Genomic DNA, 461,373 nt, shown 5'->3' with positions numbered 1-461,373 from the left:
CCAGTCCTCGTCCAGATCCCCACCTCCTAGTATCACTAGCCCGGTTACACCATCCTGCGTCCAGCGATCCAGGCTGGGCGGCTCGCCCTGCTCGACGAACTCCAGTATGAGTCGATACCCCCTGCCCCGCGCGACGGTCTCCATGCCCTGCAGTATAGGTTTGTTGAACGGATCTGAGCTCGGGCTGAGGGGGGTACGCTCAACCAGTACCACTATGTCGTGGGGGGTGCGCAAGCTGCGGCGAGGGGAGGCCCGGTAGCCGAGCCTGCGTGCCGCCTCCAGCACCCGCTCCCGGGTAGCAGCGGCTACGCCCCTCTTCCCGTTCAGCACCAGCGAGGCCGTGCCCATGGACACGTTGGCCGCCTCGGCTACGTCTCTCAAAGTCGCAGACTTCTTCAACCCTCTCCCCCCACGCGATTCATTCCTGCTGCGTACAACTATACAAGGATCAAAGCCTAAATTCAAACTGTTTTAACTGAATATTAGGCTAATTTGTATGAAATTTATTTGAAATTACTATTGACTTTATTTGAAATGCGTAATATCATCAGCTTACGAGCGTTCCATGCGTACTAACAGCAGCTGGTGCAGGAGGAGACAGATGCAGGACGAGGGACTTTTCCAAAATGGGGCGGTGATGAGCCGTAGACAGATGCTGAGGCTCGCAGCCGGAGCGGCAGCCAGCCTCGCCCTCGCGGCGTGTGGTGGACGGCAGATGGGGCCGGGCTCAGCGCAGGGCACGCCGGGGGCCAGCCCCACACAGGCGGTGGTGGAGCAACCTCCCAAGGAGGGGGCGATCACCATCATCGCCACCTCACAGATGCCGATCAACACTTGGAAGACGGCCCTCAAGGAGGCGCAGGAGCGATACCCGGACATCAGGCTGAAGGTGACGCAGACCTCCATCCAGGGTGGGTGGTCGGCCTACGCGGACAAGATCATCACGCAGATCGCTGGGGGGGAACAGCTCGACGTCATCATGATCGCCATAGAGGGGCTCGCCCTCCTGAGCTCCAAGCGTGTCCTGCGGCCGCTGGACGAGTTCATCCAGGCGGATTCGGAGGCCTATGACACCTTGCACAACGACATCCACAAGACCCTCCGGGAGATGATGCAGTACGAAGGCAAGCAGATGGAGTTCCCGTTCTCTTGGAACAACATGGTGATCTACTACAACACGAAGATCTTTCAAGAGGAGGGGCTCAAGCCGCCCAGCCCGGACTGGACTTGGAACGACTTCCTCGGGGTATGCAAGCAGGTGGCCAATGTCCGCGGCACCGCCAAGGATCGCTATGCGTACTCCTTCTGGGGAGCGGGCATGTTCGGGATGTGCGCTTGGTACTTCAACAACGACACCTCCTCGCTCACGGACGATTGGCAAGACTCCAACATGCTCGACCCCAAGGTCGCCGAGACCCTGCAGTTCCTCGTCGACCTCATCCGCAAGCACAGGGTGGCGCCGAACCCAGCCGGCTGGGATGAGAATGCGCAGTTCCATGCTGGCCACCTAGTGATGCGCACCTGCGGCCGCTGGTGCATAGGCGCCTCCCTGGCCGAGAAGTTCACCTCCTACGACCTCCAGTATCAACCCCATAAGTCTGGCCCCTACAAGACGGTTGTGGGGACGGACGGCTGGGGCATCGCCACTATGAGCCAGCACCCCAACGAGGCCTGGAAGGCGGTGAAGGTGCTCTCCGGGAAGACGGCCTCTCGCGCCATGGTGGAGCTGGGGGGCAACATCCCGGCGCTGCGGTCGGTCGCGGAGGAGCCGGCCTTCAGGGAGTACGGACCGGAGAACACCGAGATCTTCTACGAGTCGCTCGACTACGCCAGGACCGTGCCATCGCCGCCTAACTTCAACATCATCGAGCCGATCCTGGACCGCCACTACTCCACCATTTGGAACGGTCAGAAGACCGTGCAGGAGGCGGTTAAGCTGGCACACCAGGAGCTGCAGGCTGAGATGGACAAGCTGAAGGAGGAATCGCGCAGCTGGAGAGTGTTCGCAGCCAGCACGACGCGGACCTGCCCATGCCAGGAAGCGCGGGCGCAGTAGGGTGGCCGCAAGGTGATTAGGAGGAGCCAAGTGCGCGCACGACAGCTGGATGCGATGGGTGTCAGGAAGCTGTCCCTGTTTGGAGTTGGCCGCGCAAGGGCCCAGGAGTGGGGCTCGGCCTACGTGCTGATTGCACCCGCCATCGCGGCGCTGGCTATCTTCCTCGTGATCCCCATCCTGGCGTCTTTCGCGCTAGTCTTTGCCCACTACGACCTGCTCACGCCGCCCAGGTGGGCGGGCCTGGAGAACCTGCAGCAGCTGCTTGGCGATCGCAGGCTGCGTACGGTGTACTGGAACAGCCTGCAGATCGTGGTGGGCGCTACCTTCCTCAACCAGGTGCTCGGGCTCCTGCTAGCTATGGGGGTCAATCGGGCGATGCCGGCCTTCCTGCGCTATCTGCTGCGAACGGCGCTGTTCTTTCCCGTCCTGACCACTACCGCGTCGCTTGCGTTGGTGTGGAGGTTCATCCTGTCACAGGATAGAGGAGTGCTGAACTACATCCTGCAGCAGCTGGGTCTGGCCCCTCTACCGTGGCTAACCGATCCTCACCTGGCGCTGGTCTCGGTTATCCTGTACGATGTGTGGAAGAGTTGTGGCTACCTAATGGTGCTGTACCTGGCCGGGTTGCAGGGCATTCCCGACGAGCTGTACGAGGCAGCGAAGGTGGATGGTGCCAATCGCCTACAGCTGGTGCGCCACATCACCCTACCCCTGATCACCCCGACGGCGTTCTTCGCAACGGTTATCTCCATCGTGTTCCTGCTGCGCCAGCACTTCATGACGCTACCGCAGGAGCTGATGGACGCGGCCAAGATCGATGGAGCCTCATTCTTCCGGATATTCTTCCAGATAATGCTGCCGCTTGTGGGCCCAGCGCTCTCGGCGCTGGGCATATTTACCTTCCTGGGATCCTGGAACAATTTCTTCGGCCCCCTGATCTTCTTGCGGTCCTGGGACAAGTTCACCCTGCCGATCGCGATCGTCACGCTGCAGGGATACATGGGGATGGGCAACCGAGCGCACGTGCTCGCGGGCATCATGCTGTCCATCCTACCGATCCTGGTGGTGTTTCTGCTGGCGCAACGGTTCATCATCAGGGGGATAGCGTTCTCGGGGATGAAGGGATGAAGGCTCTCAGGACTGATAAGATCTGGGCACCCCAACCCACATCCTGGTGGCACGAGGCGCTCGTGGAGCTGTGGGACCACTTGCCCGGTGTAGCCGTGCTCAGCCTCGCGTTCACGCTGGGCACGCTGCCCGCGTGGCTCACGCTCTGGTGGGGCTGGGTGTGGCTATGCCTGCCGTTGCTGGTCCTGCTGGTGGCGCCAGCTTGGGCCCTTCTGCTGTGGAGCGAGGCCAGGCTCTGCCGCTACGAAGCGTGCGTGCCCGGGCCGTGGCGGCTGTGGGCGCGTGCGTCCGGGCTGGGTGCGGTGTGCGCCTTCCCCTTGTGTGCCCTCCTGGTGACGCTGCCAGCGCTCTCGGGACCGGAGGTGGCGGGGATCGCTTGGGTGGGGCTGGCGGCGGACATCGTGGGCGTCTGCCTAGCTTGGTGCCTGGCATCCTACGGCTTCCCACTGCTGGTCCTCCAGGGCTGGCCGTGGCGCCGTGCCGTCGTGGGTGCCATGGCGTTGGCCTCGCGGCACGTGGTGTACACCCTCGGGCTGCTGAGCCTCTGCGTAGGGTGCTGTGTGCTGCTGTTGCTGGTGAGCTCGGGGTTGATGTTCTTTCTACCAGGGGTTTACGGCATGTTTAGCCTCGTGGTTTGCCTGCGCAGTCTGGAAGCTGAGATGGGAGGTGGCACATGAGCGGACGGGTCGTGCTGGTCGGAGGATTCCTGGGTGCGGGGAAGACGACGTTGCTGCTGAGGGCGGCACGGCAGCTTGAGCGGCGGGGGCTCAAGGTGGGGGTGGTGACGAACGACCAGGGGACTCAGCTGGTGGACACAGCGCTGGCGCGAGGGGCGTCGGTCCCGGTGATGGAGGTCACGGGCGGGTGTTTCTGCTGCCGCTTCGACGAGCTCCTGAACGCCCTGCATGCTGAGCTCACCCTCGGGTGTCAGGTGGTGCTGGCCGAGCCCGTGGGCAGCTGCACCGACCTGCTGGCAACGGTGGTTCGCCCCCTCCTGCGGATGCATCCAGGTTTAGAGGTGGCTCCCCTAAGCGTCCTGATAGATCCAACCAAAGACAGCTCGAAGTTGCCCGAGCACATCCGCTACCTCTACCAGCAGCAGCTTGAGGAGGCTGAGCTGCTGGTGATCAACAAGGTCGACCTGCTGAGTTACAGGGCGCCGGAGGTACTCAGGGAGGTGAGAGCCGCCCATCCGGCGAGCCGATGCGTGCCCATCTCGGCCCTAACGGGAGAGAGCGTGGATGCCTGGCTCGAGCTCGTGCTCGGAGGAACAACCGCCGCCGATCGCGATCTCGCCCTGGATTACGATCGCTACGCGGCCGCGGAGGCCGCTCTGGGGTGGCTCAACTGCTCCGGGAGCCTCAGCGCCGATGGCCCATACAAGCTCAAGGGGTGGGCGGAGCGGGTGCTGACGTCGATCGGGCAAGCGGCCCAGAAGAGGGGGGCGCCTGTGGGGCACCTCAAGTTGTACCTGCAGGTGGCTGAGGCGCAATACAGGGCGAGCCTGCTGGATGCGCTTCCAGAGGTGCAATGGGACAGCTCACCGGGCGCGCACGAGGTAGCAGCTAGCCGCTTCGTCCTCAACGCCCGTGTCGGCCTCGAGCCCGATCTGCTGGCCAAGATCGCCCAGCAGACGCTCGCCGCGGCGTCGGCGGCCTCGGGCGCCAAGCTAGTTGTAGAGGCCGTGGAGTGCTTTGCGCCCTCACCCCCGCGACCCACCTATCGCCTAGATGTGGCCGGCAGGTCAGTGCTCCCGATCTACCGCTCCACTAAGCCTACTGAGGGGTAAGGCAGGTGACGTCGGGAGGTGTCCTGCTGGGAGAGGCAGCTAGTGCTGCCTTTATCCGTGGGGTGGAGCAGATGCTGTCGCTGGTAGCGCTCACCTTGGGACCGGGTGGGGGGCAGGTGCTGGTTCGGTCGCCCATCGACGATCGGGGTTACAGGGTGCTGGAGGATGCGGCGGACGTGACCCGGGCGGTGGTGGCCTTACCGGATCCTTGGGAGAACATGGGGGCTATGTACGTTAGGCACGTGGCGTGGCGGGTAGCACAGGCTGTGGGAGACGGGGCGGCCACGGCCGTCGTGGTGTTCGGCACCATCCTGCTGGAGGTCCACCGGTTGGTCCGGGCCGGGCACGATCCCCAGCGGTTGGCCGAGGCCATGAGGTCCTACCTGCCCAGCGTGTGTAGCTACCTGGAGAGGATGGCACGACCCCTAGATGGGCAGCGGCAACTGGTGGGGATCAGCGAGACGGCTTGTCGCGATCGCGGCTTGGCCGAGCTGGTCGCCGAGGCCCTCCGCGTGCTGGGGCCCAGGGCCGCCCTGGAGGTGCTGTCGGGCTACGGCGCAAGGGATAAACTCCAGCTCCTGCAGGGGAGCCACTGGCGGGGCAGCGGGCTGTTGCTCCCTAGGATCGAAGCTCCTGGGGGTGCGGAGCTAGCTGAGCCGGCCATAGCTCTTACCGACCTCGAGGTACGCGATCCCAAGGATCTGGCGCCTGCGGTAGTGGCGGCGCGACAGCTGGGGGCGCATAGCCTCGTGCTCCTGGCAAACGAGGTGACCGAGGAGGCGCTTCCGTGGCTTTTGGCAGCTGAGCAGGGAGAGGGACTACCGACGGTCGTGGCGCGTACGCCGGGGGGCACGTCGCAGGAGCAGATGGACGCGTTGTGGGATCTTGCACACCTGACAGGAGGCAGGCCCTTGCTGCGGGTCACCGGTGCCACGCTGCGTGGCCTGACAGCGACGGACCTTGGTCGGGCGCGCCGATGTCGAGTCGACCGAGATGGCTTCGGGGTGTTGGGTGGGAGGGGAGATGTGCGCCAGCTGTGCGCTCACGTCGACTGGCTGGCTGGACGCCTCGGCTCCAGCAAGGAGCCTGAGGATAGGGAGCGGTACAGGTGGAGGCTGGGGCGGCTCACGGGCTGTAGCGGGGCCATCATGGTGGGAGGGCATGCGGGGGAGATCGACCTGAGGAAGGGGCGCGCTCGCAAGGCGATCCGGGCCGCGCAGCTGGCGCTGGAGTCCGGCGTCCTGCCCGGCGGTGGGGTGGCGCTCCTACGGTGTGCGCATCACCTGTGGGCCCTGGGCGACCTGGAGGGGGAGGAGTCACGGCGTGCGATCTGTCGGGCGATGGCGCGCGCCCTACGATCGCCGTGCCACCACATAGTTCAGAGCGCCGGCCTGGAGCCCGGCCCGACGCTGGCCGTGATGGCCGCGGAGTCGGGCGACATTGGGGTGGACATGCGCGTCGGCAAGAGCGTCGACATGTGGGAGGCCAGCGTGCTGGACCCCCTGCCGGTCCAGCGCACGGCGCTGCAGATCGCAGTGGGCGCGGCCGCGGACGCCGTGGCGATCTGCGCCCTGGTCAGGCCCACCAGACCCCAGGTTTCCGTGGTGCCGTAGGGAGTGTGTCGGAGTGGTGTTCAAGGTCGCAGCATCCCCAAGCTACAGCGAGGACGGCAGGCTGGCGGCAGCCTGCAGCGACGGCATCAGGCTGTCGCAGGACGGCGGCCAGAGCTGGGCGCTAGTGTGCCCGAGTCCGCAGCCGGTGACGGCGGTCTCTTGGCTGGGCCCCGGCGGTCTCGTGGCATCTGTTGGCAGTAAGGTGCTGGCAACGAGCGATGGTGGGGTCAGCTGGAAGGACTACCCTCCCGTGGCGGCGGACACGATAGTGACGGCGATCGCCAGCTGGGAGCGCGTGGGGCAACCTCTAGTGGTCGTGGCCACCGCGCACGAGGGCGTCTACTGGACCGAGGACCTCGGCAGCTGGACGCCGAGGAACTTCGGCCTACTGGACTGGCGGGTGCTGTCCCTCGAGGTGTGCGTCCAAGATGAGCGAGTGCTCTTCCTGGCGGGCACCGAAGGGGGCGGGGTGTTCGTGGCCGGCCTGGAAGGTCCCTGGCGTTGTGCGGCCGCGTGGCCCTGTGCTGGCGCCGTGCTGTGCCTGGCCGCTGGGCCCGACGGAGGCCCACCACCGCTGCTCGCCGGGACCGAGGCGGGCTGGTTATGGGCCAGCACCGACGGCGGCCACTCCTGGCGAGCGGTACCCCTCCCGCCAGGAGGCGGACCGATCAACGCCTGCACGCTCGGCCCGGGAGGGAGGTGCCTGCTGGTCGCGCGCGGGACACAGCTGCTTGTGTCGGGGGACAGCGGCGACAGCTGGGACGTGCTCGGGGAATGGGGGGATGAGCGGTTCGTGACGGCGCTGTGCGCGCCCTCGGGGCTCCGGCCGGGCGCACCGATCCTCTGCGGGCTGTCCACCGGGGAGATCGACATAACATATCTATAACGTGTCTGTGGGAGGGATGGAAGTGAGCAGGTACACTAGGGAGTACGGGCCGGAGGCGACGGCGCTGGCGTTCCCGCTTGGTGGGATAGGCACAGGCAACGTCTCGCTGGGGGCTAGGGGGGATCTCAGGGACTGGGAGATATGCAATCGTCCTGCCAAGGGCAACCGCCTGCCCAATACCTTCTTTGCCCTGTGGACTAGGACGGCATCGGGCAGATGTGTGACGAGGGTCTTGGAGGGGCCGATCCAACCGCCCCACGATGGCTCGCACGGCTACCACCCGTCGACCGGGGCTGGGCTTCCCCGGTGCCGGCACAGTCGCTTCCGAGGCGAGTACCCGCTGGCATGGGTGGAGCTGGCAGACCCAGCGTTGCCGGTACGGGTGAGCCTGGAGGCGTACACCCCTCTGATCCCTCTGTGCCCGGAGGATTCCGGCATCCCCTGCGCGATCCTCAGCTACACCGTGGAGAACACCTCGGACGAGGTGGTGGCGCTCACGCTGGTGGGCTCGCTCACCAATCCGGTGGGAGGGGTGACCTTCGACCGCTTCGGCAACTACCGCGGGGCGGGCGGCAACCAGAACGAGTACAGGGAGTCGGAGGTGTACAGAGGGCTGTGGCTGCGTTCGACGACACTGCCGTCGGATGATCTGCGCTATGGCGACATGACGCTGGCGACCGATCATCCCGTGATCACCTACAAGCGGGCGTGGCTGCGCGGGGCTTGGTGGGATTACCTGCGCGAGTTCTGGCAGGACCTCAGCGAGGATGGGCGGCTGGAGGACCTGGGCTACGAGTCCCCCTCGGAGCCTGGCAAGACCGACACCTGCTCTCTAGGGCTGAGGGACGAGCTGGCACCAGGGGAGACCCACACCTACCGCTTCGTGCTTACCTGGTACTTCCCGAATCGCCCCCACAGTTGGCGGGAGGAGGCTGGGGAGATCGTCCGCAACCACTACGCCTCCCGCTTCGCTAGCTCCTGGGATGTGGCCGGCTACGTCTTTACGCACCTGGCCAGGCTCGAACAGGGCACCAAACTGTTCCATGACGCCCTGTTTGAGAGCACGTTGCCCGACTGCGTGCTGGAGGCGCTATCGGCCAACATCGTGCCCCTGCGGAGCAATACCTGTTTCTGGCTGGAGGACGGGAGGTTCTTGGCGTGGGAGGGTTGCTTTGACGACAGGGGATGCTGTGAGGGTAGCTGTACGCACGTGTGGAGCTACGCCCACACCCTGGCGTTCCTCTTCCCATCACTGGAGAGGGAGATGCGACGGATAGAATTCGAAGTGGAGACGGATGAGCGTGGCTGGATGGCTTTTAGGACGTACCGGACGTTCGGAGAGCAGTTTGTGTGGCCCTGGGGGTCCCAGCAACCGGAGGCCGCGGCCGACGGGCAGATGGGCAGCATCCTAAGGGTGCTGCGCGAGTGGCGATTGAGCGGCGACATGGAGTGGCTGCGGCGAGTCTGGCCAGGGGTGAAGAGCGCGCTGGCGTACGCCAGCGCGCAGTGGGATGGCGATGGCGACGGCGTGCTTGATGGGCGTCAGCACAACACCTACGACGTAGAGTTCTACGGCCCCAACCCGCTGTGTGGGCTGTACTACCTGGCCGCCCTCCGGGCGGTGGAAGAGCTCGCGGAGGTGTTGGGGGAGGCGAATCTGGCACGGCGCTGCCGAGAGGTGTTCGAGCGGGGTAGTCATCGCCTGGACGAGCTGCTCTGGAACGGCGAGTACTACGAACAGCTGGGTGATGAGGATGCCTGGCCATACCAGCACGGAAAGGGCTGCCTGGCTGACCAGCTACTAGGGCAGTTGCAGGCGCATGTCCTGGGGATGGGATATCTCGTACCCGAGGAGCATGTGCGTCAAGCCCTCCGCTCGATATGGCGCTACAACTTCCGGGCTGATCTGAGCGAGCACGTCAACTGCCAGAGGACGTTTGCTCTCAACGATGAGGCAGGACTGCTGATGTGCACATGGCCACGAGGTGGCCAGCCCACGTTCCCCTTCCCGTACTCCGACGAGGTGTTCACCGGCAGCGAGTACCAGGTGGCCGCCCACATGATCTACGAGGGGTTGCTGGAGGAGGGCCTGCAAATAGTGGGCGCCGTGCGGGGCCGTCACGATGGCCGGCGTAGAAACCCTTGGGACGAGGTGGAATGTGGTCACCACTACGCCAGGTCCATGGCCAGCTGGGCCCTCCTGCTCGCCCTCAGCGGTTTCACCTGCGATGTGGCCAGGCGCGAGATGACCTTTCGTCCCGTAACGGCTGCTTCCGCGGAGGAAGGAGTCTTCACCTGCTTCTGGTCCACGGGGCTGGGATGGGGCACCTACACCCAGCGGCTAGATGCCGAGACCGGCCAGTGGGTGCCCGAGGTGAAGGTGCTATGGGGCGACCTGCGGGGCGTGCGCGTACGGGCCTGCGGCAAGGAGTGGACCTTGAGCTGACACCATCACGGCAGGAGCGCACTGGGGGTTGGTAGCCCATCCAGAGCAGCACTGCGGCGCCTACTAACTATCCCGGGCTGGCGAGAGGGGTGGTTCCATGCTCACCTCGGACTTATGATGAGTGATGGGAGCTGGACTTCCCCCGCGCTTAGTCACATGTTGTTACCAGGTTGCTGGCGAGCACAGTTCGTACCTGACGATCACCCCCTCAGGCCAACCCTCTGTAGCGCCTCGAGCACAAGTTACTGCCTTAGGCGAGCTATGGGCTGTCAAACGGGGCCTACAGAAGATCCAGGCACGAGATGCTCAACATAACACGTGCACATGCGAGGTGCCATCTGGGAGCTCGTGCCCGAAAATCCTCCTGCTGGCGACGCTGCGCCCATGGAGATGCTATTTGAGGACGAGTAATGGTGTGAGGCCAAGTGGTGTTCGATTGAACGTGGAAGGAGGGGCTGCTACTGATCACGAGCGGGCTGCTGCGCTGGCGTCGGCTGAGGGAGGGGTCGTGGGCTACCTCGTAGAATGTACCTTGCATGTACTTTCTGGATCTCCCTACCACTAGCTTTTGGACAGGAGGTCACCCTCGCGTCGGGGGAGTGTGAGGGGCTGATGACTACTGAAAGTATCCTGATCTCAATAGATCTGCTGCGGGAGGAATCCATAGGCACCCAGCAGGCTGACGCTATCCCTGATGAAGTGGGTGGCACCGAACATGGATCCAATGGCCTGCGTTAACAGCAACAGTTTACATAATTGCATGAGTGGGCACTACAGGCTGCGCGCTAGGCTAGCGGCCGTCATGCCGAGGTCCTTTGCCTCTGCGATGAAAGGGAACAAGGGCTGGGGATCCGCTATAGGAACCTCGATGACCTGACATGAGGATGAGGGATCTGTGCCCGCATGTTAGAGCTCCAGCGGCCTCGCCCACTTGTTTGGTAGATATAGGAAGTAGGGGCAGAGTCTTCGGAGGGCAGGAGTAGGTTATTTGGGGTTGTGGGTAGGAGGCTTGCAGGACCTGCCGCGCGTTCTGAAGCCATCTTCTGGGTAGTGGACCCCGGACTCTCCTTCCTGACTTACGTCCACTGGAGGGCCCCGGACGGGTATGCCTCACATGAAGGAGTCCTACGGCGGCATAGTCAAAACAGCGGCGAACGCGCTGACGTTCGCCGAACTCGGGATTCAAGGCCAGATGCATGAAGGCAAGGGTTCCAGAGTTCTGCCCTGCAGCGTGGGCGACCGATGGGGCTGCCGTAGCTGCCGGGGCAAGGTTAGTTTGCCGAGCGGCCGACGCTGAGGACGGCATTGATGAAGAGCGTAGGCCGGTCCCCAAGCGAGTTCAGGAAAATCGCAGTGACCGAAAGCGCCATAGCTACCATGGCCCAGACCGGGTAGATCAGGCCAGCAGCGGCTAGGGGGAGACCAATGCCGTTGAAGAGAAAGGCGAGCGCCACATTCTGTAGCGTCTTACGGTAGCTACGCATGCTGATCGTACGCGCATCGACGATCGCCTCGAGCCGGTCACTGACGATGATGATGTCGGCCGACTCGAGGGCGATGTCGGTGCCGGTGCCCATGGCGATCCCCACGTCCGCCTGCATCAGCGCCGGCGCGTCGTTGATCCCGTCGCCCACCATCGCCACACGCCCGCGTCCCTCGCCCTGCAGCCGCCGGACCAGCTCCGCCTTCTCGCCGGGGAGCACGCCGGCGTACACATGCTGCGGCTCGATGCCCACGGCCTGGGCCACACGCTCGGCCGCGCGCCGGTTATCGCCGGTCACCAGGACCGGCCGCAGGCCCGCCCGGCGCAGGGCGGCCACGACCGCCGCGGCGTCGGGGCGCAGCTCGTCGCCCAGCGCGATGATGCCGCGCAGGCGGCCGCCCCAGGCGACCGCGACGACCGTGCGGCCGGCGGACTCCAGCTCGGCGATCCGGGCGGCCAGCGCGGTCGTATCGATGCCCTGCTCCTCCAGAAAGCTCGGCCGGCCAACCAGCACCAGCTGGCCGGCCAGGCGCGCGGCCACCCCTCGGCCCGGGACGGCCTCGAAGTCGTCCACCGCCGGCACGTCCAGGCCCCGGTCGAGCGCGGCGTCCAGCACCGCCTGGCCGAGGGGGTGCTCCGAGGCCGACTCGGCGGCTGCCGCGACCGCGAGCAGCTCTTCGGCCCTCCCCGCGCCGGGCGCGGGCTCGATCTCCAGCACCGTCGGCTTGCCCACCGTGAGCGTGCCGGTCTTGTCCAGTACCACGGTTCGCACCGACCGGAAGGCCTGGAACGCCTCCCCGGTCCGCATCAGGATGCCGTGGTCGGCCGCCTCGCCAGCACCGCGCACGATCGCCAGCGGCGCGGCGATGCCCACGGCGCAGGGGTAGCCCATCACCAGCACCGAGAGGGCGGCGAAGACCGCTCGCTCGACGTCCGGCTGCCCGGCGAGCAGCCAGGGCCCGACGATCCAGCCGATCAGCGCCAGGGCGGCGAGGATCAGCACGCCGGGGGTGTAGACGACGAGGATGCGGTCGACGAGGTGCAGGATGCCGGGCTTGAGCGCTCGTGCGTCCTCGACGCTGCGCACCACCTGCTGGAGGAAGCTCTGCTCGCCAACAGCAGTGACGCGTACCAGGAGCGTGCCCGACCCGTTGATCGAGCCGCCAATGACCGTGTCGCCCGCGGCCTTCTCGACGGGCAGCGGCTCACCGGTGACCAGCGCCTGGTCCACCGCCGAGCGGCCCTCGACCACCTCGCCGTCCACCGGCACGCGCTCGCCGGGGCGCACGCGCACCAGGTCGCCGACGGCGACGTCGCCGATCGCCACCACGACCTCCTCCTGGCCGGCCGGGGTCGGCCGCACGACCCGGGCTGTGTCGGGCTGGAGGTCCAGCAGGCGCTTCACGGCCTGCGAGCTGCGGGTCTTCACGAGCAGCGAGAGCCACTCCGAGAAGATATGGTAGTTCGCCACCAGCACGCTCACCGCGAAGAACGCTGCCGTGGGGTAGCCGGCCGGACGGAAGACGAGACCGATCAGGCCACCGGCGATGCCCGCGAACGCGCCGACCTCCAGCAGCACGTGCTGATTGAGAATGCCCCGGCGCAGGGACTGGAAGGCCATCGCGAGGATGTGCGGCGCCACGCCGAGGACGACCGCCAGGGCGAAGCCCCCGACGACCCAGGGCACCAGCGGCCGGCCGATCTGCAGCAGGTTGGACGCCGCTAGCGTGCCCGTGACGAGCGCGAGCGCCGCGGTCCCCCCGACCGCCCGCCCGCGGCCCTGCCCGCGCAGCAGCAGGAAGGCCACCGTGAGGAGCGTCGCGGCCGTGACCGCGGGCACGAGCAGCATCCAGAGGCCCTCGAAGCGCAGGATGAGCGCCAGCGTGGCGAGGCTGAAGCCGATCGCGGCGAAGAGGCGCTGAGCCTCGCGCGCCAGGTCGGCCTCTTCCTCCTCGTAGGGACGCGTCTTGCGCGGGTCCCAGATCGTGTAGCCGATCTCCCGCAGCGTCTGGAGGAGCTCCTCCGGCTGGACGCGTGCCGGGTCGTACTCGATGAGCGCCTGCTCGTGGGTCAGGCTGACGGCCACCTTGTACACCCCAGGTTGACGACCGAGCGCCTTCTCGATCGTGGCGGTGCACAGGGAGCAGTGCAGTCCTCTGATCTTGGCACGGAATCGTGCCCTGCCGTCGGGCAGGACCTCGGCCCAATAGCGTTCGAGGATCTTGCAGCCGGCGCGCTCGAGGCAGGCTCGCACCACCGACTCAGGGGTGCGCGTGGCATCGAAGACCACCAGCACCTCGCCGCACCGGTGGTCGGCGCGGCTGCGCCTTACGCCCTCGAGGCGCGACAGCGCCTTCTGAATCCGATACTCGCAAGTCTTGCAGCGCAGACCCGCTACCCGAAACGTTCTCTGCTCCATCAGCTGTTCCTCCCTTCGACTTCGGCTGGCAGGTGGGACATCGCCCTAGCCCTAGCAGATACTACATGTTCCAGTTAGCTGGAATGTCAAGCGGACAGTGCAGGGCATCGGGCGATGAGGGCAGCTGTGGATCGCTGAGGACGCATGGATCCACCCTTGCGAGGGAGCGGCACCAACGGCACGCAGCGCGCTGTTAGTGTCGCTCGTAGTGCTCAATGAGCCCGCAGATGCATGTCTCGTTGCCCATCGTCTGGGCTGCCTGGTCTCGCAGGGCAACTAGCTCCTGGCGGATAGAGGTCAGGGCCAACAGCTGCTGCTCGACCGCGGTGATCTTGCGGTCAAGCAGCGCAAGCACGTGTTCACATGGCTGCTGCCCGGACTGCTGGAGCAGGAGGATCTCCTTGATCTCCTTGAGGCTGAGGCCGACGGCCTTCGCCTTCAGGACAAAACGCAGCCGTTCCACATCGCCGGGTCCATACACCCGGTACCCCGACTCGGTACGGGGCGCGGCGGGCAGCAGCCCGATCTGTTCGTAGTAGCGGATCGTCTTCGGGTTCAGCCCCAGTTCGGCGGCGAGGTCCCCGATTCGCAACTTCTTCCCTGGCAAAGGATCACCCTGAGCGCGTGACATCACTAACTCTATTTTAAACCTTTCAGGTAGCTGGAAGGTCAAGTACCGAGGCGCACTGTCGAGCTCGCTCTACCTCTCTCCGTGGCGGCCAGGTTCAGAGATGGGCTCGAGGATGCCTTGCTCACGGCACCATGCGTGCTGAGGAGCAGCACAAGCAGCTAGCCAATCCGTCTGCTCGCGTCTATTGGTCGCTATCAGCTACGTGCACCATCTCCCGCACATCCCCGTAGCACAGACCTCCGCTGGTATGCTTTCCAGCTCCTAGAACGAGCCAGTCCAAGGATGTTATGATCTAAGATGGCTATTTAGAGGTCTCTTAGCTGTAGCCAGACGACACTGCCAGCTCTATGGACCACTACGGGTTGAAAGGCGGGGAGCTTTGGAACAAGGCGATGGGTGGTTGGCAGCAGCGGCGGGGCGTGTACAGGCAGGTCGAGCATCCATAGTCCCTCCGACCTCCATCCGGCATAGGCCTCTTGCCAACCATGGCTAGGGCTTATGGCGACGTACAAGCGTAGGCCTCGAGCACCCTGACAACGCGAAGGCTCTGGACGGACCTCTCTAGCCACCATTCGCCTGTTACCTCCTGTTACTTCGCAGAATGTATCTTCTGCGAAATATACATTTTTGCTTCCACCAGATGTCGTGCTCCACAAGTTGGCGGATGCCTACGGGGAGTTCGTATCACGCCCGGCGACGATCAGGCTGGCCCGACTACTCCTGGGGGAGGCCCCGCGTCACCCACAGCTGTTCGACCCAGTGGTGGCAGGTGGCCCTATGAGGGTTATTCGATTCCTCAAGGCCTATTGGACACGCTCACTGGACGATTTATCTCCCCATTCCACTCTACCCTATCCAGTACCAATTCGCCTGCGCCTGACAGCTTACAAGCCTACCTGGGGCAGACAAGCATAACCTATCATACATTATTATGTAAAAATATAAACGCTCGCTCCTTGTGTGTTGCCACTCTCCTAAGTGGTGTAGTATGTATTACATTGCCATGGAGTTCAGCCAGGTGTTCCTTCGACTACAACTTACTCTGAGATGCTCCTTACCGGCCTAAGGCATCTACGAAGCTAATAGCACATATGAGCTACTATTTCAAATATACTCCATCTCCGGTTGACCTTGGCGTATTTATGTCAAATATTTCTGTTATCCGTTTTATAGCTCAAGCTTACAGATGGCCACCATGGATGGGGGATCTGGGCAGTGACCAGATGTGAGCTAGGGTAAGCCTGGTGGCTGGAGAGAACTCCTCTCCCTGGATGTAGCCCAGCAGCTGGTCCAGCAGGTACACGGCCTCGGGATGGCAGGGATACTCCCCCAGCAGCTGCAGCGTCGTCATCAGGAACCTGCCCCTGCCCACACGTCCCTCGAGCATGTACCCCAGCTTCCTCGCCCTGTGCCAGTTGTCCACCACAGCCACGATAGGTCTGAGATCCGAGGGCAAGACCTCCATCCCCACCGCCTTGGCACCCTCCACGAGATGGTACCACTGCCAATCGGAGTGCCCATCGTGGGGGAAACGCCGCATGAGGGGGTGGTCCTCCACAACCAGGCCCATCGTGGTGCGCGGTTGGTTGGGAAACCACAGGTAGGTCCAGAAGAGGGATTCAAAACCTGTGGGTATCGCGTCCTGCAGCTCGTCGTTCTCCGCCAGGTACACCACAGTGGCCCCGTTGTACATCTCCTCCACATAGCGCACGTTCAGACGATCGGTAAGTATCACCCCTCGGTGGTGCTCACGGCGGTCAATGACCTCCATCTGGTCGTAGTAGTCCGCCAGCCAGGCGAGGCCTGGGCTCAGCCGCACTCCTGCGCCCACCTCTTGGGTCCTACCTGTGGGGAACACCCAGAAGTCCCAGGAGTTGTGCACGTGGCTGCCCTCCAGATGAGCCCGCAGCGTTAGCTTCTTGGGCCCTGTAGGCATCCTGAGGGCCAGGGTTCCCACCTCGTACAACCCCCCAGGCGGCACGTCTCCCACAGCCAACTTGCCACAGGCCAGGACGTCCTGGCCTGCCGCCAGCTCCCAACGCACATCACCGCGCACTCTGTCTGGACCATAGTGGGACAGGAGCAACCTGGCCTCCAGCCACCCACCCTCGGGGAAAGTACGCCTCGGACACGCGCACAGCAACACCGTCTCGGCGTTGAACTGCCTGAAGACCTCAGCTGATGCGTGCCCCTTGGGTTCCCAGAAAACGTCCAGCACGCCGTTGAGGGCAGTGCCCTGCCCGGGGAAGTCGGTCAGGTTGAGCATCTGTAGGCCGCTGAGCTCCAGAGTGCGCCTGATCCTCTCGAACTGCTCCTTGATGCACACCAGTTGCAGTCGCGCCGATGCTCGGTAGTATCTATCCGCTTCATCGAGCAGCTGCTTGGCCGCGAGAGCATCCATCGCCTGGGCCTCCCAGGAGGGCTCGATCACTCCGGTGAACTTGGGGGATGAGTCCAGCCTTGTGTACATGTCCATCTGGGTGTGCTCGTGGGCGATCACCGGCAGCCGCCCACCGGCAACCCTGGTGGACCAGGTGGTCGTGCTATCCGGGGTCGTGCCCCGGAAAGACCTGTAGGAGTTGAGGTCGGTCTCCCTGTCCGGCTCCTCGGGCAGGTGCCCAAACCCGCTTTGGTCCAGGTACAGCCTGGAAGGGTCCAGCTCCCTGCCCCTGCGTACCAGCTGGTTGAGGAACGGGCTGTACCGATGAGAGGCTCCGTGAGGTGCAGATTGCAGCAGCTCGTTGCCCATGCAATGGATCACTAATGAAGGATGCCGCTGCAGGTGCAACACCACCCTCTCCAGCTCCGATCTCAGGAAATTGCCGGCACCAGCCAGGTACCGAGGGTCGTTGCAGTTCCCCCAGTTGGGGAGCTCGTTCTGCACCAGCATCCCCACCTCGTCTGCGGCCTCATAGAAGGCATCTGGGGGCGTCCAGGAGTGCAGCCTAACGTGATTGAAACCGTAGTCCTTGGCCCTCCGAAACTGCTGCAGGTACACGCTCTTGTCGTGTGGAGGATAGCCGGTGAGGGGAAATATGCAGCAGTCCACGTACCCACGCAGGTAGAGGGGCTCGTCGTTGAGGTACAGCTTCCTGCCGCGCACCTCAAACGTGCGCAGCCCGAACCTCGTGTCCACGACGTCCACACCTTCCTCCGTGGCAAGCTCCAGGTGCAGTTCGTAGAGGAAAGGGTCGCGGTCCGACCACAGCCTAGCATCCGGCCCTAACTCGAGGGTCAGGGTAAGGCCCTTCACTCCCGGTTGGGCTATCTCCAGGGGCATCTTCGCTCCAGCGATCCTGCGCCCCTCGACTTCAGCCCTGGCCTCCACCGTACCCCTCGCCCCAGTGGTGGAGGCCACCAAGACTTCGCAGCGCACCGTGCGCCGGTGGGCGTCTGGGAAGATCTTCAACCCCTCTATCCAAGTCCGCGGGGTGGCCACCAATCGTACAGCGCCCACGATGCCACCCCAGTTTGTGGCAGTGTGCCTCGAGTGGATGTGGGCCTCGTAGTTCAAGATCCCCTCTACCTTATTGTTCACTTTGATGGCCAGCAGGTTAGGTTCACCCGGATGAGCGAGGTCCGTCAGGTCGAACCTATGGGGCGTGCTCAGCGAATCTCCAGAGCCCGCATAGGTGCCATTGAGCCATACGCCTGTCGTCCAGTTGACCCCCTCCAGCTGCAACCAGATCTTCTTGCCGCGCCAGACGTTTGGGATCTCCACCTGGCGCACATACCAGGCAGCTCCTTCGTAGCTACGCTTCTTGCTCCAGCCGATGATCTGCTCGGGAGGACGCTCGCCGTAGCCCTGTTCCTCCCAGGAGCCGGGCACCAGGATGCGCCCGCTCTGCAGCCTCCTGTACCACTCCTCAGCTTCACCCCTGCCATCGGGATCCAGCGCAAAGCTCCACTCACCCGTGAGGTCCAGCTGCTCCCTGTCGTGGGAGGGCAGCAAGCCAGGATAGATCATCATACCAGTATCACCTCAATCCCAAGATCTCTGAAGGGCTGCACAGCTTCCTCGGCAGCCCCTGTGTCCGTGATGAGTATGTCCACCCAATTGGTGGGGCATATCAGGGCTGTGGCCAGGGCACCCAGCTTGGTGTGGTCGGCCACAACTATCTTCTGCTTGGCGTGCTCGATGAGTGCCCTGTTGACGGCCGCCTCCTCGGCATTCCAGCAGGTGAGCCCTTTCTCAGCATGGATACCGTTGACGCCTATGAACACCTTGTCCACGAAGAACTCGCTCACTGCACGGATGGTGAAGCTGCCGACCAGAGAGAACCAACTGCCGCGCAGGAAGCCGCCGGCCACGAACACGGTCAGGTCCTCGCGATTGCTGAGCTCCATCGCCACGTTTACCGTGGTCGTGATCACGGTGATGCCCCTGCGATGGCGGATGCTCCTGGCCACCTGCGTGGTGGTGGTGCCAGGTGTCAACGAGATAGTCTCGTTGTCGGCCACCAGGGAGGCGGCCGCCAGGCCGATCCTCCTCTTGGCCTCGCTCTCTCTGCGGACCTGGGCCTCGAAGGAGGAATCGTGCAGGAAGGGCTCGTACAGCATCCGCTCGGCAAGAGAGGCGCCCCCGTGCGTGCGCCGTAGCAAACCCTCCCGCTCCAGCTCCGCCAGATCGCGGCGAATCGTGGCCGGAGACGCCCCGAGCTCCTCCACCAGCTCCTCCACAGTGACCTCGGCTCGCTCCAGCAGCCGCTGCAAGATCTGCTCCTTGCGCAGCTGGGAATGCTTCGTCTTAGGCTCAGCCATCGTAACCTCCCATCACCAGCGCTGCTGCTCCCAGCAGCGCTGCGTCATCTCCCAGCTCTGCCCCCCTCACCTCCACCCTGCCCTTGGGGTATGTCCAGGCGTGGGCGCGCACATGCTCCCTCACCCTGGGCAGCACCAGCTCTCCCCTGGCCATCACCCCACCGCCTATCACCACCACCTGAGGGTCGTAGGCGTGGATCAGCGTCACCACCCCGCTGGCCAGGTACCGCAGCCAACGCTCGAACACCCAGCAAGCCAGCCCATCTCCACGTTCCACAGCACCCAACACCCTCTCCACGCTCAGCTCGCCTCCCACAAGCTCCGAGCCACAGCCCCTCCCCAGGTGATCCGCCATCGCGTTGACCAGTGCTGTGGCCGAGGCGTACACCTCCCAGCACCCTATGTTCCCACAGGAGCACAGGCTCCCGTTGACGTCCACCGTGAAGTGTCCCCCGAGGATCCCAGCGAGCAGCCCAGAGCTCCTCAGCAGCCTGCCGCCAGCTATCACCCCGGTGCCCACCCCGGTACCGATCGTGACGCACACCACATCAGAGTAACCCCGACCAGCCCCGTACACCCACTCCCCCAGCGCGTACACCCGGGCATCGTTGTCCACCTTGGTGGGCACTCCAAAAGCTTCCTGTAGATACCCCCCGACGCTGACTCCCTCCACGTCCGGGATCTTGCCGTTGAGCTGCAGGACGGTGCCGGTGGAGGGATCTATCACCCCTGTGAAGCCCACGCCTATCCCTCCCAGGTCTTGCCCCCCAGCTAGCTGCCTACCCAGCTCCACCAGCTTGCCCAGCACGTGCCGGACACCCAGATGCCCCTCCGTGGGCACCACCAGCCTCCGGAGCACCCTGCCGTCCGCGCTCACCAGCCCGCTCTTGATGCGCGTGCCCCCCACATCGTACGCTAGGTACACCTGGCTCATACCTTCTCCTCCTGCGCCACCATCCTGGTCTCCACGAAACTCAGCACCGCCTCCACCTCGGGCAGCGGGCACGAGGGCACCTCGTACTTGGCCAAGTTGACGTGCGCCGCCGCCACTCCCCAGCGGGCGGCCTCCAGTACATCGCCCGTCCGTTCGTAGGCCCAGGCGAATGCCCCCACCATGGCGTCGCCGCACCCCACTGGATTGATGCCCTCCGAGCCCGGCAGGTGGCTGGGAACCGGGGGCACTGGCAGGTGCCAGGCATGCCCCCCATAGGCCAACACGGCCCCCTCCTGCGCCATGGAGAGCAGCAACACCTCGATCCCATGTCGGGCGGCAAACTCCTGCGCTGCCCCCACCCTCTCAGCCATGTCCCTGGGGTATCCCCCCATGAGCCCCCCGAACTCCTCCAGGTTGACCTTCACCATCCATGGACGAGCCCCCAGCGCGGCCTCCATAGGCTCCGAGTGCGCGTCGATGATGACCCTCACTCCGTGCCCCCTGGCCACCTCGATCGCCGAGAAGTACAGGTCCTGGGGCATGCCGGCGGGCAGGCTGCCGGAGAGCACCAGCAGGGAGGCCGCCGGCAGCTCCCGCCTAAGCAGCTCCAGCAGGGCCTCGTGCTCCCTTCCCCCCAGCCGCGGCCCCCCATCCACGATCTCGGCCACCAACCCCAGCTGCCTGTCCACCACCACCACGGAGGACCTGTTCTCGACGTCGATCTCCACCGCCCGGTAGTCTATGCCCTGGCGGGCGGCCGCAGCCCGCCACCGCAGGCCGTTGCCTCCGCCCAGCACCACGAGCGCCCTGCTCTCCCCGCCCAACTGCCCCACCACGCCGCTGACGTGGGCGCCCGACCCCCCAGCCTGGTCGAAGCTCAGGTGGCTGCGCATCGTCGCCCCGGGACGGAACCCCGAGACGACGTACACCCTGTCGGTGGAGGTGTTGGGAGATACCGTCAGGATCATCCTCCCCATTCCCCCAGCAGCCAGTCCCACAGAGCCCTGTGCTCCTGGGGCCTGGAGACGTAGTCGTAGCAGGAGGGATCCTCCATGAGAGCTCGGACCATCGGCAGATCGGGCTCCAGGCAGGCTTGCCGGCCCCGAGGCACCGACACCCTCCTGGGCTCGGGCACCCGTCGGTAGCGTGGGTTCCTCTCCAACCCACCATCCGCCAGCACGTAGTACGCGGTACCTCCAAGCTCCCGCAGCGGCTCGTACAGCAGCCTGGTCTCCAACGCGTACACCGCCCCGAGCACGAGGGGCTCCTCCCCCGTGTTGACCACCACGTGCACCCAGCCCGGAGGGATGGGCACCTTGTCCCCGGGCCCCACCGGCACCAGCAGCACCCGCGACACCTCCGGGGAGGCCACGTCCTGCAGGTACATCAGCCCGCTGCCGTGCCAGAACTCGTACACCTCCGAGTAGGCCAGCTCCGTGCCGGGCGGACAGGAGTGCACGTGCCCCTGGCTGCGCACCCGCTCTCGCCCCACGGTGCCGGCGGCGTAGACCACCGCCCCCAGGCCAAGGCCACGCTCCTCGAGCGCCGCCGCCCGCCCCAGGCGGATGTGCATATATATGGTGTAGAGGTGGTCCGGGCCCTCTGCCTGGGGGTCCAGCAGCATCTGCCGGATGTCCGCCCTGCGCCGCACCTCGGGGGGATCGCTCGTTATCCCCTCCCCAAAGCGCAGCTCCAGCCCGTGCGGGTCCAGAGCCACCTCAAAGCCTGCCACCTGCGAAAGATCTATCAACGACATCTTGTCACCTCACTTCTGCATCTTAGCTAGTGCTTCCTGGGCGCTCAGCCCCTCATGCACCACGCGCTGGAAGGCCTCCAGCGCCGCCCTGGGATCCTCCGCCTGGTAGATGTTGCGGCCGAACATGATGCCCCCGCAGCCGACCCTCACGCACACCTCGGCCACCTCCAGCGCCTCCCGCAGCGTCTCCTTGCGAGGCCCTCCAGCCACCAACACCGGCACGGGGCAACCCTCCACCACCCTGGCCATGGCGTCGCCTTCCCCAGGGTAGATGCACTTGACCACGTCCGCCCCCACCTCCGCCGCCACGCGCACGTACATCCCCAGCACTCCCACGTCCGTCCTGTCCTCCGGGTGCGTCTTCTCCCGAGCGCTCCTGGGCTCGATGATCAGCGGCAGCCCCAGCCGCTCGCACTCCCGCGCGATGCGAGCGTTGCGCTCTATCTCCTCCCGCTCGTCGTGAGGGTCGGCGTGCCCCACGAACATGTACGTCATCACCGCCGACGCCCCCGCGGCCAGCGCCTCCTCCACCGTCGCCAGCGCCACCGACACGCCCTGCGGGTAGGCCAGCACCCTGCGGCTGAAGTTCTGCCAGTCCAGGTGCAGCACCAGCGCCGGCGCGTCAGGCCCCACGAACACCTCCTCCAGGTGCCCCAGCATGCCCGGGGAGACCATCAACCCCTCGGCCGCCCGCAGCGCCGACGCCCTCCACCTCATCTCCTCCAGCGTGACCATCCCCTCCATGGGCCCCATCAGCAGCCCGTGCGAGTAGGCCACCACGATGGCTCGGCCGCTGGAGGGCCTAAACAGCCTGCCCAGCCTGATCTTCTTGCCAGTGCGCGCGTCCATCCGCTCATCCCTCCCAACAGTGTTGTAGCCACTCCACAAGGTCCAACACCCTCAGCTCGGCCCCCGGGGCCACCAGGCGGAGGTTGCGCCGGGCGTAGGGGGAGGTGGTGATCACCGCCTCCACCCCGGTCTCCAGGACCTCCACCAGCCGCCGCCGCGCTATCGCCTCGACGGCCTCGGGATAGGGGTAGCCGAAGGTGGGCCCCGATGGCAGCGCTTGCTCTCGATGATAGCGCAGCTCTCGCAGCTGCGCACCGGTACGCCTGATGAGCTCGCGGGGAGGATCGTACACCCCCAGCCCCCTCCCCAGACGGGAGGAGTCGTGCAGGGTGACCACCCCCTCGTACCTCCAGGGTGGCAGGCCGTCCCCAAGCCCGCACAGCCACTGCGATACGTGCACCACCTCGCACCCGAGCTCTACCCCGAGCTCCGGGCAGATGCGCCGTAGCGCGTAGGCGGCCTCCGCCGAGTCCGCAACCACCAGCCGCGCCCCCAGCGCCTGGAGGCCCCCGGCAACCTCCCTGGCGGCGCGCTCGGCCTCGTCCCACAGCCCCAGGTCGTACAGCTCGTAGCCCGTGGTCACTCCGGCGAGCAGCCCCACCTCCGGGCGCACCCGCTGGGCCACCCGCCGGCAGGCCTCGGCGACCTCGGGCGAGAGCGCCAGGGTGGAGGCGTCCACCAGCAGCACAACCTCCCCGGGCGCCGTCCACCGCTCCAGCTTGCCCCAGGGCGTACCCTCTGAGAGGTAGGCCTCCCTGGCCCGCTCCACGTACTCGGGAGCCAGCCCCCGCCGCACCAGCTCCGCCCTGGCCGCCCGCAGGTAGGGGGTCTCTTCCGGGCAGCCCTCCTCGGAGTAGCGGTACACGGAGAAGGCGCACTGGGCGCCGTCGGTGAGCGCCGCGTACAGCACATCCCCCAGCTCCCTCGACCAGTCCATGTGGCCCGTGAGCACCAGCCACAGCAGCAGCGCCCGCCGCGACACCGTGTGGGCGTGACTGCCCAGCGCCCACACCTCGGGAGTGGCGAAAAGCTCCTGCTCGTGCGCCATGGCGTTGCGCCGGATAGCTTCCCTGTACCTCTCAAGCATCGCCCACCTCCGGGTGCAGCCCCTTGCCGGGGTTCATGATCCCTCCAGGGTCCAGCGCCTGCTGTAGCCGCCACAGCACCCGCAGCCCTGAGGCTCCCCACTCCCTCCCCAGCCACCGCGCCTTGGCCAGCCCCACCCCGTGGTGGTGGGAGAGGCTGCCACCCAGCGACAGGCAAGCCTCGAACGCCGCCTCCAGCACCCGCCAGTAGGTGTGGGCCACCGCCTCCTCGTCCTCGGCCTCCGCGGAGAAGATCATGTACAGGTTGGCCCCCGTCAGATAGGCGTGGGAGAGGTGGCCGTAGACCTTCCCGCGCTCCCCCACCGCCGCCAGCATGGCCTCCCGCATGCCCTCGTAGACCCTGCCTAGGCAGCTCCAGTCGGCCGACACCTCCAGCGCATCGGCCACCCCCCGAGACTCCAGCAGCGGGCGGACCAGTCCCAGGGTGTTGAACCGTCGACTCCACCACAGCTCCGCGGGGCCATCCCCCAGGTCGCTCCACCCTTGCCCCCGGCAGGTCGCCTCTATGTGCTCCACCTCCAGCGCCACCATGTCAGCGTACCCCTCGCAGCCCCACAGCAGCAGGCACTCCCCGGCTCGCCCCCAGGGCTCAAGGTAGGGGGTGGCCTCCACTGCGTCGTACAGCCTCACGATGGCTGGTCGCAGGTCGCGCTGCAGCACGCGTCGCACCGCCTCGAGCCCCCGCTCGAACTCGCCCACGGCGTAGCACCGCCAGCGACGGACCTCGGGCAAGGCGTGCAGCTGGAGAGTGGCCTCGGTGATGATGCCGTAGCACCCCTCAGAGCCCACGAACAGCTGGTCCAGGTCCGGACCCGTGGCCGCGCGGGGCACCCGAGAGGTGCGCACCACCTCGCCATCCGGCAGCACCACCTCCAGCGCCAGCACCATGTCCTCTATCTTGCCGTAGCGGGTGGAGGCCACCCCGGCAGCCCTGTGCGCCAGCCACCCGCCAAGCGTGGAGGCCCGCATCGACTGGGGGAAGTGCCCCAGCGTCAGCCCCCTGGCGTTGAGGCGGTCCTCCAGGTACTGCCCGCTGATCCCGACCTGCGCGCGCACCCATAGCGAGCTCTCGTCCACCTCCAACACCCGCCCCATGCGCTTGAGGTCCACCACCAGGGCCGACCCATCCGCCAGCGCACCTCCCACGATGCCCGAGCCCCCACCATACGGCACCACCGGTACCCGGTGACGCTGGGCCCAGCGCAGGAGCACGGCCACCTGCTCGGTGGTCTCGGGCCAGGCCACGGCCCTGGGCAGCCAGTGAGGCCGACCGAGCACTGCGGCCTTCAGCTCCAGCGGCCAGGCATCGTGCGAGTAGGCCAGCCTGTCCACCAGAGATTCCGATACCTCTAAACCCTCTCTCCTCAGCTCTTCCAACCCTACCTCCAATGACCAGATCTAGCCATCAGGTTACTACACGGGCTCCACGTTGTCAATCATTTAAGAGATATATAATCATATTTCTGATTATATTTGGCTAAAAGAAGCACAAAGTATTGACATAGCGATCAGGCTGTGTTAGAGTCTAGCCAAGACGTAGTGCAAGCAGGGGTTAGATATGGCAGGAGGTATAGCTAAGAGTGGCGGATTCAGAGGTCTGAGGGGCAGGGAGAGCCTGGATGGGCTGCTCTTCGCGGGGCCAGCGATCCTGGGGCTGCTGATCTTCACGGCCTATCCCATCATCTACTCGTTCTACCTGAGCTTCACGGAGTACAACATCATTAGCCCACCGCGCTTCGTGGGGCTCGCCAACTACGAGCAGATGCTCCTCCAGGACCAGCTGTTCCGGACGTCCCTGAAAGCGACGCTCTACTACAGCGTGGTTAGCATCCCAGCTAGCCTGATCCTGAGCTTCCTGGTGGCGCTCTTGATGAACCAGAAGGTGAGGGGCATCGCTTTCTACCGCACGATATGGTACCTGCCCAGCCTGGTACCGGCTGCAGCAGGAGCCGCGCTGTGGAGGTGGATCCTCAACAGGGACTTCGGACTGCTCAACATCATGTTGGGTAACCTGGGCCTGCCCACCCCAGGGTGGCTGATAGAGCCGCGGTGGACGATCCCTTCACTCGTGATGATAGGCCTATGGATGGGCTTGGGGAGCACCATGCTGGTGTTTCTCGCGGGTCTGCAGGGGGTACCCACCCACCTGTACGAGGCGGCGGAGATAGATGGGGCCAACTTCTGGCACAAGTTCCGACACATCACCATCCCCATGATGTCTCCGATCATCTTCTTCAACCTGATTCTAGGGATCATAAACTCCTTCCAGGTCTTCACGATCGTCTACCTTATATACACGCCCACGGGCTCGGGCAGCGCTGGCCCGAGCGACTCGGCACTGTTCTACATGGTGTACCTGTACCGCAACGCCTTCCAGTACTTCAAGGTGGGCTACGCCGCGGCCCTTTCCTGGGTGCTGTTCCTGATCATAGTCGTGCTGACCTATCTGATGTTCAAGTTCCAGCACCGTTGGGTGTATTACGAAGCTGAGAGAGCGGGGTGATGCCATGACCACGGTAAGAACTGCGGAAGGCTACACACAGGCACGCAAGGGCGTGCTCCTGGGCAAGAGGGCTCGGAGGTTGATCGGTAGCGCCATAGCCTACGCGCTGTTGACGCTCGGCGGCCTATTGATGCTGCTGCCCTTCGCCTGGCTGGTGAGCAGCTCGCTCAAGGGGCCCAACGAGATCTTCGTGCTGCCCCCGGAATGGATCCCCAATCCTCCCAGGTGGAGCAACTACACTGAGGTGCTCTCGGCGCTGCCTTTCCTCAGGTACCTGCGCAACACCTTGACGATCACCTTTCTGGCGATGATCGGCCAGGTGACCACCTCGGCGATGGGCGCCTACGCCTTCGCGCGCCTGCGTTGGCCGTGCAGGGACTTCGTGTTCGCGGTCGTCCTGGCTACCATCATGGTGCCCTACACCGTGACCCTGATCCCCACCTTCATCCTGTTCAAGGCGCTGCGCTGGCTGGACACCTTCCTGCCGCTGATCGTGCCCTACTGGTTCGGAGGCGGCGCCTTCTTCATCTTCCTGTTGAGGCAGTTCTTCAGAACCATCCCGCTGGACCTGGACGAGTCCGCGAGGATAGACGGCGCCAGCTCCTGGGTGATCTTCACCCGCATCATACTGCCCCTCTCCAAGCCCGCCCTGGCGGTGGTGACGATCTTCTCCTTCCTATCGCACTGGAACGACTTCTTCGGCCCCCTGGTGTACCTCTCCTCAGCTGACAAGAGGACGCTGGCACTGGGCCTGGCGGCGCTGCAGGGTCTGCAGTGGGGCCGCGACATGACCCATCTGGTGATGGCCGTATCGGTGATCATGATAGCTCCCATCATCTTGCTGTTCTTCCTAGCGCAACGCACCTTCATCGAAGGCATAGTCCTGACAGGCATCAAGGCATAAAACTACAGGAGGAAAGTCATGGCAGGTACTTACAGCAGACGCAGTTTTCTGAAGCAGATGGGGACGCTGGGCGCGACCATCGCGCTGGGGGGAGCCCTGAGCTCCTGTGGCAGCTCGGGTGGTTCGGCCAACACCCCCAGCACGGGCGGCAGCGCCACCCCCATAGCCTCCAGCCCGCCGAGCGGTGGCTCGGCCAGCGGCACAGTGAACTTCTTTGCGAGGGGAGACGAGGCCATCTTCAAGGTCTTCCACAGGCTGCGTGACGAGTTCCAGAAGAGGGAGCCCAACATCCAGGTCCAGATAGAGGAGGTGCCAGGAGACTTCTATCAGAAGTTCCAGCTCAAGCTCGCCAGCGGCACCCCGCCCGACTGCCTGTTCGAGTGCGACTGTACGATAACTTCCTCGATCAGGGCAGGAGCCCTGGAGCCCCTGGACAGCTTCATAGCCAACGACGCCAGGTTCGACAAGAGCGACTACCTGCCCATAGCCTGGTACACCTCAGAGTACGAGGGCAAGACTTATGGCCTGCCCTACGACGGAGGCTCCATGGCGATGTTCTACAACAAGGATCTGTTCAAGCAGGCGGGCATACCACCCCTCAGCCCGGAGGAGCCCATAACCTGGGACCAGCTGTTGGAGTACGGCCGGAAGCTCACGCTCGACCGCAACGGCAAGCACCCAGGCGAGGCCGGCTTCGACCCTCGGCGCATCAAGCAGTACGCCTTCGACCCCCAGGCATCCTGGGTTCCCTGGCTGTGGGTCTGGGGCAACGGAGGCGAGGTAATTACCAAAGACGGCAAGGTACCCCTGGATGAACCCGCGGCCGCGGAGGGCCTACAGTTCGTGGCCGATCTGGGCACCAAGCACTACATCTCCCCAAGCCCTCAGTTCCAACAACAGGGGCAGATCTCCTTCCTCTTCGAGTGGGACGTGGCCCCCTTCCCCAAGGGCAAGGTCAGGGTGTCCACGGGATGGTACTCTCCCCTGTCGATGACCGCCGCGGCAAGGAACAAGGAAGCTGCCTGGAAGTGGATCTCCTTCTGCTGCTCGGAGGAAGGACAGAGGATAGTTGCCGAGCTGGGGCAGAGCGTCCCACCCTTGAAGAAGCTTGCCAACAGCCAGGTGTTCCTCAACCCCAAGGTACCACCAGAGCACAAACAGGTGTTCCTTGATCAGCTGGATCAGAGCATCCTGAGGACGCCGGGAGACAAAATGGGCAAGTACTTCGGAGGCTACGTCGTGGAGTTCCGGGACATATTCAACCCAGCGTGGGATGCGGTGCTCAGGGGCGACAAGCAGGCAGCAGATGCCATGAAGGAGGTGAGACCCAAGCTGGAGAACCTCCTGAAGACCGGGAAGGTCTCCTGAGGGAGCGCTCGGTGGTGGCCGGAGTCCATGCCGAGGCCGACGACGAGCTGGGCAGATACGTCATCGGTAGCACGGCGCTCTCCTTAGAGCTGGTCAGGGATGACCTGGGGCGTCTCAGGCTGGCGAGGGTGGCGTGTGGGGGCGGGGATTGGAGCCCGTCCCCAGTCCGGTGCTGAACGTGTCCGTGGGCTCGCGCGCACTGGACGAGCTGTGCGAGCTGCGTGGGTGGGCGTCGGCGGAGCCATCCGGCGAGCAGGCGCTGCACATCACCGGCCAGCTTGGAGATACCCCCGTTCGCGTCCTGCTGACTTTGAAGGCCTATCCCGATTCGGGTGTCATCAGCTAGGACACAGAGATCCAGAACATCTCCGACCTGCCGGTAGCGATCGGCAATCCCTCCTCCCTGCAGCTGACCTGTAGGCCGACCGGCGACGCTACGCTGAGCGTGCTCAGAGGAGGGGCCTACGACGACGCGCTACCGCCCAAGGGATACGCCCTGCAGACCCTGGACAGGCTGAGCTATAGCCTATCCAGGCCGAGGGTCTACGCCTCCGCAGGGGACGGCAGGTCCACTGGAGAGTTCGTCCCCTGGTTCTGCCTACAAGGAGGCGGCGGTGGGGTCATGGGGGCGCTGCTCTGGTCCGGCCACTGGCGGATGGAAGCTAGGTACACCCCAGCGGGTGCGAGGATGGCGCTGGGACTATCTAACTTCGAACACCTGCTGGCCCCCGGAGGCGCTCTGCAGCTGCCGAGGGCCCTCTTGCTGGGGTTCTCGGGGGACCTGGACGAGGCAGCTAACGCCCTGCGCGTATGGGAGCTAAGGTATCTCGCGCCTCCCATCCCAGAGAACTGGCCCTGGGTACAGTACAACCACTGGTACGCCTACGAAGGGGATATAGACGAGGCTAGGCTGCTGGCCGAGGCGGAGATAGCTGCGCGGGTGGGATGCGAGGTCTTCGTCATAGACGATGGCTGGTTCGCTGGCAGGAGGCCCGATTCCTACGTCTCATGGTGGGGGCAGTGGCGGGAGGACCGCAGCCGCTTTCCCTCGGGCTTGTGGGGCTTCGGCGAGCGCATCAGGCAGCTGGGAATGCGCTTTGGGCTGTGGGTGGAGCCCGAGCGGGTGGACATGCAGGGGGAGGTAGCCACGGAGCATCCCGAGTGGCTGGCGGCAAGAGACGGGGTGCCCATCACCCGTAGATGGGGGGATGAGATCGCGGGGCACCTCTGCCTGGGCAACCCTGATGTCCAGGATTGGATGGCGAGCGAGGTGGTCAGGGTGGTGCACGAGTACGGTGTGCAGTGGCTCAAGTGGGACTACAACATGGGGTACGCCGCCGGATGCAACAGGGAGGACCACGGCCATCAGGCGGGCGATGGGCACTACGCTCACACGATGGGGCTGTACCGAGTGCTGGCCACGGTGCGGGAATCCTGCCCCGGGCTCATCATCGAGAACTGCGCCAGTGGCGGCCACAGGGCAGACCTGGGCATGCTCACTCACTCACACATCCAATGGCTGTCCGACTACACTCACCGGGCTGCGTCTTGTCGGCGGCATGTGCAGGGGGCGGGTTACTACTTGCCGCTGCAGTGGCTCAACGCTTGGGTGCTCGAGGGCGCAGATGCCTACGAGTTCCGCAGCAGGATGGGCGGTGCCTTGGGGATCTCCGCCCGCCTCGGCAGCTGGAGCCAGCAACAGCTGGAGCTGCTCGCCCGAGGGATAGCCGAGTACAAAGCCGTGATAAGGCCGCTGCTCTCCGGGCACAGGTCCCTCCTGAGCTCTCCCTGGCATGAAGGCTGGGACGTGTGGCAGCTCTGCCACCCACGCTCGGGAGAGTTCACCATCCTGGCCTTCCGAGACCCATCGGCCATAAGTAGCGTTAGGGTCGCTCCTAGGAGCATCTCTCCTGAGGAGGACTACATCCTAATGAATCTGGACACCGGAGAATCCTTCCAGATGCACGGTAAGGGGCTGCTGGAGATCTCTGTGGCTAGACATGCTAGCGTGCTCCTAATAGGTAAGCTGGTATCGTGAAGTTTTTACACGAGCGCTTCCACGGTAGTTTTGTCTAAATAGTCTTATTGCATATAGAATATACACTACGTAGTGCATACCCTCTCCATCCTAGGATTGAGACCGTGATCGGGAGGTACAGCATGGATACATCACACAAACTGTCAAGGCGGGATTTCCTAAAGGCCAGTGCTGGCGCTGCCGGTACCTTAATGGCGCTGTCTTTAGCCCAAGCTCGTGCGATGAGGGCTGTACAGCAGCGCGAACCTATGCGTACGGAAGTTCGAGATATAGACGGCACACCGGTCGTGTTTCAGTATGGTCAGCCAGTACCGTCGTTTGACACTTGGAGGGAGAGGGAGCCGTGTCGAGAGTACATCGACCTCAACGGCCTATGGAAGTTTCGGTTCGATCCAGCAGATGATGGGCTGTCGAAGGGTTGGCATACTCCAGGCCACGATGACTCGGGTTGGCATAGAGTGCAGGTACCGCTACCCTGGGATCTGTATGATACTCCCAACTTCGGGTCATATGATGGTAGCAGATACGGCACTGGCACAGCCTTCTACGATGGCTATGCCTGGTATAGGAAGCAAGTCCATGTTCCAGCTAATTGGAGTAACAAGATCGTCCGGCTGTTCTTTTTGGGCGCTAACTATAGGACTTGGGTATACATCAACGGCCAGTTGGTGGGTGTGCACGAGGGAGGACACACACCATTTGCCCTAGACATTACTACCCACATCCTCAAGGGGGAAAACACTATCGCCGTTAGGGTATATAGGAGGCCGTGGTGGAGCTCCTACGATCCCTCAGTGCCTAATCCAACACCCATTACTGACGATCGAGAGTTACCCTACAAACCTGTTGACTACTGGCCGTATGCGGGGCTAATCAGAGATGTCTACATAGAAGCTACGTCGCAGATCAACATAGTGAAACTACTCACTGCCACGAGCGCAAGCACGCTAGATCTCAGGGTCATAGTACAGAACAACAGCCATAAGCACCTCACTAGAACGTTATCTGTAGACCCCGGCGAGGGGACTGGAGCAGCGCCCCAGTCGAGAGTTATACAGCTGTCGCCTAATCAGGTGACGGCCGTCCAGTTCACATTCGAGCTACCAAGCGCTACGCCGTGGGATACGGCCCACCCTATACTCTATCGATTGGTGGCCACGCTCTATCCTGGGAGAGGGGATAGAGGGGTGGAGAATCGACGTCCTCCTGAGGATAGTCTGTCCGTGCGTTATGGCGTGCGAAGCGTGGAGGTGCGCAATGGCAGGTTGCTGCTCAACGGTAGACCAATATTCCTGAAAGGGGTTAACTGGCATGAAGAGACGGCAGAGCGTGGGCGATCGCTAACGCTCGAGGAGTACGACAGAGAGCTAGGATTAGTCTTGGATACGCATGCTAACTTTATAAGAAACTGTGTCTACAACCGCCACCCTTATGTGTACGAGTTCGCCGATACACATGGTCTGCTTGTGCTCGATGATATAGACAACATGTGGCTCGACACAGCACAGGAGGACCTGCAGACCCAGAGTTATGGATTATCTCGGGCCTTAGCACTGATGATGGCCTGGAACCAGGCAAACCATCCATCAGTGATCATGTGGTGTCTGCAGAACGAATCACAGATCTGGGCGGACACTCAGGTCTACAGAGAGTGGATCAGGGACATGAAGGAGGCGGTGCAGAGCATCGACTTGCAGCACAGACCCGTGACTTGGGCCTCTTCCAGCAGCTGGGATCCAGCGTTCGATCTTGCGGACGTCATAGGATTCAATGAGTACTTCGGGTACTTCTATGGTCAGGATTCCGATCTTGGGCCAGTCCTTGACGCCGTACATGCCTCGTATCCCGACAAGCCCATTCTCATTACAGAGAACGGTACCTGGTCCATCTACGGTGATCACGGATCCGCGGAACAACCAGGCACAGAGGAATGGCATGCTGCCAAGTTCCTAGCACATTGGCAGCAGGTGATGGATCCAAGCAGGCTAGGCTTCATAGCTGGATATACGTTCTGGTTGCTTAAGGACTACAAGGAGCTTATGACCTATAATCGCAACCTGAACGGCATCTCGACCATGGGTTTGGTCACGTTCGATACGGAAGCCCACAGGTTGGTCTACAACGAGTTCAAGGGAGCTGCCAATCCGCTGCCATAAACTTTCGAAAGGCATCTACGGTGAGCCTTACTTCGTTTCGTGTCTGATTTCCATGGTAAGCTTCTCTGCCTCTATCAGAGGAGATCGCGGCATAAGGGAAGCGATGGGTGTTGGTAGCCCGTAGCCTCCGTACAGCTTACCACACGTAGCGACCTAAGATTACAGGAATAGGAGGCCCTTGCGGGCGGCGATCGCCACGGCCTCCGCTCGGCTGGAGGCTCCGAGCTTTGCGAGGATGGAACCCACGTGGAACTTCACCGTGTGCTCGCTGATGCCCAGCCTCGCGGCTATGGCCTTGTTCGGTAGTCCGTCAGCCATGAGGGCCAGCACCTCGACCTCCCGCTGCGTCAAGGGGACCTCCTCGGGCTCGCGCCGGACTATACGAGCTGCCAGGGTGGGCGCGACCACGGAGAGCCCACTGGCGACTGCCCTGACTGCGGCGATCACCTCCTCCACGGAGGCATCGCGCGGGAGGAAGCCCACCGGATGGCCGCTCCCCAGTAGATCGGCCTCCAGCCTATCACCAAGGATAATCAAGCCTTGCTCCACGCCAGGAGGATGACCTCCCTCGGGGGCATCTAGCAGGAGCACGTCCACCCCCGCGGAGGCCACAGCCCCTGGGTCTTCACCCTCGGCCACGACCTCCACCTCCGGCTGGCCCGATAGCATCGCCCTCAGGCCAGCCCTCAGCGCTGGGTAGGGGGACACCAGACCGACCCTGATCATCGGCAGCCCTCAGGCCGCGGTCCGGAGGTCCGGCTCGAGCTCCAAGAGGATCGCTCTCCCGTCCCTGAGCAATCTCACCCGCAGGGGAGAGGAGGATGAGGTCCTGAGCGCCCGCTCGAGATCCCCTACGCTCCGGACATCGCGGTCGTTGACGGCCAGCAGCAGGTCGAAGCGCTGGATACCGGCACGCTCGGCCGCACTCCCAGGCTCCACACCTACGACCATGACGCCGCCCACGGGAGCATCGACCACCCGCACGCCGAGGAAAGCCCTGGGACGGAACGCTTCCTGAAGGAAGGCGGTCACCTCTGCCGAGGGGACGGCGAGCGACAGGCCGGGCGTGATCACCATCGAGTTGAGCCCGATGACCTTGCCGCCAACGTCCACCAGCGGCCCCCCGGAATTGCCCGGCACGAGCGACACGTCCGACTGGATGAACGACAGGGGGCTGCGCAGCGCGCTCACGGGCCCCACAGCCGTCACCACCCCGGCGGTGATCACGTCCCTCACGCCAAAGGGGGACCCAGCCGCCAGCACGAGCTGGCCCACGCGCACCGAGCCGGAGTCGCCCACCTCCACGCTGGGCAAGTCCCGCAAGGGTATGGAGAGCGCGGCCAGGTCCCGCCTGGTGTCCCTCGCCAGGAGAGTACCCCGCACCTCCTCGCCGGACCGCGTCCGGACCTCGGCCTCCTGCTGGGGCACGACGTGGCTGTTAGTCACCACCAGGCCGCTGGGCGCCCAGATGATGCCTGAGCCCACCCCGTGGCGGGAACGTATCATCACCACACGATCGAGTAGTCTCTGCGATAGCTCAGCGGCCTCATCCGAGGCCGCAAACACGGACCACCTACCAAGCATCGCCTAGCTCCTTTCCCCAGGCACCACCTGGAGCTCCGTCAGCTGGCCACCTCTTAAGACCCTGATGGGCACTGGCCGCCCCACCCTGTCGTGGGTGAGGAGAGCCTGCAGGTCCTCGGGACCGGAGAGCTCCGCGTTATCGAACGCCAGCAGCACGTCTCCTAGCAACAGCCCAGCCCTATCCGCCGGAGACCCGGGCTCCACCCCCACCAGCAGCAGCGCTCTCCCCTGGCTGAGCCCCAGGCGGGCCCTGAGCGATTCGTCGATCGCCACTGGCTGGGTGGCTATACCCAGGTAGCCCCTCTTGACGCCCCCGCTGGCCAGCGCCTCCACCAGCCTCTGCGCCGTAGCCGCCGGCAGGCCGAATCCCGCTCCGCCGCTCAGATGCCAGCTGTTGATCGCCACCAATCGGCCCCGCACGTCCACCAGCGGCCCACCTGAGAAACCGGGGTAAAGCATCGCGTCGCTGCGCACATAGGCATCCAGCACGCCCCCGGTGGCGGTGCGCCAGCGCCCACCCAGGGCGCTTACCACGCCCAGCGAGGCCATGAGTCCCGAGGGCCTGCCCAGGGCCAGGGCTATCTGCCCTACGCGTACCTCGGACGGATCTGCGAGCACAGGGGATGCGAGCCCCTCAGCCTCTACCGCCAACAGCGCCAGGTCCGCGCCGGGGTCGCGCGCTAACAGCCGGGCTCGATGGGACTCCCCGTTGGGCAACGTCACGCGGATGTCCTCCTCTCGCTCCAGGGTGTGGTCAGCGGCGACTATCCTGCCGTCCGCCGACCACACTATCCCCGAGGCCGGGTGCCCACGACGCGCGTCCACCCGCACCACCCACGTGCCGGCGGCCTCCACCACGTCCGCCAGCTGGTCGGATAGCTCCGCCAAAGCGCCTTGCTTCTCTGCCATGATAGATCACCTCCTTGAGTCCTTGCCTCAAGGATAGCCCGCGGGAGATGGCAGGGGTATCCCTCGTTCGGCTAGGGGAGCACCTACCCGTTCTTCCAGGTTATGGGCTGGTAGGAAGGTCCTCCAGCAGCTCGATGATCGCCCCGGAGTCTTCCAGATAGGCGTAGCGTCCGCCGGTGTAATCCCCTCGCTGCAGAAGCGACAGCCCCTTAGCCTCCAGCGCGGCGATCACCTCCTCCATATCCTGCACGCGGAACGCCACGTGATGGATGCTCTCCCCATGCGTCTGCAAGTGATCCTGCCAGGTGCTGGGGCCGTCGATGGGCTCTATCAGCTCGAGGTCTACCTGCCCTAGATGGAAGAAGGCCAGCTTGGCGCGGGCCGGAGTCGGTGCCCCGCGATACTCGGTGTGCGCCTGTTCCCATGGGGCTGTCACGATCACCTCGGGCATTGGGCTGCCCAGCAGCGCCGCCCAGCGGCGCGCCGCCTTCTCTATGTCCTTCACCACCATGCCCACCTGCACGATGGGCCCTAGCGCGCTCACGTCCGACAACTTCTCACCTCCCAACGATGCTATGATCGACATTGTCTCACGAGAGGGGTGAGCGGGGCAACGCTACGCCAAGTTCTCCCCAGGAGGCACTATACGGTCCAGCTCCTCTAGTTCCTCCTGGGATAGTTGCCAGCTCGCAGCTGCCACGTTGTGCTTGACCTGCTCGGGACTGGTCGCGCCGGCTATGACCGAGGCCACGGCCGGGCGGGAGAGCAGCCAGGAAACGGCCAGATCCAGCACGGTGCGTCCCCTTGCCTCGGCAAAGGCGATCAGCGCCTCGACCCTCTCCAAGACCTCGTCGCGCAGCGACTCTGGCCTGGATGCCAGCCTGGTGCCCTCGGGAGGGGGCTGTCCTTTGCGGTACTTACCAGTCAGCAGGCCGCTCGCGAGCGGGAAGTAAGGCAGGAACGCCAAGCCCAGGCGCTCGCACTCCCCCAGCACCTCGCGTTCTGCCTCCCTGTGGAGCAGGTTGTAGTGGTTCTGCACGCTCACAAAGCGCGCTGTGTTGGCGCTTCTCGCGGCATCCTCGGCCTCCCTCAGCTGCTGGGCAGAGAAGTTGGAGCAGCCTATCTCCCGCACCTTGCCCTCGCGCACCAGCTGGTCTAGCGCAGCCAGCGTCTCCTCGATCGGCACGCTCGGGTCCGGCCTGTGCAATTGATAGAGGTCGATGTAGTCGGTGCGCAACCTGCGCAGGCTGGCCTCCACCGCCACCCGCACATATGCTGCGCTGGCTCCCTGGCCCTGGCCCTCCATAGGGTTGCCAAACTTGGTGGCGATCACCACCTGCTGCCGCCTGCCCTCCAACGCACGCCCTATGAACTCCTCGCTCTGTCCACCACCGTACACGTCAGCGGTGTCCAGGAAGTTGATCCCCGCGTCCAGCGCGGCGTCAATCACCCTCTTGGTGCCCTCGTAGTCCAGCCTGCGGCCGAAGTTGTTGCATCCCAGGCCTACCACAGATACCCCCAAGCTTCCTATCCTGCGAGTCTCCATAAGCCCTCCTTGGTTTTTGCGGCCCTTACAGCCAGATGCATGCCACGCTGCCAGTATGTACAATAGCTACGATCTGGTTACGCTCGGAGGTAGACCTTGGAAGGGGCAGTATTGGCGCAGGGGTTGACCAAGCGTTACGGCCGCAACCTCGCGGTGGACGGCATCGACCTGGTGCTGAGGGAGGGCGAGATAGTCGGCCTGCTGGGACCTAACGGCGCGGGGAAAACCACCACGGTCGGGATGCTCACCGGCCTGCTGCGACCGACCGCCGGTCGCGTGCGCATATGCGGCCACGACCCGGAGAGGGAGCCGATCGTGGTCAAGAGGCTGATCGGCTACGTGCCGGACGAGCCCTACCTTTATGAGAAGCTCACCGGCAGGGAGTTCGTCACCCTCATGGCTGAGCTGTACAGGGTGAGGGGGCCAGTAGCTGCCATGGTAGATGAGCTGCTAGAGCGCTTCGGGCTGAGGGAGGTCGCTGACTCGCAGATCGGGAGCTACTCTCGGGGCATGCGGGAGAAGGTCGCGCTATGCGGGCAGCTCGTCCACCAGCCACAGGTGCTGTTCCTGGATGAGCCCACCGTTGGCCTCGATCCCCGCAGCGCGCGCCTGCTAAAGGACACGCTCCGGGCGATGGCTGACGAGGGCCGCACCGTGCTGATCTGCACGCACATCCTGGAGATGGCAGAGCAGATCTGCGACCGGGTGGCCATCTTGGACCGCGGCAGGATAGTAGCGCAGGGATCGTTGGAGGAGCTGAGGGATGCCGCCAGGGCCGGAGAGGACGCGACCCTCGAGGACGTCTTCCTGCGGTTGACGCAGGAGGCGGAGGGCGTGCCGGAGGCCTAGGCCATGTGGCACTATATGCGGACCTTGCTGACTCTAAGGATCAAGATGCTCCTCCGCCCATCCCCCCGGCAGGACTCCCGCAGGCCCTGGCTGGGGCTTGTGAGCTCAGCAGTCGCGGTGCTGTGCGTGGCCGCCGCAGTGCTGCTCGTCATCGTATCGCTCTTCGGGGAGGCACAAAGCGGGGGCTACCTGCGAACTTTCCTCCTGTGGTGCTCGACCGCCGGCGTGACGTTCCTATTCCTTATGGCCGTACCCGCGCTGCTAGAGTCGCTGACGACGAAGGGAGATCTGCGATTGCTCCTCCTGACGCCGGTAGCCTCCTGGTGGGTGGTGTTGGAGAAGCTGATAGCATCCTACCTGCGGTTGCTGGGCCTGGCGTTGCTGCCCTCGGCGCTGGTTGTCGCCGGGCTCGGGTTGACGTTCGACCACCCGTGCAGTTACTGGCCGCTGGCTATGCTCGCAGTCCTGCTGCTGCCAGCGGCGCCGCTGGCAGCAGCGACGCTGCTGACGGTGGCGGTGCTGCGGTGGATCCCTCCTGCTCGGGCAAGGGCGATCGCCTCCCTGTTGGGTGCTGGGCTGGGGCTGGCGTATTACGCGGGCTCGCAGCTGTTGGCCCAGAGGGCTGTCGAGATCCTTGGCTCGGGGGCAGTGCTCGAGTGGCTTGGACGCCTGCCAACGAGCTGGCCTGGGCAAGCGCTCGCTCTGGCTCTACAGGGAGACGAACTGAGGGCTGCCGCCTACCTGCTGGGGACCGCCGTGACCTCCGCGGCCGCCGGAGCGCTGGGGCTCTGGCTCTCCGTACGGGTGTTTGAGTTGGGCTGGGCGTCCTTCCAGGAGGTAGCCACCAGCACGCGGTCGCATAGATCCGGGCGTGATCGCGCGGGTGCTCGCCCTCCCTGGTGGTCGCTAGCCTCCAAGGACTGGAAGGAGCTGCGCAGGGATCCCCAGCACTTGGTGGGGCTGCTGTATCCGCTGGTGATCTTCGGCGCTGGCGTCTACCGTAGCCTGGCGGTAGCCTCCACCAGGGGTGAGGGGTGGCCGATCTTCGCGACGATAGACATGGGCATGTACTTCATGATCATGACGCTTGCGCAGCCAAGTATCAACCGGGAGGGGAGGAGGCTCTACCTCCTGACCCTTTGCCCCCTGTCACCGAGGGAGATCTTCGTGGGCAAGTGGCTCTACGCGGCCGTACCTCCCCTTGCCCTGGCAGCGGCCCTTGACATCGCGTACGGGCTGTGGGCTGGCCTGCACCCACTGGCGACCATCTACATGCTGCTCATCACTACGTTGCTGGCTGTGACGCTGGCTGGCGTTCTGCTCTGGGTGGCTGTCAGGTGGCCGCGCCTCGACTGGCAGGACGCTGGACGACAGGTCAGCTTCGTGGCCAGTGCGGTGGGCGGCTTGGCAGGGCTAGGGGTGCTGGCGGCCGTGGCGCTGCCTGCCCTGGGCGCGTTATGGCTGTGGGACACCCACCCGCTGCTCGCGCTGCCTTTGGGAGCGCTGCCGCTGGCGACGAGCGGGTTGGCTATCATGGTCCTGCTGGCCCTGGGACCGCTCCAGCTGGAGCGGCTGCTCAGCCCCTCCTGAGCCAGAGCAGCTCGCTCGCCCAGTCTCCCCAAAGCGGCAGCTCGAGGCCGTGGGCCATCAGTACGTCACCCCTGAGCTTGACTCCCAGAGGCTCGACCTGGTACGTGGCATCGGGGTCAAGTCCTAGCAGCCGCACCCTCGGCATGGGATCCATCAATCTGTGCACGGGCCTCAGCACGAAGCACACCGACTCCCCACGCTCTGGGGACACGTACTGCACGGCAGTCACGTCCCCCTTGCGAGGGGAGGACAGCCTGTACTGGTCACCGAACTGCACGATGTGCCTGATCTCCTTGTACCTGGCTACCAGCCTACGAGCCTCCTCCAGCTCCGGCTCAGACCACTTCAGCAGGTTGCCACCGATGCCCAGCCCCCCCATCATCGCGCAGTGGAAGCGAAAGCGCAGCGGCACGGCGCGGTTGGAGAAGTGGGAGGGAGAGTCCGTCACCCAGCACATCATCGTCCGGGCGCAGTAGGCCATGGAGTAGCCCTCCTGGATCCACAGGCGGTCGTAGGCGTCGGTGTTGTCGCTCGTCCATACCTGGTCGGTAAGCGCCATGATCCCCAGGTCCACCCTGCCTCCGCCCCCTGAGCAGGACTCAAACGCGACGCGTGGGTGCCGCTCCCGCAGGGTGCGCAGGATCCGGTAGACGGCCTGCACATGCCGCACCCACACCTCCCGCTGCCGCTCCGGCGGCGCATCGGGCCAACCAGGCTCCGAGAACGGGCGGTTCATGTCCCACTTGATGAAGTCGATGTCGTACTCCGACAGGAGCTTGTCCAGCACGCTGGTGATATGTTCCTCGACTTCCGGCCGAGCCAGGTTGAGCACCAGCTGGTTGCGGCTCTCCGTGCGTGGCCTCTTCGGGAAGTGATACACCCAGTCAGGATGGGCTCGGTACAGGTCGCTGTCCGGATTGACCATCTCAGGCTCCACCCACAGCCCGAACGCCATCCCAAGGTCCTTCACTCTCTGTATGAGGGGACCCAACCCCTGGGGGAACTTCTTGGGGCTGGGGGTCCAGTCGCCCAACCCAGCGCGGTCGCTGTCGCGGGCGCCGAACCAGCCGTCATCCACCACGAACAGCTCGACCCCCAGCGAGGCGGCTATCTCCGCCAAGCGGGACTGGTTCTCCTCGTTGATGTCGAAGCCCGTGGCCTCCCAAGAGTTGTACAGCACCGGCCGTGGCTGGGAGGCGAACTCCCTGGGCAGCACCCTCTCCCGCTCGAACCTGTGCAGGACGCGGCTCGCATCCCCCAGCCCCCCGGAGGTGAAGCCGCCGAAGAATGAGGGGGTTCGGAAGCTCTCGCCTGGCCCCAACCGCCAAGCGAAGTCAAAGTCGTTGATGCCGCCGGAGACCTGAACCCTGCCAGTGGTGTCGGCCTCGACCGCCAGCTTCCAGTTGCCGCTCCAGGCCACGGCCCCGAACCAAACCTCGCAGCTCTCCTCGAGGGGTTTTCCCCGGGTGATCGCGTACCACGGGTTGGCGAAGTGGCTGGTGTGTCCCCTGCGGCTCTCGAGCACCTTCTTGCCCGGGGTCACGGGCTCCTCTATGACCTGGGTCTCCGCGCCCCAGCGGCCGGCGAGGTGCACCAGGGTATAGCCCCCTCCCGGGGGCAGGTGCCAAGCGGCGGAGAGCACCTCCTCCAGCTGCACCGGCTCCCCCGACTCGTTGACCACCTCAGCGTACCTCTCGAGGAGGTCATAGCCCTCGTGCAGCCCATAAGCCAGCCTCACCAGCAGTGGGTAAGCTGGATCCCGCAAGGTGATCTCCAGCCAGCTGACACCCTCCTCCTCCCAGATCCTGTGCGAGGAGTACTCCAGCAAGGCTCCCCTGCTGCCGTCTGCAAACGAGAGCTTCAGGCACGGCTCCTCAAAGTACAAACCTCCCCATGCCGGGTACTCCAGTCCCAAGTTTCCCATGAATGGGCCAGTGAATTTGGCAGCCCGCCCCAATACATCCGCATCCGTCAAAAGGGAGCCGAAGTGTAGGTGACGCAGCTGGCCCTCCTCGTCGCGCCGCAGCGCGTAGCAGAACCTCTGCCCCGCTATCCACCAGGTACCATCTCTCTCAACGATAGGCATCTCATCCTCCTCCGTGCTAGATTGGCCATCGCTCCAGTTTGTATGCCATATCCCAGAACATGTACTCCATGCGGCAGCTGGTCAGGAAGTACTCCGCCATACGGGCGCGCTCCTCCTCGCCGGTGCCCTCTGCCCATCGTGCTATCCTCTCCCCGAACTCGCCGCAGATGTCACCTACGGTGGGGCTAGCGTAGAACTCTATCCATTCCTTGAATGGATGGGAAGCATCCGGGGCCACCTCGGCCTGCAGCCGCCGGCCGATCTCCCAGTAGGTCAGCGGACAGGGATACAGCGCGCACAGCAGCTCCCCAAGGGTCCCGCTATGAGCTACGTAGAGCATATGGCGGGTGTAGCTGTGGGCGGTCGGCGCCAGCTCCGCGTCCCTGGCCAGCTCCTCGAGCGAGCAGCCAGCTACCCGGGCGAAGTTGTTGTGGGGGTGATGCTCGCTGTCCAGGATGAAGCCTATCTGGCCGTTGAAGAAGGCTATGTCCTCCCGACGCCGGCTCTTAGCTATGGCCAGGCCGTACACCTGGCAGAACACTGTGAGGTACTGAAAGTCCTGGCGGACGTAGTGCGCCAACTGTTCGCTAGTTAGCTCGCCGCGTGCGATCCCTTGCACGAACGGGTGCTGATAGATCGACTCGAACAGGGGCTCGGCCCGCCTGCGCAGCTCGCCAGCGTATCCCAGGTAGGCTCGATGCTCTTGCTCCATAGAGCAACTCCTCCCAACATGTAGCAGGTTCGTCCTAGCATCATAGCAGGCTTACACCCAAGCTGTGAACCCCGCGAGCTTGGTGATCGGGATCTCAGGACTTGGGTTCGACCCGCAGCAGGTTGTTCACCCCCTGCACCCCTGGTACCCGGCGAGCTATCTCGGCGACCACCTCTCGCTCGGCATCCGAGGAGACTACCCCCTCCAGCTCCACCGCCCCCAGCAGGGAGGTCACCTTCAGGTCGCGCACCGTCACCCTGGAATCCCCCTCGATTGCCTTGGCTACCTCCTGGGTGATCTCCTCGTCGGCGAAGAGGCCGTTGTCGACCCCAAGCACGCCCCTCACCCGCCAGGCCAGCTCCTCCGCTGCCTGGCGCAGCTCCCGCGTCCGCACGTGTCCCCGCAGCCTGACAATGCCCTCGTCCACCTCCACGTGCACAGCGTAGAAGTCGACGCCCTCGAACCGAGGGTCCTCCCTCAGCGCCTGGTAGACCTCCCCCAGGATCTCCACGTCGGGCCTGTACTCCGGCAGGAGCTCCACCTCGTCGCAGCTCACTCCCAGCTCGATCTCCTCCGGGGTGATCCGCGTAGCCCAGGAGAGGGGCACGATGATGTCCCTCGGGGCCAGCATGCCAGCCAGGCCCCGCCGGACCACCACGTGGGTAGCGCCCCCGAAAGACCTGTCGAACAGCACGAGGTCCACCCTCCCCACGGTCCCTCCATCGCACCTGACAACGGTTCTGCGGGTGATCTCCACACCCGTGAAGGCGGTGCCATGGTTGGCCGTGGGCCTGTGTCCCAGCTCCTGGGGCACACCTTCCAGGGAGTACACCGCTTCTTCCTGGGAGTAGGCCGTGCGCTCCGAGCTCCAGCCCCCGGCGACCCCCACGTACGCGCGGGGGTCGTAGGTCGAAAGCTTGCGGCTGGAGCACTCCTCACGGAGGAAGATGTAACCCTCCTCCTCGCGCTCCACCAGGTCGATCGGTACCAGCCGCTCCACGTCGTCCCGGCCACGCACCACGAGCTGGCTGATCTTGCCGGCCACGGGATCCACCACCACCTTGGAGAGCGCGCCGATGGTATCCGCGCCGCAGACCACATCCCGGCCGATGCGGAGTTCCAGCCTCCGTCGGTCTCCTTGTGGGGGCTGGGGATAGCGACTGCCCGCCAAGGACGGCACCTCGACCCGCAGCTCCCTAATCCGGGCGCCCTCCATGGCGAGCACCTCGATCCGGACGCCGGGCAGCTCGAGCACGTCCCCCTCTCGGGGGACCCTGCCCAATCGCTCGTACACGAGCCCTCCGAGCGACACGAAGTCCTCATGGGGCATCTTGATCCCGAGGGCTCGCTCGACATCCGCTATCCCGGTGCTTGCGCGGACTATAGCCACGCCGGGACGCACGACGCGCACCAGCCGCTCGTCCTCCCGGGAGTACTCGTCCGGCAGAGGGCCGGTGAGCTGCTCGAGGACGTCCTCCTGGGTGGCGATGCCCGCGAGTCCTCCCCTTTCATCCACAGCCATCACCAGCTGGCTCCTCTGGGTACGCATCACCTCTATCACCTCGGGCAGGGGCAGCGACTCCGGCAGCATCGGGCAGCCGCGCGCGAGGTCGCCAGCCCGCGCCTCCTCGCCGCGCACCAGCGCCCCCAGCACATCCAGCGCGTGCACCACACCCCTTGGGTCGTCGATCGATTCCCGGTACACCACGAGCCTGCGCCTGCCATGCGTCAGCATCTTCTCGGCCACCTCTTGCAGCGAGGAGCTCTCCTCCACCGCCACCACGTCCACCCGGGGGACCATGGCGTTGCGCAGCCTCAGCTCCCCCAGCGTCAGGGCCGAGATGAGCCAGTCGAGCTCCCTGCGCGGTATGGCCCTGCCCCTGGCAGCCGCCTGCAGCGCCCACAACACCTCCGTGCGGCTGCGGGGAGGCAAGGTCGTCAGCAGCCTGTACACCAGCCACCGCCTCAGGCGATCCAGCATGTTCAACCTCCGTGCGCGTAGTCAGCTATAGTTTACCCCAAGCTGAGGGCTTGCCAGCGCCCACCCAGCCGTTGTACCCTGAAGGCTAAAACCCAGGAGGAGGCGAGCATGTACATAGGGATAGAGGAGGTGCACCTGATACACCACAGCCACACGGACGTGGGGTACACACACGATCAGCCCGTGGTGTGGGAGCTGCACCAACGGTTCCTAGAGAGGGCCATAGCGCTGTGCAGGGAGTGGGAGGGCAGCCAAGAGCCCCACGCCCTGCGATGGACGGTGGAGAACACCGGCGTGCTGCTTCGGTGGCTGGAGGGGGCATCCGACCAGGAGGTGGAGGCGCTGTTGAGGTTGGTGGAGGCTGGCAACATCGAGGTGACCGCTATGTCCTACAACATCACTCCCCTGTACGACACCGACGAGCTCTGCCAGGGGCTGCAACCAGTGGCGAGGCTGCGGGAGATGGGGATCCCCATCAGGTACGCCATGCAGTCGGACGTCAACGGCCACAACTGGCCCCTGGTGGACGTGCTGCTGGAGGCGGGCATCGAGGGCTTCTCCATGGCCACCAACATCCACTTCGGCGGCTCCCCCCTGCGCTGGCCCAACGCCTTCTGGTGGCAGGGACCCAGCGGCAGGAGCATCCTGGCATGGAACGGCTGGGACTACGGCTTCGCACGCGACGCCGGCATAGATCGCGACCTCCAGGAGTTCCGCGACATCTGGTGGCCCAGGATAGAGTCCTGGCTGCGCTCCCAGGACTACTCCCTGCCGGTGCTCATGCTGCAGATCTACGACGCCTTCGGGGACAACGCTCCCCCCAGCCCTACCCTACCAGAGTTCGTCCGCAGGTGGAACCAGGAGGTGGGCACCCCCAGGCTGCGCATCTCCCTGCCATCCCATTGGTGGCGGGCGGTGAAGGAGCATGCTGACCTGCTGCCCACCCATCGAGGGGATTGGACGGATTTTTGGAACTTCGGCTGCGGCTCCAGCGCCAGGGAGACGGCGATCAACCGCGCAAGCCGTGGCAGGCTGAGGGCGGCCGATGCGCTGGTGGCTGCCCTGGGGACTCCCACGCGGCGATGGTCAGGGCTGCGGGATGAGGCTTGGGAGGCGCTCATGCTGTGGGACGAGCACACCTGGGGAGCGGACATCAGCGTGCACCAGCCCCAGGCGGAGGACACCCTCTGCCAGTGGCAGCACAAGGCCTCCTACGCCCACACCGCCAGGAGCCTGTCGCTGCTGCTGGCGCGTGATGCCTCCGCCGAGCTGGGCAGGAGGGTGAGGGGGCAACAGGGTGATATCCTGCTCTGCAACTCCCTGCCCTTCCCCACCAGGGTCGTGGGTCCCCTGCGAGGGGCACACCTCCTGCCCAGGGGGAGGGCGGATGATCCCACCGCCGCTCGCCACTGGGCCAGCAGAGACTTGGGGATGCGCTGGGCGCTAGCGGAGGCCGTGGAGGTCCCGGCCTGCGGCTACAAGGTGGTGTCCCGGGAGCTCCTGGCATCTCCCCTGGGCGAGGGAGAGGAGCTGGTGGTACAGACCCGTCGCCACAGGGTGGAGTTCGATCCCCAGCGGGGAGGCATCAGGTCCTGGCACACCGCCCTCAACGGGGAGTTGGTGGACCCGGACTCCCCCTACACCCTGGGCGGCTGGGTGCACGAGACGCCGGTAGGGGAGCCGGGGCTGGAGCACCCTCGCAGAGCGCTGTGGGCGCCGGTGGAGAGGCGCCTGGGCCTCGCCAGGGGTTGGCGAGGGCGCTGGCAGGCCCGGAGGTCGGGGCCCACCAGGCTGCTGCGGCACGTGGTGTACAGGTGGTCCTGGGGCGTGGAGGTGCTCCAGGAGCTGGAGCTGCCCGTGGGAGGGCAGCTCATGGAGAGGACCATCATCCCCCACGACGAGGACTGGCTGGAGGTGGAGGCCAGCTGGGACATGGGGCAGCACACCTACCCCGAGGCCACCTACCTGGCCTTCCCCCTGGCCCTGCGGTCCCCACGCGCCAGGGTGGACGTGGGCGGCCAGGCTATGCGGGTGGAGGAGGACCAGCTGCCCAGGGCCTGTCGGGACTACTACACGGTGCAGGGCTGGGTGGACCTGGAGGGGATCGATGGGGGTGTGACGATCGCCTGCCCAGATGCCCCGATGGTGCAGCTGGGGGGCTTCACCTTCGGCTGGGACCAGCAGCGGGTGGAGCTGGAGGCTCCCTTGGTGCTGGGATGGGTCACCAACAACTACTGGGAGACGAACTTCCGGGCCCACCAACCCGGCAGGGTGAGCGCCAGGTACAGGCTGCTGCCCTACAGGGGAGAGTTCCAGGAGACTAGAGCGCACAGGCTGGGGCTGGAGATGGCCCTCCCACCACTGGTACAGCCTCTGTGGGAGCCGACGGGCGGCGAGCTGCCGGAGGAGGGCAGTTGGCTGCAGCTGCCTGAGCTCCCGGTGATAACGCTCCACATCTGGAGGGATGGAGAGAGGGTGCTGCTGCGGCTACAGAACGCGGCCGACGAGGAGAGCCTGGCGATGGTGGGCTCGGGGCTGCTGCGGGTAGAGTCCGCGCACAGGTGTGACCTGTGGGGAGGAGAGCTGGAGGAGCTGCCCGTGCGTGACGGGGGCGTCGCCCTCGCCATGCTCCCAAGAGCCCTCGCAACCCTCTCGCTGACCCTGGCCAGGGACTAGCGCACGCGCAGGTAGCGATAGCCGCTAACTGAGCGGAGGACATCCCTACCCCCTGGGAACACAGCCTTTACCCTGTAGCGTCCGGCAGGCAGGGAGACAGTCCTGCTGTAACGGGAGCTGGACGACAGGGTGTCCCCCAGGGAAGCGTAGTCCCGCCAGGTGTACCTGCCGTCCACCAGCACTAGCCTCTGTATCCGGAGATCCACGCCCCATCCTGGGTAGCTCCCGACCACCCGACCGGTGGCCAACGGCAGCTGCTCCCCCGAGTACACGTACCAGCTGCCATCTCGAGCTGAGTACCCTCCAAGGGACAGGGAGATCTCGGTGTCTCTCAGCCCGCCGAAGTCCGTCGTCCAGAACCAGCCGTAGGTCGAGCTATAGGCTCTGCCTATACCGATGGCTCTGTAGTACGGACTCTCCATGTTCTGGCGATGACCCGCAGATCCCATCCAGGCTCTAAAGGCGCTCTCCGCGGAGCCATAGCCCAGCGCCAGGTTCTCGCCCTTGGCGGTGCTGTAGGCGTACCCGAAAGCCGCCATCCGCTCGAACGGGTCCCTACCCTCCGAGTCCGTGTGCGAGAAGTATCCCTTATCGGCCATATCGCGGCTCATCCACTCCGCGGCCCTGGTCAACCTGGGAGACAACTTGAGCTCCGGCAGCCCTAGCTCAGCACGGTGGGCGTTGATCAGCCTGAGGAACTCGCTCTCCTCGCTATCCAGCGCCTTGGCATGCGGGGCTGCAACCGCTGGGAAGCTCAGCAGCAGGCAGACCACAAGGATCAGAGCCTTCAGTATGACGCGGTCTCTCAAAACATCATCTCCCTGTACATCTACGACTCAGCCAGTATAGAGGAGAAGCTGCCAGCGGTCAGTGGCCAAAAGGTCCTAGGACAAGAGTATCAATGGTCCTGGCTTGCGGGGGCAGCTGGCGGCTGGCACAATGGAGGACAAGCTATCCTGGGAGGTAGAAGGATAAGAGATCCAGACGTCGTGATCTATGGAGGCACGAGCGCCGGGGTGATGGCCGCCGTACAGGTGGCGAGCATGGGCCTGAGGGCCCTGATCGTCGAGCCTGGCTACCACCTGGGCGGGATGTGTGGGAGGACTGGCGCTGGAGTATTACCGACGCATCAGCGAGCGCTACCACCGGCTAGAGGCTTTCGAAGAGATGCTGGCTGCTCGCCGCAAGGTGCCGGAGCTGTGGAGGTTTGAGCCTCACGTCGCGGAGGAGGTGTTCAACTCCCTGGTTAGGGAGCACGGCGTGATGGTGATCCTCGGGAAGCGGCTGGATCAGGAGCACGGCGCGCGCCTGGATGCCAACGGGAGGATATCGGCGCTGCGCTGCGAGGACGGCACTCAGGTACCCGGCACCGTGTTCATAGATGCCACTTATGAGGGCGATCTACTGGCTGCTGCAGGCGTGTCCACCACGATAGGTCGGGAGCCCAATTGCCTCTACGGGGAGACGCTCAACGGCATCCGGGGAGAGAACACCTACCGTCAATTCGAGGTTCGCGTGGACCCGTACTGCACGCCGGGCGACCCGCAGAGCGGGGTCATCCCTACAATCCAGGACGAGCCCTTGGGAACCCCTGGCGAGGGGGATCATAGGGTGCAGGCTTACTGCTTTCGGCTGTGCCTCACGCGCGACCCAGCCAACATGATTCCCTTCAGCAAGCCGCCGGGCTACGACCCCTGGCAATATGAGATCTACCGGCGGTACGCGGAGGCAGGCGGGCATCTCTGGATACCTGCAGCCAATATCCCCCACGGCAAAACGGACCTCGGCAGCTGGCACGCCCTGTCGGCCAACCTCTACGGTATGAACCACGCCTATCCCGGCGGGAGCTACGAGGTACGCGAGCGGGTGCTGCGGGAGCATCTACTGTTCACGCAGGGGCTCTGCTGGTTCTTGGCCAACGACCCCCGAGTGCCGAGAGAGGTCAGAGAGGAGTGGTCGCAGTGGGGGCTGGCCAAGGACGAGTTCGTGGACAACCATGGCTGGCCTCGCCGATTCTACGTCCGCGAAGCTCGCCGCATGGTGAGCGACTACGTCATCACGGAGCGCCATACGTCAGGACGCGCGAGCGTACCGGATCCCGTGGCGGTGGCTTACTGGCCCCCAGACATGCACGCCACACGGCGCATCGTCCGCGACGGTGCCGCTTACAACGAGGGGTTCGTCTTCGGTGGGCGCCAATGGGGCCCTTTCGGGATCTCCTACCGCGCGCTGGTACCGCGATCGGAGGAGTGTGGCAACCTCATCACCCCCACCACCTTGTCCGCAAGCCACGTAGGCTACGGGGCGGTTCGGTTGGAGTGGACGTTCATGGCGCTCGCTCAGGCGGCCGCTACGGCAGCAGTGATCGCGATCGAGGACGCCGTGAGCCTGCAGGAGGTCAGCTATCCCAAGCTGCGCGCCAGGTTGCTTGCGGACGGGCAGGTGCTGGAGCTGGGGTAGAGCTCTACACGCCCCATACCTCGCGCAGGAAGGGCCACACATCCCTCCCGTAGTAGCGGTGACCGCCAGGCTGTGCGCTCAGCCTGCACAGATCGCCAGCTCCCAGCAGCTCGTAGATCTCCCGCAGTTGCCCGAATGCACGCCTCGAGGCCTCGATCGGGAATATCGGGTCTGCCTCGCCGCACACCGCCATGAACGGGCGAGGCGCCACCAGTCCCGCCACATCGGCCATCTCCCCCAGGCCCAGCAGCCCTGGCACATAGTTGCACGCGCAGTGCTCTATTAGCCCTATGGAATCGATGAAGGTACAGAAGTAGCAGCTGGGCACGCAGACGCCCACCCTCTCATCCACTGCGGCGGTGAAGAGCGACACGGTGCCTCCGCCCGAGTTGCCTGTGATCGCGATACGTCGAGCGTCCACGTCCTGTCTGCTGATTGCCCAATCGATCAGCCTGATCATATCCCACACCCTCTCCCCTAGCAGGGTCCGCCCGAAGAGCAGCGCCCTGTACTGCAGGCGGGCGCATGAGCTGAAGGTCCCCTGCCGAAGGTCATCTGGCAAGCGCATATCCCAGAGCCCACGCATCCCTGGGGCGATCGCCAGGTACCCTCGGCGGACCACCTGGCGGGCCACATCCTGTTCGAGCTCGTCCACCGCCCGCTGTATTTCCTCGGACTGAGCTATCCCCACCGCGGCCTGCCTGCCACCCGGCTCGTGCCCGTGCGGGGTGATCACTACGGGCAACGGTCCGTCCGTGCCCAGGGGCCTGAGCAGGTAGAACGGCAGCGATACACCTGGCTCCGTCTCCAGCAACCAGTCCTCGCGCACGTGATCCTCCAGCTGCTCCATGGAGAGACGCTGGGCACTCGGAGGAGCCGTTGGTACCCGCTGCCTTATCGCCTCCAGCCCCAGAGCGCGCCTCAGGGCATGTCGGAAGGCGTACTGCCAATCCACGACCTCCCGCGTACTGCCGGCACTAAAGCCGTACCTGCGGGGCGTATCCCCCTCCAAGCCCCTCACGTAAGCTTCCAAAGTGAACATGCTCTCAACCTCCGTCCAGCACTTAGCGACTATATTACCGCGAACGCGGGCCGAGGTATTAAATTAGTCACCTACTTGATAGCCGCCTGTAAGCTAGATTTCATCCCCAGACGTCATAATGCCCGAGAAACAACCAACACAGGAGGCGAATTAAGTTGAGAGACTCCACAAGACCCGGATGCCTTGGGACGCTGCTCGCGTTGTTGGGGATCAAGCCACGCAGCACAAGCACGCACGTATACAGGCTGAGGGATGACTTCCTCAGCCCGGCGGAGAGCTCCTTCTTGCGCACTCTGCTTGCTATCTGCGGCGACGGCGTGCTCGTATGTCCCAAGGTTAACCTGGCGGACCTGGTGTACGCTCCCAGGCGGGAGGGCCAGTTTGCTGCCTGGAACAGGATCAACCGCAAGCATCTGGACTTCGTGCTGTGCGACATGGATAGCTTGCGCCCGAGGCTGGCCATAGAGCTCGACGACAAGTCCCATAGCCGGCAAGACCGCAGGGAGAGGGATGACTTCGTGGATGGAGTCCTCGAGAGCTGCGGGCTTCCCTTGCTGCGCGTGCCCGCACGCCGAGCGTACAACCCCGCTGAGCTGAGGGAGGCGATCGCTAGGGCTTGGTCGGGGACGCCGATCTCGGCAGCCCAAGTGGAGAGGCCACGCGCCGAGCACAGGTGCGAGAGGTGTGGGGGTCTCATGGAGCTACGGAGCTCCAGCAGGGGGCAATTCTGGGGATGCACCAACTACCCCAGATGCAGGCACACGCTCCCAGCTTAGGCTGCAAGGAAACATACGTACCTCAACTTACAACCCCTTGCACCCCTCGTCCTAGCATCGTTGACGAGAGCTAATAGGTGGTAATTTCATAAGAAATTGCCCTCCTCGCGGCGGGGGGTGCCCAGCTCCTCCACCCGCATGTACTGGGTAGTGCGGAGGACGTAGAAGCGCACGGAGTCCGTGTCCTCCCGGATCACCCTGCGCACCTCGGACAGTAGCGCTCTGTACTGTGCCTGCGAGAGCTCTCCCTCGAGCACGGAGTTCTGGATGTGCACTAGGTACTTCCTGCCCACCTTGAGCACCTTGCTCACCCTGTCCACGCCCACATCGTAGGTCATGATCACGAACACGCTACCACCTGCTTACGTAAGGTACGTAGGGTTCATCCCCCAGGAGGTGCTTCTCGAGCTTGTACAGCTCCAGGCGTATGAGCCTGCGGTAGGAGGCCGCCCTGCCTAGCCTGGGATGCTGGAAGGTGTCCCTTAGACGCTCCTCGTACGCCTCCACGAACGCCTTGCGACCGTGGTCGTTGAGGAACACTCCCGAAGAGTCTGCTCGGAAGTCGCTGGCCTTGATCTCTCCCCGGTTGACAAGGCTAAAGATCACCCGGTCGACTATGACCGGCTTGAATATCTCCGCCACGTCGAGGTTGAGGGTGTACCTGCGGTGGTTGGTGGTATGCAGGAAACCTATGCGGGGATCCAGGTGGGTGCGGTAGATCTCGCTCAGCACCGTCACGTACAGCAGGCTGTTTCCAAAGGAGACCAGTGCGTTCACCCTGTTCTCCGGAGGCCTGCGAGTCCTGCTGCCGAAGCTGAACTCGTCGCTGCGGAAGATCTCGTCCCAGCAGCCGTAGTACGCCTCTCGGCAGCGCCCCTCCACCGCCATCAGCTCGCTGGTGGTTCGGCAGGCTTCCAGAAGCGGGGCAGCGGCTTCCATTTCGGTCAAAGTGCTTGAGAGGCCGGCACCTCGGCGGTTGTAGTAGGCGAGCACCTTGCGCATGTTCTCCAGCGCCCCGCCCACGAACGACCTCGCAAGCTGCATCCTCTTGGCATCGTCCAAGTAGTGGGCTGCCTGCTGCAGGGTCATGTAGCCCGAGACGTACTGCTCCCGCGGCATGTACGAGCCCGCCCAGTAACCGTAGTAGTTGTAGATGTGCAGGGGGATGCCGTGCTGGCTGAGGAAGTTCAGGAGCTTGGCGTTGACCGTTACCTCACCGAAGACATGGATCTCGCTCGTGGTCTCCACGGGCACGAAGCGCTTGGCGTTGGCCGTGACGAACCGTAAGGTGTTCTGCTCCCTCTCGAGCGTGCCAGCGTTGAAGATGTAGACCGGCTTCCTCATGCCCAGCAGAACTCCTCATAGGCACAGCTACCGCAGTAGCGGATCTTCCGAGCGTCCGGGGGGCGTTCGGCCTGCATAACTTCCTGGATGCCTCGCATGACCTCCTCAAGCTCCGCCTGCGCCTCCGGGGTTAGCTCAACTACCTCGCGCTTGCGCTCCTCTGGCACCAGCACCTCCCCCTTGGCCTGCACTCCCTCCTGCTGGAGCCGCCACAGATAGTAGCATACTTGGAGCCGGGCAGCTCTCATGTACCTGGAGGACTTCTTCACCTCTGAGATCACGAGCTGTCCTTTCTCCCTCCTGATGCGGTCTATGCGCATGCCCGGTAGCGATACTTCTCTAGCAGACCTCTGATAGTACTCTTCTTGTATCTGCCTTCCTTCTGCCAGCAGGTCATGCTCCTGTTCACCCTCTATCTCATGAGACATAAGCCATACTTGCCTTGGGCAAACTAAATATTGCCAAACTAAAGTTCCAGTCACCCCATCGCTCATAGCATCACCGCCTCGTCTCCCATCTTGTCCAATCGAAACCCAGTCTCAAGATCGTAGTACTCGGCCAGGTCGTCAGTGCTTATGTAGAAGTGGTCCTCCAATTCTGAGTGCCTTGGAGGCCTGTTGGCCAGAAGCCTGTAAGAGTAAGGTGTGATGATGAACTCGCCAAGGCAACTATAAGCGTTCCTGAGCTGCGTGCGAGCCCGAAACTTCTCGTCTACGCTCGCTGCAGAGACCCTAGCGTAGGCCTCGCGCGCCTCCAGCAGCCTCTTCAGCGCCCTACGGCCGATCTCCCCCAGCTCGACGATCACAGGATAGGCTTCGCCCGCCTCCTCGATGTGCCGGTACTGCGAGATCGAGACTTCGCCCTCCTTGCCGCGAAAGTTGAGCTTGCGCATGGCCCATATGTACGCCCTGTATTCATCGTCCGTCAGGAGATCGGGCAGCAGCGCGAAGTACTGTTCTATGTCTGCGTACAGCTCGGGCTCGTCCTTTGGCGAGGAGAGCACCTCCTCCATCTTCCTAGTGAGTACCTTCCCGTAGATGCGCTCGGCTAGGTGGCGCTCTCGCTCATCACGCAGCCCGACAACGTAGACTGGGCGCTGGTCATCGGCAGCCCAGGAGCGGTTGCAGCGTCCCGCTGCCTGCACTATAGAGTCCAGCGGCGCGTGATCCCGCACGACGACATCAAAATCCAGGTCCACCCCAGCTTCCACCACCTGGGTGGAGACGACTATAGGGCGAAGTTCTTCCTTGCGTCGCCGCAGGATCCTTGCGAGGCCAACTACCCGATGGCGTCTCTGCCAGGGCACTACGTTAGTCGACAGGTGCACCAGCATGCGCCCCTTGGGGGAATAGTCGTCCCAATAGCGGTCCCAATCATCCTTAGATCTATCTAGCTCCGAGGGCTCACGGTAACCCTCTATGCCGTCCAAGGATGTCAGCTGCTGATAGAAGCTTACAGCGCTGGGTATGGTGTTGAGTATCACGAGCACGGAGTGGTATCTCTCGCCCAGCTCGAGCACCAAGTCCTGCAGATCCTCGAGCGACCGCACATCCGCTCTCGGGACGATCTGCGTGCGGTCCAATAGCCCGAAGTATTTATCCGGCTGTGGCAGCACCTCCCGGGCTTCGGGGAGTATGCGCGGGCGAGTGGCAGTCATCTGGATCACGGTGCAGCCTAGGTGTTGAGCCAGCGTGGTGATGGTCTCGTGCACTAGGCTCCACTGCTCGTAGGGTATACTCTGGATCTCATCGAGGATGATGATGCTGCCGGCGACGTTGTGCAGCTTCTTCAGCCTGCGGTTGGAGTTGGTTACCATGGACTCAAACAGCTGGACGAAGGTGGTGACCACCACCTCCGAGTCCCAGGATTCTACCATCAGCAGCTGCTCCTCCGTGGGGACGTCCTCCTCAGAGCCCTTACTCCCCTGGATAGTGGCGAGGTGGTGATGCTTGATGAGGTATCCCAGGGGATCACTTGAGTACCCTGGCAGCTCACTGAGCACCTTCTGGATTACATCATGGTTCTGGTCGATGATGTTCGTGAACGGTAGAGCGTAGATGATCCGTGGCGTCCACCCCTTGGTGTTCCGGACGCGCTCCCGCAGCTTGAGGGCCGCACCGAGCGCTGCCAAGGTCTTGCCCGATCCCGTTGGCGCCGTGAGGCTGAAGAGACCAGGAAAGAGTTCCTCCACAGGCGTCTCCTCGAAGAAGCGTGTGCTCTCCTGGAACACGCCGTCCCTGATCTCGAGCAGCTCGGCTCGAGCCACACTCTGGTGCTCCCGCTGCATGCGCTGCACGTACCGCTCAACCAGCTCGTACGGGATGTCGTAGCGGGGCGCATCTCGCGTCCCCACTCGCGAGGAGATGTGCTTGTCGGCATCTATCAGGGCCGAGAACAGCAGCAGCGCGTGCCAGTAGGTGCGCATCGCCCCGGGATCCTCCGAGGCAAAGAACAGGTCCATGTAAGCCTCATACAGATCCCTCATCAGGCCGGGGACCACGTCTCCCGAGAGGAAGCCCTCCACCTCGGGCACGCCCAGAGCACTCATCTCGGAGATTATCTGCCCTTTGTGCTCCCCCTGCATGTTGGCTATCTGGGCAGCTATCGCCTCGTACTCGGCCTTTATGCCTCCGATCATGCGCTTGTAGAACGGGCTATCCCGCAACTGCTGCTTACCGGGCAGGATCATGGACGGGCATACCAAGGCGCCGTGGTGCCTCCATATCGCCAGAAACACCAACAGGGCAGCTTCCCGGTCGCTGTGCCAGCGCTGGCGGCAGACGTAGGCGCCCAGCAAGGCCGAGACCGGCGCGTGGTGGGTGTACTCGGGCTTGGGGGGAGGTTTCTCCAGAGGGGGAAGCTTCTCCTGGAAGAAGGTGGTGTACTTGCCGAAGTCGTGGGTGGCCCCCGCCACCCACGCAAGCTCGGATAGCCTCTCGGAGTCGGGCCAAGGCCCCACCAAGTACCCTCGAGCGGCCTCCGCCACCACCCTTAGGTGGTCTGCTAGGAGCTCCTCTGGATACTCCCTACCCCCTCTGGTCTCGGCTGGCCTGGCAATGAACTTCATTCCGACATGAATACCCCGTGCTCTGTGAGCTGTCCTCCATCGATGTCGGTGTAAGTGACGGTGAATACCGGCACGGACACCTTGGCCTCGATGGGTCTGTTGTGACGCTGCTCGTACACGAAGTTGCCTATCTGCAGCAACCTCCTATCGTTGTCCAGGGCGATCGGCATGCGCTCCTTCACGATCTGTGCGTCCGCATCCGGCAACGGCAGATCCACTATCTTGTCGGCGTTGATCACGGTCGAGATGGGCAGGACCTCCTCCCGGACCCCCAACTCCCAGTCCTCGACCTCCGCTACGGGCTCGATCACCGCCGGGCATTCCGTCATCCCGAGATAGGGTGGGTACACTGCTCCCGATCGCAGGTAGCCGGCAAAGCGTTCCAGCCAACCCTCATCGCGGTGCGTGAGGTAGACTCGATAGCGGAGCTGGCGGCGTCCTGACGCCGGGAAGACCCACTCTACCGGTGTCAGTGTGCGCTCCCTGCTGCCATCGAACCCACCTGCATTCCTGGACCACACGTTGCCCTCGGTCATCACGTAGTTGACGGTCTGCATCACACGGCGCACCGGCACACGTACCGACAGCGCGATGTCCGCCACACCTGGTGCCAGGTGCTCGGCATAGGTGTTCCTGTGCCCCTGCCGCTCGTACCCCATTATCCCCGCTATCAGCCCTGCCAGCACGGTCCTCGGAGGAAACGGGTAGGACAGGGACGAGGAGTTGGTGTAGAACTTGCGGAACATCGCATAGGCGCCCGCTAGGTCGAATATGATCATCTTGTTGGGCACTTTCTGTCCCTCTACGAGAGTGTTTGCAGCTTATCCCCGAGCACCCCAGTCAGGCTGTCCAGGCCCCGGAACGTCACATCGGGATGTACGTAGAGCCTGGCCCCTGCCAGACCATCGAGCCTGACGGCTATCCTGTCAGCCACCTTCTCCAGGTTGATAACGTAATCCCTCACATCGCGCAGCGTGTCCAAGGTCTTGCCCTGGACCGGCTCCAGCACCACGTCCTCGCGCAGGTCGCCGACCCTGTAGGGATAGCCCTCACTGTACTCGAGTCGCAGATAGAAGCGAGGTATCTGCCCTATCTTGCTCCTGGAAGTGGCCTCGGTCGGGATCGCCTCCAGCATGGCCCTGTCCAACGCTTCCAGGTCGCTCTCTCGCAGCCCCGTATGCCTGGCTCTGTTGCGGCTGACTATGCCGTGAAAGCCTATGAGCGAGTACAGTACCCGCCAGTCCTTGCCGAACGTGCCGTAATCCCCCTTCCCTTCAGTATCCCTGCCAGCGAAGTGGCTGGATATGGTCGCGGAGTTATTGATCTCCACCCTGTGGAGAGAGTAACCCCAGCTGAACTGCACCGGCCCAGTGAAGGTGATAGAGCTGTTCTCCATGGGCATGGTGGCTCCAAACAGCCGGACGTCCATCAGGCGGTCCAGCAACCAGGATCGGAACTCCCCGCTGTTGCGCGCCTCCTTCGTCGACAGCTTCTGCCCGCTGGTCCGGTTGTACTCCTCCAGCAGCACGCTCATCCGGCTCTTGGCATCCGTGGTGGTGCCGTCCTCGTTCTTGCGAACCCATATATCCTGTCCATCATCGAGCCAGTAGTCTCGCAGGTAACGCTTGAGCCGGACATCGGATACCAAGTTCCTTCCGGTCACGGAGTCCATGCGCGGTCGGTTCTCATCGTCTGGATCACCGTTGGGGTTGGTCAGCTTGGCATCGTACAAGTAGAGGATATCGCTATCTAGTATCGGCATATGTGTTTACTCCCCATTCAATGTAGTTATGGCTTGTGCCCCCTCCCTCGAGCGGGACCGGGCATGCTTCATGGCCTGGAGGGTGGAGTGGCTGTACCCGCTGAGGATGTAGTATACGTTCTCGGCGGGGGTGAGATTCCAACGAGAGGCGTACTCGCTCAACAGGCCCTGTGCCTGAGCGAAGGCTTGCTCGTTCCAGGGGGTGAGCACTTTGTACTGCCTCATCTTGTCGAACAGCTCGACCGCCAGGCGCTGCACGCGCTGCAGGGTCATACCCTCGTAGTTGAGCTTGTTCAGGATAACCTTCTCACCCGAGCCGTTCTCACCCCCCATGGTCGCCTGCTCTCTGGCTATGTCGGCCATGATCGTGCCCAACAGGTAGAGCGCTGTCTGCTGAGGGGTGTACCTCAGGCGCGAGAGGTACTCCCTCTGCTCGTCCAAGAGCATGAGGTCTTGTAGATAACCTTGGTCCATCTCTTCCTCCTTCAACTGGCCCATGCTCCTAAGGAAGGCCAGCAGTACGTTCGTTTGTGCCAGGTATCTCAGTACCGTCCAATCTCGCTCGTCATCCTTGGGGATGCTCACCTGGTAGTTGGGGTTGCCGAACATATAGACCCGCACCAGCTCTAGGAACGCCTCGACCAGCTCCCGCCTCTCCAGCACCCCGCCCTCTATGATCGAGGAGTAGAAATCGAGCACGGATTTGACCAGCAGGTCGGTACCGCTCTTGCGCACCGGCAGCAGCCATCCAAGGTTGCTCAGGGTTAGTCCGTAGCGGAAGCCGTACAGCTCGGGGAACAGCTCCGAGATATCGTCCAAGGCACGCCTGATCTCCTGCAGCCTGTACTCGGGCACATCTTGTATGAGGCGAAGCACCTTGAAGTTTTCCTTGCTCTGCTTATAAAAGAGAAGATTGACCATGTAGCTTCCAAAACTTCTCTCATTGCTTAGGACTAAGTCCACACGATCCTGCAGTCCAAGGTCATAATCTACTTTCCGCTTCAAATCCTGGATAGATATCAGGAGGTTACGGGCATACCTATTTGAGAGCTCATTTGTAAAGACATCCGGAATTACGTACCCGTTGGCGCCTATACTCTGCAACCTGAATCCTAGATATCGCTGTATAAACCTTTCACCTACAAGCAACGACACATAGGCTTCTTTGCCTATAGTTAGATTCGACATAAACCCCTTCTTGGTAGCACCAGATGCGAATCCAGGCTTATCGGTGATGTAATATTTAAATTTAAACTTGGTCATATCCGTGGTTACCTGTCCTCTCTTGCCCGTCAGGTAACATACACCCTCAAGAGGATCCTCGAAAGCATCCTCTATATAGGACCTTTCTAAGTAAGCCTGATAATCAGGGTCATCAACCACTAACTCACCATCTATTGAGAGTGTGAATAGCACAACAGTACTATCGAGGCCAAAAGCCTTTATCACAGCCTGAGCTACTACCTCCGGTAATGCCTTAGCATCCCCATTTTGCTTAGCAAGCTCTCGCAAAGCCTCTAGGTCCGGACCTTCCTTACCCATCCTGTTTAGGTCCCATAGCCTTCTGTACCGGCGGTAGCCACTGTCCATAGGCAGACCCAGCTCATAGGCTTCCCCAATGTCGAGGTAAAAGACGTCTACAAGCTGCTGCAGCTTTTCACGCAGAGGACAGTGATCGGACAACCTGGCTCCCAACAACAGGTTTGGCACTATCTGGGACACTAAGTACTTGAGATCCTTCGTGGTTACTCTGTCCTGGTCGTTCATCCCCGAGGCATTACCTATCCAAAGGTATCTCTGGGGCGTTTCTCGGCCGGCCTCTCTAAGCTCTACCTTAACTTTTCCCGATTCTAGATTGAAGTCGAATATAGCTATGTGTGCCGAGCCCTTTTTGACAGGAGGCACCTCGACAGCCAGCGACTCCAAGAAAGCGCGTGTACCCTGGCCTTCTTTGCGCACGGCTTCCCCTATCTGGTAAATGCTCTCGATCAAAGGACTCTCCTATCCCCAGCCAGGAGCTGGAAGTACTGTGACCTAAGATGTCACCTCGATCTGCACCCTAATATAAGTCCCTTTGGGAATGGTGTCAATATAGATGAATAAATTGTCATCTTGTCGCTTATGTAAAATCGGCGCCGAACAGCTTTAGCTTGAGCGAGGTTCAGGTAGGCCACCCAGCACTACCAGGTGGTGCCTGGCACGCGAGAAAGCCACGTACAGCACCTGCGAGAGCTTCTCCCTATGGATGTGATGGGGCTCGACTACGATCGCCACATCAGCCTCCAACCCCTTGTAGGCGTAGATGTTCCGGATCGCTACGTGCCCTGAGTCCGGTTTACCCCACGTGAGCCGGAGGCCGTGACCTACATCTGTGCCTTCCTTAAAATCGCTGTGCCTGGAGCTGCGAGGTGTGAGCACCACTATCTGGGACGGCGATAGCCCCTGCTCGCGGAGCTCTATGATCTCCCGTCGCAGCGCCGCGAGCTGTGCGGTAGGCTCGCACTCCACAACCTTCGGGGGTAGCCCCTCGGGACCCAGGCAGCTGAGGCTATCGGGATCAGAATGGTACTTGGCCGCGAGGGAGTGGATGGCCTGCGTGTTGCGGCAGTTCTGCCTGAGCATGAGGTGCGGCCTGGGGATGGGGAAGTCAACCTCTGGCACGAACAAGTTCTGGTTGCTGTCGTAGAAGATGTATAGGTGGCCTTCGCCGGGATCCTTCAGCAACCCCAGGAGGGGCCCCCAGCGAAGCACGTGGAAGTCCTGCGCTTCGTCGACCACCACGGCATCGAACTTATCCTCCTGTGTCATATGCCCCAGGGCAGTGTCCAGCAGCTCCGGCAGGGTCTCTCGGTAGAACTCGGTCTTCTGAGCCTCGGACAGCCTTTCGGGATCCGGCACCGACACGCCATGGCGCCTGCAGAGCTCGATGGCCACGCCATCGAACTCGTCCACGTGTAGGTTATCGGGTAAGCCGCCTAACGTCTTCGTGAGGCTCTCGCGTACCCAATCGGCGAGAGCTCTGTTGTGGCAGGTGAAGAGCACCCTGAGCCCCTGGCTCACCAGTCGGTAGGCTTGCTCCATCGCCAGGAAGGTCTTGCCCGAGCCCGCGCATCCCGCAACCGCTAGTCGCCTGTACTCCGACATGGCTAGAAGGATGTTTCGCTGGCCCTGCGTAAGCTCCTCGAACCTCCTGTTCTGCGCCTCGATCAGCGCTAGAAGCCCAAGCGGCGGGGGCTCGGAGGATGCGGATAGCAGCCGCACCAGCGCCGCCCGTGCCTCACCTTCAAGCTTCCTGCTGGGATCCCCTCGGCCGAGCGCCCTGCGCACCCAGGAGCCCAGATCTTCTAAGTCGGTGGAGTCCATCACCTTGTGCCGGGGCAATGGCATCACATCCGCCATATTTGGCAGAAGATAGCAATCGGGGAATGCCACTGCGTACTCGAAGCGATAGGATCCAGCCCATCGAGCCGTGGTGTTGGCTGTTCTCACCCTCTGCATCAGCGAGTACATGTTGGTCTTAGCCTGTTCGAAGGGGCTCTCCTCGAGAAGGTGTTCGTTGCTGTAGTACAGGCCCGTGTCGGGATCGCGCCACACCTGGCCACCCTTCACCTCTAGCACGAGGATCCCGCGCGATGGATCCAGGATCACGAAGTCAGCCTCCCGGTCGCGACTCAGACCCCTACCATCTACCGGCGGATCCTGCCAGCAGACGCTGTGGAACACCATGATCTCGTCCGGCAGCTGTCGCCTGAGTTCCTCGAACAGCAGCCTCTCCGCACCGCTGGTGGTGCTCCGCTTGATCTCCCTGGGGTACATCCGTGCCATGGTCATCACCCACCTATCAAGATATGTGTATTATAAACCTAGCCAGGGCTATCCCGACCCCGTGAGGCTAACACCAGAGAGCACATGCGACCGAGGGCAAGCATCCCATTTACGGGACATCCTCGGGGAGTTGCGAGAGCTTACCCCCTGTCGGGAGGCACATGGATCCCCGCTCGTGGCACATGCTGTGTATACCCAGGTGCACACGCAAGGGATGGGGTTTGCCAGGGAGTTCCACCGGCATCAGCCCCTGAAGACCCTTTGCGTATTTCTCTGCCTGATCGGGACCTAAGCCACGTCCGTCTTCACCGCCTCCCACACCTTGCCCCAAGCGGGTGCGAGGGCCGCGGCCAGCTCTATCGCCTTGACCATGCTCTCCTCGCTGGCCATGCACCTCCCAGCTATGTCGAACGCCGTGCCATGGTCCACCGAGGTGCGCACCACCGGCAGACCGACGGTGATGTTTACCCCCTTGTCGAAGTAGAGACTCTTGAAGGGCACGTGGCCCTGGTCATGGTACATCATCACGACGAAGTCGTACTTCCCTTGGGCGGCCTTTGGGAAGAGTGCGTCGGCGGGCATGGGGCCCTCGACGTCGACTCCTTCCAGCCTGGCGGCCTCGATCGCAGGTCGGATGACCTCCTCGTCCTCACGCCCGAAGAGTCCTCCTTCTCCGGCGTGAGGATTCAGTCCTGCCACGCCGATCGACTTCCGCTCCCTGCCCAGGGTGGTGGCAAAGCTATGCGCCAGCTCGATTGTGCCCTGCACCCTGTCGACGGTCAGCAGCTCGATGGCCTCCCGCAGCGACACGTGCGTCGTCACGTGGAACACGAAGAGCTCGCCGGTGGTGAGCACGAGCGAGTACCGCTGAACGCCGAAGAACTCAGCCAACAGCTCTGTGTGGCCCGGGTAGCTGTACCCGGCCAGGTGCATCGCCGCCTTGTTGAGGGGAGCTGTGACGATGGCATCTGCCCTGCCGTCACGCGCCAGAGCGGCCGCGACCCGCACGCACTCCACCGCCGCCCTCCCGGCCTCGGGCGAGAGCTGTCCGGGCCGCACGGCGGAGACGTCCGTGGCTATCTGGAGTACTTCCAGCGTCCCGTACTCGCAAACAGCCTCATCGGGCTCCCCCACCTGTCGGACCGACCTCACCCCCGGGGCGCACGTGAGCTGGCGCTCCATGGTAGAGGTGTCCCCCACCACGATCGGCCTGCACAGGTCGTACAGCTCGCGGCGCGACAGCGCCTTCGCTATCACTTCGGGACCTATACCCGCCGGATCTCCCATAGTTATCGCTAGCAAAGGTCTATCTCTCACCAATCATCTCCTCCACTTTGATCACTCCCCACCACAGTGCCTCCTCTCGACCAAAACTGCCAGCCTTAGTCACCACCGGCAGGCCGTCGTAATCCCCGCCGACCAGGCGTCCACAGGGCAAGCCTGGCACGACCTCGCCCAGCAGCGCTACTCCTGAGGCCCCGATGGCCTCTAGGACGGCCCTCGCCGAGTCGCCGCCGGTGACCACCATCCCAGATACCCGGCGCGAGCGCAGTACCTGCGCGGCCCGCTTCGCCAGCTCTCCAACATGATCCCCCTCCGTGCCCTCATCCGGGGTGAGGAGGACGATCACCCTGCTGGAGTCGTCGGGCTCCTCATCATTCCCAGTGTGCACCAGCGCGCAGGACTCCTTCTCCAGAAGCAGCCGCACCTGCGCCCGGGCGGTAGGGTGCAGCGAGCCCACTACCACAAGCACTTGAGGCGGCGGCAGCGCCCGGGCCCAATGAGGAGCGAGTACTGAGATCAGCCCCGCGGAGCCGGCAAGCAGGCAGCTGCGGCCCAGGGCCCGTGCTCCGTCGGCTACAGCCGCGAGGTCCTCGCCGGAGCAGGCATCGGCCACGACGATCCTAGCGCCCGATCGCCTCAACGCCTCCAGCTCTTGGACGATCACCTCACGGCCACTGCGCACGCTCCGCAGCCCTAGCAGCCCCACCGGCAGCGAAGTCTGCGCCCCGAGGATCTCCGGGACGTAGCTGGAAGCTCCCACCTCGCGTCCCAGGGAAGTAGCAGTCACGGGCGTATCGTTCACCAGGAGATGGCTTTCGACCACAGTCCTGCCCTGCTCAGGGAAGGCCGGGCAGAGCAGGACGAGCTCCGCGCCGGCCGCCCGCATGGCGGCCTCGAGCTCGGCGCCTACGTTCCCCCTCAGGACCGAGTCCACCTTCTTGTACACCTCAACGGCCCCCATCCGCAGGCAGTGCTCCACAACCCCGGCAACGATCTCGCTCGCCATAGCCGGGGGAAGGTGGCGGGTGTCGGTGTCGAACGCCTCGACGTCGTACCAAGCTGAGGCATCTCCGCCTATGCTCACCCGCGCCCGCAGGCCGCTTGGCAGGCATCTAGCCGCACTGTCGGCGGCACCGGTCAGGTCGTCAGCCACGATCGCGTACCACAAGGGAAGGCTCCTTCAGCCCTGGCAGCTAATATTCTTGAGCCTATTATGCGGGTTTCATCCGCGCGGTCAACCCCGTGACCAAACAGCTACCTACAACGTTATGGAAAGCAAGTGGTGATATCACCACAAGGAGAGGTCCCGTGGAAGGCCAAGACCTTGGCGACAATCAGCAGCAACTCATCTGGGTGCGATGCGGGTCACCGTTTGCGGACGTAGCATCGAGGGCTCCCTCAGGATGCAGGGCTTCGAGTTCTCCGCCGATGCAGCTATGAACTTGGTGGTTGACGAACCTCGCTGCTACGCCCTCGACGTGGTGGAGAGGGTGCTGACAAAGAGACCCTACGTGGTCGTGGTAACGGGCAATCCCTGCCCCGAACATGCTGAGGATCTATGGGATCTCGGCTCCCATGCGCTGCTGGTCGAGGTGATGCCACAGGAGCAGCGGCTGGGAGAGATGCTGCGCCAGGTAGTGATTGGCGTCTACGGGGGAATGAGATACCTTCATATATCCACTGCCCGCACGCATCTGAGCCGCAAGCATCAGCAGATACTGCGACACGTGGCGATGGGGCAAGGCAACGGCCCAGCGCGAGTCCACACCTCCACTGCGAACTGAGTACGTGCGTACTCTGGATTGAGCACCTATGTAACTGGTGTGCTCTCAGCTGAAGTTTACGATTAGGTACGGGCAAGATGTAGATGCGCAAATCGGAGGAGCATCATGATCTGCCCCGTGCGCTTTGCGCTCATTCGCCCGGGCTTTATCTGGCCGCGGTGGCACTCACCCTCTTTCCAAGTGGTGCCTCAGCCTATCGCGGAGACCGCACAATTGGAGGAGGCTCTCGCTGGTACAGAGGTGGATATCGCTTGCAAGGAAACTATGGTGGGAGAGCGATAATAGAGCAGGACGATCCTACAACGCTCTGCATAATCTCTGACAAGCCCAGCTCTACCAGTGCTTGGATAATGGTCTGGAATAACCAGCCGGCACCAGACTGTAAGTGGATCCAGGCGGGTTGCGTCGTGTTCGATCATACACTGAACGATGCCTACCCCACCAAGGTGTTCGCGGGGTGGATCGGCCAGGATGGAGCCCATGGCATTGACGCTATCTTGGACGCGCCTACTGTCACCTGGCTCGATTTCCGCGTGTACTGGAATCGTTCCCTCACCGACTGCGTCTGCTATACGACGGACTTCATCAACCCGCAGGGATACAGGACATGGATCAGTACTGTAGACCGCATGCGGTTCGATAAGCCAAGGATAGACGCTTTTACGGAGACGAACTACACCTATAACCGTATGCGTGGCGGGTCGCTCGACCCGCCGATGTTCAGCGGGACCTGGCGATCGACCACCGAGATCTGCGCGCGATGGGGACTTCAGCCACTACGTCCCGAACAGCAGGTGTGGAGGGCACCTTTCAAAGCGAGTACTGGACCTTCGACGACAGGCAGTAGGCAAGGAGGAGTACACGGTGCGCAGGTTAAGCAGGTTGCTGGCAGGAACAGTTGCCCTGGCCGTCTCGATGGCCCTGGTGCTTGTGGCTTATGCGGTGCTGGCTGGAGCCGGGAACGAGAGCGTGGGCTCACCCAGCCGCTCCCAAGAGGAGTGGGCTGATGACAGGAAGGGCAGCGGGCTGAGTGCCAGCATCACTCCCACCTCCATCACAGAGCCCGTCCTGTTTGAGGACATAGACCTCCTGCTCTCCCCAGCACTCAACCCACCCAAGATAGGCAGGGAGGAGGCCATCCAAATGGCTAGCGGGAACAGGCCGGGAGGTGCGCTGCACAGCGAGCCCAGGGCGCTGCATGGGCTAGCCACACTTACCCTTGAGCCCTATCCCGACGGGCCAGAATCTATCCACAACGCTCCTGTCTGGATGGTTATCTGGGACAGGGCAGATGGGATAATTATAGAAACTGTGGCGGATCAGCCTGTGCAAACTATACCATCGAGGGTGTACGTCCTGGTGGATGCCGATACAGGTGAGCCCTTGGCCGAGTTCCAGCGGAGCATTCAACTGCAGGGCACCCCAGCTCTGGTCTTAGCACTTGCGGGTGCTGATGCCAACCCCTACACTGGAAGGGATACTAACCGTGGATAGGGGGTGCATATGCGAGCGTATGAGCTTAGAGACCTGCAAGCTGGGACGCCGACGCTCGTCGAGCGGCCCACGCCCTCTCCCGCACCGGGGCAGGTGCTGGTAAGGATGCATGCCACGAGCCTCAACTACCGCGACCTGCTTATAGCCCGCGGGAGCTACAGAAGGGGATCGCCACGCCTGCCGTTGGTACCGCTGTCCGATGGCGCCGGCGAAGTGGTGCAGGTAGGAGAGGGAGTGACTCGCTTTCGGACGGGGGACAGGGTGGCAAGTGCCTTCTTCCAGAGATGGGTGGATGGTCCTCCGGATGAGTCCAAGACCTCATCGGCGCTGGGGGGAGACCTGGACGGTGTGCTGGCGGAGTACGTAGTGCTTGAGGAGACGGGAGCGGTCCACATCCCGGACTTCCTATCGTTTGAGGAGGCGGCGACGCTGCCCTGTGCCGGCGTCACGGCCTGGGTCAGCCTGATGGCGCTGGGTAAGCTTCAGCCCGGACAGACGGTACTCGTGCTGGGAACCGGCGGGGTGAGCATCTTCGCGCTCCAGATCGCCAAACATGCAGGAGCCAAGGTCATAGTGACCTCCAGCAGCGACGAGAAACTCGCGCGGGCTCGTCAGCTGGGCGCCGATGCCGGGATCAACTACCGAGAGCAGCCCAACTGGGATGATGAGGTTCTCAAGCTCACCGACGGCCTGGGCGTTGACCACGTGGTGGAGGTGGGCGGGGCCCAAACGCTGCCTAAGTCGCTCAGGGCCACGCGTGAAGGAGGCCACGTCACGCTCGTGGGGTTGCTGAGCGGTGCTCCCGGGGACCTGGAAGCTGCGAAGGGGAACGACAAGGGCATCCGGGTGGACTCCGTTTACGTCGGCAGCTTGCGGGACTTCGAGGAGATGAACAAGGCGATCGAACGCTGGCAGCTGTGCCCCGTGATCGACCGCGTCTTCCCCTTTGAAGAGGCTCCGGAGGCTTACCGGTACCTCGAGAGCGGCAGGCACTTCGGCAAGGTCGTGATCAGGCTGTTGGGCTAGGTTCTGCCTGTGTCAGTGTACACCACCTCACCGTCGTGCCATATGGGGTCCGACTCCAGCACGGATCTCAGCATCTGGTACTCCTCGTCCTGCTCGGGGCTGTCGGCATTGCGTATATAGGACTCTCTATCCGTAAATAGGGCCACCAACCAGTACTCATTGGGATCAGCATCGGAGCGCAGGACACAGGACATCAGGTGTCCCGGTATGTCTCTGTGCCTCATCCTCTGACCTTCCATAAGCGCCTCCAGCGTCCCCTCCATGCCCGCTCGCACCCGCAGCTGGGCTATAGTGCCGTACATCTGTCTCCTCCTCGGTTGTACGCCCGACCCTCACAGCATACACCCTGGCCGCACCGCTAGGGTGGACCAGGGGTATAGGGAGGGTTGAGAAAAAGTAGGGGTGATTAGCTGTGTTCGTACACGTGCTCGGAAGGTTCCTTCCGTGTGGCGCGCAGGGAGGCCACCACCGATACCCCCACCAGGACGGATATCACCGCCAGAGAGATCCAGATAGGCACCTTATAGATATCGCTCAGGAGCATCTTAGCGCCGACGAACACCAGGATGCCCGCCAGGCCGTACTTCAGGTACACGAACCGATGCATCATCCCCGCGAGGAGGAAGTAGAGTGCCCTCAGACCCAGGATAGCGAAGGCGTTGGAGGTGAACACCAGGAATGGCTCGCGAGTGACCGCGAAGATCGCCGGTATGGAATCGATCGCGAAGATGACATCTGTGGTCTCCACTACTATCAGGACCGCCAGCAGCGGCGTGGCCCACAACCTGCCGCCCTCGCGGATGAAGAACCTCTGACTCCTGTACTCCGGCAGCATAGGTATGAGGCGCCTGACCAGCCTTAGGATAGGGTTCTGCTCGGGGTGTACCTCCTCATGCCTTCTGGTAGCCATCCTCACACCCGTGACCACCAGCAGTGCGCCGAACACATAGATTATCCAGTGGAAAGCCTCCAGCAGGGCGGCTCCCGCGGCGATGAACGCAGCGCGCATGAGGATGGCACCCACCACTCCCCAGAACAGCACCCTATGCTGGTAGGCAGCCGGCACCGCAAAGTAGGAGAATATCAGCGCGAACACGAAGACGTTGTCCACCGACAAGCTCTTTTCGATGAGGTAGCCTGCCAGGTACTCTCCCGCGGCAGTGGGGCCAAACCACACCCAGATGAGCCCTCCGAAGGCCAGCCCCATCGCCACCCAGATCGCGCTCCATGTCGCAGCCTCCCGCATGGAGACTACGTGCGCCTCCCGGTGGAACACAAAGAGGTCGAGTAAGAGGAAGAAAGCTATGACGCCCAGAAATACGGTCCAGATCCAAAGGTCAACAGACATAACAAAACCTCCAGCTAGTTTCTAGCTGAAGGTCTCTCTTGGCTCATCCAGCCGGCGACACCGGGCCTTGTGGCCGTACTGACGATGGCGCCTGACTAAGATACTCCCCCTCAGTCGATCAAAGTCTACCATTTCAATGGAAAAATGTCAATCCTTGAGCACTCTGGCCCCTGGTCTCACCTACCGGTCGCTGAGAAGTGCTGGTAATCTTTGGGATCCGACCAATAGCCGCCCCATCGCCAACCTATACGCTCGAAGGCCCTCACGACGACGTCCCCCGGCTTGATCATCCCAGGAAGGTCCTGAGTGCGATCCAGGTAGCGCTGGCCAGCAGGGGGCAACACCACACCACTAGCTGTGACGTAAGGATTCTGCACAGGGTTGATGTCTATCGCCCAGCCATAGGAGTGCTCCGACCACACACCGGGACGCCCCGTCACAGCACGACAGTTGAAGGCCGAGGTGTTGTTGGCGGCCATGGACCTGTCGTCGTCCCCGCCGTAGACGTCCACCAGCTGCATCCTCTCGATGGGATACCTAGCATCGTACAGCTCGTGCATCACCTGCACTATCGCATAGGTGTACCTCTCGTGGATCACTAGCTCCCCCATATGGGGTCTGCCGTCGAAGCCCCAGTACCGGACGGTGACCAGCCTGAGATCCTCAAGAGGCACTGGGCATCCAGGCCTCCAGGAGTAGCGCATACGATTGCGAGTGGCAGCATCTATACGACCTACATAACCTACAAAGTCGTCCTGCGGAGGCGCAGGAGTGGGCGTCGGGGTTGGAGGGAGAGGAGTTGGGGTAGGAGTTGGCGGTACGCGCGTCGGGGTGGGCGTGGGCAGGGCTGTTGGAGTGGGGTGAGGCGTTGGCGTGGGAGGCACCTTGGGCATCCTGCTCTCCCTGTGCCTCGCGCGGGCCCGTGCGTAGGCCCTGTTGGCCGAACTCCTGTATACTTGGCTCACCTCCCGTCCCACACTCACACTACGACCCTTGGCGGTGGGGGTTGGCGGGATGGGAGTGGGCGTCGGGCGCACCACCGTGCTGGTCGGCACGGCGGAGGCTGCCTTGACAGGCGTGGGCGTAGCGGTATGGGCGGCGGAAGACGGCCGGGACACGTCCTCGGCCAGTACCCAGTAGCCAACCGCGCTCACCAGCACCAGCGCCGCAGCTGCCAAGATCACCCTTGCCAAGTAACCCATCCAGGGTCTCGATCTTCCCTGCTTGCTGTGGTAACCTCTCATACCAAGCAATATAGCCTCTCAATGTCCACGTTGCCAGCAATATGTCACAAACCTCACAGATTATGTTAAACTCTGAGGATCGGAGGAGAGGAGACATGGAAGAGCCTAAGCTTTCCACCAACGCGCTGATCGTGCTGGAGGAGAGGTACCTTCGGCGCAACGCCAAACTGGAGATCATAGAGACACCGGCCGAGATGTTTTGGCGTGTGGCGAGGGCAGTCGCGGACGCCGATGCGCTCTACGGTCCGCGATCACAGGTAGCCGCCACTGCCGAGAGGTTCTACCAGGCGATGGCGCACCTGGAGTTCCTACCCAACAGCCCTACTCTCATGAACGCTGGCACGCCTTCCTCCCAGTGTATGGCCTGCTTCGTGTTGCCTGTAGAGGACTCGCTGGAGGGAATCTTCGACACGCTCAAGCTCGCGGCGCTGATCCAGCAGACCGGAGGAGGCACGGGCTTCTCCTTCTCGCGCCTGCGGCCACGCGGGGATGTGGTCCACTCCACCGGGGGTATTTCCTCCGGTGCCGTGTCCTTCATGATGCTCTACAACGCCATGACGGAGACGATCAAGCAGGGGAGCAAGCGCAGAGGCGCCAACATGGGGATCCTGCGCGTAGACCATCCCGACGTCAGGGAGTTCGTGACGAGCAAGCGAGACAGGCGAGCCCTCAACAACTTCAACATCTCGGTCGGCGTCACCGATGAGTTCATGCGCGCCATCGAGAAGGGCGAGAAGTATCCGCTAGTCAACCCGCGCGATCGCTCGGTGTGGGAGCATGAGGACGCCAGGAGGATATGGGAGCTCATAATCCAGGAGGCGTGGGACAGCGGCGAGCCCGGGCTGGTGGCGCTGGACACGATCAACAGGCAGAACCCCACCAAGCACCTGGGAGAGATCGAGGCGACCAACCCCTGCGCTGAGGAGCCGCTCCACCCCTACGAGGCCTGCTGTCTGGGCTCGATCAACCTCAACGCGGTAGTGACGGGCCCTCCGGAGCAACGACAACTGGACTGGCACAAACTAGGGGAGCTGGTGGATCTCGGAGTGCACTTCCTGGACAACGTCATAGATATCAACCATTACCCCGATCCCAGGATCGAGGACATATGTCGCCGCAACCGCAGGATAGGGCTGGGAGTAATGGGCTGGGCGGATCTGCTCTTCCAGTTGGGCGTGCCCTACGACTCAGAGGAGGCCCTATCGTTGGCCGAAGAGCTGATGGGCTTCGTGGAGGATAGAGCGGTAGAGGCTTCGGTCAAGCTTGCTGAGAGGCGCGGGGTCTTTCCCAACTACCCAGGAAGCGACTACGATCGGCGGGGTGGACCAAGGATGCGTAACGCCACTACCCGTACCATAGCGCCGACCGGCACGATCGGCATCATCGCCAACTGCTCTGCAGGCATAGAGCCCCTCTTCGCGCTCACCTACACGCGCCGCGCCCTGGGAGGCAGGGAGCTCAAGCAGGAGATACACCCCGTCTTTCTCGAGGAGGCCCGCAGGCGAGGTGTGCTAGACGACCACCTCAGGGAGCACGTGGTAGCCACCGGCAGGGTGAGAAATCTACCGACCCTGCCAGAGGACCTGCGGCGAGTGTTTGCCACGGCGCTAGAGATATCCCCGGAGTGGCACGTGCGGATGCAGGCCACCTTCCAAAGGCACGTTGACAACGGCGTGAGCAAGACGATCAACCTGCCACAAGAGGCGACGCCCGAGGACGTGGAGTCTGCCTACAGGCTGGCGTACGAGCTGGGGTGCAAGGGGATCACCGTCTATCGTTACGGTAGTCGCCCCGAGCAGGTGCTTAGCCTAGAAGGGTATTGCCTGACCTGCGCACGGGAAGACGGTCTCCCAACGGAGGAGCCCGTGGTGGAGCTGCCATTGCATAGTTAGCAGCAATGCAGGATGGCTTAGTCCTGGCTCATCAGCGCGCGCATAACGCTCTCCACCTGTGGCCCCCGGATCTCCGCCAGCGCCCGCACACCATCGGGTGTCGCAAGCATCGCCTTAAGCTTCCGCTTGCAGCCGCAGCGGGCGCACCAGCACAGCTTGCCGCCAGTCAGGCGCAACATCTCCAGGTGATCCACATGGTAGCCTCCACAGTTGGAGCACAACTTCTCCATAATCCCTCCGTGCTCTTAGGAGCGTTCACCTTATAAGGACACCCCAAAACGCTCAGCGTTACAGCCAAGGCAGCCAATCCGAGGCAAGCTCGTAGCGCTAGTCCAGGAGGGTTCGCATGACCTTGTCGGCCGTACGTGAGGTCGTTCCCGAGGACACCACTAGATACAAGTGCTTGCCCTGTCTCGCTACGCGCACGTCGCTGTCAGCGCCGTCCAGATAGAACACCCCGTTGCGGGTGACGGGATCCCGCCCAAACACATCGTCGTTGAGCGCTATCTGCTGCTGCCTGAGCGCCTGCTCAGCTTCGCGGGCGTCCTTCGTGGTGTCCCAAACTGACTCCCACACCAACACCTTGCCCTCACCGTACCGGTATATCCGATAGCGGTCGCCGTCCCATCCGCTCGCCGCCTTCCTCGCCACATCACTCCCTTGAGGGAGGAACATCGCCAGCACCTGGAGCTCCCCTAGAGTGTTCTCGGCAACCATCTGCCACATAGGACCAAGAGCGCCGTCCATGCGGGGCAGCTTGATCGAGGTCGGATGGTCGCGCCTGAGGTACTTCCCAGGATGCAGCACTTGCTCGGTGGACTCCGGAGGATCGCCGTACGCACGGTTCACTGCTCCCCACCCACCCTTCCTGTACAGCTGCCCCACCCAAGATGCTCCCTGCAGGTAGGGGAAGAGGGTCTTGAGGGTCAGCACAGCTGGACCGGTAGAGATGCTGGTGAACGTGGTACCGTCCTGACGGGCGATGGCCTGCGCCCGGGACTCATCGATCTTGGTATCGCCCATGTACAGCATCTCGGAGAGGGTGGCATCGCCCTCCACAAGCGCTCGGAGGGCCAGCTCGGCGTCCTCGTTGTCGCGGGCTCGCTCATACATGGACTGGATACGGAAGTGCTGATCCTGCAGGGCGTGTGTGAGCTCGTGGGCCAAGGTCACCTTGTTGGCCGGATCTAGATCGTTGGGTCGTCCGATAATGAACATACGCTTGCTGTCGAGCTCATAGAAACCTAGAATGGAGTTGCTGGGGTCATCTTCCAACACACGGTTGATATTAAATGAAGGGGATGCCAGGCCGAACATGATGAGGGTGTCTTCCTGAGCCTGCCGCTGGGCCTGTGGCCACTCTCTATCGAGCATATGGCTGTAGTAAACCCTGAAATCGGCAGGGGTGAGGAAGCGAGGGACGATGCGGCGCTCAAAGCGCAGCCCTCGCACCCGCTCTACATCCGCCATCAACGCGTTTACCTGCTTCTGCAGCGACGGTCTTATGGGCACTCCTTGAGGTACGCGTACCTTGCTGACCGGTGTGGCTGTGGGATCGGGCAACACGCGAGCGATCTCTGTGCCCCTGACAGGCGGCAGCTTAGCAAAGGGCAGCGCACGGTTGGTGTCGTGCATCCAGGCGGCGTAAAGAGCCACAGCCATCATGAGCGTCAGCAGCATCCAGCGCAAGGGGCTTCCTTCCTGTTCTATCTTAGGATTACCCTTCTATCTTATTTGCTGGCCATGAACAACCAATGAGAGCCAAGCCAGGAACCGATGAAAGTTCTGTCATGCTACACCACAAATCAGGAGGAAATCTCAGGTTGGGGTGGCAAGCGGGCGCTCGATATGCGCGGTGCGTACGCTCAATACGGGGCTTCGGCCTGCATTCGGGGCTTTACATTACTGCCTATAGGGCAGAAAGGCGTGGAAGTCCACAGGTAAGCAGGGGGCCCGCGCACACCCAAAACGTGCGTGGCGCCCCAGCATCTAGATACCGGATTGCTCAGCAGCGTAGGCCTCGGGGTTCTGATCGAACGTCTGCTTGCACCCGGGCGAGCAGAAGTAGTAGGTCTGGCCGCCATATTCGCTGGTGAGGCCAGAAGCCTCTGCCTGCTCCTCATCGATCTGCATGCCACAGACCACGTCAGTCGCAGCCATCTCACGCCTCCTATTGGCTGTACAACAAGCGACGCTCCCCACATCGCAAGAAGGATACCACTTATAGGTATTATCCCTGCCATTGCCACCTCTTTGGGGCTTGGTATGCTTGTTGCTCAATGGTCATCGAGAAATCCATATGGGGAGGTGATCGCATGGCCCAAGATATCCCAGGGGTAGCGGTGAGGGCATTTGAGAGCCAGCAGTTGGCGCTGGACGCCGTGCGCGCCCTCAGCGATGGAGGCTTCAGCACCGAACAGATCAGCATAGTGGTGCCCAACCCAGCAGACCCGGAGCAGATACCCTCCGAGGAGGAGATGGAGGTAGGCCGCATGGGCTCGCTTGAGGTGGTGACCGATGAGAACGTCCCGTTTGGAGAGGGGATCAGCGTGGGCAGCACCGGCATCCTAGTGCCAAACCTAGGCGCCGTTGTGGGTGGCCCGCTGGCAGTGGCCTATGCACACCAGCCGGACGCGGCCATAGACGAGTTGCTAGAGGATCTGGGCGCCACAGATGAGGAGATAGACGAGGTTGAGGGCGCGATCGCCCAAGGGCTGACGGTGGTGGTTGTGGCCGCCGGCTCCTCTCGAGATGAGGCTCAGGGGATACTCAATAAGGTGGGTGCCTAACCTAATTGACTATATCCTGGTCGTCCCTCAGCTCGCGCCTGCGAAGTGCTAGGTAGCGAAGCTGGTTGCGGGTGTCGGAGATCAGCAGATAGCGGCGGATGCTCGACAGCTCCTCCTCTAGCCTCAGCAGCATCTGCTCGTACTGTGCGCACCGAGGGCACCCCTGAGAGGCTTCCAAACCCTCGTCGTGCAGCAGATGGTGCCAGATCGGTGGGTCGTCGGAGTGTTCCATGATGCTCTCCTTGCTTGCCCTTACATAATACAACAATTAGCGCTAGATAGGTTAATATTTGGTTAGATCTTGGCGAGCTATTTGACGGCACCTGAGCTTTGGTGTAAGTTTCTTACATCCAGATGTTTAGCCGCTCCGGTGAGCGACATGGAGAGGAAGGAGACTGTGGTGCAGGCAAGTGCCGATAGGCGGGATGCCTATCCAGGGGAGCGGAGGATCACGCCCACCAGCTTGGCGGAATTCGTGCGCGTGGGACAGTGCGAGCGCTTCCTGAGGTTGCGCTTACACGACCAGGGCAACACCGACGATTTCCTGCATAGATGCGGCCTGTCACCTCACAAGGTGCCGCCGATGCTCACCTCCGCCGGCAACGTCTTTGAGCAGGAGATAATCGGCAAGATCGGGGAGCACTACCGATTAGAATCCTTTGCAACCTTCCAAGGGGATGCCGATCACAGCGCCCACATCATCAAGTGCATCCAGGAGCTTGAGCCCGGCGAAGTGTGCGTGCTCTACCAGCCGGGGATGACCTTTGCCCAGAGCGACAGGGGATGGCAGATCCCTGGTAGGCCAGACCTGCTGCGGCTGGAGCGCGACTACGGGGGAGGCTTACACCTCCTGATAGCCGATATCAAGTACTCGGCGGTCGTGACCATAGACCATCGGCTGCAGCTGGCCTGCTACGAACGGATGGTCCGGCAGCTGTTAGATAGCGCAGGTATCGAGGCAAAATCTCTGCGCATGGGCATCATCTATAGATGCTCGGAGCCGGACGATTCGCTGGATGAGGAGGCGAAGAGACAACTTGAAAAGGAGAGAGAGCAGGCACTCCAGCTCTTTGGGCTCGAGGGTGCCTGCCTACAGATCGTGGAAGACCCCGACGTCTTCGCGCAGATGCTGGACAGCCTCCTGCTCGGGGAGGACTCCAGAGCCGAGAGGGTGCTGGCCTCTCGCTTTGAGGACGTCTTCTTCCACCTGAATGCCGGTTGTGATGCCTGCGTCTACTCCCGCTTCTGCCTCAAATGGGCCTACGAGCATGATGATCTCTCCATGATCCCCTTCATTTCCACCACTGAGAAGTCAGCCCTGCTGGATGCAGGGCTGACGAAGGTCCAGCAGGTAGCGAATCTCAAGAGGATCGTAAACGGTCGACTGCAGACGCCCACAGAGCAGAGGGAGCTAGTACGCAGCCTGCGGAGGTCCTGGGCACTCGCCTCCAGGCTCGACGAGCTCATATACCGCGCCAAGCGATATGTGCGTCACAGGTACAAGCAGGGAGAGAGCGTGCGGTCCGACATCCCCGACAACGGGTACTCGTCCCTGCCGATCTGCTCCCCGGAGATGCATCCCAACCTGGTGATGATCTACATCGATTCCCAGTACGACTACCTCCAGGACTGTATATACATGCTGGGGGCACGCATCGTCGCCCACAAGGGCGGCGTGAAGCACAGGTCGGGCAACGTCGTGCGCATCACCTCGGGGCCACCAGACCCCAGCAGCGAGCGGGAGCTCTTCCTGGATTGGGTGAAGAACCTCCTGGTGGCGTTGGATCAACTGGCCGTGCGTAACGAGAACGGCGAGGCGCCCATACACCTGGTGTTCTATGACCGTGATGATCAGCAGCACCTGCTGGAGAGTCTTGGGCGTCACTTGGACGCCATCTTTGGAGCTACCAACTTACATGACTTCATCACCCAGGTGGCAGCGTTCGATTCGCCCATGGTCACGTTCCTGAGCGAGGAGATCAGGCGCTTCAAGAACCTACCATTCCATTGCCAAAGCCTCTACATGGTGGCCAGCGATCTGTGGGTCAACGGCAAGCGCTTCCAATGGGACGGGAACCCGAATTTCAAGGAGATCTTCAAGGTGGGCATCTTCGACTGCTGGGGAAAGCTCTCAGACCAGGAAGACTCCTCCTGGTACATGTCACGCCCACGCTTCGGCAGCGACATCCCCCTAGAGTACGCCTACGCCGCCTGGGGAAGGCTGGATCCCCCGGAGTACTTCCAGGGCAGAGGAGATCCTTACGCAGGGTACAGAAGGGGCATCACGCTGGATCTGTTGCGGGCGTTCGAGGTCAAGCGCCTGGAGGCTATAGAGCACATCGCCTCCTCGCTGGAGCCCAACAAGTACACCACTAAGAAAGGCTTCCGGCTGCCCGACCTGCGGGACGTGGAGTCGGCCCGCACCCTGGCGGATGCGCTGGAGGAGTTCCTTACCATGGAGCGCATGGTGGAGCTATCCACATGGAAGGAGAACGTGCAGAGGCGGCCTGAGGATCGGGTGCTTGCAGGCGTCTCGCTGATCGTGCGCTACGAGGAGCGCCTGCAGCCACCCGAGATGCTCGCGGAGCAACAGGATCTGTTGGCCAAGGGTAAGAGCCCATCTCGCTACCGACTGATAGTTGACGCCTCGGGCACCGACCTCAGCGTGGACGAGATCCTGGCGCTGGTCGACCTGGGGGAGGACTCCAAGGTCATAATCTCCCCGAGATGGACACGCGACACGCGCCCCGATGCCACCAATAAGGAGCCTTTCGCCCCGACCTTCAGGCAGATCCTGTACGGCCTAAGAGCCAAGATCGACCACATCGAGGCGGAGGGAGACGAACAGGGACAGGTGCGCGAGGCTTACGTCGACGTGACGGTGAGGAATGAGCACGGTGTCAATCCTCTTAACATCAAGCACTACGTGTTCGGCACCAATGACAAATCTGATATGGCTGCCCCCCTGCAGGACGGTCAGCAGTACGTGCTCGATCAAGATCCCAATGATTGGTATGGCCTGTACTGCGCGCTCGTCGTGCGAGGGCTGCGCGAGAGCAGGAACGCTCTGTATGAGCGGCTGGTGTCCCCAGGCGCGCAGAGGGTATGCTGGCCACAAGAGGCTGCCCAGGCGCAGGCGCTCTTCCTTCAGGGACTGGAATGGCTGGCGAGCATCGGATACCTGGGCGAGATGGAACCCTCCAAGCGGGAATACGTAGGGCAGCTCGGGGAAGCCTCCCTGCTGCTCGTACAGGGACCTCCGGGCACCGGCAAGAGCACCACTACTGCGTACGCCGTGTTGGCGCGCATCCAAGGAGCCATGGCAGCGGACATGCGCCTCAGGGTGCTCCTATCCTGCAAGACGCACGCCGCCACCGACGTGCTCCTTGGCAAGGTGGCGGAGGTGCTCGAACAGCTGGAAAGCATCAGGTCACAGCTGCCTGCCGCCGAGAGGGACCGCTTCTTCAAGTACTTTGACAAGCGGCTGTGGGCCCTCCCGCTGATGCGGGTGACCACTAGAGAAGATAGTTCCTCCCTCCAGCACCCCCGCATCAAGCTCTACACGAGCAACAAGGCTTGCCGGAACGCTGCCCGGGAGCTAGAAGCCCTTAGTTGGGCTGTACTCGGCGCCACCCCAGCGTCCATCAGGCGCATGATATATGAGCATTGGAGATGCAAGCTGGACAACCCCGCTTGCCTCTTTGGTCACGACCTCATAGAGTGCCTGGTGCTGGACGAGGCATCGCAGATGAACATTCCAGAGGCGATTATGGCGGCCCTTCCCCTGAAGCTGGACGGCCAACTGATCGTGGTGGGCGATCATCGCCAGATGCCTCCCATAGTCCAGCACGACTGGGAGAGCGAGCTCCGCCGCACGTTCCAGCAGTTCAAGACCTACCGCTCCCTGTTCCAAACGCTCGCAGAGATGCAGCCCAGGCCGAAGATGATCAAGTTCGAACGCAGCTATCGCCTCCACAAGGACATCGCCCGGTTCCTCTCCGACCAGATCTACAAGCGGTACGACGACCTCAACTTCTACTCTCAGCGCCAGGACGTCCTCCCAGCACTGGATGTGGACGATCCCTTCGTGCAAGCGGTGCTCTCACCTGAGCACCCGCTGACCGTCGTGTTACATGACGAGAGCCAGAGCCAGACGCGCAACGAGTTCGAGTGCCAGCTGCTGGAACCCGTACTGCGGGTCCTCGCATCCCCACCGCTGGAGCTCGACGTGGACACTGGCCTGGGCGTGGTCGTGCCGCATAGGATGCAGAGGATGGATCTCAGAGAGCACGTGCCCTACATAGTGCGTCGGGATCCGGAGACCAGGCAGATCGTCAAATCTGCGGTCGACACGGTCGAGCGCTTCCAGGGCGATGAGCGAGACGTCATCATCGTCAGCGCCACCGAGAGCGATCCCGCCTACCTGCTGCAGCGCAGCGACTTCATCCTGGACGCACGCAGGCTCAACGTCGCCCTCAGCCGGGCGCGCAAGAAGCTCATCCTGCTGGCATCCCGTTCGGTGTTCGATCTGCTACCTCCCGAGGAGGAGCTGTTCGAGCAATCGCTGCTATGGAAGGCGCTCCTGCGCCCGAGCTACACGCGGCTCATATGGGCTGGAGAGCGTCATGGGCATACCGTAGAGGTCTACGGCAGCGTCCCCCCTAGCGGCGAGTGCACCCACCCATAGAGCAGCACGCCTAGCACTCCCACTCTATGGAACATGATGGCTCATGGTGCTTGTGCACCATAGTCTCCTGAATATAATATTCTATAGAAGCAAGCATATCGATCACCCAAATGTACGAGCACGACACGGAGACGCACGAGAGCGAACGTGATCCCATGGAAGCGCATGAGGAAGAGCGTAACAACTTGGATGACTTGTTGCTACTCTTCTTCCTGTTTGATATGGGAAACAGTACGAGCCGAGAGGACGGTAGCGCCGCTAGCGGCGGTGGTTGCTGCTTGTGGTCGCCGCTGAGCATAGGTTTCGTGCTGCTGGTAATTTTGCTAAGTCTGGTATGGCCGACATCACCACCTGCATATAGGCTACATATCACCTCGCCAGCAAAGTCGCACCTGCAGGTCACGAGCTCTCCTTTGAGGTTAGCTGGCACTATCAGCCCTGCAGGCTTAGAAGTCCAAGTGCTGAACACCTTCGGTCAGCGCGCAGACTATTACAACTACCTGGACTTGGACAACCCATGGGCAGAGTCCGCTAAATCAGATAGTAAAGGGCACTGGACAGCAACGGTACCCCTAGTGCCCGGCGACAATCGCATAGTGGTGAGCTTGGGATGTGATGAGCCCGATTGTGCTCCGAAGTTGGTCTACGAGGTGCGCTATACACCCCAGATAGACAAGAGTGTGCCGTTTGAGATCACCTCACCGGCAAGCGGCACCGCGGCCACGGGCAGCAGCTTGACCATAGAGGGCACCGCACCTCCCGACTCCATAGTACACTGCTTCTGCGCAAACTCATTCCTGTTGGACAGACATATCTACGCACCCGTGGACAGCACTGGGCACTGGAGCTTTCAGTTTGAAGTGGCACCCAACCAGACCTGGTACCTCATCACGCTCAACCTCAAGGGACAACCGCAGCATAGAAGGAGGCTTTGGATATAGCTGGGAAATAAGCCCAGCACTCCGGCGCCCCCGCTCTGGGGGGATGAGTACTACAAGGTGAAGGATCCATCCTTCTCCGGCCAGCCAGTCGATATGTACGCTGGGCCGGGCAAACATTACCGAGTAGTAGCAAGGATCCCGAATGGGTCCATAGTAGGGGTGGACAAGCGGAGTATATGGGATCTCCTGGAAGAGGGCTCGTGGGCGTACGCTGAGTTCAAAGGGGTCAGAGGCTACGTACCCGGAGAAGCACTATGGCCATTCATGAACCTTTTCAGACCTTAGTAGCAGCTATATTCTCAACATCAGAGCCTCATTACCACCTTTAATCCACCACTGCTACACGCTGCCTACAGGTGTGACAGTTAACGTCAGTTGTCGGTCATCTGCACACCTCATGAGGTGTGCAAGCTCCCACCGCAAGTGGGCGGCCAGATGACTTTCCCTCGGTACCCCGAGGAAGGAGGGGGCGACTCATGACCACGTAGACCTTTGCCGCTTATTAGTGAGCTGTTGCACAAATAGAAGGAGCCAATCATGTCTTACCTTAGATATATCGCCACTTGGGGCCTCGCATGCATGATATTGATGATCGGTGTGGTCTCACCAGCAAGTAGCGCCCAAGCGGCAACCGTGACGATAGTAGCCACCGGGTTAAACAATCCTCGCCACCTGGCGTTCGGTCCAGATGGAGCCATATACATAGCCGAGGCCGGCAAGGGTGGGTCAGGGCCATGTGTCAACGGTCCCGAGGGCAGGACTTGCTTCGGCAACACAGGCTCTATCACCAAGATCTGGCATGGTGGGCAAGCCAGAGTAGTCAGGGGTCTACCCTCTGCGGCCAGTCCCGATGGATCCTTCGCGATCGGCCCACACGATGTATCCGCTATCTGGTCAAGCATCCAGGTGCAAGATCATCGGGCATTGGACTACTTCGTGCTCATAGGCGGGGGCTTTCTACGGCCTGCCTTGGGCAAGTCAGGGGTGAACTTCGGTAGATTGATCAAGATACGACCAGATGGTGTCAGGCGCAGCAAAGCCGACCTGTGGACCTATGAGAAGCAGCATGATCCAGCAGGAGATGGCGCAGATAGTAATCCGTACTCCCTGCTCACGCTGCGCGGCCGGCACATAATCGCGGACGCAGGTGGCAATTCTCTTCTGAAAGTCCGTCGATCCGATGGACGCATATCCACTCTGGCGACCTTCCCCAAGAGGATGGTGCCCGGCCCGGACGGTCAACTTGTGAGAATGGATCCAGTACCAACTTCCGTGGATCAAGGCCCAGATAGGGCCTACTACGTGGGTGAGCTTACAGGATTTCCTTTCCCGAAGTTCGGTGCGAGAGTGTACCGCGTGATGTACGGCCATGAGCGAGAGGTGTACGCTCGTCGCTTCACCAACATCATCGACGTCGCTTGGGGGCCAGACAATAGCTTGTACGTGCTCGAGATGTTCAAGAACAGCCTAGCCAACGCCAATCCCCAGGATCCGTCCAGCTTGCAGGGTCGCCTTGTGCGCATCAGGCCGGACGGCAGCAGGACAACGGTAATGTCTGAGGGTCTGTATGCACCAGGAGGAGTAGCTGTCGCCGAGGATGGCACCATCTACGTGACTAACTGGGCCATACTCCCAGGAAAGGGCGAGGTGCTGCGCATTCAGCGTTAGTTGCCCTTGAAGGTATCGCGCCTTGGTGGGTGTCTTTCCACCAAGGCGCTTTGGGTTGCAAAGCTGCTGCAGATGCTCATGGTGGGCCATCGATATCCAGCACATGCCAAAACTACACTTCCGTGCAGGTAATAGGGTCACGAAAACTATACTTTGGAGGGTTGTGGAGCAGATCACTCAAGGTTACACTTGACGCATTACAGCTGCTGGCTAAGACCGGCAGGAGGAGGATGCCAAATGGAAAGGTTTCCCAAGGAACTCAGGCATGGGTCGGGCGCGATCATGGTGCTCGATCCCACACATCTGTTGCTCTCGTTCAGGGAGCCGCAATCCCCTCAAGACGTGGAGGAACGGGTGAGGGAGTATGGGATGGCGCTGGCAGCGCCAGGAGGACCGACACCAGGGATTGAGCGCGGTCTCGAGCGGGTGCCGCGCCCGGCCAATCCTTTTGAGGTCATCAACCACACCGATCGTCGCTTCTGGGTGCGTTCACAAGCCGGGAGCATCGACCAGGAGAGGTTCAACGCTCTACAGAACGCCATGGGTGATGCGCTGGAATGGATAGGCCCTGTGTACCGGCTCGGCAATGTGCCAGGGCTTGGGGGGCTGGTCTGTCCCCTGCCCAACGTCCTGCTGCTGCGTACGACGCAGCCCGGGGAGGAGGTTCAGCGCAACCTCGATCGCAGGCTGAAGCGCTATGGCCTGTCAGAAGTACGGGAGAAGTCACAGTACCTTGGCGAGTACCGCTACTACGTGCTCGATCACCCCGAGGACCGCAATGCGTATGAGCTGCAGAGCATGCTGCTGGAGAGCGAACGCGAGTTGGTCAGCGATGTGCAGTTCGAGACCATGCCCATGGTCGTACCCATCACGGCTGTGCCCAACGATCCACTCTTCCCGCGTCAATGGGACATGACGCGCATCCAGGCTGGGGGGCCCGGCAACACAGGCTGGGATATATCGACGGGGGCAGCGGGGACGATCGTCTGCGTGCTCGACCAGGGCTGTGACCTGACCCACCCAGATCTCCAGTTTGCTCCGGGTGCAGCAGGCCAGGGCATCAACTTAGGCACTATGGCTCCGCCGGGATCACCCACAGGCCCGCACGGCACAGCCTGCGCTGGCATAGTGCTAGGGCGCTTCAACAACTCGGCGGGTGTGGCGGGGGTCGCGGGAAACTGCAGCCTGATGCCGGTGGCGTTCCAGAACTGGACGGATGCGGAGTGCGCTGCGGGTATCAACTGGGCGGCCAACAACGGCGCGCGCGTCATCAGTATGAGCTTCGGTGTCTACGCCCCAGGCGATGGCTTCGGCCCCACTGGGTGGAATTTCGCCATAATCGATCCAGCGATCAACAACGCTGTCAACACCAGAGGGTGCGTGCTGGTGGCTGCCACCGGCAACGAGAACACCGGCGTCATCAACCGCTATCCAGCCCGCAACCCCCTGGTGATAGCTGTAGGGGGATCCGACCAGGCAGATAACCGCAAGAACCCAATGAGCGCTGACGGCGAGTGCTGGGGCGCAAACTTCGGTCCTGGCATATCTGTGGTTGCCCCCTGCGTGCAGATCCCCACGACGGATATCCAGGGAGCAGGTGGATACAACACCAACAATGGTGGTCCTCGGCTGGTAGCATGCGTGAACTACCCTAGCTGTGGAGATGCTGCCGGCGACTACTTCTTCCAGTTCAACGGCACCTCATCGGCAACCCCACACGTGGCGGGACTGGCCGGCGCTATCCGCAGCCAGTATGCTGCGCTGACACCCGGGCAAGTGCGAGACATTATAGAGCGCACGGCGGACAAGGTTGGGGGAGCTTATGCCGATGCACCCGGCTTTCCAAACGGCACGCGCAACAACCAGATGGGGTACGGGCGCATCAACATGCTACGCGCACTGGACTTCTCCGACGTGTTTATCAAAGATTGGACGGGAGATACGGGAGTTGAACCCTCTACCCCTCCTGGCAGTAACTTCTGGACTTTCTCCGACATCGTCGTGCGCATCACGGACGACAATGTGTTCGACCCAGGTGATCCCAGCAAGTCCAGCAATGTGGAGCGTGGGCAGACCAACTACCTGTACATAAGGGTGACCAACAATGGCCCGAGGGAAGCGCGCAACGTGACGGTGAGCGCGCGCATCACCCCTTATGTTGGGCTGGAGTTCGTCTACCCTGCCGATTGGACATCGGTAGATGCTACGCACGTGGCGCCCACGCCAGTCACTGCCACCTTCCCCTCTATCCCCGCAGGGGGTAGCGCGATCGCTAAGTTCACGATATCCTCCTCCCAGGTGGATACTTTGTGGGGGTGGATCAGCGGCATGAGCTGGCATCCCTGCTTGCTGGCGATGGTGAACGCCGATAACGACTATGCCTTCACAACGGTGAGCACCGCGGGAGGAGGGCTTGTTGTCAGGCGCAACAACCTGGCACAACGCAATCTATCGGTAATCGACGTGCTCTCGGCGACTACGCTCGCCTTCCCGTTCCTCGCAGGCAACCTGTTCAACTCCGAACACACGATGGAGATCCTGGTGGATCGGAGCCGGCTACCGATGGCTATCCCCCTCTACCTCGGCCTTGACGAGGACGGCAAGGCTTTCCCGCAGGTGGACCTGACTGCCAAAACCCCAGGTGATGAACAGATGGAGGGGGGCTTGGTGTTCATTGAGCGCACACGCGTGGAAGCCATGCTCGGCTGCTGTCGGGGTATCCTCACCCTGGAGAAGGGATCGAGGTTCGACTGCCCGTCGGCGACGGGTATCGGGGAGGTAAGCGTGAAGGGAGGAGAGGTGATCATCCGCGGCGGCAAGCGGTTGGTGGAGGTACGGGAAGAACAGGCGGTTATCCGCGTGGAGAAGCAGCCCAACCAGCTTCACCCAATGGCGCTGCGGCTAGAGGTGCCACGCGAAGCACAAGGTGGCGAGGAGTATCTCGTGAGCGTCGCGCAGCGCAACGAGGCGGGTCAGACGGTCGGCGGCGCAAGTGCGCTTTACAGGGTAAGGTGAGTCCCAGGATCAAGACATAGATTAAGCTCGCACACCTATCCGGGCAAGGGCCTGAGGTACTCCTACTCCGAAGGCCCTACCTGCCGTTGTCCCAAGTCCTCAAAGCCGCCAATCTTAGGAGCACCGACCAGCTGACGCGACCAAAGTGCTATCTGTGAGCTGTGCAGCTCACAGATAGCACGAGCTTACGGCAAAGATGCTGATGTGCCGAGAGCCTGGCTGCAGGCGCGCTCCTCAGGTCTGGATATCCCGCCGCCACTCGAAGGGTCGCAAGCTGTACAACAGCAGCAATACCCTGTAGGAGTGCTAATCTATTCGGCGATCACATCACTCGACGGCTACGTGGCGGACGAGCACGGGAACTTCGATTGGGCTGTGCCCAGCGAGGAGGCGCACACTTTTGTCAATGACCTCCTGCGGTCCGTCGGGACCTATTTGTACGGGGACCGAATGTATGATGTGATGATGGGCTGGGAGTCCGTTGGCGCAGCATGGAGGAAGCACCGGATGCTGCCAAGCAGTTTGCCACCCTCGAAAGCGCTCGCCCTTTTAACGGGATGATCGCCAGCCAAGTCGAATGCTGCGCGTGCAGAGCGTTCGTCGGTACGGCCTGCGAAGACCTCCTAGAACAAGATTCTTCAGCGCCTAAAGTCGTCGCCGAGTGTGCCTCTTGCCATCGAACCGCTAGTCCATGTGGCGCTGGCCAGCGCCCGAAAATTATATCTATAACACCTGAAATAATAACCCTTTTGGGCCCTATATATCTTGCACTTAATCGTATAACTCTGTTATCCTGCACGCCATGGACGTGATCCAACAAGTTCTGCAGGAGGTTAAGCGAATGGTAGGCAGGAGGTTGTGGTATCTAGGCTTGGCGCTCGTCGTGGCTGTGGTATCTGTAGCCTACAGCTCATCAGACACAGACGCGCGCTCAGGGCAGGAGAAGAACCTGCGCAGGGCTATAGCTTCCTATGATGCTATGCAGCGCTACTTATACTTGCCCGATGTCAAGCTCTACAAGGAGCAGTACCCAGAGCAGCCTGGACAGAATCCCTATTCTTACGTGTGGCCGTTCTCCCAGGCGATGGCTGCAACGATCGACCTGGCCGGTATCCGTAAGATAGGCGCCCAGTACAAGGACGACGTAGGCGACAGGCTGGAGGGGGTAGAGCTCTACTGGAACAACACCACTACCCCACCTGGGTACGACTCCTATGTGCGCCCGCCACTGGGTTGGGGCGGTGATAAGTTCTACGACGATAACGAGTGGATAGCGCTCGAGCAGGTGCAGTGGTACAGGATGACCGGCGACCAGCAGGCACTAGCACGCGCCAAGCAGGTCTTCGACCTGGTGGTGTACGGTTGGGATAACGATCCCACGCACCCCTGCCCCGGAGGGGTCTTCTGGACGCAGGCTTCCTGGAGTCGAGACCGCAACACCGTGAGCAACGCCCCTGGGGCTGAGCTTGGGCTGCACCTCTACGAGATCACCGGCGACCGCTACTACTTCGATTGGGCCAAGCGCATGTATGACTGGGTAAATACCTGCCTGCTGGCTCCCAACGGTCTGTACTGGGATCATATAGACCTGGCCGGCAACATCGAGAAGACCCAGTGGTCCTACAATCAGGGTACCATGATCGGTGCCAGCGTCCTGCTCTACAGGATCACCGGTGATAGCCAGTATCTCCGAAGGGCCGAGGCCATAGCTGATGCTGCTCTAGAGTACTACGGAGGCGCTGGTAGGCTGTACAGGCAGGACCCACCCTTCAACGCTATCTTCTTCAAGAACCTGCTGCTGCTGGAGTCGATCAACCACGACAAGCGCTATCGCAAGATGATGCAGGACTACGCTGATGAGATGTGGCGGTCCGCGCGTGACCCGGAGACCGGGCTGTTCGTGTTCGAGGCTACCAAGCCCACCTCCCTCCTGTATCACGCGGCGATGGTACAGATCTACGCCACATTGGCGTGGTCGCCCCAGGACTACGACCTGATGGCTTAGAGCGCTCAGCCGCCCCTGGGAGAACTTGTCGCGACCTCTCAGGGGCGGTACAATCCTCGAGAGGTGAGGCAATGCGATACAGGTGCCGGAGCTGCGGTTATGTGTTCTCAGCGGGAGCCGCCAAGCGGAATAGGTGGGGGGACGCCGTGTGTCCGGCATGTGTCAGCCCCAACATAGAGCGAGAGACCCCTAGGCTCCGTGAGATTATCCGTACCTACGTGCTCTTCAACGCCATATGAGGAGCACCCCAAGCGTGTCAGGTCGACACCGGCAACCACATCCTCAGATCCACCATAGATGATCTAGGATAATCGGATCCACACCCAATGCCCGTATGGCACCTGCCGTGAGGGCCCGATCCGGAACGGCTGCAAGCTCATGCTCCGCCTAGAGGACGAGGTGAAGGGGCGACAGCTCCGGACGGATACCCGTCGCCCGCAAGATCCCTATGGCTGGGCAGTGAGCGCCCTACCGCCCTAGGTAGCCGGGAGAGCCCTTATCGGTGTACTGCCCGGGATCGGGGCCTCTCTCCTCCGAACCCTCTGTTTGGCTCCCTCCTGGCTCTTCATCGAAGATGCCCTTCTCAGTTGCCTTACGACTCTTCTCCTCAGCGGTGTTCCTTTCAGGTTGGCTTTCTGGCCTCTTATCCTTGCGCGACATGTCATATCACCTCCAGGAGATGACTGCGCAAGGATCACGCCAAGGGCTACTCCCACTTGAAGGTGGTCACAGCTGCCCCAGGGGCAAGGATCGTCCAGAAGAGGAGAACCACCACGTTGAGCGTGCTTGGTCTGCCACCGGTGATGAGGGATTGCCGCAACAGCTCCGCCAGCGCCGCCGTGGGCAGGAACCTGACGACCGAGCCGATGGCATCTGGCAGCCTGCTCAGCGGCACGACCACTCCCCCAAGCAGCATGAGCACCAGGTACAGCGCGTTGGCTATCGCCAAGGTCGCCTCCGCCCGCAGCGTCCCAGCCATCCACAAGCCCACGCCCACGAACACCGCAAGCCCCAACAACAGCCAGATCGCGACCAGCCACACCTCACCTTGCGGGCGCCAGCCAAAGGCCCACCAGCCCACCAGCCACAGCAGCAGCACCTGGCAGCATACCGTCAGCAGGGTGGTCAATCCCTTGGCCAGCAGTAGCTGTGGACGTGTCAGTGGGGTTGCCCCTAGCCGCTTGAGGAAGCCGTACTGCCGCTCGAAGGCCGTCGCTATCCCCAGGCTCACCATGCCGGTGGACATCACCGCCAGCGCCAGCAGCCCTGGCATGACCTCCGCGACGCGCCGGCTGCGGTCGGGTGAGAAGAACGGGACGCTCCCCAGGAACACCAATAGGAGCAGGGGAATGAAGATCGTCACCAACAGGCCCTCCCCCCTACGGAGGGCTAGCTTGAGCTCGAACTTGAACTGCGCCCAGGTGGCCCTCATAGCTCAGCCTCCTCCTCACCCGTGAGCTCCAGGAAAGCCTCCTCGAGGGATGCGCTACCAGCGCGCATCTCCAGCAGGAGCACTCCCTGCAGCGCCAGATCTTCCGCCAGCACCCTAACCGCCTCGGGCGTCGCCTCCACTTGCGCGGTATACCATCCATCTGCGCCCGCTTCCAAGGGCAACCGTACACGGGATAGATCCACTGGCCGATCGGTGCGGCAGGCTATCCGGCTCTTGGCGCCCGCCATCAGCGCGCCCGGAGTATCCACCGCCACTAGCCTCCCTCGATCTATGATAGCCACCCTGTCAGCCAGCTGCTCGGCCTCCTCTATGTAGTGAGTGGTGAGCATGATCGTCGTGCCCTCAGACCTCAGCCCCCTGAGCATATCCCAGGTGGAGCGCCTGGTGTGTGGGTCGAGTCCCGCGGTGGGCTCATCCAGGAACAGCACCGACGGCCTACCCATCAGGGCGAGCGCTAGCGATAGACGCTGGCGCTGCCCGCCGCTCAGGCGTCGAATTGGGGTGTGGAGAAATCCTCCAAGGTCCAGGCGCTCGGCCACCTCTTCGGGGCTCTCGGCATTCGGGTAGAACTCGTAGAACAGCTGCAGCAGGTCCAGGGGCTTAGCAGTTGGGTAGAGTCCCCCCTCCTGCAGCATCACCCCCACCCGCCGGTACAGCTGCCGCTTGTCACGGACGGGGTCAAGCCCCAGCACGCGAACCTCCCCACTGTCCGGACGCCTGAAGCCCTCCAGCGTCTCGATCGTCGTGGTCTTGCCCGCGCCGTTGGGACCAAGCAACGCGAAGAACTCTCCCTCCCTTACCTGGAAGGAGAGGTCGTCCACCACCAGTCGGGAGCCGTAGCGCTTGGAGAAGTGCGTCACCTCGATAGCGTAGCTCATAGCCCTTATTCCTCCTCCAGTAGCTCGCGCAGGACCTCGGCGTTGCTGTGCTCGACGTCCCTGGTGGCGGTCAGCAGCACCAGGCGGCCCTCCCTCGCCTTACGCCTAAGATGATCGAGGAGCTGCTGACGATCCTCCGACAGCAGCTCCTGGCGGTACCTGTGCCTGAACTCCGTCCACTTCCCGACGTCATGTCCGTACCACCGGCGCAGCTCGTCGCTCGGCGCCAGATCCTTGAGCCACTCGTCCAAAGGCAGGGAGTCCCTCTTCACTCCCCGGGGCCACAGCCGGTCCACGAGAACCCTGTAGCCCTCCTCGGGCTCGTCGTACACCCTACGTACCAGCACCATAAGGATACCTCCTTCCATAGCTAGTATATATCCTTGCGCATCGCCGGGGCCCTTGTGGGATACTGGTTGTATATCCATCGAAGGAGGTAGCATGCTGGCTTTCTCTCCACCCGTGAGGATCCTGGACGGATTGGGGTTCCCCGAGGGTATCAACTTTGGCCCCGACGGCACCCTCTACTGCGTCGATATCTACCGAGGCAACGTCTGCATCATGCCCCCGAGAGGCGAACTCGAGGTGCTGGTGCACACTGGTGGAGGTCCCAACGGCTCGCGCCTTGGCCCCGATGGCAAGCTCTACGTGGCGGACAACGGCCTCCGGGCTATCCTGTGCGTCGATCCGCAGACGCGCTCCTGGGAGGTCGTAGTGGACGAGTACGAGGGCAGGCGCTTCCTAGGCCCCAACGACCTGTGTTTTGCCGCCGACGGCACCCTCTACTTCACCGACCCCATGGGATCAAACCCCTCCAACCCCATAGGCTGCGTCTACTCGCTCTCCCCACAAGGAGAGCTTAGGCGTGTGATCGCTGGACTGGCGTTCCCCAACGGGATAGCCATCACGCCGGACGGAGGGGAGCTCCTGGTGGCGGAGACCCACACAGGCATCCTCCATCGCTACGCCCTGCAGCAGGACGGGACCGTGCTGGAGGTCGCGCCACTGGCCAAGCTGTCGCCTGCATCCGACAACAGCTCAGGGCGGGAGTGCGGCCCAGACGGCATCCGCTTCGGTCCAGATGGTCGCCTGTACGTGGCCCATTTCGGGGCGGGAGTGGTGCAAGTCCTGACCCTGGAGGGAGAAATCGTCTGCAGCATCCCATCGGGAGGACCCACACCCACCAACCTCGCATTCTGGAGGGATGCCCTCTACGTGACCGATGGCACGGCGGGCTCTATCTTCCGGATCCCGCTGCGTCGGAGCTAGGTATCCACTCCAAGGGCCTCGCAGAGGCGGTCACCCGGCTCGGAACAGCGCTAGGTACCCCAGGCTGCTCCCTTCCCTGCGCTGGAAGCGGAAGCCAGCAGCTTCAGCCCGTGAGCGCAGCAACCCGAAAGGTACCATATGCGGGTCTGGCAGCGACTCACCGACGACGAGGCGTCCTCCCGCCTTCAGCACGCGACGGAGCTCACGCAGAGCTGCGTCCTGACCCTCCACCTCACCCAGGGTCGCGACCAGGTAGGCGGCATCAAAGCTGGCATCCGCGTACGGCAGCTCCCTAGCGTCTCCACGCTGAGGATAGATGTTGGTTATATCCCGCTCCCTGGCGCGCCGCATCATCAGATCGAGCATCTCCTGCTGTAGGTCGAGGGCGTGCAGCTCACCAGGAGCTACCCACTGGGCAGCGTGGAGGGCATAGTATCCTGATCCGGGCCCCACCTCAAGCACCCTCTCTCCCGGCAGGGGCTCGAGCATGCGCCTCAACCGCTCACGCCCCAAGAACGGGCGCGGCAGTTCTAGGACGACGCGTTGGCTGTAGGGGCAAGCCGACGGAGCACAGCGGGCGCGGATGACGCCCACCAAGGCCACAGCTCCTCCCATGAGGGCTGCCAAGTACGCTAGTTGCCTGCCTCTTATCTTCATAATACATATTCTCCTGGAAACACGTCTCTCTATGATACCAGGGGGGCAATAGCAGGTGTCGTCGGGCAGCATGCCAGTCGGCCATTTTATGTAAAGTATGTACGACCGTATTGGATGGTTGACGCCGGTCCGATGGACGTTTATACTGGACCCACCCACACACAGCGCTGGGACAAATATATCATATCGTATTGTATTGTAAGGAGGCATGATGCCAGAGCAAGATAATCCCCAGGAATCCGCCCGCAGCGGGCGAGCAAGGTCTGCTTCTTCTAAGGGTTTCTCCGCAGAGGAGCGTGCGGCCATGAGGGAGCGCGCCCGGGAAGTAAGCTCCTCGAACAAGACCGATGGCGAGGCGGCCGTGCTGGAGAAGATCGCCGAGATGCCGGAGCCCGATCGCAGCATGGCCGAGAGGCTGCACACCCTTATCAAGGAGGCTGCTCCCGAGCTTTCTCCGCGCACCTGGTATGGGATGCCTGCCTACGCCAAGGACGGCAAGGTGGTTTGCTTCTTCCAGAACTCCCAGAAGTTCAAGTCGCGTTACTCAACACTGGGCTTCAGCGATGTAGCCAACCTCGATGAGGGGGATATGTGGCCCACATCCTTCGCACTACAGGAGCTGACTCCCGAAGTAGAGGAGAGGATACGCGAACTCGTTCGCAAGGCAGTGAGCGTCCGAACCTGACTACTCTCAAGCCGGTCCTGTGTGGGTCTCCTGGTGGGGATTGCTGCCAGCTTGATACCCTAGGATGAGGGTCCAAGGGGGTATGCGGGATGTGGTCTCTGCCCTTCCCACTTGCCCTCATCAGCGCCGCGAACACCTGGGCATGCCCGAACACCAGGTAGCCCCACAAAGTGATGTACAGCAGCTCCCTGGCTATCTCCAGCGTCCTCCCATCGGTCAGAAACAGCCCCAGGATCTCCCTGGCAAACAGGTACACTCCCACCACCAGCATCCCACCCACCAGGTAGTTGAGCCCCACCCCGCTGCGCAGCACCCCACGCAGCCTCTCCAGCTTGCCTGCCCCTATTGCCTGGGCACCGAAGATACACACTGTGACCTCCAGGCTGACGGTCACATGGTTAGCCTATAGCAAGAACCAGGTCTAGTTCCTGCAGACCACATTCGGGATGATATATGGTCTCGAAAGCAAGGGTGTCTACGTCTCGTCCTGCATGACAGGGGAGCGCGTTGATGCTATACTGCCAACTATCCTGATGGGAAGAGGTAGATGCGGCACATAAAGTGGATCTTGATGACAGCCTGCGTACTGCTGGCTGCTTGTGGGGGAAGCACTTCCCCCACAAGCAGCACACCTACGAACACAGCATTGCTTTCCACACCCACGGTCCCCAGAAAGGAGGGTAACATGGGCACCCCGACAGGGACTTTCACCAACCCAGTGTACGATAGCAACTTCCCGGACCCGTTCGTCCTCAAGGAGGGAGACACTTACTATGCCTTCTCAACCACCTCGGGAGGCAAGCACTACCCCACTCTTATATCCAAGGATCTAGTGCACTGGGAGGAGGGCCCGGATGCCATGCCCAAGATGGCCGAGTGGACGGCTGGCAACACCTGGGCACCGGAGGTGCTCAAGCTACGCAATGGTCTGTACCTCATGTATTACACGGCGGAGTGGATCGACGTCGGGCTGCAGTGCATCGGTATAGCGGAGAGTCGCAGGCCATTGGGGCCCTACGTGGATCGGAGCAAGAAGCCATTCATCTGTCAGCAGGAAGAGGGGGGGGCGATAGACGCAGACCCCTTCCGAGATGATGATGGCAGTCTGTACCTTTATTGGAAGAATGACGGCAACAGGATAGGGATAAATACTTACATCTACGGCGTAAGGCTTTCCCCTGATGGTCGCAGGATGGTCGGCAAACCCAAGCGCCTGCTGGCTGGAGAACCCAACTGGGAGATCAATTGGATCGAGGCACCGTTCATGTGGAAGCACGAGGGACGATACTACCTGTTCTACTCTGCCAACGCCTATAACACCTCGGACTATGCCGTAGGGTACGCCACCTGTCAGAGCCCGTTAGGACCATGCAAGAAGGCGCCAGAAAACCCCATCCTGCGCTCAAGGTGCGACGCGGCCGGACCAGGTCACAACTCCATTACGGTAGATAAGCAGGGCCGACCTTGGTTCGTCTACCACGCCTGGCACCCTGACGCTATAGGTTCGATAGAGCCCGGACGGGTGCTCTGGATCAACAGGCTCGTTGTAGAGCGTGGCAAACCCAAGGTGCTGGGCCCCACCTGTGAGCCCCAGCCCATCCCCTAAGCACGTTCTTCGTCCTGCACTATCCTGCCGGACTCCAGGTCATACCTGTAGCCCCTGGGCATCCTCGCTACGTAGATCGGTATATGCCTGTTACGCAGGCCATTTAGGAACAGCTCGAGCATCTTCGTCTCGTAGCGAGCTATCCTGTCCACCCGATCAACGATCACCGCCGATGCCCTGCCCTCTATTAGAGCCTGCATCAGCGCCAACAGCCCGGGCCGCGAGTCGCTGGTGGGAGGCCCCTCGTCGGCAAACACCAGCTCCTCGCTCGTGGTGTATCCCAGGTCCACCGCCAGCTCCTCGCACATCTCGCGCTGCCTCTCCGGAGGGGTCCTGTCCCGATCTGAGCCCACAGGCTTCCTGGTGTAGATCGCCGCCAGGCGGCCAGCACCGACTTTGTGCGTGTCTTCTCTCTGAGTACTCATGCTATAGATTGTAGCCTCCACAGCCAGATATGTCTAATCTCTTTCGAGCAGGGTACATCCCAACAATAAACGGTGCGACCCATCCAGAGCATTCACACGGAGACCATGGTCGCTCGCACACCCCACGAAACCCACGTCTTGGGCGCGAGTTTACCGACCTAACAACGAGATGTTGTAAACTAGATGCTATCTATCTCAGTGAGGGGGAAGGAGTCTACATGAACGATTCGGGGAACACCAGGCTTTTTGCTGCCATAATCGAGGTGCTGCTAGGTTGGATGGGCTTCCTGGGGGTGGGTCACATTATCCTGGGCTTCAGCGAGCAACGCCGCAGCTCCATCAAACTAGGCGTGGCACTGCTCCTTGGTTGGTGGGTTCTTGGCCTGCTCTCCGCAGGATGTGCCATCTTCACCCTTGGCCTTGGGATGCTGTGCCTGCTGCCCGCAGCTCCGATCTACCTGCTTATACCGGTCCTGTCAGGCCTCGCTATCGTGAAGCCTGAGTCAAGTGTGGGCAGGTTCCTGCAGGATATAGAGGCCAGATTTGGCACCTGACCAAGAAGTAAACATACTAATCCTTTGGAACCCCCTAGTACTGGTCTAAGAGGCTATCGCGGGAACTAGATTGCGCGCTCGAGGCTGACTCATATCGATGCTATCCCGCGAAGCCATTCTAAGCACTGTCTGAACTCTAAGAGAGTAACACTTCAGCCTGAGATCTATCAGGTTAGGATATCATCAGATTAGCATTACCATCCCAGCAATGTCGTGCGCATGTGGAAGACAACCAGTTTCCCCACTCTGCCGCGTCTCGTGCCTCAGAACCACTCAATAGGCTGGTCGTGCTAGCTTATAATAGTTGGAGTTTGTTCAGGTCCAGCACTCTTATGTAGGTTTGTCTTTCCCTAAACCAGTTGTACACAGTCACCTGCATCTGCATCCCTAGCCCCATACCTATAGCAAACGCCATAGCGATGGGAGCGCTGAGCACCAGGTGTATCCTAACACCCTCTTGCCCTCCCAGACGCAGCAACTCACTCACCACCTCGCGCATCACCTGTAGCCAGTCTTGGTCTCTACTCAAGTGCCCATTATATTTGTTGTCCAAGCAGATGAGGGACCATTTATTCTTCTGAGCGAAAGATCGAGCTGCAGCCCCCGGATTGTGCGAGCTCAGGCCCAGAGCCATACACACGTCGTTGCCATCAGTAATCAGTACTTGTTGCTTATTTATGTAATCATAGTTTGGGCCCACCCGTTGCTTCAGGATATGTGGGGAAATATTTGATAGATCTATGACACGCAGATAGCGATAACTCCCAGATAGAGATCCGTTGAGCTCTGAGACTGGTTCGGGTGCGACGTTGTAGTGGTACACGACCACCTTCTTGAGACAGTCTATGCTCGCTCCAAGCCCCACGGCCAGGGCAGCTGGACAGTTCAGGAAAATGTGGAACACGACGTCTCTCCTCACCCGAGATTCGATGTGGTCCACAGCCTTGCGAAATTTCTTGACCAAAGCCTCCCATTCTTGCATCTTTCTGGACAGGTCATCATCTTTATAGATGATGTAGTCTTCACGGGACAACTTCCACCAGCGCTCATAGTCCTCCGGCGAAAGCCTAGTGGACTCAATATCTCACGTACCTCTCGCTCTATCTCCTCTCGCACATGCTTCTCCTTGCCAACGATCACTATAAGGGGAATATGTGGGGTTGTTAGCGAGTTCCTTATGATCCTGTACTCCTTCAGCACCCTATAGATAGTGAACATCACCATAGCTATAGGTACTCCCCAGCGCACACCCGACGGCAGAAAGGACAGGAAGGGCACACCAAAGATGATGGCCAAGGTGTTGCCCACAAGCGTCTGGTTCCTCTCGAAAGCCTTGGAGAGGGAGTTCCAGCCTAATCTTAGCCTGGTCCTGTAAAGTCCTAATCCCATACCCCGAAAACTCGGTATACCGTGTCTACTTTGCTGCTGAATCTCGGTAATGCGATTATAGCAAGCATCTAGGTTGGTGTACGAGGCTTGCCTTATACCTAAGCATACACGTAGAGCGAAGCTAGGAGCGCTGCCGGATGTCCACTATCTTAGGCTCACCCTCCACCAAGGCGACGTCGAACACCGCCTCCGTGTGCAGCTCCTGGACCTCTACCTCCGCTATCCCCAGGTCTGCATAGGCTCCAACCGTGGCCACGACGTCCACCGGTCTGACAGATCCATGCGCTGGTTGAGAGCTTAGCTGGAGCTGGGTGACACGGATGTCCGCTTGCTGTCCACTCTCTTGCTCCTGGCTCCTGATCTCGTCCACGATCTGTGATGTCTGCTCCCTTGCTCTGCCGTGAGTTCGTGCGAGCGCCCCCTCGTAGTCCTCGGAGTCGATAGACTCAAAGTAGGCGTGCACTACTTTCTCCGCTTGATCTTCGGATGGAACCGGAGGGGACGTCGGGGTGGGAGTGGCCAGGTGCATTGGGGTTGGGGTCGGCGTCCACACAGTAGGCATAGCACTTGGAAGCACCGCGGTGGGGATCACGCGGATCGTTGGGCTCGGCAGCAAGACAAACGTAGGGGTTGGGGGGTGTCTTCTACTCGTGACATCCTCTCCGTCCCTCATGCTGAGATAGATCACCACAGCTAACACTATCGACAGCAGGGCGGCGGCCCAATACAGCATCCTCATGCTCACGATGCACCTTCCACCCGGATCGCAATAACCTGACCAAGGAACAATCCCTACTGAATGCGAACAACTACTTACACGCAGGCAACATCCTGGCGAAGTGCTTGGGTATAAACCGTGGGAAGACGCACGGCTAACAGGATGCAAAAGGACTAATGTGGCTCCTGACCGTCGGATGTCTCCTGCCCTGCACCAAGCACCGTTAATACCGATACAACCACTTGAGAGAAAGTAATACCAGTTTGGGGGGCAGTAAGGGTACCATAAGACAATACGTACGATCTCAGGGGTGAGCGCTTATTGACCTTAGCTAGAGTAAAGTCTAAGATTACTTCGCCATCAAAGATCGGAGGTATGGAGATGCTGAGCAGGGAGGAGTACAGGAGGGCGCAGGAGAGGGCGGCGCAGATGCTGGAGGAGGCGGGCATAGTCCTCACCCCACAGGAACGCGCCCAAATAGAGGTGGCCGACTTCGGGCTGGGAGACCTGGAGCACACGGGGTTGCAGCTGGTGACCTACATCAACACCGAGAGGGTGTGTACCAAGGAGCTGGTACTCTTCCCCCACCAGACCTGTCCCGAGCACAGGCATCCCCCGGTGGGGGATGATCCGGGCAAGGAGGAGACCTTCAGGTGCAGGCGTGGGCTGGTGTACCTGTACTTGGAGGGGGAGCCCACCCCCTCTCCCAAGGCCAGGCCCCCACAGGGCAGGGAGCACACCTACACCGTGTGGCACGAGATCGAGCTGCATCCAGGGGAGCAGCACACCATCCCCCCCAACACCCTCCACTGGTTCCAGGCGGGGCCCGAGGGGGCGATAGTGTCGGAGTTCTCCACCCGCAGCAGGGACGACACCGACATCTTCACCGACCAGGAGATAACACGCGCCACCATGGTGCGGGACTAGCGATTTGAGCTAGAATGTCCCATAGAGCTGCTAGAGGTGGGACGTGAAGAGACAGGTGACCCTACACGACGTCGCCCGGGATGCCGGGGTATCTATAAAGACGGTGTCGCGCGTCGTTAACGGCGAGGAGCACGTCAGCCCAGGGACGAGGGAGCGTGTGCTGGCATCGGTGAGGAGGCTGGGCTACCGCCCCAACGAGGTAGCGCGCAGCCTCAAGGGCGGCGGCTCGCGCATGCTCGGCCTGCTGATCGCTGATATCTCTAATCCCTTCTACGCCTCCATCGCGAAGGCCGTCGAGGACGAGTCGAGGCGAGCTGGCTACTCGCTGGTGCTGTGTGCCTCCTCCGAGGACGTGGACAGGGAGCGAGAGTACGTCGAGATGCTGTTCCGGCGCCGACTCGAGGGCCTGCTGTTGGTGCCGGCGCCTAACGGGCATGACTACCTTCGTCGGGAGATCCAGGCGGGACTGGTGGTCGTGGCGATCGACCGACCAGTGGACGGGCTGGGCGTGGACACTGTGCTGGTAGAGAACCGCAGCGGCACATATGCTGCCCTGCGGCACCTTATCCTGCACGGGCACAGGAGGATTGGCTTTGTGGGAGCTGAGCATCAGCTCTACACTGTGCGCGAGAGGCTTGCGGGGTATGAGCAGGCCCTTCGGGAGTCGGGTTTGGAGCCCATGGTGGAGCTAGATGCCCCGGACGCGCCCAGGGCGGCAGCCGCCACTCGCAGGCTGCTCGAGCTCCCGTTGCCCCCTACAGCGCTGTTCTGCGTAAATAACCTAGCTACACTTGGGGCGCTGCAGACGCTGCGAACTCTCGGTCTCAGGGTACCGGAAGACGTCACCTTGGTCGGCTTCGATGACTTCGAGCTGGCTGAGCTCCTGCACCCGACGCTCACTATGGTACGACAGCCTACTGAGGAGATGGGTAGGTTGGGGGCCCGCATGTTGCTGGAGAGGCTGAACGGGGAGTACACGGGGGAGCCTCGTAGGGTTGTACTGCCTACGCAGCTCATGTTGAGGGAGTCCTGTGGCTGTCGTCGGAACATTGATCAAGAGTCGGAGCGGTGTACGCTGCCCTGAGCTATGCTGGGACATAGTGGAGGCTGCTTCCGGTATCCACCTCAGCGCTTGTGTTAGACATGCCTCATCTAACACCTTAGAGCTGACCTGTTCCAAAGACCATGCCTACCTCCCGGTCTGGCGGATATCGACCATCACCTCTCCTGGGGTTCTGGTAGTTGCCAGAGCAGGGCGCGCTCAGGGGGGTGACTTGCCGGCTGGTGCCGGACAAGCTCAACGTCCTGGTGGAGTCCCACGGCGCTGATAGGATCACCCTGCTGGACTGCATGACCGGCATCCTGCCAGCCAGCGGGCAGATGGAGCTGCTTCCCATGGCCCAGATACTGTACCTCACCCAGGAGCTGTTCTTCTCCCCACAGATGCGAGGTAGGGATTTGGCCAAGTGCCTCTGCCGGCTGGGAGGGCTAAGGGCCAGCCACAGGGTGGAGGACTACCAGGAGGGATTGGACGCCAGGGAGCGAGAGATGCTGGCCCACCTGTGGGACCTCAAGCTGGGCAAGGCTTCCGCTGGGGAGCCAGGTGGCTGTTCGTGACGCTGCTGACGAGGATCGATCGGCGGCTGTACCTGTTGGAAGAGCCCACCAGCGGTGTGGATCCCACCTCCAGGCTGCGGATCCTGGGCAGGCTGCAGCGGTTGGTGGAGGATGGCAGGAGCTGCCTGGTGTCCACCCACCAGCCGCAGGATCTGCGGTACGTCGATGCCCACCTGATCTGCCACGAAGCACGTCTCCGTCCTCAGGTACCATGCTGGAGCCGGGTGCGTGTGGTGTCTACGGTCTCTGCACGCTGTGTATCATACGGACTGCTCTGACGCCCTGCGTGCCTGGGTGCTCTCCGCCTTGCGGTGCTCAGGGCCTGTACCGGGGAGATGCGGCCTACGGTTGCCCCGTGGGGCTAGCGGCGGCCTCGCTGGCCTCCGCCGGTGTGGCTTGCGTCTCTTCCCCCTCCTCCAGCAGGTGCATGCTGAGAGTGAGCGCGGCGAGCGCCGCCAGCATCATCCCAGCGGCCAGCTTGTAGATGCCCACCGTGCCCAGCGCGTCCAGCAGGGCACCGCCCATCACGGAGCCGGTGATGCTCCCGAAGCCCATGGATATGGAGGCCAGCATGGCCTGCGCGGTGGCCGCCAGCTCCCTTCCCGCCAGCCGATGGGCGAGGGTGACCGTGGACACCAGGTAGGCGCCAAAGCACAGCCCGTGGATGAGCTGGATGCCCAGTACCCAATGGGTATAGGGGAGGAAGCCGTACACCCCCAGCCTGACGGTGTACGAGGCCACGGCGATCATCAGGAGCCTGCGAGGGCCCAGGACCCGCACCAGCAAGCCGCTGCCCGCGATGATCGGCAGCTCGCTGATCGCCGCCAGGGAGGACGCCGTCCCCAGCATGGTGGTCGTGCCCCCTATCTCCCTCACGTATATCCCGAAGAAGGAGTACATCGTGCTCATCGCCGCGGCGATGACGTAGGTCAGCAGCAGGAACACGACCAGAGCTCGCTTGCTCAGCACCCTCTTGAAGCTGGACCACATGGCGTGCACCGCGTGCTCGCGTAACCTCGGCAGCCCCCAGCTCGAGAGCATTGTCAGCAGCAGGCAGGCCGCGTAGCAGTAGATGAAGAGGCGAGATACCTCCACCCCCATGAGGTGCCCCAAGCTCCAGGTCGCCAGGATGTAGGCTATGGACCCCCACACGCGCATCGCACCGTAGGATGTGCCGCTGCGCTCGCTGATCTGGACCGCGTAGGAGTCGAGGAAGGAGGGCACCGGCGATACGCAGGCGGCGAGCAGCGCTACCGCCAGGAGGGCGTGCGGGAAGCTTCCTGCCCTCGCCAGCAGCAACGCTCCCAGGGCGCCGCCCAGCAGCAGCCCCCCCAGCAGCCCCTTGTGCACGGCGTACTTGTCAGCCATCGCCCCCCACACAGGTGCGAGGAAGGCTGTGCCCACGGAGCTCATCGCCGTCAGTACCCCTATCTGTATGCCCTCCAGCCCCATCTCCCTGTAATAGAGAGACGCGAACGGTGTGAAAGCCCCGATCGCGGCAAACCACCACCAGTAGCAGAGCCGCATCCACACCTGGGGACGGAGTGCAGATGTATGCCTTTGGACCAACTCTTTACCCCCGGGGAGAGATTGCATAGTCCCAGTTTACCAGGATTCTCCCCTAAGACCTTACCTTGACCGGGGATTCCCTTAGCTGGAACAGCTTGTTGGGGGTGGCCAGCGTCAGCCCCACGGGTCCTTCCCCGTGCTCCTCGAGCATCGCGGCGATCACCCCTTTACGGGTGGGCGACAGCAACTCCACCCTCGTGTTGCCGATGAGGTACACCGCCTTGCGCGCCCCCATGTACTGCACGTGCGATACCGAGGTCTCCACGAGCCCCAGGGCCTCATGGTACAGCTCCAGCGTCCTCTCCAGGTCCTTGACCACCACGCTGAGGCAGGCGATGCGCGTGGCGCCGTTGGGGTGATCGCCCGGGGCCTCGAGCGCGAGCCTCTCCTCGTCCGACATATCCCAAGAGATCACGAACGGCCAAGGACGCCTCCAGGGTGTGCCCTCGGGGATCAGCAGCCTCCAGGAGAGCCTCGTGCCGTCAGGTCTCTGCCTGCTCATGGCAAAGGGCCCCTCGAAGCTTTTGCCGAGCCTGCGGAGGCGCTCGGCCACCTCATCTATGTCGTTGGTAGCCGCGGCCCAACCTATCAGCCCTCCGTCCCACTGCTCCAGGTACTCCACGAGCGTGCGCCTGCCTATGCCGGCGCTCTCGGCTTCCGCCCTATCGTACACCGACAACAGCTCGATGTACTCCAGCCCGAAGCGTATGATGGCGTTCTCGGTGCCCCTGCCCTCGTGCCTGCCACCGGGTCGGACGTCGAAACCCATCTCCCTGTACCTGGCGATGCCTTGAGCCAGGTCCCTTACGGCTACCACCACGTGATCCAGTCGGGTGATCAACTTGCCGGCCATGTTCCCTCCCCTTCCTATAACAACATGCGTGACCCAAAGTATAGCACCAAGAGGGTTTTTGCTATACTCGCACCATGGAGGTGCCGGAGCTAGCTGCGATACTGCCTAAGCTGGGCGTCGACCCTGCTGGGGTGGAGTTGGCCCCGACGGCCGGCCCACTCGATAATGCCCTGCTCGTGATCGCTCCTCCCCAGCGCTACGTGCTCAAGTACGCTCTCGCTCACGCGAGCCCGGGCCTGCAGGCTGACCTTAGGAGGGAGCTGGCGTTCTACCGTGAGCTTGCACCCACCCTGCCGATAGCTACCCCAAGGCTGGTGGCCTCCTGGGAGGGGGTGGAGGGCTGCGCTCTCCTGCTGGAGGCACATTCTCCTGCGTTGCCGGCCGAGGCCTGGACCCCGGGCATGTACGTGTGGGCCGCCCAGTTGCTGGCGGGGCTCCACGGCCGCCAGCCTCCTGCCTGGCTCGAGGCTGGCCCGCCTCCTGCCGAGGTCGCGCGCGAGTGGCTGGATATCGCCGGGATCGATCCTGTTGTGGCTCGTGTGGTGTCCATGGCTTCTTATCTTTATGGTGTTGCTGGTGGTGTATCTCATGGGATATGTCATGGGGACTGCCGCACCGGGAACTTCCTGCTGGATGGCGCGGGCAACCTGCTGCTTGCTAACTGGCAGGGGATCCATCGCGGCTCTCCCACCTGGGACCTCGCATCCTTCATAGGCCTTGCCCTGGCTGAGGGGGGCATGGTCCCCGAGGAAGATGTGCTGGAGGTCTACGCCGAGGCCAGGGGTATCACGTCGCTGCCGGGGCTGGCGCGCGCGGTGGCCGCGGCCGAGATCTGGCTGATCCTCACCAGATGGTCCCCTCTCCTGCAGGCCGAGGATCAGCCCTCACGCCTGCTAGCTAGGCTCCATGAGCTGGTAGATCGCCTTGGCTAGCATGGCATATCACCCCACTCAGCGGGTAAATTAGAAGAAAAAGGGGCAGGTGACTCATGAGACCTTTGATATGGGGCATAGTGGTGCTGCTGTTGGTGCTGTGGGCTGGAGGTCTAGCGCTCAAGCTGCTGGGGGCGGCCATTCACATCCTGCTGGTGGCCGCGATCGTGCTCGTTCTCTGGAACCTAGTGATCAGCAGGACCTAGGCTGCCGCGGACCTTCCTAGCTCGACCCTCAAGGGACGCAGGCAGGGGCCTCAGTATGTAGAACAGGGCCAAGGCTCCCAGGACCAGCACCACGGCGTTGACCCAGAAGGGAGCGGCCATCGAGACGTGATCGTACAGCCATCCCCCCAGGGGCGGGCCCACGGTGGATCCCAGGCCAGTGGTGGCCGCGTAGACCCCATAGGCTCGCCCGCGCACGCTACCCCCTGTGAGGTCGGACACGAGGGCATCCTGCGCGGGCACCGCGGCAGAGCTGCACAGCGCCTCCACCAGCCATGCCAGGCTCAGCACCCACAGGCTAGGTGCCAGCGGGAAGAAGCAGGCCACGAGGCCGCTGCTCAGCAGACCCAAGCAAATCACCGGCCTCCTCCCCCATCGGTCGGACAGCCTCCCCAGATACGCCGGTGCGAGAGCGTACACCACCGCCGCGGGCGCGTAGGCCAGCCCGATCACGAACTCGCTCACACCGAAGCGCTCCTCCAAGTACACAAGCAGCAAGGGGGTGATCATCGAGTAGCAGGAGGACAGCACCAGCAGCACCAGCAGCACCTCCGACAGCACGCGCACGCCGCGCTTGTCCAATGCTGGGCGCTTATCCGCAGGCTCACCCCGTCCGGAGAGTCCTACCCCTCGCGGCAGCCAGCGCAGCATCAGGAGCAGCGCGCACACCGACACCAGCGCGTACGCCGCCATGGTCCATCGCCAGCCACTCTGGATGCCCATGTAGGCTATCAGCCCGTAGGAGAGCACCGTCCCCAAGGCCATGCCTATGTTCAACGCCTGGTTCAGTGCCCCAAAGAGGGCTCCGCGTAGGCCCCCTTCCGACCAGTCACCGGCGAGCACGGAGAGGGCCACCCAGAAGGCCGCGCTGGCCACGCCCTGCAGCACGCGGGCCAGCACGAGCATCGTGACGCCGTCGAGCAGGGAGAACATAGCAAACGACAGGGTGTAGGCCACCATGCCGGCGATGACGAACTGCTCCCGACCGAGACGGTCCACCCCCACACCCACCAGGGGCCTGCACACCAGGCCAGCAAGAGAGAACGCGCCGTACACCACGCCGACCTCGAAGGCCGAAGCCCCGAGGGAGTGCGCGTACAGGGGCAGAAATGAGCCGATCGCCCCGAACGGCAGGGAGATCAGCACTATGGGCAGCAGCAGCTTGGGTCTATAGGGCAGCAGGCGATCCAGCAGGCCGTTGGGATTCATACCTGCAGTATAAACCCATGCGGCCTACATGACTACACCGCGCTAGAACTCATCGCTGGGAGGTAACAGCAGCCCGAGCACCAGGTACGCCACGAACGTCGCGACCAGGCTGGGCCCCGGGATGATTATCGCCAGCACCACCGTGGCCAACCTCACGCCCATCGGCGGCAGGTCGAACGTGTGCGCTATCCCTCCGCACACCCCGAGGATCCATTTGTCCCTAGTGGCTCTCCTAAGCTTCATAGCCATGCTCCTATAGGTCATAATATCGCATGATGCCAATATATAAACTGTAGCAGCTTTTGCAAGTTACGAGGGCAGGCATGATAGTGCTTATGGCGGGTCCACCGGGCACAGGCAAGAGCACGCTCGCCAGGGCGATCGCGCAGCACCTAGCTGCGGCGGTGGTGCTGGACAAGGACGTGGTGCGCGCGGCGCTGTTCCCCCCGAGGTACATCGAGTACTCACGAGAGCAGGACGACTTCTGCATGGAGGTGATCTACAGGACATCGGCCTACCTGCTGGGCAGGCACCCGGGGCTGGTCGTGCTCGTCGATGGCAGGCCCTTCGCCCACCGCTACCAGGTCGAAGAGGCTGGGCGATGGGCCAGGACACTGGGGGTCCAGCTGGGCATCATAGAGTGCACCTGCAGCGACGAGACCGCCCGGAGGCGCCTGCTAGCCGATGAGGCCGAGGGACACCATCCAGCCGGCAACCGCAGCTACGAACTGTACCTGGAGGTCAAGAGATCTTTCGAGCCCATCTCAGAGCCGAAGCTGGTAGTGGATACCGACAGGCCCCTCCAGGAGTGCCTCGAGGCATGCTTGACCTACATACAGGGTTTGGCTAATCCTGCCTGACGCTGTACCGAAGGAGCATGACGAGTATCGGCACGAGACCTAGCAGCCACACGAGCAGCTGCACGCGCACGTGGGGCCTGAGCAGCACGAGCGCCACGGTCCAGAGGGCTATGAGCAGCAGCAGGATGTGCACCTCCCGAATCCCCAGCCTACGCAGCATGCGACCTCCTTGCATCCCACCTGGATGCTAGATAATATCTCACAGAGATTATCCAGGCAACGGCCAGAGACGTCAAAGGCAGGTTAGAGTTTGGTTAAGCACGCCACCAAGAGGCTATGCAGGTACGGATCCTGCTGAGAGGTTCGAGAGCCCACCGGGGAGTCATGATCGCTCATGAGGGATAGCTGCTGGCAGGAGGTGCTCGACCACATCCAGGATGGAGTGACCGTCCAGGCGAGCACCGGCGAGATAGTCTACGCGAACGACAGGGCAGCCCAGATACTGGGTTTTGCCTCGCCTACGCACCTGCAGTCGACCCATCCAGACGAGATAGACAGGATGTTCGAGGTGTTCGACGCCGAGACGGGCGCAGCTATAGACCCCGCCGTGAGCCCATGGCGCAGGGCGCTGACCGCAGGCGAGCCCTGCAGCTATAAGCTGCGATACCGCTCGAGGGCCACACACGAGGAGCGATGGGCCACGCTAAGGTGCGTCCCCCTAAGAGGGGATGCCGGGGACGTGGAGGCAGTGATCCACATATTCCGCGACATCACTGCGGAGCACAGGAGGGAGGTCAACAGCAGGTTCCTCGTGCAGGCTAGCCTGATGCTGGGGTCTTCCTTGGACTATCGGGACACCCTGCGGCAGGTGGCTGCCCTCGCGGTGCCCGCCGTCGCCGATTGGTGCGCTATAGACATGCTGGACGACGAGGGCGAGCTCCGGCGGCTGGCCATAGCCCACATGGATGCCGAGAGGGTACGGATGGTGGAGGGGTACAGGGAGCGCCGAGGGCAGATGAGCGACGCTGTGCGGCAGATGCTGCTGTCGGGGCAGCCGCTCCTGGTGCGAGAGATCGACGAGGACGTGCTGAGGCAGCTGCTGGAGGACGAGGCACAGGTAGACCTCATCCGGCGACTGGGGCTGATATCCTGCATGGTGCTGCCGCTCAGGGCTAGGGGCAGCACGCAGGGGGTGATCACGCTGGCCAGCTCGGAATCGGGCAGAAGGTACACGGAGGAGGACCTGGCGTTCGCCCAGCAGCTGGCCAACATGGCGGCCATGGCGCTGGACAACGCCCAGCTGTACACCACCGCGCGCAGGGAGCTCGAGGAGAGGGCCCGGGCGGAGCGGGAGCTGGCCCGCGCAGCAGAGAGGGAGCGCCAAGCGCTGGAGGAATCGGAGGCCCGGCGGGACCTGTTGGAGACCGTGCTGCGCCACCTGCCGGTCGGCGTGCTGATCATCGATGCCCGGGCAGGCCAAGTGGTGGTGGCCAACGAGCGGGCAGTGGAGATCCTGGGTCCCCAGAGCAGGAGCGGCAGCATCTACCAAAGTGAGCTCGGGTACGTGCTGAGGAGCGAGGAAGGTCAAGAGCTGTCGATGGACCAGTGGCCGGTGCACCGCTCGCTCTGGGCGGGCGAAGCGGTCCAGGGCGAGGTGCTAGAGTTGGAGAGGCCAGACGGCGAGAGGCGGCACCTACAGGTGAGCTCCGTGCCCATCCGCGACCATCGAGGGCAGATAGTGGCCGCCGTGGCGCTGGTGGACGACATCACGCAGCAGCGTCAGCTGGAGCAGCAGCGGTCGGAGCTGCTGCGGCAGATCGAGAGCGCCCTGGAGCTGCGCAACCAGTTCATAGCCACAGCCTCCCACGAGCTCAAGACCCCCATCACCCTGCTCAAGGGCTACGCGCAGGTGCTCATGGACAGGTCCCGCGAGGGGGTGCTGCGGCGTCCCCTGGAGATCATCAACCGCCAGGTGGACAGGATGTCCGAGCTGATCAACGACCTGTTGGACGTGTCGAAGATAGAAGCCGGCAAGCTCGAGTTGGTCCTGAGGAAGGTGGAGCTCACCGATGCTGTCCGGGAGGTGGTCATGGACCAGAGGGAGGCGGCCAGCGGCTTCGAGATCGAGCTCTTGGCAGCTGAGCCCGTCTGGGTGCTGGGCGACAGAAATCGCCTGCAGCAGGTGGTGGCCAACTTCATCTCCAATGCCGTCAAGTACTCGGGCAACTCCAGGCGGGTGATCGTGGAGGTGAGGCGGGACGGCCCCGAGGTGGAGGTCAGCGTCACGGACTACGGCATAGGTATCCCCGAGGACCAGCAGCCCGAGGTGTTCGGGCTGTACTTCCGCGGGCGCAACGTCTCCCCACGGCACTACTCAGGGCTGGGGTTGGGGCTGTACATATGCCGTAACATCGTGGAGCGCCACGGGGGCAGGATAGGCATGAGCTCTCGCGAGGGAGAAGGCTCGAGGTTCTGGTTCCGGTTGCCCGCTAGCGGACCCGAATCTCTGCCCCAGGAGACCTAACCTCCCGCGGGGGACGACATCAATAGGAGCATAGGAGGATAAGTTGAGCATCGCACTGACAAGACTAGGCTACGAACCCGGCACGAGGCTGCTAGTGGTGCACGCCGACGACGTGGGCATGTGCCACGCTACCCTGCCGGCCATAAGGGACCTGTTCAGCGTGGGGTTGGTGACTTGCGCGGCCACGATGGTGCCCTGCCCGTGGTTTCCGGCGGTCGCCCAGTACTGCCGGGAGCATCCGGAGGCGGATATGGGCGTGCACCTCACCCTCAACTGCGAGTGGTCCACCTACAGATGGAGGCCGGTCTCCACGGCGGACCCAGCCAGCGGCCTGTTGGATGAGGAGGGATACATGCCACAGAGCCCGGCGAGGATCCAGGCCGACGCTAGCCAGGACGCAGTCGCCCACGAGCTCTCGGGCCAGCTTGGGCGGGCGCTCGCTGCGGGCATAGACGTCACGCACCTGGACTCGCACATGGGAACGGTGTTCCACCCTCGCTTCGCGCAGGCTTACATCGATCTAGCGTTGGACAACGAGATACCGCCCTTCCTAGCATCACAGACTCCTGAGTGGATCCGAAGCAACCCCGGATTCGACGTCGATCTCATGCTGAAGGTGTATGAGGACGCTATAACTGCTGGCGTTATCCCGTTTGACAATCTCACGATGCTCCCGCTGGACGACCCAGAGGACAGGGTGGAGCAGGCCAAGCGGGCCATAGCCGATCTGCCAGAGGGACTGTCCCTGATGATCATCCACCCAGCCATCGCCACTCCAGAGCTGGAAACGATCGCTCCCGACTGGCAAGCCAGAGTAGCAGACTACGAGGCGTTCACGAGCGACGAGCTGGCAAGCTTCGTTGAGGCAGAAGGGGTGCAGCTGATTGGCTACAGACAGATCAGGGAAGCTCTACGTAAGCACAAGCAGGCAGCCACGGAGTAATGGTGTGAGCGGACTCAATGACCTGCAACTGATAGAGCTAGAGGCTCTCCGGATGCTATCCCAAGCAGCAGAGATGGCCGTGGCTCGTAGGGATAAGCTCGCGGTGGAGTACAAGGGGCAGGGGGTCTCCAACCCCGTCACTCAGGTAGATAGGGAGATCCAGCAGCTGTTCGCCGAGAGCATCAGGACTCAGTTCCCCGACCACGGCATGTTAGGAGAGGAGGGAGGCGGCTTCGGCCACGACGCCGACTACCAGTGGGTGGTCGACCCCATAGACGGCACCATCAACTACCTCAAGGGGCTGCCCCTCTACGGGATCTCGGTGGGGGTGTTGTACAGGAGGGTCCCGGTAGTGGGCGCCATATGGCTGGGCACCGGAGAGCTGCTCCACGCGAGGCGGGGAGGCATGGCGCACGTGCGCGACCAACCCCTGCATCCCCGGGAGGTGCCCGGTTCCGGCCTGCTCGGGGTCAGGCACCCCGGATTCAGGACCACTCCCAAGATGGCCGGCACCGGCTTGCGCATCATGGACACACGGTCCACCGGCTCGATAGCCTACGACCTGGCGGCGGTGACGCTGGGCTGGATGGACTTCGCGCTGCTGCGGGCTCCAAAGATCTGGGACGTGGCCGGGGGGGTCGTGATCCTGGAGGCGGCCGGCGGGAGGGCCCTGTGGTACGACCGGCGTCGGGGGAAATGGCTCCCGCTGGACGGGTTCCTCGTGCTGCGCGGCCAACGGCTGGAGTCGTGGAGCCGGCCGATGCTCGTGGGGCGTCGGGACGTCCTGGAGCAGATGGCTCGCTGCGTGATCCCATCCTATCCACCCGCGCTGCTTACCTCTCTACGGGAAGGCATCAGGGCCGCGAGGCAGGCCTACCGGCGCTGCCGGACCGCGCCGTGATCAGGCCGCTCCCGGCAGGGGCAGCCACACACTGAAGGTTGAGCCCTGCCCCTCCTGCGAGGTGACGGAGATGCGCCCCCCGTGTTGCTCCACGATCATGCGCACGCTGGCCAGGCCCACTCCGGTACCCCCTATCCTCCCCTCCACGTTGCTCGCCCGGTAGAACCGATCGAATATCCTGGGGAGCTCCCGGGCGGGTATGCCCAGCCCCTGGTCAGTTACGTCAACTACTGCCCAGCTGCGCCCATCCGCCTCCTCCGTGCGGACGGTCACCACCACGTCACCTCCCTCGGGGCTGTACTTGATGGCGTTGGACAGGAGATTGGATAGCACCCTTTCGATCCGCAACTGGTCCCACTCCCCCACCAGCTCCCCCAGATCGGTCCGCAGCTCGACGTTGTGCTTGCTGGTCGTGCGGGCGTGCTGCTCCACCAGCTGCCGAGCCAGAGATACCAGGTCAAAGGGACGGACGTCAAGCTCCAGGGGCTCACCCATCTGGAGGCGCGCCGTGTCCAACAGCTCGTTGATCTGGGCGCTCATCCGCGTCGCCACGGAGTCTATCTTGTCGAGCCCCTCGATCAACCTCTGGACGTCCAGGCAGTCGCCCCTCTCCAGCTGGCGACGCAGCAGCTGAGCCATGCCCTTGACCGAAACCAGCGGGTTCTTCAGGTCATGGGACACCATCGCGAGGAACTCGGAGCGCATCTGCACCGCCTCCTGCGTCTGTCGCAGGAGCTGGAAGTTGTCCGTGGCCACCGAGGCCAGCTGGGCGATCTGGAGGAGCATGGCCTGGTCGCGGAGCGTGAACTCGCCCTGCCGCTTATCCGCGAGCACCACCATGCCCATCCTGTTGCCCTCCCTGTCGGTGAGGGCCGCGAGCAGGAGCCCACGCAGCGGGGGGTCACCATGCTCACCCTCGAGGAGCCGCAGGCAGCGCTCGTCGGCCTGCATCTCGGCCAGGGTCAGCCGCGCGGTGCGCGACTCCCCCAGGAGGCCGACCAGGGACCGCAGCAGCGTCGGGGAGGGCGTCCACCCAGCCCACTGCGAGTAGCGCTCCGAGCACGAGAGCGAGGCCAGCGCCTTCTCGAGCTCCCAGTCGGCGGCCAGGTAGGCCAGGCCCAGATGCGCGCCCAGGATGTTGCGCGCGGTCTCGCTGACGGCCCGCAGGATGGCGTCCAGGGAGGTGGCGGCGTTGATCACCAGCGCGGCCTCAGCCAGCTGCTGCAGCTGCCCAGCCTGCTCCTGGAGGTCATCGTACAGCCGCGCGTTCTCCACCGCCAGCGCCGCTCGCTGCGCCAGATCCAGGGCCAGCGCCAGGTCGTCCTCCGTGTAGATGCGCTCGGAAGTGGTGATCAAGAACCACAGCACGCCGTTCACCCGCCCCCGAGTGGCGAGCGGCACACCCATCACGGAGCGCGCCCCCAGGGAGGCCACCATCTCCTGCTGCTCAGCGTTCGGCAGGTAGCGATCCAGCAGCTCCTGGGTCACCTCTGGCAGGAGCAGGGGCTGGCTCTTGCCCACCACCGCCTGCCACACTGGGCTCTCGCCTCCCTCCCACTCCTCCACCACCACCTGGGAAGAGGCCGGGTCCCAGCGGGCGCTCACCACCCTTCGGGAGTGGGAGTCCGCATCCTGCAGGTCGAGGGCACACCAGTCGGCCAGGAAAGGTACAGGCAGCTGGGCGATGCTCTGCAGCGTGGAGTCGTAGTCCAGGGAGCTCCCGAGCACCCTCTCGGCCTCGGCCAGGAAGCGCAGGGAGTCCTCGGCCCTGCGCCTATCGGTGACGTCGACCGACACGCCGCTCAGGCGCACGGGGGTGCCCGAGGGGTCGTAGAACACCCTGCCGCGGATCTCGATCCACCTGAAGCCGTCCTCCACGGCCGCCAGCCGGTACTCGGAGTGGAAGCTCCCCCCGTGCCTCGCCGCGGAGTCCAGCGCGTCCCGCAACCTGAGCCTGTCCGCGGGGTACACCAACCGGAGGAAGTCCTCGAAGCCTCCCCGAAAGCCCCCCACCGGCAGGCCGTGCATCTCCTCCATCGTCGAGGAGAGGCTCATCCTGTCGGTCGCGGGCTCGTAGTCCCAGGTGCCCATCCTGCCGGCCTCGAGGGCCAGGCGCAGGCGCTCCTCGCTCCTCCACAGCGCCTGCGCTATCCTCTCGGCCTCGGCGCGAGCGGCCTGTTCACGCTCCAGGAGCCTGGCTCGCTCCTCCTCGGATCGCCTGCGCGCGGTCACGTCCTGGAAGGTAGCGACCGCGCCGATGAGCTGCCTGTCGCTGTTGCGCACCGGTGCCGCGCTCACGCTCAGCCAGATATCCTGTCCGTCAGGGCGGCGGTACAGGAGCTCCTGGCCGTTCACCGTCTCGCCGTGCAGGACGGCCCTGGCCAGCGGCCACTCCTCCGCGCCCAGAGGGGTGCCGTCCTCGTGGTAGCCATGCCACTTGGAGTAGTCCGCCACCTGGAGGGTTTCCAGCACGGGGTGGCCCAGGATGGCCTCGACCTGCCCGTTGCCCTGCACTATTCTGCCTGTGGGGGCCTCAGCTATCAGCACCCCCACAGGCAGGCTCTCCAGGATGGTCTCCAGCCGCCGGCGCTCATCGTCTATCTCCTGCAGGAACTCCCTGCGCACCCGCTCCAGCGCATGCCGCTGTGTGATGTCCCTGAAGGTGACGGCCGCGCCCACGATCTTCCCACCGATGATGATGGGGCTGGAGGAGTACTCAGCCGGGAAGCCTGTACCGTCCTTCCTCCAGAGAAACTCCTCCACGTTGCGGAAGGGCTGTCCCGTGAGCAGGGTGCGGTGCACAGGGCACTCCTCCTCCGGGTACTCCGTGCCGTCCGGCCTACGGTGGTGCACGAGGCCGTGCATGTACTTGCCCAGCAGCTCGCCCTCCTCGTACCTCAGCATGGCGGTGGCTGCCTGGTTCACGAAGGTGCACGCCCCACCCGTGTCTATGACGTAGATGCCATCGCTGACGGCCTGGAGCAGGGCCTCTCGCTCGCTCCTCTCGCGCTCGGCGTTGAGCAGCAGTTCCTGCAGCCTCAGCTCGGCCATCACCGCGCTCGCCAGGTCGGACAGGGTATCCACGTCCTCCTGGGTCCACTGCCGGGGCTCATGGTCTATGGCGCACAGCGAGCCCAGGACCTCCCCGTTGCTAGCTCTTATGGGCACGCCGCAGTAGGCCACGACCTTGAGGTCGCGTATGGCAGGGTTGTGCATCACCAGAGGGTGCCGGCGAGCGTCCTCGATCACGAGCGGCTCGTCGGTGAGCACCACGTGCTTGCAAAAGGAATGGGAGAGCGGAGTCCTTCGCTCGAGGGCCACCGGCTCCTCCAGACCCACCTGCCCCGCGAAGAACTGCTCACGGTCGTCCACCAGAGAGACCAGGGCCACGGGGACGTGCAGCAGCCTCGCAGCTATCCGCGCGAGCCGGTCAAGCGACTCTCGGGGCCACGCGCCCAGGTCACGTATTCTGCTGAGAGCGGATAGTCGCTCGGGGTCAGAAAGGCTATCCGGCATCTCGGCTCCACATCACATCATTCGACGCATACATAATATTCCTAGGGCAGGTACTAGCGCAAGTGCCACATTATATGTTAAACTAGCAACGGGCACCACCCCCATGTGCATCCTCCTCCTTGTGGCCCCATCGCCTTCCCCTCCACCCCAGGCGATGGGGTCCTCCCTTCTCCATAGGCGATCTAATCTGCCCTCCCAGCTGGACGCGGGCTCTTCGTCCGCGTCCAGCCTCCCGAAGCGGCTAGCCGAGCAGATCGGCCAGGAGGTGCTCGATCTCGTCCGGCTTGTAGCCAGCCACCCATCTCCCCTTGTAGAGGACGACGGGAGGCAGGGGGGCGCCAAGACTTAGGAACTCCTCCAAGGCACGAGGGTCCCTGGTGACGTCCCGCAACTCGTACGCTACGCCCAGTTGGCCAAGGAACTCCTTGACCGCCCTGCAGGGGCTTCAACGCTCGTGGCTATACAGTATGGGTCGCTCCGACACGCGCACCTCCCAGAGCATTATGCCCCCTTGCAGGGACGGCGCGCCAGCCCCTAGCCCTTCAGTCCGGTGAGCACTATCCCCTGGACGAAGTACCTCTGAGCCACGAGGAACAACACGATCATGGGGGCGGCGACCATGGTCGAGGCGGCCATCAGGGCTCCCCACTCAGTGCCGTGCTGGCTCACGAACTTGTTCAGCCCCAGAGACCCCCCATGCCAGGGTTGCCTGATGAATGAGACATTAAGTGTCACTATTGCGGCGGTCTCCGGCTTGTGGTACAAATAGCTGGTAGGCGGGAGACAGATGGCATACGTGTTCTTGGGGCTCTTTATATTCGGGCTCGCTTTCGTGATCCTGAGCTTCCTGCTGGGGTTCGCCGCTGCTGAGCTGCACCTGCCCGGGATGGGCCACGACGCGCACCATCTGTCAGGCGCCGAGGCCGACGCCGCCCACGCATCCCCCTTGAACGTGTCCACCTTGATGGCCTTCATCACTTGGTTTGGCGGTATAGGCTACCTGCTCACCCAGTGGGGCGCGATGGGGATCCTGGCCGTGCTCACCATCGCCGTGCTGGGTGGCATGGTGGGGGCATCCTTCGTGTTCCTCCTGCTGGACCGGGTGATACTCCCCGGGCAGACGCCCGCGCTCAGGGCCAGCGACTACAGGCTGGAGGGCACGCTGGCGAGGGTGAGCATCCCGATGTCCGGCAGCCGCATCGGAGAGATCATCTTCACGCAGCACGGGACCACGCGCAGCGAGGGGGCCCGGAGCGCTGACGGCTCTCCCATCCCCCGTGGAGAGCAGGTGGTGATCCTGCGCTACGAGCGGGGGATAGCCTACGTCCGCCCGCTGGAGAAGCTGCTGGAGGAGCACGATCGGGGTGGGCGTGACCTGAAGGGGATCGGCGCGGGCGGCCCACAAAGTCAACCGGAGGGGAGGGAGCAAGCATGACCACGATAGCTATCACGATAGCGATCATCCTGGCGCTGGTCCTGGTGCTGATCCTGGCGCTGATCGCCCGGATGTTCCGCAAGGTCGGCCCCAACCAGGCCCTGATCATCTACGGCCTGGGGGGCACTCACATCGTCACGGGAGGGGGCAGGCTGGTCATCCCCATGCTGCAGTCGGCGCGCGAGCTCTCCCTTGAGCTGATGAGCTTCGACGTCTCGCCCGAGCGGGACCTCTACACCACTCAGGGCGTCGCGGTCAACGTGGAGGCTGTGGCCCAGATCAAGGTCAAGAACGACCCCACCAGCATCAAGACGGCCGCGGAGCAGTTCCTCACCAAGTCCCCGCAGGAGCGAGAGAGCCTGATCCGCCTCGTGATGGAGGGGCACCTGAGGGGTATCATAGGGCAGCTCACGGTCGAGCAGATAGTGAAGGAGCCCGAGATGGTGTCCGACAGGGTGCGCGCCAACGTGGCCGAGGACCTGTCCAAGATGGGGCTGGAGATCGTGAGCTTCACCATCAAGGAGGTGCGCGACGAGAACGAGTACATCGCCAACATGGGCAAGCCCGACATCGCGCGCATCCAGAAGGAAGCCAACATAGCGGCCGCGGAGGCGGCCAGGGACACCGCCATACGTCAAGCGGAGACGGCCAGGGAGGCCGCCGTGGCACAGGCGCTCGCGCAGCAGGAGACGGTGATCGCGCAGACCGCTTCCGAGGCCCGCCAGGCCGAGGCCAGGCGCGACCTGGAGCTGAAGAAGGCCGAGTACCTGGCCGCCGTCAAGAAGCAGCAGGCGATAGCCGACAAGACGTACGACATCCAAGCCAACGTCATGCAGCAGCAGGTGGTGGCCGAGCAGGTGCGCGTGCAGCGCATCGAGCGCGAGGAGCAGATCAAGGTGCAGGAGGCCGAGATCGCCCGCAGGGAGCGCGAGCTCCAGGCGACGGTCCTCAAGGCCGCGGAGGCCGAGAGGCAGCGCATCCAGCTCCTGGCAGAGGCCGAGCGCCAGCGGCAGATCCTGGAGGCTCTGGGCAGGGCGGAGGCCGCCAGGACGCAGGGACAGGCGGAGGCCGAGGTGGCCCGCGTCAAGGGACAAGCACAGGCGGAGGTCATCCGGGCCACTGGCGAGGCCGAGGCCGAGATCATCAAGGCCAAGGGCACCTCCGAGGCGGAGGCCATGCGCCTGAAGGCGGAGGCTTTCCAGGGCTACAACGAGGCGGCCATCCTGGATAAGATCATCACGAACCTGCCCGAGATGCTCGCCAAGATGTCGCAGCCGCTGTCGCAGGTGGACCGCATCACCGTGATCTCCACCGGAGATGGCGCCAACGGCTCGGGCGTCAACCAGGTGATGCAGGACCTGGCGAGGATGGTCGCGATCGCGCCCACCCTGGTGGAGAGCCTCACGGGGATGAAGATAGCCGAGCTGCTGGAGCGAGTGCCGGGGCTGCGGGAGCACGTCGAGCGCTCAGCGGAGCTCCAGGCGATAAGTCCAGATCAGGACGGCACCGGCGCGAAGGGGTCCTAGATCCCCTGCGGACCGGCGGCCGTCACCACGGATGACGCGGTATGGCTAGTGCGCCACCGGGGTGGGCAGATCGAACGCCTTGGCGGCCGTGGCGGCGATCACCTCGCCTATGGCCAGGGAGGAAGTAGCGGCGGGCGATGGTGCGTTGCGCACGTGCAGGGCGTTGCCCGAGCGGTTGAACACGAAGTCGTCCACCAAGCTGCCGTCCGGTGCCAGCGCCTGGGCGCGCACTCCGGAGGGCCCGGGCAACATGTCCTCCGCTCTGATGGCCGGCACGTACCGCTTGAGGGCGGCCAGGAAGGCGACCTTGCTGAAGTCGCGGTACATCTCCTCCAATCCCATGCGCCAGTACCGCCAGGCCAGCAACCCGAAGCCTCGGTAGGTCACGGCCTCCAGGAGGTCGCGAGCGTTGAAGTCCGTGCGCCTATAGCCCTCGCGGGCGAACGCCAGCACCGCGTTCGGCCCGAGCCACACCTCGCCGTCCATGCGCCTCGTGAAGTGCACCCCCAGGAACGGGAAGCGCGGGTCGGGCACGGGGTAGATCAATCCCCGCACCAGGTGCCTCTTCTCGGGCCGCAGGACGTAGTAGTCGCCCCTGAAGGGCACGATCTTCGGATACTTGGGGGCACCGGTCATCTCGGCGATGCGATCGGCGTACAGCCCCGCGCAGCTCACTATGTACTTCGATGCCACCACCCCACGGCTCGTCTCCAGATTGTACACCCCATCCTGTTGCTTTATGTCAAATACCTCATGGCCCGTCAAGATCTCGCCGCCGCGCGCCTGCACCTCGTCGGCATAGGCCAGCGCGACCCGGCCGAAATCCACGATCCCCGTGGTGGGTGACCATATGGCCCGGATGCCCTCGCACTCCGGCTCGATCTCCCTGATGCGCTCCGGGCCTATCAGCTCCACGCCGGGCACGCCGTTGGCCAGGCCCCGCTCGTAGATGTTCTGCAGGCGGGGCAGCTCCTCCTCCGTGGTGGCGACTATGATCTTGCCACAGAGCTCGTAGGGGATATCGTGCTCCTGGCAGAACTGGATGAGCTTCTGCTTGCCCGAGACACACAGCTTGGCCTTGAGGGAGCCTGGAGCGTAGTAGATGCCCGAGTGGATGACCCCGCTGTTGTGCCCGGTCTGGTGCTGGGCTATCTGCTCCTCCTTGTCGAGCACGGCCAGCCGCAGCGCTGGATGTCGCTTGAGGATCTCCATCGCCGAGGCCAACCCCACTATGCCAGCACCTATCACCACTAGGTCGTACTTCCTGTCGGGCATCCCTTCACCTCCAGAACACAGCCGAGATCTCAAAATACAATATACCCCCCACAGGGGCAGATATGGGCCAGGTCGGGCCCCTCAGTATGTTAAAATCTTCCAACTGTTTCGTCAAACCTCATAATGGAAGGGATACCAAGGATGTCCGTAGGCGATAGTAGGCGAGTGGTGCTGGGGCTGCTGCTGGCGTGCGCGCTGGCCGTTGCCGGCTGCTCCCCTTTCGGGAGCAGGGCCACGCAACCCCACCCCACCCAGCCAAGGGGTAGCTCCACCACCGTAGCGGCCGCAAGCCCCACGGCCACGCGCCCCCCCGTGCCCACGCCACACCTGCCGGTGACTCCGACGCCCCCGCCCACCCCCACCCCGCAAGCCACTCCGACGCCCGCGGGGCTGACCCTGCGGTACAGCTTTGAGCCGGGAGAGAGCTATACCTATACCGGGAGCACCGTCATCGAGTTCGATCCCGCTGGCGACGGCTCCCCCCTGCGCACTGAGGCGGAGTACACCTACACCCTGCGGGTCGAGCGCATCGGGGGCGGCACGGCCACCCTGTCCCTGCGCTACGAGGGTCTATGGACCGCGGCAGGAGGGCGGCGCGGAGAGCGCAGGCGATGGGTCGCCAGCCCAGAGCAGCTGAGGGCGCTGGACATGAGGCTGCAGGTCAACTCGCGAGGCCGGGTACTGAGCCTGGAGGCCAGCTCGGAGGCCATGTCACCGGTGGCCAGCACGTTGCAGGGAGGTGCCCTGTTCGGTGTGGAGCTGCCGGAGGGCGCCCTACAGCCCGGCGACAGCTGGCGGTCGACGTCCCCGGAGGGAGTCACCGAGTACACCTTGGAGGGGACGCGATACGTCCAGGGCAGGCGGCTGGTGGTGATCACCGCCAGCTCTCCAGTCAGCGCGGAGATCTTCGGGGGGAAAGCCCAGGGGAGGGCAGATACCACCCTGCTGTTCGATCCCGCGCAAGGTAAAATGATACAGATGCAGGTTAAGTCTGCGCTACGGATCGCAGGCGAGGCCGTCAGCGGGGCTGCGAATTACCTGGTCAAAGTGAGAGCGAGAGGATAGAGGCATGATAAGTTACAGCAACGCCAAGGCGGAGATAGCCAAAGCGGTGGAGACTCTACAGGGGCAGGCGCTCCTGCAGCGGGTCGTAGAGATCCTCCAGGACAGCTTCCCCCACTACAACTGGACGGGTATATACATGGTGCGGGGGGACCACCTCGTGCTGGAGGCCTGGCGGGGACCTCAGGCCACGGAGCACGTCATCATCCCCATAGGGCAGGGAGTCTGCGGCGCCGCCGCAGCCAGCGGCCAGACGGAGGTCGTGGACGACGTCAGCCAAGACCCGCGCTACCTGATGTGCTTTCCCGGCACCAGATCGGAGATCGTGGTGCCGATCAAGAAGGGGCACCAGGTGCTCGGGGAGATCGACATAGACTCCGACGAGCTAGCCGCGTTCACCGAGGAGGACCGTAGGTTCCTCGAGTCGGTGGCGGCGATGATCGCCGAGAGGGTTGGGTAGAGATGAGGGCCTTCGGAGTCGACCAGCGGAGGGAGCAGTACGGCCTCATCGCCTCGCTCCTGGTGCTGATAGTGGCCCTGGCAGCGGCGATCGCTACCGGCAACCGCTTCAGCCAGGTCACGGGCGGGGTAGAGGCGATAGCCTTCAGCTGGAGCAGGCTCATAAGCTCGCTGGGCAGCGCGCTGCCCCTCGGCTACGCCTTCGTCGCCGGCATGGTGGCCGCGGTCAACCCCTGTGGGTTCGCGCTCCTGCCCGCGTACCTGGCGTACTATCTCGGAGACGACACCAAGCGCAAGGGAGCTCAGCTGGGACGAGCCCTGGGGATCAGCGCGATGGTGACACTGGGCTTCGTGCTCCTGTTCGGCACAATGGGCGTGGTGCTGGCGGCCGTCACCACGAGCGTCGCCGGCGTGTTCCCCTGGGTGGGGCTCATCGTGGGCATCGCACTAGTTTTCCTGGGTGGCCGGATGCTTGGCGGGCACATGGTCTACTCCAGCCTGGGAGAAAGGGTAGCCGACCGCATCGGCAGCCGGGCGCGAGGGCGCAACCTAGGGGCCTACTTCCTGTATGGCCTGGCCTATGGAGCCTGCTCTCTCGGGTGCACCTTGCCCATCTTCCTGATAGTAGTAGGTGGTACCCTCAGCGCAGGCGATCTTGTGAGAGGGTTGTGGCAGTTTGTGAGCTACGCCCTCGGGATGGGAGCTGTGCTGGCGGCCCTAACGCTAGCTGCGGCCGTCCTCTCTAGCACCGCCATCCGCAGGGTAAGGACCTTGTCGCGCTGGGTGCAACCCGCCTCGGCTGTGCTCCTGCTGCTCGCTGGTGGGTACATCGTGTACTATTGGCTGACCTTGGGAGGGCTGCTGTAGCTCACACGCCGCCCATACGCTGCAATAGTCCTCCGTCCACGTAGTAGGTGGCGCCGGTGACGTAGCTGGCATCATCGGACGCCAGAAAGAGTGCCACGTTCGCTACTTCCTCCGGCATACCAGGCCTGCCCATCGGTATCCTGCGGCGGACGTACTCCATCGTCCCAGGATCGAGCAGCGCGGCCTCCGTCATCGGCGTGACAATCGTGCCAGGAGCGATGTTGTTTACCCTGATCCCGCGGGGTGCTAGCTCTACCGCTAGGGTGCGCATGATGCTGCGAAGCCCCGCCTTAGAGGCGCCGTAAGCCGCCCCCCCTGGGGTAGCAGTATCTTCGTGCACCGAGCTGATGTTGATTATCACGCCTCCACCCCTCTCCGCCATCAGAGTCGCAGCTCTTTGACACAACACCCAGGGGCTAACAAGGTTAACGTTCATCACCCGCATGAAGTCCTCCAGGGGCGTGGATAGGGAGTCGGGATAGGCCGAGCCGGTGCCGGCGTTGTTGACCAACACGTCTATCCTGTCGACGATCTGTAGGACCCTATCGAACATCCTGGAGGCGTTCTGAGGCTCGGACAGGTCCGACTGCACGATCTCCGCCCGTCTGCCACACGCACGGATCTCCGTCGCAGTGCGCTGAGCCCCATCGACGTCTTGCCAGTAGTGCACTACGACGTCGGCGCCCTCGCGCGCGAAGAGCAATGCTATCGCCCTGCCTATACCGCTGTTCGCTCCGGTAACGAGCGCTATCTTGTTGGGTAGCTTCACCTCTAACATCCCCCCTATCCGGTTCTTGCTTACGCTTGCAGATGCCAAGCCTTTGCAGTTACAATTCAAAGTCGTCTACTTCGCCATGAGTAGCAGGAGAGTGATTGTTGGTGCGAGATAAGTTAGCATATTTTGTGGTCTCTCTGTCGATCTTGTCTATGCTTTTGACCGCATGCGGCTTTGGAAACACCAACACCTCCAATAATGCCAACCCAACCCCTACTATGACCAGCCAGCACACACCCACAGCCTCCATGGTCCCGAGCGATCCCACCGCCACCCCGGACCCAAGCTCCACTCCTGCGGCACGACCATCAGGAGAGAAGTCTAGGATGCCCTCCCCGACGGTCGAACCCCGGGAGGCTGCACGCACGCGCGGGCACGCGACCTACACCGGCAGGGTGCTGGATGAAGATGGCAAGCCGGTGAGGTTAGCCTGGGTCTACGTGGATGAAGCTATAGGAAGAACGGACGAAGCCGGTAAGTTCGCACTACAGGCACCAGCTGACGCGAGGGAGCTCACTGTGATGGCTCCAGGCTACAGGAAACTCACGCGCAAGATCGCGGATCCCAACCTGGGAGACGTCTCACTCACGCCGTTCGTCGCCAAAGCCGTGTACGTCTCGGGCATCGGCGATCCCGACGTCTACCGAAGGTTCATGAGGCTCATCGAGGAGACCGAGCTGAACGCGATCGTCATCAACGTCAAGAACGACGACGGCAAGGTGTGGACGAGCAAGGTGCCCCTCGCTAGGCAGATAGGTGCCAGCTACGAGGACTTCCACCTCCAGGAGTTTGTGCGCGACATGCACCGCCGCGGGATCTATGTCATAGGCAGGTTCACTACCTTCCGAGACCCGACGCTGGCGACTGCGCGCCCGGACATGGCGGTGCGCGATATCCGGGGAGGCGTTTGGGAGGACAACAAAGGTCATCGCTGGGTGGACCCGTTCAATAAGAAGGTATGGAGATACTTTGGAGATCTGCTCGAAGAGATAGCGGCGAGTGGTATAGACGAAATCCAGTTTGACTACGTCAGGTTCCCCGTGGACGGAGACCTGAGCAAGGTGGAGTACCTCACCCCCAGCACACGCTACAACCGTCCCGATACGATAGAGGCCTTCCTCAGGTACGCCTCCAGCAGGATTAGGCCTCACAAAGTGTTCATCTCGGCGGACACCTATGGCCTCACCGTCTGGAGCGAGAAGGAGCAGGGGACCGGGCAGGTGCTGGAGCGGCTCGCTCCCTACTTGGATTACTACTCTCCCATGATCTACCCAGATCACTTCGCCCCGGGCACTGGCGGCTACAGGATACCCTCCGCCCATCCTTACGAGATCATCTACGAATCCGTCGTCAGGGCCAAGCGTCGCCTTAGGGGGGACAACGTGAACACGTTGGTGCGACCCTATCTATCGGCCTTTCCGGACACGCAGTATGGCCAGCCCTTCGGTCTGCCACAATGGCTTGCACAGAAGCGGGCCGCTGAGGATGCCGGCGCCCACGGCTGGATCTACTGGGATGCCGCGCTGCAGTACCCGGATGAGCTCTTCCGCAAGGAGTAAGAGCTTGGATCTCGACAGGGCAGTGCCAAGGGGTAGGATAGGAGTGGGACAGATGGAAAGGCAGGGAGTGCTCCCGCCTTGGAGTCCTACTCCCACTGCCTGTAACTTGACACCGACCGGCACGCCTGGCCTTCCGACCACTATCATCGAGAGAGGTTTTGAGGATCGCGCACGAGGTATGAGTTCGACCGGCGGCCCTCTGCCTGAATCCCAGCTGGTACGTGTTGCCAGCACCTGGAGGGACATACGATATATTTGCGACCCTGGGTGCAGTCAGCTTCTGGTCGTCCATCGGTTTGATGGATTAGTATGAGTTGGAGGGATATGGTACATGTCGCTGCTATGGCCCTGGGGAGGATTGGTGATCATCGGGTTCTGCGTGGGCGCCCTGGGCACGCTCATAGGCGCGGGCGGGGGCTTCCTCTTAGTGCCTATCCTCCTCTTGATGTATCCACACGAGTCGGCCAAGACCATCACCGCCATCTCCCTAGCCGTGGTGTGGTTGAACGCTACCGCGGGCTCCGTCGCCTACGCGCGCATGCGGAGGATAGACTACCACCGGGGCACCATCTTCGCCGTGGCCAGCGCCCCCGGCGCGGTCCTGGGGGCGCTGGTGACCCGCTACATACCCCGCAGCGTGTTCGACCCCCTGTTTGGGCTCGTGCTGCTGGCGCTATCGACCTATATCTTCGTGCGGGGCAAGGCTCCCGAGGGCAGCTCTCGCCCGGCCCACGTCAACGTCCCCCTGGGAGCGGTGCTCAGCTTCGGAGTGGGGTTCCTCTCCAGCCTGCTGGGCATCGGCGGGGGCATCATCCACGTGCCGCTGCTCGTGCAGCTGCTGGACTATCCCACGCACATCGCCACGGCCACCTCCCACTTCATCCTGGCGATCATGAGCTTCGTGGGCACCGTCACCCACATAGTCACTGGGGAGTTCACCACCGGCTGGAGGCGCACGCTCGCGCTCGGGATGGGGGTGCTGGCGGGTGCGCCGGTGGGAGCGAGGCTGTCGCAGCGGCTGGGGGGCAAGACTATTCTGAGGGCTCTGGCGCTCGGGCTGATGCTGGTGGGGATAAGGTTGCTGCTCCGAATGTTCTAGGGGTGGGGCCCTCGATCTGCCCCACCGCTCGCCAGCTGCTTGCGGTAGAGGGTTGGGGGCAGGCCGAAGTAAGCCCTGAACCTGCGGCAGAAGTAGTTGGGGTCGGGCCAGCCCACCTCGGCAGCGATCTGCGTGATGCTGAGGTCGGTGCGCAGCAGCAGGTGGGCCGCCCTCTCCAGGCGCAGCCTCGCCAGATAGGCCATCGGAGGCAGCCCCAGCTGTGCCTTGCACAGCCTTACCAGGTACGAGGGCTCGAGCGCCACCTCTCCCGCCAGCTCGCGCAGCGTCCAGTCGCGATCCGCCTCGGCCCGCAGCAGCTGCACCACTCGGCTCACCGCCGGGTGCTGCTTGGGGCGTCCGGCGATCGCCTCCGCGACGAAGCGCCGCGCCAGCAACCCCAACAACAGCAGCAGGTGCCCCAGGCGCTCCACCCGGTGGAAGGCCGAGTCCTCGGAGAGCCCGAGCAGGGCCTCGAAGTGCCCCCTGGCGATCTCCGCATCATCCTCCGTCAGCTTGACGTGCACGATCTCCGCCTCGGCGTGAGAGTCGTCCCCGAAGATGCAACCGGCGACGGGATCCTCCCTCAGCCAGGCCAGCTCCCGGCGCAGCAGCTCGGGGCCCACGCAGCAGTTGTACACCTCCAGGCCGCGGCAGTCCAGGAAGGCGTGCCAACTCTGGGGCCAGAGGATGAAGGCGTCCCCTCGCGACACCGGCAGGTCGCCTCGGATGGTGCGATGCACGCCCCCGCCGCCGAAGATCACGGCTATCTCGAGAAAATCGTGGGCGTGCGGCTGACAAGGCGCGTCCAGCTTATGCAAGTTGACGTCCAGCGGGCAGTGCTCTCCCTTGAACACCATCTGCCTGGGCAGCCTGGACCAACCTTCCACCTGAGTCCTCCCCAAGGATCCTTTGAGTCAATATTGTGCTACTTTTAGCGCCTTTCCGTCTAGTGGAGGCCCTGCGGCTGTGAGAAGATCGTGCTACAGGAAGGAGGTAGCACAGATGCTGGACACAGTGGAGATCACCCATACCACCACGGCCGACCAGATCACCGACGAGGCGGTGCAGCTCTACCGCAGCCAGGGCTTCATCAGGGTGCGCGGCGTCCTCTCTCCGGAGGAGGTGGAGAGGTTTCGAGAGGCAGCGCTAAGGCTCTCCGAGCGCATGCAGAGCCTCCACAAGGGCTCGGTCTTCACACAGCTCGTCAACGCCTGGCGCGAGGACGAGGTGCTGCGCGAGCTCACCCTGTACCCCAAGCTGGCCAGGATAGCTGAGGCGCTCGCGGGCGTGCCCCTACGCCTGTGGCACGATCAGGTGCTTATCAAGCAACCCCAGAAGAGCACGGCCACCGAGTTCCATCAGGATCAGCCCTATTGGCCGCACGCGCGCTCCGCGCACTCGCTCTCGGCCTGGGTGGCGCTGTGCGACGTGCCGGTCGAGAGGGGGTGCATGACGTTCATCCCGGGCTCGCACACCCGCACGGAGCTGGCCGCGCAGAACCTGGAGGACCCGCGCAGCCTCTTCAGCCTATGTCCCGACCTGGAGTGGGACGCCAGGGTGACGCTCCCGCTCAGGGCGGGCGACTGCACCTTCCACCACAGCAGGTGCGCCCACATGGCCAACCCCAACGTCACCCACGAGCCCAGGGTGGCGTACGTGATCATCTACATGGACGCCGACACCATCTACACAGGACAACCGCACGTGGTTACCGACCCGCTCGCGCTGTCGCCGGGACAGACCTTGGAGGGGGAGCTGTTCCCGCGCGTGGGCGAGCGCAGGTAACCGGCCCTTTCCCTCGAGCGGCTGGGGACTAACTCCCCAGCCTTTTTTGTGGCTTATAAGCGCTTGGGTCGGTGCGATATGTTCGTGAGCACCGAAATAATATAGAATGCAAGGGACGTATCGCAGCTTCTCGGGAGGAGAGGAGTATGAGAGAGATCACCCTGGTTGTCAACGGCCGGGAGAGCAGGGTCAGCACCTGCCCCGACAAGCCGCTGCTCTTCGTGCTGCGCGAGGAGCTCGGGCTCACGGGCGCGAAGCCCGGATGTGGAGAGGGGGTCTGCGGGTTCTGCACGGTCCTGGTGGATGGGGAGCCCCGGCGCTCGTGCCTCCTGCCGGTGGTGTCCGTGGAGGGGCGGGAGGTGACGACGATAGAGGGATTGGCCGTGGGCGGAGAGCTGCATCCCGTGCAGCGCGCCTTCATCGAGCTCGGAGCCATGCAGTGTGGCTACTGCACCCCGGGCATGATCATGAGCGCGGTGGGGCTGCTGCGGGGGCACCCATCGCCCACCAGGTCGGAGATCGAGGCTTACATGGAGGGGAACATCTGCCGGTGCGGCACGTACCCACGCATCCTCCAGGCCGTGATGCGCGCCGCGGAGATATCCAAGGAGGTGAGGGGCTGATGGAGACGCGCAGGTATCCTGCCGGACTCGAGGGGCAGAGCGGCAGCAGGAGGGAGATGCCCCGCGATGCCGAGACCCGACGCATCGGCGACTGGTTGAGGATAGATCCCGATGGCGGGGTGACGGTGTTCACCGGCAAGGTGGAGGTCGGCCAGGGCATCCGGACCTCCCTGGCGCAGGCGGTCGCCGAGGAGTTGCGCGTGCCGCCCCAGATGGTGCGGCTGGTGATGGCCGACACGGCCCTGGTGCCCTTCGATGCGGGCACGTTCGGCAGCCGCACGACCCCCACGATGGCGCACACCCTGCGCCTGGTGGCTGCCTCCGCCCGGGAGGTGCTCCTGGACAGGGCCGCCGAGAGGCTGGGCGTGCCGAGATCGGAGCTCGTGGCCGCTGAGGGCAGGGTATCCCATCCCCCCAGCGGCAGGAGCCTCGGCTACGCCGAGCTCGCCGGCGGGGAGGAGCTTGCGGAGGATTACCGGGAAGATGCGCCCCTGACTCCCCCGTCGTCCTGGTCGGTACTGGGCAGGCCGTTGCCGAGGGCGCGCATGGAGGCGCTGGTCACGGGCAGCCATCGCTACCCTTCCGACGTGGCCCTGCCGGGCATGCTCATCGCCAAGGTGGTGCGGCCGCCGCTCCCCGGCTGCAGGCTGCTGCACGTGGACACGACCGAGGCGGAGGCCATGGAGGGCGTGCGGGTGGTGCGCGACGGGGATTTCGTGGCGGTGGCCGCCGAGGACAGCTTCCTTGCGAGCCAAGCAGCTGCGGCCGTGCGGGCGGAGTGGGAGCGCCCGGAGGTGCCGTCCGATGAGGAGCTGTACGAGTACCTCAAGGCGCACCCCATGGAGCCGGATCCCGATCGCCCGTTCCCCCAACCGCTGCTGCATCAGCAGGGATCGCTCGAGCTGGGCCTGGGGGAGGCGGAGGTAAGGCACGCAGCGGAGTACAGGGTGGCCTACATCGCGCACGTGCCGCCCGAGACCAGGGCCGCGACGGCCGTGTGGGAGGGGGAACGCCTGACGGTGTGGACGGGCACGCAGAGGCCGTTCGGGGTGCGCGCGGAGCTGGCCGCCTTCTTCGGGCTACCGGAGGACCAGGTGCGCGTGATCGTGCCCGACGCGGGCTCCGGCTACGGCGGCAAGCACACGGGAGAGGCAGCCATCGAGGCCGCACGCGTCGCCCGCGCCCTGGGCGTGCCCGTGAAGGTGCACTGGACTCGGCAGGAGGAGCTGACTCACGCCTACTTCCGACCGGCCGGAGTGATCGACGTGCGCAGCGGCGCCACGCGAGATGGCAAGCTGCGCGCCTGGGAGTTCCACAACTACAACTCCGGGCCGGCGGCCATCATGACGCCGTACGACGTGCCACACCAGCACATCGAGTACCACCTCTGCAGGTCCCCGCTGCGGCAGGGATCGTACAGGGCCCTGGCCGCGACCGCCAACCACTTCGCCCGGGAGTCGCACATGGATGAGCTGGCCCACATGCTCGAGGTGGATCCTCTGGAGTTCAGGCTGGACAACACCTCCGATGGGCGGCTCCGAGCCGTGCTGCTCGCGGCCGCCGAGGCGTACGGTTGGGTGAGCCGCCGGCGGAGGGGGCACAGAGGTCACGGTCTGGCTTGCGGCACGGAGAAGGGCAGCTACGTGGCCACCTGCGCGGAGGTGGAGGTCGACCCGGACACCCAGCAGGTTAGGGTGGTGCGCATCGTCCAAGCTTTCGAGTGCGGGGCCATCCACAACCCCGACCTGCTGCGCAACCAGGTGGAAGGGGCCATCGTGCAGGGGCTGGGGGGAGCGCTGTACGAGCGCGTGCGGATCGAGGGGGGCAACATCTGCAACGGCCACCTGTCGCTCTACAGGGTCCCCCGGTTCACCGACCTGCCAAGCATCGAGGTCGTGCTGCTCGACCGCCGGGACCTGCCTGCCGTTGGGGCCGGAGAGACACCGCTGGTGTGCGTGGCCCCGGCGCTGGCCAACGCCATCTTCGATGCCACCGGCCAGCGACTGCGCTCCCTGCCCCTCCTGCCCGATGGCCGCCTGCCGGCGCGGGCATAGGCTTGCCTCGCTCGGGCTTGACATCCCACTTAGTCCGGTTTATACTTAGCTAAGCTAAGTAATTGCTCAGCTAAGTATTAGCATAGACGTACACAGAGGCGAGATGGGCACGATGGATTGCGGAGAGCGCGCGATACGGGGAGATGTGCAGCACGGGCAGCTGGTGGCCGAGGAGCTGCTGGAGGTGCTCCATATGCTCCGACGGTTCATGACGCACGGGCTGCCGGAGTGCGAGGGGGAAGGCAGGCACAGGCACGGGCCAGGCAGCGACCTCCAGGACAAGCGCGGCCAGAGCCGCCTCATGTTCATCCTCCTCAAGCACGGCAGGATGACCATGCAAGGGTTGGCCGACCACCTAGGGGTCACCCCTCCCACCGTGACCGGGATGGTCAAGCGGCTGGTGGAGCAGGGCTTCGTGCGGCGGGTGCACGACGAGAGCGACTGGCGCACCGTGTGGGTCGAGCTGACCCCACAGGGGCAGGAGGCCATCACCCAGCACCACAGGGAGAGGACGGCCGCTCTGCAACAGCGGCTGGACCGGCTGGACCCCGAGGACAGGGCACGCCTCGCGATGGCCCTGCCAGTGCTCCGCAAGCTGTTCGACTTCCCAAGCGGGAACCAGTAACCAGGCAGGAGGGCAAGAGGGTTGAGATCCACCAGGAAGCTGTTGAGGTTCATTCGCCCCTACTGGCTGTGGGCGCTGCTCGCTCCCCTGTCGATGATCCTGGAGGTGCTGATGGACCTGCTGCAGCCCAGGCTGGTGCAGCAGATCATCGACGAGGGCATACTGCGCTCGGACATGCGCACGGTGACCCACACGGGCCTGCTGATGGTCGTCGTGGCGGTGGTTGGCCTGGCGGGGGGCATGGCCTGCACGGTGTTTGCATTCCTTGCCTCGATGGGGATGGGCGCGGACCTGCGCGCCGAGCTGTTCCGCAGGGTGCAGAGCTTCTCCTTCGGCAACCTCGACCGGCTCGAGAGCGGGAACCTCATCACCAGGCTGACGAACGACGTGACCCAGATACAGGACGTGGTGATGATGATGCTCAGGATGCTGTGGCGGGCCCCCATCATGCTCGTGGGGGGCATAGTGATGGCGGTGATCACGAGCCCTCGCCTCTCGCTCATGTTCCTCGTGATCATGCCCGTGCTGCTGGCGGTGATGGCGGTGCTGCTGCGGATGGGCTACAACCTGTTCAGCAGGGTGCAGGCCATGCTCGACAGGATCAACACGGTGCTGCAGGAGAACCTGGCGGGCATAAGGCTGATCAGGGCGTTTGCCAGGCGAGACTTCGAGATCAACCGCTTCCGCGAGGTCAACGAGGGCTTCGCACAGGCCAACATCTCCGCCATCCGGCTGATATCTTTCGGCATGCCGTTCATGATGCTGATGCTCAACGGCGGGATAGTGGCCGTGGTCTGGTTCGGCGGGCGGTGGGCCATCGGGGGCTCCCTCCAAGTCGGCCAGCTGGTGGCGTTCGTCTCCTACCTGGTGCAGAGCCTGATGTCCCTCATGATGGTGAGCATGCTGATCGTGAGGCTCTCCCGAGCCGAGGCCTCGGCCGACCGCATCTCAGAGGTGCTGGACGAGCGGCCCGACCTGGCGGTGGCGACCTCGCCCGTGCGCGACGTGGAGGTCCAGGGGAGGGTGGAGTTCCAGCACGTCACCTTCAGCTACGACCACAGCGGGGGAGATCCCGTGCTCCGCGACATCTCCTTCGTCGCCGAGCCCGGCCAGATGATAGGCATCATCGGGCCGACGGGGTCCGGCAAGTCCACGCTGGTGAGCCTCATACCTCGCTTCTACGATCCCACCTGTGGGCGGGTGCTCCTGGACGGGGTCGACGTGCGGGAGATGGACGAGGAGCTGCTCCGCAGGTCGGTGGGGGTGGCCCTCCAGGAGGCGGTGCTGTTCAGCGGCACCATCCGCGACAACATCCGCTTCGGTCGGCCGGAGGCCTCGGACGAGGAGGTGGAGTGGGCCGCCAAGCTCGCGCAGGCGCACGACTTCATCATGAGCTTCCCGGATGGGTACGACTCGGTCGTGGGGCAGCGCGGAGTCAACCTCTCGGGAGGGCAGAAGCAGAGGCTAGCTATCGCACGCGCCCTGCTGGTGCGGCCCAAGGTGCTCGTGCTCGACGACAGCACGAGCGCGGTGGACGCCGAGACCGAGTCCAGGATCCAGGCGGCCCTGCGGGAGCTGCGCCAGACCAGGTTCGTGGTGGCCCAGCGCATCAGCTCGGTGATGCCCGCGGACAAGATACTGGTGCTCGAGGACGGCAGGATAGTTGCCCAGGGCACCCACGACGAGCTGATGCAGACCAGCCCGGCCTATCGGGAGATCTACGAATCACAGATGGAGCACGGAGCGGTAGTACATGACGCAGCCTAGAAACCAGACGCAGAGCCCACCAATGCCCATGGGACCGAGAGGGGGACCGCGCATCCCCGGGGAGGTCCAGCGTGCCAGAAACGTGCGCGGCACCCTCCTGAGGCTGTGGAGCTACCTGGGCAGGCAGAGGTGGGGGTTGACCCTGACCTGCCTCGCGGTGGTGGCCTCCACCCTCCTGGACCTGCTGGGCACCTGGCTCCTGGGCAGGGCGATCGACGCCTACATCCTCCGGAAGGACGTACCGGGGCTGGCGCGCCTGAGCGCCCTGCTGCTGGGCGTCTACGTCGGCAGCTCGGTGCTGACCTGGGCGCAGGCCTTCGTGATGGCGGGCGTAGCCCAGAGGACCGTCAGGGACATCAGGCAGGACCTGTTTGAGAGGATGCAGGTGCTGCCCCTGCGCTTCTTCGACCAGAGGGCGCACGGGGAGCTGATGAGTCGCCTCACCAACGACGTGGAGAACATCAACCTGGTGCTCACCGAGAGCCTCACCCAGGTCATATCGAGCACGCTCACCGGCGTGGGCGTGGTGATCGTCATGCTGGCCATCAACCCGGTGCTGGGCGTGGTCACGCTGGCGATCATGACGGCGCTCAGCTTGGGCATCAACCGGGGGATAGCCTCCAGGGTGCGCGAGGGCTTCAGGCGACAGCAGGCCACGCTCGGCCGCCTCAACGGCATCATCCAGGAGACCATCTCCGGCCAGAAGGTGGTGAAGGCCTACCACCGCGAGGCGGACAAGATCGCCGAGTTCTCGGTGGCCAACACCGAGTACCGCCACGCGGCGACGCGCGCCCAGATCTTCGCGGGCTTCATGGGGCCGATGATGAACTTCGTGGGCAACACCAGCCTGGCGGTGATCGCCGGGTTCGGCGGGTGGCTGGCGCTGAGGGGAGCGGCCACCCCGGGCACGATCGCCAGCTTCCTCAACTACGCCCGGCAGTTCCAGCGCCCCCTCAACAGCCTGGCCAACCTCTACAACCAGATCCAGGCCGCGATAGCGGGCGCCGAGAGGGTGTTCGAGGTAATCGATGAGGAGCCGGAGGTGGATTCCCCTGGCGCCGCTCCCCTCGGCCGCATCCGCGGGGAGGTGGTGTTCGAGGACGTCTGCTTCTCCTACGACGGCAAGACGCCCGTCCTCAAGCACATCAACTTGCGTGCGGCGCCCGGGCAGACCATAGCGCTGGTGGGCCCCACAGGGGCCGGCAAGACGACGATAGTCAACCTGCTGGCGCGCTTCTACGAGGTGGACAGCGGCCGCATCACCCTCGATGGTCGGGATATCCGCGACATCCGCAAGGACGACCTGCGGCGGCAGCTGGGCGTGGTGCTCCAGGACACCTACCTGTTCGCAGGCACCGTGATGGACAACATCCGCTACGGCCGCCTGGACGCGACCGACGAGGAGGTGATCGCGGCCGCCAAGCTCGCCGAAGCCGACCAGTTCATCCATCGCCTGCCCGACGGCTACCACACCATGCTGACCGAGCGAGGGAGCAACCTCAGCCACGGCCAGAGGCAGCTGCTGGCGATCGCGCGAGCGGTGCTGGCCGACCCGTCCATCCTCATCCTGGACGAGGCCACGAGCAGCGTGGACACCCGCACCGAGAGGCATATCCAGCGAGCCATGCTCCGGCTGATGGAGGGCAGGACCAGCTTCGTGATCGCCCACAGGCTCTCCACCATCCGCGATGCCGACCAGATCCTGGTGGTCAACCACGGCGAGATCGTGGAGCGCGGCACACACGAGGAGCTGATGGCCATGGAGGGCTTCTACTACAAGCTGTACTCCCGTCAGTTCACGCTGGGCATACCCGCAGGTGCCCAGGAAGAGGAGTCCCTGGCTTCATGAGCGTGGACCACACCCAATCCGAGGAGGTAAGAACGCAGTGAAGAGGATCCTAGCTATACCTGGCAGCCTCAGGCTAGGTTCGTATAACAGGCGACTGCTGTTGGAGATCGCCAAGGCCCTGCGCGGCCGCGCCGAGGTGGAGATATTTGACCTCCACCCCATACCGATGTACAACCAAGATATAGACGTCGACGGCGGCCCCGAGGTGGTGCGCGACCTCAAGCGTCGGGTGGTCGAGGCGGACGCCGTGATATTCGCCACCCCGGAGTACAACGGCTCGGTGCCCGGGGTGCTCAAGAACGCGATCGATTGGCTGTCTCGCCCGGCGGGCCAGAGTGTGCTGAGGAACAAGCCCGTCGCCATCCTGGGGGCCAGCACCGGTCGAGGTGCCACCCAGCGCGCGCAGGAGCATCTACGCTTCGTGCTCTCCAGGATCGGCGCGCGGGTGTTCGAGTCGGCGCAGGTCCAGATGTCGGGCGCCGGCGAGCGGTTCGCCGAGGACGGCTCCCTCGTGGACGAGGTCGCCCAGGAGCTACGAGCTTTCACCGACGGCGTCCTAAGCTGGCTGGAGGACGAAGAGCTAGCTCAGGCAGGCTGATATCCTGATATCTATCACATTTCAGAGGAGGGGTGTAATGAGCAACTGGCAAGACGGCTATGTGGAGGGCAACTGCATCAAGATTCACTACTACCGCACCGGAGATGGAGACAAGCCCCCGGTGGTGCTGGCCCACGGCTTCTCGGACGACGGCCTCTGCTGGACGCCCGTCGCCAAGGCCCTGGAGGCAGACTACGACGTGATCATGGTCGACGCGCGCGGTCATGGGCTGTCCGAGGCGCCCGAGAGCGGGTACGATCCCCTCACACAGGCGGGCGACCTGCGGGCCGTGATCGAGGCCCTAGAGCTCTATCGGCCCGCGGTGATCGGCCACTCGATGGGGGCAGCCACGACGCTCGTGCTCGCCGGGACCTACCCGGAGGTGCCCGGCGCGATCGTGCTGGAGGATCCCCCCGCTTGGTGGATGCCCGGCAGCGCCAGTGGTTTTGACCCCAACTGGCAGATGCGCATGCGGGAGTGGATCAGGAGCCTCAAGAGCAAGACCCGCGAGCAGCTGATCGAGGAGTGCAGGCAGCAGAACCCATCCTGGCCCGAGGAGGAGCTGGGCCCGTGGGCTGACTCAAAGCTGCGGCTCAGCGAAAAGGTGCTCAACCGAGCCGATCCGCCCGGGATAGATTGGGAGAAGACCGCGAGGGCCGTCAGGTGCCCGGCGCTGCTGGTCACGGGCGACAACGATAAGGGAGCGATAGTCTCGCCAGAGCAAGCCGAGGCCCTGCGCTCGCTCGTCCCTCACCTGTGGGTGGTGCACGTCCCGGGCACGGGGCACAACATCCGCCGCGAGGGCTTCGAGCCCTTCATAAGCGCCGTGAGGGGCTTCCTGCAGAGGTGGACGGAGTCCAGGTAGCATCGCGAGGGCGCGGCCGACGTCGCGCAGATAGGGAGGTAACGCATCTTGGAAGCTGATACGGCGGCTCACACCACGGAGGTGGCCGAGGGAGAGACCCGAGCTCCCGCCAGAGCAAGGCTGTTGGAGGATGGCAGGTCGATATGGAGGCAGATGTTGAGCTTCCTGCTACCGCTGATCCTGGGCAACGCCCTGCAGTCAGTGGGGCAGCTGGCGGGCAGCATCGTGCTGGGCAGGTGGATAGGCGTGGGTGCCCTGGCGGCCGTGGCCAACTTCTTCCCCGTCTTCTTCTTGATGAACTCCTTCGTCATCGGGGTGGGCTCGGGCGCCTCCATCCTCATAGGGCAGGCCTGGGGGGCCAGGAACTACGAGCGCATGCGAGCGGTGATGGGTACCACCCTGGCCTTCGTGTGCCTGCTGGGGACGGGGCTGGCGATCGTGAGCAACCTGCTGGTGTGGGACCTCATGCGCCTGCTGGGCACGCCCCAGACCATCATCGCCGACAGCGTCAGCTACGCGCGCATCATCTTCAGCTGTCTGCCCCTGCTGTTTCTGTACTTCGCGTACACCACCTTCATCCGCGGCACAGGGGACTCTCGCACCCCCACGCTGTTCCTGGGGGTGAGCACGGGGGTCAACCTGCTGCTGCTGCCCGTCCTGGTGTTTGGCTGGGGCCCCGCACCCAGGCTGGGGATGTTCGGGGCCGCCTGGGCCACCGTGCTGGGGTCCACCGCCTCCCTGGTGGCGATGCTGGTGTACCTGAGGCTGCGCCAACACCCACTGCAGCTGGACTCCCTGGTGATCCGGCATCTGTGGATCGATCCCAGGCTGCTGGGGTTGCTGCTCAAACTCGGCATCCCCTCCAGCGTCAACCTCATCCTGGTGTCGCTGTCGGAGCTGGCGGTGATCTCGTTGGTCAACCGCTACGGTGCATCCGCCACGGCTGCCTATGGAGCGGTCAACCAGGTGGTCAGCTACGTGCAGTTCCCGGCCGTCAGCCTGGGGATCACGGTGTCCATCTTCGGTGCCCAGGCAATAGGAGCAGGCAAGCTGGAGAGGCTGCGTAGGGTGCTGCGCAGCGGGGTGGGGCTCAACTACCTGGTGGGTGGGATGCTGGTGGTGGGAGTGTACCTGTTTGCCAGGGAGATCCTGGGGCTGTTTCTGACCGATGGGAGGACGCTGGAGATAGCCAGGGAGCTGCTGTACATCACTTTGTGGGGCTACCTGGTGTTCGGGCATGCCCAGGTGTTCGCGGCGCTGATGAGGGCGAGCGGGGTGGTGCTGTGGCCCACGACCTTTGGGATAGTGGCCATCTGGGGGGTGGAGGTGCCTGTGGCCTACGTCCTGTCGACCTACACTGGGCTGGGGCTGAGGGGGATATGGCTGGGCTATCCCGCGGCCTTCCTGGCCAACCTGGGGATGCAGTACCTCTACTACCGCTACGTCTGGCGGCACAAGCAGATCACCAGGCTGATCTAAGGGGGAGACATGGCCAGGGCAGAGACCACATCCCGCACACGCCCGCACACCCCCCTCGTGATCTTCATCCTGGGGGCTATGACGGCCATAGGCCCTCTGTCCATAGACACTTACCTGCCGGCGCTGCCGCAGCTGGCGAGGGACCTGTCGACGGGGCCAAGCCAGGCACAGCTCACCCTCAGCGCCTGCCTCTTTGGGCTGGGGCTTGGGCAGGTGATCACCGGGCCGCTGAGCGACTCGCTGGGGAGAAAGGTCCCCTTGGTGCTGGGGCTAGCGGGCTACGCCCTGGCCTCGCTGCTGTGCGCGCTGGCGCCCTCGGTGACGGCGCTCACCATCCTGCGGGCCGTGCAGGGCGCCACCGGCGCCGCCGGCGTGGTGATAGCTAACGCGATCGTGCGTGACCTGCACTCGGGCGCCGCTGCGGCTCGCTTCTTCTCCACCCTCATGCTCGTGACCGGGCTGGCGCCGATCCTGGCACCGATCCTGGGCGCCCAGATACTGCAGCTGGGCTCGTGGAGGGTGGTGTTCGTGGTGCTGGCGATCGTGGGAGCCCTGCTGGCGCTGGCCGTGAGCTTCGGCCTGCAGGAGACGCTGCCGCTGGGCCGCAGGAAGCCGCTGGGCATCGGCCGGACGCTGGCGACCTTTGCCCGGCTCGTGCGAGACCCAGTCTTTGCGGGCTACGCGCTCGCCAACGGGCTGTGCACGGCCGGCATGTTCGCCTACATCTCGGGCTATCCCTTCGTGATCCAGGGCATCTACGGGCTGTCGCCTCAGGCTTTCAGCCTGATGTTCGGCCTGAACGCGGTGGGGCTGATCGCTCTCAGCCAGCTAAATGGCCGCCTGGTGGAGAGATACTCCCCTCAGCGCCTGCTGCAAACCGCCATGGGGGTGAGCCTGCTGGCGGCAGCGGCGCTGGCGATCTCCGTGTGGCTCGACCTCGGGCTGCTGGGGGTGGTGTTGCCGGTGCTCGTCTTCATATCTTCCCTTGGCGTGATCAACCCCAACACGGCTGCGCTGGCGCTGTCGGGTCATCCCGAGGCGGCCGGCAGCGCTTCGGCACTGCTGGGGCTGGCCCGCTTCCTCCTCGGTAGCCTGACCTCCCCGCTCGTGGGCGTGGCCGGCCCCGACACAGCAGTGCCCTTCGCCCTCGTGATAACCGCCTGCGTCCTGCTGGCCTCCATCGCCGTCGCGATGACCTCGGGGCAGCGAGCGCTGGCTTCAGAACAACACATGTAGGAGAGGAGAGTATGGCAGACATAGCAGAGCAGATAGATGTATGGGATGGGACTCCCCCAGGATCGGAGGGATGGAGCCACGAGCGCGTCGAGGAGCCTCCGGAGCCTCCGTTCGACTTCCTGATGGTGCGCAACGTGGTGCGCCCCGTGATGCACCCTTACCTGCCGGAGAAGCCAACGGGCGCCGCGGCGGTGGTGTGCCCGGGAGGGGCCTTCCACTTCCTCAACATTAACTATGAGGGCACCGAGGTCGCGCGCTGGCTATGCGGGCGGGGGATCGCGGCGTTCGTCCTCGAGTACCGAGTGGCCCCCACTCCCGCCGACAGGCAAGGGTTCATGGCACAGCTTGAGGCCCATACCTCCGATCGCACCAAGATGGCCGAGATCATGTCATGGGTGACGGAGCTGGGAGAGGAGGACGCTCGCAGGGCGATAGCAATCGTGAGGGAACGCGCACCCGGCTGGGGGTTGGATCCCTCCATGGTGGGGCTCCTCGGCTTCTCGGCTGGCGGGAGAGTCACCTCGGGCGTGGCCCTACGCCACGACGAGGCCACCAGGCCGGCGTTTGCCGGCTTCATCTACGGCGTCCACTGGGAGGATATAGCGGTGCCCGAGGATGCCCCTCCGCTCTTTGCGCTGGTCGCGCAGGACGACGAGATAGCCATCGATTCTTGCCTCCGGCTGTTCGGTGCCTGGCGGGAAGCTGGGAAGAGCGCCGAGCTACACGTGTTCTCGCGAGGCGGGCACGGCTTCAGCATGAGGCGGCAAGGTCTGCCATGCGACTACTGGATAGAGCTTTTCTACCAATGGCTGCGAGCCGAGCAGATCACATCCTGAAGGAGCAACGCACATGGCATCAGCACTATGGCGACGAGAAGACGGCGTCACGTACCGAGACCTCAACAAGAACGGCAAGCTGGACCCTTATGAGGATCCCAGGCTGCCGGTGGAGGCTCGCATCGAGGACCTCCTGGGACGCATGACCCTGGAGGAGAAGGCCGGCATGCTGTTCCACACCGGATTGGGGATGAATCCCGACGGCACCCTGCAGGAGGGTGATGGGACCTTCGGCAGAGCTTCCACCACGGAGCTGGTCACCCGGAAGCTGCTGAACCACTTCAACGTCTGGGCGGTAGCTGACCCCAGACCCATGGCCGAGTGGTACAACCGCCTACAAGCCCTGGCCGAGGGCACAAGGCTAGGCATCCCGATCACGATCTCCTCCGATCCCAGGCACTCCTACTCCAACAACCCGGCGGCCAGCCTCTTTGCCGGTAGGTTCTCGAAGTGGCCCGAGCCGATCGGGCTGGCAGCCATAGGCGACGAGGAGCTGGTGCGTGCGTTCGGGGATATCGCCCGTCAGGAGTACTTGGCGGTGGGCATACGCGTGGCCCTGCACCCCATGGCGGATCTGGCGACGGAACCCAGATGGGCCAGGATCGCCGGCACGTTCGGCGAGGATGCCCACCTGGCAGCGCACCTCGTGGCCGCCTACATCAAGGGTTTCCAGGGCGAGAACCTGGGTCCCCACAGCGTGGCATGCATGACGAAGCACTTTCCAGGAGGAGGACCGCAGAAGGATGGAGAGGATCCGCACTTCCCGTACGGGCGTGAGCAGGTATACCCAGGCAATAACTTCGAGTACCATCTCATACCCTTCGAAGCAGCTTTCGAGGCTGGGACAGCGCAGATAATGCCCTACTACGGTATGCCGGTAGGGCTGCCCTTCGAGGAGGTCGGCTTTGGCTTCAACCGCGACGTCATCGCCGGGCTGCTACGCCAGCGCTACGGCTTCCAGGGAGTGGTGTGCACCGATTGGGGACTGCTCACGGACCACAGGATGGGCGACCGAGTGCTCTCTGCAAGGGCCTGGGGCGTGGAGCACCTCAGTTTAGAGGATAGGGTGCTCAAAGCCCTGGATGCCGGCGTAGATCAGTTCGGCGGCGAGTCCTGCCCCGAGGTGGTGGTGCAGCTGGTCCGCTCCGGCAGGCTGCCCGAGGAGAGGCTGGACGTCTCGGTGCGCCGCCTCCTGCGAGATAAGTTCCGCCTGGGGCTGTTCGACAACCCGTTCGTGGACCCGGAGGAGGCCGAGAGGGTGGTAGGGCAGGAGGCCTTCGTGCGGGCCGGGGAGGCGGCCCAGCGGCGGTCGATCGTGCTGCTGGTCAACGGGGAGACATCGAGCGGCAGGACCCTGCCCATGCGGGAGGGGATACGCCTATATGTGGAGGGCGTGGATCCGCAGGTAGCCTCGCGCTATGCCCAGGTAGTGGACACGCCGGAGGGAGCAGATGCCGCTTTCATTCGGCTGCAGGCTCCCTACGAGCATCGGGACAACCTCCCGCTGGAGGCTTTCTTCCACGCGGGCAATCTCTCCTTCCCGGAGCCCGAGCAGAGGCGCATCCTCGACCTGCTCCGCAGGGTCCCAACGGTCGTGCAGATCTACCTCGACAGGCCCGCGGTCATCCCGGAGATAGCCAGGGAAAGCGCCGCGCTGCTGGCGGACTTCGGGGCCAGCGACGAGGCTGTGCTGGACGTGGCCTTCGGCCGGCACAAACCCGGGGGCAGGCTCCCCTTCGAGATGCCCTCCTCTATGGATGCGGTCAGGAAGCAGCTGCCGGACGTCCCCTGCGACTCCGAGGACCCGCTGTTCCCCATAGGGCACGGCCTGACCTTGTGAGCTGGGCGCTCCCGCGTGCGGCCGAGCCTCGTCGATGGGGATCGTGCCCTGCCGGAGAACCGTAGCCTCCCCGCAGGTGTCTAATAATTAGACACTACGCGGCCAAGCCCGTGCCTGGAGGACTCGAGATGCACGCACAAGACCTCGTACACCTGGGGGTGCCCGCCTGGGAGATCGCCCTGCGCACGCTCACCATATACCTGGCGATGTTGTTGGGGCTGCGGGCGGCTGGCAAGAGAGAGGTTGGGCAGTTCACGCTCCCCGACCTGGTGCTCGTGCTGCTGGTGGCCAACGCCGTCCAGCCCGCCATGACGGGGCCGGACACGTCCCTCCTGGGCGGACTGCTGATCATAGCCGTGCTGCTGGCGACCAATTGGGTGGTGGTCAAGACCGTGCCCCGTAGCCAGAGGCTGCGAAGGCTGTTTAGTCCCTCGCCCACGGTCATAGCCCAGGATGGCCGCTGGCTGACGGACGCCCTGCGCAGGGAGGGCATGGACATCGAGGAGGCCCAGGTGGCGCTGCGGGAGCATGGCCTGCTGGACGTCAGCCAGGTCAAGCTGATGGTGCTCGAGCCCAACGGCGTGATCAGCGTAGTGCCGGCCGATAGCCGCGTCTACCGCAGCCACCGCAGGCACCGCTAGCACCCAGCGCAGGACGGCGGGCCCCGCGACATCCCCGGGCACACAAGTGCCCTATGGCTCCATATCTCGCTCGACTCACGATGCCTGAGGGGCTCCTCTCGTAGCCCCCAGGCGCACATATTTTATGTCGATCCTGGCTATGGGGGTGAGGGCTATGCCGTCTGCAGCGCCGCACTTGACCGTCGCCAGGCTTGCAGCTTTGGAGGCAAGGCCTCCCCCGCAAGGTACGAGCATCCCTCGATTGGTCTGTGGCGGGGCCTATGCACGGATATAGTCGGCTCCTGATGATCTCTACCTAAAGTCAACACTTCGCAACACTCTTTGTCACAGCTCAGGTCTATGGTAGGGAGGTCGATGCCACGGGCTTGTGCAAGGTCGGAAGCCGTGCTAGCTAGGAGTGGCAGCATGTTAAGAGGCACGCTTAGCCTGATATGGATACTTGCCTTAGTACTGGCGATGGCCTCATCTGCGCTGGCCGCGGATAACGGCGCAATCAACACCACGCAGACCTACCAGGACCAGACCGAGTCGCTCACAGATACCCTGTGCTGCTCGGAGAAGCTTTAGGACATCACCGTGACCTACAACGGTGTCGAGCATATGACGATACTCCCGAACGGAGGCATTACCGTGACCGAGACCGAGACAGGCACCTTCACCGCCGTGCCGGCCGATGGTACCGGGCCGTCTTACAGCGGCAAGTGCACGTTCTAGAGGGTGGCTTGTCCTGGCCAGACGACACAGGAGCCTTCACATTTACCATAACCATCCACGGTATGGGCTCGGATGGGACTGATCTGCAGGTACACGCGACCTTCCATGACAACGCCAATCCCAACACCGAGCGTGCCTTCCAAAAGATAATGCGCTGTCCGTAGCCGAGCTTAGCCTTGAGATATCCGGCCATCTCAAGGCGCTTCCCGGCGGCCCAGGGGCCGTAGCGGCCTAGCGATGCCCCCTGGAGCCGCCTAGGACACGCCGAAGATACCCAGCAGCGTGATCACGAGGTACGCGCAGGACAGCAGCACCACCAGCCCGGTGGTCGCCCACGCGAGCACGTTGTACACCAGGCCGTTTGTGTGCTCGCCCATGACCTCGGGGTTGTTCACCAGGCGCAGGATGGAGATCAGCACCACCGGCAGGAGCAGGCCGTTGATCACCTGCGTCCACACCAACAGCTGGATGACGTTGAGCCCCGGCACCAGCGCCACGAGCACTCCGACCGCCAGCAGCGCCGTGAACAGGCCGTGGAACACCGGGGCATCGCGAAAGGACTGGTTCACGCCCCTCTCGAAGCCGAAAGCCTCGCACACCGTGTACGCGGTGCTCAGGGGCAGCACGGCCGCGGCCAGCACCGAGGCCCCCAGCAGGCCGACGGCGAACACGGCGCTCGCCAACCGCCCCGCCACGGGCTCCAGCGCTCGGGCGGCGTCCTGGGCGGTCTGCACCTCCACGCCCATCCTGTGCAGGGTCGCGCCGGTGGCGACGATGATGAAGCCGGCGACGACGTTGGAGAACAGCGCCCCCGAGTAGGCGTCCAGCTTGACCAGCGACAGGCCGAAGGTGGCCCCGCGCTCGGCCATGGTCGACTGCGCGTAGATCTGCATGTAGGGCGTGATGGTCGTGCCTATGAGCGCGATCATCAGCAGCAGGTAGCGGCCTTCCAGGCTGAAGGTGGGCGTGACCAGGCTCCTGCCCACCTCCCCCCAGTCGGGTCCCGCCAGGAAAGCCGCCACGGGGTAGGCGAAGAATATCAGGGTCATGAGCAGGAAGACGCGCTCCACCCTGCGGTAGGACCCCCTGGTGATCAGCCACCACACCAGCAGGGCCATCACGGGCACGGCGTAATAGCGAGAGATTCCCAGCAGCTCGGCCGCCGCCCCTATGCCGGCGAACTCCGACACCACGAGGCCACCGTTGGCGGCCACCAGCACGAGCATGACGAAGGCGGTGGTGCGCAGCCCCAAGTTCTCCCTCACGAGGTCCGCGAATCCCTTGCCCGTGACCACCCCCATCCTGGCGGCCATCTCCTGGATGATCGCCAGCGACACGGTGATCACCGCCAGCACCCACAGCAGGGAGTAGCCGTAGGACGCCCCCACCGAGGCGTAGGTGGCTATCCCGCCTGCGTCGTTGCCCGCGCTGGCCGCTATGAGCCCCGGGCCCAGCACGCCGATGACCGCCGCGGGGCCGGCGACCCGGCGCGCCAGGTACCGGCGAGTCCTCGTAGCCGTCTGCGTGGGGGACAGAGTGCGCCTCGAGCTCATCCGAAGACCTGCGATAACCTGTGATGCCAGCCCTCGGGGATCAGCAGGTCCATGGCGTCATCGAACAGCACCACGCCCAGCAGCTTGCCAGCATCGTCCACGACGGGCAGGGTGGGCAGGTTGTACTCCGCCATCTTCTTGGCGACCGCGGGCGCGGGGTCGTCCGGGTGCGCCGGGGCCACCTCCTTCTGGGCTATCTCCGCCAGCGGCGTGGAGGGAGGGGAGATCACCAGGTCGCGCAGGGCCACCACTCCCGCCAAGCGCTCCTCGTCGTCCACCAGGTAGATGTGGTACAGGGGGTTGGGGACGTGCTCCATCCGCCGCAGCGCCTCCAAAGCCTCCCCGACGCTCACGGTAGCCGGCAGGGCCACGAAGTCGTTGGTCATCAGCCCCGCCGCGGTGCCCTCCTTGTAGGCCATCAGCTCGCGGACCTCCTCGGACTCCTTGGGCTCCATAAGCCCGAGGAGCTCGTCGGCCCGCTCCTTCGGCAGGTCGGCCAGCAGGTCGGCCGCGTCCTCCGGATCCATCTCTTCCAGGATGTCCGCGGCGCGGTCGCTGTCGAGCGCCTGCATGACGTCGGCCGCGTCCGCCGGGTCCATCTCCTGCACCGCATCGGCCGCGATCTCGTCGTTCAGGGCCTCGAGCACCTCGTTGGCCTGCTCCCGCGAGAGGTGCTCGAGGATGTGTGCTATGTCCACGGGGTGCAGCTTCGAGAGCTTGTCGTGGGAGACCCTCAACCTCACCATCGGCACATCGGTCGCGAACGACTCCACGTCCTCCCAGTCGATCACGCGAGTGCCGCGGAGGTTCCTGGTGAGCGCGGCAGGGCCCAGGCGGCGCAGAAGCGCCTGCGGGCTGACGTCCACCCCCACCAGCCTGTAGTCGCCGTCGAAGTAACCTAGCTCTAGGTCGTTGGCCCGGATCACCTTGCGGCCGTCGATGTCTATCAGCTGCTTGTCCAGGATGTCCCTCCCAAGCAGCACCTCGCCGTCCCGGCGCTCGAAGGGCCGCAGGTTGACCTTGAAGGTGTTCAGCCTCACCCCCTGATCGGAGATCTCGGCTATCTGCGAGCGCTCGATGAAGAACTCTCGCGAGCCCGCGCGCGCCACCACGCCGCTCACCGGCGGGTGGGGGTGGGTGCCGAACTTGACCACCAGGTCCTGCACGCGCGCGATGCGCGCTCCCTGGGCGTCGCGTATGGGCTTGCCCAGCAGCTGCGAGAGGTATATGCCCGTGTAGACCTTGTGGCCCGCCGCAGCCATCGCCTAGCCTCCGACTAAGGTGGTAGAGGTTAATTGTAGCCTATATTATCCCAGTTTGCTCACACCCTCTACCAGGAAGAAGTTGGCCTCCGAGGCCCCTCGCCGCTTCGCCTTGGCGGCCTCGTACTCGGGGGAGCTCCACCACCTCTGGGCAGCCTCCACGTCGTCGAACTCTATGATCACCACGCGGTCGGCCCCCAGATCCCCCTCCAGCACCTCGTGGGCCCCGCCCCTCGCCAGGAACCTGCCACCGTACTGCTCCACCGACGGCCCCGAGAGGGGCACGTACTCCTGCATGTACCTCTCGGGATCTCGGATGCGCACGATGCCGATCACGTAAGCTGCCATGTAGCCTCGCCCTCCTTGAATGGTTTATCATGCAGACGTTGCAAGCAGATAGTACACCACAAGGAGTTTGGCATGCGCAAGATCATTGCCCAGGACCCGTTCACCCGCAACGACCCAGGCATCCCCTGGGACCAGCGCGGGCAGTGGCCCGCCAGCTGGGTCGCGGCCCGACGGCTGCCGTCGCCGCCGTACGTGGTGGCCTACCGACTGGCCTTCGTCCTCCCCCAGGCGGCCACGGCGACCCTGCACGTGACCGCCGACGAGCGCTACGAGCTCTTCCTGGATAGCGAGCGCGTCGGCCGGGGCAGCGAGCGGGGCGACGCCGACCACTGGTTCTACGAGACCTACGAGCTGGAGTTGCCCGCTGGCCCTCACACCCTGGTAGCCAGGGTGTGGTCGCTTGGCCCCCTGGCGCCCTACGCCCAGCTGTCCGTGAGGCACGGCTTCCTCCTGGCGGCCGAGCCCCCGCTGACCGAGGCCCTGAGCACCGGGATCGCCCCCTGGGAGGCCAAAAGGCTCGAGGGCTACTCCTGGGTCAATCCGTCACCCGCCTGGGGCACCGGCGGCAACATAGCGCTGAGCGCGGCCCAGTTTCCCTGGGGGGTCGAGCGTGGCGAGGGCGATGGGTGGGAGCCCGTGGAGGTCGTCGAGCGCGCCGTGGGCAGGTTGATGGCGCTGGAGGCGCCTCCCCAGCACCTGCTGCGCCCGGCCACGCTGCCCGCGATGCTGGAGGTCCCCATCAGGGTCGGCCGGGTGCGGCACGTATCGGCTCCCTCGTCCGAGGAGGTGTCCAGCCTGCCCATACGGGCCGAGCAGGCGCTGGACGAGCCCGAGTGGCAGGCGATGCTCGAGGGGAGGAGCAGCGTCACCGTGCCCCCGCACACCACCAGAAGGGTCATCATAGACCTGGAGGACTACTACTGCGCCTATCCCGAGCTAGTCACGAGCGGCGGGGAGGGTGGCGCCGTGCGCCTGCACTGGGCGGAGTCGCTCTACGAGGACGGCCGTGGGCGCCATAAGGGGGACCGCGACGCCATCGAGGGCAAGTACTTCCGGGGTGTGGGAGACGTCTTCCTGCCCGATGGCGGCGACTCCCGCAGGTTCGACACGCTCTGGTGGCAGGCCGGCAGGTACCTGGAGCTGCTCGTGCGCACGGCCGACTCGCCGCTCACGGTGGCAAGCCTGCGGCTGCGGGAGACGCGCTACCCCCTGGAGATGGAGAGCGCCATCGCGACGGGCGATCCCGACCTGGACGCCACCATCCCCCTGATGGTGCGGGCGATGCAGATGTGCTCCCACGAGACCTACATGGACTGCCCCTACTACGAGCAGCTGATGTACGCGGGCGATACGCGCCTGGAGGCGCTAGTGACCTACGTGATGACCAGGGACGATCGCCTGCCCCGCAAGGCCCTGCGGATGTTCGACGCCTCCAGGCTGGCGTCCGGGCTCACCCAGGCGCGCTACCCCAGCCGCGTGCGCCAGATCATCGCGCCGTTCGCGCTGTGGTGGGTCGCCATGGTGTGCGACTACGCCTACTGGCGACCGGGCACGGAGTACGTGCGGGAGCTGATGCCGGGGGTCCGCGCCACCATGGAGGCCTTCGAGCGCTGGCGGGGCAGCGACGGCCTCCTGGAGTCCCCGGAGGGCTGGAACGTGACCGACTGGGTGCCCGAGTGGCCCGCGGGCATCCCCCCGGAGGGCGAGTGGGGCAGGAGCGGGCTCCTCAACTGGCACCTGGCGCTGGTCACCCGCATGGTAGCGGACCTGGAGCGCGCGCTGGGCAACCCGCAGATGGCCGAGCACTTCGGTGCCCGCGCCCGAGAGATCGCCGACGCAGCGCTGCGGGCTTTCTGGGTGCCCTCCCGGGGGCTCATGGCGGACGACACCGCTTGCCAGAGGTTCTCGGAGCACACCCAGTGCCTGGCGATCCTCAGCGGCCTCCTGCCTCCGGCCATCGAGGAGCAGGTGGGCAGGAGCCTCCTAGAGGCCCGGGATATCGCGCGCACGACCATCTACTTCTCCCACTACCTGTTCGAGGCCTGCCGCAAGCTGGGCAGGGTGGACGTCCTGTTGGCCAGGCTAGGGCTGTGGCGCGAGCTGGTCGACAAGGGGCTGCGCACCACCATCGAGGCGCCCGAGCCCACGCGCTCGGACTGCCACGCCTGGGGCGCGCACCCACTGTACCACCTCTTCGCCACCTTCCTGGGCATCAGGCCGGCGGGGCTGGGGTTCTCAGCAGTCGAGATCGCGCCTCAGCCCGCGGCGCTGCGACGCCTGGAGGGCAGGCTGGTCCATCCCAGGGGCGATGTCTGGGTAGCGATGGAGGTCGACGAGGAGCAGATAAGGGCGAGGGTGCGCCTGCCGGAGGCGGTGCCTGGGGTGTTCTGCTGGGGCAGCAGGCGGGTGCCTCTGAGGCCGGGGGAGGAGACCGACGTGGTGCTGCCCCGCGCCCAAGGCTAGGTGGGGGGCCAGACGCGTATGCCCGTCACCCTGTCCTCGATCAACGCTCCCGGGGGCTGGAGGAGCACCAGGCCAGCGATCCACAGATCTCCCACGCAGCCCGAGAGATGGATCGCCAGCGGCAGGATCAGCCAGCTCCCAAAGCTCGCCCAGGCCACCAGCGGCGCGCCCACCAGGGAGATGAGGACCATCGGGGCGAGCGCCACGGAGAGGTACTGTCCCTTGGTGAACTTGTGCCCGTGGGCGGTGGCGTAGAGGTAAGGTATGCCGCCCGAGAGCACGCCGGCCCCGTACTTAGGGCGCGCTCCCAGCAGGCGCATCACGAGGCCGTGGACGAGCTCGTGCGCGACCAGCAGCCCCGCCGTGATGGCCAGCATCACGAGCAGCTTCCAGGCATCCTCGATCCCCAGGGAGAGCTCCAGCTGCTGGCGAGATACCAGGTAGAGCACACCGAAGCCCAGCACCCCCAGGGCCAGCAGCAGGAGCGAGCACAGCGTCCAGAGCACCTGCGTGCCCGCCCCGGGGCGCCAGTCCTTATGCACCCAGCCCGAGCTCATAGAGGCCACCTCCACACGTGATGCCTCTATTTTACGCCAACGCTCGCCCCAAGGGTACAGAGCCTGAAGGAGGGTCTGGCCGTGCCCTCGATGTCCTGGCACGGCCGGATTTGGGTGTAGCCCCGCTGCCCATCGCACCGGCTCGCGGGTCGAGCTAGCGGGGCAGGATGGGACAGGAAACAGAGGCCGCCATGCGGCGGGTGGATACGCAGGGGGATTAGGAGGTCTTGCTGGCCTCCTCCTTGGCCGCCTCCACGCCCTCCTTGACGGCGTCCTTTACCTCGGTGACCTTCTCCTCTACCTTCTGCTTGACGCTGTCCGCGAGGGCGGGCCGTGACCTGTCTTCCTCCTCGGGCATCTCCGTGATGCCCGATACGGTGTCCTTGAACTCACGGATGCTCCTGCCGAGGCTAGCGCCTATCTCGGGCAGCTTGCCCACCCCGAAGATGAGCATGGCCACCACGAGGATGATGAGTAGTTCCGGTACCCCAAGATCAAACACGACGATTCCTCCTAGCTATTCCACTCTGGCTTCCTCTTTGGAGGCGGTCTCCGCCCGCCCCTCGGAGGGAGCGTCCGCCTGAGTTGCCGCCGGCTCCGACGAGGCACGGCTCCTTGCGGCTATCTCCGCTCTATCGTCGGAGCGACCGGTGAGAGCGTCCTTGAACTCGCGGATGCCCTTGCCCAATCCAGCACCCACCTCGGGCAGCTTGCCCACCCCGAAGATCATCACTACGACCAGCAGGATGATGATCAGCTCAGGAACTCCCAGGTCAAACATCGATCTCTTCCTCCCAAGAAAGCCTCTGCGTTATTATACTCCTGGTAGTAATACGCACAAGGCGGCCCTATAGTTCCGTCCGGTTGAGGGCATTTCTCCTGGCAGGGCCATCACCTGGCTCCGCCGGCGCCGGTGTCGGGCAGGGCCGAGGGGATGGTTACCTGGGACTCACCCGACGAGGCGGGCTGCTCGTGCCGGCCCTGGGAGCCCTCACCGTACCTGTACCAGGCGGTGTTGACCATGCTCGCCGTCAGGGTCTCGGTGCCCGTGTGGAACCAGTCCTGCACCCCGTGGGACGGATCCACCCGCACGTAAGCGTAGCGTATCCTCGTGCCCCTGGGCAGCACGAAGTGCGCTGAGTAGGTGCGCCCGGCAGCGCAGGGATCGGAGACGCTGCCCGCGGCCTCGGGGGGCATGCCGCACAGGTAGCGCAGGTGCACGCGCGAGGAGCCCACAGCCCGCCAGCGCACGTAGAAGCTCTGTCCACGGGGCACCCGGCCGTAGAGCGTCAGCCTGAAGGTCTTGGTGACGGTGCCCGCCTGCGACTGGGGACCCTCGACGGCGCGCGCCGAGGCAGGGAGCAAGGCGATCACGAGCCACAGGGATAAGATGAGCCTCAAAGGTGACATGTCCGTACCCTCCAATCATTTCCTACCCCTTATATACAGCAATGGGTGGAACGGTTACCATAGCCGGATGGTACTATCGTCGGGGGGTACGTCAGGGGCAAGGGGGGACGGGCACCCCGCATCTACCTATCGCCTGGCCACGCGCACCCCTAAGGCAAGGAGGGACGCTGCCAGCAACAGCCCTGCGATAGGGGCTATGGGCGGTTGGGCCTCGCCCGAGACCATGCCACCACCGCCGGTGTTGCCCATCCCGCTGGGCACGGCGGGGGCCGTCACCGGCATGTGGTCCTCGTACGTACCGCTGCCCAGCTGCTCGCACGCTATGCCGTCGTTATCGGCATCCAGACGCTCGGGATCGTTGGTCGCGCTGTACCCGTGGCTGTCGAAGTACTGCTGGGCCTCCTGCTGCGAGCGGAAGTCGCTGCAGTTGTGGTCCTCCTGCGCCCCAGCAAGCGATAGGGGCAAGAGCAGGAGCGCCAGCACAGCTATCAGGGATAGGAACCTGCGAAGCACCTCCTTCTATACCTAGCCTACGATCGCAGGGTGCCCGTCCACTCCCTTACCCACCCATTCTAAAGGGCAGCAGGTTTTTTATCAACACATGTAGTGATACTCATGGCCTCAATTTTGGTCCTAAAAGCGGTGTGCCCTCCCGGTGATCCGAGAGGGCTGGGTGGTGATGGATCTAGTAGGCGGAGACGGCAGGAGAGGCAGCGCGCGGTTTGCGGGTGTCCCGGCGCGCCGCGTAGAAGGAGCCTATGACCAGGACGGCGGCTAGCACCTGGGCGATCACCGTCTCCCAGTTGTTGAACAGGGAGAACCATATCCCCATCCAGTCGGGGATGTGCAGGGGGAAGGTGTGCACCGGCAGCCAGCCAGCCAGCTGCATCTCGTTGACCTGCTCACCCACCATGATCTCGAGCACCGCGCCGAGCATGATGCCCGTGAACACTAGCATCTTCTTGTAGGGCAGCCGCTGGTGGGCCACGAAGGTGAAATAGCCCGTGACCGCCACCAGCACCAGCGCGATGGCCGCGGCCAGGACCACCCTGGTGCTGCCCACCTGCAGCCGGATGTTCTGCAGGAAGAGGTCCACCTCGAACCCCTCACGGTACACCGAGGTGAAGCCCAGCAGGATCAGCCCCCGGTACGCAAGGGACCGGGCGGAATCAGCCCGGGAGCTCTCCATGGTGTTGATGAGCTCCTTCTTCCTGCGGTTGTGCAGGGATATCCAGCCAGTCCAGTAGATCTTGTGGAAGAACCAGTTCATGATGATCAACAGCACCACGATGGCCAGCAGCCCCGTGGCCGCCTGGATGTTGAGCTCGGAGGTGGTCCCGCTGATGAGGTTCAAGATGCCTACCAGCACGAACCAGGTGATCAGGGTGGCGCCGATCGCCAACCCGGCACCGCTAGCTATGGGTCGCCAGTAGGTGCGCTTGGTGCGCACCAGGCCCGCCACTATCGCCGATAGTACCAGGATGCACTCCAGCCCCTCCCTGTAGACCAGCACGGCGGTGTCCATCATCGCAGTCATGGGAGAGATCCCCCTGGCCGTGGGATCCGGGGCTCCGCCCACGCGCACCGCCTGCCAGATCAGCACCCCCAACAGCAGGGCGCCGCCTGCACACACCAGCACCGACCTCAACAGCGACCGGCTCATGCCCGTTTACCTCCAGATGCAGTATGGTTTAAATCCTACAGACCTTTTGGCTAACTGTAACACGTAAATCACCCTAAGGTCAAGATTTAGGCAAACCTAAAATCTGCGATGCGGAGAGCATGCTCCTCGGCCCCCGGCCCCAGGGGACGCAGCTGAAGCGAGAGCAGGCAGATCGCGATAGGGTTGATGGCGGGGGTTACCCCCCGCCATCAGGCACTGAGAGGAAGCGCTTCGGGTCTGTCAAAGGTGCGGGCGCGGGAGAGGTCGATGAACACCTCCTGGCCGGCAGCGAGCTCGAGCTCGAGCAGCTCGTCGCGCGACAGCTGCGCCCACAGCTCGTGGCCGTCCTCCAGCAGCAGGTCCACGCGCACGTCATAGCCCAGTCGGGCCACCCTGCGCACAGTGGCCCTGCGAGCCGCGCGCGAGGGAGCCAGCAGGATGCGCACGTCGTGAGGGCGTATCAGCAGGTCGCCCACCCGGCAGGTCTGCCCCACGAACCCCATCACGAACTCGCTCGCGGGGTAGTCGTAGAGCCCGTCGGGGGTGTCCACCTGCTCGATCCTCCCCTGGTGCATCACCGCGATAGCGTCGGCGATCTCCATTGCCTCTTCCTGGTCGTGGGTGACCAGCAACGTGGTGACCTCTATCTCATCGTGCAGGCGGCGCAGCCACGCTCGCAGCTCTCCCCTGACCTTGGCATCGAGCGCCCCGAAGGGTTCGTCGAGGAGCAGCACCTTGGGCTCCACGGCGAGGGCCCTGGCGAGCGCCATGCGCTGGAGCTGTCCCCCCGAGAGCTGCGAGGGGTACCTATGGGCCCAGCCGGACAGCTGCACCAGATCCAGCAGCTCCCCCACCTTGCGCGCGATCTCCTCCTTGGGACGCTTGCGGATCCTAAGCCCGAAAGCGACGTTCTCCCAGACCGTCATGTGCTTGAACGCCGCGTAGTGCTGGAACACCAGGCCAACGTGCCTCCGCTGTGGAGGCAGCGCCGTCACGTCCCGCCCACCGATGCTGATAGCCCCGGCATCAGGACGCTCCAGGCCCGCTATCAACCGGAGGAGCGTGGACTTGCCACACCCGCTGGGACCCAGGATGGCCGTCAGGGAGCCCTCCGGCACGGTCAGCGACACGTCCTGCAGCGCCCTAAAGCTCCCAAAGCTCTTGCTCACACCTTCCACTACTATACTCATCTAGCTTCCCCCTTGTGAGTAAATCTGTTGATCACGAGCAGCATCGCCACTCCCAGACACGCCAGCAGCACCGAGGCGGCGTACGTGCCCGTCTCGTCGTACTGCTGGAAGCGATCAGCTACGTACATGGTCAGCGTCTGCGTCCTGCCCTCGAGGTTGCCCGAGACGACGTTCACCGCTCCGTACTCACCCAGCACGCGCGCCGTGGTCAGCACGACGCCGTACGCGACCGCGCTCCGGATGGCCGGCAGGGTCACCCTGACGAAGGTCTGCAGGGGCGATGCCCCGAGGGTGTAGGCTGCCTGCTCCTGCTCTTGGCCGATCTCCCGCAGCACGGGCAGCACCTCCTTGGCCACGAACGGTAGAGATATGAACACGTTGGCCAACACCATACCAGGCAGCGCGAAGATCACCCTGATGCCCAGAGCCTGCAGGGCGGGGCCGAACCAGCCGGAGGTGCCGTAGGCCAGCACGAGGGCCAGCCCCACCACCACCGGGGAGAGCGCCAGAGGCAGGTCTATGATCGCCGACAGCAGGCTCTTGCCGGGGAAGCGGCCGCGGGCCAGCAGCAGCGCCACGCCGACCCCAAAGAGGGCGTTCAGCGGTACGGAGATCACCACCATCAGCAGCGTGAGCCACAGCGCGTGCAACGCGTAAGGCGAGGTCAGCGCCACCCACACCGGCCAGGGGCCGTGCTCAAACGTCCTCCACAGGATCATGCCCAGCGGCAGCACGAGCAAACCCGCCAGGTAGACCACGGCCACGAGCCGCAACAGGATCCTACCGCTCATGTCCCCACCTCCACCTCCGCACCCAGTCCATCGCGAGCATCACCAGCGCCGAGATCACCAGCAGCAGGAGGGACAGCGCGGCCGCCGAACGCACGTTATCGCTCTCGATCAGGCCGTAGATGTTGACGGAGATCATCTGCGTGCGGAACGGCACGTTGCCGGATATCAGCACCACCGCGCCGAACTCCCCGAGGGAGCGCGAGAACCCCAAACCCGCCCCGGAGAACACCGCGGGCAGGATGTTCGGCAGCACGATGCGCCTGAAGATCGTGACCTGGCCCGCCCCCAGGGAGGCAGCAGCCTCCTCCATGGACCTATCCAGCTCCTGGAGCACCGGCTGCACCGAGCGCACCACGAAGGGCAGCGTGACGAACAGCAGCGACAGCAGCACTCCCACACGGGTGTAGGCCACGTTGATGCCCAGCGGGCTCTTGGGGCCGTACAGGGTCAGGAGCGTCAGCCCAGCCACGATGGTGGGCAGTGAGAACGGCAGGTCTATCACCGCGTCCATGAGGCTCTTCCCCGGGAAGTCGTCGCGCACCAGCACCCAGGCGATCAGGGTGCCCGTGACGGCGTTGAGCAGCGCCACGGCGCCCGAGAGCCCCAGCGTCAGGCGCAGCGCGGCCAACGCCTGGGGGTTGGTCACCGCCGACCAGAAGCCCCCCCAACCGCCGGACGCCGACTCCCAGGCCACCGAGGCCAGGGGGATGAGCACCACCAGGCTGAGGTACACCACGATCGTGCCAGTCCCCAGGGCCCTCCAGCTCCGCAGGGAGGCCACGGAGAGCCTCCCCGGAGCCGACATAGTGGCAGTCGAGCTACTTAGATTCAACCGACACCCCCTTGGCTTTCTCGATCTCGGCCACCACGCCCTTCTCGGGATCGAAGAACTTCTGGGTAACGGTATCCCACCCACCTAGGTCGTCGATCGTGAACAACCCTGAGGGCGTGGGATAGTCGAACTGCGACAGCACGCTCTTGACCACGGGTCTGTAACCCTTCTGACCGAATATCTTCTGAGCCTCCTCGGACCTGAGGAAGTCCACGAAGGCCTTGGCCTTGTCGGGGTGCTTGGTGGTCTTCGTCACAGCCACCGGGTTCTCTATCAGGATGGTCTGGTCGGGTACCACGTAGTCCAGCTTCTCACCCTTCTGCTTGGCGTTGATCGCCTCGTTCTCGTAGGTGATCGCCACGTCATCCTTCCCGTTCAAGAAGGTCTGCAGGGATTCGCGGCCGCTGTTGTCCTGCACCTGCACGTGGTCGAACAGCTGCTTAAGGTACTGCTCCGCCTCCTGCTCAGACTTCCCAGCCTTGATCTGGGAGCCGTACGCGGCCATGATGTTCCATCGAGCACCGCCAGATGTGAACGGGTTAGGAGTCACTACCTCAATCCCAGGCTTGATCAGATCATCCCAGCCCTTGATGTGCTTGGGATTACCTGGCCTGACAGCGAGCACCACCACGGAATCAGTTACCATGCCCTTGTACTGGTCCTTGTGCCAGTCCTGGCTGACGATGCCGGCCTTGACCAGCCGATCGATATCCGGCGCCAGCGAGAAGGCCACCACGTCGGCCTGCAGCCCCGAAGCCACCGCCCGGCTCTGAGCGCCTGAGGCGCCGTAGGAGGTCGAGAAGGTGACCCCCTTACCGGCCTCGGTCTTCTGGAAAGCCGGGATGATCTCGTCGTAGGCCTCCTTGGGAGTGGAGTAGGCCACCAGCGTCAGCTTGACGTCTCCCCCCCCTGCTGCCGTCTGCTGGCCGCAACCCACCAGGCCAACCACCAGCAATGCCCCCAACAACAGGTAGCTCAGGATCTTCCGCATGTCTAACGTACCCCCCTTTTCTTCATGTTTTCTACTAAGTTAATAGACATAGTAGAGTCTATGGGCGGGAGGACATGAAATCAACCCTGAAAGACCTGCTTTTATTACTATTCAACCCAAGTTTTATAAGTATTTTTTATGATTATGAGGCGAACCTGAGCTAATCTTAGAAGTAAGACCAGGTACGGAGACTTGAAGCTACTCTAGCTGAACAGTGTATTCGCAAGCCATTGAAGGGTATACATCAGGGGATCCTAAGAAGGAAGAGTAGTCCTTACCTATCAGCTTGAATCCACAAAGATCACAAGCTTGCGCCTACACGCCTTAGCCGTAGACGGCACGGAATCGCGTTCGGAGTAGGTGCTACTAGGGGTGGGACTGGATTCGCAGGAGAGGCTAGCTGGGTAGCGCAGGGGTTGCCAGAATGCCTTGGTGCACGGACTCAAACCTGTGACAGCTATCCACACTCATCGGCTTGGCATAGTTCCGGATTTACAAGCTCCCAGCCCTCGGGGATGGAGGGCAAGAGCCAGGAGCTGTCCGGCCTCCATCCAATCCAACGCTGATAGTAGAGCCTATCCTGGCGCAAGCGCGTGAGGGCTAGCTCTCCTTCACGCCTTATGGCCTCCACCTGAGCATGATTGTAGCGCCCCAACTGTACGCAGAACTCCAGCTCATCCTCGTCCTTCCAGCTCCAGCTGGAGAAATCAGGAGCCACCTGCAGGTCCAACACGAAGTCTGATGTATCCCATCCCAGTGAAGTAATTCTGAGGGGCGCGTGCAGGTCGATGTACCATTCAAGAAATTCCTCATTCCGCCAGAAGAGTTGTATAGAGTGTGCATCACCCTGCCTATACAGTAGAAGCATCCTAGTGTCACGCCACTCCCAATCCTCGTATCGTCCAAGGTGCTTCAGGAGTATCCTTCCCTTTGGACCTCCTCGCACACCCACCGGCCGTTTACAAGGGTAGCCGGGTGCGATGTAGAGTACCAGTAGCTCACTCTCATGCTCTACAACGGTAAAGGACCTGACGAAACCAACTCGCAGGTGATCACCAACACTACGCACGCTGCGTAGGATAACGGGCGTTCCAACAGGTCTATAATCACCCTTCAACATACACCTCCCATGAGGGCACAGGTCAGAGCCTCTGCAAGTGTAGCACACGCATATCTTCCGGCTGCAGGTCGTAGAAGAAGATGCCATCACGGGATAGCTCACTCCCCGCAGTCACGCTTTCCCTGTCGGTCGGCGGCCAGAGCCTGCGAACAAGGTAATCGCCTTCCTCCATTAGACCCCGCAAGCGGAGCCTCACCGTGGGCTCCGAGCGGTCGAGCCGGAAGACCATGAGCAGGTGCTCATCCTCAGGCAGGGAGTACTGGAACGCCGCCCAGCGTGCCCCCTTGCCGAAGCGTCTAGGTTGCCTGGTGAGCCTGCGCAGCTCGCCCTCACGCACGAAGCGGCGCACGTGGGTCTTGTACAGCGCTATGAGGGCAGTGATGCGCTCACGCACCCATCTCGGCAGGTCCGGCAATCGATGGGACAGGCCAAACCCCCCGAGCATGCCCACCCCCACCGCGTAATCCAGCTTATGGGGCGACAGCATGGGGTCGCGGGGGTCGAAGGTCTGCCGACGGTGCTCGGTGATCCACTCGGACCAACCCCAGTGCAGGCAGGCGCTGGGGTGGAGCATGGTCGTCGCGCCCCAGAAGAGCTGCAGGTCGTGCTCGGGCCAGTCGGGATCGCTCAGGAACACCGTGTGCAGGTGGCGCAGCAGCTCCAGGTCGATCCTGAGCCCTCCGGAAGAACAGCCCTCCAGGAGCACGTGCGGGTGCCGCCGTCTCAGCTCGTCCAGCACTCCGTAGTAGCCTCTGTAATGGGCGTACAGGCCATCACCCGCCCCGTGCCCGTGGTCGGTGCGGTCACACCCCAGGCCGGGGTCGAGGTTGAAGTCCAGCTTGATCCAGTCAGCGCCGTGCTCGCGCACCAGCCCATCGAGGGTGGCCAGCGCCCACCTCCGCACCTCGGGGCACCCAAAGCAGGCGTAGCCCAGCGGCTGTCCCCCTCTGGTGGCCAGGTACTCCGGATGGGCCTGCGCCAGGGAGGCTCGCTGCCCCACCGCCTCGATCTCGCACCAGATGCCGAACCGCATGCCCCGAGAGTGCACGTAGTCCGCCAGCGCCCTGATGCCGTGGGGGAAGCGCGTGCGGTTCACCATGTGCCAGTCCCCCCTGTAGTCGTACCAATGTGCCGACGGGTCGTCCGGGCCGAACCAGCCGGCATCTAGGGTGCACACCTCGAAGCCCATCTCCGCCGCGACGTCCACGTTGCGCCGGAACACTTCCTCGTTGATGTGTCGATCCTCGTACGGCCACCAGTGGTTCCACTCCACCGGCAGGAGGTTGGAGAGGTCGTTGTGGGGATACCAATGCAGGCGGCCGACGCGCCCGTACTGGATGGAGATGCTGTTGAGGTCCCGCCCGTCGCCCTCCACGACCACTAGGCTGGGCGCCACCAGCTCCGCCCCCGGCAGGAGCTCGCAGGCAGGGTCGAAGTCCACCAGCCCACCGGTGAGCTCGACCGCATCCTCCCGCCTATGTATCCTGAGCGCCCAGTTGCCCGACCATGCCACGGCCGCCGAGAAGCTCCTGGTAGGCCCCAGGAGCGCGACCCAGGGATGCAGCCCGTTGGAGGATCGCCCGCGCGTCTGTACCAGCTCGAAGCTCTCCCCCAACCTCTCGCGCGCCGGCTCGAACTCCAAGCCCCAGCCGCCTCGAAAATACATCACGTCCCGCACGCTGCGGCGCAGGAGCACCCTGCCGGACTCCACCCTCCGCAGGATCACCGGACGGTCACCGGTATTACGCACCACCTGCCAGTACTCCGCCAAGCTGCCCGGATAGCGCACCGCGTGGTGCTCGCACCTCAGGCCGAGCGACGGGCGGTCCACCACGAGCACCACCTCTCTAGGACCACCAGGCTCCTCGGCCAGCGCGTAGCTGTGGAGGTCGGCAGACGACGCCTCCACCACCTGCCCGTCGGCCAGCAACACCCGACCCGTCAGGCTGCGCACACCCTCATCCCGGGCCCATACTCGAGCAAGCTCCACATCCATGGCACCACCTCCCACTACAGAACCTAAGGTAAGTTCAGGATAGCACTCCCAGCCCTCGATAGTAAGCCTCGACCGCCTGGTGGTCCACCGTCTCGTCGGGGGCAAGGCCAGCCCTCTCGTACAGCCTGCGCCTGGCCCTCATGTCCGCCAGCAGCACCCCCACCGCGTGCCGCGCCACCTCCACCGCCACCTCCAGCGGCACCACTATCACCCCATCGTCGTCCGCGCCCACTATGTCCCCGGGCCTCACCTGCACCCCGCCACACCCTATCCGGCTCCCGTACTCCACCACCTCGATCCTGCCCGGGATGATCGTCCTGCCCCTGCCGCGCGCGCATATCGGCACCCTCTCCAGCTCCAGCTCGCGCGTGTCCCGACAGTACCCATCGGTCACTATCCCCACAGCCCCCTGCGAGATCACCTCCAGGCTGTTGGCGCTCCCCCAGAAGCCCACCTCCCCAGCCCCTCCGGTGTCCATCACCACCACGTGCCCCGGACGGATCAGCCCCTCCATGCTGGGATGCTCCACCTCCCTAAACCAGATGCCGTGGGCTTTGATGATCTCCTGCGTGCTCCCCAGAGCCCACATCGGGCGCCTGGCGGGCACGCATCGCACGGTGAAGGCCACCCCCCAGAAACGCATCCCCGGCCACAACGGGCGGATCTGGGGCGAGACCAACCCCCGGTCAAAGTACCCTATGCCATCCATCGCATCCGATACGTCCACCACACGCAGGTACCTGTACAGCTGCCGCAGCTCAAACGGCTCTGCCTCCATCTCACACCCTCCTCTCATAGTGCTCGTGCGCATCTTACCACGGCCAGCCGCCGCCCGAATACCGCAATATCCCGCAGAAACACGCACAATCCCGCGCAAACGGCTTGCCATATACGACGTCGTGGCGTATAATACGTAGTCGTGAATATTTCGGCGTTGCCAAATATATTGGAGGAGGGAGCACTGAGCACCTGGGATGATCGGGCCGATCGGGCCCTGCGTGCCTACCTGCGAGCGGTGATATTTGCCGAGCCCGTGCAGCTGGCCCTGCTGAGCAAGTACGGCATCAAGCTGTTCGAGCTGAGAGCCCTCCGCCTGATACGAGACCTCGAGCCAGTGGCTATCAGTCGCTTGGCGGAGGAGCTAGGTATAGCGCGCTCCACTGCAACGGGCCTGGTGGACAGGCTGGAGGAGAGAGGACTAGTACGCCGACAGAGCCACGAAAGAGATAGAAGATCTACCACTGTACAGCTTACCGAGCTCGGCAGGCAGGCGCTGGAGGACAGGGCCCTGCTCCGGGAAAGCCTCCCAGGCAAGGCGATCCTCGCCCTGGCCCCCCAGGAGCAGGAGCAGCTGGCCGAGGTCCTGGAGAAGCTGCTGAGCGTGCTCCCCGATGAAGGTCACCATGAGTTGCAAGAGGCTACGGAGGGAGAAGATGGCACAGGCTACCACACAGCATAGGAGGTTGGCGCACATAGACTACAAGTGGATCGCCCTCTCCAACACCACGTTGGGCATACTGATGGCGGCCCTCAACGGCAGCATCGTGCTCATAGCGCTGCCGGACATCTTCAGGGGCATGGGGATCAACCCTCTGGCGCCCGGGGAGACCACCTTCCTGCTGTGGGCCCTCATGGGTTACATGGTGGTCACGGCGGTGCTGCTGGTGACCTGTGGGCGCATATCCGACATGTTCGGGCGGGTGCGCCTGTACAACCTGGGCTTCGCTATCTTCACCCTCGGATCCATCCTGCTGACCTTTATCCAGGGCCGCGGGAACTTCGCCGCCACCCAGCTGATCGTCTACAGGCTCGTCCAGGGTGTGGGGGGCGCCTTCCTGTTCTCCAACTCCACCGCGATCCTCACCGACGCCTTCCCCCCTCACGAGAGGGGCATGGCGATGGGCGTGAATCAGATCGCCAGCATAGGCGGAGGCTTCGTAGGGCTCATACTCGGCGGCGTCCTGGCGGCCATCAACTGGCGGGCCGTCTTCCTGGTGAGCGTGCCCATAGGGCTCCTGGGGACCGTGTGGGCGTACATGATGCTCCACGAGACCTCCCGCCGCAGGGCCAACCAGCGGCTGGACATCCCCGGCAACATCCTGTTCGCCATCGGCCTGACGGTCATACTCATCGCGCTCAGCTACGCGATCATGCCCTACGGCAGCTCCAACATGGGCTGGACCAATCCCTGGGTGCTGGGGGGCCTGGCGGTGGGGCTCCTGATGCTCGTGGGCTTCGCCCTGGTCGAGCTGCGGGTGCCGGACCCGATGTTCCAGGTCCACCTGTTCGGGATCAGGATGTTCGCGATGGGCAACATCGCCGGCTTCCTCGCGTCGGTCGCCAGGGGCGGCCTCCAGTTCATGCTGATCATCTGGTTGCAGGGGATATGGCTACCGCTGCACGGCTACAGCTTCGAGCGGACCCCGCTGTGGGCCGGCATATACATGCTCCCCCTGTCGATGGGGTTCCTCCTGATGGGGCCTCTGAGCGGCTACCTCTCGGACCGCTACGGCTCACGGCTCTTCACCACGCTCGGCATGGTGATCACCGCCGCGGGTTTCGTGGGGCTCACGCTCCTGCCGGCCAACTTCAGCTACCCGGTGTTCGCCGGCCTCATCCTGCTGCTGGGGCTGGGCATGGGGATGTTCTCCGCGCCCAACACGGCCTCGATCATGAACTCCGTGCCCCCAGAGTACCGGGGCGTCGCCAGCGGCATGAGGGCCACGTTCCAGAACGCGGGCAACACGCTGTCGATCACGCTGATCTTCTCCCTAGTCACCGCGGGCCTGGCGTCCAAGCTGCCGGCCGCGCTGTACGGCGGGCTGACCTCCGTGGGCGTCCCCGCCAAGGTGGCCGAGGGCATCTCCCACCTGCCGCCCACCGGCGCACTCTTTGCTGCCTTTCTAGGCTACAACCCCATGGCGACGCTCCTGCCGAGGGAGGTGCTGGACGGGCTGTCGGCCGCCAACCGCTCCAAGGTGCTCGGCAAGGAGTTCTTCCCCGACATGATCTCGGGCGCCTTCATGCACGGCGTGGTAGTGGCCTTCACTATCTGCGCCCTGATATCCCTGGGGGCTGCCGTGTTCTCCCTCTTCCGAGGGGGCAAGTACATCTACGAGGTACAGGAGCCCGACCGCTACGAGGCGGCGAGTCTCCTGGCAACCGACACGATCCCCGACTAGGGGTTTATCCCCCCTCCCGGGCTTTCGGCCGGCTTGCTCGTCATGCTCCTTACGAGCTGGCCGAAAGCCCGCACGGACAGGTCGCCCCTGACCAGCATCCTGGGTTCCGAGAAGCGCTGCGCGGGCGTCCAGCGCCCGCCTCCCCACGACCCCAGGGCGCCCACATAGCCCGCCTTGCGCGCCATCCGCACCACTCGCGCGTCGTACGCGCCCCCTGGATACGCCAGGTAGCGAGCGCTCACCCCCAGCCTTTGCCTGAGCACCCTGCGGGAGTTGTACAGCTCGTACCATAGCCGGGCACTGGACAGCTTGGTCAGCGGCGGGTGCAGAGGGTGCGTCATCGTATGCGACTCGATCTCGAATCCCCAGTACTTGATCTTGCGCAGCTGCGCCCAATCCAGCTGGTTGCCGCCGCCCATCACGAACAGCACGGCTCGCATGCCGCGCTTCCGCAGCTCCCTGATCGCCGCCAGCTGGCTCAGCCGGCCATCGTCCATGGTGATGAGCACGGGCTTGCGCGGCAGGCGTCCCCTGCCGAACATATAGGCGTACACTTGGGGCAGCGTCACCGTCCGGTAGCCGTGGGACTTCAGCCAGTCCAGCTGCTCGCGGAACACCGGGATGGGTACCTCGTACTCGCCCGCCAGAGAGGTAAAACCATGGTACATCAGCACCGGCAAGGTGATAGCCCTGGGCCTCACCAACGGCGGCTGCGAGGACGCTGGTTCCCGGGCCACCGATCGCGGGAAGACGCCTGCCGGATACCTCGCAGCAACCTCGGCCTCCTGGAGGGAGGTGCCGAGGCTGCGCATGAGCGGTCGTGGCCGCCGAGCCGCCGCGGATCCCGATGCCGCCGCGGACGATCCGGCAACCCGATCTCCGATACCCATCACCAGCAAAGCCACCAGCACCAACACGTACAGACGACGAACCACCATCCAGACACCTCCTACGAGTGATAAACGTCCCGGGCATCAACAAAGTTACGCGCGAGACGAGCCGTCTGCAACCCCGGATGCCCAAGGCAGCCCGTGCGGAGGCTTGCAGCGGTGGAAGGAGTCTTGCTGATGAGGATGTGACCAAAGTCGTAAGGGGAGGTAGCTATGGAGCTCGAAGGATTGCACCACGTGACCGCCGTGACCGGCAACGCCTCGATGAACGTCGCGTTCTACACCAAGGTGCTAGGTATGCGGCTGGTCAAGAGGACCGTCAACCAGGACGACGTCTCGGCGTACCACCTGTTCTATGCCGACGCGGAGGGGCGCCCCGGCACGGAGATCACCTTCTTCGACTGGCCACACATCGGCCCCAACGTGCCCGGGACAGGCATGATCACGGCGATCCGCTTGAGGGTGCACGATCGCGAGACGCTGGAGTGGTGGTCGGGTTGGCTGAGGGGCTTCGGCGTCCAGCCGGGCAAGCTGGAGGAGAGGGATGGCGTGTGCGTGCTCCCCTTCCAGGACCCGGAGGGGCAACACCTGGAGCTGGTCGAAGACGGGGGGCTGCCTGGAGGGATCCCCTGGCGCGAGAGCCGGGTGCCTCCGGAGCGGGCGATCAAGGGGCTGCACTCCGTGGCCCTCACGGTCGACAGCCTGCTGCCCACCGAGAGAACCCTGGTGGATATCATGGGGTTCCGGAAGAAGGGCGAGTACACCCTGCAGGAGGCGCCGTCCCGCAAGGTGTACGTGTACGAGACCGGGCCAGGAGGCCCCGGTGCCGAGGTGCATGTGGAGGAGCGACCGGAGATGCCCAGCGGGAGGCTCGGCATCGGTGGGGTGCACCACGTGGCGTTCCGCACGCCCAACGACGAGGAGCATCGCCGATGGCGCAACAGAGTAGCCAGCGAGGGTCTAGGGGTGACCCCGATCATCGACCGCTTCTACTTCAAGTCCATCTACTTCCGGGAGCCGGAGGGGGTGCTGTTTGAGATCGCTACCGATGGCCCCGGCTTTGCAGCGGACGAGGAGCTCGACCACCTGGGCGAAAAGCTATCCCTGCCCCCCTTCCTGGAGCCCTACAGGGAACAGATCGAGGCCGGGCTCCGTCCCATCGACCCCTCTCCCTACTTCAACCAATGATATATGGGGTGCATGCTGCGAGTTCGTCGGGAGCATGCACCCATCCGGTCGCGCCGGCAGAGGTGGCGACTAGTACTCCAACACGATCACCGTGTGGGGGCCTACCCCAGGTAGCTGCACCTGGGTGTAGCCACCTTCCACGGTAAACCCCAGCTCGGCTCCATCTGGGGCCAGGTAGACCCTGCTCGGGGTCCTACCGTCGTTGCGTACACCTAGGCTGATACCCACCACCTGCCCACCGCTATCCACATGCGGTATGGGGTGGGAGGTCCTGCGCGGGGTGTACGTCACGAGGTGCACAATCTTACGCTCCAACCCAGCAAGCTCCTGCTCATGCACCGACACCTCTACCCAGCCAGGGCCTGCGTACCTCACAACAGGATCTGGCAAATGCCTCAGCAAGGCGTTGACAGCCACAGCCCGGTAGGCCCAGTAGTCGTGCCTGTGGTAGGCGCCGAATATCGGCAGCGCGATGTACGACAGCTGGTCAGCCATCACTATGAGGGGGGCGCTCAGGGACTCGCCCACGGGAGCGTGCGCGTGGCTAGTAAAATGTTCCCACGTACGATTGAATAGTGCCCTGCGCAGGTCACCATCATAATATGCCCCTTGTCTAGGGCGAACCACATAGGCCGTATCGTAGAACACGTAATCGTAATCCGTGGCAAGCTCACTGCCACCTACGAGAGCGGTCGGCACCCTGAAGTAGGAGGGGGTGGTGGGACTAGGCTCCAACGACTCCACAGGCAAGAAGGACAACCGCTGAGGGGCTGCCGTTATGCAGTGCCCGCCCTTCTCCAGATACAGCTGCAGCTTAGCCTCCAACTCCCGCCCAACGGAGACATCCTCGGGAAGCAGGATCACCCTGTACGATGTTATGTCCACAGCCTCGTGATCGACCAGATCAAACTGAATGCCGGCCTCAAGCAACATCTGGGCGGCTCCCTCCGTCCCCGGGCTGTAACGCATCGGCGCCTGTGAGTCGGGACCGGCCAGAACGCCCACCTCCGCCGTGGGACGAGCACCGCGGAGCCAAGACTCGAGGGCAGCTATCCTACCAAAGGCATGCCCAAGCAGCCTATACACCGCTGGGTCAAGCCTACCGTTGGGGTGCAGCTGGTCTCCCACGGATATCCTGCCGCCTGCAGACACTATAACACCGCACTCGTAGTCCAGCTGGTTGCGCGTCTTGAGCCCCCCGAAGTCTGCCCAGGCTTTGTGGAACCTGCCCGTCATCCCCACGAACTGGGCCCCCAGCGCCCTGGCATGCCTTGCCGCTATTGGGTAGTGCAGGTAACCCCAGAGCCCTGACGTGGGCAAGCTCTCTATCTCCACATGCGTCTGGTATCCAAGCACCTTAGCTAGGTGCGGGGACACGGTGCCGTTGTAGAAGATGGTGGAATCTGGCGCCTTGGCCCGCACCAGCGAGGATACGCGCTCGAAGAACTCGCACAACCTGTCCCAGGCGTACCTCGAGACCGCCCTCTCATCGGCCAAGTCCACCCCTGCAGCGCGCATCCTGGCTTGCCCCCAAGGTGAATAATTGGGGAGAGGAAAGCATATGTCGAAGAAGAAACCGTCGACCGGATACCTGTCGCAGATCTCCGCTATTTGGGATACCACGTAGTCCCCGTAGCCCGAGGAGACGTCCAGGGTGGTCCACCCCGTCTTGCCTTCCAGCGGCGAATAGTTGGTCAGCGGCGGGCGCATCACCATCCTGCCCTCCCTATCCACCACGACCCACTCAGGGTGCTGCTCGCCGGCCAAGTCATCCCACATGATGCTCACGTAGATGGGAGCCCTGATGCCGGCGCCGTGCAGCGCCCTGAGCTGCTCGCCCATCAGGTCGAAGCTTAAGTTGGGGTGCTGGGTCCCCAGCTGCGTCGGGTAGTAAGAGAAGCCGTGGTGACACTTGCCAAATATCGTGATGGACTCCACCTGGCCCATCTTGAGGGTGCGCACGAACTCTTCAGGGTCGAAGTCCCTGCCCACATCCTCGCACGCGGCGGATGTGTGAAAGTCCAGGTGTATCTGCCTGTAAGGCAAGTCCAGGTTCCCCATGGGTGCATCCTCCACAGACTAAGAATTGGTTAGCGCCCTCCCATGCCGGTGAGCGTGATGCCCTGAATGAAGTACTTCTGGGCCACGAAGAAGATGACCAGTATAGGCAGCAACGTCAGTATGGATACAGCCATGAGCTGGTTGTACTGCGTGAAGTACTGGCCTCGGAAGAGGTTTAGCCCGATCGCCAGCGTGAACTTCTCGGTGGAACGCAGGTAGATCAACGGATCGAGCAGGTTGTTCCAGTTACCGACGAAAGCAAATATGGCAACCGTGGCCAGCGCTGGCTTGGATAACGGCAGGATGATATGCGTGAGTATTCGCAGGTTTGAGGCGCCGTCTATACGAGCCGCGTCATCCAGATCCAACGGTATACCCATGAAAAACTGGCGCAGCAGGAAGATAAAGAAGGGGTAGCCGAACCAGGCTGGCAGGATCAGCGGCCACAGGGTGTTCACGAGGTGCAGTTTGCTGAAGAGAATAAAGGTCGGCACTATCGTCACCTCGCGCGGTATCATGAGGGTCGCCAGCACCATAAGGAAGAGCAATCCCTTGCCACGCGCCCTCAGGCGCGCAAAGCCGTACGCCACGAGGCAGCACGAGATCAGGTTGCCGACCACGTTGGAGCAAGTCACGATCAGGGAGTTCTTGAGGAAAGTGCTGAAAGGCAGCGCCGTCCAGCCCTCGATGTAGTTGCGCCACTGGAAATGGGTGGGCAAGAACTGAGGAGGAAAGGTGAATACTTCCTGCGATGGCTTGAGGGATGTGCTGATCATCCACATGAACGGGAGGACGTAGAAGATCGACCCGAGGATCAGCAGCGCATATATGAGTATGCGATGCAGACGCCTCGTCAACCGCACGCTGCTGAGCGCCGTTCTCCTGGCCATGACCCTCCCAGAAGGAGTTACCTGAGCTTCGGTCCTCATATTAGCTTACCCCCTGATATCGCCCTCGTAGTACACCCATCGCTGGGCGAACTTGAACTGCAGGGCAGTGATGAGAATTATTAGGACAAAGAGCACCCAGGCCAGCGCTGAGGCGTAGCCCATATCGAAGTACTCGAACGCCTGTCGGTAGATGTACAGCCCGTAGACTAGCGAGGCGTCCGCCGGCCCTCCGTTGGTCATCACCAGGATGAGCACGAATGCCTGCAGAGACGCGATGAACCCAGTAACTAGGTTGAAGAAGATCACCGGCGATATCATCGGGACGGTCACGTGCCAGAACTTGGACCACGCACCGGCCCCGTCGATGGCCGCAGCCTCATAGAGATGCTCGGGTATGTTCTGCAATCCCGCCAGGTAGATCACCATCGTGTTACCGGCACCCCACACGCTCATGATGATCAGGGCGGGAATCACCCATTCCTCGGATTGTAGCCAGCCCGGTCCCTGGATACCGAACAGCCCAAGCACGTAGTTGATCATTCCGAAGTCAGGGTGGAATATATTGACCCACAGTAGCGCTGTGGCGATACCTGCCACAACGGATGGCAGGTAGAAGATGGTGCGGAACAAAGGCATCCCCCACACCTTCTGGTTGAGCAGCAGCGCCAGCAGAAAGCTGACTATCACCCCGAGGATCACGCTCCCCGCGCCGAAGTAGATCGTGTTGACCAGTGCCTTGTAGAAGAGCGGGTCCTGCACGAGGCGCCGGTAGTTCTCGATCCCTATCCAATGCGGGGATGAGAGCAGCGACCAGTCGGTGAAGCTGATGAGTGCCGAGGCCACGATGGGACCAGCTCCAAACAGGAGAAAACCTATCAGCCAAGGAGATATGAACAGGTAGAACTCCAGCTCCTCACGTCTGGCAGACCTACTCATCGTGCCGTTATGCCTACGAAAGGCCAGTCCGCGTCCCAAGGCTATCTGCATCGTCAATCTCCTGTCTATCTGCGCTACTCTCGGTTCCGGGCAAGGATAGGCGATATCTCCCTACATACCTGGAACAGACCCTCCCTCACGCTCAGCTTGCCGTTGATGACCCTATCCCAGACCGCCCCAGCCCTCTGCGTGACCTGCGCGGCGGTGGGCTTATCGAGGATCGCATGGCTGGCGAACTCGTTCAACGACTCCTGGATGATCTTGGCGCTGGGAGGGGCGTACTTGGAGCTGAGATACGCCGGCCAGGCGGAGTTGCGCGCCGGGCTGCCCCTGCCCGTGCTGGCCCACATGAAGATCTGCCCAGCCGTGGATAGATACTCGTTGAGATATATCCAGGCAGCATCGGTATTCTTGCTGTCCTTGGTTATGGCGTAGCCGCTGCCTGCACTGAAAGTAGAGTGCTTCTTCGGCCCCTTCGGCCACTTGGCAACATCCCACTTGAACTTGGCGTTGGCGTTGATCACCGGCGTGGCCCAGGAACCATCAAGCTGCATAGCGATACGACCAAATTGGATCGCTGGCCAGGTAAGAGTTTCCAGATCCGCCGGGCTGGGTGTAGCCCCGTACTTGAGCCTGAGCTCCATCCACCACTCCATTGTGTCGATCGCCACCGGTTGGGTTATGAGGCACTTGTCCTCATTGGGCTCGCTCACGTACTGGGCACCAAACGGGAATAGGTAAGCGGGAGCCATCGTAGCGTCACCAGGCGATGGAGTGTTGGCGAATCCGAACTGCTTCTTCGGCCCCTCACCTTGGGTAAGCTTGATCGCTACCTCTTTCAGATCCTGCAGCGTCCAATCGTCCGAGGGGTAATCTATCTTGGCCTTATCAAATATCTCTTTATTGTAGTAGAGGATGCCCGGGCCCTCATCATAGGGCACGCAGTAGAGTTTCCCGTCCTTCCTGTAGGAGACGAGCGAAGGCTTGGTGAAATCATCTATGTTGAAATCGTCCTGCTGAGCTATGAAGTCATCCAGTGGGATGATAGCTCCCTGCTGGATGAGCTGCTGTGCCCAGGAGAAGTGGACGTACATCACATCCGGCATCGTGCCACCCGCGGCCTGAGCCACGTACTTCTGGAGGAAGTCTCCCCAAGGAGTGTTCTCGGCCTTGACTACTATGTTCGGATGGCGCTGCATGAAGAGCTTATCAAACTCCACCTGCCTCGTCCAGAACACTGCATCCCAAGCGTGAGCCACGCTGATCTCGACCTTGGATTTAGGTTCGGGCACAGCGGTCTTGGGCCACTTCAACCCCAGCGCCTCTGCCGACGGCCATTCCACCTTCACCTGAGGTGTAGGCTGTGCTGCTGAGGGGGCCCTGGTCGGTGTGCTGCCAGCAACGGGCGTGCCAGCTGCCGCCATGCCCTCCTCAGTCTGTGGCCTGCGTTGGGCACCACAGGCTGCAAGGAAGGCCGACGCGCCCATGGCACTCACCACCTTGAGGAAATCCCTCCTGGAATATCCTCTTGCCATCATCTCTTTCTCGAGCTCTCTTAGGAACTCCTTACCTGCTTCTTCAGCCATCACTGTCCTCCTGCTTTGCTGCACCTAGTTGTGAAAGGAGAAGCTACCACCATGGACAAGCCGATGAGCTCATACCTCACCCCCTTCCCCAAAGAGGTCCACCAGGATGCCTTCCATAGAGTTCCTGATGTGTTGGGCCAGCTGCTCCTCCGCCCGCCCGAAATCCCCATCAAGCAGGCAGAGGAGTATCCGCTCGTGATCCTCCAGCGCTCTGAGGATCCTCCCGGGATAGAAGCTATCTCGGAACTGGAACAGCCCGTGCTGGCTGCGTATGGTGGCCAATATCTGGATCAGCCGTGAGTTGCCCGATGCCCGGATGATCATGTTATGCATCCGCAGATCGTTCTGCAGGAACAGGTATATTGGGTTTTGGTCCATGTGGGCGCGCACGTGCTCCAGCTGAGCCAGCTCGAACTGGAGCTGCGGCCTCTCCAACCTATGCGCCCCGAGCCGCAGGGCTAGCACTTCCAGTGCGGCACGGACCTCAAAGATCTCCCTTATATCCCGAGCGGTGAACTCCCTGACCGAGAACCCTCTACGGGGGTCGAACCTAACCAACCCGTCCTGAGCAAGGCGGTGCAACGCCTGGCGGACCGGGGTCCTGCTGAGGCCCAGCTCGGCTGCAAGGTCCACGTCCGAGAGCCTCTCGCCGTGCCGCTTCTCGCCACCTATGAGCTTGATCCATATCATTTGGTAGGCGTGGTCCACGGCCGTGGGGAGGTACACCTTCCCGTTCTGCCCCCACAGCAAGTCAAACATCTCCTCAACGGCCCTACGCCGCTCGGCATCGCCCTCACTCGAAGTGTAGTCCTCTCTGATCGAAGCCATTCGCAGCAGATCCAATATTTGAATTTTGTATTTTGTATTCAATTTATGGTTGAGTCAGAGTATAATCAGATTCAAGTTCGCTGTCAATAGTAAGGTATAAATCTGTTCTAGGAGGTGGTGCCTTGCAGCCCGTCAGATCTCTACTCATTGGTTGTGGCGCACGCGGGCAAGCTCATGCTAGAGCCTTGGTGCAAAGCGATAACTTCGATCTTGTGGCGGTATGCGATGTAGACATCCAAAAGGCACGGAGTACAGCCCAAACATACGGCATACCCAGGTACTACACGTCACTGCACCAAGCTATCGAGCGCGAAGGACCCGAGCACATCTCCTGCATCACGCCACCGACGCTGCGCCTAGGCATCATAAGGGAGATATTGCAGCATGCTCCGCAATCCTTGCTGGTAGAGAAGCCCCTGGCTAATACCCTGCAGGAGGCTCTGGAGATCCAGCAGGCCGCAAGGCAAACAGGTACCTTCATGACCGTGTGTCACGAGACCCTTTGGGCAGATGAGATAGCTGCCGTGGCCAGATGGATACGGGAAGGAAGCTTGGGCACCCTGCACACACTTGTGGGCACTACCAAGGGGGGTATATCCGCCCAAGGCACGCACTTCATACACATGCTCAACTGGATGCTAGGTGCGATACCTCTCGAGATCAGGGCATTCTGCGAGGGCCCCATAAGCCTAGATCCGGAGAGGAACCAGTGGTGCCCAGCCCATTCGGAGCCTGAGGATACCATCATGGAGCTGACCTATCCTGGGAACATCAGAGCTATGCTCCATCTAGGAGCACATGCACCGGATGTACCCGAGCAAGCAGGCACCTTCTGGCTGGAGTACAAGCTCGACGTCCTAGGGTCACGCGGTTGGGCGAGGTTTGTCCACGGCCACAGCGCTCGTGCGCAGTTCCTGGATGGTAGTATCGAGGAGGTACAAGCAAGGGCGTTCGATCAGGATGCCTATATGACGCAAGCCCTGTACGAGGAGTTAGCCAAGGTGATTCGCGGTGAGCAACAGCGGCATGCAGCTGACATCGCAAGCGCCATCGATGCCCATAGGGTGATAGACGCGGCGATGAGATCGATGCTAACCGGCCGGAGCGTGAACCCCAGGCGGCTTCCGCCCCAGTTAGGTAGAAGCACCAACACACGTCTCAAGAGTCATCTCCTCTCAAGGCAGCCAGTTGCGGTAGCCACACTTATGTACGGCAAGAGGCGGAGAAGAGAGGTTTTGCCTCTGATTGCAGAGCTTGGAATCGAGGAGGTGGACTTGTGGTCGGTCCCACGCTTTGCCCACCACTTCGATCCCGAGAAGGAGACCGCGCAAGAGGTCAAGGGCGAGCTTGAGGCCCACGGGCTCAAGGCAACGGTAGTATCCGTGTTCGACAGTGAACCGGTGGAAGCCAAGCTCAGGTTCGCAGCAGAGATAGGGGCCCGCTACGTAGTAATGGGGGGAAGAACGCCCAAGAGGCCCAGCACCTGGCAGCAGGAGAAGCTGCAGGCTTGGTTGGATCTAGCTCACGATCTAGGGTTGAAGTTGGCATTCGAGAACCACCTCGACACGCTGGAGACGGTGGATGAGATGGCAGCCCTGCTGGACGCACTACAGCACCCCGCCGCACGTATATGCCTGGCGCCCACCCATCTGTACGTGGCGGGAGAGCTCTGCGAGCAGGCGCTCATCCGGCTGGGTGAGGCGATAGGGGTGGTGTACATGTGGGACATGGAGGTCGGCGCCACTAGAGAGACCGTCGAGGAAATTTGGTGGCACAGAGCGGAGAGCCAGATACCGGGAGGGGGCGGAGCCGTGGACTTCAGGCAGCTCATGGATATGGCCTGCAGGTATTGTCCGGAAGCTGCCTGGGTGCTGGTGTACCACGGTACCGAGGATTGGGACGACGCTCGCATCCAGCAGTCGATCGCCCGATCACTCCGCTACCTGGAGAGTCAGCGCCCGTGCAACACCTGAGGGTATCCCGCCGGCGATTCTTGACGGCTGGGGCACAGCTACTAGCCGCAGCCGTCATAGCCTGCAGCAAAGCTCCCAGGAGGGGCCACGAGGGAGAGGATGCAAGTGAGTCTGAAAAAGCGAACATCGTTAGGAGGAGACAGGTGACAAAGGTCAACAGGTACGAGGCGAGCTGGGAATCGTTGGCGCGGTGGGAAGTGCCCAAGTGGTACCTGGATGCCAAGTTCGGCATCTTCATCCACTGGGGGGTCTACAGCGTGCCGGCCTTCGGCAACGAGTGGTACCCCCGCAACATGTACAGGCAGGGCACGCCCGAGTTCGAACATCACGTGGCCACCTACGGCCCGCAGTCCCAGTTTGGGTACAAGGACTTCATCCCGATGTTCGGGGGAGAGCGCTTCGATCCCCACGAGTGGATCGCCCTCTTCTCGGAAGCCGGTGCCCGCTACGTGGTGCCCGTGGCTGAGCACCACGACGGCTTCGCCATGTACGCCACCGAGCGTAGTCGATGGCACGCCGCCAGGCTGGGACCCCGCAGGGACGTCGTGGGGGAGATCGCCCAGGCCGCTCGCGAGCACGGCCTCGTGTTCGGGCTCTCCAGCCACAGGGCGGAGCACTGGTGGTTCTTCCACCCGGGCACCGAGTTCGACTCCGACGTGCGCGACGCGGAGTACGCCGACCTCTACGGCCCAGCTCAACCCGAGGACACCCAGCCCAACGAGGAGTTCCTCGAGGACTGGCTGGCACGCTGCATCGAGCTGGTCGACCGCTATCGCCCCCAGCTCTTCTGGTTCGACTGGTGGATCGAGCAGCCGGCGTTCAAGCCGTACCTGCAGCGGTTCGCCGCCCACTACTACAACCGCGGGGAGGAGTGGGGGCTCGGGGTAGCCATCAACTACAAGCACGACGCCTTCCCAGAGGGCACCGCCGTGCTGGATATCGAGCGCGGGCAGCTGGGAGACCTCAAGCCCTTCTTCTGGCAGACCGATACCTCCATCTCCAACAACTCCTGGGGCTACGTGCAGCACCAGGAGTACAAGACCCCGACGCACATCATCGGGGACCTGGTGGATATCGTCAGCAAGAACGGGGCGCTCCTCCTCAACGTGGGCCCCAGGCCAGACGGCACCATCCCGGAGAGGGAGCAGGAGATCCTGCGCGAGATAGGCAGGTGGCTGCAGGTCAACGGCGAGGCGATCTACGAGACCCGGCCCTGGCGACGCTACGGCGAGGGCCCGACGCAGGTGGTGGAGGGGCAGTTCAGCGACACCAAGCGCAGGCCGTTCACAGCGGAGGATGTCCGCTTCACCACGCGCCCCGGCAGGCTGTACGCCATCCTGCTCGGCTGGCCGGCGGGCGAGACTGTGATAAGCTCCCTGGGCCCCGGAGAGCTGCCGGCGGAGCGGATAGTCAGGGTGGAGCTGTTGGGGCACCCCGGAGAGCTGGAGTGGGCGCAGGACGACGCGGGGCTGCGGGTGCGGATGCCCTCCCACCGGCCCTGCGACCACGCGTACGCCCTGCGGATCACCCTCCGCGAAGGGTAGGATGTGCGCTCCCTAGCTGCTCAAGCGCTCCACGAGGAAGGACTCGAAGGCGGGGGCATCCACCGCCAGCGCCACGTCGGCGTTGATGAGGTCATCCGCTCCCTGCCTGGCCAGCGTTGCGCCCACCGCGTGGCTGCCGGCGAGCTCGACATCGATGTGCAGGGCCTCGAACGCCAGCAGCTCCGGACGTACGATCGATGCCGCCGCGAGGGGGTCGTGCAGGTAGGTGAAGCCATGCTCGGCGAAATGCGGGTAAAGCTCCACCTGGCGGGCGACGAGCTCGTGGAGAGGCGTGCCTCCCTGCCTGATGCGCTCCACCCCGTCGCGACGGACCGCCACGCGCATGGTCACGTCGAGCGGCACCATGCGCACCCGGGCGCCAGAGGTGAACACGATGTGAGCCGCCTCCGGGTCGGAGCGCACATTGTGCTCGGCGTACGGCAGGTCGAAGGCGCCCCTGCCGCGGATCGCGCCGGCCATGACGGTAAGGCCCGCAAGGTTCTCCACCAAACGGGGCTCCCGCAGGCACGCGAGCGCCACGTTGGTGAGCGGGCCGATCGCCAACAGGTGTATCTCCCCGGGGTTGGCCATCACGGTCCGGATTATGAAGTCCGCCGCGTGCTCCTGCGAGGGCGCGAGGGACTCATCCCCGGGCTCGAGCATCCCTCGCCCCTCATGCCCCGCCCAGTACACGGGCCGGATGCCGAGCAGGGGTTTGCGGCAGCCCATGCACACCGGGATATCCTCCCTGCCGGCGAGCCGCAGCATCTTGAGCACCATGCGCGCCCGCAGGGGCACGTCGCCGTACACGCAGGTGACGCCCTCGAGCTGGATCTCCGGCGACCTGAGGATGAGCGCCAGCGCGAGACAGTCGTCCACATCGGTCCCTATATCCGTATCAAGCAGCAATCTAGTCGGGGCCAACATCCACCTCCACAAGTGCTTTCTTGTACCCGCGAGGGTATACAATGAGATGCTATCCTATTTGGTATCGAACACACAACAGCGATTAAAAGGAAAGTCGATGCGCTACGTAGATCTAGATGACATAGCCCGCTTGCCCGCACCCAACGACGAGGCCGCCGTAGCCGTACGGGACCTGCCGCCCGGCACGCAGGTGCGGCATAGGGACGGAGCCTTCACCATCCGCAGCCTCGTCCCTGAAGGGCACAGGTTCGCCGTCCGCACGATACGCACCGGCCAGAGCATCTGCTCCTGGGGGTGGCCCTTCGGGGTGGCCACGAGGGACATCCTGCCGGGCGAGCACTTGTGCTCGCCCAGGGTGTTGGAGGTGATGGAGGAGCACGGCGTGCGGGACGTGGCGCGGCAGGCGAACTTCGAAAACCAGCCGATCGTCCCCTGCCAGCTCGATGCGATCGAGATGATCACCGATGGGCAGGGCGCGCCGGCCAGGCTGTACCGTGCGGACGTCCCGCCGACCTTCATGGGCTACCCCCGTGAGGGTGGGCGGGGCGTGGGCACGCGGAACTACGTGGTGCTGCTGGCGACCAACTCGCGCGTCGCCGGCGTAGTGCAGGCGCTGGAGAGGAGGACCCGCCACCTGGGTGAGGGCGTAGCAGGTCTGGACGGGGTGGTGGCGGTGGCCCATACCGAGGGGGGCGAGGACGTGCCCCCCAATAACCTCGAGCTGCTGCTGCGCACGCTCGCCGGCTTCATCGTGCACCCCAACGTCGGGGCCGTGCTGTGCGTGGACGATGGCCTGGGCCCCGTGGATAACACCCTGCTGCGCCGCTACATGGAGGCCCACGGCTACCCCCTGGCTCACGTCCCACACGTATGGCTGACGGTGGACGCCGACCGCGAGGAGAAGATGCGGCTCGCGGAAGGGGAGGTGAGGAGGATCCTGGAGGGCGGCGCCTGGCGGAGCGAGAGGGTGAGGTCATCCCTGGAGCACCTCCGCCTGGGGCTGCAGTGCGGAGGCTCCGACGCCTTCTCGGGCATCTCGGCCAACCCGCTGGTGGGGCTGGTCGCCCGCGAGCTGGTGGCTTGGGGCGGCAGCGCCAACCTGGCGGAGACCGACGAGCTGATGGGCGCCGAGGCGCACGTCCTCCAGCGCGTGCGCAGCAGGGAGACCGCCGAGCGCTTCCTGGAGGCGATCGATAGGTTCAAGCAGCTCCTCGCCTGGCACGGGCACACCCCCGAGAGCAACCCTTCCGGTGGGAACGTCCTGAGGGGGCTGTACAACATCACGCTGAAGTCGCTGGGGGCGGCGATGAAGAAGCCGGCCGAGCAGCAGCTGGACTACGTCATAGGCTACGCCGAGCGCATGGCTCTGCCGGGCTACTACTTCATGGACAGCCCGGGCAACGACCTGGAGAGCGTGGCCGGACAGGTGGCCGCCGGGTGCAACATGATCGCCTTCACCACGGGCAACGGCTCGGTGACCAACTTCCCGTTCGTGCCCACGATCAAGGTCGTGACCACCACCAGGCGCTACAACCTGCTCTCGGAGGAGATGGACTTCAACGCCGGCAGATACCTCGACGGGGAGGGGATGCGCGAGCTCGCGCTCGAGGCGTTTGCGCTGCTCCTGCGAGCGGCGTCGGGGGAGCGCACCAAGGGCGAGCGCGCCGGGCATTCTCAGGTCTCCATCTGGCGGAACTGGCGCCAGACGCAGGCAGTCGAGCCTGAGCGAGTCATCAAGCGGCTCCCGCACAGGCCGGTGGTCCCCGGGCCAGCGCCCAGCTTCCGGCCGGAGCTGACCGCGCGGCTGTACAGGGGGCCGAGGGGGGCCACCATCGAGAGGGTGGGCCTGGTACTGCCCACCAGCCTCTGCGCCAGCCAGGTGGCCAGGCTCGCAGCCGAGCGGCTGCAAGCGCAGCCCTCGGGGCGGGAGGCCATATCGCGCTTCGTGTCGCTCCCCCACACCGAGGGTTGCGGGGTATCCTCCGGCCACTCGCAGGAGCTCTACACCCAGCTGATGATCAACCACCTGCTGCATCCGGCGGTGTCGATGGCCCTGCTCCTGGAGCACGGCTGTGAGAAGACGCACAACGGCTACATGAGGCTGCAGCTCGAGCGCCTGGGCATAGACCCCGACGCCTACGGCTGGGCTAGCGTGCAGCTGGACGGCGGTATGCGGCGGGTGCTCGACAAGATAGAGCTCTGGTTTCGCCGACAGCTCGAGGGCTGCCAGCCGGTCGAGAGGGAGGAGGGCAGCCTCGCGGAGCTGTGCATGGGCCTGTGGTCGGATGCCGCGGACGGCCCCCTGCCCTCCGCGCTTGCCTCGCTGGCCTGCACCCTCGCAGCAGCGGGCGCCAGGGTGGTCATCCCCCACACCGCACCCCTTGCTGGGGAGTTCTCGCGAGAACCTTCGTTGGGGTTCGGCGTGAGGGCGGCCCTCCCCGGCATCTACGTCATGGAAGCGCTCTCGCGCGACTGGTCCGAGACGCTCGCAGGCATGGCGGCATGCGGCGCCAGCCTAATCCTGGCGTGCCCTACCAGGAGGAGCGTCGCCGGGCACCCGCTGGTGCCGGTCCTGCAGGCCAGCAACGTTCCCCGGCTGCGGCGGGACGTGGACGCGTGGCTCGAGGGGGACTCTGCCAAGTGGCCGGAGGAGCTGGCGAGGCTGCTCTGCCGAGCGGCCTCGGGAGAGTACACGGCCCTGGTCAACCGGTTAGGAGTGCTCAGCTTCCAGGTAGCGAGGGGACCGCTGGGCGTGTCGGTGTAGTCCTAAGGCCGGCGGGATCTTAGACGAAGGCTGTCCCAGCTGCCGTCGCCGTGCCAGCCTCCATCAACCGGCAGGCAGACTCCATTAATGAAGCCACTGCGCTTGATATCCAGCAGGAAAGCCACCGCCTGCGCCACGTCCTCCGGCCGGGCAAACCTCCCCATGGGCACGCGGCTCTCGATATCTGCGTCTGTATAGCCTGCCGTAAGTTGGTCGCGCTCGTCCATGCCGGTCTTCACCCATCCGGGGCAGACAGCGTTCACCCTCACCCCGCGGCCTCCCCATTCGGCCGCGAGCGTGCGGGTCAGCCCCACCAACCCATGCTTGCTAGCGTTGTAAGCCACCCGCTCCGATATGCCCAGGATGCCGGCGACAGAGGCGATGTTCACTATGCTGCCGTCGCCGCGCCGCAGCATCTCCCTGCCGACCTCACGGCACATCAGGAAGGGCCCCGTGAGGTTCACCGCGAGCACGCGCTCCCAATCTTCCAACGAAGTCTCCTCGGCGCGCCGGATGCAACTGATACCCGCGTTGTTCACTAGCCCATCCACCCTGCCGAAGCCCTCCAAGCAGGCACTCAGCGCCCGCAAGGCCGTGTCCACCAAGGCCACGTCCCCCACCACGGACACCGCCTTGCCTCCTGCGTCCTCCACCTCCTCGGAGGTCTCGTAAGGTTCGTCCAGATCCACCAGCACCAAATCGTAGCCCTCGCTGGCCAGGGTGACGCTGATGCTCCGGCCTATCCCCCTGGCAGCACCCGTCACGATAGCTACCGGCCTGCCGAACTCGGTCCGCTCCAAGCTCATCCTACCCCTCCCACACAGCTGCTACCAGGTTACTCGGATACGGGGAAAGCCATGGTGGTCATGAGGGTGTTCTCCGCCTGCCGGGTGTCCAGGCGCGAGTGCTGCACGACCACCGGTACGTCCGAGCGCACCACCAGCGCGTACTCCTTGCCCACAGGTATGGGCTCGGGCTCTTGCAGATCGTTAAGGCGGAGGTGAATCGTACGCCTTGCGGGCGCCACGATCCGGTAAGGACCAACCGGCTCACGGTCCGAGAAGTAGACTGTGAGCTCGAGGTGCGCGTCCTCATCGCCAGTATTGAGAATGCACACCGCCTCGTGGCTCACCATGTCGGGCTCAGGACCGTGGCTCCAGGAAGGGATGTACCCATCTGGCACGGCCCACACCTTATGACCTATCCCTGGCATAGCTTTCTCCTGTTAAGTACTTAATCCGGCTTCTGTTGTACTACGAAACGCCCCTCAAAGGCAAATTTGACACCGATTATTATCCTCATATATGATGCCCTTTCAGGGAGAACTTACTGAGCAATCACGACCCCGGGAGAAGGCGATGGGACAGACAGCCTCTGAAGACTTCGTGCAGCGAGAGCAACCCATACGGAAACTTCTGTACCCTCTGCTGGCCTTCATGGGAGCCCAGAGCTCGAGTGGTATCCTGTTGATCGCCTGTACCGTGATCGCGCTGCTGTGGGCCAACTCCCCCTGGGGACACACCTACGACGCCTTCTGGCACACCAAGCTGGTGGTGGGGGTGGGAGGCTATCAGCTATCGCTCGACCTGCTGCACTGGATCAACGACGGGCTGATGGCGCTCTTCTTCTTCGTCGTGGGGCTAGAGATCAAGCGCGAGCTGCTGGTGGGCGAGCTTTCCAGCTTACGGCAGGCCTCGCTCCCCATTGCCGCTGCCGTTGGCGGTATGCTCGCGCCCGCCGCGATCTACACCCTCTTCAACTGGGGCGGTAATGGCTCGCACGGTTGGGGCATCCCTATGGCCACGGACATCGCCTTCGCGCTGGGCGTGCTGTCGCTGTTGGGCAGCCGCATCCCCAACGCGCTGAAGGTGTTCCTGACGGCGCTGGCCATAGTCGACGATATTGGGGCAGTGCTAGTGATCGCTCTTTTCTACACAGAGGACACTTCCCTGCGCGCTCTGCTATTTGCTAGTGTAGTGTTCCTGCTGCTCGTGGCGTGCAATGTCCTGCATGTGCGCCACCCCATACCCTATGCGCTGTTAGGGCTGGTCATGTGGGTGGCCTTCCTGGAGTCGGGAGTGCACGCCTCCATCTCGGGAGTACTTGTGGCACTGACGATCCCCGCGAGGACACGAGTGGACACTAAGGAATTCCTGGATCGCACGAAGGAGCTGCTCGAGGAGTTCGATGCCGCTGGCGAGGAGGGCGAGAGCATCCTGACCAATGCCGGTCAACAGGCCGCGATCCGCGAGATCCAGGCGCTGTCCGAGAGTGCGCAGACCCCAATGCAGCGGCTGGACCACATGCTGCACCCGTGGGTGGCGTTCGCGATCATGCCCGTGTTCGCGTTGGCCAACGCGGGGGTGCACCTCGGAGGCCAGATCGATCTCTTTAGTCCTGTGACACTCGGAGTGATCGCCGGCCTCGTGCTCGGCAAGCAGATCGGCATCTTCGTCGCCAGCTGGGGAAGCGCGCGCCTTGGGCTGGCCGACCTTCCAGAAGACACTAGTTGGAGGATGGTCTACGGTGCTGGCTGGCTGGGTGGCATAGGCTTCACGATGAGCCTCTTCATCGCCACCCTAGCGTTCGGAAACGACCAGAGGCTACTGGACGACGCCAAGGTGGGCATACTGGTGGGCTCGCTTATCTCAGGAGTGTTTGGGCTATTGTACCTCCGGAGGGTTATCTCACGACCCACTGCAACCGCCGTTACTACCACTAGCTAGGCGGACATTGGATAAATGACTCGCAGACCCCTAGATGGTAGATCCTATTGTAGGAATACCAGAGGTGCTCAAAGATCTTAAGTCGTGGGATAATCCTACACCAAAGATTATATCTTGCTCCTCTACTGCCGAGCCTTACTTAATATCACAACAAGCCGAGCAGATCTAGCCGCAGTCCAAACCTCCATTGGTTCCTACTGCTGGCCTGCAGTATGTAAACCTAGACTTAATGTAGCCCTAAAGTCCCCGTTAATCCCCTAGGGTAACATATTTAGGTGGAGGTAAGACTCAGAGCCGGGTATAAGCAGAAAGGAGTTGTAATATGACGTTGAAGTCCAAGGTTGTATATCTCCTGCTCGCGATCGCGTTGGTGATGAGCGTACCGCTTGCTATCGTCAGAGGCGCGGGGAATCGCTCGCCGGTGAGAGCTCGCAGCGTGATATTCCTCATGGGCGACGGCATGGGAGCCACCCAGCGCGATGCTATCCAGCTGGTGACAGTCGGCCCATACGGCAGGCTTACAATGGACCAGCTCCCATACACGGGCATGATGAGCACCAACTCCGTGGATCCGAAAACTTTCGTGACAGACTCAGCAGCTGGCGCCACAGCTTGGGCCATAGGACGCAAGACCTATAACGGTGCAATAGCCGTAGACGCCCAGGGCAAACCTTGGCCCACGCTCTTAGAGGAGGCTAAGCAGGCCGGCAAGTCGGTGGGGCTGGTCACCACCAGCCAGGTGACCGACGCCTCTCCCGCGGCGTTCGGGGCCCACGTCGAGGATCGCGACGAGCAGAGCGAGATCGCCCGCCAGTATCTGGAGAGCTCCAAGGTGGACGTGATCCTCGGCGGTGGTGAAGACTACTGGTACCCCAAGGGCGATCCCGGAGCTTTTCCGGATCATCCAAAGGAGGACCCAGAGGAGGGTAGTAAGGGAAATCGAGGCAACCTCGTGCGGGAGGCCAAGCGGCTGGGCTACACCTACGTCACCGACCGCCAGGAGCTCATGGCCGCCCGGGGGCCAAAAGTGTTGGGGCTGTTCGCCAACGAGGAGATGTTCCAGCAGAGGCCCGAGGGGGAAGGCGCGGTGTACTCTCCCGTCGTCTCGCTGCCCGAGATGACCCAGAAGGCCATAGATATCCTCTCCCGTAACCCCAGAGGCTTCTTCCTCTTCGTCGAGCAGGAGGCCATCGACGAGATGGGGCACAACAACAACTCCGAGCTGCTGATGAAGGCCGGGCAGGAGCTGGACAAGTCGGTAGGAGTGGCCCTGGATTACGCCAAGGAGAGCGGTGACACGCTGGTCCTCGTTACGGGCGACCACGAGTGCTGCGGCCTTACGCTGGAGGGACCAGATGACCCCAAGTATCCAGACGAGGACGGCAGGGAGATAAAGGGCAACATCTCGGGCGAGGATGGTCCATTCAAAGTGGCACGGTCGAGCTACCGCTTCAAGACCGATTGGACTACCACGGGCCATACCCCCGTGGACGTGCCGGTCAGCGCCTACGGTCCGTACGCAGACAGGCTTGTAGGGAACTATGAGAATACTCACCTGCATGAGGTCTTGCAGCAGGCTCTTGGCCTCGGCCCCAACGGCATGCCTGAAACTGGTAGAGGTTGGTGGGGCCATCTTGCAGCTTTCTGGAGGACCTTGACCTCACACTTGCCCTAGAGCTAACTGGAAGGTAACAGGCATGGTGATGCCCCTGGAAGGCATCACCATGCCTGTTGCATTCTCCAAGCGTTTAATCTGCGAATCTCAGCCCTGGATTCCCGAGCCGTGATGGTCGTAAGGCGGGCATCTTCCGGAGGATACAGGTTGGTGGAGAGCACCAAGTCGCCCTCATCAACGAACACCTCCACGCTGGAGGCATCTACGAATATGCGGAGCTTCAGGGTGCCCCTGCGGCGGCGCCAGCCGCACCTGCTGCCTCGCAGGTAGCCATCGGCGTGGTCCCGGTCCAGCGTCACGGCTCCGTCCGCGGCGCACAGCAGCACCGTGCGGCGGGCCCCATCCGGTGTGGCTCGCAGGGCGATCTCCAGCTCTCCCCAGCCGTCCGGCCAATCCACCTCGAGCTCCAGCTCCATGCAGCCGTCGTCGCTCGGGGGCAGATCGAGGGACCGCCCATGATCCAGCAGCATCCTGCCGTGGAACAAGCGCTCGTGGCGAAGGCTGGACAGCTCGGACAAGGGTGGGAAGCGCAGGGTGCCATCTGCCCTCAGGTGCACCTCCCTGGGCAGCGCCAGCGCCCCGCACCAACCGCTCTCGGCCGTGGGGCCGAACGTGGAGAACCAGGGCATCCAGGGCCAGGAGTTGGCCCAGCCCAGCAGCACGCGCCTGCCATCGGGGGTAGCCAACGACTGGGGAGCGTAGAAGTCGAAGCCACAATCCATCTCCCCCATCCTCTCCGGGAGGAACCTGCCGCGCTCGTAGTCGATGTCGCCCACGAGGTAGAGCCCTCGAGTCTCCCCCATCCCCATCGGGGAGAACATGAGTACCCATCTATCCTCCAGGGGGAAGACATCAGGGCACTCCCACATCGTCCCCAGGCTGCCATCGCTTTCTGCCATCACCCCTACGTAGCGCCACCTTCTTAGGTCACCGGACCTGTAGAGCAGGGCCTTCCCCCGCCCGTCCCTGCAGGAGCCCACCACCATGTACCAGCTGTCGCCGTGTCGCCACACCTTGGGATCACGGAAGTCCGGCGAACCATCCGGAGGTGGCCCCGGGACGACGGGGTTGCCGGGGTACTTGTGGAAAGTCACGCCATCGTCGCTGTAGGCCATACACTGGGACTGCCGCAGCTGGCCATCTTCGAAGGTGCAGCCCGTGTAGAAGAGGTACAGCAGCCCATCGGACTCGACCGCGCTGCCGGAGAAGCATCCTCCCTGCTCGTGCAGGTCGTAGGGCTCGCTCGGCGCCAGGGCGATGGGCAGGTGCTCCCAGTGTACGAGGTCCCTGCTGCGTGCGTGTCCCCAGTGCATAGGGCCCCACTGCGGCCCGAAGGGGTTGTGCTGGTAGAACAGGTGGTAGTACCCCCCGTAGTGGATGAGGCCGTTGGGGTCGTTCATCCACCCCGCCGGCGGCATGAAGTGGTAGCGCTGGCGCCAGGGAGATCTCACGGCCTGCTCCTCCAGCTGCCTGCGAGCCTCCTCCGCCCTCCTGATACTATCTGGGTATTTATTATGCAAAGTCCTAAAACCTCTTGAAAGATAATAGGAAACTTATTTCATTATCACTATTTATCACAGTTTATACTTACATGCTGTCCACATGAGCGCCGTATTTTGATTTCTGGCTGAAGTACTATCTCTTGCGCTGGTGACTCATCACCTTGAATACGCGCTATTAGCATTTCAGCGGCTATTCTTCCTATATGATATGTAGGCTGAGCTGCTACTGTAATGCTGGGATTATAGACGGGCATCCAGTCTATATCATCAAAGCCAACTAATGCTATATCTTCAGGGATAGACAGTCCCTTTTCTTGAATAGCTCTGAGTGCACCTATAGTCAGTAAGTTGGTTCCTGTAAAAAGAGCTGTAGGTCTCTCTTTGGCGTTTAGTAGTTCCATAGTAAGTCTATAGCCTGTATCCTCTCTATTAGCACCACTAGGCGGTGGAGGGCCCACTTTAATTAGGTTCGGGATAATAGGAAAGCCATACTGTAGGAGAGCCTGCACATAGCCCTCACGGCGTTCCCTTCCGGTAGCGACTATAGAGGTTCCTAAAACAGCTCCTATTCTGCTATGTCCATGTTCTATAAGGTGCATTACTAGCTGTTGTGCTGCCCAAGTGTTATTGACGACTATAGTATCTACATCTAAGCCAGGAACCCTTCTGTCAACCAGCACCAAGGGAATCTTCGCCCTAACAAGATCCTCACAAGGATCGTTGTATTCCCTACTAGGAGATACTATAACACCAGCAACCCTTTCCGAAATCATAACTTGTATGTATTCTCTCTCTTTCCGTTCATCTTCGTCAGCATTCCCCAGCATCACTATATAACCATGCTTCTGAGCCACATCTTCAACTGCCCTGACCAGAGATATAAAGAAAGGATTTTGAATATCGGATATTATAAGCCCAATTATGCTAGATTGTCTCTTACGTAAGCTACGAGCAACTCTATCAGGTTTGTATCCAGTCTCTTCCACCGCCTTCAAAACCCTATCCCGCAATATCGGGTCAACAGTAGTTTTCCCGGATAATACCCTTGATACAGTAGCCGTAGACACGCCAGCCTTTTTAGCGACGTCCGAGATTTTCACATTTCCCATAGGCCATCCTGTAGCAATCGTTTTCTGAATTATCTCTAAAAAGCATTCGTTTATCAAGATTGCGCCATAAAGTTTGATTTATCTTGGCTTTGTAGTACCTATTGACGAAGACTACGGAAGGATTTATACTTGCAGTAATCGATTACTCAGGAGGCGCTTTGAATGAATACTAGGAGAATAAGCCGTAGAGATTTTATGAGGAATGCTATATTGACTTCAGCTGGGATATACATGGCAGGATGTGGAATGTCGTCCACATCCAAACCTGCTTCTAGTCCCACCGTGAGCAGTCAAGCTACCCATGTTAGAATGCAGGGCACCCTCCAAATAGCTTTTGTCGGTACACAAGTGGCCAATAGCCAAAAGGTTATAGCACAGGACTTCGAGAAAGCCCATCCAGGAGTTAAGATCAACTTTCTTCCTATACAAGGGAAAGACTGGAACGATTATTTTACTAAGATTCTCACCCAAATAGCATCAGGAAGCGTTCCAGATCTCATGACTGTAGCTACTGAAGGCATACAGTTATTTGCCGGCAAAGGATTAGCGTACCCATTAGACGAATTCGTCAAGCAAGACAAGGAAGCGATACGTGAGTACTTTGCAGACGTGCATCCCTCTCTAGTCGAGGCAATGATGTATCAGGGACACTTGTATGCACTTCCATTTGACTTCAACGCTGCTAACATGTTCCTGAATATGAATCTTTTCTCACAAGCAGGAATTGAGTATCCTCGGGGAAATTGGACCAAGGATGATTTCTACGACATAGCGAAGAAGATTGCCGCCCTGGGTGGGGATGGGGCTCCCTACGGTTATGGTTGGGTAATTCGATTGTGGGGAAGTTGGACTCCCTGGATCTATAACAATCGCAGCAATCTCTTAAAAGAAGATAAATGGCAAGGCGGGCAATGGTTATGGGATACTTTCTATCCTGATAATCCTGCAGCTAAGGGGCGCAGTGGCGGATGGCGTTGGGGAGAACCTATCGCCAACACACCAGAAAACGTTGAAGCATTAGATTTCATGGTGCAGCTGGCTAAGGAACACATCACCCCTAGTATAAGTGCAGGGGGTGGTGGTCTTCTACAAGGCTTCTTTACTAGTGACAAGCTAGGAATGACACCAGCAGGGGGCTTCTGGGCCGGTGGCTTGCATAACGCTGGTATGAAGCCAGACGAATTTGATGTCCAGTTTTTCCCTAAGTGGCAGACGCAGAGACATCTATTTGGTACTGCAGGACTAGTTATGATGGAAAAATCCAAGAATAAGGACTTAGCATGGGAGTACATTAAGTACTGGGTTAGTAAGCCTGTAATGCAGTATATACTCAGCAACAATGACACTACACCGGTACGCAGATCATTGGCTACAGCTAAGCAATATGCAAATACTGGCCCCAAACACTGGAGCGTCTTCTACGACACTCTAACTAAATTCCCAGATACTGCTCCAATACCAGCACCAACCTGGTATGAACGCATGAACACAATTTTCACTAAATACACAAGTTTAGCTATGTCCTTCTCTCAAACTCCGCAACAGGCATTGGATAACATGCAGAAAGAGATGGAGCAAGCTTATGAACAAGAGGGTGGAAAATAAAAGGAGCTCATGTTATGGAGAAAACAGAGTTTCTACATAAATCAAACACGAGGGCTTTCCAAGAGTCAATAGCAGATTTATTCCGAGACAATGTAAGGGGCTCGGCTATGCGCCGAGCCCTGATGGGTTACCTATTTATAGCCCCAACTGTAGTTAGTCTGCTAGTATTTACCATTTTACCCATCATTGCATCTTTCGGCTTAAGCTTCTTTGAGTGGAACGTTATAGAAAAGGCTAGATTTGTTGGCTTGGACAACTATATAAAGTTGACTCATGACACAAGGGTACTAAGAAGCTTCCTAACTACAGCACAAATAGTAATACTATCTGTGCTGTTGCAAATAGTAGTCGCGCTACTTTTAGCACTAGGAGTACAGAGCATTAAACAACGAGTATTAAGATACTTCTTTAGAACTATATTTTTCCTTCCTATATTAACCTCAGCAGCTTCAATATCGATAGTTCTAGCATATATGTTTGATCAGGATTTCGGTGTTATTAATTACTACTTAACCCACATAGGTCTTCCGAGAATACCTTGGCTCAACTCTCCGCACTGGGCTATGGTAGCAGTCATTATAACCTATGTTTGGCAGCAGCTAGGCTTCATGTTCATTATCCTCACAGGTGGAATTTCTAGTATTCCTACAGAAGTACTTGAAGCTGCCGATGTGGATGGAGCTCACGGGTGGAAAAAACTAGTTCATATTCAAATTCCAATGCTTAGCCCAACACTACTGTTTGCCGCAGTAGTCGGAGTGATAGGAGCTCTCCAGATATTTGAGATACCGTTTGTTCTAACCAATGGCGGACCAGGGGATGCTACCAGAACTGTAGTGATGATTATCTACGAGTCAGCATTCCAGAATCTACAAATAGGCTATGGATCAGCTATAGCTTTCATATTGTTTGTGGTCATACTCTCACTGACTGCCATTCAGTTCATTCTAAGTAGATATTGGGTTTTCTATCAGTAGGTGGTAACGATGTTTGTACGTACTGTTTACAAATTACAAAAGTTGAGATGGAACTTAAGCTATACAATGCTAATACTTATTCTACTTATTGCATCTATAATTGTGATTAGTCCAATAGCATATGCACTAGCAACCTCCCTCAGAATACCATCCGAATCTTTCACTCTCCCTCCAAGGTGGATACCCATCCCCCCAGACTTCAGCAATTATGAAGCTGTATTTTCTACCGTGCCATTGGGACACTACGTAGTAAACAGTATGTTCATAACCTTAAGCATTGTAGTTGCACAAGTAGCAACATCGGCACTAGCCGGTTATGCTTTTGCAAGGCTGAATTTCCCTGCAAAGAACTTGCTCTTCTGGCTTATACTAGCAACCATGATGATTCCTCAGCAAGCTACTATAATTCCGGTATTCGTAGAAATCAGCAAAATAGGCTTGGCTGACACTCGAAGTGCGCTTATTCTTCCAGCAGTAGCTACGGCCTTTGGTACATTTCTAATGAGGCAGTACTTTATGAGGATACCTAATGAATTTGAAGAGGCCGCACTAATAGACGGCGCCAGTCACTGGAGGATCTTTTGGTCTATATACCTACCTATGGTAAGACCAGGACTAACAGTATTAGCAATATTGTCTTTCAATGGTTACTGGAATGAATTTCTTAGGCCTCTAGTATTCCTAAAGAGCATAGATAAATTTACCCTACCCTTGGGTTTAGTTAACCTCCAAGGTTACATGGGCACGGGAAGCATATCGGTAGTACTTGCTGGTGTAATTATATCTCTCTTACCAGTACTAATAATATACATTTTAGGACAAAGGTACCTAGTGGAAGGAATAATGCTAGGAGGACTAAAAGCGTAGGATATCCTTACAACAATAGCTTGCCCTCTACGAGTTCCAGGATCTTGACGCTGCGATAGTCAAATATCTTGTTGAGCTGGAGTCTCACGATTGGGAAGGCTAGATCTCCCAAGGGACTCAGGGGGAGCCTGTAGCGCACGGTGTCCGCCATCAGGGTGTAGCCGTCCAGGGGCTCGAAGCGGTGTTCGTGGATCCAATCGCGATACGGCCCCTCCAGCTGCTCGTCGATGAACCTGTGAGGGGGCTCCCAGGCGCTGATGCGGGTCAGCCAGCGCATCGGCACCCCCATGAGCTTCAGCCTGTACTGGATGAGCGTGCCCTGCCGCATCTCGATGGGCGTGGGCGTGAGTAGGCCGAAGCTCAACCAGGGAGGGGTGATCGCCTCCAGGTTCTCCGCTGCGGCGAAGAACGGGAAGACTTCCTCCAAAGTACCTCTGATGAGCGTGTGCCTACGCAGCACGTGCCACAACACGTACCTCCCAGATCCTGCAGATTATACGATTATAGCTCAAGCCCGGATGCGACTATTTACAGCCCAGGGGGAAAGTATTACAATCCAGGCAGGATGGCTACCCACGCACAGGCACGCGCCAGATCGGACACCACTCGACTGCAGCCCGTGGGGCTGACGGGCATAGCCGCCGCCGCGCTCTTCATGGCGCTCTGCGGCATCTACTGGGACGTCACCTGGCACGTGGTCTACGGCAGGGACTCCTTCTGGATACCTCCCCACAGGGTGGTGTACGCCGGCGTGGCGCTGACCTGGCTGGTGGGGGTGATAGGTGCCCTCACGATGCGGGGGCGCGACCGGAGGGTCTCTCTGGGGTTCTGCATAGGCGCCCTGGGGCCCACCATCCAGGGGATAGCTGCCCCAATCGATAACACCTGGCACAACACCATAGGGCTCGACCCCACGGTGTGGAGCCCGCCACACCTGATGGGCATAGTGGGCGGCGGGGTAGGTGTGCTCGGGATGCTGCTGGCGCTCTCCCCGTACATCCGGGCCGAACGGGGGAGCATGCTCTTGGCGAGCTTATCGCGGGCGGAGTGGGTGGCTCTCCTCCTGTTCGGAGGTGGGCTGTCGCTCGCGCTCTTCTCCCTGGGGGACCTGGACTTCGAGCTGGACAACCAGGACTACCTGCTGTTCCCGCTGATGGCGGGCGCGCTCTCGACGCTGGTGCTCCTTGCGGCCGGCAACTACTTCCGCAGGCCCGGAGCCGCCACGCTGGTGGCGCTGATCTACATGGTGTTTCGCTCACTGGTCCTGATCATCGTGTGGCGGATGGGCTTGACCGACGCGCTCACTCCTCCCATCTTCGTGCTCGCGCCCGCGGTGGCCATAGACCTGGCTCAGGCCCTGAACCCTCGTTGGGGATACGTGCTGGGCGCGGTGCTGGCTGGCCCGGCGCTGCTGTGGGGAGAGTGGCTCTACCGCGGCCTGTTCGACACTTACCCTTGGAGCTTCCTGCAGGTGTTCGCCTCCACCACCACCGTGGCGGCGATCGCGACCATAGGTGGGCTCGCCGGCATGTGCATCGGGACCATGCTCCGGGAGGGCACCCTCACCCCCTGCCTGCCTGCCCCCCGGGAGTAGCGCAAGCTGGGCTTGCCTCCCCCTCCTTGCATGGTGTATCATCTCTCCACATCACCAGATCACCCCTGGGAGGCAACATGATACCCATCAAGGACACCGTGCGCGCGCGGGAGTTCCCGGTGATCACCGCGGCGCTCATTGCCGCCAACGTACTCGTCTGGGCGCTCGAGCTCAGCCTGGGAACACGAGGCCTGGAGGAACTCGTGTGGCGGCTGGGGGTGGTGCCTGAGCGCTTCCTGCGATCACCGCTGCCGTTTGAATGGGTGACCCTCCTGACGTCCCAGTTCCTCCACGGCAGCTGGTTCCACCTGGGCAGCAACATGATCGCGCTCTACATCTTCGGGGACAACGTAGAGGATCGGCTCGGCCACATCAAGTTCTTGCTGTTCTACCTGCTGTGCGGCGTGGGGGCCGGCGTGACGCACATCCTGCTCAACTCGAGCTCCGCGGTGCCCGCGATCGGCGCCAGCGGGGCGATATCCGGCGTGATGGCCGCCTACCTGGTGCTCTTCCCGCTGGCGCGGGTGGTGACCCTCACGTTCTTCTTTTTCCTGCCGCTCTTTGTAGAGGTGCCCGCGGTGCTGTGGATCGCCATCTGGTTCCTCTCCCAGCTCCTCAACGGCCTGTTCTCGCTGGCCGTCGGTGAGGTGATGCTGGGCGGCGTCGCGTGGTGGGCGCACGTGGGCGGCTTCCTGACAGGCCTTGTGCTCGCCAGGCCGCTGTCAAGGCCGGCCTACAGGTATCATCCCGACGAATACTGGCCCTGGTAGGAGGTTGCGTATGCTCGAGATCTTCTGGCTGTTCCTGATCATCAGCTCGCTCCAGCCCGTGATCCGTCAGAAGTGGCTGGAGGCGCAGCGCATACGCTCCTTCAGATCGCTGGAGGAGCGCCGGCACAGCCGGGTGATAGGGCTGATACACCGGCAGGAGACGATGAGCCTCCTGGGATTCCCCGTGGCCCGCTACATAGACATAGAGGACTCCGAGGCCGTGCTGAGGGCCGTGCACCTGACGGACCCCAGCGTGCCCATCGACATGATCCTGCACACCCCGGGCGGGCTGGTGATAGCGGCCGAGCAGATAGCGCGAGCCCTCAAGGCCCACCCAGCCAAGGTCACGGTGTTCGTCCCCCACTACGCCATGAGCGGCGGCACCCTGATAGCCCTGGCCGCGGACGAGATCGTCATGGGGCCGCACGCCGTGCTGGGGCCCGTGGACCCCCAGCTGGGCGAGTACCCCGCGGCCTCCATCCTGAAGGTGGTGGAGCAGAAGCCCCTGGCCGAGGTGGACGACCAGACGATCATCCTGGCGGACGTCGCCCGCAAGGCGATGGGACAGGTCCGGCAGACGGTGCTCGAGCTGCTGGGCGACAAGATGCCCCAGGACAGGGCCCAGGCGCTGGCCGACCTCCTCTCATCGGGCCACTGGACGCACGACTACCCCATCACCGTCGAGGAGGCGCGGAGCATGGGCCTGCCCGTCAGCACGGAGATGCCGAAGGAGGTGTACGACCTTATGCAGCTCTACCCCCAAGCGGGGCGCAGGCGGCCATCGGTGGAGTACGTGCCGATCCCCTACGGCCCGCGCGAGAGCCCGGCGAGAAGGCCCGGCAGGGACGGCTCACACGGGTCCCAGGGCTAGCGCAGTTGGCGCAATTATTGCTATCCTGATTGATGGCTATGGAGTTCAAGGACTACTACGAGATACTAGGCGTGCCCCGCAACGCCTCGGACAAGGAGATACGCCAGGCCTTCAGGCGGCTGGCTCGCCAGTACCATCCCGACGTCAACCCGGGCAACAAAGAGGCCGAGGAGCGCTTCAAGGAGATCAGTGAGGCCTACGAGGTCCTCTCCGATCCGGAGAAGCGCAAGATGTACGACCAGTTCGGCGCCCGGTGGCGGGAGTACCAGGCGGCGCAGCAGGCCGGGCAGGCGACCGGGCAGGGATTTGACTGGAGCGACTTCGTGCGCGGGCAGGGCGGCCCGCGCTACGAGTACCGCACGTTCTCCGAGGAGGACCTGCGCGACCTCTTCGGGGAGGAGCACCCGTTCTCCGACTTCTTCGAGACGCTGTTCGGCGGGGGGCGGGCGCGCGCCGGCACGCGGCAGAGGGCCCGCCCTGGGCAGGACCTGGAGCAGGAGGTCCAGGTGACGCTGCGCGAGGCCTACACGGGCACCACCCGCCTGTTGGAGATCCAGCTGCCCAACGGGCAGACGCGGCGCATCGAGGCCAAGATCCCCCCGGGCGTGAACACCGGCACGCGAGTGCGCATGGCTGGCCAGGGCATGCCCGGCGCAGGGGGCGGCCCCCCGGGCGACCTCTACCTGGTGGTCCGGGTGCTCCCGGATCCGGCTTTCGAGCGCGAGGGCGATGACCTGAAGACTAAGATGCACGTGCCGCTCTCGACCATGCTCCTCGGTGGGGAGGTGCGCGTACGCACGCCCGATGGGCGTACGCTCGCCCTGCGCATACCCGAGCGCACCCAGGACGGCCGGGTGTTCCGCCTGCGGGGGCAGGGGATGCCGCGGCCCAACAACCCGCACCAGAGAGGTGACCTGTTGGTGGAGGCGCACGTCCGCCTGCCGGAGCGGTTGACGCCCAGGCAGCGGGAGCTGCTGGAGGAGCTGGCGCGCCTCTCGGAGGGGGAGGCCACCCAGGCGGCGAGCTGACGAGTTTGGAGGTTGAGATTGGACCAGGACAAGAGGCTGACCTACTACAGGATAGAGACGGCTTCCCAGGTCGTGGGGATGCCCCCCGCGACTATCCGCTACTACGCGCGGGTCGGGCTGGTCAGGACCCGCCGTGAGGGGAGGGAAGAGCTGCTGGATGAGCAGGAGATAGCGAGGCTGCGCCGCATCCGCCGGCTGCGAGAGGACCTCGGGATCAACACCGCGGGGGTAGAGGTCGTCATGCGCCTGCTGGACGAGCTGGAGTCCCTCCGCGCCAGGCTTGCCGAGACCCGCTAGCTCCCGCGTACCCCAGCACGTGGCTGGCAAGGGAGGGCACCCTCCCGATATGAGGCGCACGTCATCGCCTCGGGCCCAGAGAGCCGGCCCCGACGGGCCGAGCCGTCGGGGCTCTGTATATTAGGTGGGGACTACAGCCCCACCTCCTGGATCTGCTGCTTGACGTCCTCGGCGTCGCGCGCGAGCCTCTGGGCAGCGTCCTTGAAGGCCTGCTCCGCCGGGGTGTTGCGCACGAAGATCTTCTCCAGAGCCTCCCCTATCGTCTGGTCGCCGTTGGGGATGAACAGGCGAGCGGTGTCCTGAGGCTGAGTCTTGGGCAGCTGGTCCACCGCTACCTTGAACTGGGGGTTCTGCTTGAAGTACTCCTGCATCTGGCTCGACTCGCGCGCCGACTCGGTCACCGGCATGTAGCCGCTCTGCTGCGACCAGAACACCACGTTCTCGGGTTGTGCCAGGAACTTGATGAACTCGAAAGCGGCTTGCTTGCGGTCGCTGGAGGAGGCCGCGATGATGCTCAACCCGGAGCCGCCAGTCGGACACCCGAAGTGCTCGTGCTTGGGTAGGAAGGCCGTGCCCACCTCGAACTTCGCTGTCTCCAAGATCTCCCCCAAAGAACCAGTGGACTGCTGAGTCATAGCGCATATGCCGTTGGCGAAGTCGACACTCTGGTCCTCCGCCATGTACCCTAGCCCCTCGTCGTGGATGAACTTTCGGACCCACTCGCCCGCCTCCAGGGAACGCTCCTTATCTATCAGGATGTTGAGCTCCTTGTCGGAGTAGTTGCCGCCCCACTGCCACTCGTTGCCCTGGAAGTGCCAGGCGTTGTAGTTCTTGGCCGTGGTGAAGGCGTAAGGCTTCTTCACTCCAGCGCTCGCCTTCAACTCCTTGGCAGCCTCCAGCACCTCGTCCCAGGTCTCGGGAGCCTTGTCCGGCAGCCCCGCCTTCTTGAAGAGGTCGCGGTTGTAGTAGAAGAGGGGTGTGCTGCGGGCGAAGGGCACCCACCAGGTCTTCCCCTGCCTGGTGCCTTCATTAATAAGGGGATCCACGTAGTCGTCTCTGTCCAGTTGCTGCTGCTTGAAGTAGTCGTCCAGCGGCTCCAGGGTCTGGTTGAGATAGAACTTATTCCAGGTGACCTCGCTGAGCACCACCAGGTCGGGCACCTGCTTGGCGGCCATCGCGGTGGCCAGCTTCTGAGCCAGCTCCTCGTAGGTGCCCTGGTACTGGTTCTCCACGAAGATATCGCTCTGGGATTTGTTGAACTTGTTCACCAGGGTCTGCAGCGCCTCGCCGTTCTTGCCGCCCCAGGCGGACCAGAAGACCACGCGCGTCCGGTTGCGAGCCTCGGGGGGTACCGTGCCGGTGCTGCTCGGCTGAGCGGCGCCACCACCGCCACCCGCGCCACAGGCCACCACTACGAGCGACCCCAGCGCGGCCCCCGAGGTTGCCAGAAACTGCCTGCGGTTCATCTTCCAAGTCACTAGACCAACCTCCCTTCGATTAGTGAGCCCACCCCATGCATCCCCTAACCTTTGAGGGCACCGGCCGTCAGTCCGGATATTATGTACCGCTGCGCCCAGATGAAGAGCGCCAGCACGGGGATCACCACGAACACCGTGCCGGCCATGATCACCCCCCATTGGTTGGCGCCCTCCGTGTCGAAGAGGTACTTGATGCCGATCGACAGCACCCTCATCTCCACCTTGTTGGTGACTATCAGCGGCCAGAGATAATCGTTCCACTTGGCCACCACTGAGATGAGTGTGATCGTCACCAGCATCGGCTTGGACAGCGGTAACACAATGGACACCAGCCTTCTCAGGTGCCCCGCGCCCTCTATGATCGCAGCTTCCATCACCTCCTTCGGCAGGGTCATGAAGTGCTGGCGCAGCAGGAACGTCGTGAAGGCCACCGATGCCCCCGGCAGCACTATCCCTTGATAGGTGTTGAGCCATCCGAGGCTGGCTATCGTGAGGTAGTTGGGCAGGATCGTCACCTGCAGCGGGATCATCAGGGTGGCCAGCAGCGCTATGAACACGAAGTTCTTCCCCGGGAAGCGGATGTAAGCCAACGCGTACGCCGTGAGGCAGGCGTTGACCACCTCGAGCGCCACCCCGAAGAAGGTGACGATCACCGTGTTGACGTAGAACCTCCCGAAAGGAGCGCTGCGCCAGGCCTCGCTGTAGTTGGCCCAGCGGAAGCTGGTCGGCACCCACTGGGGCGGGAAGGTGTAGATCTCCCCCAGGGTCTTCACGGATGCCGTCAGCATCCAGTACATGGGCACGATGAATACCAGCACCGTCAAGGCCATCGCCAGGTAGAGCCATACCCTGAATATGCGGTGTGTGAGCAGGTCGAGCAGCACCGACCTCCCAGCGGTGCCGGACTGTACCGTGCTCTTGACGGCCTCGCCTCTCATCCCCTACCCCCTACTCGTAGTACACTTTGCGCTGTAGCCACCCCACCTGCACCAAGGTGACCACCAGCAGGATGATGAACATCAGCATGCCCGAGGCTGCGGCTATTCCCGCCCGAAAGGCCCTGAAGCCCTGCTCGTACATGTACCAGATCAGCGTCGTCGTCGCGCCCACCGGGCCACCGTCCGTCATCACGGATATGATGTCGAAGGCCTGCACCGAGGATATGATCGTGGTGACGATCAGGAAGAAGGTCACCGGCGACAGCTGGGGCAAGGTGACGTGCAGGAACTGCTGCCACCTGCCGGCGCCATCGACCCGTGCCGCCTCGTACAGCTCGGCAGGGATGTTCTGGAGTCCTGCCAGGTAGATCATCGCGCTGTAGCCCAGGTTCTTCCAGAGGTACACGATGATCACCGCGGGCATGGCCCAGGCGGGGCTGCCCAGCCAGTCGATCGGTGGCAGCCCGAACCACCCCAGGATGGTCCGCATCAGCCCGTAGTTGGGATCGAAGATATAGGCCCACACCAGGCCCACCGCCGCGCCCGAGAGGATCACCGGCGCGAACACCACCGTGCGCGCGAAGTTGCGCCCGCGCAGCCGCTGGTTGAGCAGGAGCGCCAGCGCCAGCCCCAGCGCCAGGCTGCCCACCAGCACGGCCACCGTGAAGTAGAGCGTGTTGAACATCACCCGGTGAAAATCGGGATCGCTGAACAGGTAGGCGTAGTTCTCCAGCCCAACGAACCGCTTCACGGGCGAGATCATGTCCCAGTGCACCAGGCTCAGGTACCCCTGATACACCAGCGGCCAGTAGGTGAAGATGATGAACAGCAGGAAGTTGGGAGCAACGAAAGCTAGAAATATCAGGTACTCGCGGTTGAACACCCTGCGCCCGCGGGTGGCGGGTACCTGCCCCTTACTGGCTACCTCCAACCTATCGGCTCCTTTCACGCGTTATGCTCGCACGGATCAACTGCGTCCGCGCCATTATATTGGCCAGCCCCCGCCAGGGGCACCGCCGATCACAGAAAGCTAAGCAAGATTTAATGCTCTCTTTAAGATCAGGCTCGGCAGCCCGTCCACGGAGCTGTGCACATATGATACTCAAATTATGTGCAAATGCAAGTCCTTCGCATGTGGTCAGGCTGGATCAGGGCACGTAGCCCAGCAGGCGCGCTCGTATCAGCTCCAGTTCGAGGTCGGTCAGCCCTATATGCCGGAGGTAGGGATCCACACCACCGTAGCGACGATCCAGGTGATCGAGCACCTCCAGCATGACCTCTACTCGGGGCATCATGACTTCGAGCTCCCTCTCTATCTCCTGCCGACGCTCGGGGTTGTGCCTCAGGGTCTCCTCCCACTCAGGGCGCAGGCACTCAGCGGTGAGGGCGTAGTCGGCGGCTATCACGTCGTAGGGCACGCGCACCGCGCCCAGCAGCAGCGCCACGGCGATGCCCGTGCGGTCCTTGCCACCCACGCAGTGCAATAGCACCGCCCCCTCGGGCGAGGCATGGGCGATCGCGTGGATGACGCTCGCCACCCGATCGGTGTAGCGGTCCAGCATCATCTTGTAGTTATCGGCGAGGGTGGTGAAGTCCTTGGGAGGGAACTCCGCAGGATCGATCATCGAGATGTGGTGGTACGCGATGCCGTGCTCCCCCGGCATCGCGTATGGGTTGGGCTTGGCCTCGACCTCGTGCGGCAGGCGGAGGTCGACTATCGTGCGCACGCCGTACGCCAGGAGGGCTGCGTGGCCCGCCATGGTGAGCTTGGACACCGTGTCGGCGCGCACCACGGCCCCCCAGCGCGTCTGCACCCCGTAAGCCGTGGGGTAGCCCCCGAGGTCGCGGATGTTGAGGCAACCCTCCCAGGCAAGAACCCTTCGACGCTCCATACCGCCTCCTATAGGTTACCTAACGATACCGCAGCAGGCCGAAGGGCGCAAGCCCCTACCTCCAGGAAGGCTCGGGAGGCGACTCGGTCCGCCCCACGTCGGCATCCCACGCCGCCCTCGAGCTCCACACCAGGTAGATGTTGTACAGCGCGGCGAACGCAAAGCCCAGCAGCATGCCCCAAAATCCCAAGCCCTAGTGTACCTGTATCAGCCCGGAGAGATCTCCCAGGTCGGAGCTGGCTGCCAGCTCCTGCCGCATCGAGTTGATGGTCGAGACGCGCAGCAGCATGATGTCCAGCGCGCCCAGGATGCCCAGGATCGCGCTGACGAGCCCCTTCCAGCCCCTCCAAGCCCCCAGCCCAAGGACGATGCCCGCCACGGTAAAGGCCGCCAGGCCCCTCATGTGCCACTTCCAACCGGCCCCGGAGCCTCTTTCGCTGGGGGCGCTCGCCTCGTTGAGCTCGGGCGCCACCCATGGGTCCTGCCCGAGGGCCTGGTCCATCGCCGTGACCCTCATCACCTCCTGGCCACCACAGGTAACGGTCATGAACGGCAGGGTGAAGCAGAGCAGCGTGAGCAAGAACAACAGAGCAGATAGCCTAGGACTACGCAACATGATACCCCTCCAGTGATAATTTGGCTTCACCCAGCGCAGGTGCGGTGCAGCCCGGGCCGGAGGTTTGAGGTCATGGGCTACAGCCCACCCCGATGGCCCCGGCAGCCAGAGCTGCCTCCCATCCACCAGACACCCCCAAGTATAAGCACCCTTTTGACAGCTTATATGTCACAACATAGCGGCACGAGAGGCAACAACGCGCCAAGCCCCATCTCCGAGGCGGGTAATTCCCATCTCCTGGGGGACGTAGCGACCGGGTGGGACCTGTGCCCCAGGGGGAACAAAAAGGCAAGGGGAGAGCTGTAGCTCTCCCCCGCCTCCCCGCTCAGGGCCTCGGAAGCCTACCCCGACCTCTCTTCACACAGGAGGGTCTCCAGCTCCTCCAGGGTGGGGCCCGTGGCCGGACCCCGACGCCCGACAGCTATCGAGGCCGCGACGTTGGCCCGATGCGCGGCCTCCTCAAGAGGATGTCCCGCGTGCAGCGCCGCCAGCAGCGCCGCCACGTGCGCATCGCCAGCCCCCGTGGAATCCACCGCCGCCACGGGCCTTCCGGGCACGTGCCTCAGATGCCCCTCAGGACCGGCTATCCAGCAGCCGTGAGCCCCCGCCCGCACCACCACCCAGGCACCCTCGTGGAGCAGGCCGGCAAGCCTCTCCACAGCGGTCGGCAAGGCATCCTCGCCAGTCAGTATCGCCAGCTCCCGCTGGTTCAGGCTTATTATGTCAACTCGCCTCAGGACGACGTAGAGGTACCTGACCGGGATCTCCCCCACGAGGGGGCCTGGATCGAAGGCCAGCAGGACGTCCTGCGGCAGGGCCGGCAACCAGTCAGCGAGCGCGGCACCGGATACCGGGTAACACAGGTCGTAGCCCGAGACGTACACCACGTCCCCGCCCACAAGAGGGATGACAGCGAGGTCCGAGGCGGTGAGCTTGGACTCCACCCCTGGAGCCGTCACGAACGTGCGCTCACCATCAGGCTCCACCAAGCCGATGTCGAAGCCGGTATCACCATCGTCGGACGGAGGCAGGAGGATGGGGATGTCGGCCGACTCCAGGTCGCGCAGCACCTGAGCCCCCATCGGGCCGCTGCCCACCTTCCCCGCATAGGCCACCGGCATACCTAGCCTGGATGCTCCCACCAGCACGTTGTAGCCCCCACCGGAGGTCACCACCGCCCCCTGCGCCAGGACGTCTCCCCCTCTCTCGGGCATGTGGGGCACGTAGAGCAGGACGTCCACCAGCACGCTGCCCACCAGCACCAGCCTGCGAGGGCACCTCATCTCAGGACTCCCCCGGGCGCTCTCGCTGGCCAGCCGCCACCTGCCCGCGGGCGAGCACCGCGCCCAGCAGCCAGTAGGTCAGCATGCTCACCAGCAAGCCCATAATGTAGCCCAAGCTGCTCGAGGCAAACACCCCTTTGGCCAGGGGCCCGCTGAACCATGGGGACACGGTGAAGGCCAACCCGACCAGGACGCCGCAGAGCCAGGCGATGCATGCGGGCCAGTGGATCCCCCCTGAGTAGTAATAAGGGCTCCCCGGATCGGTCCACCTGAGCCCCTCCGGGTCATAGCCACGGCGCAGCAACATGTCCACGAGGAAGACGCCAACCCAGGCAGCTAGGCCGTCGGCCAGCAGCTGGAGGAAGCTGATGAAGGGCCCGAAGAAGTCCTGGGCTATGATCATGACGTAGACCGACCCCAACACCATGATCACCCCATCTATCAGCACCGCCTTGTGCCTCTGGAGCCTCACCCCCAGAGCCAGCAGGTTGAGCCCCGAGGAGTAGATCGAGAGGTCCGCGGCAGCTATCAGGCCGCCTATCGCAGTGATCAGGTAAGGCACGGCCATCCACGCAGGCAGGGCATCCCCTATCACCTCCACGGGGTTGGAGGCGGAGGCCAGGTCCGACACCCTGCTGGAGAGCAGCACCCCCGTCATGATCAGCACGAACAGGGGGATGGTCGCCCCCAGCACCGTCCACCCCACTATGGAACGATCGCTGCTGCCTCTGGGCAAGTAGCGAGTGTAGTCCGCGCCGGCGTTGGCCCATCCTATGCCCGTGCCGGCCATGATGATGCTCAGCGTCGCCAGCACCCCTGAGTCCCAAGCTCCCCATGGGGCATCGAGCAGCTTGCTCCACTGCGTACCCGGGATCAGGAAGATGATCACCAGGACGGTGAGCGTCCCGAGGATCCAAGTAGCAGCCTGCTGGATGATGACCAGCGTCGCGTGCCCCAGCAGGCCGAACATTACTACCAGCAGGGCGATGACCAGCAGGCTCACCACCGTCCACAGCGAGTTGGCGGGCAGCCCCAGCAGCCCCAACAACCCCAGCAGGGCGTACGCCGCGGTGATGACGCTGACCGTCTCCCAGCCCACCAGGCTCAGCCAGCTGATGAACGCGGGCCCCAAGTTACCCCGCACCCCAAAGGGCGCGCGCGATAGGGTCAGCATAGGAGCGCCACCCCACTTGCCAGCCACGCTGAGGATACCCACCAGCAGGAAGGATAGGGCCGAGCCCACCAGGGCGACGACAGCACTCTGCCACAGGTTGAGCCCCGCGGCCGTCAGTATCCCGCCGTACACTATCCCGAGCACGCCTATGTTAGCGGGAAACCATATCCAGAACAGCTCCGATGGTTTACCGTGCCTCTCGCTGTCCGGTATGGGCTCTATACCGCGCAGCTCGATAGCCCATGGCCTGTCCACCTCAGGATGATGAGTCTTAGCACTCACGATGTTACCTCCCCACTATACTCTGACGCAGCGACAACAGGGCCGCGACCAATTCGTCCACATACAGAGAGTTCACCTCACGCACAAGCGCCAGAGCCTTCGATGGGAAGGCGCTCTCCCCACAGCAGGCTCCCAACATGGCCCCCGTGATAGCCCCTATTGTATCGCTGTCGCCCCCCAGGGACGCCGCGGCTAGGCAGCCCTCCCAAGGGTCATCCGCGTACAGGGATGCGAGCGCAAAGGCCGCCGGCACCGACTCCTGCGTCAGCACGCCGGTGCCGACCAGGTCGTAGATCCTCTCCTGAGCGCTCGACTCGTCCAAAGGCTTCACCAGGGAGACGGCCCACGAGATCCTCTCGGCCACGCTGGGGCCGGCAACGTAATGGCCCCGCTGCTGACCGAGCTGGGCGGCGCGCAGGGCCAGCTGGAGCCCCTCCTCAAAGCTACCACCCTCCACCCCCACGCTAACCACCGCCGCCACGGCAGCAGCGCCGGCGATGGCCAGCCCGGTGTGGTGCGTGGGCAGGCACACTTGCTCCACGCGGTCGACGAGCCGGGACAACGGCTCGGGAGGCACGCATATGCCCACCGGCGCTATGCGCATGGCCGCGCCGTTGGTGTCGCCTCGGCTGCCCGCCTGGCTGGGAGCCACCCCTCGAGCCACGGCCTCCAGCGCGCGCCGGGAGGAAGGCCCGAGCTGCTCGCTGCCGTCCGCCTCCGCCTCGCGCGTCCAAGCCAGGAGCTCCTGGACGAACAGCGAGACGTCCAGCCTGCCGTCGCCCTGCACCAGCAAGCGCGCGACGATAAGGGCCTGCTCCGTATCGTCCGTCACCTTGCCCGCGGGCTGCCCGGCGCTTATGGGATTTGCCGAGGGCCCTGCCTCGAACCAGCGGACATCCCCCAGCAGGGACCGCACCTGCTCTCGCGGCAGCATCTGGGTGGGCATGCCCAGGGCATCCCCTATAGCCAGCCCGTACAGGGCTCCCGCGGCTCGCAGCCGGCTCATCCCCGTCGCTCCCAACCTTCCCTCTCAAACGTGATGTGCAGGCGGAAGTGGCCTGGGTCGAGCAGGCTGGCCACGTACTCCATCAGCGAGCCGTGTTGGTCCCGCAGCGCCCGACGACTGAGGAGGAACGGCTCCCCCACAGCTCTCCGGAGCAGCTCCGCCTCATCCTCCCGCAGCCTCGCCACCTCTATCCACTCCTCGCTGCTGGTCGGGATCATGCCGAGCCGCAGCGTCAGCACGTCCATCAGAGACTCCTGGCGGAAGTCCACGTCCAGCAGGGCGGCCGTGCTGTCGGTCAGGGGTACGCGGCTGCGCTCCAGCGATATGGGCTCACCGCCGGACACGATGCGCAGCCTGTCGAGCGCGATGAAGTGCGGGCCGGTGCCGAGCTTGGCTCCCAGCTGCCGGTCCTCCACGGGCCCGAAGTGCACGATCCGCGACTCCACCGCCACGCCGCTGCTGGTCAACGCCCTGCTCCACCCCGCAGACCACTCCAGGGGCTGGTTATCGAAGGTGATGTAGCTGCCCGATCCCACCCTAGTGGTGATCAGCTGCTTGCGCGCTAGGTCGGCCAGGGCCTGCCTGATGGTCGTGCGGCTGACGCCGAAGCGGCGAGCTAGCTCGTGCTCCCCAGGCAGCCTGTGCCCGGGCTTGAGCTTGCCGGAGGTTATCTCCTCCTCCAGCAGCGCAGATATACGCTTGTAGACGCTTTCCTGTCTAGACATCTTTTGAGCAGATTGTACCCTAACCTGTACACGATCTCAATACCGAGAGCTATTGTCCTCCGGGCGAAAAAGCACTATCCTCTGATACATCTAAGAGTTGGAGGCGGAACATGCACTTATCGGGAAAGGCAAAGCGCGTGAGGATCTACATCGGCGAGGCCGACAGGCACGGCAACCGCCCCATGCACCTGGCGATAGTGGAGATGCTCCGCCGGGACGGCTACGCCGGCGCCACGGTCTTCCGAGGCATAGAGGGCTTCGGGCGCACGAGCCGCCTGCACACGGCGACCATCCTGCGCCTGTCCGAGGATCTGCCCCTGGTGATCGACGTCGTGGACTCGCCCAAGAAGATCGATGCCCTGCTGCCCAAGCTGAGAGAGCTGGGGGTCAACGGCCTCATCACCGTGGAGGACGTGGAGGTGTACCAGTACGGCGGGCCACAGCACCCAGAGGGCTAGCCCTAACGACCGATCTGCAAGGGGGAGGTCGGCCCCACGAGAAATATGCCGGAGGCCTCATGGTCGCGGGGAGGCAATGGGTGTGCGGCGCAAGCCGCACACCCGGAAGGTGTTCGTTGTTAGATCGTGGGCGGAGGGGTATCCGTGCCGTGGGCCATAGGGCCCTGCACGTCCCCGGACAGCTGTCGGGCCATGCCCTGGATGAGATCCTCGAGCTTCCCAGCGGTCTCCTCCTCCTGCTGGAGGTTCTGCCTTAGTAGCTGTGCCGCGTCCTCGAGGCCCATCTGCTCCAGGCCCACGATGAGCGCCCTGTAAGAGGCTATCTCGTAGTGCTCCACCTTGCATAGCCCACCGGCGATCATGCCGTCCCGCAGCGTGTTGTCTTGGGTCTCCTCCATCCCCTTCTGGGCTTCCGCCACCAGGCCCCGAGCGGAGTCGCAGGAGATCTGCAGCGGGGTCTCCCCCATCAAGGAGAAGACCTGCTCCAAGTTGCCTATCTGCTGCCCCGTCTGCGACATGTGCTCCTGGATGCCCGCGCGCAGCTCCTGGCTGTCGGCCTGGGCGAGCGCCTGCCGCATGCCCTGGAGGAACTGCCTCTCCGCATCGTAGATATCCGATAGTTCGTAGATCAGCTTCGTCTTCGCGTCCGTGATAGCCATCTTTCTCTCCCCTTGGTCCAAAAGCCCTGTGTACCGCTGACCCGGGTCGGACTTATAGAGAGCAGATAGCATGCCACGCTACCATATCATCCCGCCGAGATCGATCACGCCCTCCCCGGGCCACGCCTCGAGGGGAGCTCTCACCGGCAGGATGAAAGTCGGATAGCTCGCCTCCATCCACTGGCCGGTCTCCGGGGAAATGAAGCGGGAGGGTTGGTGGACCCTGGTCCAGCCGACGCGCTCGTAGAAGCCGGCGACCGACTCCAGGCAGTACAGTAGACCGAAGTCGACCGGCTCGCGGTGCAGCGCCGCCTTGAGCTCTTGCATGAGGCGCTTACCCAGCCCACGCCCGCGGGCTCCCTGGCGCACGGCCACCTCCCCCACTCCGGCCACCTCGACCGTGGCGTCCGCCACCTGGATCGGCCGGATGACGTAGTCCAGATGGGCCAGGAGCTCGCCGTCCCCGCCCTCCAGCAGCAGCCTGCGATCCGGCCTGGGACCTCTCCAGGACTGGCGCGAGAACAGCTGGGCTGCGTGCGGGAAGGCCTCCACCAGCAGAGAGCTGATCCTGTGGTGGTCCCGCGAGCTCAACTCCTCCTCTCGCAACAGGCGCACGCGCAGGTGCCCTCCGGCGTGCGTGCAGGATCTCTCGGCCTGGTGCATCTCCCCCTCCGCAAAGTTTGCATGGAGAGTATAGCATATAGATCAGGAGTTTGTATTGACAGGTGTAAACGTCTTTTTATCCTCTGCCTCTCCCTCGGCCGAGATCCCGAACCTCCGGTAGAACCGAGCCAGCGGTCCGGGAGCCCACCAGTTCCACTGCCCCAGCAGGCGCATGGTGGCTGGCACGAGCAGCGTCCGCACTATCGCCGCGTCGACGAACACGGCGATCGCCATGCCCAGCCCTATGGACTTGATGACCAGGGTGTTGGCGAAGGTGAAGGCCACGAACACCGTGATCATGATCAGGGCGGCACCCGTGATGATGCGGCCGGTCTTCTCCAGCCCAGTGGCCACCGCGAGGGTGTTGTCGCCCGTGCGCTCGTACTCCTCCTTGATCCGGCTGAGCAGCAGGACCTCGTAGTCCATCGAGAGGCCGAACAGCGCACAGAACAGGATCACGGGCAGCGCGCTGTTGATCGGGCCCGGATGGAAGTTGAGCAGGCCCGAGAGATGCCCTTCCTGGAAGATCCACACCAGCGCCCCATAGGAGGCGCTCAGCGACAGCACGTTCATCAGGAACGCCTTGATCGGCAGGAAGACGCTCCCCAGCAGGAGGAAGAGCGCCACGTACGTGGTCACGAGGATGAACGCCAGAGCCTTCGGCACGTCCTCCTCTATGAGCTGCAGGGAGTCTATGTCGTAGGCGGTCTGGCCGGTGACCAGCACCTGCCCATCCACCTGCGGGTGAGAGCTGCGGATCTTACGGACCAGGTCACGAGCCTGGTCGCTGTTGGGATCGAGATCGGTGTACACCTGCACGACCACGATCTGCTTGCCAACGCTGCCCTCGACGGCCTGCCGCAGGGGAGCCGGCAGCGCCGACACGGGCTGCGAGAGCAGCTGCTGGTACTGCTGCTTCCCCAGGCGGGGGTCGAGGTTGGTCAGGCTCTGGACCCGCACCACGTCGGGCTGCTGCTCGAGCCAGCGGGTGAGATCGTACAGCTGCCCTATCCTCTCCGGGGTGAGGGGCGAGCCCTGATCGTACTTCAGCACCACGTAGATCGGGTTGAGATCCCCTCCCGGGAACTCGTTGCGGAGCATCTCGACGCCCCTGCGCGACTCAGCGTTCTTGGGCAGCGCGTTGATGTCCGAGAGCGCGAGCCTGATGTGCAGGAAAGGCACCCCCAGGAGGAGCAGGATGGCCCCCACAACCACCAGCACCTGCCAGGGATAGCGCATGATGGCCATCGAGAGCCTGTGCCAGTAGCCGTTGCCCTGCCCCCGGCGCTCAGGGTGCACGAACGGCACCCTCAGGCTGTTAACCCTGCGCCCTAGGATGGCCAGGATCGCTGGCAGGAGCGTGAAGGCGTAGAAGACCGAGAACACGACCACCACCGTGCCGGCGACGCCGATCGAGCCGATGTCTGCCAGCCGGAAGAACGTCATGCCCAGCATGCCTATGGCCACGGTGATGCCCGAGAACAGCACCGCCCTTCCGGCGGTGGAGAGGGTTCTGCCGAGCGCCACATCGATGGGGCTGCCGTTGATCTCCTCCCGGAACCTGCTGACTATGAAGAGCGAGTAGTCGATCGCCAGCGCCAGCCCCAGCATCGTCACTATGTTCTGGGAGTACACCGTCAGGTTCATGTAGCGCGCCAGGAGCAGCGTGCCCGTGAGTGCCCCCACGATCGCGAACAGCCCGGTGCCCAGCGGGATGGCCGCGGCCACCACCGAGCCGAACACCAGCAGCAGCATGATCAGGGACGCTGGGAAAGATATCACCTCGGCACGTCGCAGGTCCTCGCTGGAGATCTGCTGGAACTCGTACAGCGCGGGCAACGTGCCGGACTGGATCACGCGCAGCTCAGAGGACCGCACCTCGTCGTGCAGCTCCCTGTAGATGTCCTGCAGGCGCTCATCGCTCGCCCTGCGCAGCTCCACCACGGCGTACGCGCTGTGCTTGTCCTTGGAGATGAACTGGGGGTTGACGTTGCCGCCGTCGTACGGGGTGCGCACGCCCAGCACGTCCGGGCTGCGCCTCAGCGGCTCGAGGGCCCGCTGCATCTCCTGCACGAAACGCGGCTCCGTGGCCAGCAGCTCGTCGCTGGTGAAGATCACGTAGTAGCTGGGAGCCGAGCTGGGCAGCTGCTCGTTGATCAGCCTGCTGGTGCGGCCCGCCTCGGTCTGCGAGGCGAACTCGATCGAGCCCAGCTTCCCCCCGTACTGCCTCAGGTAGGCCGTGAGGACCAGGCAGAGCACGGACAGCAACAGCACCCACCATCTATGCCGATAGACGAACCTCCCCCAGGCGTCGAGCAAGTCACTTTCCCCCTTTCCCTCGTCAAGGCTGTGGTGTTAACATCTTCCAGAGATAGTTAACCATGTTAACTACTTTTGCGCAAGGACGGCTCCCACCAGGGGCGGAAGAGGTGTACAATGCAGCCATGAAAGCCGGCAAGTACGATGTAGTGGTCGTGGGGGCGGGCCCGGCGGGGAGCGCCTGCGCCTGGGAGCTTGCGAGGCACGGGGTGCGCGTGCTGCTGCTGGACAAATCGGAGTTCCCGCGCGACAAGACCTGCGGCGACGGGCTCACCCCCCGCGCCGTGAGCGTGCTGGAGGGGATGGGCCTCGCGCGGGAGGTGGCAGGCATGGGGGGCCGCGTGTCCCAAGTGAGGGTGGTGGGCCCCGGCGGTACCTCCACCACCCTGGGGATGCCCGGGCGGGGAGGCCTCGTGGTGCCACGCCTCCGGCTGGACGACGCCCTCCTCCGGAGGGCCACCTCGGTGGGGGCGGAGTTCGAGGCGCCCGCCCGGGCCGAGGCCGTCGAGCTCGAGGGCCAGCACGCGCTGGTGCGCCTGGAGGACGGTCGCGGGGTGCGGGCCAGGATGGTGGTGGTGGCCACGGGGGCATCTCCCAGGTTGCTCGAACGTTCCGGGCTCGTGGCCGCGCGCCCGAGGCTGCTGGCCGCCTCCAGGGCCTACTTCGAGTGCCCGGCAGCCCAGGTCGAAGAGATGGTCTTCAGCTTTCAGGGGGTGACCCTGCCAGGGTACGGCTGGATCTTCCCGCTGGGAGGTGGGCGCTTCAACGTGGGCGCGGGGGTGCTGGCGCGCCATGAGGGCTCGACCGCGCGCAAGGAGTTCGAGGCCTTCACACGCAGCCGCCTCTGCTCGCGCCTGCTGCCCGGGGCGAGACGCGAAGGGCCGGTGCGGGGCTTTCCCCTGCGCACGGACTTCCTGCGCTCTCGCCTCTGGGCCCCCGGGGTGGTCATGGTGGGCGAGGCCGCGGGGCTGGTGAACCCCCTCACGGGCGAGGGTATAGACTACGCCCTCGAATCCGGGGTGATCGCCGGCCGGCACGTGCGCGAGATGCTCTCCAGGGGGGAGATCGAGGCCCGCGCCTACGAGCGGGAGCTGCGGTCGCGCTTCTCGGAGCTGTTCCGGACCTGCGAGCGGCTGCGCTGGCTATGCCGCAGCCGCCTGGCGGTGCACAGGCTCGTGACGGCCGCGGACCGTCACGAGGACCTGCGGCGCATGACGGCGCGCATCGTCCTGGGCCTGGAGGCAGAGGGCAGGGTGCCGGTGGCCATGGCGGCCAAGGCCCTGGTCGCGCTCCTGGGGGCCTGACGCCGGACCACTCCCCCAAAGGGGCCTCTTGCGAGGGCGATTCTAGCCCTCGCAAGAGGCTAGTTGCCGCAGGGCGAGATGTTCCTCCAGTTGGCCACCGTGTCCTGCACGAGCTGCCTGCCCTCCGAGTCCCCGACGACCCTGAGGGTGCGGTTGGAGATCTCCTCGCACGAGGGCCCCTTCTCCACGTAGTCCCAGGAGCCCAGCGTGTACTTGTACTCCACGGACGTCCCCTCGGTGAACTCCAGCGTTATCCTCCACTTGCCGTCATCCCCCTTGGTCAATGCGACCGTGTGCGGGTTGCACCAGTTGCAGATCTGCGGCTGGTTGCCCACGATGTACACGGTGGCGTCGGGCGGGGTGGTAGCGGGCACCGCCACCTCGAAGGTCACGGCCACCTGCCGCGAGCTCGGCACGGCGCTCGCCTCGTTGCTGGGGGCGGAGACGTTGGCGGCCTCGTCCACCGCCCTCACCACGTAGTAGTAGCGGGTGCCGGTCTGCAGCCCCGAATCGGCGTACTGCGTGATGGCCGCGTCGGTGGACCCCACCCTGTCGTAGGGGCCGCCGGGCTGCGTGCTCCGGTAGACGTCGTACCTATAGACGTCGAGCGACGTGGACGCGTCCCAGTCCAGGAGGATCGAGCTGGGGCCGTTGTTGTACGCTCGCAGGTTGGTGGGCGCCTCCGGCGGCGTCTGGTCGGGGTTGGGATGCACCACCAGCGTGCCCGGGCTGTCCACCTGGTCCTGGAAGCTGCCGCTCTCCGTGCCGTCTATATCGCCGTAGGTCCAGCTCTCCCCGCCTGTCGTGCTGTACCGCACCAGGTAGTCGTAGGTGCCGGGCGTGTCCGGCTGGAGCACGCCCTTGTACTCGTCGTTGTTGCCCACGTCCGTGTTGAACTGCATCGGCACCCAGGTGTCCCAACTCCTTGGGTCGCTGCCCTGGGGCCCGTACCCGAGCTGCGCGATCAACCCTGGCGTGGGCCCCGGCTGGTTGGTGACGCCGTCTATCCAGACCTGGCCGTAGACCGTGTCGGTGGTGTAGCGGGCGCTCACGGTGTAGTCCAGGCTATGAGGCCACTGGAGGTTGGCCCACCCGATCCTGTAGCCGGGGGTGGCGCTGGCCTCGTTGGAGTTGGCGCTCTCGTTGCCGACGCCGTCGAGCGCGCGCACGACGTAGTAGTACTTCTGGCCGCTGCGCAGCTCCGCGCTGTCGTCCAGGTAGCCCGTGGTGGTCACAGGCGCCGCGTTGACCCTGACGTACCCTCCACCGGTGACCGGGCTCCGGTAGACGTTGTAGCCCACCGCGCCGGCCACGGGCTGCCAGGAGAGGTGGACCTGCATACCGTCGGCCGAGGCCTGCAGCCCACTGGGTGCGGCCGTGGGGGTCAGGTCGGCGTCCCGCGTCACGAGCAGCGCGCCGGCCAGCGGGCCGAGGCTGAGGATCACTCCGCCATTGCGCACGTAGGCCTCGCCGTGGCCGCCCACGAGCCACGAGAGCTCGGTGTTCTCCGGCAGGTAGCCCACCACCGGGACGGTCACCTGCCTGGCCTGCTTGGAGGTGTTGAGCACCACGATCGAGGCCTCGTCCCGCCACTTGCGGCCGTAAGCGACCACGCCGGCATCGTCATCCACCAGCAGGAACCGCAGGTCGCCGTTCACCAGCGAGGGGTGCTTGCGCCTCTCGTGGATCAGGTCGCGATAGTAGCGGTACATCGCCATGTCGGGCTGGCGCTCGTCGCCCTCGGCGCGCGCCTCGCGATCCCCCCACGGGAATGTGCGCCGATCGTCGGGGTCGTCATCTCCCGTCAGGCCCACCTCGTCGCCGTAGTAGATCGTGGGGGCCCCGGGCATGGTCATCTGGATGAGCGCTGCCAGCCGAAGCCGGGTCTTGCCCTCCGCCAGGTGGGCGGAGTTGCGCTCGCGGCCGTCGGGGTTCTCCACGCCCGGCGTCAGCGTCCACAGCACGCGCTCCGTGTCGTGGGAGTCCAGGAGGTTCATCAGCGTCCAGTAGGTCGCATCGGGGTAGTCCTCCCTGATGGACTGCAGCCGGTTGACGAACTCCGACGGCCTGATGGGCTGGCCGCTGCCAGGGAAACCCTTGCCGTCGAACGGGCCCGGGGCCAGCAGCGAGATCACCGCGTCGCGGAAGCGATAGTTCATCGTAGTGTCGGCTGTGTCGCCCTGCACGAACGGCAGGACGTCGAACTTCTTCCAGAGCTCGCCGATGATCACGGCGTTGGGATCCACCTGCTTCACTCGCTGCCTGAACTCCCTCCAGAAGGCCACGCTCTTGTCGGGCATGACGTCCAACCGCCAGCCATCGGCACCCTGGCGGAGCCAGTAGCGGGCCACGCTCGAGTCCGCACCGTAGATGTGGGCCTTGACTGGGTCGCTCTCGGCAAGCTGCGGCAGGGAATCGAAGCCCGCCCACGCCGCGTAGTAGGAGTCCCCATCGCGCGTGTAGGGCGCGCAGGCAGCCGGCTCGCTCCCCACGGGCCGGCGGAAGCGGAACCAGCTCCGGTAGGGCGAGCTCACGCTCTCGCACGCCCCGACTCCGTACAGGGCATCGTTCCAGTTGTGGTAGCGGTCGAATACGGGGCTGTCGGACGACATGTGGTTGAACACCCCATCCAGGATGATGCGTATCCCCTGCCTATGGGCGGCGCGCACGAGCGTCCGCCAGTCGCCCAGGTTGCCCAGGTAGGGGTCGATGATCTTGTAGTCGCGGGTGTCATAGCGGTGGTTGGAGCCCGCGGCGAATATGGGGTTGAAGTAGATCGCGGTCACCCCCAGGCGCTTGAGGTAGGATAGCTTCTCGGTGACCCCTTCCAGGTCGCCGCCATAGTAGTCGCGGCCGCGGGGCTGCTCCCGCGTGGATGCTGGCTGCGCAAACCTCTGCGGGCAGGGGTAGTCTCCCGCGTAGTTCCGGCAATAGCCCTCGGGCAGCTCCCCCCACCGCATGCGCAGGATCTGGTCCCATTCGGGGCGGCTGGCGCCCGTGGGATCCCCATTGGGGTAGGCGTAACGGGGGTCGCTGCTCAACCTCGGGTTACCCCGCACGGGCTTGGGGTCGTTGGAGGGATCGCCGTTGCGGAACCTGTCGGGGAAGATCTGGTACACCACGGCGTTCTTCATCCAGGTGATCGGCAGGAAGTCGCGGCGGTGCACCGTCACCGCCCATCCCCAGTCAGGCGACTGGTCGAATGGGCGCCCCATGCCGCCGTCGCGAACCTCGCTATCGTCCTCGTAGTACACCACCTTCGAGCCATCGCGGACTATGAACCGATAGTAGATGGTGCCGATCGGGCCGGCCTCTATCCTGGCCTGCCAGAAGTCGCAATTAAATGGCAGGTCCTGGTAGCAGGAGACGTCCTGCGCCACCCGCTGCATGTCGTACAGCCTCTCGGCGTTGAGGCCGGTGTGCCACACGCGCACGGTCACGCTCGACACGTCGTCGTGGAAGGTGCGGAACCGTACGAGGAACTCCGCGCCCTCGGGCACGGCCCCGAAGGGCACTCTGTAGAGGGTATCGCGGCTGTCGTGTCGGAGGCCGTCCCAGAAGACGTCGTCATCCCCTATCCTCGGAGGCCGCGTGCCCTCCACCACGTGGCGCACCTCGTGGGTGGCCGAGTTGTAGTAGAAGGTGACGCTGTTGTCGGCCGCGGCTACCTCGAAGCGCTGGTTGTTGGCCGGGAAGCTGTAGTCCCAGGACCTGTTGAGGGCGACCTTGTACTCGTAGGCGCCGACGGGCAACGTGCCGGCCGGGATCGTGAAGGTGTACACCCCATCCCCGTCGGGATCGCTCATGAGGGAGAGGTCGCACGACGGCTGCCAGTCGCCGGGACAACCTATCTCGCTCTGGAAGCTGCCAGCCACAGTGGCGGTGCTGAACGGGACGTGAGATGCCGCCGCAGGGGAGGAGCGCAGGAAGCCCATCAGCAGCATCACGACCACCAGGCACACGTACAGACGATAGCGACGCATATCACCTACTCCTCAGGTAGAGAATCTCATGGCACAGACCAGCGGGTAGTATACACCCATCGACCCAAAATGCAAGAGGCACGGGGTATGCAACGGGAGGCAAATGATGGTATAACATTCTTCCCAGGATCTTGTGGAGGTCGAGCTTGTCAGGATACGACATTGTGAGCTTCGGGGAGACGATGCTGAGGCTGACGCCGCCCGGGGGCCGCAGGCTGGAGGAAGCAGATACCTTCGAGGTGCACGTCGGCGGCACCGAGTCCAACACCCTGGCCTGCCTGGCCCGCCTGGGGATGAGGGTGGTCTGGATGTCGGCGCTGCCGGACAACCCTTTGGGGAGGCGAGTCGAGCGCGAGCTGAGAGCTTATGGCGTCGACACGAGCCACGTGGTGTGGGCGCCCTCCAGCAGCAGGCTGGGCATATTCTACGCCGAGGAGAACCCGCCTCCCCTCGGCACGAGGGTCTACTACGACCGCGCGGGGTCGGCGTGTGCTGAGATCGACCCCTCTCAGCTGGACCTGAGCGTGGTGGACGGCTCGAGGATGCTGCACCTGACGGGCGTGACGCCCGCCCTGGGCGAGGGAGCGAGGGCCGCCTTCTCCCGGCTGCTCCGCCGGGCGCACGAGCGCGGGGTCAGCATCTCCTTCGACGTCAACTACCGCTCCAAGCTGTGGAGCCCTCCGGAGGCGGCTGCGGCCCTGGAGGAGGCGTGCAGGCTGACGAACATCCTGTTCTGCACCCGGGAGGACGCCCAGACCCTGTGGGGCTTCGAGGGAGACCCCCAGGACGTGCTGTGGATGCTGTCCGAGCGGTTCGGCAACGGGAGGCAGGATCGGGCCTTCGTGCTGACCCTCGGCCCGGACGGCGCTGCCCATATGCGCGCCGGCACCTACGAGTGGGCCCCAGCGCTCGAATCCGCTGGCCGCTACCGGTTCGGCTCCGGCGATGCCTTCGCCGCGGGGTACCTGTACGCCCTGCTGGGAGGGCACCACAGCCAGCAGGGGCTGGTCGACAGGGAGGTGTCGCCGCTGCTGGTGGGCAATGCCTTCGCCAGCATGAAGCGCTGCATGCCCGGCGACATCGCGCTCATCACGCCCGAGGATATAGCGCAGGTACTGGGCAACGCCACCACCCGCTTCAGGTGATCAGGCCGTGCGGGGCAGCCAGGTCTCCAGGTCCCGCTCCGTCCACACGTGGTACATCGGTATCCCGATGGACGCCGCCTGCCGTCGCACCAGCTGCTCCGATTCCCCGGGGTGCACCACCACCAGCGCCACGAGCAGCCCCCCGCGCTTGAGGGCCAGGAGCGTGTCGACCACCCTGGTGTTCACCCCTCCCGTGACCACCACCACGGTGGATCCCCAGGCTAGCTCGGCGGTCGCCCGGGTCACCAGGTCACCCAGGGAGTACTCATCGATCGGTTCCACTCGAGCCAGAACCTCCAGCAGGCTCATCAAGTGCCCCCTCTCGCTCCGCGGTAGCAGCACGAGCCTCTGCCGAGCTTCCACCAGCGGATCCATGGCGTCCACCGCCAGCCCTGCGGGCAGGTCCTGCCGCACTACCACATGGTTGGCGAGGGAGGCAGCGGTGACCACGGCCAGCTCGATCGCCTCGTAGCGCCTGCGGACCGAGTAGCTCTCCTCGCACATATCCAGGCAGATGAGGGTCTCGCGCGCGATCGCGGGCTGGTACTGCTTCACCAGCAGCTGCCCCGTGCGCGCGGAGGCGCTCCAATGGATGCGCCTGGGGGAGTCGCCCCGCTGGTAGGCCCTCACCCCCATCGTGCGGTTGGGGTCCTCGAAGAGCGGGTAGCGGGTGGGCAGCGCCGCCAGCGGGGAGTGCTCCGGCAGCTGCAGCTGATGGAGGGGCACCACCCTGGGGTAGACTATGAGCCGATCCGCCCGGTCGACCGTGGCGTACACCTGGTGCATGCCCAGCAGGTCGCCGCTGCGCAACGTGCAGGGACCGAGCAGGTAGTACCCTCTGTGCCTGCACCTCAGCGAGTACTCCCGCGACCACGTCTCGTGCGCCCCCAGCGAGAGCACCTCCGGCCTGAAGGGCGAGGCCAGCAGCTGCCCCGGGATCGTGTCCCTCACCTCCAGCCAGCTGACGGGCAGCACCCCGGTGTTGGTCACCCGCAGCGTCACCCGGACCTCGTCTCCGGTGAAGGCGCGTTCCTGGAAGCTGCGAGCTACGGCCACGTGGCCCACAGATCGACGGGTCCACAAGCTCGACAGCACGTACAGTCCTACGAGGAAGTACACTATGGTAAAGAAGAAGCTGATACGCAGCAGGATAACTATCCCTATAATGAGCACCAGCACCGGCAGGTAGTTCCGCATCTTACCTCACACCGCCCATGTCGAGCGGCTGGCGCTCGACGATCTCCGCGACGATGCCCGTGGCGGTGCGCCCCCGCAGCTGGCTCTCAGGCTTCACGAGCAGGCGATGCGGCAGCGTGAGCGCCGCCATCTGCCGGACATCCTCCGGGATGACGTAATCCCTCCCCCGCAGCGCGGCCAGCGCCTGCGAGGTCTTGTACAGCGCGATCGATCCCCTCGGGCTAGCCCCCAGCGCCAGGTCCGGGTGAGACCGGGTAGCCGCCACCAGCCCTACTATGTACTGCTCCAGCGTCTCGTCCACGTGGACGTCGGTCACCTGGTCGTAGAGGGCCCACAGCTCATCCGCTTCGGCCACGGGCTCCAACGTCTCTATGGGATGCCGCTTGCGCAGGTTGCGCAGCATCTCCACCTCGGACACCTCGTCCGGGTAGCCCAGGGGCAGGCGCATCAGGAACCTGTCCAGCTGCGCCTCGGGCAGGGGGAAAGTGCCCTCGAACTCCACCGGGTTCTGGGTGGCCAGCACCAGGAAGGGCGACGGCAACTGCCGGGTCACGCCCTCCACGGTCACCTGGCGCTCCTGCATCGCCTCCAGCAGCGCCGACTGTGTGCGGGGAGTAGCACGGTTGATCTCGTCTGCCAGCAGTACGTTCACGAACACCGGCCCCGGTTGGAACTCGAATCGCCCCTCCCTCTGGTTGAAGATGCTGACCCCGGTGACGTCGTTGGGCAGCAGATCAGGAGTGCACTGCAGCCTCTTGAACTCCAGGCCTATGCTCACCGCCAAAGCTCTGGCAAGCATCGTCTTGCCTGTGCCGGGCACATCCTCTATGAGCACGTGTCCCTGGCACAGCAGTGCCACCAGCAGGTACTCTATCTGCTCACGCTTGCCGATGATCACCCTCTCCACGTTCTCTACGATCCGCTGGGCGAACCGGGTGACCGCGTTCTCCCTGTGCTCAACCGTCGCCATGTACTCCTCCTGCTCTTCCTTTGGTGTTGCCAAACAGTCTAACACCTTTAACTTATAAAGGGTACTGTCGCAGCTATATATTAGAGTCAGAAGCGGGCACCCAGAGAGCGGCATGATCTAGCAGCAAAGACAAGCACAGCGATCATCGCCAGTGGACGATACAGCTACAGCACCCCTTTTATATAAAACTATTGTCCAATCAAGAGGATAGCACAAGCCATAACTAACGTATATAGTGATTCTTCCATACAGTAATAATGATCATCCCAGAGTCCGCACCTACCACCATCGGAAATATCCCAAAGGTGATTGATCAAGAGCAGCCGCTTATGCCATAGTAGGTAAGCACAACACTCAGCTACAAGGAGGGTAACATGAGCGAGGGAATAGGCTTTGGGGTATTTGTACCACAGGGGTGGAGGATGGACCTGGTGGAGATCCCAGATCCCATAGAGCAGTACGAAGCCATGACCAACGTAGCCAAAACAGCCGACTCCATCCCAGGCTGGGACTCCATCTGGGTCTACGACCACTTCCACACCGTCCCCTCCCCCACCCTCAACACCACCTTTGAGTGCTGGACCATCACTGCTGCCCTGGCCAGGGACACCCACCGAGTCAACATAGGCCAGATGGTCACCTGCAACGGCTACCGCAACCCTGCACTCCTGGCCAAGATGGCCTCCACCGTCGATGTCGCCTCCCATGGCAGACTCTACTTCGGCCTGGGAGCTGGCTGGTACGAGCATGAGTGGCGGGCCTATGGCTATGGCTTCCCTGAAACCAGGGTCAGAATGGGCATGTTCAGGGAGGCTTGTGCCATCATCCATGCCATGTGGACCCAGGACTACCCGCAGTTTGAGGGTAAGTACTACCAGATAGATCGTCCCATCAACGAGCCCAAGGGAGTGCGCAAGCCCCATCCCTCCTTCTGGATAGGAGGTGGAGGAGAGAAGGTCACCCTCCGCCTGGTGGCCCAGTACGGCAACGCCTGTAACCTCGTCTCGACAGATCCCCAAGTAGTAAGGCACAAGCTGGAGGTGCTCAGGCAGCACTGTGAGGAGCTGGGCAGAAACTACGATGAGATCATCAAGTCCTCGGAGATAGTGGTGTACCTCACAGACAAGCCCAGGGATCACGAGGACGTGCAGCGCGCCCTCAGCACCCAGACGCCGGACTTTCAGGAGAGGGCAGTGGTGGGCAGGCCGGAGCAGGTGGTGGAGTGGATCAAGCCGTTCGTGGATGTGGGCATCAACTACTTCGTGGTGTACCTCATCCGCTCGGCCTACGAGACCGAACAGCTGCACCAGTTCGCTGAGGAGGTCATCCCCCACTTCGCGGCCTGGAGGGGCTAGATGATACCTCCGGGCAAGCCCATCGTCCAGATATCGCTGGACGTCACGACCATGGAGGAGGCGCTGGATATGGCCCACAAGGCGGTCAGGGCAGGCGTGCAGTGGCTGGAGGCCGGCACCCCGCTCATCCTCTCGCAGGGGCTCGGAGCCGTCAGGGCGCTGCGCGAGGCCTTCCCGCACACCACCATCGTGGCCGACACCAAGATCATGGACGGGGGCTACCTGGAGGCCGAGATGGCGGCCCTGGCCGGTGCGGACTACGTGGTCGTGATGGGCAGGGCCCACGAAGCGACCATCAGGCAGGTGGTGCGCGCCGGCAGGACCTACGGCATCGGCGTCATGGTGGACGACCTTGCTACAGAGGATAAACCCCAAGCGTGCAAGCGCTTCGAGGAGCTAGGTGCAGACATCATAATCCATCACGTTGGCTACGACGAACGGCGCGATCCCGGGGTGATTGCTCAGCACGGCGGCACCCCACCCAGACCTTCAGATGACATTGACGAGATCCTAGCTGCCGTGAGCGTGCCAGTGCAGGCCGTAGGGGGACTGTCTGTGGAGGAAGCGATCGAGCTGGTGCGTCGCGGGCTCAGGTTTCTAGTCCTGGGTGCTCCCTTGGTGATAGATTCGAGCAGCTTTAGGTCCGCTCCGGGAGACGTCGAGGGCGTTCTGCGAGAGATCATGGCGAAGCTGGAGAGCATACAGGAGGCAAACGAGAGTTGAGAGCGCTAGTACAGTACGGCTTGCGGCCTGGTGAAGTGGAGCTAAGGGATATCCCGGTGCCAGAGGTCACGGAGGACAGCGTCCTGCTTAAGGTAGATGCCGTGGGCATCTGCGGCAGCGACATACACCAGGTCCACGGCACCCAATCCTGGGAGGTGTGCGTGCCGGTGGTGCTGGGGCACGAGTTCACCGGCACGATCGAGCGGGTGGGCCCCAACGTCGTGGGCTTTCGCCCGGGACAGCGAGTGGTCTCCGAGACGGCGGCCGTGATCTGCGGCCGGTGCACCCCCTGCCGCACCGGGCACTACAACCTCTGCCCCCACAGGCAGGGGTTCGGCTACGGCATCGACGGCGCCATGGCGGAGTACGTGCGGGTGCCCGCAAGGTGCCTCCACGCCATACCCCAGGACTCCGATGCCGTGGCGATGGCGCTCACGGAGCCCGCGTGTGTGGCCTACCAGGCGGTGGTGCAATCGGCGAGGGTGCGCGCCGGGGACTCCGTCCTCGTGCTCGGGCCAGGCCAGATAGGGCTGCTCTCGGCCATGCTCTGTAAGCTGCAGGGGGCACAGCCCGTGGTGGTGATGGGCACGGAGCGCGACGAGCATCGCCTCAGGAAGGCCGAGGAGCTCGGGGTGGACGCGGCGCTGAGGGTCGACCAGGCCGACCTGCGGGAGCTGGCGAGCGGCATCGGCGACGGCCTGGGGTTCCACCTGGTGGTGGACGCCTCCGGTGCCTCGGCGTCGTTCGTCACGGCCATGGAGGCCGTGCGCCCCCTGGGCGAGATAGTGAAGGTGGGCTGGGGGCCGCAGCCCCTGGCGGCCTCGCTCGACCCACTCGTGCGCAAGGCGGTCACCGTGAGGGGCTCCTTCAGCCACACCTACGAGACTTGGGAGCAGGTCATAAGGCTCATAGCCAGCGGCAGGTTGCCCACCCGGCAGCTGGTGGGGTTCGTTGGGGGGCTCGACAGCTGGCGCACGGGCTTCGACCTGATGGGATCTGGGCAGGTGGTGAAATCCGTACTATTACCCAACGGGGAGGCGAGCTGAATGGGCAACAAGCTGCAAGGGAAGGTGGCGATCGTCACCGGCGGCACGAGCGGCATAGGCGCGGGCATTGCCCGGCTGTTCCTGAGCGAGGGCGCCTGCGTGGTCGTCAGCGGCCGGGATCGGGAGCGCGGGGCGCGCGCGGTGGAACGGCTGGCACAGGAGGACGGCCACGCCGGCAGGGTGGTCTTCCACAGGGCCGACCTGGCCAACCCTGCCGACTGCACGGCGCTCGTGGAGCGCACCGTCGAGGCCTTCGGAGGGGTAGACGTGCTGGTGAACAACGCTGGGGACTTCACCAGGGGCACGGTGGAGGACACCACGCTCGAGCTGTGGGAGCGGCACATGGCGGTCAACCTCAGGGCACCTTTCCTGCTCATGCAGGCATGCATCCCGCACATGCGTGCCAGGGGTGGGGGGTCCATAATCAACATAGGGTCCGTCAACGCCTACATAGGCGCTCCCAACCTCTTCTCCTACTCAGTATCCAAGGGCGGCCTCATGACGATGACCAAGAATGCCGCCCAGCAGCTCAGCAAGTATAGGATACGCGTCAATCAGCTCAACGTTGGCTGGACCCTCACGGAGGGAGAGGACCGCGTGCAGCGGGAGGTCACGGGAGACCCGCACTGGCTAGAGCACGCGATCGCCACGCGTCCATTCGGGCGCCTGCTGCTGCCGAAAGACATCGCCAAGGCCGCGCTGTTCTTCGCATGTGATGACAGCCAGCTCATCACCGGGAGCGTGCTCGTAGTCGAGCAGCAGCCGGTGGACTGACGTTATGACCAGGAGTACAGCATGAGAGAGAAGCTCAACGGTATACTGTACCCGGTGCCGCGCCGAGGCCTGCTGCTGGGCGCACTACCGCTGCTGCTCGCCATCGAGGGGGCTATGAAGCTTGAGAGTGATCCCTTCGTCGTGCGAGCAGCCGGCGACGAGACCGCACACGAGGTCACAGCCTTCCTCATGGCCATGCCCCTCTACGGCAAGCTGGAGGATTACCTGCCGGTGGCCTTCGGGGCGATCGTGATGGACCTCGACCACATCCCCATGGAGATGGGGATAAAGCCGCTGAGGCCCAAGATCTCCTGCAGGCCCTACACCCACAATGTGCTGTGCGCGGCCCTGGTCTCTGTGGCGACCTGGCTGCTGACGCGCGATCACAGGGCCGCGGCAGGAGTGGCGGCGGGCATAGCCACCCACTATTTCAGGGACCTCGCCACCGGCGGGGCCCCGCTGCTATGGCCAGCCAGCACCAGGTGCTTCAGGATGCCTCGCTGGATCTACCTGGGGACCCTGTACGCCTGCCTCGTCAGGAAGATGTACGCCCTTCGGGCAGGTGAATCCTCCTAGGGATTCACCTGCACCTTCATGGAGGCCTGCGTGCCGGCGGTTTGCAGGGCCCTCTCGAACTCCTCCAGCGGGAAGGTGTGGCTCACAAGCGATCGCAGATCCACCACCCCCGCCTCCGCCAGCTCTACGGCCTGCTCGAATGTGTAGTTGATCGCCATCGAGCCCAGTATGGTGATGTCCTTGTTGTATATCTCGAACGGGTTGACGCTGATGGAGCTGTTCATCGGGCACACCCCGAAGGCCATCAGCTTGCCCATAGGCTTGACGTACTTGAATCCCGCCTCCAGCACCTTGGGCACGCCCGTCACGTCGATGACTATGTCGAACCCACGAGGCGAGACCTCGCGCAGCCTCTCCTCTTGGGACTCGTCGGCCACCACCACGTCGCTGGCCCCGAACTCCCTGGCCGCCTCCAGCCGCGAGGGGTACAGGTCCGTGACCACGATCTGCGAGGCGTTGCCGTGCCGCAGCACCTGCAGCCAGAGCATGCTCATCGGCCCCGCCCCCAGCAGGAGGACCGAGTCTGCCGGCTGGGCCTGCAGGCGCTTCATCCCCCAGACGACGCAGGCCAGCGGCTCTATCAGGGCTCCCTCAGCGAAGGAGAGCCTCTCGGAGATCACGTAGCAGTTGCGGGCCGGCACCTTCACGTACTCCGCGAAGGCCCCGCTGGTGGTATCCCCTATGGCGCCCCATCGCTCGCAGTGGTTGCCCTGCAACCTGCGACAGTAGTAGCACTCCCCGCAGAACAGGGAGGGGTCCACCGCCACCCTGTCGCCCTCCCGCAGGCCGGACACCCCCTGCCCGACGGCCGCCACCACCCCCGAGAACTCGTGCCCCGGTATCAGCGGGTAGTGGGAGAGAAATGTGCCGGCGTAGATGTTCTTGTCCGTGCCGCAGATGCCGCAGGCGGCCACCTGCACCACCACTTCCCCGGGGCCGGGCTCAGGCTTGGGCACGTCCTTTATAGCCACGGTCTTTGGCTGCTCTACGACTACCGCCCTCATAACACTTGCCTCCGTTGGATTAGGATCTTGAAGCTGCCTGCATTATAGCCCAGGGACCTCGTAAGGGGTGTGCAGCTCGATGAGGTGGCCGTCGGGGTCCATGCAGTACATCTGCGTCACCCCATCGCCGCGAGGGCGGGGGCCAAGCAGCACCTGCACCCCGCGCCGCCGCAGTCGGGCCAGCATGCCCTCCAGGTCCGCCACCCCGAAGGCCACGTGGCGAGCGCGGCCGATGTCCCGCGACGGGTCCGGGTGCGCGGCCTTGTCCCCGGGCTCCTGGGGAGCGTCGCGGGCCGCTATCAGGTGCAGCTCCGCGCTACCGCTCACGAACCACCGGACGGCGTGGGTGAAGCTGGGCGGCGTGGGCACCTCCGTGAAGCCCAGCACGTCCCTGTAGAACGCCGCCGACCTCTCGAGATCGGCGACGACCAGCGTCACATGGCTCAGGTTAGAGATCATCTGGATCACCTCGCATCAAGGTCTTACTATGGTCCCGTCCACCCGCCTGACCGGGAGCCACGAGCCGTTCCTGGGGTCATCCGGATAGGGGAATGCCGCGGCCAGTTTCTCGTCCACGTCCACTCCCAGGCCCGGCTTGTCGTTGGGCCACATGTAGCCGTCGCGTATCTCCGGGCATCCGGGGAAGACGGCGCGCGCCTCCTCGCTGAAGAGGTGCTGCTCCTGGACCCCGAAGTTGGGGCACGCCAAGTCCAGGTGCAGGTTGGCGGCGTGTCCCACGGGCGAGACATCTCCCGGCCCATGCCACGCCGTGCGCACCCCGAACAGCTCCGCCAGGGCGGCGAGCTTGCGGGCGGGAGTGATGCCGCCTATCGCCGAGATGTGCACCCGGATGAAGTCTATGAGCCTGTCCCTGATGGGCGGCACGTACTCCTGGGGGTGGACGAAGAGCTCGCCGAAGGCGATCGGCGTCGTGGTGTGCTGGCGCAGCAGGGGCAGGTAGTCCAGGTCCTCGGGGGCCAGCGGATCCTCCAGGAAGAATAGCTTGTACGGCTCGAGCTCCTTGGCCAGCTGCACGGCCTGTATGGGAGGCACGCGCTCGTGCACGTCGTGCAGCAGCTCCACCTCGAAGCCGAACCTGCCGCGCAGCTGCTCAAACATCCAGGGCACCATCCGGCAGTAGGGAGTGGGCTCCCACGGCCGCTCACCTAGGCCCAGGAGCTGGGGCTCCCTGGAGCGACCACCGCCCGCTGCGCCGTAGGTCGAGTAGCCAGGCACGGCCATCTGGCACCTGATGTAGCGGTAGCCCTGATCTATGAACCTTTGGACGTTGTCCGCAAGCTCCTCTATGTCGCGTCCCGAGGCGTGGGCGTACACGGCCGCGGCCTCACGGCACTTGCCGCCCAGGAGTTGGTACAGCGGCATGCCAGCGAGCTTCCCCTTGATGTCCCACAGGGCCATGTCCACCCCCGCCAGGGCGTTGTTGAGCACCGGGCCGTTGCGCCAGTACGAGCTGAGCATCACCGACTGGTACACGTCCTCGATCTGATGCACGCTCCGGCCCAACAGGAAGGGCTTGAGGTAGGACTCGATCACCTCCACCACCGCGAGGGCACGCTGGGTGAAGGTGGCGCAGCCCAGCCCGTAGAGGCCATCCTGGTTGGTCTCCACCTTCACCACCACCAGGCGTATCCCCTCGGGCGCGGTGCATATCGGCCTGACGTCCCGTATCACGACAGCATCCACGTCCACCATGACATCCTCCCATCGTCTCGCAGGAGACACCAGTGTAACACAGATAGCTATAGTATATAAGCTTTTCTCTCCTCTATAATGACATTCGAAGCCTGCCATGGGGAACCCACGGACATCCCCCATACACGGACAAATACAACATATGTGAGGTGGTGCCGCAGTTATGAACAAGATATCCTTCATGAGCGCCAACTACGTGGCCCGGGTGCTGGGCTACAACATGACCGAGGGGTGGGGTCAGGGCGACAACGCCACCAACGAGTACTTCCGACCCATCGAGACCTTCCGCCAGCGGTTCGAGGAGATACTGGCGGATATCAGGGCCCTGGGGTTCGACCACATGGACCTGTGGCTGGCGCACCTCAACCCGCGATGGGCCACGGACGAGCATGTACGGATCGCCCAGGAGCTCCTGGGCAAGCACGGGCTGGGAGTCGTCAGCCTGGCAGGAAGCATGGGCTCCTCGCGCGAGGAGCTCGAGCGCATCTGCTCGCTGGCTCAAAGCCTCGGGGTCACCATCCTGGGGGGAGTGTGTCCCCTGCTGTACGAGGACCGGAACTTCGTGGTCGACACCCTCAAGCGCTACAACCTCAAGCTCGGCATAGAGAACCATCCGGAGAAGACGCCGCAGGAGATGCTCGAGAAGATCGGTGATGGGGGTGACGGCACGATCGGCACAACCGTGGATACCGGCTGGTACGGCACCCAGGGCTACGACGCCGCAAAGGCCATCGAGGAGCTAGCACCCTACGTCCTCCACGTGCACCTCAAGGACGTCCGGGAGGTGGGCTCCCACCACACGTGCCGGTACGGCGAAGGGGTCGTCCCGATCAAGGAGTGCGTGGAGGTGCTCAAGCAGATCGGGTACGAGGGCGCCATCAGCGTCGAGCACGAGCCGGAGACCTTCGACCCCAGCGAGGACTGCAGGGCGGACCTGCAGATGCTCAGGGAGTGGCTAAGCTAACACAACAACGACACAAGGAGAGTTGTACATGGCAGACAAGATAGGAGTAGGCATCATAGGTTGTGGCAACATAGCGGGCAGGTACGCAGCCAACCTCAAGCAGTACCCCGAGATGGAGCTGGTAGGGGCCACGGACATAGACTACAGCCGCGCGGAGGCGCTCACCAAAGAGCACGGCGGCCAGCCCTACCGCACGACCGCCGAGCTGCTGGCGGACGACAGGATCCAGATGGTGGTGAACCTGACCATACATCACGCTCACAAGGCGGTGATCACCGAAGCGCTCAACGCCGGCAAGCACGTGTACAGCGAGAAGCCGCTGGCGATGACCTACGCGGACGCCCGCGAGCTCGTCGAGCTGGCCCAGAGCAAGGGGCTCAGGCTGGGCTGCTCACCCATCACCTGGATGGGCGAGGCCCAGCAGACCGCATGGAAGCAGATACGCGAGGGGCGCCTGGGCGACGTCAGGGTCATCTTCGCGGAGGTCAACTGGGGCAGGATCGAGACCTGGCACCCAGCCCCCGAGCCGTTCTACGAGGTGGGTGCGCTGTACGACGTCGGCGTCTACCCCCTGACCCTCATAACGACCATCTTCGGCCCGGCCAGGAGGGTGTGGGCCAAGGGCGAGCTCCTCAAGCCTGATCGCCAGACGCTCGACGGCAGGCCCTTCCACGTGAGCACCCCCGACTTCGTGGTCTCGATGGTGGAGCTCGAGAGCGGGCCGGTGGTGCGCCTGACGACCGACTTCTACGTCGGGCAGCACAGCAAGCAGAAGGGCGTCGAGTTCCACGGCGACGTGGGATCGCTGTACATCTCCAGCTGGCAGGTGTTCGACGCCGACGTGGAGTTCACCGAGTTCGGCAAGAAGTACGAGCCCGTGCCCCTCATTAAGGAGCCGTATCACGGCACGGAGTGGGGCAGGGGAGCCAGGGACATGGCCCAGGCGATACTCGAGAACCGCCCACACAGAGCCACGGGCGAGCAGGCCGCCCACGTGGTGGAGATCCTGGAGGCGGCCACAAGGGCCATGGCCTCGGGCGAGGCCGTGGAGGTGCAATCCACCTTCCAGCAGCCCACACCCATGGACTGGGCGTCCTGAACGTCCCCGGCTGGCGGAGCGCTCCGCCAGCCTCCCAGACACCCATGCACGCCAGCCAGATACAGCTCGTAGCGATACAGATGCAGCTCAGGCCAGAGGACTACCGAAGCCCTCAGAGCTTCGAGCGGAAGGTATCTAGCCTGATGGCGCAGCTGGCCCCCCACCTGCGGGACGGCCTGCCGACGCTGGTCGCGTGGCCGGAGGACGTTGGCCTGATGCTCGTGCTGCAGGGCATGTGGGACGAGCTAAGGGATGCGCACTCCTCAAGGGACGCCCTATCCAGGGCCGTGCGCGCGCACCTCCTGCCGGCCCTCGCCCACCGACTCTTCCACGGGCTGCGGTGGCCGGCCGCGCTCATCCACCACCGCTGGCGCGTGATGGCGGAGACCTACCTGGACACCTTCTCCCGAGCGGCGCGGACCTACGGGGTGTACATCGCCGCCGGGAGCATCCCCCTGCCCGCGATCGATCTAGGCGGGCCCAACGCGAGGGTGGTCGACCACAGGATCTACAACACCGCGTACCTGTTTGATCCCAGCGGGGACATCGTTGGCACCCAGCGGAAGGTGCACCTGATAGACCTGGAGGGGCCGCAGATGCTTGGCCTCACGCCCTCACCCTCAGGGGAGATCAGAGCCTACAGCACCGAGCTGGGCACTGTGGGTATAGCGATCTGTCTGGACGCCTTCCAAGAAGACGTGCTACAGGCCTTATCGGCACAGGGCGTCCAAATCCTAGTCCAGCCTTCTGCCAACCCCGGCCCATGGAGCAAGGGGCAGCAGGAGGACTGGCTCAACGGCAGCTACAGGGCAGTCCAGATCAGGAAGATCTTCAGGTACGCCGTCAATCCCATGATGACCGGTAGGATATGGGAGATCGAGTTCTACGGGCAGTCAAGCATCATCACCAGCGAGCCGACGCCCCCGGCGCGCGGCTACCGAGACCTGGGGCCCATGGTGGGCTTCCTCCAGGTGGCTTGGTCCGACAGCAATGAGGAGATTTTGGTCGCACGCGTCCCGCACCCCGACCTCAGCGTGTAGCCGCGAGCACCGACGAGCGGCCCACACTACCCCGCGCCCCAGCCCCGGGCTGCAGCTCGTTAGCTGTATAGAGGCAAATCATACCAAAGTACTATTGCAGGGAAGTAAAAGATCGTATATTATTTCCTCACTGATTCGCACATATATATGTACATGAATATCACGATTTATCTATGTTATGTATTACTTATTATAAAGGCCGAAGGGGGGAAGAGATGCGAGCGCCACCTTAAGTGCGAGCCACTGGATAATCTGTAGTTACACACAGCACGTAACCAAAATACGGAGAAACAGATGACCAAGATATTCAAAGTCCTGTTGATGTTCGTATTAGCATTCAGCACGGTGTCGGTGGCCAAAGCCGTCTGGGTGGATCCTGGCGATAACATCCGGGTGACGCTGCAGGATGACGGCCGCCAGATCCCAGACTGCACGGGGAATGGTTACCTGGGGCCCGTGACCCAAGGATAGACTCATCGGGTAGATATGTGATGTTTGGTACAAGATGTCCCATGACCTTGCGCTGGGGATCACGCCAACAGCGGATAGCCGACGGCAAGGACCACCTCTACATCCGCGACCTGGATTCGGGCCACACCTACCTGGTGGACCGTAAGTCCGACGGCACACCCGCCAACGGCAACGCTGGCTGGGGAGCTTTGCCAGCAACGGCCGCTGGGTGGCCTTCACCTCGAACGCCACCAACCTGCCGGATAACGGCGACCAGAACGGGGGCCGTGGACTGTGTGGGCCCGGCATCGCCTGCAACTACGACGCCTATCTCGTGAACCTGGACGTCTCGGGCGACGGCCAGATAGGCGAGCCCAGGGACATCTCCCTCACCCTCGTCTCCAAGGGCAGGCACGAATCCGCCTACGACCCGACGATTGCCGGCAACGGCGACGTAGTGGCCTACACTCGCATCTCGCCAGGTGCCTCCCACATCGTGGTGTGGGACAGGGTCATCAACCGCCGCTTCTACGTCGACCGCACGGGCGGCCAGCTCTCAAACGGCCTGTCCTTCTGGTCGGCCATCACCAACAACGCCCTCAAGGTAGCCTTCGTCTCCAGGGGCAGCAACCTCGTGCCCGGCGACACCAACACCATGGACCTCTTCCTGTGGACCAGGGCCTCCAGGACCACTACCTACGGCACGATCAGGAGGCTCAACGTCCCCCGCTACGGTGGGCAGTCCTATGCCGGGGTACTGGCCCCGTCCATCTCTGGGGATGGGGAGCGCATGGCGTTCGTCACCAAGGGCAACCTCACCGGGGACGACACCAACGGCCTGGAGGACGCCTACGTGTGGGACGCCCGCATCGGCCGCCCAGTCCTGGTCACCACCTCCCGCACCGGCGGCAACGCCAACGGCATCACCGACTCGGCCACGATGTCGGCCTCCGGCAGGTACGTCTCGTTCACTTCCAGAGCCTCCAACCTGGTGGCCAGAGATACTAACGGGGCCAAAGACGTGTTCATAGCCGAGCTGTGGTCGCTGAATGACATGCCCAAGAGTAGCTGGAGGATAGACCCACTGCTGGCCCAGACCTACCGCGTGACCTTCAAGCGCAAGCCAGAGGACACCTCCTATCCAGGTCTGAGCAACGGGGACTACGGCTCCTTTGCTGAGAAGCAAGGCCTGGTGGTGTACCAGACGCTGCAGCCCATGGTGGCAGGGGACACCAACGACGCCTACGACGGCTACATCTACAAGCTGCCCTTGGAGGTAATGGCCAAGCTGAAATCTCGCAACTGAGCCCAATAGACCGCGTGGTGGGGGAGCGGGCTCCCCCACCACGCATATACTCCACAGCCGGCATGCTCTCCTGGCACTGGTGCTGGATCCAGTCCGGCTGTGGCTTGGGATATCACCCCATTCCCCTTGCGCTCGCCTTAGCCAGACTGCATAGGCACGCCCCGATATTGCAGGTCAGGGGACGTTTATATAGGGCTGCAAGCTCCCCCTACTGTCGTGCACCTCCCGGTATCAACCATCCGACGAGTGAGGCGACAGGGCGTCCACAAGACATCTAGCCTCCTGAAGGGTCGCAGGGGGTCGCTTGTGCCGGTTAACCCCGTAAGCTGGCGGTGGCGTAGCGTCCGAGACCGGAAGGGCAGCTCTATACTCCCAAAAGAATGGGGAGGGGCTCGAGCCCCTCCCCGGGCAGCAAGCTAGTGATGTACGCTCCCTAGTAGCGGGAGTAGAAGGCGATGATCAGGTCCTCGTTGATCGGCTCAGGGATCTCGTCCCTCTCGGGCAGCCTGACCACCCTGCCCACAGGCCCCTCTCGCTGCAGCCATGCGGGCACGATCCGGTGCGACTCCATCTCCTCGATGACGACCGGGATCTGGAGCGCCTTCTCGGTGAGGGTGATCACCTCACCAGGCTTGACCTGGTAGGAAGGCCTGTCCACCTTCTGGCCGTTGACCCGCACGTGCCCGTGCACCACGAGCTGGCGCGCCATCGGGCGGGTGCGCGCAAACCCCAGCCTGTACACCACGTTGTCCAGCCTGCGCTCTATGAGCTGCAGCAGGTTGTGGCCGGTGTTGCCGGGCATGCGCTCCGCCTGCTGGTAGTAGCGCTGGAACTGGCGCTCATGCACGCCGTAGTAAGCCTTGGCCTTCTGCTTCTCGAACAGCTGCATGCCGTACTCCGAAAGCCTGCGCCTGCGTCCGCCCTTGAAGCCGCCGGGCGGTATGTGCAGCCTGCGCTGCAGGGAATCGCCGCCGGTGCCGTATATATCCACACCGAATCGACGTGATACTTTATGCCTTGGCTCTCGCTTTTTTACCATATACCTCCAGTAACTCCTTCGTTCTCAAGTGAGCAGCTTCGGTGGCTGGAACACTTTGCTCCAGCCCAGGTCCTCTACAAGGATAGCACCCAGTAAGACATAAAATCAAAACAAGCCCCAGCGTCCTATGCCAGAGAGTTCCTGGCCTCCACGAGCGCGCGCAGGCTCCTTTCCGGCACCGTGATGGGTATGCCACACCCAGGCGCCAGGATCAGGCCGCGGCCATCCACCTCGGCCACAGCCGCACGCACCTCCGAGGCTATCTCCTCTGGAGTGTCCAGCATAAGGGTTCTCTCGTGATCTATGCCAGCAGCCAAACACTTGCTGGTGACCGCCCTCGCATCGCGCAGGCTCGGCCCAGCACATCTATCGTACCAGTTAACCACATGCGATGGATAGTTGACAAGCTCGGAGAAGGCCAGGTCCTCGCCATGCAGGTGGAGCATCGTCAGGCGAGACCTCTCGTGGATCTCGGCCAGGATGGGCCGGTCGTACCTCTCGCCTATGGCACTGTACTCCTCATGCGGCATGGCTCGTCCGCTGCCCAGCTCGATGGCGTAGAATATGCCGTCGGCGCCCGCACGCAGGCATGCCAGACCGAACGCCATCACGGTCTCCCCTATCACCTTGAGGGCACGCTCCACGTCGTCCCGATGCGTCCTCCAGTGCTCCAGGAACCTGGCCCTGCCGGATAGCCTGACCGCCAGCATAGAGGGAGAGAACAGCGTAGCCAGCACAGGCACATCAGGCCCCACCTCCTTACGCAGCTGTGACAGCACCTCCAGTTGTTCCCCCAGCACGCCCCGATCGGGTGGGAGCACCTCGATGGTCCCCCAGTCCTCCGGGGTGTGCACTACGTATTCCTCCGTCTGCCAAGAGCCACGAGTGGGGTGGTAGCTCCCGAAGTGTACGCCCCAGTCCTCGAGGCCGAAGGAGCTGCGGAACATGACCTTGATGAGGTCCAGGTCGTAGCGCCGGTAAAGGTCCAACGTGGCGCGCACCAGCCCACGGGCGGAGCGGTCCACCTCCGGGAAGTGCATCCAGAAGGTCAGCGGCACCTTGTCGGGCCTGCCCCCCTCCAGCGCCGCAGACACCCTGTCCCACTTGCTCTGTGCCATCGCCAACCTCCTTCAGAGAGATTATTCCAGGTTATTACAGCACGAATCGCGCCCGGGCCGCCACCAGCAAGGGGCAGAGCTGCCAGCCCGCGCCAAACCTATCCCACACCCAAGCGCCACGGCGGAAGGCAGGGTAGCTCCGCGGGAGCCGTGGCTGCCCCGCAGTGGCGTAGGCAACCAGCGCGCATGGGCTGGGGTCATCGTAAAGGTTGGTGTCCTCTGGACGGGCGTAGGGTACGCCCGCAGGCAGTCATTCACGGCTCGATTGGTGCGCCTACCCAGCACCCGGAAGCCCCCTCGCGGCCGCGGCTCCCGCGGGCTGTGGGTTAGATCGTTGGGATCAGCTACTCGGTGCTGACCGGCGGCTCGTCGTGCACTATGAGGTGGTGGTTGACCGCCGCCAGCAGCTGCTCCGCCGCTTGGCCATGGAAGGTCACCACCTCCGAGAGGCCGCTGCCCGAGGCGTACCGCACCCTGGCCACGAGGTTCTCGCCCTCCTCGTGGAAGTCGACCTCGGCTATGGCCAGCAGGTTGACGTACGTCGCGGCATCCCTCTCGTACTCGAGCTTGACGAAGAGCGGTGTCTGGTGCACTCTAACCCCCTATAGGATGTGTATCGTCGCTGGGCAGAGGAGGTTCGGGCTCGGGCTCCGGCGGGGTCGGCAGAGGTGGTTCCGGCTCCGGGGAGGGCGCCGGCGGCTCCTCTATCTCTATCTCCATGGCCGCCGAGCTCATTCCTCCGCCTCCTCCTCTTCCTTCGTCACCCTGGCGGTGCCTTCCTCATCCACCCAGATATCGACGCCGGCCTCGTTGGCGAAGTGGCCCGCTGGGGCGTCGGTCACCGTCAGCCCCTCGGCCTGCAGCCTCTCGGCCAGCTCCTCATCGCCCACCACTATGGCCTCACCGCCATCCGGGGTCTCCACGTAGGAGCCCTCGTCCACACCCATCTGGGTTAGATCCGGCAGCGGCTCGCCCCTGGGCTCCTCCACGAGATACGCCCTCTTCTCTTCTTCCATCTGCTGTCGGTTTGCCTCTCTATCGTTGCTCATGCTAGCTACTACCCCTCTCAAGTCATAATACTATAGCAGGTTCGATGCCAAAACCAAAATGGGCCATCCCGGGCTCACGAGGGCAGCGGGGGAGCCCAGGCGCATCCCAGGGCCTTACGCGCCGTGCCCCAGCCCACGGGGCAGGCACTCAGCCACGAGCTCGGCCGTATGCATCACGCGCACGTGGCCGTTGCCCGCGGCGTCCAGGCCCCCTTTCATGTGCAGTATGCACCCGGGGTTGTCGGTGACGAGCACGTCAGCGCCCGTGGAGGCGACGTTCTCCAGCTTGCGGCGCAGGATGTGGGAGGCCACCTCGGGGTGGGTGATGGACGTGGAGCCTCCGAAACCGCAGCAGACGTTGGCCTCGGGCAGCTCCACGTACTCCAGGCCCAGGATATCCCTGATCAGCTTGATGGGGGCTTCCCTGAGGCCGAGCACGTTGAGCGACTGGCAGAAGTTGTGGTAGGTCACCCTGCCCAGCCCCGGTGGGGCGTTCAGGGTCCCAGGTCGTAGCCGCGCGACCTCCACCAGGAAGGTCGTGAAGTCGACTACCTTGCGCGCCAGCCGCTGGGCGCGCTCCCGCCACGCGGGCTCGTCCTCGAAGATGCGCTCGTACTCGTGCAGCATGCAGACCACGCAGCTGGTGCCGCCGGTGAGTATGTAGTCCGCATCCACCCGCTCGAGGGTCTCGATCGTTTGTTGGGCCATCCTCCGCGCGGTGTCGCGATCGCCGGCATCGAAGGCCGGCAGGCCGCAGCAGTGCTGGGGCTGCGGCACGACCAGCTCCACACCCAGCGCCCTCAGCACCTTGGCGATCGCGACGGCCATCTGGGGGGCGAACCAGTCGGTGACGCACTGGATGAAGTAGGCTACCCTGAGGCCCTGCGCGTCGTTGGGTAGTGCGGCCTCGGAGCGACCTGGGCGCAGCAGGTCCCTGGCCGGCGTGCCCGCGACCGTGGGAGGGGTACGCCACGACAGCTGCTGCCGCGATACCTGCAGGCGATCCAGGCCCAGCCTACCCAGCCGGAGCATGCCCCCGCTCGACAGCGGGCGCACCAACTGCCCCGCCAGGCGCAACAGGGGCTGCGCCAGCCGCGGGCGGGACCACAGCTCGAGCGCCAGCCGCACGGGCAGGGGCAGCCCCAACCGGCGAACAACCTCGGTCCTTACCTCCAGGATCTGCTGCGGCAGCGGGATGCCCACGGGGCACACGGTGGCGCAGGCGTTGCAGGACACGCACAGGCTCTGGGACCCTGCATCCGCCTCCAGCCCGTGGTGGTAAGGGGTGTTGACCAGCCCTATGGCGCCGGAGTAGATGTGCCCGAACACGTGCCCACCCACCACCGCGTACGGCGGGCAGACGTTGGCGCAGGCGGCGCAGCGGATGCACCGCAGGGCGTCCCGGATGAGGGGCGTGGCGCGCATGGTGCTTCGGCCGTTGTCGAGCAGCACGACGTGCATCTCCCTGCCCGGCTCGGATGGGCCGTTGATGAAGGTGGTGTAGGCGGTTATAGGCTGGGCCGTGGCGGAGCGCGCCAGCAGCCTCACCTGCAGCATGGCCGCCGCGAAGTTCGGCACCATCTTCTCCACGCCCACCAGCACGACGTGCACTTTGGGCAGCGAGGTCACCAGCCGGGCGTTGCCCTCGTTCGTCACCAGCATGATCGCGCCGACGTCGGCCACCACGGCGTTGGCGCCCGTGATGCCCATGCCGGCAGCTAGGAACTCCTGGCGCAGCTCGCTGCGGGCCACCCTCACCTGCTCGCCTATGTCCTGGCGGCTGATCTGACGGCCGGTGTAGGCCGAGAAGAGGTCGCCCACCTGCACGCGGTTTTTGTGGATGATCGGCAGCACCATGTGGGATGGGCGCTCGTGGCTGAGCTGCGCCACCCACTCGCCGAGGTCGGTCTCCACCACCCTGATGCCCGCACCCTCGAGGGCGGCGTTGAGCTCTATCTCCTCGGAGACCATGCTCTTGGATTTGACGACGTGCCGGATGCCTCTATCCCTGCACAGCTCTAGGACGTAGCGATTGGCGTCATCCGCCGTAGCTGCACGGTACACCCGCACCCCGTTGCGCTCCGCAGCCTGAGTAAATTGGTCGATGTACTCCTCGAGGTGGTCGATCACCTCATCCTTGATAGCCGCCATCTGATCCCGCAGGGACCTAAAGAGGCGGTCTCCCGGCGAGTCACCAAGGGACGCCAGGGGGTTGGCGTTGGGGGCGCCAGCAGGTTGGGGCGCCATCCCCGACTCGGCGTACTCATTCCACACGGCATCTCGCGCGGTCCTCCAGGAGCGCTGGAAGTTCAGCAGATTGCGCTCCAGCTGCTGGTTGCTCAGCGCCCGTCGGTAGCGCACCTCGAAAGGCCGCATCTCGTGCGCGACCGATCCCTGATGAGCATCACTCGTTGCCAACTCTTGCCTCCTCTTGCAGTATCACGACGTGGAGCCTGCGCGGGCCCTGCACGCCTATGGTCAGCACCCGCTCGATGTCAGAAGTTCTGCTGGGCCCCGTGACGAGCGACAGGAAATGGCGCCCCTGAGCCGCGAGCTGGCCCAGGAGGTCGGCCAGATCATCCAGGCTTCGCAGCAGCCGCGACGAGGGCAGCAGCACCACGACCGACTCCGAAAGCATGCCGGTCAGCCTGGCGGGCAGCGTGTCGTCGGACGGCAGCACCGAGCCGGTCTCCACGACGCCCGCCTCCGCGGCCACCACCCCGACCCTGCCCGCCAGGCGCTCGGCCAGCTCGCGAGTGGAGAGCCCCGCCGCCAGCTCCTCGGCAATGCAGACGTCAGCTCCCCCCTCGCTCAGGGCGTCGGCGAGCTCGGGCAGCATGAGGGCCGCCCGGGCGCTGAGCGTGCAGGCATCGGTGGCGGTCGTCTCCATCTCGGCGACCACCACCCCCACCACGGCGTCCACGTCCGCCGGGCCAGCCAACGACACCTGGCAGCCCACGGCGGCAGCCCGATCCGCGAATACCTTGGCGTCCGGCATGGGACTACCTTGGGTAGGCGGCGGAGACGCCGCCGTCGACGTTGAGGATGTTGCCCGTGGACTTGCCCGAGCGGCTCCGTGAGGCAAAGAACAGCACCGCCTGCGCCACGTCCTCGGGATAGATGTTCACCTTCAACACCGTCCTCTCCCGGTAGTACTCCTCCAACTGCTCAGGCCTTATCCCATAAGCCCTCGCTCTCTCCTCCCTCCACGATGAGCTCCAGATCCTCGACCCCTGCAGCACCGCATCCGGATTGACCGTGTTCACCCTTATCCCGTACGCTCCCCCCTCGTCCGCCAGACACCTCGCCAGGTGCAGCTCCGCAGCCTTCGCAGAGGAGTACGCCGAGGCGTTCTTCCCTGATACCAACCCGTTCTTCGACGCTATGTACACCAGGCTGCCTCCCACTCCCTGCCGCTTCCACAGCCTGAACGCCTCCCGCGACACCACAAAGTACCCCTTGGCCAACACCTCATGGTTCTTCTCCCACAACTCCACCGTCGTCTCCTCCACCGGCGCACTCGACGCCAGCCCGGCATTGGACACCACTATGTCCACTCCCCCGTACTCCAGCACCGCCCTCCGAAACGACTCCGCCACTGCCCCCTCGTCCGTCACGTCCACCCACACCCCGATCGATGGCTGCCCAAGCTCCCGAGCCACGGCCTTGCCTCCCTCCTCATCCAGATCGGCCACCACCACGCTCGCCCCCTCCTGCGCCAGCAACCGGCAGATCGCGCTCCCTATGCCCCCAGCTCCACCCGTCACGTACGCCACCTGCCCCGCTAGCTCCCTCCGTGCCGGCAACAGCGTCAGCTTGTACTGCTCCAACGGCCAGTACTCGATTGCAAACGACTCCTCCTCCGTCAGCGACACGAACCTGTCCATCCCACTGGCCCCACGCATCACCTCTATCGCCCTGTGGTACAGATCCCTGGCCAGCTCCGCACTCCTCACATCCCCTCCTACCGTCACCATCCCCACGTGCGCCAGCAGGATCACCCGGGGATTGGGATCCATCATCCTCTCCCACCCGCTGCTGTGCCGCCGAAAGTACTCCTCGTACTCCTGCCTGTACCTCCGTATCCCCTCCCTCACGCGCCTGATCAGCTCACACACGTCCTCCCCAGGAGTGTAGTCCACCCACAAAGGCCGCATCTTCGTGTGCACCAGGTGGTCCGGACAGGCCGCTCCCACCTGCGACAGCTCCCTCGACTCCACCCCATCCACGAACTCCAGCACCTCGGGACTCCTGTCCACTCGCAGGATCTTGCTACCGGTGACAGATACCTCCCCCCTGATGTGCGGCAGCACCTCCACCAGCAGCTCCCGCGCTCGCTCCTCCTCCAACACCTGCCCACGCAGCCCCCCAAACACCCGCCTGCCAGCACTGCGCGCCATCACAAACTCCGCCGCCCGATTGACCGCCTCGATCGTCCTGTGGTAGCTCTCTTTGCTGTCCTCCCCCCAGGTCACCAACCCATGTTTGGCCAATAGCACCAGCTTGGCCTCAGGATGCTCCCTCACAGCCTCCGCCACCTGCTTGGACAGGGTAAAACCAGGTCGCATGTACGGGATCCACACCGCGTCCTCCCCAAAGCACTCCTTGGCCAACTCCTGCCCGTGCTCCGCACAGCAGATCATGTTGATCGCATCCGGGTGCGTGTGGTCCACGCACCTGTGGGGCACGAACGCGTGCAGCAGCGTCTCGATGGAGGGCCTGGGCATCCCAGGCTCCAACTGGCACTTGCCCAGGTAGCTCACCATCTCCTCGTCCGTCATCGCCTCCCTGTCAAGCAGCGCCAGCACCTCCCCAAGCCTCAGCCCAGCAAAGCCCTCAGGAGTGATCGTCGCCAGGTCGCTGCCGGAAGCCTTCACCCACAGCACCTCCACCTCCCGACCCAAGTGATCGGTCCACATCACCTTGCTGGAGGTGTTGCCTCCCCCGTAGTTGGCCACCGCACGGTTGGCTCCAAGCAGCCTTGACCGGTACACCAACCGCTCCAGCTCTCCCTCCCCCTCAACTTCCTCATCCTTCCATAGATCCTCTACCCTGATGTCGTGTGTCTCCGTCCGCATTCCTATCCCCTCTCTCGTTTTATGTCCAGCTCATCTGCACGCCACCCTGGCGCTCGCTGGCGATCTTCTCCATGTAGCCGCTGGCCCTGAAAGCCCCCACAGGGTCGGCGGAAGCCCCCAGCTGTTGCCTGACCACCGCACAGAGTGGGCGGACGTCCGTCTGGTAGGCATCCTGCAGCACCCTGTAGGCCCGCAGCACGTCACCGCTGCGGCGGGCGTCCTCCAGCTCCCGCCAGTCCACCACCAGGGCGCGGGCGTAGGACTCCTGCAGCTGCATCACGCTGATGATCATCCCCTCGATCTTCGGCTCGATGTTGTGCGACTGGTCTATCATATAGGCTACCCGATCCACACGAGCCCCCCTGCGCTCGGCGTCCACGAGCTCCACGTAGATCAGGAACAGCTCGAAGGGATTGGTCGACCCGACGATGAGGTCGTCATCGCCATACCGGCGGGCGTTGAAGTGGAACCCTCCGAGGCGGTCCTCGTCCAACAGCGTGGCAACTATCTGCTCGACGTTGGTGCCCAGCGCATGGTGTCCCAGGTCCACCAGCACCTGCGCCCTATCGCCGAGCTTCTGGCACATCAGCAGCGACTGCCCCCAGTCGGCCAGATCGGTGTGGTAGAACGCTGGCTCGTAGAACTTGTACTCCAGGAGCATCCGCATGCCCTCGGGCATGGCCGCGTACGCCTCCCGCAGGCACTCGAGCATCCTATGACGCCTCTCCACGAAGGAGTCCTGGCCGGCGTAGTTGGTGCCATCGGCAAACCACAGCGACTGGATGTCCGAACCCACCTGGCGCCCTATCTCTATGCACTCCAGCAGGTGGTCCGTGGCTTTCCGCCGCACTCTGGGATCCGGATGGGTCACGCTGCCCAGCTTGTAGTCCTCGTCCTGGAACAGGTTGGGGTTGATCGCCCCGATCCTCATCCCCAGGGAACCTGCGAAGGAGGCCAGCTCCCCGTAGTCATCTACCTTGTCCCAGGGGATGTGCACCGCCACCGAGGGGCATATCCCCGTGTGCCGGTGCACCTGCGCCGCATCCTCGAACTTCTCGAACGGGTTGCGGGGCACCCCCGGCTGGGGGAAGACCTTGAAGCGCGTGCCCGAGTTGCCGTACGCCCAGGAGGGCGTCTCCACGCGCTGCGCCCTCAGCTTGGCCTCCACCCCGTCCACATCGATACCCTTCTCCTCCAACCTGCCTCTAAGTTCCTGATAGCTTCTGTCGAGATCTCCACCTGGCATCTTATTCCTCCGTGTGCTGCAGTATTGACAGGAACCTCTGATAGCCCTCCTCCCATAGGCCGCGCTCGGGAGAGGGCTCGTAGCTCCTGAGACTCACCGATCCCCTGATGACCTGCCGTATCTCCCGCAGGTCGTGCCCACCCAGGGCCTGCACCGCGATGTTGCCCAGCGCCGTGGCCTCCACCGGCCCGGCTATCACCTCCATGCCGAGCGCGTCGGCGGTGTACTGGCAGAGGAGGGCGTTGCGGCTGCCGCCTCCCACCACGTGGAGCGCGGAGACCTCGCGCCCCGTGACCTCCACCAGGCGCTCCACCACCCACCTGTACTTCAGCGCCAGGCTCTCCAGGACGCAACGTACCACCTCGCCGCGGGTGCTCGGCGGCCTCTGCCCCGTCCGTCGACAGAAATCCACCACCCTGGAAGGCATGTCCCCGGGGCGCAGGAACTCGGGAGCGTCCGGATCTATGAAGGCCACCATGCCCTGGGCCCGGCCAGCCTCCGCCATGAGGGCGTCGTAATCCAGCACTTCCCCCTCGCGCTCCCAGGCACGCCGACACTCCTGCACGATCCACAGCCCCATGACGTTGCGCAGGAAGCGGACCGTGCCCCCGTAGCCCCCCTCGTTCGTGAAGTTGTAGCGAAGGGCGGGCTCATCGAGGAGGGGCTCCGCCAGCTCCGTGCCCACCAGCGACCACGTACCGCTCGAGATGTAGGCGAAGCTATCGCTCTCGGCGGGCACGGCCACCACGGCGCTGGCCGTGTCGTGCGAGGCCACCGCCACGACCTCGAGCTGCCCATGAGCCCCAAGCTCCCTCCCCACCTCGTCCCTCAGCGTACCCAGGCGAGTGCCGGGCGCCACGACCTCCCCGAAGATCCGCGACGGGATCCCCATCAGCTCTATCAGCTCCAGGTCCCACGCGCGGTCGCGCGCCGAGAACAGCTGGGTGGTCGTGGCGTTGGTGTACTCCGAAGCCATGACCCCGGTCAGCCAGAAGTTGAGCAGGTCGGGGATCATCAAGAAGTGCTGCGCTAGGGAGATCTCGGGATGGGAGGCCTCCGCCAACAGCTGGTACAGGGTGTTGATCGGCATGAACTGGATCCCGGTCCGACGGAAGATCTCGCTCCGTGGCAGGCGCTCGAATGCCCGCTCCATCATGCCCTCGGTGCGCGCATCCCGGTAGTGGTAGGGATTGGAGATCAGGGCGCATCGGGAGTCCAGCAGGCCGTAGTCCACGGCCCAGGAGTCCACCCCCAGGCTCCTCACCTCGCCGCTTGCGGCGCGCAGGGCCTTGGATACGCCCTCGAGCACCTGCCGATAGATGTGCAGGATATCCCAGTGCAGGCCATCGGGCAGGCGAACGGGGACGTTAGCGAACCTGTGCACCTCGCGGACGGAGAAGCGATCGCCCTCGAGCTCGCCCAGCAGGACGCGACCGCTCTCGGCACCGAGATCAACCCCCACGTAGCTGGCGACTCCTCCCAAGGCAGACCTCCCGCTGATAGATTAGCTGTTAGTTTTTGTTTGCTTTGTGATACTTTATCACGAAATTAGCCATCGAGTACATATTTTGCCCCATTTTGGCGTCGACTTGCAGGTCTATTTTTCACATATTTTATATAATATATCAATTTGCGCCCGGCTCCCTACCGATCGCGGCGACATGCCGGAGCCTCCCGAGCACGTGCAGCTGTCCCGGCCTCCCCTCTTGCATGTTTCTTCAAGTAGTGTCAAAATACCGTAAGGTTAAAAGGCTTAATGTTTCAGCAGAGGAGGGCACATGACCGCCATCATACAGGTAGACGGCCTCAGCAAGTCCTTTGGGGAGGTGCGCGCGGTCAACTCGATCTCCTTCCACGTGGAAGCCGGCGAGGTGTTCGGCCTGCTTGGGCCCAACGGCGCCGGCAAGAGCACGACCATCAAGATGCTCACCACCCTCCTGCCGCCGGATGCTGGGCGCGCCTCCATAGGCGGATACGACGTGGTGCGCCACGCCACCATGGTGCGCCGGATAATAGGCTACGTGCCGCAGGCCCTCTCGGCCGACGGCTCGCTGACCGGCTACGAGAACCTGCTGGTGTTCGCCAAGCTGTACGACATCCCCAGGCGCGAGCGCGAGGGGCGCATCCGCGAGGCCCTCAAGTTCATGGGGCTGGAGGAGGCTGCCGATCGCCTGGTGCGCACCTACTCGGGCGGCATGATCCGCAGGCTCGAGATCGCCCAGTCCATGCTCCATCAGCCCACGGTCCTCTTCCTGGACGAGCCCACCATAGGGCTCGACCCCGTGGCGCGCGCCGCGGTGTGGGGGCACATCATGCGGCTGCGGGAGGAGTTCGGGATGACGATCCTGCTGACCACCCACTACATGGAGGAGGCGGACGGCCTGTGTCGCCGCATAGCGATCATGCACCTGGGCAACATCGCCGCCATAGGCACGCCCGCGGAGCTGAAGGCGTCCATCGGCGATCCCGAAGCGACGCTCGACAAGGTGTTCGTCCACTACACAGGAGGAGAACTCGAGACAGGAGGTAGCTACCGTGAAGCTTCAAGAGCAAGGCGCACAGCCCGTCGCCTCGGTTAAGGTACCGGTCGCGCAGCCCACCAACCCACTGGCCTTCGTGCTGGGGTTCATCAGCAAGACCCTGGTGATAGCCGAGGTGGAGGCCCGCAAGATCCTGCACGACCCCTACGACCTGCTCACCAGGGCGGTGCAGCCGGCGCTGTGGCTGCTGGTGTTCGGGCAGGTGTTCACGCGCGTGCGGGCCATCCCCACGGGCGATCTCAGGTACCTGGACTTCATGGCTCCGGGCATCCTGGCTCAGAGCGTGCTGTTCATCGGCATCTTCAGCGGCATGTCGATCATCTGGGAGAGGGACCTGGGCATCATCCACAAGTTCCTGGCCACGCCCACGCCACGGGCAGTGCTGGTGCTGGGCAGGGCGCTGGCCGCCAGCGTCCGGGGACTCACGCAGGCCCTGATCATCTTCCTGCTGGCGCTGCTGGTCGGCGTCCAGGTCAACTGGCACCCGCTGGCGCTGCTGGCCACGCTGGTGATAGTCGTGCTGGGGGCGCTGATCTTCTCCACGTTCTCGCTGTTCGTGGCCTGCATGGTGCGCACGCGCGAGCGCTTCATGGGGCTGGGCCAGGTGCTCACGATGCCGCTGTTCTTCGCCAGCAACGCGATATACCCGATCGACATGATGCCCGCGTGGCTGAAGGTCGTATCCCGCCTCAACCCGCTCACCTACGAGGTGGACGCCCTGCGGGCCTTGATGGTCAGGGGCGGGGTCAGCCACTACGGGATAGGGCTGGATGTGGCCGTGATGGGGCTCGCGGTGGTCGTGCTCGTGGCGCTCACCGCGTGGAGGTTCCCCACCTTGGCGCAGTAGGCTTGGAACAAAAATCAGTTTGTGCAAGTCTTCACATTCTGGGCAAAACAGGTTATATTGTGGACGCACCAACCGAAGGGAGGGAGAGGATGCCCGAGGAAGCGCCTTCGCTGCTCGTCTTTGGCGCGCATCCGGACGACTGTGACGCGACCGCTGGGGGGCTGGCTGCCCTGTACGCGCGCAGGGGCTGGCGGGTGAGGTTCGTCTCGATGACCAACGGGGACGCCGGCCACCACCTGCAGGGCGGTGCCGTGCTGGCCCGCAGGAGGGCAGCCGAGGCGCGGGCGGCCGCGCGCGTCATAGGCATCGAATACCAGGTGCTGGACAACCACGACGGCGAGCTGCTGCCGACGCTGGACCGCCGACGCGAGGTGATCGGCATCATTCGGGAGTTCAGGCCCAGCTTGATCCTTGTGCCCAGGCCCAACGACTACCATCCCGACCACCGCTACACATCGGTGCTCGTGCAGGACGCGGCGTACATGGTCACAGTGCCCAACGTGCGCGCCATGGCTGACCATCTGAGGGTCAACCCCGTCATCATGTACGTCAGCGACCGCTTCCAGAAGCCGTACCCCTTCTCTCCCGACGTGGTGATCGACATAGGCGAGGTGGTGGAGCAGAAGTTCCGCATGATCGCCTGCCACGAGTCGCAGTTCTTCGAGTGGCTGCCGTACAACGGAGGCTACCAGCAGGAGGTCCCCGAGGACCCGAAGCAGCGGGTCGATTGGCTGCGCCGGCGGATGGAGCCGAGGCTGCGGGCCGATGCCGACCGCTTCCGGGATCTCCTGATCGCCCGCTACGGGCAGGACAGGGGCAGCCAGGTGCGCTACGCCGAGGCGTTCGAGGCCTGTGAGTACGGCTCCGCTCTCACGCCGGAGCTGCAGCGGCAGCTCTTTCCTTTCTAATAGCGCATATCGAGATAGCAAGGGGGTGGTACATGGATATCTGGGAGACGATGAAGAAGCTGGCGGAGGTGCAGCGGGGCTTCAGGCCCATAGAGGAGGAGGCGGACAGGCTGGTGAAAGGTGGCTGCCAGGAGGAGAACCTGTCCACGGCGCGCATGCTGCTGCGGTCGGACCTGCACCAGACGCGCATGTTCGCCACCCTCGTCCTCGGCTACATCGCGAGCACCTGTCCGGATGCCCTGCACACGCTCCGCTACGAGGTGAGCCTGGACCCCGACTGGCGCGTGCAGGAGATGCTCGCCAAGGCTTTCGCCAAGTACTGCCGAGACGTGGGCTACGAGAGCGCCCTCCCCGTGATAGAGGACTGGCTGGGCGACCAGAATCCCAACGTGCGGAGGGCGGCTGTGGAGGGGCTGCGCCCGTGGATCCGCTCGAGCCGCCTACCCCAACAGCCACAGCGGGCCGTCAGGCTGCTGGCGCCGCTGCGCGCGGACGACAGCCAGCAGGTGCGCAGGTCGGTGGGCAACGCCCTGCGTGACCTCAGCCGGAGGTTCCCCGACATCGTGCGCTCCGAGCTGGCCACGTGGGATCTCACCGACGGGAGGGTGTTGCACACCTACACCCTGGCAAGCCGGCTGCTGGAGGCCCCGAGCACGGCCCATTAGCCCCACAAGATACAACCCTCGAAAGGAGAAGTGGATTGGCATCGGTACGCATAGCCCTGGTAGGACTAGATCACTGGTATTCAGCCCTGCCCCTGGCCCGCGCCATAGTGGATCACCCCGAGGCGGAGCTGGCGGGCATCTACCACTCGGACCCCCAGCAGGCTCGCAAGGTCGGCCAAGACCTGGGGATCGATCGAGTGACGGACCATCCGGAGGAGTTGATCCACGACCCGGACGTAACCGCGATCGCCAGCTTCGTCAGCGTCGACCGCAACCCCGACATCTGCATCGCGGCCGCCAGGGAGGGCAAGCACATCCTGTCGATCAAGCCCCTGGCCCGCACGCTGGAGGAGTCCTCCCGGGTGGTGGAGGCCGTGAGGGACGCTGGCGTCGTGTTCCTGCCCGCTGAGTCCCGCCAACGCCTCTCGGCTCAGTACGCCCGCCTGAAGTCCTGGGTCGATGAAGGGCGCCTGGGACGCCTCCTCACAGCGAGCTTCAGCCTGTGGGCCTCTCTGCCCAGAAGCTGGCCGGACGACCCCGACCCAGGTTGGTTCGCGGACCCCAACCGGGCTCCCGGTGGTGGGTGGATAGACCACGCCATCTACCACATAGACCTCCTGCGGTGGCTGACGGGCTCGGAGGTGGCCAGGGTATATGGGGTAGCCCGCAACCTGCGCTATCCGGACCTGCCCCTGGAGGATTATGGGGTCGCGACGGTCGAGTTCGAGAGCGGGCTCGTGGCCACCATAGAGGACACCTGGCACGCGGCCCCCGGCGCCTTCCGCATGCAGTGGAGCCTGGTGGGCAGCGAGGGGGCGTGCGCCTACGACTCCCTCAGCGGCCGCGTCGCGGTGGCGGGCAGCTTCCCTCCGTTCGAAGGCTGGGTGCACTTCGCCCCCGGGCAGGCAGGCTCCGAGGGCATCGACCACTGGATCGCCGCCATGCGCGGGGAGCAGCCGATAGCCACCGTCGAGGACGCGCACCACAACCTGGCGGCATGCGTAGCCTTCTACCGATCAGCGGCCTCGGGCGGGCAGGTCGTCCCCCAGGTCGGCCGCCGGTAGCTACTCGTAGAAGAGGGGGGCTATCAGGCGGAACCACAGCGGCCGCCTGATGTACCCCACCCACACATCTCCCGTCTGGTCGAAGAAGGTTAGCCTGCCCGACCTGGGATGCCACACCGCCCTGTACTCGCCCTCCCTGACGGGGAACAGCTTGGTCAGGCGCCTGTCGTCCTCCGAGGGCTCCGGATCCCCGGAAGGGTGGGTGTGGATCACGCCCGCGATATCCTTTCTGGTGCGGCGCAGGCGCCTGTACTCCTTGGGATCCATGGCGTAGCGCTCGGGAGAGTTCAGGCGCGACGGGACGGGCAGCACACCCACTATCGCGCCATCCTCGTTCTTGAGGAGAAATCCGCCCTGCTCGTAGCCCCGGGCATCCAGGAGGCACTTGAGCTCCTTCCACCCGAGCAGTACCTTGGGAGCCCTCTTGGCCCCTCCTGGGGAGCCTGAGCTGGCAAGCTCGCCACTACTCTGAGACCTAGCGGTATCGGTGCCTCCCATACCCAACACCTCGGCCGTAAATGTGCGTGCAAGGATTATATACAAGCATAGCCGGAGCTGCAAGATGGTTGGATTCTGACGCCGCCGGGTATATCATCTCTAAAGGGGTCTAATGGGCTATGGGCTACGGGAAAGACATAGTGGACGCAAGGCGCTGGAGCCTGCTGACGCTGCTGGTGGTGGGGGCTTTCCTGGCGTTCTTCGAGCTCAGCAAGCAGGTGACGGCAGTGGAGAAGCTATGCCCATTCGGGGAGGATCCCTTTGATGCCACGAGCTCCTTCGGGCTGCAGCTGGGGATGCTGTGCGCGTCGATAGCGCTGGTGCGCGCCTTTCGGGCAGGGGGGAGCGACCGGCTTGCCCTCAGAGCCTGCGTCGTCGCGCTGCTCTCCGTGGGCACGAGCAGCATAGCCGACCTGCTGGGGCTACTGCGCTACCCGGGAGCCTGGGCAAGGGACATCAGGGGCTGGACGCTGGCCGCGTGCGTGCTGGTGCTGGCGACCCTAGCCCTTGGCCTGTGGTGGCAGCTCACTCGCCAGTACATCCGCTTCAGCTACATGATGGGTGGCATGGGCTTCCCAGCGGGACCATTAGCCTGGGGGCTGGCCACCTTGGGGCTGTTGGGGATGCTCGCCTACCCTCCTAGGTGGAACGCCAACCTCGCCGGCGAGCTGCTCTCCGTGGTGCTGGGCATGGGCTTCCTGTTTGGGCTGGTGGCTCTGCTGGCCTTCTCCCGACCGCTCCCGGTGTCGGGAGCGCCGATCGACCTGTTGGACGACCTCTCGGCGCTGCTGCCGCCGCTCCGATGCTGGGAGCGGCACCTACGACGCGGCGTATGGCCCCTGGTGGTCCTCCTGGGCTTGATCGGGGGTGGCATGCTCGTGGTCGTCGAGGCCATGGGCGAGGGCTTCATAGCCGCGGCAGACCTGCCCGAGGTGGCAGCGCTGTACGTGGGTTGCGAGCTCATGGGCGCGGCGATGGGCTTCCTGCTGCTGGGGGATTACCTCTACTTGGTGGACCGCGCGCGGCAGCCGACCTAGCATGCTAGCCCCGGCACCCGCAGCCCGTGGTGACCGATCAGGACCTTAGGACGGCGTAAATCTAGATCGGCGGGGCCCCTAGACGATAACCCCCACAGGGGTTATACTCAAGCCAAGACGTCGCGCGGCCCCCAGAGGAGATGGTGCGTGCTGCCGGCATCGTCCTGGGATAGGAGGCGCAACCATGGTCGGTAGGCTGGCGCGCTGGGCTGGTTATGCTGGGGCTCTCCTCATGGGCTGCGTGGCAGCGGTCTTCCTCGTGCTGAACTCCCTGTTCTCCGATGTATTCAGCGTCACAGAGCGCTTCGAGACGTTCGTGGTGGTGGCCTTGGTGTACGTGGTGCTGGGCATGGCGTTCAGCTTCCTGCTGGCTTCTCCGCGCGTGCTGCCGTGGATCATCGCGCCGGCAGCGGTCGTCTGCCTGCCCTTCCTGATCGCGGGCCTGCTGGGGCCCGCACCCCTAGTGGAGGGATCCCTGCCGCTGGCCTATCTGCTGATCTCGCTGGGCTCGACCTACATCGGGGTATCCGTGGGGCTCGTTGCCGCCGGCAGGGTGGGACGGACCCCGCCGCCAAGGTAGTGCGCCACACCCTCCACAGATGGGCTCTCACGTGATGCCAAATGGCAAGGTTATTGCGATAGCTCTCCTGTGACGCAGTTATGGGCGCGAGCCCGCACAGGAGGAGACTCGAGATGGCAGACAAGCAGACACTGATCAGCATGGTACGAGAGGACATGGAGGTCTACTGCTCGGACGGAGAGAAGGTGGGCAAGGTCGGAGAGGTCAACATAGGCACAGAGACATCCGCTGGCCAGGTCGATACCGAGGAGCGCAGCTTCTTCCAGGTCAAGCGGGGGATCTTCGGGCTGGGAGATGACCTATACGTCCCCGCCGAGCAGATCCAGGAAGTGACCGACGATCGAGTGGTGCTGGCCTGCACCAAGGACGAGCTCTCGCAGGTAGCTTGGCCGGACAGACCTCGCTCCAGCGAAGAGGCAGGCACAGACCTGGAGGGCCCGGCACCGGGCATAGCGGCCTATGGGTTGCGCAACAAGACGCAGGGGCCTGGCTCGGGTGCTACGGGGCTGTGATCTAACCCCACAGGGCATTAGTTATAATGAAGCTATGGGGGAGCTGTCCCTCCCCATAGCTTCGCTTTTTACCCACTTGCTCGTCCTCACCGGCATACAAGCTAGCGAGGCTCTGCGCGGCCGGACACGCGGGTTTGCGCCTAGCCAGATGGCTCGGTGTTGTCCGGTGGTGGCTCAGTATCCAACGTCCCAAAACCCGTGTCGCCGTAGCCGCCGGTGACGCCAGGGTCGGTGTCGGCACCCAGGCCACCGGTCTCTGTCCTGCTGTTTGGCTGCCCCCTGAGCTGTGCTGTCAGCCTGTCCAGCGCGCTCCTGACGGCCTCTTGGCTTATTCCCAGCTCGCTGGCTATCTCCCAAGGATTAGCCCCCTCAGCCGCCATGCTGGCTATCCGCCGCTCCATAGCCGGCAGGGCACGGATCAGGTCCTGCCTCTGGGCCAAGAGCCTGCGCACCTCGGCATATCGATCCGCCATCGCACACCTCCCCTGTCTCTCCGTATGACCCTGCCATGCGGCGCAAGAGCCGTGCCACAAGGCAGCACGTCAGGGCAAGATCGGTATCCCCAGCAGCTGCGATGCCCTGGCGGAGCGCTCGCGGTCTATGGGGATGGCGAACACGCCGTTGGGGGTGTCGACGATCCAGAGCACCTCGCGAAACCCCGCGCGCTCGATGCCGCTCCTGGAGGCGTCGTTGCCGGGCCCATGCCCTATCCAGAAGGCGTCCCCGCTGGGCAGCAGGTCGCTGATGATCGCCTGCAGCAGCTGGGGGTAGATCCTTCTGCCTCGGTACTGGGGCACGGTCCAGAAGTCCCACAGGTAGTACTCGCGAGGGCCGAGCACTATATGGATATCCAGCTCGCCGATCTCGGCCTCCCTGGTGGCCACCCACCCATACGCTGCGGGGTCCCCCTCCAGCGTCGCCATGTAGGGCAGATGCCCCTGCTGGATGCGCAGCCGCCAGCGAGCGGGGTTGAGGTCGAAGAGACGTGGGGGGTTGGTGACGTCATCCAGCCTGTGCACACGCAAGCCGGGGATATCCGGCAGCTCGGGAAGCTCATCCCCTCGCCACCAGGAGTACAGGCTACCGAGATCCCTCTGGTGATCAGCCAACGGCCTGCAACCTCCTGCGGACCGCGGGCACGACCCCCTCCGCGAACAGCCGGATCTGCTCCTGAGCGCTGCCGGCCACCGGCCAGTAGATGAAGGTGTCCAGGCCGAGCTCTTGGTAGTACCCCGCAAGGGTATCAGCCCACTCCTCGACCGTGCCCGAGATGAGCCCGGGCTTGAGGCGGAGGCCAGGGCTGGACGGCGTGCGGATGTAGCCCATCACGTTGTACCCCCGGCGAATCTGGGAGGGCGATCTGCCCGCATCCTCCGCCGCTCGATCGATCCTCGCCTGCATCTCGGGCAGGTCCTCGGGGTGGACGTAGGTGTTGGAGACTACCCAGCCATCGGCCAGCCTGCCGGTGAGCGCGAGCATGCGCCTGCCCCGCACGCCCGTCCAGATACGTATCTTGCCCGAGGGCGCGGGACCTGGCCTCGCACCCAGGATGCGGAACTGCTTGCCCTCGAAGGTGATCGGCGTCTTGCCGTCGCCCGGCTGCCACAGCAGGTGAGCGATCTCTATCGCCTCCTCCAGGGCCTCGACGGCCTCCGCCGGCGTGCGGAACTCGCCCCCGTACGCCAGGATCTCCTCCGGTGACGCTCCCGCACCCAGCCCCAGCTCGAGCCTGCCTCCCGTCAGGATGTCGAAGGTCGCCGCGGCCTTGGCGAGCATGGCGGGAGGGCGCAGGGATATATTGGCGACGTTGGTCAAGAAGCGCACGCGTTGGGTGCGCACCGCTAGCGCCGTCATGAAGGTCCAGGTGTCGAAGAAGTTCGGGTTACCGGGATGGTCCTGTATGCCTATGAGGTCGATCGCCATGGAGTCGGCGTAGCTCGCCAGCTCCACAGCAAGCTCCGCTATACGTGGCGAAGGGTCGATGTTGATCCCGAACATGACCTTGTTGCTAGCCTGGCGCATGGGCTGCTCTCCTTAGGTGTACTATGTATATATTAGAAAAGTATACGACCTGTGCAAGCAGCTGTAGGAGGTCGCACGGCATGCTCACCGTGGAGCTGGTGCCATCTACGTCCTGGGGATCCAACCTCCGATCCATCCTAACCCCCGCGCAGTGGGATGAGATCAGGCGGGAGGCTTACGCTCGCGCGGGACACCGCTGCACGGCCTGCGGGCGCAGAGGGCGCCTGGAGGCCCACGAGGTCTGGGAGTACGACGACGATCGCAGGATCCAGCGCCTGGTCGACGTTGCCGCCCTATGCCACGACTGCCACATGGTCGTGCACTGGGGGTACGCCTCCACGCGAGGGCTGGGAGACAGGGCCCTGCGGCACCTGGCACGCGTCAACGGCTGGTCGCTGGAGGACGCCAGGCTGTACCTGGAGGCACAGCTGGAGCTGTGGGCGCGGCGCAGCCGACACCCTTGGCAGCTGGACCTCTCCTGGCTGGAGGCGCGCGGCATAGAGCCCCCACACAGCTCCTCGTAACCCAAGCTCATCGACCCCAGCGCAGGCTCACGCCTGCGCGCCAACCCCGAGGCATCGCCCCACCCTGACCAAAAGGTCAGGGTGATGTGACGAGTTTTCACCCTTTTGGTCAGGGCACCACCACCCCGGCGACCGTGGTCGCTTCCAGCGCTAGAGCCTATCCTTATAGTGAAGTTGAGGGAGGTGATAGTATGAGTAACCTACACAGTTGGTTCCCAGGACGCATATCGATGTTGATGGTGGTTCTGTCGCTGGTAGCCGCAGCCTGCACTGCCTCCTACGGGGCCCAGGTAACTGAGGTGACCGGCGTCAACGAGCAGACGCCCGAGGGCTATCTGCAGGCACAGGCCACCCCGCAGGCGAGCCCCAGCGCCAGGGCGGGCAGCGCGGTCCTGAGCAGCGAGCAGGCCGGGGGCACCGGACAAGCCGGTCAGGCCCAGCGGGAGAGCGCCGCGGCCGCGGAGGTAACAGTGACCGCCAAGGAATTCCAGCTGCAGCCTGCGACGATCGCGATCCCGGCAGGCAAGGTCGTGAGATTGACCTTCAGGAACGAGGGGGCCGTAGAGCACGATTTCGAGGTACAGGGGCTAAGGGCCGATGAGGTCGTGGTTGTGGAGCGCTCGGCCAACCTCTCGGCGGCGATGAGCGCCAACCTGGATCAGCAGACCTCCGCGGGCCAGGTGTACGCTGCGGCCGCCCCTGGAGAGGCCACGACCATCGAGTTCAAGGTAAGCACCAGCGGCAGGTACCAGGCCGTATGCACGATACCAGGGCACAAGGAGGCCGGGATGACAACGGAGGTTGTGGTCGGCAGAGGGGCGTCCCAGGGGCACGATCATCAAATGCACCAGAACTCAGGGTCCATGCCCCACGTCTCCCATGCCTCGGTAGTGAAGGCCGGCAAGTACGGATTGCAGGAGATCAAGCCTCGAATAGTACACGGTGTGAAGGTGTTCAACCTGACGGCAGAGCACGTCAAGTGGGAGGTGCTACCTGGCGAATACATCGATGCCTATGCCTACAATGGCATGGTTCCCGGCCCGCTCATCAGGGTCAAGGAGGGCGACCGGGTCAGGATCCACTTCAAGAACGAGCTGCCCGAGCCTACCACGATCCACTTCCACGGCAACACCTTGCCCAACTCCATGGACGGCGTGCCGGACGTAACTCAGCCTGTGGTCAAACCCGGCCAGAGCTTCACATATGAGTTCAAGGCTGAGCCAGTGGGCACCTTCATATACCACACGCACCACAACTCGGCCATCCAAGAGCCTAAGGGACTCTACGGAGTGTTGATCATAGAGCCTAGGCATCAGAAGAAGTCCTATGATCAGGAGGTCATCCAGGTGCTGAGCGAGGCCGAAGGCTACTACCTGATCAACGGCAAGGCCTTCCCCGCCACCACGCCCATCAAGGCCAAGCGGGGCGAGCGGGTGCTGGTGCGGCTGATCAACCTCGGGCAGATGGTGCACCCGATGCACATGCACGGCAACCCATTCGAGATCGTCGCTACTGATGGGCACGACGTCCCGCCCGCAGCCAGGCTGACGAAGGACGTGGTGACGATCGGGCCAGGAGAGCGCTACGACCTGCTGGTCAAGATGGACAACCCCGGCAAGTGGATGTTCCACTGCCACATCCTCAGCCACGTGCAGAACCATGGGCAGGAGCCCGGAGGGATGATCACGCTGGTCAACGTCTCGAAGTAACTCACCACCCCTTCTTCTCCCACTTGGGTGCCGGGTTAACCCGGCACCCAAGCTTTTCGGGAACGCTGGTTCCAGAGACATAAATATCAGCTTAATTTGGAACAAATCGACAATTTTATGCCTTCCGAGGGCGGCTTTGCTTTGCTATCATGGACTGCACGCATTCCTAAAGGGGGTTGGGGAGTTGTCAGTGATAGCACAAGAGGGGCAGGTACACTCGGAGGGTATCCAGCGCAGGGTGCTGGGGCTAGCTTGGCCGGTGATCGGCGAGAACCTGCTGGAGACGTTGTTGGGCGTGGTCGACACCTTCCTCGTCGCCGGGCTGGGGGCCGCAGCAATTGCAGGCGTGGGCACGGCCCTGCAAGTAATGTTCTTCCTGATATCCGCGCTCTCCGCCCTGTCGGTGGGGGCATCGGTGCTCGTGGCGCAGGCTTATGGCGCCGGGAATCTAGAGGAAGGATCCTCGCTCGCAAGACAGTCGATCATCTGGAGCTTCCTGCTCTCCGTACCGCTCGCCGCCTGCGGGCTGCTATTCTCCCGGCACATAGTCGCGCTGTTCGGGGTCGAGCCGGACGTGGCCCATATCGCCACTGAGTACCTGCACGTCTCTCTAGCCACTGTGGTGGTGCTCATCGCGCTCTTTATAGGAGGTGGTGTGCTGAGGGGGGTAGGTGACTCCCGCACGCCCATGATTGTCACCAGCATCGCCAACGTGATCAACGTCTTCCTGGCGTACGGCCTGATATATGGGCACATGGGACTACCTCGCTTAGGAGCTGTGGGCAGTGCTTGGGGCACCTTCATCGCTCGCTCCATAGCACTTATCATGCTGCTCGCCGTGCTCTGGAAGGGTAGGCACGGCATAAGCTTCAGACATGGCTCGGGTTGGATGCCGAGCGTGAAGGTAGCAGCCAATGTGATGAGGATAGGCGTACCTGCTGCCATGGAGCAGGTGATGATCTCAGCAGGCTTCTTCGTGCTATCGGTGATAGTGGCCCACCTGGGCACCGACATCCTCGCCGCCTACAGAATCACCTTCACGGCGCTATCGTTCTCCTTCCTGCCAGGCATAGGGTTTGCGATCGCCGCCACCACGCTGGTGGGCCAGAGCGTGGGAGCGCGGCGCGTGCGGGAGGGGGAGAGCGCAGCGCGAGTGGCCACCCTCTGGGCCATGATCTGGATGGGCACCATAGGTGCCGTGCTCTTCCTCGGGGCCGAGTCCATCATGGGGCTGTTCTCCCAGGATCCCGAGGTGGTGGGCATAGGAGCCAGCGCCCTGAGGCTCGTGGCCCTGGCGCAGCCCTTCTGGGCGATAGAGTTCGTGCAGGCGGGGGCGATCAGGGGCACCGGCGACACCTGGTACCCCATGGTCGTCAACACGCTCGGCATGTGGGGCACCGTGGCCATATCCTGGGCGCTCGTACGCTTCACGGAGCTCAGCCTGGTGGGCGTGTGGCTCTCGTTCATGGTGCTGTCCCCTCTGATAGGGTTCGCCCTGTGGAGGTACTTCGTCCGCAGGGTGAGGGTGGCCGCCGCGCTACACTGATATCTGCTGGCGAGGAGGTGGTGCCGGCCTGACGCCCAGCATGCCCCCCGTGCGGCCGTGGCGGACGGCGACTATCTCCGCCATGATCGCCAGCGCCACCTCCTCGGGCGTCTTGCCCCCGAGGTCGAGTCCTATGGGGCCGTGGATGCGCGCCAGCTCCGCGTCCCCGAAGCCCAGGGCCCGCAGGCGCTCCAATCGCTCCCCGCTGGTCTTGCGCGAGCCGATGGCGCCTATGTAGCCCGCTCGGGACCTGAGCGCAGCCGAGAGGGCGGGCTCATCGAACTTGGGGTCGTGGGTGAGCACCACGACGGCGGTACCCTCGTCGGGTCGGAGCTGATCCAGAGCCTCGTCCGGCCACCGCACGAGCAGCTCGTCAGCATCGGGAAAGCGCTCCCTGGTGGCGAAGGCCGCCCGCGCGTCCACCACGATGGTGCGGTAGCCCATCACCTTGGCGAGCGACACCAGCGGGATGGCCGTGTGCACCGCCCCGATCACCACCAGCCTGGGCGGAGGGAAGTAGGGCTCGGCGAAGATGCGTGTGCCCTCCAGCTCCAGGTCCACAGGCTCGCGGGAGGCCAGCGCCCTCTCGGCCGCCTCCCTCGCGGGGGCGACCATCGCGGGATGCGTGGCCGTCACGTGGTCGCCTCCCACGGCCGCCAGCTGGCCGCGCAGCGCACCGTCGACGGCCATCACCAGCACGATGGTATCGCCGGCGCCCAGGCTCTCATCGATATGAGCGAACACCTCCCCCGCGGCCAGGGGCACTACCCACACGCTGATCTGCCCCCCGCAGGCCAAGCCCACGTTCCAGGCCAGCTCGTCGGCCACCCCGAACTCCAGCAGCTGGGGCTCGCCGCTGCGGATCACCTCCAGGGAGGCCTCCACCACGGCGCCCTCCACGCAGCCACCGCTTACCGAGCCCACGAACTCCCCCTCAGGGTTCACGGCCATGTGGGAGCCCGTGGGGCGCGGGGTCGAGCCCCAGGTGCTGATCACGGTCGCCAGGGCCACGCGGGGATACCTACCTAACCAATCCTCCAGAGTGGATATTATGTCACGCATACGCCTGCCTCCTGCCCCAGATTATAGCACCACGGATGACTTTGCGGCTCAACTCTTGCTGAGGTCTTGACTAGGTCCGTATTAGTGCTATCCTATCCCCTACCAGGGGCAGAAAGTGGAGGTAAGGGAATGAAGCTTGATGGCAGCTATACTATGCACGCGCCTCGACAGCTGGTGTTCGAGACCCTGCAGGATCCGGAGGCCCTCCGGGGATGCCTGCCGGGGGTAGAGAGCTTCGAGGCCGTCGGTGATGGGCGCTACGAAGCGACCGGCAAGGCCGGGGTGGCGGGCATCCGAGGCAGCTACAGCGGCACCGTGATCCTGACCGACCAGAAGCCGCCGGAGTCCTACCAGCTCAGCGCCGAGGGCAGCTTCTCCGGCGGCAGGGTCACCGGCACAGCCACCATCACGCTGGTGGATCAGGGGGACAAGACCGTGATCAACTACATCGGGGAGGCGCAGCTCAGCGGCCCCCTGGCGAGCGTAGGGCAGAGGCTGCTGACCCCAGCAGCGAAGATGATGGCCAGGCAGTTCTTCAAGTGCATGGAGGACAAGGTCAAGAGCAAGCAAGCAGCAACTTCCAGCTAGGCAGGCCGCTCACCTGCGATAAATCTGCAATGCTAGGATAGGAGGAGATCTATGTCTACACATTCTATTTCCCTCACGGTCAACGGCAGGAAGTACCAGAGTGAGGTGGATGATCGTACCCTGCTTGTCCACTACCTAAGGGACCACCTGGGACTTACGGGCACCCACATAGGCTGCGATACAAGCCAGTGCGGCGCCTGTACGATAGTCATGAACGGGCAGGCGGTCAAATCTTGCACAGTGTTCGCAGTACAAGCCAACGGGGCGGAGATCACGACCATAGAGGGACTGGCTAAGGACGGCCAGCTGCATCCCATCCAAGAAGGCTTCTGGGAGGAGCACGGCCTACAGTGCGGGTTCTGCACGCCGGGCATGATCATGAGCGCCTACGACCTGCTGCAGCACAACCCCGATCCCTCCGAGATGGAGATCCGAGAGGCGCTGGAGGGTAACCTCTGCAGGTGCACCGGCTACCAGAACATCGTCAAGGCTATCAGGTATGCCGCGCGCAAGATGCGAGGCGAGAGCCTTCCAGAAGAGAAGTACATGCCCGAGGACCAGCACAGACCGGCAGCCGTTGAAGGCCCCGAAGCCGTGCCCACATCCTAAGGAGGTCGAACGATGGCAACCTACGTCGGTACCCCAGTCAAGCGAGTGGAGGATCCCAAGTTCATCACTGGTAAAGGCAGCTACCTGGATGACATCAAGCTGCCAGGCATGACTTACGCAGCCATCCTCCACAGCCCACACGCCCATGCACGCATCAAGAGCATAGATACTTCCAAAGCTCAGGCGATGCCTGGAGTGGTGGCAGTGTTCACAGGCAAGGACATGAGCGACGTTAACGCCCTCCCCTGTGCCTGGCAGGCCGGAGGAGTACAGAACAACGTAGCGACCCCACGGCCGCTCGAGATAGATGAGGTTCACTACGTAGGCGACGCAGTGGCGGTGGTGATCGCCGAGGACAAGTACACAGCTGAAGACGCTCTCGGCCTCATCGAGGTGGAGTACGAGCCTATGCCAGCGGTCGTGGATCCTGAGGAGGCCACGAAGGAGGGCGCGCCACAGCTGCATGAGCAGGCACCTAACAACATCTGCATGTACTGGACCGCGGGGAACAAGGACGCCACCGAGGCCGCGATCGCGCAGGCCGAGGTGAGGGTGCAGCAGAAACTCGTCAACCAGAGGTTGATCCCCACGGCGATGGAGACACGCGGCGCGATCGGTAGCTACAACCCCGCCACCGGTGAGTACACCCTGTGGCTGACTTCTCAGGCGCCGCACGTCATGAAGCTGTTACTGGCGGCGTTCGTGCTTAACGTGCCAGAGAATAAGATCAGGGTGATAGCACCAGACGTCGGCGGAGGCTTCGGTTCAAAGATCTTCTGCTACTCCGACATGGCGATCGTTGCCTGGGCTTCTAAGCAGGTAGGACGTCCTGTCAAGTACGTGGAGGACAGGCGAGAGAACTATATATGGACTACCCACGGGCGAGACCACGTCACCTATGCCGAAATAGCCGGCACCCGCGACGGCAAGATCACGGCGCTGAAGGTAAGGACCTACGCCAACCTGGGAGCTTATCTCTCCACTGCAGCTCCAGGCATACCGACCACGCTGTATGGCCGCATGGTGACCGGCGTGTACAAGATCCCCAACGCCTTCGTAGAGGTGTACGGCGTGTACACTAACACGGCGATGGTCGATGCCTACAGGGGAGCCGGCAGGCCCGAGGCTACCTACCTCATTGAGCGCATGGTGGACCTCTTCGCCCGCGAGATCAGCATGGACCCAGCCGATGTGCGCCGCATCAACTTCGTGCCGCCCAACGAGTTCCCCTACCGCAACGCTGTAGGAATGTTGCCCTATGACTCCGGCGAGTACGAGAAGGCGCTCAACAAGGCCCTGGAGGTGTCCGGCTACAGCGACTTCCGGCGGGAGCAAGAGGAGGCTCGCAAGCAGGGCAGGTACCTTGGTGTCGGGCTCTCCAGCTACGTCGAGGTGTGCGGGCTGGCGCCGTCGGCCTGGATAGGACTCAACGGCGAGGGCTGGGGTGCAGCGCTGTGGGAGAGCGCCAACGTCAAGGTGCATCTGACCGGTAAGGTAGTTGTCACCACGGGTACGCTGCCCCACGGCCAAGGACACGACACCACATTCGCACAGATCGTAGCCGACGAGCTGGGAGTGCCTTTGGAGGATGTCATCGTCCAGCATGGTGACACCCAGGGCACGCCTTTCGGATACGGCACCTATGGCAGCCGCAGCCTGGCGGTCGGTGGCGTAGCCATCTACAAGGCCGTGGAGAAGATCAAACAGAAGGCCAAGAAGATCGCCGCTCACATGCTGGAGGCCGCTGAGGAAGATATAGTGTTCCAGGACGGCAAGTTCATGGTCAGGGGCGCTCCCGAGAGCGGCAAGACGATACAGGAGATCGCCCTGGCGGCCCACCTAGGCTACAGCTTGCCGGAGGGGGTGGAACCCTACCTGGACGAGACCACGTACTTCGATCCACCGAACTGCACGTTCCCGTTCGGCACGCATGTGTGCATGGTGGAGGTGGTCCCTGACACTGGCGAGGTCAAGATCCTCGACTATGTAGCGGTGGACGACGTGGGCAACGTGATCAACCCGATGATCGTTGATGGTCAGCTCCACGGCGGCATAGTCCAGGGCATGGCACAGGCCCTCTGGGAGCACGGCGTGTACGACGAGCACGGCCAGCTGGTGACCGGCACATTAATGGACTACGCCATCCCTAAGGCCAGCATGGTGCCGGACTTCAAGCTCGAGCGCACCGTCACCACCACCCCGGTCAACCCACTGGGCGTCAAGGGAGCGGGCGAGGCCGGCACGATAGCCGCCACGCCGGCCGTAGTCAACGCCGTGATGGACGCGCTGGCGCCGTTCGGGATAAGCCACATCGACATGCCGCTCACGCCCGAGAGGATCTGGAGGGCAATACGCTCACAGAAAAACAGGAGTTAGGAGGAGAAGATGATACCCGCCGAGTTCGACTACTACGCACCCCAGAGCCTGGACGAGGCGATCCAACTGCTAAGAGAACACGCCGAGGACGGCAAGGTGCTCGCCGGCGGCCACAGCCTCATCCCACTGATGAAGCTACGCCTTGCCACACCATCGGCGCTGATCGACATCGGGCGCATACCCGAGCTGCGGGGGATAAACCGCTCCAACGGTACGGTGACCATAGGGGCGACCACCACTCACCGCATGATCGAGTTCAGCGAGGAGCTGTCGGACGCCCTGCCGATCATGCCGCAGGCCGCCAAGGTCATAGGTGACCCGATGGTGCGCAACCGCGGCACCTTCGGGGGTTCCCTGGCCCACGCGGACCCCGCGGGCGACTGGCCGGCCGTGGCGTTGGCGCTGGGGGCCACCATGCACGTGCGGGGCCCCGATGGTGAGCGCACCATACCCGCGGAGGAGTTCTTCGTCGACCTGCTCACCACCGCCCTTGAACCCGGAGAGCTGCTCACGCAGATTGACCTGCCGGTGCCTGCTGGGAAAGTCGGCATGTCCTATCAGAAGTTCAGGCATCCCGCCTCGGGCTACGCCGTAGTGGGCGTAGCGGCAGTGGTGACCCTGGACGAGGCCGGCAGATGCGCCGACTGCCGTATCGGCATCACCGGTGCTGGGCCCTTCGCCAGGAGGGCGACCGAGGTGGAGGACGCCCTCAGGGGCCAGCAGCTCAACGAGAGCACGGTAAGGGACGCCTCCGAGTTGGCCGGCAGTGACATGGAGTTCCTGGGCGATATCTTTGCTTCGGAGGAGTATCGCGCCCAGCTAGTCAAGGTCTACACCCGGCGAGCGATAATGGACGCCCTCGCCAGACTGCCCTAATCCTCACCCTGGGCTGGGGGATCCCCCAGCCCACACCCCAAGGAGGCAGAGATTGCAACCATCAGATCAGCAACAGGCAAGCCAGCAGTCCAAGCGCACCTCCCCTCCCATCTCCGGGACCGTGCAGGGCGAGCACGTAGAGATCAACGGTGGGGGAGCTGCCGCCATAATCTCGCAGGGCAACATGTCCGTTCGGGGAGGCGGAGGAGCTGTATTGATCTCCGGAGGCAACACCGAGATCCAAGGTGGCGGAGCCGCAGTGATCATCTCGGGAGGAGAAACGGAGATAGAGCAAGGGGGCAGTGCCCTTGTTATAGCTTCAGAGGCGGAGATCGAGCAGGGCTTCGTGGGCATAATCCTCTCTGGAGAGACTAAGCTAGAAGAGGGCTCACGCGTGCTGCTCGACACTCCCAGGGCGTTGGCCCTCGGTACTGCCCTGGGAGCCACGTTCGCCCTCCTTAGCTGGCTGCTGCGTAGGCGATAGCCCTCGGCCCGCACTCGACGCTCACCTGGCATAGATGCTGCTGCGTACCTACTAGCACGTCCCACAAACCAGATCGATGTGCAGGAGGTGAACTATGCCCGGACAAAGGTATGCTCGCCGACTCAACGACCTGGAACAGCGGTTCATGGCACTGGCCGAGAGCATCCCCGACTCCCCCGAGAAGGAAGCGATATCTGTCCTCCACGGCATGATCCAGGAGGTGTGGAGGAGCTTCTCGGGCAGTGCGCTGGCCAGTAGATCTCCCTCGGAGCTGACCTTAGAAGATATAGCATCCCTCTACAAGACCGCGCCCGAGATGCGAGGTGAGGCGATCTGTGAACCGCTACCCGTAGGCACGCCGGCACCTGACTTCACCCTGCGGGACCCCAACAACGAGCCCGTTACGCTGAGCAACTTCCGAGGCAGACCCGTGGTGCTGGTGTTCTACCCACTCGACTGGAGTCCTACCTGCTCCGACCAGCTTTCGCTCTACCAGGCGGAGATTTCGGAGTTCGAACGCTTCGGTGCGCAGATCCTGGGCATATCGGTCGACTCCATCTACTGTCACGGTGCCTGGGCAGCCGTGAGGGGGCTACAGTTCCCGCTACTCGCGGACTTCGAGCCCAAGGGGGAGGTCGCGCGTCTGTACCAGGTCTACCGCGAGCCGGACGGCTTCTCCGAGCGCGCCCTGTACGTGGTGGACCCGGAGGGCATCATCCGCTACGCCCACGTCTCTCCCAGGCTGGACATGATCCCCGATATCTACGAGCTGTACCAGGTGCTGTCCGAGATAACCGGGTTGCCGGCGCCCGCGCCCACCACCGTAGCGTGAGGAGGTAACGCCGATGATCGGAGCGCCCTATCAGAGACGCAGCCCCTTCGGGGTGGTGTCCTCCCCCGCGGCGGCGCCCGTGGTGGTGTACGGCACCCGCTGGTGCGCCGCCACGCAGATAGTCCGGAGGTTCCTTGATCGGCTGGGCATCCCCTACGAGTACGTGGACCTGGACCTCGACCCCGCGGCAGCCCGGAGGGTAGCCTGGCTGACCGGTGGGTACGTGAGCCACCCCACGGTGTCGGTCGCCGGCGAGGTGCTCGTGGAACCGACCCTGGGCGAGCTGGAGTGGGCGCTGGCCCGCGCCGGCCTGATATAAGCCCCGGCAAGCCCGCCCAGGGTCCGCTGACTCCCCCAGTTACCTCGGGGCCAGCGCCCTGGCCTCCCTCCCACCGCATTGTGGTATCATCAGGCTGCGCGCGATCCACATCACACAAGGAGGGAGGCTCATGACTCAGCTGTACGGGAAGCAATACTCCAAGGACGAGCTCGAGAGGATGACGGGCTACATGTTCCAACTGGCGGGGATCCAGCTCGGGGAGCTCACGGACGGCAGGGCTCGGGGGATGCGGGTGGCGACGGTGCGGACGGGCTCCGGGTTCGAGTTCCAGGTGCTGCTCGACCGCGCCATGGATATATGGCTTGCGGAGCACGCGGGCAGGCCCCTCGCCTGGCTGCACCCGGCGCTGGGAGGACCAGCGCTCTACGAGCCCCGGGGCGACGGCTGGGCGCGCACGTTCGGAGGGGGGCTGGTCACGACCTGCGGGCTCACGCACTTCGGGCACCCCGAGGTGGACCAGGGGGAGGAGCTGGGGCTGCACGGGCGCATCTCCCACTGCGCGGCGAGCAGCTGCCAAGTCCGTGAGGGCTGGCAGGGCGATGATTACACCCTCGAGCTCACGGGCGTGACCCGTCAGGCCGTCCTGTTCGGGGAGTACCTCACCCTGGAGCGGACCATCTCCACCCGCCTGGGAGCCAACCACCTGGCCATCCACGACAGGGTGCGCAACGACGGCTACCGCCCCACGCCCCACATGATCCTCTACCACTGCAACTTCGGGTTCCCGGTGGTCAGCCCCGACTCCGAGGTGCTGCTGGCGGACGAGGCCGTGCGGCCCAGGGACGAGGACGCGAGGGCTGGCGTGGACCGCTGGCACCTCTTCGAGGCCCCACAGGCGGACTTCCGCGAGCAGGTGTTCTTCCACCAGCCGCGCGTGGGCGCCGATGGCATGGTGCGCGCGGCCATAGTCAACCGGCAGCTGGGCTTCGGGGCGTTCATCAGGTACCGCGCGGCCGAGCTGCCTTGCCTGGCGCAATGGAAGATGATGGGCGCCAGGGACTACGTCTGCGCGCTCGAGCCGGCCAACTACTGGGAGACCCCTCGCCACGTGCTCCGCGAGGAGGGCAGGCTGAGGTTCCTGCAGCCCGGGGAAGAGGTCGATTACTACCTGGAGATAGGAGCGCTGACCTCGGTGGAGGAAGTACAGGCGTTCGAGCGGGAGATAGGGGAGTAGGGAGGGCTCGAGCCCTCCCCTCCACGGTCGGCAGCTGAGGGGACAAGGGGGGAAACCCCTACGAGCTGCCTAGGCTGACCGCCACCTTCTCCACGGGCAGGGAGTCCTCCGAGCCGGCGGGCTGGTCCACAGCCCCGCCCTGCATGACGCGGGACAACAGCCTCTCCTTGATGGCCCCGAATCGCTGGTCGCCCCTCTTGCGGGGGCGATCCAGGTCCACCCACTCGTCGAGGGCCACCCTGCCGTGCTCCAGCAGCACCACGCGGTCGGCGAGAGCCACGGCCTCCTCCACGTCGTGCGTCACCATGATGGCCGTGAAGCGGCCTCGCCACCAGAGCGACTCCACCAGCCCCTGCATCTCGATGCGCGTGAGGGCGTCCAGGGCCCCCAGGGGCTCATCGAGCAGCAGCATAGCAGGATGCGAGAGCAGGGCGCGGGCGAGCGCCACGCGCTGCTTCTGGCCGCCCGACAGCTGGGCGGGCCAGTCGCGCTCCCTGCCGGCCAGCCCCACGTGCCTCAGCATCGCCCTCGCCTCCTCCAGGGGAGCATCCCTGCGGCCCAGGGCCACGTTATCCAGCACCCTCTTCCAGGGCAAGAGCCTGGCGTCCTGGAACATCACCCTGGCGGCGGGGTTCCTGCCGCTCAATGGCCGGCCGTTGATCTCGATCCAGCCCTCATCGGGCGCCTCCAGGCCCGACAGCAACCGAAGCAGCGTGCTCTTGCCGCAGCCGCTGCGGCCCACTATCGCCACGAACTGTCCGGGCTCCACCTCCAGGTCCAGCCCCTTCAGCACCTCGTTGCGCCCGAACCGCTTGCGGAGCCCCTGTACCCTGATCCAGGCGCCGTAGTCCACAGTACTCATCTCCGATACCTCCTAAGCCTTCTGATAGGCCGGATGCCAGCGCAGCATCTGCCTCTCCAGCAACCTAGCGACCGTGTCGGCCAGCTTCCCCAGGGCGGCATACAGCAGTATGCCCATCACCAGCACATCGGTCTGCATGAACTCCCTGGCCTGCATCGTGATGTAGCCTATGCCCGAGCTGGCAGCGATCGTCTCCGCCACGATCAGCGTCAGCCACATCACGCCCAGCGCGTAGCGCACGCCGACGAGGATCGAGGGCAGCGCCCCGGGAAGCACGATATCGCGGAACACCTCCCAGCGCGACAGGCCGTACACCTGCCCCATCTCAAGGAGCCCCGAGTCCACGTTCCTGATCCCGTGGTAGGTGTTGACGTATACCGGGAACAGCACCCCCTCAGCCACGAGGAACAGCTTGCCCTGCTCCCCTATACCGAACCACAGGATCACGAGGGGGATGAGCGCCAGGTGCGGGATGTTCCTGATCATCTGCAGGGTGCTGTCCAGCAGGCGAGAGAGGGTGCTCGACAGGCCGTTGACCACCCCCAGGACGAACCCCAGACCGCCCCCTAGGGCGAAGCCCAACAGAGCGCGGCGAGCGCTCACCGCCATGTCGTTGACCAGCTGCCCGCTCTCCAGCAGCTTCCACGCGGCCAGCAGCACCCTGGAAGGCGGCGGGAGGATGCGGGCGGGCAGGACGCCCGCCCAGCCCAGAGCCTCCCAGACCAGCAGGAGCACCACGGGCACGGCCCAGCCGGAGAAGGCCGACAGCCTGCCTCGAAGAGCCCTGATCATCTCTTCACCTCCCGGCCACCGTTGCGGATGAGCCCGCCCTCGGCCACGATCTCGCCGATGGGGCCGTAGTAGTTGGTGTAGTTGTAGCCCTCCAGGCGCTTGTGCAGGCCGAGCAGCGGGAACACCAGCTCCGCGAACCTGTGCGCCTCCTCCAGGTGTGGGTAGCCGGAGAAGATGAAGGTGTCCACCCCCAGCGCCTCGTACTCGCGCATCCGCTCCACCACCTGCTCCGGGCTACCCACCAGGGCGGTCCCGGCGCCGCCGCGCACCAGGCCCACGCCGGCCCACAGGTTGGGGCCTATCCGCAGGTTATCCCTCCGGCCGTTGTGCAGGGCCGCCATCCGGTGTTGGCCGTGGGAGTCCATCTGCGCGAACACCTCCTGCGCGCGGGCGACGGTGTCGTCGTCCAGCTTGGAGATCAGCCGCTCGGCCGCCTCCCAGGCCTCCTCCTCGGTCTCGCGCACGATGACGTGCATCCGGATCCCGAAGCGCACCGACCTGCCCTGCTCCCACGCCTGCTGACGCACGGCGGAGATCTTCTCGGCCAACTGCTCCGGCGGCTCGCCCCAGCTGAGGTACATGTCCACGTGCTTGGCAGCCACCTGCTGGGCCACCGGCGAGGAGCCTCCGAAGTACAGGGGTGGGTAGGGCGCCTGCACGGGCGGGAACAGCAACCGGCCTCCCTTCACCTTGATGTGCTTCCCCTCGAAGTCCACCGTGTTCCCGCTCATGATCGACCGCCACACGGTCAGGAACTCGTCCGTGACCTCATAGCGCTCATCGTGGTCCAGATGCAGGCCGTCCCCGGCCAGCTCCTGCGGGTTGCCACCGGTCACGACGTTGATCAGCAGGCGCCCCCCGGACACCCGGTCGAAGGTGGCGGCCATGCGAGCGGCCAGCGTGGGCGATATCAGCCCCGGGCGCACAGCCACCAAGAACTTCATGCGCCTCGTGAGGGGTATGAGGGAGGAGGCCACTATCCAGGCGTCCTCGCAGTTGGCGCCCGTAGGCAGGAGGGCCCCCTCGTACCCCAGGGCGTCCACCGCCTGCGCGATCTGCTTGAGGTAGTCGAAGTTGGATGCCCTCCCCAGATAGGAGGTGCCCAAGTATCTCCCGTCTCCACCAGTAGGTATGAACCAGAACACGTTCATCGCGATCTCTCCTTTCCGTCTTAGTGCCTAATGCTGGTACTCAGGGAGCACCGCGTCCCTGACGTTGATCTTCTTCGGGATCAGTCCCAAGCTGTAGAACAGGTCGGCCAGCTCCTGCTGCTCCCGCACGATGTCGTCGCTGACCGGGATTATGCCGTATACCCGGCGGTGCTCCACCTCGCGCTGCACGGCCTCGTCCACCCCGGTCTGGGAGGACACCAGCTTGGCCACCTCGTCCCGGTGCGCCTCCGACCAGCCCTCAGCACCCTCCAGGGCCTTCAGGATGGCGTCCACGGCGTCCTTGTGCTCCGTGGCGAACTTGCGGGACGCCAGGTAGAAGGATCTGTTGGCCAGGCCCGCGGACTCACCATCGGCTATCACGCGCGCGCCGGTCTCGGCGACCTCCATGGCGTAGTAGGGATCCCAGATGGACCAGGCGTCCACGCTCCCGCCCTCGAAGGCGGCCTTGGCGTCCGATGGCGCCAGGTACACCGGCTGGATGTCGCTGTACTTGAGCCCCGCCTTCTCGAGGGCCTGCACCAGCAGCGCGTGGGCGCTAGAGCCCTTCTGCACCGCCACCTTCTTGCCCTTCAGGTCGGCCACGGACTTGATGTCCGAGGTCTTCGGCACGAGGATCGCCTGCGTCTTGGGAGAGGGCTTGGTGGCGGCCACGTACACCAGGTCGGCCCCAGCTGCCTGGGCGAAGATCGGGGGAGGTGCGCCGGTCGTGCCGAAGTCTATGCTGCCGGCTCCCAGCGCCTCCAGCAAGGGCGGTCCCGCCTGAAACTCCGTCCACTGGAGGGTGTAGCCCAGCTGCTTGAGGTCCTTCTCCAGGGTGCCCTGGGACTTAAGCACCAGCAGGGAGGAGGATCCCTTCTGGTAGCCTATGCGCACTACCTTGCCCCCGCCGGAGCTGCCCGAGTCGGAGCTCAGGGCGCTCTCGCCGCAGCCGGCGAGCACGAGGCCAAGGATCAGGGGGAACAACAACCAACTATAGATTATCCTGCTCATATCGATGCTCCTAAGCTATGGTTTTGAGTTGCTTGCTACGGATTGCAGATGGCGCGGGGATGGCGGCCCTCAGCGCCGCGAGCGCGGCCTCCAGCCGCTCGTCGACCTCGGGGTGCAGCGTGATGGAGCCGTCCTCGCGCCAACCCAGCTGCGAGTCGAGCACGCACACCCCGGCCAGCACATGCCTGGCCCCCAGCGCCGAGAGCACGGGCTTGAGCGCGTAGTCCAGCGCCAGGCAGTGAGCCAGGGAGCCCGAGGTGGTGATGGGGAGCACAGGCTTGTCCGCCAGGATGCCGGGCGGCAGCAGGTCCAGGAAGGCCTTGAGCACTCCCGAGTAGGCGGCCTTGTACACCGGCGTGGCGATGATCACCGCCCTGGAGGCCTGCACCAGCCCGATGGCCTCGGCCACCGAGGGCCCATCCGGCCTGGCGTACACCAGGTCGGCGGGATCCAGGTCGCGCACCACCACGGAGCTACACCGCAGCCCCTCGGCCTCCAGCCTGGCCCTCGCCAGCTCGAGCACCTGCGCCGAGCGGGAGGGTGCAGAGGGACTGCCAGCTATCGTGACCACATCAAGCATCGTATCGTACCTCCCGTATATTATCTACTAATCTAGTAGACTTAGTAGACATTAAGAGGGTAGCAGTCACCGAGGCGAGAATCAACCCCTCGCACGCAAATTTCCCTTATAATGCCTAAGCAGAAATTGCAAAAAGCTTATCAGCGGGGGAAGACACTTGCACATCACAGCCAGAGCGGATTACGCGCTCCGAGCAGCTATCGAGATGGCCGCCAGCTGGCCGCAGCCCCTGAAGGGAGAGCAGATCTCCGAGGCACAGGACATCCCCATCAAGTTCCTGGAGAGCATCCTGCTGGACCTCAAGCGCGCGGGGCTGGTGCGCACCCAGCGAGGACAGGCGGGGGGTTACTGGCTGGGCAGGGAGCCGGCCGAGATCTCCCTGGCCGACATCATCCGGGCGGTGGAGGGGCCGCTGGCCAACGTCAGGGGGATGAGCCCGGAGGAGATAACCTACAAGGGGAGGGCCGCCACGCTGCGGGACGTGTGGGTGGCGCTGCGAGCCAACATGCGAGCGGTGCTGGAGACCACCACGCTGGCCCACATGGTGCGGGGCGAGCTGCCCGAGCAGCTACACCCCCTCCTACAGGACCCGGATGCCTGGGTCAGGAGGGGGCGCTGAAGCGAGCGTAGACGATCTGCCCCGGGCGCAGCCCCAGGTACTCCGCGTCCTCCCTGGGCAGGACCACGCTCACCGTCTCCCCCTGACCAGACACCAGCGAGAGCCCCACCACGGCCTCCGAGGCCGAGACCTGCTCCACCATCATCTCGCGGGCATCCGGGATTGGCTTGTAGTCGATCTGGATGACCGTGGCCGGCTCGGGCTCCTCCAGATCATCCGGCGTGGCCTCGGCAGCGCACCCGGACCACACCAGCCTGCCCCGCCAGAGCAGGAAGATGCAGTCCGCAAGGCCGTACACGCTGTCGTAGCTGGCGGAGGTCAGCAGCACCGAGGAGCCGGTGCCCCGGACCAGGCTCCTCAGCTGGCCAAACAGCTCCTCGCGATCCGCCCTCGACATGGCGTGCAGCGGGGCTTCGGCGAGCACGAGCTTGGCTCCGCCCTCCAGAGCGCGCCGCGAGCTAGCGACTAGCTCGCCCACGGAGCCCCGCACTCCCTCCAGCAGCACGGCACTGCCATGCACCTGCACCGAGCCCGAGGATGGACGGAGCACGCCGGCCAGCAGCCGCAGCAGGGCGGACCTCTCCTCCCCGCGGGAGCTCACCACAGCGCCCACGCGCCCGGCTCGCAGGCCCATGCTCACGCCTTCCAGCAGCTTCCCGTCCAGAGCCTCCACAGTCACGTCTTGCAGCACTGCCAACATACACATCCACCTCGCATCCGATCTGTCGCAAGCATAGACGATGGGCACGCCACGCTCAACCGTCGGAGCCAAGCAATTATCACTAATGGACAAACTCTTGATAATTTTTTCTTATACTTCCCCCCGCAGGGGTCCGTGCGGTAAGATGGACCTGCCTAGCAAGTGGACGGAGGGAGCCATGTTCTTGCAGATGCTGCGCGCCAAGCTGCACCTAGCCAGGGTAACAGGCGCCGAGGTGGAGTACATAGGGAGCATCACGATCGACAGCGACCTACTGGAGCAGGTGGGCATCCACCCCTACGAGCGGGTGCAGGTGGTGGATGTGGACAACGGCAACCGGCTGGAGACGTACGTCATCCCCGGCGAGCGCGGCTCGGGCACGGTACAGCTCAACGGCGCCTCCGCCCACCTGGTACGTCCCGGAGACAGGGTGATCATCATGGCGTACTCCTACGTACCCTCACCCCCTCCACCGGATTGGAAGCCCCGCGTGGCCCTGCTGGACGAGGCCAACAGGATAGCCGCCTGGCTGGAGGAGGACCGGCAGGTGGAGGTCGCCGGCTAGGTCAGGCGGTGCCCCGAGCCACGAGCGAGAGCGGCACCACCTCGCTGGCCGGCGGCTCATCGTCCGAGGTGATCAGCTGCAGCAGCATCTCGGCGGCGCGCCTGCCCATCGCGAGCAGCGGGATCCTCACGGTGGTCAGCGAGGGCACGGTCTGCGACGCCATCGGGATGTCGTCGAAGCCCACCACCGCCACGTCCACCCCGACCCGCAAGCCCTCCTGGGCGATGGCCGCCATGGCGCCTATCGCGAGGTCATCGCTGGCGGCGAAGATCGCCGTCGGCCTCGGCCCTCGGCGCAGCAGCTCCTGCGTGGAGCGCACGGCCTCGCCCATCTCCCAGCTGTCGCCCACCACCAGCTCGCAGCCCTGCAGCCCCGCGGCCGCCAGCGCCCTGCGGTAACCCTCCAGCCTGGCTCTGGCCGTGGGATATTTGGGATCCCCCGACAGGTGGGCGATGAGCCCGTGCCCCCTGGAGATGAGGTAGGAGGTGGCCTCCAAGGCGCCCTTGACGTCGTCGTAGACGATGGCCGGCATGTGGAAGCGGGGATCCGTCGCCCGCTCGATGCACACGCAGGGTATCTGGGTGGAGGCTATGAGCTCCACGATCTCGCGCGAGGCCGGCGAGTCCTCTATCAGCCTCAGGATGACCCCATCCAGCCTGCCACCCATGAGCAGGCGGCGCAGCTGCTCGGTATCCTCCCCCACGACCATGGGGTAGACCAGCAGGTGATAGTCCCGCTGCTTGAGCTCCTCGCTCACGCCCGTCAGGATGGAGGCACAGTAGTGAGAGGTGAACACCTCGAACGGGTAGAAGTCGGTGGCGATGAAGCCGATCGTGTGGGTCTTCTGAGCGCGCAGGCCCCGGGCGAAGGCGTTGGGATGGTACCCCAGCTCCTCGATCGCCTCGAGCACCCTCTGGCGCACCTCGGGCGAGGTGGGCCTGGGACCGTTGTTGATGACGTAGGACACCACAGCCGTCGAGACGTTGGCCCTGCGCGCCACGTCCTGCAATGTCACGCGTTTCTTTCTCTGCATGGGACTCCCAAAGCAAGGATTGCCTCTCCATATTACCACACACCAGCCCCTTGACAGCCCGGGGAAGCTGTATTACCCTTAATCTAATCGATTAGATCTAATCTTTTAGAACAGGAAGGGAGGTGAGTGCTACCGATCAAGGTCACCGGCCGAGTCCTGGACCCGTTCCAATAAGCATGACAGTGCAGGAGGAGATATCATGACTGACAGTAGGCTATCACGCAGGCAGTTTCTCACCCACACGGGCAGGTTGGCCCTCGGCGTGGCCACGACCTCGCTGCTGGCGGGCTGCGGCAGCAACGCTGGCGGCGGAGCCTCCACCCCTGGGGCCTCGCCCACCTCGCCCTCCGGAGGGACCTCCCAGGGCGGCACCACGACGATCAGCATGATGGGCTGGGGCAGCCCCCTGGAGAAGCAGAACGTCCAGAAGGGGCTCGACATGTTCCAGCAGCAGCACCCCGACATCAAGGTCAAGTGGATCCACGTCCCACAGGATTACTTCACCAAGCTCAAGACGGCCCTCGCCGGAGGTACCCCACCGGACGTCTTCTGGACAGGTAATCTGGCGGACTACGTCTCGCGCGGCGTGGTGATGGACATCACCTCCTACGTCGAGCAGGACCCGGTCATCGGGAAGCCGGACTACTTCATAGAACCCCAGGAGAAGGAGCGCGCGACTATCAACGGCAAGTGGTTCGGTATCGGCTCCTGCTGGGTGATACACCACCTTTACTACAACTCCGATATCCTGGAGAAGGCTGGCGTGGAACCCCCCAGCCCCGAGCCCAAGAAGGCCTGGACGTGGGAGGAGTTTCTGGAAAACTGCCGCAAGCTCACGGTGGATGCCTCGGGCAAGCACCCCGGGCAGCCGGGATTCGATCCCTCTAAGGTGCAGCAATGGGGGGTCAGCTGGCCCACCTGGTCGCTCCCCCGCGACGTGCTGGTGTTCTCCAACGGTGGCGAGGCCTTCACCCCGGACTATAAGTGCCACCTGGGCGAGCCCGAGGCGATGGAGGCTATCCAGGCGCTCGCTGACCTGGCCATCAAGCACCAGGTCGCCCCGCAGGCCGCCCAGATGCAGCAGCTGGGGATGAGCAGCTGGCAGATGCTGGCCTCCGGCAAGCTGGCCATACTCGTCGACGGATCCTGGGCGCTGCAGGACATCTCGAAGATGAACTTCAAGTTCGGCTGCGGCGTGCTGCCCAAGATGAAGAAGGTCGTGACCGAGGCGCAGGCCCACTGCCACGTCATCTGCAGCCGCACCAAGCACCCGGATGCTGCCTGGCAGCTGCTGAGGTTCCTGTCATCGGACGACTACCAGCTCGGGCTCTGCAAGGCGGGCCTGTGGCTGCCAAGCCACACCAGCTTGCTGACGGAGGACGGCCTCAAGCGTTGGATCACCCCGGGCGTGCACCCCGAGGGCTACGACAAGATAGCCACCGAGTACCTGCTCAAGTACTCCAAGAACTACTTCTATCCGGCGGGCTTCGAGCAGGCCGACCAGATCCTGACATCGGCGCTCGACCCCGTGTGGATCGGGAAGATGACCGTTCAGGAGGCTTTCAAGAAGACCAACGCCATCGGGCAGGTCAACCAGGTCCTCCAGCAGGCGAAGGCCAAGCTGGAGGCGCAGCTGTAAGGGAGGAGCGCAGATATGACGACCACGGCCCCCACAAGGCAGGCACGCCTCTCCATCCGCGCCAGAGAGGCCATCTACGGCTATCTGTTCATCGCGCCGGCGGTGCTCGGCTTCATCCTGTGGATAGCGGGCCCCATGATCTTCTCGGCCTGGGTGAGCCTCACCCAATGGGACATGCTCAGCCCACCCAAGATCGTGGGGCTGCAGAACTACCGCCAGATGCTCGAGGACAACTTGTTCTGGCAGTCCCTGAAGGTCACGATGTACTTCACCATCGTCTCGGTACCTATCTTCCAGGTGCTGGCCTTCGCGGTGGCCCTGCTGATGAACGTGAAGGTGCGGGGCATAACCGTGTTCCGCACCATCTACTATCTGCCCAGCATCGTGCCTGTGGTCGCCAGCTCGATGCTCTGGGCCTGGATCTTCAACTCGGACTTCGGGCTCCTCAACAGCCTGCTGCAGGCCGTGGGGCTGCCCAAGGTGTTGTGGCTGCAGGATCCCACCTGGGCTATGCCAGCGCTCATAGTGATGAGCCTGTGGGGCATCGGGGGCACCATGCTGATCTACCTCGCGGGGCTGCAGGGGGTGCCGGCGCAGCTGTACGAGGCCGCGGAGATCGACGGCGCCAATAAGTGGCAGCAGTTCCTGCACGTCACGGTGCCCATGATGTCACCGGTGATCTTCTTTAACCTAGTACTCGGCCTGATAGGAGCCCTGCAGACCTTCACGCAGGGATACATCATCACCAACGGTGGTCCAGGCAACTCAACCCTGTTCTACGTGCTGTACCTCTACAGGCAGGCTTTCACCTACTTCAACATGGGCTACGCCTCGGCCATGGCCTGGGTGTTGTTTGTGATCATCCTGGCGCTGACGCTGCTGGTGTTCCGATATGTCGGCCGGATGGTTTACTACGAGGACGAGTCGAGATAGCAGGAGGTTGGATTATGTCGACCAGATCGCACCCCACAGCAGGAGCTGGAGAGCTGGCCAGGAGCCTCGTACTCCCGAGGACCAGGACAGCGTACAGAAGACAACTGGGCAGGTGCTTTGTGTGGTTGGTGCTCTGTGCTGGCGCCGTGGTGATGATGCTCCCTTTCCTCTGGCTCATAAGCACCTCGCTCAAAGAGACCTGGCAGGTCTTCAGATATCCCCCGCAGTGGATACCCAACCCGGTCCGGTGGAGCAACTATCCCGAGGCGCTCACCACTCTGCCCTTCGGGCTGTACGTGAAGAACACCTTGGTGATCACCGTTCTGAACATGGTAGGCATCCTGCTGTCCTCGTCGCTGTGTGCCTATGGCTTCGCGAGGCTGAGGTTTCCCGGCAGAGATCTGATCTTTATGGTCCTCCTGAGCACGCTTATGCTCCCGTACGCCGTGACTATGATCCCCTCCTACATCATATTTAAGTACCTGGGATGGATCGATACCTACTATCCCCTCATCGTGCCTAACTGGTTCGGAGGGGGCATATTCAACATTTTCCTGCTCAGGCAGTTCTTCCGCACGATACCGGTGGAGCTGTCGGAAGCGGCTAGGATAGACGGCGCATCCGAGTTCCGCATCTACTGGCAGATTATCCTGCCGCTGGCGCGGCCAGCGCTGACAGTTGTGGCAATCTTCACCTTCCTCAACAATTGGAATGATTTCATAGGACCATTGATCTACCTATCTTCTCCGGAGAAGTACACGGTTGCCCTGGGCCTGGCCACCTTCAAAGGGTTATACTCCACCCAGTGGCAGTACCTGATGGCGGCCTCCACCGTCATGATCCTGCCCGTGATAGCGCTCTTCTTCCTGGCACAGCGCTACTTCGTCCAGGGCATAGTGCTGACCGGGCTCAAAGGCTGAGATAACACCAAGCAAGGAGGGACAGCAAGTTGACAGTCGAACAGCGCACCAGATCGATAGTTGTGGACACCACCCATAGCCCCATGGCGCGCCTGCGGGCCGTGGCCGTGGGGGACGTCTCCCTGGGAGGCTTCTGGGCACCCCGCCTGGCGATCAACAGGGAGAGCACCATACCTCACCAGAGGCAGCACCTGGAGGCCTCGGGCGTGATGGACAACTTCAGGAGGGCGGCGGGCAAGCTGGACGTCGAGTTCAGGGGCCCGGTGTTCGCCGACTCCGACGCCTACAAGTGGCTGGAGGCGGCCTCCTGGTCGCTGGCCGGGCACCCCGATCCCCAGCTGGAGGCGGAGGTGGACGCGGTCATAGCGGAGATCGCCCCCGCCCAGCGCCCCGACGGCTACCTCAACACCTACTTCACCCGCGAGCGGGCCTCGGAGCGCTGGACGAACTTCGACCTGCACGAGATGTACTGCGCCGGCCACCTCTTCCAGGCGGCCGTGGCCCACTACAGGGCCACGGGCAAGACCAGCCTGCTCGAGATCGCCACCCGATTCGCCGACCACATCTGCGACACCTTCGGGCCCGCCAGCCAGGGCAAGCGCGAGGGGGTAGATGGGCATCCCGAGGTGGAGATGGGGCTGGTCGAGCTCTACCGAGCTACCGGCAACGAGCGCTACCTGGAGCAGGCCAAGTACTTCCTGGACGTGCGAGGGCAAGGCCTGCTCGGGAGGGCCTGGGGGCACTTCGGCCCCGAGTACCACCAGGACCACGTACCGTTCAGGGAGATGCGCGAGATAGTGGGGCACGCCGTCCGCGCGGTGTACCTCAACGCGGGCGCTGCAGATATCTACGCCGAGACGGGCGACGAGGCCATCATGCGGGCGCTCGAGCGGCTGTGGGAGAACATGACCACCAAGAAGATGTACGTGACAGGAGGCATAGGTTCCCGCTACGAGGGGGAGGCCTTCGGCAAGGAGTACGAGCTGCCGAATGCGCGCGCCTACGCCGAGACCTGTGCGGCGATCGGCAGCGTCATGTGGAACTGGCGCATGCTGCTGCTGACGGCGGACGCGCGGTACGCCGACCTCATCGAGCACACCCTGTACAACGCCGTGCTGCCGGGGATATCCCTCGATGGGGCACTGTACTTCTATCAGAACCCCCTGGAGGACGAGGGCACCCACCGCCGGCAGGAGTGGTTCGGGTGCGCCTGCTGCCCACCGAACGTCGCGCGCACGCTGGCCTCGCTGGGGGGCTACTTCTACTCGACATCCCGAGACGGGATCTGGGTGCACCTGTACTCGGAGGGACGCGCCAAGCTGGGGCTGCAGGACGGCCGGGAGGTGCTCCTCTCACAGCACACGTCCTACCCTTGGAGCGGGGAGGTGGCCATCAGGCTGGAGCAGGTGCCAGAGGAGGGCGAGCTGGGCATCTACCTGCGCATCCCTTCCTGGTGCGAGCGGGGCGAGGTGGCGATCAACGGCGAGGATGCGGCCACACCGATCACCCCTGGCACCTACCTGGAGCTCAGGAGGACCTGGCGCGCCGGGGACGAGGTACGCCTGCGGCTGCCGATGACCGTGCGGAGGCTGGAGGCGCATCCCTACCTCTCGGAGGACGCCGGCAGGGTGGCCATCATGCGCGGGCCCATCCTCTACTGCATCGAGTCGGCCGACAACCCCGGCGTCGACCTCAGGGACGTACTGCTGCCTCGCGACGCCGCCTTCTCGGAGGAGCTCGCCCCCGACACGCTGGGAGGGGTGGTGCTGCTCCGAGCGGACGCGAGGCTCGCCCCCCCAGACGAGGCGTGGGCGGGCAGGCTCTACAGGCCGCGCACGCAGGGCGACCCCGCGAGCACGCCCTGCAAGCTCGTGGCCATCCCCTACTACGCCTGGGCCAACCGCGAGCCTGGACAGATGCGCGTGTGGATCAGGGAGTTCATCTAAAAGAGAGCTCCGGCACCGCGCACGATACTGCTCCAAGACCAATGTATAGATCCGGTAGGGCGCAATGGCTTGGGGTATCGTGGCTTGACATTTGGGTTTGTGCTAGGGCATGCCCTAGCACAAACCCAAATCCCGGTGACCAGAATACTTTGCGATGGCATCTAGATCCAAATCGATGCCCAAACCTGGCCTGTTCGGTATTGGGAGCATACCATCTTCATCCAGCGTCCATGGACTGGCTGTAATCTCATCGATATACGGAGAACCTGTCTTATATTCAACCAGATCGGTATCCGGCAATGCCGCGGCTAGTTGTAGGTCGGCAGCCAAACCCACAGCAGTGTTCCACCCGTGAGGGATGAGCCTGATACCGTAACTCTGGGCCATCCAGGCGATCCTGCGCGATTCGCTAATTCCTCCCACCTTCGTGACATCCGGTTGGACGATGTCTAGAGCCCTAGAACGTAGCCATGGCTCGAAAGACTGGTGCCGCGTCAAAACTTCGCCAGCGGCAATGAGTATAGGTGCCTGTTGACGTAGGAGCCTATATTCCTCAAGTGCATCTGGACATAGCGGTTCTTCGAACCAATACACATCGTACTCCGCAAGCATATGGGCCGTGCGTATTGCCCACTTGTATCCCTGGCTCCAGAAGGCATCGCTCCCGCCAGCATCCACCATTAGCAGAGATTCCGGCCCGATGGCCTCCCTTGCAGCTTTCACCACGCTCTCGTCCCATTGTTGGTCCTGGCGGCCGAAACGCCCCCAACCGATTTTGAAGGCGCGAAAACCCTGTGCCCGTAGCTCCATCAAATGTTCCCTAAGGAGATCCGGTTCATCCATTAGCAGGGAGGCGTACGGCCGCACCCGGTCCCTGTATCTCCCCCCAAGCAGGCGGCCTACAGATTGACCAGTAGCCTTGCCCAAGATATCCCAGAGGGCGATATCGATACCGCTGATAGTGTGGGTGATCGCACCACCCCTGCCGAGCCAGAAGGTGTGCTCGTGCATCTTCCGGCATACCCGTTCGGGCTCGAGCGCACTTTCGCCGATGTACAACGGTTCCAACACAGCCAGCGAGGCGCGCACCAAGTCCTCGCTGGTGAAGACGCTGCCCCACCCTACCAGTTCTTCGTTGGTGACAACAGCCACGAGCGTGTGCACACAGTCCTCAGGCCTGAGCTCGGTAGCCCAGCCCCCACGCGGCGTCGCACCCCTCAATCCGAATGCCCTCACCTCCCTGATCAGCACGCCCTACCTCCCGGCACACTCTCTACCCTCGGACCTCACTCCGCACCAGAGTCACGCGCCGATTCTCCCCTTCAGTGATCAGCCATCGGCTCCATTCCTCTACCAACAGAACAAGGTGACCCTCTTCAAATGTGCTTGTAGAGGCCACGACACCAATCAACGCGAGGCTTCTCTTCGCAAGACAGAAGTGGTGGCCTCGCGGTGCTCACGCATGCTGCATGCCAACTCATAGTATTCTCTACAGCTCATGAAGGTCAATTGTCGCTCCTGGGCATATCGGAGCAGCGCCTCCGTGGCCTTCATTTCTGGATCTTCCTGTATACTGGACCAATCATGCTGGACGTAAGAAAAGAGCTTATTTTCGCTTGCAGCACGACCGATGTATGGCTTAACCGACTCCACGTACCCATCGAGATCCTGCCAGCCAAGGCTATCACGCAGCACGCAATCATGCCAGCCATGAATAGTTAGCTCAAGCATCTCGGGGAAACCCACGTGCTCGTACCAGTAGGGTTGTAGATCAAGTGGGACAGGATGATAGTCATGCTCATTGCGGCCGTCTGTACGAGTAAAGCGTATACCCTCCTCCCACAGTACCTGAAGTATATCCGGGCGGTCTCGGAGACCCCGGTAGTAGCACCACGGCCCTGTCAGCCCTATACACTCCACACCAAGGAGGTCACGGAGCAGATCATTCGTCAGATGTACTTCCCACCTAATGGTATCCAGATCCGCACCCCTGATTACCTGCACCCTGCCCCCGTCTTCTATATAGACCGTCTTCAGTAACTGGTGGGAATACGTGTGCTGCTGCAGATCGAAGAGCGGGTCATCTACCAGAGGCTGGAATGCCTGGGGACACCGCTCCAGTGTCTGCCCTAAGATGAACAACGTGGCAGGGATTCCTAGGCGATTATGTAGCTCCTGGACCCTATCCAGGAAACGCTCAGTTACATCCCCATCCCCTCGAGCCCCTCGCCACTCCACATCATAACCTATCAACATAGTCCCCATAGTAGATCCTCCTACAGCGATTCAAGCACCTTGTTGATCGCCACCACCATCTCCCCTACATTAGTATCTGTTAGGTCGGGACTGATGTCTAGGTGTACCGCCCGCCCAAGCAGATCCAGCGTCCGAGGACACATCTCCCGGTCATAGCTAACGTCACGCTGGTTCCATCTCCAAGGACCCTGGGCTCCCCAGTACTGCTTGTTGAGGATCGGTGTCCAGTGGAAGTAGACATGGTAATCAGATGAACCTCTCTGGAACAGTACACTGCTGCATGTCAGTCCCTCTGCATGCAGAGCGCTAACTACATACTGCGCTGCCTCGGGTGTTCGCATATAGAACACAAGCGAGATACCGGCCTCACCATCCTCATCGTGTAGCCGTCGGAATCCCATGGTCCGCGATTCGACGACGTCCGCTATGGCCTCCTTGAGCGCCCGTTTGTGTTTCCGGCTGTCCCTAAGAATCCCCTCCAGTTTGTCCAGTTGGGCCAGCGCCACTGCTCCTTGTAACTCTGACATTCGACAGTTAACCCCAATGATCGTCCTATCCTGAGGGAGGCCAGCTCTCTGGCTGGCGGCCACGTCGTGGTACATGAGTGCACGCTCGTATACTTCTTCCTCACTGGTCGTTACCATTCCCCCCTCGCCAGACGTCAGTATCTTGTTGAACTGCAGGCTAAAGGCGCCAGCATGCCCAATACTCCCTAGTCTAAGTCCATGGTAACTCGCCCCATCGGCCTGAGCCACATCCTCCAATACCTTGAGCCCATAGCGGTTAGCTATGGACATGATCGCGTCCATATTCGCTGGTGTGCCACGCATATGCACGGGTATGACCGCCTTCGTGTATTTGGTGATCTTCTCCTCAAAGTCTGCAGGATCAAGCGTGAGAGAGTCATCCACCTCCGCGATCACCGGCACGGCACCCACCGCAACCACCGCAGCAGCTGTGGAGATCCAGGTATAAGCAGGCACGATCACCTCATCACCTGGACCCACCTCAAGCGCTGCTAGCGCAGCGGCAAGCGCCGCGGTACCAGAAGACACCGCCAGAGCATAACGAGTACCAACCATCTTGGCGAACCGTTGTTCTAGCTCGGCCACTTTGGATGGGCCAGGTTCGGGACCATAGTACCTAAAGAGCCGCTTGCTCCGCAGAACCTCAAGCACCGATGCCTCCTCCTCCTGCCCAATCCTCATACCTCCTGGGTACATAGGGGGCAGCGGATGTATGACCGCAGGAGCACCACCGTCAATAGCAAGCTTGCCAGAGCTTACACCTCTCGACTGCGTTGACATGGGACCTTCTCCTTTCTAACAAGATATACAGCTACTTCAAACTCTCTGCCGCGAGCCCAGACACAAAGTGCCGCTGCAGGGTGGCAAAAAGGATAACTATTGGTACACTAGCCAATACGGAGCCAGCCATTACTATCACCGGTTGCACAACATTGCCCTGGCGAGCTATAACCGAAAGCCAGAGCTGGACGGTAAACTTCTCCTGGCTCCGCAGGAACACCAACGGCCCAAGGAAGGAGTTCCAGCTATCAAGGAACACAAATATCGCAAGCGAGGCTAGTGCAGGGCGGATGACGGGCAATACGATCCGCCAGAAGATGCCGAATTCTCCTGCTCCATCTATCCTCGCAGCATCTAGCAGCTCATTGGATAAGGATAGACAATACTGCCGCATCCAGAAGATGCCAAAGGCATTAGCGATCCCTGGGATAATCAATGGATAGTAGGTGTCTATCCAGTGCAGCTTAGACATAATGATGTAGTTGGACACCATCCCCACGCCTGTGGGGATCATCATTGTTGCTAATAGCACAACAAATAGCGGCTCGCGCGCGCGAAATCTCAGCTTGGCAAACGTGTAACCCGCAAGCGCACTGAAGAGTACCTGCAGCACAACCGGGATAGTAGCTAGAACCGTGCTGTTCAATAATCCTCGTCCGAACAGCGAACGCTAGTACAGAATGTGGTGGTTTTCCAGTGAAGGATGCCGCGGAAAGAGCGCTATGGGCATCTGATAGAACTCCGACATGGGTCGCAGTGACGTGATTACCATGGGCATGGCACTAAGTAACCCCAGGAAACGCCTTCGACTTAGCTTTCCCCCACTCACGGTATCCTCCTCACACTCCTGACTCTCGCCCCGTCTCGTCAAACATCAGATTACATCTACCCCTAGGTTGTGTCAATTACCTCCCCGAGCTGAATGCGAAGCACAACCCTTAGATCCCGTGCCCTGAGAGCTGTGGGCCCTCAATCATATTCTTCCCAGTCTTACCTTAAATGAAATGCCGCTCGGTTATCTGAGGCTCGATAGTAGGGTGCGCAAACCCTCTCACACCCCTCCAAACAAGCCGCGTTACGGATTAGCCAAGGCAAGCAGATCATGCAACAAAATACTTAGCCAGAAGGACCAAGAGATTCTAGCTCTTGTCGGAGAACCTAGATGTGGACTGCCGCTCGACGAGCCGGCTGTAGACGAGCGTCTTGGTGGGGATCTCGCGCTCCCCCTCCATCAGCCGATGCAGCTTCCGCATCGCCAGGATGCCCATCTCCTGACGGGGTATGTGGACCGTGGTCAGAGGTGGGTGGGTGTAGGCGCTCTCGGATACGTCGTCTATGCCGACCACGGATATATCCTGGGGAATCCGCAGGCCAGCCTCACGGATGGCGTTCATCGCCCCGAAGGCGGTCTTGTCGCTGACGGCGAACACGGCGGTGGGTTTCAGTCCAGCCTGCAGGATCTCTCTCATCTGTAGGTAGCCCTTCTGAGGATGGCCGGACACCGGCGCGGGCATCATCTCGGCAGGCACCGAGAGCCTCGCCTCGGCAAGCGCGGACATCGCGCCGTGGAAGCGGTCCACGAGGCTGCTGTACTTTGTCGGGCCACGCAGCACCGCTATGTCCCGGTGCCCGAGGTCGATCAGGTGCTGCATCGCGGTATAGCCGGCCGCGAAGTTGTCCCCTATCACGCAGTGGAGCTCCTTGCCGGGCACGTAGCTCTCGATCAGCACCATAGGCAGCTCGAAGGACTGCAGCTGCACCACCATGTCGTGCGAGATGTCGCCGTCGTTGGCCACGATTAGGCCCTGCACAGATCCAAGTAGGCTGTCCCGCAGGCTGTCGAGGTTCTCCTGGGCGCGGTCGAACATGTGCAGCGCCACCTGATACCCTAGGCGCTGGGCTTCGGACTGCAGGCCACGGATGATATCGCCGTAGAATATGTCCACGATGACAGGCATGGAGCCCTTCTCGATGAGCAGCCCTACCGTGCCGGTGTGCCCGTTGCCCTTGACCGAGGGCGAGTAGCCCATCTCGGCCATGATGGACAGCACGCGGTTGCGCGTCTCCTCCGACACCCCCGGCTTGTTGCGGGCTACGAGGGAGACCGCGGAGACCGACACGTTGGCCGCCCTGGCGATGTCTCTCATGCTCGGCTTCTGTCTGCCCATATATCCCCTCTATCGCTGTGAGCAATTATACAACTTTTCCCAGATCGGTTACCGATACTAGACTATTACTAGAATGTATAGTATAAATATATTACACAAGATAGTTGTATACCACATATTTTGTAGTAAACTAAGGGGGTGAGATATAGAAGCAGCCCTTGTCCCCTAAGGCTCAACCAGGTGCAGGAGACACACTACAACACACATCGGAGGAAGGTATCAATGGACGATCTGCGCGAACTCATCGAGCAGCTCTCAAGTGGCAGGATCTCCCGTCGGGAATTCATCCGCAAGGCGTTCATGCTGGGCCTGTCGGCGAGCGCCATAGGCTCCATCCTGGCGGCCTGCGGCGGTGGCGCCGGCAGCACCCCCACGGCTGGGACGTCCGGTGGCGCCGCAAGCAGCCCCTCGCCCTCGCCATCGGGCAGCCCCAAGAGCTCGGCGTCCGCGCCGCCTCCCACGCCCACGCCGTACAAGCCCCAATCCTTTGGCTCCAAGTCCGCCAAGGTGAAGATCCGCTACTGGACCATCCTGAGCAGCGTGGACGGGATCGTCATGAACGACCTAGTGCGCAAGTTCACCGAGGAGAATCCCGACATCGCCGTGGAATCCCTGCAGGGGCTCACCGACTTCATCCAGAAGATGCAGGCCGCGGCCATCAGCGGGACCGCCCCCGACGTGGCATTGGTTCGTCACACGTACATAGGTCCGTTCGCCTTAAAGAACGTGCTCTCCGAGCTGCAGACCACGGAGCTGGAGGAGGCGGGCATCAAGGCAGAGGACTACTACCCCGAGGTGTGGAAGTTCACGCAGTTCGAGGGCAAGCAGTACACCGTGCCGCTGGACATGCACTGCCACGCAATGCTCTACAACAAGAAGATCCTGCAGGACAACAACGTGAGCGTGCCCACCACGCTGGACGAGTGGACGGCCGTGGTCGAGAAGGTCAGCAAGGACGGCATCATCGGCTACCAGACCTTCGCCCTGGGCGCTGGGGCTCAGGAGTACCTTACCTGGTACTGGTACGGCATCCACAAGCAGTTCGGCGGCGAGATGCTCTCGGAGGACGGCACCAAGGCGGCGTTCAACACGCCGGAGGGCATCGAGGCCGTCAAGTGGATGAAGGACATCCAGCAGAAGGGCAACCCCAAGAACGCGGCGATCACCGACCTGGCGCGGACGGGCAAGGTGGCCACCTGGCCGGATGGTCCCTGGATCTCTACGCTGTACTTCAACCCGGAGAAGTCGCCGGCGGCCAAGGATATAGACGTGGTGCCGCTGCCGCAGCACGACCCGAAGCACAAGGCCGTGTGGGGCCAGAGCCACCAGCTGGCCCTGCCCAGGCAGCAGAGCCAGGACCAGGCCAGGAGGGAGGCGTCCCTCAGGTTCATCGAGTGGATCACGCGCCACTCGGTCGACTGGGCGAAGGCCGGGCAGATACCCGCGCGCAACTCCGCCCGCCAGGAGGCCCTGCAGAGCAACGACCGCTACCTGATGAAGCTGCGCGCCTGGGCCAAGCAGCTGCCCTACCTCAAGTTCATGCCGATCCATCCCGCTATCCTGGAGATCATGCCCAGGATAGCCGCCAACGTCGAGGGGGCCATCCTCGGGCGCTGGAGCGTGGAGCAGGGCCTCAAGCAGGCCGAGAACGAAGTCAATCAGATACTTGCCCGCTCTGGGCAGTAAAGTCCTAAGGGGGGCGTAGCCATGGACATCACACAGGCAACTTCCAAGGTAGCTAAGGGAGCCAGGGTCAGGCGCCTCGTGTGGGGCGAGCAGTCGGCGTTCTATCCCCTCATCTTCATGGTGCCCTACCTGGTGTTCTTCGTGGTCTTCATGCTCTGGCCCATCTTCTACGGGCTGTACGTCAGCCTGACGAAGTGGGACCTGCTGACCCCACCTCAGTTCGTGGGGCTAAAGAACTACATCGACGTCCTGCGAGATGACCTGTTCTGGAGGTCCTTCCGGAACACCGTCCTGTTCGTGGCGCTGAACGCCCCCCTATCGATCGTCATACCCCTGGGGCTGGCGCTGCTGGTCAACGGGCCGATCCTGGGCAGGACGATCTTCCGGTCGGCCTTCATCTCCCCGATCATGATCTCCGTCTCGACGGTGGGCATCCTCTGGACCTGGTTCTACAACCCCAACTTCGGGCTGATCAACTACTATCTGGGTAAGCTCGGCCTGCCTGGCCAGAACTGGCTATCGCAGGCCGGTTGGGCGATGGTGGCGATCGTGATCACCACGGTGTGGTGGACCACAGGATGGAACTTGGTGCTCTTCCTGGCGGGGCTGCAGGACATCCCGGAGGAGCTGTACGAGGCGGCCAGGATAGACGGGGCGGGCAGCTGGGCGCTGTTCCAGTACATCACGCTGCCGGGGCTGCGCCCCACGCTGCTGTTCGTCACGGTGACCACCGTGATCGCCTCCTTCCGAGTGTTCGGGCAGGTGTTCGTCATGACCGGTGGTGGGCCGTTCGACTCTACGCGGACGCTGGTGCAGCACATATACGAGACGGGGTTCAGGTACTTCCGCATGGGGGAGGCCTCGGCAGTGGCGTGGCTGCTGTTCTGCGTGGTAGCGGTCTTCACGCTGCTGCAGTTCAGGGTAATGAGCGAGAGACAGTAGAGGAGAAGAGCGATGGCAGCTATCACACACAGAAGATACGGAGTAGCTACCGCCCTCAGCAGCAACAGGCTGCGCCACAGGGTGCTGCCCCAGACCATCCGCTTCGTGGTGCTGTGTGCCCTGGCGTTCCTGTGGGCGGTGCCAGTGATCTGGATGCTGCTCACGTCCCTCAAGCCGGAGGCGCAGATCATCACCCCCACGCCCCACTGGCTGCCCGACAAGCTCAGCGACTTCACACTGGGCAACTACAAGTCGGTGCTGTTCGAGCCCCGCGGCGTAGACCTGATAGAGGCCTTCAAGAACAGCCTGTTCATATCCACCACCGGCACGCTGCTCGTGGTGATAGTGGACGTGCTGGCGGCCTATAGCCTGGCCAGGCTGACCTTCCCGGGGAGAAACCTGCTGTTTGCGCTCATCATAGCGTCCCTGATCGTGCCGGGCGAGATCCTGCTCGTGCCCAACTACGTGACCGTGTGGAGGCTGCACTGGCTGAACACCTACAACGCCCTCATATTCCCACCGCTGGCTGGAGGCTTCGGGGTGTTCATGCTGAGGCAGTTCATGCTGGGCATACCCAAGGAGCTGGAGGAGGCCGCCCGCATCGACGGCGCCGGGAGGTTCCGCATCCTGTGGATGATCATCCTGCCGCTGACTAGGGGGGCGATAGCTACCCTGGCGATATTCACGTTCCTCGGCTACTGGAACGAGTTCACCTGGCCATACATCGTGATCAACGCGGCCGATAGGATGCCCATGCCCGTAGCGCTCATCCAGTTCAGGGGGGACTACTGGAGCAACTACGGCCAGCTGATGGCCGGCGCGGCGATCTCCGCGCTACCGGCGATGATCGTGTTCCTCATCGCCCAGAAGATGATCATCAGGTCCATCACGCTGACCGGTATCAAGGCCTAGATCAAGTGTTGGGATCTGAGGGAAATTCGTTGTATCCTAGCATAAACATACACGTTGGAGGGAATGGATCGTTATGGAAGGTGGAAAGACCGCAAGGATAGTGCTGGACAGGGACTTCAAGATAGGGGACATAGACCCCAGGATATACGGCGGCTTCCTCGAGCACATGGGAAGAGCCATCTACACCGGCATCTACGAGCCGGGACACCCCACGGCCGACGAGCAGGGCTTCCGGCAGGACGTGCTCGACCTGGTCAGGGAGCTGGGCGTGCCGATAGTGCGCTACCCAGGGGGCAACTTCGTCTCGGGCTACAACTGGGAGGACGGCGTTGGGCCTAAGGATCAGCGCCCGCGCAGGCTCGACCTGGCCTGGAGGTCGCTCGAGACGAACGAGGTGGGCACCAACGAGTTCGCCGACTGGACCCTCAAGGCCAACTCCCAGATGATGCTGGCGGTGAACCTCGGCACGCGCGGCATAGACGCCGCCAGGAACCTGGTGGAGTACTGCAACCACCCGGGGGGCTCGTACTGGAGCGACAAGAGGCGGGAGCACGGCTATCCCGACCCCCACAACGTCCGGGTGTGGTGCCTGGGCAACGAGATGGACGGGCACTGGCAGATAGGGTTCAAGACCGCTGTGGAGTACGGCAGGCTCGCCGCGCAGGCCGGCATGGCCATGAAGCTGGTGGACCCTTCGATAGAGCTGGTGGCCTGCGGCAGCTCCAGCATATCCATGCCCACTTTTGGCGAGTGGGAGGCCACCGTGCTCGACCTGGCCTACCACCACGTGGACTATATATCGCTGCACACCTACTACGGCAAGGGCGATCTCGACACGCCGAGCTACCTGGCCAGGTCCCTCGGGATGGACGAGTTCATCGAGGCCGTGGTCTCGATCTGCGATTACGTGCGCTCCAAGAAGAAGCTCAGGAAGCGCATCCACCTCTCGTTCGATGAGTGGAATGTTTGGTACCATTCAAGAGAGGAAGACAGGAGGATCATGGAGCAGCACGCGTGGCAGGTAGCGCCGCCTCTGGCCGAGGAGCGATACACCCTGGAGGACGCCCTCCTGGCAGGCTGCATGCTCATCTCGCTCCTCAAGCACGCCGACCGGGTAAAGATCGCGTGCGTGGCCCAGCTCGTCAACGTCATAGCCCCGATAATGACCGTCCCGGGCGGGCCGGCGTGGAAGCAGACGATCTACTACCCGTTCATGCACGCTTCGCGGTACGGCAGGGGGACGGCCCTGCTGATGCAGGTCGACAGCCCCCAGTACGCCGACCCACAGTACGACGCGGTGCCCTACCTGGAGGCCGTGGCGACCTACGACGAGGAGCACGAGGAGGTGAGCATCTTCGCGGTCAACCGCAGCCAGGAAGACCCCCTGTACCTGGAGGGAGACCTGCGCTGCTTCACGGGCTACGGGGTGCAGGAGCACCTGGTGCTGTCGCACGCGGACCCGCACGCCACCAACTCGGCGGAGCAGCCCCACAACGTCCGGCCGGGGCGCGTCGAGGGCTCGCAGGTGCGCGAGGGCCGGCTGGAGGCCGAGCTGCCACCCCTCTCCTGGAACGTGATACGCCTGTCTTCCCGAAGATCGAGCTAGAGAGGTGAAGGAATGAAGGTTCTGGTAACCGGAGGGGCGGGGTACGTCGGCAGCGTGGTGGTCGACGAGCTCATCGCCCGCGGCGACGAAGTGGTGGTGATCGACAACCTGTACCAGGGACATAGGGAGGCTATCAACCCCGAGGCTAAGTTCGCGCAGGTGGACCTGCTGGACGCGCACGCGGTGGCGGAGGTGTTCGACGCCAACCCCGGCATAGAGGCGATCATGCACTTCGCCTCCCACACGCTGGTGGGAGAGTCGATGCAGCGGCCCGAGCTGTACCTGCGCAACAACATCGTGATGGGGGTCAACCTGCTGGAGGTGGCGGTGCCCAGAGGGGTGCGCAAGTTCATCCTCTCCTCCACCGCCAACCTCTTCGGCAACCCCACCAGGGTGCCGATAGACGAGTCCCAACCGCTGGACCCGGGATCCCCCTACGGGGAGTCCAAGCTGATGCTGGAGCGCATCCTGCGCTGGTACGAGAGGATCTACGACCTGAGGTACGGCGCGCTGAGGTACTTCAACGCCGCGGGCGCCACCGAGCGGCGGGGCGAGCACCACGATCCCGAGACCCACATCATCCCCCTCGTACTCAGCGTGGCGCTCGGCAAGCGCGACAGCTTCACGATCTACGGAGGCGACTACCCCACCCCGGACGGCACCTGCATCCGGGATTACGTCCACGTGTACGACCTGGCCCAGGCGCACCTGCTGACGCTCGACGCCCTGAAGGAGGGCAGCAGGACCTACAACCTGGGCAACGGGCAGGGCTTCAGCAACCTGCAGGTGGTGGAGGCGGCTCGCAAGGTCACGGGCCACCCTATCCCCACCCAGATAGGGCCCAGAAGGCCGGGGGATCCAGCGGTGCTCGTGGCCTCCTCCGAGAAGATACGCTCCGAGCTGGGCTGGCAGCCCAAGTACGCCGATCTCGAGAGCATCATCCGCTCCGCCTGGGAGTGGCACAAGAGCCATCCATCTGGATACAAGGAGGATTAGGGCGTGGCTGGCGGTCTGTGGGAAGAGAGGTGGCATCCGCTACGTCAGGAATGGGTGGTGATCGCCGCTCACAGGCAAACCCGTCCCTGGGTGGGCGCGCAGGCCCTGGTGGCCGACGTGCCCACCCCCTCCTACCTGCCGGACTGCTACCTCTGCCCCGGGAACGTGCGCTCCAGCGGCGAGCGCAACCCCGACTACAAGAGCACCTACGTGTTCGATAACGACCACCCGGGATTCAGCATGGACGCTCCCAGGGAGATCGAGCAGCCCCCCCCTCCCTACAGGGCCCAACCGGCGCTGGGCAAGGCCAGGGTCATATGCTACAGCCCGTACCACAACCTCACGCTCGCCGAGATGCCGGTGGAGCAGATCCAGGAGGTGGTGCGCGTCTGGCAGCAGCAGACGTGCGACCTGGGCAACTACCCCGAGATCAAGCACGTGCTGTGCTTCGAGAACAAGGGCGAGCTGGTGGGCGTCTCCAACCCCCACCCACACGGCCAGGTCTACGGCTCCAGCTTCGTCTTCAAGACCATAGAGGTGGAGCTGGACGCCACCGTGCGCTACCACCGCGAGACCGGCAGGGTGCTCTTCCAGGACATCATCCGCGCCGAGCAACAGGACGGCCGGCGGATCCTCTACGAGGACGAGTACGCTATAGCCTTCGTGCCCTACTTCGCCCGGTACGCCTACGAGGTGTACGTGGCCCCCAAGCGCACCGTGCCCCACGTACATCAGCTCCGCGACGTCGAGGTGGAGTCCCTGGCTAGGGCGCTCAAGGACGTGACCGTGCGTTATGACAACCTGTGGCAGCTGCCTTTCCCGTACGTCATGCCGCTGCACCAGGCCCCCACGGATGGTGGGGACTACAGCCTGTTCCACTTCTTCATAGCCTTCCACCCACCCCTGCGCACCCCCAACCTCCAGAAGTTCCTAGCGGGGCCCGAGATCGGTGGGGGCAACTTCCTGAGCGACACTTCCCCCGAGCAGAAGGCTGCGGAGCTGCAGGCCCTGCCGACGGTGCACTACAAGCAGAGGGGGCAGGCATGATCCCCGCAGCCGCGGAGCTCCTGGCAGCCATCCGAGAGATCCACGCGCACATACGGGACGAGGTGGTGGCAGAGTGCGAGAGGGTCGACCTCGAGCAGCTGCAGCAGGTGGCTGAGGAGACCGAGGGCGATACGATCTACCGGATCGACAAGGTCTCCGAGGCGGTGCTGCTGGCGGAGTTCTCGCAGCTGGCGCGCGAATTTCCCCTGGTGCTCATCGCTGAGGGGGTGGGCGCCGACGGGCGCACCGTCCTGCCGGAGGGCAAGCGCGAGGAGGAGTGCACGCTCCGCGTGATAGTCGACCCCATAGACGGCACCCGTGGCATCATGTACCAGAAGCGGGCGGCCTGGATCCTGACGGGCGTGGCGCCCAACAGGGGCGGCTCCACCTCGCTGGCGGACGTGGAGCTCGCGGTGCAGACCGAGATCCCCCTCATCAAGCAGCACCTCTGCGACTGCTTGTGGGCCATCAGGGGCGAGGGCGCCGGCGGCTACAGGTTGGACAGGCTGTCCGGGGAGACCTCTCCCCTCCGCCCCGCCCCCTCACGCGCCCCCACGATAGAGGGGGGCTACGGGCAGATAGCGCGCTTCTTCCCAGGGGGCAGAGGGACGCTCGCGGCGATAGAGGACGAGCTGATCGAGCGCCTGCTGGGCCCGATACCCCCCGGGAAGGCACAGACCTTCGAGGACCAGTACGTCTCCACCGGCGGCCAGCTCTACGAGCTGTTGATGGGGCACGACCGCTGGGTGGCCGACCTACGCTCGCTGGTGTCCCCCGGGCTCTGCTGCCATCCTTACGACCTGTGCACGGAGCTGATAGCTCGCGAGGCCGGGGTGATAGTCACGGACGAGCGCGGGCGGCAGGTAGCGGCCCCGCTGGACGTGACCTCCAACCTATCCTGGATAGGGTACGCCAACCCGCGCATCCGCGAGCAGGTGGAGCCCGCGCTGTTGGCCCTGCTGCGGGAGCACCAGCTGCTGAAGCACTGACACAAGTTGAGAGGAGTAGCTATGTGGCGACTTGCAACCAGACCTCAAGTCCATCTGCCGGGGCTGGCGGAGTTCATCGCCGTAGTCAGCGCATCCGACATGTTCTCCGCCCATAGCCCCATATATATAGGAAGGGCGCCTGGGAGGCTCGACCTCATGGGCGGCATCGCCGACTACTCAGGCTCCCTGGTACTGGAGCTGCCCTTGGAGGCGGCGGCCTTCGCGGCGGTACAGCTGGTGGAGGACCCCACGCTCACCGTGCACAGCTGCAACGCCGACGAGCTCGGGACCGCCAAGGCGTCCGTGAGCTTGGAGGTGCGGGCGCTGCTGGGGGGCTACCCAGAGGTCCGAGATCTCCTCGGGGCGGATCCCGAGGCGCACTGGGCGGCCTACGTGGCGGGAGCGGTCACGGTGCTGCACCACGAGGCCGGGATCTCCCCCGAGGGAGGCATGCGGCTGTTGCTGGACTCCAGGGTCCCGCCCGGCAAGGGCGTGAGCTCCTCCGCGGCCGTAGAGGTGGCATCGATGCAGGCGATCTGCAACGCCCTGGGCCTGGATGTGCCCCCGCGCCAGCTGGCGATCTGGTGCCAGAAGGTCGAGAACCTGGTGGTGGGGGCTCCCTGCGGGGTCATGGATCAGATGACGGCCGCCTGTGGCCAGCAAGACGAGCTGCTGGCGCTGCTCTGCCAGCCTGCCGAGCTCCAGGGCAGCGTCCACCTGCCGGCCAACGTGCGGGTATGGGGTCTGGACTCCGGCATCAGGCACGCCGTCTCGGGCGCGGACTACACCTCGGTGCGCGTCGGGGCCTTCATGGGGTACAGGATCATCACCCAGATGGAGGGGCTGCCCTCAAGGCAGGTAGGTGCTGGCCGGGTGGAGGTGCAGGACGATATATGGAGAGGGTACCTGGCCAACGTGCCGCCCTCCATCTGGGAGTCGCGCTACCGCGATCGGGTGCCCCCGGAGATGAGGGGCGAGGACTTCCTGAGGGAGTACGCGGGCATCACCGACAGCGTGACGCGCGTGGATCCGGGCCGGCTCTACGCCGTCCGGCAGCCCACCGCCCACCCGATATACGAGCACCACAGGGTGAGGCTCTTTCGAGCGCTGCTGGAGGCAGATCCCGACGAGGAGGCCCTGCAGCTGCTGGGCGAGCTGATGTACCAGTCGCACGCCAGCTACAGCGCCTGCGGCCTGGGGTCCGACGGCACCGACCTGATCGTCGAGATGGTCAGGGAGGCGGGGCCGGAGGCAGGGCTCTACGGCGCGAAGATCACCGGGGGCGGCAGCGGCGGTACCGTGGCCATCCTGGGCACGGCCGATGCCGAGCCGACCGTCAGGGAGATCGCCGAGCGCTACGCACGGGAGACGGGTAGGGAGGCCACCTTGATATCCGGGTCATCGCCGGGCGCCCACGCATCCAAAGGTTTGAGGCTAGTGCGCGACTAGGACCAAGAGAGGAGGCAAGAGCATGACGGGCATCACTCGCAGGACGCTGCTCCGCTACGGGCTCGGGATGACTGCCGGCCTGGCGCTGGCGGGCTGCGGAGGCGCCTTGTCCACCAACGCGGCCACATCCCCACGAGCCAACAGGGACATATACGTGCACGATCCATCGTTCATCGAGGCAGACGGTAAGCTGTACGTCTTCTCGACGGGCTACGAGCCGGTAAACGATGGCACGATCATGATCAGGCGCTCCACCGGCCAGATCGGGATGTGGGAGCTCATAGGCACGGTGTTCGACCAGATACCGCAGTGGATAAGGGACGAGGTCGGCGACATCCCCAACCTCTGGGCGCCGGACATCTCATTCTGGCGCGGCAAGTACCACCTATACTACGCAGGCTCCACCTTCGGCACCAACCACTCGGTGATAGGGTTGGCAACGAACGTCACGCTCGACCCCAGCAGCCCGGATTACGAGTGGGTGGACGAGGGCCTGGTCTTCCGCTCCACGCCCAGCGACAACTACAACGCCATAGATCCCGAACTGGCGATCGATGCCGATGGCCACGCCTGGCTCGCGTTCGGCTCCTTCTGGGACGGCATCAAGATGATCCAGCTGGACCCCGACACGGGCAAGCCCCTGGCAGGGGGGAACATCCACTCGCTCGCCTCGCGGGGAGGTGGGCCCATAGAGGCACCAGCCATCACCTATCACGACGGCTACTACTACCTGTTCGTATCCTTTGATTTCTGCTGCCGAGGGGTCGACAGCACCTACAAGATCATGGTCGGTAGATCCCAGCAGATCACTGGCCCCTACGTGGACAAGGAGGGCAAGCACCTGCTCGAGGGAGGCGGCAGCCTCCTGCTCGACAGCCACGGGCGCTTCGTCGGCCCCGGCGGCGAGGACGTGTACGCCGGAGGCGGGGAGTACCTGCTGGTCCACCACTACTACGACGCCCACGAGCACGGAGCACCGAAGCTCCAGATACGCAAGCTCTCGTGGGACGGCCACGGCTGGCCACGCGCCGGAGGGCCACTCGTCGCTCCGTGACAACAGGGCCGCGTCATTCCTTATACTGCTGTAGAAGCAAGCAAGGGGGTAGAGCGTGACCGGGAAGACGCACCTGGTGGGCGCCGTGCTGGCTGGCACCGCCCTGACCTTCGGAGCTGACCCGCTAGTGTCCGCGGTGCTCGTGGCGGCCGCGGCTGTGGGGAGCAAGGCTCCAGACCTCGACCGCCTGCTCGACAGTGGCCCCTCCCACAGAAGCCTGCCGCATTCGCTGGGGCTCGCCGGAGGAGGCGCGGTGCTCGTGGCGGCCGTCGCGGCCACCCTCCCCGAGCAACACGACTTCTTCGTAGCCGCCGGCTTCGCTGCCGGCTACCTCAGCCACCTGCTGCTCGACGCCCTCACGCCCAACCGGGTGCCGTTGCTGCTCCCAGGGGGACCCAGGTTTGGGCTGGGGTTGATCCCCACCGGCAGCCTGCGGGAGGGCATCCTGTGCTTCCTGATGACCTTCCTGCTGGCGGCGGTGCTGGTGTTGCGCGCGCTGGCGTACCTGCAGGCGAGGTGACCAGGGCAGCGCTTGGATCTCAAGCTGTATAATGGTGCTCGCGCCCAGAGGGCGAGCGTATCGGAGGCATCGATGGACAAGTACCTGGAAACGAACAGGCAGAACTGGAACGACAGAGTATCGATCCACGTCGCGTCGCGGATGTACGACCTGGAGGGGTTCAAGGCAGGGAAGAACCCCCTGCACTCCATAGAGCTGGAGGAGCTGGGAGACGTGTCCGGCAAGAAGTTGCTGCACCTGCAGTGCCACTTCGGCATGGACACCCTGGCCTGGGCAAGGCTGGGAGCACAGGTCACGGGCGTCGACCTCTCCGATGAGGCGATAGCGCTGGCCCGCTCGCTGAGCGAGGAGCTGGGTATCCCCGCCAGGTTCATCTGCACCGACATCTACTCGCTGCCCGGAGCGCTGGAGGACGAGTTCGACGTCGTGTACACCTCCTACGGGGTGCTCTGCTGGCTGCCCGATCTCAGGCGGTGGGCCGAGGTCATATCTGGCTTCCTCCGCCCGGGCGGCAGGTTCTACATCGTGGAGGACCACCCGCTGGCCAACATCTTCGAGTGGGATGAGGCGTCCGGCACGCTCCGGATCGAGTACCCCTACTTCCCACGGGAGGAGCCCATGTACTTCGAGCCAGGCCCCAGCTATACCGATGGGGAGGGAGTCACCTCGGTCGGCGCCTACGAGTGGAGCCACAGCTTGGGGGAGGTCGTGACGTCCCTCGTGGGGGCTGGGCTGGAGGTCGACTACCTCCACGAGTTCCCGATCTGCGCCTGGCGTCGCTTCCCCTGCATGGTGCAGGGGGAGGACGGCTGGTGGCGCCTGCCTCCAGACGTGGTGGAGATACCGATGACGTTCTCCCTCATGGCCAGCAAGAGGGGGTAAGTCCTACCCCCTCTGCCGCACCTCCAGCGTGCGCAGCCTGTTGAGCGCCGCGGCTATCTCGTACCTGCGCGCCAGGGCGTAGTCCCCGGGATGGCCGCTATGGGGGGAGATCACGTCTATGCTGAGCTCCCGGATGTGCGCCTCTAGCTGGTCGAGCACCTCGCTGATCGTGCGCTTGCCGTCGATGATGCCGGCCCTCAGAGCGTACACCAGCGCGTCGCCGATGAAGCGCGTTTGGCTGGGGTCCACTATCTGCTCCACCTGCCGCAGATCGATCGACTCGTACCCGAAGCCCACCTCCTCGGTGCCCCTGGCCTTCACCTTGGTCCTGTCACCCCTGGTGGGGTCTATGCTCGCGGGCACGGGCACGCGCGGCGTCGGCGGACGCCAGGCGTCCGGAGGTGAGCCCACGTGCTGCTCGTAGCGAGAGGCGATCTCCTTGGCCCTGGAGGTGACGACCTCTGGCCGGTACTCGTGCATCCAGATGACGGTGTCGGCCACCTCGAAGTAATCCCCGGCTCCTCCCACCACCAGGATGGAGGATATGCCCGCCTCCTCGTACAGCTGCCTGATCCTGTCGATGAGCGGCACGATGGGCTCCGCCTCCTGGGGCACCAGCTCCCTCATGGCGCGGTCGCGCACCATGAAGTTGGTGGCACAGGTGTCCTCGTCCATCAGTAGAAGCCCAGCGCCGACCTCCACGGCCTCCAGGATGTTGGCGGCCTGCGAGGTCGACCCGCTGGCGTCGTCGGTCGTGAAGCACCGAGTCGACCGGCCCAAAGGCAGGTCGTGGATGAAGGGCGAGAGGTTCACCCCCACGATCCTGCGGCCATCCTCGGCCCTGATCTTGACGGCGTCGGCGCGGGTGACGACGCGCTCCCTGCCATCGCCCGGCACGTGGTCGTACACGCCCCTGGCCAGCGCCGACAGCAGCGTGGACTTGCCGTGGAAGCCTCCGCCCACGATCAGCGTCACCCCCTCGGGGATGCCCATGCCCACCACCTTCCCCGAGTTGGGGGTATCCAGCTCGACCCTGAGCTCCCGCGGCGACCTGAAGGGCACCACCCTGCCCTTGAGGGGCCGCTGGCTGACGCCGCTCTCCCGGGGCAAGATCGAGTCGTCGCCGACGAACGCCACGAGGCCGTTGGGGCGCAGCTGCTCGCGCAGCGCGTGGGCGTCCTCGACGACGTCCACGAAGTGCTCGGCCTCCGACAGGTCCGAGAGCCATAGGGTGGCCCTCGCCAGTCGGGGGAGAGCTTCGGTCAACAGCTCCGCCGCGCTCCGCCCCAGGATGGTGCGTCCCGCGGCCGGCAGGCCCACCGACAGGCGCAGCTCCACCCTGTCACCGAAGATCCGGCAGGCGGAGCGCGGCATCACCTCCTGCTCGCCGGCGTCCACGAAGATCTGGTTCGACTTCCCGGTGCCCGTGCGCCTCACCCCCAGGCCCGGGATGATGGCCCTGGCGCGCCTGGCGAGGTAGTTCTCCAGCGCCATGCGCCTAACCTCGGACGCATGCTCCGGCAGGTTGAGCGCGCTGACGGGCGCCATCAACCGCACTCGGGAAGGCGAGGCGAACGGATCCCCCTGCACGTGGTCTATGGCGAGCTCGATCTGGCCTGCCCGGTACACGCCCCTGATGTCCTGATAGGCTTTGTAGCCCTTGCCATCCAACCTCTCAAGCAGCGCACGCAGTCTGTGTATGTCGCTCATGTCCTCCAAAAGCCCCCGACATCTGCAGATTACCAGGCCAATATAGCAAGACTTCGCGCGTGTGGCAAAGCTAGAAGCTCGTCTGGAGCTCTATAGTCCTCCCGCTCCTGGCGGACTCCATCGCCGCCAGCATGATCTCCAACACGTGGCGGGCGAACTCGCCGCTGGGCACGGGCTGCTTATCCTCCACTATGCACTCCACGAAGTGGGCCACGCTGTTGTGGGGCGGCAGCTCGCCGCTGGGGGTGGCGCGCTGGACCGTGAGCGGCCGCGCCAGGTGGCCGGCGTACACCGTGGGCTCCAGCCAGCCATCGTGCTCCAGGTACTTGCCCTTGCGCGAGAACAGCAGGAAGGGAGACATGCCGGATTCCAGATGTATGGTGCCGTCGGTGCCGTAGATGTTGATGGTCGGCGCCTTGTTGGCGATCGTGACGTAGTTGGACACCACGGTCCCAAGGCAGCCGTCGCGGAAGCGCAGCAGGATAGTGACGTTGTCCTCTATATCCACCTTGACGGGCTCGCCGTTGATGACGCGCTCAGGCACTGAGGTGGTCGCCATCGCCGTCACCTGGGCCACCGGGCCGAGAAGCCCGGTGAGCCACGTCAGGGCGTGCACCGCCAGGTCGAGCATGACGCTCCCCCCGCCGGCCCGCTGGAAGAGCCAGGGCCTGTCCTCCGCCCCGGCGTGGGACGAGCTCGCCTGCACCAGGCACACCTGCCCCAGCGCCCCCGAGCTGATCAGCTCCCTTGAGCGCACGCAGAACGGGTTCAGCATGTGCGGCGGCTCCACCTGCAGCTTCACGCCGCGCCTGCGGGCCTCCTCTATGATCCTGTCGGCCTCCTCCAGCGTCTCCGCTATGGGCTTCTGTATGAGGACGTGCTTGCCCGCGCGCACCGCCGCGAGCCCTAGCTCGGCGTGCGTGGCGATGTTCGTCGCCACGATCACCGCATCCACCTCAGGGTCGGCCAGCAGGTCCTCGTAGCGCGCGTAGTGCCTGCGCGCCCCGAAGCGCTTGGCCGCGCTCACGGCCTTCTCCTCCACGGCATCGCACACCGCCACCAGCTCCAGCGGGTAGCCGGCGTACTCCCCCTTGATCGCCGGCAGGTAGGCCAGCGTAGAGATCGTGCCACAGCCGATCACCCCAAACCGAACACCACCCATGAGAACGCTCCTCCACAAATTTCTCGGCGGGCCGCTAGCCCGCGATCTTCCCCAGGGCGTGCACGACGTCCCTGGTCCGCTCGTAGAGCTGCAGGTAGAGCTCGTAGCCCTCGCTGTAGAGGCTCGCGAGCTCGGGGTTGGGCGCCACCACCCTAATCCCTCGCACCCACTGGGAGCGCAGGGAGTCTATGCCGGGCACCACCCCGGTGGCCAGCCCCGCAAGGAAGGCATCGCCGTAGGATGCCCCTATCGTGAGCTCGGGCACCTCCTGGGGCAGGCCGGTGACGTCGCTCACCACCTGCAGCCACAGCGGGCTCTTGGTACCTCCCCCAACGGCTACCAGGCGACCAGGTTGGGCGCCGGTCTGCCGCATGGTCTCCACGTTGTGCCTGACGCCGTACGCCGTCCCCTCCATTATAGCCCTGTAGATATCCCCCCGAGTGTGGGACAGGGTGAGCCCAGCGAGCACGCCCCTGGCTTCGGGATCGTGTATGGGCGTCCGCTCTCCCTGGAAGTAGGGCAGGAGCAGCAGCCCCTTGGCGCCCGGAGGGGAGCTCTCTGCCTCCCAGCTCAGCGCCGCGTACGCCCGCTCGCCGCCCGCCAGCTCACGCTCCAGCAGGTCGCGCGCCAGGTTGTCCCTGGCCCATCGGGTGATGGCACCCGTGGTGGACATGCCCCCTGCCAGGGCGTACGTCCCCGGCAGGGCGTAGGCCGTGACCCACATCTTAGGATTCGGCACGAGCGCCTCCTGCACCAGGATGAAGAAGAGCGTCGTGCCGTACATCAGCATCAGGTCCCCCGGCGACACGACCCCCACGCTGATCGCCTCGGCCACGGCGTCTATGGTGCCCGCGGTCACGGGAGTGCCCTCCGCCAGCCCCGTCTCCCCTGCGGCCCGAGAGTGCACCACCCCCACCACCTCGGTGGGCCACGCCAGCCGGGGCAGCAGGCCGAGATCGCATATGGGCTCGGCGAACCGCGGCGACCACTCCAGCCTGCGGGGGTCGAACAGGGGGTTGAAGTGCGAGGCGGTGTGGTAGTCCAGCACGTACTCCCCAGTCAGCCTGTACACCAGGTAGCTGCTGCAGCTATATACGTAGCGCGTGCGCGCGTACACCTCCGGCTCGTGCCGGCGCAGCCACAGCAGCTTCGGCCCCACGGCCTGCGATGTCAGGTGCATCCCGGAGAGGGAGTACAGCTCGTCGGCCCCGTAGGTGGAGTTGAGCCAGGCTATCTCCTCGGAGGCCCGGGTATCTATACCGTAGAGGATGGCCGGGCGCAGGGGGCGGCCATCGGCGTCCGCCGGCAGCAGCGCGGGACCTATCCCGGACACCGCCAGGGCCCTCACCTCCCGGCCGGTCGCGCCGGCCTGCCTCAGCAGGTCTCGACAGATCGTCGCGCAGTCGCACCACCAGACCTCCTCCGGATCGTGCTCCGCCCAGCCCGGCCGGGGCAGGGAGAGGCCGTGCTCCACCTCGCGGACCGCCAGGACGGTGCCATCTGGTAGGCACAGGACTCCCTTGGAGCTGTAGGTCCCTATATCTATCCCCATGAGCAGCTCGGCCATATCTCCTCCTCACACAGCAAGCAATACCTCGGCGATGTCTGTGGGCTGCCCCTCGGCCGTGACTATCCCGAACCCCTCACCTTTGTAGTCCCAGTTAGCCCAAGCTATGTCGTGCTCGCGCAGCACCGAGAGCAGGTCGCGATACCAAGCGAGCCTGTACTCCCGGGGCGTGCGGTAGTAGACGCCAAACTCTCCACAGTAGAGCCGCATCCCATGCTCGCGCGCCACGCGCACGGGGAGGGCGATCTCCGAGGCCATCACGCCGCGGTCGTACGGGGCGTTGGCGGCCTCCACCAGGCGCCTGTCCTCATCCGAGAGCCCCTCCAGCTCCTCCTCGGGCACGGGCCTACCCGGGTAACGCACCCTACCCCCGTACCTGCCACCTGGCCACCAGCTGGCCCTGTAGTGGGTGATGAACATGGGCTTGTAGTAATGGAAGGTGAGGATGCAGTGAGGGTCGTCGGGCACCCTGAGGACTCCGAATTGCTCCGTGGAGTTGAACCAGTTGGAGCCCAACACGATCGTGCGCCTCGGCTCAACCTCCCTGATGGCGCTGAAGGCGACAGACGCCACCGCGTGCCAGCGCTCGGGATCTCGCGCCACCGGCTCGTTGAGGAGCTCGTAGGCCACATGGCTCACGTCCCACGCCCGCAAGAAATCCGAGAGGTCCCTCCACAGCCCCGCAAAGCGCGTAGCCTCATCAGGATCGGTGAACAGCCTGGGTGCCTGCCGGTCGTTGAAGTGATGGGTGCGCAGGATGTGCAGGTCCACGACCACGCGCAGCCCCGCCTCGGCGCACCACTCCAGGGCGTTGCCCAGCAGCTCGAACGCCTCGGGGTCCCTGCGGCCGTGCTCGTCCCACAGCTGCTCCTCGTCCACGGGCAGGCGCACGTGGTCTAGCCCCATGCTGGCGATGCGCTCGACATCCTCGCGGGTGAACCACCGGCGACGCTCCTCCCCCCTGGCGCTGCTCTGGCTCAGCCAATGGGAGATGTTGGTGCCTCTGTGAATCTCAAATGCCATAGAGCAACCACCTCCTCTCTAGAGCTACAGGGTAACACAAACCAGGGATAGCACGCCACCACGGCTTTGGGTGCGTATATTTAAATAAAGATCCTGATAATTTGCGTTATTGATAACGACTACTGGGTTGTTTATCATTACAAGATGGGGGGTGTGTGCCCCAAAGAGTGGAGAGGTGATGGTCGAGAACACGAGCTGGCGTCGCCCGAGAGTGTGGCAGATATTCCTTGTGGCCGAGATGCTGGCCATGGCGGGCTTCCTGCTGCTGCCGGGAGGGCTGCCCAAGGACCTGCTGTACGACCTCCTGGTGGGCATCGCCGTGGGCGCGATGCTCTGGGCGGCTTTCGGCCGGGGGGAGAGCCTGGCCTGGGCGCTGCTGGGGCTGAGTCAGGCGCTCTTCCTGGCAGCCGACTTCACCTACAACGTGTATCAGTACTACCTCCACGTCGAGGAGTTCCCCTTCCCCTCGGCAGCGGACATCCTGTACCTGAGCGGCTACCCGCTGCTGGCGCTGGGCATAGCCCTACTAGTGGGAGAGCGCGCCAGGCACAGCGGAGGCGCGGCCACATTGGACGCTGCCCTGATCACCACCGGCATCACCATGCTGGGCTGGGTCTTCCTGTTCGGCCCAGCGTTCGACCGCTCGCCCCTGTCCAACGTGGCCAAGCTGGTGGCCTCGGCCTACCCGCTGATGGACCTGCTCGTGCTGCTGATAGCCCTCCGCCTCCTGCTGGGTCGAAGGAAGCACACCGCCAGCGACTTCCTGGTGCTCCTCGGGGTGGGCGCGTTGCTCCTGACGGACCTTGTTTACTCGGCCCAGCTCATCGCGGAGGCCTACGACGGCAGCCCACTGTTGGATGCGGGCTGGCTGCTGTCGTACGCGCTCCTGGGGGCGGGCGCGCTGGCGCCCCGGGCGGAGGCCCCCCTCACCACCTCCCAGCCCGAGCGCCTTGGGCAGCCCCGGGTGCTGGCGCTGATCGCTGCGCTGCTGGTGCCCATAGCCCTGGTGCTGCTGGACGCCGCCCTCGGGCTGCGCGTGGACACGATCCCCCTCATAGTCGGCACATCCCTCATGTCCATCCTGGCCACCGTGCGCATGGTCGGCATCCTGCGGGACCACCAGAGGGATTACGATAGGCTCCAGGAGAGCGAGCGCAGGTTCGCCACGCTGCTGGCCAACACCCCCGCGATGGTGTACCGACGCAGGCAGGACGATCGCTGGTCCCTGGAGTTCGTCAGCAGCTACGCTCGGGAGATCACGGGCTACTCGGACGCCGAGCTGCTCGGGGGCAAGGTCTCCCTCCGAGAGCTGGTACATCCCGAAGACCTGCCAGCGGTCACCGCCAATCTCAGGGGCGTCAGCTCCCCGGGGCAAAGGTATCGCCTGGAGTACAGGCTCAGGCACAGGGATGGCTCGCTGCGCTTCGTGGAGGAGTACGGCCAGTGCGTGCGGGTGACGGAGGGGATGCCCCTCCTGGAGGGCCTGCTAACGGACGTCACGGACCGCAAGCACGCCGAGCAGGCGGTGCAGCAGGTGCAGCGGCGCTACCAGGACATCTTCGAGCGCATCTCCGAGGGCATCTTCCAGACGTCGCTGGACGGCAGGCTGCTGCTCGCCAACCCGGCGCTGGCCCGCATGCTCGGCTACGCCTCCCCGGAGGAGCTGCTCTCCGAGGTGCAGGACGTCGCCCGACAGATCTACGCCCGGCCCGCGGATCGCGACAGGTACCTCAGGATCATGCTGGAGGAGGGGGAGGTGCGCGACTTCGAGCTCGAGGCCGTGCGCAAGGACGGCGAGCACATCTGGCTGTCCATCAGCTCCCGCTGGCTGTTAGACGAGGCCCGGGGCATGCGGATCATCGAGGGCACCTGCCAGGATATCACCCAGCGCAAGAGGGCGGAGGAGGCGCTGCGGGAGAGCATGGAGCTGTTCGTGTCGGCCTTCGACCACGCCCCCATCGGCATGGCGCTGGTGGCCACCGACGGCCGGTGGCTACGGGTGAACCCGTCCCTGTGCAGGATGCTGGGCTACTCCGAGCGGGAGTTGCTGGGGATGACCTTCCAGGACATCACCCACCCAGACGATCTGGAGCTCGACCTCCAGCACGTGAGGCAGGTGTTGGACGGAGAGATCGCGCAGTACGAGATGGAGAAGCGCTACTACCATAAGCACGGCAGCATCGTCTGGGCGCTGCTGAGCGTCTCCCTAGTCCGAGACCTCGACGGCCAACCGCTGTACTTCGTCTCCCAGATCCAGGACATCACCCAGCGCAAGGAGATCGAGCGGGCGATCACCGAGTCGGAGGAGAGGTACAGGAGACTCGTGGAGGCCTTCCCAGACCTAATAGCAATCGTCCAGGATGGTCGAGTGGCCTACGTCAACCCCGCGGGTGCGCGGATGCTGGGCGCCAAAGATCCCCAGGAGCTGGTGGGCAGGAGCGTCCTGGAGTTCGTGCACCCCGAACGGCGGGGCGAGGTCGCGGCCCAGATCGACAGCATAGGGGAGGGCGGGCCCCCACCCGACTCCATCGAGGAGAGGTTCATCACGCTCGATGGCCGAGAGATCTACGCCGAGGTGAAGGTGGTGCCCACGTCCCACGAGGACCGGCCGGCCAGCCAGATCATAGCCAGAGACATCACCGAGAGCCGCAGGGTGGCCGAGGAGCTCAGGCGCGCCCGTGACCAGGCCATCGAGGCCTCCAGGCTCAAGTCCGAGTTCGTCGCGAACATGAGCCACGAGATCCGCACCCCGCTCAACGCCATCATCGGGATGACCGAGCTACTCCAGGATACCCCTCTCTCCGAGAGGCAGCGCGAGTTCGTGCAAACCATCCAGACCTCCTCCCAGTCGCTGCTCTCGATCATCAACGACATCCTGGACTTCTCCAAGATCGAGGCGGGCAAGATGGTACTGGAGGAGGTGGACTTCGACCTAGTGTCATTGGTGGAGGGCACCTCGGAGATGCTTGCGGGCGCTGCCAGGGGCAAGGGCATCTCGTTGATGACCTTCGTAGACCCCACCATCCCTCGCACCCTGATAGGCGATCCCGCCAGGCTCCGCCAAGTGCTGCTCAACCTGCTGAGCAACGCCGTCAAGTTCACCGAGCAGGGAGAGGTGCTGTTGAGGGTCCTGCCGCACCGCGCGGCGGACAGCGAGGTGGAGCTGTTGTTCGAGGTGCGGGACACGGGCATAGGCATTGACAGTGCCCACCTCGGCAAGCTGTTCCAGCCCTTCACCCAGGCAGATGCCTCCACCACGCGCCGCTACGGCGGCACGGGCCTGGGACTGACGATCTCCAAGACGCTGGTGGAGCTGATGGGAGGCACCATCTGGGCGGAGAGCCAGCCGGGGGTGGGCTCCACCTTCCGATTCACGGCTCGCTTCAAGGTGGCCGCAATGGAGCGCTCGCCGACCCAGCAGCTGGTCCTGCCCCCAGACCTCCACGTCCTCGTCGTGGATGATCAGGCAGCCCACAGGCAGATCCTCCGGAGCTACCTGGAGTCCTGGCACATGCGCTGCGAAGAGGCGGCAGATGGCGCCCAGGCGATAGAGAAGGCCCAAAGGGAGCACTTCGACCTGGCCATCTTGGACCTGCTCCTGCCGGACACCGACGGCTTCGACCTCGCCCAGCAGCTCCGTCGCCTGTCGCCCTCCATGAAGCTGGTGCTGCTCACGGCCCACCACGAGCAAGGGCAGGGCGAGCGCGCGGTGGATGCGGGCTTCAGCGCCTACCTCCTCAAGCCGATCAGGCAGTCCCAGCTTATGGACGTCCTGGCCAACATCTCCGCCCGGAAGGAGCCGCAGCCCCAGGCCGAGCAAGCCCCCAGCTCGGCTGCCGCGGCAGCCGAGCCCCCAGCCCAAGGGGAGCGCAAGCCCATACTGCTGGCGGAGGACAACCCGGTCAATCGTCGGCTGGCCACCCTGCAGCTGGAGAAGCTGGGCTACAGCGTGCGCACGGTCGACAACGGCCGGGAAGCGGTGGAGGAGATGGCGCGCCGGGGCCAGGAGTACTGCCTGGTGCTCATGGACTGCCAGATGCCGGAGATGGATGGGTACGAGGCCACCCGCCAGATCCGCCGCCTGGAGACGAAGAGCGGCAGGCGCACGCCGATCATCGCCCTCACGGCCAACGCCCTGGAGGGGGACAGAGAGGCCTGCCTAGCCGCCGGGATGGACGACTACCTCAGCAAGCCTCTGACCATGGGCAAGCTCAAGGCCGTGCTGGACAGGTGGGCAGGCACACAACAAGTAGTGGAGAAGGGCAGATGAGAGAGGAATCCGTGCTGAGCCGACAGGCGCTGGAGGCCATCCGGGAGATGGCCGGCAGCGAGGAGGTCTTCGGAGAGCTGATCGAGATGTTCATCACCGATTCCCAGGAGAGGCTGGCGACCATCGAGCGCGCCCTCGTGGAGCAGGACGCCGAGGCCTTAGGGAGCGCGGCCCACGCCCTCAAGGGCAGCTGCGCCAACTTCGGCGCCGCGCACCTGGAGGAGCTCTGCCGCCAGCTGCAGGAGATGGGCTACGGTGGGGACCTGGAGGGCGCGAGGGCACTGCTGCCCCAGGTGCGGCTGGAGCTCGAGAGGCTGCACGCAGCCCTGGCGCGGGAGCTAGGGAGTCGTGATGCATGAAGGTGCTGATAGCTGAGGACGACAACCTGTCCAGGAAGCTGATAGAGCTGGCCGTGCGCCGGGCAGGGTACGAGCCGATGATCGCCCGAGATGGCGCCGAGGCGCTCGCGCTGTACCTGCAGCACAGGCCCGACGTGGTGCTCAGCGACTGGCTGATGCCGGGGATGAGCGGGCTGGAGCTCTGCCGGCGCATCCGGCAGGAGCAGGGGGACTCCTACACCTACTTCATGTTCCTGACCAGCCTGAGCGACCGCGAGCACCTCCTGCACGGCATAGAGGCGGGGGCCGATGACTACCTGCGCAAGCCGCTCGACGAGGTGGAGCTGCGCGCCCGCCTCATAGCGGCTCACCGGATAACCTCGCTGCACCAGCAGCTCAAGGAGCTGAACGACCAGCTGTTCCAGCAGGCTCGCATAGACTCGCTGACCGGCACCTACAACAGGCTCCGGCTGCAGGAGGACCTGGCATCCATGGACAACAGGGCGGCACGCTACGGCCACACCTACGCCCTGGCGCTGTTCGACATCGATCACTTCAAGCGCTACAACGATACCTACGGCCACGGCGCAGGCGACAGGATGCTCTGCACCGTGGCCCGCACTATACTCAGCTGCTGCCGCGCGTCCGACAGCGTGTACAGGTACGGGGGTGAGGAGTTCCTGGTGCTGCTGCCCGAGCAGAGGTGCACCACGGCCGTGAAGGTGGCAGACAGGGTGAGGGCCTCGGTCCAGGGGCTGGGCATACCTCACGAGGGCCGGCCGGACGACCCCAAGGTGGTCACCGTGAGCGCCGGCGTCGCGGACCTGGATAGTGCTCGGGACCGCTCCGCCCAGACGGTACTGCAGCTGGCCGACGAGGCCCTCTACAGAGCCAAGCACGCGGGCAGGAACACCGTGGTGGGGTGTTGAGGGATGATCGGCAAGCCCTCAGGCCAGAGGCTCCCGTCTACCGGCGGCGCGCTGGCACCTCCAGAGCACCGTCCGCACCCGCGCGGCCAGCTCGTTGGGGCTGAAAGGCTTGATGACGTAGTCATCCACGCCTGCCTCAAGCCCCCGCACGATAGCCTCCTCGGACTGATGGGAGGTGAGCATGATGATGGGCAGGGCGGCCACGCGCTCGTCCTGGTGGCTGCGAATCGCGCGCACGAGCTCCAGGCCTGTCAGGCGGGGCATGGACTGATCCACTATCACCAGCGTCGGCAGCTCCCCGCTGGCTATCATCTCCAGCGCCTCCTGGCCATCGGAGGCCTCATCCACGGTGTACCCCAGCCCGGACAGCTTGACGCTGACTATGCGTCGGGTGACCCTGTCGTCGTCCACTACGAGCACTCTGCCGGCGTTCTCCATGGCTACCAACACCTCGCATCGCTGTCTTGCCTACATTGTATACCACTCCAGTGTCCTAACAGGAGCGCGTCATGAAGGTCATCGTCACTATCCTCCTGCTCATGCTGGTCCTCAACGTGTGCGTGCTGCTGCTCACCCTGGGCTTCAGGGCAGCAAGGCAACTGTACTCGCTCTGGCAGGGGCGAGTCCGGAGCCGCTGCGAGGAGGCGGTCGCGGACTACCTGCGCGGGGACGAGGTGCCTCCAGCGCTCCGGGCCCACAGGCCTTGGGAGAGGGACGTGTTGTCGAGCGTCCTGATCCACCATATGATGATGCTGCGCGGCAGCGACCGGGAGCGCCTGCGGCGGCTAGCGGAGCACCTGGGGTTGCAAGGCCACTACCTCCGTGAGCTGAGGTCGCGGCGCCGGTGGAGGCGGGCGAGGGCCGCGGAGAACCTGGGGTACTTCGGCGACAGCTCCACGGTCGCCAGGGTGCGGCCGCTCCTGGGAGATCCAGACGAGACGGTCAGGGCGGTGGCGGCGAGGGCGCTGGCGCGCCTGGGAGGGGAGGAGGCAGCCGAGGACTTGGCCAGGGCGCTGGCCGACCCTTCAGAGCTCACCAGCCTCCGCGTGGCGGAGAACCTGCAGAGGCTGGGCCATGTGGCCGTCCCCTACCTGGTGAGCGCGCTGGGCAGCGGCAGCAGGCGGGCGCAGGTGCTGGCGGCCAGGATACTGGGGGAGCTCCGGGCCGAGGAGGGACGGGGCGCCCTGCGGCACGCGGCCACCTTCGGGCAGGACGAGAACGTGAGGGCGCAGGCGGTGTTGGCGCTGGGCAAGATCGGCCACCCAGACGACCTGGAGCTGATCGTGCGCTGCGCCCGCGATCGCGACTGGCCCGTGCGGGCCCAGGCCGCCAACGCCCTGAGGATGATCGGCGACACCTCCACCATCCCCCTCCTGAGGGAGATGCTGCGAGACCCCGAGTGGTGGGTGCGCCTCAACGCGAGCCGCGCGCTGGCGGCTATGGGCCCCATGGGCGAGCGGGCGCTGGCGGACGCCCTGTGGGACGATGACCGCTACGCCCGCGACAGGGCCGCGGCCACCCTGGAGTCGGAGGGCGTGCTCCGGAGGCTCGTGGTGAGGGCGAGGTCCTCTACGGAGGCCCGAGGCCTGCTGGAGAGGATCGTGGAGGGGCTGAGGGCGACGGGCAACACAGGGTACCTGCGCCGGCTGCTGGAGGAGGGCGAAGGCGCCGACGGGATGGCGCGCCTCCGAGAGCGCCTGGCGGGCAGCTCGAGCGGCAGGCTGCGCGTGGAGGAGGAGAGATGACCATCGCCGAGTTCATCTTCGCGGTCAACGCCTTCGTGCTCTGCTACTTCCTGGCGCTCAACGGCACCTACCTGGTGCTCTACCTGATCTCGTTTGTGGAGATCGTCGACTACTCCCGCCGGGAGATATTTAGCGGCCTGTCCGAGCTGTTCACCTCGGCCTATGCCCCGCCCGTGTCGCTCATCGTGCCCGCGTACAACGAGGAGGCCACCATCGCCGACAGCGTGCGGTCCTTCCTGGCCCTCCACTACCCCCAGCACCAGGTGGTGGTCGTCAACGACGGCTCGCGCGACGCCACGCTGGAGGTGCTCAAGCGGGAGTTCGACCTCTGGGAGTCAGACCAGCCGATCAGGCTCAGGCTGAGGACGGCGCCCATCAGGGCGGTGTACGCCTCCTCACGCTTCCCCAACCTGCTGGTGATAGACAAGGAGAACGGAGGCAAGGCGGACTCGCTCAACGCCGGCATCTGCGCCGCCAGCTACCCCCTGGTGTGCTGCATCGACGCGGACATCATCCTGGAGGAGGACGCCCTGCTGAGGGTGGCTCGCCCGATGATCGAGTCCAGCAAGGTGGTGGCAGTGGGGGGCATAGTCCGGGTAGCCAACGGCTGCAAGATCGAGGCCGGGAGGGTGACGGAGGTGAGGGCTCCCCGGGAGTGGTTGCCGAGCTTCCAGGTGGTGGAGTACCTGCGGGCCTTCCTGGCCGCTCGGACCGCATGGAGCCGCCTCAACTGCCTGCTGATCATATCGGGCGCGTTCGGCATGTTCCGGCGAGAGGACGTCATCGCCGTCGGGGGCTACGAGACCTCCACCGTGGGGGAGGACATGGAGGTGGTCACCCGCATGCACAGGCTGCTGCGCGAGCGCCACCGGGACTACCACATCGCCTTCGTGCCCGACCCCGTGGCCTGGACGGAGGTGCCTGCCACCCTGCGGGTGCTCCGCCGCCAGCGCGATCGCTGGCACCGAGGGCTGATCGACACCCTCCTGCGGCACAGGCAGATGCTGCTCAACCCCACCTATGGCCTCGTGGGGATGCTGGCCATGCCCTACTACTTCCTGTTCGAGATGCTGGGGCCCGTGGTGGAGCTGCTCGGGTACATGGCCCTCGTGCTGGGGCTCGTCCTGGGGGTGGTGAACGCGCCGTTCGCCCTGGCCTTCTTCGGGGCCGCGGTGGGGCTGGGGGTGCTCATGTCCACGGCCGCCGTGCTGCTGGAGGAGTTCAGGTTCAGGCGCTACGCCGGCTGGCGAGACCTGGGCAAGCTGATCCTGTGCGGGGTGCTCGAGAACTTCGGCTACCGGCAGCTCACCACCTGGTGGAGGGCTTGGGCCATAGTCTCCTACCTGCGCAAGGACACCTCCTGGGGCGCGATGGAGCGTAGGGGCTTCTCCACGGCCCAGAAGCGTTGAGGCAGCCCGCGGGCATCTCCTCGCCGATCCCCAGGGTACCTCTCAGGCCTAGAGCATCGAGCAGAAGATCTCGCCCACTGCCAGCGCATCCGTCCAGGGTTCGCCGTGGTCCTCCACCCCCCACCACGCCGAGAGGATGCTGTGGGCCACCGTCCAGCGGACGATCCTCTGCCTGTCCAGATCCGTCAGGTCGCAGATGATATCCAGCCTGCGCTCGAACACCCTCCTGGGGCTGCGCGCCACGTCTGCGGGGTTGAGCATGAAGGGCGCCACCTCGTACGCGGGATCGCCCACCACCCCCTTGGGATCTATGATCACCCAGCCCCCCTCCGTGGACAGGATGTTGTAGTGATGGCAATCGCCATGGAGCAGCATCGGCCTTACTTGTGACGCGAGCAGCTCCCGCCAACAAGCCTCCGCTGCCTCCAAGAGCCGGGGAGGGAAGGGCCCGCTGGACCCTCCGTAGCGCTCCCTCAGCCTGCGCATGCCCTGCCCCCAATCGGCAAGGGTGGGGAAGCGGTGGGCATCCGGAGGAGGCACATGCAGGTCCCGCAGGAGCCGGGCGGCTACCTCGGTCATGGCCTCGTCATCCCCCAGGCTGAGCAGGCTTGCTCCGGGAAGCGCCCTCTCGATCAGCATCGCCGTCAGATCCCTGGCCTCCGCCAGCAGCCGCACCACCCCCCGGCCGTCGAAGGCCCGCAGCGCCTCGGCTTCGTGCCAGAAGGCCTCGTCGCGTGGGTGCCCCAGCTTTATCACCGCGGGCTGTCCATCGGGCAGCACGGCCTCGCAGACGAAGTTATACGATAGCTCGGGGAAGGGAGCGCCAACCTCCACCCCCCAGCGACTCGACAGCTCCCACAGGATCGCCGGCAAGCTCTCGACCCACTGCCTGCCCGCGTCGCCGTGCAGGTCCTGCATGACCCTCACAAGGCTATCCGGCACCAAGGACATGCTCACCTCCTCATGAGGGCTGCTCCCAGCCCTCACACCTTTCTATAGTTATGTCAATCAAAGATGTGGCGCCTCTGGGGGCTACGGGCCAAGCTTGGCCCGAGACCAAGGTCAAGGGGGACTGTGGGAGCGGGGCGTTGCCCTGCTGCCACGATCACTCCTGCTTCGGGGGCACCTTCTTGACGCCTCGGGTCTCCAGCACCCGCAGTATCTCCTCGGGCTCCGGGAACCTCCCCTCCTGCCTCTTTGAGAACAGCAGCTCGTCGCCGAGGCTCACCTCAAACACCCCACCCGAGGACGGCACCAGCACCAGCTCCTTGATGCCCGGGTGGAAGTCGTGCAGCACCTGCTCCGCCAGACCGGCGGCTCGCTTGAGGTACCCTCAAGAGGTGCAGTACTCGATCCTGAACGGCAACTTCTCGTGCATGCTTCCCTCCAGCGATATATTTGGGTTCGGCCAAATTATTCTACCAGACGGGCAAATCAGTCCTGCACCTGGGGGTCATGGGCAGCATGCTGAGAGGGTATATTTATCAATCTGCTTTTGAGCACATCCTACAGCTTAGCCTACATCTGGGATTTAAGTTCTTTGAGGGTCTTTGATCAATAAGGGCCTTACACGCCACGACTTAATATTATCTTAATACTCTTAATAATACTATCTTAACTTAATAGGTACTGTTTACAACACACCTATAAAAGTATAAAGGAGGATGTAAACACCATGTTTGGCAAGCAAGACCAAAAGCTCGAGGTTTTACTAGATGCTTTGATGACAGAAGATAAGGAGCATGTACGTCTGGTTTTATCTGGACTTCCAAGAGACCTGTCATGGCAGATACTAACGCAGGGAGAGATAGAGGTGGTAGACTTGGAGGCCGTAGATAAGTCCGCTCTACCATTTACGCTAACTCTTCCCACAGTGGATCAAGACTCCTATGTTGCGGCCAACCCCTATGCCAGCATTAGTGGCACCTGGACTGGAGGATGGGGCGACGATACAAAGAAAGACAAGGAAAGCTATGAGGACTCTTAGAGCACAGATATATGACATGATCAGGGTTGCTCTGTAGTAGCAACCCTGATACCAACCACAAGGAGGTGCAAAGTTATCTTAAATGAGCCTCTCTGCTCTCGTAATGCTGTTGACACAGTCTGCAGACGCAGCTATGCATTGGGTGGCATCTGAGCTCGATGCCCTCGGTGTTGATCACTTTGTTTATGACTTATCTGCCTTTCCCCTGGAAAGCAAGATAGACTGCCACATTACTTCTAGCAGGACATGGAGTGTCCTGCTAACATACGCAGGCAGGCAAATAGACTTAGGTACGGTCACAGGTATTTGGAATGGTCATGTAAGTGACTTCAACTTCGGAGACAAGCTTCACAAAGATGTCATACGATACGCAAAGGCTGAATGTGCAGAATGCGTGGGAGGAATACTCAGGTCTATAGAGCCTATCGTATGGATGAATCACCCAGATGCTGGACTAAGAGCTAGCTATAAGCCTTATCAACTTCATATTGCCTCTTCAGTAGGCCTAACTATACCGGCGACTATAATATCGAACAACCCTTATGAGCTCAAAGAGTTTTATCGGCATTTCGGTGGACAGGTAGTATGTAAGAGCTTTCATATTGATTCGAACCCTCGCCCTGGTGTGATGCTCAGGGCACCTTACACTACTCTAGTCAGCAAGGAGGATCTGCAAAATCTCGACTCTTGCGTGCCATGCAGCACCATGTTTCAAGAATATGTGCCACAGCTATATGCAGATTTATGGAATCGAGATACACTCTCCTGGGGATAAGTTAGGTTATTCTACACAAACAAGAGATTGGCGAAGTATCAAGTCCACCAGGTGCCAGTATCATAGCCAATACAATAAAGCAATTTACGTTGATATTAGGGCTAAATTATGGAGCCAAGACTGCTAGTTCGAACTGATGGTACGTACGTCTTCCTGGAGGTGAATCCCATGGGAGCTTGGGGATGGCTACAGGAGCACACAGGGTTGCCGATCGCTAGATCCATAGCCAGAGCCTTGGCAGCCACGGCCACACCCCGTAGTTATTAAATTCGCTCCTGAGGTATCTGTGGCAATGTCAACGACAAAATCTTATTCTGATCCTTTTGCAGAGTGGTTACTTTGCAGAAGATATGGTAACGACCTTGATGAATTCGTCAAGATTGAGAGTTCACCTAATCAAGTACGAGAGCAAGTGCTTGCCAATGCCTTTATTGCCCCTGGAGATACCGTCTTAGACATAGGTACTGGCACCGGCCTTCTAGCCTTCGGAGCTCTTGAAAGAGTTGGCAAACAGGGGATAGTAATCTTTAATGACACTTCAAAAGCGTTATTAGACTATTGTAGACAAAAGGCGACTCAAGAACAGGTAATCGATAGATGCCGTTTCATACAAGCCTCGGCAACAAAACTGACCGAGATAGAGAGCGACTCTATAGATGCAGTTGTGATCCGAGCTGTATTGATCTTTGTCACCAATAGAGTGAATGTATTTGAGGAAATTCACAGGGTACTTAAGCCAGGGGCACGTTTATCTTTGTTCGAGCCGGTAAGTCGTCTAGGATTCATGGAAGGAAGGCAGCCCTTCGATGAGTATGAGGTAGGAAATGTAAGTCACTTGGTAAGTAAGGTAAGGGCTGCTTACGATCAGCTAAGCAACCCACTTGTGCAGGTCTTAGAGATCGATGAGCGCGAGCTGATCTCTCACGCTCTTGCAGTCGGCTTTGAAGAGATCTATGCCGACCTGCATGTGAGCATATCACAGGCTAGACCGATTAGTTGGGATACCTATATAAGACGTGCACAGAATCCGAAGGTCCCCAGTATACTAGAGGCTATGCAGGTTGCCCTGACCGAATCTGAGATTCAACAGCTTACAGCTCACTTTTTGCCCTTAGTCGAGAGTGGGCAAGGAAAGATACGTGGTGGAGGTATTTACCTCACCGCTATCAAGTGAGAACAGTAACCCGCAGTCATCTGCTGAGGGAAGCTATGCACTCAAAGAGCTCTTTAGTCAAAAGTACTCGCAACTTCTTATGGCTGTGTAGCCGGGCTATTGGGCTGGTTTGGCGCACCAACCCAAGCCTAACAGTAGGTATATTGTTGACGAGCATTCTACAAGCCATCCTACCAACGGCCGAGCTAGTAGCCTCCAAGCTGGTTATCGACAGGATAGTCACTAACTTATCCGGCCACCACTCAAGTAGTCATTTTTGGTCACCCAGCCTGAGATACCTCATACTGATAGCAGTCTTGATAATTACCTTAGGTCAGGTTCTAGTGCCACTGAATGATACCCTGAGGAGCATACTGGCAGATCGCGTTACCGGTCAGGTCAACAGAAAACTGTTACTGGCTACCAGCAAATGGCCTGGACTCTCGCATTTCGAGGACCCACAGATAGCCGACGACTGGGAGCGTGTTCGTAGGTACGCTCCTCAGAGCGGCCTGGAGATACTAACGGTGAGCACTGGCGTCTTCGTCAACCTGTGTACCATGATAGGGCTGGCTGCAACACTGGCGCATCTCCACCCTCTGGCACTTTTGCTGGTGTTAGCAACTGCACTGCCCCAAATGCTAGCTCAGTGGAGATATGGCACTAGCACCACTAGACATCTGTATACACAGACATCAGAATCCCGCAAGCTTGGTTACTGGAAGAGAACTCAACTAACTCCAGAGGCGGCAAAGGACGTTCGTTCATATTGGCTTTGGCCTTACTTTCAGTTCAGATACGCCAGCAGCTTTGAGCACACACTAGGACAGCTAGACAAAATACGCAGGGGGCTCTCTCTAAGGCTGTCCCTAGCCTCAGCCGTTTCAGCCGCGGGCATTGCCGGGGTATATATGTACCTTATATGGAATTTGGCTCAAAACCTGTCCCCAGTAGGAGACTTGGTGTTGTACGGTGGTGCAGCTATGTTGATGCAATCCAGACTACTGGAATTGAGCGCGATCTTGGGCCAGATACCAAAGTCCGTCATCTTTCTACCAAGCTTGTTCAAGCTCCTTGACGTGCCAGCGGATCTACAGCAGGCGCAAACCCATCGATGCGTACCCCACACCATCGAGAGGGGAATCGAGTTCCAGGACGTATGGTTTACCTATCCAGGCAACAACAGTCCTGTTTTGAAAGGCATCTCATTCACTTGGGAACCAGACCAGGTACTGGCGCTAGTGGGACCAAATGGCGCGGGCAAGACCACGATAGTCAAACTGCTCCTGCGGTTTTACGACCCACAGGAGGGTCGAATACTCTTGGATGGGGTGGACCTAAAGGATTACGATCTAGATGATCTAAGAAGCAGGATAGCGGCTATATTCCAAGACTTTGTTCGCTATGAGTTTACCATCAAGGAAAACGTAGCTATCGCAGATATCAGTAGGATGGAGGATCAAGATCGATTGCTGCTGGCCTTACAGAAAGCTGATGCATATAAACTAACAGCAAAACTCCCCAAATGGATATACACACGCCTGGGGCGCGAGTTAGGTGATACTGACCTATCGGGAGGGGAATGGCAGAAGATCGCGCTAGCTAGGGCTTTTGTACGTGATGCCCAGCTAGTGATCCTCGATGAACCGACCGCAGCCCTGGATGCACAAGCCGAGAGAGAATTGTTCGATCGCTTTCGCAAACTGTTCGAAGGCCATACTGCAATTATCATAAGTCATAGATTAAGTACTGTTAGGATGGCAGATCACATAGTAGTGCTTGTAAATGGTACGGTTGTGGAACAGGGCGATCACTCACAACTCTTAGCTCTTGGTGGATACTATGCGGAGATGTTCAAAATGCAGGCCAAATGGTATAGATAATGGAGACGTACCTCCCCGTCATCCAGACCCAAAACATGGTATAAGGATCGGCACATTCTTATTTGAGGACCTTCTGCCTGAGCAACTTACGAGTGTAGGCAATTATCATGTGCCCATCCATGGTAGGTTGCTTCTGACCAAGTAGTTATGCGAGAGGATGGCATGCCATCCAAATGTCAACGAGTTCGCAGTGGTAGGAATTGAGCAGTCAGGTATACCAGGGACAACCTCTTTAGCTTTCACTAGCCTAAGCCGTTGGTTGGACACCCAAGACGTGATCTGGTTCGAACCAGCAAAACCTCACCTTTGGAAGCCAGCCATGCTAAGAGCATCCTTCGGTAAGACGTTTCCTATAGTAACCTTGGTACACGGCATCGGCTATCCCAACCAGTTGCCAGCATTCATAGCCTCTTTAGCTGCTCTTCGTCAGCCAACGGATACGATAATAGCTCCAAGCAACGCTGTAAAGAAGGTATTCCTAAGCCATTGGAATAATATTTCATCCCTCATTGGTATCGACACGCCTCCACCCAATGTACATGTAATCCATTATGGTGTCCCTTGCGTACACCCCATACCAAAAAGGATTGCACGCGCATCATTAATGTGGGATGAGACTCCCGTCATAGTATTCTTGGGACGACTATGTAGCTGGGACAAGGCTGATTTCAATAGCCTATTCGAGGCCAGTGCGAAGTTGAAGGCTCAGGGCAAGATGTTTAAGCTGTTGCTAGCCGGATATGCAAGCTCTACCGATGTGAAGCCTTTGTGGCTTAGTGCTACCAATTATGGTCTCCTAGACCTACTTGAGATCCGCCCGAATATATCTGATGTGGAGAAAAACCTCCTGCTTAGTGGTTGCGATATATTCGTATCCCCATCAAACACCATATCTGAATCCTTTGGACTCTCCATAGTGGAAGCTATGCTCCACGCAGTTCCCATAGTTTGCACTTCTTGGTCTGGATATCGCGAGATCGTAAGGGATGGCGTAGATGGCTTTCTTGTAGACACTTATTGGAATGCCCCTCAAGCTGAAAGCATGGAAGAGATGTTCGTCATGCGTGGCTACACCTCCTTTCTCAGACAACGTCGCAGTAGATACGGATCAACTAGCACATTACCTAGGTATGCTCATAGAAGACGAGAAGCTTAGAAGACGCCTAGGGAGATCCGCACGGGCTAGGGCACTAGCTTATTTCCTGATCGACCACACAGTAGAGAAACTAATTGCTTTGTTTAGGGAATTGAAAGACGCAAGTAGTTATGATTCGTTACCTCCAAGACCGATTAGATTCCTCAGCTCCTTTGCCCCATACGCAAGCAAAGAGCTAGATACCATAGTATAGGCTAGCAGAGGTGCTAAGCAGCACCTTGACAGAGATTTTACTAGAAGCAAACCTCGCAGATTTAGGCATCCACTCCCATCCCTACCATCCATAGCGATCTTCAGCCCAACATCAAGCCGAGGGACCGCAGTCGCGCCCCAAACATTCCCCAAAGCTTACCTACCAAGACCCCATTCGGCAACCACTCTAAGCAACGGGATCAGCTAGCGGCCCCACCTGTCCAGGGGCGCTTGCCGTGCCGACATAGATTCTGCTTGGTAGACACTTCTAACCCCTACAAGGCTCCAACACCTAGTACTGCACTTGGGGACCATGAGAGGCGGGTTGAGAAGGCACCTCGCGACGTATCTTGCGGATGTCGGCGGAGATGCCGTTGAGCATGTAGCGCAGCTCGCTGGCCATGCCGCAGAACAGGAAGCCCTGCTCTATACGCATGTTGACCGCCTCGGCGTTGGAGCAATGGATGCCCGGGGCAACTCCGTAGTGTCGGCAGGCCTGCAGGACGTGCTCTATGGCCTCCACTACCCTGGGATCATCACACTCCAGCCCGGCCCCAAGGCCAACCCCCATCGAGGCCGCCAGGTCGTTGGGACCCACGAAGCAGACATCTATGCCAGGCACGGAGAGGATCTCATCGGCGCGCTCGACGCCGTCGATGTGCTCGATCTGTATGGCCAGGAGGATCTCTGCGTTGGCGTGCTCATAGTACTCGCCGGCGGTGGTGTCGAAGCTGATGGCGTGTCTCCCCCCGCCCACCGACCTCACCCCGACCGGCGGGTACCGGAGAGAGCTGACTGCATCCTCGGCCTCTTGCCGGCTCTTGAGCATGGGCACGACCACGCCCCAGGCACCGGCGTCAAGGACTCGCTTGAAGGTCTCCGCCGTGTTCCACGGGATGCGCACCATGGGAGCCGCCGGCGATCCATTGATCGCCATGAACATCAGCGCCAGCGTGCGTATGTCCACTGCGCTGTGTTCGGCATCAACGACCAGCCAGTCCACCCCGAGGCGGCTCACGTACTCGGCCGCCTCGGGGCTGGGCAGGGAGAGCCACATCCCCACCGAGGGTTGACCGGCTCGCAACTTCTCCAGCACGTGGTTTTTCCTCATCTACAAAGCCTCCTTTCAACTTCCGCCGGCGGCTATTGTAACTCAGAACCCGAAAAAATCCACGTGCTCGCAACCAGGATCTACGGCGATGTCCGCACGCCACTTAGCGCAGCGAACAGGGCCGCACCCACCACAGCTATACAGAGGCACACGACCAGCAGGAGGAACAGACCCGGCACCAGCACCGCTGCAGCCGCCCTACCTGTACTTATCCCGTACTGCTCGCGCACTGCCACGATATAAAGGTAAATAGCGTACAGGCTGGCCAGCCATCCGATGAACGGGATCCAGGAGATCATGTAGGTTGCTCCAGAAACATAGGCTGTCAGGCGGGTGGTGGTCTCGTAGCTGGGGTTCTGTGTCTGCCCAAAGAGCAGCACCCCTACGTGGATGAAGCCAGCACCTATGAACAGCCCCATGAGGCCGAAGGCCACCGTCAGTATCATCGTCAGGATCTCCATGGCCACGGTAGGCTCCTGCGCGCTCTGCCCCCCGCTAAGCAGCCTGTCCACGCTGGCCGCGGGCAGTAGCAAAGCCAGGATGAAGGTGAGCACTGCGTAGATTACTAGCGCCGTCGCATAATACACGATCGGCCTGCCATATCCAGCCTGCCTGGGAAGCTCCCGGAAGAAATCGACAGGCCGGGTCAGCACATCCAGGGTGGTCCGCCAGAAGGACTGCAGGAAGTCCGCCGGGTCAAACTCCCTCCCCCCAGCGGGCTCGGCGTAACCTTGAGGTAACTGCATCCGATTTTCCCCTCCTTCTAAAGCATGCTCCTCAGGGCATAGAGGACTTGCGTCTATTCTAACCGCAATGGCAGCAAAATGCTATATCGGATATGACAAAGCCTAGTTCAGCAGGCGCACGGAGTCCACCCTCATGCCGTCCATCTTCTCGACGCGCAGCTTGTGTCCCCCTATCTCGACCTCGTCCCCCTCCTGGGGGATGCGCCCGAGCCGGGCCATGATCAGCCCCCCCAGGGTCTCCACGTGATCTTCTTCCTCGATCTCCACGCCCAACATCTCCTCCAGCTCGCGCAGCCTCATCAGCCCATCAAGCACCTGAGGCTCCTCCGGCTGCATGGCCTCCCTCACGCCCGGCGGGAGCTCCTCCTCTATGGGCCCCACCAGCACCTCGACGAGATCCTCGATGGTGACTATACCGGCGGTACCGCCGTACTCGTCCACCACCACGGCTATCGGGCGCCTGGCCTTCCTCATCTCCTCCAGCAGGTCATCCGCGGGCTTGCTCTCGGGCACCAGCAGCGCCGGCCTTATGAGGTCGCGCAGCTTCACGGGCCTGCGGGCGTACACCGCTCGCAGGATGTCGTGCACGTGGACGTCTCCGAGGATGTTGTCCAGGTCGCCATCGTACACCAGCAGGCGTGAGTGCTGCGCGGTCGCGGCCTTGGCCACCAGCTGCTCGAGGGGAGTGTCCACGGGCACAGCCTCCAGCTCGGTCCGCGGGGTCATCACGCTGCCCGCGGTGACGTCGGCGAACTCGAAGGCTCGCGTGGCGATGCGGGCCTCGGAGGGCTCCACCACCCCGGCCTCGCGCATGCCGCGCACGAGGAAGCGCAGCTCCTCCACGCTGTGCACGCTCTCCGTCTCCGTGGCGGGCTGCAGCCCAAACAGCAGCAGGATGCCGTTGCCTATGGCGTTGAGCGCCGTGATCGGCCATCGGAAGACGCGGTAGAAGATGGTCAGCGGCCGGGCTACCCACAACACGGTGCCCTCGGTCTTCTGGATGGCCAGCCCCTTCGGGGCGAGCTCCCCCACGACGATGTGCATGGCAGTGATGATGGTGAACGCCACGCCGATGGAGATGCCGTGGGCTAACTGGGGCGCAAAGCGCCCCACCAGCTCCTCGAGCGGCGGCTCTATCAGGTGAGCGAACGCCGGCTCGCCGATCCATCCCAAGGCCAGCGAGGCCATGGTGATGCCGAGCTGGCAGGCGGCGATGTAGGCATCGAGGTGCTCAACCATGTACAGGGCGATCTTGGCGGTGGTGTTACCCTCGGAGGCCAGCTGTTCCAGTCGGGATCTGCGGACTGCGACTATCGCGAACTCGGAGGCTACGAAGAAGGCGTTGGCCAGGACAAATATAACAGCCGCTATAAGGGCTATCGATGATGAAACGTCCATATGCGGTTGGTATGCATCACCCCTTTGTGCTTTATTTTAATAAGTATATCGCTTTGCGGCCTATTTTACACTAGGAAGGGCTATGTTGTGCACATTGGATTGGGGACCCGAGGGACTGCTCGAGGCCGTCCGTCGTGAGGACATAGTGGTACTGGTGGACGTGCTCCGCTTCTGCTCCACGGCTGTGGCAGCTGTCCGGGCGGGAGTGAGGATCATCCCGGCACTGGGGCGCCTGGAGGCCGAGGGCTTGGCGGCGGCACTGAAACTGCCCGTGGTAAGCAGTTCCAAGGAGGGCTACGAGGCTGGCAAGCCCACCGACTCCCCACTATGGTATCAAAGATATGCGGTCGCGGGTACAAGGGTGGTGTACCCCTCCTCCAACGGCGGTCGGCTGCTCTCCAGCGTCAGGGACTACCCCTACGTGGTGCTGGGCGCACTGCTCAACGCCTCGGCGGCGGCAAGATATGCCAGTGCGCTGGCAGGGTCGTTAGGCAAGGGAGTCACGGTGGTGGCCGCCGGAGAGCTCAGCACGGACTTCGATCCCGAGTCCCCTCCTCGTCTACTGTTTGCCGCGGAGGATCTACTGGGGGCAGGAGCTGTGATCGATGCGCTGTCGGCGGACCTGTCCGCGGAGGCCACGGTGGCACTTGGTGCCTGGGAGTCCTGCGTACAGGACAGGACAAAGTTGCTGCTCACATCCTGGAGTGGTAGGCATCTCCAGAGCACTGGCAGGCAGGAGGAGGTGGAGTACTGCGCGCAACTCGATGTCACAGAGGTAGTCCCCATCCTAAGGCACGGAGAGATCGTCGCCGCCGAGGGTTAGCAGCACTTGTCTCCAGGACGATACCGACCTATCATAGATGCTAGCGACGGAGCAAGTGCGTGTACAGGATATACATCATAGAGGACGAGCACAAGATAGCCGATATGCTGGCCCGGCACCTGGAGAGGTACGGCTACCAGGTGCACATCGCTCAGGACCTCAGGCAGGTGAAGTCAGAGTTCCTCGAGATCCGTCCACACCTGGTGATCTTGGACATCAACCTACCGTACTACGATGGCTTCTACTGGTGTAGGCAGATCCGCACGGTGTCGAGCGTGCCGGTGATCTACATCTCCGCGCGCTCGGACGACATGGACCAGGTCAGGGCCATAGAGAACGGGGGCGATGACTATCTGGTCAAGCCCTTCAGCCTGGACGTGGCGCTGGCCAAGGTGCACAGCCAGCTGCGCAGGGCCTATGGCGAGTACGCCTCCCTGTCCATCACGGAGGTACAGGCGGCCGGGGGGCTGTTGCTCGACGCCTCGCGTCTCGTGGCGGAACACGCAGGGCGAAGCGTGCAGCTGACGCGCAACGAGTTCTTGCTGCTGAGGCTGCTGCTGCAGCAGGCGGGCAAGGTGGTCAGCCGAAGCGCCCTGCTGGAGGCGCTCTGGGAGGACTCGCAGTACGTGGACGACAACACCCTCACGGTCAACGTGGCGCGCCTGCGCCAGAAGCTGGAGGGCATCGGCCTCCAGCAGGCTATAGAGACTGTGAGAGGCTACGGCTACCGACTGCAGACGGAAAGACAGGACAATGAGATACGATAGCACCCCTCGCCACATCACCTCGGAGGTGGCCAAGCACCCCCTGAGCGATCGGCTGAGCCTCACACGGTATCTAAGGGACAGCACGGCGCTGGGGGCGCTCTTCCTGCTCAGCAGCGCCCTCTCGATAGCCATCATCAAGCTGGGCGTGCTCGACCGAGGCGACGTGGCGTACATCTTCCTGCTCTGCGTCCTGTGCCTGGTGGTCTACCTGGCCTACGACTACCTGCGCCACGGCCCGCTCCGCCGCGAGCTGCTCTCCACCCGAGGACAGCTCGAAGACTCCCTGCGAGTGCACAGCCCCGTGACCGGCGAGGAGGAGGCGCTCACGACGCTGCTCTGGTGGTCTCATGAGCTGTACACCAACCGCCTGCAGGAGAACAAACACGCTCTCGAGAGGCATCTTGAGTACGCTCAACTTTGGGTGCACCAAATGAAATCTCCGGTATCGGTAATCGACCTGCTCATCCAGCAGGCTCCCGCCGGGGTGGACCCTGAGTGGCTGGGAAGCCTCGCGGAGGAGAAGGACAGGCTGTCGGAGGGCCTGGAGATGCTGCTGCACGCGGCGCGGATAGACAAGTTCGAGACCGACCTGCGACCTCGGACGGTCGACCTGGTGCAGCTGGCCCGCGATTGCGTCCGCGAGCGCATGGGAGCCTTCGTGCGCAGCGGCATCACCCCCAGGGTGAGGAGCGACGCCGACAGGGTAGAGGTCCAGACCGACCCCAAGTGGATGCGCTTCGTGCTAGGCCAGCTCCTGTCCAACGCCATCAAGTACTCCCGCCTCAAGCAGGCGAGCGGCCTGCACGTGGACCTGGAGATCACCTCCGAGGACGGGCGCACGCTGCTGACGGTGAGGGACGAGGGCGTGGGCATCCCCCCCGAGGACCTGCCGCGCATCTTCGAGCCGTTCTTCACCGGGGAGAACGGCCGCAGGACGAACGAGTCCACCGGCATGGGCCTGTACCTGGTGCGGCAGGTGCTGGACAACCTGGGACACACCCTGGAGGTCTCCTCGGAGCCGGGCAGGGGCACGGCCTTCAAGATAGCCTTCGAGTCCCATAGCATCATCTCCCTCCGGGAGATGCGCATCTAGCCTCCCCTTACAAAAACGTAAGGTTGCTCCCCCCGAACGTAAGCTTAGGAGCGGGCAAGCTCGGCGGGCCCCAGGTATCCTAAGGATGACAAACCCATTGAGAGGAGTTCGCAGATGACCGCAAGTCATACCGTGAGCACGCACAGGGACACGTCCCGAGTCGTGTTGCACGCCAGGAACCTGACGAAGGTGTACGGCACCCCGGGCAGGGGCAGGCTGCACAAGGCTCTGGACGACGTCACCCTCTACGTCGAGCGGGGGGAGTTCGTCGGGATCATGGGGCCTTCCGGCTCGGGCAAGACCACGCTCCTGAACCTGCTGGCGACGATAGATCGCCCCACATCGGGCAGCATAACGATCAACGGCCAGGACCTCTCCCGGCTGCGGGAAGGGCAGCTAGCGCTGTTTCGCAGGCGGGAGCTGGGCTTCGTGTTCCAGGACTTCAACCTCCTGGACACGCTGAGCATCAGGGAGAACATCCTGCTGCCGCTGGTGCTGGACGAGGTCAAGCCCCACATCATGCACGCCAAGCTCCAGGAGATAGCGCACCAGCTGGGCATAGACGACGTCCTGGACAAGTACCCCTACGAGGTATCCGGGGGGCAGGCCCAGCGCACGGCCATCGCCCGCGCCCTGATCCACGACCCGTCGCTGCTGCTCGCCGACGAGCTGACGGGGAACCTAGACTCCAAGTCCGCCTACGGCGTGATGTCGGCGCTCCGGGAGATGAACGAGCAGCGGGGCGCCACGATACTCATGGTCACCCACGACCCCTTCGCCGCGAGCTTCGCCCGCAGGGTGATCTTCATCCGGGACGGGCGCCTCTTCTCCGAGATCCGCACCCCCGGCAACCGGCAGACCTTCTTCCAGCAGATCCTGGACTCTCTAAGCGTACTGGGAGGGAGCTTCGATGAGGTTTCACCACTTAGCTACAAGTAACATCCGCGGCAACTGGAGGCGCTACACCGCCTTCCTGCTCAGCAGCACCTTCTCCGTGATGATCTTCTTCCTGTACGCCACGCTCACCAACCACCCCGACATGGACACCAGCCGCATGCGTTACGCCCGAGCGGTCGTGCAGGGCGTGGTGGCGTGCGAGATCATCATCCTGGTGTTCACCTTCTTCTTCACGCTCTACTCGCTGTCGGCCTTCCTGCGGTCCCGCAGCCGGGAGTTCGGCCTGCTGGCCCTCTTCGGCATGACAGCGGGCCAGATCAGGCGGATGGTGCTCATCGAGACCTTCGTCATAGCGCTCATCTCCAACGTGCTGGGCATATCGCTGGGGATCGTGTTCTCCAAGCTGTTCCTGCTGGCGCTCTCGCGCATGCTCTACATCGACAGCCCCCTCAGGTTCATGATCGTCTGGCGCGCCGTGGAGCTCACGTTCGGGCTGTTCATGGGGCTGTTCCTCGTGACCGCCGCGATCAGCATGCTCAGCTTCAGCTCGAAGTCGATCGTCGAGCAGATCAGGGAGCAGCGCAAGCCCAAGACCCCGCCTGCGGCCTCCATCTGGTTGAGCGCGCTGGCGGCCGTCACCCTGGGCGCGGCCTACTACCTGTCCTACACCACCAGCAAGGCCCAGGTGACGCTCCGCTTCCTGCCGGTCACGCTGCTCGTGATCGTGGGCACCTACTTCCTGTTCACCCAGGCGAGCGTCTCGCTGGTCAGGAGGCTGCGCGGCAGCCGCGGCTACCTCAGGGGCACGAACATGTTGGTGGTCTCGCAGCTGGGCTACAAGCTCAAGGACAACGCGCGCATGCTGTTCATGGTGACCATGCTGAGCATGGTCGCGCTGACCGTGTCGTGCACGCTGTACACCTTCCTGCAGGACATGAAGGACAGGATAGCCGACTCCTACCCCCAGACCTTCAGCTGGACCGTGCCAGGGGAAGGCGACCAGTTCGAGCAGCGGGTGGAGCGGTTCATCACGGCCCACGGCGGCAAGATCACCGACAGGATGAAGCTGCAGGGCCTGGTCATGCAGGTGCACGGCAGATATGGCATGCTGGTGATCCCCGAGTCGGCGTACAACGCCCTGGCGCCCAGCGAGGAGAGGGTCTCGCTCGGCCACCGCGAGCTCCTCAACGTCTATCCCGAGGAGTACGCCGACGTGCCCTTCTGGAGGATGCCCGAGGGAGAGACGATCCAGCTGGAGGCCCAGGAGGGCAAGCGATTGCTGGCGTACAAGGTGGTGGGGAACGTGGCGCGGGCTCCCAGCGCCCTCACGGGCTACTCGCTCGGGTGGCTGGTGATGGATGATGCCGAGTACCAGTGGCTGAGGCACGGCCTCGCCCGCGACTCGGTGTACACCACCTACGGGCTGGAGCTGGCCAACTGGCGGGCCCACAGGCAGCTGTCGGAGGACCTGCAGCTCGAGCTGTTCTCCCGCGAGCACATCAGGCTGTCCTCCCGTATCGACGCCTACTACTCGGTGCTGCAGCTGTTCTCGTTGACGCTGTTCATAGGGGTGTTCGTGTGCGTGCTGTTCTTCATAGCTGCGGGCAGCGCGATCTACTTCCGGATGTTCACCGAGCTGCAGGACGATCGGTCGATGTACGCCACCCTGCGGAAGCTGGGCGTCTCGGCCCGCGAGATGGGAGCCGTGATAGGGCGCCAGCTGCTGGTGATGTTCTTCGTGCCGTTCCTGGTAGCCACCGCCCATACCTTGGTGGCGATGAAGGCGCTCGCCAACGCCCTGAGTTCGAACATCTGGCCGTACGCCCTGACGGTGATAGCCCTGTTCCTCCTGGTGCAGGCGGCCTACTACCTCGCCGCCAGGCGCGCCTACATGCACGAGGTGCTCCGAGCCACCAGGTAGACTCACACACATCCCTCCGCGGGGCCGGGGGTTGCGGATCACCGCCCTCCGGCCCTACAATCTGCTATGATGCGCTGGCAACCCCAGAGGTACGATGACAAGCTGGGATTCGTCTCGGCGATGGGGGCCGACCTGATCGAGCTGCTCGCCCCGGCCCCCGGCGAGCGAGTGCTCGACCTGGGCTGTGGCACGGGAGACCTCGCCCACCGTATAGCCCAGCGCGGCGCCGAGGTGGTCGGGATAGACATCTCCCCGGAGATGGTCGCGATGGCTCGGAGCAAGTACCCACACATCCGGTTCGAGGTCGCCGACGTCCAGGACTACCGCTCTGACGGCAGCTTCGATGCCGTGTTCTCCAACGCCGCGCTGCACTGGATGAGGAAGCCGCGCCAGGTGCTGGAGTCCGTGAGATCGGCGCTGCGCCCCGGGGGTAGGTTCGTGGCGGAGTTCGGCGGCAAGGGCAACGTCCACTCGATCTCGCGAGCTCTCGAGGTGGTGTTGGCCCGCAGGGGTGTGGACGCCCACGAGCGCAACCCATGGTACTACCCCTCCCTCGGGGAGTACGCCACATTGCTGGAGGCAGCCGGCTTCCAGGTGGTCTACGCCAGCCACTTCGACCGCCCCACGCCCCTGCCGGACGGTGACCTGGGGCTGGACCACTGGCTGGAAACCTTCGCCCAGCCCTTCCTGCTGGGGCTCCCTCCTGGCGAGGTCGCCCAGGTCAAGGCGGAGATCAAAGACCTCCTCCGGCCCGAGCTGTTCCGGGACGGCACCTGGGTAGCGGACTACCGGCGCCTGCGCGTGGCCGCGGTGCTGGTGGGCTAGACCGCAGCGGCAGCATTCACCCTCTGCAGGCTCACGTCGCGCGCGGCCCAGTCGCCCAGATATCTGAGCCGTCCGGCAAGCCCGACCCACAGCGCTTGACTCCAGGCGCGGAAAAGTGTATAGAATATAGACTCTCAATGTATGGTATCAGCGAAATTTTTGCCAGAGACAAAGATATATTAACCCATCAATCTGGGATCCGAGGAGGTGGTGGATGGCCGGAGGTGGAGCCCTCCTGGGGTACATCATCAGGAGGCTGCTGTGGGGCGTGCTGACGCTGTGGTTGACCGTGACCCTCACGTTCTTCACGCTGGGGATCACCTTCAGGCTGGCTAGCGGCAGCTCGCTGCTCGAGGTGCTGAGGGGGCAGGTGTCCTCGGTGGGCCCCTCGCAGGGAGGTCCCGCCTACGAGCTGCAGGGGTCTCCTCTCAGGCAATACGCGGCTTTCCTGTGGGGCACGGGGCGCCTGGACTGGGGCGATTCGGTCTCGCAGGGGGCGCCGGTGCGACAGGTCCTGCTGGAGCGCTTCCCGGTCACGGGCAAGATAGGGCTGATCTCCTTCGCCCTGGCGGTGATGCTTGGGGTGCCGCTGGGGATCTACGCCGCGGTACGCGGAGGCGTGGTGGACTTCGCGATCTCGTGGACCTCGGCCTTCGTCTACAGCTTCCCGTCGCCGGTGTTGATGACGCTGCTGCTGGCCCTGTCCGTCTACACGATAGGCATCTTCCCGGTGGGGATGGCCGGGGCGGACTGGAGGGGGTACCTCCTGCCGTGCCTGGTGCTGGGGCTGAGCGCTGGCGGGTACATCGCGCGGATCACCCGGGCCTCGGTGGCCGACGAGCTCCACCGAGACTACGTGCGCACCGCCCGTGCCAAGGGGCTGCGCAAGCTCCTGATCTATCGCAGGCACGTGCTGAGGAACGCCCTGGGGCCCGTGCTGGCTGCGCTCGGCCCGACGCTTGGCCTGCTGCTCGCCGGATCGTTCCCGGTGGAGTACGCCTACGAGATCTACGGTACCGGCAGGCTGTTGCTGGACGGCTTCGCGCAGCAGGACTTTCCCCTCATCCTCGGAGGCGTGACGCTGTACACAGTGCTGGTGCTGGGCTCCAACCTGCTGTGGGAGGTTGTGGCCAGCCTGATCGATCCCAGACTGAGAGCTGGAGGTTAGCCGTTGGCTGGCAGCTCGACCCTGGAGGCCCTCGAGCAGCAGTCCCTGCCCTCGACCTCGAGGCGGAGATGGTACCTGCAGGCCCTCAGAGACCCGTCATTCCTGATCGGCCTGGTCATCCTGTTGGCCCTGGGAGCGGTGGGCGCGCTGGCCCCCAGGATCGCGCCCTACGACCCGCCCCGCACGAGCGACCGCGTGTACTTCCTCAATCTGCTGGCGCCGGTGCACGCCCCGCCTTTCTGGGCCGCACCGGACGAGGTGGACCTCCAGCGGGTAAGCATCGATAACCCGCCGCCCACCCCGTACGATCCCCGCTTCCCGCTGGGCACCGACAGCGAGCGGCGTGACATGTTGAGCCTGCTGGTCTACGGCACCAGGTACAGCCTGGCCATAGGCCTGCTCGCGGTGCTCCTGATCTGGGCCATGGGTGTGGCACTGGGAGTCCTGGCAGGATGGCGGCGGGGGAAGCTGGAGAACCTCGTGCTGTGGCTGGCCGACACCGCCGAGTCGATCCCGTCCTTCCTGGCCTGCGCGTTGTTCGCGGCCGTGGTGTCGGAGTGGATGGGGAGGCTGCTGGCGGACCTTGGGCTATACATGGAGGCGATACCGGTGGTAGCGCTGTCCCTGGCCTGCGTGGGTTGGGCGTCCGTCGCGCGCCTGGTCAGGGTACAGGTCATCGCCACCAGCGGAAGCGAGTGGGTGGAGGCGGCTCGGGCGCTGGGCGTGCCGAGCCGCAGGCTCATCCTCCGTCACGTGCTGCCGTTCGTGCTGGGGCCCGCGCTCGTGGTGGCCAGCGCCCAGCTCCCGACGATCCTCATCATAGACGGCCTGCTGGGCGCGGTCGGCATAGGGCGCAGGCCCCCATCCATCACCCTGGGGCACATGATCTTCCAGGAGTTCCCCTCCACCGTGGCCGCGCCCATATTCATCCTCATGCCCACAGCCATCTTGATAGCGATCTCGCTGGCAGCGACGGCCCTCGCCAACGGCGTCCAGCGCCTGCTATCTCCCGAGCGCCGATGAGCCCTTTCCTTGCCTAAACTTATAAACAGTATTAGAATTTACTTAGTCTAATATTTAGGCAATACTAAATAAATGGAGGTCGGTATGGCCGTGGAGCTGGAGAGGCGGGCGCCAAAGCCCGAGGCGCAGAGGCTGCTGGAGCTCATCAGGAGCAGGCGCAGCGTGGGCAAGGTCGCGCAGGACCCGCCCCCGAGGGAGCTCATCGAGCAGGTGCTGGAGGCCGCGGTCACCGCCCCCAACCACCACCTCACACAACCCTGGCGGTTCTTCGTCATCGCGGGCAGCGCCCGGGAGAGGCTCGGAGAGGCCATGGCCGCGGCCGAGAGCCGAGCGCATCCCGACTCCCCGCAGGCCGCGCTCGACAGGGTGCGCGCCAAGCCGCTGCGGGCCCCCGTGATCATAGCCGTGGCGGTGCAGCCCAGCGACGACCCTCGGGCGCTGGAGATAGAGGAAGTGGAGGCCGGGGCGGCGGCCGTGCAGAACATGTTGCTGGCCGCGCACGCGTTGGGGCTGGCCGCCATGTGGCGCACGGGAGACGCCGCCTACGCCGACGAGGTGAAGGCCTTCCTAGGCCTGGACACGAGCGCCCACATCATAGGGTTCATCTATCTGGGGTACGCAGCGATCACCCCGCCGGACCCTCCCCGCCGATCCGCCGCCGAGCTCACGCAGTGGCTCGGGTGGGGCGAAAAGGCTTAGAGGTGTTGACCTTTGGGCGCGCATGCCCTATCCTTAGGCAGCTTCCGGGAGCACGGAGAGCAGGATATTTATAGGAGGTATGGAGCATGCGTGTCCGAGGTTTTCTCCGCGTCCTGTGTGCGGCCGCGATATCCCTCTTGGCCTTCTCGAGGGCCGGGGCAGCACAGCCCTTAGGATGGGCACACCCCTACGTCATGGTCGTCAACCACGCCAACGGCAGAGCCTACAGGGCATGGAACAACAAGCGACCTGGCAGGTACGCCACCAACAGCCCTACAGGACTGTCCCCATCGGTCATCAAATCGGTCTACAACTTTCCCACCAGCCCAACCGCGGGCGCAGGCAAGACTATCGCGATAGTCGACGCCTACGACGACCCCACCGCAGAGCAGGACCTGAACGTGTTCAGCTCGCAGTACGGTCTACCGCCATGCACCACCGCCAACGGCTGCTTCAAGAAGGTGGATCAGACCGGCGGCACCCACTACCCCAGGAAGAACGCCGGCTGGGCTTTGGAGATCTCGCTCGACATCCAGTGGGCTCACGCCCTAGCTCCCGGCGCCAGGATCCTGCTGGTGGAGGCCAACTCCAACCGCTTTGCGGACCTCTTGGCAGCCGAGGACTACGCCAAGGCCCACGCCCAGTACGTATCCAACTCCTGGGGAGGCAGCGAGTTCAGCGGGGAGAGCGCCTACGACTACCACTTCTCGCAGCCCGGAGTCAGCTTCTTCGTGTCCTCCGGCGACAACGGGGCCCCCGCCGAGTACCCATCATCCTCCCCGAACGTGATCTCCGTGGGCGGCACCAGCCTGCACTTCGACAGCAGCGGCAACTTCCTGGGGGAGACCGGCTGGTCGGGCAGCGGTGGCGGCTGCAGCCAGTACGAGGCCGCGACCTCGGCGCAGCGCAGCTTCGGGGAGTACCCCCAGGTGAACTGCCGCGGCCAGAGGGCCACGCCGGACGTCGCGCTCGATGCCGATCCAGCCTCAGGAGTCTCCGTGTACGACAGCACCCGGTACCAGGGGCAGTCGGGGTGGTTCACGGTGGGTGGCACGAGCGCATCGACGCCGATGTGGGCAGCGATCTCCGCGGACGGCGGCACCGTGGTGGACTCCGCCCACGTGTACTCCGAGCCCTCCAGCCAGTTCCGCGACATCACGAGCGGCAACAACGGGTTCCCCTGCCTCGTGGGCTATGACCTGGTCACCGGCAGGGGCAGCGCGCTGGGCACGCCCTGACGGCCCCCCCTGGCATGGGCGGATGGAATGTGCTAGTATTTGTTGGACTAATCTCACGCACGTGTGGAGGTGCTAAGCTTCATGTCTGATTCGGACAGTAGTCCCCGTACTAAGCGGCCCTACCACACGGCGCGCTCGGGCCCTAACCTGTAGCTGAGTCTCTCACCTTGCAGGCGTTGACCGGCCCCGCGTCGTGTGGCGCGGGGCTTTTTGGTGCCACAAGAGAATAACGCCCATGGAGGTGAGAGATGGAGGCCCAGCTTTTTGATGTACAGGCACTGCGTGCCCACCTGCACGACGCGATAGCTGCGCGCGATCGCGAGCACACCCACGTCGTCCTCGCGCAGCTGCCTCCGGAGGAGGTGGCGCAGCTGCTGGAGGAGCTGCCCTCGGAGGAGCTGGCGCAGCTGCTGCAGCTCATCAGCGACGAGGAGATAGCCCAGCTGCTGGAGAAGATGGACGCGGCCACCGCCGCCCACATCGTCCGCAAGCTCTCCTACGCCCGCGCCGCCGACGTCCTCGAGGAGATGGCCCCAGATAACGCCACCGACATCGCGGGGGAGCTCGACCCCCAGGAGGCCGAGGCCATCCTCGTGGAGATGCAGCCGGCGGAGGCCGACGACATCCGCGACCTGCTCGCTTACCCCCCGGACACCGCGGGCGGAAGGATGACCCCCGAATTCGTCGCCATATCCCCCGACCTCACGGTCGACGAGGCGCTGGTGGCCCTCCGCAAGGTGGCCTCCGAGGCCGAAACGATCTACTACGTCTACGTGGTGGACGACCACGACCGCCTGATAGGGGTGCTCAATCTGCGCGACCTGGTGGTATCGCCCCCGGGCAGGTCGGTGGGGGAGATCATGATCCTTGAGCCCATAAAGGTCAGGGCCTCCGAGGACCAGGAGACGGCGGCGAGGCTGCTGGGCGAGTACAACCTGCTGGCCATCCCAGTGGTGGACGACGACGACCGGCTCCTGGGCATCATCACGGTGGACGATGCGGCGGACATCCTGGAGCAGGAGTTCAGCGAGGACTACCTGAAGATGGCCGGGACCGACGCCGAGGCCATGGAGAGGCGCACCCCCGCCCAGGTGGCGATGATCCGCCTGCCGTGGCTGCTCGGCACCATGACGATCGAGCTCCTTGCGGGGCTGGTGATCTCCCGCTTCGACCACGTGCTCCAGCAGGTGATACTGCTGGCCTCCTTCATGCCCGTGATATCTGCTGTCTCCGGGAACGTGGGGCTCCAGGCCGCGGCGATAGTCGTGCGCGGGTTGGACACGGGGCACGTCAGCCTGAGGAACTGGGGGCGACAGGTGTTCAAGGAGCTGTCGGCCTCCCTGCTCATGGCGATCAGCTGCGGCCTCGTGCTGGGCACCATCGGGGCGATATGGTCCCGCCACCTGCCGTTCGGGATAGTGATCGGGGGGGCGATGATCTGCTCCATGCTCACCGCGGGCTTCATGGGCACCATGATGCCGATGATCTCCAAGAGACTGGGGTTCGACCCGGCTACCACCGCCGGCCCCTTTGAGACCGCCTTCCAGGACGTCATAGGGTTCGGGGTGTTTCTCTGGCTGGCCTCCATGCTCATCCACTGGCTCAGTTGAGACCTTGGCACGGAGGCTGCTATGGAGCACTCAGCACAGCTTGGAGGGAAGAAGCACCTATGGAACCACCTGAGGACGAGATCGAGGAGCGCCGCGTGGTACGGCGCAGGTACGTGGGCGGCGATCCGGTTACGTCGATCATCATGCTGATCGTGCTCATCATCATCGTGCTCCTGCTGCTGGACATCCTGGGGGTGATCAACGTGATCCCGGGTGTAGGCCCTGGCGGAGGGGGCAACCCAATGCCCGCCAGCACGCCAGCGGTGGGAGGCTGGCGCCCCTAGCACCGATCCCCCGCATACAGCCGGCTCATCCCCGACACGGCCTGGGCGACGCGTGCCCTGAGCTCCAACGGCTCGATTACCTCGCAGGCCTCTCCCAGGCCCAGCACGTAGCACTGCGCCTCATCTGGGGTCTCCATCACCACCCAGCAGGTAACCCAACCGTCCTCGTGAACCTCCTCGCGCTCGAACGCGGCGTAGCGCCACAGAGCCTTGGCTAACCCCAACGCCTCGGCCCTGATCCGCAGCAGGGTAAGATAGCGAGGGAGGCTCTCCTGGAACCTCTCCTGGGAGTCGCGCCAGTACCTAGCGAGGTCGAAGCCCGCGGGACGATCGAAGTGCTGGCCGAGCTCCACGCTCGCCATGCGGGAGACCCTATAGGTCCTGACCTCCCCCTCCACGGCGCCCACCAGGTACCATGAGCCTCCCTTGACCACGAGCCCCAGGGGCTGCATCCACCGCTCGACCTCCTGGCCGTCCGCCCGGCGGTACCGCAGGCGCGCGGAGCGCTCCTCCCACACGGCCCTGTAGAGGGTAGGCAGCAGGTCCACGGCCTCCTCGCGCGGGCGCCAACCCACGGGGTCGACGTACAGGCGCTCGCGCACCCTGTCCAAACTCTCCCTGTGTTGGGGCTGAAGAGCTAGCGCCAGCTTGCCGTAGGCCGCCTCCAGCTTGCTGCCCAGGCCCAGGTCCGATAGCAGCTTAGGGCTGTGCCCCAGGAGCAGCACCTCCAGCTCCTCGGGGCCGATGCCTGGGACGTCCAGCTCGTACCCCGGCAGGAGGGCCCAGCCTCCCCCAGCCCCACGCTGGGCGTAGATCGGCACGCCCGCCATCCCCAGCGCCTCCATGTCCCGGTGTATGGTCCTCTCGGAGACCTCCAGCTTCTCCGCCAGCTCCCTGGCGGTCACCTTGCCACGTCGCCGCAGGATCAATAGTATGGCCAACAACCTGTCCGCGCGCACCCCGACCTCCGCACCGTAGGTAGGCAATTGTAGCAGAACCGGGACAAAATATGTCGTTGGGTGTCATATTCGGCCGGGTACAATCGCTGTGGGATCGCGGTAGAGGAGGTCGTAGATTGGACAGCACGGCAAGCAACACACTAAGCCCTAGGGCCAGCAGGCCCTACATCCCCGGCTACGGAGTACCCGGCTCGGAGGAGGGCATGCTCCCCTGGGAGCACGTGACCAGCAAGCTCGCGGGCGCCAAGAACTACTGGATATGCACGGCCACTAGGGACGGCGCGCCCCACTGCACGCCCATCTGGGGCGCCTACCTGGAGGGCGTACTGTACCTGGAAGGCAGCCCCCGCACCCGGCGCGGGAGGGACATAGCGCGGAACCCGCACGTGGCGGTGCACCTGGAGAGCGGGGACGACGTAGTGATCCTGGAGGGGGTCGCCGAGGAGGTGATCCCCGACAGCGACTTGGCCCAGAAGCTGGCCGCGGCCATGGGGAGCAAGTACGAGGGGTACCAACCCGAGCCCGAGCAATGGGCCGAGGGAGGCCTGTACAGGATCACGCCCAAGGTGGTGTTCGCCTGGACGCAGTTCCCCACCGACGCCACCAGGTGGACCTTTGAGTAGCTAGCGGGGCTTGCTGGCAGCCTGTATGCCGAAACCGGGCATGGTGACGAGCCTTCTGTACCTCTGGGGAGCCAGCCCGGCATCCCTTTGCCAGGTGGTGACGCTCTCCAGGGGCCAAGCACCCGAGAGGCTGGTGGACGCAAAGTAGAGGTCCGCCAGCGCCTCAAGCTGCCCCCTCCTGGCGCCGGTGCCGAAGGTGTCCACCACCACTAGATAACCTCCAGGCCGTAGGGCACGGGCGATCCGGAGGCAGAGGTCCCGATTGGTGGGCTCATCGAAGTGGTGGATGAGGTTGGCTACCAGCACCAGGTCGTACAACCCCTCCCCGAGGTCCTGGTGGCGGGCATCGCCTACCAGGTGCACCACCCTGTCCCCCATGCCCTCCTGCGCCAGCAGGGGCCTCGAGGCCTCCACCGCCTCCGGCAAATCGAGCACCTCGGCGCGCAACCCCGGATAGCGCCTGCAGAGCGCGACCGACAGCAGCCCATGGGCCCCACCCACGTCGAGCATGCGGCGGGGATGCTTGGGCACGGGCACCTTGCGAGCCACCTCAGGGGCTGACAGCCTGGCCAGCGAGCGCATGCCCCTCTGGTAGAGCTCCCAGCCCTCGGGCGTCATCTCCTCGTGCATCCGCACGGGCTCGCCCGTGCGCACGTAATCCTCAGCACGCTCTATGTACTCCCACTCCAGGTACCTGAACAGCATGCTGTCGTGGAGCGACACGGGGCTGTCCCTCAGGAGCCACCTCCGGGAGAGGCGCGTCAGGGCGTAGAGCTCGCCGCGCCGGCGCAGGTAACCAGAGCTCGCGAGCACCTCCAGCACCCTGCGCGCGCCGTCCTCCGTCAGCCCACAGGCCCGGGCGACCTCGGCCGCGGGCAGGGGCCCCTTCGCCAGGGCCTCGAAGATCCCCAGCCTGGTGGCGCCCATGAGCACCCTGCCGAGCCCCACGGCATGCAGGGTCTGCAGGAACGGTACGGGCACCAGGCCCAGGTGCAGCGCTAGCCACTCCAACAAGTTGTCCGCCAGCACACCCAGCCTCAACGGTCCTCCCCCAAAGCTTTCCGAGATTGTACACCATAGCGGCGCTCGACGTCGCCACCGGTGGGCCGAGGCTGCTGATGGCACCGGTGCTATAATTGAGGCTACCTTCGGCAGGGGCAGCACCTGCACGCACTCAGACAGGAGGAGCATCATGAGCAAAGAGGTTCTGAGAACGATCATCGAGCTGGCAACTGCCGCCTTTGGGCTGGTCGCGGCGCTGGCCTGGAACGCGGCGATCCAGGCGTTGTTCGAGGCGGTCCTGCCGCAGGCGGGCGACTTGGTCGCTAAGTTCGCCTACGCCATCGTGGTGACGATCATCGCCGTGGTGGTCATCATGAGGCTCGGCAGGCTGGCGGAGCGCATGGGGTTGGGGGAAGACCGATCCTAGGCAAATTCGCCCATTAAAAGCCCCCAGGGACTTGCACTGCGGGATGATAGAGTTATAATTCGGTTAGAAGGTCCGGTCGTTAGCAGAAGGGAGGATCATTATGGCAAGACTCATCATCGCCAACCGGAGAGGACACCAGGTACTTGAGTGGGATCCCGCCACCGACACCGAGGAGGTGAAGGCCGTGATCGCTGAGGCCGAGAGGATCATCCGCGAGGCTCGCGAGCAGGGCTGCAAGATCTCCCGCAAGGTGGGCGATCATCACGAACTATACGACGGACCGTTTGACCCCAACGTGGAGGAGTACCAGATCATAGCCCCGATCGCCGGCGGCTGATACCCCTCACAGAGGGTCGGACATGTGGGCCTTTATCAGGAGGCTTCTGGGGCTCGAAGAGCCCCAACAGGAGCTGTCGGGTGACCTTGAGCTACCTTGGCGCCGACGCTGGCACCAGACCCTGAAGCGCAGCGCCGGCCCAGACTTCACTCGGCAGGACTACCGACTGGCGCGGGAGCGCGCCCGCGAGGTCGCCCGCGTCACTTTGGGTGAGGAACTCTGGCAGCAGCTCGAGAGGCAGGGGTATCTGGACGTACCCTCCAAGCGCTTTCCCGGCGTGACGTACAGGCTAAGGGTTGGCCTGCGTATCGAGGTGATATGCGCCCCGGGGGTGGAGTGCCCTTGGCCGTTCCCCTACCTGTGCATCAACCCTAAGTACCCCCTGCCCGAGCTGGAGTTCTTCGCCCACCTCTACCTCTACGTGCGCGACAGGGAGGACGAGATCATCAGGGTGGCGGCTCCCCAGCCCTGGAACCAGGTGCTCGGCCGCACCTTCTAGGGCCGAGGGAACAATACGTCTCCTGCCTCAAGTCTAATCTGCGGACAAACCTTAGGGGGAAGGAGATGTCGCAGTTACCAGCCTTGGACGCAGTTGGTCCCGGCAGCGTGACTTGGAAGATCCACCGAGAGAGGCTCCTTATCCTAGGATGGGGCAGGGCGGTGCTCATGCAGGTGGCCCATCCCAAGATAGCCGAGGCTGTGTACGCGCACTCGTACTTCAGCCGCAGCGGCCAGGCCTACATCAAGCGGCTGAGGGGCACGATAGGCGCCATGCTCTCCATGACCTTCGACCCGCCAGAGGTGGCCCTGGCCACCATCGAGCACATCAACCAGGTGCACGAGAGGGTGCATGGCGAGATGCCCGGGCACTGCCCCCCCTACGCCCCCCACACGCCCTACAGCGCGCTGGAGCCCGATCTCCTGCTCTGGGTGTACCTCACCCTGCTCGACAGCCACGTCCGCACCTACGAGATGCTCATAGCCCCCCTCACCGGGAGGGAGAAGGACGCCTACGTGCGCGAGAGCAGGCTGGGAGGGGAGCTGCTGCGCATCCCTCCCCAGATGCTGCCCTCCACCTGGGAGGAGGTGCGCGTCGAGGTGGATCGGAGGCTGGAGAGCTCCGAGATCACGGTGTGTGAGCACGCGCGGGAGATAGCGCGCATGCTGGCCCAGCCGCCGCTCGTGCGGCCCGTGCGCTCGCTGTTCGGGCTGTGGAAGGTGATCTCGGTGGGCATGCTGCCCGAGAAGCTGCGGGAGCAGTACGGCTTCGGCTGGGACGTGGGGCAGTCGCTGGCCTACGCCGCGGCCGTCCGGGTCATAAAGACCACCTTGCCACTGTTGCCGGATCGCGCCAGGTACTGGCAGAGGTACCTGCTGGCCATAGAGAGGCTTGGGGCCGAGGCGGCCTAGCGCCTCCCGCAGCCCTCAGACCAGGCCATGCCACCTCCGCCGGTGCGGGGCATCCGGGGGAGGGACCGCTCGTCCGCGCCCCTGTAGAGCAGGACCGTCGACCGATAAACGACCCTCTCGCCTTGGCCGCGGCCGACCGAGTAGGCTGCCGAGCAGGACTCCTGCAGGCCATCGGTGCTGGGGGTGACCATCTGGCCCTCCTGATCCAGGCTCTCGGTCCTGCCGGACAGCAGATCGTACTGCACCTGCCGACCATCGGGAGCGTGCCAGGCGAGCACCCTGTCCCCGATCACCAGCCGATCTGCCAAGCAGCGGTCGCCGCTCGCCCCGCGGGGGCATGTCACCTGGGTGGCCCGGCCCGAGGAGACCGCGTACAGCACGATCCGCCCAGGGGAGTCCAGGGCTCCCGCCCTGACCCAGGCCACCCTGCCCGCTGCCAGGTCCGGATGCCAATCGCGGCCAGAGCCCGATACTATCCTGCCCCTGCGCGCGGCCAGGTCGTACAGGTACACCCTGGCGGTGGCCGAGGGTCTGCCAGCATCCCGGGCCGTGATGAGGGACCACGCCACCAGGCTGCCGTCGATCGCCACCTCGTGCACGTACCTGGGCCAGCGATAGGTGCGCAGCACCTGATCCCGACGCTGGCGAGCTCCACCAGATGGACCTCGCTCGTTGGGGCTGTGGGGTCGCCTCGCACTATCCTGTAGACCAACCTGCCCTCGGACAGATCGAGCTCGGGCAGCGTGGTGGTGGAGTAGCCGGGCACGCGCGAGGAGGCCACCAGCCGGCGCCGACCCGACGCGAGGTCCAGGGCGTAGATCTCCGACCTGTTGGGCTCGGCCCCGGGGTAGGCTCGCGCCAGCACTGGCAGGCCAGAGTACCAACGATAGCGCAGGGGCTGTCCCTCGGCCAACCAGTACTTGGCGTACACCACCCATCGACCGTCCGTCTTCGGGGATAGCACCGGGCCTTGATCCAGGGCATAAGCCCTCCGGCTGCGCAGGTCGTACAGCCGGAGGTGCCCATCTGGCCCCCGCAGCAGGACGTGCGCTCCGGACACGTACTCCACCCTGCCCTTGAGCGACAGCATGAGGTAGTTGCAAGTAGAGCGCCTCACCTGCGCCGGCTGGAGCCCCACGGATGGGAGGCCCTGCGGCGTCACGCCAGGCAGCCTCGCCACATTCACCGGCGGCCTGCCCCCGCAACTCTCCGCCACGGCCGGGCTCCCGCCCAGCGGCAGGAGCAGCAACGCGATCACCAGGAGCGCCCACGCCCTCATTCCCCAACCTCCATGTCATAGGAAATATACAAAAGTAATTCATATTCTACGCACGGCAGGACGCAGTGTCAACATCCCTGGATGGACGATGCCCGCGCCAAGTCCAGATACCTGGTAAGTGGCCATCGTCTCGGCGACGGCGGCACGCACCATCGAGGGAAACCCCACGATCTCGCGTGCGCCTCGATCCCGATGCCGATCGATTCAGCCCCCTGGGCCCTGCGTGCACGGGGCCCATCCTGACGTTAGCTTCATGAGAGATTCTCGGACGTCTGATGACGACACCCATCTAGATGGGTGTCGTCCGACGCAGGCTCGCGGCCCCATGCCCGACAGCGCATGCGATCGCGTGCTGTGCTTGTCAAGCTACTCCAAGCACGTGGGCCTTAGAGACTGAATACGCCTGGCAGGCGAGTGCGGGGTGACACAATACCGACGCGGAGACCAAGCCCTCCTTGAGCGGCCTCGATCGGCAGCTTCAGGGTCTCCCGGCTGCGAACCCATTGTGCGCGGTCACGGCCGGAGCAGTCGCACTGCCCGCCGGTGTTCTTCCTCGCGTGCTTGGTCCCAATCGCCGGTGCAGTAGACGGAGAGCTCGGTGATGCCCTCCTCGCCGATGTCGGCGCGCGCGATCTCGCGGGAGTACCAGTCGCGGCCGCCTGCATGCCAACGCTCCTCGAAATCGAGCACGAAGCCGCTGCTGGTCTCGTCAAAGCGTGAGCGGACGACACGGCCCGGGCCCGGATGCCCCTGGCGGCGGAGCGCGACCACCTCATCCCGCCCTTCGGCCTGGAGCCGCCAGAGCGGCAAGGTGAAGTCACAGAACACGTGTGGGGCGAACAGACCTTCAGGGGGCTCTCCGGTCTCCAGGAAAGCGATGAAATCTCGGGCAAGCTTCCATGCGCGCGAATCGGGGGTTACCGAGCTCACGTCGCCGCCTTGAGGTTGCGAGCGCTGAGCTGGCTGTTTGGATGGCTCTGACATTGCGGACTCCTTTGGCACCGAGCCCTGCCATTACACCTAAAATTAATAGACCCAGAATATTACCCCTGAGACTACTTGTCAAGCATTGATGGTCAATAGAAACGCTCCTCCCGCCCCAGACCCGACCGCGTGGGACTCGCCCGCGCGTAGTGCCACCAACTCCCCCTCCGCAAGCTGCCAGGCGGCCTCCTCCCCCCGCACCGTGACGTCCCCCTCCAGGACGTGGATCGTGATGTCCCCGGGCGCCACGTGGCGGGGGATGACTCCCCCGGGCGACAGCACGACGAGCACCAGCCGCATGCCGCCCTGCCTGTGGATCACCTCCATCACGTAGCCCTTCTCCTCCAGGTCGCGATGGGACCTCAGCGTGCGCGCCTGCTCCCTCAGGTTGAAGCACCTCATAGCTATGCCTCCTTATTCGACTCTACGGTAATCCCCTGACTAGCAGCACGGCCACGGCCAGCACGGCCAGCGCCACGAGACCCATCGCCTGGGCGGCGATCGACGAGAGGCGCCTGTAGCGGGCCGCTCGGGCCACGGCCTCCCCGGAGGCGTCCTTGCGGCGCATCGTCCGTCCCGCGGCCACCAGCAGCAGGTCGTGCGTCAGCGACAGCGCGATCATCGCCCCCACCAGCAGCACCTTAGCCACGAACAGCCTGCCCCAGCTGCTCTCCCAGAGCTCGCCGGTGAGCAGCAGGCGAGGCACGCCCCGCAGGTAGGCTATGGCCAGGCCGGTCGCCACCCCTAGGGCTAGTGCCGCCCACCCCACCACCCGGAACCTGCGCCCAGCGGCGGTGATCACCTCCGTGCGCTGGGACATCCCCCTGGTCGCTGGCATCAGCACCAGGGGGATAAACACCACCCCTCCTATCCACACCACGGCCGCGAGGATGTGCACGAACACCAGCAGCTGGTACACGCAGCCCCCCCTACCGCGTGCGCGTGATCAGCACCCGCCAGAGCTCGGGCCCCTGCTCGAGGTACTCCCAGTCGAACAGCCCCTGCTTCTCGGCCATGAGCTGGTAGTACAGCGGCTTGGGGTCGTGATCCACCATGATCAGCAGCCGCTGCCCGGCAGCCAGGCCGTCGAGCGTCTCGAATATCAGCCTGTGCCTGTCGCGGGGCTCGATCTCCCGCACGTCGATGATCATCTCGGGCGCCAGATCCTTCTCCAGACTCATCTCCATTACCTCCTATGTAACATACTTCTGCCATCTCCCAGCGGGGCCACCCGCCGGAGCGCATGGCTCCCTATCGAGGCCGCGTTGATCAGGAAGCAGTCCACACCCAGCATCATCAGCAGGCCAGGCAGCCACATGGCCGACCAGCCCCCCGCCACGACCACGCTGGCCCCTAGCAACCCCAGGGTCCAGGCGGCCCAGCCCGCCACCCCCAACCTCACGTCGTACATCTCCTCCAGGCGAGGGACCCTGCCGCGGCCGGCGAAGGGCGCGTAGCGGTGGAGCCACACCAGGAAGGTGAGGATCTTGTAGAGGAAGCCCTGGATCGCCGTCTCAGCCATGCCGAAGAGCGCCAGCCACGCCGCCAGCGTCCAGAGCGCGAGGGCGTCCGCGGGCCGGGCGATCCCGTAGAGCAGCGCCGACGCCGCGCCCACCTCGCAGACGGCGGCGGTGAGGGCAAAGGGGATGTGGATGTCGAACCTGCGGCGCCGGCGCCCCCTGTAGAGCCACAGCAGGTGAGCCAGAAACAGCAGCGACCCCATCAGCAGCAGGAGCGCCCCCACACCCCCCACCGGGCGGGACCCCAGCAGGGCCGCCGACGCCACGGCCCAGGTCCCGACCTCCATCAGCACGAGCTCCGCCCACACCAGGCGCGGGACGATGCGGTCCTCCGACAAGGTGAACATGCCCACCAGCCGATAGGCCACGCCCATGAACATCAGGGCCACCCAGCCCGCCAGCATCACCGTGGCGTGGGCCCCGAGCGTCCGCAGGGTCATCGGCCCCAGGAAGCCCTCCCCCTTGTTCAGGGCCAGGATGAGCCCCAGCAGGTAGCCCAGGCCGCAGTTGACCGCCGCCAGCAGGATGTGCCACACCACGCCGTCCCGCCTGCTCGCCCGCAGGAAGGTGCCCACGATCACCCACACGTACGTCAGGACGGCCAGGCCGAGCAGCACGGCACCCGCTGCCAGCAGGGGCTCCTCGATCGTGGCCAGCCCCGTCGCCAGCAGCAGCGCCCCCGGCAGGTAGGTCCAGAACGAGAGCAACGCCGCCCGCTGGGCGGCCAAGGGACGGCCGAGCACCACGGGCACCAGCTGGAAGTTGGCCCCCAGGATCACCGCCCCCACCACCCCCAAGGTGTTGAGGTGGACGAAGGCCAGCACGTCCGGCGAGTAAAAGCCCGAGCCACCCAGCGCCGGCAGGAACGGCAGGAGGCTCCCGCTCAGCACGAGCACGACGATGCCCAGGGCCATGTACCTGCCGGGCAAGCGCAGGGGAGGAGCCTGCGAGGTGGAGATGGGGCCTATCATGCCTCATCACCCGCGGGCTTGTGGATCAGTATCTCCACCTGGCCGGACTCGAGCTCGCGCGTCCTGTGGGGGTAGCCGAGCTCGTCCAGCCTGGGGTAGAGGAACATGGGGCGCCGGTGGTGGTGCACCCGCAGGGTGCTGCCGGGGGGCAGCTCCTCCAGGGCCCGCAGGATCTTCACCATGGGCTCCGGAGGCACCAGCTCGCTCACGTCGATGTTCACCACCGCATCCACCTCGTCCCAGTCGGGCTCCCAGGACCTCTCGAGGGCTGAGGCTCCCGGCCTGCTGGCCCTGTAGAACAGCACCTCCCAGCGGTCCTCGGCCACCTTGCGGGTCCAGTGGTCGAACCCCTTGGGGGCGAGCTCCTCGTACAGCGGCACCGGCTCGAAGTTAGCTATGAGCCTGAAGGCAGCCCCCACCTCTATTCTGGAGGCCAGCTGCATGATGCGGCTGAAGGGCTCCCCTCCCGCCTGCAGTATCGGGCGGACGTCCAGCTCCTCGACCTGCCTCCCCTCCAGCTCCGACACCCAGGGGGGAGGGGGCAAGGCCTGCGCCTTGCCCCCTTCGCCAGGATGGGAGGAGGGCGACCGGGGGAAGTCGCCTGGGGTAAGTCCAGCGGATGCGTTGAGACGACGCACCAGGTCGTCGGGGTCCATGCCTGCTATCCGGGCGGCCTGCTCCACCGTCACCAGGCGGGACTGCACCTTGCGCAGCACGGGGTTGCGCAGCTTCTCAAAGGCGGGGCTCAGCCCCACCAGCACCTCCAGCAGGTCGGGATATCGCCCCAGCACCTGGCTGATCTTCCAGTTCTTGCCTATCAGGTCCATAGCCCCAGCTCCCTCCTGCCGGCCTCGGTGATCCTCTCAGGCGACCAGGGCGGATCCCACACCAGCTCGACCTCCACCTTCTCGGCATCGGGCATGATGTACCTCACAGCCTCGTCCACCGCCGAGCTGATGGAGTCGTGGAGGGGGCAGCCGGGCACCGTGAGCGTCATGCGCACGTGCACCGATCTGCCCTCCACGCGCACGCCATATATCAACCCCAAGTCCACCACGTTGACACCCAGCTCTGGGTCGTACACGAACCTCAGCGCCTCGATCACGTCATCCTCAGACACGGGTAGAGACAGGCTCTCCATGCGATCAGCTCCCCTTCAGCTGGAAGTACTCAGCGTTGATGCGGATGAAGTCCTGCCACTGCTCGGGCACGCTATCCTCCGGGTAGATGGCGCTGACCGGGCACTCGGGCTCACACGCCCCACAGTCTATACACTCATCAGGGTTAATGTAATACTGAGGGGCGTCATCGTCTGTGTAGATGCAGTCCACCGGGCAGACCTCCACGCAGGAGGCATCCTTGACCCCTATGCAGGGGGCGGTGATCACGTAGGGCATCTCCTTTCTCCTTTCTAGCAACCTACCTCTGCATAAGTGTAGCTGGGGGAAGATCAAGCTTCTTTGCTCTAGCGCAAACTACTGGGCAAATTGGGGGAAACCACCCCAAAGGGTGGGGGTGGGCGGCGACCTCGTACGCATGGTCAGGTTCAGAACTATCCCCATAGACGATCAGAACCACCCCTGCGACCGTGTCGGGGAGGGCGCTCCCCAACCTATCCTAAGGACAGAGACCTGGAGAAAGGAGGCGTGAAGCATGATTAACGCCATCAGCAAGAAGACGTGGACTTGGATAAGTATATTGGTGGTGCTAGCCCTGGTGCTCGCAGCCTGCGGAGCCTCCTACGGTACACCTGTGCCGCAGGTCACGGGCTACAACGAGCAGACGGGCGCACCCCCGACGCCAACACCAACGCTAGCACCTTCACCTTCACCTTCGCCATCACCTTCTCCTACACCCACCCAAGCAGCTGGTGCCCAGACGGATCACAACATGCATATGGGTGGGCAGGGCTCAGCTGACCAGAGCGTTGCTGACCTCCAGCGGCTGCCACTGCCCAAGGTGGCGCCTCCGGTCGGCGACCGCCCTCCCAAGCTGGTGAAGGTGTACCTGGAGACCAAAGAGGTCCGAGCGCTTATAGATGATAACGTGCCATACACCTTTTGGACTTTCAACGGCACAGTCCCCGGCCCGATGATCAGGGTGCGGGTGGGCGACACAGTAGAGATAACCCTCAAGAACTCCATGGACAGCAAGATGTACCACAGCATTGACCTGCACGCCGTCAACGGTCCTGGTGGCGGCTCAACGGTCACCCAGGTAGGTCCCGGTCAGACCGCGGTGTTCAGGTTCAAGGCTCTCAACCCAGGGGTGTACATCTACCACTGCGCGACGCCTCCGGTCCCTGAGCACATAGCCAACGGCATGTACGGGCTGGTCGTCGTGGAGCCTGCTGGTGGGCTGCCGAAGGTCGACAGGGAGTTCTACGTGATGCAGGGCGACTTCTACGTCGACAACGGTCAGTTCTCGCTCCAGAAGATGCTCGATGAGAATCCCACCTACGTGGTATTCAATGGCTCAGTAGGTTCGCTGCAAGGCTCTAGGGCCCTGCAGGCCAAGGTGGGCGACAGAGTAAGGATCTTCTTCGGGGTCGGTGGCCCCAACCTGGCGTCCAGCTTCCACGTGATAGGTGAGATATTTGATCGGGTCGCCCCAGAGGGTGCAACTACCTGGGAGAAAAACGTAGGAGTTACCCTGGTGCCCGCTGGCGGCACGGCGATGGTCGAGTTCAGGTTGAACGAGCCTGGCGACTACACACTGGTCGACCACAGCATCGGCAGGACGATGAAGGGGGCTGTCGGCACGCTCCACGTCGAGGGCAAGAGCAACCCGTCGATCTACAGATCCATCAAGAACCCCAACCCAGCCATGACGGGTGGGCACGGAGGTAGTCAGGGCTCGTATGGGAGCGAGCAGAGCGCAAGTTCACAAAAAAGCGTTGCTAGCATCACAGTGAGGGCCTCAGAGTTCAAGTTTGAGCCCTCGACGATCAAGGTGCAAGCAGGCAAGACCACCAGGGTGACGTTCATCAATAATGGCGTGGTCGAGCACGACCTGGAGGTGAAGGGACTAAAGGCCGACGAGGTCAAGGTTCTGGGACAGAGCTCCGGCCTATCCCAGCAGCTGGCCTCCCAGATGCAGCAGAAGACCTCAGAAGGTGTGGTCTACGTGGCGGCAGCTCCCAAGCAGCAAACCACGATAGAGTTCAAGGCCTCCCAAGAGGGCACCTACCAGGTAGCCTGCACGGTACCGGGCCACGAACAAGCTGGCATGCACGGCGAGCTGGTGGTCTCCAAGTAGATCGAACGGACGGGGCTGGGAGCTATCCCAGCCCCGTCCCCATAGGAGGTGTAAGATGTTGCCCCCGCGACAAGCAGTTGGCCAGCCCGCACAACCCCAGAGGCAGGACTGCCCACTCCAGAGAGAGTGGGACAGGTATCTCCTGAGGGTGGACACTCGCAACCACCTGCGGGCCCTCAGGATGGAGCAGGGCCCCGCCGCCAAGCGCGATGGGAGGCCCCTCTGGTACAGGGATCGTCCCACGAGCTATCATAGGGGGTGATGCGCGCCCCTGATGGGACCGACCAGCAAGAGCTCATATGTGTCGGCCTGATGTCCGGCACGTCGGTGGATGGGGTGGACGTCGCGGTGGTAGCGATAGCGGGAGCCCCACCGAGCCTCCGCGTCCGCCTCCTGCACTTCGAGACCCTGCCCTACGACGAGGAGATCCGCCAGAAGATCTTCCGCCTCTTCGAGCCCGCGGCGACCATCCCGGAGCTCGCCGACCTGCACTTCGTGCTGGGGCACGCCTTCGCCGACGCGGTGCTCACCGTCCTCGGGCGGGCAGGTATAGAGCCGTCCCAGGTAGCGTTCATCAGCTCCCACGGCCAGACAGTGTACCACCACCCAGAGCCCACCCCGATCGGCCATTACCGAGTTACCTCTACCTTCCAGATAGGCGAGCCAGCTGTGATCGCCGAGAGGACAGGCATAACGGTCATATCCGACTTCCGTCCACGCGACATGGCGGCGGGAGGGCAGGGAGCGCCCCTTGTGCCCTTCGTGGACCTGCTGCTCTTCTCCCATCCCCACAAGGGCAGGATCGCCGCCAACATCGGGGGCATCGCCAACCTCACGGTCCTGCCGGCTGGCTGCTCCCCCGAGCAGGTGGTGGCCTTCGACACGGGCCCCGGCAACATGCTCATCGACGGGCTGGTGCGGCGGATGACCGGCGGCAGGCTGGCGTACGACCGCGACGGCCAGATAGCCCGCTCCGGCAGAGTGCACGAGGAGCTGCTGGCCAAGTGGCTGGACCACACCTACCTGTCGCAGCCCCCTCCCAAGTCGACCGGCAGGGAGACCTTCGGCGAGCAGTGCGCCCAGCAGTGGTGGGAGGAGGGCCAGCGGCTGGACATCCCCCCAGAGGACCTGGTGGCCACGGCCACCGAGTTCACCGTCCGCAGCTTCACGCGGGCGATCAGGGAGTTCGTGCTGCCAAAGCACCCCATCGCAGAGGTGATCGTGGGAGGTGGAGGGGTACACAACCCGGTGATCATGGAGGGGATAGCGCGAGCGCTGCCCTACCAGAGGGTGATGCTCCAGGAGGCCACAGGCATCCCCAGCGACGCCAAGGAGGCGGTGGCGTTTGCCGTGCTAGGCTACGAGACCCTGCACCTGCGACCCAACAACCTCCCCTCCGCCACAGGAGCACGCCACAGCGTCATCCTAGGCAAGCTCACCCCGGGCCAGCCCAGGGGCTAGCACCGCGGGAGAGCGCCGAGGCCTTTGTATTACTCCGAGCTGAAGTCGAACTTACCTCTGAGCGTCCTGGAGTTCTCGCTTAGCACCTGCCTGACGTCCTCCGGGATGCCCTCCGGCGCATCCACATCCACGTGCAGGGTTATCTTGACGTCAGCGCCTACCAGCGCCGCCACGTGCTGTATGACCTCCTGAAACACCGTCATGGATTGTTTGGAGAAGCTGTCGGGCTCCAGGGAGAACTCCCCGAAGTACCTGCGGTACCTGGGCTTAGTCTGCACGCTCTCCCTGACCGGCAGGGTGGGCTCGCCCTCGTGCTCGTCGTAGATCGGGCGCTGCCGCTCATCCTGAGAGAGGGGTGTTTCCCCGACACTAGCTGCCGGCTCAACCGCCCTCTCTGCGTCCAGCTGGCGTTTGGCCACCTCAGGCTTGACCAGCAGACCACTTGGTAAGGGGCTGACGTTGGCATTGACGGTCAACCCCTCGTACCTGTTGCGCTGTGCATCGTAGCCCTCGGCGTAGGCGAAGGTCTCCTCCCAGTTAGCCCTATTCACCCCAAGCCTGATAGCATCCAGCAGGACGTCGTCGTTCCTGACCTTCGGTAGGTAGAGGTAGCGGGCGTAGTAATCGAGCAGGTCCCGCACCGAGAGGTGATCCCCCTGCCACAGGGGGATCTTATCCAGATCCTTGCGCAGCACGGTAGGCGCCATCTGGTCCAGCAGGATACCTTCCCTCTGGAGGTGGTTGCTTGCCGCTTCCGCGAGCGTGGCGTTCCTGCTGATCCTGGCTTCCCGCAACTGATACTTGTTTCTATCCTCCTGGGAATGCTCGGGGATCAGCAGCCAGCAGTAAGCCTCGGGTATCTTGTGCTCGATCTCCTTCTCCAGGTCCTCTTTCCTCTTCGCAGCTTGCCTCATCCCGTACTGGTCCAGGTTCAGGGACTCGGCCTCGTCGACTATGGACCTCCATGCCAGGTACTGCCTCACGCTGCCCTTCAGGGATTCCAGGCCGTTCTTATCCGCGGCCAAGAACACCAAGGTGTTACGATTCATGCGCGGCTGCTGACCACGGTATTCCAGGAACTCCCGCGCCCTCGCCATAGCTTCGCTCTGGTCGTCGTTGCGCGAGTGAACGTATCGAGGGGGCAGGATCACCAGCTTGGCGTCGTGGGTATCCGGCACGTCGGCGGAGGAGCTGGGGCATACGTGCACGGACACGAACAGCCCCCTGCCACCACGCTGCCTCTCGAGCCTGCGCTCTATCTCGTACAGCACGTCCTCGTCGCTCTGCTGGCTGGCGCGATCCCTCGCTATCTTGGAGACGGTGGGGCTGGTTCCATACCAGTACCGGCCCGCATCGTAGAACAGGTAGCTGGATTCCTCCTGCAGCCTGTTGAGCGCGTCGCCGAAGACCGCCACCCTCTCCCCCGGGAAAGCGCACCCCAGCCTGATGCGCACGGGATCGATACCCCTGTTGTTGGGCCTGGTGTAGGTTGGCGCAGAGCCCATGAAGATGGTGCGCGACACCCGCCTGCAGGCCGAGTAGCGCCCGAAGGTGGGATTGGCCAGGTCCAGTCTAACTGGCACCGACCCCGGGCCGTCTATATCCTGATCTATGATCGACTGCCAGTTGCTCTCCAGGTACCTGGTCAGCTCGGACCTTACGGCTTGTTCGTCAAGCGGGATGTTGGCGGGCATGATCAACGGGCTGCGATCGTTCTTCGCCCATAGATGGTGTACCACGGCAGACATCAGGCGCAGCACGCCTCGAGTCCGTTGGAAGTCCTCCAAGGCTGCCCAGTCGTCGTACAGGCGCTCGAACAGCTCGGGATGGATGGGGTACGCCCGCTTTATCCTGTCCTCGTAGGCGGCCTCAGAGCACTCAGAGGGGAAGTCCTGTCTGTTATCGCGATAGTACTTCACGAAAGCCTTAGCAACGGCGTCCCTCCTCCTGAGCAGGTTGGACTCGGTAATGGGCTTGAAGAGCCGCCGGCGCACTATCTCAAAGCTCTCCTCCATGTCTGCGGGGCGCCAGGTGGCCTCCACACGGCCGAACGTCCGCTGCAGCCTTTCCAGCGCCTGCTGCCCACCCTCGCCACCGACCTCCACCTGCGAGGCCGGCAGGGTGGCCACCAGCAGCGTGCGCTCCGAAGCTCTCACCGCCTCGGTCAGGGATTGCACGAACGACAGGTTGGAATCAAACGATCCCGCGGGCATGCCGCTGACGCCATAGAGCGTCCTCAGGAAAGTCACCCACTCATCGATCAGGATCAGGCAGGGCTGGGCCCGGCTGAACAGCTCCTTCAGGCGATCGGAGCCTGGGTTCACGCCAGCGCTGTCGGCGTTGGCTACGAGCTCGTAGCCCTCCCTCCCGAGCAGCTGCCAGGCCAGCTCTCCCCACATGGTCCTCACCACCGTACCGTCAGGCTTGCGCGTGCTGTCCGCGGGGGAGAGCGCGTAGCCCACCAGCACCGCCCTGCGCACTCGAGGTATCTGAGATATCCCCAGATCCTGCACTATGGACTCTACCCCGGGCAGCTCCAGAGGGCTCGCACCCGAGAACAGGTGGTACAGGGCTATCATGGAGTGGGTCTTGCCACCTCCGAAGTTCGTCTGCAGCTGCACCACGGGATCCCCACCGATGCCGCTCAGCCTCCTGAGAGCATTCCCCAGCAGCCTGCGCAGTCCCTCGGTGATATACGTCCTCTCGAAGAAGAGCTGCGGGTCCCCGTACTCGGCCGAAGCCTCACCCTTATAAACCTGGTTCAGGTCAGCTGCGAACTCCGACTGCAGGTACACACCCTGAGCCACATCATCGTGCGGGGCCACGACCTCCCTCCACGGTGGAAGGCTGGTGTCCAGATCGGCCCCTATCGCCCCTGAAGCTATCCGCCTGGCCTCGCTGTGAGCCTGCTGTTCGTAGCGCATGCGCAGGATCTCCTGCTTCTGCCTGTCCAACTCCTCAGCTTCGGGAGAAGCTATAGCTGTGAGCAGCCTGTGAGCGGTGTCGAGCGCCCGGTAGGCGTCGTCCAGCGTAAAGGCCTTCTGGTGGGCCCAGTTGTTCCTGACTCCCCGGAGCTCTCCCACTAGGCCGCGCTCTGCGGGCCCGAGCTGCTGAGAGAAGACATCGCTCCACAGCTCCCACATCAGCTTGAGCTGAGCCTGCACGTCCCAGTTGACGCCTCCCGTCCAGTCCTCCCGCAGGACCTCCTTAGCCTTGAACTCCCAGTTCTTGCCGAACCGAGATCGCATCTCGCGCTCGATGTAGGGCTGCAGCGCCCGCTGCACTATCTGCAAAGCCCTGCCTACACGCTCATGGTTGCTCGCCGCCATAGCCAGAATCCTTTCCACACCATCGTGATCACGCACATAAACAGAGATATCGATATATTACAACAGAGTACTTAATTTATCACGTCCAGTGGCAGAGCTACCTCGAGCAGCTTCCGGGGAAGTTCTGCCTGCACCTGATGCCTCCCAAGAAGGCTTCCATAATCGGATTGATCCAAGCTCCATCATTGTATGCGAAAGTATACGAAACGGCATGCAAAGTGAGCGTCGGGCAAAAGCCACCAGCCCTTGCCCGACGCTGTCTGCTGGACTTACTAACTATTTAGGTGTGCAGGCCCTGCCAGGCCCCGCAGATGAGGCCCTCTCACCCCGAAGGCTTGGCTGACCGCACGCGTTGCGGCGGCGCTAGAGCAGGCTGCTCTGCTGTGTGCCGCTCCCCGCGCGGGCGACGATCTGGGGCCAGCTCACCACCAGGCTGTTGTACGCCAGCGCCTCCTCCGTCCACCCCTTGCGCTCACACAACGTGTACAACCTGTACGCCAGATCCCTTATCACGTCCCCACTAACCCCCGCACTCTCCAACTCCCTCAGCAACCTCCCAGCACCCTCTTCTCCCTTCTCCTCCAACCTCTCTATCATCCTCTGCACCCCCTCCCACACCGTCAGCCTCCGATCCCTGCCTGCCTCCCAGCCCTTGGCCAACTCATCCCTCCTCAACAACCTCACCTTCCCTCGCAACGCCCTCACTATCCCAGCCTCCTCCATCCCCTCCACACTCGTGTTCTTCGCCCTCGCCAACACCTCTGCCTCCCCGTACGCCCGCTCCTCATACCCATACGCCTCGTACCACGCCACGGCCCACCTAGTGTCCCCATCGTACTCCCACTCCTGCTCGTTGAGCACCTCGTCCAACACCCCGTTGATGATCCGCAACGCCTCCCTCACACTCATCCTGCTCCCATCGGCCTCCAACACCTGTGAGTACCGGGAAAACACCGCCATCCCCGGCCCTATCGCTGCCTGCGCCAGGTCCACCGGCGCTATGTTCCCCCGCTGCAGCTCCCTCAGCCTGCCGGGCAGCTCCCGCCTGAGTGCCCCCAGAAACTCCCTCCTGGTGGCCTCAGGAGCATCACTTGCCCTGCCCCTGCACACCAGCACCACCGACGATGCCAGGGCGTTGGTGTTGAGCGCTACTGGTCTATTTGATAGCTCTGTTCGCATAGGCCAGGTGCCTGTGATCTGCAAGCCAGCATCTATGGCCGCGGTGAGCATCGCCTCCCACCCCCTGGACGCCCGCAGCAGCACCCCATCCTCAGCCCCGTCAGATTCAGACTGCTTGTAGGCGTAGTAGATGGTCACGGGGTAGTCGGGATGAGCCTTCTCACGTATGTTCTCAAAGGTCTTCCTCATCCCATCCTCGAAGAACTCCCTCGCCTTGTCTTTGTCACCCCCGAACCTGTAGGGGGTGGCCACCAGCTCCCCTTCTTTGGGGACCAGCACCGTCCGAAAGAGGGAGGGGTAGATGTCCCCCACACTCCTCCTCAGCCAGATGTAGAAGAAGTCGGATAGATCCGCGTACCCTATGTTGTCATAGTATGGGGGGTCGGTGGACACGATCGGTAGGGGGACGCCATTAATCGACTCCGTAGCATCGAGTTGTAAAGCTCTTCCAGGTTCTGACGCTGGTAGGTGTTCAAGAGCCTTGCAAACCCATTCCACACACGCCATCCAGTTGCCCGTGGAGTTACTGAAAATGCCGCACTCGGCGTAATCCCAGACCATCGGAATCGCCTGTCTGCTGAAGGTGTTACGCACTATCTCACGACTTGAGTGCCAACTACATAGTGAAGACCAATAATCTGCAGCCTTATCCACCGCAAACGCCAGATAGGTAGCGATCGCCTCGGCGTATGCCCGGGCACCCCTGCCCCCTTCCTCCAGACCGCGCCGGTCGTTCTCCATGCCCGCAGCCAGGGCATCCTCCCACACTCGCTCCCTTGCCTCCCGCACTAGATCGCTAAACGTCGTCAATGCCACCAGCTGCCGAGACGTAAAGAGATCGCTGTGCTTGGTCATACCATACAACTGCACCCTAAAACCAAGAGCCTGCCTAGGCAATTCTGTATCTGGCTTCCATTGGGGCTGGCTCTTCATGGCGGCCTCGATGTGCTCCGTCGTCGGTGGCAGGTACACCCTGCCGCGGCGACCTTCGGCGACTATCGCCATCAGCTCCTGCCCCATCCTGCCGGCCTTGCCCTCGTCCCTTATATAGTCAAAGGATACAGGCGATCCGCAGACGATGCACCGCGCACCCTGGCGGTTGATAACCGTCCCCTCCGGAGGCGTGCCCCTGCCAGAGCGCACGTGGTACCTAATCACACCATCCCTACAACCCGCACTCAGGCGATCAGAAAGCACCTCCGGCTCAACCCATACCTCTTTACCCTTCTTAGCAGAAAGCACAAAAGAGCGGACCAAGGGCATCTGGGCGCCACAGGCGGGGTTGGGACATCGCACCGTCCTCGCCCAAAGCCACGCTATGACCCTCCCCTCTCCACCACCGTGCTCCCGCGGCAACTCCACCCGCGGATACAAATGCCCTATCCGCCTCTCCGCCTCATCCCTCATCCACCGCCCATAGTACCTCACGTCCTCCGCCATCCCCCTGACCCCTCGCCACCCCACACTCATCCCTCCTCTCCTTGCATCGGGATTGACGGGCGCCAAACCTGCAAACCTCCCAGGCAGCTCGATCAACGCCTTCGTGATCAGTACAGCTACTGGGTTGATGTCGCTCCCCTGTGCCCCCAAACCCAGCCTCTGCGCCTCCAACGGTATGGACCCACCACCACAGAAGGGATCCACTACCACCAACTTGGCTCCTCCCGTAGACTCCTTTATTTTCTGCCTGGCCCTGGCCAGCACCCGCTCGTTGTTGGAGTTCTCCCATTTAACAAGCTCCCCTATCAGCGCAAACAGCTCCTCCCTGGCCCTCTCCTGCTCCTCGACCGTGGGATACATCTCGGGATGGGCGGAGGGATCGTCGACCAAGGATGCAAACAACACCGCCCTGCAAGTAGCCAGGGGCCGTCTCGCCCACCAATAATGCATCGTAGAGGGATGCCCATGCCGAATGGACTTCTCCCGGCTCGACTCCTTATTTATCACGTCTAGTGGCAGAGCTACCTCGATCAGCTTCCGGGGACGATCCTCCTGCACTCGATGCCTCCATAGATAGAGTTAGTTGCAAAATTTATCATTATACACTAGATGGCACAAATGCCGAAAACCCGCCCCGGGTAAAAGATATTTTAGGAACTCAGGAGGGGTCCATGGACCTGGCCAGCAGGTCGGCCAGGCTGTAGTTCACGCTGGTGACCCCGAAGTCCAGTTCTTTCTGGAAGGGACTGCGCAGGTACCTGACCTTCGGCTCTCCCTCGCCCACCTGGACGATCGCCAGGATGTAGTCCTCGGGCTTGTTGAGGCAGGTGAGGATCTCGTTCTTCGTGACGGTGATGGTGTCGGCACCGAGCTTGCGGCCCTTGACCTCGATGAACCTCAGCTTACCCGACCCTTCCGCGCGCGACTCTATGTCGTAACCTACCTTCCGGGAGCTGACGTCGACCGGGTGGTACCCCAGCCGCCTCTCGACCTCCATTACGGCCTCCATGGCGATGCGCTCGGTCTCCTCGCCACGACCATCGGGAGAGACCTCCACCTCCTGGCCCCTGGCCGCCAGCAGGCCGGCAGGCAGCACAAGAGCCGCGCCCACCAACTTGGGAGGCAGAGGAGATATCTTCATCTCGTCCTCCAGCTCCTTCGTGCGTCGCCTGAGCCTCTCCCTTAGCTCATCGGCGCGCTGCCGGGCCCTCTCCGAGTTCAGGTTGGGGTTGCCGCGACCTTGCTTCTCCTGGGCCTCCAGCTCGCTCGCCCTCATATCCCAGTAGTTGATCTCGCTCAGCAGCCTCTTCCTGACCTCCTGCATGGTCTTCTTGACCAGCTCCTGTTTATAGCTCCTGACCTCCTCAAGGTGCTGCCTGGAGAGCTTACCCACGACGTAGTCGAGCACCATGGCCTGCATCTCCCCCGACCGGAGCCACTCCCTATCAAGGAGATCGCTCACTACCGGCTTCTCATCATCCCGCAGCGGCCGGTAATCAAGGTAGGGGGCGTAGCCCGCATGCCTGATGTTCCCGGCCTCGTCCACCTCAACGAAATGAAGCCTGCGAGAGATCACCATCTTGCCGCCGGACCTGTCCGTGCGCTGATCCTGCAGGGCATCCTCCAGGTAGAACAGCATCCGCGGCTCCAACCCCTGGTCCAGGGGATCCACCAGCACGGCGCCCTGGGTCAGGAGGCGGCGATAGCCCTCGAGGAAGATCTCGATGACCGTGTCCAGCAGGGGATGTCCCGGACACACGAACTCGGCCGGAGGGGCTCCAGGAACGTTGATCAGCTGCTTGTCGAACGTTATGCGCTCGTAGCTCCTGGCTATATGCCGGCGCTTGCCAGCAAGCGAAGGGTGGTCGCGTATCCTCTGGGGGACGTAAGGTATCCTGTAACGTCCGGGCTCGCGTTCCATTATGCTGCCGCCCAACTCCTGGTAGGCGCTTACGAAGAAGCTACCTATGAAGTGGGGCTGCAGTCGACGTGCCTCAGCCCTCTCCATATCCTGGCGTATCCTGCGCACCTGCGAGATGTCCATGGAGTCGTGCACGAGCGCGTACTGCTCGATGAGCGCCCGCAGGTGCTCCACGTCCATGGCGGTGTCTATCACCCTGTGCAGCCGCTGCCTTACTTCTGGTCTGTCGCCGTAGCGGATCGCCTCCACCAGGATATCGCGCAGCGGCCGGTTGTTGAACACCAGGCTGCCGAGGACGTCAAACACCTTCCCACCCAGAGCCTTGGATTGCTGATCCAGCTTCGTGAGCAGCGTGAGATAGACCTCCCCCTCGCGGGTGCCCTTGGCCACCAGGTTCCACATGTGGCAGACTTCGGTTTGACCGATCCTGTGTATCCTGCCGAACCTCTGCTCGAGGCGGTTGGGGTTCCACGGCAGGTCGTAGTTGACCAGCAGGTTCGCCCGCTGCAGGTTTATGCCCTCGCCGGCCGCATCGGTGGCCACCAGGACGTGGACGTCGGGGTTATGCACGAACTCTTCCTGGCACCTCATCCGATCCTCCCTGCTCATGCCACCGTGGATTGCAACCACGGCCTCGTCGTTCCCCAGCAGGTTGGATATGCGCTTCCGCAGATACCTGAGGGTGTCCAGGTGCTCGGTGAACACTATGATCTTGCGCCTGGTACCATCCGGATTCAACATGTGGGGCGACTGCAGCAGGTTGGAGAGCTCGTTCCACTTCCGGTCGTTGCCGCTGCGCACGAGATCGAGCGCCATGCCCTCCAGGTCTCGGAGCTTCTCGATCTCGGCCTCGAGCTCGGCGATGGTCTTGGCAGAGGATGCCCTGTCCACGACCTGGTTCTCGAACTCTATCTGCTCCTCCTCGGGCGCTTCCTCCAGGTCGTCCAGATCCTCCTGGGCGATATCCTCCAGCAGATCGATTATCGGGGAGCTGCCGGACCGTTGTACCTCCTGCAGCCTCTTCTGGAGCCTCTCCCTGCGGCGTCGCAGGGACTGGTAGATGGCCTCCGGAGAGGACGCCAGGCGGCGCTGGAGCAAAGTCAGGGCAAAGCCGACGGCGTACTTCTTGTTCCCCTCGAGCTGATCCGCCCTGTTGAACTCCTCCCTGACGTAATCGGTCACCGCCAGGTAGAGGTCCATCTCCTCGGGAGACAGGTCGTACTCGACGGTGTAGGAGCGGCGCTCGGGGAACAGCGGGGTGCCGTCGAACTTCAGCAGGTCCTCCTTGAGCATGCGGCGCATGAGGTCGGACACATCGCTGCTGTGGGCCTGCTTGCGGTACCTGCCCTCGAAACGATCCGGGTCCAGAAGGGCCATGAAGAGCTGGAAGTCCTCATCCTTGCCGTTGTGGGGAGTGGCGGTCATGAGCAGGAAGTGTCGGGTGATGCTGGACAGGAGCTTGCCCAGGTGATACCGCTTGGTATAGTGCACCTCGCCACCGGCGTACGTGGCCGACATCTTGTGGGCCTCATCCACCACAATGATGTCCCAGTCGGTCTGCCGCAGCTTGGCCAGGATGCGGTCGTTGCGGGCCATATGGTCCATCCTGCTGATGACGAAGTTCTTTTCCTCGTAGGGGTTACCGCTGAGGGAGGACTCGAAGTCGCTGCGGGTGATGATCTCAAAGGGCATGTGGAACCGCCTGTACATCTCGTCCTGCCACTGCTCGGACAGGCTGCCTGGACAGCATATGAGGCACCTCTGCACGTCCCCGCGAGCTACCAGCTCCTTTATCAGGAGGCCGGCCATGATGGTCTTGCCCGCACCCGGATCGTCCGCCAGCAGGAACCGCAGGGGCTGGCGCCGCAGCATGATATCGTACACGGCAGTGATCTGGTGCGGCAGAGGCTCCACCAGGGAGGTGTGCACCGCGAGCACGGGATCGAACAGATAGGCCAGCTTGATGCGCAGCGCCTCCGAGACCAGCCGGAAGAGGGAGCCGTCGGCATCGAACTTGAATCCCTCCACCTCGGACACGATCTCCAGCTCGTCTTCCATGTCCCGGTATATGATCTCCTGCCCCAGGTTGCCGTCCCTCTCGTAGAGCACCTCCAGGGCGTCGCTCCCGCGCCAGTCGGCGGCCCTGATGGTAACGACCTCGCCGTTGGAGAGTAGTCCTTTGACCCTGACTCCCTTGGTTATCTCCTCTAGTCTGGCCAACCCCACGCTCCCAGGATAGATATATGTGAAGGCATTATAAAATAAAGTGTAGGGCAAGGGGAGATGTCCAGGGCTCGTTATGAAACACCAAGGGGGACACAAGCCCCCCTTGGTCTAGCCCATGTGGGTGGTGTGCTCGGGCTGCACGACGATGATCACACGCTCGTCGCCCGGCTGGTGCCAGGGGTACTCGTCGACGCCCAGGTACTTCTTGGCCATGGAGTTGATGAACTTGCGGTCCGGATCCTCGTCGATGCGAATCACCCTGCCGCGGATCTCGAGGTACCTGTAGGGGTTCTCGGGGTCGACTATCGAGAGGGCGATGCGGGGATCCCGCAGTAGGTTGCGGTACTTCTGGCGAGCCTTCGTCTGGCTGAAGAGGATGTGCTCGCCGTCCCAACCAAACCAGACGGGGTTCACCTGAGGCTCCCCCTTGGGACCGATAGTGGCCACGTGTGCCAGAGCCTTGCTCTCCAGCAGGTCCTTGTGGCTCTCGGGGATAACAGACTTCTGGGCCTGAACAGACATAGAAACCTCCTTGTTGTGTTAGGTTTTGCACCTATATGCTAATACCAGTTTAGCAGCTAATTTATTCCCACCTGCAAGGGGGATTGATTTAGGTTCACAGCTGTATTAGAATCCGGTATAGACCTCTATATCTATATACCGATATCTGGAGCGGGAAGCATGCAGGCACAGACCAAGACGCTGAAGTTGAGCTCGCTGGATAAGGACAGTCCCGTCCCCCTCTACTACCAGCTCGCCGAGCTCATCCGCGAGAGCATCCTGGCAGGGAACCTGCGCCCCGGCGACAGGCTGCCCGGGGAGCGCGAGATGAGCGAGCAGGCGGGTATCAGCCGCATGACCGCCAGGCAGGCCCTGAGCTACCTCGTGCGCGAGGGCCTGGTCACCGTGCGGCCCGGCGTGGGGACGTTCGTGGCCGAGCCCAAGCGCACGCATCCGGTGCTGCACCTGCTGGGCTTCACCGAAGAGGTCCTGCGCCAGGGGGGCAGGGCGCACTCCCGCGTGCTGGAGCAGAGGGTGATCGACGCCCCTCCCTACGTGGCGGCGATGCTCGGGATGAGCGATGGCGAGGCCGTGATCAAGGTGACGAGGCTGCGGTACGCCAACGACGACCCCATCCTGCTGGAGACCACGTACGTGCCCCAGGCCTTGTGCCCGGGGCTGGAGGACTACGATCTGAGCAACAGCTCGATCTACGGGCTGATGGAGTCACGCTACGGCCTCACCATCGCTGGCGCCCACCAGACCATAGAGGCCTCGGTGGCCAATGAGTACGAGCTCGAGCAGTTCGGCCTGGCGCGCCCCATAGGGGTGATAGTGATGGAGGGGGTAACCTATTCTGAGGACGGCAAGGCCGTGGAGTACTCCAAGGCCATCTACCGAGGCGACAGGGTGAAGTTCGAGCTGCAGAGCGAGCGTGCCCGTCCTGCCTCGGACAAGACGACCGCCGTGGTAAGCCTGTTGGTCGAGTAATCATTCTTCTAAGGAGGTTCTGGGGTGGAGAATGCAGTCAAGATCGGTGTGATAGGGTGTGGCAGCGTGGCCATGGGGGCGTACCTGCCGTTGGTGCAGCGGCTGCAGCTACAGCGGTACCCACTGGAGCTCGTGTACGCGTGCGACCTCGATGCCTCGAAGGCCGCCGCAGCCCAGGAGAAGTTCGACATCAAGCGCACGACGACCGATTTCGAGGAGGTGCTCGCCTCCGACGAGGTGGACCTGGTGCTGGTGCTCACCGCCATGCAGGCGCACGGCAGGGTGGCACGCGCCGCGCTGGAGGCCGGCAAGCACGTGCTGGTCGAGAAACCCATGTCGATGGACCTCGAGGAGGCGGCGGAGATCGTCAGGATATCCGAGACCAGCAAGGGCTTCCTGTTGTGCGCGCCGCACGTGATCCTCAGCGAGACCTTCCAGGAGATGTGGCGCCGGGTGCACGCCGGCGACATCGGCCAGGTGCACCTGGCGCGCGCCTTCTACGGGTGGGCGGGCCCGTTCTGGGGCAGGTGGTACTACCTCCCCGGAGGTGGGCCGTTGTTCGACCTGGGAGTGTACAACGTCACCTCCCTGACCGGCCTGCTGGGGCCCGCCAGGAGGGTGATGGCGATGAGCGGCATTGCCATCCCCAGGAGGGAGGTGGATGGTGAGCTGATCGACGTGCAGACCGAGGACAACTTCCAGATCCTGATCGACTTCGGGGAGGCCACCTTCGCGGTGGTCACGACGGGCTTCACCATCCAAAGATACAGGGTGCCGGGGATAGAGCTCTACGGTACCGAGGGCACCATCCAGATGATCGGCGAGGATTGGAACCCCCAGGGGTACGAGCTATGGCGCAACGCCGACGGTTGCTGGAGGGTGTACGAGCAGCGATCCCTCTGGCACTGGACGGACGGCCTCAGGCACCTGGTGGAGTGCATCCTGGAGAACAGGACTCCCATTATCAGGCCGCAACACGCCTACCACGTGCTGGAGATCATGGTCAAGGCCATGGAATCCGGCCGAGACGGCACCGCCAAGGAGATAGAGAGCAGCTTCGAGCCCCCGAGGTTCGATCTCGAACACGAGACGGTGGCCGCCCACCTGAGACACGATCCGACGAGGGAAGAATGAGCTACGTACAGTCACCGCGCCCAAGGTACGATGCTCCTACCTACATCCCGTCCAACGCCGCGGTTCGCCATCTGTGGGGCGACGAGGTCTCCGGAGAGGTGGCGGACCGTATCTACGTCTCCAGCGACCTGATACACCAATTGGTCTTCAACCTGCCGCCGGGCGGGGCGTTCAGGCACTCGGCGGACTACAGGACGATATTCGCGGCGGACGAGGTGTACTACGTGCTCTCCGGCACGCTGGTGCTGTCCAATCCCGAGAGGGGCGAGGTGCACCTGCTGCACCCGGGCGAGTACGCCTTCTTCCGCAAGGACACCTGGCACCACGGCTTCAGCTACGGGGAGACGGAGCTGTCGGTGCTGGAGATCTTCGCACCGCCGCCCTCGCAGGGCACGTCCAGCGCCTACGCCCGCACGAAGGACCTCCTGCAGAGCCCTAGCTACTCCCAGGACGACCTCATAGGGTGCTGGCCCATGGCCCAGGACGTGGCCAGGGGTCGCAGCAGCATACGGATCATAAGGGAGCCCGACCTGCTGTGGAGGCTGGAAGGCAAGCACGGGCAGCTGCTGCTGGGCATAGCGGTCTCCACCGAGCACCTTACGGTCGGCACGGGGTACCTGCTGCCGGGCAAGCGCTCGGAGATGCACTCGCACGGCGGCGACGAGATCATCTACCTGCTGTCGGGGCAGATGAGCGTCAGGTCCCTCCATGGTGGCGAGCAGGTCTGGGCGGAGCTGAGCCCTGGAGACGCCTTCTATGTACCGCAGGGTTGCCCGCATCAGTACTACAACTTGTCGGGCACCCAGGCCAGGTTCATCTTCGGAGTCGCACCTTCGTATCTGCCGGACAAGGAGAGGCCATGAGCGGGGGAGAGGTAGCCATAGGGATAGACGTGGGAGGCACGAAGATAGCCGCGGGGCTAGTGGAGATCACCAGCGGCAGGGTCTTATCCATGCACAGGGTGCCCACGGAGCCCGAGATGGGCGGGGAGGCAGTGCTCCGGAAATGCCTGGACTTGGCGGGGAGGTTGGCCGAGGAGGCCTTGGCGGCGGGGACATGCCTTGCGGGGGTCGGGGTGGGAGTCCCGGAGCTTGTGAGCCCCGAGGGCTCCATCACCAGCAACCAGACAATCGACTGGCGAGACGTGCCCGTCGCCGAGTCCTTCGGCCGTATCGCACCTGCGGGCGTGGAATCCGACGTGCGCGCGGCAGCGCTAGCCGAAGCCAGGTATGGCAGTGGCAGGAAGTGCTACAACTTCCTGTATGTGACAATAGGCACCGGCATCAGCTGCACGCTCGTGCAGGGTGGACTGCCCTACCGGGGAGCCAGGGGCAACGCCCTGGTGCTGGCCAGCGGCAAGCTCACGTGCTGGTGCGAGCGGTGTGGAGGCTTCGCGGTCACGGTGGTAGAGGAGTTCTCCTCGGGGCCCGCGATAGCGCGCAGGTATGCCGACCTGACGGGTGACTCGGCAGCCACCTCTGAGAAGGTGTTGGCGCTGGCGGAGGCGGGCAATGCGACTGCTAGGGCAGTTGTCGTCAGTGCAGCCGAGCTGGTGGGTGGGGCGATAGGTTTCGCGGTCAACATCCTGGATCCCGAGGTCGTGGTGATAGGCGGTGGGTTGGGCACGGCCGGAGGCACCTACTGGGAGCACATGGTGAGGTCCGCACGCGAGCACATCTGGAGCGAGCAGACGCGTGGCCTGGAGATCTTGCGCTCCGAGCTGGGAGAACACGCGGGCTTGATAGGGGCCGCTCTTGTGGGCTGGCGGGCGGGACGTGCGCACGGCGTGGGCCACGAGGAGGAGAGATAGTGGGCAAGGTCAAGTTAGCGCTCCTGGGATGCGGAGACGTGGCACAGCGAGATTACCTGCCAGAGATGCACAGGCTCGCTGACAGGGTGGAGCTAGTGGCGGTCTGTGGGAGGTCCCCGCAGCGGGCTAGGCACGTGGCCGAAGCCTACGGCATACCTTCCTGGTACACGGACTACGCACGCATGCTGCGGGAGGCCGAGGTCGATGCGGTACTCAACCTGACGCCGATCCAGCTGCACGCTGAGGCCACGCTAGCTTGCCTGGCGGCGGGCAAGCACGTCTACTCTGAGAAGCCGGTGGCCACGGAGCTGGAGGATGCGCTGAGGATCCGCGAGGAGGCTTCTAGGAGAGGTCTCGTCGTGGTGTGCGCTCCATCGGTGATGCTCTTCTCACAGGTTAGATACGTCCAGAGGCTGCTGGAGCGGGGAGCGGTGGGAGAGGTTCACCTGGTACACGCCCGTGGGTATGGAGGTGTGCCTCCCTGGAGGGGCTATACCTCAGATCCCACCCCATTCTTCGCACCGGGCGGAGGTCCCCTCATGGACATGGGGGTGTACCCACTGCACGTGCTCACGGGACTCTTTGGCCCGGTGAGGAAGGTGGCAGCCATGAGCCATAGATCGCGCGAAGCTTTCGTGGTGGATGAGGGCCCGTTTGCGGGCAAGTTGGTGCCCATAGCGGTGGACGACTGCTGGGAGCTGGTGCTGGAGATGGAGGTGGGTGTAACCGCGGTGGTGAGCGCCAACAACTGCGTGGTGGACACACGCTCTCCGGAGATGGAGATCTATGGGCTGGACGGAACCATAGGGCTGAGCCTCCTGGATGTGTCGGCACCCGTCGCTCTCCTGCGCAGGGGTGGAGGGTGGGAGAGCCTCAAGGTGGACCACGGGGGCAGGGCGCAAGGACCGGATCACCTGCTGGGGGTAGAGCACCTGGTGGACTGCATCACCAGCGGTAAGCCACCCATCCTTAGCCTGCAACAAGCCATTCACGTACTGGAGGTGATCAAAGGGGCAGAGAGATCCGCGGCAAGTGGCTACACGCAACAGCTAGCCTAAGGGCGTGAGGTAAAAAGAAGACTCTTAGCAGTTCTCAACAGGAGGAAGGAGCACATAAGATGTGGCAGGAAAAGCACTCTCTCACGATGAGCCGACGTAGGTTCATGTCCCTGATCGGGATAGGCAGCACGGCGCTGCTACTGTCAGCGTGCGGGTCCAGGGCACCCACTTCGACCCCGGCAGCGGGCAACACCTCGGGGCAGAAGGTAAAGCTCTCTTTCTGGCTACCAGGAGGCTCGGACACCTACTTCAAAGCCCACCAGGAGATAGCGAAGAAGTACGAGGGTGAGCATACGAATGTGGACGTCGAGGTCACTCGATACACGGGTGATCAGAGCTTCGTGGAGGTGTTGCTTGCGCGCATAGCAGCTGGCAACCCACCTAGCGCCACGGTGATATGGGACACGCCAGTGGCCTTAGGAGTGAGAGGCTCCCTCTTGGAGCTCGATGCGATGATGGCCACCTCGCAGAACTGCCAGACGGATAACTGGCCTGCGGCGATCCTTGCCAGCTGCCAGTTCGGGGGCAAGACGTACGGGCTACCCGTCACGGCGGGCACCTACGGCATGTGGTACAACCAAGAGCTATTTGAACAGAAGGGGGTGCCGTCCGACCCATCCAAGTTCCCCAAGACCTGGGACGATATGAGGCAGCTATCTAAGGAGTTCACCCGCTGGCAAGGCGATAAGCTGGAGACCGCAGGCTTCGTCCCCATCCCCGATCCCTACGTTCTCCCCATATGGTCGGCACTCAACGGCTCCCAGATCTACGACGCAAAGAACCAAAAATACACCATAGACTCCGAGAACAACATCCAAATGATGGAGTACTTCCTCTCATGGCTTGACGAGGAGTACAAAGGAGATATCCAGAAAGTCCAGAACTCGGGCGCTTGGGGAGGTTATCCCGGCAGCAAGGGCCAGCCCCCAGCTTTCCAGAACAGCAGGTTGGCCATGATGCTCGAGGGCAGTTGGATGATGGGAGACTTCTATGCGTTCGGGCAGGCCAAGCTCAAGAGGTGGAACGTAGCCTACATCCCGGTTGGTCCTAGCGGCAGCAAGCAGGTCTCCGGCTACTGGCCCAACTGGCTGGCGATACCGAAAGGCTCCAACAACCCGGAGGAGGCGTTCAAGTACCTGGACTTCATGAGCGTGGAGGGCGTGCAAGACTGGTTCGCTGCAGTGCCAGATATGCCCACCAACAAGAAGGTCCCTAAGAACTTGGTGCCGAAGGTCGTGGTGGAGAAACGAGGGGATGCATTCGCTAAGCAGGTAATGGACTTCTTCCGGAAGCAGCAGGAGATCGCCACCCCGATGTGGGACTCACCAATACAGAGCTTTGCCATAGACCAGCTTCAGAGGGCCATAGAGCGCATCATGCGCAAGGCCGCCAAGCCCAAGGATGCCCTTGCCGAGGCCCAGAAGGCTTGCCAGGCCGAGCTAGAGAAGACCCTCAAGGGCTAGGTCTGGCAAGGGGGAGAGATATGGCCATTAAACTACGTCATCGCTCCTATAGTCCCCTACGAAGGCGAGAGGCTTACGCCGGGCTGCTCTTCGTGCTGCCCTGGATAGCGAGCCTCCTGGTCTTCACCAGCTATCCGATAATAGCTGCCTTCTACTTCTCCTTCACCAGGTACAACATCATAGAACCACCAAAGTGGGTGGGGCTAGAGAACTATAGGACCATGTTCTCGAACGACCCCTACTTCTGGATCTCGGTCAAGAACAGCCTGTACTACGCCCTCGTATCTGTGCCGCTCAGCCTGGTGATAGCGCTCCTGCTGGCGCTGCTCCTGAACGCCAACACCCGGTTTATAGGCATGTACCGCACGCTGTTCTACCTTCCAGCCCTCGTGCCCCCAGTTGCGGGCACGATCGTGTTCATCCTCATGTTTAGCCCCGAGGGAGGACTGCTCAACAGCCTCCTAAGGATGGTGGGTCTGCCGGAGGTGGGGTGGCTGACCGACCCTAGATGGTCCAAGCCCGCGCTCATCATCCTGAGCCTGTGGGGGGTTGGCACGAGCGCCCTCATCTTTCTCGCCGGCTTGAAGGAGGTACCCAGGGTGCTGCTGGAGGCCGCGGAGATCGATGGCGCAGGAGCTTGGCAGAAGTTCCGGCACGTCACCGTGCCGCTGCTCTCCCCGGTCATCCTGTTCAACCTAGTAATGGGAGTGATCTACTCCTTCCAGGTGTTCACGCCGGCGTTCGTGATCGGCGGCACCACGGGTGAGCCGCTGGACTCCACGCTGATGTTCATGGTGCTGATCTACCGCAACGCTTTCCGCTACTTCTCCATGGGCTACGCCTCGGCTCTCGCCGTGATCCTGTTCCTGGCGGTGCTGTTCGTGACCCTGGTGATCTTTCGCTCAGCCAGGGTGTGGGTGTACTACGAGGGAGGGGAGAGATAGATGCAGCTAGCACGTCGAGAGGCAACAAGCACCACCGTCGCCACCAGAAGAGGACTGATCGGCAGGAGGCAGCTGAAGGTGCTCCTGAGGCACCTGTCGCTGATAACGGTCTCAGCCATCTTTATGCTGCCCTTCTACTGGATGATCATATCGGCCCTCAAGGATAACGCTCAAATCTTCGCACAACCCATAAAGTGGTGGCCGGATCCCATCCACTGGGATAACTTCACCAGAGCCATGACTTACCCCGGTTTTCCCTACTTCCGCATGCTCTGGAACAGCATCTACTACTCTGGCCTCGTCACTCTGGGGACAGTCGTCTCTAGCGCAGCTGTGGGGTACGGATTCGCGCGCCTGCGTTTCCCTGGAAGGGGGCTGTTGTTCACCATCACCGTTTCCACGCTCATGATCCCTGCGATCGTTACATTCATCCCTACTTACGTCCTGTTCAAAGCGCTAGGCATGATAGGCACCTACACGCCCTTGATCGTGCCCCGCTTCTTGGGTGACGCATTCTTTATATTCATGCTCAGGCAGTTCTTCCTGGGCATACCTTGGGAGCTGTCCGAAGCTGCCAAGGTGGACGGCGCTGGGGAGTTCAGGATCTTCTGGCAGATCATGCTGCCCATGGTCAAGCCGGCGCTGATGGTCACCGCCGTGTTCACATGCCTGTACACCTGGCATGACTTCTTCGGGCCGCTCATATATCTGTCGGACCCCAACAAGTACCCGCTAAGCCTGGGACTGTTCGCGTTCAAGGCCCAACGCACCACGGATTGGGATCTGCTCATGGCAGCATCGACCTTGGTCACGCTGCCCCTGATCGTGCTGTTTGCGTTCACCCAGCGCTACTTCCTGGAAGGTATCACCATGACTGGTATCAAAGGCTAATCTAATTGGAGGTGTTGCGCTATGTCCTCACAAGTTAGGGCAGGCTTGATAGGTTGTGGCGCCCTGTCGTTGATGGGCATACTCCCCCAGATCACGCAGCCGGACGCAAGGGAGAGGCTCGAGCTGCTGGCGGTATGCGACGTGGTGGAGGAGCGGGCGCGTAGGACGGCGGAGGCCTTCGACGTGCCGCTGTACTTCAGCGACCCCAGCGAGCTGATCGCCGTGCGAGACCTCGACCTGGTGATCGTGGCCACACCTATCCCGTTCCACTACGAGCTGGCGATGCGCGCGCTCCAGGCCGGCAAGCACGTCTACGTCCAGAAGACGATGGCGACGACGCACAGAGAAGCCTCCGAGATGGTGCGCACCGCTCGCAGGTTGGGCCTGAAGCTCGCGGCCGCGCCCGGGCAGATGCTATCGCCCTCCATACGCAAGATGAGGGAGCTCGTGGCGAGCGGCGCGCTGGGCAAGGTCTACTGGGCATGGGGGAGCACCGGCGGTTGGGGGCACGACTACGAGCCCCAGAGGCAGGGGGAGGACGTGCTCCACTCGGTGGATCCCACCTGGTACTACAAGGCCGGCGGGGGGCCCCTGGTGGACGTCACGGTCTACGTCCTCCACAGCCTGACGGGCATACTTGGACCCGCGCTGCGCGTGGCGGCGATGAGCGGGATAGCTGTCCCGACGCGTCAATGGAGGGACAAGACCATACAGCTGGAGGTGGATGACAACAGCCTGCTGATGCTGGATTTCGGGGACTCCACGTTCGCCGTGGCAGGGGGCCACAGCTGCATGACCGGCAGGCTGGTCACATGGGGATCGATGGGCATATACGGCTCCGAGGGGGCTATCGAGACCCTGGAGATAGAGCCTTTGTCGGGCCACCCCAGCAGGCTGTACATAACCTCCAGCCACGGGCTGGCCGAGATCGGGGGCGAGAGGGAGGGGGAGTATCTACCTGATAGCTGGCTGCCCTACGTGGACGCACGTCACGCCGCCATACCTGAGCCCCACGTCTACGCGGACATCATGCACCTCGTGGATTGCATCATGGCCGACAAGGATCCCATACCATCTGGGGAACACGCCGCACACGTGGTGGAGATCATCGAGAAGGGTTATGTCGCAGCGCGTACCGGCAGGGCGCAGCACCTGGAGAGCACTTTCAACCTACCTTAACAGGAGAAGACGATGGCGAGAAATCCACTGGAGATCATAAGGCACCAGGGCTATATCCTGGGCGACGGAGGCTACCTCATCGAGCTGGAGAGGAGAGGATACGTCCAGAGCGGCTCGGATCGGGAGAAGGTGGGCACGGGCAAGGGTAGTGGCCAGTACACCCCGGAGGTAGCCATAGAGCACCCGGACGCTCTGAGAGAGCTGCACACGGAGTTCCTGATGGCTGGATCGCAGGTGCTGCAAGCGCTGACGTTCTTTGCCACCAGGGAGAAGCTCTCGCGAGCGGGCTACGGTCCCCAGACGGAGGCGATAAACATAGCAGCGGTGCGCATAGCCCGAGAGGTGGCAGGGGAGCGTGCTTTGGTGGCCGCCTCAGTGGCTCGAACCCAGCTCTTTGAGCGGGAGGGGCCAGCCGCCCGAGAGCACGCCCGGGATCTGATCGCCGAGCAGATACGCATCCTTACAAGCGCTGGGGTGGACTTCCTGATCCTGGAGACCTTCTTCCACCTGCAGGAGATGCTCATAGCACTGGAGTGCGCTCGCGACTGCGGCCTCCCGGTCATGGCCACCATGAGCTTCAGGCCCAAGACTACCGAGAGCTCGGACGGTTACACCCCCGCGGAGTGCGCGCGCGCGATGGTGGATGCTGGGGCCGATATAGTCGGGGCCAACTGCGAGCAGGAGCCGAGCAGGATGCTGCCCATAGTGCTCCAGATGAGGGCAGCCGTGGACGTGCCGATAGCCGCCCAGCCGGCGGCTTTCAGGACCTCGGACGATACCCCTTGCTTCACGCGCATGCCCCAGTTCCCCGATGACCTGGAGACCATACAGGTCTCCAGGCGTGAGTTCGCCGACTTCGCAACTCAGGCGATCTCCCAGGGCGTACAATATATAGGTGGCTGTTGCGGGGCGAACGCCGCCTACATCCGCGCGATGGCCAAAGCCCTGTCGCGCGCGCCCGAGCTGGCGTGACCCTTTATGGCAAAATGGTAACATCACCACGAGGAGGAGATATGGCAAGCATCAAGCTGGCTTACATAGGTGGGGGTAGCACGCGTGCCCCGGGCACGATGGCCTCCTTCATCCATCAGGGCGAGAACTTCAACGGCTCAGAGGTCGTGCTGGTCGACCTCAACGCAGAGCACCTGGAGATCGTGCGCAAGATCGCCGAGAAGATGGCCCGCAACCGAGGGCTCGACATCCGCGTGTCCGCCACGACCGACAGGAGAGCAGCGCTGGTGGACTGTGACGCCGTGCTCACCAGCTTCAGGCCCGGGGGCTTTGAGGCGCGCTACATCGATGAGAGCGTGCCGCTCAAGCACGGGGTGATAGGACAGGAGACGCAGGGGCCGGGAGGCTTCTTCATGGCGCTGCGCACCATCCACGTCATGCAGGGCATCGTGCGGGACATGGAGGAGCTGTGCCCCAATGCCTGGCTGATCAACTACACGAACCCCATAAACATAGTGTCTGAGGCGGTCACCCACCACAGCGAGATCCGTACGGTGTCCCTGTGCGAGGGGCCCATAATATTCCCACGGCACGTAGCGGAGGTCGCGGGGCTGGACCCGGACAAGGTCGACGCGACGATGATCGGCCTCAACCACGGCTGTTGGAGCATCAAGCACCTCTACGATGGACAGGACATGATCCCCCTCTTGCAGGAGGCGTATGAGCGGATGAAGGACGATCCCTCTGCGGACGTCCACGGCCTGAGGTGGCTCAAGCTGGCCGCGCTCATGGAGTCCATCCCGGCGTCGTACTTCCAGTACTACTACTTCAAGGACGAGGTGCTGGAGGAACTCCGCAACAAGCCCACGACGAGGGCGCAGGACATCATGAGCTGGGTGCCGGACTACTGGCAACACTACCGAGAGCAGGCAGAGGCCGAGGACCCACAGCTCGACCCATCGAGGTCGCGCGGGGGCATCCACGAGCTGGAGCTGGCCATAGACGTCATGGACGCCATCTTCAACCAGAAGGACGAGGTCTGGCCGGTGAACGTCCCCAACCACGGCGCCATCGCCGACTTCCCCGACGACCGGGTGGTGGAGGTGCCGGGCAGGGTGAGCGGGGAGGGCATACAGCCCATACCTCAGGGCTCGCTGCCCAGGCACGTGTCCGGCCTGGTGAAGATGCTGGGGGAGTACCAGGCGCTGGCCGCGGAGGCGGCATGGTGTGGCACCCGGAAGGACGCGATCCGAGCGCTGGCCAGCAACCCGCTCTGCTTCTCGCTGGAGAAGGCTGAGAGGATCTACGACGAGATGGCCGCGGCGCTGAGGGACTACCTGCCTGAGCGGCTGCTGAGGTGAGGGCATGAGGTTGGTGATCACAAGAGATGCCGATGAGATGCACGAGCTAGCTGCCGAGCTGATCGCCTCGGAGATACGCTCCAAGCCCGATGCCGTGGTGGTGCCGGCGATGGGCAACACGCCGATGGGAGCCTACCGCAGGTTGGCGGAGATGAAGCAAGAGGGAGAGCTCGACACCTCGCAAATACGGGTCTGCCAGCTGGACGAATACCTGGGCGTGTCGGATGATGACCCCAGGTCCCTCTACGGCTGGCTGCGGAGGTCCTTCCTGGATCCTCTGGGCATACCTCCCTCCAGGGTAAACCGCTTCCACGGGGATGCGTGCGATATCGAACGCGAGTGCCAGGAGTACGACAGGACCGTCGAGGCATGGGGAGGTTACGACCTGGTGATCCTGGGGCTGGGGCCCAACGGCCACCTGGGGTTTAACGAGCCCCCCTCAGATAGCGCGGCGCCCACGCGGGCCGTCGAGCTGACGGAGGCCAGCCTGGAGAGCAACGCCACCTATTGGGGAGATATCGAGCGGGTACCCCGCAGGGCGCTGACGGCGGGGATGACCCAGCTCCTTGCCGCGCGCAAGATCCTCCTGCTAGCCTCCGGGCGCCACAAGAGGGAGATCCTCCGCAAGGCCCTCCAGGGACAGATAACTCCCGAGGTGCCGGCCTCGTACCTGCAGGGGCTGACGCAGGTGACGGTGCTGGCGGACCGGGAGGCGTGGGGGAGGTAGCGTATGAGCTACTTGCTGGGGGTGGACGGCGGCAACTCCAAGACGGTGGCGCTCGTGGCCGACCTGGAGGGCCGCATCCTCGGCAGTGGGCGCTCGGGCTGCAGCGACATCTATGGGGCGCCCTCGGAGGAGGCGGCGCTCGCGGAGCTCGATCGGGCCGTCGAGCAGGCGCTCATCAGCGCGGGCGTGGGGGCGGGCTCCCTGGTCGCGGGGGTCTTCTCCTTGGCAGGGGCCGACTGGCCAGAGGACTTCGAACTCCTCGAGTCCCACGTGCGCTCCCGCGGGTACGGGCAGCAGGTCAAGGTGTACAACGACGCCATAGGCGCGCTCAGGGCAGGCTCTCCCGATGGCACGGGCGTCTCGGTGGTCTGCGGGACCGGCATGGCCATAGGCGCTCGCAGCCCAGAGGGCAAGATCTGGCACACCAGCTTCTGGCAGGAGCCCCAGGGCGCGCAGGAGCTGGGACACAAGGCCCTACGTGCGGTGATGCGCGCCGAGCTGGGGATAGACCCTCCCACTGCCTTGAGGGAGAAGTTGCTCGCGCATTTCGCGGCCGAGTCCGTGGAGGACTTCCTGCACGCTCTCACTGCCAGGGGCAGCCGGCGCAGGTACAACTTGGGCTCCTTCGCCAGGGTCCTGCTCGACACCGCCGTCGAGGGCGATCCCACGGCCCTCCGGATAGTGCTCGAGCACGGGCGCGCCATTGGGGACTACGCGCTCGCGGCCGCCCACCAGGTGGGCATAGACCAAGATCCCTTCTACCTGGTGCTGGCCGGCGGCGTGATCAGGCATCCATCCAAGCTGGTGGCCCAGGCCATCATCGACAGGGTGCTGGCAAGCGACCCCGACGTGCGGCCGGTATTCAGCAGGTTCGAGCCGGCGGTGGGGGCGCTCCTGCTGGCCTACGAGCTGGCCGGCATCCCTACCAACGACGAGTTGCTGGCACGCGTAGCCTGCTCGCTGCCTCCGGCCTCGCTCTTTGAGACCTGAAAGCTACCCCGGCCAGCCATCCCAGGACCCCACACCCTCGGGCAGTTGCCTCCGATAGCGGTCCCCTGCCCTCAACCCTCGCAGCCGCCGATATAGCCCAGGGGAGCGCACCCAACTCTTACCACCCTCTTACTCACTCCTGACGCTGCTCAGAAACACGGGACGTATCCTGATAGCAGATGGCCCATGGCCCCACAGATGATGCCTAAGGAGGTGATAGATGTCGAACACAGGACGACGCAACAAGATCGTGGGCAGAATTGGGGTGTGGCTGGGCACACTCGCCATGATGGGGACTTTCCTGGTCGCGACCACGAAGGCCTCGATCGCGAGCAGGAACACCGTGACCACCCAGGGCGGTAGCCCCGCCTTCACCTCGGTGGTGACGGTGCCCGGCAACGTGGCCGCAAGCCCACCAGGATGGCAGGCCAGCACCGACTTCAGGACGAGGAGCTCGTGAGCCCAAAGCCCACACATGGGAGGACAGGAGATGCAAGAGGTTACCAGGCACTTCAGAGCCATGAACACGGATGTGAGGGTCGCGATACTCGCCGGCGACCCCAAAGAGGCAAACAGGTACATAGACCAGGTGGAGGCGCTGTTTGCAGATACCGAGGGGCGCCTGAGCCGCTTCCTGCCGGACTCGGAGCTCTCGGCGCTCAACACGGCCGCTGGCAGGCCCTTCCAGGCCTCCGCCATGCTGTTCGAGGTCGTCCACGCAGCGGTGGAGGCGGCCAGGATGACCAACGGTATATTCGACCCCACGGTGCTCCCCTCCCTGATAGCTGCCGGCTACGACCGCAGCTTCGAGCTCCTAGGGGATCAGCCCGCAGGGCGCGCAGCGGGATGGAGGGGCAGCTGGAGGGACATCAGGCTGGACCCCAGCGCACGCACGATCACCATCCCCCAGGGATGCGCCCTGGACCTTGGAGGCATAGGGAAGGGATGGGCGGTGGACAGGGCGGTCGAGCTGCTCTCGGACTGGGTGAGCTTCGGCGTCGATGCCGGCGGAGACCTGTACGTGGGTGGGCGCAGGCACGACCGCCCCTGGCGGATCGGGGTGGCGGATCCGAGGTTCCCTGGTCGTGACCTGCTCCAGCTCCAATTGGAGGATCGGGCCGTGGCCACCTCCAGCGTGATCCGACGCCGCTGGGTGAGGGGTGGAGAGGTCATGCACCATATCATCGACCCGCGGACCGGCAACCCCGCAAGTAGCAGGGTCATAGCCGCCACCGTGGTCGCCGACTCAGTGGCCCAGGCGGAGGTGCTGGCCAAGGCCGCCATCATCCTGGGAGAGGAGCAGGGACTGCGGTTGATCGAGGGTGTCGGAGCCAGGGGGCTGCTCGTGCTGGCCAACAACGACTACGTTATGTCGACAACACTCCAGGGGATGACCTATGCGTAAGCTAAGGGACGCGGCTTTATGGTCGGTGCTCTTTGCGCTCGGGATGCTGGTCGTCTCCTGGGCCGCCTGGGACAGGGCGGGAGCTGCGGGGGAAAACCTCGCCTGGTACATCAGCCGCGCCGCGGGGCTGAGCGCCTACGCCATACTTTGGCTCAACATGGCGCTGGGGCTGGTGATCCGCCAGGGCGCCCACACGGGAGCTCTCCCCCGCTGGAGGCTGTACGACTTGCATCAGTTTACGGCGCCGGTGGCGCTGGGCCTGCTCACCCTGCACGTGCTAGCGCTGCTGTGGGACAGGTACGTGGGCTTCACGCTGCCGCAGGTCCTGATCCCGATGCTATCGATTTATAGACCCCTGGCAGTGGCACTCGGGATAGTTGCGCTGTACCTGTTGCTCCTGATTACGTTGAGTTCTTACTTGGAACGTAGGTTAGGCCACAAGACTTGGAGGGTACTGCACTACCTAAGCATACCCGCATACTTGCTGTCCCTGTACCACTCGGTGCTATCGGGCACAGACAGCGGGGCCTTCTGGGCGGTGGGCATGTATCTAGCCAGCTTCATGATCCTAGTCTATCTGGCGAACAGGCGCTTTCGATTCCTATCAGATCGTAAGTGCAATTCCAAGCTGGCAGGAGGCATCTGATGGGCAAGCTCGCCGAGGAAGAGCAAGCCGGGATGCGGGCCAACAGGCTACCCAGCCTGCTGCCACGATCCCTCCGTGCCAGGCTCACCGCTTGGCACCTGTTGGTACTGGGGGCAGCGATGATCCTCTTCAGCTGCATGCTCTACAGCCTGCTGGCTAGGAACCTCTACAGCCAGGTGGATCAGTCCCTAGTCGAGAGAGCCATGCAGGTAAAGAGGGTTCTCGACCATGGGGATCGCCTCCGCGGAGGCATCGAGGATAACATTGATATACTACCCCCCAACACCTTCGCCTTCACCGACACGCTGGTCCAGGTAACCGACTCTCAAGGCAAAGTTCTAGGCTCCTCCGACGTGCTTCACAGTTGGAAACTGCCCGCCACACCCTCGGGCTACGGCCCATACTTTAGCACCATCTCGGTGGGGGGAGAAAGTATACGGGTCTACAGCACCCCTGTCGCCCTGGACGGAAGTGTGTCGTTGGTGGTGCAGGTGGGCAGGAGTCTATCGGGGGTGGAGGCCACCCTGCGAGCCGTGAGGCTGCTGGCAATGTCGTGCGTCGGCATAGTGACATGCATATCTTGGCTAGTGGTATCTGCCATGACGGGATCGATGCTCAGGCCCCTGGCGCAGCTGGCGGACACAGCACAGGTGGTGGCAAGCTCCGGAGATCTCTCCAAACGGGTGTATGTGAGCTCGAGGCACGATGAGATAGGTAGGCTGGCGAGGACCTTCAATCTGATGCTGGCCAGGCTGCAGGAATCGGACGCATACCTACGGGAGCTGCTGACCTCGCAGCGTAGGTTCTTAGCAGATGCTTCCCACGAGCTGCGCACCCCGCTGACCAGCATCCGTGGGAATGCCGCTATGCTGAAGCAAGTGCCGCAGATGTCTGAGGAGGACAAGGCCGCAGCTCTGGATGAGATCTACTACGAGGCGGAGCGCATGAGCAGGCTGGTCAACGACCTGCTGACTTTGGCCAGGGCGGACAGCAGGATCTCGCTCAGGAGATAGCTGGTAGACTTGCCCCAGCTGGTCGGGGCCGTGGTAGCGTAGGTAGCACGGCTGTCTAGAGATAAATCCGTGTCGATCGAGGGGCTAGCGCCCACACAGGTCAGGGGCGATCCCGACGCACTGCGGCAGCTCCTGCTGATCCTGCTCGACAACGCCCTGAAGTACACCGCAGCGGGCGGGCGGATCACGGTGGGGCTCGAGGCCGGCGGTGACGCGGCGGTGCTCAAGGTGGCGGACACGGGCATAGGCATACCCCCCGAGCACCTGCCGCACATCTTCGAGCGGTTCTACAGAGTGGACCCGGCGCGCAGCGGAGGTGGCAGCGGCCTCGGGCTAGCGATCGCCCGCTGGCTGGCGGAGGCGCACGGGGGAGGCATCCAGGTGGAGAGCGCTCCCGGGCGAGGCTCGACCTTCACGGTGCGCCTGCCGCGCGGCGCCGGGGAGCGCTCGGCGGAGCCTGAGCTGCCCAGCGCCACCCTGGGAGCTCGCCGGGGCGTGGCCATCGATCGCCCCTGAGGTAGGGCGAGCCACGGCAGCGCCCTCTCCCCGGCGTGGGGCGCCGACCACGGGATGCGCGGGTGGGTCGGCCTCCCATGAGCACGGAGGCCAACCCACGGGCGTATTGACGGGTAGGTTTCAGCTTCTCCTGCACAGGCCTCTGGAGGCGGCCACCGCTGCCGCCAACCCCGCGAGCGCGCCGCCGACCCTGAGCAATCCTCCCAGGGTGCTGGTCGTGCCCTCCTCATACAGCCTCTCGGGGAACGAGCTGTCCCTGGGAGTGGGCTGAGAGCGAAGCGCCAGGTCTATCACCTGTGCCAGGTGCATGGCCCGCCTGTGGGTCATCTGGGCTATCTGCTCCCGACAGCTGAAGCCATCGGCGATCACCACGGTCGAGGGCTCGGCGCTCCGTACGGCCGGCAGCAGCACCCGCTCCCCGGCACGGATCGATACCTCATAGTGTTCACCAGGCTCGAACCCGAAGGCGCCGGCCATGCCACAGCACCCCGACGGCAGCACCTCGAAGTCCAGTCCCAAACTCTCGAGCACCGCCCGCTCGTCGCCCATGCCCATGATCGCCTTGTGGTGACAGTGTCCGTGCACCAGGGCCTTGCGCTCCAGCGTGGGCATCTCCCAATCGGGAGCCTTCCGCTGGAGGAACTCGCTCAGCAGGTAAGTCTGCTGGCTTAGCCGCTGCGCGTCCTTATCCCTGGGGAAGAGGTTGACCAGCTCATCTCGGAAGACGGACGCGCAGCTGGGCTCGAGCACCACCACCGGCGTCCCTCGTTGGATCTCCTCCTCCAGCACCTGCAGTATCTGCCGCAGCTGCCTCTTGGCCAGGTCCAGCATGCCCCAGTCGTACAGGGGGCGCCCGCAGCAGAGCGACGCCCGCGGCACCTCCACCTCAAACCCGGCGGCTTCCAGCACGCGCACCGCCGCCCTGGCCGTCTCCGGCAGGAAGTAGTTGTTGAAGGTGTCAGCCCACAGTATGACCTTGCCCTTACGCCCCTTGCTCTCCGCATACCGTGAGAAGAACCAGTCCTTAAAGGTCTGAGGGGCGAACGCCGGTATACGCCTTTGGGGAGCTATTCCGGCCGCAAGCTTGGCCATACTCCGTAAGATGGGCGTCTGTGTGAGGAGGTTGGCCACCGAGGGGACATGCGAGGCCAGCCGAGCCCACCAGTAGATCAGGCCCATGGAGTAGGCGGCCCGCGGCCTCAGACGGCCCTCGTAGTAGTGCGACAGGAACTCCGCCTTGTAGGTTGCCATGTCCACGCTCACCGGGCAATCCGCCTTGCAGCCCTTGCATGCCAGGCACAGGTCCAGGGCCTCGCGCACGGCCTCGCTGCGCCAGCCCTCCGATAGGGGGTTACCCTGCAGCATCTCGAACAGCAGCCGAGCTCTCCCCCTGGTGGCGTGCATCTCCTCCCGGGTCACCATGTAGCTAGGGCACATGGTGTCGTCGTCGGGGTCCTGGCTGCCGTGACGCCGGCACTTGCCCACCCCCACGCACCGCAGCGCCGCCTTGGAGAAATCGCCGTCGTCGCTTATAAAGGCGAAGTGCGTCCGCACGGGCGGGGGGTCGTAGGTGGGCCCCAGCCGGAGGTTCTCGTCCAGCCTATAGGGGTTGACCACCTTGCCGGGGTTCATCTTGCCCTCCGGGTCCCACAGGGCCTTGAACTCCTGGAAGGCGCCCACGAGCTCCTTGCCGAACATCTTCTCGAGGAGCTCGCCCCTCGCCTGCCCGTCGCCGTGCTCCCCTGAGAGCGATCCTCCGTAGCCCACGACCAGGTCGGCGGCCTCGTAGATGAACTCCCGGAACTTCCTGACGCCATCGGCGGACTCCAGATCGAAGTCCGTGCTGGTGTGGAGGCATCCTTGTCCAAAGTGGCCGTACAGCGAGCCGTTGTAGCCGTACTTGTCCAGCAGCTTCCTGAAGTCCCGCAGGTAGTCCCCGAGCCTGTCCGGAGCCACCGCTGAGTCCTCCCATCCAGGCCACTCCATGCGCGTCGTGCCCGGGATGAACGTGGTGGCCCCCAGGCCCGCCTCGCGCACCAGCCACATCTGGCGCTCCTCCCGCGGGTCGTCGAACAGCTTCATGCTGGGGGGCCGGTCGAGCTTGCCGAGGGCCGACACCATCTCCCTGGCCCTGTCGTCCGCCTCGCGCTTGTCCCGCCCCCCGAACTCCACGAGCAGCCAGCCGTGGCCTTCGGGCAGCAGCTTGATGCTATCCGGGTGCAGGCCCTGCATCAGCGAGTAGTCGATGAGCTTCTCGTCCAGCCCCTCGAGGGCTATGGGCCCGTGCTCCATCACATCGGGCACGTGGTCGGCGGCAACGAACACGTCCTCGAAGCCGAGCACGACGAGGGTGCGCGCGGGTGGGCTGTCGACCAGCCGGAGCTTGGCCCTCAGGATGGTCACGCAGGTGCTCTCGCTGCCCACCAGTGCCTTAGCCACGTTGAAGCCGTTCTGGGGCAGCAGGTGGACCAGATTGTAGCCCGACACCCTGCGGGGGATATCGGGGAACTTCTCGCGGATCAGCTGGGCGTACTTGTCCCTCAGCGCCTTCAGCCCGGCGTAGATCTCCCCCCGCCTGCCCCCCTCGCGGATGATCTGCTCCAGCTCGGCCTCGCTGATGGGGCCGACCCACATGCGCAGGCCATCGTAGGTCAGGACCTCCAGCGCCTCCACGTTATCATCGGTCTTGCCGGCCATCACCGAGTGCACCCCGCAGGAGTTGTTGCCGAGCATCCCCCCTAGTGTGCAGTGATCGTGGGTGGCGGGGTCGGGGCCAAAGGTGAGGTGGTACCTCTCGGCCGCGTTGCGCAGCTCATCCAGGACTATGCCGGGCTCGACGACGGCGTACCTCTCATCCGGGTTCAGCTCCAGCAGCCGGTTGTAGTGCTTGGACATGTCCATGACCACCGCGACGTTGCAGCATTGTCCCGCCAGGCTGGTGCCTCCCCCCCTGGACAGGATGGGTACGCCGTACCGACGGCACGCGGCCACCGTCTCAACGACGTCCTCCGCCGTGCGGGGCAGGACCACCCCGATGGGCACCTGCCTGTAGTTGGAGGCGTCGGTAGCGTACAGCGCTCGGCTGCCCGCGTCGAACCGCACCTCGCCGCTGATGCGTGAGGCTATCTCATCGCTCAGGGACCTCATCTCCTCGAGTGACAGCGACATACACATTCTCCTTTCACACCTTGGTTCTATCCCGCCACCAGCCAATCGACCGCCCTCGGCAGCCCCTGGGAGAGCAGCTGGCAGCCCGTGGGTATGACCAGGACGTTATCGTTCAGGCGCAGCCCCCCTTGGCCATCGAGGTAGGCCGCCGGCTCAACGTTGTGGGTCATGCCGGGATGCAGCACATCTCCGGAGGCCGGGTGCAGGCGGGGCTGCGCCCCGTGGTTGATGGCCTGCAGGCCCACTCCGTGTCCCAGGCCATGCCGGAAAGCCTCTCCCAGGCCCGCATCGCGCATGACCTTGCGGGCCTCGGCATCCACCTTGCTCCCGCTTGCTCCCGGACGTATCTTGTACAGGGCCTCCCGTTGGGCCCGCATGCAGGCGCCGAGCACGACTTCCCACTGCCTGGATATCTCGCCCACGAAGAAGGTGCGCGTGAGCTCCGCCCAACACCCCCCAACGCACACCTCCATCTGCACCAGCACGGGATCGCCCCGCTGGAGCATGCGATCGGAGGTCGTGTTGTAGGCCCTGTAGGCCCGCGCGGAGCGCTCCCCCGACATCACGTGCACGTGGGCCGCTATATGCTTGTCCGGGTAGTCCCTGCGACCGGCGGCGATGATCGCCGCTGTGGACTGCGCCTCCACATCGGCCTCGGTGGCGTCGGGCACTATCGCGGAGCGCGCGGCGTCGAACCCCAAGATGGCCAGCGTCGTCGCCTGCCGCATGAGCCCCAGCTCAGCTTGCGTCCGGAAGGCCGCCAGCCTGTCGAGCAAGGGCGTGGCATCCACCAGCTCCGCCTCCGGGCGCAGCTGCCTCAGTAGGTCCACGGTCGCCTTCCCAGGGAATCCCACCTGGGTGTAGGGGGCGGTGATGGGATGTTGCCCCCCTTCGTAGCCTATCACGCACCTTGGACCCAGGGCCGCCGAGATCAGCAGCACTTGCAAGCACTCCCTCACCGCCTGCAGCGTGTCCTGGATCTGGGCCCCCGTCTCCTCGCTGAAGGTACGCACGTCGTCGGCGGCACCCGGCGGGACGAGGTCGCGCTCGTCCTCCGGCACGGCCAGCAGCACCTGCAGCCTGCCGCCGGGGTCAAGCCTCACCAGGCAGAAGGAGTTGCCCATCACCGGGAGGTAGCCGGTGAGCATGAAGACGTGCTCCGGCACCCGGCACAAGAGGGCATCGTACCTCAGGCGGGTCATCAGGTCCACCGCCCGGGCAAGCCGTTCGCTATCCATCGAGACCTCCTCACTCGGGCCAGATGAAGCGGCCCTGTTCGTCAAACCGGTAGGGCTGCGGCTCCCCCACCACCTCCACGCTCGCGAGCTGGTAAGCCTCGGGCAGCAGGGCCTCGGATATGAGCATCTCGTAGAGCCGGCTAGTATCCCTCACGTGGCACACCCTTGGGGCGTCGCACGGCATCACCGAGGCCAGTGCTAGCTCTATCGCCTCCCGGTCGCTCTCGGCGACTATGGGCGTGTAACCCTCCAGCGTGCTGCCGTCCTTGTTGGCGCCCGTCAGCAGGTTCATCCAGGTGTTGTGGGCGTCCATCTTCTCCACCAGGCGGCGGGGCACGAAGTCGTTCAGCCCGAGGCCTATGGCGTTGCCGAGGCTGGCGTCCGTGAGGTCCAGGCTCACTATCCGTCTGAAGTTGGGTACCCTGGGACCTCCCTCTATGCGCCAGAAGCCTATGACGTTGGGGTCAAGCCCCGAGCCGGCGACGTCCTTGCCCATCTGGCTGCACACCAGCAGGTCCAGCTCCTCGAACGGGATGCGCCCGAGGAGCGTCCGCACCAGCTTGAGCTGCCTCTGGTCACAGGCCTTGAACTCCGGAGGGGGCACCACCTCCACGTGAGCGGACTCGCGATAGGCGTTCTCGACTATGGACACCCCCGCGATGATGTTGGACCTGGAAAGGGTTACTTCCTGGACCGCCAGGACGCTCTCCCCCAGGCCATGATGGTGGGCCGAGAACGCGCCCGCCTGCTTCCCGAGACCTATCCCCACCATCTTCAGGAGCCCGCTGGCCACGCCGTCGCTCCTCTCGCCAGCCTTCAGGTTGGGATGCACCGTCGTCCGCCCCAGGACGATCACCGCATCCGCCTCATGGGCGCTGACGGCGTAGTGCGCCTGGTAGCCGTTGGGAGCCTCCCCCAGCACCACGGTTTCCATCCTCGGGTCTATGGGGGCGCCGGCGCTCGCCTCCGTTATCCCGAGGCGCCTGAGGATCTCCACCTGCCCCTCCGGAGTGGCCCCGCCATGGCTACCCATAGCGGGTATCAGGAAGGGCTCAGCACCCAGGGCTCGGAACTCCTCGACTATCGCCCGCACCGCTTCCAGCGTCCCCCCAGCCCCTCTCGAGCCCACGGTTATGCCCACCCGCATGCCGTCGTGCACGCGGTCCTGCAGGTGCAGCGCGCCCAGCTTGGCGCGCACCTCCGAGCCCAGGTCCTCGAGCCTGTTGGAGGGGAACAGCTGCCTCACCTTGACCAGCCTGGGTAAATGCCTGACCTTCGGAAGCTCCATCGCAGATCCCCCTATATGACCTCGCGCACCTTGTCCTTGATGATCGTCTTGATGATCTCCGCCCTGTCCTTCTCCCCCCGGAGCATGGACCGCGCGAAATGGACCGCCTGCTCCAGCGTGATGTTGCCGGGCATCGGGGGCTCGCTGGAGTCGACCACCGCCTGCACCAGGCAGGGCCCTGGCTCGGCCATGGCCCGCCGCAGCAGCTCGTCAGCGTCGCCGGGGTCCTCCAGGGTGTAGGCCGGCACGCCGACGGCGCGCGCGTACAGCTCGAAGTCAATGGGGTGCAGGTCGTTGCCGTACTCGGGATTGCCCTCCAGCACTATCTGCTCCCACTTGATCTGGCCGAGGGTGTTGTTCTTGATGATCACCACCTTGACGGGCAGGGAGTACTTGGCCACCGTCGCCAGGTCGCCCATGAGCATCGTGAAGCCCCCGTCTCCCACGATCGCCACCACCTGCCTATGGGGGAAGGCCGTGGCGGCCCCGATGGCATAGGGCAGGCCGTTGGCCATGGTGGCGAGCATGCCCGACGCCGAGAACTGCATGCTGCCCCGGGCGTCGATGTGGCGCGCCACCCAGGTGGTGACGGTGCCCGTGTCGGATATCACGATCGCATCGTCCGCAAGGTACTTGTTGAGGTGGTGGGTGACCACCTCGGGCTTCATGGGCTTGTCGGCGCGGGTACCACGCTCCTTCATCAGCCGCCTCCAGTCCTCCATGCCCTTCTGAGCCTTCCGCAGGAAGCTCTTGTCCTCCTTGGGCTGCACCATCGGCAAGAGCCGCCGAAGGATCTCGGAGGAGTCGCCGACCAACCCCACCTCCACCGGGTACCTGAGCCCTATGCGGGCGGGGTCGATATCGATCTGCACCGCCCTGGCCTGTCCCGGCTTGGGGTAGAACTCCATGTAGGGGAAGCTGGTCCCCACCAGCAGGAGGGTATCGCACTCACGCACGGCATCCACCGAGGGTGCCGTGCCCAGCAGCCCGATGCCCCCCGTGGTATAGGGGCTGTCGTCCGGGACCGACGTCTTGCCCAGGAGCGGCTTGATGATCACTCCGCCCACCTTCTCCGCCAGCTCCAACAGCTCCTGGCGGGCACCCACGCTCCCCCTGCCGGCGAAGATCGCCACCTTGGAGCCGCCGTTGATCACCTCCGCCGCCTCCCGCAGCTCCGCCTCGGAGGGCAGGGCGCGGGCGGCCGCGAACAGCTCGGCGCTGTGCTCCGGGATATTGGCGGTCGACCTGTGGGCATCGTCCGCCTCCCAGTCCTGGATGTCCTTGGGCACGGTGATATGAGCCACCGTGTGCTGCGCCAGCGCCGTCTTGACCGCCTCGTCCAGCACGTTGATGGCGTGCGTCGGCCCCATCACCCTCTCGTTGTACGCGGCCACATCCTGGAAGACCTTGTCTAGGTCCACGTCCTGCTGGTAGTGGGTGCCTATCAGGTCGTGGAAGGTGTGGCCGGTGATCGCCAGCACGGGCGCCCCATCCAGCTTGGCGTCGTAGAGGCCGTTGAGCAGGTGTATGCCGCCGGGCCCCGAGGTTGCCAAGCACACCCCCAGCCTGCCGGTGAACTTGGCGTACCCGCAGGCCGCAAACGCCGCGCTCTCCTCATGCCGTACCTGCACGAACTTGATGTCGTCCTGGCGCTTGCGCAGCGCCTCCATGAGGCCGTTGATGCCGTCTCCTGGCAGGCCGAACACGACCTGCACCCCCCACTGCACCAGCCTATCCACCAAGATATCCGCCGTGGTGTCCGCCATCGCTCACCCTCCCTTTCCCGCACGGCCTCGGCGTGGCCGTGGATCGAAATCTGCTAACGCTACACTGGCATGGTAACAGCTCGACGTGAACATCCTGGTGAACGTAGGTTACAGAACGTAACGGGCTGACTTATAATCTGGGCAAACTTCTCGGGGAGGGATGGAGGGTATGCCGAGACCGGCGGGAGCGAGAGACGAGACGCGCACGAGCACGTTCCTCAGGCGGGCGCTGCGCACGATCCGGTGGGTCACTCTGGGCGTGCTGCTGGCGCTGACCGTGACCAGCCCCATCCGTGGCCGGTTTGGGCTCTACAGCTGGGAGCTGGTGCTGATGTTCGGCGCGTACAACGCCTTGGTGGACCTGGCGCGGCCTCAGCTCGGGTACCCAGCCCTGGCCGTGCTCGACCTGGTGGCCAGCACGGCGGTGTACTACCTGGGGGCGCAGCCCGACGCCCTCCTATTCGACCTCTTCTTCCTGGCGGTGATCTGTGCGTCCACGGCGCTCACCCCTCGATGGAGCCTGGCCTACACCCTGGCCGTGGCCCTCACCGTGGCGGCCGTACACCCCACGCTGCCCCGATGGATGCCCAGCAACCTGGCGGTCAAGGAGCTCGCGGCCCGGATACTCATCATGGCGCTGGTGGGGGCCGGCGCCTCGGCCCTCACGCAGCGGTTGAGGCTCGAGGAGAGGGAGCTCCTGGAGGCCAGGGAGAGGGCCGAGCTCGAGCGGGTGCGCTCCGAGTTCCTCTCCTCCTTGTCGCACGACCTGCGGACCCCGCTGACCTCGGCCAGGGCGGGTATCGGGATGCTCCAGGCCAGCGCTCAGGACAGGTTGCGCGAGGACGAGACCGACCTCCTGGCCAGCTCCAAGCGCAGCCTGGACCGTCTGGAGCTGATGATAGACGACCTGCTCACCCTCAGCCAGATCGAGGCCGGCGTGCTGGAGGTGGAGCACAAGCCGCTCGACCTGAGGCAGGTGGTGGAGGATGCCACCAAGACCGTGGCCCCCTTGCTTGAGCAGAAGGGGCAGACACTCGAGCTGGACCTGCCCCACAGCATGCCGGTTCGAGGTGATCCCAGGCGGCTGGAGCAGGTCGTGCTCAACCTGCTGCACAACTCCAACCTGCACACCCCCAGGGGCACCAGGATCAGGGTCTCGGGTACGATGGGGGGAGAGGCGCAGCTCTGCGTGGAGGACAGCGGGCCGGGGATCCCAGCCCACGACTACTCGAGAGTCTTCGACCGCTTCTACTCACGGGGAGGACACGGGAGCGCTGGCCTGGGTCTTGCTACCTGTAAAGCCTTGGTGGAGCTCCACGGGGGCAAGGTGTGGGCGGGCCCCTCCTACCTCGGGGGAGCGCGGTTCTGTATCCAGCTACCTAGCGATGAAAGGAGAGGGACCCTAGATGCTGCCGAGAGTGCTCGTGGCTGAGGACGACCCCGAGATGGCCGAGGTCGTGACCTTCGGCATCAGGATGAGCTGGCCGGGGTGTGAGGTGAGCGTGGCGAGCTCGGGCGTGGAAGCCCTGGAGGCGTTCGAGCAGGGCCACCCGGACCTCGTGGTGCTGGACGTGTCCATGCCGCCGCCCGACGGCTTCGAGGTGTGCCGGCGCATCCGCGAAAGGTCCTCGGTGCCCATCCTCATGCTCAGCGTCCGAGGGGGCACACTGGATAAGGTGCGGGCGCTGGACCTCGGCGCCGACGACTACCTCACGAAGCCATTCGATCACCTGGAGCTGCTGGCTCGCCTCAGAGCCCTGCTACGGCGAGCTAGTGGGTCCTATCGGCAGGCGCAGCAGCTAGCGGGAGCGGACCTGCTCCTGGATCCCTGCAGCCGGCAGGTATACCTGAGGGGCAAGCCCCTGCACCTCACATCCACCGAGTACCGCCTCCTGGAGCTGCTGGTCAGGCACGCTGGGCAGGTACTGCCGCATGACCTCATCATGGAGCGCGTCTGGGGACCGACCTACGTAGGGGACCACCAACTGCTGAAGGTGTTCATCCGCCGCCTGCGACACAAATTAGGCGACGACCCCGAGCAACCAAGGTACATCCAGACCGAGTGGGGCATGGGGTACCGCTTCGTGGGGCAGAGCGCGGAACGTTCACCATTTGTAACCTAATTTTACCCCCGATTTCAGATCCCAGGACTAGACTGGAGATGGACACCAGCTAGGAGGCATATATGCAGGTGAGTTTGCGGGACAAGGTGGCGATCGTGACGGGGGCTTCCTCCGGCATCGGCAGGGCCATAGCCCTGGAGTTCGGCAGGTCGGGCGCCCGAGTGGTGGTGAACTACCACGGCCATCGCGAGGACGGCGAGGAGGTGGTGAGGCAGATAGCCGACGCCGGCGCCGAGGCGATAGCCGTGCAGGGGGATGTGTCGCAGCAGGCGGACGTGCGCGGGCTGGTCGAGGCCGCGGTCGACCGCTTCGGCAAGCTGGATATCATGGTCAACAACGCCGGGATAGAGCAGAGGATGCCCTTCCTGGAGACCCCTCTGGAGGTCTGGGAGAAGGTCATAGCGGTGAACCTGACGGGCACCTGGCTGGGGTGCCAGGAGGCCGCCCGCCAGATGGTGCGGCAGGGGGGTGGGGGGCGAATCATCAACATCTCGTCGGTGCACGAGGACCTGCCCATGCCCACCAACTCGCCGTACTGTGCCGCCAAGGGCGGGGTCCGCATGCTGGCGCGCACCCTCGCCGTGGAGCTCGCGCCCCACAAGATAACCGTGAACAACATCGCCCCCGGAGCGATCGAAACACCCATGAACTCCAACCTCAAAGAACACCCAGAGCTGTTGCAGCAGCTCCTGCATGAGATCCCACTTGGAAGGATCGGTAGACCAGAAGAAGTGGCCCAGCTGGCCCTGTACCTGGCATCCGAGGCTGCCTCTTACATCACTGGCAGCACCTACTTCATAGACGGCGGGATGATCCGCCACTCCGGCAGCCTGTAGGAGAGCGAGCCATGGCCATAGCCAGGGAGATGGGCCAGAGCGGCAGGATAGCCTTCTACCAGGTGCCGGACGACGAGCTGGCGGTGGGCAGCACGTTGGGCGGCCCGAAGGTCGCCACCATCATCAAGTCGACCGGCGCTATCGAGAAGGTGTACAGCATAGATGCCGGCCTGACGCTGCTGGGGACGCTTGTGCTGCGCCACTACGACGAGAGCACCACCATGCACCTGGCGCAGCAGCACAGCGGCACATTCCTCATACACCCGGAGCACCAGGAGCACATCTTCACCCTAGAGAGCCAGCTGGAGGTGCACGAGGACATCTTCGTGCTCAACACAGGGCCGCATGAGGACGACGCCGTCGACCCCCCGGCCGTCTACTACACCGTGCGGCTGCGCAACGCGGGCTACGAACCCCTGCGCGTCTCCACGTACGCCTTCGTCGACCTGCGGGGGGACACTGAGCACGACATCCAGGTGGAGTACGACCGCGACCTCCGGGCCCTCGTGGCCTGGAACGAGAGCTCGCCCCAGGATGTTAGGGTGATAGCCTGCTCGACTGAGCCCAAAAGCTTCGAGGCCACGCTCGACTTCGCCAAATCAGTGTCCAAGAGCTGGCCGGGCCAGCTGTCCAACGATACCAAGGCCATAGTAGATCCGCTTGGCGTGCTGCACCTGTCCCACGCCCTGGAGCCTGACGAACAGGCCAGCTTCTACTTCCTGATAACCTTCTCACACGGGGGCAAGAACGAGGCCAAGAAGGTGCTAAGGTCCTGCCCCGACGCCCACGAGGCCCTGGACAGGACTCGGAGGTACTACGCCGAGATCATGAGCAGGTCCACGGTGCTCACTCCGGATCCGGTGGTCAACTCGGGGGTGCTGTGGGCCAAAGCGGACATGCTGCGGGTGGAGACCAAAGCGCCCACCGGCTGGTGCTTCACCAACGACCCCACAAGGTCGAACAACAGCGTGGGGCGGGACACGGCGTGGTTCGGGTTCGGCGCGGACTACCTCACGCCGGAGTTCGCCCGCGAGGCCCTGAGGGCGTACATGCGCCTGCAGCAGCCCAGCGGCAAGATCATCGAGTACTACGACATACGCAACGGGCGCACCGAGGACTACGGCCTCAACATCAACGACAACACCCCCCTGCTGATACTCGCCCTGTGGCACCACTACAACGCCACCGGGGACAAGGACTTCCTGCGGGAGGTGTACCCGGCGGCGATCAAGGCGGCCCGCTACATCCTGTCGCAGAGGAACGAGCAGGGGTTGGTCTGGTGCAACGCCAAGGGCACGGGCAACTGGGGGATAGTGGGCTGGCGCAACGTGATCCCCTCGTACAGGCTCTCGGGAGCCACCACCGAGGTCAACTCCGAGTGCTACAGGGCGCTGGAGACCGTGTCCTACATGGCGCGAGAGCTCGAGAAGCACGAGGAGAGCAAGGAGTTCGCCCAGCACGCTGCGGAGCTGAAGGAGGCCATTAACCGGCACCTCTACAACCCGGAGAATGGCCTGTACTACCTGAATATAGATCTGGACGGCAGCCCCCGCAGCGACATCACCGCCGACCTGGTGTTCCCCGTCATGTTCGGGGTGGCGGACGACAACACGGCCGCCAACATCATCGCCAGGTTGAGCGGGCCCGAGTTCTGGACGGAGTCGGGGATCAGGACCGTGCCCAGGGACTCGGTGGACTATACCCCCAACGGCGGCTGGGGACTGCTCGGGGGAGTGTGGGTGGGGGTGTCCTTCTGGTACGCCTTCGCGGCCGCCCGCTACACTCCAGGCTTCATGGCCCACGCCCTCCACATCAGCTTCCGCTGCTACTCCAGCGATCCCCGCCACCGGAACACCGTGCCGGGGCAGTTCTCCGAGTGGCTGCACGGCGAGACCCTGGTCAACCAGGGCATGATGCTGTCGCCCTGGTTCCCGCCCCGCTACCTGTGGGCCGCGATAGAGGGGGTAGCCGGGCTGGACATCACGGGCTCCGTGCGGGTACAGCCCAAGATGCCACCCGACTGGAAGTGGCTGGCGGCGCAGAAGGTGCCCTATCGGGGGCACTACCTGACCTGGGTCGTCGTCAGGGCACCCGATATCCTGATGTACACCAACTTCCAGTTCCAGGAATCCACCCCGTACCTGGTGTACGAGCAGGACATCACCCCGCACGTGCGAGTCAGCAGCGACGCGGTGTGCCCGGTGGGGCTGAGGCAGGGAGACGATCTCCTGCTCTTTGCCGGCAACACCGCCCGAGAGACGGTCAACATAGGCATCCACGTGGAGCTGGAGCTGTCGGGGGAGTACAGGCTGCGGGCCTACAACAGCCTGTTCGGGCAGTGGCAGGACATGGGCCGCGTCCCAGCCCAAAAGCTCCAGCAGGGCATGCCCCTGCAGATAGAGCGCAAGGGCTTCGTGGTGCTGGACCTGAAGCAGGAGGTTTAGCTATGCCCAACGGAGAACCCCAAGTGGTGGTGCTCGGCGGGGGCTTCGCCGGCATGTCGGCTGCGCACGAGCTGGCCAGGCAGCTCCCCCGGGCCAGGATAACGCTCGTCAACCGGACCAACTTCGCCGTGTTCACGCCCCTGCTGACGGAGGTGGCGGTGGGCGAGATCGACCTGCGGCACGCGGCGGTCAACCTGCGATCTCTGTCGCGCCGCGTGAGCTTCCAGCAGGGGGAGGTGGAGGATGTCTCCCCGTCCGACAGGGTGGTGCGGGTCAGGGTCGGCTCAAGCGACGCTGGGCTGCCGGAGAAGCAGCTCGAGCTGCCGTACGACCACCTCGTCGTGGCGCTGGGGTCGGTCACCAACTTCCACCACGTGGCCAGCGCCGAGCAGCACTCCTTCGGGATGAAGACCCTGGAGGACGCCGCCAACCTGTACAACCACATCCTGGGCGCGTTCGAGCTGGCCAACGCGCTGAGCGACGACGGCGAGCACCAGCGATTGCTGACCTTCGTCACGGTGGGCGGAGGGCTCTCGGGGGTGGAGACCACGGCGGCGGTGAACGCCTTCGTCCGTCGCCTCGTGCTGCGCTACCCCAACCTCCATCCAGCGGACGTCAGGGTGGTGCTGGTGCACCATGGTAGCAGGCTGCTGGAAGAGCTCGGGGAGAGGCTGGCGGCCTACACGCACCAGGAGCTCGAGCGCTCTGGCGTGGAGGTGCTGCTTCGCACCGAGCTGTCCGAGGTGGCCGGGGACCACGTGACGCTCAAGGGAGGCAGGCAGATACGCACCAAGACGGTGGTCTGGACCGCCGGTGTAGCCCCTAACCCCATAGTCGACAGGATAGAGGCCCCCAAGGGAGCCCACGGCGGCCTCAAGGTGGATCCTTACCTCAGCGTGCCGGGACACCCAGGGCTGTGGGCGGTGGGAGACTGTGCCGAGGTGCCCAGGGTGGGCGGCGGCAGCTACGCGCCCACCGCGCAGAACGCCACCAGAGAGGGCAGAACGGTGGCCGCCAACATAGCCCTGGTCTCGCAGGGCAGGGCCCCGAGGCCCTTCAGGTACAGCCCGATAGGCGAGCTGGCCCTCGTGGGTCGCAGATCCGCCATAGCGGACCTCAAGGGCATCAAGCTCTCGGGGCTCCCCGCCTGGCTTCTCTGGCGAGGGGTCTACCTCGCAAAGATCCCGAGCGGCTCCCAGAGGCTGCGGGTGGCCGCCGATTGGCTGCTCGAGGTGCTCGCGGGGCGGGATATCAACGAGGCACCATCCATCCGCAGCACCTCGCCTTAGGTCCCCGCGGCGGGATATCCGCGGCAAGCGCTGCCGGCGCTGGCCAGCCCCAGCCTGCCCGAGGAGGCTGGGGCTGGTAGCCCGCTTGAGGGAGAAAGGGATCTCCCTGGAACGCCCCCAGCCGCCCCAACCACCTGCCGCCATCAGTGATCTCCCGGCCAAGCGCAGGGCGGACCCGGGAGCACCAGCTGGTCTGGCGGGACAGGGCCCTTGTCGACCTTCCCCACCGGCAAGAGCCTGTATACTGGAGCAGAGGCATACTAGACCGGGAGGGGCCATGAAGATCCTGCTGGCTGGCGCCACCGGGGCGATCGGGAGGCAGCTGCTGCCGCTGCTGGTCGCGGCCGGGCACGAGGTGGTGAGCACGACCCGTAGTCCCGACCGCGCGAGGCTGATCGCGGCGGCCGGCGGCAGGCCGGCGCTCGTGGACTGCCTCGACCGCGCCGAGGTGTTCGAGCTGCTGAGGAAGGAGCACCCCGACGTGGTAATCCACCAGCTGACCGCCCTCAGCGCCCGCGACCTCGAGGCCAACTCCAGGCTGCGGATCGAGGGCACACGCCACCTCGTGGACGCATCGCTGGAGGTAGGGGTCGAGCGCATGATAGCCCAGAGCATAGCCTTCGCTTACGCCCCCGGGAGCGGACCCGCCACGGAGGACGAACCCCTGCACCTGGAGGCGACGGGAGCCCGCGGGCTCACGGTAGCCGGGGTGCACGCCCTCGAGCAGGCAGTGGCCGAGATGCCCATAGGGGTGGTGCTGCGCTACGGCGTGCTCTACGGCCCCGGCACCTGGTACGCGAGGCACGGGCTCTTCACCGAGGGGCTGCGCAGGGGTGAGGTGGTGGCCTCCGACGGCGTCACCTCCTTCGTGCACGTGGCGGACGCCGCTCGGGCGGCAGTGGATGCGCTGGAGTGGCCAGCGGGGCCGGTGAACGTAGTGGACGACGAGCCGGCGGCCGAGAGCACCTGGATGCCCCTCTACGCCAAGTTGGTCGGCGCCCCCGCACCCGCCAGGAGGCCCGGCAGGGAGGGTTGGCAGCGGGGAGCGAGCAACCAGAGGGCGAGGGAGCTGGGTTGGCAACCCGTGTACCCCTCCTGGAGGGAGGGGTTTCGGGAGGTCCTGTCCCCCGGCAGCCGCTAGCGATGCGGGCACGCCTACCACTAGCTAGCTGGCCAGCGGTATGCTAGAGTCAAGTGACGGGACGCAGAATCACGATAGGAGTCGGTCAACATGTGCGGGAGGTTTGGCCTCGAAGCGGATCCCGAGCAACTAGCCCACAGGTTCGGGGCAACCCAATCGGAGATCCCCTGGGCCCCCAGGTACAACATCGCCCCCAGCCAGGAGGTTCCGGTGGTCACTCCGGAGAAGGAGCTGGCCCTCGTGCGCTGGGGCTACTCCCCTCAGTGGATGCAGGAGCAGAGCCCTTCCAGACAGATCATCAACGCCAAGGCCGAGACGCTGTTTACCAGCAAGACGTTTCGCGATGCGGCCGTGCACGATCGGGTGATCGTCCCCTGCAGCTACTACTTCGAGTGGGATAGGACCAAGCGGCCCTATCTCTTCCGGTTGCGGCAGGCGGAGATCTTCGGGCTGGCTGGGGTGAGGCTGGAGCAGGACGGTGAGAGCAGGGTGGTCATAGTCACCACCGAGCCCAACAGGGTGGCCGCAAGGGTGCACGCTCGCATGCCGGCCGTCCTGCGGCCCGAGGACGAGGAGCTGTGGCTGTCGGCCGATGAGACGGATCCCCACAGGCTGGGGAGGTTGCTGCTGCCTGTCCCCGACGACTGGCTGGAGTACTACCCCGTGTCCAGGCACGTCAACAACCCCTCCAACGACTCCCCGGACATCCCCCAGCCAGCACACCAGGAGTAGCTGCACCATGGGGCGTAGCCTCGTGCGAGCCTGGCTGTGCTCGCTGCTCGCGTTGGTGCTCCTCGCCTGCCGGGTGGGCCTGGGCACGCCGGCTCAGCCGCTGGCGCAGCTGCCAACTCGTCAATCCAGGCCATCGCAGGCACACGGAGCCGTGTTCAGCCCATCCCACGGCTCAGCCCCGCCGGCGCTCCCCAGCTGCCACATAGCCCACCCAGCGACGCCCCTCCCGACCAGGGCCACCAACCGCCACGGCACTCCCCCAGGACCGCCTGCCCAGCCCTCCCCGGCTCCCTGGCGGACCCCGGTGCCCATCCTGATGTACCATTACATCCGGCCAATGCCGGGGCCGACCGACCCAGTGGGCAGAGATCTCACCGTCACGCCGGCGCATTTCGCCCAGCAATTGGCCTACCTAGCTTCCCACGGGTACCACACGATCACCCTGAAAGAGCTCTCGCTGGCACGCGCCCATAGGTATGCGCTGCCACCTCACCCGGTGGTGCTGACCTTCGACGACGGCTACGAGGACTTCTACACCACCGCCTGGCCTTTGCTGCGCAGCCGCCACTTTGAGGCCACGGTGTTCGTCATCACGGCCCTGATCGGCCACCGGGGCTACCTCACCTGGGGCCAGATCCGGCAGCTGGACCGCACGGGCATGGTGGAGATAGGCTCTCACACCGTGAACCACCTGGACCTCACGGTGCTGAGCCCAGCGGCGGCCCGCTACCAGCTAGTGCAGAGCAGGCTAGAGCTGGCGAGCAGGCTTGGCCACCCCGTGGACAGCTTCAGCTACCCCGGGGGCAGGTTCAACTCACGGGTAGTCGAGCTGGTGAGGGAGGCTGGTTACAGGTCGGCCGTGACCACCCTCTACGGATGGGCAACGCCACGCTCCAACCCCCTAGCTCTGCCCAGGGTGCGCATACACGGCAGCACCACCCTGAGCGACCTCGCACACCTCCTGCCAAGGTAGGGGGATCTGCTGTCGACCTCTGCTTCTCGGGCCAGCCCGAGGGGCAGACGTACCTCCGGCGAAGCTCGCCCTCCCGCACACGGAGAGGCAAGGGGAGAGGTGCTCGAGGCCCCGCCACAACCGACCCGTCTGGCGCTAGCCTACCCGCCGTCCCGACAGCGTACGGGGCAAGGGCTTCAGGGGCCCGCCGCGCTCCCCAGCAGGACACCGACCTGCCCGCACAGGCCCCAGCGCTTATCCCTGCTAGCCGTGCCCCCGACTGCCCCCAAGGACGAGGGGCCGGAGCACACGCCTCAGCGAGAGCTCTTCCCGGGGCGAAGTTCCCCGGGATAGTCCCCCAGGATGTCTTGCGCCCGTATTCGCCCCACCTGCCAGTGCGCGCGGGCGTAAGCCATCCAAGGTGCCGTCAAACTCGGTGGGCACCCCCACAAGCCCTCGCGATACCGAGCACGGCACCTAACAAGCCGGCTATTTTATGTAAAATGCCTGTTCCCGGGGCTGTGCTCCGTCCCAAGGTGGGAGTCGGCGTTAGGGTCCAGATGGTCACGGCTGGTGCTCCTGGGGATTGTCCCAGTACCAAGTCTCAGGATCGTACACCGCGGGTGTGGGATGATGCCAGGGGTTGGTGAAGCCGTGCAGCGTGAGGTCCTCCCGACGGGGGACGTTCATCAGCCCCCGCTTGACGAGCACGATCCTGGGGTAGTTGGCCACGCAGCCCATGATGAACGGTCCCTCCTCTATGTGGATCTTGATGGCGTCCCAGGCCATCCTGCCCCGCTTGACGGGATCCACTTCCACCCGGGCGCGATCGTAGATCTGCCACATGCGGCCGATGGGCTCGAAGAAAGCCTCGTCCTCCGGACCTATCCTTAGGGGCGTCCGGCGCCAGGGATCCAGCGAGGTCTGTCGTTTCTCCTCGGGGGTGCCCCTGACCATCCACCAGCTGCCGTGCAGCGGCGCCCATTTCGTGGACTCTATGGGGAACAGCCACTGCGGGCTCACCCAGATGCTCATGGAGTCTCCTACCTCCCAGTCGGCCCGGGAGAACTGCTGCCCCGCAGCCCAGCGATCAGCTATGGAGCTGGGCGGCACGGGGTTGGGGCGGGCGTTGATCCCTATAGCCTTCCAGTCCTTCGAGAGCAGCTCGTTCTTCTGCACGTGCTCGGGACCGCCGGGCGCGCCGTAGTCCAGGGTGATCAGGAGCTTACCCCCGTCGGGCAGCTCCCGCCAGCCGTCGCCGTCCTTGTCCACCACGCCGATCTCGTCCAGCAGCTGCTTGGCCAGTTCGGGATCATACTTGATCGCGCTGTCCCGCCATTGCTGGTACACCTGGCGAGCCCCACTGCCCGCTCGTAGCTCCAGAGTCTTTGGGCTGTACGTGCCCGTCGTGAGCTCACCCGTCTGGTAGTAGACGAGCTTCTGCACCGCCTGGCGATTGAAGGCGTGCGACAACGCCTTGCGGAACTTGGTGTTGCGTATCAGGTCCCGATAAGCCTTGTTCTTGTAGTCGAAGTTGAAGAAGAAGATCGAGCCCGTGCCCGAGCCGGAGTCCCAGAACCTGACCTCCATGCCGCTCTTGTCCTCCGCCTGCTTGAAGCCGGACACGTCGGCCAGAGTCAGGTCCGTGAAGATACTGAGCACGTAGTCGGCCTTACCTTGCATATAACGCAGCCTGAGCACCTGCGGGTCCTGGACGTACGTCAGGCGCACCGAGTCGATGTACGGCAGCTGGTTGCCCCAGCGGTCCACACACCAGTAGTAGGGGTTGCGCACCCACAGGGTGTGATCCAGCGGCTTGATCTCGGCCAGCACCCAGCCTGTGAGGGCGGGGCAGTCGGGGTTGCGGGTAAAGTCCTTCTTCTCGTCAAACTCCATCACCCAGTTCTTGCCCACCTTGGGGTTGTACCTGGGATGGAACTGCTTGAGGTAGTGCTTGGGCTGAAGCCAATCGCCTCCCTGACCACGCTTGACGTACTTGCACAGCAGCTCAGGGAATATGGGCTGGGGAGCATCGAACTCCACCATCAAGGTGTAGTCATCCACCTTCTTGAACTTGGCCAGGGTCCCCTTGCCCGACCTGCACTCGTCCGGAGGTAAGGCCGGGTGCTCCTCGTTGAGCACCATATCCTCCCACCAGAACAACACGTCATCGACGGTGAAGGGCTTGCCGTCCGACCATTTTATCCCCTCCCGGAAGTGCAGCGTCCATCGGCTGGCGTCGTCGTTGGACTCCCAGGCCTCTACCAGCCCAGGGCCCACCTTGGTACCATCCTCCAGCCAGCGCAGCGGCGAGTGGCCGTACATGCACTCCTGCATGAAGGTGGAGATCCCCTCCTGGTCTGAGTAGCTCATCTCCAGCCTGCCACCGTACTTGCCCTGCTGCACCCACTTGTGGGGCACGACGTAGGGGTGCTTGGGCAGCCTCTGCTCCACGGGCGGCAGCTTGCCCGCCTTCACCAGCTCAGCCAGCATCGGAGCCTCGTGGTACTCGCCCGCGTAGGATGCGGGGGTGGCCCTACTTATTGATTGCGGCAGCCCAGACGGCTGAGGGGTGGCGACGGGCGCCTGCCCAACCTCAGGGGGCGTGGGTGAGGCGCCGGGAGTAGTGGGCGCGCTGGAGGTAGTCGTCGGAGTCGAGGTCCGCTGGCCTCCTCCACCGCAGCCCAGGAGCAGCGAGCCCGCAGCCAGGGCGGACGCGCGCAGGAAGTGCCTCCTAGATAGCTTGGTCCTCATATCGCTCTCCTTTCCGCGCCGTAAGCTCAACACACCTTTCGCATTGACGTCACAAGACAGCACATATATATGCACGCCGCTAGGTGCGTATATGATATACCCATTTGGAGCAGGGGTAAAGCCTTCCAGGTGTTGACTAGGAGAGGTGCCTGCAATATCATTAGGTAACCCTAGAACCGCTGAGCCCTGACTCCCCGAGCTCTAACGGTCCACTACCAACGGGACAGGAGGTGTGAGATGGCAGATACTACCCCTAACAGAGCTGGCGGCCTGCCCTTCATCCGCAGCATATCGGAGGACTTCACCACGCGCGCCTGGGTGCTCATCCCCATAGGCATAGGCATCAACGTCGTGGGGGGTTACATCGCCCAGGTGCTCAGGCTGCCGATCTTCCTCGACGTGATCGGGACCATCCTGGTGGGAGTGCTGGCCGGCCCCTGGGTGGGTGCCCTGGCGGGCTTCCTGACCAACATCGTCACGGGGCTGGTGGTCAACCCAACGCTGCTGCCCTACAGCGCCACCAACCTAGCGATAGGCCTGGTGGCAGGGATACTCGCCGTCACGGGATGGTTCAAGTCCTACTGGAAGGTCGCGGTGAGCGGCATCATCATCACGATCGTGGCAGTGGTGGTGAGCGCGCCCATCACGGTGTTCGTCTTCGGCGGCGTCACGGGCCACGGCACCGACCTGATAGTCGGCTACTTCCTGGCCACGGGGAACCAGCTGCTGTCCAGCGTGCTCAAGACCAGCTTCATCGTGGAGCCCATAGACAAGATCATCAGCTCGTACCTTGCGTTCTTCATAGCCAGGGCCATCCCCGCCAGGTACCGCCCTCCCAAGGCCAGGCAGACCCTGCCGGAGTAGGAGGCCCAGATGCTGGAGTACGTCCAGGGAGACAGCTTCCTCCACAGGCTCAACCCCGTCACCAAGCTGGTGGTAGCCACGTGCCTGGTGGTGGCCACCTTTCTCATGCCGGGCTTCGCGCCCTCGCTCGTGGTAGCTCTGCTCCTGCTGGCCTGCGCTTGGCTGGCAGGGGTGGCCGGCAGGGCCATCCGACCCACGCTCTCCATCCTCGCCCCCCTGGCGATCGCCCTCCTGCTCATCCAGGGGATGTTCTATCCCGGCAGGCAGACCCCGGTGGTCACCGTGGGGCCGATCACCTTCTGGCGCGAGGGATTGCTGTACGCCCTCACCTTCACCTGCCGGATCGCGGTGATCATCCTCGCGTTCCTGCTGCTGATGCTCACTACCCATCCCAAGGCCCTGTCGGTGGCGCTGGTCCAGCGCGGGATGTCCCCCAAGCTGGCCTACGTCTTCCTGGCCTCGCTCCAGTTCATCCCCGAGATGCAGCGGCGCGCCCTCATCATCTCCGAGGCGCAGCAGGCCAGGGGGCTAGACACCCGCGCCAACCTCTGGAGGCGGTTGGGATCGCTGACCGTCATGCTGGTGCCCCTCATCGCGGGGGCGCTCATCGCAGCGGAGACGCGCTTCCTGGCGCTCGAGGCCAGGGGGTTCGGCCGTAAGGGCCAGCGGACCAGCCTCCTGGAGGTGCCCGATGGGGGCGTGGACCGCCTCCTGCGCTGGGCGGCTCCGGCCTTGCTGTTGCTCCTGATAGCATGGAAGGTGGTAGCATGAGCCTGATAGAGATCGCGGACGTAGCCTTCACCTACGCCGCCCAACCGGGAGTGAGGGCGCTGGACGGCGTGAGCTGCGTCATCGAGCGCGGCAGCTTCGTGGGGATCACGGGCCCCGCGGACGCGGGCAAGACCTCCCTCTGCCGCCTCATCGCCGGCTACATCCCGCACTTGTTCGACGGCGAGCTCTCCGGTGAGGTGGTCGTGGACGGAGCGCCCACCCGGCGGGTGCCCGTGGAGGAGCTGGCGGGCAAGGTGGGCTACGTGTTCGAGAACCCGTTCGACCAGCTCACCGGCGCCTCCCTGACGGTGCTGGAGGAGGTGGCGTTCGCGCTCGAGAACATGGGGCTGCCGCGCGAGGAGATCGAGCGCAGGGCATGGGAGAGCATGCGGCTGATGGGCATAGATCACCTGGCGGATCGCCACCCCATGCGCCTGTCGGGTGGGCAGTCTCAGCGGGTGGCCATCGCCTCCGTGCTGGCCATGCGCCCCGAGATCCTCCTCCTGGACGAGCCCACCTCCCAGCTCGATCCCGTGGGCGCGGAGGAGGTGTTCGAGACGGTGCTTAAGCTGCACCAGCAGGGCCTCACCGTGATCATGGTCAGCCAGGACTTGGAGAGGCTCTCGAGGTACGCCGACCGCCTGTTGGTGATGCGGGGCGGCAGGATAGTGCTGGAGGGCGAGCCCCGAGAGGTGCTGGGGCGGGCGCTGGCGTCGGGGCTGCCGCTCGTGATGCCCGTGCCCGCCGCGGTGGGCTGGCAGCTGCGTCAGGCCGAGGCGGTCCCCGTGTCCCGGCCGCTGCCCCTCACCGTTGAGGAGGCCGCGGCGGAGATCGAGGGGGTGCTGCAGGCGAGGGGCTCCGACCTCCAAGCCGTCGACCCCGTGCGCGAGGGCCGATCGGGCGAGCCGCAGGTGAGGCTGGAGGGGGTAAGCTTCTCCTACGGGGGCCAGGTGAGGGCGCTGGAGGACGTGTCGCTGGAGATGGATGCGGGATGCGTCTGCATCCTGGGGCAGAACGGCTCGGGCAAGACCACGCTCATGAAGCACCTCAACGGCCTCCTCAAGCCCAGCAGCGGGCGGGTGCTCGTGCGCGGGGAGGACACGCGAGACCACCGCGTGGCCCACCTGGCGCGCCACGTGGCGCTGGCCTTCCAGAACCCCGACGACCAGCTCTTCCGGAGCAGCGTCGAGCGGGAGGTGCGCTTCGGCGCGGAGAACATGGGCTTCCCTCCCGAGGAGGCCGAGAAGCTGGTGGAGAGGGCGCTCGACCTGCTGCAGCTGCGGGATGTCAGGCACCGCAAGCCCTACGACCTGGGGCTCTCGTGGCGCAAGCGGGTGGCGATCGCCTCGGTGCTCACCATGGCCTCGCCGGTGGTCGTGCTCGACGAGCCCACTGGGGGTCAGGACGCCGAGGGGATACAGCTCCTGGGGGCGCTGGTGGAGCACCTGGTGGGGGAGGGGAAGCTGGTCGTGGTGGTCACCCACGACGTGGAGTTCGCCGCCGAGCACGCCGACCGCGCCATCGCCCTGCACGCGGGGAGGGTGCTGCTCGATGGCGGGCCCAGAGAGGTGTTCGCGCAGGCGGAGGTGCTCGCCCGCACCCACGTCCACCCGCCGGCAGCGCTGCTGATAGGCCAGCGCCTGGGGCTAGCCCCCCTGCCCCTCACCCCACAGGAGCTACTGGCGGCCGTCGGCATCGCCCGGCAGCGCTAGGATCTCCGCTCGCCCAGACCTCCAGCCTTCATGGCAGGAAGGTGAAGGAGTCGAACAGGCGGGGCACCTTGCCGTAGCCTATCCCGGGCGTCCACTCGATCCAACCCGACCTGCCGGAGCCATCGTCGTCGTTGACCAGCAGGTCGAACCCGATCTGCCCACCGGGGCTTGGGACCAGCGGCCTGATCTCCGAGATCGGGATCGCTGCCTCGTACACCGTCTGGTCGCCCTGCCTGACCACGCTCAGCCTGGCCGACTCGACCAGCACGTTGCCCGGCAGCCCGCCGCTGCCGTACCACCGCCACACCTGAGGCCCGGCAGGGGTGAGGGTCAGCCCCCACTCCGAGTCGTCCGAGTCGTAGCTGTCGGACTTGTTGTTGAGCGCGTCGATCGCGAACTGCACGCCGTCCCCACGCCAGACGTCGCCGCCCGTGTAGGTCTGGCGGAAGGCGTTGTCCGTCACCCTCACCGCGACGTAGAGGTAGTCATCGTCCCACATCGTGTAGCCCACGGCGGAGAGGTCCTGGGGAGTCCAGCCCTTCTTCTCCGCCACCTGTGAGGCCCTGTCTAGGTGGATGGGCAGGGCCGCTCGCCAGTCGGACAGATCACCATCCACGGCCGCCCGCCCCCTGGGGATCGCCAGGAAATCCAGCGCCTGGCTGGCGCTAACCACACCCGCAGTGTAGGTGGCGGAGATGCCCACCTCGTACTCGTTGAAGTCGGCCTGGCGCACGGCGGTCAGTTCGAAGCTCATGGTCTGCGACTCCCCCGGCGCCAGTGGCCCGTACGCGGCCGAGGACGGCGAGGCCGACCAGCCGGCCGGCAGCTGGAGAGCCAGCGTGCCCGACTGGGCGTGCGCGCTGGCGTTGGCTACGCGCACCCTGAGCTCCGTGCCGGCCGCGGGTCGCTCCCGCAGGGGCAACACCTCGAGCTCCAGCGCCGGACGGAGCTCGAGGTCCACCTCTATGGGGACGACCGCCTTCACGCCATCGTACCTCCCCCCGATAGCTATCCTGTAGCTGCCGACGGCGACGTCCGTCGGGGGCACCACCCGCAGCTCGACCGTGCGACGCTCCCCGGGCGCCAACGAGACCACTCCAGCGCCCGCGACATCCCAGCCCAGAGGAGCGTCCACCGTCAGGTCGAACGCGACGCTCCTGTCCAAAGCGTTGTGCACCGTGACCGGCAGCGGGGGCAGCTCCCCGACCACGGCCGAGAGGTTGTAGTCGGGAGTGCTGAGGTAGACCCAGGGGTACACAGGCTCCTCGTACCTGTACACCTGCTGGGAGGCGCGCGCCAAGCTGCGCCCGAGCACCGCCGCGCGCCAGGCCGCCACCGGGTCCTGCTGGCGCATCTCCCGCGACTCCTCGAGGTACCTGGAGGCATCCTGCCACAGCGCCTCGGCGTGCGGCCTGCTGGCGTCCGCCCCACTCGGGAGGGCGGTGATCTTGCCCGAGCCCTGGCCAATCAGGGCCTGACCCCGCGCCCTCGAGGCGTAGGCCATGTCCGCCAGGGCGCCGCTCGCCCTGGCGAGCGAGTACACGTTCACCAGGGCCGACCTCCAGGCATCACCCCCCGCCGTGTGCGCGCTATCTATCCAGATACCACGCGCCCTGTCGAGCTCCCCGAGCGCGGCCACGAGATCCCCGGGGCTGCGATGGGTCAGGTAGTGCTCAACCCTGGAGGAGGCGCGCTCCAGGTGGGACTCCACCTCGGGCGCGAATTCCCTACCTCTCAGGTCCAGGCGGGCGGCAGCCAGCGCCTCCTCGAAGGTGTTCGCTGCCGCCTGCAGGAGGACACCGGCTCCCAGACCATGCACGTACATGGGATCGGGACCCACCGTCAAGGAGGCCGAGCCTCCATCCACCGGTACATCCCTCTCGTTGCCGTCGATGTCGTACACCTCCAAGCGGGACGCACTGGTCCGGAGGGACACCTGCCGGGCGGAGGTGGCCCACAGGACCAGGATGGCCTCTCCCCGGCGCGCGAACACCTCGCCCCGCACTCCCTCCGGCAGGGACAGGTCGCCCACGTAGTGGCCGGCGCCTATCTGCCTCACCAGGTTGGCGTAGGCGGTGTAGGCGGGCTTGGGGGAGAGATCCAGCCTGACTATCCCAAACCTGTGCTCGTGGTTGGCTGGGTCGGGCCCGTCGTCCTGGAAGTCGTACCAGTTGACCTCCCGCACGTACCCCGTGGACAGCGCCAGCAGGTAGGTGCGCACCAGGTACTGCGCCTGCTGGGCCTCGCTCACCCCGTACGGGCCGGTGTCGGTGGCCCAGCCTATCTCGGTCAGCCATATCGGCTTCTCGTAGCCGTACTCGTGCATCAGCTCCTGGTGGAACCGCAGGTCCCGCAGCAGATCCGTCTCGTCGGGGCCGCCCACCCTGTAGGGGTGTATCGAGAGGACGTCCATGTAGTTCAGCCCTCCAGCGTCGAACAGCTCCCGTAAGTAATTGAGGTCGGTGCCCGCTATCGCGCCTCCTATGACCACGGCATCGGGGTCCAGCCTCTTGATCGTGGTGTAAGCGGTCTTGAGGACGGCGGCGTACTCGCGGGCGCTCGGCTCATCCCCCCAGAACTGCTGCCCATTGGGCTCGTTCCAGACCTCCCAGTACCTGACCTGATCTCGGTACCTGGTCACCATCTCGGCCACGTACCTCGCCCAGCCGCGCAGACCTGCCTCGGTATGGGGAGCGCGAGGGCTGCCGCTCTCGTTGAGGTCGTACAGACGGTTGTGGTAGTCCAGGATGATCAGGGGATCCAAGCCCTGCCGGACGTTCTCCGCGACGTAGGCGTCGAACTGAGGTGGGAAGGTGAAGACGCCCTTCGTCTTCTCAAGCTCCGACCAGTACATCTCGTCGCGGGTCCAGTTGATGCCGGCCATGCTCATGAGCCGCAGGTTCTTCTCGGGATCACCCTTGTACTGTCCGAAGTGGGTCTGCGCCCCGAACGGGGACAACCTGCTGTAGTCGTGGGCATCCAGAGGCTCTATCACCCCGAAGCTGGTCTCCAGCACGCGGAGCTCTTCGCCCTGTTGGTCCAGCAGGGCGAACCTACCGTAGTACACCCCCTTGAGCCTCGGAGTAAAGGCCAAGTGCACGTCGACCGTACCTCTTGGAGGAATCGTCAGGCTCGTGTCCCTGTCGAGCACGACCGTGCCGTCCTTGTACTCGACGTGCTGCCGCAACACCACTTCCCGAGGCTCGTCCGCCAGGGAGCGTACGGTCACAATCCCGCTTACCTCTTCTCCAGGCGAGAAGACGTTGCCCAATCGCGGGGTCGTGACGCTCAACCTGAGATCCTCGCCCGGCCTGGAGGACCTGGCGAAGGCCGCGTCATCGAACCAAGCGGTACCCGCCTCCGCGGGCGCCACCCACAGGTAGAACTTGAGGTAGGAGGTTCTGGAGTTGAACCCCGATAATTCTACGTCGAACCGCTGCCAATCGTGCGTGCCGCCGGTCGTCACCAGGCGATTGTCTCCGCTCGAGAGCACGTGCCACCCTATGGCCACGTTGTTGGGGTCCACCTCCAGCACCCTCACGCTCACGGCGTTGCTGGGCAGTGAGTCGGTCCTGATCCACACACTGAAGACGTAGGAGAGCTCCACGTCTATCGGCACGAGGTTACTCAGCATAAAGACGTCGTCGCCGGGGAGCGGTAGCACCCGCACCGACCTCTGTCCACCATGTACCTGGGTGGTATCCGTGGCCACCCTCTCAGGATGGTTGGCCTCCCAGGGACCTGCCTCGAACCCCGGATTGTCGAGGCCCGTCTCCTGTGCGCGGCCGTTGTGGCTCGCAGGCCACAGAGCCAACAGGAGCACCAGCACCAACATCGCGGGGACACCCTTCCTGCCCATCGTCACCCTCCCAAATATAAAGCATTAACATATTTATTTATGCATTAAATCATACATATTATTGCTTTAAACACAAGAGGGTCTTGGCTATCCCCTGCAGATCAGGTGCTGCACGTGCTCGGGAGGGTGCTGCAGTCCCTGCTGGAGAAACTCCGGCAGCAGCTTTATCTCGGATAACCCTGAGATGGGAAACCACCGCAAGACGAACGATGCGCCGTTGACCTCCGTCCACGGATAGCTGGTATCCAGATCCACGCGATGGAAGCTCTCGGGCAAGAGGCACTCGTAGTACAGCGACAGCTCATGGAAGCTGCGGCCGCCGAGCTCGAAGAAGTTCTCCACCACCCACAGCAGCCCCTCGATCCTGACGTCCACCGCCAGCTCTTCTCTAAGCTCTCTGCGCAAAGCGTCCCTGGAGGACTCGCCTGCCTCACACCTGCCGCCTGGTAGAAACCAGAAATCCGTCCCCTCCTGCTGCACCAGCAGGACGCGCCCCGCCCTCCTACACACGGCGGCTACCCTGTAATTAAATATGAAGTCACCTACCTCAAAGCTGATCATGCCCTCGTCATCTCCAACTCAAAGTTAATCCAGAGGCCCTGAGGCCAGGATAACAGAAACCGCGCATAAACTTGTATTGACTATTGGTATATAGTAATATATACCCGTATGCTTGCTATCGATCGTGCGATGGAGGTCACCCCTTGCGCTGGAGGACTTGGCTCTGCTTGTGGATCTGCCTGCTGCTGGCGGCTGGGTGTGGGAAGGCCAACGCGCCTTCGGAGGAGGGCGGGGTGAGCCCGGCCGAGGCCACGGCCAAAGCCATCATCGCTCGCGCTAACGCGGAGGCCACCGCACAGGCCATAGTGGGCAGCGCGAAGGCTACCGCCGAGGCCATGTCCAGGAGACCCCCCTCCGCTCGTCCAACCCCGACACCCCAGGCAACGCCTACCCCTACCGCGGCCCCGACCGCGGTGCCGGCCTCCCGGGCGAGGTGGAGCTGGCCACCGTCAAGCTGCTGGTGGAGGGGCAGGGGGACTACGCGGGCACGACCTTTGGGGGCTCGGGATCCATCATCCACCCCAGGGGCTACATCCTCACGAACGCTCACGTCGTGTACGACCTGGACCTCAGGCAGTTCTACAACTGGAGCGGCCTCGCCGAGGTGTACGTCACCGAGGATCCCCACCTGCCAGCCAGGCCGGCTTACCTGGCCAAGGTGGTGCAGCTGGACCGGGAGCACGACCTGGCGGTGCTCCGCGTAGTCTCCGACATACGAGGGAGAGACCTGCCAGCCGGCTTCCGACTGGAGACAGCATTGCCGCTGGGCGACTCCGATACCGTGCAGCTGGGGGACGAGGTGCGCGTGTTCGGGTTCCCCAGCGTGGGCGGGGACTCCGTCACCTACACCCGGGGAGTGGTCTCCGGATTCCTGCCGCTGTACGGCCAGACGCTCATCAAGACCGATGCCGAGTTCACCCACGGCTCCAGCGGCGGGGCGGCGGTGGACAACCAGGGCAGGTTGATCGGCGTGCCCACAGCGGGCGTGGTGGACAACGCCGGGAAGGTGGGCTACCTCGTGCCCATCAACAACGCCAAGACCATCATCGCCCAAGTGTTGGCCGGCAGGGAGATCGCCATCACGACCCGCCCCACGCGCCGGACCGTAACGCTGTACGTGGATGCCGCCGCCCAGGGCTACACCGGCGCCAACGTGCGGGCTCGCCCGAGCATCGACTCCCTCAAGGTCGGCTACCTGGACAACGGGGAGGCGGTCGCGGCCTATCCCGATACGGTGACCAACTCCAAGGGCGAGATCTGGTACAAGGTGTTCTACCAGGGCCGCACGGCCTACATCCTGGGCTCGCTGCTGAGCGAGATCCCACCGACGATCACCGACCCGGAGGACACGGTGGTGATCCTGCAGGTCGATGGAGGATACCTGGGGTACACCGGCGCCAACGTTCGCGAGCGCCCCACGACGAGCTCGGCCAAGATCGGCTACCTGCCCAACGGGGCCCTCGTGGAGGCCTATCCACGGCCCGTCACGGGCGAGGACGGACAAGCCTGGTACAGGGTGAAGTACGACGGGCAGGTGGCCTACATCCTGGGCTCGCTCCTGCGAGAGCCTGCCTCGGCCGCTCTCGACCAGCGTGCCTTCGGGCAGTACCGGTCATGACCTCGAGGTTGTGCACCCTCCTGCTGCTGGCCCTCACGCTCTGTGGGTGCAGCGGGCGGGGCCCACAGCCAGCGCCCACCCCATCCCCGATGGCTGGGCGAGCCGAGCTGATCTCGGGAGCGCACGCCACGGCAACGGCGATCATCTCCCAAGCCAGCAAGGCCGACCCCCCTCGAGGTCCCGGCGCCCCACCCACACCGACACCAACCACCGTCCCCTCCCCCACGGTGACCCCCAGCACATCGCTGCTGTACGTGGACGCCAGCAGGTACGGCCGTGCCGGATCCCCGCTGCGCGGCCGACCCAGCGCGGGAGCACCCGTCAGGCAGATCGTCCCCAACGGGCGAGCGGTGATAGCGGTTGCCATGCCCATCGAGGGCGCAGACGGGCGTAGCTGGTACCGGGTCAGGTACATGGGGCGCTGGGGCTACATGCCCGCCGAGGTATTGTCGATCGCCCCACCGCCCACGCCCAAGCCCACCCCAACACCGGCTCAGCCACCGGACGGCGAGGTCAGGGCATCCTTCCCCATCTACCCAGCCACGGCCGACCTGGACTGGTATCGGCTGGAGGAGCTGCTCCCTGGGTCCTACCGTACGGAGCACCTGGTGGTCAGGTACCGGCCGGGCACCTTCGCGGCCACCCACGTATCCGAGTTCGCGCAAGCGGCCCAGGAGGGGCTGGCCCACGCTGAGCGCCTCCTGGGCGTGCGCCTGGCAGGCGATGTCACCTTCTACCTGGCGTACGCGCCGTTCCCCAACCCGGACCCGGGCTTGAGGGGGTACTCCCGAGCTCGCGACCGCGCCATATTCCAGCTGTACGACGGCGTGGGCACCCCGTTGGAGAGGCAGTACCTGAGCACCCACGAGCTCACCCACCAGCTGGCCAGCGACGGTATAGGCCCCAGCTCCTCCGTGATGCTGTCCGAAGGGCTGGCGATGTACGCCTCCGAGGAGTACCTTCTGCGAGACGGGCAGGTGTCGCTGGACGGGTTCGCGCGGGCGGCGCTGGCCACGGGGACGCTCATCCCCCTGGAGCAGCTGGCGAGCGGCAGGGTGCGCTTCATGGGCAGGCTGCTCCGCCGCCACCCGTACGATGAGGCCGGCTCGTTCGTGGGGTACCTCGTCCGGACCTACGGCCTGGCCAAGTTCAAGCAGGTCTACGTCAGCGGCGACTACCTGGGCACCTACGGGAAGCCGCTGGCGCAGCTCGACCAGGAATGGCGCCGCTACCTGATATCCGGTCGCGCCCAGGGGCCCTTCGCCCCCGATCCCGAGCGCTACATCGAGAGCGTGGGGGAGGTGCAGGCCCGCTACGAGGAGCTGTTCGAGGCGCTCGGGCGCGGGCAGCCCATCAGCCGACGCGCGTACCTGCTGCTGGACCAGGCCAGGGTGGAGGCCGACAGGGGGCAGCTGGAGGGGTGCAGGCGGCTGCTCGGGGAGTTCGACGAGCTCTGGGACGGCTAGCCTACGCCGGCTCGCAGCTCGCGCAGGATCCCCCGTAACGCCTCGGTGTAGGCCTCGCTGTAGGTCGGGAAAGGGCGCACCACGTCGGCCAGGACCTCCACGGGCACCTCGGCACGGATCGCCAGCGCAGCCTCGCCGATCCACTCATCGGCTCTCGGGCCCAGCGCAGAGGCACCCACCAGCACCCCGCGCGCGGCATCGGCCACCAGCTCCAGCCTGCCGATCCTTTCCCCCTCAGCCGAAGCTCGCGCCACCTCCGACAGCTCCACGCGCGCCGACACCACCTCGACCCCTGCCTCCTCGGCCCGCTCCCTGGTGAGCCCCACAGCTGCTACGGGCGGGTGGGTGTACACCGTCCTGGGCACGGCGCGGTAATCGGCCAGGGCTCTTCTTCCCAGGAGGTTGGCCGCGACCACCCTCGCCTGGTAGTTCGCCGTGTGCGTATAAGGGGCCACCCCGGTCACGTCCCCGGCGGCCCACACGTGTGCCTGCCCCTCCACCCGGCAGCGGGCATCCACCTTTAAAGGGCCCGCCGTGGCTATGCCCAGCTGCTCCAGCCCCAAGCCACGGGTGTTGGGATCCCGACCGACGGCCACGAGCAGCCTGTCGGCGGGCACCTCACCTCCCCCCTCGAGCTCGAGCGCCACGCCGGAGGAGGTCGTCCTGGCCCCCAGGACACTTCTGCCGGTCAGCACCCTCACCCCCTGGGAGCCGAGCACCTCGGCCATGAGCTCCCCTACCCAGGGAGACTCCCTGCTCAGCAGCCGCGGCGAGCGCTGCACCACCGTGACCTCGGTGCCGAACGCCGCGTACACCTGCGCCAGCTCGCAGGCCACCGCACCCCCGCCCAGTATCGCCAGCGACCCAGGCAGCTCGGGCGAGCTCAGCGCCTGGTCGCTCGTCCAGCAGGGCAAGTCCTCCAGCCCCAGTATGCGAGGCAACCTGGGACGCGAGCCCGTACACACCACGAGGTCGCGCCAGCCGATCTCCAGCCTTCCCACCTCCACCACACCCGGGCGGGAGACCTTCCCACGACCACGGAAGAGGCGCGCTCCGGCTCTTGCCAGCTCCTCGGCGTGGGCGGAGTCATCGCGGTGCTCCGCGACCTCGTCCCTCCAGGCGATCGCCTCCCGGAAGGCCTCGGCGTCCGGGCCGCCGCACAGCCGGTGCCTGCGGGCCGAGTGCAGCATCGCCTTGCTGGGCATGCACGCCAGGAACGGGCACTCCCCTCCCACCAGGCCGTCGGCTACCACCGCCACGCGCACCCCCTCGCTCGCCAGCTCCAGGGCCAGCGTCTCCCCGGCGGTGCCCGCCCCCAGCACCACCACATCGAAGTCCTCCATCTGCCACCTCCACAGGTCTGTACGCCCCGCGTGTTGCAGGAAGCGTGCCCCAGCCTGTATCATGGCTGCGCATCACGCTTGGGGGGTGAGTACATGGCCGAGGGTTGGGACGCTATGGCCCGCTGGTACGACGACAAGCAGGGGGAGGAGGGCGACCTGTGGCACCGCGAGCTGATCGACCCCACGCTGTGGCGGGTCATCGGTGACCCCGCGGGCTTGGACGTGCTGGACTTGGGCTGCGGCAACGGCTACGTAGCCAGGAGGATGGCCCGCGCCGGGGCCAGGGTCACCGGCGTGGATGCCTCCCCGGCGATGGTCGAGCGGGCTCGGGCGCACGAGGCCCGGCAGCCCCTGGGGATAACCTACCTCGTGGCCGACGCGGCGCGCCTGGACGCGCTGGCCTCGTCCAGCTACGACCTCGTGGTGAGCAACATGGTCCTCATGAACGTGGAGCACGCCGAGGGCGCCATCCACGAGGCCTCGCGGGTCCTGCGACCTGGCGGCCGCTTCGTCGCCAGCCTGTCGCATCCCTGCTTCGACATCTGGGAATCCTCCGGCTGGCAGATAGAGATGGTGGGCACCCAGCGCATAGCCTGGCGCAAGGTCCGGGGGTACAGGCAGCAGCAGGCCGCCAAGGTACCCTGGCGGGGACCTCAGGGAGAGACCTGGGAGACCTGGACGTACCACCGCCCGCTCTCCTGGTACTTCCGGAGGCTGCGCGAGGCAGGGCTGGCCGTCACGGCGCTCGAAGAGCCCAAGCCCACCGAGGTGTTCCTGCAGGAGTCCCCCCAGGTCTGGATAGCGGACGTGCCCCTGCACTGCGTATTCGAGGCCATCAAGGTGAGCAGATAGGCACCTATTGATGCAGCTATATACGCAGCGTATAATATCGTTGATGGCCTGAGAGGATGAAGGACTACTACGGTATACTGGGCGTGTCCCCCAAAGCGAGCTACGACGAGATCAGGCAAGCCTATCGCAGGCTCGCCAAGCAGTATCATCCCGACCTGAACCCGTACGATCCCTACGCCAACGAGAAGTTCAAGGAGATCAACGAGGCTTACGAGGTGCTGAGCGACCCCTACAGGCGGGCGAGCTACGACCTGGACAGGGAGTACGCCTACAGCCAGCAGGCCGCCGGCAGCTACTCCTACGGCGGCTACTCCCCCGGAGCCAGCTCCCGCTCGTACGGCCAGTACGCTTCCTGGGGCGCCGGCGGCTCGAACCCACCGGGGAGCACGGGATACGCCGGGGCGACGCACGCCACGACCGCTCCCGGCCCACCCAAGGATCTACACCTGCACCGATACGTGCTGTGGGCGTTGGTGGCGATCGAGCTCATGCTCGGCCTGCTGCTCTCGGTGGGAGGCACGCACGCCGTCCTGGCGTTCATGGAGCGCAGGCCCAGGCAGGCGCGCGACGCGCTCATCGCCGGCGCAGCCTTCCTCATCTTCAAGTTGGTGGCGCTCCTGGTGATAGCCTTCGGCCACGCGCCGCCGGCTATCGAGCTGGTGTTGTGGGGGCTGCCTGTGGCCTCCGCCGCCCTGCTGTGGTGGCAGTACAACGAATAACGGCTCAAGTCCGACGCGCCTCGACCAGCTCCAACAGACCGAGCGCCCTGCGCTCCAGGCGCTCTACAGAGAAACCCTCCAGGTGGTCCAAGGGATCGCGCAGCAGGTGGTCGCCCCACAGCCTGGCCACGGGCTCCAGCGCCCGCTGGAGGGCCCTCACCAGCGGCACGGGGCTCCGCACGTGCTCCAGGAGGAGCAGCCGGCCGCCGGGGCGCAGCACCCTCCTGGCCTCCCGCAGGGCGGCAGCGGGATCCGGGATGGTGCACAGCCCCAAGGTGATGACCACCGTGTCAAAGGCGCCGTCCGGTAGATCCAGGTGCTGGGCATCCCCCACCAGCAGCTTGACCCGGCGGCCCGCTCGCCTCGCCCGACGGTGCGCCCTCGCGAGCATGCCGGGGCTCTGGTCCACGCCCACCAGCTGCACCCCGCTCGGGTAGTACGGCAGGTTGAGGCCGGTACCGAGCGCCACCTCCAGCACCTTCCCCTCCGCCCTAGAGCAGAGCCGAGCGCGTGCCCCTCTTAGCAGCAGTGCGTCGAGGGGCAGCAGCAACAGGTCGTACAGGGGAGCGATCGCATCGTAGATACGTCTCAGCCTGCCGATGGTACCTCACCCCCTAGGGGATCACCGCTACGTCGCTGGCGCGCACGAAGGCGATCCTGTGGTTGAAGGCTATCACGTAGAACAGCTCGTGCCCGTCCACCACCCTGTAGTCCTCCGGAGCGTTGAAGGTCACGGCGTAGTAGTCCTGGGCCCTGACGGGTCCCCACGCCACGTAGTACTGCCCGGCGGGTATGGCGTACTGCAGGGGCTGGAGCGTGTGGATGGTGGGCACGCCCGCGGAGGCGTAGTCCTCGGGCGAGGGGTAGGCCGCCCCGTACACCTGCACGGACGCCGCGCCCGGCTTGGGCGTCACCAGCAGCCCACTGCTCCGCACGGTGTTGGTCCTGCCGCCCGGGTTGTAGAACCAGGCCTTCTTACCGCCGTAGAAGATCGCGCTCCAGTCGCCCCTCTGCTCGGCCAGGTAGAACCGCTGACCGGTCACCGCCTTGTCGCCCCAGTCATAGGCGAGCGTCGTGCCCGCCGAGCCGTCAGGGTGCAGCGCGGGATCGCTGATCAGCGGGGCATCGAAGCTCGGCGCGGTGTGCAGGTACACGAAGTTCGCCGGCTGGCTGGGTAGCGTGTACATATTGCCCTCCGAGTCGGTGTACGTCACGGTGGGCTTGTTCGTGTGGAAATTGGGCGCGATCATGACGATCCTCCCAGCGGTCACCCCGTGCGCCCGCTGAGACCTGGGAGCAATCCCGAGCAGGGCCATATAGTGCGCCCAGTCCCAATACGGGCCCGGATCCCAGTGCATACGCCCCTGGTAGGCCGGCCCCGGACCGGGCACGTCGTCGTGCCCCAAGATGTGTGCCCGGTCCAGAGGGATATGGAACCTCGCGGCCAGATACCTCACCAGCCTGGCAGAGGACCTGTACATCTGCTCGGTGTACCAGGTGGCGCCCTCCACCGCAAAGCCCTCGTGCTCGATGCCGATGGAGTGGATGTTGACGTACCAGTTTCCCGCCTGCCAGGCGACGTCCTTGGTGGGCACAAGCTGCGTCACCAAACCATCGGACGACCTGATGAGGTAGTGGGCGCTCACGTAGCTCTGCGAGGTGAAGGTCGACAGCGCGCTGGCGTAGGAGCCCTCAGTGTCGTGGATGACTATGTACTGGATCTCGAGGCCATCAGCGGGCCTGTTCGCCAGGTCGTAGTTACCGTAGTCCCCGGGGTCGCTCGAGAACTGGGTGTAGAGCGCGGGCACGTAGTTACAGGCCAGACCGGGCGGGCACTCAGCCTCGCCCTCCCTGAGGCTGCGCAGGTGCAGCCGCTTGGCGGTGCTCCTAGCGGGCACCACGTGCTGGGCTCGGAGGCGCACCACCTGCCCATCCGCAAGCACTCGGGCTGCGCCGCTGTTGATCGTGGCGTACACGTCGTCGGCGAAGGCCTTGGCAGCCTGCAGCACGTCCGAGCCGCTGAACTTGGCGACGGCCCCGTACCACTTGGCTGGATCGCTCGGCGTGGCCCCAATGAGCTGTTGCTCATAGCTCGCCAGGAGCGCCGCCCCTCCCCGGATGTTCTGCGCGGGGTCGCGCTTGAGCACCTCGGGGGATACCCCCAGCAGCCTGGCAGCTGCCTCCAGCGTGTGGTAGCGAGGCACGGACTCGACCGAGACCCATCGGCGTTCCACGCGACCATCCTGTCCTCGGCCGTCGACGACCGGTACCCGATCGACGTCCGAGAGCGCCATTACGCCGTAGGCCCCATCTGCGCTGGGCCGCCCGTCGTGGTGCTCCCAGAGCGACTTGTTGTAGGCCACCGCAAGCAACACCGGGAGCGGCACGTGAAACTCCCTGGCGGCCTTGGAGAACGCCCTCTGCAGCCTGTAGGGATCGGACCTAGCAGCCACCGGACGCGGCGGCAGCAACGCCCCCAGCAGGCACACCACCAGCAGCAGGATCAGGAAAAGATTACATCGACGCAGCATCTTGATACCCTCCGTTGCAGATCGACGGCCTGATGGTAGCACCAGAGGCGCTCGCAGGTCAACGCCCTGCAGGTATGCTACAATCCAGCGGAGAGGTGGCAGAGATGGCGAACAGAGAGGTCAGGGTGAGGCAGAGCCCAAACATCCTTATCCGAGCAGCGTACTTCCTGCTCGTGGGATGGTGGCTTGGTGGGGTGGTGTCGGGGCTGGCCTGGCTGCTGGTGATCTCGATCATCGGCCTGCCGCTCGGCATCTACCTGATAAACAGGCTGCCCACGCTCATGACGCTGCGCTTGCCCGACGAGCACCTCCTGGTGCAGGGCGGGACGATCGTCAGGTCCACCAGGCGACAGCTCCCATTCCTGGTGCGGGCCATCTACTTCCTGCTGGTGGGGTGGTGGCTGTGCGGGCTGTGGATGTCGGTAGCCTACCTGCTGATGCTGTCCGTGATAGGCATCCCGCTGGCCTTCTGGATGTACAACCGCGTGGGCGCCGTGACCACCCTCTTCAGATACTAGGCGACCTGGCAAGGGATATGCGGTGGAAGGCGGCATGGAGGCGCTAAGACGACTCGTGGACATGCTATCTGGCGGGAGGCGCCCTGGGCCCGAGGCAGCTTCTGAGCTGCAACAGGGGGTGCGCATCCAGCTACGGAGCGTCTTCGGCGACGGTGAGGAGATCCCCAGCCGCTACACCTGCGACGGGGAGGACGTCTCACCTCCCCTATGGTGGGAGGGAGTCCCCGAGGGCACCGTCAGCCTGGCGCTCCTGGTGGATGACCCGGACGCTCCCCTGGGCACCTGGGGGCACTGGGTGCTGTTCAACCTCCCCCCAGACGTCAGGGAGCTGCCCGAGGGCGTGCCCAGAGAGCAGCGTCTGCCGAACGGCGCCCTACAAGGACGCAACGACCTGAGGCGCACGGGCTACCAAGGGCCTTGCCCCCCAAGGGGTTCACATAGGTATCGCTTCCGCCTCTACGCGCTGGACACCCAGCTGGACCTGGGCCCCGACGCCCGGCGTCCGCAGCTGCTGGAGGCCATGAGGGGCCACGTCCTGGGGTGGGGAGAGCTCGTCGGCACATACAGGCGTGCGCGCTAGCCCCACCAGCTGCCCGGTAGCTACCTGAGCACGAGGAATGCGTCCACGTCCACCCGCGTGCCCGTCGAGCCCGCGGGCCCGATGCCCATCACGTACACCCGCAGGGTGTGCCGGACGCTCGGATCCAGGCCCCGGCGCACGTACACCAGGCGCCGCGCCAGGTACGAGCTGGAGTAGAGGTTCACCGTGGCCACCTTCACGCCATCCAGGTACACGTAGGCGTAACCGCGGTTGCCTGCCCTGGGAGCCACCCACGCCACCTGCCTGCCCCTGAATTGGAAGGTGGCGGCGTATCCCCGCCTGCCGGTGTACCGCGTGTACCCGCCGTAGGCGCTGGGCACCTCCCAAATGCTCCAGGAGCCGCTGTAGGAGATCGCCCTGCTCCTCTCTTGATAGGCGACCAAGGTGAAGGCCGCTCCCTCCCTCCACGGGCTCCAGTTGCCCGCCCTATCTACGGCCCGCACCCGGAACTGGTACCTACCCGGGTCGAGCTGCCTCTCCAGCCTGGTCGCCGTGGTCCCGCTAGTCACCCAGCTCCAGGGCTGCCAGGCCCCGTGCACGTACCGCCTCTGCTGCAGCTGGTACCTGGCCACCCCGCTGGTGGCGTCACCTCCCGACCACCTCAGCCTCACCGGCACGGCCGTCGTGCCCAGCGCGGCTCCCACCAGCAGCTCCTGGGAAGGGGCGGTCACCTCGGGGCTCGCTGTGTCCAGCACTATCTGGTCGGAGACGGCTCCGGAGATGTTGCCCGCGGCGTCCTTGAAGCGCACGTACACGGTCTTCTCTCCGTCCCCGCTCGAGAGGATCCACGCCTTGCGGGTGGTGTAGGACTCCCACTCCGTGGGCGCTGGATCCCCGGCGTTGCGGAAGCGCACCAGGAGGACTCCCGAACCCGGCGCAGGGTCCGCAGCAGAGATCGACAGGGTGACCGAGGTGGTCTTGGTGTAGGCGGCGCCACCGTTAATGGTGATGCTGCCCTCTGGGGGCAGGGTGTCGACCCGCCAGCTCCTGCTGGCCGGAGTGGGATCGACGTTGCCCGCCGCGTCGATCGCCCGCACCTGGAAGGTGTGGGTGCCCTGGGCGAGCCCTGTATAGGTCTTGGGAGAAGTACAGGCCGCGAAGGGGCACCGTCCAGGCTGCACTCGAAGGTGGTGTCGGGCTCAGGCGAGGAGAACCCGAAGGTGGCGGACGTGCTGCGGAACGCGCCGGACGGCCCAGAGCTGAGGGTGGTGTCGGGCGCTATGGTGTCCGGGTGGCACTGGCCGGTGCCGGCATCGCTCCAGCTCTGTCCGGCTATCGGGACGAACTCCCAATCGTAGCTCTCGGGGTGCGGCGTGAGCTTGAGCACCCCAAATGCCTGGTCGTTCTGCACCTCGCTGCCAGCCGCGGCCGTTGCCAGGCGCCACAGGTTCTTGCCACCGGTGCCCACCACGAACTGGCGGATACCTTTGCCGTCGCTCGATCGGTCCGGGGCAAGCAGCGCGAAACGCTCGTAGAGGTGCGAATGCCCCGCCAGCACCACATCCCCACCCGCGTCGTAGAAGGCCTGCCACAGGGGCTTGACGGCCGGCGTGTCGAAGGTGTCCGTCCTGCCATCGATGGGGGAGATGGCGGTGGACGCCACGTATGGGTGGTGCATGAACATGAGCTGGCACATCCCCTGGTGCTCGGCGAGGTCCTGGCGGAGCCACCGCTCCTGGGGCGAGCCCTGCGCACGGGACACCCTGGCGCAGTTGCTGTTGATGGCGTAGATGCGCCAGGCCCCAAGCGTGAAGGCGTAGTAGCCCTTGTCCCTGTCTCCAGCCCTGCCGCTCGGGTTGCCCACACCGTTGAAGTAGTCGAAGTAGCCGCAGGCTCGGCTCCCGCTGCACGTAGCATCGTAGTACTCGTGGTTGCCTGGCAAGGGATAGATCTTGTCCTTCACCCTGCCCCACGACCTGTCAAAGTACGCCAGGAAATCATCATACAGGCCGTTCTCGTACTGCAAGTCTCCCAGCGCCAACACAGCATCTGGGTTGATGGCGCTAGGCAGCAGCTCGAAGGTATCCAAATCCTTGCAGGGCTGGGATGCCCTCTGATCCCCGTTACAGGCTATGTCCCCAGCGGCCACGATCACGGGATCGGACGCGGCCACGGCAGGGCGAGGCTGGATGGAGGCGACCACTAGGGCCAGGAGGTAGACCACCACTAGACATATACACCGATCACCCGAAGCGTACTCCCACACGGATGTTGCAGCATAGAGTTATGTACATTTCAAGTAGGCGTATACCTACAGATTGTAGCAAGCGGCTGGGAGCGACGCTAATAGCCAAATAGTACTAGCTCGGCAGGAGCAGGGTGTGGCTGCGTGGGCAATGCCCACGCAGCAGGGGTTAATGAGCTCTACGGAGTCCCAGGACGCCGGCGGCCGTTGTCAGCAACAGCAGGGCGATCGCCAGGGAAGGCAGCGCCGAGCCTCGCGTGGCCATCCCGCCAGCACCCGTTGCCGGCGCATGCTTGGGGATCAGCTTCCCCGCGGCCTCGGACTTGACCGGCTGGCCAGAGGGCGACACAAGCCACCAGACCTTGTTGACCGCTTGTCCGTTGGTATCTCCCGGCTTCTTGTCGCCGGCGAAGTAGTACAGCGGCATGCCGTTAGCGGTCACCTGGCGGCTGCCGTCCTTGCGGGTGATCGTGCCCAGCTTGGCGGTGACCCCTTTGCCGGCCACCGGTTGCCCAGACTTGAGCACGAAAGGCTGCCAGGTCTGCGCGCAGCTGCCGTAGCAGGTGCTCTCGTGCTGCTTGTCGTGAGAGAAGATGTACAGCGACCTCCCGCTGGAGTCGGTGAGTATGTTCCCGTACTCCTTGTTATGGGTCACGATCACGGTAGCCTCGGTCTTGGCCCAGGACACAGCCGTAAGGCCCAGCAACAGGATAGCCCCCAGCATCGTAGACAACAGGACACGCACTGCTCTGAACATCTCCATCCTCCTTATGAATGCTCTTGGTAGTCGAAGCCCTCACACAGCCCGTAAACCTTCTACCTATAGCCATCACCCCCTTCGAGCCCAGAGGTCGATGGACCAGGCCCGCTGACTCTCGACTGACCTCCCCGCCAAGATCACCTGTGGCGCGCCTCGTTGATGGTGGTTCTGGGAGATCCGCCAATTGGACTGAACTCCCACCCCACAAGTTCCCCGCAGGGAGAGTCAAGGGGTTAGAAAAAGGTTAGAATCTGGCGCTGGGCCCCGAGCCGCACCTCAGCGGTAGCCCGCGTCCACCTGCTCGGCTGGGGGGCTGCGCGCCCGTATCCAGGGCGCCTCCTCTCCCCACGAGGCCAAGGTAGCCTGAGGGACGTAGGGTCACCTCCCCGTGCTTGGGAGGCGGCTGGGCCACCCGCTGGTGGGGGATCCGTCCAAGCTGGCCGTAGCCCAAGTTAGCGGCCGCCCCAGCGATATCTAGCTTGCGGCAGCACACGAGCTGCGGGTGCCAGGGGGCTCAGCACGCACCCGGCTCTGGCCCATGGTGCTCGGGCGAACGATCATCGATGCACAAGCCTCGACGACTACGGTCAATAAGGATGTATACTCATAATGATGAGTCCACCCCGGCGCCCTCGGGCGCTCGGTAAGCTTCGGAGGCTAGGGCCATGAGAGAGGCTTGGTCGACCCTCATCACTCCGAGGGTAGCCCAACCAACGACAGACAACTGGCAACGACTGCTCAGGGCGCTATCTCGCTACCTGTTCACCGTGGGCAGCGTGGCCCTGGTCACGGCCCTGATATGGCTGATGACGGACAGGGTGCGCCTGGCCAACATATCTATGCTGTACCTGTTGGCGGTGATGGTGGTGGCCGTCACGTGCGGCAGTGTGCCGGCGATCATCGCATCGGTGCTCTCCTTCCTGGCCTTCGACTTCTTCTTCGTGCAGCCCACGTGGTCGCTGACCATCCGCGATCCTGACGAGTGGCTGGCGTTGCTGCTGTTCCTGATCACCGCCATAGTGACGGGCCAGCTGGCCGCGCTGCTGAGGCGCAGGGCCGAGGAAGCCAGCAGGCGGGAGAGGGAGGCCAACCTGCTGTACGAGCTGCTGAGGGTGCTGGGGGAGGAAGAGATAGGGGTGGCGCTGGAGTCCGCAGCAGAGCAGATCAGGCGCGAGCTCAGGCTCGAGGGCGTGGGCATAGAGATCAGCTCGCTGGACAACGGGGGCCCGATCAGGGTGTTCAGCGGCAGCAAGCGCGCGCGGCTGCAGTTGCTCACGCTCAGCGGCAGCCGCAGGTACGTGCTGGAGGATGGGGCGCCGACCAACGGGGGAGCGCCCAGGTCCACGTGGTTGCACGTCGCACCCAACTTGCCTCAGATGGGAAGAGCGCACAGGGATCTGCTGCGCGTGGTGTACATACACACGGAGGGCAGGCGGCTGGGGTCGATCAACCTGGTCGGAGGTGGATCGCTGTCGGATGCCGATGTTCGGCTGCTCTCGGCCGTGGCACAGCAGCTAGGCCGCACCTTGGAGCGGGCGGCGTTGAGGCGTAGAGCCATGGAGATGGAAGCCATCAAGCGGGCCGATGAGCTCAAGACCTCTCTGATCAACGCGGTGTCGCACGACCTGCGCACCCCCCTGGCCACCATCAGCGCGGCCGCGGACAGCCTGTTGAGGCAGGACGTCGAGTGGAGCGAGGAGGAGCGCAGGGGGTTCGTCCGGGACATAGCGGAGGAGTCCCGGCGACTGGGCAGGCTGGTGGACAACCTGCTGGACATGTCCCGGCTAGAGGGAGGCAGCCTGCGCCCGCATAAGTCGTGGTGCGATCTGGGGGCCTTGGTAGAGGAGACCATCGACAGGTTGGGCAGCCTCACCGCCCACCATCAACTGCACCTGGAGGTTGAGGAGGACCTGCCGCCGGTCCTGCTGGACTACGTGGAGATAGGACAGGTGGTGTCCAACCTCCTGGAGAACGCTATCAAGTACGCTCCCCAAGGCACGACCATCGACATCCAGGTGCGCCGGCAGGGGGATGAGGTGCGCGTAGCTATAGCAGACCGAGGCCCCGGTATCCCACCCCAGGATCTAAGCCGCATCTTCGACAAGTTCTACCGAGTGCAGGGCTCAAGCCCTGCCCCCCAGGGCATGGGTTTGGGGCTATCGGTAGCCAAGGGATTGATCGAGGCGCATGGTGGCCGCATCTGGGGCGAGAACCGTCCGGGAGGTGGGGCCGTGTTCTCCTTCACCCTGCCACTATCCCCAGCAGGAGTCCCTCCGCCATGTTAGGTCCGCGAGGCGCCAGGGTCTTGGTGGTGGAGGACGAGCCCCCCATCCTGCGGATGCTCGCCTCCAACCTGCGCAGCCACGGCATGCAGGTGCTCACGGCCGCTACCCTCCGGGAGGCGATGGAGAAGCACGCGACCTTCAGACCGGACGTGATCCTCCTGGACCTGAGGCTGCCTGACGGCCGGGGGGAGGAGCTCATCCGCCAGGTGAGGTTGACCTCCACCGTGCCGATCATCGTGCTATCGGCCTACGGAGAAGAGGGGCAGAAGGTGGCAGCGCTGGAGATGGGCGCGGACGACTACCTGACGAAGCCCTTCGGGGTCAAGGAGCTGCTGGCCCGCATCCGGGTGGCCCTTAGGAGGGCGGCCGGCAAAGCCTCGGGGGAACCGGAGGTGCGCGTGGGAGAGCTCACCTTGGACCTCGCCAACCGGAGGGTGACGGTCGATGGCCAGCAGGTGCAACTAACGCCCACCGAGTACGCGCTGCTCAAGGTGCTGGCTGTGCACCTCAACAAGGTGCTGACGGACTCCCAGCTGTTGAACGAGGTGTGGGGGCAGGCCTACGGTTCGGAGCCCCATTACCTCCACGTGTACGTCTCGCGCCTGCGCAGGAAGCTCGGCCCGGCAGCCAAGTACCTGGTGACGGAGCCTGGGGTGGGCTACAGGCTGCTCTCGCCCGAGGAACTTTGAGCCTTTGTTGAGCCCAGACACCCCTCTGTTGAGGATTCTTTGAGCGGCATCCGGCTAAGCTGGTGGCAGGCAACAGAGAGAGGGCATGATGACCTGGAGCAAGGCCGGATCGCCGCGCTACCACAACATACTCATCGTAGAGGATGAGGCTCCCTTCAGGAAGATCCTGGCCCGTAACCTCTCAAAGCACGGGCTCAGGGTCCTGGAAGCCGACACCGTGGCGGCCGCCCTGCGGACCATCGAGTCGGAGAACCCCGACCTGCTCCTGCTGGACATCCATCTGCCGGACGACACCGGCTGGGAGCTGTTGCGGGTGCTGCAGAGGCGCGGGGTGGAGATACCGACCATAGTGGTGACGGCCGTCCGCGTGCCCGAGGCCCGCAGGCGGGAGTTTCAACCCCTTGCCATGCTCATCAAGCCCTTCCCTCTAGATGCGCTGCTGCACCACATCCTGGGGGAGGAGGTTTCTAATGGTTGATATCGCGCTCGTCCTGCTGACCTTGACCTTCTTCGTGCTGTGCGGGTGCCTGCTGCTAGCCATGGAGAAGCTGATGGAGGTGTGAAGCCATGGGATGGATATGGGGATTGACGGCCACAGGGGGCGTGCTCATGGGGTTGTACCTGTTCTACGTCCTGCTGCGGCCTGAGAAGTTTTGAACCATCAAGCAAGGGGGAGACGGATGTTGGACGAAGAGGTGTTATCGCTGTGCAACCTGTACCTAAGGCTGGCTGGGAGGGAAGATGTGCAGGCCGTCCACGCCCTGATCCCGTATCAGGGCCAAGTGGTTCCTAATCGCCTGTCGAGGCTCTTGGAAGCGTTCAGCTCGGAGCACATGCTCTGGTCCGCGTGCCGGGCACGAGGCCACTGGCTAGAGGTGCGCATCAGCCGGCAGCACCCAAAGGGAGGAGGTGAGCCAAGGTGAGCTGGCTCCAGATACCGGCTTTCTTGCTAGTGTTGCTGGCCATCACCAAGCCCCTGGGGAGCTACATGGCGCGGGTGTATCAAGGGGAACGCACCTTCCTCAGCCCGGCCCTGGCGCCCCTGGAGCGGGCGATCTACCGCGTGGCCAGGGTGGACCCAGACCGCGAGCAGGATTGGCGAGGGTACGCCCTGGCTCTGCTGCTGTTCAACCTATCGGGGATGCTGGCCCTGTACGCGCTGCAACGCTTGCAGGCCTGGCTACCGCTCAATCCCGAGCACCTGCCGGGCGTGGCGCCGGATCTGGCCTTCAACACCGCGGCCTCCTTCGTCACCAACACCAACTGGCAAGCCTACGCCGGGGAGACCACGATGAGCTACCTGACTCAGATGGCCGGCCTGACCGTGCAGAACTTCCTGTCCGCCGCCGTGGGTCTGGCGGCGGCGGTGGCGCTGGCCAGGGGGCTGACGCGGCGGTCCACCCGCCAGCTGGGCAACTTCTGGGTAGACGTCACCCGCTCGGTGCTGTACGTGCTCCTGCCGCTGGCCATCCTGGGCGCACTGCTCCTGGTCTGGCAGGGAGTGCCCCAGAATCTGTCCCCCTACGTGGCAGCGGAGACCGTGGAGGGGCACAGGCAGATCCTCCCCCAGGGGCCGGTGGCCAGCCAAGAGGCCATCAAGCTGCTGGGCACCAACGGCGGGGGCTTCTTCAACGCCAACTCGGCCCATCCCTACGAGAACCCCACACCCCTGACGAACTTCCTGGAGGCGCTGTACATATTCGTGGTGCCCGCGGCGCTCTTGTACACCTTCGGCAAGATGACGGGCGACACCAGGCAGGGGTGGGCCCTGTGGGTGGCCTCCGCGCTCCTGTTCCTGGCGGGGCTCGGGGTGGCGTCGTGGGCCGAGCGCGCGGGGAACCCTCTGCTGGCGGGGCTGCACGTCGGCCAAGGAGGGCTGGCGGGGGTGAGCATGGAGGGCAAGGAGATCAGGCTCGGGCTGCCCGGCACACTGCTCTTCTCCGTGGTCACCACGGCCGCGTCCTGCGGGGCCGTCAACGGGATGCTCTCCAGCTTGAGCCCCCTGGCCGGAGGGGTCGCCCTATTCAACATGCAGCTGGGGGAGATCATCTTCGGTGGCGTGGGCTCCGGGCTGTATGGGCTGGTGATCTACGCTATGCTCGCGGTGTTCATAGCCGGGCTGATGGTGGGGAGGACGCCGGAGTACCTGGGGAAGAAGATCGAGGCGTTCGAGATCAAGATGTCCGTGGTGTACATGCTGGCCTTCGCCGCGATCATATTGCTGCTGAGCGCTTGGGCTGCAGCGGCCAGCTACGGTCGAGGGCAGGTGCTGAATCCGGGGCCGCACGGCCTCTCGGAGATAGTGTACGCCTACAGCTCGGCAACCGGGAACAACGGCTCGGCCTTCGCGGGGCTGAGCGCCAACACCGCCTTCTACAACCTGACGCTGGGGCTAGCGATGCTGGGTGGGAGGTTCCTCCTGCTGCTGCCGGTGCTGGCGATAGCCGGATCGATGGCGCGCAAGCGAGCGGTGCCTCCCAGCCTGGGCACCTTCCCCACCAACGGGGGCACGTTCGTCGCGCTCCTCGTGGGCACCATACTGATAGTGGGGGCGCTGACCTTCTTCCTCGTGCTGTCCCTGGGACCCGTAGCTGAGCAACTGATCATGGCGGCCGGCAAGGCCTTCGGAGGGAGGTGAAGCTGATGGCGAGGCACAAGCAGGCTAAGGTCAACACCTGGTCCCGACAGCTGCTGACCAGGGCCGCGCTGGATGCGCTGCGCAAACTGGCGCCCTGGCAGCTGGTGCGCAGCCCGGTGATATTCGTCGTGGAGATGGTGAGCATCGCCGTCTCCCTGGCTACGTTGGCCGCCTGGTGGGCGCCGGGCGGCGCGGCCTCGGGAGGCAGGCTCTTCAGCCTACAGATCAGCGCCTGGCTCTGGTTCACGGTGCTGTTCGCCAACTTGGCCGAGTCGCTGGCCGAGGCTAGGGGGAAGGCCCAGGCCGACGCCCTGAGGGCGACGAAGCAGGAGACTGTGGCCAGGAGGCTCCGAGATGGCCGGGAGGAGCTGGTAGATGCCGGCCATCTCCGCAAGGGGGACGTGGTCCTGGTCCGAGCGGAGGAGATCATACCCGCCGACGGGGAGGTAGTGGAGGGCGTGGCCCTCGTGAACGAGTCCGCCATCACCGGGGAGTCCACGCCGGTGCTCAAGGAGCCCGGCACCGACACGCGATCCACCGTCACGGCGGGCACCAGAGTGGTCGCCGACTGGCTCAAGATAGTGGTCACAGCCGACCCCGGGGAGAGCTTCCTGGACAGGATGATCGCCCTGGTGGAGGGCGCCCAGCGCCAGAAGACACCCAACGAGCTCGCGCTGACCATCCTGCTGGCGGGCCTCACCCTGATATTCCTGCTGGTGGTGGGCACCCTGCCCCCCTTTGGGCAATACTCGGGCGCGAGCGTCTCGCTCACGGAGCTGGCGGCGCTGTTTGTGTGCCTCATCCCCACCACCATCGGTGGGCTGCTCTCGGCGATAGGCATAGCTGGCATGGACCGCGTCGCGAGGTTCAACGTGATGGCGATGTCCGGCAGGGCCATCGAGGCGGCCGGCGACGTCGACGTCCTGCTCCTGGACAAGACGGGCACCATCACCTACGGCAACCGCCTGGCGGCCGAGGTCGTCCCGGTGGGCGGGGCCTCCCAGCAGGAGGCGGCCACCGCAGCCTACCTGGCCAGCCTGGGGGACGACACCCCGGAGGGCAAGAGCCTGCTCGAGCTGTGCACCAGGTTGGGCGTCCAGCTGGAGATGCCCAGGGACGCCGAGGTCATACCTTTCAGCGCACAGAGGCGGCTCAGCGGCCTGCGCACCCAGGGCCATGAGTACCTCAAGGGAGCACCGGACGCCATCTTGGCCACCACCTCGTACTCGGTGGGGCCGGAGGTGCGGGCCCGGGTGGAGGCGATAGCGCAGGAGGGGGGTACCCCCCTCCTGGTGACGCAGGACTCCCGCGTGGTCGGGGTGGTGTACCTCAAAGACACCGTCAAACCAGGCCTACGGCAGCGATTCGAGGAGTTCCGGAAGATGGGAGTCAAGACCATCATGGTCACCGGGGACAACCCATTGACCGCTCGCACCATAGCTCGCGAGGCGGGAGTGGACGACTTCGTGGCCGAGGCCAAGCCGGAGGACAAGATCCAGATAATCCGGGAGCAGCAGGCAGCGGGTCACGTAGTGGCCATGACCGGCGACGGCACCAACGACGCCCCAGCGCTGGCGCAGGCGGACGTGGCCCTGGCCATGCACTCCGGCACGGCCGCCGCCAAGGAGGCGGCCAATATGGTAGACCTCGACTCCAACCCCACCAAGCTGATCGAGGTGATCATCCTGGGCAAGCAGCTGCTGATCACCAGGGGAGCCATCACCACCTTCTCCATAGCCAACGACGTGGCCAAGTACTTCGCGATCGTGCCGGCGATCTTCGCGCGGGCCTACCCGCAGCTCTCGGCGCTCAACTTGATGGGGCTGCACGATCCCCACAGCGCCATCCTGTCGGCGGTGATCTTCAACGCGCTGATCATCATCGCCCTGGTACCGCTGGCCATGCGCGGAGTCGCCTACAGGCCAGCCCCGGCGGCCCAGCTGCTGAGGCGCAACCTGCTGATCTACGGGCTGGGGGGAGTGGTGGCACCCTTCATGGGCATCAAGCTGATCGACATACTGGTCACAGCTCTAGGTCTATCTTAGGAGGTGCGAGGATGTCCCTGCGATCGAACCTAGCTAGCGCGCTGCTGCTGTTGGCCGCGCTCACCGTGCTCACCGGGCTGGGCTACCCCCTGCTGTTGACGGCCGTGGCTCAGCTGGCCTTCCCCCACCAAGCGGGCGGCAGCCTGCTGATGGACGCCAGCGGACGGGTGCGTGGCTCCGAGCTCATAGGTCAAAGCTTCACGAGCCCGAGGTATTTCCACCCGAGGCCCTCCGCAGCCGGGGAAGGAGGCTACGATCCGCTGGCATCAGGCGGGTCTAACCTAGCGCCCACCAACCAGAGATGGTTGACGCTGGTGGCGCAGAGGACGGCCCAGTACAGGCAGGAGAACGCCCTGAGTCCGGGGCAAGCAGTACCGGCGGACGCGGTCACGGCGTCGGGCAGTGGCCTGGACCCGGACATCTCCCTGGAGAACGCCCTACTCCAGGTGCCGAGGGTGGCGCGCGCACGCGGCGTGCCGCAGGCCAGGCTGCGCAACCTGGTCCTGCAGCACGCCCGTGGCCGGCAGCTGTGGATACTGGGAGAGCCGAGGGTCAACGTGGTCGAGCTCAACTCAGCGCTGGACAGGCTCGGAGGTTAGCTATGGAGGAGCGGCGGCCGTCAGCAGAGGAGATGCTCGAGCGTGTGCGGCGCCAGGCAGGTAGCGGCTCCAGGGGGAGGCTGAAGATCTACCTGGGGATGGCCGCCGGGGTCGGCAAGACGTACGCCGCTCTCATGGAGCTGCACCGACGCAAGTCCCGGGGCACGGACTGCGTCGTCGGCTGGGTGGAGACCCACGGGAGGCCCAAGACACTGGAGGCGTTAAGGGGACTGGAGGTAGTGCCGCCCCGTCGGTGCGAGTACAAGGGAAGGATGGTCGAGGAGATGGACACCGAGGCGATCATCCGGCGACGCCCGGCGGTGGCGCTGGTGGACGAGCTAGCACACACGAACGTGCCGGGTTGTGCTCGACATGAGAAGCGCTGGCAAGAGGTCCAAGATATCCTGGACCACGGCATCACGGTGATCTCGACGCTCAACGTCCAGCACATAGAGAGCTTCGCCGACCTGGTGGAGGACATCACGGGCTCGCCTGTTAGGGAGCGGGTGCCCGACTGGGTGGTGGACCAGGCGGACGAGCTGGAGCTCGTGGACATGTCACCTCACTCCCTGCGACAGCGGATACGCCACGGCAACGTCTATCCCCCGGAGCAGGTGGAGGCCGCCCTGAGGGGCTTCTTCCGAGAGGGCAACCTCTCCGCGCTGCGCGAGCTGGCGTTGCGCAAGATGGCCGAAAGGGCGGAGCAGGACCTGGAAGCGTACATGCGCCAACACGACATCGAGCAGATATGGCCTGTGGGGGATAAAGTGCTGGTGGCGATCGACGCGCACCCGCGATCCCGCATCCTCATACAGAGGGGCTGGCGGCGAGCCCAGCGGTACGGTACGGACCTGCTAGTGGCCTTTGTGGAGACCCCCGCCTGGGCCAGGGCCAGCCCCGAAGCGCGGCGCCAGCTGGCACAGCTGCTGCAGTACGCGGAAGACCTGGGAGCTAAATGCCTGCGCTCCCAAGGGCAAGATATCGCCGCGCAACTGCTGGAGCTGGCCAAAGAGCACAACGTCGGCACCGTAGTGCTCGGCAGGCCGAGGGGGTCCCGCTGGCGGCACCTGCTAAGGGGGTCCGTCCCCGAGCGGCTGCTGTGGAAGGCCAAGGACATCGACCTGATCATCGTAGCTGACCAGGCCGAGCAGGACTAGCTCGGGCACGACTCCACAGTCGCCCTCCAGGTACTCACCTCAGCCAAGAGCAGAGTCAGCAACGAGCCCGGCATGGGGAAAGCTGTCGGGAGACGCGGGCGCTCCCAAGGAGCACCAATGGGCGCCGGTGGTTGACGGATAAGCCGAGGCCACCATCGGAGGCGGCCGGATACGGGAGGATCACGCCACCTGCCACTACCCAGGGTGTGCATCTACTCCCATCAGCAGCGCGGCCGTAACGCAGCCAGCAACCTGTAGCCGCTCACGGCCTCGTGGCGGCCAGGCCGCGAGCAAGGGCGAACGCCTCCTCCAGCGACAGGGCTATGGTGACGGCCTCGGGGGTCTCGCGCGCCCACCGCTCGTAGTCCTGGCGGGACGGAAAGGCGTTGATGTAGGGGCAGAGGAGCTCCTGCACCGGCCCCTTCCCGGACCGCGCCGCACCGAAGGACACCACCTCACCCTCCGGCCAGGCCTCCACAGTCCGCCCGGTCACGTGCGCCATCACCTGCCCGCCCGACGGGCTATCGGAGCGCACGCTGACCGACTCATACCCCAGCACGGTCGGCGCCATCAGAGCGTCCATGAAGCAGTGCACGTAGAGGCGTTTCCCGCCCGCATCCACCTCGGGGCGTATCCTCGGCGTCTCCTTGGAGAGGGCATCCACAAGATCCCCTAGTGTTCGTGCCGAGCATCCTCCGGTAGATCTAGGACCTGCGCGAGGCGCTCTATTAGCTCTTCAGGTAGCTCTATCTGCCTATAGCTCATCAGATATCTTTCATCTTACATATCTGGCTGTCATTGACCGGCCCTTGGCTGCCTTACATCTGATGCTAGGCTGCGCAGCAGGACAGCTTCTTTACGTCGCGGCTGAAGGACTGCGCCGCGAGCTTGAGCCCCTCCGCCATCGTGAGGTAGGGGGCGAAGGTGTCGAGCAGGTCGGAGACCCTCAGCCCGAACCTCGTCGCCAGCACCGCGGCGTAGATCACGTCGCCCGCGTTCTCCGCCACCACCTGGGCGCCGAGCAGCCTGTCGGAGGAGGCCTCGGCCACGAGCTTGAAGAGCCCCAGGCCGTCCCCGTTCACCCGGGCCCTGGGCACGGCGTCCAGCGGCAGGGTCGACGTCCTGACCTCCAGGCCCTTGGCCCTGGCCTCCGCCTCGGTCATCCCCACCGAGGCTATCTGGGGCTGGGTGAAGATCACGCTGGGGAGGGCACTCAGGTCCCTGTAGGTCCTGGCGCCCGTGAGCGCGTTGCCCGCCGCCAGCCCGCCCTCGTAGGCGGCCACGTACACGAACTGTGGCGTCCGGGTGACGTCGCCCGCAGCCCACACCCTGGGGTTGGTGGTCCTCTGGGCCTCGTCCACGGCTACCGCGCCGGTATCGTCCAGCTGCACGCCGGCCACGGGGAGATCCAGCGCCTCCACGTTGGGGCTCCTGCCGGTGGCCACGAGGACCTCCTCTCCCCTCAGGGTGAGGGTGCCGTCTCCGGTACGCACCTCCAGGAGCTTGGAGCCGCCGTCGCGCAGGACGCGCTGGACCCTTGCCCCGGTGAGCACTGATATCCCCTCCCGCCGGAGCACCTCCATCACCGCATCCGACACCTCGGGATCGTACTCCCTCAGTATCCTGCCTCCCCGCTGCATGATCGTCACCTGGCTCCCCAGCCGGCGGAAGACCATCCCCAGCTCGAGCGCCACGTACCCCGCCCCTATGATGAGCAGCGACTCGGGGACGTGATCCAGCTCCATCGCGGTGGTGCTCGTGATGTAGCCCGCCTCCTCCAGCCCCGGTATCGGGGGCACGGCGGGGCGAGCACCAGTCGCCAACAGGTAGTGCCTGCCCCTCACCCTGTGGCCGTTCACCTCCAGGGTGCCCTCGTCAACGAAGCGAGCCTCGCCCAGCTCCAGCTCCCAGCCGTACTCACCTATCAGGTCCAGGTACTTCTCCTGGCGGAGCCGCTCGGTGAGCTCCCCCTTCTGCCGGACGAGCTCTCCCAGGTCGACCGAGGAGGCGCGGGTCTCGACGCCACGGTAGGGGTGATGGGCCGCCTCGTGGTACACCTCCGCCGAGCGCAGGAGGAACTTGCTGGGGATGCAACCCACGTTGACGCAGGTACCGCCCACGGTACCCCTCTCGATCATGAGCACCCGGGCGCCCAGCTCCGTCGCCCTGATGGCGCCAGCGAAGGCTGCACCGCCCGAGCCCACCACCACGAGGTCGTAGTCGTGACCGTCGTGCATCGCCCCGCCGCGCCCCTCCTGGGTCACGTCGACCACGCCGTCGGGCACGTAGCCGGCCTCGATCACCGCCTGCCGCAGGGTGCTCAGGTCCCCCGCGAAGCGGAAGTTAGCCTCACCCTTGAGGTAATCCACGCTCACCTCCTGGGCTCCTGCTCCCTCCAGCGCCCCCGTGACCACCTCGGCGCAGTGGCTGCAGGTCATGCCCTGTATCCTCATCCTGTAGTGCCTAGCCTCATCCGTTGTCATCGCAGATATCTCCTATACATGTTTGATGCTCTTGTTGCTCCGAGCTCACCACCCGGGCGGTGTAGTGGTGCACCGTGCCCCTGGATGCCTCCTCGACCGCTCGCACCAACGCCTCCGGCGCCAGCTCCGCGGCGTGGTACACCTCGGCCGTGCCGGTCTGCCAATCCACATCCGCTCGCACGACGCCCACAAGCTCTATGAGTGCAGACCGCACCCTCTCGCCACAGCGCTCTCAGGTCATGTCATCGACCTCCAGCAGCGTCCTCTGCAGCAGACCTCGATCTCGTGCCATGCTTACCCCCTCACATCCTGGGCGAAGAAGACGCCCACCAGCTCACCATCACTGGTCGTTACCAGCACGTACGACACACCCCTCTCCCTGAGACGACCGGCGGCCTCCACTGCGGGCACCGACGGCCTGTAGGTAACCGGTCCCTCAACCATCACGTCCTGCACCAGCATGACTGAGGCACCCCGATCGATGCGCTCGAGGTCCAACAGCCCCAGCACCACGCGCACCTCGTTCACCACCACGGCCAAAGGCCAGCCGGATCCCTGCGCTCGCTCCAGGAAGTCGCTCACCCTCTCGCCCAGCTCGCAGGTCGGCACGTCCCTCCTGGCCACACCGCCCACCCTGGGTATGCCCGCCCTCTCGCCCTCCAATGGCAAGCCAGCGGCCATCCAATCGGCTTTGCCGGCCGTGTACCTGTACACCTCCTCAAAACCCAGGCTCTCGAGCCGCCACGCGGCCTTGCGCTCATGTCTCACTGGTGGTTGTGGCAGTAGACCACGACCGGCCTGGAGAGATCCAGGATCACCCTGGCACGTCCACCCAGCTCCCGCAGCGGCAGGCTGACCGCACCCGGCAGATACTCCAGCTCGTACTCCTCCCTGGAGAGCACTTCCACCAGCTGGGCGCCCGCTTCCCGCAGGGCCATCACCTCTCGCCGATCCACCGCTTTCGGCATCATTACACCTCCTGCAAGGGGCTAATATATCATCCATACTTGATATAACATGGAGCTTGCCACCCCTGGCGCTTGACACCCAGGTCTTCCGGGTATAAGTTATATCAGTAATTTATGATATCACTGTTGCATGAATTATTGCAAAGGACGAGGTGCGGGACCGTGGGCAGATACATCAAGGTAGCTCTTGGCCTGCTGGCCTGGATGCTCCTGGGAGCACTTATAGCCGGCTGCGGGGACAAGACGACCCATGCGCTAGGTGAGGGGCCGACGCCGGTCGCGCAAGCTGCCATCGACCTCAGACCCAACCCTGGGGCCACGCGAGCGCGTCCCACTCCCACGAAGGGTTCAGCCCTCAGGGAGAGCAGCACGCAGGCGAGGGTGGGAGCCAGGCCCGCTGCACCTCGAAGGGCCGGTGGCCCCGGCAAGCCGCCATCGCGGGCGACCAAGCAGTGGGTGCGCCCGCGCACGGTGGATGTGCTGGTGTGGCCCCGGCTGCGAGAGGTGCGCATCAGCAGCCCAGCGCTGCGAGACGCCAGGTTTCGCGCTCGGCTGGTAAGGCTGCTGGAAGAAGCCAGGGCCGGTGGTTCCCCAGTGGGCGCGTCCATCTACCTGCGCCTGAGCCCCAGGCGCCCGGACCCAGCCCCGGCGCTCGACCTCATCACGCACCAGATCAAGGCCCATCTGGGGAAGGACGTCAAGGTCAGGCTGGTGCTCGTGGACAGGCGGGGGAAGCCTCTGCCCGTGGGCTGCGGGTGTCCCCTGCCACCGACCAACTAGGAATCACTGAGGGAGGTTTGGCCTATGTTACGTAAAGCCGTCGGGTTGTTGCTGCTGGGCACTGGGGTTATCGCCTGCCCATGCCATCTGCCGCTGACCCTGCCCCTGCTAGTGGGGCTGCTCGGCGGCACTGCCCTGGGGTCCCTGTTGACCAGCAACCCCCTGATCATCGGGCTCGGCGCGTTGGCCTACTTCGTGTTCGCGATCGCCATGGGCGTCAAGCTGCTGGGCTCGGGCGGAGGCGAGCGCGCCGCCCAGAGCCAGGAGATGGATTGCTGCAGCGCCGCGCCCCTCTCTGCGGAGTCTCAACAAAGGCAGGAGGTCGAGGATGTCGTCCACAAATAAGAAGGTCGGTGCTCAGAGGGCCACTGCCGGCTGGCGCGGCGCCGGGTTGATCCTGCCCGTTGCGGTGCTCGTGCTGGCCACGGCCGTGGTGGGAGCCCTGCTGCTATCTAACGGGAGGCAGCCAGGGTCGGCCCAGGGACCGGGGCAGACGGCGAGCTCGTCCCGGCAGCTGGCTCCGGACTTCAGCGTGACCACCCTGGATGGGAGTACCTTCTCGCTCTCCGCCCACAGGGGCAAGGCGGTGGTGCTCATGTTCACCGCCCCCTGGTGCTACTCCTGCATCCCCGAGATAGCTAAACTGAACCAGCTGTACGACAAGTACCACGGCCAGGGGCTGCAGGTACTGGTGCTGGACGTCGAGAGCGACGACGGCAGGGGAGACCTCCTGAGGTTCAAGCAGCAGACCAACGGCGGCGACTACGGCTGGGCGGTCGACCGCGACTACAAGGTAACCACGGCCTACGGCGTGCAGGTCGCGGACACCAAGGTGATCATCGACCGTCAGGGGAGGGTGGTCGCCAGGTTCGAGGGCGGCACTTCCCCCGGGGAGCTCGAGGCGGCAGTACAGGAGGCGCTGAGATGAGCTCGGCCCCCATCGCGCTGGCCTTCTCGGCGGGGTTAGTGGCGGCGTTCAACCCCTGCGGCTTCGCCATGTTGCCGGCGCTGCTGGCCTACATCCTGCATGAGGTCGCCTCCCCCACCGAGCGCCCAAGTGCGGGCAGGCTGGCCGCGGGGCTGCTGTTCGGCCTGACGATGACCCTGGGGTTCATCGGCGTGTTCCTCGTGTTCGGGGTGCTGCTGACCCTGGGCAGCAGGGCCATCATGGGCTACATGCCGTACGTCTCGCTCCTGGTGGGAGCGGCCTTGGTGCTGCTGGGGGCCTACCTCCTGACGGGACATCAGCTGCACCTGCGGTGGGTGCCGGGCGTGCGGGTGCGCAGAGGAGGCGGGGTGGCTTCGTTCTTCGCTTTGGGGGTGGGGTACGCACTCGCCTCCCTCTCCTGCACCCTGCCCATCTTCCTGGTGGCGATCGGGGCATCGGTCGCCGCCGGGGGAGCGCTCGCCGGGCTGCTGGCGTTCGTGAGCTACGCGCTGGGCATGGGCGTCGTGGTGACGGGGGTCGCGGTGGCGGTCGCTGCCGCTGGGAGCATCGCCGTGGCGTGGCTGAAGGGGGTGCTCCCGTACGTGCAGAGGGTGAGCGCGGCGATCGTCCTGCTGGCCGGCCTGTACCTGATCTACTACCAGCTGAGCTTGCTCGCCCTGCGGTAACGGTCTGAGGTATACTACCGAGTAGTTACATAGTTACCTATCATAAGTTGCTTGTGCTGCAGGAGGTGGAGATGAGCTCCGAGCTGACCCCTGTGCGGAGCTACCGGCGCGAGGGCTTGGTCGGCGTAGCTCTGCTGCTGGGCCTGGCACTGGTTGGCCTGTACCTCGTCAAATGGGATCCGTACTTCCACAAGGCGCTGCGGGCGCTGGCGACCCACTCGCTGGGCAACCCCATAGTCTACGACCGCTCGGGGAGCATGCCGCGCCCATCGCTGGCGAGCGGCGTGGGCTACGCCCTGACCTACTTCAAGGCCGTGTGGCAGGCTATGCTGTTGGGGCTGCTGATGGCCACCACCATCGAGACCTTCATCCCGCGCGATTGGCTGATGCGGCTCCTGGGCAGCCGTGGGCTGCGGGCCTCCGCCCTGGGGGCGCTGCTGGCGCTGCCGTGCATGATGTGTACCTGCTGCGTCGCCCCGGTGGTCAGGGGCATCCGGAGGCGTGGGGCGTCCGTGGGCAGCGCGACAGCGTTCTTCCTGGGCAACCCGACGCTCAACCCCGCGGTGATCGTGTTCATGCTCTTCGTGCTCGGTTGGCGCTGGGCGCTGCTGCGCCTGGTGCTGGGCCTGGCGCTGGTGCTCGGGTCAGCGGCGATCGCGGGCAGGCTGGCGGACTCCGAACGGGTGGACCTGGCTGGGGTGTACGACCCCCAGCCCACCGTGGGCGAGGGCAACCCCATCCAGAGGTGGGTCCGCAACTTCGTGAGCCTGCTCGTGAAGCTGGTGCCCGAATACGTGGTGATAGTGCTGCTGCTGGGGGCGCTGAGGGCCTACTTCTTCCCCGATCTGCAGAGCGCATCCGTACCCTGGTGGGGCGTGATCCTGCTGGCGCTGCTGGGCACTCTGTTCGTGATCCCCACCGCCGGCGAGGTCCCGATCGTCCAGGCGATGCTGGCTGCGGGGCTTGGGCCGGCCCCCGCGGCGGCACTGCTGATGACGCTGGCGCCTATCAGCTTGCCCTCGATCGCCATGGTCTGGACGAGCTTCCCCAGGAGGGTGCTCCTGCTATTGTCCGCGCTCACGTGCGCGTGCGGGGTGCTCGCCGCAGCTATCGCCGCGGCGGTCATGGCGACCTAAACGGCGGGGGTGCATCAGCGCCCGCCGCGCTCGGCACCCCACAGCTCGAGGATCCCCTCGGATCGGCAGGGCTGACCCCGCCCAGCCCCGGCATCTAGGTGGGGACCAGCCACACCCTGATGGGCGCCCGAGACCCGGGATTAGGCCCGGCGCTTGCTCTGTCTATATAATAGAGGGTGGATACATCGCACAGGAGGATCGTCGTTTGAGTGAGTCCATGACCCAGGGGGCACCCGAGCCCTACAGCAGCACGGAGCTCAAGGCCAGGTTCTTCCGCGTGTTGGGGGACCCCGTGCGCATGGGCATCCTGGAGCTCCTGCTGGAGGGGGAGAAGAACGTCTCCGAGATCGTGAGCAGGCTGGGCATGTCCCAGAGCAGGGTATCGAACCACCTGGCGTGCTTGCGCTGGTGTGGGTTGGTGTCCGTCCGCCGCAAGGGCAGCTTCATCTACTACAGCCTAGCCGACGAGCAGCTCCGGGAGCTGCTGGAGATCGCCAACGACAGGGTGGAGCACTTCGCCCGGTCGCTCGCCAGCTGTGGCAAGCTCGACGGGGAGGGGGTGCCCTCCTACTAGCACCCTCTCCCCGTACCCTACTTGGGCATCTCCCCGAACTTTAGCTCCCCGCCCACCGCAGCCTTGAGGGAGACTTGGCTCTGGCCGGGCTGACAACCATCGTACAGGTGGCAGGCCACGAAGTGCCCCGGCGTCACCTCACGCAGGCGGGGCGCTACCTCCTTGAACATGGGCTGGACGTACGGGCATCTGGGGTGGAACCTGCACCCGCTGGGAGGGTGCAGCAGGTCTGGAGGGGATCCCGGGATGCCGGTCAGCTTACGCTTCTCGCCGCTGATGGACGGGAAGGAGTTCATCAGGCCGTAGGTGTAGGGATGCAGCGGGTTGCTGAACAGCTCGCGCGCCGGGGCCATCTCGACGATCTCGCCCGCGTACATGATGGCTATGCGATCGGAGAACTCCACCAGGAGCGACAGGTCGTGCGTGATGAACAGGATGGAGAAGCCGAGCCTGTCCTTGAGCTCCTCTATCTGCTGCATGATCTCCTTCTGCACCACCACATCGAGCGCCGTGGTGGGCTCGTCCATGATCATGAGGGGCGGGTTGAGCGCCAGGGCCGTCGCTATGACCGCCCTCTGCCGCATGCCTCCCGACAGCTGGTGGGGGTAGGAGCGCAGGCGGGAGGGCTCTATGCCCACGATCTCCAGCAGCTCGGCCGCTCTCTCCCAGGCCTGCTTCTTGGAGAGGTCCGAGTGAGAGGTGATCGCGTCCACGATCTGGTCTCCGATGGTCATGACGGGGTTGAGCGAGTTCATGGCGCTCTGGAAGACCATGGACACGGACGCCCAGCGGAAGCGCTCCAGCTCCTCGTCACTCATGGCCAGCACGTCCCTACCCTGGAAGGCTATCCTGCCGCCGGTGATGATCGCCGGCGGGCGCAAAATGCGCATGATCGCGTGTGCCACCGTGGACTTGCCGCAGCCTGACTCACCTGCCAGCCCGAACACCTCGCCCGGGGCGATCGAGAAGGAGACCCCCTCGACCGCCCTCACCGGCCCCCTGCCGGTGACGTACTCCACATGCAGGTCATCGACCTCCAGCAGCGCTTTCCTGCTCGGCTCTGAGGACAGGCGTGGCTCTGCTGAACGGGATCTTGTGCTTTCTGAGGACATAGGAACCTTCCCTTTCTGCTCGAAGTCTCGGATTCGTGATCTCATCCACAGCGTAGTTGATTAGAGAGAATGCGAAAGCCACCAGGGCTATGGCCAGGCCAGCGGGGACGAACGTCCACCAGGCGCCGGTGAGCAGCCCTGCATTGTTTTGCGCCCAGAACAGGATCGTGCCCCAGGTGACGGTGCTCACGTTGCCCAGGCCCAGGAACTCGAGCCCTGCCTCGGCACCTATAGCGTAGGTCACGCTCCCGAAGAAGCCGGCCACGACGATGGAGGTCATGTTGGGCAGTATCTCCCTGAAGATGATGCGCGGGGTGCTCTCACCGCTCACGATCGCCGCGGCCACGAAGTCCTTCTCCCGCAACGACAGCGTCTGCGATCGGAGCACCCTGGCACCCCAGGGCCAACCGGTGGCCGCCAGCACCAGCACTATCGTCAGCGGCCCGGGAGGCAGGAAGGTGGCCAGGACCACCAACAGCGGCAGCCCCGGGATGATCAGCACGATGTTCATGAACATCGACAGGACGTCGTCCACTCTGCCGCCGACGTAGCCGGCGGTCATGCCTATCACTATGCCTACGAGCGTGGTGACTATACCGACCGCGAACGCTATGCCCAGGGATGTCCTGGCGCCCCACACCAGCTGGGCGAACATGTCGGCCCCCTGGCCGTTGGTGCCCAGGATGTACTGCCTGGAGGGAGGCTGATTGGGCGGGCCGACGAAGGCGTTGGGGTCGCCGGGGGCTATGATAGGCGCGAAGATCGCCATCAGGATGAACACGCCTATGATCACGAACCCCACCAGGGCCTTGCGGTTGGAGAGCATCATCCTCACCCAGCGCCAGCGCTCGGCCCTGGCAGCCGGCAGGCCGGTGGGGATCACGGTCGCCTGCCCCGTGGGCGACACCTCCACGGTATCTACCTTGTCCTTGGGATCCGTAGTTGCCATCTCTACCTCCGCAGCTCTACCTGACCCTCACGCGAGGATCAAGCCTTACATAGAGTATATCCACCAACAGATTGGCCACGAGCACCGCCAGGGTGATCATCAGGAACAGCGCCTGCATGAGTGGGTAGTCGAGGTTCTGCACAGCCCTGTAGAGCTGATAGCCAACCCCCGGGTAGCTGAACACTATCTCCGTGACTATTTGGCCGCTGACGACGAAGCCCAGCGCCATGCCGAACGAGGTGACGCTCGGCAGCAGGGCGTTGCGGGCGGCGTAGTTCAGCATCACCCGCCGCTGGGGTAACCCCTTGGCCTCGGCCATCGTCACGTAGTCCTCCCCGAGCACCGAGATCATCGTGTTGCGCATCCCGAGCAGCCACCCACCGATCGAGACGACGATGATCGTGAGGGCTGGCAGGATCATGTGGTAGATCACGCTCCATACGAACCTCAGGCTGAGCTGGGGCGCCAGGTTATCGGCGTACGCATGCCCCATAGGGAATACGCCCATTTTGAATCCCAACAGGAAGAGGAGTAGCATCGCTAACCAGAAGTACGGGAATGACCCCACGAATATAGTCAGAGGAGGCAGCACCGTGTCCACCCAACCTCCCCGCTTCCAGGCTGCCAGCACCCCCAGGAAGTTCCCCAGGAGGAAGCCTATGACGAGGGTCACAGCGCCCAGCAGTAGGGTCCAGGCTAGGCCCGTGGATATCACGGTGGTAACCTTCGCCGGGAAGGACGAGATGGAGATCCCGAAGTTGAGGGATGCTATCTGCCCCAGGTACGTTAGGTACTGCTTCCACAGTGGACCCTCCACGAAGCCGTAGGCCTCCTTGAGGCTCTGCAGCTGCTCGGGCCGAAGCTGCCCCCTGAAGGACGCGAAGATCACCGATGCCGGGTCCCCCGGCATGGCGCGCGGCAGGAAGAAGTTCAGCGTGATGGAAGCCCAGGCTGCTATCAAGTAGAAACTTATCCTCCTTAGCAAGAACCTCATAGCACCGTTCCTTTCCCTCACTCAAAGGATCGATGGTGTCGGGAGAGAAAACCCCGACACCACGTACTTACTACTCCGGCTTAACCGTGGTTAGCACTATCAATGCCTCGGGCATCCAGGTGGATCCTACAGCATAGGGGTTTTTCTCGTTGGGGAAGTCTGTAAACCTGCGGGTGTTGTATTCGTACCACATCGGGCCCGGGAATAATGGCAGGGAGGGCGCATTCTCCACGAACAGCAGCTGCAACTGCTCAGCGATCTTCTTCTGCTCGTTAATGTCCGAGGTCGAAGCGAACTGATCCAGTAGCTTGTCGGCCTGATCGTTCTTGTACCTGTGCCAGTTCTCGCCCGAGGGCGTACCTATAGGTTGGTAAGTCAGACGCGACATCTGTCCTCTATAGAAGTTGAAGGGCGTGGGGCCACCTGAGCTCCAGCCGATGGACATATCGAAGTCTCCCTTCTGCACCTTGTCGAACCAGACGTTGTAGTCGTAGCTCTTGACGGATACGTTGATGCCCACCTGCTTAAGGTTCTGCGCCATTATCTGGCAAGCAGACACCCAGTCCGTCCACCCAGCAACCACGTACAGCTGATAAACCAGCGGCCTGCCCTGGAAGGTGCGGATGCCTCCAGCTCCTCTCCTGAGGCCGGCAGCGTCCAGCATCTGGTTGGCCTTGTTGGGGTCGTACTTGACCCAATCTCCCTTCTGTACGGCCTCCTGGCTCTTCCAGGTACTGTAGGCGTCGCTCAGCCCTGTGGCGTCTGCTGGGTGAGTGTAATTGTACTCAGCAACCTTGGCTATCTGGTCACGGTTGATCGCCATGCTGATGGCCTTGCGAACGTTGGGGTCATCGAAGGGCTTCTTAGTAGTATTCAAGTAGAGCATCACATCCGCACCCAAGGCTGGGAACCAATAGCCGAAGTGCTGCGGGTCCTTGGCCACAAAGGTGCGCTGGATGTCGGGGATGAAGTTTGCAGCCCAATCCACCTCTCCCTTGATCGTCGCCAGGTTGGCCTGATCATTACCTGGATAAGCCGGCATGCGTAGGACCTCTACGTAGGGCTTGCCCTGCTGCCAGTAGTTAGGGTTCTTCCCCAGCTCGTACACCTGATTTCGGAAGGTCTTGACCTGCGTGAACGGTCCGGTAGCTACAGGATTGGGGTTGGTGAACTTCGCAGGATCCTTGATATCTTTCCAGATGTGCTCCGGCACGATTACCTGCCCACCTATATCGTAGAAGCCGATGGTATAGAGCTTCTTGAACTTGAACTGCACGGTCTTCTCGTCCAGCGCCTTGACCGAAGCTAGGTACTCCCAGGCTCCAGACCCACCACCTACAAGACCTTTGTTCTGGTGCATATAATTAAATGTAAACTCTACGTCCTTGGCAGTCATGGGTTGACCATCGGACCACTTGACACCATCGCGTATGGTGAAAGTAAGGGTCTTGTTGTCATCACTCCACTCCCACTTAGTGGCGAGCCATGGCACCACCTGCTGCTTGACAGTGTTGTATATGATTAAGGGTTCGTAAATGCCGTTGGTAGTCGGCCAAAGGTTGTTGGCCGAGAACGGGTTGAAGTTACGTATCCAGGTAGACTGCAGCTGCGCGGAGACCGTGAGCGCCTTGCCGCCCCCTGTAGTGCCACCTGGGGTCGTGCTTGCTGCCGGGGAAGCAGCTGGCGTCTGCGCAGGTGAAGGGGATGGCGATGCGGCTGATGAGCTGGGAGAAGCTCCGGACGGGCTGGGCGAGGCACCAGAGGGGCTGGGTGATGGTGAGGCCGCGGAAGGGCTGGGAGATGCTCCAGATGGGCTAGGAGAAGCCGCCCCTCCGGTAGTAGTAGTGGGAGTCCCACCGGCCCCGCCCCCACACGCCACCAACACCACACTGCCGGCCGCCGCAGCTGACATGCGCAGGAACTTCCTCCTGTCGAGCTTGTTGCCTTCTGCCATACTAGCTACTCCTTTCTGTAAACATGTATGTGAATCGAACACTGATATGGACAGTATGTGGGCAAGACCAGAGAAAAGGGCTGCAGACCTACCCTATAGGATCACCTCCTTTACAGCGCACAACAACCCTCAGGTACTAGATGAGCTCACAGCTCGAGAGCTATCGACCTCCACGTCCCTCCCAGGGCCGTACAGATGGCAGCGCACCCAGTGGTTGGGCTCCACCACCTCGACCCCGGGCATCACCTTCCTACAGATGTCCATGACGTGAGGGCACCTGGGGGCAAACGGACATCCAGGGGGAGGATCTATAAGCGATGGCACCTCTCCCCTAGCCTCCACTCCTCGCTTGCGCAGCCCCGCATGGGGATCCGGCACCGCCGAGAGCAGCAGGCGCGTGTAGGGGTGCGCGGGACGCGTGATCACCGCCTCGCTGTCCCCGCCCTCCACCATGCGGCCGGCGTACATGACGTTGACCTCGTCCCCTATGTAGCGGGCGCTGGCGATATCATGAGTTATGTAAAGATAGCTGATGCCCCGCTCCTCCTTCAGGCGCTCCATGAGGTTGAGGATGCCTATGCGGATCGAGACGTCCAGCATCGAGATGGGCTCGTCCGCGAGCATCAGCTCGGGATCCACGGCCAGGGCCCGGGCAAACGCCACCCTCTGCCTCTGCCCGCCCGAGAGCTGGTGGGGGTACTTGGAGGCGAAGTCCTCGGGGGGATTGAGCCCCACGGACGCCAACAGCTCATGCACCCTGTCCCGGAGCTCCTCCTTGCCCCGCACCTTCTTGTGGATCAGCAGCGGGCGCTCCAGGTGATGTCGGATCGTGTGCACGGGGTTGAGCGACCCAAAGGGGTCCTGGAACACCATCTGCACCTGGCTGCGGTACTCCAGCGAGGCCTTGCGGGGCTCCTCCTTGAGGACGTTCCGACCCTTGAAGACGATCTCGCCGCTCGTCGCCGGTATGAGCCTGGCTATGAGTCGAGCAGTGGTGCTCTTGCCGCTGCCCGACTCCCCTACCAGGGCGACCACCTTGCCCTTACCTATGTCGAAGCTCACGTCCTCCAGGGCGTGCACGCTCTTGCGCGAGAAGAGCGTGCCAACGGGGAAGTGCTTCGTGAGATGGCGTATCCGCAAGATAGGCAAGTGCCCATTCCTATCTTCTCCTGCCACTAATGCTCCCTTCCTGTAAACTAAAGATTATAAAGAGACTAAATTATATGGTTCGTTTACTACCTGCGGTAAAAGATATATCTTATGCATTTTTTTGTCAAGAGCTGCCAGGGATAATTTCCATTCCACAATTATTGTACAATCGGCTGTAGGATCATTAGGCAGGTGGTAGGTAATGCAGATCAAAGGTTTGCTACTGGATATAGATGGGGTGTTGGTGGACGCGGGTAGGTCCGTGCCCCGCGGGCCTGAGGCTCTAAGGGCCCTCGCCTCCGAGGGCGTTCCCTACCGCTTAGTCTCCAACTCCTCCCAGCGCAGCAGGCGGGCGCTGGCGATGCGACTGCAGTCCATGGGCTACTCAGTGGACACCGAGGAGATATTCACCCCCGCGGTGGCTGCAGCTAGGTTCCTCGTCTCCAAGCGGGCTTCCGCCTACCTGGCCGTCAGGGACGAGGCCAAGGAGGACTTCCAGGAGGTGGGCGTGCGCGAGGACGACAGGCGCCCGCGCTACGTCGTGCTCGGCGACATGGGGGAGGACGTGACGTACGGCCGGTTGAACCGCATCCTGAGGTTTCTGCTAGGGGGCTCCCAGCTCATAGCCCTCGGGAGGACACGCATCTGGCGAGCTCCCGATGGTCCAGCCCTGGACGTGGGGCCCTTCGTGGCGCTGTTCGAGGAGGCCACGGGGAGGCAGGCGATCGTGTTCGGCAAGCCCGAGCCCAAGATGTTCGAGGAGGCCGCCCACTCGATGAGGCTCAAGCTGGGGGATGTGGCGATGGTGGGCGACGACGCCGACGTGGACGTGGCCGCCGCCAAGAGGGCTGGTGCTGGCCTGGGCGTGTTGGTGCGGACCGGGAAGTACCGTCCGGGCGACGAGGCGCGCTACGACCCCCCACCGGACGAGGTGCACGACTCCTTCCCGGACTTCGTGGACCACTTCCTGTCCGCCGTGCGGTCGGCAGCGGGCAGCCCGTAGCTTGCCTCCGGGGCCATCTTGTCTCATACTCTCATTATGAGGCACGCATGCCCTCGCACATCGCTCGCCCCTCCCGGTTGGTGGGGCTGATATGGCACCGCACCTGGACGCTGGCCACCTGTTGGGCACGTACGGCTACCTGGCGCTCTTCCTGCTCGTCGCCGCGGAGAGCACCGGCATCCCTGTGCCCGGGGAGACTATGCTGATCGCCGCCGGCGTGCTGGCCGGCACCTCCCACGTCCTGGACGTCCGGTGGGTGATACTCACGGCCTCGGCCGCGGCGATCGCGGGCGACAACCTGGGCTACTGGATCGGGCGCACCGGCGGCCAAAGGCTGCTGGAGCGCTTCGGCAGGTACCTCCGGCTGGACGAGAGGCGGCTGGCGCTGGGCAGGTGGCTCTTCGCCCGCTATGGAGGACGGATCGTGTTCTTTGGGCGCTTCGTGTCCATCCTGCGGACTTGGGCGGCCTTCCTGGCGGGCGTCAACGCCATGCTCTGGGAGTCCTTCCTGCTGTACAACGCCCTCGGTGGCATCACCTGGGCCACGGCCTACGGCCTCCTGAGCTACTTCCTCGGGGCCCGCATCTCCGAGCTGGAGGGACCCATGAGGCTTGTGTCCGTCGCCGGGCTGGTGGCCGCCCTGCTGCTGGTCGCCGTGGCCATCAGGAAGGGGGAGTCCCGCCTCATGGCCACGATGGAGCGGTCGGAGGCTACTTCTCCAGGTGATAGGGCACGTTAGCCACCACCACGCCAGGGTAGAACAGCAGCGCGGCCTTTATCCGGAGCGCAGTCTGGTTGTGCAGCAGCTGCTCCCACCAGTGGGAGGGCACGAACTCGGGCAGCACCACCACCACCGTATCGTCCGGATACGTCTCCTTGAGGGCGCTGATGTAAGCCAACAGCGGCCTCAGCAGCGACCTATACGGTGACTCTATGATGAGCAGCTCCACCTCTGGGTTCCAGCGGTACCACGCCTTGCGCAGCTCCTCGGCCTCCTGTGGATCGTCCTCCACGTGCACGGCCACCACCTGCGCGTTCTGCCTGGTGATCGCCTGCGCGAAGGCCACGGCCTGCTTGGCTTGCACCCCTAGATCCCTGATGGGCACCACCGCGCGCAGGCGTATCTGCTGCGGGTCCATTGGTATCTCGGTCTTCCTGGTGGTCTCCAACCGCACGTAGTGCTTGTGGATCGCCCATAAGGTCAGCACCGCCACGGGCACCAGCACTATCACGAGCCAGGCGCCGTGGGTGAACTTGGTGATGCCTATGATCAGCGTCACGATGCCCGTGATCACCGCGCCCACACCGTTGATGATGGCCGAACGCCGCCATCCCCGCTCGCGCTCGCGCCGCCAGTGCACCACCATGCCCGCCTGCGAGAGGGTGAAGCTGGTGAACACGCCCACGGCATACAGCGGGATCAGCTTCTCCACGCTGCCCTTGAACACCAGCTCCAGCACTATCGCCACCACGGACAGGGCGATTATCCCGCTCGTGAAGGCCAACCTGTCGCCTCGGTACTGGAACACCCTGGGCGCGTAGCGGTCCTTGGCCAGGATGGACATCAGGCGCGGGAAGTCCATGAAGGCCGTGGTGGCGGCGAGCACCAGGATGAGCGCCGTAGATACCTGCAGGACCCACCACATCGGGCCAGGGCCGAAGATCGAGCGCCCTATCTGAGACAAGACCGTCTCATCAGTGGCCGGCAGCACATGCATGTGCGTGGCCAGGAAACCCACACCCAATACGAGCGTTGCCAAGATAATGGCCATCCAGGACATCGTCGTGCGCGCATTACGCCACTCGGGAGGTTTGAATGCGGGGACGCCGTTGGCTATGGCCTCGGTCCCGGTCATGGCCGAGCAGCCCTCGGAGAAAGCCGCCAGCAGCAGGAGGAGGCCGAACTGCCGACCACCAGGGTGCACCGCCGAGGGCGGCGGGGTGTAGTGGATCCCCCCACCCAGCGTGAGCTTGTACAGCCCCACCAGGATCGTGACGTACACGCTGACTATGAACACGTAGGGGGGCAGGGTGAACACTGTCCCGGACTCCCTGATCCCCCTCAGGTTCACGATCATGATGAACAGGATGGCAGCCACCGTGATCTCCACGGTGTAGGGCAGCAGCCTGGGGAAGAGGGAGGTGATGGCCGCCGTGCCGGAGGCGATCGAGACCGCCACCGTCAGGATGTAGTCGAACAGGAGCGAGGAGGCCGCCACCAGGCCAGGTATGGGCCCCAGGTTCTCGCTGGCCACTATGTAGCTGCCGCCTCCCGAGGGATAAGCCTTGATGGTCTGACGGTAAGAGAAGGCTACTATGGCTATGAGCAGGGCTATGGCGATAGCTATGGGCCAGGTAAACGACAGGTAGGCCAGGCCAGCCGTGATCAGTATCCTCATCGTCGCCTCGGGACCGTAGGCCACCGAGGAGATGGCATCTGAGGAGAGCACAGCCAACCCCTTGATCTTGTTCAACCTCTCGTGCACCTCCAGCGCTGAGGGGATCGGCCTGCCCACTATCAACCGTCGCAGCCTGCCCAGCAACCCCTTGGGCTCCACCACGTCCGGGCGAGGCACCAGCCAGCCAGGCCCGGTACGGTAGAACTCCTGGCTCGGCTGGACGCGCACGAAACGGTTGCCAGGTTTGGCCCCACGCACTAGCTGCCTTTTCTCCAGGTCGCTGTAGGAGATCCTCCTGCTGGAGGTCCCTCGTCCATCGTTCCCGTTCATAGCCCGCACAAACCTCCGGAAGCCATATCTAGCGCTTGCCCCTGCTGAACAGCCGCCCTCCATACCTGCGCAGGCGGCTGCCGATACCCCCGACGGTGGAGCGCAGTCCTGGCCGGCGGCACGTCACCGGTGCGTACACGGCGGACGCCTCCTGGTCGACGCGCGGCCTCACCTCCACCTCGACGCCGTAGGCGGTGGCGAGCTCGCGGAGGGTCGCCTCCAACAGCGCCAGCTCAAAGCCTGGCAGCGGCTCCAGCTCGGGTAGGAGCACCACGACCCTCCAGGAAGGGTCCGATGCCGCCAGCACGCAGGCCGCCTCGAGCTCATCTCGGGAGCTCCTGCCCATGTAGAGGACGTATATGTGTCGTGCTTCTGCTTGCTCCACCAGCTGCCTCCAGTAGAGTATGGCAGCCGGGGCGTTAGGGAGATGTTGGGAAAAGCCGGCAAGCTGTTAGGAAGATGTTAGAGCTTAGCCGTCGACCATCAGCCGGTAGCCCACCCCGGGTTCCGTGAGGATGTAGCGGGGGTGAGTGGGATCATCGCCCAGCTTGCGCCTGATCTGGGTGATGGTGTACCGCAGGTTGGAGGTATCCGCCGGCTGCTCGGAGCCCCACACCTCCCGCAGGAGCATGCGATGCGTCACCACCTTGCCGCCGTGCACCGCCAGGCACTTGAGGACGTCGTACTCCGTGGGAGTCAGGCGCACCAGCTGCCCCGCCACATAGACCGCCCGCCGCTCAAGGTCTATGGTCAGGTCCCCGCTGCGCACGATCATCTCCGGCTGCCCCTTGCTGCCGGCTCGCCGCAGCGCTGCCCGGAGCCTTGCCAGCAGCTCGGCCACCCCGAAGGGCTTCACCAGGTAGTCGTCGGCGCCCGTGTCCAGAGCCCTTACCTTGTCGTTCTCCTCCCCCATCACGGAGAGCACGATGATCGGCACGTCGGACCTCGCCCGCAGCCAGGCGCACACCTCCAACCCACTGAGCCCGGGCATCCGGAGGTCGAGCAGCACGGCGTCGAACGGCTGCAGCCCGAACAGCTCCATCCCCTCCTCCCCAGATGAGGCCACGCTGACGGCGTAGCCAGCGTTTGTCAGCACCGACTTGAGGATGCGCAGGATCTCGTGCTCGTCGTCGATCACCAGCACCCTAGCCTTGGGCTGTCGCTGGGACACAACCTACCTCCCGTCCGTGCCCTGCAGGGGGAGCGCAAAGGAGAACTCCACCTGGCCTTCCCCGACGCGGGCGGCGCGCACGCTGCCGCCGTGGGCCTCCACGATGGCCTTGCAGATGGTCAGCCCCAGCCCGCTGCCCGGGTTCTCCCCGCCGGCGCGGTAGAACTTGTCGAACACCCGACGCAGCTCCTCGTCGCTCAGGGGTCGACATGTGCGGTTGCGCACCCACACGCGCACCTGCAGCGCCTCGACGGCGGCGCCGACCTGGATCTCGGTCCCCGGGGGAGAGAACTTGCAGGCGTTGTCCAGGAGGTTGGTGAGCACCTGGTCGATCTGCAGGGCGTCAAAGGCCACCAAGGGCAGATCGGGGGGGAAATCCAGCAGCACGGGACGCTCCCCCAGCAGGGGCCGCAGGCGCTGGAGCACGGCCCCCACTATCTCATCCAGGGCTTGCGGCTCCGGGTGGGGCCTGAGCACCCCGGCCTCTATCCTGGACATGTCCAGCAGGTTGCCTACCAGGCGGTCGAGGCGGGACGCCTCGCGGTCTATGGATAGCGCGAGCTCGCGCAGCGCCGGGGGCATCTCCGGCGCCTCCAGCATGCCGCCCGCCGCCGCCCGGATAACGGATAGCGGTGTCCGCAGCTCATGCGACATCGAGGAGAGCAGCGCGCTCTTCATGCGGTCCGACTCCTCCAGCAGCGCTGCCCGCTGCTCCTCGGCCATCAGCCTCTCGCGCTCCATCGCCACCGCCACCTGATCGGCACAGGCCCTCAGCACCCGCAGCTCATCGGCGCTGAAGGGCAGCCCCTGCGCGTCTCGGTAGGCCATCAGCACGCCCCTCGACCGATCCTCCAGCATCAGGGGCACTGCCACCCTGTGGGGCGGATCCTCCCCCGCGACAGGCGCGGGCCACTGGACGACGGTCCGCAGCCTGCCATTCTCGTCCGGGATGATCACCTTGCAGGCCGACAGCCCAAGCATCTCCGAGATGTTGGTCACCAGCCGCCGCAGCAGTCCCTCCAGGTTGACGTCCAGCAGGATGGAGCGCGTCAGGTCGTTGACCACCTCCAGCTCTCGAGCCCGCCTGTGGAGCTGAGCCTCGCGCGACCTCAGGTTGCCCGCCAGCTGCCCGGTGATGAGCGCGGTGACCAGGAAGAGGCAGAGGGCCAGCCACTCGTCGGGATCGCGGATCGTGAGGGACCACGTGGGCTGCACGAAGAACCAGTCGAACGCCAGGAAGGCCGCCACCGAGGCCAGCACCGCTGGACCGCTCCCGTACAGCACCGCCAGGGCGAGCACCAGCAGCAGGTAGATCATGGAGATGTTGGCGATGTGCCAGCGAGTGAACACCAGGGAGATGAGGCGGGTGATCGCCGCCACCCCCCCGATCGCCAGCAGGTAGCCCGACCACCGCCCACGCCCGAGGGGCGCCAGCCACGACCAGCGCCCCTTGGCCGCCCTGTAAGCATAAGACAAGTTCTGAGCCGCGCGCATCTCGCCTGATTATAGCACCGCGCGCACAGGGAGGGCAGGTCCCGCTAGGCGCTCACCCCCTGGGGCTCGCGTGCGGGCTCGGCGGCGGATCTGCCGATAGCGCTGGCCACCCTCCTGACGCCTGCCATCAGCTCCTCAAAACCCTCAAACGTCACCTGCTGGGCGTTGTCGCTCATCGCACCCTCCGGATTGGGATGCACCTCCACCAACAACCCATCAGCTCCAGCCGCCACAGCCGCCAAACTCACAGGCACCACCAAACTAGCCCTCCCTGTCCCCTGACTGGGATCCCCTATCACAGGCAGGTGCGATAACCCCTTCACCAACGCTATCGCCCCCACATCAAACACGTTCCTCGTGTAAGGATCAAACGACCTTATACCCCTCTCACACAACACCACTCGCCTGTTGCCCTGCGCCATGATGTACTCCGCTGCCAACAACCACTCCTCTACCGTCGCACTCATCCCACGCTTCAAAAGCACTGGCATCTCCGTCCTCCCCACCGCCTCCAACAACGCATAGTTCTGCATGTTCCTCGTGCCTATCTGCAGCATGTCCGCATACTCCATCACCACCGGCAGCTCCTCCACACTCATCACCTCCGTCACCACCCCCAAACCCGTCTCCTCCCTCGCCCTGGCCAGTATCTCCAATCCCCTCACTCCCATCCCTCGAAAACTGTACGGCGAGGTCCTGGGCTTGTAGGCCCCTCCCCTCAACAGCTTCCCTCCAGCAGCCTTCACCGCCCTGGCAGTCGCCAGCGTCTGCTCCTCGCTCTCCACACTGCATGGCCCTCCTATCACCACCACCTCCTCCCCTCCTATCCTCACCCCGTTGACCTCCACCACCGTGTCCTGGGGATGAAACTCCCTGCTGGCCAGCTTGAAAGGCTTGCTGATCGGCACCAGGCTCTCCACCCCACTCATGCCCCCTAGCACTCCTGCTATCCGATGCACGTCCACCCCCTGCCCTATCACCCCTATCACCGTCCTCTCCATCCCTCGACTCACATGCGCACTCAATCCCTCCACCTCTATCCTCTCTATCACCCTCCCTATCTCCTCCTCTGTAGCACTGGACTTCATTATTACCAACATCTCGATCCTCCCTCTCGGTATTTGTGTTCTGGGAAGAGAACTCTTACGTCCGCCGCCCAAAATACAGAGAGGGGACCTTCCGCTCTCCCGGAAGGTCCCCTCTCCAAGTTAGCTGGTCTAACGTAATCCCTACAACCTAGCCACCTGCCGACCTCCCGGGCAACGCGTAGTAGCCAAAAAAGTAAAAGTAAAAGTAGTAGGCAAAGTAATAGCCCGGAAGGCTAACTAGGCGGCGGAGATAGGCAAGCGACGACGGGCGCGGACTCCAGGTTGTCCCTGCAAGGTCTGCCGTAGTTTGTAAGCTTGCGCCCAGCTCGGAAGTCATCTCTTCCCTTGCCATCTGTTGTTGGTACGAAATGTACCATACCCACAATCGGAAGTCAAGATACAGCCTATATTTGACTTAGTGCAAATATTCAAAGTCAAAATTTGAATTAACTTGAATTTCTATCTTAATAGGTGTACAAATTCATTACCAAAATCTATTTGCAAGTAAAAAAGGAGGTCAAGAATGGGTACGGGATCTGTTCGAGCAAGGCTTTGGAGCTTGGTGACTTTGCTGGTGTTACTGATGGCGACGCTACTCGTGCCACCGGAGGCATCGGCCGAGGACAATCTGCGGGGGTCCTTCATGGGCAGCGCTTACAGCTCACAGGTGTCCGCGAACCTGCTGGCGATCAACGCGGAGCTGGGCAAGACCATCTATACGCCGTGTCCCTGCAACGGCACGCGAGGTAGGGTGATTACGAACTCTCTGGCAAGCGTGCACGCAGGCAACATCCTGAACCTAGGAGCTGCCAAGGCGTCAGTGCAGGCGTACAAGAAGCCCACATCGGCGTACGTAAGCAACGTCGCGGAGATCACAGGGCTTAACCTGCTGAATGGCCTGATCACGGCAGACGCTATCAAGGCCGTCGCCACCACCAGGGCAGACACTACCAAGGTGCAGAGCTTCTGGGGAGCGTCACGCTTCGTCAACCTAAAGGTCAACGGCAGAAGTATCCTCTCGGTGCGCGCCAACACTCAGATCGATCTGCCTGGGCTGGGCTACCTGGTGCTCCAGGAGGTGAAGCGCGGAGGTAACGACCGCAGCTACTCCACCGTGAGCATCGCGATGATCCACGTGTACGTTACCACGTCCAACAGCCTCGGCCTGCCCGTGGGCGCGGAGATCGTGGTAGGCTACGCCAAGAGCGGCTTCACGCGCCGGGAGCCCACCGTGATAGCGGGTGGTCAGGCCTACACGGCGCTGGGGAAGGCGGCGGCAGGCAGCACTACGGGAAGGCTTGGGAAGGTAGCGCTTGTTTCCCTGGGATGCCTGAGCGCCGCCAACAAAGCATACACTAACACCACCGCGGGCGCAAGCATCGCCGGCGGGATCCTGAGCACCGGCGTGGGCACCAACACCGCCGAGATCACCACGGGCACGAGCTCCACCAGCGTCACGACCACCAGCGAGGTGGCCGACGTCAGCCTGCTGGGAGGGCTCATACGGCTCGACGGGCTCAAGGCGGTGGCCACCGCCAGCAGCGCCAACGGCAGGCTCTCCACCTCCACGGCGGGCACTCGCTTCGCCAACCTGGTGGTGTTGGGTGTACCCTTGCCCGTGAACGTGGCGCCCAACACCCGCATAGAACTGCCCCTCGTGGGCTACGTGATCCTCAACGAGCAGACCGGGAGCGTGACCTCTACGGGCGCCTCGGTCAGCGTGAACATGATCCACGTGTACGTCACCACCCGCAACACGCTCGGCCTGCCCGTGGGCACCGAGATCATCGTCGGCCACGCCAACGCCTCGATCAAGCCGTTTACGGACTAAGCTTCCCTGGGTGTAGGGGGCACCCCCTACACCCACACCACTGCCGTGTCGCCAGCGTACAGCCTATCGGGCAGGGAGAGCACGAGATGGGCCTCGGGCTCTCCCCCGCCCCTCACGAACCCCAACAGCACCTCGTGCTCCCCACGGGCAAGCTCCAGGTCCACGTAGTACCCACCGTAGCCCGAGTAGTTGGGCCTGATAGGCCCCTCGTCTCCCACGTCCACCACCAGCACCCCATCCACCCACGCCCTCACGGGGCAGCTTGCGGGCACCCCGAGCCTCACCCGCAGGTCCCTGGGCACCCGGACCCTCCCCCTCAGGTAGGCCTCCCGCCAGCCCGCCGGCAGCACCTCCAGCGGCAACCTGTTGCCCTCCGCCCAGCACTCCCGCCAGCCGGAGGCTCCACCATCCATGGCCAACGCCCACTCCCACCTGCGCCCCCTCACCAGCACCAGGGGCACCCCGGGCTCGGCGGGCCTGCCCACCGGCTCGCACGCTAGATACCCCAGCAGGCGGTTGCCCTCCCACTCCGGGGGATTCAGCTCCCACTCCAGGTGCGCGCTGCCCTGGCCCTCCACCTCCAGCTCCCTCCTACCATAGCTCCTGCCGCCCAGCACCAGCTCGCACCCTATCGCCAGCGCCTCGGGATGGGGGTTGGTCAGCTCCACCCGCAACCTCTTGCCCCTGCCCACGTAGGCGGGGCCCTCCGGATAGCTTACCCTGTAGCGCAGGCTCGTGCCCTCCACCTCGTAGCTCATCGGATCCCTCTCCCACAGCTCCCTGATGCCCTCGTCCGCCATCAGCTCGTGGTGGTCCTCGGGCACGGGCACCCTGCCCCCAGGCACCCCATGCCAGGCCAGCACCCTCTGGGCCACCCGCACGACCCTCTCCGTCAGCTCCCCCAGATCCCGCGGCACGGGGTGGCTTCCCGAGACGTGCTTGATACCTCCCCAGCTCTCGTTGGTGGCGATCCCTTCCCCCAGCGGCTCCACCCACCGGGAGGGCAGCCCCCGCCTGCCGCTGATGATCCCCAGTATCGCCCCCAGCGTCGCCCCGGTGCAGTCCGTGTCGTACCCGCAGTTGACCGCCTTGCACAGCGCGTCCCCAAAGTCCTCCCCCCACAGCCAGCCTATCACCTCGAACCCCAGGTTGATCGGGGCGTACTGCGCCACAGGATGTCCCACGACCCGCAGCACCTCCTCCCTGGCCTCCAGCCATCCCAGCCCCCGCGCACGCGCCTCCAGCACCGCCTCGATCGCCACCCTCACCTTGCTCCAGGGCGGCACGTACGACAGCCCCACCTCCAGCAAGGCCTGCCTATTCCTCACCACGAACGCCGAGGCCTCCACAGCCGCGTGGAACATCTCCCCCCACACGCCCTCCCCGCCCGCGTGGTCGCAGATCGCGTCCTCGTAGGCGTACCGCGCCGCCACCCGGGGCAACCCAGGCGCCACGCACGCCCAGATCTCCGAGCGGATGGGGCTGCCCATGCAGTCCCGAAACCAGTTGTTGAACGCCCCGCACACCGGCGGCAGCAACCCCAGCTGCATGTTTGTCTTGGACAGGCCGTACTCATCGAAGTTGTACCCTATATGGTCCAGCCAGTAGCTCACCAGGTCCACGGCCCGCAGCCCTGGCCCCACCTCCTCCAGCGCCTTCAGCCACACCAGCTGCATCTCCAGGTCGTCGTTGGGTATGCCCCCCTCCCGCAGTTCGGGATACCACCACACGTCGAAGGGCTCCCTCTGCCCCCAGGCACGCTCCAGGGGTGCTCCAAGCGTGCCCCCGCTGTTCTTCCCCAGCCAGCACCCGTACACCCTGTCCCTATACTCCTCGCCAGTTACCTCCAAGTAACGCATCCTCTCCTCCAGTCCAGCATCTACTCGTAGCTACTAGAATACACCAAGCGTCCGTCAGCGCTGCTAACAATCTACTAACAAACACAAACAATATTAGTACATTGATAGGACCGTCCAAGGAGGTGCTCAGATGACCATAATCTAGCATAATCAACGCTGCCTCACGCGCCCTCAACCACAGATATTTCCATAGCACTACCCTTAGCAGGAGTAAGCCTATGAAGAGATATCTCAGATGGTTGTGCGTCTGTGCGCTGATCATGACCCTGTGCTTGCCCACCCTGCCGGCAGGCACCGAGCCCACCCTGGCCTCCGGCGATCGGCAGGAGCGGGAGCTGCTGAGCTCGCTGGGCAACCCCACTCACGCCCGCAACGCCGCCACCGGCAAGATAAGCTACCTGCGAGGCACCCCCAGCTCGCCCCTCTACCGTGCGCGGGCTCCACAGGCCGACCCCGGTCGCGGCGGCACGCGCGTTTCTGGCCGAATACGGCCCGCTGTTCGGGGCAAGAGATCAGGCCAGAGAGCTGGTAGTCAAGCGGGTCAGGCAACTCGACCGCGGCCGCAGGAGCGTGCGCTTCCAGCAGGTGTACGAGGGCATACCCATCATAGCCGGAGAGATGTACGTGCAGCTGGACCGGGAGGGGAACGTCATATCCGCCAACGGCGAGCTGCTGCCCGTGTGGACCTTGGATGTCCACCCGTCCGTGTCGGCCGACGTCGCTAGGGGCAAGGCGCTGTGGCTGGTGGCCGAGGCGCACCATGTGCCCATCCATCGACTGCGTGCCAGCAGGCCACAGCTGTGGGTCTACGACCCGAGGCTGATAGGTGCTCCCCCCAACACCGGCACATCGCTCGTCTGGAGGCTGGAGGTGCACGGGGGGGCGGCGGCTGGGCGAGATAAACGAGTTCGTGGTGGTGGACGCGCACACCGGCCGAGTCCTCCTGCACTTCAATCAGGTGGAGACGGCCAAGTCACGGCAGGTGTGCGACAACAACAACGTACCCTACGAGTCCTACGTCTGCACCAGCCCGGTCCGCTCGGAGGGCGATCCCCCCAAGTCGGTGCCCGAGGTGGACCGCGCCTACGACTTCTCGGGAGGCGTGTACGACTTCTACTACAGCAGGTTCGGCAGGGACAGCCTGGACGGGGCGGGGATGCCCATCGTGTCCACCGTCAGGTACTGCCCTGACGACTACGAGTGCCCCTACGAAGACGCCTTCTGGTCTCGCTCCTTCCAGCAAGTGGTCTACGGCGATGGGTTCACGGCGGACGACGTCGTGGGGCACGAGCTCACCCATGTAGTGACGCAGTTCACCTCCGGGCTGATATAATACAGCCAGTCCGGGGCCATCAACGAGTCGCTGTCGGACGTCTTCGGCGAGCTGTACGACCTCACGAACGGCGCGGGCACGGACACCAGGGCCACGCGTTGGCTACAGGGCGAGGACACACCCATCTGGGCCATCCGGAACATGGCGGATCCCCCGCAGATGGGCGATCCCGACAGGATGAGCAGCCCGTACTACTACACGGGCAGCGGGGACAACGGCAGGGTGCACACCAACAGCGGCGTGAACAACAAGGCCGCATACCTCATGGTCGACGGGGGCAGCTTCAACGGTTGGACCGTCAGAGGGCTGGGGATAGACAAGGTCGCCGCCATCTACTACGAGGTGGAAACCAACTTCCTGCTCTCCGGCAGCGATTACGGCGACCTGTACGTGGGGCTGCAGCAGGCATGCCTCAACCTGGTGGGCACCCGCGGCATCACCCCCGCGGACTGCGGCGAGGTGAAGAAGGCCGTTGATGCCACGGAGATGAACCTAAGGCCCGGCGACCAGATGCCACCCACGGGCAGCATCCAGATCGCTGGCGGGGCGGATTATACTAACAACGCCCAGGTGACCATCCAGATCAACGCCACCGACAGGGGGTGGGGCGTAAGCTCGATGGCCATCTGGAACGCGGGGGAGAGATCGTCCGGGTGGCAGTCCTACAGCGAATCCGTCAGCTGGACCCTCCCTGCGGGCGATGGGCCCAAGACCGTGTACGCTAGCTTCCGGGACGCCGCGGGCAACACCTCGGAGATCGTCTCCGATACCATAGTGCTGGACACCACCAGGCCGGTGGCCAAGGCGCCCACGGTCAGCCTGCCGGCGGGCTCCACCTTGGGCACGAGCAAGATCCCGGTGAGGGTGGCCTGGTCCGCGACCGACGCCAACGGCATCGGGAGCTACCTAGTGCAGATGTCGACCTACGACGGGAGCGCATGGTCCGCCTGGAGCACCATCTACAGGGGCGGGGCCACCAGCACCACGAAGCACCTGGCTCCGGGCACCTACAGGTTCCGCGTGCAGGCGACCGACCGCGCGGGCAACGAGAGCGCATTCGCCTCCAGCCCCATAACGACGGTAGCCGCCGTGCAGGAGAACTCCTCGGCCATCAGCTACTCCAGTGGCTGGAAGCGGACCGCCAGGACCGGTGCCTACGGAGGCTACGTCAAGTACCACACGCAGGCCGGAGCCACGGCCACCCTGCGCTTCCGGGGCCGCAGCGTCTCCCTGGTGACGCCCAAGGCCGCGAGCCTGGGCAAGGCGGAGATACGCGTGGACGGGGTCAGGGCGGCGATCGTGGACCTGTACGCCTCAAGCACTCAGGCGCGCAAGGTGGTGTACACCAAGGCGTGGAGCAGCTCCGGCAGCCACACGGTCACCGTCAAGGTGCTGGGCACCTCCGGCAGGCCGAGGGTGGACATCGACGCGTTCGTCATCCTGAGGTAGCCCCGAGGGGATCCCGGGATCCCCAGGCCTGCATCCCCCCGAAGCAACCCCGGGGGGATGCAGGCTCGCGATGGCTGGAGGGGACACATCCGATGCGAGCAAGGCCATCTCCCCACGAGTAGGAGCATAGGCCGGGGGAACTTGCTGTGGCGGAGGGGGCAGCCCTAGCCAGGCAGCTGGGACCGCACGACCTGCTGAGAGGTGCCCGCGAGGTCCTGGATCTGGTCGGTGGAGATATGGGGGACGATCGTGACCGGTAGCACCACGTGCCTGTAGGGCCTCTCCCCTCCTTGCTTTATCCGCTCCATGAGCAGGCGAGCGGCCTCCACGCCCATGTGCCTGGAGGGCAGCACGGCGGTCATCGCCCCGAGCGTGTAGAGGGCCTCGGGGTTGTCGTCCGCGGCCGAGGCCAGGGCCACCTGTCCGGGCTCCAGCCCGATGCGGGCCAGGTCCTTGGCGACAACGGTCAGCACGTGGCTGTTGGCCGCCAGCATGGCCGTGGGCCTGTAAGGGGCGGACATCCACCCACGCAGGATCGCCAGCCTGCCGTCCTCGGGTAGCGAGTCGTAGGGGCGCAGCGCGGTCAGGTCGGGGATGATCTCGAGCCCGTGCTCCCGCAGCGCCTGCAGGTGCCCAGCTAGGTTCTCCTGCACGCTCGTGCACGAGGTCTCACCCCACACGGTGGCGATGTGCTTGTGCCCGCGCCCGATGAGCTCCTTGGTCAGCAGGTACCCGGCCGACCAGCTGTCGGGCAAGACCCTGTCGGTCGGCACGTTCGGGTAGTAGCGGTCGACCATCACCACGGGCATGCCCTCCTGCAGCAGGGCCTCTATATGCACGGCGTTGGGGGAACCATCCACCGGGTACAGGATCACGCCCACGGCCCCCGCCTGCCTGGCGCGCCTGAGGTTCTGCACCTCGGTCTGGGCCGAGAGCATGGAGTCGAACAGGAGCGTGTGGAAGCCCTCCGCCCTGCAGACCTCCTCTATGCCCCTGAGGATCTCGATGACGTGGTGCCCGTGCAGCACCTCGAATATGCAGGCTATCAGCCTGCCCTCCCTGTGCCCCTGTGGCGGCGACTCCATCGTGCCCGTGACGAACGTCCCCAGCCCGCGCCTGCGGGTCAGCACGCCCTCGCGCACCAGGTCGTTGAGGGCGCGGGCGGCGGTGATGCGGCTGACCCCGAAGCGCCTGCACACCTCCTTCTCGGTGATGAAAGACTGGCCGGGCACGAACCTGCCCTGCCGTATCTCGTTGAGCAGCGCCATCTTGATCTTGTAGTACTCTGGCAGCGGTCTGTCTTCCAAGCTCATCGGGCTCCACCTCGGTTGATTTGTCAACACATCAAATATATCATAATCCGCGCTCGATCTCGACACCCATAGCCTTGGAGCAACGCACATGCGGGCATATATAGCAAAGATCGTGGCCCGAGCATACTCCTCTTAGGATTCGGCCAACCCCCTTGAAAAATATATGTATTTGCAGTAAAGTGCAATAAGAAAAACATGCAGTATGGCCAGAGGGAGGTGATACATGGCCGACCAAGCTCCCAAGATGACGATGGAGAGCGCCGTGGAGGTGCTCAAGCGGCAGGGCTGCAGGATAACCCCGCAGCGCATCATGATCCTGGAGTACCTGCTGTCCACCGACGACCACGTGACCGCCGAGGAGCTCTACGAGCAGGTCAAGCTGATGTACCCCCACATCAGCTTCTCCACGGTCTACAGGACCCTCGAGCTGCTCAGGGACGCCGGGCTCATCACCCAGACGGACCTCGGCAAGGGCACGTGGAGCTACCATCCCATAGACCGCGCCGACCACCATCACCTGATATGTCTGGGATGCGGCGAGATGTGGGAGATACCTCAGGACACGTTCGACGAGGTGCACCGGCAGATCATGGAGCGCTACAGCTTCGACGCCCTGATGGTACACTACGCGATCTACGGCCGCTGCGAGCGCTGCCGGTAGCGCTACACCGCCCTGAACCTGGGCTGTCGCCCCTCCAGCACGGCGAGGACGTCGTCCACGACCTCGCTCATCCTCCGCAGGGACTCCTCGGTATGGGAGGCCATGTGAGGGGTGACCAGCACGTTGGGCAGCTCCAGCAGGGGGCTATCCGGCGGCAGGGGCTCGGCCTCGAACACGTCCAGCGCCGCCCCGGCGATCCAGCCCTCGCGCAACGCCTTGGCCAGAGCGTCCTGGTCCACCACCCCACCCCTGGAGGTGTTCACCAGGCACGAGGTGCTGGGCATGAGCCTCAGCTCCCTCTCCCCCAGCATGTGGTACGTGGACGGGAGCAAGGGCACGTGGAGGCTGACGAAGTCCGCCCTGGACAGCAGCTCCTCCAGGTCCACCCTGATCGCCCGCAGGCCGGGCGGCAGCTGGGGCTCCACGACGTCGTGGAACATCACCTCCATCGAGAAGGCCAGGGAGCAGATCTCGGCCACGCGGCGACCTATCCTGCCCATGCCCACCACGCCCAGGGCCTTGCCGAGCAGCTCCCTGCCCGTGAGCGAGTAGCGGGCGCCCCACTCGCCCCTGCGCAGCGCCGCATCGCCCTCCCGCAGCCGCTTGGCGAGCGCCAGCATCATCCCCACCGCGTGCTCGGCGACCGACTCGGCGTTGGCCAGAGGGGTGTACACCACGGCCACGCCCAGCTCGCGGGCCGCCTCCAGGTCGATGTTGTCCAGGCCCACGCCGTGCCGGCCTATCACCCGGAGGCTATCCGCCGCCTCCAGCACCCTCCGCGTGATCCTCCCGCCGGCCCTCACCACCAAGGCATGGACGCCCCTCACCTGCCGGCACAGCGCCTCCTCGTCCAGGCCATCGGCCAGCACCAGCTCGACGTGCTCCGCCAGCTTGCGCATGCCGCTCTCGTGGATCGGCTCGAGCAGCAGCACCCTGTACCTGGGCATCCGCTAGGCCTCCAGCTGGGGCAGCACCATGACCTTGACCTGGGAGGGGTCCCGCCTGGTCGCCTGCATCGCGCTCTCGGCCTCGGCGAGCGGGTAATGCCCGGTGATGATCTCCTCAGGGCGTATCTTGCCTGCCCGGATCAGCTCGATGGCGTCGGGATAGGTGTTGGCGTACCGGAAGGTGCCGGTGAGCCAGATCTCGTGCTGCTGCAGGTACGCCACAGGTATCTCGACCGTCTCCCCGGGCCCCATGCCCACCAACACAGCCGTACCCGCGGGACGGAGGCACCTCAGGCCATCGGCGACCGCGGTGGGGCTGCCGGAGCACTCTATGAGGACGTCGGCCTCGACCCCGGCCTCGACGAGGGGTGTGCTGCGGACGTTGACCGTGGCCGTCGCTCCGACCTTGCGGGCGAACTGCAGGCGCTCGTCGACCACGTCGGTCACCGTCACCCTGGCAGCCCCCAGAGCGAAGGCCGCCTGCATGGCGAGCAGGCCGATCGGGCCGGCACCGGTCACCAGCACGTGCTCCCCGCCTCGCAGCCGCGCCTTCCTGCACGCCCACAGCCCCACCGAGACCGGCTCCACCAGCGCGCCGGCATCGTCCGAGATCTCATCGGGCAGGGCGTAGGCGAAGTCCTCGTGGATGGTGACGTACCTCGCGAAGGCCCCGTCCACCGGAGGGGTCGCGAAGAACTTGACGTACGGGCACAGGTTGTACCTGCCGGCACGGCACTCCCGGCAGGTGCCGCACGGCACGCCCGGCTCCAGCGCCACCCTCTCGCCCACATGGTGCTTCGTGACCTCGCTGCCCAGGCCAACCACCACGCCCATGGACTCATGCCCCAGCACCAGGGGCTGCTCAACGACGAAGCTACCTATCCTGCCATGCTCGTAGTAATGTACGTCGGAGCCGCACACGCCCACGGACCTGACCTCCACCAGCACCTCCCGTGGCCCTGGCACAGGCACTGGCCGCTCCTCCAGGCGCACGTCGTGCGGACCGTAGAGCACTGCTGCTTCGTTACGCATTGGCTCGCCTCTCCTTTCTGAGCTAGCATCTCCTGTACTTCAAGCGTTGGGCTCGAGCACCACCTTGATCGAGTGCTCGCGCGACATCATGATCTCTATCCCCCTGTGGAAATCTTCCAGGGGGAGCCTGTGGGTGACGATCTCGTCCAACGGCAGCCTGCCCTTGCGGATCATGTCGATCGCTATGGGGTAGCAGTAAGGGCCGAGGTGGGCGCCGTGGATGTTCAGCTCCTTCGTATCGCCGATGATCGTCCAGTCCACGGTGACGGGCTCCCGCATCACGCTGAACTCCACGAAGGTGCCCAGCTTGCGGATCATCCGCAGGCCCTGCTCCACCGCCGCCGGGTGCCCCGTGGCCTCTATGTACACGTCGCAGCCGTAACCCTCCGTGAGCCCCAGCACCTCCTCCACCACGTCCACCTTGGAGGGGTTGAGGGTGAGGTCCGCCCCGCACCTGCGGGCCACCTCCAGGCGCCGATCCTCCAGATCGACGACCACCAGCAGCCGAGGGTTTCTCATCCGCGCCGCGGCGACCATGCCGAGCCCCAGGGGCCCAGCGCCAGCGATCACCACGACGTCCTCGAACTTTATCTCCCCCCTGTCGACGGCGTGGATGGCGCACGCCAGCGGCTCTATGAAGGCCGCGTGATGGGGAGGGACGTCGGGCGGCACCTTGTGGTTGATGGCATCGGCCGGCCACAGCATGTACTCAGCCATGGCGCCGAAGGTTCTCTGCCTGAAGCCGTACACATCGTGCTGCTGGCACATCCAGTACTGGCCCCGCCTGCAGAACCTGCACCGCCAGCACGGCACTATCTGCTCGGAGACCGCCAGGCCCCCCACCTGGAGGCCGTACTTCTCGCCGGCCCCCTCACCCAGCGCCACCACATAGCCCACAAACTCGTGCCCGGGCACCACCGGGGGCTGGCAGTAGCCCACGCGATGCTCATCACCCCAGAACATGGGCGCGCCCGTGTAGCACTTCAGGTCGCTGGCGCAGATCCCGACCGCCGGCACGCGCACCAGCACCTCGCCCGGGCCCGGCCGGGGCACGGGCAGCTCCTCCAGCCTGTAGTCCTCGGGGCCATGGCACACCACCGCCCTCATGCTCGTGGGCAGATCGTCAGACATACTCTCCTCCTTCCGGTCTCAGCCTTTGGTGACTATCACGGCCCCCATTATCAACGAAATCAGCGTAGCGATCCAGATGGGCAGCACCGACTCCACGAACCTCATCCAGAAGAGGTGTATAGCCACCAACAACACCAAACTGATGAACACCCTGTCGAACAGGTTGGTCTCTATGGGCAGGAAGCCCTTGCGTCCCTCATGCTCCTCCGGGGGGACGAAGCCCTTTGCACTCATCATGAGCCTACTCCTTTACAGCTCCGAAAGTGAGCCCCATCACTATGTAGCGCTGCACGAGCGCCAGGAAGATCAAAGCCGGCAGCAGAGCCACCATGGACACCGCCGCCATCTCGCCCCAGTTCGTGCCGGTGACGGTCACGAATTCTGCCAGACCAGTAGTGATCGTGCGGGCATTGACGCTGGTGAGTGTGGCAGCTAGCAGATACTCGTTCCAGGAGAACACCCAGCTGAAGATGGCGCTGATGGCTATCCCTGGTGCTGCAAGTGGCACTATTATCCTCAGCAACACTGTCTTTACGTCCGCACCGTCGGCCATGGCCGCCTCATCCAGCTCGATGGGGATGCTGTCGATTATGCCCTTGAGGAGCCAGATGGCGAACGGGAGGTTGAACACCGTGTAGAAGAGGATGAGCCCAAGGCGGGTATCGAACAGATCCCAGCCCCCGAACTTGAACACTCTGGTGAACAGCAGGAAGAGCGGCAGCAGGAAGGCCGCCGGGGGAGCCATCCTGTTGGTGATCGTCCAGAAGAAGATGTTCTGCTCCCCCTGCAGCCGCCAGCGGGACAGTGCATAAGTAGCCATCACCGCCAGGACAGCCACGAGGATGGCGTTGGAGGTGGATACCATGATCGAGTTGATCAGGTACCTCCGGAAGGTGGCATCTCCGAAGAAGCTCGCGTAGTTATCTGTGTACACGCCGTGAATCATCAGCGAAGGCGTCCCGAACAGCTGTACTCTGCTGCGGATGGACACCAAGAACAACCAGTAGATCGGCAACAGCGTGAGCAGCGTGGACAGTACCCACACCAGATAGACCAGGATGTTACCTCTCAGCTTTCTGCCGTGCCTCTCCTTGCTCATGTCACCCTACTCCCTCTGCTCGTGATCGCAACAAACAGCAGCCAGCTCAACACTATCGTGAAGTACAGCAACAGCATGGACATAGCGGAGCCGTAGCCGTAGTCCGTCTTGGGGAACACCTCGCGCCACAAGTGTATGCCCGTGTACCTAGTGGCGGACCCAGGGCCGCCCCCAGTCAGCATCCAGACCTCATCGACGATGCGCAGCGCATCCATGATGCGTATGAACAGAGTAGTGAGCATCACCGGGGTGATCATAGGGAGCGTCAGGTACCTGAAGATCTGGAGGGCGTTCGCGCCGTCCACCTGAGCGCTCTCGAACGGCTCCCTGGGGAGGGATATCAGCCCAGCCAGCAGGGTGAGGGTCACGAGCGGCGTCCAGTGCCACACGTCCATGAGTATCGTGGTCCAGAAAGCTTGACCACTATAGCGCCCTATGTTGTAGTCTATGTGGAACCACTGCTGCAGGTAGTAGGGCACAGGACCGAACCCTGGAATCATCATCAGCCGCCAGGTGGCACCCACAGCGATCGGTGCGACCATGAGCGGCAACGCGTGGATGGTCCTGAAGAAGGCCTTGCCGGGGAACTCCCTGGTGAGGAGCTGGGCCAGCAGGAAACCCAGTACCATCTCGCTGAGCACCGCCCAGAATGTGAACTTGATGGTGATCCAGAGCGAGGACAAGAATGCCTGATCGAACACCAGCCTGCGGTAGTTCTCCAGCCCCGCGAAGGACAGCCCAGCTTGTGCCGAGAAGACGTTCCAGTTGAAGAAGCTCACGTACAGCACGTAGAAGAAGGGCGCCAGCCCCGTCACAGCTAGTACTATGAGGGTGGGCGCCAAGAGCGCCCACCCAGTTCTTGCAGACCACATACACCACCACCTACTTCCCGTAGCCTAGTCTCTGCATCTCTTCCTCCGCGGCCTTGGCGGCCTCGTCCAGGGCTTGATCAGGGCTCATCTGCCCAGATATCGCCTTATAAATGAAGGGCGCCACGACCTCCCTGACCTGTGCGTGGAACGGGAACGGAGGAGCACCAGCGAACAGGTCACCGTACTTGCGCATCAGGGTGAAGTAGCCGCCGGTCTTCTGATCGACCTCCTTGACCAATGGGTCGTCGAAGGTCTCGGTGAGGGTGATGCGGGCCGTCTTGGCTGCCCACTCGGGCTGCACCGATGGCTGACCTATGTACTCCAACCACAGCAGCGCGCACTTCTGCTTCTTGGAAGAGTAGGGTATGGCGAAGGCACCACCGTCGTAGTAGCCGATGTAGCCCTTGCCGGACTTGGCATCCTGCATTACGCCCGGAGCCGTCGGAGGCAGGGCCACCCCAACCTTGCCCACTACCTTCGATCTGGAAGGATCTGTGGCGATCCAAGCCACGTTCTCTCCGTAGATCCAGCCCTGAGCAGCCCTGCCGGCAGCGAAAGTAGCTGCCACCTCATCCCAGGTGCTGTTGGTCGACTCAGGCGGAGCATACTTGAGCATGTCAAGCCAGAACTTGAGGGCTTGCTTGGCCTTGGCGCTGTTCATTTGGCCACCGTGCTCTACCGTGGCCTTGTAGGTCTTGGTGTTGATACCCCAGTTGTATATGCCCCAGCTGGGGAATATCGTCTCCACTAGCTCGTAGAAGGACGCTGGATGTCCGGAGGCCGCCTGCACCGTGGTGCCCCACAGCTGCATGTTGTGGTCCTTACCCCATTTGGTGAAGAACTCCGCGATCTGCCTGTATTCTTCGAAGTTCTTGGCAGGGGCTAGGTCGTGCCCGTACTGCTTCTTGAAGGCAGCCCTTATCTCTGGGTCCTCAAAGAGGTCCTTCCTATAGACATAGGTCTTGATGAACGACTCCATCGGCACACCATACAGATGCCCGGTCTTGGGGTCCTTGAAGTAGTTGATGAACGAGGTGAACTTGTTCAGATCGAAGGTAGGAGCCTTCAGGTCGGGGTTCTCCTCCATCATCTTGGTGAGATCGACCAAGAAGTTGCGGGCCATGTAGCCGTAGACTATATCCTGCTCCGTGTAGACGAAGTCGTAGATGCCCGTCTTGGCCTCCATGTCCTTGATGGCCTTGTCGTACATCTGGTCCCAAGAGGTGGTCTCCAGCTCGACCTTGATGCCAGTAGCCTGCTCGAACTGCTTGGCCAACACATCGGCGGCATACTTGGAGGGCGGAGTGCTCTCGGTGACTCCCCTGATGGTCTGCCCCACACACGCTGCCTTCTCAGCGGCGGATCGCCACCACTGATCGCTCGCTGCTCCCTGCGTGGGCTGTGGAGACTGCCCAGCCTGCGCTGGAGTAGGAGATGCACTGGGTGATGCCGAAGGTGCGGCCGAAGGAGACGGACTAGCAACCGATGGTGATGGGGACGGAGACGTAGTCTGCCCAACTGTCGGGGTCTGTCCTGCTTGCCCTCCACACGCACCCAGCAGCAGCGCGAGGATGAGCACCGGTAACAGATAGGATTTGAGTCTACCTGGAATCGAGTTCATTGCCGAAACCTCCTTGCACCTGAACTGGTGCCGATTAAGATATCACCTCTCCCTGCCAAGTTCAATATCTTCTGGGCACATTGTTGCTAAATATGCACAAATGTGCATTTAAGATACTTTTCATAGGTTGTTAAGGGGTGTTTTATTGCACACTTGCTCAGCTATATCTATAATTTTCCCATAAGGGTGGAGGTTGGATGTCGCCTAGAACGAGGGAGTCTCTGGAAAACACCTTGATGCTGGCTGAGATCGCCCAGCTCTACTACATGGACGGGCTGACTCAGGATGAGATAGCACGCCGTGTTGGTCTGTCTAGATCCCACGTGTCCAGGATGCTGAAGAGCGCCAGGGAGTCTGGCTTGGTAGAGGTGCGCATCAACCACCCCCTGCAAAGAGATAGCCGCCTGGAGGGCGAGCTGAAGGCAAGGTTCAACCTCAAGGACTGCGTGGTGCTAGCTCGCCAGACCAACAGCATGTTTGGTCTAGACACGGGCAAGAAGGTGGGAGCCTTGGCAGCCAGGTACCTCCAGAAGATCATCCGGCAGGGCAGCACCATAGGCCTGGGCTGGGGCAGCGCCGTCTATGAGACGGTGAGCAGCGGGTACCTCACGCCGAAGAAGGACGTCAAGGTGGCTCAGCTTATGGGCAGCATAGGAGGTGTGACTCCAGACATAGATGGAGCTCAGATAGCCTCACAGCTGGGTAACATGCTGGGGGCCACCGTGTACTACTTGCACGCACCGATGATAGTCACGGACAGCTCGGTCAGGCAGGGACTGCTGCGCGACCAGCACATCCGGCGGACGCTCGAGGTCGCCCGGCGGTCAGACATCACCCTCGTCTCCGTCGGCTTGGTGAGCCAGAGGTCGGGGCTCTACAGGGCAGGGTACCTCAACGATGCCGATCTGGAGTACATAGCCGGGCAGGGAGCGGTGGGCGACATCTGCGGCACCTTCTTCATGCTGGACGGTTCGATAGCTCCCCTCGAGATCCATGATAGGATCCTGGCGGTATCCAGCGATGTGCTGAAAGCCGTACCTAACAAGGTCGGCGTCAGCTGGGGAGAGCACAAGGCGCTGGCCAACATCGGGGCCGCGAGGGCGGGGCTGATCAACATCCTCGTGACGGACGAGGACGCAGCCCTGGCGATGTTAGCCCACAAAGACTGATGAGAGGTATCACTCCGTTCCCCTGCGATCCTCCGATGGGGGCACGAGCAGGGTACGCAGCTGCGCAACCAGATCAGCCTCCGCCATGGCACCCTCGAGGCTGAGCCGGTCGTTGACGATTGTCTTGGGCACACCGTACACCATGTAGCGCTGGGCTAGATCCGGGAAAGCCGTGGCATCCACCACCTCGGCGGTCACCTGAGGACTCTCGACAGCAAGCTGCCAGGCCAGGCGCGCCATCTGAGGGCAGTACGGGCATGTCGGGGTGCTGAACACCCGGATGTGCAGCGATGAGCCCAGTTCCTGCAGCCATTGCTTAGTATCATTCCCTAGGCTGGTGGATCCTGTTGAGGCATCCGAGATCGCGTCCAACAGGGCGGACAGCTCATGACCCGCGGGGGCTCCAAGGAACCTCATCCTGCCCCTATTCCTGCCCTCTATCTCTATCGTGGGAATGCGCTCCACCCCTCGCTCGCGCGCCAGGTCACCCTCGGAGTAGATGTCGTGGAACTCGAGCTGCAGCTTGGGGGACATGCCCACTAGCTCTTCGAGGACTTTCCTGGCAACGGGACATTGCGGGCACTCCCTGCCGGGTACATATATAGGTAGCTCCTTCTGGGAGAAGAGCACGAGCTTGACCTCATCCGCCAGCCTATCCTCTAGGATCTGCTTCATCTTGTCACGCACAACGCTGCTGACCATGACTCACCTCCACAACCGATACCATCAGCTACTATTATAATGACCGACACACTGAGAGGAGCACGCGCTTGGCCAAGGTACTGATCACCACCTCCGGGTCATTTGGCGATCTGAGCCAGCAGCTGGCCGTGGGCAAGGAGCTGGCGCGCAGGGGACACCAGGTGGCCCTGGCGCTGCCACCGTCGCTGGCTGGCAGGGGTGAGGAGGAAGGCTTCCTCGTCCACACGCTACCTGGCGATCCAGCTGCGGAGGGGTCGGCCCTTAGGGGCATCACCTTCCCCTTCGGCAGGGCCGCGCCCTTCGCAAGCACTCGGAGCGTGGTGGCTGCCGAGTCTCCTTGGCTTGCCGAGCGAGCCAGGAGCCTGGCCCGCCTCTGCCTGGAGTACGATCTGCTGGTGTCCTCGGCCACCCAACTAGCGGCAGCCTCGGCCGCGGAGATGGTTCGGATACCTTGGGCCACCGTGTTCATAGCCCCAGCCATCCTACCATCGGAGCTATCTCCCTACACCTTACCTAATGCGTGCCCTCCTCTCCTGCGACGAGCTTTGAGCCGTGTGGGGTGGGCTCTCGGTCGATGGTGGATGCGCCGGTACGTGGACCCACTGGTCAACGAGCATAGGGGAGCTCTGGGACTGCCTACCAGATCGGACTGGATGCTCACTGGCAACCTCTCCCCGTACCTATCAATCCTTACCGCCCTGCCCAGCTTTACCCCCATGTCACCAAGATGGCCTCCTCAAGTGCATCAGACCGGCTACTGCCCTTACAGAGGTTATAGAGCGTGGCGTCCGAGCCCCGAGCTCCGGCGGTTCCTGGAGGCCCGGGGAAGGCTGGTGCTGGTGACCGCGGGCTCGATGGCGCACGGGGAGGACAAACACTCCCATCGGCTCTATAGCATCTGTCTTGGGGCGGTGGAGATTCTAGGGGCCAAGGCGCTCCTGGTAGGGCCGCGAGAGGGACATGTGGGCAAGAGGTCCATGGCGGTACCCTTCGTGCCCTTCCAAGAGGTGATGCCTCGCTGCGCGGCGGTGATCCACCACGGCGGCGTCGGGACGGTACAGGAGGCCATGCTCGCGGGCGTCCCGCAGCTGATCCTCCCGTGGGGCGCGGACCACTTCTTCAACGCTGCGCGCGCCCAGGAGGCGGGCGTCGCGGAGGTCCTCCTACTGCGGGCCTACTCCCAGGCAGCGCTCCTGCGTGCCCTGGGCAGGGTCATGGACGGGCCCATCGCCGGGCGGGCCGGGGAGGTAGCCGGGCGGGCCAGGACGGAGGTAGGCACGTCCACCACCGCCGACCTGCTGGAGGCCTTCATGAGGTCACAGGGGCGAATGCATCGACAGCGGTAGCAGGAACCTCAGGGTAAGGACCATCCCCGCGACCCCATTGATCAGCGGGAAATAGGGATACCAACGCGCCACGGCATGGGGAGCAAGGCGCATCTGGGCGAGCATGATGCCTGGATAAACCATCAGGATGACGCCGGAGAACAGGTCACTGGGCAATACGAGGATGGCCGCCAAAAGATACATCACCAGGCAATATCGGAGCGTGCCCAACTCTCCCAGCAGCGTGGCCACGGTCCTCACACCGGCGCGGGTATCTGGCACTATGTCTGGGATAGCAGAATAGGCGTGCATAGCGGCACACCAGCATGCACCGGCCAGCGCCAGGCGCCAGGAGGGTGGAGAGCTCGAGTAGAGCGACCACCCCAAGAACATAGGCGTGACGTACAGCACGTTGCTCAGCGAGTCTATCACGGGCCGGGACTTGAGCCTGATCGGCGGCGCGCTGTAGATCACGGAGAGCACCACGAACAGCAGCCAGGCCAACCAGCTCAAAGGGCTAGCGCCCAACAGCGGGGGAAGAGCGAGCGCAACAGCTATCAACACCGCCACAAGCAGCCTGGGGCGCATCTCTGGCCGCACGAGCGCTTCCCAATCGCCCTTCTTGGGGTTGTGCACATCGGTATCGTAGTCCGAGAGATCGTTGACGCCGTACAGCAGCAGGTTAGCTGGCAACGTGAACCAGACAAAGAACCACAGCGTCCGCCAGCTCATGAGCGCAGGGAGGCTGTCCGCCCCGAGGATGCAGCCCAGGGCGTAGGTCCCCAGCAGGTACAACCAGAACTTGGGGCGAGAGACCTTCAGCAGCCACCTAAGGTCACGCCATGAAGGAAGCATACGCGGCCCTCCACAGCACGGGCGGGTAGTCCCCACGGGCGTTCTTGACCCTGTTGTGCCACACGCTTACCGGGTCTCTGGAGATGCGGTACAGCACGCTCTGGTAGCTGAACGACGCCAGGGCCACACCGAACCTGCAGGCGGGAGGCACGTATCGAAGGCCCTGATGGGCCTCCATGTACTGGCGCATGTTCCGCCTTATCTGGTGAGCCATGAGCGCCCGGAAGCGCCCCTCTGGTACCCCCGGCCCCCAGGAGCTGGGGTCTATCCCGAACCTGCTCAGATCCTCCAGCGGGATGTATATCCTGCCGCGCGCGTGATCCTCGGCGACGTCCCGCAAGAAGTTGGTGATCTGCATGGCGTGGCCCAGCAGGCGGGCGTGGTCCAGCCCCGCATCGGGCGCCCGCATCACCCTGGCCATCATCAGCCCCACGACCTCTGCGGAGCCGTAGACGTAGCGCTCCAGGTCCGAGTATCTGGGGTAGCAGGAGACCGTGAGGTCCATCTCCATGGAATCCAGGAAAGCCTCCACCCAGGGACGCTCGATGCCGTGCTGTCGGGCCACCCGCACGAAGCATCTCAGGACCGGCTCACGGGAGGTGCCCCGGCTCCAGGCAAAGTCCACATCTTCCCTGAAGGCGCGCAGCTGCTCGGCGGGCTCCAGCACGGGGTTATCCACGTGCTCGTCCGCGAGCCTGAAGAAGGCGTAGAGCACCCACACCCGCTTGCGGACGTCGGGTGGGAGCATCTGGGTGGAGTAGTAGTAGGTCCACGAGTACTTGCGAAATATACGTCGGCATATCTCCAGGTCACTTACCATACACCACACGCCTCCAAGCGAGCTCGGCCGATATCAGGCACATCGGCATACCTATCCCAGGGTTGGTGTTGGCTCCCACGTAGAAGAGCCCCCGCACCTTCCGGCTCCTGTTGCTTGGGCGGAACACCGCCGACTGCGACAGGGTGTGTGCCAGCCCCAGCGCCGACCCGCGATAGCTGTTGTAGCGCTCCTCGAAGTCCCGACGGGAGAAGGTATGCTGCACCACCACCCTCTCCCGCAGGTCCGGGATATCGAGCTTCTCGGACAGCAGGCCGAGCACGCGGGCTGCGTAGCTCCTCCTGATCTCGTCGTTGTCCGGCAGCCCCGGGGCGATGGGGACCAGCACGAAGAGGTTCTCGTGGCCGGCCGGGGACACGCTGGGATCGGTCCGGCTCGGGCAGCACACGTACACCGAGGGGTTGCGTGGGTACTCGGGCCTGTCAAATATCTGGGCGAAGTTCGTGCGCCAGTCCTCGCAGAAGTAGAGGTTGTGGTGCAGGAGCTGGGGCAACTCTCCCCTCACGCCGAGGTAGATGATGAAGGCTGAGGGCGCGAGCGTGCGCCGCCTCCAGTACCGCTCGCTGTAGCTCCTGTACCTGGGAGGCAGCAGGCGGGTCTCGGTGTGGTAGACGTCGGCGTTGGAGACCACCACGTCGGCACGGTAGAACCCCCTGGACGTCGACACCCCGCTCACCCTGCCACCCTCCACGACTATGGCCTCGGCCGGGCAGCTTGTGACTATCTCCACTCCAGATTCCCGGGCCAGGCGCTCGAGCACGCGCACGATCTCGTAGATACCGCCCTCGGGGTACCACACCCCCAGGTTGAAGTCCACATGGCTCATGATGTTGTAGAGCGCAGGGGTGGTGTACGGCGAGCTCCCCAGGAAGACCAGCGTGTACTGGATGATCTTCCTAAGCTTGGGATGGCTGAAGTACCGGGAGACGTAGTCCTCCATCCTCTCGAAGACGTGCAGGCTCGAGCCCTTGAGGAGCAGCATAGGATTGAAGAACTCAAAGATCGAGTCGTAGTTCCTGGGTACGAACTGGCTCATAGCCACCTGGTACTGGTACTCGCTGAGCCTGAGGTACTCCCTCAGCCTGGCACCTGCCCCGGGCTCATAGCGCTCAAAGGTCTCTGCATCCGCCTCGAGATCACCGGTCATGTCCACCACATCGCCGTCCTCGAAGAATATCCTGTAGCTGGGGGACAACCTCCGCAGCCGGAGGTGGTCTCCGACCTTCTCCCCCAGCAGGTCGAAGAAGGCCTCGAACACATCGGGCATGAGGTACCAGGAAGGTCCCATATCCCATCGGAATCCCACATCCTCCAGGAGGTTGGCGCGTCCGCCCACCCGCTCGTTCTTCTCCAGCAGGGTCACCTCGTAGCCGCTCCTGCCAAGCAGGCAGGCCGTGCCCAGCCCCCCGATGCCACCTCCTATGACCACCACTCTACCTGCCAAGCCACACCTCCTCAGTAGGTACTCGCTTGCCCCTCCCAGATCACCTCGACCTGCCGCAGGGAGGACACATCGGCGGCGCCGGTGCAGAACATGGCCACTCGCAGCTGCTGGACGAGGGCGTCGACGTACTCCATCAGCGCCTCCTCCGAGGCAGCAGCTGCCTTGACGAGCGGCCCCGCGATGCCGGCCATATCGGCGCCCAGGGCGATCGCCTTGGCCACATCCACCCCGTCCCTCAGGCCGCCGCTGGCTATCAGCGGTACCTGCGGCAGCGCCCGCCTGACGCTGACCACTGCCCGAGACGTGGGTATCCCCCAGGCGGCGAAGGCGCGGCCGACCATCCGCCCTCGCGGGGAGGACGCCAGCTTAGACTCTATCTGGCTCCAGGAGGTCCCTCCCGCGCCCGCCACGTCTATGCCCCACACGCCAGCATCCACCAGCTGCCTCGCCACCTCGCCGGAGATACCGTAGCCTATCTCCTTGGCTATGACCGGCACCGGCAGCTGCCTGCACAGCGCCTCTATCTTTCCGAGCAGTCCCGAGAAGTTCGTGTTGCCCCCCTCCTGCAACGCCTCTTGCAGGGGATTGAGGTGCAGCACGAGCGCATCAGACTCCGAGAGCTCGACCAGCCTCCGGCAATCGTCCACGGTCACGCCGTAGTTCAGCTGCACGGCGCCCAGGTTCGAGAGGATCGGCACGTCCGGAGCCAGGGCCCTGACCTGGAAGAAGCGCGCAGCTTCCGGGAACTCCAACATGACTCGCTGGGAGCCCAGCCCAAAGGCTAATCGCCTCACCTGCGCGGCCCTCGCCAGGCGGGCTATGATCTCGTAGGTCCTGGGGGTGCCTCCGGTAGTGCAGGAGATGAGCAAGGGCGCCCCCAGCTCCCTGCCCAGGAACACCGTACGGGTCGAGACCTCGCTGAGGGAGATCTCGGGGAGAGCCCTGTGGGGCAGCCTCAGGGCGTCGAAGCCCCCCTCCAGCCTCCCATCGTCTCCCGCTGAGTCAAGCACGGCCTGCAGTTGCCTGTCCTTGCGCGCAGCCGTGCTGCCGTCGTCTAACACCTACCGCCTCCAGCTTTGATAGATCGCGTTCACTCGATTATCGAATTACTTAGCTTAGTATAACCGCTTGGAGGCTGGCTGCCAAACTGATGCATAGACGGCGAGCATGAGACGCACAAGATGTGAGGGCAGAAGAGAGTCCCATCGCAGGTTAGATCCGGGAGACCTCGGTGGGGACGGAGCGGGAAGCCGGGGGATCACACGATCTCCACCGGCACCCCCAGCTGCGTTATGCTCCTGATCGCCTCTTCCGGAGCGTCGCTGGTGGTGATGACCAGGGATAGGTTGGAGACATGGGCCACCACGCAGAGCGCCTGCGCGCCGAACTTCGAGCCGTCCACGAGCAAGATGGCCTCCCTGGCGTGGGCGATCATCGCGCGCTTGACCTCCGCCTCCAGGGGGTCAGGGTCCGTCAAGTGGCCGTCCTGGGTGACCCCTCGCACGCTGAGGAACACCTTGTCCGTGAAGTAGGCGCTGATGGCGCGCGTGGTCTGGGGGCCGACGAAGGACCTGGTGAGCTTGCGCAGGCTGCCCCCCAGCCCGATGAGATCCACCCCCGAGAGGGGCTGGGAGGAGAGCAGGTCCATGATGGGCACGAGGCTGGCGATCACCGTCACCTTCTTGCCGGCATCGAGGATGCTCCTGGCGGCGTAGTAGGAGGTGCTGGAGGCGTCCAGGAACACGCTCTCCCCGGCGGATATCTTGGCCGCGGCCGCCTCGCCTAGACGCTTCTTCTGCTCGACGTTGGTCTCCACCCTCTGTTGGAAGGAGTCCTCGTGGCCCGCAAGCTCGGGCAAGATGGCTCCCCCGTGAGTCCTCCTGGCTTTGCCCTGCTGCTCCAGCACCTCCAGGTCGCGCCTGATGGTCATTGAGGACACGCCCAGCTCCTGCTCCAGAGCCGAGACGCTGACTCCGCCCTCCTTTCTAAGTCGCTCTAGTATCCGCCTGCGCCTCTCCTCGGGTACCAGACTTCTCTCGCCGGATTTGCCGTTCGTAGCCACGCCTCACCGCCCCCTAACGCAAATTTAGTTCGTTAAATTCTGTGCATTTACATGTTAGATATTGACAGCATAAAACGTTGTTTGTATTATAACGCACATGTACGGAGAGTATTAGAGCTCTCTGGTCCTATGGTAGCACGGCGCAGGAGGAGATTGAAGAGATGAGAGCGGACAAGAGTCAGAGCCCTGACCCTGCCATATAGCATCCCTAGGACGACTTTGCAGCATCCTATCTCGGGGAGGTGATCGCGTGGCATAAAACGGTTTTGGCTCTATTTAGAAGTCGGGAAGTATCACACTATGTGGAGGAAAACTATGTCCAGATACCCAGATAGGTATCCATACGGCAGGAAGAAACTATCTAGAAGGCAGGCCCTGAAAGCAATAGCCTTGGGCGCAGCCGGGGCCACCCTCGCAGCCTGTGGTGTTACTACTGGTTCTCCAGGCTCCGCGAACAAGACGCCGGCAACTACCCCGGCGGCAAGCCAAGCTCCGCCCCCGGCTGCAAACGCCACCCCGGCGGTACGCGAGGCTCCCAAGGGACGCAAGATCGTGCTCGAGCTGTACAGTGTGTTCGCCGGCAACGAGCATCAGGGATGGATCAAGCTGGCTGAGCGCTACGAGCAGGTGCAGTCGGACGTAGGTATCAAGATCACCTACTCACCGGGGCACCAGGACAACCCCAAACTGCTGACGTCGATCGCGGGCGGTGCCGCTCCCGACCTGGCTCACCTGACCCCCTTCAGCACACCCCAGTGGGCTCTGCTGGGCGTGATGACGGACCTCACAGAATACGTCAAGCAGGAGGGATGGACCGAGGACGACTGGTTTCCACCTGCTTGGAACGACATGCAGTGGGAGGGCAAGTTCTACCAGGTGCAGTGGGATGCGGACCCTAACTTCCCATTCTTCTGGAATCAGAACCTATTCGAGGAGGTGGGGCTCGATCCCGATAAGGGACCGCAGACCATCGACGAGGTGGATGAGTACTCCAAGAAGATCAACACCATCCGGAACGGCAAGGTCGTGCGCATAGGGATGATCCCCTGGGACGTGTACGGGCCGGAGAACTCCCTGTTCACCTGGGGATGGTCCTTCGGCGGCGAGTTCTGGGACCCAGACAAACAGGAGGTTACCCCGGACAACGACTACGTCGTCAAGGCCCTGGAGTGGATGGTGAAGTACGCCAAGTCGGTGGGTGGCCCGGACAAGCTGTCTGTGACGCCTCCCAACCTGCAGCTGCATCCCTTCGGGTCGGGCAACATAGGCATGTACCCGCTCGTAGTCCCGAACTACCGAGACATCAGGAACGCCAAGCCCGACATGAAGATCGGACACGGGCTGCTCCCGTACGAACCCCCTGGGGCCAAGCAACCCGGTGCTGGGGCGTGGTTCGGCGGTTGGGGGCTCTTCATACCCAAGGGTGCCAAGAACCCCGATGCTGCCTGGGAGTTCATCAAGTGGGTCTCCGCGACGCCAGAGGGCACCAAGGCCCAGTGGGAGACGGTGGGATTCCCGCCCGCCTGGAAGAAGGCTCCGGTGCTCGAGGAGATCAAGAACGACCCGATCATGGGCCCCTACTACAACGTGCTGATATCCGCCAAGCACTCGCGCCCGGCCATCCCGGTAGGAGCCTACTACTTCGGGCAGATAGGCGAGCAGGTGGGAGAGGCGATCAACGGCAAGAAGACGCCTCTGGCCGCGATGCGCACCGCCAAGGAAAACACCATGAAAGAGATGCAGCGCTTCATGAAGCAGAACGCGTAATCAAGCCTGGGGAGGGGGATAACCCCTCCCCACGTCTACAGGAAGGAGTAAGATATGGCCGCTATATCCATGAGAGGCAGACGGGCGAACGCTAGGGCGCGCAGGGACTTCCTCTGGGGCTTATTCTTCACCTCGCCAGCCATAATCGGCCTGCTCTGGTTCACAGCTTACCCGCTGCTGGCCTCCTTTTACTACAGCTTCACTTCGTACTCCCTCTTCGGGGGCGCCAAGTGGATAGGGCTGCAGAACTACAGGGACCTTATGTCGGATGATAACTGGTGGGTCTCGCTGTACAACACGGTGTACATCCTGGTCGGCTCCATACCCCTGGGTATCATCACGGCGCTGGTGCTCGCCCTCCTGCTCAACATGAAGGTCAGGGGGATGGCCATCTACCGCACGCTCTTCTACCTGCCCAGCATAGTGCCGGCGGTGGCCTCCGCGGTGGTATGGGCCTACGTGTTCAACCCGCAGTACGGCATACTGAACAACATACTCAGGATCTTCGGGATCAACGGGCCGGGCTGGCTCGCCAGCCCCACCTGGGCCAAGCCCGCCCTGATCATCATGAGCGTGTGGGGCGCGGGCAACCTGATGATCATCCTGCTGGCAGGGCTCCAGGACGTGCCCCAGGAGATCTACGACGCCGCCAAGGTGGACGGCGCAGGGTGGTGGGCCAGCTTCTGGAACGTCACGTTGCCTTTCCTCAGCCCTCACCTCTTCTACGC

General features: G+C 63.8%; 432 protein-coding genes and 8 pseudogenes (2 of these 440 running past the window's edge). 228 read left to right on the top strand and 212 right to left on the bottom strand.

Annotation, left to right across the window (positions count from 1 at the left end):
* Positions 1-399 carry the start of a LacI family DNA-binding transcriptional regulator gene (locus TTER_RS12455; protein ID WP_012876399.1) on the bottom strand. The gene continues 624 nt to the left of window position 1, outside the view, so the window shows 399 of its 1,023 coding nt (coding positions 1-399); the start codon lies at positions 397-399; its stop codon lies beyond the left edge, outside the window.
* 202 nt (positions 400-601) lie between these two features.
* Here TTER_RS12455 and TTER_RS12450 point away from each other — a divergent pair, with 202 nt between their 5' ends.
* From TTER_RS12450 to TTER_RS16225, 9 genes are all read left to right on the top strand, one after another.
* Complete coding sequence (locus tag TTER_RS12450; RefSeq protein WP_012876398.1) at positions 602-2,056, top strand: ABC transporter substrate-binding protein; 1,455 nt, start codon at positions 602-604, stop codon at positions 2,054-2,056.
* A gap of 30 nt (positions 2,057-2,086) precedes the next feature.
* Complete coding sequence (locus TTER_RS15065) at positions 2,087-3,184, top strand: ABC transporter permease (protein ID WP_012876397.1); 1,098 nt, start codon at positions 2,087-2,089, stop codon at positions 3,182-3,184.
* Positions 3,181-3,861 (top strand): hypothetical protein, encoded by a 681-nt coding sequence (locus tag TTER_RS12440; RefSeq protein ID WP_012876396.1) that lies wholly within the window; start codon positions 3,181-3,183, stop codon positions 3,859-3,861. Before TTER_RS15065 ends, TTER_RS12440 begins: the two co-directional genes overlap by 4 nt.
* Positions 3,858-4,973, top strand: coding sequence for a GTP-binding protein (locus TTER_RS12435; RefSeq protein ID WP_012876395.1), 1,116 nt, complete (start codon positions 3,858-3,860; stop codon positions 4,971-4,973). The genes TTER_RS12440 and TTER_RS12435 overlap by 4 nt, the downstream gene beginning before the upstream one ends.
* A 5-nt stretch (positions 4,974-4,978) precedes the next feature.
* Positions 4,979-6,586, top strand: a complete 1,608-nt coding sequence (locus tag TTER_RS12430) for a TCP-1/cpn60 chaperonin family protein (RefSeq protein WP_012876394.1) — start codon at positions 4,979-4,981, stop codon at positions 6,584-6,586.
* A 181-nt stretch (positions 6,587-6,767) separates the two neighbouring features.
* A complete protein-coding gene (locus TTER_RS12425; protein ID WP_148212015.1) occupies positions 6,768-7,472 on the top strand; it encodes a WD40/YVTN/BNR-like repeat-containing protein in 705 nt (234 codons plus the stop codon).
* A gap of 22 nt (positions 7,473-7,494) precedes the next feature.
* Complete coding sequence (locus TTER_RS12420; protein WP_012876392.1) at positions 7,495-9,918, top strand: GH116 family glycosyl-hydrolase; 2,424 nt, start codon at positions 7,495-7,497, stop codon at positions 9,916-9,918.
* Positions 9,919-10,315: 397 nt separating this feature from the next.
* A complete protein-coding gene (locus TTER_RS15885; RefSeq protein WP_012876391.1) occupies positions 10,316-10,483 on the top strand; it encodes a hypothetical protein in 168 nt (55 codons plus the stop codon).
* Positions 10,484-10,530: 47 nt separating this feature from the next.
* Positions 10,531-10,656, top strand: coding sequence for a hypothetical protein (locus tag TTER_RS16225; protein WP_012876390.1), 126 nt, complete (start codon positions 10,531-10,533; stop codon positions 10,654-10,656).
* 533 nt (positions 10,657-11,189) lie between these two features.
* Here the strand turns inward: TTER_RS16225 and TTER_RS12410 are convergent.
* From TTER_RS12410 to TTER_RS12400, 3 genes are all read right to left on the bottom strand, one after another.
* On the bottom strand, positions 11,190-13,820 hold the full coding sequence (locus tag TTER_RS12410; protein ID WP_012876389.1) for a heavy metal translocating P-type ATPase: 2,631 nt from the start codon (positions 13,818-13,820) through the stop codon (positions 11,190-11,192).
* A gap of 193 nt (positions 13,821-14,013) precedes the next feature.
* On the bottom strand, positions 14,014-14,427 hold the full coding sequence (locus TTER_RS12405) for a heavy metal-responsive transcriptional regulator (RefSeq protein WP_012876388.1): 414 nt from the start codon (positions 14,425-14,427) through the stop codon (positions 14,014-14,016).
* Between the two features lie 329 nt (positions 14,428-14,756).
* Positions 14,757-15,023, bottom strand: coding sequence for a hypothetical protein (locus TTER_RS12400; protein ID WP_012876387.1), 267 nt, complete (start codon positions 15,021-15,023; stop codon positions 14,757-14,759).
* Between the two features lie 55 nt (positions 15,024-15,078).
* Here TTER_RS12400 and TTER_RS15655 point away from each other — a divergent pair, with 55 nt between their 5' ends.
* Entirely contained in the window at positions 15,079-15,366 is a 288-nt protein-coding gene (locus tag TTER_RS15655; RefSeq protein ID WP_148212014.1) for a TetR/AcrR family transcriptional regulator C-terminal domain-containing protein, read from the top strand.
* A 265-nt stretch (positions 15,367-15,631) separates the two neighbouring features.
* Here TTER_RS15655 and TTER_RS12395 read toward each other — a convergent pair whose 3' ends face one another.
* From TTER_RS12395 to TTER_RS12360, 8 genes are read right to left on the bottom strand one after another with little or no spacing between them, the layout of a single operon-like run.
* The gene (locus TTER_RS12395) at positions 15,632-18,421 is read right to left on the bottom strand and encodes a glycoside hydrolase family 2 protein (RefSeq protein ID WP_012876386.1); all 2,790 of its coding nucleotides are present in this window, start codon (positions 18,419-18,421) and stop codon (positions 15,632-15,634) included.
* Entirely contained in the window at positions 18,418-19,212 is a 795-nt protein-coding gene (locus TTER_RS12390; RefSeq protein ID WP_012876385.1) for a DeoR/GlpR family DNA-binding transcription regulator, read from the bottom strand. The genes TTER_RS12395 and TTER_RS12390 overlap by 4 nt, the downstream gene beginning before the upstream one ends.
* A complete protein-coding gene (locus TTER_RS12385) occupies positions 19,205-20,146 on the bottom strand; it encodes an ROK family protein (RefSeq protein WP_012876384.1) in 942 nt (313 codons plus the stop codon). Before TTER_RS12385 ends, TTER_RS12390 begins: the two co-directional genes overlap by 8 nt.
* A complete protein-coding gene (locus tag TTER_RS15060; protein WP_012876383.1) occupies positions 20,143-21,114 on the bottom strand; it encodes a 1-phosphofructokinase family hexose kinase in 972 nt (323 codons plus the stop codon). The genes TTER_RS12385 and TTER_RS15060 overlap by 4 nt, the downstream gene beginning before the upstream one ends.
* Positions 21,111-21,902, bottom strand: coding sequence for a glucose-6-phosphate isomerase family protein (locus TTER_RS15055; protein WP_012876382.1), 792 nt, complete (start codon positions 21,900-21,902; stop codon positions 21,111-21,113). Before TTER_RS15055 ends, TTER_RS15060 begins: the two co-directional genes overlap by 4 nt.
* 9 nt (positions 21,903-21,911) lie before the next feature.
* Positions 21,912-22,751 carry a class I fructose-bisphosphate aldolase gene (locus TTER_RS12370; RefSeq protein WP_012876381.1) on the bottom strand — a complete coding sequence of 280 codons (840 nt, stop codon included), beginning with the start codon at positions 22,749-22,751 and terminating at the stop codon, positions 21,912-21,914.
* 4 nt (positions 22,752-22,755) lie between these two features.
* On the bottom strand, positions 22,756-23,838 hold the full coding sequence (locus TTER_RS15050; protein ID WP_012876380.1) for a (Fe-S)-binding protein: 1,083 nt from the start codon (positions 23,836-23,838) through the stop codon (positions 22,756-22,758).
* Positions 23,831-25,234: an FAD-binding oxidoreductase gene (locus tag TTER_RS12360; protein ID WP_012876379.1), complete on the bottom strand. Its 1,404-nt coding sequence runs from the start codon at positions 25,232-25,234 to the stop codon at positions 23,831-23,833. The genes TTER_RS15050 and TTER_RS12360 overlap by 8 nt, the downstream gene beginning before the upstream one ends.
* Before the next feature lie 181 nt (positions 25,235-25,415).
* Here TTER_RS12360 and TTER_RS12355 point away from each other — a divergent pair, with 181 nt between their 5' ends.
* From TTER_RS12355 to TTER_RS12330, 7 genes are all read left to right on the top strand, one after another.
* Complete coding sequence (locus TTER_RS12355; protein WP_012876378.1) at positions 25,416-26,360, top strand: carbohydrate ABC transporter permease; 945 nt, start codon at positions 25,416-25,418, stop codon at positions 26,358-26,360.
* A gap of 4 nt (positions 26,361-26,364) precedes the next feature.
* Positions 26,365-27,264 carry a carbohydrate ABC transporter permease gene (locus tag TTER_RS12350; protein WP_012876377.1) on the top strand — a complete coding sequence of 300 codons (900 nt, stop codon included), beginning with the start codon at positions 26,365-26,367 and terminating at the stop codon, positions 27,262-27,264.
* Positions 27,265-27,282: 18 nt separating this feature from the next.
* The gene (locus tag TTER_RS12345; protein WP_012876376.1) at positions 27,283-28,632 is read left to right on the top strand and encodes an extracellular solute-binding protein; all 1,350 of its coding nucleotides are present in this window, start codon (positions 27,283-27,285) and stop codon (positions 28,630-28,632) included.
* 14 nt (positions 28,633-28,646) lie between these two features.
* Positions 28,647-28,808: a hypothetical protein gene (locus TTER_RS15880; protein WP_169302699.1), complete on the top strand. Its 162-nt coding sequence runs from the start codon at positions 28,647-28,649 to the stop codon at positions 28,806-28,808.
* A complete protein-coding gene (locus TTER_RS15875) occupies positions 28,802-28,978 on the top strand; it encodes a hypothetical protein (protein WP_012876374.1) in 177 nt (58 codons plus the stop codon). The genes TTER_RS15880 and TTER_RS15875 overlap by 7 nt, the downstream gene beginning before the upstream one ends.
* Positions 28,979-29,077: 99 nt before the next feature.
* Positions 29,078-30,670 (top strand): glycoside hydrolase family 36 protein, encoded by a 1,593-nt coding sequence (locus TTER_RS15045; protein ID WP_012876373.1) that lies wholly within the window; start codon positions 29,078-29,080, stop codon positions 30,668-30,670.
* A 122-nt stretch (positions 30,671-30,792) separates the two neighbouring features.
* Positions 30,793-32,826: a glycoside hydrolase family 2 TIM barrel-domain containing protein gene (locus TTER_RS12330; protein WP_012876372.1), complete on the top strand. Its 2,034-nt coding sequence runs from the start codon at positions 30,793-30,795 to the stop codon at positions 32,824-32,826.
* Between the two features lie 159 nt (positions 32,827-32,985).
* Here TTER_RS12330 and TTER_RS12325 read toward each other — a convergent pair whose 3' ends face one another.
* The 6 genes and pseudogenes from TTER_RS12325 to TTER_RS12305 form a co-directional block, all read right to left on the bottom strand.
* Positions 32,986-33,552: a response regulator transcription factor gene (locus TTER_RS12325; RefSeq protein ID WP_012876371.1), complete on the bottom strand. Its 567-nt coding sequence runs from the start codon at positions 33,550-33,552 to the stop codon at positions 32,986-32,988.
* 9 nt (positions 33,553-33,561) lie between these two features.
* Positions 33,562-33,939, bottom strand: a complete 378-nt coding sequence (locus TTER_RS16125) for a S1C family serine protease (protein ID WP_241215247.1) — start codon at positions 33,937-33,939, stop codon at positions 33,562-33,564.
* A gap of 18 nt (positions 33,940-33,957) precedes the next feature.
* Positions 33,958-34,332, bottom strand: a pseudogene (locus TTER_RS16420) (S1C family serine protease); the annotation flags it as partial.
* 81 nt (positions 34,333-34,413) lie between these two features.
* A complete protein-coding gene (locus tag TTER_RS12315) occupies positions 34,414-35,319 on the bottom strand; it encodes a S1C family serine protease (protein WP_012876369.1) in 906 nt (301 codons plus the stop codon).
* Positions 35,320-35,419: 100 nt separating this feature from the next.
* On the bottom strand, positions 35,420-35,905 hold the full coding sequence (locus tag TTER_RS12310) for a VOC family protein (protein WP_049823071.1): 486 nt from the start codon (positions 35,903-35,905) through the stop codon (positions 35,420-35,422).
* A gap of 30 nt (positions 35,906-35,935) precedes the next feature.
* The gene (locus tag TTER_RS12305; RefSeq protein ID WP_012876367.1) at positions 35,936-36,865 is read right to left on the bottom strand and encodes an aldo/keto reductase; all 930 of its coding nucleotides are present in this window, start codon (positions 36,863-36,865) and stop codon (positions 35,936-35,938) included.
* A 96-nt stretch (positions 36,866-36,961) separates the two neighbouring features.
* Between TTER_RS12305 and TTER_RS12300 the strand changes: the two genes are divergently transcribed.
* Complete coding sequence (locus tag TTER_RS12300) at positions 36,962-37,714, top strand: ABC transporter ATP-binding protein (protein WP_012876366.1); 753 nt, start codon at positions 36,962-36,964, stop codon at positions 37,712-37,714.
* A gap of 3 nt (positions 37,715-37,717) precedes the next feature.
* Positions 37,718-39,304: a putative ABC transporter permease subunit gene (locus TTER_RS12295; RefSeq protein ID WP_012876365.1), complete on the top strand. Its 1,587-nt coding sequence runs from the start codon at positions 37,718-37,720 to the stop codon at positions 39,302-39,304.
* Here TTER_RS12295 and TTER_RS12290 read toward each other — a convergent pair.
* From TTER_RS12290 to TTER_RS16415, 4 genes and pseudogenes are all read right to left on the bottom strand, one after another.
* The gene (locus TTER_RS12290) at positions 39,291-41,390 is read right to left on the bottom strand and encodes an alpha-galactosidase (protein WP_012876364.1); all 2,100 of its coding nucleotides are present in this window, start codon (positions 41,388-41,390) and stop codon (positions 39,291-39,293) included. The two genes, TTER_RS12295 and TTER_RS12290, sit on opposite strands and share 14 nt — an antisense overlap.
* A 16-nt stretch (positions 41,391-41,406) precedes the next feature.
* Positions 41,407-42,102 (bottom strand): thiaminase II, encoded by a 696-nt coding sequence (gene tenA / locus TTER_RS12285; protein WP_012876363.1) that lies wholly within the window; start codon positions 42,100-42,102, stop codon positions 41,407-41,409.
* 94 nt (positions 42,103-42,196) lie between these two features.
* On the bottom strand, positions 42,197-43,201 hold the full coding sequence (locus TTER_RS16115; RefSeq protein WP_241215245.1) for a BON domain-containing protein: 1,005 nt from the start codon (positions 43,199-43,201) through the stop codon (positions 42,197-42,199).
* A 138-nt stretch (positions 43,202-43,339) separates the two neighbouring features.
* Positions 43,340-43,837 (bottom strand): annotated as a pseudogene (locus TTER_RS16415) (transporter associated domain-containing protein); the annotation flags it as partial.
* A 354-nt stretch (positions 43,838-44,191) separates the two neighbouring features.
* Here TTER_RS16415 and TTER_RS12275 point away from each other — a divergent pair.
* Complete coding sequence (locus tag TTER_RS12275; protein ID WP_012876361.1) at positions 44,192-46,759, top strand: glycoside hydrolase family 38 N-terminal domain-containing protein; 2,568 nt, start codon at positions 44,192-44,194, stop codon at positions 46,757-46,759.
* Here the strand turns inward: TTER_RS12275 and TTER_RS15040 are convergent.
* Complete coding sequence (locus tag TTER_RS15040; protein ID WP_049823070.1) at positions 46,756-47,532, bottom strand: CAP domain-containing protein; 777 nt, start codon at positions 47,530-47,532, stop codon at positions 46,756-46,758. The genes TTER_RS12275 and TTER_RS15040 overlap by 4 nt on opposite strands.
* Between TTER_RS15040 and TTER_RS12265 the strand changes: the two are divergent.
* Positions 47,488-49,219: pseudogene (locus tag TTER_RS12265) on the top strand (FAD-dependent oxidoreductase). The gene TTER_RS15040 and the pseudogene TTER_RS12265 sit on opposite strands and share 45 nt — an antisense overlap.
* Positions 49,220-49,223: 4 nt before the next feature.
* Here TTER_RS12265 and TTER_RS15465 read toward each other — a convergent pair.
* Positions 49,224-50,261 (bottom strand): alpha/beta hydrolase family protein, encoded by a 1,038-nt coding sequence (locus TTER_RS15465; RefSeq protein ID WP_012876359.1) that lies wholly within the window; start codon positions 50,259-50,261, stop codon positions 49,224-49,226.
* Positions 50,262-50,416: 155 nt separating this feature from the next.
* Here TTER_RS15465 and TTER_RS12255 point away from each other — a divergent pair, with 155 nt between their 5' ends.
* Positions 50,417-51,037, top strand: coding sequence for a DUF2726 domain-containing protein (locus tag TTER_RS12255; RefSeq protein WP_012876358.1), 621 nt, complete (start codon positions 50,417-50,419; stop codon positions 51,035-51,037).
* An 86-nt stretch (positions 51,038-51,123) separates the two neighbouring features.
* Here TTER_RS12255 and cas2 read toward each other — a convergent pair whose 3' ends face one another.
* From cas2 to TTER_RS12205, 10 genes are all read right to left on the bottom strand, one after another.
* Positions 51,124-51,387 (bottom strand): CRISPR-associated endonuclease Cas2, encoded by a 264-nt coding sequence (cas2, locus tag TTER_RS12250; RefSeq protein WP_012876357.1) that lies wholly within the window; start codon positions 51,385-51,387, stop codon positions 51,124-51,126.
* 1 nt (position 51,388) lies between these two features.
* Entirely contained in the window at positions 51,389-52,381 is a 993-nt protein-coding gene (gene cas1b, locus TTER_RS12245; protein WP_012876356.1) for a type I-B CRISPR-associated endonuclease Cas1b, read from the bottom strand.
* Positions 52,378-52,875 carry a CRISPR-associated protein Cas4 gene (gene cas4 / locus TTER_RS12240; RefSeq protein ID WP_012876355.1) on the bottom strand — a complete coding sequence of 166 codons (498 nt, stop codon included), beginning with the start codon at positions 52,873-52,875 and terminating at the stop codon, positions 52,378-52,380. Before cas4 ends, cas1b begins: the two co-directional genes overlap by 4 nt.
* The gene (locus TTER_RS12235; RefSeq protein WP_012876354.1) at positions 52,872-55,448 is read right to left on the bottom strand and encodes a CRISPR-associated endonuclease Cas3''; all 2,577 of its coding nucleotides are present in this window, start codon (positions 55,446-55,448) and stop codon (positions 52,872-52,874) included. The genes cas4 and TTER_RS12235 overlap by 4 nt, the downstream gene beginning before the upstream one ends.
* Positions 55,445-56,239 (bottom strand): CRISPR-associated protein Cas5, encoded by a 795-nt coding sequence (gene cas5, locus TTER_RS12230; protein WP_012876353.1) that lies wholly within the window; start codon positions 56,237-56,239, stop codon positions 55,445-55,447. The genes TTER_RS12235 and cas5 overlap by 4 nt, the downstream gene beginning before the upstream one ends.
* 11 nt (positions 56,240-56,250) lie before the next feature.
* Positions 56,251-57,210, bottom strand: a complete 960-nt coding sequence (cas7b, locus tag TTER_RS12225; protein WP_012876352.1) for a type I-B CRISPR-associated protein Cas7/Csh2 — start codon at positions 57,208-57,210, stop codon at positions 56,251-56,253.
* Positions 57,211-57,216: 6 nt separating this feature from the next.
* Positions 57,217-59,202 (bottom strand): TIGR02556 family CRISPR-associated protein, encoded by a 1,986-nt coding sequence (locus tag TTER_RS12220; RefSeq protein WP_012876351.1) that lies wholly within the window; start codon positions 59,200-59,202, stop codon positions 57,217-57,219.
* Between the two features lie 153 nt (positions 59,203-59,355).
* The gene (locus TTER_RS12215) at positions 59,356-61,035 is read right to left on the bottom strand and encodes a DEAD/DEAH box helicase (RefSeq protein ID WP_012876350.1); all 1,680 of its coding nucleotides are present in this window, start codon (positions 61,033-61,035) and stop codon (positions 59,356-59,358) included.
* A gap of 288 nt (positions 61,036-61,323) precedes the next feature.
* Positions 61,324-62,322, bottom strand: coding sequence for a 4-hydroxythreonine-4-phosphate dehydrogenase PdxA (gene pdxA, locus TTER_RS12210; protein WP_148212060.1), 999 nt, complete (start codon positions 62,320-62,322; stop codon positions 61,324-61,326).
* 19 nt (positions 62,323-62,341) lie between these two features.
* Positions 62,342-63,472 (bottom strand): four-carbon acid sugar kinase family protein, encoded by a 1,131-nt coding sequence (locus TTER_RS12205; RefSeq protein ID WP_241215289.1) that lies wholly within the window; start codon positions 63,470-63,472, stop codon positions 62,342-62,344.
* 205 nt (positions 63,473-63,677) lie between these two features.
* On the opposite strand from TTER_RS12205, the gene TTER_RS12200 reads away from it, so the two are divergent.
* From TTER_RS12200 to TTER_RS12190, 3 genes are all read left to right on the top strand, one after another.
* Positions 63,678-64,103: a hypothetical protein gene (locus tag TTER_RS12200; protein WP_148212011.1), complete on the top strand. Its 426-nt coding sequence runs from the start codon at positions 63,678-63,680 to the stop codon at positions 64,101-64,103.
* 864 nt (positions 64,104-64,967) lie between these two features.
* Entirely contained in the window at positions 64,968-65,597 is a 630-nt protein-coding gene (locus TTER_RS12195) for a hypothetical protein (protein WP_012876345.1), read from the top strand.
* Positions 65,598-65,606: 9 nt separating this feature from the next.
* Positions 65,607-66,623 (top strand): zinc-dependent alcohol dehydrogenase family protein, encoded by a 1,017-nt coding sequence (locus TTER_RS12190; protein WP_012876344.1) that lies wholly within the window; start codon positions 65,607-65,609, stop codon positions 66,621-66,623.
* On the opposite strand, the gene TTER_RS12185 is transcribed toward TTER_RS12190, so the two are convergent.
* The 3 genes from TTER_RS12185 to TTER_RS12175 all read right to left on the bottom strand — a co-directional run bounded on the left by TTER_RS12185 (position 66,620) and on the right by TTER_RS12175 (position 69,155).
* The gene (locus tag TTER_RS12185) at positions 66,620-66,925 is read right to left on the bottom strand and encodes an antibiotic biosynthesis monooxygenase family protein (RefSeq protein WP_012876343.1); all 306 of its coding nucleotides are present in this window, start codon (positions 66,923-66,925) and stop codon (positions 66,620-66,622) included. The two genes, TTER_RS12190 and TTER_RS12185, sit on opposite strands and share 4 nt — an antisense overlap.
* A 104-nt stretch (positions 66,926-67,029) precedes the next feature.
* A complete protein-coding gene (locus tag TTER_RS12180; protein WP_012876342.1) occupies positions 67,030-67,971 on the bottom strand; it encodes a TerC family protein in 942 nt (313 codons plus the stop codon).
* Positions 67,972-68,147: 176 nt separating this feature from the next.
* Positions 68,148-69,155, bottom strand: a complete 1,008-nt coding sequence (locus tag TTER_RS12175) for a M15 family metallopeptidase (protein WP_241215288.1) — start codon at positions 69,153-69,155, stop codon at positions 68,148-68,150.
* A gap of 155 nt (positions 69,156-69,310) precedes the next feature.
* On the opposite strand from TTER_RS12175, the gene TTER_RS12170 reads away from it, so the two are divergent.
* Positions 69,311-71,107: an adenosylcobalamin-dependent ribonucleoside-diphosphate reductase gene (locus tag TTER_RS12170; protein WP_012876340.1), complete on the top strand. Its 1,797-nt coding sequence runs from the start codon at positions 69,311-69,313 to the stop codon at positions 71,105-71,107.
* Positions 71,108-71,124: 17 nt separating this feature from the next.
* Here the strand turns inward: TTER_RS12170 and TTER_RS12165 are convergent, their stop codons facing one another.
* From TTER_RS12165 to TTER_RS15460, 3 genes are all read right to left on the bottom strand, one after another.
* Positions 71,125-71,337 carry a hypothetical protein gene (locus tag TTER_RS12165; protein ID WP_012876339.1) on the bottom strand — a complete coding sequence of 71 codons (213 nt, stop codon included), beginning with the start codon at positions 71,335-71,337 and terminating at the stop codon, positions 71,125-71,127.
* 97 nt (positions 71,338-71,434) lie between these two features.
* Positions 71,435-72,796: a hypothetical protein gene (locus TTER_RS12160; protein ID WP_012876338.1), complete on the bottom strand. Its 1,362-nt coding sequence runs from the start codon at positions 72,794-72,796 to the stop codon at positions 71,435-71,437.
* A gap of 300 nt (positions 72,797-73,096) precedes the next feature.
* Entirely contained in the window at positions 73,097-73,267 is a 171-nt protein-coding gene (locus TTER_RS15460; protein ID WP_012876337.1) for a YHS domain-containing protein, read from the bottom strand.
* A 155-nt stretch (positions 73,268-73,422) separates the two neighbouring features.
* Between TTER_RS15460 and TTER_RS12155 the strand changes: the two genes are divergently transcribed.
* Positions 73,423-73,896 (top strand): hypothetical protein, encoded by a 474-nt coding sequence (locus TTER_RS12155; protein WP_012876336.1) that lies wholly within the window; start codon positions 73,423-73,425, stop codon positions 73,894-73,896.
* Position 73,897: 1 nt separating this feature from the next.
* Here TTER_RS12155 and TTER_RS12150 read toward each other — a convergent pair whose 3' ends face one another.
* A complete protein-coding gene (locus TTER_RS12150; protein WP_012876335.1) occupies positions 73,898-74,128 on the bottom strand; it encodes a hypothetical protein in 231 nt (76 codons plus the stop codon).
* 147 nt (positions 74,129-74,275) lie between these two features.
* Here TTER_RS12150 and TTER_RS12145 point away from each other — a divergent pair, with 147 nt between their 5' ends.
* The 6 genes from TTER_RS12145 to TTER_RS12115 all read left to right on the top strand — a co-directional run bounded on the left by TTER_RS12145 (position 74,276) and on the right by TTER_RS12115 (position 86,212).
* Positions 74,276-78,583 (top strand): bifunctional RecB family nuclease/DEAD/DEAH box helicase, encoded by a 4,308-nt coding sequence (locus tag TTER_RS12145; protein ID WP_049823067.1) that lies wholly within the window; start codon positions 74,276-74,278, stop codon positions 78,581-78,583.
* A gap of 110 nt (positions 78,584-78,693) precedes the next feature.
* Positions 78,694-79,524, top strand: coding sequence for a hypothetical protein (locus TTER_RS12140; protein WP_012876333.1), 831 nt, complete (start codon positions 78,694-78,696; stop codon positions 79,522-79,524).
* 57 nt (positions 79,525-79,581) lie between these two features.
* Entirely contained in the window at positions 79,582-79,809 is a 228-nt protein-coding gene (locus TTER_RS12135) for an SH3 domain-containing protein (RefSeq protein WP_012876332.1), read from the top strand.
* A gap of 252 nt (positions 79,810-80,061) precedes the next feature.
* Positions 80,062-81,192, top strand: a complete 1,131-nt coding sequence (locus TTER_RS12130) for a ScyD/ScyE family protein (protein WP_012876331.1) — start codon at positions 80,062-80,064, stop codon at positions 81,190-81,192.
* A gap of 237 nt (positions 81,193-81,429) precedes the next feature.
* Positions 81,430-84,207 (top strand): S8 family serine peptidase, encoded by a 2,778-nt coding sequence (locus TTER_RS12125; RefSeq protein ID WP_012876330.1) that lies wholly within the window; start codon positions 81,430-81,432, stop codon positions 84,205-84,207.
* An 841-nt stretch (positions 84,208-85,048) separates the two neighbouring features.
* A complete protein-coding gene (locus TTER_RS12115) occupies positions 85,049-86,212 on the top strand; it encodes a glycoside hydrolase family 76 protein (protein WP_012876329.1) in 1,164 nt (387 codons plus the stop codon).
* A gap of 468 nt (positions 86,213-86,680) precedes the next feature.
* On the opposite strand, the gene TTER_RS12110 is transcribed toward TTER_RS12115, so the two are convergent.
* The 4 genes from TTER_RS12110 to TTER_RS12095 are packed head-to-tail and all read right to left on the bottom strand — an operon-like array spanning position 86,681 to position 88,986.
* Positions 86,681-86,872: a hypothetical protein gene (locus TTER_RS12110; RefSeq protein ID WP_012876327.1), complete on the bottom strand. Its 192-nt coding sequence runs from the start codon at positions 86,870-86,872 to the stop codon at positions 86,681-86,683.
* 46 nt (positions 86,873-86,918) lie between these two features.
* The gene (locus tag TTER_RS12105; protein WP_012876326.1) at positions 86,919-87,644 is read right to left on the bottom strand and encodes an ABC transporter permease; all 726 of its coding nucleotides are present in this window, start codon (positions 87,642-87,644) and stop codon (positions 86,919-86,921) included.
* Positions 87,641-88,543: an ABC transporter ATP-binding protein gene (locus TTER_RS12100; protein WP_012876325.1), complete on the bottom strand. Its 903-nt coding sequence runs from the start codon at positions 88,541-88,543 to the stop codon at positions 87,641-87,643. The genes TTER_RS12105 and TTER_RS12100 overlap by 4 nt, the downstream gene beginning before the upstream one ends.
* Positions 88,544-88,548: 5 nt before the next feature.
* Entirely contained in the window at positions 88,549-88,986 is a 438-nt protein-coding gene (locus tag TTER_RS12095; RefSeq protein WP_241215243.1) for a DUF488 domain-containing protein, read from the bottom strand.
* On the opposite strand from TTER_RS12095, the gene TTER_RS12090 reads away from it, so the two are divergent.
* Positions 88,985-89,812 carry an SMP-30/gluconolactonase/LRE family protein gene (locus TTER_RS12090; protein ID WP_012876323.1) on the top strand — a complete coding sequence of 276 codons (828 nt, stop codon included), beginning with the start codon at positions 88,985-88,987 and terminating at the stop codon, positions 89,810-89,812. The genes TTER_RS12095 and TTER_RS12090 overlap by 2 nt on opposite strands.
* Before the next feature lie 30 nt (positions 89,813-89,842).
* Here TTER_RS12090 and TTER_RS12085 read toward each other — a convergent pair whose 3' ends face one another.
* Positions 89,843-90,469 (bottom strand): class I SAM-dependent methyltransferase, encoded by a 627-nt coding sequence (locus tag TTER_RS12085; protein ID WP_012876322.1) that lies wholly within the window; start codon positions 90,467-90,469, stop codon positions 89,843-89,845.
* Between the two features lie 211 nt (positions 90,470-90,680).
* Here TTER_RS12085 and TTER_RS12080 point away from each other — a divergent pair, with 211 nt between their 5' ends.
* On the top strand, positions 90,681-91,154 hold the full coding sequence (locus TTER_RS12080) for an iron chaperone (RefSeq protein ID WP_012876321.1): 474 nt from the start codon (positions 90,681-90,683) through the stop codon (positions 91,152-91,154).
* 109 nt (positions 91,155-91,263) lie between these two features.
* Here the strand turns inward: TTER_RS12080 and TTER_RS15455 are convergent.
* Together TTER_RS15455 and TTER_RS16220 are read right to left on the bottom strand one after the other, a co-directional pair.
* Positions 91,264-91,548, bottom strand: a pseudogene (locus TTER_RS15455) (MATE family efflux transporter); the annotation flags it as partial.
* 131 nt (positions 91,549-91,679) lie between these two features.
* The gene (locus tag TTER_RS16220; protein ID WP_277422785.1) at positions 91,680-91,811 is read right to left on the bottom strand and encodes a hypothetical protein; all 132 of its coding nucleotides are present in this window, start codon (positions 91,809-91,811) and stop codon (positions 91,680-91,682) included.
* Between the two features lie 28 nt (positions 91,812-91,839).
* Between TTER_RS16220 and TTER_RS12070 the strand changes: the two genes are divergently transcribed.
* A complete protein-coding gene (locus TTER_RS12070) occupies positions 91,840-92,760 on the top strand; it encodes a glycoside hydrolase family 43 protein (RefSeq protein WP_012876320.1) in 921 nt (306 codons plus the stop codon).
* Here TTER_RS12070 and TTER_RS12065 read toward each other — a convergent pair.
* Positions 92,757-93,185, bottom strand: a complete 429-nt coding sequence (locus TTER_RS12065; protein WP_012876319.1) for a recombinase family protein — start codon at positions 93,183-93,185, stop codon at positions 92,757-92,759. The genes TTER_RS12070 and TTER_RS12065 overlap by 4 nt on opposite strands.
* A 218-nt stretch (positions 93,186-93,403) precedes the next feature.
* On the opposite strand from TTER_RS12065, the gene TTER_RS12060 reads away from it, so the two are divergent.
* Complete coding sequence (locus TTER_RS12060; RefSeq protein ID WP_012876318.1) at positions 93,404-93,739, top strand: hypothetical protein; 336 nt, start codon at positions 93,404-93,406, stop codon at positions 93,737-93,739.
* A gap of 295 nt (positions 93,740-94,034) precedes the next feature.
* Here TTER_RS12060 and TTER_RS12055 read toward each other — a convergent pair whose 3' ends face one another.
* The 3 genes from TTER_RS12055 to TTER_RS12045 form a co-directional block, all read right to left on the bottom strand.
* Complete coding sequence (locus tag TTER_RS12055) at positions 94,035-94,703, bottom strand: SAVED domain-containing protein (RefSeq protein WP_169302697.1); 669 nt, start codon at positions 94,701-94,703, stop codon at positions 94,035-94,037.
* On the bottom strand, positions 94,655-95,128 hold the full coding sequence (locus TTER_RS12050; protein ID WP_012876316.1) for a hypothetical protein: 474 nt from the start codon (positions 95,126-95,128) through the stop codon (positions 94,655-94,657). The genes TTER_RS12055 and TTER_RS12050 overlap by 49 nt, the downstream gene beginning before the upstream one ends.
* Positions 95,129-95,249: 121 nt before the next feature.
* Positions 95,250-95,873 (bottom strand): hypothetical protein, encoded by a 624-nt coding sequence (locus TTER_RS12045; protein WP_041425282.1) that lies wholly within the window; start codon positions 95,871-95,873, stop codon positions 95,250-95,252.
* Positions 95,874-96,227: 354 nt separating this feature from the next.
* Here TTER_RS12045 and TTER_RS12040 point away from each other — a divergent pair, with 354 nt between their 5' ends.
* From TTER_RS12040 to TTER_RS15025, 4 genes are all read left to right on the top strand, one after another.
* Positions 96,228-96,773 carry a D-lyxose/D-mannose family sugar isomerase gene (locus tag TTER_RS12040; RefSeq protein ID WP_012876314.1) on the top strand — a complete coding sequence of 182 codons (546 nt, stop codon included), beginning with the start codon at positions 96,228-96,230 and terminating at the stop codon, positions 96,771-96,773.
* 43 nt (positions 96,774-96,816) lie between these two features.
* Complete coding sequence (locus TTER_RS12035; RefSeq protein ID WP_012876313.1) at positions 96,817-97,857, top strand: LacI family DNA-binding transcriptional regulator; 1,041 nt, start codon at positions 96,817-96,819, stop codon at positions 97,855-97,857.
* A 158-nt stretch (positions 97,858-98,015) separates the two neighbouring features.
* Complete coding sequence (locus tag TTER_RS15030; protein ID WP_012876312.1) at positions 98,016-98,390, top strand: P-loop NTPase family protein; 375 nt, start codon at positions 98,016-98,018, stop codon at positions 98,388-98,390.
* Positions 98,387-98,668, top strand: a complete 282-nt coding sequence (locus TTER_RS15025) for an ATP-binding cassette domain-containing protein (RefSeq protein ID WP_012876311.1) — start codon at positions 98,387-98,389, stop codon at positions 98,666-98,668. The genes TTER_RS15030 and TTER_RS15025 overlap by 4 nt, the downstream gene beginning before the upstream one ends.
* Positions 98,669-98,732: 64 nt before the next feature.
* Here the strand turns inward: TTER_RS15025 and TTER_RS12025 are convergent, their stop codons facing one another.
* Positions 98,733-99,959: an MFS transporter gene (locus tag TTER_RS12025; protein WP_169302696.1), complete on the bottom strand. Its 1,227-nt coding sequence runs from the start codon at positions 99,957-99,959 to the stop codon at positions 98,733-98,735.
* Between the two features lie 52 nt (positions 99,960-100,011).
* A complete protein-coding gene (locus TTER_RS15020) occupies positions 100,012-100,812 on the bottom strand; it encodes a VOC family protein (protein ID WP_012876309.1) in 801 nt (266 codons plus the stop codon).
* A gap of 74 nt (positions 100,813-100,886) precedes the next feature.
* On the opposite strand from TTER_RS15020, the gene TTER_RS12015 reads away from it, so the two are divergent.
* Complete coding sequence (locus tag TTER_RS12015) at positions 100,887-101,744, top strand: phosphotransferase family protein (RefSeq protein WP_012876308.1); 858 nt, start codon at positions 100,887-100,889, stop codon at positions 101,742-101,744.
* Between the two features lie 56 nt (positions 101,745-101,800).
* Positions 101,801-101,950: a lmo0937 family membrane protein gene (locus TTER_RS15650; protein WP_012876307.1), complete on the top strand. Its 150-nt coding sequence runs from the start codon at positions 101,801-101,803 to the stop codon at positions 101,948-101,950.
* Here the strand turns inward: TTER_RS15650 and TTER_RS12010 are convergent.
* Together TTER_RS12010 and TTER_RS12005 are read right to left on the bottom strand one after the other, a co-directional pair.
* Positions 101,930-103,177 (bottom strand): MFS transporter, encoded by a 1,248-nt coding sequence (locus tag TTER_RS12010; RefSeq protein ID WP_012876306.1) that lies wholly within the window; start codon positions 103,175-103,177, stop codon positions 101,930-101,932. The two genes, TTER_RS15650 and TTER_RS12010, sit on opposite strands and share 21 nt — an antisense overlap.
* A gap of 42 nt (positions 103,178-103,219) precedes the next feature.
* On the bottom strand, positions 103,220-103,420 hold the full coding sequence (locus TTER_RS12005) for a PspC domain-containing protein (protein WP_012876305.1): 201 nt from the start codon (positions 103,418-103,420) through the stop codon (positions 103,220-103,222).
* Between the two features lie 80 nt (positions 103,421-103,500).
* Between TTER_RS12005 and TTER_RS12000 the strand changes: the two genes are divergently transcribed.
* Entirely contained in the window at positions 103,501-104,037 is a 537-nt protein-coding gene (locus TTER_RS12000; protein WP_012876304.1) for a P-loop nucleotide/nucleoside kinase family protein, read from the top strand.
* On the opposite strand, the gene TTER_RS15870 is transcribed toward TTER_RS12000, so the two are convergent.
* Complete coding sequence (locus tag TTER_RS15870) at positions 104,024-104,197, bottom strand: hypothetical protein (protein WP_012876303.1); 174 nt, start codon at positions 104,195-104,197, stop codon at positions 104,024-104,026. The genes TTER_RS12000 and TTER_RS15870 overlap by 14 nt on opposite strands.
* 174 nt (positions 104,198-104,371) lie before the next feature.
* Here TTER_RS15870 and TTER_RS15015 point away from each other — a divergent pair, with 174 nt between their 5' ends.
* Genes TTER_RS15015 through TTER_RS15010 form a run of 3 tightly spaced genes read left to right on the top strand, consistent with a single transcriptional unit; the run spans position 104,372 to position 108,345 of the window.
* Positions 104,372-106,501 carry an ATP-binding protein gene (locus TTER_RS15015; RefSeq protein WP_012876302.1) on the top strand — a complete coding sequence of 710 codons (2,130 nt, stop codon included), beginning with the start codon at positions 104,372-104,374 and terminating at the stop codon, positions 106,499-106,501.
* A 43-nt stretch (positions 106,502-106,544) separates the two neighbouring features.
* The gene (locus TTER_RS11990) at positions 106,545-107,444 is read left to right on the top strand and encodes a polysaccharide deacetylase family protein (protein WP_012876301.1); all 900 of its coding nucleotides are present in this window, start codon (positions 106,545-106,547) and stop codon (positions 107,442-107,444) included.
* Entirely contained in the window at positions 107,386-108,345 is a 960-nt protein-coding gene (locus tag TTER_RS15010; protein ID WP_169302695.1) for an inositol monophosphatase family protein, read from the top strand. Before TTER_RS11990 ends, TTER_RS15010 begins: the two co-directional genes overlap by 59 nt.
* Here the strand turns inward: TTER_RS15010 and TTER_RS11980 are convergent, their stop codons facing one another.
* From TTER_RS11980 to TTER_RS11970, 3 genes and pseudogenes are all read right to left on the bottom strand, one after another.
* A complete protein-coding gene (locus tag TTER_RS11980) occupies positions 108,346-111,861 on the bottom strand; it encodes a GAF domain-containing protein (RefSeq protein WP_012876299.1) in 3,516 nt (1,171 codons plus the stop codon).
* Between the two features lie 241 nt (positions 111,862-112,102).
* A pseudogene (locus TTER_RS16410) lies at positions 112,103-112,288 on the bottom strand (glutaredoxin family protein); the annotation flags it as partial.
* A gap of 107 nt (positions 112,289-112,395) precedes the next feature.
* Positions 112,396-112,596, bottom strand: coding sequence for a hypothetical protein (locus TTER_RS11970; protein WP_041425275.1), 201 nt, complete (start codon positions 112,594-112,596; stop codon positions 112,396-112,398).
* Between the two features lie 52 nt (positions 112,597-112,648).
* On the opposite strand from TTER_RS11970, the gene TTER_RS11965 reads away from it, so the two are divergent.
* Together TTER_RS11965 and TTER_RS11960 are read left to right on the top strand one after the other, a co-directional pair.
* Complete coding sequence (locus TTER_RS11965) at positions 112,649-113,296, top strand: NfeD family membrane protein (protein ID WP_012876297.1); 648 nt, start codon at positions 112,649-112,651, stop codon at positions 113,294-113,296.
* Positions 113,293-114,822 carry a flotillin family protein gene (locus TTER_RS11960; RefSeq protein WP_012876296.1) on the top strand — a complete coding sequence of 510 codons (1,530 nt, stop codon included), beginning with the start codon at positions 113,293-113,295 and terminating at the stop codon, positions 114,820-114,822. Before TTER_RS11965 ends, TTER_RS11960 begins: the two co-directional genes overlap by 4 nt.
* 45 nt (positions 114,823-114,867) lie before the next feature.
* Here the strand turns inward: TTER_RS11960 and lhgO are convergent, their stop codons facing one another.
* Positions 114,868-116,097 (bottom strand): L-2-hydroxyglutarate oxidase, encoded by a 1,230-nt coding sequence (gene lhgO / locus TTER_RS11955; protein ID WP_012876295.1) that lies wholly within the window; start codon positions 116,095-116,097, stop codon positions 114,868-114,870.
* A 141-nt stretch (positions 116,098-116,238) separates the two neighbouring features.
* Between lhgO and TTER_RS15005 the strand changes: the two genes are divergently transcribed.
* From TTER_RS15005 to TTER_RS11940, 3 genes are read left to right on the top strand one after another with little or no spacing between them, the layout of a single operon-like run.
* A complete protein-coding gene (locus TTER_RS15005) occupies positions 116,239-117,162 on the top strand; it encodes a hypothetical protein (protein ID WP_012876294.1) in 924 nt (307 codons plus the stop codon).
* 4 nt (positions 117,163-117,166) lie between these two features.
* Positions 117,167-117,619 carry a GAF domain-containing protein gene (locus TTER_RS11945; protein WP_012876293.1) on the top strand — a complete coding sequence of 151 codons (453 nt, stop codon included), beginning with the start codon at positions 117,167-117,169 and terminating at the stop codon, positions 117,617-117,619.
* 2 nt (positions 117,620-117,621) lie between these two features.
* Positions 117,622-118,485, top strand: a complete 864-nt coding sequence (locus TTER_RS11940) for a cytochrome c biogenesis CcdA family protein (RefSeq protein WP_012876292.1) — start codon at positions 117,622-117,624, stop codon at positions 118,483-118,485.
* A 1-nt stretch (position 118,486) separates the two neighbouring features.
* Here the strand turns inward: TTER_RS11940 and TTER_RS11935 are convergent, their stop codons facing one another.
* A complete protein-coding gene (locus tag TTER_RS11935; protein ID WP_041425617.1) occupies positions 118,487-119,254 on the bottom strand; it encodes an SDR family NAD(P)-dependent oxidoreductase in 768 nt (255 codons plus the stop codon).
* A gap of 110 nt (positions 119,255-119,364) precedes the next feature.
* On the opposite strand from TTER_RS11935, the gene TTER_RS11925 reads away from it, so the two are divergent.
* Both TTER_RS11925 and TTER_RS11920 read left to right on the top strand, forming a co-directional pair.
* Entirely contained in the window at positions 119,365-120,819 is a 1,455-nt protein-coding gene (locus TTER_RS11925; RefSeq protein ID WP_241215286.1) for a putative glycoside hydrolase, read from the top strand.
* A 331-nt stretch (positions 120,820-121,150) separates the two neighbouring features.
* Complete coding sequence (locus TTER_RS11920; protein ID WP_012876287.1) at positions 121,151-121,918, top strand: sulfite exporter TauE/SafE family protein; 768 nt, start codon at positions 121,151-121,153, stop codon at positions 121,916-121,918.
* Here TTER_RS11920 and TTER_RS11915 read toward each other — a convergent pair.
* Positions 121,915-122,805 carry a helix-turn-helix transcriptional regulator gene (locus TTER_RS11915; RefSeq protein ID WP_012876286.1) on the bottom strand — a complete coding sequence of 297 codons (891 nt, stop codon included), beginning with the start codon at positions 122,803-122,805 and terminating at the stop codon, positions 121,915-121,917. The two genes, TTER_RS11920 and TTER_RS11915, sit on opposite strands and share 4 nt — an antisense overlap.
* A gap of 115 nt (positions 122,806-122,920) precedes the next feature.
* Here TTER_RS11915 and TTER_RS11910 point away from each other — a divergent pair, with 115 nt between their 5' ends.
* The 13 genes from TTER_RS11910 (at position 122,921) to TTER_RS11850 (ending at position 138,116) form a co-directional block, all read left to right on the top strand.
* Positions 122,921-123,703, top strand: a complete 783-nt coding sequence (locus TTER_RS11910; RefSeq protein ID WP_012876285.1) for a phytanoyl-CoA dioxygenase family protein — start codon at positions 122,921-122,923, stop codon at positions 123,701-123,703.
* Positions 123,704-123,849: 146 nt separating this feature from the next.
* Positions 123,850-124,326, top strand: a complete 477-nt coding sequence (locus TTER_RS16105; RefSeq protein WP_012876284.1) for a (2Fe-2S)-binding protein — start codon at positions 123,850-123,852, stop codon at positions 124,324-124,326.
* The gene (locus TTER_RS11900) at positions 124,326-126,380 is read left to right on the top strand and encodes a xanthine dehydrogenase family protein molybdopterin-binding subunit (protein ID WP_012876283.1); all 2,055 of its coding nucleotides are present in this window, start codon (positions 124,326-124,328) and stop codon (positions 126,378-126,380) included. The genes TTER_RS16105 and TTER_RS11900 overlap by 1 nt, the downstream gene beginning before the upstream one ends.
* A 103-nt stretch (positions 126,381-126,483) precedes the next feature.
* Entirely contained in the window at positions 126,484-127,005 is a 522-nt protein-coding gene (locus TTER_RS15000; RefSeq protein WP_012876282.1) for a MarR family winged helix-turn-helix transcriptional regulator, read from the top strand.
* Positions 127,006-127,026: 21 nt separating this feature from the next.
* Positions 127,027-128,772 carry an ABC transporter ATP-binding protein gene (locus TTER_RS11890; protein WP_012876281.1) on the top strand — a complete coding sequence of 582 codons (1,746 nt, stop codon included), beginning with the start codon at positions 127,027-127,029 and terminating at the stop codon, positions 128,770-128,772.
* A complete protein-coding gene (locus TTER_RS11885; protein WP_012876280.1) occupies positions 128,759-130,621 on the top strand; it encodes an ABC transporter ATP-binding protein in 1,863 nt (620 codons plus the stop codon). Before TTER_RS11890 ends, TTER_RS11885 begins: the two co-directional genes overlap by 14 nt.
* 37 nt (positions 130,622-130,658) lie before the next feature.
* Positions 130,659-131,219, top strand: coding sequence for an NADPH-dependent FMN reductase (locus TTER_RS11880; RefSeq protein ID WP_012876279.1), 561 nt, complete (start codon positions 130,659-130,661; stop codon positions 131,217-131,219).
* A 37-nt stretch (positions 131,220-131,256) separates the two neighbouring features.
* Positions 131,257-132,084 (top strand): alpha/beta fold hydrolase, encoded by an 828-nt coding sequence (locus TTER_RS11875; protein WP_012876278.1) that lies wholly within the window; start codon positions 131,257-131,259, stop codon positions 132,082-132,084.
* A gap of 153 nt (positions 132,085-132,237) precedes the next feature.
* A complete protein-coding gene (locus TTER_RS11870) occupies positions 132,238-133,563 on the top strand; it encodes an MATE family efflux transporter (RefSeq protein WP_148212056.1) in 1,326 nt (441 codons plus the stop codon).
* A 9-nt stretch (positions 133,564-133,572) separates the two neighbouring features.
* Positions 133,573-134,799 (top strand): Bcr/CflA family multidrug efflux MFS transporter, encoded by a 1,227-nt coding sequence (locus tag TTER_RS11865; protein ID WP_012876276.1) that lies wholly within the window; start codon positions 133,573-133,575, stop codon positions 134,797-134,799.
* 11 nt (positions 134,800-134,810) lie between these two features.
* A complete protein-coding gene (locus TTER_RS11860) occupies positions 134,811-135,635 on the top strand; it encodes an alpha/beta hydrolase (protein ID WP_012876275.1) in 825 nt (274 codons plus the stop codon).
* Between the two features lie 13 nt (positions 135,636-135,648).
* On the top strand, positions 135,649-137,475 hold the full coding sequence (locus TTER_RS11855) for a glycoside hydrolase family 3 protein (protein ID WP_012876274.1): 1,827 nt from the start codon (positions 135,649-135,651) through the stop codon (positions 137,473-137,475).
* A gap of 128 nt (positions 137,476-137,603) precedes the next feature.
* A complete protein-coding gene (locus tag TTER_RS11850) occupies positions 137,604-138,116 on the top strand; it encodes a DUF421 domain-containing protein (protein ID WP_012876273.1) in 513 nt (170 codons plus the stop codon).
* A 75-nt stretch (positions 138,117-138,191) separates the two neighbouring features.
* Here TTER_RS11850 and TTER_RS15865 read toward each other — a convergent pair whose 3' ends face one another.
* Positions 138,192-138,350, bottom strand: coding sequence for a hypothetical protein (locus TTER_RS15865; protein WP_169302694.1), 159 nt, complete (start codon positions 138,348-138,350; stop codon positions 138,192-138,194).
* Positions 138,351-138,521: 171 nt separating this feature from the next.
* Between TTER_RS15865 and TTER_RS15860 the strand changes: the two genes are divergently transcribed.
* Together TTER_RS15860 and TTER_RS15855 are read left to right on the top strand one after the other, a co-directional pair.
* Positions 138,522-138,683, top strand: coding sequence for a hypothetical protein (locus TTER_RS15860; protein WP_012876272.1), 162 nt, complete (start codon positions 138,522-138,524; stop codon positions 138,681-138,683).
* Positions 138,684-138,838: 155 nt separating this feature from the next.
* On the top strand, positions 138,839-138,994 hold the full coding sequence (locus TTER_RS15855) for a hypothetical protein (protein WP_012876270.1): 156 nt from the start codon (positions 138,839-138,841) through the stop codon (positions 138,992-138,994).
* A 90-nt stretch (positions 138,995-139,084) separates the two neighbouring features.
* On the opposite strand, the gene TTER_RS11845 is transcribed toward TTER_RS15855, so the two are convergent.
* From TTER_RS11845 to TTER_RS11835, 3 genes are read right to left on the bottom strand one after another with little or no spacing between them, the layout of a single operon-like run.
* Entirely contained in the window at positions 139,085-140,383 is a 1,299-nt protein-coding gene (locus TTER_RS11845; RefSeq protein ID WP_012876269.1) for an Nramp family divalent metal transporter, read from the bottom strand.
* Positions 140,380-141,645 carry a magnesium transporter MgtE N-terminal domain-containing protein gene (locus TTER_RS11840; protein ID WP_012876268.1) on the bottom strand — a complete coding sequence of 422 codons (1,266 nt, stop codon included), beginning with the start codon at positions 141,643-141,645 and terminating at the stop codon, positions 140,380-140,382. The genes TTER_RS11845 and TTER_RS11840 overlap by 4 nt, the downstream gene beginning before the upstream one ends.
* Before the next feature lie 45 nt (positions 141,646-141,690).
* A complete protein-coding gene (locus TTER_RS11835) occupies positions 141,691-141,993 on the bottom strand; it encodes a DUF1330 domain-containing protein (protein WP_012876267.1) in 303 nt (100 codons plus the stop codon).
* A gap of 72 nt (positions 141,994-142,065) precedes the next feature.
* On the opposite strand from TTER_RS11835, the gene TTER_RS11830 reads away from it, so the two are divergent.
* Positions 142,066-144,456, top strand: a complete 2,391-nt coding sequence (locus TTER_RS11830) for an alpha-L-rhamnosidase-related protein (RefSeq protein WP_012876266.1) — start codon at positions 142,066-142,068, stop codon at positions 144,454-144,456.
* On the opposite strand, the gene TTER_RS14995 is transcribed toward TTER_RS11830, so the two are convergent.
* From TTER_RS14995 to TTER_RS11765, 14 genes and pseudogenes are all read right to left on the bottom strand, one after another.
* A complete protein-coding gene (locus TTER_RS14995) occupies positions 144,453-145,013 on the bottom strand; it encodes a DUF3267 domain-containing protein (RefSeq protein WP_012876265.1) in 561 nt (186 codons plus the stop codon). The two genes, TTER_RS11830 and TTER_RS14995, sit on opposite strands and share 4 nt — an antisense overlap.
* 217 nt (positions 145,014-145,230) lie before the next feature.
* Entirely contained in the window at positions 145,231-145,515 is a 285-nt protein-coding gene (locus TTER_RS11820; RefSeq protein WP_012876264.1) for a twin-arginine translocase TatA/TatE family subunit, read from the bottom strand.
* 15 nt (positions 145,516-145,530) lie between these two features.
* Positions 145,531-145,794, bottom strand: coding sequence for a twin-arginine translocase TatA/TatE family subunit (locus TTER_RS14990; RefSeq protein WP_012876263.1), 264 nt, complete (start codon positions 145,792-145,794; stop codon positions 145,531-145,533).
* A gap of 110 nt (positions 145,795-145,904) precedes the next feature.
* A complete protein-coding gene (locus tag TTER_RS11810; protein ID WP_012876262.1) occupies positions 145,905-146,423 on the bottom strand; it encodes a hypothetical protein in 519 nt (172 codons plus the stop codon).
* A gap of 126 nt (positions 146,424-146,549) precedes the next feature.
* Positions 146,550-146,936, bottom strand: coding sequence for an excalibur calcium-binding domain-containing protein (locus TTER_RS11805; protein WP_012876261.1), 387 nt, complete (start codon positions 146,934-146,936; stop codon positions 146,550-146,552).
* A gap of 172 nt (positions 146,937-147,108) precedes the next feature.
* Positions 147,109-148,086, bottom strand: coding sequence for an FTR1 family iron permease (locus TTER_RS11800; protein ID WP_012876260.1), 978 nt, complete (start codon positions 148,084-148,086; stop codon positions 147,109-147,111).
* Between the two features lie 209 nt (positions 148,087-148,295).
* Positions 148,296-148,589 carry a TOBE domain-containing protein gene (locus tag TTER_RS16405; RefSeq protein ID WP_420894137.1) on the bottom strand — a complete coding sequence of 98 codons (294 nt, stop codon included), beginning with the start codon at positions 148,587-148,589 and terminating at the stop codon, positions 148,296-148,298.
* A pseudogene (locus TTER_RS11795) lies at positions 148,581-149,276 on the bottom strand (sulfate/molybdate ABC transporter ATP-binding protein); the annotation flags it as partial. The gene TTER_RS16405 and the pseudogene TTER_RS11795, both read right to left, overlap by 9 nt.
* Positions 149,273-150,067: a sulfate ABC transporter permease gene (locus tag TTER_RS11790; protein ID WP_012876258.1), complete on the bottom strand. Its 795-nt coding sequence runs from the start codon at positions 150,065-150,067 to the stop codon at positions 149,273-149,275. The pseudogene TTER_RS11795 and the gene TTER_RS11790, both read right to left, overlap by 4 nt.
* Positions 150,057-150,872, bottom strand: coding sequence for a sulfate ABC transporter permease subunit CysT (cysT, locus tag TTER_RS11785; RefSeq protein WP_049823066.1), 816 nt, complete (start codon positions 150,870-150,872; stop codon positions 150,057-150,059). The genes TTER_RS11790 and cysT overlap by 11 nt, the downstream gene beginning before the upstream one ends.
* Positions 150,873-150,885: 13 nt before the next feature.
* Positions 150,886-151,890: a sulfate ABC transporter substrate-binding protein gene (locus tag TTER_RS11780; protein WP_012876256.1), complete on the bottom strand. Its 1,005-nt coding sequence runs from the start codon at positions 151,888-151,890 to the stop codon at positions 150,886-150,888.
* A gap of 457 nt (positions 151,891-152,347) precedes the next feature.
* Positions 152,348-153,010, bottom strand: coding sequence for a ribonuclease FAU-1 family protein (locus TTER_RS14985; RefSeq protein WP_169302693.1), 663 nt, complete (start codon positions 153,008-153,010; stop codon positions 152,348-152,350).
* Positions 153,011-153,032: 22 nt separating this feature from the next.
* Entirely contained in the window at positions 153,033-155,111 is a 2,079-nt protein-coding gene (locus TTER_RS11770; RefSeq protein ID WP_148212005.1) for an alpha-galactosidase, read from the bottom strand.
* The gene (locus tag TTER_RS11765; RefSeq protein WP_012876253.1) at positions 155,041-155,784 is read right to left on the bottom strand and encodes an RraA family protein; all 744 of its coding nucleotides are present in this window, start codon (positions 155,782-155,784) and stop codon (positions 155,041-155,043) included. Before TTER_RS11765 ends, TTER_RS11770 begins: the two co-directional genes overlap by 71 nt.
* A 156-nt stretch (positions 155,785-155,940) precedes the next feature.
* Between TTER_RS11765 and TTER_RS14980 the strand changes: the two genes are divergently transcribed.
* The gene (locus tag TTER_RS14980) at positions 155,941-156,465 is read left to right on the top strand and encodes a MarR family winged helix-turn-helix transcriptional regulator (protein ID WP_012876252.1); all 525 of its coding nucleotides are present in this window, start codon (positions 155,941-155,943) and stop codon (positions 156,463-156,465) included.
* Entirely contained in the window at positions 156,440-158,188 is a 1,749-nt protein-coding gene (locus tag TTER_RS11755; RefSeq protein ID WP_012876251.1) for an MFS transporter, read from the top strand. Before TTER_RS14980 ends, TTER_RS11755 begins: the two co-directional genes overlap by 26 nt.
* On the opposite strand, the gene TTER_RS14975 is transcribed toward TTER_RS11755, so the two are convergent.
* Positions 158,185-159,000: a polysaccharide deacetylase family protein gene (locus TTER_RS14975; RefSeq protein ID WP_169302692.1), complete on the bottom strand. Its 816-nt coding sequence runs from the start codon at positions 158,998-159,000 to the stop codon at positions 158,185-158,187. The genes TTER_RS11755 and TTER_RS14975 overlap by 4 nt on opposite strands.
* Before the next feature lie 291 nt (positions 159,001-159,291).
* Between TTER_RS14975 and TTER_RS11745 the strand changes: the two genes are divergently transcribed.
* Positions 159,292-160,266, top strand: a complete 975-nt coding sequence (locus tag TTER_RS11745) for a ring-cleaving dioxygenase (protein ID WP_012876249.1) — start codon at positions 159,292-159,294, stop codon at positions 160,264-160,266.
* A gap of 69 nt (positions 160,267-160,335) precedes the next feature.
* Here the strand turns inward: TTER_RS11745 and TTER_RS14970 are convergent, their stop codons facing one another.
* The 5 genes from TTER_RS14970 to TTER_RS11720 form a co-directional block, all read right to left on the bottom strand.
* Positions 160,336-162,327 (bottom strand): alpha-amylase family protein, encoded by a 1,992-nt coding sequence (locus tag TTER_RS14970; RefSeq protein WP_012876248.1) that lies wholly within the window; start codon positions 162,325-162,327, stop codon positions 160,336-160,338.
* 29 nt (positions 162,328-162,356) lie between these two features.
* Positions 162,357-163,256 (bottom strand): carbohydrate ABC transporter permease, encoded by a 900-nt coding sequence (locus TTER_RS11735; protein WP_012876247.1) that lies wholly within the window; start codon positions 163,254-163,256, stop codon positions 162,357-162,359.
* Between the two features lie 6 nt (positions 163,257-163,262).
* Positions 163,263-164,204, bottom strand: a complete 942-nt coding sequence (locus TTER_RS11730; protein ID WP_012876246.1) for a carbohydrate ABC transporter permease — start codon at positions 164,202-164,204, stop codon at positions 163,263-163,265.
* A gap of 23 nt (positions 164,205-164,227) precedes the next feature.
* A complete protein-coding gene (locus tag TTER_RS11725) occupies positions 164,228-165,739 on the bottom strand; it encodes an ABC transporter substrate-binding protein (RefSeq protein WP_012876245.1) in 1,512 nt (503 codons plus the stop codon).
* A gap of 69 nt (positions 165,740-165,808) precedes the next feature.
* Positions 165,809-166,567: a GntR family transcriptional regulator gene (locus tag TTER_RS11720; RefSeq protein WP_012876244.1), complete on the bottom strand. Its 759-nt coding sequence runs from the start codon at positions 166,565-166,567 to the stop codon at positions 165,809-165,811.
* A 122-nt stretch (positions 166,568-166,689) separates the two neighbouring features.
* On the opposite strand from TTER_RS11720, the gene TTER_RS11715 reads away from it, so the two are divergent.
* Both TTER_RS11715 and TTER_RS11710 read left to right on the top strand, forming a co-directional pair.
* On the top strand, positions 166,690-168,540 hold the full coding sequence (locus tag TTER_RS11715; protein ID WP_012876243.1) for a Gfo/Idh/MocA family oxidoreductase: 1,851 nt from the start codon (positions 166,690-166,692) through the stop codon (positions 168,538-168,540).
* A gap of 143 nt (positions 168,541-168,683) precedes the next feature.
* Positions 168,684-170,084 carry an alpha-L-fucosidase gene (locus TTER_RS11710; protein ID WP_012876242.1) on the top strand — a complete coding sequence of 467 codons (1,401 nt, stop codon included), beginning with the start codon at positions 168,684-168,686 and terminating at the stop codon, positions 170,082-170,084.
* Positions 170,085-170,096: 12 nt separating this feature from the next.
* On the opposite strand, the gene TTER_RS11705 is transcribed toward TTER_RS11710, so the two are convergent.
* Positions 170,097-171,011, bottom strand: a complete 915-nt coding sequence (locus TTER_RS11705; RefSeq protein WP_041425268.1) for a nucleoside hydrolase — start codon at positions 171,009-171,011, stop codon at positions 170,097-170,099.
* Between the two features lie 97 nt (positions 171,012-171,108).
* Here TTER_RS11705 and TTER_RS11700 point away from each other — a divergent pair, with 97 nt between their 5' ends.
* Positions 171,109-173,775: a UxaA family hydrolase gene (locus TTER_RS11700; RefSeq protein WP_012876240.1), complete on the top strand. Its 2,667-nt coding sequence runs from the start codon at positions 171,109-171,111 to the stop codon at positions 173,773-173,775.
* Positions 173,776-173,777: 2 nt separating this feature from the next.
* Here the strand turns inward: TTER_RS11700 and TTER_RS11695 are convergent, their stop codons facing one another.
* On the bottom strand, positions 173,778-174,581 hold the full coding sequence (locus tag TTER_RS11695; protein WP_012876239.1) for an SDR family NAD(P)-dependent oxidoreductase: 804 nt from the start codon (positions 174,579-174,581) through the stop codon (positions 173,778-173,780).
* A 29-nt stretch (positions 174,582-174,610) separates the two neighbouring features.
* Positions 174,611-174,988, bottom strand: a complete 378-nt coding sequence (locus TTER_RS11690; RefSeq protein ID WP_012876238.1) for a sensory rhodopsin transducer — start codon at positions 174,986-174,988, stop codon at positions 174,611-174,613.
* A 145-nt stretch (positions 174,989-175,133) separates the two neighbouring features.
* Here TTER_RS11690 and nhaA point away from each other — a divergent pair, with 145 nt between their 5' ends.
* Positions 175,134-176,501: a Na+/H+ antiporter NhaA gene (gene nhaA / locus TTER_RS11685; protein WP_012876237.1), complete on the top strand. Its 1,368-nt coding sequence runs from the start codon at positions 175,134-175,136 to the stop codon at positions 176,499-176,501.
* 322 nt (positions 176,502-176,823) lie between these two features.
* Positions 176,824-178,176: an alkaline phosphatase gene (locus tag TTER_RS11680; protein WP_012876236.1), complete on the top strand. Its 1,353-nt coding sequence runs from the start codon at positions 176,824-176,826 to the stop codon at positions 178,174-178,176.
* A gap of 44 nt (positions 178,177-178,220) precedes the next feature.
* On the opposite strand, the gene TTER_RS11675 is transcribed toward TTER_RS11680, so the two are convergent.
* Both TTER_RS11675 and TTER_RS11670 read right to left on the bottom strand, forming a co-directional pair.
* Positions 178,221-179,696 (bottom strand): glycoside hydrolase family 32 protein, encoded by a 1,476-nt coding sequence (locus tag TTER_RS11675; RefSeq protein WP_012876235.1) that lies wholly within the window; start codon positions 179,694-179,696, stop codon positions 178,221-178,223.
* Positions 179,697-179,743: 47 nt separating this feature from the next.
* Complete coding sequence (locus TTER_RS11670) at positions 179,744-180,844, bottom strand: LacI family DNA-binding transcriptional regulator (RefSeq protein WP_148212004.1); 1,101 nt, start codon at positions 180,842-180,844, stop codon at positions 179,744-179,746.
* A 105-nt stretch (positions 180,845-180,949) separates the two neighbouring features.
* Between TTER_RS11670 and TTER_RS11665 the strand changes: the two genes are divergently transcribed.
* The 3 genes from TTER_RS11665 to TTER_RS11655 are packed head-to-tail and all read left to right on the top strand — an operon-like array spanning position 180,950 to position 184,236.
* Positions 180,950-182,392, top strand: coding sequence for an ABC transporter substrate-binding protein (locus tag TTER_RS11665; protein ID WP_012876233.1), 1,443 nt, complete (start codon positions 180,950-180,952; stop codon positions 182,390-182,392).
* Between the two features lie 14 nt (positions 182,393-182,406).
* A complete protein-coding gene (locus TTER_RS11660; RefSeq protein WP_012876232.1) occupies positions 182,407-183,369 on the top strand; it encodes a carbohydrate ABC transporter permease in 963 nt (320 codons plus the stop codon).
* 9 nt (positions 183,370-183,378) lie between these two features.
* Complete coding sequence (locus TTER_RS11655; protein ID WP_012876231.1) at positions 183,379-184,236, top strand: carbohydrate ABC transporter permease; 858 nt, start codon at positions 183,379-183,381, stop codon at positions 184,234-184,236.
* A gap of 7 nt (positions 184,237-184,243) precedes the next feature.
* Here TTER_RS11655 and TTER_RS11650 read toward each other — a convergent pair whose 3' ends face one another.
* Complete coding sequence (locus tag TTER_RS11650) at positions 184,244-184,708, bottom strand: SRPBCC family protein (protein WP_338131998.1); 465 nt, start codon at positions 184,706-184,708, stop codon at positions 184,244-184,246.
* A 93-nt stretch (positions 184,709-184,801) separates the two neighbouring features.
* On the opposite strand from TTER_RS11650, the gene TTER_RS11645 reads away from it, so the two are divergent.
* From TTER_RS11645 to TTER_RS11625, 5 genes are all read left to right on the top strand, one after another.
* A complete protein-coding gene (locus TTER_RS11645; RefSeq protein WP_012876229.1) occupies positions 184,802-185,830 on the top strand; it encodes a hypothetical protein in 1,029 nt (342 codons plus the stop codon).
* Positions 185,831-185,907: 77 nt separating this feature from the next.
* Positions 185,908-186,600 carry a rhomboid family intramembrane serine protease gene (locus TTER_RS11640; protein WP_012876228.1) on the top strand — a complete coding sequence of 231 codons (693 nt, stop codon included), beginning with the start codon at positions 185,908-185,910 and terminating at the stop codon, positions 186,598-186,600.
* A 10-nt stretch (positions 186,601-186,610) separates the two neighbouring features.
* Entirely contained in the window at positions 186,611-187,471 is an 861-nt protein-coding gene (locus tag TTER_RS11635; RefSeq protein ID WP_012876227.1) for an SDH family Clp fold serine proteinase, read from the top strand.
* A gap of 32 nt (positions 187,472-187,503) precedes the next feature.
* Positions 187,504-188,499 carry a DnaJ C-terminal domain-containing protein gene (locus tag TTER_RS11630; RefSeq protein ID WP_012876226.1) on the top strand — a complete coding sequence of 332 codons (996 nt, stop codon included), beginning with the start codon at positions 187,504-187,506 and terminating at the stop codon, positions 188,497-188,499.
* A gap of 12 nt (positions 188,500-188,511) precedes the next feature.
* Positions 188,512-188,796, top strand: coding sequence for a chaperone modulator CbpM (locus TTER_RS11625; RefSeq protein WP_148212003.1), 285 nt, complete (start codon positions 188,512-188,514; stop codon positions 188,794-188,796).
* Between the two features lie 131 nt (positions 188,797-188,927).
* Here TTER_RS11625 and TTER_RS11620 read toward each other — a convergent pair whose 3' ends face one another.
* The 10 genes from TTER_RS11620 to TTER_RS11575 form a co-directional block, all read right to left on the bottom strand.
* The gene (locus tag TTER_RS11620; protein WP_012876224.1) at positions 188,928-190,274 is read right to left on the bottom strand and encodes an ABC transporter substrate-binding protein; all 1,347 of its coding nucleotides are present in this window, start codon (positions 190,272-190,274) and stop codon (positions 188,928-188,930) included.
* A 44-nt stretch (positions 190,275-190,318) separates the two neighbouring features.
* Positions 190,319-191,212 (bottom strand): carbohydrate ABC transporter permease, encoded by an 894-nt coding sequence (locus TTER_RS11615; protein WP_012876223.1) that lies wholly within the window; start codon positions 191,210-191,212, stop codon positions 190,319-190,321.
* A gap of 10 nt (positions 191,213-191,222) precedes the next feature.
* Positions 191,223-192,143, bottom strand: coding sequence for a carbohydrate ABC transporter permease (locus tag TTER_RS11610; protein WP_012876222.1), 921 nt, complete (start codon positions 192,141-192,143; stop codon positions 191,223-191,225).
* A 217-nt stretch (positions 192,144-192,360) separates the two neighbouring features.
* A complete protein-coding gene (locus TTER_RS11605) occupies positions 192,361-193,104 on the bottom strand; it encodes a tyrosine-protein phosphatase (RefSeq protein WP_012876221.1) in 744 nt (247 codons plus the stop codon).
* 55 nt (positions 193,105-193,159) lie between these two features.
* On the bottom strand, positions 193,160-193,294 hold the full coding sequence (locus tag TTER_RS16215) for a hypothetical protein (protein WP_277422786.1): 135 nt from the start codon (positions 193,292-193,294) through the stop codon (positions 193,160-193,162).
* Between the two features lie 3 nt (positions 193,295-193,297).
* Entirely contained in the window at positions 193,298-193,720 is a 423-nt protein-coding gene (locus TTER_RS11600; protein WP_012876219.1) for a hypothetical protein, read from the bottom strand.
* 341 nt (positions 193,721-194,061) lie between these two features.
* A complete protein-coding gene (locus TTER_RS11590; protein WP_012876217.1) occupies positions 194,062-195,003 on the bottom strand; it encodes a PfkB family carbohydrate kinase in 942 nt (313 codons plus the stop codon).
* A gap of 1 nt (position 195,004) precedes the next feature.
* Positions 195,005-196,459 carry a purine-cytosine permease family protein gene (locus TTER_RS11585; protein WP_012876216.1) on the bottom strand — a complete coding sequence of 485 codons (1,455 nt, stop codon included), beginning with the start codon at positions 196,457-196,459 and terminating at the stop codon, positions 195,005-195,007.
* A 4-nt stretch (positions 196,460-196,463) separates the two neighbouring features.
* Positions 196,464-197,465, bottom strand: a complete 1,002-nt coding sequence (locus tag TTER_RS11580) for an ADP-ribosylglycohydrolase family protein (protein ID WP_012876215.1) — start codon at positions 197,463-197,465, stop codon at positions 196,464-196,466.
* Positions 197,462-198,190, bottom strand: a complete 729-nt coding sequence (locus TTER_RS11575; protein WP_012876214.1) for a GntR family transcriptional regulator — start codon at positions 198,188-198,190, stop codon at positions 197,462-197,464. The genes TTER_RS11580 and TTER_RS11575 overlap by 4 nt, the downstream gene beginning before the upstream one ends.
* A 110-nt stretch (positions 198,191-198,300) precedes the next feature.
* Here TTER_RS11575 and TTER_RS11570 point away from each other — a divergent pair, with 110 nt between their 5' ends.
* Positions 198,301-198,648, top strand: coding sequence for a DUF190 domain-containing protein (locus tag TTER_RS11570; protein WP_012876213.1), 348 nt, complete (start codon positions 198,301-198,303; stop codon positions 198,646-198,648).
* A gap of 119 nt (positions 198,649-198,767) precedes the next feature.
* Here the strand turns inward: TTER_RS11570 and TTER_RS11565 are convergent, their stop codons facing one another.
* The 3 genes from TTER_RS11565 to TTER_RS11555 all read right to left on the bottom strand — a co-directional run bounded on the left by TTER_RS11565 (position 198,768) and on the right by TTER_RS11555 (position 202,289).
* Positions 198,768-199,307 (bottom strand): YciE/YciF ferroxidase family protein, encoded by a 540-nt coding sequence (locus tag TTER_RS11565; protein WP_012876212.1) that lies wholly within the window; start codon positions 199,305-199,307, stop codon positions 198,768-198,770.
* Between the two features lie 78 nt (positions 199,308-199,385).
* Positions 199,386-199,970 (bottom strand): GNAT family N-acetyltransferase, encoded by a 585-nt coding sequence (locus TTER_RS11560; RefSeq protein WP_012876211.1) that lies wholly within the window; start codon positions 199,968-199,970, stop codon positions 199,386-199,388.
* A gap of 42 nt (positions 199,971-200,012) precedes the next feature.
* A complete protein-coding gene (locus tag TTER_RS11555; RefSeq protein WP_012876210.1) occupies positions 200,013-202,289 on the bottom strand; it encodes an MMPL family transporter in 2,277 nt (758 codons plus the stop codon).
* 62 nt (positions 202,290-202,351) lie between these two features.
* Here TTER_RS11555 and TTER_RS11550 point away from each other — a divergent pair, with 62 nt between their 5' ends.
* The gene (locus tag TTER_RS11550; RefSeq protein WP_012876209.1) at positions 202,352-203,593 is read left to right on the top strand and encodes a geranylgeranyl reductase family protein; all 1,242 of its coding nucleotides are present in this window, start codon (positions 202,352-202,354) and stop codon (positions 203,591-203,593) included.
* Positions 203,594-203,652: 59 nt separating this feature from the next.
* On the opposite strand, the gene TTER_RS11545 is transcribed toward TTER_RS11550, so the two are convergent.
* Complete coding sequence (locus TTER_RS11545) at positions 203,653-207,576, bottom strand: alpha-amylase family glycosyl hydrolase (protein WP_012876208.1); 3,924 nt, start codon at positions 207,574-207,576, stop codon at positions 203,653-203,655.
* 146 nt (positions 207,577-207,722) lie between these two features.
* On the opposite strand from TTER_RS11545, the gene TTER_RS11540 reads away from it, so the two are divergent.
* Positions 207,723-208,721: a sugar kinase gene (locus TTER_RS11540; protein ID WP_012876207.1), complete on the top strand. Its 999-nt coding sequence runs from the start codon at positions 207,723-207,725 to the stop codon at positions 208,719-208,721.
* On the opposite strand, the gene TTER_RS11535 is transcribed toward TTER_RS11540, so the two are convergent.
* Both TTER_RS11535 and TTER_RS11530 read right to left on the bottom strand, forming a co-directional pair.
* Positions 208,722-209,918 carry a DUF58 domain-containing protein gene (locus TTER_RS11535; protein ID WP_012876206.1) on the bottom strand — a complete coding sequence of 399 codons (1,197 nt, stop codon included), beginning with the start codon at positions 209,916-209,918 and terminating at the stop codon, positions 208,722-208,724.
* A 1-nt stretch (position 209,919) separates the two neighbouring features.
* Entirely contained in the window at positions 209,920-210,888 is a 969-nt protein-coding gene (locus TTER_RS11530; protein ID WP_012876205.1) for an AAA family ATPase, read from the bottom strand.
* Between the two features lie 374 nt (positions 210,889-211,262).
* On the opposite strand from TTER_RS11530, the gene TTER_RS11525 reads away from it, so the two are divergent.
* From TTER_RS11525 to TTER_RS11505, 5 genes are read left to right on the top strand one after another with little or no spacing between them, the layout of a single operon-like run.
* On the top strand, positions 211,263-212,243 hold the full coding sequence (locus tag TTER_RS11525; protein WP_012876204.1) for an LLM class F420-dependent oxidoreductase: 981 nt from the start codon (positions 211,263-211,265) through the stop codon (positions 212,241-212,243).
* A complete protein-coding gene (locus TTER_RS11520) occupies positions 212,244-212,966 on the top strand; it encodes an orotidine 5'-phosphate decarboxylase / HUMPS family protein (RefSeq protein ID WP_012876203.1) in 723 nt (240 codons plus the stop codon).
* Entirely contained in the window at positions 212,963-214,012 is a 1,050-nt protein-coding gene (locus TTER_RS11515; protein WP_012876202.1) for a zinc-binding dehydrogenase, read from the top strand. Before TTER_RS11520 ends, TTER_RS11515 begins: the two co-directional genes overlap by 4 nt.
* A complete protein-coding gene (locus TTER_RS11510) occupies positions 214,013-214,786 on the top strand; it encodes an SDR family oxidoreductase (protein WP_012876201.1) in 774 nt (257 codons plus the stop codon).
* Between the two features lie 21 nt (positions 214,787-214,807).
* The gene (locus TTER_RS11505; protein ID WP_012876200.1) at positions 214,808-215,362 is read left to right on the top strand and encodes a metal-dependent hydrolase; all 555 of its coding nucleotides are present in this window, start codon (positions 214,808-214,810) and stop codon (positions 215,360-215,362) included.
* On the opposite strand, the gene TTER_RS11500 is transcribed toward TTER_RS11505, so the two are convergent.
* From TTER_RS11500 to TTER_RS11490, 3 genes are read right to left on the bottom strand one after another with little or no spacing between them, the layout of a single operon-like run.
* Positions 215,359-216,366, bottom strand: a complete 1,008-nt coding sequence (locus tag TTER_RS11500; RefSeq protein WP_012876199.1) for a zinc-dependent alcohol dehydrogenase family protein — start codon at positions 216,364-216,366, stop codon at positions 215,359-215,361. The genes TTER_RS11505 and TTER_RS11500 overlap by 4 nt on opposite strands.
* 42 nt (positions 216,367-216,408) lie before the next feature.
* The gene (locus TTER_RS11495; RefSeq protein ID WP_012876198.1) at positions 216,409-216,825 is read right to left on the bottom strand and encodes a VOC family protein; all 417 of its coding nucleotides are present in this window, start codon (positions 216,823-216,825) and stop codon (positions 216,409-216,411) included.
* A gap of 15 nt (positions 216,826-216,840) precedes the next feature.
* Positions 216,841-218,079, bottom strand: a complete 1,239-nt coding sequence (locus TTER_RS11490) for a D-galactonate dehydratase family protein (RefSeq protein WP_012876197.1) — start codon at positions 218,077-218,079, stop codon at positions 216,841-216,843.
* A 163-nt stretch (positions 218,080-218,242) separates the two neighbouring features.
* Here TTER_RS11490 and TTER_RS11485 point away from each other — a divergent pair, with 163 nt between their 5' ends.
* From TTER_RS11485 to TTER_RS11470, 5 genes are all read left to right on the top strand, one after another.
* Positions 218,243-219,043: a sugar phosphate isomerase/epimerase family protein gene (locus tag TTER_RS11485; protein ID WP_012876196.1), complete on the top strand. Its 801-nt coding sequence runs from the start codon at positions 218,243-218,245 to the stop codon at positions 219,041-219,043.
* A 28-nt stretch (positions 219,044-219,071) separates the two neighbouring features.
* Complete coding sequence (locus TTER_RS11480) at positions 219,072-220,142, top strand: Gfo/Idh/MocA family protein (RefSeq protein WP_012876195.1); 1,071 nt, start codon at positions 219,072-219,074, stop codon at positions 220,140-220,142.
* An 80-nt stretch (positions 220,143-220,222) separates the two neighbouring features.
* The gene (locus TTER_RS11475; RefSeq protein WP_169302690.1) at positions 220,223-221,182 is read left to right on the top strand and encodes a carbon-nitrogen hydrolase family protein; all 960 of its coding nucleotides are present in this window, start codon (positions 220,223-220,225) and stop codon (positions 221,180-221,182) included.
* A gap of 294 nt (positions 221,183-221,476) precedes the next feature.
* Positions 221,477-221,653 carry a hypothetical protein gene (locus TTER_RS15850; RefSeq protein ID WP_012876193.1) on the top strand — a complete coding sequence of 59 codons (177 nt, stop codon included), beginning with the start codon at positions 221,477-221,479 and terminating at the stop codon, positions 221,651-221,653.
* Positions 221,654-221,861: 208 nt separating this feature from the next.
* A complete protein-coding gene (locus TTER_RS11470; RefSeq protein ID WP_012876192.1) occupies positions 221,862-222,938 on the top strand; it encodes a hypothetical protein in 1,077 nt (358 codons plus the stop codon).
* Positions 222,939-223,371: 433 nt separating this feature from the next.
* On the opposite strand, the gene rpsD is transcribed toward TTER_RS11470, so the two are convergent.
* The 10 genes from rpsD to TTER_RS11425 all read right to left on the bottom strand — a co-directional run bounded on the left by rpsD (position 223,372) and on the right by TTER_RS11425 (position 233,951).
* The gene (gene rpsD / locus TTER_RS11465) at positions 223,372-223,977 is read right to left on the bottom strand and encodes a 30S ribosomal protein S4 (protein ID WP_012876191.1); all 606 of its coding nucleotides are present in this window, start codon (positions 223,975-223,977) and stop codon (positions 223,372-223,374) included.
* Positions 223,978-224,102: 125 nt separating this feature from the next.
* On the bottom strand, positions 224,103-225,095 hold the full coding sequence (locus tag TTER_RS11460; protein ID WP_012876190.1) for a uroporphyrinogen decarboxylase family protein: 993 nt from the start codon (positions 225,093-225,095) through the stop codon (positions 224,103-224,105).
* A 344-nt stretch (positions 225,096-225,439) separates the two neighbouring features.
* Positions 225,440-225,688 (bottom strand): hypothetical protein, encoded by a 249-nt coding sequence (locus tag TTER_RS11455; protein WP_012876189.1) that lies wholly within the window; start codon positions 225,686-225,688, stop codon positions 225,440-225,442.
* A gap of 1 nt (position 225,689) precedes the next feature.
* Positions 225,690-225,830 carry a hypothetical protein gene (locus TTER_RS15645; protein WP_012876188.1) on the bottom strand — a complete coding sequence of 47 codons (141 nt, stop codon included), beginning with the start codon at positions 225,828-225,830 and terminating at the stop codon, positions 225,690-225,692.
* Positions 225,827-226,144 carry a hypothetical protein gene (locus TTER_RS11450; protein WP_012876187.1) on the bottom strand — a complete coding sequence of 106 codons (318 nt, stop codon included), beginning with the start codon at positions 226,142-226,144 and terminating at the stop codon, positions 225,827-225,829. Before TTER_RS11450 ends, TTER_RS15645 begins: the two co-directional genes overlap by 4 nt.
* Before the next feature lie 114 nt (positions 226,145-226,258).
* Positions 226,259-228,562 carry an LUD domain-containing protein gene (locus TTER_RS11445; protein ID WP_012876186.1) on the bottom strand — a complete coding sequence of 768 codons (2,304 nt, stop codon included), beginning with the start codon at positions 228,560-228,562 and terminating at the stop codon, positions 226,259-226,261.
* Positions 228,549-229,142, bottom strand: coding sequence for an LUD domain-containing protein (locus TTER_RS14965; RefSeq protein WP_012876185.1), 594 nt, complete (start codon positions 229,140-229,142; stop codon positions 228,549-228,551). Before TTER_RS14965 ends, TTER_RS11445 begins: the two co-directional genes overlap by 14 nt.
* Before the next feature lie 4 nt (positions 229,143-229,146).
* The gene (locus tag TTER_RS11435; protein WP_012876184.1) at positions 229,147-231,222 is read right to left on the bottom strand and encodes a bifunctional rhamnulose-1-phosphate aldolase/short-chain dehydrogenase; all 2,076 of its coding nucleotides are present in this window, start codon (positions 231,220-231,222) and stop codon (positions 229,147-229,149) included.
* 19 nt (positions 231,223-231,241) lie between these two features.
* The gene (rhaI, locus tag TTER_RS11430) at positions 231,242-232,468 is read right to left on the bottom strand and encodes an L-rhamnose isomerase (RefSeq protein ID WP_012876183.1); all 1,227 of its coding nucleotides are present in this window, start codon (positions 232,466-232,468) and stop codon (positions 231,242-231,244) included.
* 1 nt (position 232,469) lies between these two features.
* Positions 232,470-233,951, bottom strand: coding sequence for a rhamnulokinase (locus TTER_RS11425; RefSeq protein ID WP_012876182.1), 1,482 nt, complete (start codon positions 233,949-233,951; stop codon positions 232,470-232,472).
* Between the two features lie 295 nt (positions 233,952-234,246).
* On the opposite strand from TTER_RS11425, the gene TTER_RS11420 reads away from it, so the two are divergent.
* The 5 genes from TTER_RS11420 (at position 234,247) to TTER_RS11400 (ending at position 238,492) form a co-directional block, all read left to right on the top strand.
* On the top strand, positions 234,247-235,047 hold the full coding sequence (locus tag TTER_RS11420) for a daunorubicin resistance protein DrrA family ABC transporter ATP-binding protein (protein WP_012876181.1): 801 nt from the start codon (positions 234,247-234,249) through the stop codon (positions 235,045-235,047).
* A gap of 37 nt (positions 235,048-235,084) precedes the next feature.
* Positions 235,085-235,855, top strand: a complete 771-nt coding sequence (locus TTER_RS11415; RefSeq protein WP_012876180.1) for an ABC transporter permease — start codon at positions 235,085-235,087, stop codon at positions 235,853-235,855.
* An 89-nt stretch (positions 235,856-235,944) separates the two neighbouring features.
* Positions 235,945-236,763: a PIG-L deacetylase family protein gene (locus TTER_RS11410; protein WP_012876179.1), complete on the top strand. Its 819-nt coding sequence runs from the start codon at positions 235,945-235,947 to the stop codon at positions 236,761-236,763.
* Between the two features lie 32 nt (positions 236,764-236,795).
* Positions 236,796-237,428: a DNA alkylation repair protein gene (locus TTER_RS11405; RefSeq protein WP_012876178.1), complete on the top strand. Its 633-nt coding sequence runs from the start codon at positions 236,796-236,798 to the stop codon at positions 237,426-237,428.
* 35 nt (positions 237,429-237,463) lie between these two features.
* On the top strand, positions 237,464-238,492 hold the full coding sequence (locus tag TTER_RS11400; RefSeq protein WP_012876177.1) for a Gfo/Idh/MocA family protein: 1,029 nt from the start codon (positions 237,464-237,466) through the stop codon (positions 238,490-238,492).
* Here the strand turns inward: TTER_RS11400 and TTER_RS11395 are convergent, their stop codons facing one another.
* The gene (locus tag TTER_RS11395) at positions 238,493-238,990 is read right to left on the bottom strand and encodes a M67 family metallopeptidase (protein ID WP_012876176.1); all 498 of its coding nucleotides are present in this window, start codon (positions 238,988-238,990) and stop codon (positions 238,493-238,495) included.
* A gap of 119 nt (positions 238,991-239,109) precedes the next feature.
* Here TTER_RS11395 and TTER_RS11390 point away from each other — a divergent pair, with 119 nt between their 5' ends.
* The 3 genes from TTER_RS11390 to TTER_RS11380 all read left to right on the top strand — a co-directional run bounded on the left by TTER_RS11390 (position 239,110) and on the right by TTER_RS11380 (position 241,119).
* Positions 239,110-240,027, top strand: coding sequence for a hypothetical protein (locus TTER_RS11390; RefSeq protein WP_012876175.1), 918 nt, complete (start codon positions 239,110-239,112; stop codon positions 240,025-240,027).
* A 184-nt stretch (positions 240,028-240,211) separates the two neighbouring features.
* Entirely contained in the window at positions 240,212-240,607 is a 396-nt protein-coding gene (locus tag TTER_RS11385; protein ID WP_012876174.1) for a hypothetical protein, read from the top strand.
* A gap of 113 nt (positions 240,608-240,720) precedes the next feature.
* Positions 240,721-241,119 (top strand): DUF2171 domain-containing protein, encoded by a 399-nt coding sequence (locus tag TTER_RS11380; protein ID WP_012876173.1) that lies wholly within the window; start codon positions 240,721-240,723, stop codon positions 241,117-241,119.
* A gap of 140 nt (positions 241,120-241,259) precedes the next feature.
* On the opposite strand, the gene TTER_RS11375 is transcribed toward TTER_RS11380, so the two are convergent.
* The 3 genes from TTER_RS11375 to TTER_RS11365 form a co-directional block, all read right to left on the bottom strand.
* A complete protein-coding gene (locus TTER_RS11375) occupies positions 241,260-241,592 on the bottom strand; it encodes a helix-turn-helix domain-containing protein (RefSeq protein ID WP_012876172.1) in 333 nt (110 codons plus the stop codon).
* Positions 241,593-241,661: 69 nt separating this feature from the next.
* A complete protein-coding gene (locus tag TTER_RS11370; RefSeq protein WP_012876171.1) occupies positions 241,662-242,228 on the bottom strand; it encodes a GNAT family N-acetyltransferase in 567 nt (188 codons plus the stop codon).
* Positions 242,221-243,141, bottom strand: coding sequence for an LLM class flavin-dependent oxidoreductase (locus TTER_RS11365; RefSeq protein WP_012876170.1), 921 nt, complete (start codon positions 243,139-243,141; stop codon positions 242,221-242,223). The genes TTER_RS11370 and TTER_RS11365 overlap by 8 nt, the downstream gene beginning before the upstream one ends.
* Positions 243,142-243,221: 80 nt before the next feature.
* Here TTER_RS11365 and TTER_RS11360 point away from each other — a divergent pair, with 80 nt between their 5' ends.
* The 3 genes from TTER_RS11360 to TTER_RS11350 all read left to right on the top strand — a co-directional run bounded on the left by TTER_RS11360 (position 243,222) and on the right by TTER_RS11350 (position 246,920).
* Positions 243,222-243,665, top strand: a complete 444-nt coding sequence (locus tag TTER_RS11360) for an HNH endonuclease (RefSeq protein WP_012876169.1) — start codon at positions 243,222-243,224, stop codon at positions 243,663-243,665.
* A gap of 191 nt (positions 243,666-243,856) precedes the next feature.
* Positions 243,857-245,374, top strand: coding sequence for a multicopper oxidase domain-containing protein (locus tag TTER_RS14960; RefSeq protein ID WP_012876168.1), 1,518 nt, complete (start codon positions 243,857-243,859; stop codon positions 245,372-245,374).
* A 190-nt stretch (positions 245,375-245,564) separates the two neighbouring features.
* Complete coding sequence (locus tag TTER_RS11350; protein ID WP_241215282.1) at positions 245,565-246,920, top strand: MATE family efflux transporter; 1,356 nt, start codon at positions 245,565-245,567, stop codon at positions 246,918-246,920.
* Here TTER_RS11350 and TTER_RS11345 read toward each other — a convergent pair.
* Entirely contained in the window at positions 246,912-247,982 is a 1,071-nt protein-coding gene (locus tag TTER_RS11345) for an XdhC family protein (RefSeq protein ID WP_012876166.1), read from the bottom strand. The genes TTER_RS11350 and TTER_RS11345 overlap by 9 nt on opposite strands.
* A gap of 129 nt (positions 247,983-248,111) precedes the next feature.
* On the opposite strand from TTER_RS11345, the gene TTER_RS11340 reads away from it, so the two are divergent.
* From TTER_RS11340 to TTER_RS11305, 8 genes are all read left to right on the top strand, one after another.
* Positions 248,112-248,570 (top strand): SRPBCC family protein, encoded by a 459-nt coding sequence (locus tag TTER_RS11340; RefSeq protein ID WP_012876165.1) that lies wholly within the window; start codon positions 248,112-248,114, stop codon positions 248,568-248,570.
* 51 nt (positions 248,571-248,621) lie between these two features.
* Positions 248,622-249,179, top strand: a complete 558-nt coding sequence (locus TTER_RS11335) for a (2Fe-2S)-binding protein (protein ID WP_012876164.1) — start codon at positions 248,622-248,624, stop codon at positions 249,177-249,179.
* A gap of 12 nt (positions 249,180-249,191) precedes the next feature.
* Entirely contained in the window at positions 249,192-251,555 is a 2,364-nt protein-coding gene (locus TTER_RS11330) for a xanthine dehydrogenase family protein molybdopterin-binding subunit (RefSeq protein ID WP_012876163.1), read from the top strand.
* Positions 251,556-251,564: 9 nt separating this feature from the next.
* Positions 251,565-252,431, top strand: coding sequence for an FAD binding domain-containing protein (locus tag TTER_RS11325; protein WP_012876162.1), 867 nt, complete (start codon positions 251,565-251,567; stop codon positions 252,429-252,431).
* A gap of 52 nt (positions 252,432-252,483) precedes the next feature.
* Positions 252,484-252,915, top strand: a complete 432-nt coding sequence (locus TTER_RS11320; protein WP_012876161.1) for a hypothetical protein — start codon at positions 252,484-252,486, stop codon at positions 252,913-252,915.
* A 94-nt stretch (positions 252,916-253,009) separates the two neighbouring features.
* Complete coding sequence (locus tag TTER_RS11315; protein ID WP_041425262.1) at positions 253,010-253,747, top strand: peroxiredoxin; 738 nt, start codon at positions 253,010-253,012, stop codon at positions 253,745-253,747.
* 13 nt (positions 253,748-253,760) lie between these two features.
* The gene (locus tag TTER_RS11310) at positions 253,761-254,066 is read left to right on the top strand and encodes a glutaredoxin family protein (RefSeq protein ID WP_012876159.1); all 306 of its coding nucleotides are present in this window, start codon (positions 253,761-253,763) and stop codon (positions 254,064-254,066) included.
* A gap of 130 nt (positions 254,067-254,196) precedes the next feature.
* Positions 254,197-255,261, top strand: a complete 1,065-nt coding sequence (locus TTER_RS11305; RefSeq protein ID WP_012876158.1) for an aldose 1-epimerase family protein — start codon at positions 254,197-254,199, stop codon at positions 255,259-255,261.
* A 58-nt stretch (positions 255,262-255,319) separates the two neighbouring features.
* Here TTER_RS11305 and TTER_RS11300 read toward each other — a convergent pair whose 3' ends face one another.
* Genes TTER_RS11300 through ssuE form a run of 5 tightly spaced genes read right to left on the bottom strand, consistent with a single transcriptional unit; the run spans position 255,320 to position 259,657 of the window.
* On the bottom strand, positions 255,320-256,123 hold the full coding sequence (locus TTER_RS11300) for an ABC transporter ATP-binding protein (RefSeq protein ID WP_012876157.1): 804 nt from the start codon (positions 256,121-256,123) through the stop codon (positions 255,320-255,322).
* A gap of 12 nt (positions 256,124-256,135) precedes the next feature.
* Positions 256,136-256,915, bottom strand: a complete 780-nt coding sequence (locus TTER_RS11295) for an ABC transporter permease subunit (protein ID WP_012876156.1) — start codon at positions 256,913-256,915, stop codon at positions 256,136-256,138.
* Positions 256,912-258,066, bottom strand: a complete 1,155-nt coding sequence (gene ssuD / locus TTER_RS11290; RefSeq protein ID WP_012876155.1) for an FMNH2-dependent alkanesulfonate monooxygenase — start codon at positions 258,064-258,066, stop codon at positions 256,912-256,914. The genes TTER_RS11295 and ssuD overlap by 4 nt, the downstream gene beginning before the upstream one ends.
* 27 nt (positions 258,067-258,093) lie before the next feature.
* On the bottom strand, positions 258,094-259,077 hold the full coding sequence (locus tag TTER_RS11285; RefSeq protein ID WP_012876154.1) for a sulfonate ABC transporter substrate-binding protein: 984 nt from the start codon (positions 259,075-259,077) through the stop codon (positions 258,094-258,096).
* Positions 259,078-259,087: 10 nt separating this feature from the next.
* Positions 259,088-259,657: an NADPH-dependent FMN reductase gene (gene ssuE, locus TTER_RS11280; protein WP_012876153.1), complete on the bottom strand. Its 570-nt coding sequence runs from the start codon at positions 259,655-259,657 to the stop codon at positions 259,088-259,090.
* A 157-nt stretch (positions 259,658-259,814) separates the two neighbouring features.
* On the opposite strand from ssuE, the gene TTER_RS11275 reads away from it, so the two are divergent.
* The gene (locus TTER_RS11275) at positions 259,815-260,276 is read left to right on the top strand and encodes an RrF2 family transcriptional regulator (protein WP_012876152.1); all 462 of its coding nucleotides are present in this window, start codon (positions 259,815-259,817) and stop codon (positions 260,274-260,276) included.
* Here the strand turns inward: TTER_RS11275 and TTER_RS11270 are convergent.
* Positions 260,260-260,976, bottom strand: a complete 717-nt coding sequence (locus TTER_RS11270) for a P-loop NTPase family protein (protein ID WP_012876151.1) — start codon at positions 260,974-260,976, stop codon at positions 260,260-260,262. The genes TTER_RS11275 and TTER_RS11270 overlap by 17 nt on opposite strands.
* Positions 260,977-261,154: 178 nt before the next feature.
* On the opposite strand from TTER_RS11270, the gene panD reads away from it, so the two are divergent.
* Complete coding sequence (gene panD / locus TTER_RS11265) at positions 261,155-261,541, top strand: aspartate 1-decarboxylase (protein ID WP_012876150.1); 387 nt, start codon at positions 261,155-261,157, stop codon at positions 261,539-261,541.
* Position 261,542: 1 nt separating this feature from the next.
* Here the strand turns inward: panD and TTER_RS11260 are convergent, their stop codons facing one another.
* Positions 261,543-262,574: a LacI family DNA-binding transcriptional regulator gene (locus TTER_RS11260; RefSeq protein WP_012876149.1), complete on the bottom strand. Its 1,032-nt coding sequence runs from the start codon at positions 262,572-262,574 to the stop codon at positions 261,543-261,545.
* Between the two features lie 199 nt (positions 262,575-262,773).
* On the opposite strand from TTER_RS11260, the gene TTER_RS11255 reads away from it, so the two are divergent.
* Genes TTER_RS11255 through TTER_RS11240 form a run of 4 tightly spaced genes read left to right on the top strand, consistent with a single transcriptional unit; the run spans position 262,774 to position 268,012 of the window.
* The gene (locus TTER_RS11255; RefSeq protein WP_012876148.1) at positions 262,774-264,213 is read left to right on the top strand and encodes an ABC transporter substrate-binding protein; all 1,440 of its coding nucleotides are present in this window, start codon (positions 262,774-262,776) and stop codon (positions 264,211-264,213) included.
* A 15-nt stretch (positions 264,214-264,228) separates the two neighbouring features.
* Positions 264,229-265,146: a carbohydrate ABC transporter permease gene (locus TTER_RS11250; protein WP_012876147.1), complete on the top strand. Its 918-nt coding sequence runs from the start codon at positions 264,229-264,231 to the stop codon at positions 265,144-265,146.
* Between the two features lie 14 nt (positions 265,147-265,160).
* Positions 265,161-266,066, top strand: coding sequence for a carbohydrate ABC transporter permease (locus tag TTER_RS11245; RefSeq protein WP_012876146.1), 906 nt, complete (start codon positions 265,161-265,163; stop codon positions 266,064-266,066).
* Between the two features lie 29 nt (positions 266,067-266,095).
* Positions 266,096-268,012, top strand: coding sequence for a glycoside hydrolase family 127 protein (locus TTER_RS11240; protein ID WP_012876145.1), 1,917 nt, complete (start codon positions 266,096-266,098; stop codon positions 268,010-268,012).
* A 114-nt stretch (positions 268,013-268,126) separates the two neighbouring features.
* Here TTER_RS11240 and TTER_RS11235 read toward each other — a convergent pair whose 3' ends face one another.
* The 6 genes from TTER_RS11235 to TTER_RS15845 form a co-directional block, all read right to left on the bottom strand.
* Positions 268,127-269,263: a mandelate racemase/muconate lactonizing enzyme family protein gene (locus tag TTER_RS11235; protein WP_012876144.1), complete on the bottom strand. Its 1,137-nt coding sequence runs from the start codon at positions 269,261-269,263 to the stop codon at positions 268,127-268,129.
* Positions 269,264-269,419: 156 nt separating this feature from the next.
* Positions 269,420-270,277: a polysaccharide deacetylase family protein gene (locus TTER_RS11230; RefSeq protein WP_012876143.1), complete on the bottom strand. Its 858-nt coding sequence runs from the start codon at positions 270,275-270,277 to the stop codon at positions 269,420-269,422.
* Positions 270,278-270,288: 11 nt separating this feature from the next.
* Complete coding sequence (locus TTER_RS11225) at positions 270,289-271,575, bottom strand: DegT/DnrJ/EryC1/StrS family aminotransferase (protein WP_012876142.1); 1,287 nt, start codon at positions 271,573-271,575, stop codon at positions 270,289-270,291.
* 31 nt (positions 271,576-271,606) lie between these two features.
* A complete protein-coding gene (locus tag TTER_RS11220) occupies positions 271,607-272,221 on the bottom strand; it encodes a carbohydrate ABC transporter permease (protein WP_049823064.1) in 615 nt (204 codons plus the stop codon).
* Positions 272,222-272,714: 493 nt separating this feature from the next.
* Positions 272,715-273,743, bottom strand: coding sequence for a LacI family DNA-binding transcriptional regulator (locus TTER_RS11215; RefSeq protein ID WP_012876141.1), 1,029 nt, complete (start codon positions 273,741-273,743; stop codon positions 272,715-272,717).
* A gap of 194 nt (positions 273,744-273,937) precedes the next feature.
* Positions 273,938-274,249, bottom strand: coding sequence for a hypothetical protein (locus tag TTER_RS15845; RefSeq protein ID WP_169302688.1), 312 nt, complete (start codon positions 274,247-274,249; stop codon positions 273,938-273,940).
* 49 nt (positions 274,250-274,298) lie between these two features.
* Between TTER_RS15845 and TTER_RS11210 the strand changes: the two genes are divergently transcribed.
* The 11 genes from TTER_RS11210 to TTER_RS11160 all read left to right on the top strand — a co-directional run bounded on the left by TTER_RS11210 (position 274,299) and on the right by TTER_RS11160 (position 285,826).
* Positions 274,299-275,429 carry an extracellular solute-binding protein gene (locus TTER_RS11210; RefSeq protein WP_241215281.1) on the top strand — a complete coding sequence of 377 codons (1,131 nt, stop codon included), beginning with the start codon at positions 274,299-274,301 and terminating at the stop codon, positions 275,427-275,429.
* Between the two features lie 21 nt (positions 275,430-275,450).
* Positions 275,451-276,371 (top strand): carbohydrate ABC transporter permease, encoded by a 921-nt coding sequence (locus TTER_RS11205; RefSeq protein ID WP_012876139.1) that lies wholly within the window; start codon positions 275,451-275,453, stop codon positions 276,369-276,371.
* A gap of 12 nt (positions 276,372-276,383) precedes the next feature.
* Positions 276,384-277,283, top strand: coding sequence for a carbohydrate ABC transporter permease (locus TTER_RS11200; RefSeq protein ID WP_012876138.1), 900 nt, complete (start codon positions 276,384-276,386; stop codon positions 277,281-277,283).
* 73 nt (positions 277,284-277,356) lie between these two features.
* Positions 277,357-278,889, top strand: coding sequence for an arabinosylfuranosidase ArfA (gene arfA / locus TTER_RS11195; protein WP_012876137.1), 1,533 nt, complete (start codon positions 277,357-277,359; stop codon positions 278,887-278,889).
* A 12-nt stretch (positions 278,890-278,901) separates the two neighbouring features.
* The gene (gene galE / locus TTER_RS11190) at positions 278,902-279,885 is read left to right on the top strand and encodes a UDP-glucose 4-epimerase GalE (RefSeq protein ID WP_012876136.1); all 984 of its coding nucleotides are present in this window, start codon (positions 278,902-278,904) and stop codon (positions 279,883-279,885) included.
* A gap of 3 nt (positions 279,886-279,888) precedes the next feature.
* Complete coding sequence (galT, locus tag TTER_RS11185) at positions 279,889-280,932, top strand: galactose-1-phosphate uridylyltransferase (RefSeq protein WP_012876135.1); 1,044 nt, start codon at positions 279,889-279,891, stop codon at positions 280,930-280,932.
* Positions 280,929-281,921 (top strand): inositol monophosphatase family protein, encoded by a 993-nt coding sequence (locus tag TTER_RS11180; RefSeq protein WP_012876134.1) that lies wholly within the window; start codon positions 280,929-280,931, stop codon positions 281,919-281,921. Before galT ends, TTER_RS11180 begins: the two co-directional genes overlap by 4 nt.
* Positions 281,922-281,927: 6 nt before the next feature.
* Positions 281,928-283,370, top strand: a complete 1,443-nt coding sequence (locus tag TTER_RS11175) for a galactokinase (RefSeq protein WP_241215274.1) — start codon at positions 281,928-281,930, stop codon at positions 283,368-283,370.
* 22 nt (positions 283,371-283,392) lie between these two features.
* Positions 283,393-284,424 (top strand): family 43 glycosylhydrolase, encoded by a 1,032-nt coding sequence (locus TTER_RS11170; RefSeq protein ID WP_012876132.1) that lies wholly within the window; start codon positions 283,393-283,395, stop codon positions 284,422-284,424.
* Positions 284,425-284,479: 55 nt separating this feature from the next.
* On the top strand, positions 284,480-284,944 hold the full coding sequence (locus TTER_RS11165) for a metal-dependent hydrolase (RefSeq protein ID WP_012876131.1): 465 nt from the start codon (positions 284,480-284,482) through the stop codon (positions 284,942-284,944).
* 72 nt (positions 284,945-285,016) lie between these two features.
* Positions 285,017-285,826 (top strand): class I SAM-dependent methyltransferase, encoded by an 810-nt coding sequence (locus TTER_RS11160; protein ID WP_012876130.1) that lies wholly within the window; start codon positions 285,017-285,019, stop codon positions 285,824-285,826.
* Between the two features lie 3 nt (positions 285,827-285,829).
* Here the strand turns inward: TTER_RS11160 and TTER_RS11155 are convergent, their stop codons facing one another.
* The 4 genes from TTER_RS11155 to TTER_RS11140 form a co-directional block, all read right to left on the bottom strand.
* Positions 285,830-287,536, bottom strand: coding sequence for an ABC-ATPase domain-containing protein (locus tag TTER_RS11155; protein ID WP_012876129.1), 1,707 nt, complete (start codon positions 287,534-287,536; stop codon positions 285,830-285,832).
* A gap of 70 nt (positions 287,537-287,606) precedes the next feature.
* Positions 287,607-288,698 carry a Gfo/Idh/MocA family protein gene (locus TTER_RS11150; protein ID WP_012876128.1) on the bottom strand — a complete coding sequence of 364 codons (1,092 nt, stop codon included), beginning with the start codon at positions 288,696-288,698 and terminating at the stop codon, positions 287,607-287,609.
* 34 nt (positions 288,699-288,732) lie between these two features.
* On the bottom strand, positions 288,733-290,265 hold the full coding sequence (locus tag TTER_RS11145; RefSeq protein ID WP_012876127.1) for an FGGY-family carbohydrate kinase: 1,533 nt from the start codon (positions 290,263-290,265) through the stop codon (positions 288,733-288,735).
* A gap of 9 nt (positions 290,266-290,274) precedes the next feature.
* Positions 290,275-291,288, bottom strand: a complete 1,014-nt coding sequence (locus TTER_RS11140; RefSeq protein ID WP_012876126.1) for a glycoside hydrolase family 5 protein — start codon at positions 291,286-291,288, stop codon at positions 290,275-290,277.
* 178 nt (positions 291,289-291,466) lie between these two features.
* On the opposite strand from TTER_RS11140, the gene TTER_RS11135 reads away from it, so the two are divergent.
* The 3 genes from TTER_RS11135 to TTER_RS11125 are packed head-to-tail and all read left to right on the top strand — an operon-like array spanning position 291,467 to position 296,825.
* A complete protein-coding gene (locus TTER_RS11135; RefSeq protein ID WP_012876125.1) occupies positions 291,467-295,558 on the top strand; it encodes a PAS domain-containing hybrid sensor histidine kinase/response regulator in 4,092 nt (1,363 codons plus the stop codon).
* Positions 295,555-295,917 (top strand): Hpt domain-containing protein, encoded by a 363-nt coding sequence (locus tag TTER_RS11130; RefSeq protein ID WP_012876124.1) that lies wholly within the window; start codon positions 295,555-295,557, stop codon positions 295,915-295,917. The genes TTER_RS11135 and TTER_RS11130 overlap by 4 nt, the downstream gene beginning before the upstream one ends.
* Complete coding sequence (locus TTER_RS11125; protein WP_012876123.1) at positions 295,914-296,825, top strand: GGDEF domain-containing response regulator; 912 nt, start codon at positions 295,914-295,916, stop codon at positions 296,823-296,825. Before TTER_RS11130 ends, TTER_RS11125 begins: the two co-directional genes overlap by 4 nt.
* 18 nt (positions 296,826-296,843) lie before the next feature.
* On the opposite strand, the gene TTER_RS11120 is transcribed toward TTER_RS11125, so the two are convergent.
* Positions 296,844-297,275, bottom strand: a complete 432-nt coding sequence (locus TTER_RS11120) for a response regulator transcription factor (protein ID WP_049823063.1) — start codon at positions 297,273-297,275, stop codon at positions 296,844-296,846.
* 59 nt (positions 297,276-297,334) lie between these two features.
* Here TTER_RS11120 and TTER_RS14955 point away from each other — a divergent pair, with 59 nt between their 5' ends.
* Together TTER_RS14955 and TTER_RS11110 are read left to right on the top strand one after the other, a co-directional pair.
* Positions 297,335-298,570, top strand: a complete 1,236-nt coding sequence (locus TTER_RS14955) for a HEAT repeat domain-containing protein (RefSeq protein ID WP_012876121.1) — start codon at positions 297,335-297,337, stop codon at positions 298,568-298,570.
* The gene (locus TTER_RS11110) at positions 298,567-299,979 is read left to right on the top strand and encodes a glycosyltransferase family 2 protein (protein WP_012876120.1); all 1,413 of its coding nucleotides are present in this window, start codon (positions 298,567-298,569) and stop codon (positions 299,977-299,979) included. Before TTER_RS14955 ends, TTER_RS11110 begins: the two co-directional genes overlap by 4 nt.
* Positions 299,980-300,027: 48 nt before the next feature.
* On the opposite strand, the gene TTER_RS11105 is transcribed toward TTER_RS11110, so the two are convergent.
* Entirely contained in the window at positions 300,028-300,930 is a 903-nt protein-coding gene (locus TTER_RS11105) for an aminoglycoside phosphotransferase family protein (protein WP_012876119.1), read from the bottom strand.
* Positions 300,931-301,084: 154 nt separating this feature from the next.
* Positions 301,085-301,357, bottom strand: coding sequence for an Rdx family protein (locus TTER_RS11100; RefSeq protein ID WP_148211999.1), 273 nt, complete (start codon positions 301,355-301,357; stop codon positions 301,085-301,087).
* Positions 301,358-301,654: 297 nt separating this feature from the next.
* Here TTER_RS11100 and TTER_RS11095 point away from each other — a divergent pair, with 297 nt between their 5' ends.
* The 6 genes from TTER_RS11095 to TTER_RS11075 all read left to right on the top strand — a co-directional run bounded on the left by TTER_RS11095 (position 301,655) and on the right by TTER_RS11075 (position 306,933).
* Positions 301,655-301,966: a hypothetical protein gene (locus TTER_RS11095; protein WP_012876117.1), complete on the top strand. Its 312-nt coding sequence runs from the start codon at positions 301,655-301,657 to the stop codon at positions 301,964-301,966.
* Between the two features lie 82 nt (positions 301,967-302,048).
* Complete coding sequence (locus TTER_RS11090) at positions 302,049-302,741, top strand: MvdC/MvdD family ATP grasp protein (RefSeq protein ID WP_041425255.1); 693 nt, start codon at positions 302,049-302,051, stop codon at positions 302,739-302,741.
* A 108-nt stretch (positions 302,742-302,849) separates the two neighbouring features.
* A complete protein-coding gene (locus tag TTER_RS15840) occupies positions 302,850-303,008 on the top strand; it encodes a hypothetical protein (protein WP_169302686.1) in 159 nt (52 codons plus the stop codon).
* A 25-nt stretch (positions 303,009-303,033) separates the two neighbouring features.
* Positions 303,034-303,915 carry a class I SAM-dependent methyltransferase gene (locus TTER_RS11085; RefSeq protein ID WP_012876116.1) on the top strand — a complete coding sequence of 294 codons (882 nt, stop codon included), beginning with the start codon at positions 303,034-303,036 and terminating at the stop codon, positions 303,913-303,915.
* A 146-nt stretch (positions 303,916-304,061) separates the two neighbouring features.
* Positions 304,062-305,777, top strand: coding sequence for an ABC transporter ATP-binding protein (locus TTER_RS11080; RefSeq protein ID WP_169302685.1), 1,716 nt, complete (start codon positions 304,062-304,064; stop codon positions 305,775-305,777).
* Positions 305,778-306,096: 319 nt separating this feature from the next.
* The gene (locus TTER_RS11075) at positions 306,097-306,933 is read left to right on the top strand and encodes a glycosyltransferase family 4 protein (RefSeq protein WP_041425250.1); all 837 of its coding nucleotides are present in this window, start codon (positions 306,097-306,099) and stop codon (positions 306,931-306,933) included.
* Positions 306,934-307,417: 484 nt separating this feature from the next.
* Here TTER_RS11075 and TTER_RS11070 read toward each other — a convergent pair whose 3' ends face one another.
* The 3 genes from TTER_RS11070 to TTER_RS11060 form a co-directional block, all read right to left on the bottom strand.
* Entirely contained in the window at positions 307,418-308,236 is an 819-nt protein-coding gene (locus TTER_RS11070) for an HpcH/HpaI aldolase family protein (RefSeq protein ID WP_012876113.1), read from the bottom strand.
* Positions 308,237-308,316: 80 nt separating this feature from the next.
* Positions 308,317-308,982 carry a YIP1 family protein gene (locus tag TTER_RS11065; RefSeq protein WP_012876112.1) on the bottom strand — a complete coding sequence of 222 codons (666 nt, stop codon included), beginning with the start codon at positions 308,980-308,982 and terminating at the stop codon, positions 308,317-308,319.
* A gap of 102 nt (positions 308,983-309,084) precedes the next feature.
* The gene (locus TTER_RS11060; protein WP_012876111.1) at positions 309,085-310,380 is read right to left on the bottom strand and encodes a hemolysin family protein; all 1,296 of its coding nucleotides are present in this window, start codon (positions 310,378-310,380) and stop codon (positions 309,085-309,087) included.
* An 82-nt stretch (positions 310,381-310,462) separates the two neighbouring features.
* Between TTER_RS11060 and TTER_RS11055 the strand changes: the two genes are divergently transcribed.
* The 12 genes from TTER_RS11055 to TTER_RS11000 all read left to right on the top strand — a co-directional run bounded on the left by TTER_RS11055 (position 310,463) and on the right by TTER_RS11000 (position 322,728).
* Complete coding sequence (locus TTER_RS11055) at positions 310,463-311,203, top strand: 2-phosphosulfolactate phosphatase (protein WP_012876110.1); 741 nt, start codon at positions 310,463-310,465, stop codon at positions 311,201-311,203.
* A 59-nt stretch (positions 311,204-311,262) separates the two neighbouring features.
* Positions 311,263-311,970 carry a response regulator transcription factor gene (locus TTER_RS11050; protein WP_012876109.1) on the top strand — a complete coding sequence of 236 codons (708 nt, stop codon included), beginning with the start codon at positions 311,263-311,265 and terminating at the stop codon, positions 311,968-311,970.
* Entirely contained in the window at positions 311,957-313,063 is a 1,107-nt protein-coding gene (locus TTER_RS11045; RefSeq protein WP_012876108.1) for a sensor histidine kinase, read from the top strand. Before TTER_RS11050 ends, TTER_RS11045 begins: the two co-directional genes overlap by 14 nt.
* A gap of 114 nt (positions 313,064-313,177) precedes the next feature.
* Positions 313,178-314,002 carry an ABC transporter ATP-binding protein gene (locus TTER_RS11040; RefSeq protein ID WP_012876107.1) on the top strand — a complete coding sequence of 275 codons (825 nt, stop codon included), beginning with the start codon at positions 313,178-313,180 and terminating at the stop codon, positions 314,000-314,002.
* A complete protein-coding gene (locus tag TTER_RS11035; RefSeq protein WP_012876106.1) occupies positions 313,974-315,881 on the top strand; it encodes an ABC transporter permease in 1,908 nt (635 codons plus the stop codon). The genes TTER_RS11040 and TTER_RS11035 overlap by 29 nt, the downstream gene beginning before the upstream one ends.
* A 66-nt stretch (positions 315,882-315,947) precedes the next feature.
* Positions 315,948-316,706 (top strand): class I SAM-dependent methyltransferase, encoded by a 759-nt coding sequence (locus TTER_RS11030; RefSeq protein WP_012876105.1) that lies wholly within the window; start codon positions 315,948-315,950, stop codon positions 316,704-316,706.
* Between the two features lie 214 nt (positions 316,707-316,920).
* On the top strand, positions 316,921-317,874 hold the full coding sequence (locus tag TTER_RS11025; protein WP_012876104.1) for an ABC transporter permease: 954 nt from the start codon (positions 316,921-316,923) through the stop codon (positions 317,872-317,874).
* Between the two features lie 3 nt (positions 317,875-317,877).
* Entirely contained in the window at positions 317,878-318,897 is a 1,020-nt protein-coding gene (locus TTER_RS11020; protein WP_012876103.1) for an ABC transporter permease, read from the top strand.
* 84 nt (positions 318,898-318,981) lie between these two features.
* Positions 318,982-319,596, top strand: a complete 615-nt coding sequence (locus TTER_RS11015; RefSeq protein ID WP_012876102.1) for a nitroreductase family protein — start codon at positions 318,982-318,984, stop codon at positions 319,594-319,596.
* An 86-nt stretch (positions 319,597-319,682) separates the two neighbouring features.
* Positions 319,683-320,834 (top strand): S53 family peptidase, encoded by a 1,152-nt coding sequence (locus tag TTER_RS11010; RefSeq protein ID WP_012876101.1) that lies wholly within the window; start codon positions 319,683-319,685, stop codon positions 320,832-320,834.
* Positions 320,835-321,082: 248 nt separating this feature from the next.
* On the top strand, positions 321,083-322,444 hold the full coding sequence (gene mgtE / locus TTER_RS11005) for a magnesium transporter (RefSeq protein ID WP_012876100.1): 1,362 nt from the start codon (positions 321,083-321,085) through the stop codon (positions 322,442-322,444).
* Between the two features lie 59 nt (positions 322,445-322,503).
* On the top strand, positions 322,504-322,728 hold the full coding sequence (locus tag TTER_RS11000) for a hypothetical protein (RefSeq protein WP_012876099.1): 225 nt from the start codon (positions 322,504-322,506) through the stop codon (positions 322,726-322,728).
* On the opposite strand, the gene TTER_RS10995 is transcribed toward TTER_RS11000, so the two are convergent.
* Positions 322,725-323,687 carry a helix-turn-helix transcriptional regulator gene (locus TTER_RS10995; RefSeq protein WP_012876098.1) on the bottom strand — a complete coding sequence of 321 codons (963 nt, stop codon included), beginning with the start codon at positions 323,685-323,687 and terminating at the stop codon, positions 322,725-322,727. The two genes, TTER_RS11000 and TTER_RS10995, sit on opposite strands and share 4 nt — an antisense overlap.
* 50 nt (positions 323,688-323,737) lie before the next feature.
* Here TTER_RS10995 and TTER_RS10990 point away from each other — a divergent pair, with 50 nt between their 5' ends.
* Positions 323,738-324,310 carry a pyridoxamine 5'-phosphate oxidase family protein gene (locus TTER_RS10990; protein ID WP_083768976.1) on the top strand — a complete coding sequence of 191 codons (573 nt, stop codon included), beginning with the start codon at positions 323,738-323,740 and terminating at the stop codon, positions 324,308-324,310.
* Here TTER_RS10990 and TTER_RS10985 read toward each other — a convergent pair whose 3' ends face one another.
* The gene (locus TTER_RS10985) at positions 324,311-325,351 is read right to left on the bottom strand and encodes a class I SAM-dependent methyltransferase (protein WP_012876096.1); all 1,041 of its coding nucleotides are present in this window, start codon (positions 325,349-325,351) and stop codon (positions 324,311-324,313) included.
* Between TTER_RS10985 and TTER_RS16100 the strand changes: the two genes are divergently transcribed.
* From TTER_RS16100 to TTER_RS10965, 4 genes are all read left to right on the top strand, one after another.
* Positions 325,326-325,739 (top strand): DUF5654 family protein, encoded by a 414-nt coding sequence (locus TTER_RS16100; protein ID WP_241215273.1) that lies wholly within the window; start codon positions 325,326-325,328, stop codon positions 325,737-325,739. The genes TTER_RS10985 and TTER_RS16100 overlap by 26 nt on opposite strands.
* A gap of 100 nt (positions 325,740-325,839) precedes the next feature.
* Positions 325,840-326,076: a hypothetical protein gene (locus TTER_RS10975; protein WP_012876094.1), complete on the top strand. Its 237-nt coding sequence runs from the start codon at positions 325,840-325,842 to the stop codon at positions 326,074-326,076.
* A 22-nt stretch (positions 326,077-326,098) separates the two neighbouring features.
* Positions 326,099-326,575: a hypothetical protein gene (locus TTER_RS10970; protein ID WP_012876093.1), complete on the top strand. Its 477-nt coding sequence runs from the start codon at positions 326,099-326,101 to the stop codon at positions 326,573-326,575.
* 65 nt (positions 326,576-326,640) lie between these two features.
* Positions 326,641-327,486 (top strand): oxygenase MpaB family protein, encoded by an 846-nt coding sequence (locus TTER_RS10965; protein ID WP_012876092.1) that lies wholly within the window; start codon positions 326,641-326,643, stop codon positions 327,484-327,486.
* Here TTER_RS10965 and TTER_RS10960 read toward each other — a convergent pair.
* The 10 genes from TTER_RS10960 to TTER_RS10915 all read right to left on the bottom strand — a co-directional run bounded on the left by TTER_RS10960 (position 327,483) and on the right by TTER_RS10915 (position 333,637).
* The gene (locus TTER_RS10960) at positions 327,483-327,998 is read right to left on the bottom strand and encodes a hypothetical protein (protein ID WP_012876091.1); all 516 of its coding nucleotides are present in this window, start codon (positions 327,996-327,998) and stop codon (positions 327,483-327,485) included. The genes TTER_RS10965 and TTER_RS10960 overlap by 4 nt on opposite strands.
* Positions 327,959-328,765 (bottom strand): hypothetical protein, encoded by an 807-nt coding sequence (locus TTER_RS10955; protein ID WP_012876090.1) that lies wholly within the window; start codon positions 328,763-328,765, stop codon positions 327,959-327,961. The genes TTER_RS10960 and TTER_RS10955 overlap by 40 nt, the downstream gene beginning before the upstream one ends.
* 513 nt (positions 328,766-329,278) lie before the next feature.
* Complete coding sequence (locus TTER_RS10950; protein ID WP_012876089.1) at positions 329,279-329,749, bottom strand: hypothetical protein; 471 nt, start codon at positions 329,747-329,749, stop codon at positions 329,279-329,281.
* A gap of 78 nt (positions 329,750-329,827) precedes the next feature.
* Positions 329,828-330,151, bottom strand: coding sequence for a cupin domain-containing protein (locus TTER_RS10945; protein WP_012876088.1), 324 nt, complete (start codon positions 330,149-330,151; stop codon positions 329,828-329,830).
* Positions 330,152-330,173: 22 nt separating this feature from the next.
* Positions 330,174-330,668, bottom strand: a complete 495-nt coding sequence (locus TTER_RS10940) for a CopD family protein (protein ID WP_012876087.1) — start codon at positions 330,666-330,668, stop codon at positions 330,174-330,176.
* A 10-nt stretch (positions 330,669-330,678) separates the two neighbouring features.
* A complete protein-coding gene (locus tag TTER_RS10935) occupies positions 330,679-330,930 on the bottom strand; it encodes a DUF2249 domain-containing protein (RefSeq protein ID WP_012876086.1) in 252 nt (83 codons plus the stop codon).
* A 5-nt stretch (positions 330,931-330,935) separates the two neighbouring features.
* The gene (locus TTER_RS15640) at positions 330,936-332,183 is read right to left on the bottom strand and encodes a hypothetical protein (protein ID WP_148211997.1); all 1,248 of its coding nucleotides are present in this window, start codon (positions 332,181-332,183) and stop codon (positions 330,936-330,938) included.
* A gap of 53 nt (positions 332,184-332,236) precedes the next feature.
* A complete protein-coding gene (locus tag TTER_RS10925; protein ID WP_012876084.1) occupies positions 332,237-333,067 on the bottom strand; it encodes a DUF2249 domain-containing protein in 831 nt (276 codons plus the stop codon).
* Positions 333,058-333,381 carry a metal-sulfur cluster assembly factor gene (locus tag TTER_RS10920; protein ID WP_012876083.1) on the bottom strand — a complete coding sequence of 108 codons (324 nt, stop codon included), beginning with the start codon at positions 333,379-333,381 and terminating at the stop codon, positions 333,058-333,060. Before TTER_RS10920 ends, TTER_RS10925 begins: the two co-directional genes overlap by 10 nt.
* A gap of 4 nt (positions 333,382-333,385) precedes the next feature.
* Positions 333,386-333,637 (bottom strand): 4Fe-4S dicluster domain-containing protein, encoded by a 252-nt coding sequence (locus tag TTER_RS10915; protein WP_012876082.1) that lies wholly within the window; start codon positions 333,635-333,637, stop codon positions 333,386-333,388.
* Between the two features lie 256 nt (positions 333,638-333,893).
* Here TTER_RS10915 and nirK point away from each other — a divergent pair, with 256 nt between their 5' ends.
* Genes nirK through TTER_RS10900 form a run of 3 tightly spaced genes read left to right on the top strand, consistent with a single transcriptional unit; the run spans position 333,894 to position 336,959 of the window.
* Positions 333,894-335,498: a copper-containing nitrite reductase gene (gene nirK, locus TTER_RS14950; protein WP_012876081.1), complete on the top strand. Its 1,605-nt coding sequence runs from the start codon at positions 333,894-333,896 to the stop codon at positions 335,496-335,498.
* A gap of 55 nt (positions 335,499-335,553) precedes the next feature.
* A complete protein-coding gene (locus TTER_RS10905; protein ID WP_012876080.1) occupies positions 335,554-335,760 on the top strand; it encodes a hypothetical protein in 207 nt (68 codons plus the stop codon).
* Positions 335,760-336,959, top strand: coding sequence for an anhydro-N-acetylmuramic acid kinase (locus TTER_RS10900; protein WP_012876079.1), 1,200 nt, complete (start codon positions 335,760-335,762; stop codon positions 336,957-336,959). Before TTER_RS10905 ends, TTER_RS10900 begins: the two co-directional genes overlap by 1 nt.
* 29 nt (positions 336,960-336,988) lie before the next feature.
* Here TTER_RS10900 and TTER_RS10895 read toward each other — a convergent pair whose 3' ends face one another.
* The 4 genes from TTER_RS10895 to TTER_RS10880 all read right to left on the bottom strand — a co-directional run bounded on the left by TTER_RS10895 (position 336,989) and on the right by TTER_RS10880 (position 347,576).
* Positions 336,989-340,288 carry a Swt1 family HEPN domain-containing protein gene (locus TTER_RS10895; protein ID WP_012876078.1) on the bottom strand — a complete coding sequence of 1,100 codons (3,300 nt, stop codon included), beginning with the start codon at positions 340,286-340,288 and terminating at the stop codon, positions 336,989-336,991.
* Between the two features lie 363 nt (positions 340,289-340,651).
* Entirely contained in the window at positions 340,652-343,465 is a 2,814-nt protein-coding gene (locus TTER_RS10890; protein ID WP_012876077.1) for a DUF1156 domain-containing protein, read from the bottom strand.
* A 100-nt stretch (positions 343,466-343,565) separates the two neighbouring features.
* On the bottom strand, positions 343,566-347,048 hold the full coding sequence (locus TTER_RS10885; protein WP_012876076.1) for a helicase-related protein: 3,483 nt from the start codon (positions 347,046-347,048) through the stop codon (positions 343,566-343,568).
* A 114-nt stretch (positions 347,049-347,162) separates the two neighbouring features.
* Positions 347,163-347,576 (bottom strand): PPOX class F420-dependent oxidoreductase, encoded by a 414-nt coding sequence (locus TTER_RS10880; RefSeq protein ID WP_012876075.1) that lies wholly within the window; start codon positions 347,574-347,576, stop codon positions 347,163-347,165.
* A 159-nt stretch (positions 347,577-347,735) separates the two neighbouring features.
* On the opposite strand from TTER_RS10880, the gene TTER_RS10875 reads away from it, so the two are divergent.
* From TTER_RS10875 to TTER_RS14935, 18 genes are all read left to right on the top strand, one after another.
* Positions 347,736-348,545, top strand: a complete 810-nt coding sequence (locus tag TTER_RS10875; protein ID WP_049823062.1) for a GntR family transcriptional regulator — start codon at positions 347,736-347,738, stop codon at positions 348,543-348,545.
* 24 nt (positions 348,546-348,569) lie between these two features.
* Positions 348,570-349,679, top strand: a complete 1,110-nt coding sequence (locus tag TTER_RS10870; protein WP_012876073.1) for a Gfo/Idh/MocA family protein — start codon at positions 348,570-348,572, stop codon at positions 349,677-349,679.
* A complete protein-coding gene (locus TTER_RS10865; protein ID WP_012876072.1) occupies positions 349,676-350,542 on the top strand; it encodes a cupin domain-containing protein in 867 nt (288 codons plus the stop codon). Before TTER_RS10870 ends, TTER_RS10865 begins: the two co-directional genes overlap by 4 nt.
* Positions 350,449-351,489: an ROK family protein gene (locus TTER_RS10860; RefSeq protein ID WP_148211995.1), complete on the top strand. Its 1,041-nt coding sequence runs from the start codon at positions 350,449-350,451 to the stop codon at positions 351,487-351,489. The genes TTER_RS10865 and TTER_RS10860 overlap by 94 nt, the downstream gene beginning before the upstream one ends.
* Positions 351,489-352,547, top strand: a complete 1,059-nt coding sequence (locus TTER_RS10855; RefSeq protein WP_012876070.1) for a Gfo/Idh/MocA family protein — start codon at positions 351,489-351,491, stop codon at positions 352,545-352,547. Before TTER_RS10860 ends, TTER_RS10855 begins: the two co-directional genes overlap by 1 nt.
* Positions 352,548-352,606: 59 nt before the next feature.
* A complete protein-coding gene (locus TTER_RS10850) occupies positions 352,607-354,010 on the top strand; it encodes an ABC transporter substrate-binding protein (RefSeq protein WP_012876069.1) in 1,404 nt (467 codons plus the stop codon).
* A 20-nt stretch (positions 354,011-354,030) separates the two neighbouring features.
* Complete coding sequence (locus TTER_RS10845) at positions 354,031-354,954, top strand: carbohydrate ABC transporter permease (RefSeq protein ID WP_012876068.1); 924 nt, start codon at positions 354,031-354,033, stop codon at positions 354,952-354,954.
* Positions 354,955-355,845, top strand: coding sequence for a carbohydrate ABC transporter permease (locus TTER_RS10840; protein ID WP_012876067.1), 891 nt, complete (start codon positions 354,955-354,957; stop codon positions 355,843-355,845).
* A gap of 21 nt (positions 355,846-355,866) precedes the next feature.
* Positions 355,867-357,024: a Gfo/Idh/MocA family protein gene (locus TTER_RS10835; RefSeq protein ID WP_012876066.1), complete on the top strand. Its 1,158-nt coding sequence runs from the start codon at positions 355,867-355,869 to the stop codon at positions 357,022-357,024.
* A gap of 12 nt (positions 357,025-357,036) precedes the next feature.
* Positions 357,037-357,996 carry a homocysteine S-methyltransferase family protein gene (locus TTER_RS10830; RefSeq protein WP_012876065.1) on the top strand — a complete coding sequence of 320 codons (960 nt, stop codon included), beginning with the start codon at positions 357,037-357,039 and terminating at the stop codon, positions 357,994-357,996.
* 41 nt (positions 357,997-358,037) lie between these two features.
* The gene (locus TTER_RS10825) at positions 358,038-359,336 is read left to right on the top strand and encodes a family 4 glycosyl hydrolase (RefSeq protein WP_012876064.1); all 1,299 of its coding nucleotides are present in this window, start codon (positions 358,038-358,040) and stop codon (positions 359,334-359,336) included.
* A gap of 4 nt (positions 359,337-359,340) precedes the next feature.
* Positions 359,341-360,063: a 6-phosphogluconolactonase gene (locus TTER_RS10820; RefSeq protein ID WP_012876063.1), complete on the top strand. Its 723-nt coding sequence runs from the start codon at positions 359,341-359,343 to the stop codon at positions 360,061-360,063.
* Between the two features lie 3 nt (positions 360,064-360,066).
* Entirely contained in the window at positions 360,067-361,053 is a 987-nt protein-coding gene (locus TTER_RS10815; RefSeq protein WP_012876062.1) for an N-acetylglucosamine kinase, read from the top strand.
* Positions 361,054-361,273: 220 nt separating this feature from the next.
* The gene (locus TTER_RS10810) at positions 361,274-361,513 is read left to right on the top strand and encodes a hypothetical protein (protein ID WP_012876061.1); all 240 of its coding nucleotides are present in this window, start codon (positions 361,274-361,276) and stop codon (positions 361,511-361,513) included.
* A gap of 30 nt (positions 361,514-361,543) precedes the next feature.
* Entirely contained in the window at positions 361,544-362,458 is a 915-nt protein-coding gene (locus tag TTER_RS10805; protein ID WP_012876060.1) for an FAD:protein FMN transferase, read from the top strand.
* Positions 362,451-363,104 carry a ferric reductase-like transmembrane domain-containing protein gene (locus TTER_RS14945; protein ID WP_012876059.1) on the top strand — a complete coding sequence of 218 codons (654 nt, stop codon included), beginning with the start codon at positions 362,451-362,453 and terminating at the stop codon, positions 363,102-363,104. The genes TTER_RS10805 and TTER_RS14945 overlap by 8 nt, the downstream gene beginning before the upstream one ends.
* Entirely contained in the window at positions 363,104-364,117 is a 1,014-nt protein-coding gene (locus TTER_RS14940; RefSeq protein ID WP_049823061.1) for a histidine kinase dimerization/phospho-acceptor domain-containing protein, read from the top strand. The genes TTER_RS14945 and TTER_RS14940 overlap by 1 nt, the downstream gene beginning before the upstream one ends.
* 69 nt (positions 364,118-364,186) lie before the next feature.
* Positions 364,187-364,633, top strand: a complete 447-nt coding sequence (locus TTER_RS14935; protein ID WP_049823060.1) for a sensor histidine kinase — start codon at positions 364,187-364,189, stop codon at positions 364,631-364,633.
* A 120-nt stretch (positions 364,634-364,753) separates the two neighbouring features.
* Here TTER_RS14935 and TTER_RS10790 read toward each other — a convergent pair whose 3' ends face one another.
* Genes TTER_RS10790 through TTER_RS10775 form a run of 4 tightly spaced genes read right to left on the bottom strand, consistent with a single transcriptional unit; the run spans position 364,754 to position 372,093 of the window.
* Entirely contained in the window at positions 364,754-367,801 is a 3,048-nt protein-coding gene (locus TTER_RS10790) for an FAD-binding and (Fe-S)-binding domain-containing protein (RefSeq protein WP_012876058.1), read from the bottom strand.
* Positions 367,802-367,827: 26 nt separating this feature from the next.
* Entirely contained in the window at positions 367,828-369,039 is a 1,212-nt protein-coding gene (locus TTER_RS10785; RefSeq protein WP_012876057.1) for a M24 family metallopeptidase, read from the bottom strand.
* Positions 369,040-369,049: 10 nt separating this feature from the next.
* Positions 369,050-370,327 carry a hypothetical protein gene (locus TTER_RS10780; protein WP_012876056.1) on the bottom strand — a complete coding sequence of 426 codons (1,278 nt, stop codon included), beginning with the start codon at positions 370,325-370,327 and terminating at the stop codon, positions 369,050-369,052.
* 11 nt (positions 370,328-370,338) lie between these two features.
* Complete coding sequence (locus TTER_RS10775) at positions 370,339-372,093, bottom strand: thiamine pyrophosphate-dependent enzyme (RefSeq protein ID WP_012876055.1); 1,755 nt, start codon at positions 372,091-372,093, stop codon at positions 370,339-370,341.
* A 169-nt stretch (positions 372,094-372,262) separates the two neighbouring features.
* Between TTER_RS10775 and TTER_RS10770 the strand changes: the two genes are divergently transcribed.
* The 8 genes from TTER_RS10770 (at position 372,263) to TTER_RS10735 (ending at position 381,631) form a co-directional block, all read left to right on the top strand.
* Complete coding sequence (locus TTER_RS10770) at positions 372,263-373,525, top strand: sensor histidine kinase (protein WP_012876054.1); 1,263 nt, start codon at positions 372,263-372,265, stop codon at positions 373,523-373,525.
* On the top strand, positions 373,500-374,216 hold the full coding sequence (locus tag TTER_RS10765) for a response regulator transcription factor (RefSeq protein ID WP_012876053.1): 717 nt from the start codon (positions 373,500-373,502) through the stop codon (positions 374,214-374,216). The genes TTER_RS10770 and TTER_RS10765 overlap by 26 nt, the downstream gene beginning before the upstream one ends.
* A 62-nt stretch (positions 374,217-374,278) precedes the next feature.
* Positions 374,279-375,052 (top strand): SDR family oxidoreductase, encoded by a 774-nt coding sequence (locus tag TTER_RS10760; protein WP_012876052.1) that lies wholly within the window; start codon positions 374,279-374,281, stop codon positions 375,050-375,052.
* A gap of 11 nt (positions 375,053-375,063) precedes the next feature.
* Positions 375,064-377,496, top strand: coding sequence for an MGH1-like glycoside hydrolase domain-containing protein (locus tag TTER_RS10755; protein WP_012876051.1), 2,433 nt, complete (start codon positions 375,064-375,066; stop codon positions 377,494-377,496).
* 2 nt (positions 377,497-377,498) lie between these two features.
* Positions 377,499-378,785: an NAD(P)/FAD-dependent oxidoreductase gene (locus tag TTER_RS10750; protein ID WP_012876050.1), complete on the top strand. Its 1,287-nt coding sequence runs from the start codon at positions 377,499-377,501 to the stop codon at positions 378,783-378,785.
* Between the two features lie 277 nt (positions 378,786-379,062).
* Positions 379,063-379,926 (top strand): NAD-dependent epimerase/dehydratase family protein, encoded by an 864-nt coding sequence (locus tag TTER_RS10745; protein WP_012876049.1) that lies wholly within the window; start codon positions 379,063-379,065, stop codon positions 379,924-379,926.
* Positions 379,927-380,016: 90 nt separating this feature from the next.
* The gene (locus TTER_RS10740) at positions 380,017-380,658 is read left to right on the top strand and encodes an SOS response-associated peptidase (protein ID WP_012876048.1); all 642 of its coding nucleotides are present in this window, start codon (positions 380,017-380,019) and stop codon (positions 380,656-380,658) included.
* Positions 380,659-380,665: 7 nt separating this feature from the next.
* Positions 380,666-381,631, top strand: coding sequence for a polysaccharide deacetylase family protein (locus tag TTER_RS10735; protein ID WP_012876047.1), 966 nt, complete (start codon positions 380,666-380,668; stop codon positions 381,629-381,631).
* A gap of 543 nt (positions 381,632-382,174) precedes the next feature.
* On the opposite strand, the gene TTER_RS10730 is transcribed toward TTER_RS10735, so the two are convergent.
* Positions 382,175-384,364 (bottom strand): ABC transporter substrate-binding protein, encoded by a 2,190-nt coding sequence (locus tag TTER_RS10730; protein WP_012876046.1) that lies wholly within the window; start codon positions 384,362-384,364, stop codon positions 382,175-382,177.
* 237 nt (positions 384,365-384,601) lie between these two features.
* Between TTER_RS10730 and TTER_RS10725 the strand changes: the two genes are divergently transcribed.
* From TTER_RS10725 to TTER_RS10715, 3 genes are read left to right on the top strand one after another with little or no spacing between them, the layout of a single operon-like run.
* Positions 384,602-385,228 carry an ECF transporter S component gene (locus TTER_RS10725; protein ID WP_012876045.1) on the top strand — a complete coding sequence of 209 codons (627 nt, stop codon included), beginning with the start codon at positions 384,602-384,604 and terminating at the stop codon, positions 385,226-385,228.
* A gap of 9 nt (positions 385,229-385,237) precedes the next feature.
* The gene (locus TTER_RS10720; RefSeq protein WP_012876044.1) at positions 385,238-385,999 is read left to right on the top strand and encodes an energy-coupling factor transporter transmembrane component T family protein; all 762 of its coding nucleotides are present in this window, start codon (positions 385,238-385,240) and stop codon (positions 385,997-385,999) included.
* Entirely contained in the window at positions 385,996-387,711 is a 1,716-nt protein-coding gene (locus TTER_RS10715; RefSeq protein ID WP_012876043.1) for an ABC transporter ATP-binding protein, read from the top strand. Before TTER_RS10720 ends, TTER_RS10715 begins: the two co-directional genes overlap by 4 nt.
* A gap of 28 nt (positions 387,712-387,739) precedes the next feature.
* Here the strand turns inward: TTER_RS10715 and TTER_RS14930 are convergent, their stop codons facing one another.
* The 3 genes from TTER_RS14930 to TTER_RS16275 form a co-directional block, all read right to left on the bottom strand.
* Positions 387,740-391,570 carry a sugar-binding protein gene (locus TTER_RS14930; protein ID WP_012876042.1) on the bottom strand — a complete coding sequence of 1,277 codons (3,831 nt, stop codon included), beginning with the start codon at positions 391,568-391,570 and terminating at the stop codon, positions 387,740-387,742.
* An 87-nt stretch (positions 391,571-391,657) separates the two neighbouring features.
* Complete coding sequence (locus tag TTER_RS10705) at positions 391,658-392,131, bottom strand: NUDIX hydrolase (protein ID WP_012876041.1); 474 nt, start codon at positions 392,129-392,131, stop codon at positions 391,658-391,660.
* 136 nt (positions 392,132-392,267) lie between these two features.
* Complete coding sequence (locus TTER_RS16275; RefSeq protein ID WP_041425242.1) at positions 392,268-392,468, bottom strand: hypothetical protein; 201 nt, start codon at positions 392,466-392,468, stop codon at positions 392,268-392,270.
* A gap of 96 nt (positions 392,469-392,564) precedes the next feature.
* Between TTER_RS16275 and TTER_RS10695 the strand changes: the two genes are divergently transcribed.
* The gene (locus TTER_RS10695; RefSeq protein WP_012876040.1) at positions 392,565-393,749 is read left to right on the top strand and encodes a trypsin-like peptidase domain-containing protein; all 1,185 of its coding nucleotides are present in this window, start codon (positions 392,565-392,567) and stop codon (positions 393,747-393,749) included.
* Between the two features lie 350 nt (positions 393,750-394,099).
* Positions 394,100-395,215, top strand: coding sequence for a gluzincin family metallopeptidase (locus tag TTER_RS10690; RefSeq protein ID WP_148211993.1), 1,116 nt, complete (start codon positions 394,100-394,102; stop codon positions 395,213-395,215).
* Here the strand turns inward: TTER_RS10690 and TTER_RS10685 are convergent.
* Positions 395,212-396,558: a dihydrolipoyl dehydrogenase family protein gene (locus TTER_RS10685; RefSeq protein ID WP_012876038.1), complete on the bottom strand. Its 1,347-nt coding sequence runs from the start codon at positions 396,556-396,558 to the stop codon at positions 395,212-395,214. The two genes, TTER_RS10690 and TTER_RS10685, sit on opposite strands and share 4 nt — an antisense overlap.
* Before the next feature lie 93 nt (positions 396,559-396,651).
* Here TTER_RS10685 and TTER_RS10680 point away from each other — a divergent pair, with 93 nt between their 5' ends.
* On the top strand, positions 396,652-397,410 hold the full coding sequence (locus TTER_RS10680; protein ID WP_012876037.1) for a class I SAM-dependent methyltransferase: 759 nt from the start codon (positions 396,652-396,654) through the stop codon (positions 397,408-397,410).
* 83 nt (positions 397,411-397,493) lie between these two features.
* Positions 397,494-398,129 (top strand): DnaJ domain-containing protein, encoded by a 636-nt coding sequence (locus TTER_RS16400; protein ID WP_420894136.1) that lies wholly within the window; start codon positions 397,494-397,496, stop codon positions 398,127-398,129.
* Positions 398,130-398,133: 4 nt separating this feature from the next.
* Here TTER_RS16400 and TTER_RS10670 read toward each other — a convergent pair whose 3' ends face one another.
* Together TTER_RS10670 and TTER_RS16080 are read right to left on the bottom strand one after the other, a co-directional pair.
* Positions 398,134-398,679, bottom strand: coding sequence for a class I SAM-dependent methyltransferase (locus tag TTER_RS10670; protein ID WP_241215269.1), 546 nt, complete (start codon positions 398,677-398,679; stop codon positions 398,134-398,136).
* 64 nt (positions 398,680-398,743) lie between these two features.
* Complete coding sequence (locus TTER_RS16080; protein ID WP_241215309.1) at positions 398,744-399,172, bottom strand: hypothetical protein; 429 nt, start codon at positions 399,170-399,172, stop codon at positions 398,744-398,746.
* Positions 399,173-399,269: 97 nt separating this feature from the next.
* Between TTER_RS16080 and TTER_RS16075 the strand changes: the two genes are divergently transcribed.
* Positions 399,270-399,416, top strand: coding sequence for a hypothetical protein (locus TTER_RS16075; protein WP_241215308.1), 147 nt, complete (start codon positions 399,270-399,272; stop codon positions 399,414-399,416).
* Between the two features lie 110 nt (positions 399,417-399,526).
* Here the strand turns inward: TTER_RS16075 and TTER_RS16070 are convergent.
* Positions 399,527-400,423: pseudogene (locus tag TTER_RS16070) on the bottom strand (N-acetylmuramoyl-L-alanine amidase); the annotation flags it as partial.
* 341 nt (positions 400,424-400,764) lie between these two features.
* On the opposite strand from TTER_RS16070, the gene TTER_RS10660 reads away from it, so the two are divergent.
* Positions 400,765-401,178, top strand: a complete 414-nt coding sequence (locus tag TTER_RS10660; RefSeq protein ID WP_012876033.1) for a YccF domain-containing protein — start codon at positions 400,765-400,767, stop codon at positions 401,176-401,178.
* Positions 401,179-401,212: 34 nt separating this feature from the next.
* Positions 401,213-401,758 (top strand): YbhB/YbcL family Raf kinase inhibitor-like protein, encoded by a 546-nt coding sequence (locus tag TTER_RS10655; RefSeq protein ID WP_012876032.1) that lies wholly within the window; start codon positions 401,213-401,215, stop codon positions 401,756-401,758.
* Positions 401,759-401,778: 20 nt separating this feature from the next.
* Here the strand turns inward: TTER_RS10655 and TTER_RS10650 are convergent, their stop codons facing one another.
* The 3 genes from TTER_RS10650 to TTER_RS10635 form a co-directional block, all read right to left on the bottom strand.
* Positions 401,779-402,534 (bottom strand): fibronectin type III domain-containing protein, encoded by a 756-nt coding sequence (locus tag TTER_RS10650; RefSeq protein WP_083768968.1) that lies wholly within the window; start codon positions 402,532-402,534, stop codon positions 401,779-401,781.
* Entirely contained in the window at positions 402,474-403,946 is a 1,473-nt protein-coding gene (locus TTER_RS15435; protein WP_169302684.1) for a metallophosphoesterase family protein, read from the bottom strand. Before TTER_RS15435 ends, TTER_RS10650 begins: the two co-directional genes overlap by 61 nt.
* A gap of 187 nt (positions 403,947-404,133) precedes the next feature.
* On the bottom strand, positions 404,134-404,721 hold the full coding sequence (locus TTER_RS10635) for a COG4315 family predicted lipoprotein (protein ID WP_012876030.1): 588 nt from the start codon (positions 404,719-404,721) through the stop codon (positions 404,134-404,136).
* A gap of 668 nt (positions 404,722-405,389) precedes the next feature.
* On the opposite strand from TTER_RS10635, the gene TTER_RS14925 reads away from it, so the two are divergent.
* The 9 genes from TTER_RS14925 to TTER_RS10595 all read left to right on the top strand — a co-directional run bounded on the left by TTER_RS14925 (position 405,390) and on the right by TTER_RS10595 (position 414,137).
* Entirely contained in the window at positions 405,390-407,009 is a 1,620-nt protein-coding gene (locus tag TTER_RS14925; protein ID WP_012876029.1) for an ATP-binding protein, read from the top strand.
* Positions 407,003-407,698, top strand: coding sequence for a response regulator (locus tag TTER_RS10625; protein ID WP_012876028.1), 696 nt, complete (start codon positions 407,003-407,005; stop codon positions 407,696-407,698). The genes TTER_RS14925 and TTER_RS10625 overlap by 7 nt, the downstream gene beginning before the upstream one ends.
* A gap of 85 nt (positions 407,699-407,783) precedes the next feature.
* Entirely contained in the window at positions 407,784-408,176 is a 393-nt protein-coding gene (locus TTER_RS14920; protein ID WP_083768965.1) for a response regulator, read from the top strand.
* 89 nt (positions 408,177-408,265) lie between these two features.
* Positions 408,266-408,355, top strand: coding sequence for a K(+)-transporting ATPase subunit F (gene kdpF / locus TTER_RS15430; RefSeq protein ID WP_083768963.1), 90 nt, complete (start codon positions 408,266-408,268; stop codon positions 408,353-408,355).
* 23 nt (positions 408,356-408,378) lie between these two features.
* Positions 408,379-408,621, top strand: a complete 243-nt coding sequence (locus tag TTER_RS10615) for a hypothetical protein (protein ID WP_012876026.1) — start codon at positions 408,379-408,381, stop codon at positions 408,619-408,621.
* Positions 408,618-410,336: a potassium-transporting ATPase subunit KdpA gene (gene kdpA, locus TTER_RS10610; RefSeq protein WP_012876025.1), complete on the top strand. Its 1,719-nt coding sequence runs from the start codon at positions 408,618-408,620 to the stop codon at positions 410,334-410,336. Before TTER_RS10615 ends, kdpA begins: the two co-directional genes overlap by 4 nt.
* A gap of 5 nt (positions 410,337-410,341) precedes the next feature.
* Positions 410,342-412,381 carry a potassium-transporting ATPase subunit KdpB gene (kdpB, locus tag TTER_RS10605; RefSeq protein ID WP_012876024.1) on the top strand — a complete coding sequence of 680 codons (2,040 nt, stop codon included), beginning with the start codon at positions 410,342-410,344 and terminating at the stop codon, positions 412,379-412,381.
* A gap of 11 nt (positions 412,382-412,392) precedes the next feature.
* Entirely contained in the window at positions 412,393-412,980 is a 588-nt protein-coding gene (gene kdpC / locus TTER_RS10600; RefSeq protein ID WP_012876023.1) for a K(+)-transporting ATPase subunit C, read from the top strand.
* Positions 412,911-414,137 (top strand): sensor protein KdpD, encoded by a 1,227-nt coding sequence (locus tag TTER_RS10595; RefSeq protein ID WP_148211992.1) that lies wholly within the window; start codon positions 412,911-412,913, stop codon positions 414,135-414,137. Before kdpC ends, TTER_RS10595 begins: the two co-directional genes overlap by 70 nt.
* A gap of 262 nt (positions 414,138-414,399) precedes the next feature.
* Here TTER_RS10595 and TTER_RS10590 read toward each other — a convergent pair whose 3' ends face one another.
* From TTER_RS10590 to TTER_RS15830, 5 genes are all read right to left on the bottom strand, one after another.
* A complete protein-coding gene (locus tag TTER_RS10590) occupies positions 414,400-414,801 on the bottom strand; it encodes an alkylmercury lyase family protein (protein ID WP_012876021.1) in 402 nt (133 codons plus the stop codon).
* Between the two features lie 166 nt (positions 414,802-414,967).
* Positions 414,968-416,620, bottom strand: coding sequence for a mercury(II) reductase (merA, locus tag TTER_RS10585; protein WP_012876020.1), 1,653 nt, complete (start codon positions 416,618-416,620; stop codon positions 414,968-414,970).
* Positions 416,607-416,834, bottom strand: a complete 228-nt coding sequence (locus tag TTER_RS10580) for a hypothetical protein (RefSeq protein ID WP_012876019.1) — start codon at positions 416,832-416,834, stop codon at positions 416,607-416,609. Before TTER_RS10580 ends, merA begins: the two co-directional genes overlap by 14 nt.
* A gap of 80 nt (positions 416,835-416,914) precedes the next feature.
* Positions 416,915-417,388, bottom strand: coding sequence for a CBS domain-containing protein (locus TTER_RS15835; RefSeq protein ID WP_012876018.1), 474 nt, complete (start codon positions 417,386-417,388; stop codon positions 416,915-416,917).
* Positions 417,385-417,591 carry a rhodanese-like domain-containing protein gene (locus TTER_RS15830; RefSeq protein WP_169302683.1) on the bottom strand — a complete coding sequence of 69 codons (207 nt, stop codon included), beginning with the start codon at positions 417,589-417,591 and terminating at the stop codon, positions 417,385-417,387. Before TTER_RS15830 ends, TTER_RS15835 begins: the two co-directional genes overlap by 4 nt.
* 159 nt (positions 417,592-417,750) lie before the next feature.
* Between TTER_RS15830 and TTER_RS10565 the strand changes: the two genes are divergently transcribed.
* From TTER_RS10565 to TTER_RS10540, 6 genes are all read left to right on the top strand, one after another.
* A complete protein-coding gene (locus TTER_RS10565; RefSeq protein ID WP_012876016.1) occupies positions 417,751-418,368 on the top strand; it encodes a hypothetical protein in 618 nt (205 codons plus the stop codon).
* 24 nt (positions 418,369-418,392) lie between these two features.
* Entirely contained in the window at positions 418,393-418,713 is a 321-nt protein-coding gene (locus tag TTER_RS10560) for a hypothetical protein (RefSeq protein WP_012876015.1), read from the top strand.
* Positions 418,697-419,296: a TlpA family protein disulfide reductase gene (locus TTER_RS10555; protein ID WP_012876014.1), complete on the top strand. Its 600-nt coding sequence runs from the start codon at positions 418,697-418,699 to the stop codon at positions 419,294-419,296. The genes TTER_RS10560 and TTER_RS10555 overlap by 17 nt, the downstream gene beginning before the upstream one ends.
* Entirely contained in the window at positions 419,293-419,982 is a 690-nt protein-coding gene (locus tag TTER_RS10550) for a cytochrome c biogenesis CcdA family protein (RefSeq protein ID WP_012876013.1), read from the top strand. The genes TTER_RS10555 and TTER_RS10550 overlap by 4 nt, the downstream gene beginning before the upstream one ends.
* A gap of 71 nt (positions 419,983-420,053) precedes the next feature.
* Positions 420,054-421,118: a permease gene (locus TTER_RS10545; RefSeq protein ID WP_012876012.1), complete on the top strand. Its 1,065-nt coding sequence runs from the start codon at positions 420,054-420,056 to the stop codon at positions 421,116-421,118.
* 205 nt (positions 421,119-421,323) lie between these two features.
* A complete protein-coding gene (locus TTER_RS10540; protein WP_012876011.1) occupies positions 421,324-421,692 on the top strand; it encodes an ArsR/SmtB family transcription factor in 369 nt (122 codons plus the stop codon).
* A gap of 17 nt (positions 421,693-421,709) precedes the next feature.
* On the opposite strand, the gene TTER_RS10535 is transcribed toward TTER_RS10540, so the two are convergent.
* The 5 genes from TTER_RS10535 to TTER_RS10515 all read right to left on the bottom strand — a co-directional run bounded on the left by TTER_RS10535 (position 421,710) and on the right by TTER_RS10515 (position 427,877).
* On the bottom strand, positions 421,710-422,711 hold the full coding sequence (locus TTER_RS10535) for an ABC transporter ATP-binding protein (protein ID WP_012876010.1): 1,002 nt from the start codon (positions 422,709-422,711) through the stop codon (positions 421,710-421,712).
* Between the two features lie 7 nt (positions 422,712-422,718).
* Complete coding sequence (locus TTER_RS10530; protein ID WP_012876009.1) at positions 422,719-423,753, bottom strand: ABC transporter permease; 1,035 nt, start codon at positions 423,751-423,753, stop codon at positions 422,719-422,721.
* Between the two features lie 16 nt (positions 423,754-423,769).
* On the bottom strand, positions 423,770-424,747 hold the full coding sequence (locus TTER_RS10525; RefSeq protein ID WP_012876008.1) for an ABC transporter permease: 978 nt from the start codon (positions 424,745-424,747) through the stop codon (positions 423,770-423,772).
* A gap of 70 nt (positions 424,748-424,817) precedes the next feature.
* On the bottom strand, positions 424,818-426,701 hold the full coding sequence (locus TTER_RS10520) for an ABC transporter substrate-binding protein (RefSeq protein WP_012876007.1): 1,884 nt from the start codon (positions 426,699-426,701) through the stop codon (positions 424,818-424,820).
* 129 nt (positions 426,702-426,830) lie between these two features.
* Positions 426,831-427,877, bottom strand: coding sequence for an ABC transporter ATP-binding protein (locus tag TTER_RS10515; RefSeq protein WP_012876006.1), 1,047 nt, complete (start codon positions 427,875-427,877; stop codon positions 426,831-426,833).
* A gap of 175 nt (positions 427,878-428,052) precedes the next feature.
* Between TTER_RS10515 and TTER_RS10510 the strand changes: the two genes are divergently transcribed.
* Both TTER_RS10510 and TTER_RS10505 read left to right on the top strand, forming a co-directional pair.
* Positions 428,053-428,853, top strand: coding sequence for a TIGR01458 family HAD-type hydrolase (locus TTER_RS10510; protein WP_012876005.1), 801 nt, complete (start codon positions 428,053-428,055; stop codon positions 428,851-428,853).
* A 91-nt stretch (positions 428,854-428,944) separates the two neighbouring features.
* Positions 428,945-429,592, top strand: coding sequence for a DedA family protein (locus TTER_RS10505; RefSeq protein WP_012876004.1), 648 nt, complete (start codon positions 428,945-428,947; stop codon positions 429,590-429,592).
* Here the strand turns inward: TTER_RS10505 and TTER_RS10500 are convergent.
* The 5 genes from TTER_RS10500 to aroF form a co-directional block, all read right to left on the bottom strand.
* Positions 429,564-431,582, bottom strand: coding sequence for an APC family permease (locus TTER_RS10500; protein ID WP_012876003.1), 2,019 nt, complete (start codon positions 431,580-431,582; stop codon positions 429,564-429,566). The genes TTER_RS10505 and TTER_RS10500 overlap by 29 nt on opposite strands.
* 28 nt (positions 431,583-431,610) lie before the next feature.
* Positions 431,611-431,967 (bottom strand): hypothetical protein, encoded by a 357-nt coding sequence (locus TTER_RS10495; protein WP_012876002.1) that lies wholly within the window; start codon positions 431,965-431,967, stop codon positions 431,611-431,613.
* An 84-nt stretch (positions 431,968-432,051) separates the two neighbouring features.
* Complete coding sequence (locus tag TTER_RS10490; protein ID WP_012876001.1) at positions 432,052-432,753, bottom strand: response regulator transcription factor; 702 nt, start codon at positions 432,751-432,753, stop codon at positions 432,052-432,054.
* Positions 432,754-432,756: 3 nt separating this feature from the next.
* Complete coding sequence (locus tag TTER_RS10485) at positions 432,757-434,247, bottom strand: DUF4118 domain-containing protein (RefSeq protein WP_012876000.1); 1,491 nt, start codon at positions 434,245-434,247, stop codon at positions 432,757-432,759.
* A 44-nt stretch (positions 434,248-434,291) separates the two neighbouring features.
* Complete coding sequence (gene aroF, locus TTER_RS10480; protein WP_012875999.1) at positions 434,292-435,347, bottom strand: 3-deoxy-7-phosphoheptulonate synthase; 1,056 nt, start codon at positions 435,345-435,347, stop codon at positions 434,292-434,294.
* Positions 435,348-435,858: 511 nt separating this feature from the next.
* Between aroF and TTER_RS10475 the strand changes: the two genes are divergently transcribed.
* Positions 435,859-437,166 carry a choice-of-anchor P family protein gene (locus TTER_RS10475; protein WP_012875998.1) on the top strand — a complete coding sequence of 436 codons (1,308 nt, stop codon included), beginning with the start codon at positions 435,859-435,861 and terminating at the stop codon, positions 437,164-437,166.
* 26 nt (positions 437,167-437,192) lie between these two features.
* On the opposite strand, the gene TTER_RS14915 is transcribed toward TTER_RS10475, so the two are convergent.
* Together TTER_RS14915 and TTER_RS10465 are read right to left on the bottom strand one after the other, a co-directional pair.
* Positions 437,193-439,025, bottom strand: a complete 1,833-nt coding sequence (locus tag TTER_RS14915; protein WP_012875997.1) for an ADP-ribosylglycohydrolase family protein — start codon at positions 439,023-439,025, stop codon at positions 437,193-437,195.
* The gene (locus TTER_RS10465) at positions 438,991-439,386 is read right to left on the bottom strand and encodes a hypothetical protein (protein WP_148211991.1); all 396 of its coding nucleotides are present in this window, start codon (positions 439,384-439,386) and stop codon (positions 438,991-438,993) included. Before TTER_RS10465 ends, TTER_RS14915 begins: the two co-directional genes overlap by 35 nt.
* A 68-nt stretch (positions 439,387-439,454) precedes the next feature.
* Here TTER_RS10465 and TTER_RS15635 point away from each other — a divergent pair, with 68 nt between their 5' ends.
* The 3 genes and pseudogenes from TTER_RS15635 to TTER_RS14905 all read left to right on the top strand — a co-directional run.
* Positions 439,455-440,216: a hypothetical protein gene (locus tag TTER_RS15635; RefSeq protein ID WP_148211990.1), complete on the top strand. Its 762-nt coding sequence runs from the start codon at positions 439,455-439,457 to the stop codon at positions 440,214-440,216.
* A complete protein-coding gene (locus tag TTER_RS15825) occupies positions 440,098-440,358 on the top strand; it encodes a gluzincin family metallopeptidase (RefSeq protein ID WP_338131995.1) in 261 nt (86 codons plus the stop codon). Before TTER_RS15635 ends, TTER_RS15825 begins: the two co-directional genes overlap by 119 nt.
* Positions 440,359-440,373: 15 nt before the next feature.
* Positions 440,374-441,807 (top strand): annotated as a pseudogene (locus tag TTER_RS14905) (M4 family metallopeptidase); the annotation flags it as partial.
* A gap of 164 nt (positions 441,808-441,971) precedes the next feature.
* On the opposite strand, the gene TTER_RS10455 reads toward TTER_RS14905, so the two are convergent.
* Complete coding sequence (locus TTER_RS10455; protein WP_012875994.1) at positions 441,972-443,120, bottom strand: LacI family DNA-binding transcriptional regulator; 1,149 nt, start codon at positions 443,118-443,120, stop codon at positions 441,972-441,974.
* A gap of 223 nt (positions 443,121-443,343) precedes the next feature.
* On the opposite strand from TTER_RS10455, the gene TTER_RS10450 reads away from it, so the two are divergent.
* The gene (locus TTER_RS10450) at positions 443,344-443,781 is read left to right on the top strand and encodes a Fur family transcriptional regulator (protein WP_012875993.1); all 438 of its coding nucleotides are present in this window, start codon (positions 443,344-443,346) and stop codon (positions 443,779-443,781) included.
* A gap of 2 nt (positions 443,782-443,783) precedes the next feature.
* Here the strand turns inward: TTER_RS10450 and TTER_RS10445 are convergent, their stop codons facing one another.
* From TTER_RS10445 to TTER_RS10415, 7 genes are read right to left on the bottom strand one after another with little or no spacing between them, the layout of a single operon-like run.
* Positions 443,784-444,728, bottom strand: coding sequence for a hydroxyacid dehydrogenase (locus TTER_RS10445; RefSeq protein ID WP_012875992.1), 945 nt, complete (start codon positions 444,726-444,728; stop codon positions 443,784-443,786).
* A gap of 3 nt (positions 444,729-444,731) precedes the next feature.
* Positions 444,732-445,760 carry an NAD(P)-dependent alcohol dehydrogenase gene (locus TTER_RS10440; RefSeq protein WP_012875991.1) on the bottom strand — a complete coding sequence of 343 codons (1,029 nt, stop codon included), beginning with the start codon at positions 445,758-445,760 and terminating at the stop codon, positions 444,732-444,734.
* 39 nt (positions 445,761-445,799) lie between these two features.
* Positions 445,800-446,891: an erythritol/L-threitol dehydrogenase gene (locus TTER_RS10435; RefSeq protein WP_012875990.1), complete on the bottom strand. Its 1,092-nt coding sequence runs from the start codon at positions 446,889-446,891 to the stop codon at positions 445,800-445,802.
* 18 nt (positions 446,892-446,909) lie between these two features.
* Positions 446,910-447,128 carry a DUF2160 family membrane protein gene (locus tag TTER_RS10430; protein ID WP_012875989.1) on the bottom strand — a complete coding sequence of 73 codons (219 nt, stop codon included), beginning with the start codon at positions 447,126-447,128 and terminating at the stop codon, positions 446,910-446,912.
* 4 nt (positions 447,129-447,132) lie between these two features.
* Entirely contained in the window at positions 447,133-447,990 is an 858-nt protein-coding gene (locus TTER_RS10425; protein WP_012875988.1) for a carbohydrate ABC transporter permease, read from the bottom strand.
* Positions 447,987-448,862, bottom strand: a complete 876-nt coding sequence (locus TTER_RS10420; RefSeq protein ID WP_012875987.1) for a carbohydrate ABC transporter permease — start codon at positions 448,860-448,862, stop codon at positions 447,987-447,989. Before TTER_RS10420 ends, TTER_RS10425 begins: the two co-directional genes overlap by 4 nt.
* Positions 448,863-448,872: 10 nt before the next feature.
* Positions 448,873-450,483 (bottom strand): extracellular solute-binding protein, encoded by a 1,611-nt coding sequence (locus tag TTER_RS10415; protein WP_012875986.1) that lies wholly within the window; start codon positions 450,481-450,483, stop codon positions 448,873-448,875.
* A 197-nt stretch (positions 450,484-450,680) separates the two neighbouring features.
* Between TTER_RS10415 and TTER_RS10410 the strand changes: the two genes are divergently transcribed.
* Positions 450,681-451,652 (top strand): sugar-binding transcriptional regulator, encoded by a 972-nt coding sequence (locus TTER_RS10410; protein ID WP_012875985.1) that lies wholly within the window; start codon positions 450,681-450,683, stop codon positions 451,650-451,652.
* Positions 451,653-451,661: 9 nt separating this feature from the next.
* Here TTER_RS10410 and pdo read toward each other — a convergent pair whose 3' ends face one another.
* Positions 451,662-452,354: a protein disulfide oxidoreductase gene (gene pdo, locus TTER_RS10405; protein WP_012875984.1), complete on the bottom strand. Its 693-nt coding sequence runs from the start codon at positions 452,352-452,354 to the stop codon at positions 451,662-451,664.
* Positions 452,355-452,422: 68 nt separating this feature from the next.
* Between pdo and TTER_RS10400 the strand changes: the two genes are divergently transcribed.
* Positions 452,423-453,700, top strand: a complete 1,278-nt coding sequence (locus TTER_RS10400; RefSeq protein ID WP_012875983.1) for a glycosyltransferase — start codon at positions 452,423-452,425, stop codon at positions 453,698-453,700.
* On the opposite strand, the gene TTER_RS10395 is transcribed toward TTER_RS10400, so the two are convergent.
* The 5 genes from TTER_RS10395 to TTER_RS10375 form a co-directional block, all read right to left on the bottom strand.
* Complete coding sequence (locus tag TTER_RS10395; RefSeq protein WP_012875982.1) at positions 453,671-454,534, bottom strand: prenyltransferase; 864 nt, start codon at positions 454,532-454,534, stop codon at positions 453,671-453,673. The two genes, TTER_RS10400 and TTER_RS10395, sit on opposite strands and share 30 nt — an antisense overlap.
* The gene (locus TTER_RS14900; RefSeq protein ID WP_012875981.1) at positions 454,515-455,354 is read right to left on the bottom strand and encodes a phytoene/squalene synthase family protein; all 840 of its coding nucleotides are present in this window, start codon (positions 455,352-455,354) and stop codon (positions 454,515-454,517) included. Before TTER_RS14900 ends, TTER_RS10395 begins: the two co-directional genes overlap by 20 nt.
* Complete coding sequence (locus tag TTER_RS10385; protein WP_012875980.1) at positions 455,344-456,816, bottom strand: phytoene desaturase family protein; 1,473 nt, start codon at positions 456,814-456,816, stop codon at positions 455,344-455,346. The genes TTER_RS14900 and TTER_RS10385 overlap by 11 nt, the downstream gene beginning before the upstream one ends.
* Before the next feature lie 11 nt (positions 456,817-456,827).
* Positions 456,828-457,877 (bottom strand): type 2 isopentenyl-diphosphate Delta-isomerase, encoded by a 1,050-nt coding sequence (gene fni / locus TTER_RS10380; RefSeq protein WP_012875979.1) that lies wholly within the window; start codon positions 457,875-457,877, stop codon positions 456,828-456,830.
* A 197-nt stretch (positions 457,878-458,074) separates the two neighbouring features.
* Complete coding sequence (locus TTER_RS10375; protein WP_012875978.1) at positions 458,075-458,878, bottom strand: DeoR/GlpR family DNA-binding transcription regulator; 804 nt, start codon at positions 458,876-458,878, stop codon at positions 458,075-458,077.
* A 315-nt stretch (positions 458,879-459,193) separates the two neighbouring features.
* Here TTER_RS10375 and TTER_RS10370 point away from each other — a divergent pair, with 315 nt between their 5' ends.
* On the top strand, positions 459,194-460,645 hold the full coding sequence (locus tag TTER_RS10370) for an ABC transporter substrate-binding protein (RefSeq protein WP_012875977.1): 1,452 nt from the start codon (positions 459,194-459,196) through the stop codon (positions 460,643-460,645).
* 54 nt (positions 460,646-460,699) lie between these two features.
* Positions 460,700-461,373 carry the 5' portion of a carbohydrate ABC transporter permease gene (locus tag TTER_RS10365; RefSeq protein ID WP_012875976.1) on the top strand. The gene runs 244 nt beyond the window's last position, so the window shows 674 of its 918 coding nt (coding positions 1-674); it begins with the start codon at positions 460,700-460,702; its stop codon lies beyond the right edge, outside the window.

The sequence above is a fragment of the Thermobaculum terrenum ATCC BAA-798 genome, from assembly GCF_000025005.1.
Taxonomy (GTDB): domain Bacteria; phylum Chloroflexota; class Chloroflexia; order Thermobaculales; family Thermobaculaceae; genus Thermobaculum; species Thermobaculum terrenum.
The sequence above is the reverse complement of the archived record's forward strand: the minus strand, read 5'-3'. Positions and strand labels throughout refer to the sequence as shown.

Coding starts and splice junctions, on each gene's coding strand:
- TTER_RS12450 (WP_012876398.1), top strand. CDS start 602: ATGCAGGACGAGGGACTTTTCCAAAATGGGGCGGTGATGAGCCGTAGA.
- TTER_RS12440 (WP_012876396.1), top strand. CDS start 3,181: ATGAAGGCTCTCAGGACTGATAAGATCTGGGCACCCCAACCCACATCC.
- TTER_RS12435 (WP_012876395.1), top strand. CDS start 3,858: ATGAGCGGACGGGTCGTGCTGGTCGGAGGATTCCTGGGTGCGGGGAAG.
- TTER_RS16225 (WP_012876390.1), top strand. CDS start 10,531: ATGACTACTGAAAGTATCCTGATCTCAATAGATCTGCTGCGGGAGGAA.
- TTER_RS12410 (WP_012876389.1), bottom strand. CDS start 13,820: ATGGAGCAGAGAACGTTTCGGGTAGCGGGTCTGCGCTGCAAGACTTGC.
- TTER_RS12400 (WP_012876387.1), bottom strand. CDS start 15,023: ATGGTGGCTAGAGAGGTCCGTCCAGAGCCTTCGCGTTGTCAGGGTGCT.
- TTER_RS12395 (WP_012876386.1), bottom strand. CDS start 18,421: ATGATGATCTATCCTGGCTTGCTGCCCTCCCACGACAGGGAGCAGCTG.
- TTER_RS12390 (WP_012876385.1), bottom strand. CDS start 19,212: ATGGCTGAGCCTAAGACGAAGCATTCCCAGCTGCGCAAGGAGCAGATC.
- TTER_RS12385 (WP_012876384.1), bottom strand. CDS start 20,146: ATGAGCCAGGTGTACCTAGCGTACGATGTGGGGGGCACGCGCATCAAG.
- TTER_RS15060 (WP_012876383.1), bottom strand. CDS start 21,114: ATGATCCTGACGGTATCTCCCAACACCTCCACCGACAGGGTGTACGTC.
- TTER_RS15055 (WP_012876382.1), bottom strand. CDS start 21,902: ATGTCGTTGATAGATCTTTCGCAGGTGGCAGGCTTTGAGGTGGCTCTG.
- TTER_RS12370 (WP_012876381.1), bottom strand. CDS start 22,751: ATGGACGCGCGCACTGGCAAGAAGATCAGGCTGGGCAGGCTGTTTAGG.
- TTER_RS15050 (WP_012876380.1), bottom strand. CDS start 23,838: ATGCTTGAGAGGTACAGGGAAGCTATCCGGCGCAACGCCATGGCGCAC.
- TTER_RS12355 (WP_012876378.1), top strand. CDS start 25,416: ATGGCAGGAGGTATAGCTAAGAGTGGCGGATTCAGAGGTCTGAGGGGC.
- TTER_RS12350 (WP_012876377.1), top strand. CDS start 26,365: ATGACCACGGTAAGAACTGCGGAAGGCTACACACAGGCACGCAAGGGC.
- TTER_RS12345 (WP_012876376.1), top strand. CDS start 27,283: ATGGCAGGTACTTACAGCAGACGCAGTTTTCTGAAGCAGATGGGGACG.
- TTER_RS12330 (WP_012876372.1), top strand. CDS start 30,793: ATGGATACATCACACAAACTGTCAAGGCGGGATTTCCTAAAGGCCAGT.
- TTER_RS12325 (WP_012876371.1), bottom strand. CDS start 33,552: ATGATCAGGGTCGGTCTGGTGTCCCCCTACCCAGCGCTGAGGGCTGGC.
- TTER_RS12315 (WP_012876369.1), bottom strand. CDS start 35,319: ATGGCAGAGAAGCAAGGCGCTTTGGCGGAGCTATCCGACCAGCTGGCG.
- TTER_RS12310 (WP_049823071.1), bottom strand. CDS start 35,905: ATGTCGATCATAGCATCGTTGGGAGGTGAGAAGTTGTCGGACGTGAGC.
- TTER_RS12305 (WP_012876367.1), bottom strand. CDS start 36,865: ATGGAGACTCGCAGGATAGGAAGCTTGGGGGTATCTGTGGTAGGCCTG.
- TTER_RS12295 (WP_012876365.1), top strand. CDS start 37,718: ATGTGGCACTATATGCGGACCTTGCTGACTCTAAGGATCAAGATGCTC.
- TTER_RS12290 (WP_012876364.1), bottom strand. CDS start 41,390: ATGCCTATCGTTGAGAGAGATGGTACCTGGTGGATAGCGGGGCAGAGG.
- tenA (WP_012876363.1), bottom strand. CDS start 42,102: ATGGAGCAAGAGCATCGAGCCTACCTGGGATACGCTGGCGAGCTGCGC.
- TTER_RS12275 (WP_012876361.1), top strand. CDS start 44,192: ATGTACATAGGGATAGAGGAGGTGCACCTGATACACCACAGCCACACG.
- TTER_RS15465 (WP_012876359.1), bottom strand. CDS start 50,261: ATGTTCACTTTGGAAGCTTACGTGAGGGGCTTGGAGGGGGATACGCCC.
- cas1b (WP_012876356.1), bottom strand. CDS start 52,381: ATGAGGAAGCCGGTCTACATCTTCAACGCTGGCACGCTCGAGAGGGAG.
- cas4 (WP_012876355.1), bottom strand. CDS start 52,875: ATGAGCGATGGGGTGACTGGAACTTTAGTTTGGCAATATTTAGTTTGC.
- TTER_RS12235 (WP_012876354.1), bottom strand. CDS start 55,448: ATGAAGTTCATTGCCAGGCCAGCCGAGACCAGAGGGGGTAGGGAGTAT.
- cas7b (WP_012876352.1), bottom strand. CDS start 57,210: ATGCCGATACTAGATAGCGATATCCTCTACTTGTACGATGCCAAGCTG.
- TTER_RS12215 (WP_012876350.1), bottom strand. CDS start 61,035: ATGGCACGGATGTACCCCAGGGAGATCAAGCGGAGCACCACCAGCGGT.
- pdxA (WP_148212060.1), bottom strand. CDS start 62,322: ATGGGAGATCCGGCGGGTATAGGTCCCGAAGTGATAGCGAAGGCGCTG.
- TTER_RS12200 (WP_148212011.1), top strand. CDS start 63,678: ATGCGGGTCACCGTTTGCGGACGTAGCATCGAGGGCTCCCTCAGGATG.
- TTER_RS12190 (WP_012876344.1), top strand. CDS start 65,607: ATGCGAGCGTATGAGCTTAGAGACCTGCAAGCTGGGACGCCGACGCTC.
- TTER_RS12185 (WP_012876343.1), bottom strand. CDS start 66,925: ATGTACGGCACTATAGCCCAGCTGCGGGTGCGAGCGGGCATGGAGGGG.
- TTER_RS12180 (WP_012876342.1), bottom strand. CDS start 67,971: ATGTCTGTTGACCTTTGGATCTGGACCGTATTTCTGGGCGTCATAGCT.
- TTER_RS12170 (WP_012876340.1), top strand. CDS start 69,311: ATGGAAGAGCCTAAGCTTTCCACCAACGCGCTGATCGTGCTGGAGGAG.
- TTER_RS12165 (WP_012876339.1), bottom strand. CDS start 71,337: ATGGAGAAGTTGTGCTCCAACTGTGGAGGCTACCATGTGGATCACCTG.
- TTER_RS15460 (WP_012876337.1), bottom strand. CDS start 73,267: ATGGCTGCGACTGACGTGGTCTGTGGCATGCAGATCGATGAGGAGCAG.
- TTER_RS12155 (WP_012876336.1), top strand. CDS start 73,423: ATGGCCCAAGATATCCCAGGGGTAGCGGTGAGGGCATTTGAGAGCCAG.
- TTER_RS12150 (WP_012876335.1), bottom strand. CDS start 74,128: ATGGAACACTCCGACGACCCACCGATCTGGCACCATCTGCTGCACGAC.
- TTER_RS12145 (WP_049823067.1), top strand. CDS start 74,276: ATGGAGAGGAAGGAGACTGTGGTGCAGGCAAGTGCCGATAGGCGGGAT.
- TTER_RS12140 (WP_012876333.1), top strand. CDS start 78,694: ATGTACGAGCACGACACGGAGACGCACGAGAGCGAACGTGATCCCATG.
- TTER_RS12130 (WP_012876331.1), top strand. CDS start 80,062: ATGTCTTACCTTAGATATATCGCCACTTGGGGCCTCGCATGCATGATA.
- TTER_RS12125 (WP_012876330.1), top strand. CDS start 81,430: ATGGAAAGGTTTCCCAAGGAACTCAGGCATGGGTCGGGCGCGATCATG.
- TTER_RS12115 (WP_012876329.1), top strand. CDS start 85,049: ATGGTAGGCAGGAGGTTGTGGTATCTAGGCTTGGCGCTCGTCGTGGCT.
- TTER_RS12110 (WP_012876327.1), bottom strand. CDS start 86,872: ATGTCGCGCAAGGATAAGAGGCCAGAAAGCCAACCTGAAAGGAACACC.
- TTER_RS12105 (WP_012876326.1), bottom strand. CDS start 87,644: ATGAGGGCCACCTGGGCGCAGTTCAAGTTCGAGCTCAAGCTAGCCCTC.
- TTER_RS12100 (WP_012876325.1), bottom strand. CDS start 88,543: ATGAGCTACGCTATCGAGGTGACGCACTTCTCCAAGCGCTACGGCTCC.
- TTER_RS12090 (WP_012876323.1), top strand. CDS start 88,985: ATGCTGGCTTTCTCTCCACCCGTGAGGATCCTGGACGGATTGGGGTTC.
- TTER_RS12095 (WP_241215243.1), bottom strand. CDS start 88,986: ATGCTACCTCCTTCGATGGATATACAACCAGTATCCCACAAGGGCCCC.
- TTER_RS12085 (WP_012876322.1), bottom strand. CDS start 90,469: ATGAAGATAAGAGGCAGGCAACTAGCGTACTTGGCAGCCCTCATGGGA.
- TTER_RS12080 (WP_012876321.1), top strand. CDS start 90,681: ATGCCAGAGCAAGATAATCCCCAGGAATCCGCCCGCAGCGGGCGAGCA.
- TTER_RS12070 (WP_012876320.1), top strand. CDS start 91,840: ATGGGCACCCCGACAGGGACTTTCACCAACCCAGTGTACGATAGCAAC.
- TTER_RS12065 (WP_012876319.1), bottom strand. CDS start 93,185: ATGAGTACTCAGAGAGAAGACACGCACAAAGTCGGTGCTGGCCGCCTG.
- TTER_RS12060 (WP_012876318.1), top strand. CDS start 93,404: ATGAACGATTCGGGGAACACCAGGCTTTTTGCTGCCATAATCGAGGTG.
- TTER_RS12050 (WP_012876316.1), bottom strand. CDS start 95,128: ATGGGATTAGGACTTTACAGGACCAGGCTAAGATTAGGCTGGAACTCC.
- TTER_RS12040 (WP_012876314.1), top strand. CDS start 96,228: ATGCTGAGCAGGGAGGAGTACAGGAGGGCGCAGGAGAGGGCGGCGCAG.
- TTER_RS15020 (WP_012876309.1), bottom strand. CDS start 100,812: ATGGCCGGCAAGTTGATCACCCGACTGGATCACGTGGTGGTAGCCGTA.
- TTER_RS12015 (WP_012876308.1), top strand. CDS start 100,887: ATGGAGGTGCCGGAGCTAGCTGCGATACTGCCTAAGCTGGGCGTCGAC.
- TTER_RS15650 (WP_012876307.1), top strand. CDS start 101,801: ATGAGACCTTTGATATGGGGCATAGTGGTGCTGCTGTTGGTGCTGTGG.
- TTER_RS12010 (WP_012876306.1), bottom strand. CDS start 103,177: ATGAATCCCAACGGCCTGCTGGATCGCCTGCTGCCCTATAGACCCAAG.
- TTER_RS12005 (WP_012876305.1), bottom strand. CDS start 103,420: ATGAAGCTTAGGAGAGCCACTAGGGACAAATGGATCCTCGGGGTGTGC.
- TTER_RS12000 (WP_012876304.1), top strand. CDS start 103,501: ATGATAGTGCTTATGGCGGGTCCACCGGGCACAGGCAAGAGCACGCTC.
- TTER_RS15870 (WP_012876303.1), bottom strand. CDS start 104,197: ATGCTGCGTAGGCTGGGGATTCGGGAGGTGCACATCCTGCTGCTGCTC.
- TTER_RS15015 (WP_012876302.1), top strand. CDS start 104,372: ATGAGGGATAGCTGCTGGCAGGAGGTGCTCGACCACATCCAGGATGGA.
- TTER_RS11980 (WP_012876299.1), bottom strand. CDS start 111,861: ATGCCGGATAGCCTTTCTGACCCCGAGCGACTATCCGCTCTCAGCAGA.
- TTER_RS11965 (WP_012876297.1), top strand. CDS start 112,649: ATGGCATACGTGTTCTTGGGGCTCTTTATATTCGGGCTCGCTTTCGTG.
- TTER_RS11960 (WP_012876296.1), top strand. CDS start 113,293: ATGACCACGATAGCTATCACGATAGCGATCATCCTGGCGCTGGTCCTG.
- lhgO (WP_012876295.1), bottom strand. CDS start 116,097: ATGCCCGACAGGAAGTACGACCTAGTGGTGATAGGTGCTGGCATAGTG.
- TTER_RS15005 (WP_012876294.1), top strand. CDS start 116,239: ATGTCCGTAGGCGATAGTAGGCGAGTGGTGCTGGGGCTGCTGCTGGCG.
- TTER_RS11945 (WP_012876293.1), top strand. CDS start 117,167: ATGATAAGTTACAGCAACGCCAAGGCGGAGATAGCCAAAGCGGTGGAG.
- TTER_RS11940 (WP_012876292.1), top strand. CDS start 117,622: ATGAGGGCCTTCGGAGTCGACCAGCGGAGGGAGCAGTACGGCCTCATC.
- TTER_RS11920 (WP_012876287.1), top strand. CDS start 121,151: ATGTCGCTGCTATGGCCCTGGGGAGGATTGGTGATCATCGGGTTCTGC.
- TTER_RS11910 (WP_012876285.1), top strand. CDS start 122,921: ATGCTGGACACAGTGGAGATCACCCATACCACCACGGCCGACCAGATC.
- TTER_RS16105 (WP_012876284.1), top strand. CDS start 123,850: ATGAGAGAGATCACCCTGGTTGTCAACGGCCGGGAGAGCAGGGTCAGC.
- TTER_RS11900 (WP_012876283.1), top strand. CDS start 124,326: ATGGAGACGCGCAGGTATCCTGCCGGACTCGAGGGGCAGAGCGGCAGC.
- TTER_RS15000 (WP_012876282.1), top strand. CDS start 126,484: ATGGGCACGATGGATTGCGGAGAGCGCGCGATACGGGGAGATGTGCAG.
- TTER_RS11885 (WP_012876280.1), top strand. CDS start 128,759: ATGACGCAGCCTAGAAACCAGACGCAGAGCCCACCAATGCCCATGGGA.
- TTER_RS11875 (WP_012876278.1), top strand. CDS start 131,257: ATGAGCAACTGGCAAGACGGCTATGTGGAGGGCAACTGCATCAAGATT.
- TTER_RS11870 (WP_148212056.1), top strand. CDS start 132,238: ATGTTGAGCTTCCTGCTACCGCTGATCCTGGGCAACGCCCTGCAGTCA.
- TTER_RS11865 (WP_012876276.1), top strand. CDS start 133,573: ATGGCCAGGGCAGAGACCACATCCCGCACACGCCCGCACACCCCCCTC.
- TTER_RS11860 (WP_012876275.1), top strand. CDS start 134,811: ATGGCAGACATAGCAGAGCAGATAGATGTATGGGATGGGACTCCCCCA.
- TTER_RS11855 (WP_012876274.1), top strand. CDS start 135,649: ATGGCATCAGCACTATGGCGACGAGAAGACGGCGTCACGTACCGAGAC.
- TTER_RS11850 (WP_012876273.1), top strand. CDS start 137,604: ATGCACGCACAAGACCTCGTACACCTGGGGGTGCCCGCCTGGGAGATC.
- TTER_RS15865 (WP_169302694.1), bottom strand. CDS start 138,350: ATGCTCGTACCTTGCGGGGGAGGCCTTGCCTCCAAAGCTGCAAGCCTG.
- TTER_RS15860 (WP_012876272.1), top strand. CDS start 138,522: ATGTTAAGAGGCACGCTTAGCCTGATATGGATACTTGCCTTAGTACTG.
- TTER_RS11845 (WP_012876269.1), bottom strand. CDS start 140,383: ATGAGCTCGAGGCGCACTCTGTCCCCCACGCAGACGGCTACGAGGACT.
- TTER_RS11840 (WP_012876268.1), bottom strand. CDS start 141,645: ATGGCTGCGGCGGGCCACAAGGTCTACACGGGCATATACCTCTCGCAG.
- TTER_RS11835 (WP_012876267.1), bottom strand. CDS start 141,993: ATGGCAGCTTACGTGATCGGCATCGTGCGCATCCGAGATCCCGAGAGG.
- TTER_RS11830 (WP_012876266.1), top strand. CDS start 142,066: ATGCGCAAGATCATTGCCCAGGACCCGTTCACCCGCAACGACCCAGGC.
- TTER_RS14995 (WP_012876265.1), bottom strand. CDS start 145,013: ATGAGCTCGGGCTGGGTGCATAAGGACTGGCGCCCCGGGGCGGGCACG.
- TTER_RS14990 (WP_012876263.1), bottom strand. CDS start 145,794: ATGTTTGACCTGGGAGTTCCTGAGCTGATCATCATCCTGCTGGTCGTA.
- TTER_RS11810 (WP_012876262.1), bottom strand. CDS start 146,423: ATGTCACCTTTGAGGCTCATCTTATCCCTGTGGCTCGTGATCGCCTTG.
- TTER_RS11800 (WP_012876260.1), bottom strand. CDS start 148,086: ATGAGCCGGTCGCTGTTGAGGTCGGTGCTGGTGTGTGCAGGCGGCGCC.
- TTER_RS16405 (WP_420894137.1), bottom strand. CDS start 148,589: ATGGGGTTCGTGGGGCAGACCTGCCGGGTGGGCGACCTGCTGATACGC.
- TTER_RS11790 (WP_012876258.1), bottom strand. CDS start 150,067: ATGAGCGGTAGGATCCTGTTGCGGCTCGTGGCCGTGGTCTACCTGGCG.
- cysT (WP_049823066.1), bottom strand. CDS start 150,872: ATGTCGGCTCCGGGGAGGCTCTCCGTGGCCTCCCTGCGGAGCTGGAGG.
- TTER_RS11780 (WP_012876256.1), bottom strand. CDS start 151,890: ATGCGGAAGATCCTGAGCTACCTGTTGTTGGGGGCATTGCTGGTGGTT.
- TTER_RS14985 (WP_169302693.1), bottom strand. CDS start 153,010: ATGTTGAAGGGTGATTATAGACCTGTTGGAACGCCCGTTATCCTACGC.
- TTER_RS11765 (WP_012876253.1), bottom strand. CDS start 155,784: ATGGAGGCAGAGCCGTTTGAGCTGCGGCAGCTGTACAGGTACCTGCGT.
- TTER_RS11755 (WP_012876251.1), top strand. CDS start 156,440: ATGGCACAGGCTACCACACAGCATAGGAGGTTGGCGCACATAGACTAC.
- TTER_RS14975 (WP_169302692.1), bottom strand. CDS start 159,000: ATGCGCAGCCTCGGCACCTCCCTCCAGGAGGCCGAGGTTGCTGCGAGG.
- TTER_RS11745 (WP_012876249.1), top strand. CDS start 159,292: ATGGAGCTCGAAGGATTGCACCACGTGACCGCCGTGACCGGCAACGCC.
- TTER_RS14970 (WP_012876248.1), bottom strand. CDS start 162,327: ATGGGGAACCTGGACTTGCCTTACAGGCAGATACACCTGGACTTTCAC.
- TTER_RS11735 (WP_012876247.1), bottom strand. CDS start 163,256: ATGAGGACCGAAGCTCAGGTAACTCCTTCTGGGAGGGTCATGGCCAGG.
- TTER_RS11730 (WP_012876246.1), bottom strand. CDS start 164,204: ATGCAGATAGCCTTGGGACGCGGACTGGCCTTTCGTAGGCATAACGGC.
- TTER_RS11725 (WP_012876245.1), bottom strand. CDS start 165,739: ATGGCTGAAGAAGCAGGTAAGGAGTTCCTAAGAGAGCTCGAGAAAGAG.
- TTER_RS11720 (WP_012876244.1), bottom strand. CDS start 166,567: ATGGCTTCGATCAGAGAGGACTACACTTCGAGTGAGGGCGATGCCGAG.
- TTER_RS11705 (WP_041425268.1), bottom strand. CDS start 171,011: ATGTTGGCCCCGACTAGATTGCTGCTTGATACGGATATAGGGACCGAT.
- TTER_RS11700 (WP_012876240.1), top strand. CDS start 171,109: ATGCGCTACGTAGATCTAGATGACATAGCCCGCTTGCCCGCACCCAAC.
- TTER_RS11695 (WP_012876239.1), bottom strand. CDS start 174,581: ATGAGCTTGGAGCGGACCGAGTTCGGCAGGCCGGTAGCTATCGTGACG.
- TTER_RS11690 (WP_012876238.1), bottom strand. CDS start 174,988: ATGCCAGGGATAGGTCATAAGGTGTGGGCCGTGCCAGATGGGTACATC.
- nhaA (WP_012876237.1), top strand. CDS start 175,134: ATGGGACAGACAGCCTCTGAAGACTTCGTGCAGCGAGAGCAACCCATA.
- TTER_RS11680 (WP_012876236.1), top strand. CDS start 176,824: ATGACGTTGAAGTCCAAGGTTGTATATCTCCTGCTCGCGATCGCGTTG.
- TTER_RS11665 (WP_012876233.1), top strand. CDS start 180,950: ATGAATACTAGGAGAATAAGCCGTAGAGATTTTATGAGGAATGCTATA.
- TTER_RS11660 (WP_012876232.1), top strand. CDS start 182,407: ATGGAGAAAACAGAGTTTCTACATAAATCAAACACGAGGGCTTTCCAA.
- TTER_RS11655 (WP_012876231.1), top strand. CDS start 183,379: ATGTTTGTACGTACTGTTTACAAATTACAAAAGTTGAGATGGAACTTA.
- TTER_RS11645 (WP_012876229.1), top strand. CDS start 184,802: ATGGCTACCCACGCACAGGCACGCGCCAGATCGGACACCACTCGACTG.
- TTER_RS11640 (WP_012876228.1), top strand. CDS start 185,908: ATGATACCCATCAAGGACACCGTGCGCGCGCGGGAGTTCCCGGTGATC.
- TTER_RS11635 (WP_012876227.1), top strand. CDS start 186,611: ATGCTCGAGATCTTCTGGCTGTTCCTGATCATCAGCTCGCTCCAGCCC.
- TTER_RS11630 (WP_012876226.1), top strand. CDS start 187,504: ATGGCTATGGAGTTCAAGGACTACTACGAGATACTAGGCGTGCCCCGC.
- TTER_RS11615 (WP_012876223.1), bottom strand. CDS start 191,212: ATGAGAGGCGAGGCCGTCAAGAGCACGGTACAGTCCGGCACCGCTGGG.
- TTER_RS11605 (WP_012876221.1), bottom strand. CDS start 193,104: ATGGAGCGTCGAAGGGTTCTTGCCTGGGAGGGTTGCCTCAACATCCGC.
- TTER_RS11600 (WP_012876219.1), bottom strand. CDS start 193,720: ATGTTGCGTAGTCCTAGGCTATCTGCTCTGTTGTTCTTGCTCACGCTG.
- TTER_RS11590 (WP_012876217.1), bottom strand. CDS start 195,003: ATGAGGTGCCCTCGCAGGCTGGTGCTGGTGGGCAGCGTGCTGGTGGAC.
- TTER_RS11580 (WP_012876215.1), bottom strand. CDS start 197,465: ATGAGCCGGCTGCGAGCCGCGGGAGCCCTGTACGGGCTGGCTATAGGG.
- TTER_RS11575 (WP_012876214.1), bottom strand. CDS start 198,190: ATGTCTAGACAGGAAAGCGTCTACAAGCGTATATCTGCGCTGCTGGAG.
- TTER_RS11570 (WP_012876213.1), top strand. CDS start 198,301: ATGCACTTATCGGGAAAGGCAAAGCGCGTGAGGATCTACATCGGCGAG.
- TTER_RS11565 (WP_012876212.1), bottom strand. CDS start 199,307: ATGGCTATCACGGACGCGAAGACGAAGCTGATCTACGAACTATCGGAT.
- TTER_RS11560 (WP_012876211.1), bottom strand. CDS start 199,970: ATGCACCAGGCCGAGAGATCCTGCACGCACGCCGGAGGGCACCTGCGC.
- TTER_RS11550 (WP_012876209.1), top strand. CDS start 202,352: ATGTTAACTACTTTTGCGCAAGGACGGCTCCCACCAGGGGCGGAAGAG.
- TTER_RS11545 (WP_012876208.1), bottom strand. CDS start 207,576: ATGCGTCGCTATCGTCTGTACGTGTGCCTGGTGGTCGTGATGCTGCTG.
- TTER_RS11535 (WP_012876206.1), bottom strand. CDS start 209,918: ATGCGGAACTACCTGCCGGTGCTGGTGCTCATTATAGGGATAGTTATC.
- TTER_RS11530 (WP_012876205.1), bottom strand. CDS start 210,888: ATGGCGACGGTTGAGCACAGGGAGAACGCGGTCACCCGGTTCGCCCAG.
- TTER_RS11525 (WP_012876204.1), top strand. CDS start 211,263: ATGAGCGAGGGAATAGGCTTTGGGGTATTTGTACCACAGGGGTGGAGG.
- TTER_RS11520 (WP_012876203.1), top strand. CDS start 212,244: ATGATACCTCCGGGCAAGCCCATCGTCCAGATATCGCTGGACGTCACG.
- TTER_RS11510 (WP_012876201.1), top strand. CDS start 214,013: ATGGGCAACAAGCTGCAAGGGAAGGTGGCGATCGTCACCGGCGGCACG.
- TTER_RS11505 (WP_012876200.1), top strand. CDS start 214,808: ATGAGAGAGAAGCTCAACGGTATACTGTACCCGGTGCCGCGCCGAGGC.
- TTER_RS11500 (WP_012876199.1), bottom strand. CDS start 216,366: ATGAGGGCGGTAGTCGTAGAGCAGCCAAAGACCGTGGCTATAAAGGAC.
- TTER_RS11495 (WP_012876198.1), bottom strand. CDS start 216,825: ATGATCTCTAACCTGAGCCATGTGACGCTGGTCGTCGCCGATCTCGAG.
- TTER_RS11490 (WP_012876197.1), bottom strand. CDS start 218,079: ATGGTGGACGTGGATGCTGTCGTGATACGGGACGTCAGGCCGATATGC.
- TTER_RS11485 (WP_012876196.1), top strand. CDS start 218,243: ATGAACAAGATATCCTTCATGAGCGCCAACTACGTGGCCCGGGTGCTG.
- TTER_RS11480 (WP_012876195.1), top strand. CDS start 219,072: ATGGCAGACAAGATAGGAGTAGGCATCATAGGTTGTGGCAACATAGCG.
- TTER_RS11475 (WP_169302690.1), top strand. CDS start 220,223: ATGCAGCTCAGGCCAGAGGACTACCGAAGCCCTCAGAGCTTCGAGCGG.
- TTER_RS15850 (WP_012876193.1), top strand. CDS start 221,477: ATGACCAAGATATTCAAAGTCCTGTTGATGTTCGTATTAGCATTCAGC.
- rpsD (WP_012876191.1), bottom strand. CDS start 223,977: ATGGTAAAAAAGCGAGAGCCAAGGCATAAAGTATCACGTCGATTCGGT.
- TTER_RS11460 (WP_012876190.1), bottom strand. CDS start 225,095: ATGGCACAGAGCAAGTGGGACAGGGTGTCTGCGGCGCTGGAGGGGGGC.
- TTER_RS15645 (WP_012876188.1), bottom strand. CDS start 225,830: ATGAGCTCGGCGGCCATGGAGATAGAGATAGAGGAGCCGCCGGCGCCC.
- TTER_RS11450 (WP_012876187.1), bottom strand. CDS start 226,144: ATGAGCAACGATAGAGAGGCAAACCGACAGCAGATGGAAGAAGAGAAG.
- TTER_RS14965 (WP_012876185.1), bottom strand. CDS start 229,142: ATGCCGGACGCCAAGGTATTCGCGGATCGGGCTGCCGCCGTGGGCTGC.
- TTER_RS11435 (WP_012876184.1), bottom strand. CDS start 231,222: ATGCGGACGGAGACACACGACATCAGGGTAGAGGATCTATGGAAGGAT.
- rhaI (WP_012876183.1), bottom strand. CDS start 232,468: ATGCCAGGTGGAGATCTCGACAGAAGCTATCAGGAACTTAGAGGCAGG.
- TTER_RS11420 (WP_012876181.1), top strand. CDS start 234,247: ATGACCGCCATCATACAGGTAGACGGCCTCAGCAAGTCCTTTGGGGAG.
- TTER_RS11410 (WP_012876179.1), top strand. CDS start 235,945: ATGCCCGAGGAAGCGCCTTCGCTGCTCGTCTTTGGCGCGCATCCGGAC.
- TTER_RS11405 (WP_012876178.1), top strand. CDS start 236,796: ATGGATATCTGGGAGACGATGAAGAAGCTGGCGGAGGTGCAGCGGGGC.
- TTER_RS11395 (WP_012876176.1), bottom strand. CDS start 238,990: ATGGGAGGCACCGATACCGCTAGGTCTCAGAGTAGTGGCGAGCTTGCC.
- TTER_RS11390 (WP_012876175.1), top strand. CDS start 239,110: ATGGGCTACGGGAAAGACATAGTGGACGCAAGGCGCTGGAGCCTGCTG.
- TTER_RS11385 (WP_012876174.1), top strand. CDS start 240,212: ATGGTCGGTAGGCTGGCGCGCTGGGCTGGTTATGCTGGGGCTCTCCTC.
- TTER_RS11380 (WP_012876173.1), top strand. CDS start 240,721: ATGGCAGACAAGCAGACACTGATCAGCATGGTACGAGAGGACATGGAG.
- TTER_RS11375 (WP_012876172.1), bottom strand. CDS start 241,592: ATGGCGGATCGATATGCCGAGGTGCGCAGGCTCTTGGCCCAGAGGCAG.
- TTER_RS11365 (WP_012876170.1), bottom strand. CDS start 243,141: ATGCGCCAGGCTAGCAACAAGGTCATGTTCGGGATCAACATCGACCCT.
- TTER_RS11360 (WP_012876169.1), top strand. CDS start 243,222: ATGCTCACCGTGGAGCTGGTGCCATCTACGTCCTGGGGATCCAACCTC.
- TTER_RS14960 (WP_012876168.1), top strand. CDS start 243,857: ATGAGTAACCTACACAGTTGGTTCCCAGGACGCATATCGATGTTGATG.
- TTER_RS11345 (WP_012876166.1), bottom strand. CDS start 247,982: ATGCGTGACATAATATCCACTCTGGAGGATTGGTTAGGTAGGTATCCC.
- TTER_RS11340 (WP_012876165.1), top strand. CDS start 248,112: ATGAAGCTTGATGGCAGCTATACTATGCACGCGCCTCGACAGCTGGTG.
- TTER_RS11335 (WP_012876164.1), top strand. CDS start 248,622: ATGTCTACACATTCTATTTCCCTCACGGTCAACGGCAGGAAGTACCAG.
- TTER_RS11330 (WP_012876163.1), top strand. CDS start 249,192: ATGGCAACCTACGTCGGTACCCCAGTCAAGCGAGTGGAGGATCCCAAG.
- TTER_RS11325 (WP_012876162.1), top strand. CDS start 251,565: ATGATACCCGCCGAGTTCGACTACTACGCACCCCAGAGCCTGGACGAG.
- TTER_RS11315 (WP_041425262.1), top strand. CDS start 253,010: ATGCCCGGACAAAGGTATGCTCGCCGACTCAACGACCTGGAACAGCGG.
- TTER_RS11310 (WP_012876159.1), top strand. CDS start 253,761: ATGATCGGAGCGCCCTATCAGAGACGCAGCCCCTTCGGGGTGGTGTCC.
- TTER_RS11305 (WP_012876158.1), top strand. CDS start 254,197: ATGACTCAGCTGTACGGGAAGCAATACTCCAAGGACGAGCTCGAGAGG.
- TTER_RS11300 (WP_012876157.1), bottom strand. CDS start 256,123: ATGAGTACTGTGGACTACGGCGCCTGGATCAGGGTACAGGGGCTCCGC.
- TTER_RS11295 (WP_012876156.1), bottom strand. CDS start 256,915: ATGATCAGGGCTCTTCGAGGCAGGCTGTCGGCCTTCTCCGGCTGGGCC.
- ssuD (WP_012876155.1), bottom strand. CDS start 258,066: ATGAACGTGTTCTGGTTCATACCTACTGGTGGAGACGGGAGATACTTG.
- TTER_RS11285 (WP_012876154.1), bottom strand. CDS start 259,077: ATGAGCAGGATAATCTATAGTTGGTTGTTGTTCCCCCTGATCCTTGGC.
- ssuE (WP_012876153.1), bottom strand. CDS start 259,657: ATGCTTGATGTGGTCACGATAGCTGGCAGTCCCTCTGCACCCTCCCGC.
- TTER_RS11270 (WP_012876151.1), bottom strand. CDS start 260,976: ATGTTGGCAGTGCTGCAAGACGTGACTGTGGAGGCTCTGGACGGGAAG.
- panD (WP_012876150.1), top strand. CDS start 261,155: ATGTTCTTGCAGATGCTGCGCGCCAAGCTGCACCTAGCCAGGGTAACA.
- TTER_RS11260 (WP_012876149.1), bottom strand. CDS start 262,574: ATGCAGAGAAAGAAACGCGTGACATTGCAGGACGTGGCGCGCAGGGCC.
- TTER_RS11255 (WP_012876148.1), top strand. CDS start 262,774: ATGACTGACAGTAGGCTATCACGCAGGCAGTTTCTCACCCACACGGGC.
- TTER_RS11250 (WP_012876147.1), top strand. CDS start 264,229: ATGACGACCACGGCCCCCACAAGGCAGGCACGCCTCTCCATCCGCGCC.
- TTER_RS11245 (WP_012876146.1), top strand. CDS start 265,161: ATGTCGACCAGATCGCACCCCACAGCAGGAGCTGGAGAGCTGGCCAGG.
- TTER_RS11230 (WP_012876143.1), bottom strand. CDS start 270,277: ATGGGGACTATGTTGATAGGTTATGATGTGGAGTGGCGAGGGGCTCGA.
- TTER_RS11225 (WP_012876142.1), bottom strand. CDS start 271,575: ATGTCAACGCAGTCGAGAGGTGTAAGCTCTGGCAAGCTTGCTATTGAC.
- TTER_RS11215 (WP_012876141.1), bottom strand. CDS start 273,743: ATGGGCAGACAGAAGCCGAGCATGAGAGACATCGCCAGGGCGGCCAAC.
- TTER_RS11210 (WP_241215281.1), top strand. CDS start 274,299: ATGAACGACCTAGTGCGCAAGTTCACCGAGGAGAATCCCGACATCGCC.
- TTER_RS11205 (WP_012876139.1), top strand. CDS start 275,451: ATGGACATCACACAGGCAACTTCCAAGGTAGCTAAGGGAGCCAGGGTC.
- TTER_RS11200 (WP_012876138.1), top strand. CDS start 276,384: ATGGCAGCTATCACACACAGAAGATACGGAGTAGCTACCGCCCTCAGC.
- arfA (WP_012876137.1), top strand. CDS start 277,357: ATGGAAGGTGGAAAGACCGCAAGGATAGTGCTGGACAGGGACTTCAAG.
- galE (WP_012876136.1), top strand. CDS start 278,902: ATGAAGGTTCTGGTAACCGGAGGGGCGGGGTACGTCGGCAGCGTGGTG.
- TTER_RS11180 (WP_012876134.1), top strand. CDS start 280,929: ATGATCCCCGCAGCCGCGGAGCTCCTGGCAGCCATCCGAGAGATCCAC.
- TTER_RS11170 (WP_012876132.1), top strand. CDS start 283,393: ATGACGGGCATCACTCGCAGGACGCTGCTCCGCTACGGGCTCGGGATG.
- TTER_RS11160 (WP_012876130.1), top strand. CDS start 285,017: ATGGACAAGTACCTGGAAACGAACAGGCAGAACTGGAACGACAGAGTA.
- TTER_RS11155 (WP_012876129.1), bottom strand. CDS start 287,536: ATGAGCGACATACACAGACTGCGTGCGCTGCTTGAGAGGTTGGATGGC.
- TTER_RS11150 (WP_012876128.1), bottom strand. CDS start 288,698: ATGGGTGGTGTTCGGTTTGGGGTGATCGGCTGTGGCACGATCTCTACG.
- TTER_RS11145 (WP_012876127.1), bottom strand. CDS start 290,265: ATGGCCGAGCTGCTCATGGGGATAGATATAGGGACCTACAGCTCCAAG.
- TTER_RS11140 (WP_012876126.1), bottom strand. CDS start 291,288: ATGGCATTTGAGATTCACAGAGGCACCAACATCTCCCATTGGCTGAGC.
- TTER_RS11135 (WP_012876125.1), top strand. CDS start 291,467: ATGGTCGAGAACACGAGCTGGCGTCGCCCGAGAGTGTGGCAGATATTC.
- TTER_RS11130 (WP_012876124.1), top strand. CDS start 295,555: ATGAGAGAGGAATCCGTGCTGAGCCGACAGGCGCTGGAGGCCATCCGG.
- TTER_RS11125 (WP_012876123.1), top strand. CDS start 295,914: ATGAAGGTGCTGATAGCTGAGGACGACAACCTGTCCAGGAAGCTGATA.
- TTER_RS14955 (WP_012876121.1), top strand. CDS start 297,335: ATGAAGGTCATCGTCACTATCCTCCTGCTCATGCTGGTCCTCAACGTG.
- TTER_RS11110 (WP_012876120.1), top strand. CDS start 298,567: ATGACCATCGCCGAGTTCATCTTCGCGGTCAACGCCTTCGTGCTCTGC.
- TTER_RS11105 (WP_012876119.1), bottom strand. CDS start 300,930: ATGTCCTTGGTGCCGGATAGCCTTGTGAGGGTCATGCAGGACCTGCAC.
- TTER_RS11095 (WP_012876117.1), top strand. CDS start 301,655: ATGTTTGGCAAGCAAGACCAAAAGCTCGAGGTTTTACTAGATGCTTTG.
- TTER_RS11090 (WP_041425255.1), top strand. CDS start 302,049: ATGAGCCTCTCTGCTCTCGTAATGCTGTTGACACAGTCTGCAGACGCA.
- TTER_RS15840 (WP_169302686.1), top strand. CDS start 302,850: ATGGAGCCAAGACTGCTAGTTCGAACTGATGGTACGTACGTCTTCCTG.
- TTER_RS11085 (WP_012876116.1), top strand. CDS start 303,034: ATGTCAACGACAAAATCTTATTCTGATCCTTTTGCAGAGTGGTTACTT.
- TTER_RS11075 (WP_041425250.1), top strand. CDS start 306,097: ATGCTAAGAGCATCCTTCGGTAAGACGTTTCCTATAGTAACCTTGGTA.
- TTER_RS11070 (WP_012876113.1), bottom strand. CDS start 308,236: ATGAGGAAAAACCACGTGCTGGAGAAGTTGCGAGCCGGTCAACCCTCG.
- TTER_RS11065 (WP_012876112.1), bottom strand. CDS start 308,982: ATGCAGTTACCTCAAGGTTACGCCGAGCCCGCTGGGGGGAGGGAGTTT.
- TTER_RS11060 (WP_012876111.1), bottom strand. CDS start 310,380: ATGGACGTTTCATCATCGATAGCCCTTATAGCGGCTGTTATATTTGTC.
- TTER_RS11055 (WP_012876110.1), top strand. CDS start 310,463: ATGTTGTGCACATTGGATTGGGGACCCGAGGGACTGCTCGAGGCCGTC.
- TTER_RS11045 (WP_012876108.1), top strand. CDS start 311,957: ATGAGATACGATAGCACCCCTCGCCACATCACCTCGGAGGTGGCCAAG.
- TTER_RS11040 (WP_012876107.1), top strand. CDS start 313,178: ATGACCGCAAGTCATACCGTGAGCACGCACAGGGACACGTCCCGAGTC.
- TTER_RS11035 (WP_012876106.1), top strand. CDS start 313,974: ATGAGGTTTCACCACTTAGCTACAAGTAACATCCGCGGCAACTGGAGG.
- TTER_RS11030 (WP_012876105.1), top strand. CDS start 315,948: ATGATGCGCTGGCAACCCCAGAGGTACGATGACAAGCTGGGATTCGTC.
- TTER_RS11025 (WP_012876104.1), top strand. CDS start 316,921: ATGGCCGGAGGTGGAGCCCTCCTGGGGTACATCATCAGGAGGCTGCTG.
- TTER_RS11015 (WP_012876102.1), top strand. CDS start 318,982: ATGGCCGTGGAGCTGGAGAGGCGGGCGCCAAAGCCCGAGGCGCAGAGG.
- TTER_RS11010 (WP_012876101.1), top strand. CDS start 319,683: ATGCGTGTCCGAGGTTTTCTCCGCGTCCTGTGTGCGGCCGCGATATCC.
- mgtE (WP_012876100.1), top strand. CDS start 321,083: ATGGAGGCCCAGCTTTTTGATGTACAGGCACTGCGTGCCCACCTGCAC.
- TTER_RS11000 (WP_012876099.1), top strand. CDS start 322,504: ATGGAACCACCTGAGGACGAGATCGAGGAGCGCCGCGTGGTACGGCGC.
- TTER_RS10990 (WP_083768976.1), top strand. CDS start 323,738: ATGTCGTTGGGTGTCATATTCGGCCGGGTACAATCGCTGTGGGATCGC.
- TTER_RS10975 (WP_012876094.1), top strand. CDS start 325,840: ATGGCAAGACTCATCATCGCCAACCGGAGAGGACACCAGGTACTTGAG.
- TTER_RS10970 (WP_012876093.1), top strand. CDS start 326,099: ATGTGGGCCTTTATCAGGAGGCTTCTGGGGCTCGAAGAGCCCCAACAG.
- TTER_RS10965 (WP_012876092.1), top strand. CDS start 326,641: ATGTCGCAGTTACCAGCCTTGGACGCAGTTGGTCCCGGCAGCGTGACT.
- TTER_RS10955 (WP_012876090.1), bottom strand. CDS start 328,765: ATGAGGGCGTGGGCGCTCCTGGTGATCGCGTTGCTGCTCCTGCCGCTG.
- TTER_RS10950 (WP_012876089.1), bottom strand. CDS start 329,749: ATGTCAGAGCCATCCAAACAGCCAGCTCAGCGCTCGCAACCTCAAGGC.
- TTER_RS10945 (WP_012876088.1), bottom strand. CDS start 330,151: ATGAGGTGCTTCAACCTGAGGGAGCAGGCGCGCACGCTGAGGTCCCAT.
- TTER_RS10935 (WP_012876086.1), bottom strand. CDS start 330,930: ATGAGTCTGGAGAAGGATCTGGCGCCCGAGATGATCATCGACGTGCGG.
- TTER_RS15640 (WP_148211997.1), bottom strand. CDS start 332,183: ATGGCCCTGGGCATCGTCGTGCTCGTGCTGAGCGGGAGCCTCCTGCCG.
- TTER_RS10925 (WP_012876084.1), bottom strand. CDS start 333,067: ATGGACCTGATAGGCAAGAACTGGAAGATCAGCCAGGTGCTGGGGCGA.
- TTER_RS10920 (WP_012876083.1), bottom strand. CDS start 333,381: ATGGAGAGCCTGTCTCTACCCGTGTCTGAGGATGACGTGATCGAGGCG.
- TTER_RS10915 (WP_012876082.1), bottom strand. CDS start 333,637: ATGCCCTACGTGATCACCGCCCCCTGCATAGGGGTCAAGGATGCCTCC.
- nirK (WP_012876081.1), top strand. CDS start 333,894: ATGATTAACGCCATCAGCAAGAAGACGTGGACTTGGATAAGTATATTG.
- TTER_RS10905 (WP_012876080.1), top strand. CDS start 335,554: ATGTTGCCCCCGCGACAAGCAGTTGGCCAGCCCGCACAACCCCAGAGG.
- TTER_RS10900 (WP_012876079.1), top strand. CDS start 335,760: ATGCGCGCCCCTGATGGGACCGACCAGCAAGAGCTCATATGTGTCGGC.
- TTER_RS10895 (WP_012876078.1), bottom strand. CDS start 340,288: ATGGCGGCGAGCAACCATGAGCGTGTAGGCAGGGCTTTGCAGATAGTG.
- TTER_RS10880 (WP_012876075.1), bottom strand. CDS start 347,576: ATGTCTGTTCAGGCCCAGAAGTCTGTTATCCCCGAGAGCCACAAGGAC.
- TTER_RS10875 (WP_049823062.1), top strand. CDS start 347,736: ATGCAGGCACAGACCAAGACGCTGAAGTTGAGCTCGCTGGATAAGGAC.
- TTER_RS10865 (WP_012876072.1), top strand. CDS start 349,676: ATGAGCTACGTACAGTCACCGCGCCCAAGGTACGATGCTCCTACCTAC.
- TTER_RS10850 (WP_012876069.1), top strand. CDS start 352,607: ATGTGGCAGGAAAAGCACTCTCTCACGATGAGCCGACGTAGGTTCATG.
- TTER_RS10845 (WP_012876068.1), top strand. CDS start 354,031: ATGGCCATTAAACTACGTCATCGCTCCTATAGTCCCCTACGAAGGCGA.
- TTER_RS10840 (WP_012876067.1), top strand. CDS start 354,955: ATGCAGCTAGCACGTCGAGAGGCAACAAGCACCACCGTCGCCACCAGA.
- TTER_RS10835 (WP_012876066.1), top strand. CDS start 355,867: ATGTCCTCACAAGTTAGGGCAGGCTTGATAGGTTGTGGCGCCCTGTCG.
- TTER_RS10830 (WP_012876065.1), top strand. CDS start 357,037: ATGGCGAGAAATCCACTGGAGATCATAAGGCACCAGGGCTATATCCTG.
- TTER_RS10825 (WP_012876064.1), top strand. CDS start 358,038: ATGGCAAGCATCAAGCTGGCTTACATAGGTGGGGGTAGCACGCGTGCC.
- TTER_RS10820 (WP_012876063.1), top strand. CDS start 359,341: ATGAGGTTGGTGATCACAAGAGATGCCGATGAGATGCACGAGCTAGCT.
- TTER_RS10815 (WP_012876062.1), top strand. CDS start 360,067: ATGAGCTACTTGCTGGGGGTGGACGGCGGCAACTCCAAGACGGTGGCG.
- TTER_RS10810 (WP_012876061.1), top strand. CDS start 361,274: ATGTCGAACACAGGACGACGCAACAAGATCGTGGGCAGAATTGGGGTG.
- TTER_RS10805 (WP_012876060.1), top strand. CDS start 361,544: ATGCAAGAGGTTACCAGGCACTTCAGAGCCATGAACACGGATGTGAGG.
- TTER_RS14945 (WP_012876059.1), top strand. CDS start 362,451: ATGCGTAAGCTAAGGGACGCGGCTTTATGGTCGGTGCTCTTTGCGCTC.
- TTER_RS14940 (WP_049823061.1), top strand. CDS start 363,104: ATGGGCAAGCTCGCCGAGGAAGAGCAAGCCGGGATGCGGGCCAACAGG.
- TTER_RS10790 (WP_012876058.1), bottom strand. CDS start 367,801: ATGTCGCTGTCACTCGAGGAGATGAGGTCCCTGAGCGATGAGATAGCC.
- TTER_RS10785 (WP_012876057.1), bottom strand. CDS start 369,039: ATGGATAGCGAACGGCTTGCCCGGGCGGTGGACCTGATGACCCGCCTG.
- TTER_RS10780 (WP_012876056.1), bottom strand. CDS start 370,327: ATGGAGCTTCCGAAGGTCAGGCATTTACCCAGGCTGGTCAAGGTGAGG.
- TTER_RS10775 (WP_012876055.1), bottom strand. CDS start 372,093: ATGGCGGACACCACGGCGGATATCTTGGTGGATAGGCTGGTGCAGTGG.
- TTER_RS10770 (WP_012876054.1), top strand. CDS start 372,263: ATGCCGAGACCGGCGGGAGCGAGAGACGAGACGCGCACGAGCACGTTC.
- TTER_RS10765 (WP_012876053.1), top strand. CDS start 373,500: ATGCTGCCGAGAGTGCTCGTGGCTGAGGACGACCCCGAGATGGCCGAG.
- TTER_RS10760 (WP_012876052.1), top strand. CDS start 374,279: ATGCAGGTGAGTTTGCGGGACAAGGTGGCGATCGTGACGGGGGCTTCC.
- TTER_RS10755 (WP_012876051.1), top strand. CDS start 375,064: ATGGCCATAGCCAGGGAGATGGGCCAGAGCGGCAGGATAGCCTTCTAC.
- TTER_RS10750 (WP_012876050.1), top strand. CDS start 377,499: ATGCCCAACGGAGAACCCCAAGTGGTGGTGCTCGGCGGGGGCTTCGCC.
- TTER_RS10745 (WP_012876049.1), top strand. CDS start 379,063: ATGAAGATCCTGCTGGCTGGCGCCACCGGGGCGATCGGGAGGCAGCTG.
- TTER_RS10740 (WP_012876048.1), top strand. CDS start 380,017: ATGTGCGGGAGGTTTGGCCTCGAAGCGGATCCCGAGCAACTAGCCCAC.
- TTER_RS10735 (WP_012876047.1), top strand. CDS start 380,666: ATGGGGCGTAGCCTCGTGCGAGCCTGGCTGTGCTCGCTGCTCGCGTTG.
- TTER_RS10730 (WP_012876046.1), bottom strand. CDS start 384,364: ATGAGGACCAAGCTATCTAGGAGGCACTTCCTGCGCGCGTCCGCCCTG.
- TTER_RS10725 (WP_012876045.1), top strand. CDS start 384,602: ATGGCAGATACTACCCCTAACAGAGCTGGCGGCCTGCCCTTCATCCGC.
- TTER_RS10720 (WP_012876044.1), top strand. CDS start 385,238: ATGCTGGAGTACGTCCAGGGAGACAGCTTCCTCCACAGGCTCAACCCC.
- TTER_RS10715 (WP_012876043.1), top strand. CDS start 385,996: ATGAGCCTGATAGAGATCGCGGACGTAGCCTTCACCTACGCCGCCCAA.
- TTER_RS14930 (WP_012876042.1), bottom strand. CDS start 391,570: ATGGGCAGGAAGGGTGTCCCCGCGATGTTGGTGCTGGTGCTCCTGTTG.
- TTER_RS10705 (WP_012876041.1), bottom strand. CDS start 392,131: ATGATCAGCTTTGAGGTAGGTGACTTCATATTTAATTACAGGGTAGCC.
- TTER_RS16275 (WP_041425242.1), bottom strand. CDS start 392,468: ATGGCCTCGGCGGTAGCCTTCGCGCTGCCCACTATGGCCTGTGCGGTG.
- TTER_RS10685 (WP_012876038.1), bottom strand. CDS start 396,558: ATGGAGGACTTCGATGTGGTGGTGCTGGGGGCGGGCACCGCCGGGGAG.
- TTER_RS10680 (WP_012876037.1), top strand. CDS start 396,652: ATGGCCGAGGGTTGGGACGCTATGGCCCGCTGGTACGACGACAAGCAG.
- TTER_RS10660 (WP_012876033.1), top strand. CDS start 400,765: ATGGCGAACAGAGAGGTCAGGGTGAGGCAGAGCCCAAACATCCTTATC.
- TTER_RS10655 (WP_012876032.1), top strand. CDS start 401,213: ATGGAGGCGCTAAGACGACTCGTGGACATGCTATCTGGCGGGAGGCGC.
- TTER_RS10635 (WP_012876030.1), bottom strand. CDS start 404,721: ATGTTCAGAGCAGTGCGTGTCCTGTTGTCTACGATGCTGGGGGCTATC.
- TTER_RS14925 (WP_012876029.1), top strand. CDS start 405,390: ATGAGAGAGGCTTGGTCGACCCTCATCACTCCGAGGGTAGCCCAACCA.
- TTER_RS10625 (WP_012876028.1), top strand. CDS start 407,003: ATGTTAGGTCCGCGAGGCGCCAGGGTCTTGGTGGTGGAGGACGAGCCC.
- TTER_RS14920 (WP_083768965.1), top strand. CDS start 407,784: ATGATGACCTGGAGCAAGGCCGGATCGCCGCGCTACCACAACATACTC.
- kdpF (WP_083768963.1), top strand. CDS start 408,266: ATGGGATGGATATGGGGATTGACGGCCACAGGGGGCGTGCTCATGGGG.
- TTER_RS10615 (WP_012876026.1), top strand. CDS start 408,379: ATGTTGGACGAAGAGGTGTTATCGCTGTGCAACCTGTACCTAAGGCTG.
- kdpB (WP_012876024.1), top strand. CDS start 410,342: ATGGCGAGGCACAAGCAGGCTAAGGTCAACACCTGGTCCCGACAGCTG.
- kdpC (WP_012876023.1), top strand. CDS start 412,393: ATGTCCCTGCGATCGAACCTAGCTAGCGCGCTGCTGCTGTTGGCCGCG.
- merA (WP_012876020.1), bottom strand. CDS start 416,620: ATGACAACGGATGAGGCTAGGCACTACAGGATGAGGATACAGGGCATG.
- TTER_RS15830 (WP_169302683.1), bottom strand. CDS start 417,591: ATGATGCCGAAAGCGGTGGATCGGCGAGAGGTGATGGCCCTGCGGGAA.
- TTER_RS10560 (WP_012876015.1), top strand. CDS start 418,393: ATGTTACGTAAAGCCGTCGGGTTGTTGCTGCTGGGCACTGGGGTTATC.
- TTER_RS10555 (WP_012876014.1), top strand. CDS start 418,697: ATGTCGTCCACAAATAAGAAGGTCGGTGCTCAGAGGGCCACTGCCGGC.
- TTER_RS10550 (WP_012876013.1), top strand. CDS start 419,293: ATGAGCTCGGCCCCCATCGCGCTGGCCTTCTCGGCGGGGTTAGTGGCG.
- TTER_RS10545 (WP_012876012.1), top strand. CDS start 420,054: ATGAGCTCCGAGCTGACCCCTGTGCGGAGCTACCGGCGCGAGGGCTTG.
- TTER_RS10530 (WP_012876009.1), bottom strand. CDS start 423,753: ATGGCAACTACGGATCCCAAGGACAAGGTAGATACCGTGGAGGTGTCG.
- TTER_RS10525 (WP_012876008.1), bottom strand. CDS start 424,747: ATGAGGTTCTTGCTAAGGAGGATAAGTTTCTACTTGATAGCAGCCTGG.
- TTER_RS10520 (WP_012876007.1), bottom strand. CDS start 426,701: ATGGCAGAAGGCAACAAGCTCGACAGGAGGAAGTTCCTGCGCATGTCA.
- TTER_RS10510 (WP_012876005.1), top strand. CDS start 428,053: ATGCAGATCAAAGGTTTGCTACTGGATATAGATGGGGTGTTGGTGGAC.
- TTER_RS10505 (WP_012876004.1), top strand. CDS start 428,945: ATGGCACCGCACCTGGACGCTGGCCACCTGTTGGGCACGTACGGCTAC.
- TTER_RS10500 (WP_012876003.1), bottom strand. CDS start 431,582: ATGAACGGGAACGATGGACGAGGGACCTCCAGCAGGAGGATCTCCTAC.
- TTER_RS10485 (WP_012876000.1), bottom strand. CDS start 434,247: ATGCGCGCGGCTCAGAACTTGTCTTATGCTTACAGGGCGGCCAAGGGG.
- aroF (WP_012875999.1), bottom strand. CDS start 435,347: ATGTTGGTAATAATGAAGTCCAGTGCTACAGAGGAGGAGATAGGGAGG.
- TTER_RS10475 (WP_012875998.1), top strand. CDS start 435,859: ATGGGTACGGGATCTGTTCGAGCAAGGCTTTGGAGCTTGGTGACTTTG.
- TTER_RS14915 (WP_012875997.1), bottom strand. CDS start 439,025: ATGCGTTACTTGGAGGTAACTGGCGAGGAGTATAGGGACAGGGTGTAC.
- TTER_RS10455 (WP_012875994.1), bottom strand. CDS start 443,120: ATGAGCTTGGAAGACAGACCGCTGCCAGAGTACTACAAGATCAAGATG.
- TTER_RS10450 (WP_012875993.1), top strand. CDS start 443,344: ATGGCCGACCAAGCTCCCAAGATGACGATGGAGAGCGCCGTGGAGGTG.
- TTER_RS10445 (WP_012875992.1), bottom strand. CDS start 444,728: ATGCCCAGGTACAGGGTGCTGCTGCTCGAGCCGATCCACGAGAGCGGC.
- TTER_RS10440 (WP_012875991.1), bottom strand. CDS start 445,760: ATGCGTAACGAAGCAGCAGTGCTCTACGGTCCGCACGACGTGCGCCTG.
- TTER_RS10435 (WP_012875990.1), bottom strand. CDS start 446,891: ATGTCTGACGATCTGCCCACGAGCATGAGGGCGGTGGTGTGCCATGGC.
- TTER_RS10430 (WP_012875989.1), bottom strand. CDS start 447,128: ATGATGAGTGCAAAGGGCTTCGTCCCCCCGGAGGAGCATGAGGGACGC.
- TTER_RS10425 (WP_012875988.1), bottom strand. CDS start 447,990: ATGAGCAAGGAGAGGCACGGCAGAAAGCTGAGAGGTAACATCCTGGTC.
- TTER_RS10420 (WP_012875987.1), bottom strand. CDS start 448,862: ATGTGGTCTGCAAGAACTGGGTGGGCGCTCTTGGCGCCCACCCTCATA.
- TTER_RS10415 (WP_012875986.1), bottom strand. CDS start 450,483: ATGAACTCGATTCCAGGTAGACTCAAATCCTATCTGTTACCGGTGCTC.
- TTER_RS10410 (WP_012875985.1), top strand. CDS start 450,681: ATGTCGCCTAGAACGAGGGAGTCTCTGGAAAACACCTTGATGCTGGCT.
- pdo (WP_012875984.1), bottom strand. CDS start 452,354: ATGGTCAGCAGCGTTGTGCGTGACAAGATGAAGCAGATCCTAGAGGAT.
- TTER_RS10395 (WP_012875982.1), bottom strand. CDS start 454,534: ATGCTTCCTTCATGGCGTGACCTTAGGTGGCTGCTGAAGGTCTCTCGC.
- TTER_RS14900 (WP_012875981.1), bottom strand. CDS start 455,354: ATGGTAAGTGACCTGGAGATATGCCGACGTATATTTCGCAAGTACTCG.
- TTER_RS10370 (WP_012875977.1), top strand. CDS start 459,194: ATGTCCAGATACCCAGATAGGTATCCATACGGCAGGAAGAAACTATCT.